At 68.5% G+C, this 456,207-nt stretch carries 391 protein-coding genes, 7 tRNA genes, 5 pseudogenes and 3 riboswitches (2 of these 406 cut by a window edge); of the genes and pseudogenes, 175 read left to right on the top strand and 228 right to left on the bottom strand.

Going from position 1 to position 456,207, the window contains the following annotated elements:
• Together ACN6O8_RS05350 and ACN6O8_RS05345 are read left to right on the top strand one after the other, a co-directional pair.
• Positions 1-54: the end of a hypothetical protein gene (locus ACN6O8_RS05350; RefSeq protein WP_427990019.1), read on the top strand. It extends 390 nt beyond the left edge of the window; 54 of the gene's 444 nt are visible here — the last part of the coding sequence; its start codon lies beyond the left edge, outside the window; it ends in the stop codon at positions 52-54.
• Positions 55-90: 36 nt separating this feature from the next.
• A complete protein-coding gene (locus ACN6O8_RS05345) occupies positions 91-1,176 on the top strand; it encodes a hypothetical protein (RefSeq protein WP_427990018.1) in 1,086 nt (361 codons plus the stop codon).
• Between the two features lie 94 nt (positions 1,177-1,270).
• On the opposite strand, the gene ACN6O8_RS05340 is transcribed toward ACN6O8_RS05345, so the two are convergent.
• The 6 genes from ACN6O8_RS05340 to ACN6O8_RS05315 form a co-directional block, all read right to left on the bottom strand.
• Positions 1,271-2,467 carry a trans-sulfuration enzyme family protein gene (locus ACN6O8_RS05340; protein ID WP_427990017.1) on the bottom strand — a complete coding sequence of 399 codons (1,197 nt, stop codon included), beginning with the start codon at positions 2,465-2,467 and terminating at the stop codon, positions 1,271-1,273.
• A 46-nt stretch (positions 2,468-2,513) separates the two neighbouring features.
• Positions 2,514-3,170: a methionine ABC transporter permease gene (locus tag ACN6O8_RS05335; RefSeq protein WP_427990016.1), complete on the bottom strand. Its 657-nt coding sequence runs from the start codon at positions 3,168-3,170 to the stop codon at positions 2,514-2,516.
• Positions 3,151-4,266: a methionine ABC transporter ATP-binding protein gene (locus ACN6O8_RS05330; RefSeq protein ID WP_427990015.1), complete on the bottom strand. Its 1,116-nt coding sequence runs from the start codon at positions 4,264-4,266 to the stop codon at positions 3,151-3,153. Before ACN6O8_RS05330 ends, ACN6O8_RS05335 begins: the two co-directional genes overlap by 20 nt.
• Positions 4,267-4,358: 92 nt before the next feature.
• Positions 4,359-5,198 (bottom strand): MetQ/NlpA family ABC transporter substrate-binding protein, encoded by an 840-nt coding sequence (locus ACN6O8_RS05325; protein WP_427990014.1) that lies wholly within the window; start codon positions 5,196-5,198, stop codon positions 4,359-4,361.
• Positions 5,199-5,353: 155 nt separating this feature from the next.
• The gene (locus ACN6O8_RS05320) at positions 5,354-5,779 is read right to left on the bottom strand and encodes a CopD family protein (RefSeq protein ID WP_427990013.1); all 426 of its coding nucleotides are present in this window, start codon (positions 5,777-5,779) and stop codon (positions 5,354-5,356) included.
• A gap of 164 nt (positions 5,780-5,943) precedes the next feature.
• A complete protein-coding gene (locus ACN6O8_RS05315) occupies positions 5,944-7,344 on the bottom strand; it encodes a spinster family MFS transporter (protein WP_427990012.1) in 1,401 nt (466 codons plus the stop codon).
• A gap of 159 nt (positions 7,345-7,503) precedes the next feature.
• Between ACN6O8_RS05315 and ACN6O8_RS05310 the strand changes: the two genes are divergently transcribed.
• The 4 genes from ACN6O8_RS05310 to ACN6O8_RS05295 all read left to right on the top strand — a co-directional run bounded on the left by ACN6O8_RS05310 (position 7,504) and on the right by ACN6O8_RS05295 (position 12,313).
• Positions 7,504-8,496 (top strand): helix-turn-helix domain-containing protein, encoded by a 993-nt coding sequence (locus ACN6O8_RS05310; RefSeq protein WP_427990011.1) that lies wholly within the window; start codon positions 7,504-7,506, stop codon positions 8,494-8,496.
• A 157-nt stretch (positions 8,497-8,653) separates the two neighbouring features.
• A complete protein-coding gene (locus ACN6O8_RS05305; protein ID WP_427990010.1) occupies positions 8,654-9,751 on the top strand; it encodes an NAD/NADP octopine/nopaline dehydrogenase family protein in 1,098 nt (365 codons plus the stop codon).
• 2 nt (positions 9,752-9,753) lie between these two features.
• Entirely contained in the window at positions 9,754-10,758 is a 1,005-nt protein-coding gene (locus ACN6O8_RS05300) for a 3-hydroxybutyryl-CoA dehydrogenase (RefSeq protein WP_427990009.1), read from the top strand.
• Positions 10,759-10,859: 101 nt separating this feature from the next.
• Positions 10,860-10,951: riboswitch (glycine riboswitch) on the top strand.
• A 1-nt stretch (position 10,952) separates the two neighbouring features.
• Positions 10,953-11,039: riboswitch (glycine riboswitch) on the top strand.
• Positions 11,040-11,083: 44 nt separating this feature from the next.
• Positions 11,084-12,313 carry a D-amino acid dehydrogenase gene (locus ACN6O8_RS05295; protein ID WP_427990008.1) on the top strand — a complete coding sequence of 410 codons (1,230 nt, stop codon included), beginning with the start codon at positions 11,084-11,086 and terminating at the stop codon, positions 12,311-12,313.
• Positions 12,314-12,446: 133 nt separating this feature from the next.
• Here the strand turns inward: ACN6O8_RS05295 and ACN6O8_RS05290 are convergent, their stop codons facing one another.
• The 3 genes from ACN6O8_RS05290 to ACN6O8_RS05280 all read right to left on the bottom strand — a co-directional run bounded on the left by ACN6O8_RS05290 (position 12,447) and on the right by ACN6O8_RS05280 (position 14,444).
• Positions 12,447-13,190: a sulfite exporter TauE/SafE family protein gene (locus tag ACN6O8_RS05290; protein ID WP_427990007.1), complete on the bottom strand. Its 744-nt coding sequence runs from the start codon at positions 13,188-13,190 to the stop codon at positions 12,447-12,449.
• A 144-nt stretch (positions 13,191-13,334) separates the two neighbouring features.
• Positions 13,335-14,123: a PhzF family phenazine biosynthesis protein gene (locus ACN6O8_RS05285; RefSeq protein WP_427990006.1), complete on the bottom strand. Its 789-nt coding sequence runs from the start codon at positions 14,121-14,123 to the stop codon at positions 13,335-13,337.
• A gap of 57 nt (positions 14,124-14,180) precedes the next feature.
• Complete coding sequence (locus tag ACN6O8_RS05280) at positions 14,181-14,444, bottom strand: hypothetical protein (protein ID WP_427990005.1); 264 nt, start codon at positions 14,442-14,444, stop codon at positions 14,181-14,183.
• On the opposite strand from ACN6O8_RS05280, the gene ACN6O8_RS05275 reads away from it, so the two are divergent.
• Positions 14,397-14,714 (top strand): hypothetical protein, encoded by a 318-nt coding sequence (locus ACN6O8_RS05275; RefSeq protein WP_427990004.1) that lies wholly within the window; start codon positions 14,397-14,399, stop codon positions 14,712-14,714. The genes ACN6O8_RS05280 and ACN6O8_RS05275 overlap by 48 nt on opposite strands.
• A gap of 112 nt (positions 14,715-14,826) precedes the next feature.
• Positions 14,827-15,273 (top strand): SRPBCC family protein, encoded by a 447-nt coding sequence (locus ACN6O8_RS05270; protein WP_427990003.1) that lies wholly within the window; start codon positions 14,827-14,829, stop codon positions 15,271-15,273.
• Between the two features lie 12 nt (positions 15,274-15,285).
• Here the strand turns inward: ACN6O8_RS05270 and ACN6O8_RS05265 are convergent, their stop codons facing one another.
• A complete protein-coding gene (locus ACN6O8_RS05265; RefSeq protein WP_427990002.1) occupies positions 15,286-16,104 on the bottom strand; it encodes a DinB family protein in 819 nt (272 codons plus the stop codon).
• A gap of 224 nt (positions 16,105-16,328) precedes the next feature.
• Between ACN6O8_RS05265 and ACN6O8_RS05260 the strand changes: the two genes are divergently transcribed.
• Positions 16,329-16,832 carry a VOC family protein gene (locus tag ACN6O8_RS05260; RefSeq protein WP_427990001.1) on the top strand — a complete coding sequence of 168 codons (504 nt, stop codon included), beginning with the start codon at positions 16,329-16,331 and terminating at the stop codon, positions 16,830-16,832.
• Between the two features lie 70 nt (positions 16,833-16,902).
• Here ACN6O8_RS05260 and ACN6O8_RS05255 read toward each other — a convergent pair whose 3' ends face one another.
• The 3 genes from ACN6O8_RS05255 to ACN6O8_RS05245 all read right to left on the bottom strand — a co-directional run bounded on the left by ACN6O8_RS05255 (position 16,903) and on the right by ACN6O8_RS05245 (position 18,859).
• Positions 16,903-17,415, bottom strand: a complete 513-nt coding sequence (locus ACN6O8_RS05255) for a DUF1993 domain-containing protein (protein ID WP_427990000.1) — start codon at positions 17,413-17,415, stop codon at positions 16,903-16,905.
• Positions 17,416-17,583: 168 nt separating this feature from the next.
• Complete coding sequence (locus ACN6O8_RS05250; RefSeq protein ID WP_427989999.1) at positions 17,584-18,627, bottom strand: extracellular catalytic domain type 1 short-chain-length polyhydroxyalkanoate depolymerase; 1,044 nt, start codon at positions 18,625-18,627, stop codon at positions 17,584-17,586.
• 49 nt (positions 18,628-18,676) lie between these two features.
• The gene (locus tag ACN6O8_RS05245; protein WP_427989998.1) at positions 18,677-18,859 is read right to left on the bottom strand and encodes a hypothetical protein; all 183 of its coding nucleotides are present in this window, start codon (positions 18,857-18,859) and stop codon (positions 18,677-18,679) included.
• 266 nt (positions 18,860-19,125) lie between these two features.
• Between ACN6O8_RS05245 and trhA the strand changes: the two genes are divergently transcribed.
• A complete protein-coding gene (trhA, locus tag ACN6O8_RS05240) occupies positions 19,126-19,770 on the top strand; it encodes a PAQR family membrane homeostasis protein TrhA (RefSeq protein ID WP_427989997.1) in 645 nt (214 codons plus the stop codon).
• 31 nt (positions 19,771-19,801) lie between these two features.
• Here trhA and ACN6O8_RS05235 read toward each other — a convergent pair whose 3' ends face one another.
• On the bottom strand, positions 19,802-20,575 hold the full coding sequence (locus ACN6O8_RS05235; RefSeq protein ID WP_427989996.1) for an AraC family transcriptional regulator: 774 nt from the start codon (positions 20,573-20,575) through the stop codon (positions 19,802-19,804).
• 99 nt (positions 20,576-20,674) lie between these two features.
• Between ACN6O8_RS05235 and ACN6O8_RS05230 the strand changes: the two genes are divergently transcribed.
• Positions 20,675-21,490: a sulfite exporter TauE/SafE family protein gene (locus tag ACN6O8_RS05230; RefSeq protein WP_427989995.1), complete on the top strand. Its 816-nt coding sequence runs from the start codon at positions 20,675-20,677 to the stop codon at positions 21,488-21,490.
• Positions 21,491-21,521: 31 nt separating this feature from the next.
• Here the strand turns inward: ACN6O8_RS05230 and ACN6O8_RS05225 are convergent, their stop codons facing one another.
• The 6 genes from ACN6O8_RS05225 to ACN6O8_RS05200 form a co-directional block, all read right to left on the bottom strand.
• Positions 21,522-22,418, bottom strand: coding sequence for an alpha/beta hydrolase (locus tag ACN6O8_RS05225; RefSeq protein ID WP_427989994.1), 897 nt, complete (start codon positions 22,416-22,418; stop codon positions 21,522-21,524).
• Positions 22,419-22,426: 8 nt separating this feature from the next.
• A complete protein-coding gene (locus tag ACN6O8_RS05220) occupies positions 22,427-23,038 on the bottom strand; it encodes a LysE family translocator (RefSeq protein ID WP_427989993.1) in 612 nt (203 codons plus the stop codon).
• Positions 23,039-23,050: 12 nt separating this feature from the next.
• Positions 23,051-24,196 (bottom strand): aromatic ring-hydroxylating oxygenase subunit alpha, encoded by a 1,146-nt coding sequence (locus ACN6O8_RS05215; protein ID WP_427989992.1) that lies wholly within the window; start codon positions 24,194-24,196, stop codon positions 23,051-23,053.
• A 74-nt stretch (positions 24,197-24,270) separates the two neighbouring features.
• Complete coding sequence (locus ACN6O8_RS05210; RefSeq protein WP_427989991.1) at positions 24,271-25,086, bottom strand: alpha/beta fold hydrolase; 816 nt, start codon at positions 25,084-25,086, stop codon at positions 24,271-24,273.
• A gap of 2 nt (positions 25,087-25,088) precedes the next feature.
• Positions 25,089-26,423 (bottom strand): hypothetical protein, encoded by a 1,335-nt coding sequence (locus ACN6O8_RS05205; protein WP_427989990.1) that lies wholly within the window; start codon positions 26,421-26,423, stop codon positions 25,089-25,091.
• 92 nt (positions 26,424-26,515) lie between these two features.
• On the bottom strand, positions 26,516-38,554 hold the full coding sequence (locus tag ACN6O8_RS05200) for an amino acid adenylation domain-containing protein (protein ID WP_427989989.1): 12,039 nt from the start codon (positions 38,552-38,554) through the stop codon (positions 26,516-26,518).
• A gap of 571 nt (positions 38,555-39,125) precedes the next feature.
• Between ACN6O8_RS05200 and ACN6O8_RS05195 the strand changes: the two genes are divergently transcribed.
• The 5 genes from ACN6O8_RS05195 to ACN6O8_RS05175 all read left to right on the top strand — a co-directional run bounded on the left by ACN6O8_RS05195 (position 39,126) and on the right by ACN6O8_RS05175 (position 44,937).
• Positions 39,126-40,307 carry an acetyl-CoA acetyltransferase gene (locus ACN6O8_RS05195; protein WP_427989988.1) on the top strand — a complete coding sequence of 394 codons (1,182 nt, stop codon included), beginning with the start codon at positions 39,126-39,128 and terminating at the stop codon, positions 40,305-40,307.
• 4 nt (positions 40,308-40,311) lie between these two features.
• A complete protein-coding gene (locus ACN6O8_RS05190; RefSeq protein ID WP_427989987.1) occupies positions 40,312-41,871 on the top strand; it encodes a class I adenylate-forming enzyme family protein in 1,560 nt (519 codons plus the stop codon).
• Positions 41,872-41,912: 41 nt separating this feature from the next.
• Positions 41,913-43,007, top strand: coding sequence for a TRAP transporter substrate-binding protein DctP (dctP, locus tag ACN6O8_RS05185; protein ID WP_427989986.1), 1,095 nt, complete (start codon positions 41,913-41,915; stop codon positions 43,005-43,007).
• Between the two features lie 61 nt (positions 43,008-43,068).
• Positions 43,069-43,599, top strand: a complete 531-nt coding sequence (locus ACN6O8_RS05180) for a TRAP transporter small permease subunit (protein ID WP_427989985.1) — start codon at positions 43,069-43,071, stop codon at positions 43,597-43,599.
• Between the two features lie 21 nt (positions 43,600-43,620).
• On the top strand, positions 43,621-44,937 hold the full coding sequence (locus tag ACN6O8_RS05175; protein WP_427989984.1) for a TRAP transporter large permease: 1,317 nt from the start codon (positions 43,621-43,623) through the stop codon (positions 44,935-44,937).
• A gap of 20 nt (positions 44,938-44,957) precedes the next feature.
• On the opposite strand, the gene ACN6O8_RS05170 is transcribed toward ACN6O8_RS05175, so the two are convergent.
• The gene (locus ACN6O8_RS05170; protein WP_006386116.1) at positions 44,958-45,518 is read right to left on the bottom strand and encodes a LuxR family transcriptional regulator; all 561 of its coding nucleotides are present in this window, start codon (positions 45,516-45,518) and stop codon (positions 44,958-44,960) included.
• A 316-nt stretch (positions 45,519-45,834) separates the two neighbouring features.
• Between ACN6O8_RS05170 and ACN6O8_RS05165 the strand changes: the two genes are divergently transcribed.
• From ACN6O8_RS05165 to ACN6O8_RS05150, 4 genes are all read left to right on the top strand, one after another.
• Positions 45,835-46,491, top strand: coding sequence for a 4'-phosphopantetheinyl transferase family protein (locus tag ACN6O8_RS05165; RefSeq protein ID WP_427989983.1), 657 nt, complete (start codon positions 45,835-45,837; stop codon positions 46,489-46,491).
• 45 nt (positions 46,492-46,536) lie between these two features.
• Positions 46,537-47,718 (top strand): acetyl-CoA C-acyltransferase, encoded by a 1,182-nt coding sequence (locus tag ACN6O8_RS05160; RefSeq protein ID WP_427989982.1) that lies wholly within the window; start codon positions 46,537-46,539, stop codon positions 47,716-47,718.
• Between the two features lie 195 nt (positions 47,719-47,913).
• Positions 47,914-48,309, top strand: coding sequence for a DUF4168 domain-containing protein (locus ACN6O8_RS05155; protein ID WP_427989981.1), 396 nt, complete (start codon positions 47,914-47,916; stop codon positions 48,307-48,309).
• A gap of 81 nt (positions 48,310-48,390) precedes the next feature.
• On the top strand, positions 48,391-49,089 hold the full coding sequence (locus ACN6O8_RS05150; RefSeq protein WP_427989980.1) for a glutathione S-transferase family protein: 699 nt from the start codon (positions 48,391-48,393) through the stop codon (positions 49,087-49,089).
• Between the two features lie 127 nt (positions 49,090-49,216).
• On the opposite strand, the gene ACN6O8_RS05145 is transcribed toward ACN6O8_RS05150, so the two are convergent.
• The 11 genes from ACN6O8_RS05145 to ACN6O8_RS05095 all read right to left on the bottom strand — a co-directional run bounded on the left by ACN6O8_RS05145 (position 49,217) and on the right by ACN6O8_RS05095 (position 58,543).
• Positions 49,217-49,978 (bottom strand): ABC transporter permease, encoded by a 762-nt coding sequence (locus ACN6O8_RS05145; RefSeq protein ID WP_427989979.1) that lies wholly within the window; start codon positions 49,976-49,978, stop codon positions 49,217-49,219.
• Positions 49,975-50,898 carry an ABC transporter ATP-binding protein gene (locus ACN6O8_RS05140; protein WP_427989978.1) on the bottom strand — a complete coding sequence of 308 codons (924 nt, stop codon included), beginning with the start codon at positions 50,896-50,898 and terminating at the stop codon, positions 49,975-49,977. Before ACN6O8_RS05140 ends, ACN6O8_RS05145 begins: the two co-directional genes overlap by 4 nt.
• 134 nt (positions 50,899-51,032) lie before the next feature.
• Positions 51,033-51,896, bottom strand: coding sequence for a pyridoxine/pyridoxal/pyridoxamine kinase (gene pdxK / locus ACN6O8_RS05135; protein ID WP_427989977.1), 864 nt, complete (start codon positions 51,894-51,896; stop codon positions 51,033-51,035).
• Between the two features lie 207 nt (positions 51,897-52,103).
• Entirely contained in the window at positions 52,104-52,424 is a 321-nt protein-coding gene (locus ACN6O8_RS05130) for a cupin domain-containing protein (protein WP_427990167.1), read from the bottom strand.
• Positions 52,425-52,486: 62 nt separating this feature from the next.
• Complete coding sequence (locus ACN6O8_RS05125) at positions 52,487-53,041, bottom strand: helix-turn-helix domain-containing protein (RefSeq protein ID WP_427989976.1); 555 nt, start codon at positions 53,039-53,041, stop codon at positions 52,487-52,489.
• Positions 53,042-53,162: 121 nt separating this feature from the next.
• Entirely contained in the window at positions 53,163-53,948 is a 786-nt protein-coding gene (locus ACN6O8_RS05120; RefSeq protein WP_427989975.1) for an aldolase, read from the bottom strand.
• A gap of 13 nt (positions 53,949-53,961) precedes the next feature.
• Positions 53,962-54,597: a glutathione S-transferase family protein gene (locus ACN6O8_RS05115; RefSeq protein WP_427989974.1), complete on the bottom strand. Its 636-nt coding sequence runs from the start codon at positions 54,595-54,597 to the stop codon at positions 53,962-53,964.
• A gap of 2 nt (positions 54,598-54,599) precedes the next feature.
• On the bottom strand, positions 54,600-55,556 hold the full coding sequence (locus ACN6O8_RS05110) for a Bug family tripartite tricarboxylate transporter substrate binding protein (RefSeq protein ID WP_427989973.1): 957 nt from the start codon (positions 55,554-55,556) through the stop codon (positions 54,600-54,602).
• Positions 55,557-55,755: 199 nt separating this feature from the next.
• Positions 55,756-56,745 carry an NAD(P)H-quinone oxidoreductase gene (locus tag ACN6O8_RS05105; RefSeq protein ID WP_427989972.1) on the bottom strand — a complete coding sequence of 330 codons (990 nt, stop codon included), beginning with the start codon at positions 56,743-56,745 and terminating at the stop codon, positions 55,756-55,758.
• A complete protein-coding gene (locus ACN6O8_RS05100; RefSeq protein WP_427989971.1) occupies positions 56,742-57,092 on the bottom strand; it encodes a carboxymuconolactone decarboxylase family protein in 351 nt (116 codons plus the stop codon). Before ACN6O8_RS05100 ends, ACN6O8_RS05105 begins: the two co-directional genes overlap by 4 nt.
• Before the next feature lie 14 nt (positions 57,093-57,106).
• Positions 57,107-58,543 (bottom strand): NAD-dependent succinate-semialdehyde dehydrogenase, encoded by a 1,437-nt coding sequence (locus ACN6O8_RS05095; protein WP_427989970.1) that lies wholly within the window; start codon positions 58,541-58,543, stop codon positions 57,107-57,109.
• Between the two features lie 161 nt (positions 58,544-58,704).
• Between ACN6O8_RS05095 and ACN6O8_RS05090 the strand changes: the two genes are divergently transcribed.
• Positions 58,705-59,649: a LysR family transcriptional regulator gene (locus tag ACN6O8_RS05090; protein ID WP_427989969.1), complete on the top strand. Its 945-nt coding sequence runs from the start codon at positions 58,705-58,707 to the stop codon at positions 59,647-59,649.
• A gap of 42 nt (positions 59,650-59,691) precedes the next feature.
• Here the strand turns inward: ACN6O8_RS05090 and ACN6O8_RS05085 are convergent, their stop codons facing one another.
• The gene (locus ACN6O8_RS05085) at positions 59,692-60,753 is read right to left on the bottom strand and encodes a LacI family DNA-binding transcriptional regulator (RefSeq protein ID WP_427989968.1); all 1,062 of its coding nucleotides are present in this window, start codon (positions 60,751-60,753) and stop codon (positions 59,692-59,694) included.
• 111 nt (positions 60,754-60,864) lie between these two features.
• On the opposite strand from ACN6O8_RS05085, the gene ACN6O8_RS05080 reads away from it, so the two are divergent.
• The 5 genes from ACN6O8_RS05080 to ACN6O8_RS05060 are packed head-to-tail and all read left to right on the top strand — an operon-like array spanning position 60,865 to position 67,023.
• A complete protein-coding gene (locus tag ACN6O8_RS05080; protein WP_427989967.1) occupies positions 60,865-61,887 on the top strand; it encodes a TRAP transporter substrate-binding protein in 1,023 nt (340 codons plus the stop codon).
• A 10-nt stretch (positions 61,888-61,897) separates the two neighbouring features.
• Complete coding sequence (locus ACN6O8_RS05075; protein WP_427989966.1) at positions 61,898-63,790, top strand: TRAP transporter large permease subunit; 1,893 nt, start codon at positions 61,898-61,900, stop codon at positions 63,788-63,790.
• Between the two features lie 59 nt (positions 63,791-63,849).
• On the top strand, positions 63,850-64,389 hold the full coding sequence (locus tag ACN6O8_RS05070) for a VOC family protein (protein ID WP_427989965.1): 540 nt from the start codon (positions 63,850-63,852) through the stop codon (positions 64,387-64,389).
• 22 nt (positions 64,390-64,411) lie between these two features.
• The gene (locus ACN6O8_RS05065) at positions 64,412-65,689 is read left to right on the top strand and encodes a ribulose-bisphosphate carboxylase large subunit family protein (protein WP_427989964.1); all 1,278 of its coding nucleotides are present in this window, start codon (positions 64,412-64,414) and stop codon (positions 65,687-65,689) included.
• On the top strand, positions 65,686-67,023 hold the full coding sequence (locus ACN6O8_RS05060) for a four-carbon acid sugar kinase family protein (RefSeq protein ID WP_427989963.1): 1,338 nt from the start codon (positions 65,686-65,688) through the stop codon (positions 67,021-67,023). The genes ACN6O8_RS05065 and ACN6O8_RS05060 overlap by 4 nt, the downstream gene beginning before the upstream one ends.
• Positions 67,024-67,093: 70 nt before the next feature.
• Here ACN6O8_RS05060 and ACN6O8_RS05055 read toward each other — a convergent pair whose 3' ends face one another.
• From ACN6O8_RS05055 to ACN6O8_RS05040, 4 genes are read right to left on the bottom strand one after another with little or no spacing between them, the layout of a single operon-like run.
• Positions 67,094-68,107, bottom strand: coding sequence for an XdhC family protein (locus tag ACN6O8_RS05055; protein WP_427989962.1), 1,014 nt, complete (start codon positions 68,105-68,107; stop codon positions 67,094-67,096).
• 43 nt (positions 68,108-68,150) lie between these two features.
• Positions 68,151-70,439, bottom strand: a complete 2,289-nt coding sequence (locus ACN6O8_RS05050) for a molybdopterin cofactor-binding domain-containing protein (RefSeq protein WP_427990166.1) — start codon at positions 70,437-70,439, stop codon at positions 68,151-68,153.
• Positions 70,439-70,909 carry a (2Fe-2S)-binding protein gene (locus ACN6O8_RS05045; RefSeq protein ID WP_427989961.1) on the bottom strand — a complete coding sequence of 157 codons (471 nt, stop codon included), beginning with the start codon at positions 70,907-70,909 and terminating at the stop codon, positions 70,439-70,441. Before ACN6O8_RS05045 ends, ACN6O8_RS05050 begins: the two co-directional genes overlap by 1 nt.
• A gap of 40 nt (positions 70,910-70,949) precedes the next feature.
• Positions 70,950-71,999, bottom strand: coding sequence for an NAD(P)-dependent alcohol dehydrogenase (locus ACN6O8_RS05040; RefSeq protein WP_427989960.1), 1,050 nt, complete (start codon positions 71,997-71,999; stop codon positions 70,950-70,952).
• A 164-nt stretch (positions 72,000-72,163) separates the two neighbouring features.
• Here ACN6O8_RS05040 and ACN6O8_RS05035 point away from each other — a divergent pair, with 164 nt between their 5' ends.
• Both ACN6O8_RS05035 and ACN6O8_RS05030 read left to right on the top strand, forming a co-directional pair.
• Positions 72,164-73,099 carry an AraC family transcriptional regulator N-terminal domain-containing protein gene (locus ACN6O8_RS05035; RefSeq protein ID WP_427989959.1) on the top strand — a complete coding sequence of 312 codons (936 nt, stop codon included), beginning with the start codon at positions 72,164-72,166 and terminating at the stop codon, positions 73,097-73,099.
• 257 nt (positions 73,100-73,356) lie between these two features.
• Entirely contained in the window at positions 73,357-74,769 is a 1,413-nt protein-coding gene (locus tag ACN6O8_RS05030; protein WP_427989958.1) for an amino acid permease, read from the top strand.
• A gap of 20 nt (positions 74,770-74,789) precedes the next feature.
• Here the strand turns inward: ACN6O8_RS05030 and ACN6O8_RS05025 are convergent, their stop codons facing one another.
• Positions 74,790-76,151, bottom strand: coding sequence for an ATP-binding protein (locus tag ACN6O8_RS05025; RefSeq protein WP_427989957.1), 1,362 nt, complete (start codon positions 76,149-76,151; stop codon positions 74,790-74,792).
• Positions 76,148-76,822, bottom strand: a complete 675-nt coding sequence (locus tag ACN6O8_RS05020) for a response regulator (RefSeq protein ID WP_427989956.1) — start codon at positions 76,820-76,822, stop codon at positions 76,148-76,150. Before ACN6O8_RS05020 ends, ACN6O8_RS05025 begins: the two co-directional genes overlap by 4 nt.
• Positions 76,823-76,929: 107 nt before the next feature.
• Here ACN6O8_RS05020 and ACN6O8_RS05015 point away from each other — a divergent pair, with 107 nt between their 5' ends.
• The 5 genes from ACN6O8_RS05015 to ACN6O8_RS04995 are packed head-to-tail and all read left to right on the top strand — an operon-like array spanning position 76,930 to position 81,195.
• Positions 76,930-77,577 (top strand): thermostable hemolysin, encoded by a 648-nt coding sequence (locus ACN6O8_RS05015; RefSeq protein ID WP_427989955.1) that lies wholly within the window; start codon positions 76,930-76,932, stop codon positions 77,575-77,577.
• The gene (locus ACN6O8_RS05010; protein WP_427989954.1) at positions 77,574-79,052 is read left to right on the top strand and encodes an AMP-binding protein; all 1,479 of its coding nucleotides are present in this window, start codon (positions 77,574-77,576) and stop codon (positions 79,050-79,052) included. Before ACN6O8_RS05015 ends, ACN6O8_RS05010 begins: the two co-directional genes overlap by 4 nt.
• Positions 79,053-79,058: 6 nt before the next feature.
• Positions 79,059-79,727, top strand: a complete 669-nt coding sequence (locus tag ACN6O8_RS05005) for a TenA family transcriptional regulator (RefSeq protein WP_427989953.1) — start codon at positions 79,059-79,061, stop codon at positions 79,725-79,727.
• Positions 79,724-80,539, top strand: coding sequence for an SDR family oxidoreductase (locus ACN6O8_RS05000; RefSeq protein ID WP_427989952.1), 816 nt, complete (start codon positions 79,724-79,726; stop codon positions 80,537-80,539). The genes ACN6O8_RS05005 and ACN6O8_RS05000 overlap by 4 nt, the downstream gene beginning before the upstream one ends.
• Complete coding sequence (locus ACN6O8_RS04995; RefSeq protein WP_427989951.1) at positions 80,536-81,195, top strand: hypothetical protein; 660 nt, start codon at positions 80,536-80,538, stop codon at positions 81,193-81,195. The genes ACN6O8_RS05000 and ACN6O8_RS04995 overlap by 4 nt, the downstream gene beginning before the upstream one ends.
• Here the strand turns inward: ACN6O8_RS04995 and ligD are convergent.
• The 4 genes from ligD to ACN6O8_RS04975 all read right to left on the bottom strand — a co-directional run bounded on the left by ligD (position 81,192) and on the right by ACN6O8_RS04975 (position 87,645).
• Positions 81,192-83,834 (bottom strand): DNA ligase D, encoded by a 2,643-nt coding sequence (gene ligD / locus ACN6O8_RS04990; RefSeq protein WP_427989950.1) that lies wholly within the window; start codon positions 83,832-83,834, stop codon positions 81,192-81,194. The two genes, ACN6O8_RS04995 and ligD, sit on opposite strands and share 4 nt — an antisense overlap.
• Before the next feature lie 2 nt (positions 83,835-83,836).
• Complete coding sequence (locus ACN6O8_RS04985) at positions 83,837-84,808, bottom strand: Ku protein (RefSeq protein WP_427989949.1); 972 nt, start codon at positions 84,806-84,808, stop codon at positions 83,837-83,839.
• A 138-nt stretch (positions 84,809-84,946) separates the two neighbouring features.
• Complete coding sequence (locus ACN6O8_RS04980; RefSeq protein WP_427989948.1) at positions 84,947-86,263, bottom strand: sigma-54-dependent transcriptional regulator; 1,317 nt, start codon at positions 86,261-86,263, stop codon at positions 84,947-84,949.
• Positions 86,260-87,645, bottom strand: coding sequence for a sensor histidine kinase (locus ACN6O8_RS04975; protein WP_427989947.1), 1,386 nt, complete (start codon positions 87,643-87,645; stop codon positions 86,260-86,262). The genes ACN6O8_RS04980 and ACN6O8_RS04975 overlap by 4 nt, the downstream gene beginning before the upstream one ends.
• A gap of 343 nt (positions 87,646-87,988) precedes the next feature.
• On the opposite strand from ACN6O8_RS04975, the gene ACN6O8_RS04970 reads away from it, so the two are divergent.
• The 8 genes from ACN6O8_RS04970 (at position 87,989) to ACN6O8_RS04935 (ending at position 96,353) form a co-directional block, all read left to right on the top strand.
• The gene (locus tag ACN6O8_RS04970) at positions 87,989-88,474 is read left to right on the top strand and encodes a tripartite tricarboxylate transporter TctB family protein (RefSeq protein ID WP_427989946.1); all 486 of its coding nucleotides are present in this window, start codon (positions 87,989-87,991) and stop codon (positions 88,472-88,474) included.
• Positions 88,475-88,477: 3 nt separating this feature from the next.
• Entirely contained in the window at positions 88,478-89,992 is a 1,515-nt protein-coding gene (locus tag ACN6O8_RS04965) for a tripartite tricarboxylate transporter permease (protein WP_427989945.1), read from the top strand.
• A 60-nt stretch (positions 89,993-90,052) separates the two neighbouring features.
• Positions 90,053-90,523: a hypothetical protein gene (locus ACN6O8_RS04960; protein ID WP_427989944.1), complete on the top strand. Its 471-nt coding sequence runs from the start codon at positions 90,053-90,055 to the stop codon at positions 90,521-90,523.
• Between the two features lie 24 nt (positions 90,524-90,547).
• Positions 90,548-91,807: a putative Na+/H+ antiporter gene (locus ACN6O8_RS04955; protein WP_427989943.1), complete on the top strand. Its 1,260-nt coding sequence runs from the start codon at positions 90,548-90,550 to the stop codon at positions 91,805-91,807.
• A 117-nt stretch (positions 91,808-91,924) separates the two neighbouring features.
• Complete coding sequence (locus tag ACN6O8_RS04950) at positions 91,925-92,527, top strand: DUF4304 domain-containing protein (protein WP_427989942.1); 603 nt, start codon at positions 91,925-91,927, stop codon at positions 92,525-92,527.
• 126 nt (positions 92,528-92,653) lie between these two features.
• On the top strand, positions 92,654-93,952 hold the full coding sequence (locus ACN6O8_RS04945) for an ArgE/DapE family deacylase (RefSeq protein WP_427989941.1): 1,299 nt from the start codon (positions 92,654-92,656) through the stop codon (positions 93,950-93,952).
• Positions 93,949-95,028, top strand: coding sequence for a phosphotransferase (locus ACN6O8_RS04940; protein WP_427989940.1), 1,080 nt, complete (start codon positions 93,949-93,951; stop codon positions 95,026-95,028). Before ACN6O8_RS04945 ends, ACN6O8_RS04940 begins: the two co-directional genes overlap by 4 nt.
• Positions 95,025-96,353 carry an aspartate aminotransferase family protein gene (locus ACN6O8_RS04935; protein ID WP_427989939.1) on the top strand — a complete coding sequence of 443 codons (1,329 nt, stop codon included), beginning with the start codon at positions 95,025-95,027 and terminating at the stop codon, positions 96,351-96,353. The genes ACN6O8_RS04940 and ACN6O8_RS04935 overlap by 4 nt, the downstream gene beginning before the upstream one ends.
• A gap of 128 nt (positions 96,354-96,481) precedes the next feature.
• Here ACN6O8_RS04935 and ACN6O8_RS04930 read toward each other — a convergent pair whose 3' ends face one another.
• Complete coding sequence (locus ACN6O8_RS04930; RefSeq protein ID WP_427989938.1) at positions 96,482-97,984, bottom strand: PLP-dependent aminotransferase family protein; 1,503 nt, start codon at positions 97,982-97,984, stop codon at positions 96,482-96,484.
• A gap of 119 nt (positions 97,985-98,103) precedes the next feature.
• On the opposite strand from ACN6O8_RS04930, the gene ACN6O8_RS04925 reads away from it, so the two are divergent.
• Positions 98,104-99,435, top strand: a complete 1,332-nt coding sequence (locus ACN6O8_RS04925) for an MFS transporter (RefSeq protein ID WP_427989937.1) — start codon at positions 98,104-98,106, stop codon at positions 99,433-99,435.
• Positions 99,436-99,484: 49 nt separating this feature from the next.
• Here ACN6O8_RS04925 and ACN6O8_RS04920 read toward each other — a convergent pair whose 3' ends face one another.
• From ACN6O8_RS04920 to ACN6O8_RS04890, 7 genes are all read right to left on the bottom strand, one after another.
• Positions 99,485-101,647 (bottom strand): TonB-dependent receptor, encoded by a 2,163-nt coding sequence (locus tag ACN6O8_RS04920; RefSeq protein WP_427989936.1) that lies wholly within the window; start codon positions 101,645-101,647, stop codon positions 99,485-99,487.
• Between the two features lie 100 nt (positions 101,648-101,747).
• The gene (locus ACN6O8_RS04915; protein WP_427989935.1) at positions 101,748-103,919 is read right to left on the bottom strand and encodes a TonB-dependent receptor; all 2,172 of its coding nucleotides are present in this window, start codon (positions 103,917-103,919) and stop codon (positions 101,748-101,750) included.
• A gap of 44 nt (positions 103,920-103,963) precedes the next feature.
• Positions 103,964-104,614: a hypothetical protein gene (locus ACN6O8_RS04910; RefSeq protein ID WP_427989934.1), complete on the bottom strand. Its 651-nt coding sequence runs from the start codon at positions 104,612-104,614 to the stop codon at positions 103,964-103,966.
• Positions 104,611-105,213 (bottom strand): hypothetical protein, encoded by a 603-nt coding sequence (locus tag ACN6O8_RS04905; RefSeq protein ID WP_427989933.1) that lies wholly within the window; start codon positions 105,211-105,213, stop codon positions 104,611-104,613. The genes ACN6O8_RS04910 and ACN6O8_RS04905 overlap by 4 nt, the downstream gene beginning before the upstream one ends.
• A 5-nt stretch (positions 105,214-105,218) precedes the next feature.
• Entirely contained in the window at positions 105,219-105,953 is a 735-nt protein-coding gene (locus ACN6O8_RS04900; RefSeq protein WP_427989932.1) for an ABC transporter ATP-binding protein, read from the bottom strand.
• Positions 105,946-107,013 carry a FecCD family ABC transporter permease gene (locus ACN6O8_RS04895; protein WP_427989931.1) on the bottom strand — a complete coding sequence of 356 codons (1,068 nt, stop codon included), beginning with the start codon at positions 107,011-107,013 and terminating at the stop codon, positions 105,946-105,948. The genes ACN6O8_RS04900 and ACN6O8_RS04895 overlap by 8 nt, the downstream gene beginning before the upstream one ends.
• Positions 106,997-108,112, bottom strand: coding sequence for an ABC transporter substrate-binding protein (locus ACN6O8_RS04890; protein WP_427989930.1), 1,116 nt, complete (start codon positions 108,110-108,112; stop codon positions 106,997-106,999). Before ACN6O8_RS04890 ends, ACN6O8_RS04895 begins: the two co-directional genes overlap by 17 nt.
• Positions 108,113-108,177: 65 nt before the next feature.
• Between ACN6O8_RS04890 and ACN6O8_RS04885 the strand changes: the two genes are divergently transcribed.
• Entirely contained in the window at positions 108,178-108,876 is a 699-nt protein-coding gene (locus tag ACN6O8_RS04885) for a Crp/Fnr family transcriptional regulator (RefSeq protein WP_427989929.1), read from the top strand.
• A gap of 22 nt (positions 108,877-108,898) precedes the next feature.
• Here the strand turns inward: ACN6O8_RS04885 and ACN6O8_RS04880 are convergent, their stop codons facing one another.
• The 7 genes from ACN6O8_RS04880 to ACN6O8_RS04850 all read right to left on the bottom strand — a co-directional run bounded on the left by ACN6O8_RS04880 (position 108,899) and on the right by ACN6O8_RS04850 (position 116,017).
• Positions 108,899-109,747 carry an IclR family transcriptional regulator gene (locus tag ACN6O8_RS04880; protein WP_427989928.1) on the bottom strand — a complete coding sequence of 283 codons (849 nt, stop codon included), beginning with the start codon at positions 109,745-109,747 and terminating at the stop codon, positions 108,899-108,901.
• 28 nt (positions 109,748-109,775) lie between these two features.
• The gene (locus ACN6O8_RS04875; RefSeq protein ID WP_427989927.1) at positions 109,776-110,630 is read right to left on the bottom strand and encodes a fumarylacetoacetate hydrolase family protein; all 855 of its coding nucleotides are present in this window, start codon (positions 110,628-110,630) and stop codon (positions 109,776-109,778) included.
• A gap of 37 nt (positions 110,631-110,667) precedes the next feature.
• The gene (locus ACN6O8_RS04870; protein WP_427989926.1) at positions 110,668-111,438 is read right to left on the bottom strand and encodes an SDR family oxidoreductase; all 771 of its coding nucleotides are present in this window, start codon (positions 111,436-111,438) and stop codon (positions 110,668-110,670) included.
• A 253-nt stretch (positions 111,439-111,691) separates the two neighbouring features.
• Positions 111,692-113,290 carry a GMC family oxidoreductase gene (locus ACN6O8_RS04865; RefSeq protein ID WP_427990165.1) on the bottom strand — a complete coding sequence of 533 codons (1,599 nt, stop codon included), beginning with the start codon at positions 113,288-113,290 and terminating at the stop codon, positions 111,692-111,694.
• 19 nt (positions 113,291-113,309) lie between these two features.
• On the bottom strand, positions 113,310-114,119 hold the full coding sequence (locus ACN6O8_RS04860; RefSeq protein ID WP_427989925.1) for a shikimate dehydrogenase family protein: 810 nt from the start codon (positions 114,117-114,119) through the stop codon (positions 113,310-113,312).
• A 53-nt stretch (positions 114,120-114,172) separates the two neighbouring features.
• Complete coding sequence (locus ACN6O8_RS04855; protein ID WP_427989924.1) at positions 114,173-115,159, bottom strand: transketolase family protein; 987 nt, start codon at positions 115,157-115,159, stop codon at positions 114,173-114,175.
• Positions 115,160-116,017, bottom strand: coding sequence for a transketolase (locus ACN6O8_RS04850; protein ID WP_427989923.1), 858 nt, complete (start codon positions 116,015-116,017; stop codon positions 115,160-115,162).
• 137 nt (positions 116,018-116,154) lie between these two features.
• Between ACN6O8_RS04850 and ACN6O8_RS04845 the strand changes: the two genes are divergently transcribed.
• Together ACN6O8_RS04845 and ACN6O8_RS04840 are read left to right on the top strand one after the other, a co-directional pair.
• On the top strand, positions 116,155-116,859 hold the full coding sequence (locus ACN6O8_RS04845; protein ID WP_427989922.1) for a GntR family transcriptional regulator: 705 nt from the start codon (positions 116,155-116,157) through the stop codon (positions 116,857-116,859).
• 9 nt (positions 116,860-116,868) lie between these two features.
• A complete protein-coding gene (locus tag ACN6O8_RS04840) occupies positions 116,869-117,936 on the top strand; it encodes a glycerol dehydrogenase (protein ID WP_427989921.1) in 1,068 nt (355 codons plus the stop codon).
• Positions 117,937-118,011: 75 nt separating this feature from the next.
• On the opposite strand, the gene ACN6O8_RS04835 is transcribed toward ACN6O8_RS04840, so the two are convergent.
• The 3 genes from ACN6O8_RS04835 to ACN6O8_RS04825 are packed head-to-tail and all read right to left on the bottom strand — an operon-like array spanning position 118,012 to position 120,684.
• Positions 118,012-118,947, bottom strand: coding sequence for a 3-keto-5-aminohexanoate cleavage protein (locus tag ACN6O8_RS04835; RefSeq protein WP_427989920.1), 936 nt, complete (start codon positions 118,945-118,947; stop codon positions 118,012-118,014).
• Positions 118,940-119,902 carry a 3-hydroxyacyl-CoA dehydrogenase gene (locus tag ACN6O8_RS04830; protein WP_427989919.1) on the bottom strand — a complete coding sequence of 321 codons (963 nt, stop codon included), beginning with the start codon at positions 119,900-119,902 and terminating at the stop codon, positions 118,940-118,942. Before ACN6O8_RS04830 ends, ACN6O8_RS04835 begins: the two co-directional genes overlap by 8 nt.
• Positions 119,902-120,684 (bottom strand): SDR family oxidoreductase, encoded by a 783-nt coding sequence (locus ACN6O8_RS04825; RefSeq protein WP_427989918.1) that lies wholly within the window; start codon positions 120,682-120,684, stop codon positions 119,902-119,904. Before ACN6O8_RS04825 ends, ACN6O8_RS04830 begins: the two co-directional genes overlap by 1 nt.
• Before the next feature lie 332 nt (positions 120,685-121,016).
• Between ACN6O8_RS04825 and ACN6O8_RS04820 the strand changes: the two genes are divergently transcribed.
• The 6 genes from ACN6O8_RS04820 (at position 121,017) to ACN6O8_RS04795 (ending at position 127,513) form a co-directional block, all read left to right on the top strand.
• Entirely contained in the window at positions 121,017-122,216 is a 1,200-nt protein-coding gene (locus ACN6O8_RS04820) for an ABC transporter substrate-binding protein (RefSeq protein ID WP_427989917.1), read from the top strand.
• A gap of 150 nt (positions 122,217-122,366) precedes the next feature.
• Positions 122,367-123,233 (top strand): branched-chain amino acid ABC transporter permease, encoded by an 867-nt coding sequence (locus ACN6O8_RS04815; protein WP_427989916.1) that lies wholly within the window; start codon positions 122,367-122,369, stop codon positions 123,231-123,233.
• Between the two features lie 22 nt (positions 123,234-123,255).
• Positions 123,256-125,037, top strand: a complete 1,782-nt coding sequence (locus tag ACN6O8_RS04810) for an ABC transporter permease subunit (protein WP_427989915.1) — start codon at positions 123,256-123,258, stop codon at positions 125,035-125,037.
• Complete coding sequence (locus ACN6O8_RS04805) at positions 125,030-125,734, top strand: ABC transporter ATP-binding protein (protein WP_427989914.1); 705 nt, start codon at positions 125,030-125,032, stop codon at positions 125,732-125,734. The genes ACN6O8_RS04810 and ACN6O8_RS04805 overlap by 8 nt, the downstream gene beginning before the upstream one ends.
• A 19-nt stretch (positions 125,735-125,753) precedes the next feature.
• On the top strand, positions 125,754-126,749 hold the full coding sequence (locus tag ACN6O8_RS04800) for an NAD(P)H-quinone oxidoreductase (RefSeq protein ID WP_427989913.1): 996 nt from the start codon (positions 125,754-125,756) through the stop codon (positions 126,747-126,749).
• A complete protein-coding gene (locus tag ACN6O8_RS04795) occupies positions 126,746-127,513 on the top strand; it encodes an SDR family oxidoreductase (RefSeq protein WP_427989912.1) in 768 nt (255 codons plus the stop codon). The genes ACN6O8_RS04800 and ACN6O8_RS04795 overlap by 4 nt, the downstream gene beginning before the upstream one ends.
• Positions 127,514-127,623: 110 nt before the next feature.
• On the opposite strand, the gene ACN6O8_RS04790 is transcribed toward ACN6O8_RS04795, so the two are convergent.
• Positions 127,624-129,819, bottom strand: a complete 2,196-nt coding sequence (locus ACN6O8_RS04790) for a TonB-dependent receptor (RefSeq protein WP_427989911.1) — start codon at positions 129,817-129,819, stop codon at positions 127,624-127,626.
• Between the two features lie 281 nt (positions 129,820-130,100).
• A complete protein-coding gene (locus ACN6O8_RS04785; protein ID WP_427989910.1) occupies positions 130,101-130,976 on the bottom strand; it encodes a pirin family protein in 876 nt (291 codons plus the stop codon).
• Between the two features lie 220 nt (positions 130,977-131,196).
• Between ACN6O8_RS04785 and ACN6O8_RS04780 the strand changes: the two genes are divergently transcribed.
• Positions 131,197-132,105, top strand: coding sequence for a LysR substrate-binding domain-containing protein (locus ACN6O8_RS04780; RefSeq protein ID WP_427989909.1), 909 nt, complete (start codon positions 131,197-131,199; stop codon positions 132,103-132,105).
• Between the two features lie 285 nt (positions 132,106-132,390).
• Complete coding sequence (gene acnA / locus ACN6O8_RS04775; RefSeq protein ID WP_427989908.1) at positions 132,391-135,096, top strand: aconitate hydratase AcnA; 2,706 nt, start codon at positions 132,391-132,393, stop codon at positions 135,094-135,096.
• A gap of 102 nt (positions 135,097-135,198) precedes the next feature.
• On the opposite strand, the gene ACN6O8_RS04770 is transcribed toward acnA, so the two are convergent.
• Positions 135,199-136,164, bottom strand: coding sequence for a DUF4892 domain-containing protein (locus ACN6O8_RS04770; RefSeq protein ID WP_427989907.1), 966 nt, complete (start codon positions 136,162-136,164; stop codon positions 135,199-135,201).
• A 153-nt stretch (positions 136,165-136,317) separates the two neighbouring features.
• Positions 136,318-137,091, bottom strand: coding sequence for a DODA-type extradiol aromatic ring-opening family dioxygenase (locus tag ACN6O8_RS04765; RefSeq protein ID WP_427989906.1), 774 nt, complete (start codon positions 137,089-137,091; stop codon positions 136,318-136,320).
• A 234-nt stretch (positions 137,092-137,325) separates the two neighbouring features.
• On the opposite strand from ACN6O8_RS04765, the gene ACN6O8_RS04760 reads away from it, so the two are divergent.
• The 3 genes from ACN6O8_RS04760 to efp all read left to right on the top strand — a co-directional run bounded on the left by ACN6O8_RS04760 (position 137,326) and on the right by efp (position 140,426).
• Positions 137,326-138,528 (top strand): DUF2863 family protein, encoded by a 1,203-nt coding sequence (locus tag ACN6O8_RS04760; protein WP_427989905.1) that lies wholly within the window; start codon positions 137,326-137,328, stop codon positions 138,526-138,528.
• A 9-nt stretch (positions 138,529-138,537) separates the two neighbouring features.
• The gene (gene earP, locus ACN6O8_RS04755) at positions 138,538-139,653 is read left to right on the top strand and encodes an elongation factor P maturation arginine rhamnosyltransferase EarP (protein WP_427989904.1); all 1,116 of its coding nucleotides are present in this window, start codon (positions 138,538-138,540) and stop codon (positions 139,651-139,653) included.
• A 212-nt stretch (positions 139,654-139,865) separates the two neighbouring features.
• On the top strand, positions 139,866-140,426 hold the full coding sequence (gene efp, locus ACN6O8_RS04750) for an elongation factor P (RefSeq protein ID WP_006220534.1): 561 nt from the start codon (positions 139,866-139,868) through the stop codon (positions 140,424-140,426).
• A gap of 76 nt (positions 140,427-140,502) precedes the next feature.
• Here efp and ACN6O8_RS04745 read toward each other — a convergent pair whose 3' ends face one another.
• The 17 genes from ACN6O8_RS04745 to ACN6O8_RS04665 all read right to left on the bottom strand — a co-directional run bounded on the left by ACN6O8_RS04745 (position 140,503) and on the right by ACN6O8_RS04665 (position 156,793).
• Positions 140,503-140,952 (bottom strand): DUF1178 family protein, encoded by a 450-nt coding sequence (locus ACN6O8_RS04745; protein ID WP_427989903.1) that lies wholly within the window; start codon positions 140,950-140,952, stop codon positions 140,503-140,505.
• Positions 140,953-141,150: 198 nt separating this feature from the next.
• Entirely contained in the window at positions 141,151-141,858 is a 708-nt protein-coding gene (locus ACN6O8_RS04740; RefSeq protein ID WP_427989902.1) for a DUF2968 domain-containing protein, read from the bottom strand.
• Positions 141,859-141,997: 139 nt separating this feature from the next.
• A complete protein-coding gene (locus ACN6O8_RS04735) occupies positions 141,998-143,401 on the bottom strand; it encodes a sigma 54-interacting transcriptional regulator (RefSeq protein ID WP_427989901.1) in 1,404 nt (467 codons plus the stop codon).
• 49 nt (positions 143,402-143,450) lie between these two features.
• Positions 143,451-145,502, bottom strand: coding sequence for a pilus assembly protein TadG-related protein (locus ACN6O8_RS04730; protein WP_427989900.1), 2,052 nt, complete (start codon positions 145,500-145,502; stop codon positions 143,451-143,453).
• Positions 145,503-145,593: 91 nt separating this feature from the next.
• A complete protein-coding gene (locus tag ACN6O8_RS04725; protein WP_427989899.1) occupies positions 145,594-146,031 on the bottom strand; it encodes a DUF3613 domain-containing protein in 438 nt (145 codons plus the stop codon).
• Between the two features lie 15 nt (positions 146,032-146,046).
• A complete protein-coding gene (locus ACN6O8_RS04720) occupies positions 146,047-146,913 on the bottom strand; it encodes a tetratricopeptide repeat protein (RefSeq protein WP_427989898.1) in 867 nt (288 codons plus the stop codon).
• Positions 146,914-146,924: 11 nt separating this feature from the next.
• Entirely contained in the window at positions 146,925-147,923 is a 999-nt protein-coding gene (locus ACN6O8_RS04715; protein WP_427989897.1) for a type II secretion system F family protein, read from the bottom strand.
• 11 nt (positions 147,924-147,934) lie between these two features.
• Positions 147,935-148,864, bottom strand: coding sequence for a type II secretion system F family protein (locus ACN6O8_RS04710; RefSeq protein WP_427989896.1), 930 nt, complete (start codon positions 148,862-148,864; stop codon positions 147,935-147,937).
• Positions 148,864-150,219: a CpaF family protein gene (locus tag ACN6O8_RS04705; RefSeq protein WP_427989895.1), complete on the bottom strand. Its 1,356-nt coding sequence runs from the start codon at positions 150,217-150,219 to the stop codon at positions 148,864-148,866. Before ACN6O8_RS04705 ends, ACN6O8_RS04710 begins: the two co-directional genes overlap by 1 nt.
• 21 nt (positions 150,220-150,240) lie before the next feature.
• Positions 150,241-151,581: a pilus assembly protein CpaE gene (locus ACN6O8_RS04700; RefSeq protein WP_427989894.1), complete on the bottom strand. Its 1,341-nt coding sequence runs from the start codon at positions 151,579-151,581 to the stop codon at positions 150,241-150,243.
• On the bottom strand, positions 151,578-152,960 hold the full coding sequence (locus tag ACN6O8_RS04695) for a type II and III secretion system protein family protein (RefSeq protein WP_427989893.1): 1,383 nt from the start codon (positions 152,958-152,960) through the stop codon (positions 151,578-151,580). The genes ACN6O8_RS04700 and ACN6O8_RS04695 overlap by 4 nt, the downstream gene beginning before the upstream one ends.
• A gap of 65 nt (positions 152,961-153,025) precedes the next feature.
• Complete coding sequence (gene cpaB, locus ACN6O8_RS04690; protein WP_427989892.1) at positions 153,026-153,982, bottom strand: Flp pilus assembly protein CpaB; 957 nt, start codon at positions 153,980-153,982, stop codon at positions 153,026-153,028.
• Entirely contained in the window at positions 153,979-154,476 is a 498-nt protein-coding gene (locus ACN6O8_RS04685; RefSeq protein ID WP_427989891.1) for a TadE/TadG family type IV pilus assembly protein, read from the bottom strand. The genes cpaB and ACN6O8_RS04685 overlap by 4 nt, the downstream gene beginning before the upstream one ends.
• Position 154,477: 1 nt before the next feature.
• Complete coding sequence (locus tag ACN6O8_RS04680; RefSeq protein WP_427989890.1) at positions 154,478-154,918, bottom strand: TadE family protein; 441 nt, start codon at positions 154,916-154,918, stop codon at positions 154,478-154,480.
• The gene (locus tag ACN6O8_RS04675; RefSeq protein WP_427990164.1) at positions 154,885-155,391 is read right to left on the bottom strand and encodes an A24 family peptidase; all 507 of its coding nucleotides are present in this window, start codon (positions 155,389-155,391) and stop codon (positions 154,885-154,887) included. Before ACN6O8_RS04675 ends, ACN6O8_RS04680 begins: the two co-directional genes overlap by 34 nt.
• 278 nt (positions 155,392-155,669) lie before the next feature.
• Positions 155,670-155,846, bottom strand: coding sequence for a Flp family type IVb pilin (locus ACN6O8_RS04670; protein ID WP_049072998.1), 177 nt, complete (start codon positions 155,844-155,846; stop codon positions 155,670-155,672).
• Positions 155,847-155,962: 116 nt separating this feature from the next.
• Positions 155,963-156,793: an MHYT domain-containing protein gene (locus ACN6O8_RS04665; protein ID WP_427989889.1), complete on the bottom strand. Its 831-nt coding sequence runs from the start codon at positions 156,791-156,793 to the stop codon at positions 155,963-155,965.
• A gap of 482 nt (positions 156,794-157,275) precedes the next feature.
• On the opposite strand from ACN6O8_RS04665, the gene ACN6O8_RS04660 reads away from it, so the two are divergent.
• The 3 genes from ACN6O8_RS04660 (at position 157,276) to ACN6O8_RS04650 (ending at position 161,510) form a co-directional block, all read left to right on the top strand.
• Positions 157,276-158,985 (top strand): ShlB/FhaC/HecB family hemolysin secretion/activation protein, encoded by a 1,710-nt coding sequence (locus tag ACN6O8_RS04660; protein ID WP_427989888.1) that lies wholly within the window; start codon positions 157,276-157,278, stop codon positions 158,983-158,985.
• A 346-nt stretch (positions 158,986-159,331) separates the two neighbouring features.
• Positions 159,332-160,942, top strand: a complete 1,611-nt coding sequence (locus ACN6O8_RS04655) for a collagen-like triple helix repeat-containing protein (RefSeq protein WP_427989887.1) — start codon at positions 159,332-159,334, stop codon at positions 160,940-160,942.
• Between the two features lie 28 nt (positions 160,943-160,970).
• On the top strand, positions 160,971-161,510 hold the full coding sequence (locus tag ACN6O8_RS04650) for a MarR family winged helix-turn-helix transcriptional regulator (protein WP_427989886.1): 540 nt from the start codon (positions 160,971-160,973) through the stop codon (positions 161,508-161,510).
• Between the two features lie 54 nt (positions 161,511-161,564).
• On the opposite strand, the gene ACN6O8_RS04645 is transcribed toward ACN6O8_RS04650, so the two are convergent.
• From ACN6O8_RS04645 to ACN6O8_RS04615, 7 genes are all read right to left on the bottom strand, one after another.
• Positions 161,565-163,250 (bottom strand): ABC transporter ATP-binding protein, encoded by a 1,686-nt coding sequence (locus ACN6O8_RS04645; RefSeq protein WP_427989885.1) that lies wholly within the window; start codon positions 163,248-163,250, stop codon positions 161,565-161,567.
• Complete coding sequence (locus ACN6O8_RS04640; protein ID WP_427989884.1) at positions 163,247-164,755, bottom strand: ABC transporter permease; 1,509 nt, start codon at positions 164,753-164,755, stop codon at positions 163,247-163,249. The genes ACN6O8_RS04645 and ACN6O8_RS04640 overlap by 4 nt, the downstream gene beginning before the upstream one ends.
• Positions 164,756-164,760: 5 nt before the next feature.
• Entirely contained in the window at positions 164,761-165,738 is a 978-nt protein-coding gene (locus tag ACN6O8_RS04635) for an ABC transporter permease (RefSeq protein WP_427989883.1), read from the bottom strand.
• Complete coding sequence (locus ACN6O8_RS04630) at positions 165,735-167,972, bottom strand: ABC transporter substrate-binding protein (RefSeq protein WP_427989882.1); 2,238 nt, start codon at positions 167,970-167,972, stop codon at positions 165,735-165,737. The genes ACN6O8_RS04635 and ACN6O8_RS04630 overlap by 4 nt, the downstream gene beginning before the upstream one ends.
• 139 nt (positions 167,973-168,111) lie before the next feature.
• Positions 168,112-168,774 carry a thermonuclease family protein gene (locus tag ACN6O8_RS04625; RefSeq protein WP_427989881.1) on the bottom strand — a complete coding sequence of 221 codons (663 nt, stop codon included), beginning with the start codon at positions 168,772-168,774 and terminating at the stop codon, positions 168,112-168,114.
• Positions 168,775-168,875: 101 nt separating this feature from the next.
• Complete coding sequence (locus ACN6O8_RS04620; protein ID WP_427989880.1) at positions 168,876-169,883, bottom strand: magnesium and cobalt transport protein CorA; 1,008 nt, start codon at positions 169,881-169,883, stop codon at positions 168,876-168,878.
• 92 nt (positions 169,884-169,975) lie between these two features.
• Positions 169,976-172,066, bottom strand: a complete 2,091-nt coding sequence (locus tag ACN6O8_RS04615; RefSeq protein WP_427989879.1) for an ATP-dependent helicase — start codon at positions 172,064-172,066, stop codon at positions 169,976-169,978.
• A 110-nt stretch (positions 172,067-172,176) separates the two neighbouring features.
• Between ACN6O8_RS04615 and ACN6O8_RS04610 the strand changes: the two genes are divergently transcribed.
• Positions 172,177-173,088, top strand: a complete 912-nt coding sequence (locus tag ACN6O8_RS04610) for a DUF72 domain-containing protein (RefSeq protein WP_427989878.1) — start codon at positions 172,177-172,179, stop codon at positions 173,086-173,088.
• A 58-nt stretch (positions 173,089-173,146) separates the two neighbouring features.
• Here the strand turns inward: ACN6O8_RS04610 and ACN6O8_RS04605 are convergent, their stop codons facing one another.
• The gene (locus ACN6O8_RS04605) at positions 173,147-174,676 is read right to left on the bottom strand and encodes a PLP-dependent aminotransferase family protein (protein ID WP_427989877.1); all 1,530 of its coding nucleotides are present in this window, start codon (positions 174,674-174,676) and stop codon (positions 173,147-173,149) included.
• Between the two features lie 95 nt (positions 174,677-174,771).
• Here ACN6O8_RS04605 and gabT point away from each other — a divergent pair, with 95 nt between their 5' ends.
• From gabT to ACN6O8_RS04590, 3 genes are all read left to right on the top strand, one after another.
• Positions 174,772-176,034: a 4-aminobutyrate--2-oxoglutarate transaminase gene (gabT, locus tag ACN6O8_RS04600; RefSeq protein ID WP_427989876.1), complete on the top strand. Its 1,263-nt coding sequence runs from the start codon at positions 174,772-174,774 to the stop codon at positions 176,032-176,034.
• Positions 176,035-176,157: 123 nt separating this feature from the next.
• Positions 176,158-177,627 carry an NAD-dependent succinate-semialdehyde dehydrogenase gene (locus ACN6O8_RS04595; protein WP_427989875.1) on the top strand — a complete coding sequence of 490 codons (1,470 nt, stop codon included), beginning with the start codon at positions 176,158-176,160 and terminating at the stop codon, positions 177,625-177,627.
• A 208-nt stretch (positions 177,628-177,835) separates the two neighbouring features.
• Positions 177,836-178,690: an inositol monophosphatase family protein gene (locus ACN6O8_RS04590; protein WP_427989874.1), complete on the top strand. Its 855-nt coding sequence runs from the start codon at positions 177,836-177,838 to the stop codon at positions 178,688-178,690.
• A 171-nt stretch (positions 178,691-178,861) separates the two neighbouring features.
• Here the strand turns inward: ACN6O8_RS04590 and ACN6O8_RS04585 are convergent, their stop codons facing one another.
• The 7 genes from ACN6O8_RS04585 to ACN6O8_RS04555 form a co-directional block, all read right to left on the bottom strand.
• A complete protein-coding gene (locus ACN6O8_RS04585; RefSeq protein WP_427989873.1) occupies positions 178,862-179,689 on the bottom strand; it encodes an NAD-dependent protein deacetylase in 828 nt (275 codons plus the stop codon).
• 99 nt (positions 179,690-179,788) lie between these two features.
• Positions 179,789-180,736 carry a serine O-acetyltransferase EpsC gene (gene epsC / locus ACN6O8_RS04580; RefSeq protein ID WP_427989872.1) on the bottom strand — a complete coding sequence of 316 codons (948 nt, stop codon included), beginning with the start codon at positions 180,734-180,736 and terminating at the stop codon, positions 179,789-179,791.
• Positions 180,737-180,917: 181 nt separating this feature from the next.
• The gene (gene galE, locus ACN6O8_RS04575) at positions 180,918-181,967 is read right to left on the bottom strand and encodes a UDP-glucose 4-epimerase GalE (RefSeq protein WP_427989871.1); all 1,050 of its coding nucleotides are present in this window, start codon (positions 181,965-181,967) and stop codon (positions 180,918-180,920) included.
• A gap of 12 nt (positions 181,968-181,979) precedes the next feature.
• The gene (gene pgi, locus ACN6O8_RS04570) at positions 181,980-183,647 is read right to left on the bottom strand and encodes a glucose-6-phosphate isomerase (protein WP_427989870.1); all 1,668 of its coding nucleotides are present in this window, start codon (positions 183,645-183,647) and stop codon (positions 181,980-181,982) included.
• A gap of 13 nt (positions 183,648-183,660) precedes the next feature.
• Positions 183,661-185,064 carry a phosphomannomutase/phosphoglucomutase gene (locus tag ACN6O8_RS04565; protein ID WP_427989869.1) on the bottom strand — a complete coding sequence of 468 codons (1,404 nt, stop codon included), beginning with the start codon at positions 185,062-185,064 and terminating at the stop codon, positions 183,661-183,663.
• An 18-nt stretch (positions 185,065-185,082) separates the two neighbouring features.
• Positions 185,083-187,344 (bottom strand): GNVR domain-containing protein, encoded by a 2,262-nt coding sequence (locus ACN6O8_RS04560; protein WP_427989868.1) that lies wholly within the window; start codon positions 187,342-187,344, stop codon positions 185,083-185,085.
• Between the two features lie 104 nt (positions 187,345-187,448).
• The gene (locus tag ACN6O8_RS04555; protein ID WP_427989867.1) at positions 187,449-188,585 is read right to left on the bottom strand and encodes a polysaccharide biosynthesis/export family protein; all 1,137 of its coding nucleotides are present in this window, start codon (positions 188,583-188,585) and stop codon (positions 187,449-187,451) included.
• 247 nt (positions 188,586-188,832) lie between these two features.
• On the opposite strand from ACN6O8_RS04555, the gene ACN6O8_RS04550 reads away from it, so the two are divergent.
• From ACN6O8_RS04550 to ACN6O8_RS04490, 13 genes are all read left to right on the top strand, one after another.
• The gene (locus tag ACN6O8_RS04550) at positions 188,833-190,242 is read left to right on the top strand and encodes an undecaprenyl-phosphate glucose phosphotransferase (protein WP_427989866.1); all 1,410 of its coding nucleotides are present in this window, start codon (positions 188,833-188,835) and stop codon (positions 190,240-190,242) included.
• 73 nt (positions 190,243-190,315) lie between these two features.
• Positions 190,316-190,777 (top strand): GDP-mannose mannosyl hydrolase, encoded by a 462-nt coding sequence (locus ACN6O8_RS04545; protein WP_427990163.1) that lies wholly within the window; start codon positions 190,316-190,318, stop codon positions 190,775-190,777.
• On the top strand, positions 190,774-192,204 hold the full coding sequence (locus ACN6O8_RS04540) for a mannose-1-phosphate guanylyltransferase/mannose-6-phosphate isomerase (RefSeq protein ID WP_427989865.1): 1,431 nt from the start codon (positions 190,774-190,776) through the stop codon (positions 192,202-192,204). Before ACN6O8_RS04545 ends, ACN6O8_RS04540 begins: the two co-directional genes overlap by 4 nt.
• 67 nt (positions 192,205-192,271) lie before the next feature.
• Entirely contained in the window at positions 192,272-192,634 is a 363-nt protein-coding gene (locus ACN6O8_RS04535; protein WP_427990162.1) for a VanZ family protein, read from the top strand.
• Between the two features lie 10 nt (positions 192,635-192,644).
• Positions 192,645-193,754 carry a GDP-mannose 4,6-dehydratase gene (gene gmd, locus ACN6O8_RS04530; RefSeq protein WP_006387741.1) on the top strand — a complete coding sequence of 370 codons (1,110 nt, stop codon included), beginning with the start codon at positions 192,645-192,647 and terminating at the stop codon, positions 193,752-193,754.
• A 6-nt stretch (positions 193,755-193,760) separates the two neighbouring features.
• Complete coding sequence (locus tag ACN6O8_RS04525; protein WP_427989864.1) at positions 193,761-194,714, top strand: GDP-L-fucose synthase family protein; 954 nt, start codon at positions 193,761-193,763, stop codon at positions 194,712-194,714.
• A 24-nt stretch (positions 194,715-194,738) separates the two neighbouring features.
• On the top strand, positions 194,739-196,055 hold the full coding sequence (locus ACN6O8_RS04520) for a lipopolysaccharide biosynthesis protein (RefSeq protein ID WP_427989863.1): 1,317 nt from the start codon (positions 194,739-194,741) through the stop codon (positions 196,053-196,055).
• A gap of 5 nt (positions 196,056-196,060) precedes the next feature.
• Positions 196,061-196,978 carry a glycosyltransferase family 2 protein gene (locus ACN6O8_RS04515; protein WP_427989862.1) on the top strand — a complete coding sequence of 306 codons (918 nt, stop codon included), beginning with the start codon at positions 196,061-196,063 and terminating at the stop codon, positions 196,976-196,978.
• A gap of 27 nt (positions 196,979-197,005) precedes the next feature.
• The gene (locus ACN6O8_RS04510; RefSeq protein ID WP_427989861.1) at positions 197,006-198,304 is read left to right on the top strand and encodes an O-antigen ligase family protein; all 1,299 of its coding nucleotides are present in this window, start codon (positions 197,006-197,008) and stop codon (positions 198,302-198,304) included.
• Positions 198,297-199,433, top strand: a complete 1,137-nt coding sequence (locus ACN6O8_RS04505) for a glycosyltransferase (RefSeq protein ID WP_427989860.1) — start codon at positions 198,297-198,299, stop codon at positions 199,431-199,433. Before ACN6O8_RS04510 ends, ACN6O8_RS04505 begins: the two co-directional genes overlap by 8 nt.
• Before the next feature lie 13 nt (positions 199,434-199,446).
• Positions 199,447-200,331 carry a glycosyltransferase family 2 protein gene (locus ACN6O8_RS04500; protein ID WP_427989859.1) on the top strand — a complete coding sequence of 295 codons (885 nt, stop codon included), beginning with the start codon at positions 199,447-199,449 and terminating at the stop codon, positions 200,329-200,331.
• Complete coding sequence (locus tag ACN6O8_RS04495; RefSeq protein WP_427989858.1) at positions 200,328-200,888, top strand: putative colanic acid biosynthesis acetyltransferase; 561 nt, start codon at positions 200,328-200,330, stop codon at positions 200,886-200,888. Before ACN6O8_RS04500 ends, ACN6O8_RS04495 begins: the two co-directional genes overlap by 4 nt.
• Complete coding sequence (locus ACN6O8_RS04490) at positions 200,885-202,159, top strand: glycosyltransferase WbuB (protein WP_427989857.1); 1,275 nt, start codon at positions 200,885-200,887, stop codon at positions 202,157-202,159. The genes ACN6O8_RS04495 and ACN6O8_RS04490 overlap by 4 nt, the downstream gene beginning before the upstream one ends.
• A 36-nt stretch (positions 202,160-202,195) precedes the next feature.
• Here ACN6O8_RS04490 and ACN6O8_RS04485 read toward each other — a convergent pair whose 3' ends face one another.
• The 3 genes from ACN6O8_RS04485 to ACN6O8_RS04475 form a co-directional block, all read right to left on the bottom strand.
• Positions 202,196-202,864: a DNA-binding response regulator gene (locus tag ACN6O8_RS04485; RefSeq protein WP_427989856.1), complete on the bottom strand. Its 669-nt coding sequence runs from the start codon at positions 202,862-202,864 to the stop codon at positions 202,196-202,198.
• Positions 202,865-203,171: 307 nt separating this feature from the next.
• The gene (locus tag ACN6O8_RS04480) at positions 203,172-203,921 is read right to left on the bottom strand and encodes a DNA-binding response regulator (protein WP_427989855.1); all 750 of its coding nucleotides are present in this window, start codon (positions 203,919-203,921) and stop codon (positions 203,172-203,174) included.
• Between the two features lie 564 nt (positions 203,922-204,485).
• A complete protein-coding gene (locus ACN6O8_RS04475; RefSeq protein WP_427989854.1) occupies positions 204,486-206,090 on the bottom strand; it encodes a glucosamine inositolphosphorylceramide transferase family protein in 1,605 nt (534 codons plus the stop codon).
• Positions 206,091-206,446: 356 nt separating this feature from the next.
• Here ACN6O8_RS04475 and ACN6O8_RS04470 point away from each other — a divergent pair, with 356 nt between their 5' ends.
• The 15 genes from ACN6O8_RS04470 to ACN6O8_RS04400 all read left to right on the top strand — a co-directional run bounded on the left by ACN6O8_RS04470 (position 206,447) and on the right by ACN6O8_RS04400 (position 227,219).
• On the top strand, positions 206,447-207,118 hold the full coding sequence (locus ACN6O8_RS04470; RefSeq protein WP_427989853.1) for a TetR/AcrR family transcriptional regulator: 672 nt from the start codon (positions 206,447-206,449) through the stop codon (positions 207,116-207,118).
• A 58-nt stretch (positions 207,119-207,176) separates the two neighbouring features.
• Complete coding sequence (locus tag ACN6O8_RS04465; RefSeq protein ID WP_427989852.1) at positions 207,177-209,525, top strand: acyl-CoA dehydrogenase; 2,349 nt, start codon at positions 207,177-207,179, stop codon at positions 209,523-209,525.
• Positions 209,526-209,552: 27 nt separating this feature from the next.
• The gene (locus ACN6O8_RS04460) at positions 209,553-210,848 is read left to right on the top strand and encodes an acetyl-CoA C-acetyltransferase (protein ID WP_427989851.1); all 1,296 of its coding nucleotides are present in this window, start codon (positions 209,553-209,555) and stop codon (positions 210,846-210,848) included.
• Positions 210,845-212,779 carry a 3-hydroxyacyl-CoA dehydrogenase NAD-binding domain-containing protein gene (locus ACN6O8_RS04455; protein WP_427989850.1) on the top strand — a complete coding sequence of 645 codons (1,935 nt, stop codon included), beginning with the start codon at positions 210,845-210,847 and terminating at the stop codon, positions 212,777-212,779. Before ACN6O8_RS04460 ends, ACN6O8_RS04455 begins: the two co-directional genes overlap by 4 nt.
• A gap of 117 nt (positions 212,780-212,896) precedes the next feature.
• Complete coding sequence (locus tag ACN6O8_RS04450; RefSeq protein ID WP_427989849.1) at positions 212,897-214,228, top strand: OmpP1/FadL family transporter; 1,332 nt, start codon at positions 212,897-212,899, stop codon at positions 214,226-214,228.
• Positions 214,229-214,292: 64 nt separating this feature from the next.
• On the top strand, positions 214,293-216,683 hold the full coding sequence (locus ACN6O8_RS04445; protein ID WP_427989848.1) for a 3-hydroxyacyl-CoA dehydrogenase/enoyl-CoA hydratase family protein: 2,391 nt from the start codon (positions 214,293-214,295) through the stop codon (positions 216,681-216,683).
• A 133-nt stretch (positions 216,684-216,816) separates the two neighbouring features.
• The gene (locus tag ACN6O8_RS04440) at positions 216,817-218,016 is read left to right on the top strand and encodes an acetyl-CoA C-acyltransferase (protein ID WP_427989847.1); all 1,200 of its coding nucleotides are present in this window, start codon (positions 216,817-216,819) and stop codon (positions 218,014-218,016) included.
• Between the two features lie 13 nt (positions 218,017-218,029).
• Positions 218,030-218,578 carry a DUF4442 domain-containing protein gene (locus ACN6O8_RS04435; protein WP_427989846.1) on the top strand — a complete coding sequence of 183 codons (549 nt, stop codon included), beginning with the start codon at positions 218,030-218,032 and terminating at the stop codon, positions 218,576-218,578.
• A complete protein-coding gene (locus ACN6O8_RS04430) occupies positions 218,539-219,135 on the top strand; it encodes a chalcone isomerase family protein (protein WP_427989845.1) in 597 nt (198 codons plus the stop codon). The genes ACN6O8_RS04435 and ACN6O8_RS04430 overlap by 40 nt, the downstream gene beginning before the upstream one ends.
• 1 nt (position 219,136) lies before the next feature.
• A complete protein-coding gene (locus tag ACN6O8_RS04425; RefSeq protein ID WP_427989844.1) occupies positions 219,137-220,831 on the top strand; it encodes an AMP-binding protein in 1,695 nt (564 codons plus the stop codon).
• Between the two features lie 167 nt (positions 220,832-220,998).
• Positions 220,999-222,864 (top strand): ABC transporter ATP-binding protein, encoded by a 1,866-nt coding sequence (locus ACN6O8_RS04420; RefSeq protein WP_427989843.1) that lies wholly within the window; start codon positions 220,999-221,001, stop codon positions 222,862-222,864.
• A 150-nt stretch (positions 222,865-223,014) separates the two neighbouring features.
• Entirely contained in the window at positions 223,015-224,040 is a 1,026-nt protein-coding gene (locus ACN6O8_RS04415) for a 2-keto-3-deoxygluconate permease (RefSeq protein ID WP_427989842.1), read from the top strand.
• Positions 224,037-225,257 carry a D-threonate kinase gene (gene dtnK / locus ACN6O8_RS04410; RefSeq protein WP_427989841.1) on the top strand — a complete coding sequence of 407 codons (1,221 nt, stop codon included), beginning with the start codon at positions 224,037-224,039 and terminating at the stop codon, positions 225,255-225,257. Before ACN6O8_RS04415 ends, dtnK begins: the two co-directional genes overlap by 4 nt.
• A complete protein-coding gene (gene pdxA, locus ACN6O8_RS04405) occupies positions 225,254-226,306 on the top strand; it encodes a 4-hydroxythreonine-4-phosphate dehydrogenase PdxA (RefSeq protein ID WP_427989840.1) in 1,053 nt (350 codons plus the stop codon). The genes dtnK and pdxA overlap by 4 nt, the downstream gene beginning before the upstream one ends.
• 4 nt (positions 226,307-226,310) lie before the next feature.
• Positions 226,311-227,219: a GntR family transcriptional regulator gene (locus tag ACN6O8_RS04400; RefSeq protein ID WP_427989839.1), complete on the top strand. Its 909-nt coding sequence runs from the start codon at positions 226,311-226,313 to the stop codon at positions 227,217-227,219.
• Here the strand turns inward: ACN6O8_RS04400 and ACN6O8_RS04395 are convergent.
• From ACN6O8_RS04395 to ACN6O8_RS04370, 6 genes are all read right to left on the bottom strand, one after another.
• Positions 227,216-227,950, bottom strand: coding sequence for a CoA-transferase subunit beta (locus ACN6O8_RS04395; protein ID WP_427989838.1), 735 nt, complete (start codon positions 227,948-227,950; stop codon positions 227,216-227,218). The genes ACN6O8_RS04400 and ACN6O8_RS04395 overlap by 4 nt on opposite strands.
• Positions 227,943-228,785 (bottom strand): CoA transferase subunit A, encoded by an 843-nt coding sequence (locus ACN6O8_RS04390; protein ID WP_427989837.1) that lies wholly within the window; start codon positions 228,783-228,785, stop codon positions 227,943-227,945. The genes ACN6O8_RS04395 and ACN6O8_RS04390 overlap by 8 nt, the downstream gene beginning before the upstream one ends.
• 46 nt (positions 228,786-228,831) lie before the next feature.
• Positions 228,832-229,554, bottom strand: coding sequence for an enoyl-CoA hydratase/isomerase family protein (locus ACN6O8_RS04385; protein ID WP_427989836.1), 723 nt, complete (start codon positions 229,552-229,554; stop codon positions 228,832-228,834).
• A complete protein-coding gene (locus ACN6O8_RS04380; RefSeq protein WP_427989835.1) occupies positions 229,551-230,717 on the bottom strand; it encodes a CaiB/BaiF CoA transferase family protein in 1,167 nt (388 codons plus the stop codon). The genes ACN6O8_RS04385 and ACN6O8_RS04380 overlap by 4 nt, the downstream gene beginning before the upstream one ends.
• 231 nt (positions 230,718-230,948) lie before the next feature.
• The gene (locus ACN6O8_RS04375) at positions 230,949-231,713 is read right to left on the bottom strand and encodes an IclR family transcriptional regulator (protein ID WP_427989834.1); all 765 of its coding nucleotides are present in this window, start codon (positions 231,711-231,713) and stop codon (positions 230,949-230,951) included.
• Between the two features lie 49 nt (positions 231,714-231,762).
• Entirely contained in the window at positions 231,763-232,389 is a 627-nt protein-coding gene (locus ACN6O8_RS04370) for a cysteine dioxygenase (protein WP_427989833.1), read from the bottom strand.
• Between the two features lie 184 nt (positions 232,390-232,573).
• On the opposite strand from ACN6O8_RS04370, the gene ACN6O8_RS04365 reads away from it, so the two are divergent.
• Positions 232,574-233,347, top strand: a complete 774-nt coding sequence (locus tag ACN6O8_RS04365) for an SIR2 family NAD-dependent protein deacylase (protein ID WP_427989832.1) — start codon at positions 232,574-232,576, stop codon at positions 233,345-233,347.
• A gap of 62 nt (positions 233,348-233,409) precedes the next feature.
• On the opposite strand, the gene ACN6O8_RS04360 is transcribed toward ACN6O8_RS04365, so the two are convergent.
• Positions 233,410-234,054, bottom strand: coding sequence for a hypothetical protein (locus tag ACN6O8_RS04360; protein ID WP_427989831.1), 645 nt, complete (start codon positions 234,052-234,054; stop codon positions 233,410-233,412).
• A 189-nt stretch (positions 234,055-234,243) separates the two neighbouring features.
• On the opposite strand from ACN6O8_RS04360, the gene ACN6O8_RS04355 reads away from it, so the two are divergent.
• Entirely contained in the window at positions 234,244-234,846 is a 603-nt protein-coding gene (locus ACN6O8_RS04355; protein ID WP_427989830.1) for a helix-turn-helix domain-containing protein, read from the top strand.
• An 88-nt stretch (positions 234,847-234,934) separates the two neighbouring features.
• The gene (locus ACN6O8_RS04350; RefSeq protein ID WP_427989829.1) at positions 234,935-235,183 is read left to right on the top strand and encodes a hypothetical protein; all 249 of its coding nucleotides are present in this window, start codon (positions 234,935-234,937) and stop codon (positions 235,181-235,183) included.
• A 6-nt stretch (positions 235,184-235,189) separates the two neighbouring features.
• Here the strand turns inward: ACN6O8_RS04350 and ACN6O8_RS04345 are convergent, their stop codons facing one another.
• The gene (locus ACN6O8_RS04345) at positions 235,190-236,098 is read right to left on the bottom strand and encodes a LysR family transcriptional regulator (protein WP_427989828.1); all 909 of its coding nucleotides are present in this window, start codon (positions 236,096-236,098) and stop codon (positions 235,190-235,192) included.
• 127 nt (positions 236,099-236,225) lie between these two features.
• On the opposite strand from ACN6O8_RS04345, the gene ACN6O8_RS04340 reads away from it, so the two are divergent.
• Together ACN6O8_RS04340 and ACN6O8_RS04335 are read left to right on the top strand one after the other, a co-directional pair.
• Entirely contained in the window at positions 236,226-236,822 is a 597-nt protein-coding gene (locus ACN6O8_RS04340; RefSeq protein WP_427989827.1) for a short chain dehydrogenase, read from the top strand.
• Between the two features lie 114 nt (positions 236,823-236,936).
• On the top strand, positions 236,937-237,146 hold the full coding sequence (locus ACN6O8_RS04335) for a hypothetical protein (protein ID WP_427989826.1): 210 nt from the start codon (positions 236,937-236,939) through the stop codon (positions 237,144-237,146).
• Positions 237,147-237,367: 221 nt separating this feature from the next.
• Here ACN6O8_RS04335 and ACN6O8_RS04330 read toward each other — a convergent pair.
• Positions 237,368-237,444: transfer RNA gene (locus ACN6O8_RS04330), tRNA-Arg, on the bottom strand.
• Positions 237,445-237,717: 273 nt separating this feature from the next.
• Here ACN6O8_RS04330 and ACN6O8_RS04325 point away from each other — a divergent pair.
• Complete coding sequence (locus ACN6O8_RS04325; protein WP_427989825.1) at positions 237,718-237,945, top strand: DUF3079 domain-containing protein; 228 nt, start codon at positions 237,718-237,720, stop codon at positions 237,943-237,945.
• 227 nt (positions 237,946-238,172) lie between these two features.
• On the opposite strand, the gene ACN6O8_RS04320 is transcribed toward ACN6O8_RS04325, so the two are convergent.
• Together ACN6O8_RS04320 and ACN6O8_RS04315 are read right to left on the bottom strand one after the other, a co-directional pair.
• Positions 238,173-238,249, bottom strand: a tRNA-Arg gene (locus tag ACN6O8_RS04320).
• Between the two features lie 175 nt (positions 238,250-238,424).
• Positions 238,425-238,501 (bottom strand) — tRNA-Arg (locus ACN6O8_RS04315).
• A gap of 333 nt (positions 238,502-238,834) precedes the next feature.
• Here ACN6O8_RS04315 and acpA point away from each other — a divergent pair.
• The 3 genes from acpA to ACN6O8_RS04300 all read left to right on the top strand — a co-directional run bounded on the left by acpA (position 238,835) and on the right by ACN6O8_RS04300 (position 245,394).
• Positions 238,835-240,517 (top strand): acid phosphatase, encoded by a 1,683-nt coding sequence (gene acpA, locus ACN6O8_RS04310; protein ID WP_427989824.1) that lies wholly within the window; start codon positions 238,835-238,837, stop codon positions 240,515-240,517.
• Positions 240,518-240,633: 116 nt separating this feature from the next.
• Positions 240,634-241,677 (top strand): tRNA 2-selenouridine(34) synthase MnmH, encoded by a 1,044-nt coding sequence (gene mnmH / locus ACN6O8_RS04305; protein ID WP_427989823.1) that lies wholly within the window; start codon positions 240,634-240,636, stop codon positions 241,675-241,677.
• Positions 241,678-242,046: 369 nt separating this feature from the next.
• Positions 242,047-245,394: an autotransporter outer membrane beta-barrel domain-containing protein gene (locus ACN6O8_RS04300; protein WP_427989822.1), complete on the top strand. Its 3,348-nt coding sequence runs from the start codon at positions 242,047-242,049 to the stop codon at positions 245,392-245,394.
• A 66-nt stretch (positions 245,395-245,460) separates the two neighbouring features.
• On the opposite strand, the gene ACN6O8_RS04295 is transcribed toward ACN6O8_RS04300, so the two are convergent.
• The 9 genes from ACN6O8_RS04295 to cysS all read right to left on the bottom strand — a co-directional run bounded on the left by ACN6O8_RS04295 (position 245,461) and on the right by cysS (position 258,884).
• Complete coding sequence (locus tag ACN6O8_RS04295) at positions 245,461-248,709, bottom strand: ATP-binding protein (protein ID WP_427989821.1); 3,249 nt, start codon at positions 248,707-248,709, stop codon at positions 245,461-245,463.
• Between the two features lie 7 nt (positions 248,710-248,716).
• The gene (locus ACN6O8_RS04290; protein ID WP_427989820.1) at positions 248,717-249,991 is read right to left on the bottom strand and encodes an EAL domain-containing response regulator; all 1,275 of its coding nucleotides are present in this window, start codon (positions 249,989-249,991) and stop codon (positions 248,717-248,719) included.
• Positions 249,988-252,759: an ATP-binding protein gene (locus tag ACN6O8_RS04285; RefSeq protein ID WP_427989819.1), complete on the bottom strand. Its 2,772-nt coding sequence runs from the start codon at positions 252,757-252,759 to the stop codon at positions 249,988-249,990. Before ACN6O8_RS04285 ends, ACN6O8_RS04290 begins: the two co-directional genes overlap by 4 nt.
• A gap of 219 nt (positions 252,760-252,978) precedes the next feature.
• Positions 252,979-253,071, bottom strand: a tRNA-Ser gene (locus tag ACN6O8_RS04280).
• A gap of 88 nt (positions 253,072-253,159) precedes the next feature.
• Entirely contained in the window at positions 253,160-254,425 is a 1,266-nt protein-coding gene (locus ACN6O8_RS04275) for an aspartate kinase (RefSeq protein ID WP_427989818.1), read from the bottom strand.
• 205 nt (positions 254,426-254,630) lie between these two features.
• Positions 254,631-255,617: a tRNA lysidine(34) synthetase TilS gene (gene tilS / locus ACN6O8_RS04270; protein WP_427990161.1), complete on the bottom strand. Its 987-nt coding sequence runs from the start codon at positions 255,615-255,617 to the stop codon at positions 254,631-254,633.
• 145 nt (positions 255,618-255,762) lie between these two features.
• Positions 255,763-256,728: an acetyl-CoA carboxylase carboxyltransferase subunit alpha gene (locus ACN6O8_RS04265; RefSeq protein WP_049072921.1), complete on the bottom strand. Its 966-nt coding sequence runs from the start codon at positions 256,726-256,728 to the stop codon at positions 255,763-255,765.
• A gap of 36 nt (positions 256,729-256,764) precedes the next feature.
• Positions 256,765-257,409: a DNA-3-methyladenine glycosylase family protein gene (locus ACN6O8_RS04260; protein ID WP_427989817.1), complete on the bottom strand. Its 645-nt coding sequence runs from the start codon at positions 257,407-257,409 to the stop codon at positions 256,765-256,767.
• 20 nt (positions 257,410-257,429) lie between these two features.
• Entirely contained in the window at positions 257,430-258,884 is a 1,455-nt protein-coding gene (gene cysS, locus ACN6O8_RS04255) for a cysteine--tRNA ligase (RefSeq protein WP_427989816.1), read from the bottom strand.
• Between the two features lie 290 nt (positions 258,885-259,174).
• Here cysS and ACN6O8_RS04250 point away from each other — a divergent pair, with 290 nt between their 5' ends.
• The 3 genes from ACN6O8_RS04250 (at position 259,175) to ACN6O8_RS04240 (ending at position 261,265) form a co-directional block, all read left to right on the top strand.
• A complete protein-coding gene (locus ACN6O8_RS04250; RefSeq protein WP_427989815.1) occupies positions 259,175-259,858 on the top strand; it encodes a tetratricopeptide repeat protein in 684 nt (227 codons plus the stop codon).
• Between the two features lie 131 nt (positions 259,859-259,989).
• Positions 259,990-260,499, top strand: coding sequence for a peptidylprolyl isomerase (locus ACN6O8_RS04245; protein ID WP_049072918.1), 510 nt, complete (start codon positions 259,990-259,992; stop codon positions 260,497-260,499).
• Positions 260,492-261,265 carry a UDP-2,3-diacylglucosamine diphosphatase gene (locus ACN6O8_RS04240; protein ID WP_427989814.1) on the top strand — a complete coding sequence of 258 codons (774 nt, stop codon included), beginning with the start codon at positions 260,492-260,494 and terminating at the stop codon, positions 261,263-261,265. Before ACN6O8_RS04245 ends, ACN6O8_RS04240 begins: the two co-directional genes overlap by 8 nt.
• Before the next feature lie 111 nt (positions 261,266-261,376).
• Here ACN6O8_RS04240 and ACN6O8_RS04235 read toward each other — a convergent pair whose 3' ends face one another.
• The 3 genes from ACN6O8_RS04235 to ACN6O8_RS04225 form a co-directional block, all read right to left on the bottom strand.
• The gene (locus ACN6O8_RS04235) at positions 261,377-262,240 is read right to left on the bottom strand and encodes an undecaprenyl-diphosphate phosphatase (protein ID WP_427989813.1); all 864 of its coding nucleotides are present in this window, start codon (positions 262,238-262,240) and stop codon (positions 261,377-261,379) included.
• A gap of 33 nt (positions 262,241-262,273) precedes the next feature.
• Complete coding sequence (locus ACN6O8_RS04230; RefSeq protein ID WP_427989812.1) at positions 262,274-263,857, bottom strand: TerC family protein; 1,584 nt, start codon at positions 263,855-263,857, stop codon at positions 262,274-262,276.
• A 208-nt stretch (positions 263,858-264,065) separates the two neighbouring features.
• On the bottom strand, positions 264,066-264,851 hold the full coding sequence (locus ACN6O8_RS04225; protein ID WP_427989811.1) for an inositol monophosphatase family protein: 786 nt from the start codon (positions 264,849-264,851) through the stop codon (positions 264,066-264,068).
• 119 nt (positions 264,852-264,970) lie between these two features.
• Between ACN6O8_RS04225 and ACN6O8_RS04220 the strand changes: the two genes are divergently transcribed.
• Positions 264,971-265,762, top strand: a complete 792-nt coding sequence (locus tag ACN6O8_RS04220; protein WP_427989810.1) for an RNA methyltransferase — start codon at positions 264,971-264,973, stop codon at positions 265,760-265,762.
• Positions 265,763-265,829: 67 nt separating this feature from the next.
• Here the strand turns inward: ACN6O8_RS04220 and ACN6O8_RS04215 are convergent, their stop codons facing one another.
• The gene (locus tag ACN6O8_RS04215; RefSeq protein WP_427989809.1) at positions 265,830-266,819 is read right to left on the bottom strand and encodes a Bug family tripartite tricarboxylate transporter substrate binding protein; all 990 of its coding nucleotides are present in this window, start codon (positions 266,817-266,819) and stop codon (positions 265,830-265,832) included.
• 161 nt (positions 266,820-266,980) lie between these two features.
• On the opposite strand from ACN6O8_RS04215, the gene ACN6O8_RS04210 reads away from it, so the two are divergent.
• Entirely contained in the window at positions 266,981-267,742 is a 762-nt protein-coding gene (locus ACN6O8_RS04210) for an IclR family transcriptional regulator (protein ID WP_241053003.1), read from the top strand.
• 78 nt (positions 267,743-267,820) lie between these two features.
• Here ACN6O8_RS04210 and ACN6O8_RS04205 read toward each other — a convergent pair whose 3' ends face one another.
• From ACN6O8_RS04205 to ACN6O8_RS04170, 8 genes are all read right to left on the bottom strand, one after another.
• On the bottom strand, positions 267,821-268,654 hold the full coding sequence (locus tag ACN6O8_RS04205) for a mechanosensitive ion channel family protein (RefSeq protein WP_427989808.1): 834 nt from the start codon (positions 268,652-268,654) through the stop codon (positions 267,821-267,823).
• Between the two features lie 101 nt (positions 268,655-268,755).
• On the bottom strand, positions 268,756-269,967 hold the full coding sequence (locus ACN6O8_RS04200) for a DUF1513 domain-containing protein (RefSeq protein ID WP_427989807.1): 1,212 nt from the start codon (positions 269,965-269,967) through the stop codon (positions 268,756-268,758).
• Entirely contained in the window at positions 269,948-271,045 is a 1,098-nt protein-coding gene (locus ACN6O8_RS04195; RefSeq protein ID WP_427989806.1) for an imelysin family protein, read from the bottom strand. The genes ACN6O8_RS04200 and ACN6O8_RS04195 overlap by 20 nt, the downstream gene beginning before the upstream one ends.
• Positions 271,045-272,556, bottom strand: coding sequence for a di-heme oxidoredictase family protein (locus ACN6O8_RS04190; RefSeq protein ID WP_427989805.1), 1,512 nt, complete (start codon positions 272,554-272,556; stop codon positions 271,045-271,047). The genes ACN6O8_RS04195 and ACN6O8_RS04190 overlap by 1 nt, the downstream gene beginning before the upstream one ends.
• On the bottom strand, positions 272,553-273,851 hold the full coding sequence (locus tag ACN6O8_RS04185; RefSeq protein ID WP_427989804.1) for an imelysin family protein: 1,299 nt from the start codon (positions 273,849-273,851) through the stop codon (positions 272,553-272,555). Before ACN6O8_RS04185 ends, ACN6O8_RS04190 begins: the two co-directional genes overlap by 4 nt.
• A gap of 230 nt (positions 273,852-274,081) precedes the next feature.
• Positions 274,082-275,401, bottom strand: coding sequence for an MFS transporter (locus tag ACN6O8_RS04180; RefSeq protein WP_427989803.1), 1,320 nt, complete (start codon positions 275,399-275,401; stop codon positions 274,082-274,084).
• Positions 275,402-275,450: 49 nt separating this feature from the next.
• On the bottom strand, positions 275,451-276,119 hold the full coding sequence (locus ACN6O8_RS04175) for a hypothetical protein (protein ID WP_427989802.1): 669 nt from the start codon (positions 276,117-276,119) through the stop codon (positions 275,451-275,453).
• A gap of 121 nt (positions 276,120-276,240) precedes the next feature.
• On the bottom strand, positions 276,241-277,152 hold the full coding sequence (locus tag ACN6O8_RS04170; RefSeq protein WP_427989801.1) for a LysR family transcriptional regulator: 912 nt from the start codon (positions 277,150-277,152) through the stop codon (positions 276,241-276,243).
• Between the two features lie 281 nt (positions 277,153-277,433).
• Here ACN6O8_RS04170 and ACN6O8_RS04165 point away from each other — a divergent pair, with 281 nt between their 5' ends.
• The 6 genes from ACN6O8_RS04165 to ACN6O8_RS04140 are packed head-to-tail and all read left to right on the top strand — an operon-like array spanning position 277,434 to position 282,459.
• Positions 277,434-278,441, top strand: a complete 1,008-nt coding sequence (locus ACN6O8_RS04165) for an ABC transporter substrate-binding protein (protein WP_427989800.1) — start codon at positions 277,434-277,436, stop codon at positions 278,439-278,441.
• Between the two features lie 3 nt (positions 278,442-278,444).
• The gene (locus tag ACN6O8_RS04160; protein WP_427989799.1) at positions 278,445-279,311 is read left to right on the top strand and encodes an ABC transporter permease; all 867 of its coding nucleotides are present in this window, start codon (positions 278,445-278,447) and stop codon (positions 279,309-279,311) included.
• Between the two features lie 2 nt (positions 279,312-279,313).
• Complete coding sequence (locus ACN6O8_RS04155; RefSeq protein WP_427989798.1) at positions 279,314-280,135, top strand: ABC transporter ATP-binding protein; 822 nt, start codon at positions 279,314-279,316, stop codon at positions 280,133-280,135.
• A gap of 28 nt (positions 280,136-280,163) precedes the next feature.
• Positions 280,164-280,346, top strand: coding sequence for a DUF4089 domain-containing protein (locus ACN6O8_RS04150; protein ID WP_427989797.1), 183 nt, complete (start codon positions 280,164-280,166; stop codon positions 280,344-280,346).
• On the top strand, positions 280,343-281,731 hold the full coding sequence (locus ACN6O8_RS04145; protein WP_427989796.1) for an AtzE family amidohydrolase: 1,389 nt from the start codon (positions 280,343-280,345) through the stop codon (positions 281,729-281,731). The genes ACN6O8_RS04150 and ACN6O8_RS04145 overlap by 4 nt, the downstream gene beginning before the upstream one ends.
• A gap of 20 nt (positions 281,732-281,751) precedes the next feature.
• Positions 281,752-282,459: a GntR family transcriptional regulator gene (locus ACN6O8_RS04140; protein ID WP_427989795.1), complete on the top strand. Its 708-nt coding sequence runs from the start codon at positions 281,752-281,754 to the stop codon at positions 282,457-282,459.
• A 30-nt stretch (positions 282,460-282,489) separates the two neighbouring features.
• On the opposite strand, the gene ACN6O8_RS04135 is transcribed toward ACN6O8_RS04140, so the two are convergent.
• Positions 282,490-283,035 (bottom strand): antibiotic biosynthesis monooxygenase, encoded by a 546-nt coding sequence (locus tag ACN6O8_RS04135; protein ID WP_427989794.1) that lies wholly within the window; start codon positions 283,033-283,035, stop codon positions 282,490-282,492.
• Positions 283,036-283,243: 208 nt separating this feature from the next.
• Between ACN6O8_RS04135 and hpxZ the strand changes: the two genes are divergently transcribed.
• Positions 283,244-283,621, top strand: a complete 378-nt coding sequence (gene hpxZ, locus ACN6O8_RS04130) for an oxalurate catabolism protein HpxZ (protein WP_427989793.1) — start codon at positions 283,244-283,246, stop codon at positions 283,619-283,621.
• Positions 283,622-283,723: 102 nt separating this feature from the next.
• Positions 283,724-284,278 (top strand): NADPH-dependent FMN reductase, encoded by a 555-nt coding sequence (locus ACN6O8_RS04125; RefSeq protein ID WP_427989792.1) that lies wholly within the window; start codon positions 283,724-283,726, stop codon positions 284,276-284,278.
• Positions 284,279-285,011: 733 nt separating this feature from the next.
• Here ACN6O8_RS04125 and ACN6O8_RS04120 read toward each other — a convergent pair.
• Both ACN6O8_RS04120 and ACN6O8_RS04115 read right to left on the bottom strand, forming a co-directional pair.
• Positions 285,012-285,230 (bottom strand): dodecin, encoded by a 219-nt coding sequence (locus ACN6O8_RS04120; RefSeq protein WP_427989791.1) that lies wholly within the window; start codon positions 285,228-285,230, stop codon positions 285,012-285,014.
• 141 nt (positions 285,231-285,371) lie between these two features.
• Complete coding sequence (locus ACN6O8_RS04115) at positions 285,372-286,289, bottom strand: LysR family transcriptional regulator (protein WP_427989790.1); 918 nt, start codon at positions 286,287-286,289, stop codon at positions 285,372-285,374.
• 110 nt (positions 286,290-286,399) lie between these two features.
• Between ACN6O8_RS04115 and ACN6O8_RS04110 the strand changes: the two genes are divergently transcribed.
• From ACN6O8_RS04110 to ACN6O8_RS04100, 3 genes are all read left to right on the top strand, one after another.
• Positions 286,400-287,194 carry an SDR family NAD(P)-dependent oxidoreductase gene (locus ACN6O8_RS04110; RefSeq protein ID WP_427989789.1) on the top strand — a complete coding sequence of 265 codons (795 nt, stop codon included), beginning with the start codon at positions 286,400-286,402 and terminating at the stop codon, positions 287,192-287,194.
• A 26-nt stretch (positions 287,195-287,220) separates the two neighbouring features.
• The gene (locus ACN6O8_RS04105) at positions 287,221-288,234 is read left to right on the top strand and encodes a zinc-binding alcohol dehydrogenase family protein (protein ID WP_427989788.1); all 1,014 of its coding nucleotides are present in this window, start codon (positions 287,221-287,223) and stop codon (positions 288,232-288,234) included.
• Between the two features lie 119 nt (positions 288,235-288,353).
• Entirely contained in the window at positions 288,354-288,653 is a 300-nt protein-coding gene (locus ACN6O8_RS04100; RefSeq protein ID WP_427989787.1) for a hypothetical protein, read from the top strand.
• Positions 288,654-288,688: 35 nt separating this feature from the next.
• On the opposite strand, the gene ACN6O8_RS04095 is transcribed toward ACN6O8_RS04100, so the two are convergent.
• The 3 genes from ACN6O8_RS04095 to ACN6O8_RS04085 all read right to left on the bottom strand — a co-directional run bounded on the left by ACN6O8_RS04095 (position 288,689) and on the right by ACN6O8_RS04085 (position 291,123).
• Positions 288,689-289,045 carry a hypothetical protein gene (locus ACN6O8_RS04095; RefSeq protein WP_427989786.1) on the bottom strand — a complete coding sequence of 119 codons (357 nt, stop codon included), beginning with the start codon at positions 289,043-289,045 and terminating at the stop codon, positions 288,689-288,691.
• Positions 289,046-289,109: 64 nt separating this feature from the next.
• Positions 289,110-290,015, bottom strand: a complete 906-nt coding sequence (locus tag ACN6O8_RS04090) for an aldose 1-epimerase (RefSeq protein ID WP_427989785.1) — start codon at positions 290,013-290,015, stop codon at positions 289,110-289,112.
• Between the two features lie 91 nt (positions 290,016-290,106).
• On the bottom strand, positions 290,107-291,123 hold the full coding sequence (locus ACN6O8_RS04085) for an NAD-dependent epimerase/dehydratase family protein (RefSeq protein ID WP_427989784.1): 1,017 nt from the start codon (positions 291,121-291,123) through the stop codon (positions 290,107-290,109).
• Positions 291,124-291,209: 86 nt separating this feature from the next.
• Between ACN6O8_RS04085 and ACN6O8_RS04080 the strand changes: the two genes are divergently transcribed.
• The 7 genes from ACN6O8_RS04080 to ACN6O8_RS04050 all read left to right on the top strand — a co-directional run bounded on the left by ACN6O8_RS04080 (position 291,210) and on the right by ACN6O8_RS04050 (position 297,999).
• A complete protein-coding gene (locus ACN6O8_RS04080) occupies positions 291,210-292,109 on the top strand; it encodes a LysR family transcriptional regulator (RefSeq protein ID WP_427989783.1) in 900 nt (299 codons plus the stop codon).
• Positions 292,110-292,218: 109 nt separating this feature from the next.
• On the top strand, positions 292,219-292,482 hold the full coding sequence (locus tag ACN6O8_RS04075; RefSeq protein WP_427989782.1) for a hypothetical protein: 264 nt from the start codon (positions 292,219-292,221) through the stop codon (positions 292,480-292,482).
• 239 nt (positions 292,483-292,721) lie between these two features.
• Positions 292,722-292,880, top strand: coding sequence for a hypothetical protein (locus ACN6O8_RS04070; protein ID WP_427989781.1), 159 nt, complete (start codon positions 292,722-292,724; stop codon positions 292,878-292,880).
• 34 nt (positions 292,881-292,914) lie between these two features.
• Positions 292,915-293,541 carry a pyridoxamine 5'-phosphate oxidase family protein gene (locus tag ACN6O8_RS04065; RefSeq protein ID WP_427989780.1) on the top strand — a complete coding sequence of 209 codons (627 nt, stop codon included), beginning with the start codon at positions 292,915-292,917 and terminating at the stop codon, positions 293,539-293,541.
• Between the two features lie 168 nt (positions 293,542-293,709).
• Positions 293,710-296,364 (top strand): DNA mismatch repair protein MutS, encoded by a 2,655-nt coding sequence (mutS, locus tag ACN6O8_RS04060; RefSeq protein ID WP_427989779.1) that lies wholly within the window; start codon positions 293,710-293,712, stop codon positions 296,362-296,364.
• On the top strand, positions 296,361-297,554 hold the full coding sequence (locus tag ACN6O8_RS04055; protein WP_427989778.1) for a JmjC domain-containing protein: 1,194 nt from the start codon (positions 296,361-296,363) through the stop codon (positions 297,552-297,554). Before mutS ends, ACN6O8_RS04055 begins: the two co-directional genes overlap by 4 nt.
• Before the next feature lie 217 nt (positions 297,555-297,771).
• On the top strand, positions 297,772-297,999 hold the full coding sequence (locus ACN6O8_RS04050; protein ID WP_427989777.1) for an endopeptidase: 228 nt from the start codon (positions 297,772-297,774) through the stop codon (positions 297,997-297,999).
• A 190-nt stretch (positions 298,000-298,189) separates the two neighbouring features.
• Here ACN6O8_RS04050 and bamC read toward each other — a convergent pair whose 3' ends face one another.
• The 4 genes from bamC to ACN6O8_RS04030 all read right to left on the bottom strand — a co-directional run bounded on the left by bamC (position 298,190) and on the right by ACN6O8_RS04030 (position 301,638).
• Positions 298,190-299,314: an outer membrane protein assembly factor BamC gene (gene bamC, locus ACN6O8_RS04045; RefSeq protein ID WP_427989776.1), complete on the bottom strand. Its 1,125-nt coding sequence runs from the start codon at positions 299,312-299,314 to the stop codon at positions 298,190-298,192.
• A 17-nt stretch (positions 299,315-299,331) separates the two neighbouring features.
• Positions 299,332-300,237, bottom strand: a complete 906-nt coding sequence (gene dapA / locus ACN6O8_RS04040) for a 4-hydroxy-tetrahydrodipicolinate synthase (RefSeq protein WP_427989775.1) — start codon at positions 300,235-300,237, stop codon at positions 299,332-299,334.
• An 87-nt stretch (positions 300,238-300,324) separates the two neighbouring features.
• Positions 300,325-300,972, bottom strand: a complete 648-nt coding sequence (locus ACN6O8_RS04035) for a site-2 protease family protein (RefSeq protein WP_427989774.1) — start codon at positions 300,970-300,972, stop codon at positions 300,325-300,327.
• Between the two features lie 39 nt (positions 300,973-301,011).
• A complete protein-coding gene (locus tag ACN6O8_RS04030) occupies positions 301,012-301,638 on the bottom strand; it encodes an L-threonylcarbamoyladenylate synthase (RefSeq protein ID WP_427989773.1) in 627 nt (208 codons plus the stop codon).
• Positions 301,639-301,726: 88 nt separating this feature from the next.
• Here ACN6O8_RS04030 and ypfJ point away from each other — a divergent pair, with 88 nt between their 5' ends.
• The 3 genes from ypfJ (at position 301,727) to ACN6O8_RS04015 (ending at position 304,063) form a co-directional block, all read left to right on the top strand.
• Positions 301,727-302,581 (top strand): KPN_02809 family neutral zinc metallopeptidase, encoded by an 855-nt coding sequence (ypfJ, locus tag ACN6O8_RS04025; protein WP_427989772.1) that lies wholly within the window; start codon positions 301,727-301,729, stop codon positions 302,579-302,581.
• A gap of 181 nt (positions 302,582-302,762) precedes the next feature.
• Positions 302,763-303,299 (top strand): hypothetical protein, encoded by a 537-nt coding sequence (locus ACN6O8_RS04020; RefSeq protein ID WP_427989771.1) that lies wholly within the window; start codon positions 302,763-302,765, stop codon positions 303,297-303,299.
• The gene (locus ACN6O8_RS04015) at positions 303,296-304,063 is read left to right on the top strand and encodes a DUF1828 domain-containing protein (RefSeq protein WP_427989770.1); all 768 of its coding nucleotides are present in this window, start codon (positions 303,296-303,298) and stop codon (positions 304,061-304,063) included. The genes ACN6O8_RS04020 and ACN6O8_RS04015 overlap by 4 nt, the downstream gene beginning before the upstream one ends.
• Positions 304,064-304,082: 19 nt before the next feature.
• On the opposite strand, the gene ACN6O8_RS04010 is transcribed toward ACN6O8_RS04015, so the two are convergent.
• The 3 genes from ACN6O8_RS04010 to ACN6O8_RS04000 all read right to left on the bottom strand — a co-directional run bounded on the left by ACN6O8_RS04010 (position 304,083) and on the right by ACN6O8_RS04000 (position 306,103).
• A complete protein-coding gene (locus tag ACN6O8_RS04010; RefSeq protein WP_427990160.1) occupies positions 304,083-304,355 on the bottom strand; it encodes a hypothetical protein in 273 nt (90 codons plus the stop codon).
• Between the two features lie 226 nt (positions 304,356-304,581).
• Entirely contained in the window at positions 304,582-305,232 is a 651-nt protein-coding gene (locus tag ACN6O8_RS04005; RefSeq protein WP_427989769.1) for an N-acetyltransferase, read from the bottom strand.
• A 130-nt stretch (positions 305,233-305,362) separates the two neighbouring features.
• Positions 305,363-306,103, bottom strand: a complete 741-nt coding sequence (locus tag ACN6O8_RS04000; protein ID WP_427989768.1) for an ArsR/SmtB family transcription factor — start codon at positions 306,101-306,103, stop codon at positions 305,363-305,365.
• Between the two features lie 77 nt (positions 306,104-306,180).
• On the opposite strand from ACN6O8_RS04000, the gene ACN6O8_RS03995 reads away from it, so the two are divergent.
• Positions 306,181-307,473, top strand: coding sequence for an MFS transporter (locus ACN6O8_RS03995; protein WP_427989767.1), 1,293 nt, complete (start codon positions 306,181-306,183; stop codon positions 307,471-307,473).
• Here ACN6O8_RS03995 and ACN6O8_RS03990 read toward each other — a convergent pair.
• From ACN6O8_RS03990 to ACN6O8_RS03980, 3 genes are all read right to left on the bottom strand, one after another.
• Positions 307,466-308,095 carry an FMN-binding negative transcriptional regulator gene (locus ACN6O8_RS03990; RefSeq protein ID WP_427989766.1) on the bottom strand — a complete coding sequence of 210 codons (630 nt, stop codon included), beginning with the start codon at positions 308,093-308,095 and terminating at the stop codon, positions 307,466-307,468. The genes ACN6O8_RS03995 and ACN6O8_RS03990 overlap by 8 nt on opposite strands.
• 124 nt (positions 308,096-308,219) lie before the next feature.
• Positions 308,220-308,705, bottom strand: a complete 486-nt coding sequence (locus ACN6O8_RS03985; protein ID WP_427989765.1) for an N-acetyltransferase family protein — start codon at positions 308,703-308,705, stop codon at positions 308,220-308,222.
• Between the two features lie 29 nt (positions 308,706-308,734).
• Positions 308,735-308,929, bottom strand: coding sequence for a hypothetical protein (locus tag ACN6O8_RS03980; RefSeq protein ID WP_427989764.1), 195 nt, complete (start codon positions 308,927-308,929; stop codon positions 308,735-308,737).
• Positions 308,930-309,398: 469 nt separating this feature from the next.
• Between ACN6O8_RS03980 and ACN6O8_RS03975 the strand changes: the two genes are divergently transcribed.
• The 6 genes from ACN6O8_RS03975 (at position 309,399) to ACN6O8_RS03950 (ending at position 313,338) form a co-directional block, all read left to right on the top strand.
• On the top strand, positions 309,399-309,566 hold the full coding sequence (locus tag ACN6O8_RS03975) for a hypothetical protein (RefSeq protein WP_427989763.1): 168 nt from the start codon (positions 309,399-309,401) through the stop codon (positions 309,564-309,566).
• Positions 309,567-309,689: 123 nt separating this feature from the next.
• Entirely contained in the window at positions 309,690-310,061 is a 372-nt protein-coding gene (locus tag ACN6O8_RS03970) for a tRNA-binding protein (RefSeq protein ID WP_427989762.1), read from the top strand.
• A 46-nt stretch (positions 310,062-310,107) separates the two neighbouring features.
• Positions 310,108-310,278: riboswitch (yybP-ykoY riboswitch) on the top strand.
• 9 nt (positions 310,279-310,287) lie between these two features.
• The gene (gene mntP / locus ACN6O8_RS03965; RefSeq protein ID WP_427989761.1) at positions 310,288-310,857 is read left to right on the top strand and encodes a manganese efflux pump MntP; all 570 of its coding nucleotides are present in this window, start codon (positions 310,288-310,290) and stop codon (positions 310,855-310,857) included.
• A 195-nt stretch (positions 310,858-311,052) separates the two neighbouring features.
• On the top strand, positions 311,053-312,276 hold the full coding sequence (locus ACN6O8_RS03960; RefSeq protein ID WP_427989760.1) for a phosphoadenosine phosphosulfate reductase: 1,224 nt from the start codon (positions 311,053-311,055) through the stop codon (positions 312,274-312,276).
• Positions 312,273-312,818, top strand: coding sequence for an N-acetyltransferase (locus ACN6O8_RS03955; RefSeq protein WP_427989759.1), 546 nt, complete (start codon positions 312,273-312,275; stop codon positions 312,816-312,818). Before ACN6O8_RS03960 ends, ACN6O8_RS03955 begins: the two co-directional genes overlap by 4 nt.
• Positions 312,811-313,338 carry a ParB N-terminal domain-containing protein gene (locus ACN6O8_RS03950; protein WP_427989758.1) on the top strand — a complete coding sequence of 176 codons (528 nt, stop codon included), beginning with the start codon at positions 312,811-312,813 and terminating at the stop codon, positions 313,336-313,338. Before ACN6O8_RS03955 ends, ACN6O8_RS03950 begins: the two co-directional genes overlap by 8 nt.
• Here the strand turns inward: ACN6O8_RS03950 and ACN6O8_RS03945 are convergent.
• Positions 313,274-314,143, bottom strand: a complete 870-nt coding sequence (locus tag ACN6O8_RS03945) for a sensor histidine kinase (protein WP_427989757.1) — start codon at positions 314,141-314,143, stop codon at positions 313,274-313,276. The genes ACN6O8_RS03950 and ACN6O8_RS03945 overlap by 65 nt on opposite strands.
• Complete coding sequence (locus tag ACN6O8_RS03940) at positions 314,140-314,805, bottom strand: winged helix-turn-helix domain-containing protein (protein ID WP_427989756.1); 666 nt, start codon at positions 314,803-314,805, stop codon at positions 314,140-314,142. Before ACN6O8_RS03940 ends, ACN6O8_RS03945 begins: the two co-directional genes overlap by 4 nt.
• A 70-nt stretch (positions 314,806-314,875) precedes the next feature.
• Between ACN6O8_RS03940 and ACN6O8_RS03935 the strand changes: the two genes are divergently transcribed.
• The 5 genes from ACN6O8_RS03935 to ACN6O8_RS03915 all read left to right on the top strand — a co-directional run bounded on the left by ACN6O8_RS03935 (position 314,876) and on the right by ACN6O8_RS03915 (position 320,727).
• Positions 314,876-315,661: a sulfite exporter TauE/SafE family protein gene (locus tag ACN6O8_RS03935; RefSeq protein WP_427989755.1), complete on the top strand. Its 786-nt coding sequence runs from the start codon at positions 314,876-314,878 to the stop codon at positions 315,659-315,661.
• A 372-nt stretch (positions 315,662-316,033) separates the two neighbouring features.
• Entirely contained in the window at positions 316,034-316,603 is a 570-nt protein-coding gene (locus ACN6O8_RS03930; protein ID WP_427989754.1) for a fimbrial protein, read from the top strand.
• Between the two features lie 184 nt (positions 316,604-316,787).
• On the top strand, positions 316,788-319,250 hold the full coding sequence (locus ACN6O8_RS03925; protein WP_427989753.1) for a fimbria/pilus outer membrane usher protein: 2,463 nt from the start codon (positions 316,788-316,790) through the stop codon (positions 319,248-319,250).
• Between the two features lie 98 nt (positions 319,251-319,348).
• Complete coding sequence (locus ACN6O8_RS03920; RefSeq protein WP_427989752.1) at positions 319,349-319,927, top strand: fimbrial protein; 579 nt, start codon at positions 319,349-319,351, stop codon at positions 319,925-319,927.
• Between the two features lie 53 nt (positions 319,928-319,980).
• Positions 319,981-320,727: a fimbria/pilus periplasmic chaperone gene (locus ACN6O8_RS03915; RefSeq protein WP_427989751.1), complete on the top strand. Its 747-nt coding sequence runs from the start codon at positions 319,981-319,983 to the stop codon at positions 320,725-320,727.
• Between the two features lie 50 nt (positions 320,728-320,777).
• Here the strand turns inward: ACN6O8_RS03915 and ACN6O8_RS03910 are convergent, their stop codons facing one another.
• From ACN6O8_RS03910 to ACN6O8_RS03900, 3 genes are all read right to left on the bottom strand, one after another.
• Positions 320,778-320,969, bottom strand: a complete 192-nt coding sequence (locus tag ACN6O8_RS03910; protein ID WP_427989750.1) for a hypothetical protein — start codon at positions 320,967-320,969, stop codon at positions 320,778-320,780.
• 140 nt (positions 320,970-321,109) lie between these two features.
• Complete coding sequence (locus ACN6O8_RS03905) at positions 321,110-323,152, bottom strand: autotransporter domain-containing protein (RefSeq protein ID WP_427989749.1); 2,043 nt, start codon at positions 323,150-323,152, stop codon at positions 321,110-321,112.
• 145 nt (positions 323,153-323,297) lie between these two features.
• Positions 323,298-324,932 carry a methyl-accepting chemotaxis protein gene (locus tag ACN6O8_RS03900; RefSeq protein WP_427989748.1) on the bottom strand — a complete coding sequence of 545 codons (1,635 nt, stop codon included), beginning with the start codon at positions 324,930-324,932 and terminating at the stop codon, positions 323,298-323,300.
• 596 nt (positions 324,933-325,528) lie between these two features.
• On the opposite strand from ACN6O8_RS03900, the gene ACN6O8_RS03895 reads away from it, so the two are divergent.
• From ACN6O8_RS03895 to ACN6O8_RS03870, 6 genes are all read left to right on the top strand, one after another.
• A complete protein-coding gene (locus tag ACN6O8_RS03895) occupies positions 325,529-326,434 on the top strand; it encodes a hypothetical protein (RefSeq protein ID WP_427989747.1) in 906 nt (301 codons plus the stop codon).
• Positions 326,413-329,004 (top strand): autotransporter domain-containing protein, encoded by a 2,592-nt coding sequence (locus ACN6O8_RS03890; RefSeq protein WP_427989746.1) that lies wholly within the window; start codon positions 326,413-326,415, stop codon positions 329,002-329,004. Before ACN6O8_RS03895 ends, ACN6O8_RS03890 begins: the two co-directional genes overlap by 22 nt.
• A gap of 293 nt (positions 329,005-329,297) precedes the next feature.
• Positions 329,298-330,236 carry an N-carbamoyl-D-amino-acid hydrolase gene (locus ACN6O8_RS03885; RefSeq protein ID WP_427990159.1) on the top strand — a complete coding sequence of 313 codons (939 nt, stop codon included), beginning with the start codon at positions 329,298-329,300 and terminating at the stop codon, positions 330,234-330,236.
• Between the two features lie 235 nt (positions 330,237-330,471).
• On the top strand, positions 330,472-331,188 hold the full coding sequence (locus ACN6O8_RS03880; RefSeq protein ID WP_427989745.1) for a response regulator transcription factor: 717 nt from the start codon (positions 330,472-330,474) through the stop codon (positions 331,186-331,188).
• A 333-nt stretch (positions 331,189-331,521) separates the two neighbouring features.
• Entirely contained in the window at positions 331,522-332,298 is a 777-nt protein-coding gene (locus ACN6O8_RS03875) for an EAL domain-containing protein (RefSeq protein ID WP_427989744.1), read from the top strand.
• 56 nt (positions 332,299-332,354) lie between these two features.
• Entirely contained in the window at positions 332,355-333,620 is a 1,266-nt protein-coding gene (locus tag ACN6O8_RS03870) for a sensor domain-containing diguanylate cyclase (RefSeq protein WP_427989743.1), read from the top strand.
• Positions 333,621-333,689: 69 nt separating this feature from the next.
• Here ACN6O8_RS03870 and ACN6O8_RS03865 read toward each other — a convergent pair whose 3' ends face one another.
• Positions 333,690-335,240: a cryptochrome/photolyase family protein gene (locus ACN6O8_RS03865; protein WP_427990158.1), complete on the bottom strand. Its 1,551-nt coding sequence runs from the start codon at positions 335,238-335,240 to the stop codon at positions 333,690-333,692.
• A 432-nt stretch (positions 335,241-335,672) separates the two neighbouring features.
• On the opposite strand from ACN6O8_RS03865, the gene ACN6O8_RS03860 reads away from it, so the two are divergent.
• Positions 335,673-336,044 (top strand): cupin domain-containing protein, encoded by a 372-nt coding sequence (locus tag ACN6O8_RS03860; protein ID WP_427989742.1) that lies wholly within the window; start codon positions 335,673-335,675, stop codon positions 336,042-336,044.
• Between the two features lie 234 nt (positions 336,045-336,278).
• On the top strand, positions 336,279-337,982 hold the full coding sequence (locus ACN6O8_RS03855; protein WP_427989741.1) for a flagellin: 1,704 nt from the start codon (positions 336,279-336,281) through the stop codon (positions 337,980-337,982).
• A 125-nt stretch (positions 337,983-338,107) separates the two neighbouring features.
• Here the strand turns inward: ACN6O8_RS03855 and ACN6O8_RS03850 are convergent, their stop codons facing one another.
• The gene (locus ACN6O8_RS03850) at positions 338,108-338,716 is read right to left on the bottom strand and encodes a hypothetical protein (protein WP_427989740.1); all 609 of its coding nucleotides are present in this window, start codon (positions 338,714-338,716) and stop codon (positions 338,108-338,110) included.
• Between the two features lie 111 nt (positions 338,717-338,827).
• On the opposite strand from ACN6O8_RS03850, the gene ACN6O8_RS03845 reads away from it, so the two are divergent.
• Positions 338,828-339,445, top strand: a complete 618-nt coding sequence (locus ACN6O8_RS03845) for a LysE family transporter (RefSeq protein ID WP_427989739.1) — start codon at positions 338,828-338,830, stop codon at positions 339,443-339,445.
• Positions 339,446-339,509: 64 nt separating this feature from the next.
• Here ACN6O8_RS03845 and ACN6O8_RS03840 read toward each other — a convergent pair whose 3' ends face one another.
• The 13 genes from ACN6O8_RS03840 to ACN6O8_RS03780 all read right to left on the bottom strand — a co-directional run bounded on the left by ACN6O8_RS03840 (position 339,510) and on the right by ACN6O8_RS03780 (position 367,637).
• The gene (locus ACN6O8_RS03840; protein ID WP_427989738.1) at positions 339,510-340,841 is read right to left on the bottom strand and encodes a hypothetical protein; all 1,332 of its coding nucleotides are present in this window, start codon (positions 340,839-340,841) and stop codon (positions 339,510-339,512) included.
• 9 nt (positions 340,842-340,850) lie between these two features.
• Positions 340,851-341,981, bottom strand: a complete 1,131-nt coding sequence (locus ACN6O8_RS03835; protein ID WP_427989737.1) for a hypothetical protein — start codon at positions 341,979-341,981, stop codon at positions 340,851-340,853.
• A gap of 10 nt (positions 341,982-341,991) precedes the next feature.
• Positions 341,992-354,240: a hypothetical protein gene (locus ACN6O8_RS03830; protein ID WP_427989736.1), complete on the bottom strand. Its 12,249-nt coding sequence runs from the start codon at positions 354,238-354,240 to the stop codon at positions 341,992-341,994.
• A gap of 60 nt (positions 354,241-354,300) precedes the next feature.
• The gene (locus ACN6O8_RS03825) at positions 354,301-355,533 is read right to left on the bottom strand and encodes an HlyD family efflux transporter periplasmic adaptor subunit (RefSeq protein ID WP_427989735.1); all 1,233 of its coding nucleotides are present in this window, start codon (positions 355,531-355,533) and stop codon (positions 354,301-354,303) included.
• Positions 355,530-357,710, bottom strand: coding sequence for an ATP-binding cassette domain-containing protein (locus ACN6O8_RS03820; RefSeq protein ID WP_427989734.1), 2,181 nt, complete (start codon positions 357,708-357,710; stop codon positions 355,530-355,532). The genes ACN6O8_RS03825 and ACN6O8_RS03820 overlap by 4 nt, the downstream gene beginning before the upstream one ends.
• Positions 357,707-359,110: a TolC family protein gene (locus tag ACN6O8_RS03815; protein WP_427989733.1), complete on the bottom strand. Its 1,404-nt coding sequence runs from the start codon at positions 359,108-359,110 to the stop codon at positions 357,707-357,709. The genes ACN6O8_RS03820 and ACN6O8_RS03815 overlap by 4 nt, the downstream gene beginning before the upstream one ends.
• 436 nt (positions 359,111-359,546) lie before the next feature.
• Positions 359,547-360,677, bottom strand: a complete 1,131-nt coding sequence (locus tag ACN6O8_RS03810) for a porin (RefSeq protein WP_427989732.1) — start codon at positions 360,675-360,677, stop codon at positions 359,547-359,549.
• 95 nt (positions 360,678-360,772) lie between these two features.
• Complete coding sequence (locus ACN6O8_RS03805; protein WP_427989731.1) at positions 360,773-362,260, bottom strand: carotenoid oxygenase family protein; 1,488 nt, start codon at positions 362,258-362,260, stop codon at positions 360,773-360,775.
• 80 nt (positions 362,261-362,340) lie between these two features.
• On the bottom strand, positions 362,341-363,846 hold the full coding sequence (locus ACN6O8_RS03800; RefSeq protein WP_427989730.1) for an aldehyde dehydrogenase family protein: 1,506 nt from the start codon (positions 363,844-363,846) through the stop codon (positions 362,341-362,343).
• Between the two features lie 64 nt (positions 363,847-363,910).
• Positions 363,911-364,678, bottom strand: a complete 768-nt coding sequence (locus tag ACN6O8_RS03795; protein WP_427989729.1) for an SDR family NAD(P)-dependent oxidoreductase — start codon at positions 364,676-364,678, stop codon at positions 363,911-363,913.
• A gap of 12 nt (positions 364,679-364,690) precedes the next feature.
• Positions 364,691-366,061 (bottom strand): MFS transporter, encoded by a 1,371-nt coding sequence (locus ACN6O8_RS03790; protein WP_427989728.1) that lies wholly within the window; start codon positions 366,059-366,061, stop codon positions 364,691-364,693.
• Positions 366,062-366,129: 68 nt separating this feature from the next.
• Positions 366,130-366,825 carry an alpha/beta fold hydrolase gene (locus tag ACN6O8_RS03785; protein WP_427990157.1) on the bottom strand — a complete coding sequence of 232 codons (696 nt, stop codon included), beginning with the start codon at positions 366,823-366,825 and terminating at the stop codon, positions 366,130-366,132.
• A 14-nt stretch (positions 366,826-366,839) separates the two neighbouring features.
• The gene (locus tag ACN6O8_RS03780) at positions 366,840-367,637 is read right to left on the bottom strand and encodes an alpha/beta fold hydrolase (RefSeq protein WP_427989727.1); all 798 of its coding nucleotides are present in this window, start codon (positions 367,635-367,637) and stop codon (positions 366,840-366,842) included.
• Between the two features lie 184 nt (positions 367,638-367,821).
• On the opposite strand from ACN6O8_RS03780, the gene ACN6O8_RS03775 reads away from it, so the two are divergent.
• Entirely contained in the window at positions 367,822-368,292 is a 471-nt protein-coding gene (locus ACN6O8_RS03775) for a MarR family winged helix-turn-helix transcriptional regulator (protein WP_427989726.1), read from the top strand.
• Positions 368,293-368,680: 388 nt separating this feature from the next.
• Here ACN6O8_RS03775 and ACN6O8_RS03770 read toward each other — a convergent pair.
• Positions 368,681-369,489 (bottom strand): annotated as a pseudogene (locus ACN6O8_RS03770) (beta-ketoacyl synthase N-terminal-like domain-containing protein).
• Between ACN6O8_RS03770 and ACN6O8_RS03765 the strand changes: the two are divergent.
• Positions 369,488-370,039, top strand: a complete 552-nt coding sequence (locus ACN6O8_RS03765; protein ID WP_427989725.1) for a TetR/AcrR family transcriptional regulator — start codon at positions 369,488-369,490, stop codon at positions 370,037-370,039. The pseudogene ACN6O8_RS03770 and the gene ACN6O8_RS03765 overlap by 2 nt on opposite strands.
• Positions 370,040-370,080: 41 nt before the next feature.
• Here ACN6O8_RS03765 and ACN6O8_RS03760 read toward each other — a convergent pair.
• Both ACN6O8_RS03760 and ACN6O8_RS03755 read right to left on the bottom strand, forming a co-directional pair.
• A pseudogene (locus ACN6O8_RS03760) lies at positions 370,081-370,263 on the bottom strand (integrase core domain-containing protein); the annotation flags it as partial.
• 47 nt (positions 370,264-370,310) lie between these two features.
• Positions 370,311-373,586: a hypothetical protein gene (locus ACN6O8_RS03755; protein WP_427989724.1), complete on the bottom strand. Its 3,276-nt coding sequence runs from the start codon at positions 373,584-373,586 to the stop codon at positions 370,311-370,313.
• 600 nt (positions 373,587-374,186) lie between these two features.
• Between ACN6O8_RS03755 and ACN6O8_RS03750 the strand changes: the two are divergent.
• The 3 genes and pseudogenes from ACN6O8_RS03750 to ACN6O8_RS03740 form a co-directional block, all read left to right on the top strand.
• Positions 374,187-374,306: pseudogene (locus ACN6O8_RS03750) on the top strand (hypothetical protein); the annotation flags it as partial.
• Between the two features lie 192 nt (positions 374,307-374,498).
• Positions 374,499-376,280, top strand: a complete 1,782-nt coding sequence (locus tag ACN6O8_RS03745; RefSeq protein WP_427989723.1) for an ATP-dependent DNA helicase — start codon at positions 374,499-374,501, stop codon at positions 376,278-376,280.
• A gap of 188 nt (positions 376,281-376,468) precedes the next feature.
• The gene (locus ACN6O8_RS03740) at positions 376,469-378,349 is read left to right on the top strand and encodes a DUF4209 domain-containing protein (RefSeq protein ID WP_427989722.1); all 1,881 of its coding nucleotides are present in this window, start codon (positions 376,469-376,471) and stop codon (positions 378,347-378,349) included.
• 596 nt (positions 378,350-378,945) lie between these two features.
• On the opposite strand, the gene ACN6O8_RS03735 is transcribed toward ACN6O8_RS03740, so the two are convergent.
• The 3 genes and pseudogenes from ACN6O8_RS03735 to ssb form a co-directional block, all read right to left on the bottom strand.
• Positions 378,946-379,341: a type II toxin-antitoxin system VapC family toxin gene (locus ACN6O8_RS03735; protein ID WP_427989721.1), complete on the bottom strand. Its 396-nt coding sequence runs from the start codon at positions 379,339-379,341 to the stop codon at positions 378,946-378,948.
• A complete protein-coding gene (locus ACN6O8_RS03730) occupies positions 379,338-379,577 on the bottom strand; it encodes a type II toxin-antitoxin system Phd/YefM family antitoxin (protein ID WP_427989720.1) in 240 nt (79 codons plus the stop codon). The genes ACN6O8_RS03735 and ACN6O8_RS03730 overlap by 4 nt, the downstream gene beginning before the upstream one ends.
• A gap of 260 nt (positions 379,578-379,837) precedes the next feature.
• Positions 379,838-380,224, bottom strand: a pseudogene (ssb, locus tag ACN6O8_RS03725) (single-stranded DNA-binding protein); the annotation flags it as partial.
• Between ssb and ACN6O8_RS03720 the strand changes: the two are divergent.
• Positions 380,196-380,465, top strand: a pseudogene (locus tag ACN6O8_RS03720) (DNA cytosine methyltransferase); the annotation flags it as partial. The pseudogenes ssb and ACN6O8_RS03720 overlap by 29 nt on opposite strands.
• Before the next feature lie 207 nt (positions 380,466-380,672).
• On the opposite strand, the gene ACN6O8_RS03715 reads toward ACN6O8_RS03720, so the two are convergent.
• Positions 380,673-380,816, bottom strand: a complete 144-nt coding sequence (locus tag ACN6O8_RS03715) for a hypothetical protein (protein WP_427990173.1) — start codon at positions 380,814-380,816, stop codon at positions 380,673-380,675.
• Between the two features lie 15 nt (positions 380,817-380,831).
• Positions 380,832-380,963: a hypothetical protein gene (locus tag ACN6O8_RS03710; RefSeq protein ID WP_427990172.1), complete on the bottom strand. Its 132-nt coding sequence runs from the start codon at positions 380,961-380,963 to the stop codon at positions 380,832-380,834.
• 129 nt (positions 380,964-381,092) lie between these two features.
• Here ACN6O8_RS03710 and ACN6O8_RS03705 point away from each other — a divergent pair, with 129 nt between their 5' ends.
• Entirely contained in the window at positions 381,093-382,151 is a 1,059-nt protein-coding gene (locus ACN6O8_RS03705; protein WP_427990156.1) for a tyrosine-type recombinase/integrase, read from the top strand.
• Between the two features lie 92 nt (positions 382,152-382,243).
• Here ACN6O8_RS03705 and ACN6O8_RS03700 read toward each other — a convergent pair.
• Positions 382,244-382,319: transfer RNA gene (locus ACN6O8_RS03700), tRNA-His, on the bottom strand.
• A gap of 236 nt (positions 382,320-382,555) precedes the next feature.
• Here ACN6O8_RS03700 and ACN6O8_RS03695 point away from each other — a divergent pair.
• Complete coding sequence (locus tag ACN6O8_RS03695) at positions 382,556-384,013, top strand: phospholipase D-like domain-containing protein (RefSeq protein ID WP_427989719.1); 1,458 nt, start codon at positions 382,556-382,558, stop codon at positions 384,011-384,013.
• A 135-nt stretch (positions 384,014-384,148) separates the two neighbouring features.
• Positions 384,149-385,021 (top strand): NAD(P)-dependent oxidoreductase, encoded by an 873-nt coding sequence (locus ACN6O8_RS03690; RefSeq protein ID WP_427989718.1) that lies wholly within the window; start codon positions 384,149-384,151, stop codon positions 385,019-385,021.
• 21 nt (positions 385,022-385,042) lie between these two features.
• Here the strand turns inward: ACN6O8_RS03690 and ACN6O8_RS03685 are convergent, their stop codons facing one another.
• Positions 385,043-386,314, bottom strand: a complete 1,272-nt coding sequence (locus ACN6O8_RS03685) for an MFS transporter (protein WP_427989717.1) — start codon at positions 386,312-386,314, stop codon at positions 385,043-385,045.
• 156 nt (positions 386,315-386,470) lie between these two features.
• Complete coding sequence (locus tag ACN6O8_RS03680; protein WP_427989716.1) at positions 386,471-387,436, bottom strand: LysR family transcriptional regulator; 966 nt, start codon at positions 387,434-387,436, stop codon at positions 386,471-386,473.
• Positions 387,437-387,577: 141 nt separating this feature from the next.
• On the opposite strand from ACN6O8_RS03680, the gene ACN6O8_RS03675 reads away from it, so the two are divergent.
• Genes ACN6O8_RS03675 through ACN6O8_RS03665 form a run of 3 tightly spaced genes read left to right on the top strand, consistent with a single transcriptional unit; the run spans position 387,578 to position 390,375 of the window.
• The gene (locus ACN6O8_RS03675) at positions 387,578-388,555 is read left to right on the top strand and encodes a Bug family tripartite tricarboxylate transporter substrate binding protein (protein WP_427989715.1); all 978 of its coding nucleotides are present in this window, start codon (positions 387,578-387,580) and stop codon (positions 388,553-388,555) included.
• Between the two features lie 45 nt (positions 388,556-388,600).
• On the top strand, positions 388,601-389,554 hold the full coding sequence (locus tag ACN6O8_RS03670) for a nitrate ABC transporter substrate-binding protein (protein WP_427989714.1): 954 nt from the start codon (positions 388,601-388,603) through the stop codon (positions 389,552-389,554).
• 17 nt (positions 389,555-389,571) lie between these two features.
• The gene (locus tag ACN6O8_RS03665) at positions 389,572-390,375 is read left to right on the top strand and encodes a deaminated glutathione amidase (protein WP_427989713.1); all 804 of its coding nucleotides are present in this window, start codon (positions 389,572-389,574) and stop codon (positions 390,373-390,375) included.
• A gap of 75 nt (positions 390,376-390,450) precedes the next feature.
• Here ACN6O8_RS03665 and ACN6O8_RS03660 read toward each other — a convergent pair whose 3' ends face one another.
• Positions 390,451-391,107 (bottom strand): GntR family transcriptional regulator, encoded by a 657-nt coding sequence (locus ACN6O8_RS03660; RefSeq protein ID WP_427989712.1) that lies wholly within the window; start codon positions 391,105-391,107, stop codon positions 390,451-390,453.
• A 227-nt stretch (positions 391,108-391,334) separates the two neighbouring features.
• Here ACN6O8_RS03660 and ACN6O8_RS03655 point away from each other — a divergent pair, with 227 nt between their 5' ends.
• From ACN6O8_RS03655 to ACN6O8_RS03640, 4 genes are all read left to right on the top strand, one after another.
• The gene (locus ACN6O8_RS03655; protein WP_427989711.1) at positions 391,335-392,309 is read left to right on the top strand and encodes a Bug family tripartite tricarboxylate transporter substrate binding protein; all 975 of its coding nucleotides are present in this window, start codon (positions 391,335-391,337) and stop codon (positions 392,307-392,309) included.
• A gap of 26 nt (positions 392,310-392,335) precedes the next feature.
• Positions 392,336-393,931, top strand: coding sequence for a gamma-glutamyltransferase (gene ggt / locus ACN6O8_RS03650; RefSeq protein ID WP_427989710.1), 1,596 nt, complete (start codon positions 392,336-392,338; stop codon positions 393,929-393,931).
• A 105-nt stretch (positions 393,932-394,036) separates the two neighbouring features.
• Positions 394,037-395,368 carry a trypsin-like peptidase domain-containing protein gene (locus ACN6O8_RS03645; protein WP_427989709.1) on the top strand — a complete coding sequence of 444 codons (1,332 nt, stop codon included), beginning with the start codon at positions 394,037-394,039 and terminating at the stop codon, positions 395,366-395,368.
• 122 nt (positions 395,369-395,490) lie between these two features.
• A complete protein-coding gene (locus tag ACN6O8_RS03640) occupies positions 395,491-396,753 on the top strand; it encodes an arsenic transporter (RefSeq protein WP_427989708.1) in 1,263 nt (420 codons plus the stop codon).
• 19 nt (positions 396,754-396,772) lie between these two features.
• On the opposite strand, the gene ACN6O8_RS03635 is transcribed toward ACN6O8_RS03640, so the two are convergent.
• The gene (locus tag ACN6O8_RS03635; protein ID WP_427989707.1) at positions 396,773-397,300 is read right to left on the bottom strand and encodes a DedA family protein; all 528 of its coding nucleotides are present in this window, start codon (positions 397,298-397,300) and stop codon (positions 396,773-396,775) included.
• 43 nt (positions 397,301-397,343) lie between these two features.
• Positions 397,344-398,714 (bottom strand): PLP-dependent aminotransferase family protein, encoded by a 1,371-nt coding sequence (locus ACN6O8_RS03630; protein ID WP_427989706.1) that lies wholly within the window; start codon positions 398,712-398,714, stop codon positions 397,344-397,346.
• A gap of 418 nt (positions 398,715-399,132) precedes the next feature.
• On the opposite strand from ACN6O8_RS03630, the gene ACN6O8_RS03625 reads away from it, so the two are divergent.
• Both ACN6O8_RS03625 and ACN6O8_RS03620 read left to right on the top strand, forming a co-directional pair.
• Positions 399,133-400,083 (top strand): glycosyltransferase family 9 protein, encoded by a 951-nt coding sequence (locus tag ACN6O8_RS03625; protein ID WP_427989705.1) that lies wholly within the window; start codon positions 399,133-399,135, stop codon positions 400,081-400,083.
• A 36-nt stretch (positions 400,084-400,119) separates the two neighbouring features.
• The gene (locus tag ACN6O8_RS03620; RefSeq protein WP_427989704.1) at positions 400,120-401,232 is read left to right on the top strand and encodes a glycosyltransferase family 4 protein; all 1,113 of its coding nucleotides are present in this window, start codon (positions 400,120-400,122) and stop codon (positions 401,230-401,232) included.
• A 23-nt stretch (positions 401,233-401,255) separates the two neighbouring features.
• Here the strand turns inward: ACN6O8_RS03620 and ACN6O8_RS03615 are convergent, their stop codons facing one another.
• From ACN6O8_RS03615 to ACN6O8_RS03600, 4 genes are all read right to left on the bottom strand, one after another.
• On the bottom strand, positions 401,256-401,807 hold the full coding sequence (locus tag ACN6O8_RS03615; RefSeq protein WP_427989703.1) for a cytochrome b: 552 nt from the start codon (positions 401,805-401,807) through the stop codon (positions 401,256-401,258).
• A gap of 14 nt (positions 401,808-401,821) precedes the next feature.
• Positions 401,822-402,820 carry a cation diffusion facilitator family transporter gene (locus ACN6O8_RS03610; RefSeq protein ID WP_427989702.1) on the bottom strand — a complete coding sequence of 333 codons (999 nt, stop codon included), beginning with the start codon at positions 402,818-402,820 and terminating at the stop codon, positions 401,822-401,824.
• Positions 402,821-403,053: 233 nt separating this feature from the next.
• Positions 403,054-403,545, bottom strand: a complete 492-nt coding sequence (locus tag ACN6O8_RS03605; protein ID WP_427990155.1) for a DUF4232 domain-containing protein — start codon at positions 403,543-403,545, stop codon at positions 403,054-403,056.
• Positions 403,546-403,616: 71 nt separating this feature from the next.
• Positions 403,617-403,689: transfer RNA gene (locus ACN6O8_RS03600), tRNA-Ile, on the bottom strand.
• A 639-nt stretch (positions 403,690-404,328) separates the two neighbouring features.
• On the opposite strand from ACN6O8_RS03600, the gene aqpZ reads away from it, so the two are divergent.
• A complete protein-coding gene (aqpZ, locus tag ACN6O8_RS03595) occupies positions 404,329-405,045 on the top strand; it encodes an aquaporin Z (RefSeq protein WP_427989701.1) in 717 nt (238 codons plus the stop codon).
• Positions 405,046-405,325: 280 nt separating this feature from the next.
• Here aqpZ and ACN6O8_RS03590 read toward each other — a convergent pair.
• The 7 genes from ACN6O8_RS03590 to ACN6O8_RS03560 form a co-directional block, all read right to left on the bottom strand.
• Positions 405,326-405,402: transfer RNA gene (locus ACN6O8_RS03590), tRNA-Arg, on the bottom strand.
• A 105-nt stretch (positions 405,403-405,507) separates the two neighbouring features.
• On the bottom strand, positions 405,508-406,092 hold the full coding sequence (locus ACN6O8_RS03585; RefSeq protein ID WP_427989700.1) for a helix-turn-helix domain-containing protein: 585 nt from the start codon (positions 406,090-406,092) through the stop codon (positions 405,508-405,510).
• 12 nt (positions 406,093-406,104) lie between these two features.
• On the bottom strand, positions 406,105-407,397 hold the full coding sequence (locus tag ACN6O8_RS03580) for an NAD(P)/FAD-dependent oxidoreductase (protein WP_427989699.1): 1,293 nt from the start codon (positions 407,395-407,397) through the stop codon (positions 406,105-406,107).
• A gap of 25 nt (positions 407,398-407,422) precedes the next feature.
• Complete coding sequence (locus ACN6O8_RS03575) at positions 407,423-408,112, bottom strand: amino acid ABC transporter permease (protein ID WP_427989698.1); 690 nt, start codon at positions 408,110-408,112, stop codon at positions 407,423-407,425.
• 2 nt (positions 408,113-408,114) lie between these two features.
• Complete coding sequence (locus tag ACN6O8_RS03570) at positions 408,115-408,807, bottom strand: amino acid ABC transporter permease (protein WP_427983806.1); 693 nt, start codon at positions 408,805-408,807, stop codon at positions 408,115-408,117.
• Between the two features lie 37 nt (positions 408,808-408,844).
• Entirely contained in the window at positions 408,845-409,636 is a 792-nt protein-coding gene (locus tag ACN6O8_RS03565) for an ABC transporter substrate-binding protein (protein WP_427989697.1), read from the bottom strand.
• 221 nt (positions 409,637-409,857) lie between these two features.
• The gene (locus ACN6O8_RS03560; protein WP_427990154.1) at positions 409,858-410,613 is read right to left on the bottom strand and encodes an amino acid ABC transporter ATP-binding protein; all 756 of its coding nucleotides are present in this window, start codon (positions 410,611-410,613) and stop codon (positions 409,858-409,860) included.
• A 127-nt stretch (positions 410,614-410,740) separates the two neighbouring features.
• On the opposite strand from ACN6O8_RS03560, the gene amaB reads away from it, so the two are divergent.
• Positions 410,741-412,243, top strand: coding sequence for an L-piperidine-6-carboxylate dehydrogenase (gene amaB / locus ACN6O8_RS03555; RefSeq protein WP_427989696.1), 1,503 nt, complete (start codon positions 410,741-410,743; stop codon positions 412,241-412,243).
• 139 nt (positions 412,244-412,382) lie between these two features.
• On the top strand, positions 412,383-413,666 hold the full coding sequence (locus ACN6O8_RS03550; RefSeq protein ID WP_427989695.1) for a phospholipase A: 1,284 nt from the start codon (positions 412,383-412,385) through the stop codon (positions 413,664-413,666).
• Positions 413,667-413,725: 59 nt separating this feature from the next.
• Here ACN6O8_RS03550 and ACN6O8_RS03545 read toward each other — a convergent pair whose 3' ends face one another.
• Genes ACN6O8_RS03545 through ACN6O8_RS03530 form a run of 4 tightly spaced genes read right to left on the bottom strand, consistent with a single transcriptional unit; the run spans position 413,726 to position 417,921 of the window.
• The gene (locus ACN6O8_RS03545) at positions 413,726-414,661 is read right to left on the bottom strand and encodes a dihydrodipicolinate synthase family protein (protein WP_427989694.1); all 936 of its coding nucleotides are present in this window, start codon (positions 414,659-414,661) and stop codon (positions 413,726-413,728) included.
• A gap of 5 nt (positions 414,662-414,666) precedes the next feature.
• A complete protein-coding gene (locus ACN6O8_RS03540) occupies positions 414,667-415,839 on the bottom strand; it encodes an L-rhamnonate dehydratase (RefSeq protein WP_427989693.1) in 1,173 nt (390 codons plus the stop codon).
• 58 nt (positions 415,840-415,897) lie between these two features.
• The gene (locus ACN6O8_RS03535) at positions 415,898-416,938 is read right to left on the bottom strand and encodes a 4-hydroxythreonine-4-phosphate dehydrogenase PdxA (RefSeq protein ID WP_427989692.1); all 1,041 of its coding nucleotides are present in this window, start codon (positions 416,936-416,938) and stop codon (positions 415,898-415,900) included.
• Between the two features lie 8 nt (positions 416,939-416,946).
• A complete protein-coding gene (locus tag ACN6O8_RS03530) occupies positions 416,947-417,921 on the bottom strand; it encodes a Bug family tripartite tricarboxylate transporter substrate binding protein (protein ID WP_427989691.1) in 975 nt (324 codons plus the stop codon).
• Between the two features lie 122 nt (positions 417,922-418,043).
• Between ACN6O8_RS03530 and ACN6O8_RS03525 the strand changes: the two genes are divergently transcribed.
• Positions 418,044-418,970 (top strand): LysR family transcriptional regulator, encoded by a 927-nt coding sequence (locus tag ACN6O8_RS03525; RefSeq protein ID WP_427989690.1) that lies wholly within the window; start codon positions 418,044-418,046, stop codon positions 418,968-418,970.
• Positions 418,971-419,015: 45 nt separating this feature from the next.
• On the opposite strand, the gene ACN6O8_RS03520 is transcribed toward ACN6O8_RS03525, so the two are convergent.
• From ACN6O8_RS03520 to ACN6O8_RS03475, 10 genes are all read right to left on the bottom strand, one after another.
• Complete coding sequence (locus ACN6O8_RS03520; protein ID WP_175134437.1) at positions 419,016-419,252, bottom strand: hypothetical protein; 237 nt, start codon at positions 419,250-419,252, stop codon at positions 419,016-419,018.
• 19 nt (positions 419,253-419,271) lie between these two features.
• Positions 419,272-419,508, bottom strand: a complete 237-nt coding sequence (locus ACN6O8_RS03515) for a FixH family protein (protein ID WP_427989689.1) — start codon at positions 419,506-419,508, stop codon at positions 419,272-419,274.
• A gap of 22 nt (positions 419,509-419,530) precedes the next feature.
• Positions 419,531-421,021 carry a cytochrome c oxidase accessory protein CcoG gene (gene ccoG / locus ACN6O8_RS03510; protein WP_427989688.1) on the bottom strand — a complete coding sequence of 497 codons (1,491 nt, stop codon included), beginning with the start codon at positions 421,019-421,021 and terminating at the stop codon, positions 419,531-419,533.
• A gap of 73 nt (positions 421,022-421,094) precedes the next feature.
• The gene (ccoP, locus tag ACN6O8_RS03505; RefSeq protein WP_427989687.1) at positions 421,095-422,048 is read right to left on the bottom strand and encodes a cytochrome-c oxidase, cbb3-type subunit III; all 954 of its coding nucleotides are present in this window, start codon (positions 422,046-422,048) and stop codon (positions 421,095-421,097) included.
• On the bottom strand, positions 422,045-422,218 hold the full coding sequence (locus ACN6O8_RS03500; protein ID WP_272909302.1) for a cbb3-type cytochrome oxidase subunit 3: 174 nt from the start codon (positions 422,216-422,218) through the stop codon (positions 422,045-422,047). The genes ccoP and ACN6O8_RS03500 overlap by 4 nt, the downstream gene beginning before the upstream one ends.
• A gap of 2 nt (positions 422,219-422,220) precedes the next feature.
• Positions 422,221-422,952, bottom strand: coding sequence for a cytochrome-c oxidase, cbb3-type subunit II (ccoO, locus tag ACN6O8_RS03495; protein WP_427989686.1), 732 nt, complete (start codon positions 422,950-422,952; stop codon positions 422,221-422,223).
• Positions 422,953-422,962: 10 nt separating this feature from the next.
• Complete coding sequence (gene ccoN / locus ACN6O8_RS03490) at positions 422,963-424,447, bottom strand: cytochrome-c oxidase, cbb3-type subunit I (protein ID WP_427989685.1); 1,485 nt, start codon at positions 424,445-424,447, stop codon at positions 422,963-422,965.
• A 225-nt stretch (positions 424,448-424,672) separates the two neighbouring features.
• Positions 424,673-424,834, bottom strand: a complete 162-nt coding sequence (gene ccoS, locus ACN6O8_RS03485) for a cbb3-type cytochrome oxidase assembly protein CcoS (protein ID WP_427989684.1) — start codon at positions 424,832-424,834, stop codon at positions 424,673-424,675.
• Positions 424,831-425,805 (bottom strand): hypothetical protein, encoded by a 975-nt coding sequence (locus ACN6O8_RS03480; protein WP_427989683.1) that lies wholly within the window; start codon positions 425,803-425,805, stop codon positions 424,831-424,833. Before ACN6O8_RS03480 ends, ccoS begins: the two co-directional genes overlap by 4 nt.
• 77 nt (positions 425,806-425,882) lie before the next feature.
• Positions 425,883-427,151: an adenosylmethionine--8-amino-7-oxononanoate transaminase gene (locus tag ACN6O8_RS03475; RefSeq protein WP_427989682.1), complete on the bottom strand. Its 1,269-nt coding sequence runs from the start codon at positions 427,149-427,151 to the stop codon at positions 425,883-425,885.
• Positions 427,152-427,265: 114 nt separating this feature from the next.
• On the opposite strand from ACN6O8_RS03475, the gene bioF reads away from it, so the two are divergent.
• From bioF to bioD, 3 genes are read left to right on the top strand one after another with little or no spacing between them, the layout of a single operon-like run.
• Positions 427,266-428,441: an 8-amino-7-oxononanoate synthase gene (gene bioF / locus ACN6O8_RS03470; RefSeq protein ID WP_427989681.1), complete on the top strand. Its 1,176-nt coding sequence runs from the start codon at positions 427,266-427,268 to the stop codon at positions 428,439-428,441.
• Positions 428,441-429,106, top strand: coding sequence for an alpha/beta fold hydrolase (locus ACN6O8_RS03465; protein WP_427989680.1), 666 nt, complete (start codon positions 428,441-428,443; stop codon positions 429,104-429,106). Before bioF ends, ACN6O8_RS03465 begins: the two co-directional genes overlap by 1 nt.
• A gap of 2 nt (positions 429,107-429,108) precedes the next feature.
• Complete coding sequence (gene bioD / locus ACN6O8_RS03460; protein WP_427990153.1) at positions 429,109-430,530, top strand: dethiobiotin synthase; 1,422 nt, start codon at positions 429,109-429,111, stop codon at positions 430,528-430,530.
• A gap of 92 nt (positions 430,531-430,622) precedes the next feature.
• On the opposite strand, the gene aceA is transcribed toward bioD, so the two are convergent.
• Positions 430,623-431,942, bottom strand: a complete 1,320-nt coding sequence (gene aceA / locus ACN6O8_RS03455; RefSeq protein ID WP_427989679.1) for an isocitrate lyase — start codon at positions 431,940-431,942, stop codon at positions 430,623-430,625.
• Positions 431,943-432,264: 322 nt separating this feature from the next.
• Here aceA and queF point away from each other — a divergent pair, with 322 nt between their 5' ends.
• A complete protein-coding gene (gene queF / locus ACN6O8_RS03450) occupies positions 432,265-433,089 on the top strand; it encodes an NADPH-dependent 7-cyano-7-deazaguanine reductase QueF (RefSeq protein WP_427989678.1) in 825 nt (274 codons plus the stop codon).
• Between the two features lie 16 nt (positions 433,090-433,105).
• On the opposite strand, the gene ACN6O8_RS03445 is transcribed toward queF, so the two are convergent.
• Both ACN6O8_RS03445 and ACN6O8_RS03440 read right to left on the bottom strand, forming a co-directional pair.
• Entirely contained in the window at positions 433,106-434,110 is a 1,005-nt protein-coding gene (locus ACN6O8_RS03445) for a cytochrome-c peroxidase (protein ID WP_427989677.1), read from the bottom strand.
• Between the two features lie 207 nt (positions 434,111-434,317).
• A complete protein-coding gene (locus ACN6O8_RS03440; protein WP_427989676.1) occupies positions 434,318-435,226 on the bottom strand; it encodes a LysR substrate-binding domain-containing protein in 909 nt (302 codons plus the stop codon).
• Positions 435,227-435,344: 118 nt separating this feature from the next.
• On the opposite strand from ACN6O8_RS03440, the gene ACN6O8_RS03435 reads away from it, so the two are divergent.
• The gene (locus ACN6O8_RS03435; protein WP_427989675.1) at positions 435,345-436,421 is read left to right on the top strand and encodes a tartrate dehydrogenase; all 1,077 of its coding nucleotides are present in this window, start codon (positions 435,345-435,347) and stop codon (positions 436,419-436,421) included.
• Between the two features lie 93 nt (positions 436,422-436,514).
• Here ACN6O8_RS03435 and ACN6O8_RS03430 read toward each other — a convergent pair whose 3' ends face one another.
• From ACN6O8_RS03430 to ACN6O8_RS03375, 12 genes are all read right to left on the bottom strand, one after another.
• Positions 436,515-437,804 carry an MFS transporter gene (locus tag ACN6O8_RS03430; RefSeq protein ID WP_427989674.1) on the bottom strand — a complete coding sequence of 430 codons (1,290 nt, stop codon included), beginning with the start codon at positions 437,802-437,804 and terminating at the stop codon, positions 436,515-436,517.
• Positions 437,805-438,001: 197 nt separating this feature from the next.
• A complete protein-coding gene (gene pgsA / locus ACN6O8_RS03425) occupies positions 438,002-438,574 on the bottom strand; it encodes a CDP-diacylglycerol--glycerol-3-phosphate 3-phosphatidyltransferase (RefSeq protein ID WP_006384817.1) in 573 nt (190 codons plus the stop codon).
• A gap of 88 nt (positions 438,575-438,662) precedes the next feature.
• Positions 438,663-440,492, bottom strand: a complete 1,830-nt coding sequence (uvrC, locus tag ACN6O8_RS03420) for an excinuclease ABC subunit UvrC (RefSeq protein ID WP_427989673.1) — start codon at positions 440,490-440,492, stop codon at positions 438,663-438,665.
• A complete protein-coding gene (nagZ, locus tag ACN6O8_RS03415; RefSeq protein ID WP_427989672.1) occupies positions 440,455-441,510 on the bottom strand; it encodes a beta-N-acetylhexosaminidase in 1,056 nt (351 codons plus the stop codon). The genes uvrC and nagZ overlap by 38 nt, the downstream gene beginning before the upstream one ends.
• Before the next feature lie 43 nt (positions 441,511-441,553).
• A complete protein-coding gene (acpS, locus tag ACN6O8_RS03410; protein WP_427989671.1) occupies positions 441,554-441,991 on the bottom strand; it encodes a holo-ACP synthase in 438 nt (145 codons plus the stop codon).
• 34 nt (positions 441,992-442,025) lie between these two features.
• Positions 442,026-442,766, bottom strand: a complete 741-nt coding sequence (pdxJ, locus tag ACN6O8_RS03405; RefSeq protein ID WP_427989670.1) for a pyridoxine 5'-phosphate synthase — start codon at positions 442,764-442,766, stop codon at positions 442,026-442,028.
• Positions 442,763-444,250: an efflux transporter outer membrane subunit gene (locus ACN6O8_RS03400; protein WP_427989669.1), complete on the bottom strand. Its 1,488-nt coding sequence runs from the start codon at positions 444,248-444,250 to the stop codon at positions 442,763-442,765. Before ACN6O8_RS03400 ends, pdxJ begins: the two co-directional genes overlap by 4 nt.
• On the bottom strand, positions 444,247-447,468 hold the full coding sequence (locus tag ACN6O8_RS03395) for an efflux RND transporter permease subunit (RefSeq protein ID WP_427989668.1): 3,222 nt from the start codon (positions 447,466-447,468) through the stop codon (positions 444,247-444,249). Before ACN6O8_RS03395 ends, ACN6O8_RS03400 begins: the two co-directional genes overlap by 4 nt.
• Positions 447,469-447,531: 63 nt before the next feature.
• On the bottom strand, positions 447,532-448,788 hold the full coding sequence (locus ACN6O8_RS03390) for an efflux RND transporter periplasmic adaptor subunit (RefSeq protein ID WP_427989667.1): 1,257 nt from the start codon (positions 448,786-448,788) through the stop codon (positions 447,532-447,534).
• Between the two features lie 271 nt (positions 448,789-449,059).
• A complete protein-coding gene (locus tag ACN6O8_RS03385; protein WP_427989666.1) occupies positions 449,060-449,488 on the bottom strand; it encodes a helix-turn-helix domain-containing protein in 429 nt (142 codons plus the stop codon).
• Between the two features lie 155 nt (positions 449,489-449,643).
• Positions 449,644-450,840, bottom strand: a complete 1,197-nt coding sequence (locus ACN6O8_RS03380) for a DUF3734 domain-containing protein (protein WP_427989665.1) — start codon at positions 450,838-450,840, stop codon at positions 449,644-449,646.
• A gap of 19 nt (positions 450,841-450,859) precedes the next feature.
• Positions 450,860-451,456 (bottom strand): DUF4136 domain-containing protein, encoded by a 597-nt coding sequence (locus ACN6O8_RS03375; protein WP_427989664.1) that lies wholly within the window; start codon positions 451,454-451,456, stop codon positions 450,860-450,862.
• A gap of 199 nt (positions 451,457-451,655) precedes the next feature.
• Between ACN6O8_RS03375 and ACN6O8_RS03370 the strand changes: the two genes are divergently transcribed.
• A complete protein-coding gene (locus ACN6O8_RS03370) occupies positions 451,656-452,450 on the top strand; it encodes a TOBE domain-containing protein (RefSeq protein ID WP_427989663.1) in 795 nt (264 codons plus the stop codon).
• Between the two features lie 15 nt (positions 452,451-452,465).
• Here the strand turns inward: ACN6O8_RS03370 and ACN6O8_RS03365 are convergent, their stop codons facing one another.
• From ACN6O8_RS03365 to ACN6O8_RS03340, 6 genes are all read right to left on the bottom strand, one after another.
• Positions 452,466-453,152 carry an ATP-binding cassette domain-containing protein gene (locus tag ACN6O8_RS03365; RefSeq protein WP_427989662.1) on the bottom strand — a complete coding sequence of 229 codons (687 nt, stop codon included), beginning with the start codon at positions 453,150-453,152 and terminating at the stop codon, positions 452,466-452,468.
• A complete protein-coding gene (gene modB / locus ACN6O8_RS03360) occupies positions 453,149-453,832 on the bottom strand; it encodes a molybdate ABC transporter permease subunit (protein WP_427989660.1) in 684 nt (227 codons plus the stop codon). The genes ACN6O8_RS03365 and modB overlap by 4 nt, the downstream gene beginning before the upstream one ends.
• A gap of 30 nt (positions 453,833-453,862) precedes the next feature.
• Positions 453,863-454,621, bottom strand: a complete 759-nt coding sequence (gene modA / locus ACN6O8_RS03355) for a molybdate ABC transporter substrate-binding protein (protein WP_427989659.1) — start codon at positions 454,619-454,621, stop codon at positions 453,863-453,865.
• A 126-nt stretch (positions 454,622-454,747) separates the two neighbouring features.
• Positions 454,748-455,098 carry an adenosylmethionine decarboxylase gene (gene speD / locus ACN6O8_RS03350; RefSeq protein WP_427989658.1) on the bottom strand — a complete coding sequence of 117 codons (351 nt, stop codon included), beginning with the start codon at positions 455,096-455,098 and terminating at the stop codon, positions 454,748-454,750.
• Positions 455,095-455,265 carry a hypothetical protein gene (locus tag ACN6O8_RS03345; protein ID WP_427989656.1) on the bottom strand — a complete coding sequence of 57 codons (171 nt, stop codon included), beginning with the start codon at positions 455,263-455,265 and terminating at the stop codon, positions 455,095-455,097. Before ACN6O8_RS03345 ends, speD begins: the two co-directional genes overlap by 4 nt.
• Before the next feature lie 3 nt (positions 455,266-455,268).
• Positions 455,269-456,207 carry the 3' portion of a DUF4178 domain-containing protein gene (locus ACN6O8_RS03340; protein ID WP_427989654.1) on the bottom strand. It continues 531 nt past the right edge of the window, so 939 of the gene's 1,470 nt are visible here — the last part of the coding sequence; the start codon falls outside the window, past its right edge; its stop codon occupies positions 455,269-455,271.

Here is a 456,207-nt window from a genome sequence, read left to right as displayed (position 1 = left end):
TTCGACGGCGAGGGCGAATGGGTAGCCTGGCGGCGGGTGCCGCATTGCGCCTGAAAAAGGGCCACGGTAACATCTGCTGCCGAATATTTCGTGATCGCCGCCGTCGTGGACACGCGTAGAGAACCCACCCTGAGTCCGGCCGGCGCCGACACGGCGCCGGCGGCCACGCCGTCGACCGTTCCCCCGCGCCTCTTGCCCAGCCGCGCGCTGCGCGCCTGGACCGCGATCCTGTACCTCGGCCTGTGGCTGGCGCTGCTCGCCGTCAAGCGCGACGGCGCGAGCGGCGCGGCCAGCGCCAGCGAAGCGCTCGGCTATCGCGTCGGCAGCGCGTTCGGCAGCGCCTTGGTGCTGCTGCTGCCCGCCGCCATTGCAATCGCGCTGCTGTCCTTGTTCAAGCGTTTTCGCACGCCGCTGCACCGCATGCGCGCCACGTTCGCCACGGGCCTGGTGCTGGCGGTGACCGCCACCGCCCTGGCCGGCCTGGCGGCCTACCGCGACTCACAAAAGGCCACCGCGCTGGCCGAGATCCGCCGCACCGGCGAGTGGATGCGCGCCGCGCTCACCACCCCCGACCACCCGCCCGGCGACGTGCCGGATATCGACACCACGCCCAAGGCGCGCGGCGTATACGGCGAGATCGAGCGCGGGGTCAAGATCCTCCTGGGGCAACGCGTGACGCAATACCGCGCCTACATGCAGGAGCTGGACGAGGCGCGGCTGTCCGAACTGTTCATCCCCAACCGGCTGGCGCGTGATCGCGGCCTGGTGGAAAGCCGGCTGATCCTGGAGCAATCGCAGCGCGTGGTGCGCAAGTACAGCCAGCAGAACCAGCGGCTGCTGACGGACGTGCCCGTCACCATCCGATCGCTCGACCTGAGCGAGCAGCAGAAAGACCAGATGGTCGAGGGCGCGATCAAGGCGCGGCCGCAGCAGCGAGCCACGCTGGCGCGCAACTGGGACCTGGAGCGCCGGACGCTGGCCGAATTCGAGAAGATGATCGACCTGCTCGATGACAACCGCCGTTCGTGGCGCGTGGAACAGAACGAAATCGTGTTCGACCGCGACAGCCTGCTGAACCGCTTCCGCGCGCACCAACTGGCCGTGCGCCAATTGACCGAGGAGCGCGCGCGGCTGGAGGCGCAACAGTTCGACAGCCTGACGGCGGTGCTGCGCTGACGCGGCCAGCGGACAAGCGCCAGGACAGGCGCGCCCCGGGCGACGCCGCCACCGGCCGGCGCGCGGCGCCGGCGATTGACGCTCGGCTTGCCGCTCACGCCCCCGCGCGATCCAGCCCCTGCTTGAGGTCGGCGAGGATGTCGGCGGCGGTTTCGAGACCGACCGACAGCCGCAGCAGCCCTTCGGACAAGCCATATTTCTCGCGGTCTTGCGCGGTGTAGCTGGCGTGCGTCATGGTGGCCGGATGCTGGATCAGGGTTTCCGGATCGCCCAGGCTGACGGCAATGCGCGCCAGCTTCAGGCTGTTGAGCAGACGCCGCCCCGCCGCCAGGCCCCCTTTCAATTCGAACGCCACCAGCCCGCCGCCGGCCGCCTGCTGGCGCTGCGCGATCGCGGCGCCGGCCGTGTCCGGCAGGCCCGGATAGAACACGTCGGCCACGGCCCCGTGTTCGCGCAGGAATTTCGCCACCTTCAGCGCCGATTCACTGTGGCGCGCGACCCGCAACTCCAGCGTCTTCAGGCCGCGCAGCACCAGGAAGGCGGTGAACGGCGACAGGGTCGCGCCGGTGAAGTAGCGCAGGCCTTGCAGGCGGATGGCGTCGATGTGCACCTTGCCGCCGACCACCGCGCCGGCCAGCAGGTCGCCGTGGCCGCCCAGGTATTTGGTGGCCGAATGCAGCACGATGTCGGCGCCGTGCCGCAGCGGCTGTTGCAGCACCGGGGTGGCGAAGGTATTGTCGACGATGGTCAGCAGGCCCTTGCCGCGCGCAATGGCCGAGATCGCCGCGATATCGACCAGCCGCAGGTTGGGGTTGGCCGGCGTTTCGAAGTAGACGGCGCGGGTCCTGGGGCCGATGGCCGCGGCCACCGTTTCCGGCCGCGTGAAATCGGCGAACACCGCGTTGATGCCCAGGCGCGGCAGGCCCTGCGCGAACAGCGTGAAGGCGGTGCCGTAGACGATCTGGTCGACCACGATCTCATCGCCGCTTTGCAGCAGCGACAGCAACGTGGCCGAGATCGCCGCCATGCCGGAGGCCGTGACCACGGCCGCCTCGGCCCCTTCGAGCGAGGCCAGGCGTTCTTCCAGCAGCGCCTGGGTCGGGTTGCGGGTGCGGCCGTAGACATAGCCCGACTGCTCGCCCAGGCGGATGCGGTCAAAGGCCTCGATGCTGTCCTGGGTGTAGGTGGAGGTGAGGTACAGCGGCGGCGACAGCGCGCCCTGCTCGTCCAGCGGGTCGTAGCCGAGGTGGATGGCGCGGGTGGCGAAGCCGTGTTGGTGCGAGTCGGACATGGGAAATCTCCAGGAGTCGGGTCGGGCGGGCGGAGGGCGCGCGCCGTCAGCGCTTGTGATCGGCGCGGCGCGACAGCCATTCGCCGGTGAATTGCACGATCGAGACCAGCGCGATCAGGATCACGATCACTTCGAACATCACGCGGGTCTCGTAGCGTTCGTAGCCATAGCGGATGGCCAGGTCGCCCAGGCCGCCGGCGCCCACCGCGCCGGCCATGGCCGAGGCGTTGATCATGGCGATGACGCTGACGGTCATGCCGCCGATGATGCCGGGCAGCGCCTCGGGCAGCAGCACGTGGCGCACGATGTGCCAGCGGCGGCAGCCCATGGCGCGCGCGGCTTCCACCAGGCCGTGGTCGACGTCGTTCAGGCTGACCTGGGCGATGCGCGCGAAGAACGGCACCAGATTGGCCGACAGCGGCACAATCGCGGCCCAAGTGCCGAGCGTGGTGCCGACCAGCAGGCGCGTGAACGGCAGCATCGCCACCAGCAGGATGATGAAGGGAATGGCGCGGAACGTGTTCACCGTGATCGACAGCGCCTTGTTCAGGCGCGGCCGCGGATACAGGTGGCCCGGCGCGGTGACGGTCAGCACCACCGCCAGCGTCAGGCCGGCGGCGATCGCGATGACCGCGGACACGCCCACCATGGTCAGCGTCTGCAGGAAGGCCTGCAGGTATTTATCAAGCATCGGCAGCGACATAGCCCAGCACCTCGATCTGATCGGCCACCAGCGCGGCGCGCGCGGCCTCTTCCTGTAGAACCGCGGCCGGCACCGACACCAGCAGGCTGCCCTGGGCGTGGCCGCGCAGGCGGTCCAGCCCGCCGTGCAGCAGCGTCGCGCCCGGGCCCAGCGCCGCCAAGGCCTGCAACGACACGCCTTCGGGGCGGCCTTGCCCGGTGAAGCGCAGGCGCAGCACCGCCACGCCCGCCGGGCCCGGCGGGTGCGGCGGGTGCGGCACCAGCCGGGCCGCCAGATCGGCCGGCAGGTCATGCTGCAATGGCCGCAACAACGCGCGGGTGGCGTCGGCCTGGGGGTTGCCGAACACGCGCCAGACCTCGCCGTGCTCGACCTTGCGGCCGCCGTCGAGCACCAGCACCTTGTGGCAGACCTCGCGGATCACCGCCATGTCGTGCGTGATCAGCACCACCGTCAGGCCCAGCTTGCGGTTGATGTCGCGCAGCAGCGCCAGGATCGATTGCGTGGTTTCCGGATCGAGCGCCGAGGTGGCTTCGTCGCACAGCAGAATCTGCGGATCGTGCACCAGCGCGCGGGCGATACCCACGCGCTGCTTCTGGCCGCCGGACAGCCTGGACGGATAGGCGTCGGCCTTGTCGCGCAGCCCGACCAGATCCAGCAGCGCCTCGACCTTGGCGCGCGCCTCGGCCGGCTTGACGCCCGCCACGCGCAAGGGCAGCGCCACGTTCTGCGCCACGGTCTTGGCCGACAGCAGGTTGAAGTGCTGGAAGATCATGCCGATGCGGCGCCGCAGGCCGACCAGCGCGTTCTCGTCCAGGCTGCCGACGTCCACGCCGTCGACCCGCACCTGGCCGGCACTGGGCCGTTCCAGCATGTTGATGGAGCGCAGCAGGGTCGACTTGCCGGCGCCGCTGCGGCCGATGATGCCGAACACCTCGCCGCGCCCGATGGCGAACGAGATATCGGACAGCGCCGCCACCGGCCCGCGCGGGCCCGGATAGCGTTTTTGCAGTCCGTCGAAGACAATGTGCGCGTCCCGCGCCGCGCCGGCGCCGGCCTGAAGGGCCGCCGCCGGCAAGGAAAATTCGTGTTGCATCATGCTGTATTCCCGAGCCGCCCGCGCGGCCGGCGCCTGCCGCCGCGCGCACGGAGTTGGCGGCGGCGCCGGACGGGGCCGCCACGCCTTCGCGCTCAGAAGACCGGAATCACCGAGCCTTCGTACTTGCTCAGGATGAACTGGCGCACTTCGTCGGAGTGGTAGGCCTTGACCAGCTCGGGCACCCACGGCGCGTTCCTGTCCTGCTCGCGCACCGCGATGATGTTGACGTACGGGTTGTTCTCTTTCTTCTCGACCGCGATGCCGTCGCGGGTGGCGATCAGGCCGGCCTGGTAGGCGAAGCTGTTGACGATGGCGGCGGCGTCGACGTCGGGCAACGAACGCGCCAGCACCACCGAGGCGCTTTCGACGAACTCGAGCTTGCGCGGGTTGGCGGTCACGTCGGCCAGCGTGGCGGTGCCGGTGGCCGGATCGAAACCGTCTTTCAACGTGATCAGGCCCTGGTCGCGCAGGACCACCAGCGCGCGGGTCTGGTTGCTGGGATCGTTGGGGATGCCGACCTTGGCGCCCGCGGGCAGGGCCTGCAACGACCGGTACTTCTTCGAATAGAAGGCGATGGGCGAGATCAGCGTGTTGGCCACCGGCACCAGCTTGTAGCCGCGCTGCTTGATCTGGTCGTTCAGAAATGGAATATGCTGGAACGCATTGGCTTGCAGATCGCCGTTATTGAGCGCCTCGTTGGGGCTGGCGGTGCCGGTGATGACCACCGGCTCGACCGCCAGGCCGTTCTTGCGGGCGACCTGCGCCACCACTTCCCAGATCTGTTCGTCGACGCCGCCGCGCACGCCGACCTTGAGCGGCTTGGGATCGGCCGAAAAGGCCGGCCCATGGAACATGGCGGCGGCGGCCAGCACGGCGCCCAGGAAGGCCTTGGCCAGCTTGCGCAGGCGGGCGGAGTCGGTACGGGGAGTCATATGGCAATCGCCTCTCAGTCGATACGGTTATGAGCAGACGATTCTAGGCAGGCCCCCCCGGGCCACGAACGAATACTTGGTTGCGTCGTTATTACGGGGGTGTTTGGATATGGCGCCGGCGCATAAGCGGCCGTGCCGGCGCGGCATGCCCGGCCTCAGAAGGGCTTGACCACCACCAGCGTCACGATGACCGCCGCCGCCACCACCGTGAACGGCGCGTACAGGTCGACCAGCGGCGCGCGCTTCGCGCTGCCCTGGGCCTGGCGCCGCAACGCGGCGCTCTGCACTCCGAGCAGCGCCGACAGCAGCAGCGCCAGCGCCACCTTGACCCAGATCCAGGTCATGGCGAACCAGCCGAAGGTCACGGCCAGGTGCAGGCCGACCAGCCAGGCCAGCACCATGGCCGGCGTGGTCACGAACAGCGTCCAGCGGCGCAGCGCGCCCAGCATCCTGCGTTCCTTGGGCGCCTCATCGCTGTCGGGCGGTTGCGACGACAGCAGGAACAGCGACACGAACAGGGAGCCGCCCAGCCATGCGACCACGGCGGCGACATGCAGCATTTTGAGAAGTTGGTAGGTCATGCGCGCGATTATCGCCGCTGTCGCGCGGTTTGGGGGCGCGCGGGGCCGGCCTGTTTGCGCCATGACAAAGGCGGTCAGGGGCGTGCCGGCCACGGCGCCCGGGAACGGCCGGCGCCGGGAAACGGTGCCGGGAAACGGTGCCGGGAAACGGCGCCAGCCCGGCGTCATGGCGTCTGGCTGGCGGGGGCGCGAAGCGGCGGGGCCGGCGCCGCGTCCCCGCCGCGCCCGCCCTCCTCCCGCGCCAGGCTGCGCCGGTAGCGGCCGCAACCGGCCGCCAGCAGGCCGATGCACAGCAGCGTGGCCACGCCGATCAGCAGCGACATGGAATGCCCCACCGCCGCCGGGTTGTGGAACAGGCGATCGGTCAACAGCGCCACGGCGGTGGTGCCCAGGCCCAGGCCGACCAGGTTGGAGATCAGCAGGAACAACGCCGACACCTGGGCCCGCAACTGGTTGGGCGGCAGGATCTGCATGGCGGCGGTCGAGGTCGGCATGGGGAACGAGGCGAAGAACATGGCCGGCAGCAGCAGGCCGACCGACAGCCAGAGCGTGGTCACCTGGGTGAAGGCCACGGCCGGCAACGCCATGCCGAGCGCGCCGATGACGCCGGCGCGCAGGGGCGCGTCGCTGTAGCCGCGCCGCGCCAGCCCGTCCATCAGCCAGCCGCCGCAGAACACGCCGGCGGTATTGGCCACCAGCACCACCGTGCCCAGCATGTAGCCCGCCTCCACCGGCGACAGGCCGAACTTGCGCATATAGAAGGCCGGCGTCCAGCCCAGCAGGCAGAACAGGATCATGGCGTAGAACGAAAACCCCAGGTAGTGACACAGGAAGGTGCCGCGATGACGGCCCAGGAAGCGGAACACGTCGCCCGCGCCGGGCTTTTGCACGCGGCCGGCGGCGTCATGGCGCAGGCCCTTGCGCCTCGGATCGCGCACGGTCAGCAGAATCAGCAGCGCCACCAGCACTCCGGGCAGGCCGACGATGAAGAAGGTCACCTGCCACGGCCGCAGCGCGCCCAGGCCGGGCACGGGCACGCTATCCACGCTCTTGAGCAGGTCGATGACGTAGCCGCCGATCAGGAACGCCAGGCCGCCGCCGATGAACGAGCCGATCGAATAGATGCCCACCGCGCGGCCCAGCTTGTGGCGCGGGAACATGTCGCTGAGCATGGAATAGGTGGCCGGCGACAGCGCGGCCTCGCCCACTCCCACGCCGATGCGCGCCAGGAACATCTGGCCGAAGTTCTTCGACAGGCCGCAGGCGGCGGTCGCCAGGCTCCAGAACGCCACGCCGATGGCGATGATGCGCGGCCGCGACCAGCGATCGGCCAGCAGCGCGATGGGGATGCCCATGAAGGCGTAGAACAGCGAGAAGGCCAGCCCGTGCAGCAGGCTGAACTGGGTGTCCGAGAGCTGCAGGTCGCGCTTGATGGGTTCGATCATCAGGGCCAGGATCTGCCGGTCGACGAACGAAAATATGTACGCTAGCATGCAGACCAGGACGACATACCACTCATAGGCATAGCGCTTGTGCGCCGCGTCGGTTCCGGTATCGCCCGTCATGTTTTTCCCTTGTATCGCAATGGGATCGCGCCGGCCGCGTCGCGGCGGCGGCGTCCCGCTGTCTGGTTCGCCATTCCGATGGCTGCATCTGTTGTAGGCCTTTGCGCCGGCCGGCTCTATACCGGGCGCGCAAAGGCTATTCCCGGGGCGCAGGAAAGCATGTTCCACGATACCTATCCGCTGCAACGCCATTGCCTGCTGGATTCGGGCAATCTCTCGGAAATCACCGACCAGGTCAGCCAGCACCTGTGGTCGCACCGCATGTGCGTGGCGCGCGGCGATCCGCTGCAGTCGCGGCTGTATGGCGTGTTCTTCGGCAGCGCCGCGCTGTTCGACCTGCACTATGGCGCCGAGGTCGAAATCGACGCCGGCGACATCGCCCGCTATTACCTGGTGCGCGTCACGCTGCAAGGCGCCGGCGAGGTCACGCTGGGCCAGCGCCGCGCCGCCCTGCGCGAAGGCGGCCTGACCATTTCGTCGCCGTCCGAGCGCAGCATCCTGCGCATCGGCCAGGATTGCCGCAGCCTGATCCTGCGGGTCGAACGCGAGGCCCTGGAACGGCAGTTGCAACAGTTGCTGGACCGCCCGCTCAAGCAGGCGCTGGTGTTCGACCTGGAAGCGGCGCCCGGTTCGGCCGGCCTGGCGGCGGTGCGGGAGACGCTGGCCTACCTGTGCCGGCTGTACCAGCATCCCGCCATCGACCGCGTGACGCAGACGCTGGCGGCGGGCTTTTCCGATTACCTGGTCGCGCTGCTGCTGATGCAACTGCCGCACAACTATTCCGAGGCGCTGCGCGCCGACCGCCGCCAGCCGCTGCCGCTGCACGTGCGGCGCGCGCGCGACTACATCGAAGACCACATCGACGCGCCCATCGCGCTGCCCGAGCTGGCCGCGCACTGCGGCGTGTCGATCCGCACGCTGCAGAACGGCTTCACGCAATTCCTGCGCCAGAGTCCCAGCGATTATCTGCGCAGCCGCCGGCTGGCGCGGGCGCACGCCGCGCTCAGCGAGGCGCGCGACGGCGACAGCGTCACCGACATCCTGCTGCGCTGCGGCGTGACCAGCTTCGGCCACTTCGCCACACACTACCGCAAGCGCTACGGCTGCCTGCCGTCCGACACGCTGCGGCAGCGGCGCGCCCGCGCCTGTTGACGCGCGCGGGGCGCGGCCGTTCAAGCGCGGGGCGCGCCGCCCACTGACGCGGGCCGCCGCGCATTCGCTTGCCGATTCCGTATTGCGCTTGCGCCTGCGGCGCAGTCCGCCGCGCGCGCCGCCGCTAGGATCAAGGCTCTATCGAAGGAGCCTGATCATGCGTATCGGTGTTATCGGAGGCGGCCACGGCTGCTACGCGGCGGCGGCCGAGCTGGCGGAAAAAGGCCATCGGGTGCGCCTGTGGCGCCGCGACGCGGCCGCGTTCGACAGCCTGCGCCGCGCCGGCGCCCTGGCGGTCACCGACTATCGCGGCACCCGCCGTATCGACCTGGGCGATGCGCCCGGGCAGATCGAACTGGCGGCCGACCTGGGCGGCGCCGCCGAGGGCGCGCAACTGCTGGTGATTCCACTGCCATCCACCGCGCACGCGGCGCTGGCGCCCGAGCTGGCGCCGCACCTGCGCGATGGCCAGGTGGTATTCCTGCCGCCCGGCACCTTCGGCAGCTATCTGTTTGCCCGCGCCCTGCGCGCGGCCGGCAACCAGGCCGAGGTCGCCTTCGCCGAGACCGGCACCCTGCCCTACCTGGCGCGCAAGCATGGCGACCGGGTCGTCATCAGCGCCTACGCCACGCGCCTGCCCACCGGCGTGTTCCCGAGCCGCCTGGCCGGCGTCGCGCTGGCGACGCTGGCGCAGGCCTATCCGAGCGTCGAGCCGGTCGAGGACGCGCTGTCCGGCGCGCTGATGAACGCCGGCCCGGTGATCCATCCGCCGCTGATCCTGATGAACGCCGGTCCGCTCGAACACTTCGAGCGCTGGGACATCCATAACGAGGGTACGCAGCCGTCGATCCGGCGCGTGACCGACGCGCTGGACGCCGAGCGCATCGCCATCCGCGCCGCGCTGGGCTACGCCGCGCCGCACTTCCCGCTGGCCGACCACTACGCCAGCGCGGGCGATGAATGGATGTACGGCCGCGGCGCCCACGGCAAACTGACCGACAGCGGCGACTGGCGCGAAACCATCGACCTGCGCACCCATCGCTACATGCTGGAAGACACGCGCCTGGGCCTGTCGTTGCTGGTGTCGCTGGGGCGCTGGGCCGGCGTGCCCACGCCGGTGGCGCAGGGCCTGTTGAGCGTGGCCTCGGCCGTGACCGGGCGCGACCTGTACGCCGAGGGCCGCACGCTGGAGGCGCTGGGACTGAACCCCCTTTCGCGCGCCGCCATGGCCGCGCTGCTGGCGCGGGGGGTGTGAGCATGGACGGCACCTTGTGCGTGGCCGGCGCCGGCCGCATGGGCATCGGCATCACGCTGTCGTACATCCATGCCGGGCTGGACGTCACGCTGATCGACATCAAGCCGCGCGCGGCCGGCGCCCGCGCCGGGTATTTCGCCAGCGTGCTGGGCGGGCTGCGGCGCGAACTGGGCACGCTGGCGCGGCTGGGGCTGCTGGACGCGGCGCAGGCCGACACGGCGCTGGGCCGGGTGCGCCTGGTGGCGCGCGACGAGGCGGCCGGCGACCTGGCCCGCGCCCGCGTGGTGTTCGAGGCCGTGCCCGAGCAACTGGAGGTCAAGCGCGAGACCTTCGACTGGCTCGGCCGCGTCTGCGGCGCCGGCAGCGTGATCGCCTCCACCACCTCGACTTTTCTCGTCACCGAGCTGGCCGGCATGGTGCGCGAGCCGGGGCGCTTCCTGAACGCGCACTGGCTCAATCCGGCCCACCTGATCCCCTTGGTGGAAGTGAGCCGCGGCCCGCGCACCAGCGACGCGGCCACGGACGACCTGCTGGCGGTGCTGCGCCTGGCCGGCAAAACGCCGGTGCAGTGCGCGCCCGCCGCCGGCTACATCGTGCCGCGCATCCAGGCGCTGGCCATGAACGAGGCGGCGCGCATGGTCGAGGAAGGCGTGGCCAGCGCCGAAGACATCGACACCGCCGTGCGGCTGGGCTTCGGCCTGCGCTTCTCGGTGCTGGGCCTGCTGGAGTTCATCGATTGGGGCGGCGGCGACATTCTCTACTACGCCTCGCGCTACCTCGCCGGCGCGCTCGACGCGCGCTTCGCGGCGCCGGCCATCATCGAGCGCAACATGCAACAGGGCCGCAACGGCCTGCGCGACGGGCAAGGCTTCTACGACTATGCCGGCGTGGATGTGGAGGCGTACAAGCTGCGGCGGCTGGGCGAACTGTGCGCGCGGCTGGAGATCATGGGGTTGTTGCCGGCCTTCGATGGCGCCCGGACAGCCGCCGCGCCCGCCAGCCCCTGACAGCCGGCGCGGATGGGCGCCCCGCGCCGATCCGCGCCCGCCCTGGTATTAACCCTGGGTGCCGCCGCGCGCGAATTTTGGCTATTCTCGTCGCGTCGATTCAAAACCCCGCAGAAGAGTCCCGCCCACCGTGGCGGGCGCCGACGGAGCAACCGCCCCGGAAACTCTCAGGCCACAGGACTGCGCGGTCTAGACAATCTGGAGAGAGGCGCCTGGCGCCCACCGAAGGGGAACCGGCGCCGCCGCGCGCGGGTGAAGCTCTCAGGTACAGAGACAGATGGGGTGCCACGATCATCGGGTCGTGGCCACGCCATCTGGAGCCATCATGCCCCGCATCGCCATCATCGGCGCCGGTATCACCGGCGTCACGTCCGCCTACGCCCTGAGCAAACTGGGCTACGACGTCACTGTCTACGACCGCCAGCGCTATCCCGCCATGGAGACCTCCTACGCCAATGGCGGCCAGTTGTCCGCCAGCAATGCCGAGGTCTGGAACAGCATCGCCACCGTCAGGAAGGGCCTGCGCTGGCTCGGCCGCCATGACGCGCCGCTGCTGCTGAACCCGCGTCCGGGCTGGCACAAGTATTCGTGGCTGGCCGAGTTCATGGGCCAGATCCGCAACTACCGCCAGAACACGATTGCCACCACGCGCATGGCGATCGAGGCACGCCGCCACCTGTACGCCATGGCCGAGGAGGAAGGCATCGATTTCGACCTGGAGCGCCGCGGCATCCTGCACATCTACCACGACGCCGCCAGCTTCGAGACCGCGCGCCGCGCCAATGCGCTGCTGCGCGCAGGCGGGCTGGAGCGGTACGCGGTCACGCCCGAGGAAATCCGCGCCATCGAGCCGACGCTGCAAACGCCCTGCCACGGCGGCTTCTACACGCCGTCAGATGCCACCGGCGACATCCACAAGTTCACCAGCGGCCTGGCGCGGGCCTGCATGCGCCGCGGCGTGCGCTTCGAACAGGACGCCGATATCCGCGCCATCAGCCGCGACGGCCTGCCCTACGTGCTGGAGGTGGCGCGCGAGGACGGCACGCGGCGCGAACCGCGCGAGACCGACGCCATCGTGGTCTGCGCCGGCGCCGCCAGCCGCCAGTTCGCGCGGCAGTTGGGCGACCGGCTGAACATCTATCCGGTCAAGGGCTATTCGATCAGCGTGCACCTGGACGACGCCGCCAGCCAGGCCGCCGCGCCCGGCGTGAGCCTGCTGGACGAGGCCGCCAAGATCGTCACCAGCCGCCTGGGCGAGCGCTTGCGCGTGGCCGGCACGGCCGAATTCAACGGCTTTAACCTGGACATCCGCGCCGAGCGCATCCAGCCGCTGGTGGACTGGACCCGCCGCCACTTTCCCGGCGTGCGCACGGCGCGCGTGGTGCCATGGTGCGGATTGCGCCCGATGATGCCCGACATGATGCCGCGCGTGGGCCCGGGCAAGCGGCCGGGCGTGTTCTACAACACCGGCCACGGGCATCTGGGCTGGACGCTGTCGGCGGCGACGGCGCAGTTGCTGGCGGCGAGTGTGCGCGAGCGGCTGGCGCTGTCTTAAGCCATGGCGGCAAGCGCCGGCCTCGCCGCTTGCCGCAGCCATGCCCGCAAAGCCGCCCCCCGCGGAGCCTCGGCACCGCCCCGCGGATACACCGGGTGGTACGCGAAATCGGCTTCCAGGCGTGGCGGCAGCCCTAGCGCGCCAGCAACTGCGGCAGCGCCGAGGCCAGCAGCGTCAGCCCGGAGCAGGTCAGCAGCCCCAGCACCACGCGCCGGAACGTGACTTCCGAGATGCCGAGGTACAGGCGCGTGCCCAGCAGCGTGGGAATCAGCATGGCCGGCGCCACCACCGCGAACATGGGCGCCATGTCGCGCGTGACGATGCCGGTGGCCAGATAGGTGGCCATGGTCACGGCCAGCATCGACAGGTTGAAGTTCTGAATCACGGCGCGCTGCGTGTCCTTGTTGAAGCCGCGCAAAGTGCACCACAGTGTCGGCACGCTGCCGGCAAAGCCGCCGATGCCGCCCAGCACGCCGCCCACCAAACCGACCGCGCCATCGCCCCAGCGGTTGCCGCCGATGCGCGGCAGCCGCTGCGCCATCAGCATCACCGGGCACCACAACGCCAGCAGCGCGCCCAGCACCGCCTTGAACCAGTCCATGTCCAGGTGCGGCAGGACCCGCACGCCCAGCGGAATACCCGCCAGCCCGCCCAGCAGGAAGGGCCACAGCAGCGCCCAGTCGAAACCGCGCCGCACCGAGAACAGCGCCAGCAACTGGCCGGTGAGCGCGCCGAACACGGCCAGCGCCGCCGCCAGGCGCGGGTCCAGCACCCAGGCCCAGAACGACATGGACACCATGCCGAAGGCAAAGCCCGACAGGCCCTGCACGAACCCCGCCACGGCCGCGCCGATGGCCACTATCCACACCGCATCCATTGCCTCGCGTCTCCTTGTTGCCGCGTCCGGTGGCGGGGCCTGCGGCCCGCCCGGATCTCGTGACGGCAGATTCTAGGCGCGCGTCGCCAAGGCCCTATTTGAAGTGCTGATGAGGCGATAGGTTTTCGGTGATGGCGCCACGCTTTAAAGGAAGATCGTGCCGCGCAGGTAGAGCGCGGCCTGGCCGCTGATGATGACGCGGCCGTTGTCGCGCAGTTCGCAGCGCAGTTGGCCCTTGCGCGCCCCACCCTGCTCGGCGGTGAGCCGCGTCTTGCCCAGCCGCTCGCCCCAGTACGGCGCCAGCGAGGTGTGCGCCGACCCCGTGACCGGGTCTTCGTTGACGCCGACGCGCGGGCCGAACCAGCGCGACACGAAATCGTAGCGGGTGGACGGCGCCGTCACCGCCACCCCGCGCACATCGAACGCCGCCAACGCGGCGAAATCGGGCGCCAGGCCATCGATCAGGCCTTCGTCGTCGATCACCACCAGATAGTCGTCGGTGCGGTACAGCGCGCGCGCCGCCGGCAGGCCGAGGGCGCGCAGCAGACCGTCGGGGATGGCCGCGGCCACCGGGCGCCTGGCGGGAAAGTCCATCGCCAGCCCGTCGCCGGCGCGCCGCACCTGCAGCTCGCCGCTGCGGGTGGCAAAGCGCAGCACCTCGTCCCGCGCGCCCAGTTGTTCGAACAGCACCCAGGCGGTCGCCAGCGTCGCGTGGCCGCACAGGTCGACCTCGACCGTGGGCGTGAACCAGCGCAGATCGTGGACAGCGCCGCGGCGCACGACGTAAGCGGTCTCGGACAGGTTGTTCTCCGCGGCGATGCGTTGCAGCGTGGCGTCCGGCAGCCATGACGCCAGCGGCACCACGGCGGCGGGGTTGCCGCCGAAGGGCGTGGCGGAGAAGGCGTCTACCTGGTAGAGATCGAGTTGCGGCATGGGGAATCCTGGAAAAACGGGGCCAGTGGCGGAACGGCGCCGCCATGCCGCATTTTGCTACGAAACACCGGCCGCTTCCCGCAGCAGCGCCTCCAACCGCTCCAGGTCGGCCTCCTGCCGCGCGCTGTAGCCGATCACCACGCCCGCCGGCCAGGACACGCGCCGGCAGAATTCCGCGACCGGCTGCAAACCCACGCCCAGCGCGCGCGCCCGCGCCAGCAAGGCCGCCACGTCGATGCCGGGCGGCGGCCACCACTCCAGGTGAAAACCAGCATGTTCGCCGCTGACCCGCAGCGGCGCCGCGCCGACCGCGTGATCCACTGCGGCAGCTTCAACAAGACCCTGTTCAACGCCTTGCGCATCGGTTACGCGGTGCTGCGCCGGCCGCTGGTGGCCGGCTTTGCCCGCGCGCGCTGCCTGACGGGCCGCTCCACCAGCCTCGTCGAGCAGATGACGCTGGCGGCGTTCCTGGAGGATGGCGGTTTCGCGCGTCACGTGCGGCGGGCGCGGTCGGTCTATGCGCAACGGCGCGACCGGGCGCTGCCAATCGGGGCGTTCTACGAAGATGTGCTGTGGCGGGCGGTGGCCTGAGCCACGCCCCGCGCCTACCCCCCGGGTTTGTCCCAATGCCACGGCGGTCGATCCGGGGGACGCTGGAACGTCGTCCCAGTACGCCCAACTTCCCTTCAAAGGTGGATGCATCATGACCACTGGCACCGTAACCCTGCATCGCGTCCTGCGCGCCACGCCCGAGACCGTGTACCGCGCCTTCCTCGAACCCGGCGCCGTGGCGCGTTGGTTGCCGCCCTACGGCTACACCTGCGAAGTCTTCGAACTGGACGCCAAAGTCGGCGGCCGGCATCGCATGGCGTTCCGCAATTTCGGCACCGGCCACGCCCACGGCTTCGGCGGCGAATACCTGGAACTGGTGCCGGGCGAGAAGATCCGCTACAGCGACGAGTTCGACGATCCGAACCTGCCGGGCCGGATGCAGACCACCATCACGCTGCGCCCGGTGTCCTGCGGCACGGAGATGACGGTGGTGCAGGAGAACATCCCGGCGGTGATTGCGCCGGAGATGTGCTACCTGGGCTGGCAGGAATCGCTGGCCCAGCTGCTGCGGCTGGTCGAGCCGCAGATTCCCGACTGAAGCGGCGGCCGCTCAAGCGTCGCCGTGGCCCGGCGCGGCGGGCAGCGCCCCCTCCTGCGCCAGTTCGGCCGCCAGCTCTTGCAGTTCCAGGCAATGGGTGCGGTCGTGGTCCAGCAGTTCGCGCACGATCTGCTCCAGCGTCATGCGGTGCAGGCCGTCGCGCAGGCCGCAACGCGCCAGGGTGGCCGCGTCCAGCGGCCGCAACGCCGCGCACAGGCGCTCGCGGCCACGGCGGAAGGCGGCCAGGGCCAGGTCCGGATCCTGCTCCTGGTAGGCGCGCTCGGCCGCCAGGACGGTGCCGTCGACCGAGGCGATGATGGGCAACGCCGAACGGCGGATGGCCTCGATGCGCTGCGCGAACACGCTGTCCAGGTCGCGCAGGTGGCAGACGTGCTCGGTCGCCGAAAAGCCGGTGCCGGCGAGCCGCCAGCGGCGCCGGGGCGGGGCGATGGCCGCCATGCACGCGGCCAGGGCATCGGGCATGCGCGCCAGCCCGGCCACGACCGCGGCGAACGGCAACACCACCGGCCGCGGGCTGAACACCGCGCCGTAGCTGAAAACCGCGCCGCCGATCCGTCCGCGCGCCTGCACCACCTGGTGGCCCTGGCGCCGCATGCGCTCGGCCACCAGCGCGCCGCAGAACTGGCGCGCGGTGGTGTCCTGCGCCACCTCGGGAAATCTTTCCGCGATGTCGTCGGCAATGGCGGCGACGGCGGCCACGCCGACCCGCGACAGCGCGGCGTATTCGGGGTAGCGCGCGGGATCGTCGATAAGCGCCTCGAGCTGCTGGCCCAGGGGAGTGGCGCGGAACCGGTCGAAACGGGAGTGCATGGGATCGTCGCTTTTACAACAGCTCAAAGCGATATGTTATTACCTGAGCCGCCGTCAGGCCCGCCCTGCCGCTGAACGGTCATGTGCCGGCGTCTGCCCATCAACCCGAGGGCCGGCCTGTCGATGGCGGCCGCCGTCATTCGTCGTAGGGCAAGGAGGAGCGGCCGCGCGCCGCCCTCCCCTGAGCCACCAGACTTTCATCAACACCATTTCGGAGACACATCATGGCGACCCCCGCAAAACAGGCCATTCCCGACGGCATGCACACCCTGAGCGCGCACATCGTGTGCGAAGGCGCCTCGGAAGCCCTCGCGTTCTATCGCAAGGCGTTCGATGCCCAGGAGCTGACGCGCCTGCCGCGTCCAGACGGCAAGATCATGCACGCGGCCATCCGCATCGGCGATTCCGTGCTGATGCTGATGGACGACTTTCCCGAATGGGGCAGCCTCGGCCCCAAGGCGCTCAAGGGCACGCCGGTGACGCTGCATCTGTACGTCAAGGACGTGGACGCCGCGATGCAGCAGGCGCAGGCGGCCGGCGCCCGGATCACCCTGCCGGCGGCCGACATGTTCTGGGGCGACCGCTATGGCCAGGTGGTCGATCCGTTCGGACATCGCTGGTCGATCGCCACCCACAAGGAAGACCTGACGCCCGAGGAAATCCAGCGGAACATGGCCAATCTGGGCCCGATGGACGGCTGCGGCGACCCGGCGCGCAAGCCGGGCTGAAGCCGGCCTCGGCGGCGCGGCGCCACGCGCGCCGCGCCGGCTGCCGGCAGCCTGGCCGGTGCCGGCGCGCTCAGGCCGGATACGGCCCGAGGAAGTCCAGCTTGCCGATCGGCACGCCGGCGTGTCGCAGGATGTCGTAGGCGGTGGTGACGTGAAAATAGAAGTTCGGCAGCGCGAACGTCAGCAGGTAGGCGTCGCCCTGGAACTGCGGCTTGAACTCGCCGAAGCTGAGCGTGACCTTGCGGCCCTCGGCGCCGTCGAGCTTGTCGGCCGGCACCGAGCGCAGGTAGGCGATGGTGTCGGCCACGCGCTTTTGCAACTGCTCGAACGTCGTTTCGTCGTCGGGAAACTTGGGCGCTTCGACCTGCGCCAGGCGCTGCGCGGCGAACTTGGCGGCGTCGCTGGCGCGTTGTACCTGGCCCGACAGCGGATACATGTCGGGCGCCAGGCGGGCATTGACCAGCGCGGCGGGATCGCTGCCGGTGGCGGCCGCGTGGGCCGCGCCTTTTTCCAGCAGCGCGGCCAGCACGGTCAGGCCGCGGATGAAGACAGGCACCGAGGCCTGGTACATGGACAGGGACATGATGAGGTTCCGAAAAAACGTGGCCGGCCGGCGCCCGACATGGCGCCGGATTGCCGGACGTGCCGCGATGTTAGCGCCGCCTCCGCCCGCGTGGCGGGCGCCGGCAGCGACATATGCATATGCGTTTTTCGAACAATAGCGCCGTTGCCGCCACAATGCGAGGCCCGGCTAGAGCACCCGCCGCTGGCCTTGGAAGAAGCGCCAGACCAGCGCCGAGGCGTCCGGGCCGTTGCGCGCGTGGTAGCGCACCGAGGCGTCGCCGCCGCTCCAGCCATGTTCGACCCGGGTGATCTCGCACAGGCGCAGCACCACCTTGCAGTTGCGCAGCAGGTCGACACGGCGGTAGGCCTTCTCGGTGCCCAGGCCCAGCACCCGCTCGACCACCGGCTCATCGGCGGCCAGGCCATTGACGGCGCGGAACTGTTCGAACAATTGCCGGGCGTTGCGCGGCGCCACCGCCGGATCCATCTGCCCATGCAGGATCATGGCCGGCATGCCCAGGCGGAACACCGCCGGATCGGCCACCTCCCGCAGCAGCGGCGTCAGCGCCTTGAGCGAGCCGCGCCGCATGGTGTGCAGGCCGGCCGTGGCGGTGTGGGCGTCGCCCACCACCGGCCCCGAATGCATGGCCAGCGCCGCGATCAGGGAGGGATGGCGCAGCGCCACCAGCGCCGCCATGCCGGCGCCGGCCGACAGGCCGGCGATGTAGACCCGCTGCGGATCCAGCCCGTGGCGCGCCACCTCGGCGCTGATCAGCGCGGCAATCAGGTCGGCCTCGGCGCCGCCGTGCCGCGCGTCGGGCTGGAACCAGCGCCAGCAGCGCTGCACCTGGCGCGTCATGGACTGCTGCGGATAGAGCACCATGAAACCGCCGGCGTCGGCCCACTGATTCATGCGCGATCCGTGCGCGAAGGCCTGCGCGGTCTGGCGGCAGCCGTGCAGCATCACCACCAGCGGCATGCCCTGGCGCGGCACGGCCGGGGGAATATAGCGGGCAAAGGACAGGCGCTGGCCATGGGCGTCGGAGAATTGCCGCGCGGCTTCCCAGCAGCCGCCCCCCAGGCCGGGCGCGGCGGCGCTGGCGCCGGCGCGCCGCGCGGCCGCCGCCGGCCGGCGCGCGCGCTGGGGCGCCGCCATGCGCAGCGCCGCGCGCTGAAGCTTGCCCAGCTTCTTCGCGGCGTTGAAAAACAGACGGGTGAAATTGCGCGCCATGGGTCGGGCCTCTGAACGCTGTGCGCTCCGGTACCGGGAGCGCTCCGGATCAGAACCGGCCGGTGGAAAGGGTGGCGCTGCTGGTCAGCAAGTCCAGACAGGATATCAGGGCGACCGCGATCGTGAGGATGGCAAGCACTTTGACGACCTTGCTGGTCCCTGGCCGCGTCAGCGTCGCGGTCATGCGCGTGACGATGTATGCCCCAACCATCAGGCCGATTGCCGGAATCATAGAAGCGCCTCCCCAGGAGAGTGTGTGCGGGCCCGCCGGATGCGTTGCCCTTCGATAACGCGTCGCGCCGCCTCTGCGGGCGGCTGTGGAGCGAGTGAAATGTATCACACAGTAACTTGCTGCCCTGGGTTTTGGCGCTGGCGTCGACACGGGTGTTTGCCGCAGATCAAGCCGACGCGCCCCGGGCATGGCGGCGCCTTGAGGGCGCGCCGCAAAACCCTTATGGTGTAACCCCTGATTTCAAATTTCCTCCCGGCGCCGCCCCCATGTTCCCCAACGACCGCCGCCAGACTCTCGGCGAAGAAATCGCCAACACCATCAGCCATGGCCTGGGCGCGGCCGGCGCGCTGGCCGCCGCCCCCGTCCTGATCGTGGCCGCCACGCGCCAGGGCGACGCGGCCTTCATCGCCGGCGCGGCGGTGTTCGCCGCCAGCATGTGCCTGCTGTACCTGGCCTCGACCCTCTATCACGCGCTGCCCGATAACCGCGCCAAGCGCCTGTTCAACCTGCTCGACCATTCGGCCATCTACCTGCTGATCGCCGGCACCTATACGCCGTTTGCGCTGGGCGCGCTGCGCGGGCCGTGGGGCTGGACGCTGTTCGGGCTGGTGTGGGGGCTGGCGCTGCTGGGCGTGGGCCTGAAGGCCAGCCGGCGGCTGAACCGGCCCGCGCTTTCCACCGGGCTCTACCTGGCCATGGGCTGGCTGGTCATCATCGCCGTCAAGCCGCTGCTGGAACGGGTGCCCACCGGCGGCCTCTGGTGGCTGGTGGCGGGCGGGCTGGCCTACACCGGCGGCGTGGTCTTCTTCGTGTGCGACAACCGCTGGCGCTATAGCCACTTCGTCTGGCATCTGTTCGTGCTGGCGGGCACGGTCTGCCATTTCTTCGCGGTGCTCTGGTACGCGGCCTAGTTGCCGCGCCGCCCGGTGCCAGGCACGCGCACTAGTCCGCCGCCGCTTGCAGGTAGCCGGTGGGCGGGCGTCCCAGCACGCGCCGGAACATGGTCGAGAACGCCGCCGGGCTCTGGTAGCCGAAATCCAGCGCGATCGCCGTGACCGGCGTGCCGGCGGCCAGCCGCGCCAGGGCCAGCACCACGCAGGCGCGCTGGCGCCAGGTCGAGAACGCCATGCCGGTCTGCTGGCGGAAGTGGCGGCTGAAGGTGCGCGGGCTCATGTGCAGGCGCGCGGCCCAGGCCTCCGGTGACTGGCGTGCGTCGGGCGCGGCGATGAAGGCGCGGCACAACGGCGCCAGGCGCTTGTCGCGCGGCAGCGGAATGTGCAGCGGCAGCACCGGGGCGCGCGTCACCTCGTGCAGCAGCAGCGCCGCCAGCGCACCGTCGCGGCCGGCGCTGTCGTAGCGCGCCGGCATGTCCACCGCCGCCAACAGCAACTGGCGCAACAGCGGCGAGACCTCGACCACCTCGCAGGCGCCGCTGGCGGGCCGCGCGGCGCCCGGCTCGATGTAGGCGCTGCGGGTGCTGACCTCGTGCATCCGCACCTGGTGCGCCAGGCCCGCCGGAATCCAGACGGCGCGCTGCGGCGGCACCACCCAGTTGCCGTCGCGCGTGGCCACGTGCATGACCCCGGTGGCGCCATACAGCAGTTGGGCGCGGCGGTGCGTGTGCACGGGCAGCAGGTGGCCGGGCGGATAGTCGTTGCCGATGGCGACCAGCGCGCGGTCCAGGCGGTCGTGCAGGTCGATGTGGGTGTTGCGCATGAGGGGATTGGCCGGAATGCGAACATTATTGTCCAATCCTCGAAAGCCAGCCAGCGCGCGGCGTCCTATCGTGGCGTTTTCCCCGCAAGGACGTTTCAAATGCTGTATGTGACCCTGGCGTTGTTCGGCGCCCTGAGCGGCGTGACCACGGTGCTGTTCGGTTTTGGCGGCGGTTTCGTGGTGGTGCCGGTGCTGTACGGCGTGCTGACCGCGACCCACGGCGCGCAGGACGCCATCGGCCAGGCGGCGATGCATATCGCGGTGGCGACCTCGACCTGCGTGATGATCGTCAATTCGGTGGCCGCCACCCGCCGGCACCAGCGCGCCGGCAACATCGCGCGCGCCTACGTCTGGCCGCTGGCCGCCTTCATCGGCGCGGGCGCGCTGCTGGGCGCCTGGGCCGCCACCCGCGCCAGCGGCGACCTGGTGCGCCATGCCTTCATCGCCTACCTGGCCGTGACCATTGTCGATTGCCTGCTGCGCCAGGGCTTCATGGCGCGCCGGCAGGCCCAGGCGGCGCGGCCGCTGGGCCCGGCCGTGACCGTGGGCGGCGGCGTGGCGATCGGCGCGATCGCCACCTTCCTGGGCGTGGGCGGCAGTGTGATGACGGTGCCGCTGCTGCGCCGCCGCGGCCTGCCCATGGCCAAGGCCGCGGCCATGGCCAACCCGCTGACGCTGCCGGTGGCCAGCGCCGGCACGCTGGCCTACCTGGCGGCGGCGCGCGCGCTGCCGGCGCCGCTGGCGCCGTGGATCATCGGCTACGTCGACCTGCTGGCGTTCGCCGCGCTGGCGCTGGGGTCGCTGGCGGGGATCCGCCTGGCGGCGCCGCTGATACCGCGCATCCCCGACCGGCTGCACGCGCGCGTCTATGTCGCGCTGCTGGCGCTGGTGCTGTTGAGCATGCTGCTGGCGTAACGCCGCGCGGGCGGCGCCCGCGGCCGCCGCGTCACTGCGCCACGAACGCCGCCACCCGCGCCACCAGGGCCGGATCGCGCAATGCGCGGGTGTGCCCCATCTTCTCGGTGGTCACCAGGTCGGCGCCCGGCCAGGCCTGCGCCAACAGCGCCGCGTCCTCGTAAGGGCTTTCGCGGTCGCCGCGATCGTGGACGATCAGCAGCGGCGTGGCCATGGCCGGCGCCAGCCGCGCCGGCTCCATCTCGGCGAAGGTGATGCCGAGCCAATCCTGCGCGCGCTTGAGCACCAGCGGCATGACCTTGGGCGGCAGGTTCATCATGCGCCGCGAATATTCCCACACGCTGTCGTAGCGGCTGACCGGCCCCAGGAACACCGCGCGCTCGACGGCAAAGCCGCGCGACAGGGCGAAGGTCACGGCGGCCGCGCCCAGCGAATGCGCGATCACGCCGTGGAAAGCGCCATGGGTTTGCGCGGCGTGGGCCACGCAGGGTTCGAAGTGGCGCACCGACGCCTGCTTGCCGCTGGAACGGCCGTGCGCCGGCATGTCGATGGCCACCACCTGGAAGCCGCGCTGGCGCAGCGGCTCGACATAGGCCGTCATCTGCGCGGCGTCGCCGCCCCAGCCGTGCACCAGCAGCACGCGCGGGCCGCTGTCGCCCCAGACGTAGTGATAGACGGTCTGGCCGTCGATCTGGTGCGGTTCGGCGCGCGCCTGGGACAGAATGGCGCGTCCGGGCTCCGAGGGTTTGAGGCGCGCCGGCGTGAACAGCAGCCTCTGCGCCACCTTGGCGGTGGCGCCCGGCGCCACGGTGCCGGCAACGCCGAACATGGCGCCGATGGCGCTGGCGATGAAGGGTTTCTTGCGCGGCTTGCGCGTGGCGGCGGTGTCGGTGGCGGCCACGGTGGAGCGCTTGTTTTCAGTCGTCATGCGTCGTTTTATCCTGGTAGCAGAGACAAGCGAACGGCGGACCCGACAATCGATACAGAGAATACCCCGATTACCAGCGCGGCGGTGCGTTGCAATCGTTCCGGGTTGATGAAGCCGATGCGCCGTCCGGCGAGCAAGGCGCCGAACTTGATCCAGATGAAGGCGATCGGCACCAGCAGGCCGATGAACTGCGCCATCGCCGCCAGGTAGCCGGGCAGGTTTTCGAACGCGTACGCCGGGAACAGGGTCGAGGCAAACACCAGGCCCTTGGGGTTGAGCAAGGTGGCGATGAACAAGGCGTAGGGGCCGATGGGCTCCTGGCGGGTGGTCGCGTCAGCGCCGGCCGCGCACCAGATCTTGACCGCGACGTAGGCCAGATAGACGCTGCTGGCCACGCGCACCACAATGCCGATCCACGGATACACGGCCTGCGCCGACACCAGGAACAGCCCCCAGGCCGTAATGCCGACCAGGTAGCCGGCCAGCTCGAACCCCACCAGCGGCGCGGACCGGCGCAAGCCGCGCGCCAGCCCCGCCGCCGCCAGCAAGGTGTTGGTGGGGCCCGGCGTCAGCAGGATGGCGGCGGTGCCGAGCAGGAAGACCCCATCGATGCCGTTCATGGCGGGGCTCCGTCAGCCGGTCACGCGGTCGATGTTGTGCTGGAACATGCCCAGCAACCCCTCTTCCAGCCCCAGCGTATGCTGCGGATTGGCGCCGCAATGCAGGCCGGCCTGCACCCCTTCGACGATGCCGAAGTCCTCGCGGTGGAACACCGCGTCGATGTTGCCGAAGCGCTGGGCCAGCGTCGCCTGTCCTTCCTCGCCGGCGTAATCGGCCTCGCGGTACAGCATGTCGTGCGTCCAGATGGTCTTGTCGGGCGCGATCGGATAGAAGGAATTGAGCGACACGATGTTGGCGTGGTTGATCAGGAACGTATTGGGGAAAAGCGTGTAGAACACCGAGGCGTAGTCCAGGATGCGCCAGGATTGCGGGTCGGCGGCGGCCGCCTCCATCAGGTTGGTCTTGGCCGCGGCGATGCGGATGTGCAGGCCATGCTCGAAGTGCGCGATCACCCCTTTCTCGAACACCGGGCCGATGGTGTTCTTGTGCAGGATCGGCACGTGGTAGCGCTCCAGGTAGGTCTTGAGCAGCAGCTTCCAGTTGGCGTTCAGGGTGCTGACCTTGCGGCTGTGCAGGGTCAGGTCATCGAGCTTGAAGCCGGCGATCTCGTCGCTCATGTCGGCGCCCAGGCTGGCGTCCAGGTCGATGGCGGCGCCCGGCGTGGGATGCAGCCAGACCAGCCCCATACGCTCGGTCACGGCCAATTCCACCAGCTTGTGCTTGGCGCAGTCCAGGTCGGGGAAGTTGTAGGGCTTGGTCACGCCCTTGAGTTCCCCGTCCAGCCCATAGACCCAGCCATGGAAAGGACAGGTGAAGAACTTCAGTTCCTTTTCGTTGCCCGACACCAGGCGCGCGCCGCGATGGCGGCACACGTTCAGGAAGGCGCGCAGTTCGCCGCCCTTGTCGCGCACCACCACGAACGGCAGGCGATCCCACGGACTGAGCAGGTACGAGCCCGGCTCGCGCACCTGGGTGGACGCGCCCACCACCAGCGGATAGTCGCGAAAGGCCGTTTCCAGTTCGCGCTCCAGCACACCGTTGTCCATATAGACGCTGGCCGGCACTTGCACCACCCGACCCAGCATGTCCTCGTCGCGATCCACTTCGCGCAGCTTGAACATTTTCCGCAGGGTTTCTACTTGCGTCGCGTGTTTCATCTGTGATCCCGAGTCCTGTCAAAAGCGTGTTATCGGAAAAAGCGCCCCGGCCCGCCGGCGCCGGGGCGGGCCGGTCAGGCCGTGGCGGCCACCGGCACCTCGCGCAGATAGCTTGCGACCCGCTGGCCGACGGCGCCCAGGCCGAGGATCTCGAAGTGGCCCGCGCCCTCGACGATCTCCAGCGTGGCGCCGGGCCAGGCGTCATACAGTTCCTGCGCGTGCGCCGGCGGCACGAAGTCGTCCTTGGCGCCGTGGATCACCAGCCCGGGCAGATCCAGCGCGCCGACGATGTGCCGCGGCGCATAGTCGGTCCACAGCGTGGCGCCGTGGCGGCGCTCCAGTTCGTGGCACAGCCGGGTCTCGATATCGGCGTCGAGCTGATTGAGCTGGACGAACTTCTCCACCAGAAAGCGCGTGGTGGACGGCGTCGAGATCGACACGAAGGCGTCGGCGCGGAACCCGTCCCGGTGCAGGGCGGACAGCGCCCACAGCCCGCCCAGCGAATGGCTCACCACCGCGTGGATCGCGCCCAGCCGGGCGCAGACCTTGCGGATGAAGTCGCGCACCTGCACCGGGTCGGTGCCGCTGCCCGCGGCCTCGCCATGCGCCGGCATGTCGAATAGCGCCACCTCGTAGCCCAGATCCAGCAACTGTTCGGCAATCGGCACCATGCTGCCCAGGTGGCTGTGGATGCCATGCGCCAGCACCACCGTCGGCCCGGCGCCGCGCCGGTAGTACTTGTAGACGCCGCCGTTGGCCTTCACCGAAAACGACTGGCAGCGGCGCAGGAACGCGCGGGTGAATTCGTCATACGGCACCCGCGTGATGGCGCAGTACTTGTCGAGAATGGCGGCAAAGGCCGGGTCGGGGTTCGGGGTCGGCTCGGCCATGCTCAGTTCCCCGCCATCGCCGCCAGGCATTGGCGCGCCCGCTCCGGCAGCACATACTCGCCGTCACGCTCGATCCGCTCGTACAGGCGTTCGACCCGCTCGTAGTGCGCGTCCAGGTTCTGGTCGAGCAGATGGTGTTTGGTTTTGTTGTAGACCCCGAACTGCAGGTCGGTCAGCAGCTCGAACGGGTTGATGTGGCCGTAGGGCGTGCCGAAGATCATCTTCAGGAATTCGTCGATGTCGTGGTAGCCCAGCGCGGTCAGCAGGAACTCGATGCCGGCGCGCTTGCGCTTGGTCTGGTAGGCGCGTTCCTTGGGGTCGACGATGAAGTCCAGGCCGCTGGTCATGCCGGCCGGGTATTCCACCTTGGAGAAGCAGCGGAAGTCGATGGTGACGCGGTCTTCGGTGGCCTGCGGCAGGGTGCTGTCGGCATGCGCGCGGTAGTTGTCGAAGAACAGCGCCTGGCCCACCTTGGAATCGCAGAACCAGCCGGACGAGGGCTTGTCGGCGTATTTCTTTTCCCAGTACTTGGCCATCAGGAAGTCGCGCACCGTGGGCAGGTCGATCTCGGACAGCAGCCCTTCGGTGTACAGATACAGGGCCTTGTCAATGGCGGCCTTTTCCTCCGGCGCCAGATCCATGTCCAGCATCTTCATGTAGACGAAGTTCAGGTTGGGCGCCTCGACCTCGGCGTCCTCGAAGATGACGAACGGCTGGCGCGTGATCGGCGTGGGCGTCAGGGCGGTGTGGAAACTCTTGTACAGCTTGGGAAAGCCCAGCCCCTTCTTGACCAGGGAGGGGATCTGCAGCGCGATGCCGCTGGCCGAATGGGTGCCGTAGGGTTTCTTGCCCGCCGGCACCACGAAGGCGTTGACCACGGTGGTGGCCGCCTGCGGGAAGTGCTCCATGACCTTGTCCTGGTTGTCGTCATAGAAGCGCTTGGCCGAGGGGATGAACAGGGCGCTGTTCTCGAACATGGTCGACAGCGGGAAATAGGTGCCCACCGAGGTGTCCGAAAAACTGCCCGCGACCTTGGCCTGCAACCGCAGCTCGCGCCGCAGCTTGCTGGCCAGGTCGGCGTCCACGTTCATCTGGATGACCTGGGTGGGCTGGTGCTCGGGGTAGAAGCAGCAGGTGTTCAAGACGCGGTTCGGCGGCAGGCGCGAGGCCACGGCGGCCGGATCGACCGTGTAGCGGTCCAGCACGCGCACCAGGTGACGGGCATGCACGCCGGCGGCCTCGTTCAGGAAGGTACCGGTCTTCTGCCAGATGCCGGTGCCCTGGGCGTCTTGCGGGGTGGCGGTTTGCGGTTGCTCTTGCAATTCGAGGGTAGTCATTCAAATCCTCCACGGGCGTGGAAATCGCTATGAGGACGCCGCCCGGCGGGCGGCGCCTGGCTGGCGCCACCCCGGCGACGGATCGAACTTGCTCAAGCCGGCTGGGTTACCGGCGACAACTCCTGCGCTTGGCCGGCGGCGGGCGCCGCGGCCAGGATCCGGTCCACGTAGGGCTGGACATGCCTGGCATCGACCGGCGGGCAGGGATAGACCTCGCCGCCGAACACCTGCCGGCCCACCGGGAAGCAGTCGAACATCTGCTCCAGGTCGCTCTGCACGCCCAGGCCGTCCAGCACCGCCGCGATGCGCGCGATGGCGCTCTTGGGGTTGGCCTGCGCATACGCCAGGGCGTCCTGCTTCCACTGCTCGAACGGCACGCTGCCGACCTGCGCGCCCGCGCCGCGGATGTGCTGCACCAGGCTATTGAAGCCGGGCGCCTGCGGGTTGGCGAAGTCGTAGTCCTGGCCGATGCGCGCCTGGTCGCGGGTCATGACCTGGGCAATGACCCCCGCCAGGTAGTCCACCGGCAGCACGCCGCCGATGTCCGACCCCAGCAGCGGGAAACTGCCCATGGCGATGCAGCCCGAGATCAGGTTGTGCAGGAAGTCGCCGCGATCCAGCCGGAAGTGGCCGCTGGTGGAACTGGCGCCGACGAACGGCAGGCGGTAGATCGAGGCCTTGGCCCCGCGCCAGCGCGCCGCCGCCACCATCTGTTCGGCCATGTACTTGGAGCTGAGGTAGCCGTACTCGCGTTCGTCCTTGGACACCTCGTAGCCCAGGTAGCGCGGCAGCGTGGCGGCGGTCGAGACGAAATGCACCGCCTTGCCGCGCCCGCGCGAGGCCAGCCGCAGCACCTCGTGCGTGCCGACCACGTTGGGCGCCAGGTAGTTGTCCAGCGGCAGCATCCAGTCGACCAGCGCGCCCGAGTGGCAGATGGCGTCCACCTGATTCGCCAACTGATCGAACTCGTGCTCGGACAGGCCGAACAGCGGCTGGGTCAGGTCGCCGACCACCGGATTGAGCAGGGCCGCGTACTCCGGCTTCCACAGATCGTATTTCCGCAGGATCTCCACCTGCCGCGCCATGGCCTTCTCGGCGTCGTCGGCCCGCACCAGGCAGTAGGCGATGACGTCGGCGCGCAGCAGTTCGTGCAGCAGGAAGGCGCCGACAAACCCAGTGGAGCCGGTGACGAACACCGCTTCGGGCTCCGCCTCCATCGTCAGCACATTGTCGAACTGCAGTTCCGGCTCCAGGTAGCCGCGCCGCGCCACGCGGTCGTCCAGGCGCCGGCCGCCGGCCGCCTCCTTCGCCGCCGCGCCGGCCTCGGCCGGGGCTTGCTGGCTGTCCAGCCCCGCCTCGGTCAGCTTCTCCAGCAGGAACTGGCTCAGCGCCCGCAGGTTGGGATGGTCGAAGGCGATCTTGGCGGGCAGCGCCAGGCCGGTCATGTCAGAGAGCTGGTTGCGCAGCAGCACGGCGGTGAGCGAGTCGATGCCGATGTCCTGCAGCGGCAGGCTGACGTCCACGTCCTGCGGCGAGGCGAACTCCAGCGCCTTGGCCACCTCGGCGCGCACCGCTTCCAGCACCGCGGCCTCGCGCTGCTCGACCGCGGTCTGCACCAGCAGCTTGCGCAGGCCGGCGCCGCCGCCCCCGCCGCCGCCCGCGCCGCGCGCCCCCGCCGTCCGGCTGAACAGCTCGCGGTACAGCGCGGGCGCGTTGCCGCCGTTGTTGTCTTCCAGCGTGCGTTGCAGGCGGCCCAGGTCGAGCGCGGCGGCCACGGCCATGGGCGCATCGCTCATGACGGCGGCCTCGAACAGATCGAGCGCCTCGGTCGGCCCGAGCGCCTCCATGCCCTGGCGGCTGAAGCGCGTCTTGTCGGCGTCGCTCAGGCGCGCGGCCATGCCCTGCCCGTCCCACGCGCCCCAGGCCACCGAGGTCGCCGCCAGGCCCTTGGCGCGGCGGTGGTGCGCCAGCGCGTCCAGGAAGGTGTTGGCGGCGGCGTAGTTGCCCTGACCCGGCGCGCCGGTCACGCCGGAGATCGACGAGAACAGCACGAAGAAGTCCAGCGCCAGGTCCTGCGTCAGGCGGTGCAGGTGCCAGGCGCCGTCGACCTTGGGCGCGAACACGGCGTCAAAGCGCTCCGGCGTCTGGCCGGCGAGCATGCCGTCGTCCAGCACCCCGGCCGCGTGCACCACGCCGCGCAAGGGCCGGTCTTCGCCGAACTCGGCCATGACCCGTTGCAAGCCATCGTAGTCGGCCGCGTCGCACGCCACCACCGTGGCGCGGGCGCCCAGCTCAGCCAGTTCGGCGACAAAGGCCTCGGCATCCGGCGAGCGCATGCCGCTGCGCGAGGTCAGCACCAGATCGCGCACCTGGTGGTTCTGCACCAGCCACTTGGACACGTAGCGGCCCAGGCCACCCAGGCCGCCGGTGACCAGCACCGCGCCGTCCGGATCGACCATGCCGCGGCGCTGCGTCGGCACCAGCACCACCTTGCCCACGTGGCGGGCCTGCGCGATGAAGCGCAGCGCGTCCGAAGCGTTGTCCAGCGGGAAGGTGCGCAGCGGCAGCGGCTTGAGCTTGCCTTCGGCGAACAGCGCGGCGATCGCGGTCAGCATCTCCTGGATGCGTTCGACGCCGGCCTCGGGCAGGTTGTAGACGCGGTAGGTCACGCCCGGATGGTTGGCCTCGACCCAGGCCGGGTCGCGCAGGTCGATCTTGCCCATCTCCAGGAAGCGTCCGCCCGGCTTGAGCATGGCGAAGCTGGCGTCGATGAACTCGCGCGCCAGCGAGTTGAGCACGATGTCGAACGCACGGCCCGGCGCCGTCTCGGCGAAAGTCTGGACGAAGTCCAGGCTGCGCGAGGTGCCGATGTGGTCATCGGCCAGGCCCAGCTTGCGCAGCGCCGGCCACTTCGGCTCGCTGGCGGTACCGTAGACCTCGGCGCCATGCAGCAGCGCGAGCTGCACCGCCGCCATGCCCACGCCGCCGGCCGCGGCATGCACCAGCACGCGCTCGCCGGGCTGCATGTTGCCCAGCACGTGCAGGCCGTACCACGCCGTCAGGAAGGTCATGGGAATGGTGGCGGCCTCCTCGAAGCTGAGGTTGTCCGGCTTGGCCACCACCTGGCGCGCGTCCACCACGATGGAGGAACCGAAGGCGCCGCGCGCCAGCCCCAGCACCGGGTCGCCGGGCTTGAGGTGCTTGACGGCGCTGCCGACTTCGGTGACCACGCCGGCGAACTCCAGGCCGAGCGCGGGGATTTCCACCATGCCCAGGGCGTTCAGCACGTCCAGGAAGTTGACCCCGGTGGCCTTGACCGCGGCGCGGATCTCGCCCGCCGCCAGCGGCTCGTCCACCAGCGTTTTGACCGACAGCGGCTGGTCCAGGCGGCCCTTGGTGGCGATCTCCAGGCGCCAGTTGCCCTCGGCCGGCAGCGCCAGGCCGGCGTTGGCGGGCGCCTTCTTCAGGCGCGGCGCCAGCAGCTTGCCGCCGCGCAGCGCGCACTCGGGCTCATCCGCCAGCGCCAGCGCGGACGCCAGCATGTCCAGATCGGCCGCGCTCTCGCCCAGGTCGACGATGCGCAGGGCCAGTTCGGGATGCTCGTTGCGCGCCGTGCGCAGCAGGCCCCACAGCGGGCTGGCGCCCAGGTCGGAGACCGGATCGTCGCTGCTGGTGCCGACGGCGCCGCGGGTCAGCCAGATGACCGGCTTGGCGAAGCCGGCCAGCGCCAGTTCCTGCACCTGCAGCAGCGCGCTGGCGGCCTGGCGGTGCGACGGCTCGACCACCTGGGCGTCGCCGGCCCATAGCGGGATCACGCCGTCGCAGGCCTCGGCTTCGCTCAACTGGGCGATGTCGACCACCTGCGCCCCGGCCTGCGCGAGGCGCGAGCGCACCGCGTCAGCCCACGGCGTGGCGCCGCCACCGAGCAGGCCCCAGGTGCCGCCGAACACGGCCTCGGGCGCCTCGACCGGCAGCCATTCGGTGCGGAACAGGAAGCGGTCGATACCGGCCTGCGCCAGGCGCCGCAACGCCGCGCGATCGATGCGGCGCGCATGCAGGCGCTGCAACCTGCCGACATGCTCGCCACCCGTGTCGTACAGATCCAGCGAGGCCCAGAATTCCCCCTCGCCCATCTCGAATTCCGCCACCCTGACCCAGACCTCGGCCAGGCCGTCCTTCCAGACCGACAGACGTTCGGCCTCGAACGGCACGAACACATCGTCGCCCACCTGCGCCTTCAGGCGCTGGGTCAGCAGCAGCGAGTGCATCGACGCGTCCAGCAGCGCCGGATGCAGGCCGTAGCGGATCGCCGAGGAGGCGGCCGCCTCGGGCAAGGCCACCCGCGCCCAGACGTCGCCGTCCACGTGCCAGGCGGCATTGATGCCCTGGAACGTGGGGCCGTAGCCGTAGCCCAGCTCATGCAGGTCCTGGTAGAGCGCGGCCACGTCGATCGGATCGCCATCCGGCGGCGGCAGTTCCACCGAATCCTGGCGCGCGGCCTGCGCCGGCACCAGCTTGCCTTCGGCGTGCAGTTGCCATTCTCCGTCCTCGTCCGATTCCGGCGCGCTGTAGACGTGCACCGTGCGGGCGCCGCCCGATTCCGCGCCCACGGTGATCTGCATGCGCAGCGACACCCCGGGCGCCAGCACCATCGGCGCCAGGATGATCACGTCGGCCAGGTCCCACTGGCCCTTGACCTGCCGCCCCGCGGCGCGCATGGCCTCGAAGAACGCCGTGCCCGGCATCAGCACCGCATCCATCACCTGGTGTTCCTGCACCCAGGCCGGCTCGTCGGCCGCCACCACCGTCGTGAACATCGTCATGTCGGTGCCGGCGATCTGCACGCCGCCGCCCAGCAACTGGTGGTTGGCGTCGTTCAGGCCGGCGCCGACCGTGCGCGTGGGCATGGGTTCGAGCCAATAGCGTTCGCGCTGGAAAGCGTAGGTGGGCAGCTTGACCCGTTCGCCGCCATAGGGGGCGAAAAAGCCGCGCCAGTCCACCGGCGCGCCCAGCACGTGCAACTCGGCCAGGCCCTTCTGCAGGGTCTGGGTCTCGTCCTTGGCCGGGTTGAGCGAGGCCACCCAGGTCACCGGGCCGTCGTCGGCCAGGCAGGCCGCGCCCATGCCCGACAGCACCGGCTGCGGGCCCAGTTCCAGGAAGGTATTGATGCCCTGCTGGTAGAGCGTGCGCATGCCGGCGTTAAAGCGCACGGCCTGGCGCGCCTGCTGCACCCAGTACTCCGGCTGGGTCATCTCGCCGCGCTTGGCCAGTTCGCCGGTCAGGCTGCTGACCAGCGCCAGCTTCGGCGCGGCGTAGTTGAGCGACTGCGCCACCTGGCGGAAGGCGCCCAGCATCGGCTCCAGCAGATGCGAATGGAACGCGTGCGAGACCTCCAGCCGCTTGGCCTTGCGCTGTTGCTGCTTGAAGTGCGCCACCACCCGCTCGATGCTGGCCAGGTCGCCGGACACCACCGTCTGCTGCGGCGCGTTCAGGCCCGCCAGCGACACCTGCGCGGTCAGGCCGAGCGAGGCCAGGGCCGCTTCGGCCTCGGCCGCGCTGGCTTCCAGCGAGGCCATGCCGCCACCGGCCGGCAAGGCCTGCATCAGGCGGCCGCGCGCGGCCACCAGGCGGCAGGCGTCGTCCAGGTCGAACACGCCGGCGGCGTGGGCGGCGGCGATTTCGCCGATGCTGTGGCCCAGCAGCAGCTCGGGCTGCACGCCCCAGCTTTCCCACACGCGCCACAGCGCCACTTCCAGCGCGAACAGGGCCGGCTGAGTGAAGTCGGTGCGATTGAGCAAGGCGGCCGCATCGCTGCCGGCCTCGGCGAACATCACCTCCAGCAGCGGCTTTTCCAGCGTGGTGAAGCGCTGCGCGATGTCCTCCAGCGCCTGGCGGAAGACCGGGTGGGACTGGTACAGGCCGTGGCCCATGCGCGGCAACTGGCTGCCCTGGCCGGTGAACAGCAGGGCCAGCCGGCATTCGCGCTCGCGCTCATCGACCATGCTGACCGCGCCCGCCGGCACCTCGCCGGTGCGGCTGTACGAGGCCAGCGCGTCGAGCAGGTCGGACTTGCCCTTGGCGAACACCACCAGGCGCTTGCGGAAGTGCGTGCGGGTGGTGGCCAGCGAATAGGCCACGTCCAGGAAGCGGTCCTGGATGTTCATGCCCATGTGCAAGTGCAGCTTGTCAGCCTGCGCCCGCAGCGCCGGCACCGTGAAGGCCGACAGCACGAACGGCAGCGACTCCGGCGGCGCCACCGGTTTGACGGCGCGGGCCGGCGCGGCCGGCTTGGGCGGTTCTTCCACGATGACGTGGGCATTGGTGCCGCCGATGCCGAACGAGCTGACGCCAGCCCGGCGCGGGCGCTCGCCCGGCGGCCACGGCTGCTCCTGCTGCACCAGCGCCATCTGCGCGCCCGCCCAATCCACTGCCGGGGTCGGCTCGACCACGTGCAGCGTGATGGGCAGCTTGTCGTGGTGCATGGCCAGCACCGCTTTCATGACGCCGGCCAGGCCGGCCGCCGCCTGGGTGTGGCCCAGGTTGGACTTGACCGAGCCGACCCACAGCGGCCGCTCGGGCGGGTGGCTGCCGCCGAACACCGCCGCCAGCCCGTTGCCCTCGATCGGGTCGCCGAGCTTGGTGCCGGTGCCGTGCGCTTCCAGGTAATCGATGTCGGACGGTTGCAATCCGGACATGGCCAGCGCCTGGCGGATCACGCGCTGCTGCGCCGGGCCGCTGGGGGTGGTGAGGCTGGCGCTGTGGCCGGCATGGTTGACGGCGGTGCCGCGCAGCACCGCCAACACCGGGTCGCCGTCGCGCTGCGCGTCCGACAGACGCTTGAGCACCACCACCGCCGCGCCCTCGCTCCAGCCGGTGCCGTCGGTGCTGGACGAGAACGACTTGCAGCGACCGTCCGGCGACATGCCGCGCAGGCGGCTGAATTCCACGTGCAGGTCGGGCGACAGCATCAGCGTCACGCCGGCCGCCACCGCCAGGTCGCACTCGCCCTGGCGCAGCGCATTGCAGGCCAGGTGCGTGGTCACCAGCGACGACGAGCAGGCGGTGTCCACCGTCATGCTCGGCCCTTCCAGGCCCAGCACGTACGAGACCCGGCCCGACATGGTGCTGCCGGCCGAGCCGGTGCCGACGTAGCCGTCCAGGTCGGCCAGGCCGCCGGCCAGCGCCAGACCGTACTCGTGGTAGCCCTTGCCGATGCCGACGAACACGCCGGTCTGACTGCCGCGCAACTGGTCCATCGAATAGCCGGCCTGTTCGATCGCCTCGGTGGTGACCTCCAGCATCATGCGCTGCGCCGGGTCGAGCGCGCGCGCCTCGCGCGGCGAGATGCCGAAGAACGGCGCGTCGAACAGGTCGATCGGCGTCACGAAGCCGCCGCGCATGCAGTACGACTTGCCGCGCGCGTCGGGATCGGCGTCATAGATGGCCGCGGCATCCCAGCGTTCGCGCGGCACTTCGACGATGCCGTCGCCGCCCCGCTCCAGCAGGTTCCACAGGTCTTCGGGGCTGTTGACGTTGCCCGGCAGGCGGCACGCCATCGCCACGATGGCGATGGGCTCGTCGGCCAGCGCGTTGCGGCGCTTGGGCGTGTTGAGCGCGGCCTTCTTGTGGCCGGCCAGATGCGCGGCCAGATCCTTGATGGTGAAGTGCTCGTACAGCGTCGAGGTCGACACGTTGCGGCCCAGCAGCTTTTGCAGCTCGGCCTGCACCCGCACCACCCGCAGCGAGTTGCCGCCGATCTTGAAGAAGCTGTCGTGGATGCCGATGCGGTCGTGCCCCAGCACCTCGGCCCAGACCGCCTGCAACTGCTGCTCCAGCTCGTTGGTGGGCTGCACCGCGGGCTCCAGCATGACTTCGGTGGGCTCGGGCAGCGCCTTGCGGTCGATCTTGCCATTGGGCGTCAGCGGGAACTCGTCCAGCTCGACGAAGAAGTCCGGGATCATGTAGCCCGGCAGGCGCGCTTGCAGCCACGGCCGCAGCAGGCGCTGCAATGCGGGGCGCGGCGGGGCGCCGGCGGCCGGCTGGTTGGCGAACCGCGCCAGCGCTTCGCGCTCGACGGCCTGCGGCGCCTGCCAGGCCAGCTCGGGCGGCTCGCCCGCCGGCCAGAACACCGCGTCGAAGGCCCAGATGTCGCGCGAGCGGCTGGGCAGCATCGCCATGCGATACCCCGCCGCCTCGGCCGCCTGCGCCAGGTCGCGCGGATCGACCCATTGGCCGGGCTCGGCCGTGGCCTTGGCCGGCAACACATGGCCCACGCGCTGGTGCACGTCGGCCAGCCGGCCATTGGGGATGTTGGCAATGGCCAGCGGCTTGCCGCCCTGGCCCAGGCTGCGCGCCAGCGCCGCCAGGTCGAGCCCGTCGCCGTGCCAGTCGAGCGTGGCCAGGGCCCGCGGCCGGGCGCGGCCGGCGGCCGGCGCGCCGATGTGCAGGATGACGTCGAAACGGAAGCGCGACATCTCGTTGACGTAGGCGCCATCGCGCAGCAGCACCTCGACGCGCGAGATCTGCGGATACACCGACGGCAGGTTGGCGAAGAACTCGGGCGCCAGCACCAGCTCGCGCTCGGCGCGCAGGCCGTGCTGCGTGCGCCGGCGCAGTTCCTCGGCCGATAGGCTGCACAGGCCCTGGAAGTTGGCCACGTCGGCGTGGAACGCCTCCAGCAGCGCCAGGTCGCGCACGTCACCGATGAAGATGCGGCCGTCGGTCACGGCCTGCGTGGCCCAGTCCAGCACCGACAGCAGATAGCCGGCGCTGGGGAAGTACTGCGCCACCGAGTTGATGACCACGGTGTCGAAGCTGCCCGGCGCCACTGGCGGCAGGTCGTTGGCCAGGCGGTGTTCGCACGAGACCTGCGGCAGCCCGCCCAGGTGGCGGTTGATCTGCTCGACCGCCTGGCTGGAAGCGTCGATGGCGCGGTACTGGCTGACCTTGGGCGCCACGCCGAACAGCACCAGGCCGGTGCCCGAGCCGATCTCGAAGACGCGCTCGGGGCCGGTGGACAGGATGCGGTCGACCGTGCGCTGCTGCCAGTCGCGCATTTCATCGGCGGCGAACGGCAGGCCGTCGTAGCTGTTGTGCCAGCCGGCGATATTGAAGGTCGGATCGGCCGCGCCGGGTTCGTAGGCACGGTCCCAGACGTCGCGCCATTCGGTCACGGCGGTGGTCTCGGCGCGGTGGTCCTGGGCGGCGCTGGCCGGCGCGCTGTTGCGCAGGCAGTAGGCGACCAGTTGGTCGTTGCGGCCCACCACCACGGCGCGGGCGACATCCTCGTGGCTGGCCACGGCGGCTTCGACCTCGCCCAGCTCGATGCGAAAGCCCCGCAACTTGATCTGGCCGTCATTGCGGCCCAGCACCACCAGCTTGCCGGGCTCCTTGAAGCAGGCCAGGTCGCCGGTGCGGTACAGGGCGCCGGGCGCGAACGGGTTGGGGCCGAACTGCGCGGCGGTCTGCGCCGGATCCTTGTGATAGCCGCGCGCCACCCCGGCGCCGCCAATGCACAGCTCGCCGGCAAAGCCGGCCGGCACCGGCGCCAGGTTGGCATCCAGCACGTACAACTGGGTGTTGGCGATGGGCTCGCCGATGACGATGTCCTCGCCCGGCCGCACCTGCCACACGCTCGACCAGACCGTGGTCTCGGTCGGGCCGTACATGTTCCACACCGACTCGGCGCGCGCCAGCAGCTCGTCGGCCAGCGCGCGCGGCAGGGCTTCGCCGCCGCACAACAGGCGCTTCAGGGACACGGCGCGCGGCCAGCCCGACTGCAGCAGCAACTGCCAGGTGGTGGGCGTGGCCTGCATCATGGTGACGGCGTGGCGGCGCATCAGGTCCAGCAAGGTCTGCCCGTCCAGGCTTTCCTGCTGGCGCGCGATCACCACGCTGGCGCCGCTGATCAGCGGCAGGAACAGCTCCAGCGCCGCGATGTCGAAGGAGATCGTGGTCACGGCCAGCAGGCTGTCGCCGGCCTCGCAGCCCGGCCTGGCGCGCATCGACAGCAGGAAGTTGCCGAGCGCGCCGTGGGTGACTTCCACCCCCTTGGGCTTGCCGGTGGAGCCGGAGGTGAAGATGACATATGCCAGGTCGTCGGCCTGCGCCACGCGCGGCGGATTGGCGTCATCGCCGCCGGCCTGGGCCAGGGCCGCGCCCAGGTCCAGGCAGCGTTCGGCCCAGGCGCTCAGGCTGGTGTCGCGCGCGGCCGGCGGCGCGATCAGCAGCGCGGGTTGGGCGGCTTCCAGCATCTGGCGGATGCGCTCGGCCGGGAACGCCATGTCGACCGGCACATAGGCCGCGCCGGTCTTGAGCACCGCCAGCAGCGCCACCACCATGTCGATGGAACGGTCCAGGCACACGCCCACCCGTTGGCCGCGGCCGATGCCCTTGGCGCGCAGCACGCCGGCCACGCGGTTGGCGGCGGCGTTCAGTTCGCCATACGACATGGCCTGGTCGGCGCAACGCAGCGCCACCCGGCCCTCGTGCTGGGCAGCGGCGTGCTCGAACAATTCGTGCACCACCGCGCCCAGCGTGGCAGCGTCGGCGGTGGCATTGAACTGTTCCAGCAGCGCTTGCCGTTCGCCGGCCGACAGGGCCTCGGCCTCGCCCAGCGCGCGGTCGGCGCCAGCCGGCAGGCGGCGGCACCAGTCGGCCACCTGCGCCGCCAGTTGGGCGGCGGTGCGGCGCGCAATCTTGCGCGGATTGAAATGCAATTCGAAGGTCTCGCTGCCGGCGAGCAGCACGAATTCCAGTGCCGGCCGATCCTCGTCCATCGCATAGGCGGCGGGCATCTGGCAGGACACCAGCACGTCCGGCGTCAGTTCGCCGCGCGCATGACGCGCGGCGAGCGCGGCGTCGCGGCCGATCAGGTCACGCCGGATCAGGCCGTGCTCGCGCGCCTGCGCCAGCGCCGCGGCGACCGCCGCCAGGTTGCGCGACAGCGGCGCCGCCGCCTCCAGGTGCATCAGCACCGGCGCCCAGGCGCAGAAGACATCGCGGCAATCCGGCGCCACCTCGGCGCGCGGCAGCGCCACCGCCACGTGCAGGTCGGCCACGCCCGAGGCACGGGCCAGGAAGGTGCACAGGCCGCCCACGGCCTGGTCGATGAAGGCCTGCTCGCGAGCGGCGCCCCGCGGCGCGGCGGGCAGCTTGCCCACGATCGGCGCCGTATTGGTTTCGGCCGTCGCCGGCCGCGCGTACGGCAGGCGGTAGGGTTGCCAGGCGGCCCACTGGCCGCGCCAGAAGGCGGTGGCCCCGGAGGCAGCGGTGCCAGCCGCCGTGACCTGGGCGCGGGCCTGCTCGCTGACCGAGGCCAGGCGCGCGCCGGCCCGCAGGCTGCCGGCGCTGACCAGGTCGGCGATGGCGACATCCTCGCCCTCCAGCGTGCACAGCGCTTCCAGGCGCAGCGCGCGGTTGCCGGTGGCGATGCTGGCGCCGAACGCGTCGGCCGCCACCACATCGCCCGGCGCCGCGCCCGCGGCGCGCGCCTCGATGCTGACCTTGCGCACCGCCAGCACGCGGCCGTCGATCAGCGCCTTGGGCCACACCAGCGGGCTGCTGAAGGGGCCGTGGTCGGTGGCGCGCACCATCGCCGCGATCTGCTCGGCGTCCTGGTGCCAATCGATCAGACCTTCGGCGGAGAATTGCGACTGGCGCGAGAAATAGCGGCGCCGCGACAGATCCTGCGGCGTCTCGCTTTCACGGCCGGCGGCCAGCTCGTCGACCAGCGCGCCGAAGCTCTGGATGGCGGTCTCGTCGCACTTCAGGCCCAGCGACAAGGCCGTATCGGTCGATTCGATCGGCACGGCGACACGCTTGAGGATGCCGCCGCCATCGATGACGCCGCCGATGCGGTGCCAGGTGATGGCGTAATCGGTGGCGCGGTCGTACACGGCCCAGGCCGGCACGTGCAGGCCCGAGTATTCCGGCAGCGGGCCATAGTGGTAGTTGATGCTCATGCGCCGCACGCGCTGGAGCAGCGCGTCGGGGATCACCGAGTAATTGCCGATACTGAAAAGCAGGTCGGCCGCCAAGCGCGATTCCGGCTTGACCGCGTCCTCCAGCGCGTACTGCGGGATGCCGGCCTTGGCGGCCCACGCGCGCACGGTCAAATCCGTGGAAATCACTGCCTGTATGCGATGTCCCTTCGCCATCAGCAGTTCGCCGCAACGAACCAGGACACTGCCGTCTCCAACCAAAAGCGATACGAAACCCGTCATGATCTGTTCTTCCTATGAAAGACATTCTGACCCTGGCGGCAGCATTTTTTTTCTAATGCGTTGCTTGCCGCCCGCATGCTCGCGTCGACGAATTCTTATACAGATGATTTGAAAATTCCAGACGCGTCACTGCCGTCGAACACGTACGTACACCCCACTTTTTGCGAGCAAAAACACGCATGACGACGCGCGGCTCGCACCCCGTCCGAGCCCCCTTCCCGGCACCCGCCAACTTGCCCGAAAGCGCCTGAATCCGGGCCTTCAGCTCGTATTGCAACCGTCATATCGAGGCCTGCGCGCGGCGCGATCCGGCGTCCCGATGCACCGGCCGCGCGGTACGTACGGGTCGCCCCAGGCCGCGCCGCGCTACGTATTCGCGTACGTGGATGCACGTATAGAGATACGTATTGGCGCAGTCCTACACTGGATTCGCACAAGCACACCACCGCCGCACATCAACGTGCATGGGGAGAGGGACATGTTCGATCATTCGGGCGTTTCGATCGTGGGCAGCGGCCATACGCCGTTCGGCAAGTTGGACGCTCTGAATCTTGAGCAACTCATCGTGATGGCGGCCAACGAGGCGATCGAGGACGCCGGCGTCGATCCCGCCGAGATCGACGCGGTCTACCTGGGGCACTTCAATGCGGGACTGGTGCCCGATGCCTTCCCCGCCTCGCTGGTGCACCAGGCGCATCCGGCCCTGCGCTTCAAGCCCGCCACCCGTTGCGAGAACGCCTGCGCCTCGGGCTCGGCCGCGATCCATGCCGGCCTGCGCGCGATCCAGGCGGGCGCGGCCGGCACGGTGCTGGTGATCGGCGTCGAGAAGATGACCTCGCGCACCACGCCGCAAGTCACCGAGGCGCTGGCGTGCGCTGGCTACAAGAACGATCCGCGCGAAAGCGGCATGAGCTTCCCGCAACAGTTCGCGCGCCTGGCCGAACGGTACGCCGAGCGCTATGACGATCCGCTGCCGGCGATGGCCGCCATTGCCGCCAAGAACCACGCCAACGCGCTGCGCAATCCGCTGGCGCAACTGCGGCGCGAACTGGACGCCGACTTCTGCAACACGATCTCGGAACGCAACCCCATGATCGCCGCGCCGCTGCGCATGACCGACTGTTCGCCCATCAGCGACGGCGCCGCCGCCGTCATCCTGACCTGCGAGCGGCGCGCGCCGCGTTATGCGCGCCAGGTGCGCTTTCGCGCCGCCACCCAGGTCAACGACACGCTGCCGCTGGAGGGCCGCGACCTGCTGGCGTTCGAAGGGCCGCACCGCGCCATGCAGCGCGCCTACGCGGATGCCGGCATCCAGTTGCAGGACCTGGACTTCGCCGAAGTGCACGACTGCTTCACCATCGCCGAACTGCTGATCTACGAGGCCATGGGCCTGGCCGCGCCGGGCGCGGGCCATCGGGTGCTGGCCGAAGGCACGGTGCGGCGCGACGGCGACCTGCCCGTCAACCTGTCGGGCGGGCTCAAGGCCAAGGGCCATCCGGTGGGCGCCACCGGCGTCTCGATGCACGCGCTGGCCTATCGCCAGTTGACCGGCCGCGCCGGCGACATGCAACGCCCCGGCGCCGAGCTCGGGCTGGTCTTCAACATGGGGGGCATGGCCGTCGCGAACTACGCCTCGGTGCTGGAAGCGGTGCGGGCGTGACGGCATGAACATCGCCAACTGGTTGCAGGCGGCCGCGCTGGAACACGGCGCGCGCCCCGCCCTCTACCGCGGCCTGCGTCTGCACGCCAGCTACCGCGACTTCGCCCGCCGCGCCGCGGGCCTGGCCGATTGGCTGCGGCGCGAACACCGACTGGCCCAGGGCGACCGGTTGGCCCTGTTCGCGCGCAACCGCGTCGAGTACCTGGAACTGCTGTATGCCGCCTGGTGGCTGGGCGCGGTGGCCGTGCCCATCAACCCCAAGCTGCATCCCAAAGAGGTCGGCTGGATCGCCGCGAACGCCGACGCCAGCGTGATCTTCACCGACCGCCGCGACGACCTGCCGGCCGACTGCCTGCCGCCCGGCTGCCGCCACCTGGAGATCGATGGCGCCGACTACGCGGCCGCCTGCGCGGCGGACGGCCCCTGGGCGCCGCCCGCGACGCTGGCCGCCGATGCGCTGGCCTGGCTGTTCTACACCTCCGGCACCACCGGCCGGCCCAAGGGCGTGATGCTGAGCCACCGCAACCTGGTGGCCATGGGGCTGTGCTACGCGGTGGACGTGGAGACCGTGGAGCCCGGCGACGGCATGCTGTACGCCGCGCCCATGTCGCACGGCGCGGGGCTGTACCACGTGCTGTACGTGCGCAAGGCGGCGCGCCACCTCGTGCCCGACTCGCGCGGATTCGAGCCGGCCGAAATCCTCGCGCTGGCCGAGCAGGCCGGTCCGCTGTCGTTCTTCGCCGCGCCCACCATGATCAAGCGCCTGGTCGAACAGGCGCGTGCCGGCGGCCGCGACGGGCGCGGCATCAAGACCATCATCTACGGCGGCGCGCCGATGTACCTGGCCGACCTGGAGGAAGCGCTGGCGGTGCTGGGCCAGCGCTTCGTGCAGATCTACGGCCAGGGCGAAAGCCCCATGACCATCACGGCGCTGTCGCGCGAGGTGATCGCCGACGCCGCCCATCCCGAGCGCGCGGCCCGGCTGGCCTCGGTCGGCACCGCGCAAAGCTGCATGGAACTGCGCGTGGTCGATGCCGCGCTGCGCAGTGTGCCGTCCTGTACCGAGGGCGAGGTGCTGGTGCGCGGCAACGCCGTGATGCAGGGCTACTGGCGCAACGCCCCCGCCACCGCCGAGACGCTGGTGGACGGCTGGCTGCGCACCGGCGACATCGGCCGCCTCGACCCTTCCGGCTTCCTGACGCTGACCGACCGCAGCAAGGACGTGATCATCTCCGGCGGCTCCAACATCTACCCGCGCGAGGTCGAGGAGACGCTGGCGCGCCACCCGGGCGTGCGCGAGGTGGCGGTGGTCGGCGCCCCCAGCGCGCAATGGGGCGAGGAAGTCGTGGCGTTCGTGGTGTCGCGCCCCGGCGCCACGCTGGCGCCCGAGGAACTGGACGCCTGGTGCCGCGGCGAGATCGCCTCGTTCAAGAAGCCCAAGCGCTACGTGTTCCACGCAGAGCTGCCCAAGAACAGCTACGGCAAGATTCTCAAGACCGCATTGCGCGACGCCCTGCGCAATGCCGAAGCCACCGGCCAGGCAGACGTCAGGCCCGGCCCATGAATCGGCGCATCAGAAGCCGGCATTCCCCAAAGGAGGAGAGCATGAGAAGACGCGATTTCATCAAGGCGGCCAGCCTGCTTGCCGGCGCCTCGGCCCCGGCCATCTGGACCGGCCGCGCGGCGGCGGCCGCCAAGCCGGTCGCCCTCAAGTTCGACAGCTACATCAGCGAAACCTCGGGCCCGTCGCGGCTGGACGAGTGGTACCTGAAGCAGCTCGAAACCCGCACCAACGGCGCGGTCAAGGTGCGCCGCTACTGGGCGCAGTCGCTGAACAAGGTCGGCGAGCACCTGTCCGCGGTGCGCGACGGCACCTCGGAGATGTCATTGATCTCGCCGGGCTACTACCAGTCGCAATTGCCGGTCACGCGCGGGCTGGACTGGTACTACCGCATGCATCGCTCGGACGCGCTGCAATGGCTGTGCCGCGATGTCTACGCCGGATACCCGCCGCTACGCGACGAGTGGGAGCGCCGCTACAACAGCAAGGTGCTGTACTGGACCAACTGGTATTACGCGCCGCTGGTGACGCGCCAGCCGATCCACTCGCTCGCGGACATCCGCGGCAAGCGCATCCGCGGCTACGGCGCCGCCAACGAGGTCATCGAACGCCTGGGCGGCACCGCCGTGCCGATGGCCGCGCCCGAGGTCTACACCGCGCTGGAACGCGGCGTGCTGGACGGCGTCTACGGTTTCGACTTCATCACCGCCGTGGCCTACAAGCTGCACGAGATCGCGCCCTACTTCACCGATATCGGCGACGGCCCGCACGGCCCGGCCGCGACCATCATCAATGCCCGCGTGTGGAACAACTTGCCGGATCCGGTCAAGCAGGTCAGCGACCAGATCGTGGGCGAGATCTATGGCGGCGAATACGCCAGGATCTACGAGGCCGCCGCGCGCCAGTACGTCAAAACCGCCAAGGCCGAGGGCACCCGGTTCTCGTCCTTGCCGCAGGCCGAGAAGGAGCAGGCGCGCGCGCTGGTGCAGCCGGCCCAGACCGACGGCTGGATCGAGCGGGTGGCCAAGCCGGCCGGGCTGGACGGCCTGGCGATGCAGACCCAGGTGAACAACGCCATCGCCAAATACGACCAGCAGGGCCGCCTCAAGCGCTTCGACGAACTGGCCGCCGAGGCCTGAGGGCGGTTTCCTTCCCCCGCGGCCCGGCCTGCGTGCCGGGCCGCCCACCGGCAGAGCATTCATGGACTATTCCTCCCGCCTGGGCGCGGTGTTGCGCGCCCTTTCCAACCTGTTCGGCGCCATCGCCACGCTGTTCCTGCTGTTTCTGATGTTCGGCATCACGCTCGATGCCATCGTGCGGGCCCTCTACGGCCATTCCATCCCGGGCCTGTTCGAGATGTCCGAGTTGAGCCTGGTGGTGATCGTGTTCCTCGGCCTGGGCTGGACCCAGATGGACGATGCCCACATCCGCGTCACGCTGCTGCACAAGAAGGTGCCGCCGCGCGTGGCGCAGTGGATGGACGCGCTGGCCTGGCTGGCGGCCGCCGTGGTGCTGGCCACGCTGGCCTACCCCGCCACCGGCGAGGCGCTGGAGTCGATCGAGATCCGCGAGTTCCGCTGGGGCTACGTCGAAGTGCCGGTCTGGTGGACCAAGGCCATCGTCGCGCTCGGCCTGTGGTTCGGCGCGCTGCAGATGCTGGCCCAGGCCGGCGGCAGCCTGTGCCGCGCCGTACCCGTTGCCCGCGCCACGCCGGCGCTGGCCTCGCACTGATCCTTCGCGGGAACTGCCTCCATGGACGACGTCACCATCACCCTGGTCGCCACCGGCCTGATCTTCGTGCTCCTGCTGCTGGGCGCGCCGGTATTCGCCGCGCTGGCGCTGGCGGGCATCACCGGCCTGATCCTGGTCGAGGACAGCGCTTTCGTGCTGAACCGGCTCAAGTCGTATTCCTACGCGCAGTCGGCCTCGTATCTGCTGACCGTGATCCCGCTGTTCATCCTGATGGGCGCCTTCGCCCACCACGCCGGCGTGGGACGCAGGCTGTTCGACATGGCGCGCAAATGGGTCGGCCACCTGCCGGGCGGGCTGGCCATCGCCAGCGTACTGACCTGCGCCGGCTTTGCCGCCACCTCGGGCTCCAGCGTGGCCACCGCCGCGACCGTGGGCGCGGTCGCCATTCCCGAGATGAAGCGGGCCGGCTACGATCCGCGCCTGTCGGCCGGCGCGGTGGCGGCCGGCGGCGTGCTGGGGGTGCTGATCCCGCCCAGCGTGCTGCTGATCTTCTATGCCGCGCTGACCGAGGTCTCGGCCGGCAAGATGCTGGTGGCCGGGGTGCTGCCGGGGCTGCTATCGACGCTGGTGTTCATCCTGGGGATTCGCGTCATCAGCGCCTCGCCGCGGATGGCGGCCACGGTGCTGCCCAAGAGTCCCTGGCGCGAGCGGATCGCATCGGTGCGCAATGGCTGGCAGGTGCTGGTGCTGTTCGTGATCGTGCTGGGCGGCATCTATCTGGGCTTTGTCACGGCGACCGAAGCCGCCGCGGTCGGCGCCTGCGCCGCGTTCATCATGTTGCTGTGCGCCCGGCAGGCGCGCGGCGAGCTGGGCGCCAAGCTGGTAGAAAGCCTGCGCAACGCCGTCACCACCACCGTGATGATCCTGTTCACCATGCTGGGCGCGGGCCTGTTCAGCCTGTTCCTGAGCCTGGTGCAGATCCCGCAGCAGATCGCCGAGGTGATCGTGTCCTCGGACATCCCGCCGCTGCTGGTGGTGGGGCTGATGCTGCTGGCCTACTTCCCGCTGGGCATGTTCCTGGACGCCTTCTCGATGCTGGTGATCACGCTGCCGATCATGTTCCCCACGGTGGTGTCGCTGGGCTTTGACCCGATCTGGTTCGGCATCCTGGCCGTGAAGATGTGCGAGATCGGCCTGATCACGCCGCCGGTCGGGCTGAATGTGTTCGTCATCGCGGGCATCGACCGCCAGACGCCGTTGACGCGGATCTTCCACGGCGCCTGGTGGTTCGTCATCATGGAGGTGGTCACCACGCTGATCCTGTTCTTCTTCCCGGTGATCGTCACGATACTGCCCGAGATGATGCTCGGAAAATGAAGCCGGATGCGCGGCCCCGCTCAGGCCATGTTGTCGACCAGGATGATCTTGGAGACCAGTTCGGCGGTGTTCTTCGCGTCCAGCTTGCGCATGATGCGGGCGCGGTGCACCTCCACCGTGCGGTAGGAGATGTCCAGCCGCATGGCGATCTCCTTACAGCTCAGGCCGTTGGCGACGTAAGCGGATATTTCTCGCTCGCGCCGCGTCAGGTTGGCCGTGCGCAGGCAGTTCTCGGCGATGCGCTCGAAGCTCCAGATCATCAGGTCGAAGGGGTCCTCCGGGGTCAGGGTGATGCCGCGCGCGCGCGCCCAGAACACCTCGCGGCTGCGATGCTGCATGAAGCGCTCGTCTTCGTAGTAGCAATTGCTTTCCAGGTGCTTGAGGCAGCGTTGGCCGATCTGGTGAAAATCGGACAGCGAGGGATAAAGCTGGAGTATCGATTTGCCCACCAGTTCCCTGCGCGTGTAGCCGAACAGATTTGCGAAGGAGTGATTGCATTCCGAGATCTTGCGCGCGCTGCAGATGACTTGCGGCGCGGGAGATTCCTTGAAGGCGAGCAATGTCAGGTGAAAGTCACTCATATTGTCTCCCCGGATAGCGTGCCGGTTTTGCCGTTGCGCCACGGAATCCGGGGCGCTTTTGTGGCGGCCCGCATCATGTCCGTGCGGGCTTCGAGGCGCCAGTGTATAAGAAGCTTTCGGCACCTGGAATGGGCTTTTCCCAGCGGTTTCAGGCGGGTTTTCCCGGCACCTCGACAGCCCGGAGAACCCCGTTTCCGCGAACGCTTTCGCGGTGTTTCGGGCGTGGCTTTGCAGCCGTCCGCCAACAGCGTTTCAATCGTTTCATGCAACGACCCTCGACCTGCGTCAACACCGCTCGCGTTCATGGCGGGCACCCATGAGCCAGCCCGCCAGCGACGCCCTGCCCGCGCTGCCGCTGACGCCACGGCTGGCGCAGCGGCTGGCCTGGATCGCCCCCGGCTGGGCGCCGCGCGACCTGCCGCCGGCGCAGCGCCGGCAGGCCGAGTTCCAGGCGGGCCGCCAGTTGGCCGCGCAACTACTGGCCGCGCTGGACGCGCCTGTCACGCAGGTCGGCGTGGCCGCGGACCGCTCACCGGTCTGGCCCGAGGGCTTTGTCGGCTCGATCAGCCACAGCCGGCGGCTGGTGGCCGTGGCGGTGGCGCGGCGGCGCGACGTGCGCGCGGTCGGCATCGACATCGAGGCGATTGCCGAGGATCACGCGGTCGAGGCCATCGAATCGGTCTGCATGCGGCCCGAGGAGCGCGGCGTCGACACGGGCGGGCTGACGCGCGCCGAGTTCGCCACGCTGCTGTTCTCGGCCAAGGAGGCGTTCTACAAATGCATGCAGCCGCTCACCCGCATCGCCTTCGATTTTCCCGACGTTTCCATCACCCGCATCGATCCGGCCAGGCAGTGCCTGGAACTGCGGCTGCTGCGCGCGGCCACGGCGGAATTCGGGCCGGGCCATCGGTTCCAATGCGGCTATCGCCGCGCACAAGGCCACGTCTATACTGCCTTGGAAATTGGTCATTGAAGTCTCTCCCCCTTGCGTTGTCCCCCATCGACCAGGAGTGTTCACATGTCTGATCCCATCGTTATCGTGAGTGCCGCGCGCACCCCGCTGGCCGCCTTCCAGGGCGAATTCTCCACGCTTTCCGCCAATGAGCTGGGCGCCATCGCCATCGGCGCCGCGCTCGAGCGCGCCGGGCTCAAACCCGACCAGATCGACGCGGTGCTGATGGGCAACGTGCTGCAGGCCGGCCAAGGCCAGGCGCCGACGCGGCAGGCCTCGATCAAGGCCGGCATTCCGCCGTCGGTGGGCGCCATCACGGTGTCCAAGGTGTGCGGTTCGGGCATGCAGGCCGCGATGCTGGCGCATGACGGCATCCTCGCCGGCACCTACGGCGTGGTGGTGGCCGGCGGCATGGAATCCATGACCAACGCCCCCTACCTGCTGACCAAGGCGCGCGGCGGCTATCGCGCCGGCCATGCCACCATGTACGACCACATGATGCTCGACGGCCTGGAAGACGCCTACCAGGTGGGCCGCGCCATGGGCACGTTCGGCGAAGACTGCGCCGCCAAGTACGGCTTCACCCGTCAAGAGCAGGACACCTTCGCCGTGGAATCCGTGTCGCGCGCGCAGAAGGCCGCGCGCGACGGCGTGCTGAAATGGGAAACCGTGCCGGTGACCATCAAGTCCAAGAAGGGCGACACGGTGATCGAGCAGGACGAGCGTCCGCAAAAGCTCAACGTCGAGAAGATCCCGACCCTCAAGCCGGCCTTCGCCGCCAACGGCACCATCACCGCCGCGTCCTCGTCGGGCAACGCCGACGGCGCCGCCGCGCTGGTGCTGATGCGCGAGTCCACCGCCAAGAAGCTCGGCCGCACGCCGATCGCCCGCATCGTCGGCCATGCCAGCTTCGCGCAGGAACCCGAGTGGTTCACCACCGCCCCGGTCGGCGCGATCAGGAAGCTCTACGACAAGACCGGCTGGAAGACCGCCGACGTCGACCTGTTCGAGATCAACGAGGCCTTCGCCGCGGTCACCATGGCGGCCATGAAGGAACATGGCATCCCGCGCGACAAGGTCAACATCCACGGCGGCGCCTGCGCGGTGGGCCACCCTATCGGCGCCTCGGGCGCGCGCATCATGGTGTCGCTGCTGGGCGCCTTGAAGGCCACCCAGGGCAAGCGCGGCGTGGCCACCCTGTGCATCGGCGGCGGCGAAGCCACCGCGATCGCGCTGGAAATGGTCTGAAAAAGGGTCACGCCCCCGTTTTAAGACGTCACAGAATTGCGCGTAAACGTTTCCGCGGCGCCTGCGGGCGCCGCACTGCTGTGCGCGGCCGGCCCGCCGTGGCCTGCCGACACAGGAAAACACATTGCGAAACTTGAAGCCTCCCCGGGTGCATTGCCATCATGGTCGGACATTCATCCGGAACAAGGAGGTTTCATGCCGCATTCCAAAACCGCGATCCTGTCGGCCATCATGTTGACGGCCGCGCTGTCCGGTGCCCCCGCCCTGGCGCAGAACGCCCCGCCCGCCAGCCAGACGCCGATGGCGCCAGCGGCGGTGCAACCGACCGACCAGCAACTGCAGCGCTTCGCGTCCGCCTCGCAGAAGGTGTCGGGCGTGGTGGACGAATACCGTCCCAAGGTCGACGCCGCCAAGACCGACGCGGAAAAACAGAAAGTGATCCAGGAAGCCGACGCCAAGATGGTCAAGCTGGTGCAGGCCGACGGGCTGTCCGTGCAGGAATTCAACGGCATCGGCCAGGCCGTGCAGCAGAACCCGCAGCTCAAGGAGCGGCTGATGAAGATGGGCCGGGCCGGCGCGGCCGTGCAGTAAGCGCCGCCCGGCCCCGCGACGCCGCGCCTTGGGGGTATCCTAGGCGAACCTGTCCGGGAGACTTCCAAGGAGCGCGGCATCTTGACCCCCGATCTGACCCTGTACGACCTGGCCGGCGCCGAGCCGACGCTGCGCTTTAGCCCCCACTGCTGGAAAACGCACATGGCGCTGGCCCACAAGGGCCTGTCCGCCAAGACCGTTCCGTGGCGCTTCACCGACAAGGAAGCGATCGAATTCTCGGGCCAGAAGCTGGTGCCGGTGCTGGTGCATGGCGAGCACGTGATCAGCGATTCGTGGCAGATCGCCTGCTATCTGGAAGACACCTTCCCCGACCGCCCCTCGCTGTTCGGCGGCGACACCGGGCGGGCGCTCAGCCTGTTCGCCAACACCTGGGCCGACAGCACGCTGGTGCCGCCGCTGGCGCGGCTGCTGCTGCCGGAAATCCACGCGCTCATCGACGCCAAGGACAAGGACTACTTCCGCCACACCCGGGAAAAGCGCTTCGGCCCACTGGAAGACCTGCCCGCCTTGCGGGAGGAACAGCTTGCGGCCCTGCGCGCCTGCCTGCTGCCGCTGCGCCAGACGCTGGCGCGGCAGCCGTACCTGGCCGGCCAGCAGCCGGCCTATGCGGATTACGCGGTATTCGGGTTCTTCATGTGGGCGCGCTGCACCAGCGCGCTGGAACTGCTGGCGGCCGACGATCCGGTGGCGGCGTGGCGCGAGCGGCTGCTCGATGCCCACGGCGGGCTGGCGCGCCAGGCGCCGACGGCGGCGGCGTAATCGGATACCGGCCGCGGATACCGGCCGCGAATACAGGCCGTCAAATACGCGCCGTCGAGCACGCAGCGGCGTCATGCGCCGCTGCGGCGCGAGCCGCCCCTGTCGGGCGGCTACGCCAAGGCGCGGCTCAGGTCTTCAGGCGATAGCCGGTCTTGAAGATCCAGCGCACCACCACCAGGCAGATGGCCAGAAACACCAGCGTCATGACCACACTGATGGTGACGTTGACGTCGGCCACGCCATAGAACGCCCAGCGAAAGCCGCTGACCAGATACACCACCGGATTGAACAGCGTCACGCCCTGCCAGAACGGCGGCAGCATCTTGATGGAATAGAAAGTGCCGCCCAGGAAGGTCAGCGGCGTGATGATCATCAACGGGATGATCTGCAGCTTCTCGAAGCCGTCGGCCCAGACACCGATGATGAAGCCGAACAGGCTGAAGGTGACGGCCGTGAGCAGCAGGAAACCCAGCATCCAGAACGGATGCGAGATCTCGAACGGCACGAACAGGCGCGCCGTGGCCAGCATGATCAACCCCAGGATGATGGACTTGCTGGCCGCCGCGCCGACGTAGCCGGCGACGATCTCCAGGTACGAAATGGGCGCCGAGTGGATCTCGTAGATGGTGCCCGAGAAGCGCGGCATGTAGATGCCGAACGAGGCGTTGGCCACGCTCTGGGTCAGCAGCGACAGCATGATCAGGCCGGGCACGATGAAAGCGCCGTAGCTGACGCCGTCGATCTGCACCATGTGCGAACCGATGGCCGAGCCGAACACCACGAAATACAGCGAGGTGGAAATCACCGGCGACAGCACGCTCTGCATCAGCGTGCGCCAGGCGCGGGCCATTTCGAAGCGATAGATGGCGCGGATGGCGTAGAGATTCATGATTGTCCGTGCACCAGGCTGACGAAGATCTCCTCGAGCGAGCTTTCCGAGGAATTGAGGTCGGTGAATTCGATGTCCAGTTCGGTCAGGCGCCGCAGCAGGCCGGAGATCTCGCCGCCGCCCTGGTTGTCGTAGGTGTAGACCAGTTGGCGGCCGTCGGCCGACAGTTCCAGGTGGAACGGCTCCAACGCGGCCGGAATGCCCGCCAGCGGCGCCTTCAGCGTCAGCGTCAGGCGGCGCTTGCCCAGCTTGGTCATGAGCGCGTTCTTTTCCTCGACCAGGATGATCTCGCCCTGGCGGATCACGCCGACGCGGTCGGCCATTTCCTGGGCTTCCTCGATGTAGTGGGTGGTGAGGATGATGGTGACGCCGTTCTCGCGCAGGCGCCGCACCATGTCCCACATGCCGCGCCGCAGCTCGACGTCGACGCCGGCGGTGGGTTCGTCCAGGAACAGGATCTTGGGTTCGTGCGACAGCGCCTTGGCGATCATCACGCGCCGCTTCATGCCGCCGGACAGGGCCATGATGCGGCTGTCCTTCTTGTCCCACAGCGACAGGTCGCGCAGCACCTTCTCGATGTATTCGGGATTGGCCGGCTTGCCGAACAGGCCGCGGCTGAACGTGACCGTGTTCCACACGCTTTCGAAAGCGTCGGTGGAGATTTCCTGCGGCACCAGGCCGATGGCGCCGCGGGCCGCGCGGTAGTCGGTGATGATGTCGTGCCCATCGGCCAGCACCCGCCCTTCGGTCGGGTTGACGATGCCGCAGATGATGCTGATGAGCGTGGTCTTGCCGGCACCGTTGGGGCCGAGCAAGGCGAAGATTTCGCCGCGTTGGATTTCCAGGTCGACGCTTTTCAGCGCCTGGAATCCCGAGGCATACCGCTTGGATAGGCCCTGAACTGAAATGACCGGCTGCACTCTTGCTCCCCGCGTGGTGGACAACCGCTGATTTTACCCCCCGGGCGCGCGCCGCTTGTTCTGGCTGGCGGAACGGTGTGTTTGGGAAACGGCATCAAACCGGCCCTTGCCGCCCCGCCGGCGGCCTGGTCACGCTAGCCTTCGACCGCCAGTTCTTCCCAGCCCAGGTCGCGGGTGCGCGCCAGGGCGCCGGTGACCGCCGCCGCCGCGTCGCGCGCCGCGTCTTCCAGGGCATCGCCGGCCAGCAGCCGCGCGGTGATGGCCGCCATGAACACGTCGCCGGTGCCATGCACCGACGGCGGGATGGCGACCTCGGGGTGGCGCAGCAGCGCGCAGTCGGAAGCCGTCACCACCGCCAGTTGCAAGGTGCCGGGCGCCGCCGTCTGCGGCGCGGCGCTGGTGACCACGATCCATTCCGGCCCCTCGGCGATCAGCTCGCGCGCGGCCGCCGCCACCTCGTCGATCGAGGCCAGCGGCCGGCCCACCATCTGCTCCAGCTCGAAATGGTTGGGCGTCATGCCGTGGGCGTGCGGCACCAGCCTGCGGCGGTACTGCGCCACCAACCCGGCGTCCACGTAGAGGCCGTCGTTGCGGTCGCCCATGACCGGGTCGATGTGCACCCGCACCTCGGGCCGCGTGGCGCGCAGCCCGCGCAGCCAGTCCGCCAGCAGGTCGGCCTGGCCCGGCTGGCCCAGGTAACCGCAGACCACGGCGCGCGCCACCGCGCTCACGCCGCGCTCGTCCAGCCCGCGCAGCAGGCCCTCGAACCAGTCCAGCGGCACCGCGCCGCCGTGCAGCGTCGAATAGTGCGGGGTATTGCTCAGGATCACGGTGGGCAGCGCGAGCGCGCGCAATCCGGCCTGGCGGAACACCGGCATGGCGGCGTTGTTGCCGACGCAGCCGTAGACGACCTGGGATTGGATGGAAACGACGTCGACCCGCGCGGTCACGGCGGGCAGCGCTGCGCCGGGCGCGGCGGCAGCGGGAATGGCGGTCATACGGCGGGCTCCTGCGAATCGAGACGGGTGCGGCATATTCTATGCCCAGCCGCGGCCGTCCCGGACGGCAGGCCCCGCCGCCGGCCCCCGAAGGCACCTTCAACAGCAAGGTATCGCCCCGCGCCAGCCAGGCGTTGCCGAAGGCGCGCGAGGCCTGCGGATCGGTCTGCCACCGGACCGGCGGCCGCGGCGGCGGCTGCCCTGGCCTCAGGCCGTGCGGCTGATGAAGTAGATCTTCTTGACGAACCGGTCCACTTCCCAGCGGCCGGTATAGCCTTCGGGCATCACGAAGGCCTCGCCCACGGTCAATTCGTGCACGGTGCCGTCCGGGTCGACCAGGCGCGCCGCGCCCTCGACGATGTAGCCGAACTCGATATAGCCGGTGGTGTTGGACTGGAAACTGCCGGCGGTGCTTTCCCACACGCCGGCCTCGGCGCGGCCGCCATTGCCTTCGAACGCGGTCACGGTGCGAAACGCCGCGTCGCCCGACAGGGGACGCTTGGGCTTGCCGGGCACGGGGTTCTTCATCGGGCCGGCGTCGATGCGAACCAGTCGCGATTGATCATGCTTCACGGTGTTTTCCTTGGGGTTCAATGCGCCGCCACCACCAGCACCTCGGCCGCGCCGCGGCTGACCGTGCGCATGCGATGCGGCAGTTCGGAATCGAAATAGAGCGAATCGCCGGCATCCAGCCGGAACGCGCGCTCGCCGACCTGGACCTCGATGGCGCCCTTGAGCACCAGCAGGAATTCCTCGCCGGGATGCGGGAACACCGCGGCGGCGTCGGGGAATTCGCGCGGCGGATGCACGATGAAAGGCTCCATGGCCTTGACCTTGCGGCGCCCGGCCAGCGATTCGTAGTGGTATTCGCTGCCCAGGCCGCGCCGTTGCAGCACTTCGCGATCGGCCACGCGCACCAGGCTGACGACCTCGTCCTGCGCCGCGCCATCGGCCCCCACCAGTTGCGACACGCCCACGCCATAGGCTTCGGCCAGGCGCAGCACGGTGGAGATCGACGGCTCGCTCAGGCCGCGTTCCAGCTTGGACAGATAGCTCTTGGTCAGGCCCGTGCGCTCGCCCAGCTGTTCCAGGGACAGGGATTGCTGGCGGCGCAGCGCGCGCAGGCGGTGAGGCAGGTCGATCATGGGCGGGAAAATGGCGGAAACGACCGGTAAGGATGCCCGAAAGCCGCCCAACCGTCGAGTCGTCCGCCGACCTGCGCCCTCCTGGCAGACGCCGGCCGGCGCCTGCCCGCCGCCCGCGTGACTACGCGCCCAGCACGTCCGGGTGCTGGCGCAGCGCCCGCCGCGCGTAGTACGAAAAGCCCACCTGCGAACGCTTGGGCGTCAGGATCCAGTCGTGCGCCTCGCGCCCCAGCGCCGGCGGGATCGGCTGGATGCGGCCGGCCGCCATCGCCAGCAGCTGCATGCGGGCGGCGCGCTCGAACTGCAACGCCAGCACGCAGGCCTCTTCCACCGTGCCCGCGGCCACCAGCATGCCGTGGTGCGACAGCAGGATGGCGCGCTTGTCGCCCAGCGCCGCCGAGATCAGCTCGCCTTCCTCGTTGCCCACCGGCACGCCCGGCCAGTCCTTCAGGAACGCCACGTCGCCGTACAGCGGGCAATTGTCCATGTGCGAGACCTCCAGCGGCACCTCCAGCATCGACAGCGAGGCCGCGTGCAACGGGTGCGTGTGGATGATGCAGTTGACGTCCGGCCGCGCCCGGTAGATCCACGAATGGAAGCGGTTGGCCGGGTTGGGCATGCCGCCGCCCTCCTGCACCCGCAGGTCCTCGTCCACCAGCAGCAGGTTGCCGGCCGTGATCTCATCGAAGCCCAGGCCCAGCCGCTGCGTGTAGTAGCGGTTCGGTTCCGGCGCCCGCGCCGTGATCTGCCCCGCCAGGCCCGAATCGTGCCCGCCGTCGAACAGAATGCGGCAGGTCAGCGCCAGGCGCTCGCGCAGCGTCCAGTCGGGCGCGTCGAACTGGCGCTGCATCTCGGCCTGGGCCCGCGCGATCAGTTCATCCTTGCCCAAGTGCATCGTATCGGCCATCTTTGACTCCTTGCTATGCCGTTTCCAGCAACGGCGTAAAACCCGGCAGGGCGCGCATGCGCGCCAGCCAGGCGTTGATGTGAGGCATGGCGGACAGGTCGTAGCCGCCCTGCTCGGCCATGCTGGTGTAGGGATAGAGCGCGATGTCGGCGATGGTGGGCGTCTGGCCCACCAGGAAGGCGCGCCCCGCCAGGTGTTGCTCCATCCACGCCGCCGCGCGCATGCCGGCGCGGCGCCACTCGACCATCGCCGGATCGTCCACCCGCGCCGTGCCGCGCAGGTGGATCAGCAGCCGCGGCTGCGCGAAGGCATGCATGTGCTGGGTCTGCTCGAAGCTCAGCCAGCTTGCCACCTGCGCCTGCGCCAGCCGCCCGTCCGGCAGCCACGGCGTGCCCCGGCCCAGATACCACAGGATGGCCTGAGACTCCGCCAGCCACACGCCTTCCGGCGTGCGCAGCGCCGGCACCTGGCGCCACGGATTGATGCGGCCGAAGGCCTCGGTCTCCAAATCGCCCTGCACGATGTCGAAGGTGCGGCGCGTGAGCGCCAGCCCCATGTAGCCGCACGCCAGCCGGATCTTCCAGGCATTGCCGGAGCGCAGCGTGTCGGCCAGTTCCAGGGGCTGTCCCGCCAGGGGATGCGTCGTCATGGTCAATCCATCCTGATATCGGCGCGCTTGACGATCTCGGCCCACTTCTTCTTTTCGGCCGCGATAAAGCGCTGGTATTCGTCGGGCGCGCCGCTGTAGAGCTGCGTGCCCTGCGCCGCCAGGCGCGCCTTCAAGTCGGGCGAGGCCAGCGTCTGGCGCAGCGCCGCGTTGAGTTTTTCCAGCACCGCCGGCGGCGTGCCGGCCGGCGCGAAGAACGCATTCCAGGAACTGATCTGCAAGCCCGCGTCGCCGGCCTCGCCCGCGGCCGGCACCTGCGGCGCCGACGGCAGGCGCTGGTCGGCGGCCACCGCCAGCGCGCGCAGTTTGCCCGAGGCCACGTGCGGCATGATCACCGGGCTGGCGTCCATCACCACGTCGACCTGTCCGCCGATGGCGGCGTTGACCGCTTCGCTGCCGCTCTTGAACGGCACATGCACGATATCCACGCCCGCCGTCAGCTTGAGCAGCTCCAGCCCCAGGTGCGGCGAACTGGCCGTACCCGCCGAACCGAAATTCAGCTTGGCCGGATGCGCCTTGGCATAGGCCACGAAGTCGGCGAAATTGGCCGCCGGCAGGTCGCCGCGCACCGCCAGCAGATAAGGCGAACCGGATACCAGCCCGAGCGGCGCGAACTTGTCGGCGTCGTAGCTGAGCTTGGCGTAGATCAGCGGATTGACCACCTGCGTGCCGACGGTGCCCATGAAGATCGTGTAGCCATCGGGCGGCGCGGTCGCCGCCACCTGCGCGGCGATCACGCCGCCGGCGCCCGGCCGGTTTTCCACCACCACCCCCTGGCCGAGCGCATCGCCCATGCCCTTGCCCACCTGGCGCGCCACGATGTCGGTGATACCGCCGGCACCGAACGGCACCACCAGCCGGATCGGATGCTCCGGAAACGCGGCCTGCGCGCCGCCCCCGAGGGCCAGCGCCAGCGCGGCGGCCATGATCATGCGTTTCATAGGATTCCCCTTGTGTCCGCCGCTTGATCGCGGCTATGACACGAAGTGTCCTATAGAGCATTGATTTTCCGCAAGGGAAATGTGATTGGGGGAATCCCTGAGCGGCGGCAAGGAAGCCCGGCTTTCAGCGCTGGCGGGCAAGGCCGGAGATTGCCCAGGCGTCCCGCCTTTCTCCGGTCTCGCCTTTTCCGCGCTCCCGTCAGCCGCGCATCGTCAGAATGATCTTTCCCACATTCTGAGCCGACTCCATCCTGCGATGCGCGTCCGCCGCGCGTTCCAGCGGATAGGTGCTGTCAACCACGGGCGCCAGGCCCGCGCCGCTGGCGAACCGGTCCAGCCAGTGTTCGCGAAAGCGCCGCACCATCGCGTGCTTTTCGGCCTGCGGACGCGATTTCATGACGGTGCCGAAAATCTGCAGGTGGCGATACAGGATGTCCTCCAGCGCGATACTGACCTGGCCGCCGCCGCCCAGGATGCCCACCTGAACCAGCCGGCCGCCGTTGGCCAGCGCGGAAATATTGCGCGCAAAGTTGGGAGCGCCGATGAAATCGACCACCACGTCGACGCCGCGCTTCGAGGTGCGCTCGGCAACGACCTGCGCGAAGTCCTGCGTGCGGTAGTCGATGACGCAGTCCGCCCCCAGCCGCGTGACCTGCCCGAGCTTGCTGGCCTCGGCGGTGGCGTACACGGTGGCGCCCGTTGCCCGGGCAAGCTGGACCGCCGCCGAACCGACGCCGCCCGCCGCCGCGTGAATCAGCACCGCGTCGCCGGCTTTCAGGCGGCCCAGGTGCAGCATGGCTTCGTGCGCGGTAACGAATACTTCCGGGATGGCGGCAGCGTGGACATAGTCCAGCGCGTCGGGGATGGGCAAGGCCATGCGCCAGTCCAACCTGGCGATCTCCGCGTACGCCCCCCCGCCCACCACGCCCATCACGCGGTCGCCGGCCTTGAAGCCGCGCACGGCACTGCCTGCTTGCAGGACTTCGCCCGCGATTTCCAGGCCCATGATGGTCGAATCGCCAAAATTCGGACGGCCATAGCCGCCACGGCGATGGGTCAGGTCGGCGCGATTCACGCCAGCGGCATGAACGCGGACGATGAGATCATCGGGCCGCATCTCGGGTTCGGGCACGTCGGCCAGCTGGAGCACATCGGCTTGGCCAAACTGTTCGAAAACAATCGCTTTCATTGCGTATCCTTCAGGTCGCTTGCGTGTGACACCGCCAATGTGGCCTGCGCGATCGCCGAGGCGGTAATCGCGGCGGGAAATCCGACATAGAACGCCAGGTGTGTGATGGCGGCCGCCAGTTCGTCCCGCGTCAGCCCATTGCCGACGGCGCGGCGCAGATGCGCGGGCAATTCATCCGTATGCCCGGCGGCGATCAGGGCGGCCACGGTGATCAGGCTGCGGTCGCGCGCCGCCAAAGCGGGGTCGCTCCAGATGTCCGGGTAAAGCGTGTTGTCGACGAAGGCCGACAGGGCCGGGGTGAAGGCGCGCGCGGCTTCGCGCGGACGGCTGAAATCGATATCCGACATGGTATGCGCCTCGTTCAAGCCTGACTGATGAATTTGTGGGTGAGGTAGTACTCGATGCCTTCCACGCCGCCCTCCGAGCCGTGTCCGCTTTCCTTCATCCCGCCGAAGGGCAGTTCCGTGGCCACGATCCGATACTGGTTGATGCCGATCATTCCTGCCTCCAGGCCGTCGGCCACATCGATCGCCGTGCGGGCATTGCGGGTGAATGCGTAGGCCGACAAGCCATAGGGCAGCCGGTTGGCTTCCCGCAAACCGTCCGCGAGTTCATCGAAGGGCATGAGCACGGCGATGGGGCCAAACGGCTCTTCGTGCATGATCCTGGCCTGCATCGGCACGTCGGCCAGCACTGTCGGTTCGAAGAAGTAGCCTTCGCCCTCGATGGCTTTGCCCCCGGTCAGCACCGTCGCGCCGCACGCCACCGCGTCGGCGATCAACGTCTGCATCTTTTCCAACTGGCGCGGGTTGGCCAGCGGCCCGACCTGCGTGCGCGGATCAAGGCCATTTCCGACTTTCAGGGCGCGGGCGGCCTGCACGAAGTGCGCGCGGAATTCGTCGTAGGCGCCGCGCTGGACCAGAAAGCGCGTGGACGAGATGCAGACCTGGCCGGTGCCACGAAAGCGGTTCGCGGCCCCCTCGGCCGCCGCGCGCGGGACGTCGGCATCGTCGAACACCAGCACCGGCCCATGCCCGCCGAGCTCCAACGTGATGGGTTTGACGCCTTCGGCGGCGCGCGCCGACAACAACCGGCCCACCGGAACCGATCCCGTGAACGTCACCTTGCGAATCACCGGAGACGCGATCAGGTGCCGGGAGACCTCGTCCGGAACGCCAAAGACAACTTGCAGCACCCCTTTGGGCAAGCCCGCATCGTCCAGGGCGCGGGCCAGCGCCAGTGCGGTCGCCGGGCTTTCTTCACCCGGCTTGATGATGACGCTGCAACCGGCGGCAAGCGCGGCGGCGAGTTTGCGCGCGGGGGTGATCGCGGGAAAGTTCCAGGGCGTGAACGCGGCCACCGGGCCGATCGCCTGGCGCTTGACCAATTGCTGCACGCCGGGCCGATTGGCGGGCACGACGCGGCCGTCGATCCGCTTGGCTTCTTCGGCGAACCACTCGAAATAGTCGGCGGCGCGCAACACCTCGTCGCGGCTTTCGACCAGGGGCTTGCCCTCTTCAAGCGTCATCAGCGTGGCAATGTGCTCGGCACGTTCGCGCATCAGTTCCGCCGCGCGCTTGAGAACCCGGGCGCGCTCGCTGGGAAACGTCGCGCGCCAGGCGTTGAAGGCCGGCTGCGTCGCCTGGAGCGCGCGGTCCAGGTCAGCCAACGTCGCCAGGGGCACGCGACCCAGCTCCAGGCCGGTGGCGGGATCGACCACGCGGGCCGTTGCGCGTTCGTTCGCGCCTATCCATTCGCCGTTGATGAAAAGGTAAAGCGGATCATAGTTGCCGTTCATCGCTGCAAACTCCGATAAGATTGTTCGATACCTGCTCAGCGCCAGGTCAAGGCCAGACCATGGAACGCAGTCTAGGCGCGAGCGGCGTGAGGATTTAGCCCCCTGTGAAAGAATGACTTTCCCTGCCAGCGGTAAAGTCGCCCGCGCAATATGGATCCAAGATGGACAAGCTATACAACATGTCGGTTTTCGTGAAAGTGGTGGAGATGGGCAGTTTCACTGCCGTGGCCAACCATCTTTCCACCACGGTCGGCAACATTTCGCGCGCGGTCACGGTGCTGGAGGAAGGCCTGAATGCCCGCCTGATTCAACGCTCCACCCGCCGCCTGGTGATCACCGATGTGGGCCAGCGTTTCTATGACCGCTGCGTCGCGATCCTGGGCGACGTCGAGCAAGCCGAAGCCGAAGCGGGCCACGCCACGGTCGCGCCACGGGGCGTTTTGCGCGTGCACGCCGTACCCGGTCTGGGGCGCACCCTGGTCGCTCGCGCGGCGTTGGCCTACAGAAAAGCCCACCCCGAGGTTTCGGTCGATCTTCTTCTATCGCAACGCATGCCGAATCTGCTTGAGGAACAGCTTGATATCGGGATCGTGATAGCGCGAACCTTGCCGGACTCCACCTATGTCAGCCAGAAGATCGGCGTCAGCCACTGCATCCTGGCGGCCTCGCCCGCGTACCTGGAACGGCATCCCCCTGTGCAAGCCCCCCAGGACCTTGCCCGGCACGCTTGCGTGTTGTTGAGCACGGTGGACTATGCCCCGGACGAATGGCACCTGGAGGGCGAGGACGGCACGTTTACCCATCGGCCGTCGGGCGGACATCTTGGAGTGAACGACATGGACGCGATGGCGACCGCGCTGCGTGACGGCGCCGGCATCGGCCTGCTGGCGGGATTCTCCGCGATCGAGGATCTTCGCAAAGGCACGCTGGTGCGCGTATTGCCAGGGTATTACACCAATCAACGCAACGTGTACGCGCTGTATCCATCGCGGCAATTCGTCGACGCGAAAATCAAACTTTTCGTAGAGGCCTTGCGGCGGCATGTTGGCGAGCAGCTTGCGGGCTACGCCTCTGAATTGGGTATCGCCGCGACCGAGGCGGCCTGAACGGCCACGCCGGCGCGGCAAGGTCCCGCCGCGCCCGGTGTCCTACGGCAGGTTCTCGCGCAGGATCACCTGGCTGCGGTTCATCTCCACCCCGCTCATCGGGCTGCGCTTGTCGCGCACGTTGCAGAAGATGCGCACGCAGCCCATCAGCGCCTCGACCGGGCTTTGCGTGATGACGGCGTCCATGGTGCCGTCGATCAGCAGCGCGCGCGTGTCCGGCGTCAGGCCGTGGCCGATGAACACCACGCGGTGCTGCAGGCCGGCTTCCTTGAGCGCCCGCGCCACGCCGTCCGACGCCCCGCCGATGTTGTAGATGCCGGCCAGTTGCGGGTATTGCTCCAGCAGTTGGCGCGTCTGCTGGTAGTTGCGCTGGGCGTCGTCATAGCCTTCGCGCAGGTCCACCACCTGCATGGCCTGGAACTGCTCGGCGTACAACTGCAGGAAGCCGCCCTCGCGTTCTTCGTGGGCGCGGTAGTGGCGCGAGCCGGCGATCAGCGCGACGTGCGCGGCGCGCGGCCCGATGAAGCGCGCGATCAGGTAGCCGGCGGTGCGGCCGGCGGCGCGGTTGTCCAGGCCCACGTAGGCCACGCGCGCGCTGTTGGCCAGGTCGGAGATCAGCGTCACCGTCGGCACGCCCTGCTGCGCCAGGGCATTGACGGCCTCGCGCACCACCGGGTGCTCCAGCGCCATGAAGGCGATGCCGTCGGCGCGCCGGCCGTGGTGCAGCAGCGCCTGCGCCAGCGCGTCGGGGTTGAAGCTTTCGACATAGTCGACCTGGCAGCGCGCGTTGAGCGGCGCGAAGTGCTCGTGCGCGTAGCTCACGCTGTCGCCCAGCATGCGCAGGAAGCGGTTGCTGCCGCGCGGCAGCAGAATCACCAGCCGCATCGGCTCGGGCGCCATGGCCGCGTACAGGTCGGCCTCGGGCAGGTAGTCGAGTTCGGCCGCCGCCTTGAGCACGCGCTGCGCGGTGCTGTTGCGCACCCCGGGGCGCCGGTTCAGCACGCGGTCGGCCGTGGCGGTGGACACGCCGGCCAGCGCCGCGACCTCGGCCAGGGTCGCCAGCTTGCGTTCGCGAGTGGGCTTATTCACATCAAAAACCATCATTGTCGGGGTTTGACGATGCGGGCGCCGGTTCACTATTGTCCCTCATGCCTCAGCGCGATGGACTTCTGCGGCACCTCAAAAAACATCATAACCAAGATTCTGGAGACAACCATGAAGCTGCTCACCCGCCGCAGTGCCTTGCGCCGCCTGTGCGCCCTTCCCGCCGCGGCCGCCCTGGGCGGCGGTTTCCCGTTGATCGCCCGGGCCGCCGACTATGCGCTGAAGTACGGCAACAACCTGCCCGTCTCGCACCCGCTGAACATCCGCGCCCAGGAAGCCGCCGACCGCATCCTCAAGGAAAGCAACGGCCGCGTCGACATCAAGATCTTCCCCAACAACCAGCTCGGCGGCGACACCGACATGCTGGCGCAGGTGCGCTCGGGCGGCATCGACTTCTTCACGCCGTCGGCGCTGGTGATCGCCACGCTGGTGCCGGTGGCCGCCATCAACGCCGTCGGCTTCGCCTTCAAGGACTACGGCCAGGTCTGGGGCGCCATGGACGGCGCGCTCGGCGCCCACGTGCGCGCCGCCATCGCCCAGCGCCGCCTGTATGCCTTCGAGAAGATGTGGGACAACGGCTTTCGCCAGACCACCAGCAGCAAGGCGCCGGTGACCCGGGCCGCCGACATGGACGGCCTGAAGATCCGCGTGCCGGTCAGCCCCCTGCCGATCTCGATGTTCAAGGGCCTGGGCGCGGCGCCGGCCAGCCTGCAGTTCAGCGAGGTCTATTCGTCCTTGCAGACCAAGGTGGTGGACGCGCAGGAAAACCCGCTGCCCATCATCCAGGTGGCCAAGCTGTACGAGGTGCAGAAGTACTGCTCGCTGACCAACCACATCTGGGACGGCTACTGGTTCATCGCCAACGGCCGCATGTGGGAAGGGCTGCCGCAGGACCTGAAAACGGTGGTGGCGCGCGGCATCAACGAGGCCGGGCTGGCGCAGCGCGAAGACATCAAGAAGCTCAACGCCTCGGTGCAAGCCGACCTGGAAAGCAAGGGCCTGACCTTCAACCAGCCCGCCGCCGACAGCTTCCGCGACCAGTTGCGCAAGGCCGGTTTCTACAGCGAATGGCAGCAGCGCTTCGGCCAGGAAGCCTGGGCCCTGCTGGAGCAGGCCGTCGGCAAGCTCGCCTGAGGCCGCGCCCATGTCCTCGCTCTCTTCTTCCCACGCCGCCGCGCCGGCGCTGCCGGCCCATCCGCTGCGGCGCGCGGCCGAGGCGCTGGACGCGGCGCTGGGCGGCCTGGTCGAACTGGCGGCCGCCGCCATCGTGCTGGTCGAGATCCTGGTGCTGTTCGCCGGCGTGGTGGCGCGCTACGTGTTCCACAGCCCGCTGGTGTGGTCCGATGAACTGGCCTCGATCCTGTTCCTGTGGCTGTCGATGCTGGGCGCCGTGGTGGCGCTGCGCCGCGGCGAACACATGCGCATGACGGCGCTGGTCAACCACATCGGCCCGGCGCGCCGCGCGCAGCTGGAGGCCGGCGCGCTGGCCGCCTCGCTCGCCTTCCTGTTTCTGATCCTGGCGCCCGCCATCGAGTACGCGCACGAGGAACACTTCATCATCACGCCCGCGCTGGAGCTGAGCAACGCCTGGCGCGCCGCCGCCATTCCGGTCGGCATGGGCCTGATGGCGCTGGTGGCGCTGCTGCGGCTGCTGCGCACCCAGACCCTGCCCCACCTGCTGCTGGCGCTGGCCGGCGCGGCGGCGATGGTGGCGGCGTTCTGGCTGGCACAGCCGCTGTTCGCGGGGCTGGGCAAGGTCAACCTGGTGATCTTCTTCGTCGGCATCGTCGCGGCCACGGTGTTCGCGGGCGTGCCGATCGCGTTCTCGTTCGCGCTGGCGACCTTCTCGTACCTGGCGCTGACCACCAACACGCCGATGCTGGTGATGGTGGGCCGCCTGGACGAAGGCATGTCGCACCTGATGCTGCTGGCGGTGCCGCTGTTCATCTTCCTGGGCTCGTTGATCGAGATGACCGGCATGGCGCGCGCCATGATCCAGTTCCTGGCGAGCCTGCTGGGCCACGTGCGCGGCGGCCTGTCGTACGTGCTGATCGGCGCCATGTACCTGGTGTCCGGCATCTCCGGCTCGAAGATCGCCGACATGGCGGCGATCGCGCCGGTGCTGTTCCCGGAAATGCACAAGCGCGGCGCCAAGCCCGGCGACCTGGTGGCGCTGCTGGCGGCCACCGGCGCGCAGACCGAAACCATCCCGCCGTCGATCGTGCTGATCACCATCGGCTCGGTCACCGGCGTGTCCATCGCCGCCCTGTTCACCGGCGGCCTGCTGCCGGCCGTGGTGCTGGGGCTGGCGCTGTGCTCGGTGGTGTGGTGGCGCTACCGCAAGGAAGACCTGAGCCTGGCGCAGCGCTTCGCGCCGCGCGAGATCGGCCGCTTCTTCGTCATCGCCCTGCCGGCCGTGGCGCTGCCCTTCGTGATCCGCGCCGCGGTGGTCGAGGGCGTGGCCACCGCCACCGAGGTCTCGACCATCGGCATCGTCTATTCGGCGCTGGTGGGCGCGCTGGTGTACCGGCGCTTCGACCTGGCGCGGCTCAAGCCCATGCTGATCGAGACCGCCTCGCTGTCCGGCGCCATCATGCTGATCGTCGGCTGCGCCACCGCCATGGCCTGGGCGCTGACGCAATCAGGCTTCTCCGGCGACCTGGCGCGGCTGATGGCCGGCATGCCTGGCGGCAGTTACGGCTTCCTGGCGGTGTCGATCGTGGCCTTCATCATCCTGGGCAGCGTGCTGGAGGGCATTCCCGCCATCGTGCTGTTCGGGCCGCTGCTGTTTCCGGTGGCGGCGCAGGCCGGCGTGCACGAGGTGCATTACGCCATGGTGGTGATCTTCGCCATGGGCATCGGCCTGTTCGCGCCGCCCTTCGGCGTCGGCTACTACGGCGCTTGCGCCATCAGCCGGGTCGATCCCGACGAGGGCATCCGCCCGATCTGGGGCTACATCGCCGCGCTGCTGGTCGGGCTGGTCATCGTTGCCGCCTGCCCCTGGATCTCCATCGGTTTTCTCAAATCCGCGTCCTGAACGCCGCGCGGCCCATCCCGGGCCGCGCCCTCCCGCCACTTCCTACACAAGAATCCATCATGAGTCGTTTCCTGGGCGAAATCCGCCAACTCGGTTATGTGGTGCCCGACATCGAGGCCGCCATGGACTACTGGAGCCGCACACTGGGCGTGGGCCCCTGGTTCTACAACCCCAAAGTGCCGATCGTGAACTACCGCTACGACGGCGCGCCCTACGAGCCGCACAACTCGGTGGCGCTGGCCAATTCAGGCTTCGTGCAGGTCGAGCTGATCCAGACCCGCAACGACGTGCCGTCGATGTACCGCGACTTCCTGCAGGCCGGCCGCACCGGGCTGCAGCACGTGGCCTACTGGACCCAGGACTACGACGCCGATCTGGCGCGCCTGCTGGCACAGGGCTTCGCGCCGAAGATGCAGGGCGAGGTCGGCGAGAAAGGCCGCTTCATCTACTTCGACACCGAATACCACCCCGGCACGGTGATCGAGCTGTCCGAGGTGGCCGGCCCCAAGGGCCGCCTGTTCGACCTGATCCGCGACAGCGCGCGCGACTGGGACGGCCGCGATCCGGTGCGCCCCTTTCCCGACCTGAAGCAGCTTTGAAAACGGGCCCCGGAACCCCTCCATGAACACCCAAGTCATCCGCGCCACCTACCTGATCGAAACCCCGCTGGACCCGGCGCGCGTCGCCGAGGTGATGGCGGGCGAGCAGTCCTGCGGCACCTTCACCCGCGTCGAGGGCGAGACCGACGCGCTGCGGGCGCGCGCCCGCGCCCAGGTCGAATCGGTGCGGGAACTCGAATCCGCCCGCCAGGCCAGCCTGCCCAACGCCTGGCTCGCGCGCCAGCCGGGCGGCATGCCGGCCGCGCTGCGCCGCGCCCGCGTGCGCATCGCCTTTCCGGTGGCCAACATCGGCCCCAACCTGCCGACCCTGGCCGCCACCGTCGGCGGCAACCTGTACGACCTGGGCGAAGTGACCGGCCTGCGGCTGGAACATCTGGAACTGCCGTCCGACTACCGCGCCCAGTTCGAGATGCCGCGCGTTGGGGTGGCCGGCACGCGCCAGTTGACCGGCGTGGCCAGCGGCGCGCTGGTGGGCACCATCATCAAGCCCAACGTCGGGCTGTCGCCCGAACAGACCGCCCACCTGGTGGCGCGGCTGTGCGCGGCGGGCGTGGATTTCATCAAGGACGACGAAGTCTGCGCCAACCCCGCCCACGCGCCGCTGGCGCAGCGCGTGGCCGCCGTCATGGCGGTGGTGCGGGCGCACCGCGAACGCACGGGGCGCCAGGTCATGGTGGCCTTCAACATCACCGACGAAACCGACGCCATGCGGCGCCACGCCGACCTGATCGAGCGCGAACAAGGCAGCTGCGTGATGGCCAGCCTGAACTGGTGCGGCTATTCCGCCATCCAGACCCTGCGCCGCCACACGCCGCTGGCGCTGCATGGCCATCGCAACGGCTACGGCGCGCTGTCGCGCCATCCGCTGCTGGGCATCGGCTTTCAGGCCTACCAGACGCTGTGGCGCCTGGCCGGCGTCGACCACATGCACGTGCACGGATTGCAGGGCAAGTTCTCGCAGCCGGACGACGAAGTGGTCGAGAGCGCGCGCGACTGCCTGGCGCCGCTCACGCCCGGCATCGACGACCCGGTGATGCCGGCGTTCTCGTCCGGCCAATGGGCCGGCACGGTGCCCGCCACCTGGGCCGCGGTGCGCACCGACGACCTGCTGTTCATGTCCGGCGGCGGCATCCTGGCGCATCCGGACGGCCCGGCGGCCGGCGTGCAGAGCATCCGCCAGGCCTGGCAGGCGGTGCGCGCCGGCCAGGACCTGGCCAGCTTCGCCGCCCAGGCCCCCGAGCTGCGGCGCGCGCTGGCCCACTTCGGATCGCGCGCATGACGGACGGCCCGGCCCACGCCCCGCGCGTCACCTGGTACGGCGACGACTTCACCGGCGCCACCGACACGCTGGCGCACGTGGCGCTGGCCGGCTGGCGCAGTCTGCTGTTCCTGGGCGTGCCGACGCCGCGGCAGCTTGAGCGCGCCGGCCCGCTGGACGCCATCGGCATCGCTGGCGCGGCGCGCGGCATGGCGCCCGCCGCGATGACGGCCGAATTGCGCGCGGCCGGCCGTTTCCTGGCCGCCACCGGCAGCCGCATCCTGCACTACAAGTGCTGCTCAACTTTCGACAGCGCGCCGCACGTGGGCAGCATCGGCGCGGCCGTGGCCGAGCTGCGACGCCACGTGCTCAACCCGCTCGTTCCCATCGTCGGCGGCCAGCCCGGCATCGGGCGCTATTGCAGCTTCGGCAACCTGTTCGCGCGCGCCGGCGCCGCGCCCGAAATCCACCGCATCGACCGGCACCCGGTGATGCGCGCGCACCCGGTCACCCCCATGGCCGAAGCCGACCTGCGGCGCCACCTGGCGTCGCAAGGGCTGGCCGACATTGCCTCGCTGCCGCACACCGCCTATCCGCCGCTGCGCGCGCAGGCCGACCTGCGCGCCGCCGACGGGTGGATCGACACGATCCTCGACTCGGCCAACGGCCCCCTGCTGCTGGACCTGATCGACGACGACCAACTGCCGCTGATCGGCCGGCTGCTATGGCGCGCCGCGTCGGCGCTGCCGCTGCTGGTGGTGGGCCCCAGCAGCGTGCAGCAGGCGCTGACGCGCGCCGCCGGCCTCGGCCCGGCGATGTCCCCGCCCGCGCTGCCGCCCGCCGAGGGCCCGGTGCTGGTGGTGGCCGGCAGCCTGTCGCCGGTCACCGCCCGCCAGATCGCCGCCAGCCAGCGCTATGCGCGGCAACCCTTGAACGTGGCGCGCCTGCTGGGCGACCCCGCCTACGTCCGCGCCTGCGTCCAGGACGCCGCCGGCGCGCTGGCCCAGGGGCGCAATGTGCTGGCGCACACCGATGCGCCGGACCAGGCCCTGTCGCCGGACCGCGCCGCCGCCACCGCCCGCGCCACCGGCCAGTTGGTGGCGCGGATCGTGCGCGCCAGCGCCGCCGCGGGCCAACCCTTGAAACGCCTGGGGATCGCCGGCGGCGACACCTCCAGCCAGGCCACGCTGGCGCTGGGGGCATGGGGCCTGGGCTTTCACGGCACGCTGGCGCCCGGCGTCACCGTCAGCGTCGCGCGCAGCGACGATGCGCTGACGGATGGCCTGCAGTTGATGCTCAAGGGCGGACAGATGGGCGGCGACACGCTGTTCGACGATCTGGCGCGTGGCGTCTGAAGCGGGCCGGGCGGCGTTCGCCCGGCGCATCGCCGCCGCCTGCGGGGCGGCGCGGCCCCGCAGGCGGCGCCTACGCCGCGCGCGCCGCGCGCGTCTTGGCGGCGGCGACCGACAGCGCGGCCGGCAGCGCCACGCCGTTCTTGACGGCCAGTATCTCGGCCATGACGCTGACGGCGATCTCGGCCGGCGTGCGGCTGCCGATGAAAAGGCCGACCGGCGCCCGCAGGCGCCGCAGCGATTCCTCGGTTTCGTCGAAGTGCTCGATCAGCCGCTGGCGGCGCAGGTCGGTATTGCGCCGCGACCCGATCGCGCCGACATAGAACGCCGGGCTGTGCAGCGCTTCCAGCAGGGCCAGGTCGTCCAGCTTGGGATCGTGGCTCAGCGCCACGATGCAGGTGCGCGTGTCAGGCCGCAAGGCGCGCACGGCATCGTCGGGCATCTCGGTGGTCAGGCGCACACCGGGCACCGACCAGGCGCCCAGGTGCTCCACGCGCGGATCGCACAGCGTGACCGCGAAGTCGTTGAATAGCGCCATGGTCGCCACATACTCGGCCAGCGCGCCGGCGCCGATGAGCAGCATGCGGTACTGCGGCCCCAGCGTGCTGGACAGGGTGGCGCCGTCGAAATGCAGGGCTTGCGGGGCGCCGGCCGGCGCCTGCCGCACCGCGCCCGTCGCGCAGTCGACCGTGCGCCGCATCAGCCGCCCCGCTTCCAACTGCCGCACCAGCGCGTCCAGCGCCGCCGCGTCGGGATCAAACTCCAACAGCAGTTCCAGGGTGCCGCCGCACGGCAGGCCGAAGCGGTGCGCATCGTCGGCATGGACGCCGTAGCGCACCAGCTCGGGCGCCGAGCGCGGCATGCCGGCGCCGCCATGGGCGCGGGTATAGCGCAGCGCCAGGTCATCCTCGATGCAGCCGCCCGAGACCGAGCCGACGCAGCGGCCGTCCTCGCGCAAGGCCATCATCGATCCCGCCGGGCGCGGCGACGAGCCCCAGGTACGGGCCACCGTGGCCAGCAGCACCCGGTCTCCGGCCGCCGCCCAATCGCGCGCGGCGCGCAGTACGCGTACGTCCACACTTTCCATTCATCCCCCTCCCGGCGACCGCATCATGCCCATCCGGCGGCCTTCAGGCGACGCTGCGCACCGGCAGGCTGCGCACCCGCTTGCCGGTGGCGGCAAAAATGGCGTTGCACAGCGCCGGCGCCACCGGCGGCACCGGCGGCTCGCCCACGCCTCCCGGCGGCAGGGCGTGGTCGTCATTGACCAGGTGCGTGCGGATCACGCGCGGCGAGGCGTTGTGGCGCAGCACCTCGTAGTCATAGAAATTGTTCTGCTTGACGCGCCCCTTCTCGAAGGTGATCTCGCCCAGCAGCGCCAGACTCAGGCCCATGATGGCGCCGCCCTCCATCTGCGCGCGGATGCGTTCGGGGTTGATCTGCGGGCCGCAGTCCATGGCCATGTCCACCGCCAGCACCCGCACCTCGCCCTTCTCGTCCACCGCCACCTCGACCACGGTGGCCGTGTAGCTCAAGAAGCTGTAGCAGAACGCCAGGCCCAGCCCGTGGCCCTTGGGCATGTCGCGGCCCCACTTGGCGCCGCTGGCCGCCGCCTCGATCACGCCGCGCAGGCGGCCGGTGTCGTAGGGATAACGCTCGGGCGATTCGCTGTAGTTCCAGGTGTCCGCCAGCGTGCCCGGATCGATGCGGCGGGCCGGGCCGATCAGGTCCAGCGCGTATTGCTTGTGATCCTGCCCGGCGCGATGCGCCAGCTCGGCGATGAAGCACTGCGCCGCGAAGGCATGCGGAATGTTGGCCACCGAGCGGAACCAGCCGATGCGGGCGTGGGCGGCGACCTCGGCCGTTTCGACCCGCACGTTCGGGATCACGTAGGGCATGTTGATGGCCGACATGGCTGATTCGAACAACTGCTCGCCCTTGGCGCCCTCGGTGAACAGCGAGGCGATGGTGGGCGCGGCGCTGCGGTGCAGCCACGACTGCACCTTGCCATCCTGCCCCACCACGGCCTCCAGGTGTTCGGCCGACACCGTGTGCAGATAATCGTGGTGGATGTCGTCCTCGCGCGTCCACACCAGCTTGACCGGTGTGCCGGCGGGCATGGCCTGGGCCACGATGGCGGCCTCGTCGACATAGTCCGGCTTGGACTTGCGGCCGAAGCCGCCGCCCAGCAACAGCACGTGGACCTTGACGTTTTCGGGTTTCAGCTTGAGGCGGTTGGCCACCGCCTCCTGCGCCGCGGCGGGATTCTGCACCGAGGTCCAGACCTCGGCCCCGCCGTCCTGGATCCGCACCGTCGCCACCGGCGTCTCCATCGACGCGTGGGCCAGGTGCGGCACGTGGTATTCGGCGGTGAAACGCCCGGCCTCGCCGGCCTTGGCCCAGGCCTGCGGCGCATCGCCCTGGTCGCGCACCACCTTGCCCGGCTTGCGGCTGGCCGCGGTCAGCGTCTCGCGGTAGGCGGCCGAGTCATAGGCCGCGTTGGGGCCGTCGTCCCATTCGATCTGCAGGGCGGCGCGGCCCTGCATCGCGGCCCAGGTATTGCGGGCCACCACCGCCACGCCCCCCAGCGGCTGGAAGGCGGGCGCGCCGGCCATGGCGGGAATGTCCACCACCTTGAGCACGCCCGGCACCGCCAGCGCCTTGGCGCTGTCCACCCGGCGCGGCTTGCCGCCCACCACCGGCGGACGCGCCACCACGGCATAGACCATGCCCGGCAGGCGCATGTCCATGCCATAGATGGCCTGGCCCTGGCCGATCGCTTCCAGGTCGACCAGGCGCACCTGCTCCTTGCCGATGTAGCGGAACTCGGCGCGCGTCTTGAGCTTGAGCGCGTCGCCCTTGGGCACCGGCAGCTTGGCGGCATCGGCCGCCAGCTCGCCATAACCCAGCCGGCGGTCGGTGGGCACGTGGACCACCTGGTGCTGCGTGGCGCGCACCTCGGCCAGCGGCACCGCCCAGCGCGCGGCAGCGGCCGCTTCCAGCATCTGGCGGGCCGCGGCGCCCACGCGGCGCATCGGCATCAGGAAGTGGCGCATGCTGCGCGAGCCGTCCACGTTCTGGTTGCCATAGCGCGCTTCATCGGCATCGGCCTGCACTACCCGCACCCGGTCCCAGGCGGCCTCCATCTCGTCGGCCACCACCATCGGCAGGCTGGTGCGCACCCCGGTGCCCATCTCGGCGCGGTGCGCAATGATGGTCACCGTGCCGTCGGCCGCGATCGAGACGAACGCCAGCGGATCGTCCACCGTGCCGCCCGGCATGGAATCGGCGCCGTACTTCTTCGGTTCATCGGCCGCCCATACCGCGCTGACCAGGCCATTGCCCGTCACTGCCAGCGTCAGCGCGCCCAGGCCGCTCTTGAGGAAGCCGCGCCGCGAAACCTGCATCGGGGTCGTCATCATTTGCCTCCCTGGGCCAATTGGGCCGCCGCCTGCTTGATGGCGGCGCGGATGCGCGGATAGGTGCCGCAGCGGCAGATGTTGCCGCTCATGGCTTCGTCGATCTGCTGTTCGGTGGGCGCCGGCGTGGTCTTGAGCAAGCCCACCGCCGTCATGATCTGGCCGGCCTGGCAATAGCCGCACTGCGCCACGTTGTTTTCCACCCAGGCGCGCTGCACCGCGCGGCCGACCGGGTCGGCCGCCATGCCCTCGATGGTGCTGATCGCGCGGCCCGCGGCGGCGGACACGGGCGTCACACAGGCGCGCGTCGGCTGCCCGTCCAGGTGGGTGGTACAGGCGCCGCACAGCGCCATGCCGCAGCCGAACTTGGTGCCGGTCATGCCGAGTTCATCGCGCAGCACCCACAGCAAGGGCATGTCGTCGGGAACGGAGACTTCCTTGGTCTGGCCGTTGACTTGCAATCGTGTCATGGCGAACTCCTGGTGGGCGGGGTGCGGGCAAGGACGGCGGTCAGCCGTTCAAGGTGGTGTTGTCGATGACGAAGCGGTACTTGACGTCGCCCTTGAGCATGCGCTCGTAGGCGGCGTTGATCTCGTCGGCGCGAACCATCTCGATGTCGGCGACGATGCCGTGTTGCGCGCAGAAGTCGAGCATTTCCTGGGTCTCGGGAATGCCGCCGATCATGGAACCGGCGAGCGAGCGGCGCTTCATGATGAAGTTGAAAACGTTGGGCGACGGGTGCGGCGTGGCCGGCGCGCCCACCAGCGTCATGGTGCCGTCGCGCTTGAGCAGCGCCAGGAAGGCATCCAGGTCGTGCGGCGCGGCCACCGTGTTCAGGATGAAGTCGAAGCTTTGCAGGTGCGCCGCCATTTCGTCCGGGTTGCGCGACACCACCACCGCGTCGGCGCCCAGCTCGCGGGCGGCCGCGCGCTTGCCGTCGGAGGTCGTGAACGCCACCACGTGGGCGCCCATGGCATGGGCCAGCTTGATGCCCATGTGCCCCAGCCCGCCCACGCCAACCACGCCCACCTTCTTGCCCGGCCCCGCGTTCCAGTGGCGCAGCGGCGAATAGGTGGTGATGCCGGCGCACAGCAGCGGCGCCACGGCGGCCAGTTGCTCGGCGGGGTGGCGGATGCGCAGCACATAGCGTTCGTGCACGACGATCTTCTGCGAATAGCCGCCCAAGGTCCAGCCCGGCTCGTCGGCCGTGGGCCCGTTATAGGTGCCGACCATGGCGTCGCAGTAGTTCTCCAGGCCGTCGGCGCATTCGGCGCAATGCCTGCAGCTGTCGACGATGCAGCCGACGCCCACCAGATCGCCCGGCTTGAAGCCCTGCACGTGCGCGCCAACGGCGGCGACCCGGCCCACGATCTCGTGGCCGGGGACGCAGGGGTATTGGGTGCCCTCCCACTCCGAGCGCACCTGGTGCAGGTCGGAATGGCAGATGCCACAGAAGGCGATGTCGATCTGGACATCGTGCGCGCCCGTGGCGCGGCGAGTGATTTGCAGCGATTCGAGGGGCTGGTCGGCGGCGTGGGCGCCGTAGGCATTCACAAGCATTTGTAGACTCCGTGTGCTTGGCCAAAAATGGCATTTTCCGCAATCGCGGCACGACGCCGGTAGCGCATTTCACTGGATTTCTTGCCTGATCCTCTGGAACAACGACTGCTCTGGTATGCAAGGCCAGCGCCGCCGGGTACAGTGCCCCCGGAGGCTACCGATCCATGACACGCAACCCCGATGCGGCGGCGCATCACGCCCTTTCGTACCAGGCCCTGGCACGCATCATCGACGCCCGCACCCACGGCACGGGCGACTTCGACACCGCCATCGCCGGCCTGGGCTTCTTCCGGCGCGAGGCCGTCACGCGCGCCTGCGCCTGCCTGGTCGAACCCAGCCTGGTCCTGGTGGTGCAGGGCGCCAAGCAGATGTGGGTGGGCGGCGAGGCATTTCCTTACGATACCTCACGCTTCCTCATTACGTCACTGGATTTGCCGGCCGACTCCGAGGTCACCGTGGCCAGCCCGGAGCGCCCCTGCCTGGGCCTGGCCCTGCGGCTGGATCTGCGCGTGCTGGCCGAACTGATCGCGCAGGGCGGCATGCTGGCCCCGCGCGAACGCGCGCTCGGCGTCGGGGTGGGCATCGGCACGGTCACCCCCGCCCTGCTGGCGCCGTTCGAGCGCCTGCTGGCCTTGCTGGACGAACCCGACGCCATCGACGTGCTGGCGCCGCTGGTGCTGCGCGAACTGCATTTCCGCCTGCTGCAGAGCGACCAGGCGGCCAAGCTGCGGCAGATCACCGCCGTCGACGGCCAGGGCCAGCGCATCGCGCGCGCCATCGAATGGCTCAAGCTGCACTACGCCCAGCCGTTGCGGGTCGAGGATCTGGCCGCGCGCGTGCAGATGAGTCCGCCGACCTTCCACCATCATTTCCGCCAGCTCACCGCGATGAGCCCGCTGCAGTACCAGAAGTGGCTGCGGCTGAACGAGGCGCGGCGGCTGATGCTGAGCGAATACCTGGATGTGGCCAGCGCCGCCTTCAAGGTGGGGTATGAAAGCCCGTCGCAATTCAGCCGCGAATACAGCCGCCGGTATGGCGCGCCGCCCAAACGCGACATCGCCACCTTGCGCGGCCAGGCGGAGTTGGCGCGGCAGCAATGAGCCGACGGCGGCCGGTCGCTTCAAGGCAAGGCGACCTCCTGGCCGAGCCGCCGTCCCGGCAAGACATCAGTCGGATTTTCAGGCAACAAAACCTGGCACTTGCAACAGAGCATGGCATGCGCGCCAACACGCGCGCCGACCCGTATATCCTCATGGCGGCACGACCAAAAATCGATAAACCGGCAGGGGACATGCCTCTTTTCCATTCCGATGGCGGATATGCCATGGCCCTTGCGCATCCGGAGAGGAGAAGACAGTTGGCAAACACCCCCAATACCGAACTGAAGGGCGGGCTCAAATCCCGCCATCTCACCATGATGTCGATCGCCGGCGTGATCGGCGCGGCGCTGTTCGTGGGTTCCGGCAAGCAGATCGCCCTGGCCGGCCCGGCCGTCATCCTGGCCTATGTCGGCGGCGGCATTCTGGTCATCCTGGCCATGCGCATGCTGGGTGAGATGGCGGTGGCGCAGCCGGACACCGGCTCGTTCTCGACCTACGCCGACCGCGCCATCGGGCGCTGGGCCGGCTTCACCATCGGCTGGCTCTACTGGTACTTCTGGGCCCTGCTGATGGGCTGGGAAGCCTATGTCGCCGGGCAGATCCTGCACGGCTGGTTCCCGCTGGCGCCGGCCTGGGGCTACGCACTGCTGGTGACCGTGTCGCTGCTGATCGTCAACTTCCTGAACGTGCGCAACTACGGCGAATTCGAGTTCTGGTTCGCGCTCATCAAGGTGGTGGCGATCGTGCTGTTCCTGGTCATGGGCAGCCTGGCGCTGGCGCACCTGTGGCCGTGGGGCAGCGCCCACGGCTGGAGCCACCTGACCAGCCAGGGCTTCATGCCCAACGGCCCCAAGTCGGTGGTGGTGGCGCTGCTGGGCGTGATGTTCGCCTTCATCGGCGCCGAGATCGTCACCGTGGCCGCCGCCGAATCGGCCGACCCGGGCCGCGAGATCATCAAGACCACCCGTTCGGTGGTGTGGCGCATCTGCCTGTTCTACGTGGGCTCGATCTTCATCGTGGTCTGCCTGGTGCCTTACAACGCGCCCGGGCTGACGCAGCCGACCGAAGGCACCTACAACGTCGCGCTCGACGCGCTCGGCATCCCGCATGCGCAGTTCATCGTCAACTTCATCGTGCTGACTTCGGTGTGCAGTTGCTTCAACTCGGCGCTCTACACCGCCTCGCGCATGCTCTACTCGCTGGCCAGGCGCGGCGACGCCCACCGCATCATGCAGATCACCGGGCGCAAGACCGGCACGCCGTATGTCGGCGTGATCATCTCCAGCCTGTTCGCCTTCGCCGCCGTCTGGATGATGGCGACCTCGAAGATGGACGTCTACGACGTCCTGATGCAGGCCACCGGCACCATCGCCCTGTTCGTCTATCTGGCCATCGCCTGCTCGCAACTGCGCATGCGCCAGCGCTTGCAGGCGCGCGGCGTGCGGCTGGAATTCAAGATGTGGCTGTTTCCCTGGCTGACGTATGCGGTGATCGTCTGCATCATCGCCGCCCTTGTCACCATGGTGATCGAAGGCACCTACCGCAACGAGGTGGTCTACACCTCGATCCTGGCGGGCGTCATCATCGCCATGGGCATCGTCGCGCAGGTGTTCGGCATCGGCACGCGCGAGCGCGCGGCCGCCGGCCCGGCCGCCGCCGGCGCCGACTGAACCGGGCGCGGGCCGCGGCCTCAGCCCTCGCCGGGCGCGGCCCGCGCCAGGATCGCGCGCAGCCCGGCCGGCCGCCCCGCCGCCGCCGCGCGCATTTCGTAGCGCAGCGCCAGCCCATGGTTGCGGGCGATGCGGCGCGCGATCGACACGCCCAGGCCGCTACCGGATTCTTCGTTGCCGGCCCCGCGCAGGAAGCGGTCGCCAAGACGCGCGGCAATCTCCGGCGCGAGGCCCGCGCCCTCGTCATCGACCAGGATCCGCGCGGGCGCGAAGGTGATGCGAACCCGTCCGTGCCGGGGGCCATAACGGATGGCATTGTCCAGCAGGTTCTTGAGCAGGATCGCCAGCGCGTCGGCATCCCCGGCCACCGGCAGCGGCATCTGGCCGGGGGCCGGCCACTCGACGTCGATGTCGACGTCGCGGCGGTTGGCGATCCAGAGGCAGTCGCCGATCGCCTGTTCCGCCACCGCGCGCCAATCCACCTCGGAGGCGAAGGCCACTTCGCCAACGCTATCCAGCCGCGCCATCGTCAAGAGCTGCGTCACCAGGCGATCCATGCGTTCCAGCCCGCGCATCACGCGCGTCTGCGCCTCGGCCCGCAAGGCCGGATCGGTGGCGCGTTGCACCACTTCCCATTGCGCCCGCAGCGCCGCCAGGGGCGTGCGCAGCTCGTGCGCGGCGTCCGCGGTGAGGCGGCGCTCCTGCTCGATCAGGCGGCCGGCCCGGGCCAGCAGGCCATTCATTGCGGCCACCAGCGGCTTGAGCTCGCCCGGCGCGTCTTGCGGCAGCGGCGAACCATCATCGGGGCGGCGGCGCTCCAGGGTGCGCGACAGGTCCCGCAACGGCTGGATCGCCCGGCGTACCGCCACCACCAGCACGGCCATCAGCACCGGCAGGCCGACCAGCCACGGCACCAGTTGGCTGGTCAGGTACGCCACCACCAGGTCGTCGCGCTCGCCGACCCGCTGCCCCACCGCCACCCGCGTCGCGCCGGCGCCGTCGCTCAGGTAGTACAGCCGCCACGGCGCGCCGCTGACCATGCTGTCGATGAAGCCCTGCTGGCCGTCGGCCCGGGGAAACTGGCGCGCCTCGATATCCAGAACCAGCGGCTCGTCCGGCCCCAGCCAGATCGCCACCGCCAGGTCGCCGTGGCTGGCGTCGCCGGCGTCCGGCGCGCGCGTCAGCCGCGGCGCGGCCAAGGCCGCCGACGGCGGCAGCAGCGACGCCACCGCCAGCGTCTGTTCGGCCAGGCGCAGCATGTCGGTGTCGTACAGTTCGTTGATCTCGTGCTGCGCGCGCCAATAAGTGACGGCAATGGTCAACACCCAGCCCAGCGGCACCGCCAGCAGCACCGCCAGGATCAGCCTGCGTTGCAGGGTCATGATTCGGCGTCCGGTTGCCCCAATGCGTAGCCGGAGCCGCGCAGGGTCCGCACGATCTTGGGGTGGATCTTGCGCCGCAGATGGTGCACGTGCACTTCCAGCGTGTTGCTGCCTTCGTTGTCGGCATCCCAGTCGTACAGCTTGTCGCGCAGGAAATCGCGCGTCAGCACCCGGCTCGGGTGCGACAGGAACAGCTCCAGCAGTTGCGCCTCGCGCGCCGTCAGCTCCACCGGCTGGCCCTTCCAGCGCGCCTCGTGCGACGCGGGCTGGTACTCCAGCTCGCCATGCCGCCACACCGGCTCGGGCCTGCCGGCCCCGCGCCGCGTCACCGCGCGCAGCCGCGCCGCCAGTTCATCCAGGGTGATGGGTTTGATCAAGTAGTCGTCGGCGCCGGCGTCAAGTCCCGCGATCCGGCTGTCGACCGCGTCGCGCGCGGTCAGGACGACCACCGGCACGCTCCACCCCGCCTGGCGCCACCGCGCCAGCAGGGTCACGCCGTCCTCGCCCGGCAGGCCCAGATCCAGCACCACAGCGTCGTACTGCACCACCCGCATGGCCTGGTCGGCCTGGCCGGCGTTGCCGAACCAATCGACGGCATAGCCCATCAGGCGTAAGCCTTTTTTGATGCCATCACCGATAAGCGGGTCGTCCTCGACGATAAGGATACGCATTTCATCCCCCAGCAGTCCGATACGTCCCAGATTACCACCGGCGCGCGCTTAATTTGCGATTAAGGTCGGGCCTCTACGCTGCGGGCCATCGTTCAAGCAATTTGACGATGCATCGACTGGAAACCGCCATGCCGCAGTTCAAACCCCACGCGCTCCTGGCCGCCATGGCCCCGCACACGACGGCACGCCTCGAACGGCCCGTGCTGCATCTGCATCCCGAAGGCGATCCGGCGCGCGCCCGGGTCGAGGCCTACATCCACGACCGCTACCAGCAACGCTTCGGCGCCCGGCTCAAGCATTGGATGCCCAGCCTGGTCAGCCTGCGGATCGGCGAGGAAATCCTGGCCGCCGCCGGCTACCGCGACGCGCGCGAACCGCTGTTCCTGGAACGCTACCTGGCCGCCCCGATCGAGCATTACCTGGGCGAACGCGGCCTGCCGGTGGCGCGCGCCCACATCGTCGAGACCGGCCAGTTCGCCGCCGCGCGCCCGGGCGCCGGGCGCCTGTTGGTGCCACTGCTGGCCCAGCATTTACACCACCGCGGCTTCGAATGGGCGGTGGGGACGCTGACGCAGGAACTGCACCACCTGTTCTCGCGCATGGGCCTGGCCCATCAGCCGCTGGCGACCGCCACCGCCGGCGGCCTGAGCGCGGCCGACCGCAAGGACTGGGGCACTTATTACGACCACGAGCCACAGGTGTTCGCGGGACGCCTGGACACCATCCTGGCCCATATCCCGGAGCGCAAGGCATGAGCATCAACGACTTCTTCAGCGCCCTGCGCGCCCCGGACCGCGCCGACCGCCCGGCGCTGCGCGCGCCCGGTGAAACCCTGACCTATCCGGCGCTGGTCGAGCGCGTGCGCGAGCGCGGCGAGCTGCTGTCGCGCAGCGGCGCGCGCATCGTGGCGTCGTTGCAGGACAACGGCGCCGACTGGATCGTGCTCGACCTGGCGTGCCTGGCCAGCGGCGCCGTGCACCTGCCCCTGCCGTTGTTCTTCTCGCCCGAGCAGATCGCCGCGACCCTGCGGGCCAGCGGCGCGCAGGCGCTGGCCTGTGCCGCCGGCGACGCCGAGCGCCTGGCCGCGTTCGGCTTCGCGCCGCTGGCGGCCGCGGGCAATCTGGCCCTGCTGCGGCGGGCGGCCCAACCGGCGCAGTTGCCGACCGGCACGGACAAGATCACCTTCACCTCGGGCTCCACCGGGCAGCCCAAGGGCGTGTGCCTGGGTGGCGCCGGCATGCTCGCCGTGGCCGCCGGCCTGGCGCGGGCCACCTCGGCCCTGGGCATCGCGCGCCACCTGGTCGCCCTGCCCCTGCCGGTGCTGCTGGAGAACATCGCCGGCGTCTACGCCCCGCTGCTGCACGGCGCCACGGTCGACGTGCGGCCGCTGGCGCAGGTGGGCCTGTCCGGCTCGTCGCAGTTCGACCCCGCCACGCTGCACGCCGCGCTGATCGACGCGCGCGCCGACAGCGTCATCGTCCTGCCGCAAATGCTGCGCGCTTACGCCGGCTGGCTGCACGCAACGCGCCGTCCCGCCCCGGAAAGCCTGCGCCTGATGGCGGTGGGCGGCGCGGCGGTCGGTGCCGTCCTGCTGGGCCAGGCGCGCGCGGTCGGACTGCCGGCCTACGAGGGCTACGGCCTGTCGGAAGCGGCGTCGGTGCAGACGCTCAACCTGCCGGGCGCGGACCTGCCCGGTTCAGCCGGCCGGCCCTTGCCGCACGCCCGCGTGCGCATCGGCGCCGACGGCCAGATCGAGGTGGCGGGCAGCCTGGCGCTGGGCTATCTCGGCGAGCCCGCGTCGCGGCGCGAATGGTGGCCGACCGGCGACCTGGGACGCATCGACGCGGCCGGCTTCCTGCACATCCAGGGGCGCGCCAAGAACGTGCTGATCACCGGGTTCGGCCGCAATGTCTCGCCCGAATGGGTGGAGGTGGCGCTGACCAGCCAGCCCGAGATCCGCCATGCCGTGGTGCTGGGCGATGGTCAGCCCGCGCTGGGCGCCGTGGTCTGGCCGCAGGGCGAGCGCGACGACGCCGCCCTGGCGCGCGCCATCGCCCGCGCCAACCAGCAACTGCCCGACTATGCGCGCATCGGCCCGTGGCTGCGCGGCCGCGACGATTTTTCCGCCGCCGCCGGACTGGCGACGGCCAACGGGCGGCCCCGGCGCGACGCCATCCTGCAACGCCATGCCGACCTGTTCCCGTCCTCCCTGCAACCCCAACTGCCCTGAGCCATCATGCCCTTCTACGACACCCTGCTGAGCGAAACGCGGCCGCATCGCGAGCGCCTGATACAGACCCCGATCATCCAGGAATGCCTGCGCGGCGAGGTCACCCTGCCCGGCTACATCGCGTTCCTGCGCGAGGCCTACCACCACGTGCGCCACACCGTTCCCCTCATGTATAGCTGCCGCGCGCGCCTGCCCGAACGCCTGGGCTGGCTGGACGAGGCGCTGGACGAATACATCGAGGAAGAGACCGGTCACGACGAATGGATCCTGAACGACTTGCGCGCGCTGGGCGAGCAACCCGACGCGGTCAGGCGGGCCGGCCCGGGCCCGGCCACCGAAGTCATGGTGGCCTATGCCTACGACACCATCCATCGCAACAATCCGGTGGGCTTCTTCGGCATGGTGCATGTGCTGGAGGGCACCAGCGTGGCCCTGGCGCTGAACGCCGCCGATCGCATCCAGCAGGGCCTGGGCCTGCCCGCGGCCGCGTTCAGCTACCTGCGCTCGCACGGCACGCTCGATCAGGAGCACACCGCGCATTTCGCCGAACTGGTCAATGACCTGGACGACCCGGGCGACCAGGCCGCGGTGGTGCACGCCGCGCGCATGTTCTACCGCCTGTACGCGGGCATCTTCCAGGGCCTGCCGCGGGCCACCCCGGGAGCCGGCCGATGAATATCCGCGAAGCCTCCGTCGTTCTGACCGGCGCCGCCGGCGGGCTGGGCAGCGCCATTGCCCGGCGCCTGCGCGCCCAGGGCGCCCGCGTGCTGCTGATCGGCCGCACCGCCGAGCCGCTGCTGGCGCTGGCGCAGTCGCTCAGCGCGGGCAGCGCCGACCGCAACGCCGTCGATGCGCTGGTGGTCGACATCACCCATCCCAGCGGCCGCGCCGCCATCGTCGACGCCGCCGCGGCGCGCGGCGCCAATGTGCTCATCAACAATGCCGCCATCGCGGCCTTCGCGCCGGCGCAGGAGCTGCGGCCGGATCAGGCCATGCAGTTATTCGCCACCAACGTGCTGGCGCCGATGCTGCTGACCGGCGAAATGTTGCCGCAATTGCGCGCCCGGCCCCATGCGCAGGTGCTGAACATCGGCTCGGTGCTGGGCAGCCTGGGCGTGCCCGGCTTCGCGGCCTACGGCGCCTCCAAAGCGGCCCTGCGCGTCTATACCGAGGCGCTGCGGCGCGAACTGGCCGGCAGCGGCGTCACGCTCCAGTACTACGCGCCCCGGGCCATCGACACGCCATTCAACTCGCCCGAGGTCATCGCCTTCAACCAGGCCACCGGCTCGCCCAGCGACGCGCCGGACAAGGTGGCCGTAGCGGTTCAGCGCATGCTGGAAAGCGAGTCGCCGCAGCGTTACGCCGGCCTGGTCGAAGCCCTGGCCGTCCGTCTCAACACCCTTTGCCCGCGCCTGCTGGACGGCGTCTTTGCCAAGCACCGGCGCGCGCTTGGCGCAGTCTTTCCCAAATCTGGAGTCTCCTCATGAATCGACGTCATCCGTGGCGCGGCGTCATCGCCGCCGCCTGCGCCTGTCTTTCCCTTGCCGGCACGGCGCCGGCCCGGGCCGAACCGGCCACGCTGGACCAGGGCATCCGCGCCCTGCAATCAGAGTGGGCCGCAATCCAGTACCAGACCCCCGAACGGGAACGCGAAGCGCGCTTCGAAAGCCTGTCGCAGCAGGCGCACGCGCTCACCGCGCAGTTCCCCGAGCGCGCCGAACCGCATATCTGGGAAGGCATCGTCCTCAGTTCCTGGGCCGGCGCCAAGGGCGGGCTGGGCGCCCTGGGCATCGCCAAGCAGGCCAAGGCGGAGTATGAAACCGCCATCAAGATCGACAGCAAGGCGCTGGACGGTTCGGCGCTGAACAGCCTCGGCGTGCTGTACTACAAGGTGCCCGGCTGGCCGGTGGGCTTCGGCGACAACAAGAAGGCCGAGGCGCTGCTGCAACAGGCCCTGGCGATCAACCCCGACGGGATCGATCCGAACTACTTCTATGCCGACTACCTGATCTACCGCAGCCGCAAGGCCGACGCCGTGCCCTACCTGCAGAAGGCGCTCAAGGCGCCGCCGCGCCCCGGCCGCGAGGTGGCCGACCAGGGCCGCCGCGCCGAAGTCCAGGCGCTGCTGCGGCAGGCCAACTAGCCGCGCTCCGGGCCGTCCGGCTTGAAGTCCAGCGCCTGCATCGCCGCCGCCAGCGCCTGCGGGGCGTAGTCGTCCCAGGGCGCGTCGCCGACATCCAGGCGCGCGTGGATATTGGCAATGGTCCAGGCGTCGCTGGCCGGCACGCTGTCCAGCTCGTCCCAGGCCAGCGGCACCGACACGCCCATGCCGGGGCGCGCCCGCGCCGACCAGGCCGCCACCGTGGTGGCGCCAAAGCCATTGCGCAGGTAGTCGGCGAAAATCCGGCCGACCCGGTTCTTCGGCCCGCTCTTGGCCACGAACACCTGCGGCAGGGTGCGCGCCAGATGCTGCACGATGGCCTGCGAAAACGCCTTGACCGTGTCCCAGTCGTATTGCCGGCGCAGCGGCACCACCACGTGCAGGCCCTTGCCGCCACTGGTTTTGAGCCAGCCCTGCAAGCCGATCCCGGTCAGCAGCACCCGCAGCAACTGCGCGCCGCGCCGCACCGCGTCCCACGTCACGCCTTCGCCCGGATCCAGGTCGAACACCATGCGGTCGGGCTTGCCGATGGCGCTTTTGACCGCGTTCCAGGTGTGGAACTCCACCACGTTCATCTGCGCGGCCGACATCAACGCCTGAGGCGTCGGCACTTCCATCAGCGGCGGATGGGCCGGATCCAGGGCCTGCGGCAGCGGCTTCACCCCGGGTATCGGCGCTTCCAGGTGCTTCTGAAAGAAGAATTCTCCCTCGATGCCGGCCGGCGCGCGCAGGAACGATACCGGGCGATCCTTCAGGTGACGCAGCAGCATCGGCGCCACCAAGCCGTAGTAGCGGGCCAAGTCCAGCTTGGTGAGGCCGGTCGAGGGATCGATGACGCGTTCCGGATGCGTCAGCTTGCCGGCGGCGGTGGCGGTCTTGGCGGCCTGCGCCGTACGCTTGGCTGCCGCCATGGTGGTCGCCTTGGCCCGGGTCTTCGCGCCGGTCTTCGCGCCTTGCTTCGCGCTGATCGCGGCGGCCGTCCCGCGACCTTGCCGCGCCGCGTCGCCGGCCTGGCCGTCCCGCCTCGTGTCCGCCGCCATCGCCACCTCCCGGGTGATCGCGCGCGCCGGTTTGTCGGTGCGCAGCCCGCGGAACACGGGGTGGCGCACATGGCCCGATTCCGTCCACTCTCCGAACGACACCTCCGCCACCAGCTCGGGCCGCACCCAATGCGTGCCGCGGCCCGCGCCCGCGGCCTTGACGCTGGCCTGCCGCGTCCGCAGCGCCTCCAGCCGCCGCCGCAGCGCGGCCAGCCCGGCATCATCGAAGCCGGTACCCACCTTGCCGGCGTACACCAGGTTTCCAGCCGCGTCGTGATACGCCAGCAACAACGCGCCCAACCCCACCCGCGCGCCCTTGGGATCGGTATAGCCGACGACCACGAATTCCTGCCGCCGCGCGCACTTGAACTTGACCCAGGTGTCGCCGCGGCGCGAGACGTAGGGCGACGACAGGCGCTTGGCGATAATGCCCTCCAGCCCCATCTTGCAGGCCGACGCCACCAGATCCGCCGGCGCGGCGTCAAAGGCCTCGCTGAACCGCAGCGGGTCACCGCCGGCCGCCGCCATCACCCGCGCCAGCACCGCGCGCCGCACGTGCAGCGGCTCGCCGCGCAGGTCGCGGCCCGTCACGTAAGGCAGGTCGAACACGTAGAACAGAATGCCGCCGGTGCGTTCACCATCGAAGGCGTTCTGCAGTGCCTGGAAGCTGGGCGCGCCGTTGTCGGCCAGCATCACGATCTCGCCGTCCAGCCACGCCGTTTCCAGCGGCACGCGCCGCAGCGCCGCCACCAGATGCGGCAGCTTGGGCGCCCAGTCGTGGCCATTGCGCGTGTACAGGCGCACCTCGCCGTGGTCCAGCCGCGCCAGCAAGCGGTAGCCGTCGAACTTCATCTCATAGAGCCAGTCTGCGCGCGCCTGGGCCGGCACGCCTTCCACCAGCGTGGCCAATTGCGGCTTGATCAGCCTGGGCAGCGCCGCCGCCTCGCCCGGCAGCTCCTCGCGCCCGGGCGGCGGGTCGGCGGCGGCCGCCCGGGCGCGAGGGGCGGCCGCCGGTGGCGGGCGCGTGCCGGCCGGCGGCGACACCACGCTGTCGGGCTGCTCGTTCACCACGCTGAATTCGCTCTCGGCGCGGGCGAAGTCGTCGCGCTCCTTCACCAGCAGCCAGGGCGGCTGCTTTTCGGACTCGCGGCCCTTCATGCGGATCAAGGCCCAGCGCCCGCGCATCTTCGCGCCGTGCAGGTCGAACTTCAGGTGGCCGCGCCGGTAGCCGTCGGCCGCGTCGCCCACCGGCGTCCAGGTGCCGCGATCCCAGATGATGACCTTGCCGGCGCCGTACTGCCCCTTCGGGATCTCGCCCTCGAAACGGTTGTAGGCGATGGGGTGGTCCTCCACCTGCACCGCCATGCGCTTGACCGCCGGGTCGTAGCTCGGCCCCTTGGGCACGGCCCAGCTTTTCATGGCCCCGTCCAGTTCCAGCCGGAAGTCGTAGTGCAGGCGGCTGGCCCAGTGCTTCTGGATCACGAAGGCGCGCGCGGCTTCGTTGGCCTGGCCGCCGCCGGCCGGCTCCGTGGTCACCTTGAAGTCGCGCTTGGCGCGGTATTTCGCCAGGGGGTCGGCCATGGTCACGCCGCCTTGCGGGTCTTGGCCGGCGCGCCCGCCTTGCTGGCTTTCTTCCCGGCGGCCTTGCCGCTCGCCGCGCTGGCGGCCGTCTTTTTCGCGGCCTGGGGGGAGGGCTTGCGATCCGCGCGCTTGCGCGCCGCGGCCCGCGCGGGCGCCGCGCTCGCCGCCTTGCCCGACGCACGCCCCTTCAGGCTGCGTTGCAGCAATTCGGTCAGGTCGATCACGTTATCGGCATAGGCCGGCGATTCCTCCTGCGGCTCGATCACCGTCTCGGTCTTGCCCGCCTTGACCTTTCGCGCCACCAGTTCCATGACCGCGGCCTTGAACTCGTCCTTGTATTGCGCCGGATCCCAGTGGCCAGACATGTCTTCGACCAGCATCCGCGCCATCTTCAATTCGCTGGCGCTGGGGGCCGCGCCCTTGGCGCCGGCCTTGGGCAGGTCCAGGTCGTCGGGGGTCTTGATGTCGTCGCCCCAGCGCATCAGGTTCAGCACCAGCACGTCGCCCGCCGGGATCAGCGCCGCCAGGTGCTGCCTGGTCTGGATCACCACCCGGGCAATGCCGATCTTGCCGCTCTTGGCCAGCGTATCGCGCAGCAGCGCATACACCTTCTGGCCCATGTCGATGGGCGCCAGGTAGTAAGGCCGCTCCAGATACACGAACGGCACCTCGCCGGCCTCGACGAATTGCTGGATCTCGATGGTCTGGGTGGCGCGCGGGTAGGCGCCGGCGATCTCTTCGGGGGAGAGAACGACGTACTGGCCGTCCTCGTACCGCACCCCCTTGACGATATTGTCCTGGTCGATTTCCTTGCCGGTGCGCTTGTTGATGCGCTTGTAGCCGACCGGATCCATCGAGCGTTTGTCGAGCCAGTCGAAGTCCACGCCCGACTCCGTGGTGGCCGTGTGCAGCCCCACCGGGATGTGCACCAGCCCGAACGAAATCGCCCCCTTCCAGATGGTACGCGTCGCCATGATGCCGCTCTCCTTTCGGGGCGCCGCCGCCCCGTATCGGTTGACCGCCTGCCGGCATTGTCGCAGCGCTTGGGCGCCCGCGCCAAGGCCGGCATGAACGGGCCGCGCAGCAAGCGGCATGCCTGCCGGGGCCGCCCGCTAGGGCCGCGAGCCGTCGTCCTCGCGGGTGGCGCGCAGCTTCTTCCATAGCGTGGTGCGGGAAATGCCCAGCCGCTTCGCGGCGCTGCCCAGGTGGCCGCCGGATTCGGTGATGGCCTGCTGGATCGCGCGCTGTTCGGCGTGGGTGCGCCGGGTCGCCAGGTCCTGCGCCCCGCCCAGCTTGTGCTCCGGGAAGACGTCGGCGGCGCCCAGTTCGGCCCCGTCGGCCAGCACCACCGCGCGCGCGATCCGGTTTTTCATTTCGCGGACATTGCCCGGCCAGTCATGGTCGTTCATCGCGCACAACGCGTCGGCCGAAAAGCGCATCGCGCCCGCCCGCGACAACTCGCCGAGCAAGGCCTGGGCCAGCGGCGCGATCGCGGCCGGCCGGTCGCGCAAGGGCGGCAAGGCCAGGCGCGCCACCGCCACGCGGTAATACAGATCGGCCCGCAACCGTCCCGCCGCCACTTCGGCATCCAGCGCCACCGACGTGCTGGCAATGATGCGGCACTGGGTCTGGCGGCTCCGCGCCTCGCCCAGCGGCCGGTATTCGCCGTCCTCCAGCACCCGCAGCAACGCGGCCTGCGTCCTGGGCGCCAGCGCGGCCACCTCGTCCAGGTACAGCGTGCCCGAATCCGCCTGCGAAAAAAACCCTTCTCGCGCGGCGCTGGCGCCGCTGAAGGCGCCTTTGGCGTGGCCGAACAGCAGGCTCTCGGCCAATTCCGGCGCCACCGAGGCGCAATTGACGGCCACGAACGGTCCGGGCGCAAACGGCGAGCGCGCGTGCGCATAGCGCGCCGCCCGATCCTTGCCCGCGCCGGTTTCACCCTCCAGCAAGAGCGGCAAGGCACTGGCGGCCAGGCGCTCCAGCTCCAGCGCCAACGCGCTGGCCGGATCGTCGACGATGAAAGGGTTATCGTGCACCTCACCGGCCGCGGCGGCGGGCTGCGCGGCAATCACCGCGCGCATGCGCGCCACCAGCGCATCGGTATCGTAGGGCTTGGTCAGGTAGTCGTTGGCGCCAGCGGCGACCAGCCGGACCGCCTGCGCGATCTCGCCGTACGCGGTGGCGAACACGACGGTCGCCTGTGCCAGATAGGGAATCAGGCGCCGGTAGAGGTCTTCGCCGGAACCGTCGGGCAGGCGGATATCCGCCAGCACGAAGGCGGGCCGCTGGCGCGAGCGGCGGAACCATTCCACCGCCTGCGCGCAGCTTTGCACCCACTGGGTCGACAGGCCTTCCAGCCGCAGGCGCTGCAACAAGGCTCCGCCCAGCACCTGATCGTCCTCGATGAGCAATACCTGGATCTCTTTCATCGCGTCACTTCCTGTTCCGGCAACGGAATGCGCACCGTGATGCGCGCGCCGCCGCGCATCACGCCCACCCGCAAACGGCCTCGCATGCCGCGCACCAGGCCGGCGACGATGCCCAGCCCCATGCCGTCGCCCCCGGGCTCCTCGCCCGCGAGCGCGGCGCGCGCCTGCGGCGGCAGACCGGCGCCACTGTCGATCACGTGCAGGGTCAGCCCGCGGCCGGCGGCGCGCGCCGCCACGCGGACTTCGCCACCGCGCGGCGAGGCCTGCACCGCATTCAATACCAGATTCAGCAACACCTGGCGCACGGGCCCGGCCGGCAGCGCCAGCGCCTCGTCGTCCATGCCGGCGCACGTCAGCGTGACGCGCACCTCGGCCTTGCCGGCCTGGGAGCCGACCAGCAGGCGGATGTCCTCGATGTCCGCGCGCCGCAGCAGGGCCGCGCCCGGCCGGAACGTGCGCAGGCTGGCATCCACCACCGCCTGCAGCGCATCGACCGCGCGATCGATGAAACCCAGCGATTCGCGCCGCACCTCGACGCGGTCGCCGAACTGCCGCAACGTCTGCACCGCCGTGCGCAGGCCGCCCAGCGGGTTGCGCACCTCGTGCGCCAGGGCCGCCGACATGCGGCCCAGCATCGCTTCGCGCTCGATGGCGGCATGGCGTTGCGCGAACGCCTCGCGCTCGCGCACGCTCGCCGCCATCCAATTGTAGGCGGCGAGCAGCTCCCGCAATTCCGGATCGCGGGTGCGCACCTGCATCGGACGCGGGGCGTGCGCGCGCGCCCCGCGCAGCGCCTCGGTCAGCGAAATGATCGGACGCTGCAGGCGCCGCGCCATGCCGTAGCAGAGCAAGGCGCCGGACAGGCTGATCGCCAGCCCCACCAGCCCCAGTTCGAGCGCCAGCTCCCGCCGCTGCTGCAGGAACTCGCTGACGTCGAGATTGGCGACCAGGGTGCCGAGCCGCGGCTGTTCGCTGTCGAGCAGCCGCCAGGTCCAGACGCCCGCCGAGCGCAAATTGACCAGGTTCCCGGAGGCCTCGCTCAGAACCGTCAGCGGCACCGGTTCGACCTCGGGATAGCGCGCCACGTGCGCCAGCAGGCCCTGGTCGGCGGTGACCACGGCGAGGGTGCGGTCGACCACGCCCAGGTGCGTATCGAGCGCGCGGTTCAGCACCTCGGTCATCTGCGCGCCATCGTTGGCGCGCACCGCCGGCAGAATCGCCGCCGCCAGGCCGTCCAGGTAGACCTGCCCGAGATTGGACACCTGCCTGTCGAACTGGCGCGACAGGCCATGCAGCGCCAACGAGATGAGCGCGGCCGAGATGACCAGGAACAACAGGGAGACCGCGAGCGGAATGCGCGCGGTAAGCGGCAGGCGAGGCATGATCGGACGGCGCGACGGGAAAACGTGATTATGCCGTGGTCGCACCTGGCCACCACTTTGCAATATTTGGCAAGCAGGGAGGACGCCGGCAATAACCGTGCCAGGCCCTGCCTGGCGGGGTATTGCGCCTGGAATGTTCACTTTCGTGAACATCGCGATTGGACGTTGTTAAGCCTTGTCTACCCCGCGTCGGCGCCACGCGCCCGCTCTCATGGTTATCCCGCAAATTGGCGCCGGCCCGGCGAAAGCAGAATGCAAGCCGCCCTCCTTAAAGTCCCCGCTCCCCGGGTCATGCGCCGTCACGGCCCGCGGTCTTGTCATCAACAATAACGGGGAGCACGCCATGGGCAGCACCATCTTCAATCGAAAGCGCGATCTGTGGGGAGGCGCGTTCATCGCCCTCTGCGGCGCGCTGACCCTCCTGGAGGCCACGTCCTACAACGTGGGCGAACTGGCCCGCATGGGCCCGGGCTATTTTCCGATGCTGGTGGGGTGCTTCCTCATCGCCCTCGGCATCCTGATTCCGCTCAGTCCCGACCCCGACGAAATCCAGGAAGAGCAGCTCGAAGAGCAACTGCCGCAACCGACGCGGCGCGAGCGCCTGCGCGGCATGGCCTGCATCGCCGCCGGCATCGCCCTGTTCATCGTGATCGGCCAGTATCTCGGCTTCCTGCCCGCCACCTTCGCGCTGGTCTTCGTGTCCGCATTGGGAGATACGTCGAACACGCCGAAATCCGCCGCCATTCTCGCCGCCGCCATGACGCTGTTCGGCGCGATCGTCTTCTCGTGGGCGCTGCAATTGCAGTTCCCCATGCTGCGCTGGGGTTGAACCATGGAATTGCTCGATAACGTTCTGCACGGCTTTTCCGTCGCCTTCCAGTGGGACAACCTGCTGTGGTCGATCTTCGGCGTCTTCATGGGCAACATGATCGGCGTGCTGCCCGGCATGGGGGTGCTGGCCGCGATCTCGATCCTGCTGCCGCTCACCTACGCCATGACGCCGGTCGCGGCCCTGATGATGCTGGCCGGCATCTACTACGGCGCCCAGTACGGCGGCGGCATCACCTGCATTCTGCTCAACCTGCCCGGCACGCCGTCGCACGCCGTCACCTGCCTGGACGGCAACCCGCTGGCGCGGCGCGGCAAGTCCGGCTCGGCGCTGTTCATGCTGGTCTTGGCCTCGTTCATCGGCGCGAGCGTGGGCATCATCATCATGATCCTGTTCTCGCCGGTGCTGGTGGAGGTCGCCTTCCAGTTCGGCCCGGCGGAATATTTCTCGATGATGATGCTGGGGCTGTTCGCCGGCGCCACCCTGGCCAAGGGCTCGGCCATCAAGGGCGTGGCCATGGTGTTCCTGGGGCTGTTGCTCGGCGTGGTCGGCACCGACGTCAATACCGGCACGATTCGCTACGCCTTCGGCGTGATCGAACTGAGCGACGGCGTGCAACTGGTGGCGCTGGCGATGGGCCTGTTCGGCCTGGCGGACTTCTTTGCCAACGTCAACCGCATCGGCAAGGCCACCACGGTCGGCAGCGCCACCAGGATGTCGGTGCGGCCCGAGCCGGGCGACATCAAGCAGTCGGCCATGCCGATCGCGCGCGGCAGCGCCATCGGCGCCATCCTGGGCATCCTGCCCGGCACCGGCGCGACCATTGCCTCGTTCATGTCCTACGCGGTGGAAAAGCGCGTATCCAAGACGCCCAGCCGCTTCGGCCACGGCGCCATCGAAGGCATCGCCGGCCCCGAGGCGGCCAACAACTCGGCGGCGCAGACCAGCTTCATCCCGACCATGAGCCTGGGCATCCCCGGCGACTCGGTCATGGCCCTGATGCTGGGCGCGCTGATCATCCACGGCATCCAGCCCGGGCCGCAGATGGTGACCGAGCACGCCGACCTGTTCTGGGGCCTGATCGCCAGCTTCTGGATCGGCAACGTCATGCTGGTCATCATGAACCTGCCCCTCATCGGCATGTGGGCCAAGCTGCTCAAGGTGCCCTACAAGTACCTGTTCCCGTCGGCGCTGTTCTTCGTCTGCGTGGGGGTCTACAGCACCAACAACAGCCTGTTCGACGTCGGCATGGTGCTGGTGCTGGGCATGGTCGGCTACCTGTTCCTGAAGCTGCGCTTCTCGCCCGCGCCGCTGCTGCTCGGCTTCGTGCTGGGGCCGATGGTCGAAGAGAACTTCCGCCGCGCCCTGCTGCTGTCGCGCGGCCACATGGGCATCTTCATCGACCGCCCGATCAGCGCCGCCTTCATTTACGCGATCTTCGCGCTGGCGCTGTGGCTGGCCTACACCACCGTGCGCAACCGCTACAAAGTTCGTGAGATGGAGCAGGCCCGAACCTGAAAAGCCGCATGACATGGGGGCCGCCATCCGGCGGCCCCGACGCACCACCAGGAGTACGCCATGAGACTGCATGACGGTCCCCGCAGCGCCGCGCCCACGTCGCCGATTGCGCGCGGCCTGTCTTTCGTGGAATTGATGGAATTGCTCGAATTCAGCCGGCTGCGCTTCGAGGCGCCAGCGGCGGGCGCCAGTTCCACCCTCATCGGCACGCAGGAGTGGCACCTCGGCATCGACACCGACGGCCTCCCCCCCTCCGACATCTATATCTGCTCGACGCTGGAAGCGTTGCGCGACGCCGTGTTGCCGCCGGCGGACGCGGAACTGCGGATCGACACACAGTCGCTCGACTTCATCCGCCTGATGGCCACGGCGCGCGCGCGTGCAACCCCGCTGCCCCAGCCGTGCCTGCGCGTGGACTTGCAGGCGCTGATCCGCCGGGTTCTGGTCGCCGCCGAAGCGCCGGCCCATTTGTACGACCTCGTCCGCCAGGTCGTCATGGCGCGCCTGTGGATCGACGTCGCGCGGGTATGAACCCTCTTTCAAGGAATCCCGGGCGTGACAGACAACCCGATTGAGATCATTGCCGCGATCGTATTCGCGATCGCCCTGCTGCATACCTTCTGCGCGCCGCTGTTCCTGCGGCTGGCGCACCGCAGCAAGCGCCACGAAGGCCTGCTGCACCTGCTCGGCGAAGTCGAGGTGGTGTTCGGCTTCTGGGCCGCCGTGTTGCTGGCGCTGATGGCCTTCGCCGCCTCCGGCGACACCGCGCTCGGCTACGCCGAATCGCGCAACTACACCGAACCGGCGTTTGTCTTCGTGGTCATGGTCATCGCCGCGTCGCTGCCCGTCCTCACGGCGGTCATGCGGCTGGTGGACCGCCTGGCCAGGTGGCTTCCGGCGGCCGACCGGACGGCGAAGGCGTGGCTGTGCCTGGCGCTGGTGCCGCTGGCCGGCTCGCTGATCACCGAGCCGGCCGCCATGACGATCGCCGCCCTGATGCTGGCGCCGCAGGTCTTTCACCGGGGCATGCCGGAACGGCTGAAGTACCTGGCGCTGGGTGTGCTGTTCGTCAACATCTCGATCGGCGGCACCTTGACCTCGTACGCGGCCCCGCCCGTCCTGATGGTGGCCGCCACCTGGGGTTGGGACAGCGCCTTCATGCTCAAGATGTTCGGCTGGAAAGCCGCGCTGGCGGTGCTGGTCAACGCCACCGCGGTCACCTGGCTGCTGCGCCCCCACCTGCACGGCGGCGATGTCATGGCGGTCGGCGCCCAGACCACGCCGGTCTCGGCCACGGTGATCGCGGTGCACCTGCTGTTCCTGGCCGCCGTGGTGGTGTTCGCCCACCATCCGATCCTCTTCCTGGGGTTGTTCCTGTTCTTTCTGGGCTATACCCAGGCCTACCAGGCGCACCAGAGCCGGCTGATCATCAAGGAGGCCCTGCTGGTCGGCTTCTTCCTGGCCGGCCTGGTGGTGCTGGGCGGCATGCAACAATGGTGGCTGCAGCCGATTGTCAGCGGGTTCGAACCGCGGGTGCTGTTCTTCGGCGCTCTGGCCCTCACCGCCGTCACCGACAATGCCGCCCTGACCTACCTGGGGTCGCTGATCGACGGCATTTCCGCGCAGGCGCAATACATGCTGATGGCGGGCGCGGTTGCCGGCGGCGGCCTGACGGTGATCGCCAACGCGCCCAACCCCGCCGGGGTGGCGCTGCTACGCGGCGGATTCAACAACGGCGCGGTCAGCATGCCCGGGCTGCTGGCCGGCGCACTGGCGCCCACCGCGGTGGCCGCGTCGCTCCTGTTCCTGCTGTGACCGTCCCCGGGGTCGCCGCCCCGGGGGCCAATTCCCGTTGCATCTGACATGATTTGGCGCACGTCGCGCCCGCGGCCGCGGTCCAATGGCCCCGCCCCCCCTCACAGGCGATCCGACATGGCGACCACGATGACCCGCAGCGCGTTCCTCAAACTCCTGACCAAGCACCTCTACCCCGTCCTGAAGGGCGAGGGATTCGAGGGCTCGGGCCAGACCCTGCGGCGCATCCGCGGCCCCATCGTGCACGTCTTCAACGTGCAGGGCGCCAGCGGCGGCAAGGCCTGCTACCTGAACCTGGGCGCGCACTACGATTTCCTGCCCTGCGAAGGCGGCGCCTTCGTGCCGCCGGCCGAAATCGAGGAATCGCACTGCGTGTTCCGCGAACGCATCGAACCGCCACCCGGCGCCGCGTTCGGCTGGGCCTATGGCCCGGACCAGGCCAGCGCCGAGGAAAGCGTCGCGTTCATCGTCAGCGAATGGGCGCGCCAGGGCCATGCCTTCTTCGCCGACCACGACGCCTACCCCGCAAGCTGCGAACGGCTGCTGCGGCAGACCGAGCCGGACGCCATCCACCCGGCCCGCACGCTGATCCTGGCGCGGATCGCCCGGCACCTGGGCGACACCGATCGGGCCCGGGCCCTGGTCCACTCGGGACTGGCACGGGCGCCCGAACCCGCCACGTCGCTCAAAGCGAAACTGGAGGCATTGCTGGCGGGTTGAACGGCGCCGCAGCATCAGGCCGCCGCGCGCCCAAAGTGGCTATATCAAATAACCAGGATTGGCTATTTTTCATCAAGCCAATTTTGCCTAGGATGGCCGGATCGACAGTCAACCCCGAGCACATCCATGCCAGAACTGACCCCGGCGCTGCGCCAGCGCATCCTCCAAGCCGTGGACGCGGGCTTCGCGGCCCAGACCGAATTGACCGCGCAACTGGTGCGCCTGCCGTCGCAACGCGGCGAGGAAGCCACCGCGCAGGACTTCATGGCGGCGCGCTATGCCGAACGCGGCTACGCGGTGGACCGCTGGCGCATCGATGTCGACGCCATCCGCCACCTGCCGGGCTTCTCGCCGGTGGCGGTGTCCTATGACAACGCCTACAACGTGGTCGGCGCCCACCGCGCCCGCAGCCTCAAGGGCCGCTCGCTGATCCTGAACGGCCACATCGACGTGGTGCCGGTCGGACCGCTGGCGCAATGGAGCCGCGATCCCTACGACCCGGCCATCGTCGACGGCTGGATGCACGGCCGCGGCGCGGGCGACATGAAGTCCGGCCTGGTCGCCTGCCTGTCGGCCATGGACGCGCTGGCCGCGATCGGCCTGGCCCCGGCCGGCGACGTGTTCCTGCAATCGGTGGTGGAAGAGGAATGCACCGGCAACGGCGCCCTGGCCTGCCTGGCGCGCGGCTACCGCGCCGACGCCGCCTTCATCCCGGAACCGCTGCTGCCCATGCTGATGCGCGCCCAGGTCGGGCCGATGTGGTTCCAGGTGCAGGTCGAAGGCGACCCCCAGCACGCCTCGGCGGCGTTCACCGGCGCTGGCGCCAATGCCATCCAGAAAGCAATCTTCCTGATCCAGGCGCTGGACGAACTGGAGACGCGCTGGAACGCCAACAAGTGCGACCACCGCCACTTCTGCGACCACCCGCACCCGATCCGCTTCAACCTCGGCAAGATCGCCGGCGGCGACTGGCCGTCCAGCGTGCCGGCCTGGTGCACCTTCGACATGCGCGTGGCGGTCTACCCCGGCCAGAGCCTGGAGGCCGCGCGCGCCGAGATCGAGGCCTTCGTGGCCCAGGCCGCGGCGCGCGATCCGTTCCTGGCCAAGCACCCGCCCAAGGTGGTCTACCACGGCTTCATGGCCGAGGGCTACGAATTGCAGAACGCCGACCAGGCCGAGGCCGCGCTGCGCGCCGCGCATGAACAGGTGTTCGGCGAGCCGCTGCGCGAATACGCCACCTCGGCCGCCACCGACGCCCGCTTCTACGGCCTGTACGCCGACACGCCCGCCCTTGTCTACGGCCCGGAATGCCGCATGCCGCACGGCTACGACGAGGCGGTCAACCTGGAATCGGTGCGCAAGGTCACTCAGACCATCGCCCTGTTCATCGCCCAATGGTGCGGCCTGGAAGAGCGCCACGCATGACTCGCAGCCACCCTCCCAGCGCCGGCCAGGCGCTGTTCGCGGCCGAGCCGCCCAGACTGACACTGTCCCAGGCCGAGGCCCTGGCGCAACGCCACTACGGCCTGGCCGCCCAGGCCGCCCTGCTGTCGAGCGAACGCGATCAGAACTTCCTGCTGCGCGCCGCCGACGGCGGCGCCTACGTGCTCAAAGCCACCCACCCCGCCGAGGACCCGGCGGTCACCGACTTCCACACCCAGGCGCAGTTGTGGCTGATGCAGGCCGGCGGCCAACCGCCGGTGCCGCGCCTGATCCCGGGCCTGCGGGGCGACTACGTGCACTGGCACGACGCGGGCGACGGCGCGCGCCGCGCGCTGCGGCTGATGACGTTCGTGCACGGCGTGCCGCTGCACCAGGTGGCGCGCAGCCCGGCGCAGTACCGCGCCCTGGGCCGCGCGCTGGCGCAGTTCGACCTGGCGCTGGCCGGCTTCGACCACGCCATGGCCGACCACGAACTGTTGTGGGACCTGCAACACGCCGAGCGCGTGGCCGACCTGCTGCCGAAGATTGCGGAGCTGGAGCGGCGGCGACTGGCCGAGCGCCAGTTGGAGCGCTTCGTCAACGACCTGCGGCCGCGCCTGGGCGGGCTGCGGCGCCAGGTCATCCATAACGACCTCAATCCCTACAACGTGATGGTCGCGCGCGACGACCCCGCGCGCGTCGCCGCGCTGCTCGACTTCGGCGACATGGTGCGCGCGCCGCTGGCGCAGGACCTGGCCGTGGCCGCCGCCTACCTGCTGGACGACGCCCCCGACCCGCTGTCGGCGGGCCTGCGCCAGTGCCTGGCCAGCTATCACCAGACGCTGCCGCTGACCGAAACCGAGATCGCGCTGCTGCCCGACCTGATCGCCACGCGCCTGTTGATCACGGTGGCCATCACCGGCTGGCGCGCGCAGCAGCACCCCGAGAACCGCCAGTACATCCTGCGCAACAACGGCCTGGCCTGGATCGGCCTGGCGCGCCTGGACGCCCTGCCGCGACAACAGGCCGGCGACATCCTGCTGGCCGCCAGCCAGACCCCGATGGAGACTCTTGTATGAGCCGAGACCAAGCCATGCTCAACGCTTTCGACCCCGCCGCGGCCGACGCGCTGCCGCCGGCCGAGCGCGAACTGATCGCCCGCCGCCAGCGCGTGCTGGGGCCGGCCTACCGCCTGTTCTACGACCAGCCGCTGCACATCGTGCGCGGCCAGGGCGTGTGGCTGTATGGCGCCGACGGCGAACGCTACCTGGACGCCTACAACAACGTGGCCTCGGTGGGCCACAGCCATCCGCGCGTGGTGCGCGCCATCGCCGAACAGGCGGCGCTGCTGAACACCCATACCCGCTACCTGCACGACGGCGTGCTCGACTACGCCGAGCGCCTGCTGGCGACCTTCCCGCCGCCGCTGTCGCAGGTCATCTTCACCTGCACCGGCAGCGAGGCCAACGACCTGGCGCTGCGCGTGGCGCGCAGCCATACCGGCGGCACCGGCGTCATCGTCACGCAACTGGCCTACCACGGCGTCACCGCCGCGGTGGCGGCCGTGTCGCCGTCGCTCGGCCAGGCCGTGCCGCTGGGCGTGGACACGCGCACCGTGGCCGCGCCCGACAGCTACCGCCACGATCCCGCCACGCTGGGCCCGTGGTTCGGCCGGCAGGTGCAAGCCGCCATCGACGACCTGCGCCGCCACGGCATCAGGCCGGCCGCGCTGCTGGTCGACACCATCCTGTCCAGCGACGGCGTCTACAGCGATCCGGCCGGCTTCCTGGCGCCGGCGGCGCGGGCCATCCGCGACGCCGGCGGCCTGTTCATCGCCGACGAGGTGCAGGCCGGCTTCGCCCGCACCGGCTCGCGCATGTGGGGCTTCCAGCGCCATGATCTCGTGCCGGACATCGTCACCCTGGGCAAGCCGATGGGCAACGGCCATCCCATCGCCGCGATGGTCTCGCGCCCCGACATCCTGGAACGCTTCGGCCGAGAGGCGCGCTACTTCAACACCTTCGGCGGCAATCCGGTGGCCTGCGCCGCGGCCCAGGCCACGCTGTCGGTGATCGAGGACGAAGGGCTGCAGGCCAACGCCGCGTGCACCGGCCAATACTTGCGCGACGGTTTCCGCGCCCTGGCCGACCGTTACCCGCTGATCGGCGACGTGCGCGGCGACGGCCTGTTCATCGGCGTCGAGCTGGTGCGCGACCGCGCCACCAAGGCGCCGGCCAAGGAAGAAACGCACCGCTTCGTCAATCTGATGCGCCAGCGCCGCGTGCTGCTCAGCGCCACCGGCCTGCACGGCAACGTGCTCAAGCTGCGCCCGCAACTGCCGTTCGCGCGGGAACACGCCGACCTGTTGCTGGCGGCGGCGGATGAAACGCTGGCGGAACTGTAGGCGGCAAAGCAACGCGGGGCACTGCGACGAGACGGCCGGATGGCGGCCGATCACCGCCGCGTTTCAGCGCCGGGCTTCAGCGCCGGGCTTCAACACGGCGACCTCCCGCCTCGATGCGACCACAACGGTCAACGCCGCGCCCGGCGCGCGGGCCGGTTCTCGCCGGCCCGCGCCAGCGCCCGCGCGAAGCGGGCCACGCCGTCGTCGATGCGCTCGCACGGCACGCCGCCATAGCCCAGCACCACCGCGGGCGGCGCCGCTCTGGCGGCATCGGGCAGGTAATGCGGCTGCCCCAGCACGATGCCCTCGTCGCGCGCGGCCTCGGCCAGGCGAGGCACCGACACCTTGCGGTCGAGCCGCGCGTACACATGCAGCCCGGCCCGCGCTTGCGACAACCGCGCCTGATCGCCGACACGCGCCGCCATCGCCTCGCGCAGCACGCGCTGGCGGCCGGCGTACTCGGTACGCATGCGCTTGATATGGTGCGAGAAGTGGCCGTCCGCCATGAAATCGGCCAGCGCCGCCTGCAGGTGCAACTGGCCCGGCCGGTAGATGCTGGCGCAGGCCCGCGAGAACGACTCGGCCACCTGCGGCGGCACCACCATGTAGCTCATGCGCAGGCCGGCGAACATGGTCTTGCTGAAAGTGCCCAGGTAGACCACGCGGCCATCGGCATCCAGCCCCTGCAACGACGGGATCGGCGCGCCGTCGTAGCGGAACTCGCTATCGTAGTCGTCCTCCAGCACCCACAGCCCGCGCGCCCGCGCCGCCTGCAACAGTTCCAGCCGCCGCGCCAGTGGCATCACCACGCCGGTGGGATACTGGTGCGACGGGCTGGTGATCAGCAGCCGCGCGCGACGCGGCAGCTTGCTGGCGGCCAGGTCCAGGCCCTGCTCGTCGACCACCGCCGCGTGGGCGCGCACGCCCGCCGCCCCCAGCACTGGCGGAAAGGCCCAGTGGCACGGGCTTTCGACCAACGCGGCATCGCCCGCCCCGGCCAGCAAGCGCGCGCACAGGTCGACCGACTGGTGCGTGCCCGCGGTGACGATGACCTGTTCCGGCTCGCACACCACCGCGCGCGCCAGCCGCAGGTAGCTGGCGATGGCCTCGCGCAGCGGCAGAAAGCCCGCGCCATCCTTGGCGTAGCCCGACAGCGCCAGGTTCGACTTGCCCAGGTGGCGCGACACCAGCCTGCGCCACAGATGGAACGGGAACAGGCTGGCGTCGGCCACGCCCGGCACGAAGGCGCCGGTGTGCTGGCCCAGCCCGGCCGCGCCGCCGGCGATGGTCTCGCCGCGCGCCGACAGGCCCGGCACGTGGCGCTGCACATGCTCGGGCGAGGCCGGCGGCAGCAGCGGCCGATCCACCGTCTTCTCGACAAAAGTGCCGCTGCCGCCGCGCGCGCTCAGGTAGTTCTCGGCGATCAGCCGTTCGTAGGCCAGCGTCACGGTGATGCGTGAAATGCCCAGGTCCTGCGCCAGCACGCGCGAGGACGGCAGGCGCTGTCCGGCCACCAGGGTGTGGTCCAGCACCCCGCGCCGCACGATGTCGTAGATCTGCTTCTGCAAGGGGTCGGCCGATTCGCGCGACAGCGCGCCCGACAACAGATCGGCAAGCAGGACTTCCTTCATGAAGTGGCCATATGCGTGGGTCGATTGTGGCTATACAAGATATAGCCAGTAGTTGCTATCGTCAACGCCGTATTCAATGCGGCGCCGACAGGCAAGCCGCGACCAACAAGGGGAATTTCATGAACGACTCAAACGGCCGCAGACAGCCGGTCAGGGCCGCGGCCGCGGCATTCTTCGGCACCATGATCGAGTGGTACGACTTCTATTGCTACGCCACGGCGGCCGCCCTGGTATTCGGCGACGTGTTCTTCGCCACCAACGATCCCTACATGGGCACGCTGGCCTCGCTCGGCACCTTTGCCATCGGCTTTTTCGCGCGGCCGGTGGGCGCGGTGCTGTTCGGCCATCTCGGCGACCGCGTCGGCCGCAAGCAGAGCCTGGTCATCACGCTGCTGCTGATGGGCGTGGCCACCACGCTGATCGGCCTGCTGCCTTCGTATCATTCGATCGGCCTGACCGCCGTGGTGCTGCTGGTGGCGCTGCGGCTGGTGCAGGGCATCGCGGTGGGCGGCGAATGGGGCGGCGCGGTGCTGATCGCGGCCGAGCACGCGCCACCCAAGTGGCGCACCTTCCTGGCCTCGGCGCCGCAGTACGGCAGCCCCATCGGCCTGATCCTGGCCACCGGCGTGTTCCGCCTGGTGTCGGATCTGCCGAAGGAAGACTTCCTGGCGTGGGGCTGGCGCCTGCCCTTCATCATCAGCGGCGTGCTGGTGCTGGTGGCCTTCGTCATCCGCCGCGGCGTCAACGAAAGCCCCGAACTGCAAGCGCGCCTGAAGGAAAAGAAGAAGGAAAGCACTGCTCCCATAAGCATGGTGCTGCGCGAACGCAAGCGCGCGCTGCTGCTGGGCATCGGCCTGTGCCTGCTGGGCATCTCGGGGTTCTACTTCGTGACCACCCTGATGATCACCTATACCACCACCTACCTGAAGATCACGCGCAGCCAGATCCTGGACGTGGTGACCTGGGCCGGCGTGGTCGAGCTGATCAGCTTCCCGATCGCCTCGTACATCGCCACCCGCGTCGGCGAGCGCCGCTTCCTGATCTGGGTCACCGCGCTGTCGACGCTGTGGGCCGTGCCGATGATGATGCTGATCCTGACCGGCGACATCCAGAACATCGCCATCGGCATCCTCACCGCCATCTTCCTGATCGGCGCCTACTACGCGGTGCTGGCGCCCTACCTGCCGCTGGCCTTCCCGGTGCAGATGCGTTACACCGGCATCTCGCTCAGCTTCCAACTGTGCGGCGCGATCTTCGGCGGCACCACGCCGCTGGTGGGTCTGTGGGTGGCGCACACCTTCGGCCTGACCTGGCAGCCGATGGCGCTGATGTTCGCCATCATCGCCGGCGCCAACCTGCTGTGCGCGGTCTACCTGCCCACGCCTGAACGCGAGGCGGCGCGCCAGCGCGGCGCCGCCCTGGGCGCCGGGCAGCACAGCCGGGCGCTGTAACGGCGGCGCCTCAGGGCGGACGGATTCGGTTTCCGTGGCCCCCGCGGCATCAGAACCGGGTGCGCAGCGTCAGATTGAAACTGCGCCCCGGCTGCAGCAGCGGATTCTGGTCTGTCATGGCATAGTTCACGTTCGACGCCGTGGCGGCGGTGCGATAGGCGCGGTCGAACAGGTTGCTGATGCCCAGCACCGCCTGGGTGTTGCCCAACTGCGGCATTCCGAGCTTGTCCAACTGCAATTGCGCGTACAGGTTGACCACGCCGAAGCCCGCTGCCGGGTATTCCCTGCGGTCGTCGTAGCGGTTCTGCCGCGTGGCCCACTGCCATTCACCGCTCAGGGCGTAGGCCTCGTTGGGGCCGACATACTGCACGCCCATCAGGCCGCTGAGCGCCGCGATGGATGGCAGCGGCCGGTTGGTGACGCGGTTGGTGGCGTGCAGATAACTGGCGCTGCCATACAGGTTGAGGGCCTTGCTGACCTGCCAGCGCCAGTCGCTTTCGACCCCCTGGACGCGCACCCTGCCCACGTTGCGGCGCTGCGTGGCGGGCAGGCCCAGGTACATCGTGTCGACGCTCTCGATGAAATCGCGGAAATTGCTGCGGAACGCCGTCAGGCCGACCGTGGCGTCGTCCAAATGCAGGCGGGTGCCGATGTCCACGTTGGTGCCGCGCTCGGGCTTGAGCTGCGGATTGGGGAAGGAGTAGCTGGCGCCGGTGAAGCCGGCGTCGAACATGTCGAAGATCCACGGCATGCGGAACGAGTTGCCGACGCTGCCCAGCAGCTCGACCACCTGCGTGGCGCGATACGACAGCCCCAGGCTGCCGGTGGTGGCGGTCTGCTGGTTGTTCTGCGCGGCCCGGAAGGCCGGCAGCAGATCGGGCGACGGCAACGGACTCAGGCCCACGTCGGAACGGTACCAGTCGACGCGGCCGCCGGCGCTCACCGTCCATTTCGGCGCGGGATTCCATTCGTTGCTCACGAACAGGCCGACGTTGGTCTGGTAGCGGGTCGGCCCCGACCGTACCCAGTCGCCCCGGTTGACGACGGTGCCGCCGTCGGGCTGGCGCAGCGTCGTCCAGGTGCGCAGCTTCTGGCCCGGCCAGGTCTCGTGCATGAAGTCCATGCCGACCGTGGTGGCGACGCGGGACCACGGGATGGTCGCCGCCAGATTGCCGCCATAGACCAGCGGGCCGATCACGTGACGGCGCACGTCGACCACGCGCGCCGGGTTGACCTCGTTGTGCGCGGCCAGGGTGGTATCGAATTCATTGACGTAGAGGCTGGCCCGCAATTCGCTGATCAGGCCGTCGAACTCGCCAGCGTAGGCAAGCTTGCCCTGCTTGACGGCCAGCGGATCGCGATGGCTGCTGGCCAGGGGATACGGCGGCACCGCGCCGGCCGCATCGTCATTGACGTGCGCCATGCGGCCGCTGATCTCGATGCGCTGGCGCGCATCCGGCATATAGCCCAGCACGATGCCGCCGCCGGCGCCGCGAAAGCCGCTGTTGGGCACCTCTTCGGTGGCGCTGCGAAAGTTGCTGGCGCGCCGGCCGGTGGCGTACACGCGCAGGTCGACGCCGTCGCCGGCCGCCTCCAGCGCGGCGCTGGCCTGCATCGCGTTGGCGTTGCTGCGCCACGCGGCCGACACCTCGCCGCCATTGAGCTGGAATGCGTGATCCAGATTGCCGTGGGCGCGCCGGGTGACGAAGTTGATCAGGCCGCCCAGCCCGTCACTGCCGAAGCGCGCCGAATCCGGCCCCCGCACCACCTCGACCTGTTCCAGCTCGGTCGGGCTGATCAGCATGAATTGCAGGGTATTGCGGCCGCGGAAGCGATTGCCGTCGATGAAGACGGGCACTCGCATGTCATTGGTGTTCATGCCGCGCAGGAACACCGTGCCGGCGATGCCGCCGGTATGGTTGATGGTGGCGTTGGGAATCCGGCCGAGCAGCTCCAGCGTGCTGATGGGACTGAGCCGGTCGATGTCCTGGCGGTCGACCACCGACACCGATTGCGTCACCGCGTGATCGAGCGTCGCTGGCGGCGGCACGGCGCCGATGGCATGCAGGCGGCCATCGTCCGCGCCGTCGCCGGCCGTGACGCGGATGGCGGGCAGTTGCGCGGGGTCGGCGGCCAGGGCGGGCGCGCCCAGGGTGATGGCCGCAAGCAGGAACGCGCGGACCAGAGGCGAAGGCGGAAAGGAATGAGTCATACAGGAATGCCAAGGCAAAGCCCGAAGGCCGGTGGAACGCCGCCTCGCGCGGCGGCGATGGAATCGTTCAGCCAGGGCGTGATCGCCCCGCGCGGCTGGCTCAGAAGCGCGTGCGCAGCGTCACGCTGAAACTGCGCCCAGGCTGCAACAACGGATTCAGGCCTGTCATGGGGTAGTTCACATTCGACGCCGTGGCGGCGGTGCGATAGGCCCGGTCGAACAGGTTGTTGATGCGGAACACGGCCTGGGTGTTGCCCACCCGCGGCAGCCCCAGCTTGTCCAGCTGCAATTGCGCAAACACGTTGACCACGCCAAAGCCGGCCGCCGGATATTCCGTGCGGTCGTCATAGCGGCCCTGCCCCTTGGCCCATTGCAACTCGCCGCTCAAGGCATAGGCCTCGTTGGAACCAACGTACTGCACCCCCATCAGGCCGCTGAGCGTGGCGATGGAAGGCAGCGGCCGCTGGGTGATGCGGTTGGTGGCATGCAGATAGCTGGCGCTGCCGTAAAGGTTCAGCGTGCGCGTCACTTGCCAGCGCCAGTCACTTTCCAGTCCCTGCACGCGCACCTTGCCGACATTGGCCTTTTGCGTGGCCGGCAGGCCGTTGTACTGGGTGTTGACGTTCTCGATGAAATCGCGGAAGTCGCTGCGGAACGCCGTCAGGCCGACCGTGGCGTCGTCCAAATGCAGGCGGGTGCCGATGTCCACGTTGGTGCCGCGCTCGGGCTTGAGCTGCGGATTGGGGAAGGAGTAGCTGGCGCCGGTGAAGCCGGCGTCGAACATGTCGAAGATCCACGGCATGCGGAACGAGTTGCCGACGCTGCCCAGCAGCTCGACCACCTGCGTGGCGCGATACGACAGCCCCAGGCTGCCGGTGGTGGCGGTCTGCTGGTTGTTCTGCGCGGCCCGGAAGGCCGGCAGCAGATCGGCAGACGGCAAGGGGGAAAGGTCCACATCCGAGCGGTACCAATCCAGGCGGCCGCCGGCGGTCAACGTCCATTTCGGCGAGATCGTCCACTCATTGCTCAGGAAGACGCCGACATTGGTCTGGTAGCGGGCCGGGCCGCTGGGCACCCAATCGCCGCGATTGACGGCGGTGCCGCCATCGGGTTGGCGCAGCGTCACCTGCGTGCGCCGCTCCTGGCCAGGCCAGTTTTCATGCATGAAATCCAGGCCGACCGTGGTGGCGACACCGGCCCAAGGCAGGGTTGCCGCGAGGCTGCCCCCATAGGCCAACGGCCCGGGCACGTGGCGCTGCACATCCAGCACGCGGTTCGGATTGGCCTGATTGTGAACCACCAGCGTGGTATCGAACTCGTTGACGTAGAGGCTGGCGCGCAGCTCGCTGATCGCGCCGTCGAACTCACCCCGATAGGCCAGCCTTGCCTGCCTGACGTTCAAGGGATTGCTGCGGGTGGTGGCCAGCGGATAGGGCGGCACGGTGCCGGCCCAGCCTTCGTTCACGTGCGCCATGCGGCCGCTGATCTCGACGCGTTGGCGCGCATCCGGCATGTAGCCCAGCACGATGCCGCCGCCCGCGCTGCGAAAGTCGCTATTGGGCACTTCTTCGTTGGCGCTGCGAAAGTTGCCGGCGCGCCGCCCGGTGGCATAGACGCGCAGGTCGAAGCCATCGCCGGCCGCCTCCAGCGCCGCGTTGGCCTGCAAGCCATTGCCATTGCTGTGCCAGGCCGCCGACACTTCGCCGCCATTGAGCTGGAATGCGTGATCCAGGTTGCCGTGGGCACGTTTGGTGACGAAGTTGATCAGGCCGCCCAGCCCGTCACTGCCGAAGCGCGCCGAGTCGGGCCCTCGCACCACTTCGACGGCCTCCAGTTCGGTTGGGCTGATGAGCATGAACTGCAATTTGTTGCGCCCGCGAAAGCGGTCGCCGTCGATGAACACCGGCACCCGCATATCCAGGGTGTCCATGCCGCGCAGGAACAGCGTGCCGCCGATGCCGCCGCCAAGATTGATGGTGGCGTTGGGAATCCGGCCCAGCAGCTCCAGCGTGCTGATGGCGCTGAGCCGGTCGAGATCCTGGCGGTCGACCACCGATACCGATTGCGTCACCGCATGATCGAGCGTCGCCGCCGGCGGCGCGGCGCCGATGGCGTGCAGGCGGCCATCGTCGGCGGCGGCGGCGTCGTCGGCCGTGACCCGGATGGCGGGAAGTTGCGCGGCGGCGCCGGCGGCCAGGGCGGGCATGCCGAGGCAGGAGGCGGCCAACAGGACGGCACGGACGAAAGGCGATAACGGGAAGGAATGAGTCATACGAAAACGCAATGGCAAAGCCCGAAGGCCGGAGAAACGCCGCCTCAGGCGGCGGGGGTGGAATCTTTCAACCACGGCAGGAAGCCGCGCAGGAAACGGCTGGTGGCGGGCATGAAATAGCTGCCGTGGTGATACATGGGATCGAGCGACGTCACGATCAGGCGGCCCGCCGTGCTGCAGCGGTCCTCGTACAGCACCGAACCGGCCCCGACCTTGTCCACCAGCGAGACCGCGCCTGGCGGCGGCGCATAGGTGCCGTGCTGGTGCCAGGTGACGTCGGCCAGCGTCAGATAGCGAAACAGCGAATGCTCCGGGGCCGCCAGCCGCAGGCCGGAATCGGCGCCAGGGGTCTTCCACCACCAGAAGTTCACCTCGCAGTCGGTCCAGCGCACCCCGTCCAGCCAGCGGTGCGAGCCGGTCTCGCCCATTGCCACCAGCGTCTTGCCGGCGGCCAGGAAGCGGGCCAAGCGCGCGCGCTGCGCCACCAGCAATTCGGGATTGATGCGGCACGACACGATCAGGGCGTCGCAGCCATCAAGGGCGGCGTCATCCAGTTCCGGCAGGTAGATCACCCGGTCGATGTACGGCGCCAGTTCCGGCGTGTGGAAGGTGCGATGGTGGTAGTAGGTGCCGGCATCCAAGGCGGCGATCACCGGCGCGCGCCCGGTCGATGCGGTAGAGCGATCCCGGGTCATGCCGCCTCCCCGCGCAGCCAGTCGACCAACTGCGGCACGATGCGATGGGTGCTGTCGGCGCTGCCGGCATACATCCACATGTCGTTGCCGGAATGGGTCAGCAGGCGTCCGCCCCCGGGCAAGGGCAACACCCAGTCCACCGGCTGCGCGTCCGGCCCCAGCGTGTGCAGCACGCGCGCGCCGGCCGGCGGCGGATTGCCGCCGCGCGCGTAGAAGCCGGCCACGCCGCGGCGGAAGGTCAGGTGCTCCGGATCGACCCCCTCGAACACCGGATGGGGCTGGGCGCGATGCAGCCGCAGGCCGTCGATGCCGCGCGCCGCGCCGGGCACGAACGGCGCCAGCCAGCGCAGGAACGGATAGGCCACATGGCCGTTGAACACCATGGTGCCGCCGGCCAGCAGCCAGGCCTCGAGCCGCGCCTGCTGCGACAGCAGGTAGCGCTGGTCGGTATTGGCCGGCACCAGCAGGGCCCGCACCGAGGCCAGCGCCAGGCCATGCAATTGGTACAGCGGTTCGGCCACGGCCGGCGCCGCGTCGCCGCCGGTCAGGGCGTGCGGGCCGTCACCGCTCCAGTGGTTCAGATAGACAATTCGCTTCATCGGGATCAACGGAAAAGAGGAATCACGCCTTGCACGTCGCGGCTGTCGGCGGCGATCGACGTCACCCGCACCGGCAGGCCGTACAGGCGGCTCAGGCGTTCGTCAGTGCACATCTGGCCGGTGGGCCCGGCCTCGCAGGCGCCGGGATGCATCAGCAGCGTCTGGTCGGCGATGTGTTGCGCGTGCTGTGGCTGGTGGGTGGAGAACACCACCGTCATGCCCTCGCCCGCCAACCGCCGCAACAGCGACAGGATCACGTCCTGGTTGCGCAGGTCGAGCGCCGCGCTGGGTTCGTCCAGCACGATGATGGGACTGGCGCTGGCCATGGCCCGCGCGATGCAGGCCAACTGCTGTTCGCCGCCACTGAGGGCGTGGAACGGCCGCCGCGCCAGGTGTTCCAGCCGCACCGCGCGCAGGCATTCGCGGGCGATCTCGCGGTCTTGCGCGCCGGGCGAGGCCCACCAGCGCAGGTGACGCACACGGCCCATGGTCACCATGGCCAGCACGTCATAGGCGAACAGCGAATCCGTGCGTTGCGGCACGTAGGCGGCATGGCCTTGCCGCCGCACGCGGCCGGCGGCCGGCGGCTGCACCCCGAGCAGCGTCTTGAGCAAGGTGGTCTTGCCGCGGCCGTTCGGCCCCAGCACCGCCAGCACGCCGCCGGCCGGCACGCGCAGCGACAGGTCGGACAGCAGCAGGCGGCCGCCGGCCTGCACGGCGAGGCGATCCAGTTCAAGCATGGCCCGCCTCCCGGCCTTGCGTGCGGCGCAACAGCCACGCGAACAGCGGCGCGCCGATCAGCGCGGTGATCACGCCCAGCGGAATCTCGGCGCTGGTGGCGCTGCGCGCCACGGTGTCCACCCACACCATGTAGGTGCCGCCGAGCAAGGCGCTGGCGGGCAACAGCACGCGGTGGTCGGGGCCGACCAGCATGCGCGCGATGTGCGGCACCACCAGCCCGACCCAGCCCACCGTGCCCGATACCGCCACGCTGGCCGACACCACCAGCGTGGCGCAGCCGAGCAGCGTCCAGCGCAGCGGCTCCACCGCCAGCCCCATGGCGCTGGCCTGCTCGTCGCCCAGCGACAGCACGTTGATGCGGAACCGCAACGCGAACAGCAGGCCCATGCCCGCCGCGATGGGCGCCACCGCCGCCGCCAGCTTGACGTAGGACGCCGTGGCGAAACTGCCCATCAGCCAGAACACGATGGCCGGCAGGCTGTCGTAGGGATCGGCGAAATAGGTGGCCAGCGAGATCAGCGCGGAAAAGAACGCGCTGGTGACCACGCCCGCCAACACCAGCATCAGGATGGTGGTGCGCCCTTGCGAACGGCCCAGCAGATAGACAATGGCCACCGCCAGCAGGCCGCCGGCGAAGGCCAGCCCGAGCGTTGCCCACAGCGACGAGAACAGCAGGATCGCCGCGCAGCCGCCAAACGCCGCGCCCGATGAAATGCCGAGGATCTGCGGCCCCACCAGCGGATTGCGGAAGGCGCCCTGCAAGGCCGCGCCGCACAGCGCCAGGCTGGAGCCGGCCAGCAACGCCAGCAGCACCCGCGGCAGTCGCACCAGCAACACCACCCGGCGCTCGGCATCGGCGATGGATGGCAGCCAGGATGCCAGGCCATCGGGCCACACCGCGTCAGCCAGCACGGCGGCCACGTGCGACGCTGGCAAGGCATAACGCCCCACGCACAACGCGGCCAACGCCGACAGCGGCACCGCGGCGATCATCAACCACCAGGCCCACGGCAGCCGCCGGCCTTCGCCGTGGACGGGGGATTCAACGCAAGCGGTCATAGCCGGCGGCCCCCTGGTTCAGCCGCATGCGCAGCACCGTGTCGATGTCGGCGGCGCCGATGTCATAGCCGTACAGCCAGGTGTAGGCCTGCGCGATGTGCTCGCGCAAGGGCCAATCGAACCGCCCCGGATGCAGCAGTTGGCTCAGCCACTGCCAGTACAACGGCGATTCCTGGCTGGGAGGGTCCCAGATGTAGCCCCCCGCCGGGATCATGTAGACGCGATGGCTGCGCACGGCCGGAATGTCCGCGAACAGCGGATCGGCATAGATCATGGCGGGCGTCAGCCCCGACTCGAAATTGTTCAGCAGGATCACGTCGGGCGCCCAGGCCATCACCTGCTCGATACCGACCGATTGACCGGTCCCGACCACCGCGGCCGCCACATTGCGCCCGCCGGTCAATTGGATATCGTCGTCGAAGCTGCTGCCCGCGCCCGAGGTGCGCAATTGCGGCCGGTAACGCGACAGATACAGCACGCCCGGGCGCTCCTCGGCGCGCAGGCCGGACGTGACGCCGAGAATCCGCGCGCGGACGTCATCGCGCCACGCCAGTTGCCGCGCGGCGCGCGCGTCCTGCCCGAGCGAATGGCCCATCAGACGGATCCATTCGCGGGTGCGCACGTCGGTGCCATAGAGCAGCGCGGCCACCGGCAGGCCGGCATTGCGCAGCGGCGCGATCAGGTCATCGCCCATGTGCCCCCACTGCCACACCATGTCAGGACGGATCTGCAGCAGGGTTTCCACGTTCGGCACGAAGCCCGAGCGGGTGATGTCCGAACGCACGCTTTCCATGTGCGGAAACAACTGCGACGGCACCGGGTCGGCCATGCGCGCGTAGGAGTCGGGATGCATCCCCGCCAGGTGCCGCGACGAGCCGCCGTCCAGCGACATCAACAGCGTGCCGCCCGGCATCGGCAGCGAAACCGCGCGCGTCGAGGGCGCGGCCTGCGTGACCGGATTGCCGAGCATGTCGGTGAAGTTGACCGGCGCGGCCCGCGCGCCGGCCGCGGATGCCACCGCCAGCACGGCGGCCAGAACAATAGGAGAGCTTATAAGGCAGCGCGATTTCGTCGCCGCCCAGGCCTTGCATTTTTTCACGGTGATAGCATCTGAACAAGAATCATTTTCGATTCGAATTCTAGGTACCCACTCCCGCCATTCAAATGACTATTGTCAATTCGTCCCGGTCGCTTGTGCTCGCCGCGTTGCGGCGCCATCCCTGGTTCGAAGGCGTCCCCGAGGCGGCGCTCGGGACACTGGCCGCGCATAGCCGCTGGCTGCCGTTCAAGGCAGGCGACACCCTGTTTTCCGAAGGCCAGTCGGCAACCTCATGCCTGCTGGTGTGTGCGGGACTGGTGCAAGGCCTGCGCTATACCGCGGACGGCGGCGACAAGGTGTTCGGCGAAGTCGGCCCGGGCGGCTGGCTGTCGGTGCTGACCCTGTTCGAACCCGCGCCGCGCCATCTGCACCACATCCGCGCCCAGCGCGACGGCAACGGTTGCCTGGTGCCGCACGGCGCCTTCCTCCAGTTGTGCCGCGACCATGGCCGCCTGGCCTGCCGCGTGGCCTCGCATGGCGCCTGGCTGGTGCGGCACCACACCGACCGCATCGACTGGCTGACGTCCAGTTCGGCGCCGCAACGGCTGGCCGAATACGTGCTGCGCGCGGGCAAGCCGTTGGCCGGCCAGCCGCTCGCCCTGCCCTTGAGCCATTCGCAGATCGCGGTCAAGCTCGGCATGCGCGCCGAGACGCTCAGCCGCATCTTCGCCAAATGGCGCCGCGAAGGCATCCTCACCAACCGCCAGGGCAAGCTCTACATATTGCGGCTGGCGCCGCTCGAACAACTCGCCTCCGGCGGCTGACGCGCGGCGCGCCCGGGCGCGCCTACGTTTGCTCCGGCAGATAGCCGCTGTGCCCCATCAGCGTGGACAGCCGCAAGGCGATGTTGCCGACCATCTCCCGCACTTCGGCGATGCCGGGCGATTCCTTGCGGTCGATGCGCTCGATGTGCGGCACGTTGATGGCGGCGATGACCTGGTTGCCCACGCCCATCACCGGAAAGGCCACGTTGGTGACGCCGCGGATCTGGCGGCTGGCCATGCAGGCGCAGCCGTTCCTGCGCACCTCGGCCAGGATCGGGAACAGCTCGCCGGGATCGGATTCCAGCTCGCCCTCGACCTTGATGTGGGCCGCCAGCATGCGGGTGCGCTCGACCTCGTCGCGAAAGGCCAGCAGCACGTGGCCCGAGGACGTATCGGTCAGGCCCATCATCACGCCCACCTTCAGGCCGAACGACCAGCGCTCGGGACTGTCGACCTGCGCAATCACCACCACCCGGCCCGCCTGATAGACGGCCAGGTGGCACGACTGGCGCGCGCGGTTGGCCAGTTCGCGCAGCAGCGGCAGCGCCACGCTCACCAGCGATTTGAGGGGCTGCTGGCGATGCGCCAGCTCGAACATTCTCAGCGTCAGCGTGTAGCGGTCGTTGTCGTCGACCTGCACGAAGCCGCGCCGCTGCAGCGTGACCGCCATGCGGAAGATCTCGCTGACGCTGCGGCCGATCTTCTGCGCCAGCTCGGCCAGCGTGTAGCCGGCCGGACTGTCCGCCAGCGCCTCCAGGATGTCCAGTCCCTTTTCCAGCGCGGGCGCGGCATAGCGCTGCGCGCCCGGCGAATCCGTGGCGTCGGCCTCGGTCGAGGGGGAATCGGCGGCGGAAATCTTGGCAGCGGTCATGGCGATGGCGTGGGATGGGAACCCGATTCTATTCGGCCCGGGTCCAGGCCCGCAGGGCCTGGCGCTGTTCGCCCAGGCCGGCGATGCCCAGGCGCATCTCGTCGCCCGCCTTCAGGTACACCGGCGGCTTCTGGCCCAGGCCCACGCCCGGCGGCGTGCCGGTGCTGATGATATCGCCCGGCATCAGCGACATGAAGCGGCTGATGTAGCTGACCAGCGTCTTCACGCCGAACACCATGGTGCGGGTGCTGCCGTTCTGGAAGCGGTGGCCATTGACCTCCAGCCACATGTCCAGGTCCTGCGGATCGGCGATCTCGTCGCGCGTCACCAGCCACGGGCCGACCGGCGCGAAGGTGTCGCAGCCCTTGCCCTTGTCCCACTGTCCGCCGCGCTCGATCTGGTATTCGCGCTCGGACACATCGTTGACCACGGTGTAGCCGGCCACGTAGTCCATGGCCTCGCTTTCCTCCACGTACGACGCCTTCTTGCCGATGACCACGCCCAGTTCCACTTCCCAGTCGGTCTTGACCGAGCCGCGCGGGATGATCACCGGATCATTGGGGCCGCTGAGCGAGGAACTGGGCTTGAGGAACAGCACCGGCTCGGCCGGCACCGGCAGGCCCGATTCGGCGGCGTGGTCGGCGTAGTTCAGGCCGACGCAGACGATCTTGCCGACTCCATTGACCGGGCAGCCATAGCGCACCGCGCCATCCACGCGCGGCAGGCTGGCGGGGTCGAGCTTGGCCAATCTGGCCAGCATCGCCGGGGCGATGGCGGCGCCGTCGATGTCGGCAACCACGCCCGACAGGTCGCGCAGGGCGCCCTGGGCGTCGATCAGGCCGGGTTTTTCCTGGCCGGGTTGGCCGTAGCGTACGAGTTTCATGCGTCGTCCTTGAAAAAGAAGAAAGCGCGCCGGCGGGTCAGTTGGACCAGCCGCCGTCGATAACGTGGATGGCACCGGTGGTGAAGGCCGATTCGTCGCTGGCCAGATAGACCACCAGCGCCGCGACTTCTTCGACCCGGCCGACCCGGCCGATCGGCTGGCGAGCCACGAAGGCGGCACGCACCGCGGCCTCGTCGCGGCCCTGCTGGCGCGCCTGGGCGGCGATGCGCTCGCGCAGCGAAGGCGACTCGACGGTGCCGGGGCAGATGGCGTTGCAGCGGATGCCGCGCGCCACGAAATCGGCCGCCACCGCCTTGGTCAGGCCGATCACGGCGGCCTTGGAGGCGCCATAGACGAAGCGGTTGGGAACGCCCTTCACGCTGGAGGCGGCCGAGGCCATGTTGATGATCGAGCCGCCGCGCTCCAGCATCGCCGGCAGGTAGGCGCGGATGGTGCGGTACATGGTCTTGACGTTCAGATCCATGCTGAAGTCCCAGTCGGCTTCCTCGCAGTCCAGCACGGTGCCGGCATGGACGAAGCCGGCGCAATTGAACAGCACGTCGACCGCGCCAGTCTCGCGCGCGCAGGCCGCCACGGCCTGGCCGTCGCGCACGTTCAGCACGCGCGTGCGCAGCCGGTCCAGGCCGGCCGCGCCGGCCTCCCGGGCCAGGTCGGCCAGCGCGGCTTCGTTGATATCGGTGGCCCAGACCTGGGCGCCCTCGCGCGCCAGGGCCAGGGCGCTGGCGCGGCCGATGCCGTTGCCGGCCGCCGTGACCAGCGCCCGCTTGTCTTGCAAACGTAGGGTCATGTCTCTTCTCGTCGGTGGGGGAAACGCGGCGCGGCGCCGAAACCGGCCGCGCACCATTCTGAAATTACTTTTTATTGATGAAACGACGTTAGAAGAATTTTCTTCGCCCCACAAGCCAGGAATTTTAAGTATTTAACCTTATTTGCTTGCCTCCTCCCTGTGTTTCCTCGGATGCGAGGCGCGCTTTCCACGAAATTTTAATTTCACTAATAAAAATCATGATTGCGCGCCGATGCGCAGGCCGATCAGCGCTTCACGCGGCGGCGGCATCCTCCAGGATCATCTCGGCGCCGCGCTCGGCCACCATCATCACCGCCGCCTGGGTGTTGCCGGACACCATCTTCGGCATCACCGAGGCGTCCACCACCCGCAGGCCTGCAATGCCGTTGACGCGCAGACGCGGGTCGGTGACGGCGCCGGCGTCCACGCCCATGCGGCAGGTGCCGATCGGGTGGTAGATGGTCTGGCCGTTGCGGCGCGCGAAATCCAGCCATTCCTCGTCGCTGTCCACCGCCGCGCCCGGACTCAGCTCGCTTGCCACATAACGTTGCATGGCCGGCCGCTGCACGATGCGCCGCGCCACCCGCATGCCGCCCACCAGGCTGTCGCGGTCGATCTGGGCCGACAGGAAATTCGGCCGGATCGAGGGCGCCGCCAGCGGGTCGGCCGACTTCAGGTGGATCGACCCCACCGACTCCGGCCGCAGTTGCGCCACGCCGATGGTCATGCCCGGCTCGCGATCCAGGATGCGCTCGGCCGCATTGGCGTAGCTGGCATGCACGAAGAAATACTGCACGTCGGCCGCCGGCAGGTCCGGCGCGCTCTTGACGAACCCATGCACCAGCCCCGTGCCCAGCGTCAGGATGCCCTTGCGCCGGGTGTAGTAGCGCGCCACCTGTTGCGCCAGGCGCCAGCCGCGCGACATCTCGTTAAGCGTCACCGTGTTCTTGACCCGCCAGTTCATGCGCGTGGCGAAGTGGTCGATGTAATTCTCGCCCACCTGCGGTTGCGCGTGCACCAGGGGGATGCCGAACGACCGCAGCAAGGCGGGATTGCCCACGCCGGACAGCTCCAGCAACTGCGGCGACTGCACCGCCCCCATGCACAGCAGCGTCTCGCGCCGCGCCCGCACGGTGAATTCCTGGCCCTGCTTGCGATAGGTCACGCCGACGCAACGCTTGCCCTCGAACACCAGCCGCGTCACGTGCGCGCCGCATTCCACCGTCAGGTTCTTGCGGCCGGCGGCGGGTTTCAGGTAGCCGTCCGCCACGCTCCAGCGGCGGCCGCGGTGCTGCGCCACCTGGTAATAGCCGACCCCGTCCTGGCGGCCGGCGTTGTAGTCCGGATTGAGCGGCAGCCCGTCTTCCTGCGCCGCGCGCAAGAAGGCGTCGGACAGCGGAAAGCGCTCGGCCACCTCCTCCAGGTGCATCGGGCCGGACTTGCCGCGGGTCGGGCCGCCGGGTTCATAGCGCTCGATCTTGCGGAACACGCGCTCGGCGGTGCCGGCGCCCCAACCCGTGGCGCCGGCGGCCTCCCAGCCGTCGTAGTCCTGCGGCCGGCCGCGCACGTAGATCATGCCGTTGATCAGCGTCGAGCCGCCCAGGCCCTTGCCGCGCGGCACGGCAATGACGCGGCCGTAGACGTTGTCCTCCGGCTCGGTGGCGAAACGCCAGTTGTAGTCCGGATTCACCAGCAGCTTGGAAAAGCCCGCCGGGATCGGGATCCACATGCTGCGCGGCTCGTGCCCGGCCTCCAGCATCAGCACCCGGTGGCGGCCATCGGCCGACAGGCGGTTGGCCAGGATGCAGCCGGCGGTGCCGCCGCCCGCGATAATGAAGTCGTAATCGGCCATCGTCTCGTCCGTCGTCACCTCATGCCCGCGCGGCCGGCGCCACGCCCATCATTTCCGCCATCAGCTCGATCTGCCCGGCCAGCATCGGCGCGCCGTAGTGCACCTGGCAGCCGCGTGCCCGCGCCGCCACCAGCAACGGCGTATCGGCCGGCTGCATGATGACCTCGCACACCAGTTGGTCGGGCGTCAGGCGCGCCACGTCCAGCGGCAGGGCGTCGTCCGGTTTCATGCCGAGCGAAGTGCCGTTGACCACCAGGTCGTGGCCCGACGGATCGGCCGTGCCGACCGCGATCTCGGCCTGCGGATACAGCGACAGGATGCGCGCCTTCAGATCCTCGGCCTTGGCCGGCGTGCGGTTGGCGATGGTCAGCCGCGCCACGCCCGCCTGCGCCAGCGCGAAGCCAATGGCATTGGCGGCGCCGCCGGCGCCGGCCAGGTAGGCGCGCTTGCCCTCGGGCGCCACGCCGTGCGTGCGCAGGCCGCGCACGAAGCCTTCGCCGTCCAGCATGTGCGCCACCAGGCGGCCATCGGCCTCGCGCCGCACCACGTTGGCGGCGCCGATCTTGCGCGCCACCGGCGTGGCCTCGTCGGCCAGCGCCAGGATCGCCGCCTTGTGCGGCATGGTGATGATCAGGCCGCCCAGGTTCTCCAGCCGCCGCAACCCGGCCACCACCTCGGCCAGGTTGTCCGGCCGCGCATGGAACGGCACGCACACACCGTCAAAGCCGATGCGGGCGAAATGCTCGTTCAGGCGCTGCGGGGTTTTGACGTGATAGATCGGGTCGGCCAGGATGCCGAACAGGCGGGTGTTGCCGCTGATTTCCTTCATTGCTGTCTCCGTGTCGTGGCGCCGCGCCGGGCGCCTTTCAATGCCGCCATGCCCTAGCGCTGCAGCAGTTCGCGCGCCACCGCCTCGATGCCGGCGCCGTCGAGCCGGTAATGGGCGTACAGCGTGGTGGGCGGGGCGATCAGGCTGTATTCGTCGTAGATGCCGTGGCGCCGCAGGCGCGTGCCGCTGCCGGCATCGGCCAGCACCTCGGCCACCGCCGAGCCCAGGCCGCCCATCACATTGTGCTCTTCCACCGTCAGCAGCACGCGCGCTTGCCCGGCGGCCGCCAGCACCGCCTCGCGGTCCAGCGGCTTGATGGTGGGCATGTCGATCACGCCCACCGACAGGCCGTCCTCGCGCAGCCGCGCGGCGGCCTCCAGCGCCGCGTGCAGCGTGATGCCGCAGGCGATGATATTCAGGTCGCTGCCGCGCGAATGGACGATGGCGCGGCCGAAGGTGAACGGCGTGCCGTCCTCGTAGACCTGCGGATCGCGGCCGCGGCCGATGCGGAAGTAGATCGGCTCGGGCCAGTCCACCGAGGCCTTGATGGCCGCCGCCAGTTGCGGGCCGTCGGCCGGCGACACCACGGTCAGGCCGGCAATCGCGCGCATGGTGGAGATGTCTTCGGTGGCGTGGTGCGAGGTGCCGTAGAAGCCCAGGCTGATGCCGGTGTGATGGCCGATCAGCCGCACCGGCAGCCTGGTGTAGGCCACGTCCATGCGGATCTGTTCGCAGCACAGCAGGCCCAGGAACGAGGCGAAGGTCGCCACGAACGGCATGGCGCCGGTAGTGGCCAGGCCGGCCGCGGCCGACACCATGTTCTGCTCGGAAATGCCGAACTGCACGTAGCGGTCGGGGTAGGCCGAGGCGAAGCGGTTCAGGCCGTTGGAATATTGCAGGTCGGCCGAGCCGGCCACCACCGGATGCCCGGCCCGCGCCAGCTCGATCAGCGCGTCGGAAAGATACGACAGCCCGGGGTTCACCGCGTTCAGGGCGCGGTACTGCCAGGAGTCGGGGGAAAGCGTCTGTGCCTGTGCCATTCAGATCTCGCGGGTCATGATTTCGTCGATGGCGGCCTGCGCGTCCTGCGGCGCCAGGTAGCCCAGATGCCAGCCGGGCTCGGTTTCCATATAGGAAACGCCCTTGCCCTTGATGGTTTTGGCGATGACGCAGGCCGGCCGTTCGCGCGCCTCGTCCGCGCGCAGCCGCCGCAGCAGCGCGGTCAGCGCCACCAGGTCATGGCCATCGACCTCGTGCACCTCCCAGCCGAAGGCCTGCCACTTGTCGCGCAGCGATTCCACGCCGATCACGTCGTCGACCTTGCCGTCGAGCTGGTAACCGTTGCGGTCGATGATGGCGACCAGGCGCGACAGCTTGTGGTGCGCGGCGAACAGCGCCGCTTCCCACACCTGCCCTTCCTGCATCTCGCCATCGCCCAGCATCACGAACACATTGAAGTCGCGCTGGCTCATGCGGCCGCCCAGCGCCATGCCGGCGCCATTGGACAGCGCATGGCCGATGGAGCCGGAACTGAAATCGACGCCCGGCACCTTGGTCATGTCGGGATGGTCGCCCAGCGGGCTGCCCAGGCGGGTGTAGCCGTCCAGCAACTCATGCGGGATGAAGCCATGGTCGGCCAGCACCGGAAACAGCCCCACCGCCGCGTGGCCCTTGCCCATCAGGAAGCGGTCGCGGTCCGGCCAGGCCGGCTCGCCGGGCCGCAGCCGCATCACGTCGTAATACAGGGAGGCAAAGATCTCGGCGCACGAAAAGACCGAGCTGTAGTGCCCGACCTTGGCGATCTCGATCAGCCGGATGGTTTCCAGGCGGATGTGGCGGGCCTTTTCCCGCAACCTCCGCAGCTCGTCTTCGCTTGGGTCTCCCCGGTCCTGGCGCATGGCGTCTCCTTCGCTGTTTTAGAATATATGATATATAATATACCCATCGCGCTTGAATTGGCCAGGGCGGGATAGAATGCAGCCGGACGCCGTTGCGCGGCGCCGCCATTCCATCGAACCCGCAAGCCTCGACCGTCATGCCCAGCCTGAAACCGGTAAAAAAAGAGAACCTCTCCGTCAAGGTCTACAACGAGATCCGCAATGCCCTGATCAACGGGCAGTACGAACCCGGAGAGCGCCTCATCATTGGCGAGCTGGCCCAGGAAATGGGCGTCTCGATCACGCCCGTGCGCGAGGCCATCTTCCGCCTCATCAGCGAGCAGGGCCTGGAAATGCAGGCCGCCACCGCGGTCTACGTGCCCTACGTCAATTCGGAAAAGCTGCGCGAGATCCAGCAGATCCGCTTTCACCTGGAAGGCATGGGCGCGGCCGAGGCCGCCAAAAACATCACGCGCAAGCAACTGGACAACCTGATCGCGCTGCAGAAGGACTTCATCTCCTGCACCTCGACCGATCCCAAGCGCGCCAGCTACCTGAACCGCAAGTTCCACTTCGGCATCCTGGAAGCCAGCAACAAGCCGATCCTGCGCAACACCGTGGAATCGTTCTGGGTCATCACCGGCCCGATCCTCAAGGTGTTCCACGTCAAGACCGCCGGGCTGGACTACTCCCAGGACGAGCACCGCCACGAAGCGGTGCTGGCCGCGCTGGAGGCGCGCGATCCCGAAGCCGCCACCAAGGCCATCCAGGCCGACCTGGTGTGGGGCGGCAAGATCATGATCGACTGGCTGGTCGAACGCGAAAAAGAACTCGACTACCGCCCGCCCGGGCCTCGCAAATAGGAAGATTCGATGCTGAAGATTTTCGGCGCTCCCGGCCGCTACATCCAGGGAGCCGGCGCGCTCGACGCGCTGGGCGGTTACGCCGCCCTGTTCGGCCGCCGCGCCGCCCTGGTCATCGACCGCTACGTGCAGGGCGTGCTGGGCCCGAGAATCGAAGCGCTGTGCGGCGCCCACGGCGTGGCGCTGACGGCCCTGCCGGTCGAAGGCGACATCACGCCCGACTCGATCGCGGCGCTGCGCGCGCGGGCCGCGGCCGCCGGCATCGACATGGTGATCGCGGTGGGCGGCGGCAAGGCGCTGGACGCCGGCAAGGCGGTGGCCAAGGCCGAACACTGTCACCTCGTCACCGTGCCCACGGTGGCTTCCAACGACGCGCCCACCAGCAAGAACTACGTGCTGTATGACGCCCATCACAATCTCCTGGCGGTCGAGCACATGCTGTTCAACCCGACCATCGTGCTGGTCGACACCGCCGTCATCGCCACCGCGCCGGCGGCGTTCTTTCGCGCCGGCCTGGGCGACGCCATCTCCAAGAAGTTCGAGGCCGAGCAATGCGCCCGCCATGGCGGGCGCAACATGTACGACGGCGCCCCGCCGCTGACCGCCCAATTGATCGCCGACGGCTGTCTGCGCACGCTGCTGGCCGATGGCGCCGACGCGCTGGCGGCGGCCGGCAGCGGCCAGCCCACGCCCGCGTTCGAACGCGCGGTGGAAGCCATGATCCTGATGAGCGGCCTGGGTTTCGAAAGCGGCGGCCTGTCGATCGCCCATGCCCTGACGCGCGGCCTGCCGAAGATCAATGGCCTGGCCAGCGCGCCGCACGGGCTGCAGGTGGCCGTCGGCCTGCTGGTGCAACTGGACCTGGAGGCGCGCCAGGACGGCATGCTGGCCACGCTGACGCAGTGGTACGAACAGGTGGGCCTGCCCACCACGCTGAGCGCGCTGGGCGCGGCCGCGCCGTCGGACGCCGAACTGGCGCAGGCGGCCGAGCTGACGCTGGCCGCGCGCCATGCCGCCAATTTCGATCGCCCGCTGGACATCAAGACCCTCGTCAACGCCTTGCGCCGCCACGCCTGACGGGCCGCGCGCCGCGTGCCGGACATCGCCCGGCACGCGGCACCCGCGACCCGCCGCCGGCGCGGCCGGCGGGCTTCAGAACGCCACGTTGTCGCCGCCCTTCAGGCCGAGCTTGGCGCGGGCCTCGGCCGGCGTGGCCACTTCCAGGTTCAGCGCCTCCAGGATGACGCGGATGCGCTCGACCTGCGAGCGGTTCGACTCGGCCAGTTGGCCCGGCCCGATCCACAGCGAATCCTCCAGCCCCACCCGCACGTTCGAGCCCATGGCCGCGCCGATGGTGGCCAGCGGCATCTGGTTGCGGCCGGCGCCCAGGATCGACCATTCGTATTCATTGCCGAACAGGCGGTCGGCGGTGCGCTTCATGTGCATCAGGTCTTCCGGGTGCGGGCCGATGCCGCCCAGAATGCCGAACACCGATTGGATGAACGGCGGCGACTTCACCAGCCCGCGGTCGACGAAGTGCGCCAGGTTGTACAGGTGGCTGATGTCGTAGCACTCGAACTCGAAGCGCGTGCCGTTGGCGTTGCCCAGTTCCAGGATCGATTCGATGTCCTGGTAGGTGTTGCGGAAGATCAGCGAGCGGCTGTTCTCCAGGTGCTCGCGCTCCCAGTCGTGCTTGAAGTCCTGGAAACGCCCCAGCATCGGGAACAGGCCGAAGTTCATCGACCCCATGTTCAGCGACGCCAGCTCCGGCTTGAAGGTGGTGGCCGGCCGCATGCGCTCCTGCACCGTCATGTGCGGGCTGCCGCCGGTGGTGATGTTGATGATGGCGTCGGTCTCGGCCTTGATGCGCTTGAGGAACGGCTCGAACAGCGCCGGGTCCTGCGACGGCTTGCCAGTCTCGGGGTCGCGCGCGTGCAGGTGCAACACCGCGGCGCCGGCGCGGGCCGCGCCGATGGCGGCCTCGGCGATCTCGTCGGCCGTCACCGGCAGGTGCGGCGACATGCTGGGCGTGTGGATGGCGCCCGTCACGGCGCAGGTGATCACGACTTTCTGCTTGGCTTTAGCCATTTTCGTCTCCGTTGTCTTGCTGTTGCTTGTGGCGCATCAGGCGCATCAGTTGTTCGTCGCGCCAGTAGCGGCGCGCCGTCAGGTCGTCGGCCGGCAGCAGGCCGCGGCGCTCGGCGGCCAGGGTGTCGACCAGGGCGCCGTCCCAGGGCACGGCTTGGCCCTGGCTGGCGCCGATGGATTGGTACAGGCCGCCGTAGCGCGCGCAGTAGTCGGCGATGCCGCCGGGCGCATTCAGGTCGATGGTCTCGAACGGCCCCATGAACGACCAGCGCAGGCCCAGGCCATCCTTGACGGTGGTGTCGATGTCTTCGGCGCTGGCGATACCGGCGGCGGCCAGGCGGAAAGCCTCGTGCAGCAGCGCCCCTTGCAGGCGGTTGAGGATGAAGCCCTCGATCTCGCGACGCATCGTCACCGGCTTCTGGCCGATGTCCAGCATGATCTCGCGCGCCGCCTGCATGGCGGCCGCGCTGGTCCACGGCGCCGGGCACAATTCCACCACCGGGATCAGGTACGGCGGATTGACCGGATGCGCCACCAGGCAGCGGTGGCGGCCGGGCAGGCCTTCGGTGAATTCGCTGGCGGGAATGCTGGAGGTGGAACTGCCGATGATGGCGTCGGGCTCGGCCGCCGCGTCCAGTTGCGCGAACAGCTCGCGCTTCAGATCCAGCCGCTCGGGCGAGTTCTCCTGGACGTAGCGGGCGCCGGCCAGCGCCTCGGGCAGGCTGGCGGCCACCTCGATGCGGGCGGCGGCCGCGGCCGCATCGCGCAGCAGGCCGTGCGCCTGCAGTTGATCCAGTTGGCGCCGGATCAGCGCGCCGGCCTCGGCCAGCATGACGGCGTTGACGTCATACAGCCGCACCTGCCAGCCCTGGCGCGCGAACACGATGGCCCAGGCCTGGCCGATCAGGCCAGTGCCGATGATAGCGGCGCGGCGCCGCTGCGGATCGGCCGCCATCAGTAGAGCTTCTGCGTGAAGCCGTCCACCACGATGGCCTGCCCGGTGACGCTGCGCGCGGCCTCGCTGGCGTTGAACAGCACCATGTTGGCGATGTCGCGCGCCGTCACCATGCGGCCCAGCGCCGCCTGGTTCTCGTAGAGCGCGGCGATTTCGTCGACCGGCTTGCCCAGCGTCCTGGCCTTGGCTTCGATCACGGCGCGGATGCGCGGCCCCTCGACCGCGCCGGGCAGGATGGCGTTGACGCGGATGCCGTGGCCGCCCAGCTCGATCGCCAGCGACTTGGTGAAGCCGATCACCGCCCACTTGGACGCCGAATAGACCGAACGCCCGGCAAAGCCCAGGTGCCCGGCGGCCGAAGACAGGTTGATCATGACGCCGGCGCGCGACTGCTTGAGCAGCGGGATCGCCTGGCGCGCGCACAGGAACTGGCCGGTGATGTTGACCGCCAGGGTGCGGTCCCAGTCGGCCTTGGAGAGCGTCTCGACAAAGCCAGTGGGCCCGGCCACGCCGGCGTTGTTGACCAGGATGTCCAGGCCGCCCAACTGCTGTTGCACCGCCTCGAACAGCGCCGCCACGCTGGCTTCATCGGACACATCGGCATGCACCGCGCGCACGCCGGGCAATTCAGCCGGTAGCGCGGCCAGCCGCTCGCGGTTGACATCGCACACCAGCACCGCCGCCCCGGCCCGGTGGAACACCTGGGCCATCTCCAGCCCCAGCCCATCGGCGCCGGCGGTGATGAGTACCTTTTTGCCGGCGAAATCCACTTCCTCGAACATGCTCTTGTCTCCTGGATTCTTATGCTCAAACGCCTTTTGATCATATAGGATATATGATTTCAAGGGGAATTTTCTTGTGGGCCAGAGGGCTTCGCGGGGATCCTGGAAACAGCATCCGCAGAGCGGAATTTGCGCTTTCTGGTGGTCGGAAACCGCCTGGAAACGCTTTATCCATGCGGCTTGAGGGAAATCCCCGATTCAGCCGAACAAGTCCGGCACTAGAATCCAGGACGAGGTTCTCACACCCCTCCGGCGCATATATCATATATTTAAAAATAGACGGACAAATCAAAAATCAGTCCGCATCCCATACCCACAAAGGAGCGTAGACAGTGTTCAAGATCAACAAATTCGCCATCGCGCTGGGCCTGTGCGGCGCCATGGCCAGCGCCAGCGCGGCGGCCGACATGAAGGTGGGCGCCCTCTTCCCGTTCAGCGGCGCCCTGGCGCTGCTGGGACAAGAGAGCTATCGCGGCCTGGAACTGGCCGTCAACGAAATCAATGCCGCCGGCGGCATCAACGGCGAGAAGATCCAGATCATCAAGGCCGACGCGGTCGATCCGACCCAGGCGGTGTCCGAGACCAAGCGCCTGATCTCGTCCAACGTGGTCGGCGTGTTCGGCAGCTACGCCTCGGGCATCTCGTACGCAGCCTCGCCCGTGACCGAGCTGGCCGGCGTGCCCTATTTCGAACTGGGCGCCACCGCCCACAAGATCACCACGCGTGGCTACAAATACCTGTTCCGCAGCAATCCCAACACCGCGCTGTACGGCGTGTCGGTGGTCAACGCGCTGCACGACATCATCGCGCCAGGCATGGGCCTGAACCCCAAGGAAATCCGCATCGGCATCATCCACGAGGACGGCCCCTACGGCACCGACGTGGCCGCCACCGAGAAAAAACGCGCCCAGGAGCTCGGCTACACCGTGGCCGAAGTGCTGCCCTACTCGGCCAAGACGGTCGACCTGTCCTCGCTGATCCTGCGCCTGAAGGGCGCCAAGGTCGACGTGGTGCTGCAGACCGCCTACCAGAACGACGCCATCCTGTACTTCAGCCAGGCGCGCGCCGCGGGCTTCAAGCCCAAAGTGGTGATCGGCGCCGGCGGCGGCTACTCGCTGGCCGACACCGCCAAGGCGGTGGGCGCCGACATGAACGGCGTGTTCGACCTGGACTTCCCGCAATCGTCCATCAACCCGGCCGGCGCGCCCGGCCTGGACAAGTTCCTGGAAGCCTACAAGGCCACCTACAAGAGCGACCCGCAATCGGGCCACAGCCTGACCAACTACGTCGGCGCCAAGGCCTTCTTCGAAGCCATCGCCAACGCCAAATCGACCGACAAGGACAAGATCCGCGCGGCCGTGCTGGCCTACAAGAAGCCGGCCGGCCAGACCGCCAACGGCTGGGCCTTCGACTTCGGCGAGGACGGCCAGAACAACGCCTCGACCTTCTACGTGATGCAGTGGCAGGACGGCAAGCTGGTCACCATCGCGCCCGACAACCTCGCGCTCGGCAAGCCGGTCTTCAAGAAATAGAACGCCGGGGCCGCCCCCCGGCAGGCCCGGCACGGCAAGCCAGCAAACCGGACGCTCGGGGGCGTCCGGCGTTTCACTGGGGCCCGCGGGCCCCGGTTCCGTCGGCCACGCCGCGGGGCCGGGGCGCACCCCGCTCTTAGAGGTTGCACCATGGATATCTTCATTCAACTGGTCATCAACGGCCTGTTGCTGGGCGGCGCCTACACCATCATCAGCCTGGGGCTGACGCTGATTTTCGGCGTGGTTCGCGTCGTCAATTTCGCGCACGGCGAATTCCTGATGATCGGCATGTACGCGGTCTACCTGATCGCGGCGCAGTTCGGCGTGCATCCGTACATCGGCCTGGTGCCGGTGGCGGTCATCCTGTTCGCGCTGGGCGCGCTGACGCAGAAGGGCATCATCCAGCCGCTGCTCAACGCCGACCAGCACATCCAGATCTTCGCCACGGTGGGCGTGTCCACCATCCTCTTGAATCTGGCGCTGGTGATCTTCGGCGCCAACGTGTTCCGCGCCCCGGTGCAACTGGGCACCAGCACCATCGACGTCGGCAGCTATTCCATGGTCACCGGCCAACTGGTGACCTTCGTGGTCGGCCTGAGCCTGGCCGTGCTGCTGCACCTGTTCATGCACCGCACCTACCTGGGCCGCGCGCTGCGGGCGGTGGCGCAGCACCGCTACGCCGCCACGCTGATGGGCGTGAACGTCAACAACGTCTACGCCATCGCCTTCGGCCTGGGCACCGCCTTCGTCGGCATCGCCGCGGGCCTGTTGGCGCCGCAGTATCCGGTGTTCCCGACGGTGGGCACCTACTTCGTGCTGACCGCCTTCGTGATCGTGGTGCTGGGCGGTCTGGGCAGCCTGTACGGCGCGGTGGCCGGATCCATGATCATCGGCATCGTCGATACGCTGGCCGGCTACTACATCGCCCCCGACCTGAAAGAGGTCGTCTATTTCGGGATCTTCCTCTTGATCCTTGTCCTGCGACCGACCGGCCTGTTCGGCGTCGGCACAGAGTGATCAGAGCCACAAGGAGCGAGACGTGTTTCCCGACTTTCGAAGCCCCAAAGCCTACGTCAGCCTGATCCTGCTGACCGTCATGTTCATCGTGCCCGTGGTCACCGGCACGCCTTTCTGGACCAACCTGTTCGTCCTGCTGTTCGTCTTTTCCGCGCTGTCGGTGGCGTGGAACATCGTTGGCGGCTACGCCGGCCAACTGTCGCTGGGCCACGCGGTGTTCTACGGCATCGGCGGCTACACCGCCACCTTGCTGACGCAGAACTTCGGCATCTCGCCGTGGATCGGCATGCTGGCGGGCGCGGCCATCTCGGCGGCCGTGGCCATCGTCATCAGCTACCCCACGCTGCGGCTGCGCGGGCCGTTCTTCGCGCTGGCCACCATCGCCATCCTGGAGGTGGTGCGGCTGCTGGTGATCCACGAGGAAAGCTGGACCGGCGGCTCCAGCGGCATCAGCCTGCCGCTGAACATCGGCTGGGCCTGGATCGTGTTCCGCGACAAGATCAACTACGTGATCATCGCCTTCGGCCTGTTCCTGCTGGTGACCTGGGTCTCCTGGTACATCCGCAAGTCGCGCATCGGCCACTACCTGATCGCCATCCGCGAACGCGAGGACGCGGCGCTGGCGGTGGGCATCCCCACGGTGCGCGTCAAGATCATCGCCGCGGTGGTGTCGGCCATGCTGACCAGCATCATCGGCACCTTCCACATCACCTACCTGACGTTCGTCGATCCCAGCTCGGCCTTTTCGCTGGAGTTGTCGATCCAGGTGGCGATGTTCGCGCTGATCGGCGGCCTGGGCACGGTGGCCGGCCCCATCGCCGGCACCTTCCTGGTGCTGCCGATCGCCGAGCTGGCGCGCGGCTGGCTGTCGAGCGTGGGCAACGGCATGCACGGGCTGATCTACGGCCTGATCCTGGTGGCGGTGGTGCTGACCATCCCGCGCGGCCTGGCCGGCGCCTTCGGCCCGGCGATCGAGCGCGCGCTGGCGCGGCTGCCGTACCTGGGCACGCCGCGCGCCCGGCGCAAAGTGGTCGAACCGGCGCGCCCGACCGACGCGGCGCGGCGCGAGCAGCCGGTGCTCAAGGCCGAGAACCTGTTCAAGAGCTTCGGCGGGCTGCGCGCCACCAACGATGTCTCGCTGACGCTGAACCAGTACGAGATCCTGGGCATGATCGGCCCCAACGGCGCCGGCAAGACCACGGTGTTCAACCTGCTGTCGGGCTTTCTGTCGCCGGACAAGGGCGCGGTGTCGATGGTCGATGCCAAGGGCAACTGGGTCTCGTGCGGCACGCCCGACGCGTTCGCCCATCACGGGCTGGGCCGCACCTTCCAGATCGCCAAGCCTTTCACCGGTTTGACGGTGCTGGAGAACATCATGCTTGGCGCGTTCATCCATACCGCCGACCGCGAAGAGGCCGAGCAGATCGCGCTGAAGGTGGCCGAGGAAACCGACCTGCTCAAGTACCTGAACACCGAGGCGCGCAGCCTGACGGTGGGCGGCATGAAGCGGCTGGAGATCGCCCGCGCCCTGGCGATCCGGCCGCGCATCCTGCTGCTGGACGAGGTCATGGCGGGGCTGAACCCGACCGACATCGAAAAATCGATCAAGATGATCCGCCGCATCCGCGACTCGGGCGTGTCGGTGCTGCTGATCGAGCACATGATGCAGGCCACCATGGCGCTGTCGGACCGCATCATCGTGCTGAACGAAGGCGCGGTGCTGGTGAGCGGTGCCCCCAAGGACGTGGTCGAGAACCCCGCCGTCATCGAGGCCTATTTGGGCAAGGAGTACCAGGATGCTTAAGGTTTCGGATCTTTCGTCGGGCTATGGCAAGAGCCAGGTGCTCAACGGCCTGAACTTCGAGGTGCGGGCCGGCGAGATCGTGACGCTGATCGGCGCCAACGGCGCCGGCAAGACCACCACCCTGAAGACGCTGTGCGGCGTGGTCGCCGCCACCGCCGGCCGGGTCGAGTTCGAGGGCCAGGACCTGACCAACCGCGCACCCTACGACATCGTCGACGCCGGCATCACCATGATTCCCGAAGGCCGGCAGTTGTTCCCCCACTTCACGGTGCGCGACAACCTGCTGATGGGCTCGTACAAGCGCGCCGCCCGCCCCATCGTGCAGCGCAAGCTGGAGGAAGTGCTGCAGATCTTCCCGCGGGTGCGCGAGCGCCTGGGGCAGTACGCCGGCTCGCTGTCCGGCGGCGAGCAGCAGATGGTGGCGATCGCGCGCGGCATGATGGCCGACCCCAAGCTGCTGGTGTTCGACGAGCCCTCGCTGGGCCTGTCGCCGCTGCTGGTGCAGCAGATGTTCGACATCATCCGCGACGTCACCTCGCACGGCGTCACGGTGCTGCTGGTGGAGCAGAACGTGTTCCGCACCCTGCGCCTGGCCGACCGCGGCTACGTGCTGGAGAACGGCGCCATCGTGCGCAGCGGCACCGGCGCCGAACTGCTGGCCGATCCCCATGTCAAGAAGGCCTATCTGGGCCACTGAAATCCGAAGGACCGCATTCATGTCTCTACGCTGCACATTCATCGACCACGGCACGGGCGGCGCGCCCGATTGCCTGCGCCTGGCCGAACGCGAGATGGCCGCCCCCGCCGGCCGCCAGGTGCTGATCGAGGTCGCCTACGCCGGCGTCAACCGCCCCGACGTGCTGCAACGCTCGGGCTCGTATCCGCCGCCGCCCGGCGCCTCGCCCTATCTGGGGCTGGAGGTGGCGGGCACCGTCATCGCCGTCGGCCCCGACGCCACGCAATGGCGCGTGGGGGATCGGGTCTGCGCGCTGACGCCCGGCGGCGGCTACGCCCAGTACTGCCTGGCCGACGAGCGCCATTGCCTGCCGGTGCCGCGCGGGCTGGACCTGCTGTCGGCCGCCGCCATCCCGGAGAACTACTTCACTGTCTGGACCAACGTGTTCGAGCGCGCCCGCCTGGCGGCCGGCGAAAAGTTCCTGGTGCACGGCGGCTCCAGCGGCATCGGCCTGACCGCCATCCAACTGGCGCGCGCCTTCGGCGCCGAGGTCTGGACCACCGTGGGCAACCAGGACAAGGCCGCGGCCTGCCTGAAGGCCGGCGCCCACCACGCCGTGGTCTACCGCGACACCGACTACGAGAGCGAGATCCGCCAGGCCACGGGCGGCCAGGGCGTGGATGTGATCCTGGACATGGTCGGCGGCGCCTACATCAACAAGAACCTGCGCCTGCTGGCGGTCAATGGCCGGCTGGTGCAGATCGCCTTTCTGGAGGGCAGCAAGGCCGAGATCGACGCGCTGCCCATCATGACCAAGCGCTTGTCCTTCACCGGCTCCACCCTGCGGCCGCGCTCGGACGAGGACAAGGGCGCCATCGCCCAGGCGCTGGCCGACCAGGTGCTGCCGTTGATGGAACAGGGGCGCTGCCTGCCGCTGATCCATCAGGTGTTCCCGCTGGCGCAGGCGGCCCAGGCCCATGCGCTGATGGAAAGCAGCAAGCACATCGGCAAGATCATGTTGCAGGTGCGGACATGAGCGCGCGCTTCCAGGATCAGGTCATCATCGTCACCGGCGCGGTCGGCGGCATCGGCTCGGCCATCGTCGAGGGCTTCCTGGCCGAAGGCGGCAGGGTCGGGCTGATCGACTTCAATTCGCAGGGCGGCCAGGCCTACGAGAAGGAACTGAAAAAGCGCGGCCATGCCGTCAGCTTCGTGCACGCCGACGTGGCGCACTTCGACCAGTGCCAGGCCGCCTACGACCGCATCACCCGCGACCTGGGCCCGGCCACCATCCTGGTCAACAACGTCGGCATCTCGCCCAAGACCGATGGCCGCGCGCTGAAGGTGTGGGAAATGACGCCGGGCGAATGGGACAAGGTGGTGGCGGTCAACCTGAACAGCGTGTTCTACATGACCCGCCTGGCCACGCCGCACATGGTGCGCCAGCGCCAAGGGCGCGTGATCAACATGTCGTCGGTGGCGGGCAAGGCCTATTGCGACATCGTCGCCGCGCACTATGCCGCCACCAAGGCCGCGCTGCTGGGCCTGACGCGCCACTGGGCCGCGGAATTGGGCGAGCACGGCATCACCGTCAACGGCCTGGCGCCGGGGCGCATCAGTACCCCGCTGCTGAAAAGCGTGCCCAAGGCAATCAACGACGCCGTGGCCGAAGTGACCGCGCTGCGCCGGCTGGGCACGCCCGAGGAAGTGGCCGACGCTTGCCTGTTCTTCGCCTCCGACCAGGCGCGCTTCGTGACCGGGCAGGTGCTGGACGTGGCGGGCGGCTGGCTGATGACCTAGCGCCGCGCCGCCAACCCCGCCGCGCCAAGACAACGCCCCGCCGGCGAAACCGGCGGGGCGTTGTGCGTTTGCCTGCGCGGCGCCCGCCTCGCGGCGGGCGCTTCGGGCGCTCAGAAGTCCATGCTGGCGCTCAGCAGGAAGGTGCGCGGGCCGCCCAGCACCAGGTAGCCGTTGCCCGGGTAGCCCCCCACCGACGACCAGTAGTTGCGGTTGGCGATGTTCTCGACGCGGGCGCGCAACGTCACCACGTGGCCGTCAACGTCCATCATGTAGCGCACGCCGGCATCGAAGCGGGTCCAGCCCGGCACTTTGAGGGTGTTGGCGTCATCCGCGTAGGACGCGCCGGTGTAGACCACGCGGCCGTCCACCGCCAGGCCCCGCACGCCGGGAATGTCCCATTCCGCGCCCAGGTTGGCCTGAAAGCGCGGCACGCCGATGACGCGGTTGCCGTCGATGCTGGCATTGCCGGTGGACCGCTGCTTGGCATCCAGGAAGGTCAGGCCGCCCAGCACGCGCACGCTCCTGACCGGTTCGCCGAACACGGTCAGTTCGACGCCCTGGTGGCGGTCCTTGCCGGAGGCGGTGAACGCGTTGCTGGCGTTGTAGGCCGCGCGCGGCTTGTCGGTGGAGAACAGCGCCAGGCCCGCGCCCAGGCCGCCGCCGTCGTACTTGACGCCGATTTCCTTCTGCTTGGAGACGTACGGCTGCAGGCTCTGGCCGGCGTTGGCCACGGGCTTGCCGTTGGCGGTCTGCGGCGCGGTCTCGCCGGCCACCAGGGCCTCGATGTAGTTGGCGTACAGCGACACGCTCGGCGTCACCTTGAAGACGATGCCAGCGGCGGGCGAGTTGCGGCTGGCGTCGTAGGCGCCTTGTTCCTTGCCGGTGTTATAGAAGTAGTCCCTCTGCGACAGGCGCTGGTGGCGGATGCCCAGCGTCAGCAGCACCTTGTCGTCCAGGAATGACAGCGTGTCGCCGAGGGCATAACTACTAATTCGCACGCGCCCGGTCAACAGAGGAGAATCCAAATCCCCGCCATTACTCAAAGTGGAGCCAAAGCTCGGCAGATCGTAGGAGATCGGGTGGTAAATGTTGGTTGCCAAGCTCTGAGCATAGTCGTAAGCGTTCTTTTTCTTGAGCTGGAAAAACGAAGCAGACGCAACGATTTCGTGGCCGATAGCGCCCGTGCGCAGTTTCGCGCGAAGACCGAATTCCCCGGTATCTACTGAATCCTTGCGCGTATTGTCGAAACGCATAAAGCTGCCATCGCCGCTACGCCCATTCGTTACGGTCACGTTACCCAGTGAATTCGCCTCGTCACTCCGGCGTAAGCCATAAGCCGCCCAGCCGGTCAGCTTGTCGCTGAAGTCGTGCTCGGCGCGCACGGTGCCGAACACGTCGCGTTCGTTCGAGTATGACCACGGCTGCGCATAGTTGGAACTGGCATCCGGCGCGTCAGGCACGCTGGTCACGCCGCGCAACGTAACGTTGGGCCGCGCGCGCTTGAGCTTGTTCTCCTGCCAGCCGATATCGGCCGACAGGCGCGTGTCGGCCGAGCGCCAGTCCAGGCCCAGCGACACCAGGCTGGTGCGCGAATGTTCGTCGTCGATGGCCGTGTCGCCGCTGCGGTTGGCCACGTTCAGGCGGATGCCGGTGCTGTCGCCCGGGCCGAAGCGGCGCGCGATGTCGGTCGAGACCGAGAACTGGCCGCCGCTGGCAACGCCGGTGGTCAAGCGGGTGAGCGGCTCGTTGGGCGCGCGCTTGGGCACCAGGTTGATGGCCCCGCCGATGCCGTCGCCGCCGGGCGAGGCGCCGGTCAGAAAGGCCGAGGCGCCGCGCAGCACTTCCACCCGCTCGAACAGTTCGGTGGCGATGTACTGGCGCGGCAACAGGCTGTACAGCCCGTTGTAGGCGACGTCGTCGGAACTCAGAATGAAGCCGCGGATGAAATACGATTCCTGGAAGTTGCCGAAGCCGCGCGCCACGCGCACGCCCGCGTCGTTCTGCAGCACGTCGCCGACGCTGCGCGCCTGCTTGTCCTGGATCAGCTCGTTGGTATAGCTGGTGATGCTGAACGGCGTGCTCATGATGTCCTGCGTGCCCAGCACGCCGACGCGGCCGCCACGGGCTACCTGGCCCCCCGCGTAGGGCTGGGCCAGGCCGCCGGCGGAGGCGTCGGCGCTGGCCTCGACCTTGATCGCCTCCATCGAGACGACGGCGCCGCCAGTGGCGGGCGCGGCGGATTGGGCGTGGACGAGGACGGTGTACGGCAAGGCCGCAACCACGTAGGCGAGCGTTCGGATTTTCATGTCGGAAGGTCGTAGGCGGGCGCTTCGCGAGAAGCTGGAAATCGCAAAAATCCCGGTGGGGTCACGCGCCAGACGGCTTGGCGCTCGCAGCGCTTGCCACTCGCTCGACCGTCAGGCCGTAGCGGGCCGGCCTGACCGCGCCTGTTCACCAAGGGGAATGATTGAGATCGTGCGGACTCGATTCTAAATAAAGCAGAATCATTCTCATTGCGTCCCTTATATAGAACGCCACTTTGTTGTCATCGCGCCACAACCGCGTCCCCTTCCCCGCCGCGCCGCCCTCAACCCGGCAGCACGGCCTCTTCGCGCAGCACGCCAAACTCCCCCGCGTCGTAGGCCGCCACGGCCTGGGCCAAGGCCCGCGAGTCCGCCATCACAAAGGGGCCGCGCTGGATCACCGGCTCGTCGATGGCGGGCCCGGCCACCAGGACGAAATGGACGGGCGCCCCGGCCGCCAGCAACTGCAATACCCCCTCCCGGTCCGCCGAGGCCGCCAGCGCCACGCCGGGCGGCAGGATGGCGAAATCGGGATCGGCGGCGCGCTTGCCGGCGGCCGCGCCCCGGCCAGCCGGGCGGAACCGCGCCACCGGCACGGCCGGCGAGACCGCCGCCGGCGCGCGCGGCGGCAGCGTGGTCTCGTGCCGGGCGCGCACCCCCATTTCTCCTTGCACCGCATACAGCCAGGCATTCCAGCCGCCCGGCAACGGCACCAGGCGCGACGCCCCCGGCCGCAGCCAGCCGTCCAGGATCAGCAGCGGCTCGGGCGTGGCCAGCGGCGCTTCCCAACCGTCGTAGCGGCCCGAGACGACCCGCACCCGGCCGGCGTCGCTCTGCAGCAGTGGCATTTCCCAGGCGCGCAGCAACGCCACCGTCGGCGTCAATGTCTTGAGCCGCTGCGGCAGGTTGACGTACAGCCGCACGCCATGCAGGCGCGCCTGACCCACCGGCTGCTGGTCGTGGACGATGCCGCGTCCGGCCATGGTCCAGAGCAGATCGCCGGCCCGGAGCTCGTGGTCGTTGCGCAGCGTGTCGCGGCTGCGCAGGACGCCGCGGGTGTCCTCCAGCAACAGCGTCACGGCCGACATGCCGGCATGCGGATGGGGCGCGAACGCCGGGCCGCTCATGATGAAGTGCTCGGCCATGACCAGAGGCGACATGCCCTGGGCAAAATCGGTGTGCCGGAAATGCCGCAGGGAACAGGTATCGCCCGCGGGCTCAAGGGGTCTGCCCACGGGGGGGCTGAGGCGGATGGTCAAAGCGGTGCTGCCGGGTTTTTTTTGAGTGGCGCAGAGCTTATGCGTTCCGCGCGCGGCACAGTAGACGCCAATTTCAGGAATAATTGTCCTGATTATCAGGACAATCCTCCCCAAACCGCCCATGCATTCCTATATCCATCATCTGGACGATCTGCTGCTTTTCACCGAAGTGGTGGAAAAAGGCGGCTTTTCGGCCGCCGCCCGCGTGCTCAACATGCAGCGCTCCAAGCTCAGCCGGCGCGTGGCCGAGCTGGAGGCGCGCCTGGGCCTGCGGTTGCTCCAGCGCAACACCCGGCGGGTCTCGCTCACCCCCATGGGCGAACAGATCTACGTACACGCGTTGGCGATGGCACGCGAGGCGCGCAGCGCCTTCGACCTGGCGGCGGCGATGGGCGACACGCCCAGCGGCCTGTTGCGCATGAGCGCACCGTCGGCCCTGGCCGTGACCCTGCTGGGTGAACTGGTGGCGCGCTTCTGCCTGCAGCACCCGGGCGTGCGCGTGGTGCTGGACACCCGCGACCAGATCATCGACCTGGTGGGCGAAGGCTACGATCTGGCCTTCCGCGCCCAGGGCGCCTCGCTTACCGACTCGCGGCTGGTGGCGCGCGAACTGGCGCCGATGCCGCAGATCCTGGTGGCCGCCCCCGCCCTGGCGCGCGGCGCGCCGCGCCATCCGCGCGAACTGAACACGCTGCCGCTGCTGGCGCACGCCACCCAGGACAGTCCGCAAAGCTGGCACTTCACTGGCCCGACGGGCGAGGCCGAATCGGTCGAATTCCGTCCGCGCTGCCTCAGCAGCAACCTGGCGGCGCTGCGCGAAATGGCCCGCGCCGGCCTGGGCGTGGCGCTGCTGCCGCACTATCTGTGCGCTGGCGCCCTGGCCAAAGGCGACCTGGCGCAACTGCTGCCCGCCTGGCGCAGCGCGCCAGCCCGCATCTACGCGGTCATGCCGGCCCGCCGCGGCGCGCCGCTGGCCTTGCGCCGCTTCCTGGATTTCGCGGCGGCGGAACTGCCGGCGCTGCTGGCCTGAAGGCCGCCGCGCGACGGGCCCATGCGCGCCGGGCCGCCATGCGGGAGTAGGAATTGCTTGTTAAAAAAGGGGACTTGCAGGGACGGCACGCGTGCGCCACAGTAGGGGTTTGCGCGGCCGCCGCGCAACCGCCGCCGGGCGCGGGCCGGAACTTTGACGCGCCCCCTAGGTCTTATATAAGATATAAGACATGAATCCCGCCCGCGCCGCTGTCGTCCCGAATGACAAACGCGCGGAAACGCCTGAAAATGCCGGCTTCACGCGGGCCAAACCACGGAGTCCATCATGCCGCACAACACCCTCGACACACTGAAGAATTTCAAGATCGGCAACAAGTCCTGTCAGTACTACTCGCTGCCGGCGCTGGGCCAGGCCCTGGGCGTGGACGTGCAGCGGCTGCCGGTGTCCATCCGCATCGTGCTGGAATCCGTGCTGCGCAACTGCGACGGCAAGAAGGTCACCGAGGAACACGTGCGCCAGCTCGCCCACTGGCAGGCCAACGCCAAGCGCGAAGATGAAATCCCCTTCGTGGTGGCGCGCGTGGTGCTGCAGGACTTCACCGGCGTGCCCCTGCTGGCCGACATCGCCGCGATGCGCTCGGTGGCCGACAAGATGGGCAAGAGCCCCAAGAGCATCGAGCCGCTGGTGCCGGTGGACCTGGTGGTGGATCACTCGGTCATGATCGACTACTTCGGCACCAAGAACGCGCTCGACCTGAACATGAAGCTGGAATTCAAGCGCAACCAGGAGCGCTACCAGTTCATGAAGTGGGGCATGCAGGCCTTCGACACCTTCGGCGTGGTGCCCCCGGGCTTCGGCATCGTCCACCAGGTCAACCTGGAATACCTGGCGCGCGGCGTGCACCAGGACAAGAAGAACAACATCTACTATCCCGACTCGCTGGTGGGCACCGACAGCCACACCACCATGATCAACGGCATCGGCGTGGTCGGCTGGGGCGTGGGCGGCATCGAAGCCGAGGCCGGCATGCTGGGCCAACCGGTGTACTTCCTGACCCCCGATGTGGTCGGCGTGGAGCTCAAGGGCAAGCTGCGCGGTGGCGTCACCGCCACCGACCTGGTGCTGACCATCACCGAAATGCTGCGCCGTGAAAAAGTGGTGGGCAAGTTCGTCGAGTTCTGTGGCGAGGGCACGGCCAGCCTGTCGGTGGCCGAACGCGCCACCATCGGCAACATGGCGCCCGAATACGGCGCCACCATGGGCTTTTTCCCGGTCGACGGCCGCACCATCGACTACTTCCGCGGCACCGGCCGCACCGAGGAAGAAATCGCCGCGTTCGAGGCCTACTTCAAGGCCCAGAACATGTTCGGCGTGCCCGCCGCCAAGGACATCAACTACACCAAGCTGCTGACGCTGGACCTGGCCACCGTGGCGCCCTCGCTGGCCGGCCCCAAGCGCCCCCAGGACCGCATCGAGATCGGCAACGTCAAGAACACCTTCATCGACCTGTTCTCCAAGCCGGTCGCCGAAAACGGCTTCAACCAGCCGGCCGAGAAGCTGGAGCAGACCTTCACCACCAGCACCGGCACCAAGGTCAAGAACGGCGACATCCTGATCGCCGCCATCACCTCGTGCACCAACACCTCCAACCCCAGCGTGCTGCTGGCCGCCGGCCTGCTGGCCAAGAAGGCGGTGGAGGCCGGCCTGAAGGTGCCCAAGCACATCAAGACCTCGCTGGCCCCCGGCTCGCGCGTGGTCACCGAGTACCTGACCAAGACCGGCCTGCTGCCCTACCTGGAGAAGCTGGGCTTCGACGTGGCCGCCTACGGCTGCACCACCTGCATCGGCAACGCCGGCGACCTGACGCCCGACCTGAACGACGTCATCACCAGCAACGACCTGGTGTGCTCGGCGGTGCTGTCCGGCAACCGCAACTTCGAGGCGCGCATCCACCCGAACATCAAGGCCAACTTCCTGGCCTCGCCGCCGCTGGTGGTGGCCTACGCCCTGGCCGGCACCGTGACGCGCGACCTGATGACCGAACCGGTCGGCCGCGGCAAGAACGGCGACATCTGGCTCGGCGACATCTGGCCGACCACCGAGGAAGTCGAGTCGCTGCTCAAGTACGCGCTGGATCCCAAGGCCTTCGAGGCCAACTACGGCCAGGTCAAGAGCAACCCCGGCAAGCTGTGGGAGAACATCAAGGGCGTCAAGGGCGATACCTACAACTGGCCCGAATCCACCTACATCGCCGAACCGCCCTTCTTCCAGGATTTCGCCATGACCCCGGGCGCGATGCCGACGGTCAAGAACGCGCGCGCGCTGGGCGTGTTCGGCGACTCGGTCACCACCGACCACATCTCGCCGGCCGGCTCCATCAAGGAAACCTCGCCGGCGGGCAAGTGGCTCAAGGAACACGGCGTCATGAAGGCAGATTTCAACAGCTACGGCTCGCGCCGCGGCAACCATGAAATCATGATGCGCGGCACCTTCGCCAACGTGCGCATCAAGAACCTGATGATCCCGGCGCGTCCGGACGGCAGCCGCTTCGAAGGCGGCGAAACCCTGTTCCAGCCGACCGGCGAACAGATGTCGATCTACGACGCGGCCATGAAGTACGTGGCGGCCGGCACGCCCACCGTGGTGTTCGGCGGCGAAGAATACGGCACCGGCTCGTCGCGCGACTGGGCCGCCAAGGGCACCCAACTGCTGGGCGTGAAGGCCGTCATCGCGCGCAGCTTCGAACGCATCCACCGCAGCAACCTGGTGGGCATGGGCGTGCTGCCGTTGCAGTTCAAGGGCGGCGACAGCGTGCAGTCGCTGGGCATCACCGGCGAGGAAACCTACGACATCTCGGGTCTGGAAAACGGCATCAAGCCGATGCAGGACGTGACGCTGACGATCACCCGCAAGGATGGTTCGAAGCAGGACGTGACGCTGCTGCTGCGCATCGACACCCCGATCGAGGTCGACTACTACCAGCACGGCGGCATCCTGCCCTTCGTGCTGCGCCAGCTGCTGGCCGCGTAACGCGCCCGCCGCAAAGGCAAAGCCCCTGGAACCTTGCGGTTCCAGGGGCTTTTTCATGGCGTCGCGCCGCCTGCCAGCGCGGCGCGCGTCAGGCCCGCCGCGTCATTGCGCGACCAGCTCGACCCGACGATTGCGGGCGCGGCCCGCCTCGGCATCATTGGCCGCCACCGGCGCCAGCGAGGCCACGCCGCGCGCCGACAGGCGCGCCGCCGGGATCTTGTAGTCCGCCTCCAGCGCCTTGACCACGGCATCGGCGCGCTTCTGCGACAGTTCCAGGTTGCCGGCCAGCGTGCCCTGGTTGTCGGTATGGCCGACCACGTAGACCTTCAGATTCGGACTGCCGTTGAGCAGCTTGCCCATCTCGTCGAGAGCGGCCTTGGATTCGGGCTTGACCTCGGCCTTGTCGGTATCGAAGTACACGCCGTAGACCGCGACGCGGCCCGATTCGGCCAGCGATTTGCGCATGGCGGCCATGTCCAGCACCTTGACCTGGCCGGTCTGCATCGCCTTGGTCTCCAGCACCTGCTGGAACACCGGCGTGATGTGGTTGGAACCATCTTCCATCACGTCCAGGAACACGTAGATGTCGCCGGCGGGGGCTTCCTTCTTGGCGAGCACGGCGTAATACTTGCCGCCGAACGCGGCGTCGCCCTGGCCGGGCTGGCGCACCTTGCCGCCGTTCAGCACGAACGACTGGAAGTCGCCGCCGCACTGCTCGTCGTTCTTGCATTCGAACAGGGGCTTGAAGCCGCCGGCCTGCAGCGCGGCCTGGTAATTGCGATAGACCTCCAGCGCCGACTTCTTGCCGTCGATGCGGTAGGAGATGCGGGTCAGCTTGCCTTCGAGTTCCAGGCCCTTGGCTTCGGCTTCCTTGGGAATCGGCCGGTCGGGCATGAGGGCCTCGTCGTAGTCCTTGTGCTCGTAGGCACGGATTTCGGCGCCCTCGAAGCGGGTCAGGGCGGGATGGTCGCGCGAGCCCTCGACGTCTTCGGCCCAGGCCGACGAGGCCGCCGCCAACGTGGCGGTGACCAGGGCCAGGCAGGCGGATTTCACGATGTGCGCATTCACGATTTCTACACTCCCGGCCGGCGGCCGCCGGCATGCGTCCAGAACAAGGCAACGCCCGCGATGCGGGCGGCTGCCATTATGCATAGACGATCCGGCGTTTGGAACCGCATCGGGTAACCAAACGTTGGCCGCGGTGACCAGCGTCAACAGGCGTCAATCAAACGCATACGCGTCCATCGCCAGCGCGCCGTACGAGATCTCGTCCGTCAGCCGGGTGGCCTGGCCACCGCCGGCGCCCAGTGCCACGTACAGGGGCATCAAGTGGTCGTCATGCGGATGGGCCTGCGCCGCGCCCGGCGCCCGTGCGCGCCAATCGAGCAGCGCCGGCACGTCGTGGGCCGCCAGGTGCTCGGCATACCACGCCTGGAACGCCGGCACGTAGGGCGCCGGCGGCGCGTCCTGCGGCATGCGCACGTCGCGCAGATTGTGCGTCAGCGACCCCGAACCGATGATCAGCACGTCCTCGTCGCGCAGCGGCGCCAGGGCGCGGCCCAGCGCCAACTGGCCGGCGGCATCGCGGCCCATGTCCAGCGACAGTTGCACCACCGGCACGTCGACCTCGGGATACAGGTAGCGCAACGGCACCCAGGCGCCATGGTCCAGCGGCCGGCGCGGGTCGCGCTCGGCGCCGATGCCGGCCTCGGCCAGCAGGGCCTGCGTGCGCGCCGCCAGCTCGGGCGAGCCGGGCGCGGCGTACTGCAAGGTGTAGAGCTCGGGCGGAAAGCCGCCGAAGTCGTGCCAGGCCACCTGCTGCTCGCGGGTGGACAGGGCCAAACCGTGGCCCATCCAGTGCGGTGATACCACCAGGATGGCGCGCGGCTTGCGGCCGAGCGACCGGCTCCAGGCGGCCAGCGCGGGGCCGGTCGAACCGGGTTCGACGGCCAGCATGGGAGAACCGTGGGAAACGAAAAGCGTAGGCCAGCGCATGGCGATGACTCCGGAAAGCGTGATGATGGGATCATTTTCGTCTGAATCCAATCGGCAATAAAGCCACCGCGAAGGGATGATCTGTTGCCAGATCAGCACCAATCCGGGGCCGATACGGCGCCAGGAGCGCCCCCCGCCCAGCGCGAACCGCGGGCGCCAGGACACGGCGGCGCCCACGATCGTGGCGGGCGTTAAACTACGCTGTTGCACACTTACTGGACGTCCTCCGAAGTTATGGCCCGATCCCGCAGCCAATCCGCTCCCCGCTTGACCCGTGACGCCACCCGCCTGATCACGCTCGCCCAATCGCTCAACCGCTCGGGCAGCCGCGTCGAAGACGTGTACTGGGAGAATCAGCTTGGCGAAGCCATTCCGAAACTGCTCAAGGCAGGCCAGGATGCCCCGCTGGAAGCCGCGCTGGACCATCTCGCCCAGGGCGACGTGGGCGCCTATGAAATCCTGATCGAGCAGGCCGAGACGCTGTCCGAGTCGATGAAGATCGACAAGAACGGCGTACGCTACGACGTCCTGCTGATCGTCGCCCCGATCGTCGCCTGGACCCGCTACGCGATTCCCACCGGCCCGGTTCCGGCCGCCGCCCAGCAGGCGCTGCTGGCGCAACTGCATGGCCATGTGCTGTCGAGCCAGGCCCGCAGCGCGCTGATGCCGCACCTGGTCAGCGTCGACCAGATGCCGCGCACGTTCGCCGAAACCTGGCAATGGCTGCAACGGCTGGGCTCGCAGGCGCTGGGCGCCGAAACCACCAAGCCGGCGCTGAACACCGAAGTCGAAACCGCCAACATGCTGGCCGATACGCGCTACGTCGTGGCGGCCGTGGCGGTGCCCGAATTCGCGCCCGTGTTCCGCTGGCAGGAGCAGATCGGCGACGCCGAGGCCAGCCGCGACGCCTGCCTGGCGCAGTGGGCCGCGCAGGCCCAGCCGACGCTGGCCGGCCTGCTGCCGGGCTGCGGCTTCGAAGCGCTGCTGCCCGACGCCTACTACGTCAGCAACCGCGAGGCCGACCGCCGCGTGCGGCCGCTGTCGCTGCGCGCCGCCATCAGTTGGCTCGAAGGCGCGGTCAGCCTCGAGGCCTCGCAATTGCGCGCCGTGGTGGCCGGCTGCGGCGAAAGCCGGGTCGACGAATATCGCGTCGGCTTCACCGCGCGCAACAGCAACGACGTCTACTACGGCTGCGTCTGGCCGTTGTATGGCCGCGAGGATGACGTGCCGGCCGACGAGGGTCAGCCCGACGTGGTCGACGAGATCGCGGCCTTGCTCAAGGAATATGGCGTGAACGACGTGCGCCGCATCCCCGGCGTGCTGCCGCCGGAATACTGCGAAGATTGCGGCGCGCCCTACTTCCCCAATCCGCTGGGCGAACTGGTGCATGCCGAGCTGCCCGAGGACGCCGAGGCCGCGCCCGCCAAGTTCCACTGAGCCGCGCCGATGCGAGCGGATCTTTTCTGCCGCGTGGTCGACAACTACGGCGACATCGGCGTCTGCTGGCGCCTGGCGCGGCGGCTGGCGCACGGCCATGGCTGGGAGGTGCGCCTGTGGGTCGACGATCTGGCCAGCTTCGCGCGCATCCAGCCCGGCATCGCCCCCGGCGCGGCGCGCCAGATCTGCCAGGGCGTGGACATCGTGCGCTGGTCGGCCCCGCCCGGCCCGGACCTGGCCGCGCGCGACGTGGTGATCGAGGCCTTCGCCTGCGATCCGCCCGAGGTCTTCCTGGACAGCATGCGCCAGCGCCATCCGGCCTGGATCAACCTGGAATACCTGAGCGCCGAAGCCTGGGTGGAAAGTTGCCACGGCCTGCCGTCGCAGCGGCCCGACGGGCTGGTGAAGCATTTCTTTTTCCCCGGCTTCACGCCGGCCACCGGCGGTCTGCTGCGCGAACCGGGCCTGTCGGCCGAGCGCGATGCCTTCCAGGCTGATCGCGCCGCGCAGGAGGCATTCCTGCGCGACCTGGGCGTGGCGGACGCGCTGTTGTCGCTTCGCCGCAACGGCGGCCTCACTGTGTCCCTGTTTTGCTATCCAAGCGCCCCGGTCGACGCCCTGGCGCGGGCACTGGCGGCCGCCCCACACCGCGCGCTGCTGCTGGCGCCCGAAGGCGTGGCCCCCGGCCTGGAAGCGGCCTGCGCCCTGCCCGGCGGCCCGGCCGTGGCACGCCTGCCCTTCGTGGCCCAGCCCGACTTCGACCGCGTCCTGTGGTGCGCCGACCTGAACTTCGTGCGCGGCGAGGACTCCTTCGTGCGCGCGGCTTGGGCGGCGCGGCCGCTGGTCTGGCAGATCTACCCCCAGGACGGGAACATCCACCTGGAAAAGCTCGACGCCTGGCTGGCGCGCTATCCGGCCCCGGCGCACGCGGCCGACCTCATCCGCGCCTGGAACCAGCCGGACGCGGCCGATGCCGCCGGGGCCGCGCTCTCGGCCGCCCTGGCGCCCGGCCCCTGGCAGGCGTGGCGGCAGGCGGCGCGCGACTGGGACGCGGCGCAGGCCGCCCGGCCCGACCTGGCCGAGAATCTGGCTGGTTTTTGCGCAGAGTTGGCCAAGAAACGCTAGAATAGAGAGTTTTCTGAAGCGCCTGGGATTGTCGGCGCTTCAACTATGACGCCTCCCGGGGTGTGCATGAAGCCGCATGTGCCGGCCCGCTGACGCGGAGTCTGCACGCATCTTCAGGCTGATGGCGACGGGCCTTGCGGCCTCTCGCCAGGCGCCTTATGCGGCTTTCTGCAAGCACGGCGAGTGCACCCTTTCCCCCCGGAGTTTTATCGATGAAAACCGCTCAGGAATTGCGAGTCGGCAACGTGGTCATGGTCGGCAAGGATCCCCTCGTGGTCCAGAAGGCCGAATACAACAAGTCCGGCCGTAACGCCGCCGTCGTCAAGCTGAAGTTCAAGAACCTCTTGACCGCCTCGGCCAGCGAATCGGTCTACAAGGCCGACGAAAAGTTCGAAGTCGTCCAACTGGATCGCAAGGAGTGCACCTACTCCTACTTCGGCGACCCGATGTACGTCTTCATGGACGAAGAGTACAACCAGTACGAAATCGAAGCCGAAAGCATGGGCGACGCCCTGAACTACCTGGAAGAAGCGATGCCCGTGGAAGTGGTCTTCTACGACGGCCGCGCCATCTCGGTGGAACTGCCCACGACCATCGTGCGCGAAATCACCTACACCGAACCGGCCGTCCGTGGCGACACGTCGGGCAAGGTGACCAAGCCCGCCAAGATCAACACCGGCTACGAACTGAACGTGCCGCTGTTCTGCGCCATCGGCGACAAGATCGAAATCGACACGCGTACCAACGAATACCGCAGCCGCGTCAACAACTGATCCGGCCTCGGGTACGAAAAAGCGCCAGCCCTTCGGGGTCTGGCGCTTTTTTTTGGCCGCGGCGGCGGCAGCGGCGTCACTGCAGCCGCTCGTCGTCCAGGAAGTCGGGCACCGCCATCACGTCGATGCCCTCCTCGGCCAGGGCTTGACGCTCTTCGGGCGTCGCGGTGCCGCGGATCGGGCGGTCGTCCGCCTCGCCTTCGTGGATGCGGCGCGCTTCCTCGGCGAAGCGCGCGCCGACGTTCTCGGTATTGCGCAGCAGCGCCCGCACCTGGCGCATGACCACCGCCTGCAGCGCCGCCATCTTTTCGGCGTCGCTGGCGCCGGCCGACGGCGCCGCCGGCGCGTGCAGGTGCGCCACGTTCAGGCGCGGGGCCGACAGGCGCTTGGTGATGCTGGCCGAGCCGCAGACCGGGCACGACACCAGGCCACGCGCCTGTTGCGCGTCATAGTCTTCGTGCGAACCGAACCAGCCTTCGAAGATGTGGCCGTGCTCGCACTGGAGGTCGAAAACTTTGAGAGCCATGGGATTGATATGGGGACCAACGCCCAGAATACAAGAAAGCGCGCGGCTCGGGTCCGGCGCCCTGCCGGGATCAGGGATTTCGGCGCATTCCCGGCCGGTCGGCGGCGTTTGCGCCACACCGGCGGCCGTGGCGGCGCCCAATGACAAGCGGGCCCGCAGGCCCGCCCCGGCGTCGCCCGCCGCGCTGACTTGCCGCGCTTACTTGCCGCGCTTGGGCGTGGCCGGCGCCTGGCCGACCTGCGCCTGTTGCGCCTGCAAGGCGTCGATCTGGCGTTGCAGGTCACGCAGTTGCTGGCGCACGTCCTTCTGCTGGTCGGCCAGCGCGGTGGCTTCCTGGCGCGATTGTTCCTGGCGCGCGGCGACCTGCTCTTCCTGTTGCAGGCGCAGGCTGCGGTCGGCCTGCAGCGTGCTCAGTTCGGCGCTGCGGGTGGCCAGCAGCTTTTCGGCATGGGCGTATTCGGCCTGCAGCTTGATGCGCTTGATATCCACTTCGGCCAGGTCGGCCGACTGGGCCACGAAGGCGCGATAGGTGGCCTCGGCCTGCTTGTCCGACTTGGTCTTGAGCACCCGCCAGAAATCCTTCTGCTGGAACAGGGCCACGTAGTAGGTCAGATCGTCCGGCTTGAACAACAGGCTGGCGCCGTACGTGCCGTTGTAGCTCGTGCGCAGCTCCGATACCTGGCGGTTCTGGATCAACCCCTGCAACTCGGCCACCGTGGAGGCCGGACGCGCGGCGGGCGCCGGCGCGGGCGGAGTCACCGGCGTGGACGCGGCCTGCTTGTCCTCGACCTGCTGCACCGTGGGACGCGGGGGTTCGGATTGCGCGCTGGCGCAGGCCGCCAGGCCGGACAGGGCCGTACCCAACAGCGCCATGCGCGCGGCGGCACGGATAAAGTGGACGTTCATGCCTTCCCCAAAAAAATCGTTGCGGAACTATAGCAATTTATTGCGCTCGCGGCTGTCGCGCGGGCATCGTTCACGGCCCCCTTGTCGCGGGCTAAGGGCCATTCCCTATTGCGCCCGGCCGAGGCCGCGCGCGGCCCCGTCACGAGGCCTCCACGATGCCATCGGCGGTCTCGCCCTGGCCCCCGCCCAGGTGCAGTTTGCGCATCTTTTCCCACAGCACCTTGCGACTGATGCCGAGCGTGTTGGCGGTGTCCTGACGGCGCCAGCCATTGACATCGAGCGCCGCCAGGATGCGCGCCCGCTCGGCGCGCTCGGCGTCGGTGAAAACCGGCGGTTCGCACTGGCTGCTGGCCGTGCCGCCGCGCGCGCCGGGCCCGGCCAGCGGCGCGGCCAGTTGGTCGAAGATGCGTTCGATGCGCGGCGCATCCCAGGCCTGGAACTGGCGCCGCACGATCGCCACGCGCTCGGCCACGTTGGACAGTTCGCGCACGTTGCCGGCGTAGCGGGTGCGCGCCACCCGCTCTAGCAGCCAATCCGGCGGCTCGCCCTCGGCGCCGAGCCGTTCCAGCAGGGCGCGAAAGAGCGCCGCCTTTTCCTCGGGGCCGCGCTGCTCCAGGTTGGGGATGCGCAGCTCGATCACCGCCAGCCGGTAATAGAGATCGGCGCGGAACTCGTCCTGGCCCACCAGCACCCGCAGATCCTTGTTGGTGGCGGCCACCAGGCGGAAATCCACGGGCACCTCGACGGTCGAGCCCAGCCGCGTGACCGCGCTCTGTTCCAGTACCCGCAGCAGCTTGACCTGCTGGTACAGCGGCAGGTCGCCGATCTCATCCAGAAACAGCGTGCCGCCATCGGCCTGCTCGAAGTAGCCCTTGTGCGCCCCCACCGCGCCAGTGAACGCGCCTTTGGCATGGCCGAAGAAGTGCGCTTCGAACAGGCCTTCGGGAATCGCGCCGCAATTGACCGCCACGAACGGCCCGTCCGACCAGGCGGCGCGGTCGTGCAGCAGGCGCGCGATGCGCTCCTTGCCGACGCCGGTCTCGCCGTGGATCAGCACGTTGCTGCGGCAGTCGGCGAACATCTCGGCCTCGGCCAGCAGCGCCCGCATCGGTTCGGACACCGCGATCAGCGGCTGCTCGCGGCGCGGCGCGTTGCGATTGAACTGATCCAGGGTGCCCAGCAGCTCGAACAGCAGCTTGCGCAGGTCCGAGGTGGTGAAAGCCAGCGGCAGCGTGTACGAATACTCCGGCGGGTAATAGCGCGGATCGCGGCCGCGGGCCTCGGCCGCCACCCAGATCACCGGCATGGCCTGCGCCGAGAGCCAGTCGTAGCCGCTGAAGCGGTTGTCGCCCATGACCGAGACCGAAACCAGCGCCACGGCCGGCCGCGACGGGTCGCGCGGCGGCGGAAAGGCGGTGCCGGCATCGGCCCGCACCAGCGAGACGTCCATGCCGGCCAGGCAGCGCTCGGCGCGGCTGGCGATGTCGGAGGTGCCCTCCCAGACGTAGACGTCGAATTCTTCGCGCGCGAATTTCCGGGTCATGGCGACCACCGCGCCGGCCAGGGTTGGGCAGGACTCAAGAGCTTCATCATCAGTACACCAGACGGGGCTTGCCGCAGTCCACCGACAGCAGCGATACATCGGTTTGGCCGATGCTCAGGCCAAGCAGGTCCAACAACTGCTGCAACACGGTCGACAGCATGCCCAGCAGCGGCTGCAACAGTGTCACCACGATCGACAGCACGCCGCCGACCTGGTTGCCGCCGCTCAGCGCCAGCGAGGAAACGGCGTTGACACGGCACTGGCGGATGGCGTCGGGCGTGATCGCCAGCGCGCAGGTCAGGTCGCTCAGCGGCGCCAGCAGCAGCGAATTGAGGATATTGCCCACCAGTTGCAGCGTGCCGCCCAGCACCCCGGTCAGGCCGCCGGTGGCCATGCGCTGGCCCAACTGATTGAGCGCCGTGGAAGACCACTGCATGTCGTTGACCACCTGCGAAATGGATTTGCCGGCATTGCTGCCGCCACCGCCCACCAGGGTGGTGGCCAGCGACGTGCGCTGCTCCGGGGTCAGCGGCGTGCCGGTGCCGATCAGGTCGCCCAGGATGCCGCCGACCACGGCGTCGGCCAGGTTCGAGGCCAGCGCCGCCAGGTTGACCGAAGTGGCGTTGACGGTGGCGCTGGAATTGGGCGACGGCGGTTCGGTCAGCGTGACCGACACGGGCGCGGCCGAATTGAAGATCGGCAGCGTGACCTTGCTGGTCAGCGGCAGGATGCCGAGCACGTTGAGCACCTGGTAGCGCTGGATCGCCGCGAACGAAGCGGGCTGGCAGCTATTGGTGATCGACAGGAAATTGGCCTGCACGTTGTCGACGGCGGACGCCATGCCGGGAAAGCGCCCCAGGCAGATGCTGGCGACGGACGAGGTGACGTCGATGGTGGCCTGGGACTCGGTCAGCGGCACCTGGCACAGCCGGGATACGGTGCCGGTGGACTGCGCCACGTCGATGATGACGGGCAGGTCGATCCGGGTGCCCAGCGTGCTGGCCAGCAGCGGCCCGACCAGCGGGATGTTGCTGGTGTTGGCGCGCAGGTAGACGCGGATGCCGGCGCTGCTGGCCTGCGCGCCGACGCCGCCCACGCCGATCGAGGGCGGCTCGACGATGCGCACCTGCGACTGCACGCCCAGCAGCGGCACGTTCAGGCCCAGGTTCACCAGGTTCTGGCCGTTGGCGATGACCAGCGCGGTTTCCAGCACGTTGAGCGCGTTGACGTCGGCCCGCAGCGCCGAGTCGACATCGCCGCCGGTCACGTTCAGGTCGAGCACGCCGCCGTCGCCGAACAGCTTGACCGGCAGGTTCACCGGCATCACGTTCAGCACTACGTTGATGGCATTGGTCAGCAGCCCGAGACTGGCGCCGGCGGTGTCGCCGGACTTGTTCATGACCGTCAGCGTGGCCTGCAACAACTGCCCCAGCGTCAGGTTGTTGAGCGCGGCCAACTGCGCCGGCGTGCCCACGCCGGTGGCCACCGACACCGGCAGACCCAGCGCTTCGAGCAGGCCGGACGGCGTGATGTTGACGCTCGCCAGGCCGGCGGCATCGAGCACATCCAACTGCGCCGGCGTGGCGCCGACGGTGGCCAACAGTTGCGACAACAGTCCGCCCTTCTGCAGGCGCAGCAGGCGCGAACCGACGGTGAACACCGCCACCGGCCGGGTATTGGCCGCGACCGCAACGGTCTGCACCGGCGTGCCGCCCGTGATGAAGTCCGGCAGCAGGCTTTTCAAGGTCTTGGTCAGGGTGACGCGCAGCGCGTTCGGCGCCTGTCCGCTGGCCGGATCGAACACATACATGCCGCTCGCGTCGGCGCGCGAGGTGTCCCAGACCTTGCACGCGACCGTCACGTCGCCGGCGCTGAAGGTGTCCAGGATATTGGGCACGTTGGCCAGCACCGCGGCCTGCCCGGCGGCCTGGGCGCGGCTGCAATCGGCGGGCGCGCCCAGGCCCAGCACCTGCACCGCCGACAGCGCCGCCAGGTCCGACGCCTTCTGCATTTCGCGTTTCATGTAATAGGCATAGCCCAACTGGGCCACGCCCAGCAGCACCAGGCCGACGATGACCGCGAAAACGATGGCCACCGTCATGCTGCCCCGCTGCCGCGGGCAGATCGCAGAACGAGAACGCGTGGCTGGCATGATCGCGGCTCCGGGCGTCGATGAGGCGGGCCCCGCCCCCTCAATTCGTGTTGTCGGTCTGCACCCGCTTGGTGAACCATTCGGGGATTGGCCGGGTGAAGCTGTCGAGGTAGCGGTTCCAGGCGGCGGTGGATGCCGCGCCCAGGACCGGCAGCGCCGCGCCGGCGCGGCGGCCGTCGGCCTGGGCCGCCAGCAGGCCGCGGGTGATGTCGCCGAATTCCTCCCGGGCCGACTCGGCCTGCGGCGCGGCCGGGGACGCCGGTTGCGGCATCGGTGTCTGCACCTGCTGCACCACCGGCCGCGCCGGCATCGGCGCGGCCGGGGCGGTGGCGGGCACCGGCGCGGCCGGGGCCGGGGCCGCGCCGCCGCTCATGGCGCCAGTCAGCGGCCCGTTCGACTGCGCCCGGCTGGCCCAGGGCATGGCGCCGGCCAGGATCAGCGCCAGGGAAAGCGAAACGTGGGAAGCGGTACGAAACATGGTCGGGGTTCCTGGTTAGCGCATGATGGGGCCGTTGCCCAGTCTGTCCATCAAGGGGCTCATGACCGGCAGCACAATGCCTTCGCCGCGTGACACGCGGGGGGCCGCGGTGTCGCCGGCCGCGGCCGTGGCAACCGGCGCGGCCGTCTGGCCACGGATCTCGCTGGCCAGGCGCAGCACCTGGCCGCGCGCCTCGTCGCTGAGCCCGGCGCGATCCATCACGGTGCGGGCCCGCGCCGGCTCGCCCTCGACCAGCAGCAGCAAAGCCAGGTTGGCCAGCACTTTGCCGTTCTCGGGCGCCAGCTCGGCGGCCTGGCCCAGCGGCACGCGCGCGCCGGCCGGGTCGCCGGCCCGCAGGCGCGCATAACCCAGGTCGCCCAGGATGCGCGGATCCATCGGCGACAGCTTGGCGGCGCGCGCGAAATAGTCCGCGGCCTGATCGAACTGGCCGCGCGCGCCGGCAATCAGACCCAGCCCGTGCCAGCCATCGGCGGCCTGCGCGGTGCCCACCAGGGCGCGGTAGGCCTGCTCGCTGGAGGCAGTCTGGCCGGTCTGGCGCAGCGCCTCGGCGCGCAGCACCGCAATGCGCGGGTCGTTGCCGAACTTCTGCTGGTACGCGTCGATATAGGCCAGCGACGCGAAATAGCGCTCCTGGCGCTGCGACTCGGCGATCATCGACAGCATCATTTCGGGCTCGGCCGGCTTGCGGCGGTTCTCGGCTTCGTCCTCGCGCTGGCGCATCAGCGCCTGTTCCTGCTGCTGTTGCTGGATCAGTTGCCACGCGCTTTCGGCATTGTTGCCCTGGCAACCGGCCAACGTCCCGGCGCCCGCCGCCAGCGCCGCCACCAGGATCCCCCGCCGCGCATACCGCGCCCTTCCCATGCCGCCCGCCATCACATGCCCCCCATGCGCGACAAGCCGCGCAACACCGCCACGAAGCCCGCGCCGCCGGTCACGATCAACAAGGCCGGCAACAGGGTCACAATCATGACCGCCGTCATCTTGACGGTGGTCTTGCCCACTTTTTCCTTCAGTTCCAGGCGGCGCTTCTCGCGCAGGCGCTCGCCGAAGCGGTTCAACGGTTCCTGCACCGCGCCGCCGTGCTGGTCGACCTGCGCGATCAGGCGGCAGATGGCCGACAGGTCGTCGTTGTCGAAGCCGGCGGCCAACCGCGCCAGCGACTGCTCGCGGGTCCGGCCGCGCACATACAGCTCGGACGCCAGCCGCAGCTCGTACGCCAGCACCGGCAGCACCTGGTCGAATTCCTTGGTCAGCACCTGCAGGCTCTGGTCGATCGACAGGCCCACTCCTTGCAGCAGGCGCAGCAGGTCGATCAGCAGCGGCAATTCGTTGGCGGCCTGCTTGCGGCGCCGCGACAGGCGCCGGCGCACGAACCACTTTGGCAGCATGTAGCCGATGGCGAAACCGAAGAACGCGGCCACGAACGACCCCAGCGAGCCGCCGACACTGCGTCCCAGGTCCAGCGCCACCGCCGCCGCCGGCAGCAGCAGCGCCAGCGCGAAGCGCGCCACGATGAAACGCAGCCGCGCCGTGACCGGGTTCTGGTAGCCCGCCATGTCGACCAGCTTGCGATCCTCGCCGGCCAGCAGGGCCTCGGCGAAGCGGCCTTCGCTCAGGCGTTTGCCGAACGAATCGGCGGCGCGGGTCGCGGCCGCCAGGCGCCCCTGCATGCCCTCGGCCGGCGGCGCGGCGGCCGGCGCGCTGGCGCGCCCCTGGCGCGTGGCCAGGGCCTGCTCCACCACCTGGCGGCTGCGGTCCTGCCCGCGCAGGCGCCGCGCCATGCTCAGGCCCAGGATCAGCAAGGCGGCGGCCACCAGCATCAGCGCCAGCGCCAGCACGGTCGAGACATTCCAGGCGTCGATCGCGGGCATGGGCGGCGTCCTCAAATGGCCTTGGCCATGCGATACAGGATGTACGAGCCGCCCAACTGCAGGCAGACCGCCGTCATCAGCATCTTGAAACCCAGCGGGTCGACCCAAAGCCCCATGAACAGGTCGTTGTTGGCCACCATGATGAAGCCGGCGATGCCCAGCGGCAGCAGCGCCAGGATCCAGGCCGACAAGCGGATTTCGGCCGAGCTGGCCGACAGTTCGGCGCGCGCCTGGCCGATGTCGCGCATGAACGCGGCCATGCGCTCTAGCACCTGGTCGCTGCGGCCGCCAAAGCGCAGCGCCACCGAGACCACCGCCGCCACCATGTAAAGCTCTTTCATGTCGTACTGGCGCGAAACCTGCACCAGCGCGGCGTCCAGTTCCTTGGCCGAGCGGCTCAGCGCGGCGGCGGTCTCGACCACTTCGCGCAGCGGCTCGTCGGTGGCGGCCGCCGCGGTCTGGAAGGCCGCCGCCATGCTGTTGCCGATGGTGACCAGGCGCACAATGTTGTCCAGGAACGCCGGCAATTGCGAGACACGGCGGCGCTGGCGCCGGTCGGCGCGCAGCCACAGCAGGAAGTAGGCGAACACCGTCAGCAGCACCAGCGCCACCAGGGCCGAAAGCCAGCCCAGGAAGGCCCCGGCCAGCAGCGCGCCCCCCACAATGGGCAGAATCAGCCTGGCGTAGAAAGCGGGACTCTGGCGCACCCCGCCCTGCAACAACAGCATGTCCCAGCGCGAGAACCCGCTGCGCAAGGCGCGCGCGCCCTGCGCGAAGGGCAGCCTGCCGCTGGCCGGCGCGCCGCGGCCGCGGCGCAACTGGTCTTCGAGGAAGGCGGAACTGGCGGCCCGCCGCTGGCCGTGAGTGGCATGGCGCCACAGCAGCACCGCCGCCAACGCCAGCACCAGCGCCAATCCCGCGATCACCCCGGCTTGCAGCATCAGCGCCTCCTGCTCCAGAAGCCGCCGCCATCCGACTCGGGCGGCGTGTTGTCGGCGGGCCGTTGCTCGTTGCGCAGTTTGGCCAGCTTGGGCGTGTGCGGATGGATGCCGAGCCAGTTCCAGCGGTCTTTTTCCTCGCCCTCGGGCGTGGCGAAGGTTTCGTGGCGGTACAGTTCCTGGGTCGAGATCACGCTGTCGCCCATGCCGGTGACCTCGGTCACCGACAGCACCCGGCGCTTGCCGTTGGACAGGCGGCCGATCTGCACGATGAAGTCGAGCGCGCTGGCGATCTGGCGCCGCAGGCTGTCCTCGCTGCCCTGAAAGCCGGCAAAGCCCGCCAGCATCTCGATCCGGTACAGGCATTCGCGCGGCGAGTTGGCGTGGATGGTGGCCATGGAGCCCTCGTGGCCGGTGTTCATGGCCTGCAGCATGTCCATGACCTCGGCGCCGCGCACTTCGCCCACCACCACGCGGTCGGGGCGCATGCGCAGGCTGTTGCGGATCAGTTCGCGGATGCTGACCGCGCCGCTGCCATCGAACCCGCCCTGGCGCGACTCCAGCCGCACCACGTGCGGGTGGTTGAGCGACAGCTCGGCCGTGTCCTCCACCGTCACCACGCGCTCGGTCTCGGGAATGAAGAACGCCAGCGCGTTCAGCAGCGAGGTCTTGCCCGAGCTGGTGCCGCCGGACACCAGGATGTTGCAGCGGTTCTTCACCGCCTCGTGCAACAGGCGGTAGATTTCCTCATCGAAGGTGCCCAGCGTCAGCAGGTCGGCCGGCTTGAGCGGATCCTGGCGGAACTTGCGGATCGAGACCATCGGGCCGTCCACCGCCAGCGGCTCGATCACCACGTTCAGGCGCCCGCCGTCGGGCAGGCGCGCGTCCACCATGGGGCTGGACTCGTCCAGCCGGCGGCCGATCGGCGCCAGGATGCGGCGCACGATGCGCAGCACGTGCTGGTTGTCGGTGAAGCGCAGCGTCTCGCGCGCCAGCACGCCGCGGCGCGACACGAACACGTTGTCATAGCCGTTGATCAGGATGTCCTCGACCGCGGGATCGGCCAGCAGGTCTTCCAGCGGCCCCAGGCCGGCCAGTTCCTTGGTCAGGGCCTCGGCGATCTGGCGCATTTCGCCTTCGTTGATCGGCACCCGCCGCAGACGCACGAAGCTGGCCACCTCGATGTCGACGAACTCCTGGATCGCCGAGCGCGCCCAGCGGCCGAACTCCGCCCCCAGCTCCTCGATGCGCGAGAGCAGGTGCTCGTAGGCCGCCGTCTTCACTTCCTGGAAGCGGTTGGACGAGGCGAAACCCTTGTCGCCATCGCCGCCGAATTCTATGGTCGCTGTCATGATCATGTGGGATCCCGCCGCCTTCGGTTACTCGACCACCATGCGGCGGTGCACACCGGGCAGCCAGGTGGCCAGCCAGCCTGCCCGGCCGCCGGGCGTGTTTTCTTCGGCGCTCAATTTCTCGGCCAGCGCCTGCACCGCGCGCACATAGACGTCGCGCTCGGCTTCCTCGTGCAGCAGGTGGCCCTGGTTGGTGCAGACCATCAGCGCCAGCGTGCGATCCGGCAGCGTGCCGACCAGTTCGAGCTGGAAGCGCTCGGCGATCTGCTGCGCCGTCATGCCGTAGCGCTCGTCGTAGCGGTTGACGATCAGGCCCAGGCTGCGGCGTTCCACGTGCAACTGTTCGAGCTCCTGCAACAGCCCGGCCAGCGACACCAGCGCGCCCACGCTCTGGTCGGTGACGATCCAGTTCTGCTGCGAGGCGCGCGCCAGGCCGGCCACGAATTCGGGATTGGTGAATCCGCCCGAATCGGCCACCACCACGCCGAAATGCTGGCGCATGCGCTCGAACACCAGCAGCGAGTCGGACTGCGACACATCGCGCATCTGGCCAAGGTCGCGCGGCAGCGCCAGCACGCTCAGGCCGTTGGCGGTATGCGACATGGCCGAGCTCAGCAAGGTCGAGTCGAGCCGGCGCAGATTGCGCGCCGCCTCGGCGAAGTCGAAATCGCCGCCGATGTTCAGGTACAACTGGCAATCGCCCACCGGCCAGCCCAGATCCATCAGCGCCACCCGGCTGGCCAGGGGCAGTTGGCCGCCGCCGGCGGCGGCCGGCTTGGCGCTCTTGGCGTTCGCGGCCGCGGCGCGCGCGGCGTGCTGGTGCTTGAGCCGGTCCTGCACCATGCCCGCCAGATGCACCGCCAGGGTACTGGTGCCCACGCCCGGACGCGCGCCCAGCAGCAGCACGCTGCGGCGCGAACCATCCATGCGGCCGCCGCCGGCCGGCACGTCCAGCAGGCGCTGCACCACGTCCTTGACTTCCCGCGGCGCCACGGTCGGATCGACGAAATCGCTGACGCCGGCGCGCAACGCGGCGATGGCCCCTTCCGGCTGGCTCAGCAGGCCCACCGCCACGCGCGGGATCGCCGGCGCGATGCGCGCCAGCAGACGCGCCAGTTCGGCCGACTTGAACAGCTTGCCCGGGTCGTCATCGCTCAAGGTGAAGTCCAGGAACACCACCTGCGGCTCGATTTCGGCCAGGCGCCTGCCCAGCGCTTCGACGCCCGGGACTTCCTGGGTCAACATCCCCATGTCGCCCAGCGCCTGCCCGAGCTGCGCGGCCACGCCGTCGCCCTTGGAACAAAACAGAAACCGGTTGCCGTTCTGCAAGCCAACCCACTCCCTGGCATGTGTCTTCATATCGCTCACCGTGAGAAACCCGGCATTTGCTGCCCGCCCACAGGGCCCATCAGGTAGTACCCCCAGGCGTTGAACGCGGTGTCGGTCGCCTCCTGCCTGGCCCCGGGCAGCGGCAGGGTGACGCCGCGCGCAATGGGCCGCACCAGGCGCGGCGTTACCACGATCACCAGCTCGGTGTCCTCCTGCGTGTAGTCGACGCTGCGGAAAAACGAACCAATGATGGGCAGATCGCCCAGCATCGGCACCTTGTTGACCAGCGCCTTGGTCTGGCGCGACACCAGGCCGCTGATAACGAAGCTCTCGCCATCGCCCAGTTCCACCGTGGTGTCGGCGCGGCGCGTGCGCAGGGCCGGGATCAAGGTGGTCGAATTGGTGCCGTTGGACACCGCAATGGCATTGCCGTAGTCCAGTTCGCTCGCCTCCGGCGCCACCTTCAGCGCGATGCGCTCGCGCGACAGCACCGTCGGCGTGACCGTCAGGCCGATACCGAACGGCTTGAAGGTCACCGTCGTGGTGCCAAGGCCGCCCGCCTCGGGAATCGGCAATTCACCGCCGGCCAGGAAGCTGGCGCTCTGCCCCGTCAGCGCGACCAGCGTCGGCTCGGCCAGCACGCGGGCCATGCCGTTGTTCTGCAGCAGCCGCAGGCGCGCGCTGAAATCGTTGGAGTCGTAGAACAGCGAGAAGCCCGAGGCCAGCGCCGCGCCCTTGGTGAATCCCAACGGCGCCGGAAAACCATCCGGCGTGATCGAGTTGGTGCCGCCCCAGGGACCGCTGCGGCCGGCAAAGCTGATGCCTGCCTGCTTCATGACCGAGCGCGATACCTCGACCACTTTGACCTCGACCTGCACCACGCCGCCGGTGCCCGCGGTGGACACATCGACCACATTCTTGTCGCCCACCGCCGCGCGGGCCGCGGCCACCGAGGCCTGGTGCGACAGCGGCGAGTCGGCCTGCCCCGAGACCAGCGCGCGCTCGCCCGCCACGTCCACGTTGGCGCCGCCGCTCACGCCCCGCCCGGCCATCACCTGCTGGACGTCGCCGGCCACCCGCAGATTCCAGCGCTGCGGCTCGCCGTTGGCGCCGCTCCAGACCTGCAATTGCGTGGTTCCCGGCTTCTTGCCATACAACAGCAGCGCTGCCTGCCGCTTGCCGGAAGCCGGCAGCACCTTGACGTCGGCCACCTCGGGATCGCCGATGGCGATGCGCGCCGGCGCGCCGTCCAGCATCAGTGTCTGCTGGCCCTTGACGCCAAGCACGATGTCGCGGACGGGCGCGCTGGCGCCGGGGGCCGTCTGCTGCGCGCTCTGCGCCAGGCCGGCCGGGCCGTATGTCATTGCCGCTGCGGCCGACAGGACGCAGATCAGGGAGGTGCGCTGAAATCTCTTCATTTGCTGGATCTGATTGACAGGTAAGGTCCAGCCGCGGGCGGCACCTGGCCACGCGCAGCCACGTTTCAATAGCGCACGCGCTCGGATTTGTCTCCTCGCAGTATTTCCACCGACCGGCCGCCGCCGCCACCGCCGGCCGCGCGCGCTGGCGCGGTTCTGGCCGCCGGGGTGGGGGCATCCAATTGCGCCAGGCTGTCGCCGGCATAGGCGCGGTTGGGGCCGCTTTGCAGTTGCTCGCGCTGTTCCGGTGTCAGGTCGGCGCGCGCCGGCAGCACCGCGCTGCGCTGCGCGAACAGTCGCGGATCGGGCTGGCCGTCGTCCCCGATCGGCCGCAGGGCCAATTGCAGGCGGCCCGAGCGGCTGGCCAGCACCAGCTCGTTGACCCGATCGACCGGCACCGCCAGCACGGCGGTCCGGGCCGGCTGTCCGGGCGGGCCGGGCAGCGCCGTTTTTTCCTCGGGGCCATCGAGCGAGGCCGCGCCATACGCCAGCACCCGCACCTGCGATTGCAGCAGGCGCGCCTGCCCCCCCGGGATTTCGACGCCCTTATCGAGCATGAAGAACACGTCCACCAGGTCGCCCGGCGCGATGCGGTTGGCGCCGCCCACCACCTCATCGACGGCGATCGCCAGCGCGCGCTCGCCCGGCTTGAGCTGACGCGCCAGGCCCTGCGCCAGCATGCTGGGCAACAGCGGGTCGCCCGCGGCCACATCGACCCGCGTGTACGCCCCCTGCAACGGCGCAATCGCGCTGTAGCTGCCCGACAGCGCCACCTGCCACTGGTCCACCTTGAGCATCCTGTCGCCGTCGATGCGTGTGCCGGCCGGGATCGCCGCGGCCGCCACCACCACCGGATAGCGCTTGGCCGGCGCCTCGGCCGGCGCGGGCGCGGACGCCGCGACCGGGCCCGCCGGCGCCGGTGCTGGCGCCGGCGGCGCCGACGCCAGGCGCCAGGCCACGAACGCCAGCACGATACCCGCCGCCAGCAACACGCCCGCGATGATTTTGCTCAGACTGCTCATGGTGTCCCTTGGGAAATTTGCACGATGGCTTTGGACGACAGCCGGGTCGGAATCCAGTTCTTGTCCGTTCCCGGCAGCATCGCGATGAATGCCTGGAAGGTCGAGAGCACCGGCCAGGCCTGCACATCGAACGTCATGGCCACGGTGCTGCACTGGGCGGCCCGCCCGCCCGCGCCGCTCCAGCCGCACGGCGCGCTGGTGGCCGCGCAGGCCACCGCCGACCCGCCGCCGAACACGCTCATGGCCGCCGAACAGGCGGCGCCGGGCACGTCCGCCTGGCCGGCGAAACGCGCGTGGAGCGCGGCCCGCGCGCCTTCCGCGGCCGCCGCGGCCAGTTGCTGCTGCATCCAGAACAGCACGCCATAGCCGACCACGGCGCACACGAACATCAACAGCATCGTCACCATCAGCGAGAATTCGAGCGAGGCGATGCCGCGCTGGCCACGGGCGCGGCCGCGCGCGGCGGCGGCATCGGCGACGACGCGCTCGTGCATGTCAGTTGCTCCCATCCAGGGCATTGCCCAGGTGAACCGTGGCGCGGGCGCTCAGCACGCTGGAGGGCGGCATCAGGGCCTGCGCCAGGAAGGGGAAATTGGGAATCAAGGGATTGGCGCCATAGGGGTAGCTGACGGTCACCTCGATCTGGTCGGCGTTCAGCGGCTGGCCGCTGCAGGCGCCACCGGCGCTGCTGCTGAGCGCGCCCGACGCCCCGCACACCGCCACGGCCACGGCGGCCGAGGACATGGTGGTGATCCAGGCGGCGCGATCCAGCGCGATATCGCGGCCGGCATTGGCGCGCACGGTCAGCGAGGCGGCGCCCGGCTGCCATTGCAGCACCTTGCGGGCGCCATCCTGCGCGGCCAGGGTGACGGAATGCTGCGCGGTGAACACCAGGGCGTACGTCAGGATCGCGTAGAACACCAGGAAAAACACCACGAATACCAGTCCGAATTCGAGGGAATAAACGCCACGCTGAGCGCGGCCGCGCCCAGGTAGGCGCCGTAGGGGATCTGGCGGGCCCGCGGTGACAGCGCCCGGCCGCGGGAAATGAACAGGTACAGCAAGGCATGCAGGCCGGCCAGCAGGCTGGCGGCCACCAGCGTCAGCACCAGCGGCGCAAAGCCCGTCAGCAGCCCCAGAATGGCGATCGCCTTGACGTCGCCCGCGCCCATCAGGCGCCGCGTCCAGAGCGGGAAAAACGGCAAGGCCAGCGCGAATCCGGCCAAGGCCATGGGCCAGCCGGCCCAGCGCGGCGGATACCCCCATGCCGGCGTCAGCCAGGCCGCCAGCAACCACAGCGCCTGGGCCGCGAAGCCCGCGACGATGAGCGTGTTGGGTACGCGGCGATCGCGCACATCGGTGTACATCAACACCAGATTCCAGCATGCGAACAACAACCACCACAGCACTTCCCCTGGATACAAGGCAGGACCTTCTGACGGTTTCGGATTCAACGACGGGAGTGTCCGTTCAGACGAACACCGTCTCCTTTCTCTGACTGACGGGCAAAACCTGCCCGCCGCCGGCGTTCACGCCGCCGCGCCTGACGCCGTCAATCCGCAACCGCCCGAAGCCGCTGCGCGGGAAGCGTTGTCAACATCGATCCGCGCCAGGCGGAGCGGCAGGCCCGACCGTCCGAGTGCCCAGGCCAGCGCCAGGCGCACCAAGGCGGCCGGGGCCTTCGGCCTCACTTGGACGCGTTGGCGAGCTTGGCTTGCAGCGACGTGAACAGGCCGCTGAGCGCGCCCGTGAAGGTCGCCAAAGCCGCCACCAGCGCCACCGCGATGGTGCCCGCGATCAACCCGTATTCCAGGGCGGTGATCCCTTCTTCTTCGTTCCAGAACTGCGCGAGTTTCGCTTTCATGTCGAGCTCCTGAGGTCCCGCTTGATGATCGAGCCATGCCGTGGGGACGGCGCTGGCCCCCTAAGCCCGGAACAGCCGGCGCGCGGGCGGGTTCCGCCGGCGCCCTCCGGGTACCGCTAACCCGGTCCCAGGGTGGAGCCGGGCGCCCTGCCCGGCTCCACCACCGGAGCCGATTCGATGATCGAATCGATGCGTTGCGCCAGGCGCGCGCGAAACCGGCGCGACGCCCGTTGCAGATGCCAGCGCATCACCAGCAGCATGACGGCCGACAGCGCGAACGCGATGTACGGCAGCAGCACTCCGCCGATCTGCAGGCTGGAAAAATCCCGCGGGGTGGTGCAGACCACCGTGCCGGCGGCCGCGCCCGTGTAATGCATGCCGCACACCGCGATCGCCATCAAAACGGCCGCCGCGACGCGCTGCAACTCATTCTGCGTGTTGAAAGCCAGCCATAATGCGGCTGACGCGGCGATTACGGCTATCAATACCGATAAAACAACCATCGGCAGATTCCAGATAAATACCGCCGGCATGCGCATGGCGCTGATACCGACATAATGCATCGCCGCCACGCCCAGGCCGGCGGCCAGGCCCCCCACCAGGCAGCGCATGAATGTGAAATGGTCGCGGCCCACATACCAGAAGGCCCACCCGGAAAAACCCGCCGCCACCAGGAAGCTGAGTACCGTCAGCCCCACCTGGTAGCCCACGCCGAACGGCAGCTCCTGCGCCTGCATGCCGATGAAATGCATGCTCCAGATACCGACACCCCCCATCGCCAGGGCGCCGATGAGGATGTAACCGATGCGGATCTCGCCGTCCTGCATTTCGGTGCGGATGCCCACGGCGGCCAGCAGCGCGACGTAGGAGCCGAGCGCCGCGATCAGGAACGACAGCGCCACCAGACCGGCATTGAACGCGAGCGGAACGATGTCGCCCGGGTTCATGCGGGGCCCCAGTGGGCCGGCCGCCGGCCAGGCTTTGGCGGCGGCATGCAAGCGACGATTGCGTTGCAGTCATCCTGGTCCATCTGCGGACTCCCGAGAGCCGTTAAACCCGAAGTGTTTTGAAATTTTTATATAGTCTTATCTATTAACAATTAATACACATCAGGGTTTATACCAATATTCGCAACGCTGCGACAGCGCACTTGTAACGAATACCCGAAAATTCGCCACGGTCATTATGAGGAATACCGATAAACCCTGAATCGGGTGCCGTCGATATTGCCTTTCATTTCTTTCTGTTGTTATATCCACGTGTCGCCCAAGCGCGTGAAATAATTTGTCATTATCATGGAGCGCTGGCACCATGCCGGCTGGACGGCGCAACATTTTTATATAGCGGCTCCACATATTTACGCCCCGGTTCAGGCCATTTTCGAATACCTGTTTGAACGGCGCTTGCGGCAAACGAGAGACAACACGGCATGAGACGCACGCTTCCTGCAAGTCCGCTTTCCCTCGCCCTGATCTGCACGCTGGCCGCCCCGGGCGCGGCCCACGCCGACGGCCCCTTGCGCGGCAACCCTGTCGACGCCATGCCGCCGATCGAAAGGCCTCCGGCCGCTACGCAGCCGCCGCCGGTAGTGCAGGCTCAGACGCCGGAGCAACTGGCGCTGCAGGCGCGACTGGCGCAGCGCATCGTGCCGCGCCACTTCGATGTCACCGGCGTGCACGCCCTGCCGTTCGAGGAGGTCGCCAATCTGCTCTCGCCACTGTCGGGCAAGGAGATCAGCCTGGGCGAGCTGGTGCAGCAGGTCGACAGGATCACCCAGCTCTACCGCGACCGCGGCTATCCGCTGTCCTTTGCACTGGTGCAGAACCAGACCTTCGCCAACGGCCTGGTGGTGGTCACCGTGGTGGAAGGCTATATCGGCACGGTGCGCATCGAAGGCGACATCGGCAACGCCCAGGACCGGCTGGAATCGCTGGCCGAACCGCTCAGGCAGGAAAAGCCGCTCAAGCAGGCTACCCTGGAACGCGTGCTGAACCTGATGCGCACGGTGCCCGGCGTGAAGTTCACGCCGTCGCTGGACCTGCCGCGGCGCGCCGATGGCGCCACCGAGCTGGTGCTGGCGGCCTCGCGCCAGCCGGTCAGCCTGACCGGCGGCGTGGCGGATCTGGGCACCGGCATGCAACCGCTGGTGAATCTGGCCACCAACAGCCTCACGCCGCTGGGCGAACAGGTCAAGCTGACGGCGTCGGTGCCCTTGAACACCGACGAGGTCAAATACGTCTCCGGCGAGATCCGGGTGCCGCTGGGCAACGACGGCCTGGCCGTCAAGGTGGACGGCTACCACTATGACGCGCGGCCCAAGGACGACGCCATCGAGTACCTGGGCTTTAACCGCCGGGTCAAGAACGACCGCATCGGCGTCGGCGTCAGCTATCCGCTCCTGCTCAACAACACCCGGTCGCTAACCGGCACGCTGGGCGTCTACGCCGCCAATTCCAAGGACCGCTACGAGGCCAAGCAATCCGACCGCTGGTTGCAGCAGGACGCGCAGGTGCGCGCCGCCAACCTCGAAATGCGCTACATCCAGGTATCGGAGTCGATGACGTCGGACGTGACGCTGGCGGTCGCCAAAGGCTTCGACGGCGCCGGCGCCAAGAAGGAGATCAGCTCCAACTACGGCTACGCCGCGGTGCCGATCCTGGATCTGGACTTCACCCGCTACAACCTGAACGCCAAGCAGACCTTCGCCCTGCCCGCGCAGTTCGGCCTGACCCTGTCAGGCGCCGCCCAGTATTCGAGCAATATCCTGCCGTCTTCCGAGCAGGTGTCGTACGGCAGTTGGCGTTATGCGATGGGTTATCCGCAGGGCGAGCAAAGCGGCGACAAGGGTGTCGGGGTGTCCGCCGAAATCAATCGCCGCTTCGGTACCGGCTGGCAGTACCTGACCAACGTGCAGCCCTATGCGCTGATCGACTATGCCCGCACCTGGTACAACAACTCGAGCCTGCAGCAATTGAACCAACGCCACCTGTCATCGGTGGCGCTGGGGCTGCGCTTTACCGACGACAAGTATTACCTGTTTGATTTCAACGTGGCCAAGCCGATCGGTTCCGCCACCGTCAATGACAACCGCAACGTGCGCTTCAACGCCAATTACTCGTTGTATTACGACGCCTTCTGATTTGCGCCGTCGCGGCCCCGCCCCCTGCCCGCGCCCGTTTCGACGGGCGTTCTTTTTGGGCTGTTGGGCACACCGCGTTACGTAACGTCGCCCGTAACGTAACGGCCGATAGCCGCCCGGACGTAACATTCGCAGGTGGCGCGTGATCGTAAAAATGGGGGATTCCCAATATTGGTACAAACCCTCCGTTTAATCCATAACCAATTGATTTTTAAGAATTTTTTAAATAAAGAAAATCTCAGCGGAGGACACTGGACGGCGTTTTGAAAAGTATTGGCACGGTTTATGCATGAAGGGATGTATCGGGCAGTTTCGACGCCTGACATATCCCCCACAGGAGCTCGCCATGAATGCCAAGATTGAAACGCTGCGCGTACAACGTATCCTGACTTCCACTGTTATGGCGGCCGCGCTGATGAGCGCGCTGGCTGCCTGCGGCGGGGGCGGCGGCGGCGGCAAGAGTTCGGCCTCGCTGCCCGGCACGACCATTCCGACCACTCCCGGCGGCTCGGGCAACCCGAACAACCCGAATAACCCGAACAACCCGACCGATCCAGTCACCACCGGGCTGTTGCAGACCACGCTGGGCAATACCGGCGGCGCCGTCGATAACACCCTGCCCCTGAATCTAGACACCACCCTGGGCGGGGTCGGCAAGGCGCTGGATCCGACCGTCAAGCCGGTGGTCGACACGGTGGTCGGCCTGACCCAGCAGGTGGGCGCCACCACCGGCCTGGGCCAGCCGGTCGACGGCACCGTCAAGCAAGTGGGCGGGCTGGTCGAAGACCTGGGCGCCACGGTCAAGGGCACCGGCCTGCCCGGCGGCCTGAGCGGCGGCGTCGGCGGCCTGGTGGAAGGGCTGGGCAAGACGGTGGCCAGCACCGGCGGGCTGTTGCACGCCGATCCCAAGAACCCGCAGCCGCTGACCACGGTGCTGGGCAACGCCACCAACGCGGTGGGCGCCCTGACCGCCGGCCTGTCGGGACAAGGCGGCCTGCTCAATCCCGTGACCCAACTGGTCGGCGGCGTGACCGGCGGCGTTCTGGGCGGACCCTCCACGCCGTTGCTCGAGCCGGCCCTGGGCAACGTCGGCAAGACCGTCGACAACGTGTTGCCGCTGGGCCTGCAGCCGACCCTGGGCGGTATCGGCGCGGCGCTCGACCCGACGGCCAGTCCGCTGGCCGGCACGGTGGTCGGCCTGACGCAGCAGGTGGGCGCCACCACCAAGCTGGGGGCGCCGGTCGGCGGCCTGCTCAACACCCTGGGCGGCACCGTCACCAACCTGGGCACCCAACTGCCCGGCGGCAACGTGGCCGGCCTGAACGGCGTGCTCCAAGGCCTGGGCGGCGCGGTCGGCAGCGCCGGCGGCCTGCTCAATGCCACGCCGGGCAATGCCAACCCGCTCGGCAACACGCTGGCCAATGCCACCGGCGCGGTGGCGTCGCTGACCAGCGGCCTGGGCCTGGGCGGCGCGGTGGGCGGCAACAACGGCGGCCTGCTCAGCCCCATCACGGGCATTCTGGGCGGTGTGACCGGCGGCGCCACGGGCGGCAACGGCGGACTGCTGGCCCCGGTGACCGGCCTGCTCGGCGGGGTCACCGGCAGCGTTGGCGGCGCCACCGGCGGCGCGGCCAACGGCGGCTTGCTGGGCGGCCTGCTGGGCGGCGTGACCGGCGCCACGGCCGGCGGCGCCACGGGCAACAACGGGGGGCTGCTGGGCGGCCTGCTCGGCGGCGTGACGGGCGGCGCCACGGCCAGCGCGGGCGCGAGCGCCGGCTCCGGTGCGGGCGCCAGCGGCGGCAGCGGCGGCAGCGCCGGTTCGGCCAGCAATGGCGGTCTGCTCGGCGGCCTGCTTGGCGGCGTGACGGCCGGCGTCAGCGGCGGCGCCAGCGCCAGCGGCTCGACCAACGGCGGCCTGCTCGGTGGCTTGCTGGGCGGCCTGTCGGCCAAGAAGTAATCAAGCGGATCCGCGAGGGAGCGACGCCATGCTGCAACAAGAATCCATCGTTCACCACGAGCCTGTGACCGTGATGCCTGAATCCCGCCACACCGATCTGCGCCCCGGCGTGCTTGACGATATCGCCCTGATGCTGGGCCGCCAGTTCGCCGTGTACAACGCGGCATGCCAGTCGGCCCTGGCCGAGAAGTTGGGCATGCCCCTGGCGGATCTGAAAGCGCTGGAACTGGTGATGGAGTTCGATGCCCTGCCCACCGGCCAGCTGGCCCAGTTGATGGGCATCAGCTCCGGCGGCGCCACGGCCTTGATCAACCGCCTGGAAGCGGCCGGGTACGTGCAACGCGGCCGCCATCCGCTGGATCGCCGCATGATCGTGATCCGGCCGGTCGAGGAGCAATGCCAGCACCTGGCGCAGGAGCGCCAATGGGTGGCCGAGGCGGTGGTACTGATGGCCCGGCGCTACGATGCCGGCGAACTGGAGGTGGTGCACGCCTTCCTGGCGCAATGCGTGCGCGCGCTGCGGCACGACACCCTGGTCTGGCTCGAAACCCGCAACGCCCACGACTGAGCGTTCACGCGCGGGCCCGCCGCGCCCCGATCCGCGAGGATCGGGGCGCGGTGTTCATTGGGGCGGCCCGAATTGCAGCCGCGGAACCGCCTGGAGCAGGCGCCGCGTCATATCCTGGCGCGGCGCGTGCAACACCGTCCCGGCCTCGCCCAGCTCGACGATGCGGCCGCCATCCATGACCGCGATGCGGTCGGCCAGGTACTCGACCACGCCGAAGTTGTGGGTGATGAACAGGTACGCAATGCCCAGCTCGTCCTGCAGTTCGCGCAGCAAGTCGAGTATCTGCGCCTGCACCGAGACGTCCAGCGCCGAGGTCGGTTCGTCGCAGATCAGCACCTTGGGCTCCACCGCCAGCGCGCGCGCGATGGCGATGCGCTGGCGCTGGCCGCCCGAAAACTCGTGCGGATAGCGCGCCAGCGTATTGGCCGGCAGGCCGACCCGCTCGACCAGCCGCGCGGCGCGCTCGCCGCGTTGCGCCGCGCTCATGCCACGGCGCAACGATTCCAGGCCCTCGTCGAGGATGTCGCCGACCCGCATGCGCGGATCGAGCGAGGCATAGGGATCCTGGAACACGATCTGGATGTCCTGGCGCAGGCGCCGCAAGCGGGCGCGGTCGGCGGTCAGCAGATCCTGCCCTTGCAACATGGCGCGGCCGGCGATATGCGCGCCGTCGATCAGGCGCAGCAAGGCCTTGCCGGTGGTGGTCTTGCCGCAGCCCGACTCGCCCAGCAGCGCCAGGGTCTCGCCCGCGCGCAGCGAGAAGGTCACGCCATCGACCGCCTTGACCCACGACACCACGCGCCGCAGCGGCCCCTTGCGCACCGGGTAATGCACCTTCAGATCCTGCACGTCCAGCACCACGCCGGGTTCGCGCGGCGGCCGATGCGCGCCCTGCCGGTCGCGGCCGGCCTGGCTGAGCGGCACGCCGCGTTTCTCGAACGTCGGAATGGCGTCGAACAGTTGGCGCGCGTACGGATGCTTGGGCGCGCGGAAGAATTCATCGGCGCTGGCGCTTTCGACGATTTCGCCGCCACGCATCAGCGCCACGTGGTGCGCGACGTTGCGCACCACCGCCAGGTCATGCGTGATGAGCAGCACGGCCATGCCGATCTCGCGCTGGATATCGGCCAGCAGCGCCAGCACCTGGGCCTGCACGGTGACATCGAGCGCGGTGGTGGGTTCGTCGGCGATCAGCAGCAAGGGCTCCGCCGCCAGCGCGATGGCGATCATGACGCGCTGCTTCTGGCCGCCGGAGAACTGGAACGGATAGTCGTCGATGCGCCGCTCGGGCTCGGCAATGCCGACCCGCCGCAGCCAGTCGATGGCCCGCGCGCGCGCCGCCGCGCCGCGCAGCGGCGTATGCGCCACCAGCGTCTCGATGATCTGGTCGCCGACCCGCATGACGGGATTGAGGCTGGTGGACGGTTCCTGGAAGATGATGCCGATGCGGCCGCCGCGCACCCCGCGCATGGCGCTCTCGGGCAGGCGGTTGAGATCTTCGCCGTCCAGGTCGATCTGGCCGCCGACGATGCGGCCGGCGTCGGGCAACAGCCGCAGCAGCGCCAGCGCGGTCATGCTCTTGCCGCAGCCGGATTCGCCCACCAGGGCGAACGTCTCGCGCTGCGAAATGGCCAGTTGCAGGCGCTTGACCGCGTGCGTCATGCCGCCGTCGCCGGCGATATCGACATCCAGGCCGCGCACGGCCAGCAAGGGCGTGTCCTGACGGATATCCTGGCTCATGGCGCGTCTCCGGCTTTGGGGGCGCGGGCATCGGCCGCCAGCGCGGCGCCCGGGCGGCGGCCGAACCAGCCCGCGCCGGGCAGGCGGCCCGGCTTGTAGCGCCGGGTGCGCGGATCGAAGGCGTCACGCACCGCGTCGGCGAACAGGTTGGCGGCCAGCACCAGCGCCAGCATGAACAGGAAAGCGGTCATCAGGTTCCACCAGATCATCGGATCGCGCGACATTTCGAGGCGGGCGCCGTCGATCATCGAGCCGAACGAATTCATGCTGGGATCGACGCCGATGCCCAGGTACGACAGCACCGCCTCGTACAGCACCAGCCCGGAGAATTCCAGGACCACGGTGATCAGCACCAGGTGCGCGACGTTGGGCAGCAGGTGGCGCGTCATGATGCGCCAGTGCGACACGCCAAAGGCGCGCGCGGCCTGCACATATTCCAGCTCGCGCAGCTTGAGGGTCTCGGCGCGCAACAGGCGGCACAGCCCGGCCCAGCCGGTGAAGCCCAGGATCATGCACAGCAGGAACAGGCGCAGGTCGGCGCGCGCGGCCGACGTGTCGAACAGATCGGCGTGGTTGTCGATGTAGACCTGCATCATCAGGGCGCAGGCCGCCACCAGCAGCACGCCGGGGATGGAGGTGATGGTGGTGTAGAGGTATTGGATGGCGTCGTCGACACGGCCCTTGAAGTACCCCGCCGCGATGCCGAAGACGATGGCCGGCGGCAGCATCGCCAGCGTGGTCAGGCTGCCGATGACGAGCGCGGTGCGGATGCTCTTGAGCGCCTGCCACAGCACGTCGTTGCCGATGCGGTCGGTGCCCAGGGCGTGATAGCCGCTGGACAGCGCGGCCAGCGCCCCCGCCACCAGGCACAGCAGCGTGAAGGTGATGGCCATGGCGCGCCACGGCACCTGCGCGCGCCCGCCCAGCAGGGCCTCGGCCGCCACCGACGCGCCGCCGCTCCGCGCCAGGCAGGCGAACAGCAGGCCGGCCCCGGCCAGCGCCACGGCCAGGCCGCCCGCCAGGCCCAGGCCCAGGCGGTAGAAAACGTCGCCGCGATGGTCGCGGTCGGGGTCGGCCAGGTGCGCGCCGGCGGCCCGCAGGCGTGGGAAATCGCGCACCGGCTTGTCGTCCACCAACAGGGTTTCCTTGGTGAACTGGCGCACCGCCAGCGGGCTGGAGTAGGTTTTCTCGGGCTGGGTCAGGACGCTGCCGCGCAGCAGGCCGTCCAGCGCCGACTTGACCGCCGGCGCATAGACCGGCGCGGCGTCGGCGGCGGCGCCCGGGGCCGGCGGCAGTTGCGGCCGGTAGTGGATGGAATCGAGCAGGCCGACCAGCGCGAACGCCGCCAGCACCACCGCCGAGCACATCGCCGGGGTATCGCGCGTCACCCGCGTCCAGGTGGCGCGCAGGTTCGGGCTGCGCCGCACCCGCCAGGCATAGGCCAGCACGCCCAGCACCATGAGCCACAGCGCGATGTCGGTCCAGAGGAATACGAACTTGGGCATGGCGGCTACTCGAAACGGACGCGGGGGTCGGCCAGCGTGTAGGAAATATCGGCCAGGATCAGCCCGACAATGTAGAGCGAGGCGCCCAGAAACACCATGGCGCGCACGATGGAGAAGTCCTGCGCGTTGATGGCGTCGATGGTGTAGCTGCCCAGGCCCGGGATGCCGAAGAAGGACTCCGCGATCAGGCTGCCCATGAACAGCAGCGGCAGGGCCGCGACGGTGCTGGTCAGGATCGGCAGCATGGCGTTGCGCAGCACGTGGCGCAGCAGCACTACGCGCTCGGCCAGGCCCTTGGCGCGCGCGGTGCGCACGTAGTCCTTGCCGATCTCCTCCAGGAACAGGGTGCGGTAAAAGCGCGCCTCGGGCCCCAGCCGCGAGACGATCGCCACCAGCACCGGCAGCGCCAGGAACTTGACCATGTCCAGGCCGCCCTCGAAGCCGGAGAACGGCACCAGCCGCAGCAGCTTGGCGAACATCCACTGCCCGGCGATGATGTAGAACAGGCTGGAGATCGACAGCAGGATGACGCACAGCACCACGCCCCAGAAGTCCAGCCGCGTGGCGCGGAAATACACCAGCGTCAACGAGAACACGATGCTGGCGAACAGCCCCAGGAAGAAGGTGGGCACCGCCAGCGCCAGGCTCGGCCCCATGCGGGTCTGGATCTCGCGGCCGATGTCGCGGCCGCCGTCGGAAGCGCCGAAATCCATGGCCAGCAGCGGCACCGAGCGCTGGTAGAACACGGTGTCGGTCAGTTGCGCCGCGCCCTGGGCCTGGGCGTTGTAGAACAGCGGCTTGTCGTAGCCGCGTTCGGCCTTCCATTTCTCGACCGCGTCCTGGCTGACGCGCTGGCCGCCGATGGCCAGGCGCGCCATGTCGTCGGGCGTGTTGACGGCGAAAAACAGGATGAAGGTGAACAGGTTCACGCCGATCAGAATCAGCACGCCGTACAGCAGCCGGCGGATGACGTAGCCGATCATGATTGATGCTCCTTGCGAGACGCCTGGACGAAGGCGGTCTGCCGTTCGCGCCGCTTGAGCGCCACGTAGGACGGCCAGATCGCCAGCGCGATCAGCAGCACCAACAGGCCCAGCGGCCACCAGATGGGGGAATTCCATTCGTCGATCTTGCGTTCGCGCAAGACCGGATCGATTTTCATGTACTGCAACGTGTTGCGCACCATCTGGGTCGGCTTGGCGTTGCCGACCCACTGCTGGTAGGCGCCGCCCGACATCGGGAAATAGCCGAACATCCACGGCGCGTCGCGCTGCACGATGGCCACCATGCGCTGGATCAGCGCCGCTTTCTCGGGGCCGTCGTCCAGGAACTTCATCTGCTCGAACAGCCTGTCGTATTCGGGGCTGTCGTAGTTGGCGGCGTTCTCGCCGCCGCTCTTGGCCTTGGCGTTGGGGCCGTAGAGCAGGAACAGGAAGTTCTCGGCATCGGGATAGTCGGCGTTCCAGCCCCACAGGAAGATCTGCGCGGAGCCGCGCCGCATCTTGTCCTGGAAGCGGTTGTAATCGGTCGAGCGCACGTCCATCTGCACGCCCAGTTTGGCCATTTGCCGCCGCATCCAGTCGAACTGCGGATTGGAACCGCCGCCGGTCATGGAGTCGTAGTACAGCACCAGCGGCGCGCCGGTGACGGCGTTGCGGCCATCGGGGTAGCCGGCCTCGGCCAGCAGCTTGCGCGCGGTCTCGATGGACTTGCGCACCGGCTTGCCGTCGACCAGGTCGTAGACCACCGGGTTCACGCCCTCGGGCGGTTCGCGGTAGCCCAGCACGCCGGGCGGCACCGGGCCGTAGGCCACCGAGGCCTGGCTGTTCTCGAACACCGCCACGTACTCTTCCCAGTCGAAGGCGATGCTGATGGCCTGGCGCAGCTTGCGGTTCTTTTCGGCCTGTTCGGGCGTATCGCCCTGGCCCACCACCGGGTCGAGCCAGTTAAAGCCCATGTACCAGTTGGCGGTCTCGACCGTGGTGGGCAGGCGGATGCCGTGCTCGGCGTATTTGCGCGCCTTGTCCTGGCTGTCACCAGCGGCCACCAGCATGGCCACGCCGTACTCGCCGCGCTCGATCTGCGGCACGTCGTAGTAGCCCTGCATGAACTTGCCGGTCAGCGGAATGGCTTCCTTCTCGACGCTGAACACGGCGCGGTCGATGAAGGGCGTGGGCTTGCCGCAATCGGCCAGCAGACCGGCCGCGCGGTCGCCCGGCTCGCCTTCGCAGGGATAGGGCTCGCCATGGAAATTGGGATTGCGCGCCAGCACGTGGCGGCGGTTCGGCAGCGACTCGGCCAGCATGTAGGGGCCGGTGCCGACCGGCCAGGTGTTCAGCGACAGGTCGTGCTCGGCCATGCCGGGCTGGTTGTAGAAGCGGTCGGCCTCCCAGGGCACGGGGGCCGTGAAGGTCATGGCCAGCCAGTACTTGAACTGCGGATACTTGCCCTTGACGCGGATGCGCAGCGTGTGCGGATCGAGCGCCTGCACCCCGGTGAAGCCATCCGCTTCGCGCAGGTCCAGCCATGCGGCGCCGGCGCCGCCCGGCAGGTCGCGGCGCAGCGCCTGGTCGCGCTGGCGCAGGCGGTCGCCATATTCCTTCAGGCCGCTCACATACTCGGCCATCAGCGAGTAGATCGGCGACACCACGCGCGGGCTGGCCAGGCGGCGAAAGGCGTAGACGTAGTCGTCGGCGGTGAGTTCGCGGGTGCCGGTGCGCGGGAAGTCGGGGATGGCGTATTTGCCGGCCAGGTCCGCGGGCGCGAGCGGGAAGTAGTCGTAGCTGCCGTCGGCCTGGCGGGCGAAGGCCGGATGCGGGGCGAAACGCATGCCGGGCTTGAGCTTGATGTCGTAGACGCTTTCGGCGATCTGCTCGCCCGGCGCGTCGGCCGGCAGCACCTTGCCCTGCGCGTCCAGGTAGACCGGCGGGTCGATCGAGGCCGCCGCGCGCGGGATCAGCTCGTAGGGCCGCTTCAGGTAGTGATAGCCGTAGAGCGTCTCATAGATGTTGTAGGTATAAGGGGTTTCATCGCCGGAATAGGAACTGGCCGGGTCCAGGTACTTGGGCGAACGCTTGACGAAGGCGGAATACAGGGTGTTCTGGCCTTCGGCGCCAGCCGGATAGGGGCTGTTGATCGGGCTGCCGTCCCGGGAGCAGCCCGCCAACGCCAGCAACAGCATCATGGCCGCCGCCCAGAGCCGCATCGAAGCACGCATGGAAACCTTTCCTTCTATACAGTGCGACAGAGAATAGCAAAGGTGTATCCGCCCCAGTACCCTGGCATCCCCCTAGGGAACCGACGGGCGCCCCGCGGCGCGCACAGCAGGACGGATTTCCCCCGCCAGCGCGCGGCGATCAGCCGCACTGGCGCTGGCGCCAGCAGTCGTAGCGCCACTTCCAGGGCTGCATGGGGTTGCGGCCGGCCCACAGGCCGCGCCCGGCGGCCTTGGCCTGGCGTTGCAGGTCGGGCATGGCCTTGTCGTTCAGGTACTCGCCCTGGCGCGCGGTGTAGGCCCAGGCATAGCCGGCCTCGACCTGCAGGCGGTTGGCCGAGCGGCCGTCTTCCAGGATCAGCGCGCAGACGTCGCGGCCGTACTGGTCTTGCAGGTAGCACTGGGCGGTCAGGGTCTTGCCGGCCACCAGCCCGGCCAGATGCTGGCGCGCGGCCTCGGCGTAGGGCTGGCCGGGCTGGTCGGCGCCATGGCCCTCTTCGGGCGCGTCGATGCTGTCCATGCGGATGCGGCGCTGGCCGTCGGCCGCCCGCAGCGTCACGGTGTCGCCGTCGGCGACGTTGACGATCATGCCGCTCAAGGTATAGCGGCCGGCCGGCACGCCGCCGGCCGGGGCCGCGCCGGCCCTGCCGGGCGCGGCGGAGGCCACGGGCCGGTCGGCCGGACGCTCGTCGCCCTGGCGGGACGGTTGCAGCCAGTTGACGATGGCGCCCGCCGCCGCCAGGATCAGGGCGACCACGAGGGCGGTCAGCTTGCTGCCGCCGCCAAGAGGAGATTTGCCGCGCACGGGCCGGGCTCCGGAATCAGAAACGCAGGCAGTTTGCCACAGCCCGGCCGGCCCCGCGCGCGCGGGGTGCCAACCTCGTCACCCTGGCGGCGGGCGCCGCGCTACAGCCAGCCCGACCTGCGGAAACGCCAATACAGGAACGAACAGACCGAGACGATCACTCCCAGCGTGACCGGATAGCCGAAGGGCGACTCCAGCTCGGGCATGAACTTGAAGTTCATGCCGTAGATGCCGGCGATGGCCGTGGGCACCGCCAGGATGGCGGCCCAGGACGCCAGCTTGCGGGTGGTGTCGTTCTGCGCCGCCTGGCCGATCATCAGGCTGGCTTCGAAGGCGAAGGCCAGCGACTCGCGCAGCGCATTGAACAGTTCGTCGACCCGCAGCACGCGGTCGGCCACCTCGCCGAAATACGGCCGGGCGTGTTCGTCCACCGCCGACATCTCGACCCGCGCCAGGCGGCGGCAGATCTCGGCCAGCGGCGACACCACGGTGTGGATGCGCAGCAGGTCGCGGCGCTGGCGGTACAGCCTGCGGATGTCGGCATCCTTGGCGCCGCGGATCAGCAGCTTCTGCTCGGCGCCCTCGACCACCGACTCGATCTTGCCGGCCGCCGCCACGTAGCGGTCGACCAGCCAGTCCAGCAATTCGGAGGCGACGTAGTCGCTGCCGCGCTTGAGCAGATCGGGCGCGGCTTCCAGCCTTTCCCGCAAGGGACTGTGGCCGGCGGTGGCGCCGCGCCGCACGGTGACCAGGAAGCCCTCGCCAATCAGGAACTGGGTTTCGCCGAAGATGGGACGCTCGGCCTCGACCTCGACCGTGATGGCGACGATCAGCACCATGTTGCCGTAGTCGATGATCTTGGGGCGCCGGTGCGCCTCCAGCATCTCTTCCTGGTTCTTGTCGCAGGCGCCGAGCTGGTTCACCACATCGGCCAGCCGTTCGGGGCTGGGGTTGCGCAGCCCGATCCAGAGCATGCTGTGGCCCGGATCGATGTGCTTGCCGACCTCCTCGATGGGCACCTCGTGGTCGCGCCGGCCGTGCACGTAGGCTATGGATGCCACGACCTCGCCCTTGTGCGGATCGGTGGCGGCATTCTCTTCTGTAGACATGGACATCCTTTGGCGATGCGAGCCCTGCGCGGACAACGTATGGGTATCGGCCGATGATAGCCCAGCGCCACCGGGCGCGGCGGCCCGCGCCCCTACGCGAACAGGTTGCGCACGCGCTTGGCCACGTCCACGCTGGGCGCCTGCGGCGCCTTGGCCTCGCGCGCCGGCAGGTCGGGCGGCTTGGGCAGGTGGTCGAACAGCGGCAGCATGGCGTTGGTGATGTAGCGGGTGCGCGAGCCGTAGACGTGGCGGTCGCCCATGCCGGTCTGCTGGTGCACGTAGAAGCGCTGCGGCACGATCAGTTGCAGGCGTTCCTTGGCGCGCGTCATCGCCACGTACAGCAGGCGCCGCTCTTCCTCGATTTCCTCGGCGCTGCCGGTGCTCATGTCGGACGGGATACAGCCGTCGACCACATTCAGCACGTACACCGCCTTCCATTCCTGGCCCTTGGCCGAGTGGATGGTGGACAGGATCATGTAGTCCTCGTCGCGCGACGGCGCGCCGGATTCGTCGCTGGTGGCGTCGGGCGGGTCCAGCGTCAACTCGGTCAGGAAGCGCTCGCGCGACGGATAGCCGGCGGCGATGCGCGCCAACTGGTCCAGGTCGGTCTTGCGCACCCGCGCATCGTCGTACAGCCGTTCGAGCTGGCCGGCGTACCAGCGCAGCGCCAGGTCGACGTCGGCGGGCCAGCGCAGGTTTGGGTCGGCCAGCGCGGCGTAGGTATCGGCGAACGCGCCCCACTCCGCCTGCGCCGCCGCCCCCGGCTTGAACTCGCGCAGCGCGCGCAGCGGCTCGGCCGATTGCGCCATGGCGTCCATCAGCTTGCCGGCGGTGGCCGGGCCGATGCCGGGCAGCAGTTGCGCCACGCGGAAACCCGCCATGCGCCCGCGCGGGTTCTCGGCCCAGCGCAGCAGCGACAGCAGGTCCTTGACGTGCGCGGCTTCCAGGAAGCGCAGGCCGCCGAACTTGACGAAGGGAATGTTGCGGCGGGTCAGCTCAAGTTCGAGCGCGGCGCTGTGGCTGGAGGTGCGGAACAGCGCCGCCTGCGACTTGAGCGTGGCGCCGCCCTCGCGTTGCGCCAGCACCTGGTCGGCCACCCAGCGGGCCTGGCCGGCCTCGTCGCTGACGGTGACCAGCTCGGGCAATTGCGACGAGGGCCGGTCGCTCCAGAGATCCTTGGCATAGCGCTCGGCCGCCAGGCCGATGACAGCGTTGGAGGCGTTCAGGATGGGCTGAGTCGAGCGGTAGTTGCGGTCCAGCGTGATGACGCGCGCCGGCCGCGGGAACTGGGCCGGGAAGTCAAGGATGTTGCGCACCGTGGCGGCGCGGAACGAATAGATCGACTGGGCGTCGTCGCCCACCACGGTCAGGCCGCGGCCGTCGGGCTTCATGGCCAGCAGGATGGCGGCCTGCAGGCGGTTGGTGTCCTGGTATTCATCCACCAGCACGTGATCGAAGCGCGCGCCGACGTCGGCGGCGATGGCCGCGTCGCCCATCATCTCGGCCCAGTACAGCAGCAGGTCGTCGTAGTCCAGCACCTGCTGGTCCTGCTTGGCGGCGACGTAGGCGCGGAACAGGTTCTTGAGCTCGTCCTCCCATTGCGCGCACCACGGGAAGGTGGCGTGCAGCACGTCGGCCACCGGTGCCTGGCTGTTGACCACGCGCGAATAGATCGCCAGACAGGTGCCCTTGAGCGGAAAACGCGACTTGGTGGCGGACAGGCCGAGTTCGTGCCGCACCATGCCCATCAGGTCCTCGGCGTCGCCGCGGTCATGGATGGTGAAGGCTTCGGACAGGCCGATGCGCTGGGCGCAGTCGCGCAGCAGGCGCGCGCCGATGGCGTGGAAGGTGCCGGCCCAGGGCAGCGACGGCGCCTGCTGGGTGCCGCGCAGGTTCATGACCCGCTGCAGCACGCTGCCGACGCGGCGCTCCATTTCCTGGGCGGCGCGGCGCGAGAAGGTCAAAAGCAGCATGCGCTGCGGATCGGCGCCGTTCAGGATCAGGTGGGCGACGCGATGCGCCAGGGTGTTGGTCTTGCCCGAGCCGGCGCCGGCGATCACCAGCAGCGGGCCGTCGTCGCCCGCGCCGCCGACGCCGAACTCGGCGGCCTCGCGCTGAGCGGGATTCAGGTCGGCCAGGGGATCGGGACGGCTGGACGGGTTGGCGGGGTTCTGGTCGGACATGGGGCGCGGGATGGACGGCGGCGGGCGCGCTCGGCGCGGCCCGATACCTGGGTATATATCCAGGTATCATAACCGCATCGCCTCCCGCTCCCGATACGCCCGTTTTCCCCATGCGCCTGCTTGCCGGCACCGCCTCCTGGACCGACCCTACGCTGCTGGCGTGCGGCCGCTTCTACCCGCGCCAGGCGCACGACGCCCAGTCCCGGCTGCGCTTCTACGCCAGCCGCTTCGGGCTGGCCGAGGTCGATTCCAGCTACTACGCGCTGCCGACGCCCGAAAACGCCTACCTGTGGGCGCAGCGCACGCCCGACGATTTCGTCTTCAACATCAAGGCCTACCGCCTCTTCACCGGCCACCAGACGCCGCTGGCGTCGCTGCCCGCCGACATCCGCCGCGAACTGGCCGACTGGCCCGAGCCGGTCATCTATCACCACGCCATGCCGGACGATCTGCGCGATGAGCTCTGGCGTCGCTACACGCTGGCGCTGGAACCGCTGCGCATGGCCGGCAAGCTGGGCGCGGTGCACTTTCAGTACCCGCCCTGGATACGGCGCGACGCGCGCGGCCACGCCCTGGTGGCCGAATGCGCGCGGCGCCTGCCGGAACACCTGCTGTCGGTCGAATTCCGCCACCACGGCTGGTTCGACTCGTCCGAGGCCACGGCCGCCACGCTGGCGTTCGAGCGCGAGCTGGGCCTGGTGCATACCGTGGTGGACGCGCCGCAGGGGTTCGAAAACAGCGTACCGGCGGTATGGGCATGCACCCACCCCGACCTGACGCTGCTGCGCCTGCACGGCCGCAACGCCGCCACCTGGAACGCCAACGGCGCCGCCTCGTCGGGGCGTTTCCAGTACGAGTATTCGGAAGCCGAGCTGGCCGAACTGGCGCGCCGCTTCCAGGAACTGGCGCGACAGAGCGCGCAGGCGCACGCGGTGTTCAACACCAACTTCGAGGACCAGGGCATGCGCAATGCCGCGGCCTTCGCGGCCGCGCTGGGCGGCGGACATGAACGCCTGATCTGAGCCCACTGACAGGCGCGGCCCCGCGCGAATCGCGACGCGCCGGCCGCCAAGGCCGGTGTCAGGCCGGCTGCGCCACCAGCGCCGGGGCGGCGGGCGTCATCCGCGCCACTTCGGCCAGGCTTTCCAGCAGCACCTCGAACTTGCGCGCGATGTCATGCTCGGGCACGCAGGCATAGCCCAGCAGCAGCCCCGGCCGGCGGCCTTCGGCGCCAACGTAGTAGCGCGACAGCGCGCGCGTCAGCACGCCCTTGCGGCGCGCCACTTCCACCACCCGCAGGTCGTCCATGTGGGACGGCAGTGTCAGCACCAGATGCAGGCCCGCCAGGCTGGCGTCGCGGTGCAGCCAGTCGGGCCCCAGGCGCCGCTCGATCAGGTTGACCAGCATGGCGCGGCGGCGCGCGTACAACATGCGCATGCGGCGGATGTGGGCGGCATAGTGGCCCTCGGCGATGAAAGTGGCCAGCGCCGCGTGCGTCATCAGGTGACCTTCGCGGTAGAGCTCGGCGTGGGCCGCCTGGAACGCCGCGGTCAGCGGCTTGGGCAGCACCAGGTAGCCGACCCGCAGGCCCGGATACAGCGTCTTGCTGAAGGTGCCCATGTAGATCACGGGCGCGTCCGGCTCCAGCCCCAGCAGCGAGGCGATCGGCCGGCCCGAGAAGCGGAATTCGCTGTCGTAGTCGTCTTCGATGATCCAACTGCCATGCTGGCGCGCCACCGCCAGCAGTTGCCGGCGCCGCGCCAGCGACATCACGGGCCCCAGCGGATACTGGTGCGACGGCGTCACGAAGATGAAGCGCGGCGGCGCCATGCCAGGAACCGCGCCCGCGTCCGGCAGGCGCATGCCTTCCTCGTCCACCGGCAGGTGCACGGTATGCAGGCCGTTCGCTTGCAGCACGGTGCGCGCGCCCCAGTAGCCCGGATCCTCGACCCAGGCGGTCTCGCCCGCCTCGCCCAGGATGCGGGTGGCCAGGTCGATGGCCTGGTGCGAGCCTTCGGTGATGAGGATCTGGTCCGGATCGCAGTCGATCGAGCGCGTCAGCGCCAGGTGCTGCGCCAGCGCCTCGCGCAGCGCCGGCAGGCCGCCGCCGTAGGCGTAGGTCAGCAGATCGGGGCTGGGGTTGCGCCACAGCGCGGAAAAGATGCGGCCGAACTTCTTGTGCGGAAACTCGGTCAGGTCGGGCACGCCCGGCATGAATGCCCCCCACTGGTAGGGCGAGGCCGACACGCCATCGACGATGGCGGCGCCGCGCGCCGACAGTGCCGGACGCGGCTGCGCCACCGGGGCGCGGCGCGACTGGCGGCCGCTGGCCAGATAGGAGTCGGGCTGCGAGGCGTTGACGAAGGTGCCGTTGCCCTGCAGGCTGCGGGTGTAGCCTTCGGCCAGCAACTGGCCATAGACGTGCACCACGGTATTGCGGGCGATACCGAGTTCGGCGGCCAGGTCGCGCGAGGCCGGCAGCCGCGAGTCGGCGGCGATGGAGCCATCCAGGATGGCCTCGCGGATGCCGTGGTACAGGCGCTTGTTCATCGGCCCGCCGGCGGCATCGGCCAGGCGCAGTTGCAGCAAGTCTCCGACGATTGACCGCAATTGGTTCTACCTGATTTATAAAAGTGGTTCCCACCAATGGGGCCATAGTAGCATTAAAGTAAGGCTTTACCGCCCACTTGCCATCCGAGGCTGAGATGAAGAATCAGGACCTGAATACCCGCCGTTCCCTGGCCACGCCGCGAGGCGTTGGCGTGATGTGTGATTTTTACGCCGTGCGCGCCGAGAACGCCACGCTGTGGGATGCCGAAGGCAAGGAGTACATCGACTTCGCGGGCGGCATCGCGGTGCTGAACACCGGCCACCTGCATCCCAGGATCAAGGCCGCCGTCAGCGCCCAGCTCGACCACTTCACCCACACCGCCTACCAGATCGTGCCGTACGAAGGCTATGTCTCGCTGGCCGAGCGCATCAACCGCCTGGCCCCGATCGACGGTCTGAAGAAGTCGGCCTTCTTCACCACCGGCGTCGAGGCCGTCGAAAACGCCATCAAGATCGCGCGTTCGGCCACCGGCCGCTCGGGCGTCATCGCCTTCTCGGGCTCGTTCCACGGCCGCACCATGCTGGGCATGGCGCTGACCGGCAAGGTCGCCCCCTACAAGCTGTCGTTCGGCCCGATGCCGGGCGACATCTACCACGTGCCGTTCCCCAATGGCACCCAGTCCATCACCGTGGCCGACTCGCTCAAGGCGCTGGATCTGCTGTTCAAGGTCGACATCGATCCCAAGCGCGTCGCCGCGATCATCATCGAACCGGTGCAGGGCGAAGGCGGCTTCAACATCACCCCGCCCGAACTGATGGTGGCGCTGCGCAAGGTCTGCGACGAGCACGGCATCCTGCTGATCGCCGACGAAGTGCAGACCGGCTTCGGCCGCACCGGCAAGCTGTTCGCCATGGAACACCACTCGGTGCAGGCCGACCTGATCACCATGGCCAAGAGCCTGGGCGGCGGCTTCCCGATCTCGGGCGTGGTCGGCCGCGCCGACGTCATGGACGGCCCGGCCGCCGGCGGCCTGGGCGGCACCTACGCCGGCAACCCGCTGGCGGTGGCCGCGGCCCACGCCGTGCTGGACGTGATCGCCGAGGAAAAACTGTGCGAGCGCGCCACGCAACTGGGCGACAAGCTGCGCGCCCACCTGGAGGGCCTGCGCGCCAAGGTGCCGGGCATCGCCGACGTGCGCGGCCTGGGTTCGATGGTGGCGCTGGAACTGAACGACGCCAACGGCAAGCCCGATGCCGAGGCGGTCAAGAAGGTGCAGGCCCGCGCCATCGCCAAAGGCCTGATCTTGCTAAGCTGCGGCGTGTACGGCAACGTGCTGCGCTTCCTGTACCCCTTGACCATTCCCGACGCGCAGTTCGACCGCGCGCTGGACATCCTGGCCGAGTCGCTGGCCGCTTAAGCGCCAATCCGATCATCCGGTTTTCCGGCCGTCGGGCACGGCGATTGCGGGCGTAGCGGATTTCCGCTGCGCCCGCGTCAGTTCCGCCCCGGCGGCCGCGTTCCTATAGAGGAGACTATTGCAATGACGTCATTGACCCATCCCCTGTCGCGTCCCGAACTGCTGCGCGACGCCTGCTACATCGACGGCAAGTGGGTGGCGGCCGGCAACGGCCCGTCCATCCCCGTGGACAATCCCTCCACCGGCAAGACCATCGTGTCGGTGCCCAAGCTGGGCCGCAAGGAAACCGAGCAGGCCATCGCCAGCGCCGCGGCCGCCCTGCCCGCCTGGAGCGCCAAGACCGGCAAGGAACGCGCCGCGATCCTGCTGAAGTGGGCCCAGCTGATGATGCAGAACCAGCAGGATCTGGCCGCCATCATGACCTCGGAACAGGGCAAGCCCGTGACCGAGGCCGCCGGCGAAATCGCCTACGCCGCTTCGTTCCTGGAATGGTTCGCCGAGGAAGCCAAGCGCATCGACGGCGACGTGCTGCAAAGCCCCAAGGCCGGCCAGCGCCTGCTGGCGCTCAAGCAGCCGATCGGCGTCACCGCCGCCATCACGCCGTGGAACTTCCCGGCCGCCATGATCACCCGCAAGGTCGGCCCGGCCCTGGCCGCCGGCTGCACCATGGTGGTCAAGCCGGCCCAGCAGACGCCGCTGACCGCGCTGGCGCTGGCGGTGCTGGCCGAGGAAGCCGGCGTGCCGGCCGGCGTGTTCCACGTCATCACCGGCAGCTCGCGCGAGATCGGCGCGGCGCTGTGCGAAAGCGACGTGGTGCGCAAGCTGAGCTTCACCGGTTCGACCGAAGTCGGCCGCACGCTGATGGAGCAGTGCGCCCCCACCATCAAGAAGCTGTCGCTGGAGCTGGGCGGCAACGCGCCCTTCATCGTGTTCGACGACGCCGACCTGGACCGCGCGGTCGACGGCATCCTGGCCTCGAAGTACCGCAACGCCGGCCAGACCTGCGTCTGCGCCAACCGCATCTACGTGCAGGCCGGCGTGTACGAGGAAGTCGCCAAGCGCCTGGTGGCCAAGGTCAACGCCATGAAGGTCGGCGACGGCTTCGAGGACGGCGTCACCCAGGGTCCGCTGATCGACCGCAACGCCATCGAGAAGGTGCAGGAACACATCGCCGACGCCACCGCGCACGGCGCCAAGGTCATCGCCGGCGGCAAGCCGCATGCGCTGGGCGGCACGTTCTTCGAGCCGACCGTGGTGCGCGACGTGACCCAGTCGATGCGCTTCGCGACCGAAGAGACCTTCGGCCCGGTGGCCCCGCTGTTCCGCTTCGAATCGGAAGAGGAAGTCATCGGCATGGCCAACGACACCATCTTCGGCCTGGCCGCCTACTTCTTCACCCGCGACTACGCCCGCATCTGGCGCGTGTCCGAGGCGCTGGAATACGGCATCGTCGGCATCAACACCGGCCTGATCTCCAACGAAGTCGGCCCGTTCGGCGGCGTCAAGCAGTCCGGCCTGGGCCGCGAAGGCTCGAAGTACGGCATCGAGGAATACCTCGAAATCAAGTACCTCTGCGTCGACCTGGGCGCCTGAGCGCGTCCGCCCTCCCCCCGGGCGCCCGCCCCGGGGGAGAGGAATGGGGCCAACGGGGCGTCGGCCCCGTTTATCCCCAGCAATTGTGGACAACCTCGCCGATAACCCCTGCACAGGTGGAAAATCCGCTTTTATTTCAGGCGGTTATAAATCGCGCTCAAATACCGCCCAGGCGTGATAGATTTGCGCGTTCCCTGGACGAGCGACCATGAGCAGAACATTTTCCCGAGAGGACACCCGCAAGCTGGCCGGCATTCTGGCCGAAGCCGCGCAGGCGGAGGTCATGCCGCGCTTTCGCAACCTGCCCGAGGGCAGCGTGCGCGACAAGAGCTCGCCGCGCGACCTGGTCACCGACGCCGACGAGGCCGCCGAGCGCCTGATCGCCGCGCGCCTGGCGCGGCTGCACCCGGGCGCGGTGCTGATCGGCGAGGAAGCCTCGACCCGCAACCCGGCCCTGCTGAACATGCTGGTGGACGCCGAGCTGGCGTTCCTGATCGACCCCATCGACGGCACCCGCAATTACGTCGCCGGCCTGCCGCTGTTCGGCATGATGATCGCGGCCTGCCATCGCGGCGACGTGATAGCCGGCGTGATCTACGACCCGGTCAACCGCGACAGCGCGCTGGCGGTGCGCGGCGAAGGCGCCTGGATGGAATACGAGAACGGCAAGCAGGCGCCGCTGGCCGTGGCCAGCCCGGCGCCGCCCGAGGACATGGACGGGCTGATCGCCACCGGCGCCCTGCCCGAGCCGCTGCGCACCACCGTCAACGCCAACCTGTCGCGCCTGGGCAGCACCGCCAGCCTGCGCTGCGCCGCCCACGAATACCGCATGCTGGCGGCCGGCCACAGCCACGTGGCCCTGTACAACCAGTTGACCGCCTGGGATCATGCCGCCGGCTGGCTGTTGCACCGCGAGGCCGGCGGCTACGCGGCGCGCTTTGACGGCTCGCCCTACAAGCCCACCCACCGCAGCGGCGGCCTGCTGTACGCGCCCGACGCCGGCAGTTGGCACGCGGCGCGCAAGGCCCTGCTAGGCGACGCGGTGGCCGACGCCGAGACTTGACAGGTCGCGGCCGACTCCCGGCGAGATGCCGAAAAATCGGGGTAATCCCTAGGAATTATCCACAGTATCTGTGGACAACCCTATGGAAAGGTCTGTTACGGCGCAAAAAAATCCTTACAGGGCGGGCACTTGGTTAAACCGGTCAAAAACCGGCCGCTATCCGTCCCACTTTCAGGCCGCCGTCAACGCCGCCAGCGCCACCGCGCTAGGCAGGGCGAGCTTCAGCGTCAGCAGGTTGTCGGCGCGGGTGCGGCCCAGGTTGATGGCGGCGATCGGCATGCCGTTGCGCGCGGCGGCCGTGACGAAGCGATAGCCCGAATAGACCATCAATGACGAGCCCACCACCAGCACCGCGTCGGCGGCCAGCAGGCCGGCATTGGCGCGCTCGACCCGCTCGCGCGGCACGGTTTCGCCGAAGAACACCACGTCGGGCTTGACGATGCCGCCGCAGACCGGACAGGGCGGCACCTGGAACGCCGCGAAGTCCACACCTTCCAGGTCGGCGTCGCCGTCGGGCGCGTCCTCGGCCTCGAACGCGATCCAGCCGGGGTTGTGCTGGCGCAGCGTGTCCTGCCAGGCCTCGCGGCCGCCGCGCCAATCGCAGTTCATGCAGCGCACCTGGTCGAGCCGGCCATGCAGGTCGACCACGTCATGGCTGCCGGCGGCCTCGTGCAGGCCGTCAACGTTCTGCGTCACCAGGATCGACAGCCGCCCCTGCCGCTGCAATTGCGCCAGCGCGCGGTGCGACGCGTTGGGCTGAACCTGGCCGAAACGGCGCCAGCCGACCAGGCTGCGAGCCCAGTAGCGGGCGCGCGCGTACTCGCCGCCCATGAAGGTCTGCAGCGTCATGGGCGGCGAGCGCTTCCATTCGCCGTCGGTATCGCGGTAGTCGGGAATGCCGGAATCGGTGCTGACGCCCGCCCCGGTCAGCACGAACAGCCGCGGGTGGCGGTCGACGAAGCCGCGCAGCGCGGCCAGATCAGAAAGATGTGTGTCCATCCAGCAGGCTCCCGTATCGAAACGCGGGCGTCCCGGCCGCCCGGGCCGGACGCGGGCGGCAGCGTGGCCGCCCGGTCGTCAGGCGCAATGCGGGCGGCGTCAGCCGCCCAGGCCGCAATCCGGCATGTCGCTGACCAGGCTGGCCTGGGTGACGTTGCTGCCCGGCGGCACGCTGCGCGTGAGCCAGACGTTGCCGCCGATGGTCGAGCCCTTGCCGATGGTGACGCGCCCCAGGATGGTGGCGCCCGCGTAGATGACCACATCATCTTCGATCAGCGGATGGCGCGCCAGGCCTTTCTTGAGCTCGCCGTTCTCGCCCGGCGGGAAGCGCTTGGCGCCCAGCGTCACCATCTGGTAGAGCCGCACGCGGTCGCCGATGATGGCGGTTTCGCCGATCACCACGCCGGTGCCGTGGTCGATGAAGAAGCTGCGGCCGATGGTGGCGCCCGGGTGGATGTCGATGCCGGTATCGGCATGCGCGATCTCGGCCACGATGCGGGCCAGCATCGGCACGCCCAGGCGGTACAGCACGTTGGCCAGGCGGTGGTGAATCATGGCGGCCACGCCGGGGTAGCACAGCAGCACTTCGTCGACGCTGTGCGCGGCCGGGTCGCCCTGATAGGCGGCGGTCACGTCCAGGTCGAGGGCGGCGCGCACGCGCGGCAGTTCGGCGCCGAACCGGCGCACGATTTCGATGGCGCGCTGCCGCGAATCGGCCAATTGCGCCGGATCGTCGCGGCCGACGTATTGCAGTTCCAGGTTGACCTGGTGCAGCAAGGCGTCCAGCGCCGCGCCGATGGTGTGGCCGACGTAGAAGTCCTCGACTTCCTCGCGCAGGTCGATCGGCCCCAGGCGCATCGGGAACAAGGCGCCACTGAGATCCTTGATGATCTGGCGCAGGGCTTCCTGCGACGGAAACTCGCGCAGGCCGGCGTCTTCGCGCAGGCGGCCGCGCGGACCGCGCCAGGCCACGCGCGCCTGGCGCAGACCCGAGACGATGCTGTCCAGGTTCCAGTGGGCGGTGGGAAGGTAGGCCGGACCGCTCATCGGGGCAGCCCCAGGCGGGTGCCGGCCGGGCCGGCGATCGGGTGAGAATCGAGCATGACAGTGCCTCGTTGACGGTGCATCGCGCGAGACGGCGGCGCCGCGCGATGCTGCTTCGCAATATTTCCGTCAACTGTAACCGCTCGGCCCGCTTCGCGGAAATCCAACCGACACGGCGTTGGGGTTATGGCGGCGGCTCGGCCTCGTAGCCGCCCGGGTTGCCCTGCTGCCAGCGCCAGCCGTCGGCGCACATGGCCTCGACCCCGCGGGTGCTGCGCCACCCCAGCAGCGAGGCCGCCAGCGCCGGGTCGGCCCACATCCGCTCGATATCGCCGGGACGGCGCGGCGCCTTGCGCAACGGGATGCGGCGCTGGCTGACCCGCTCGAACGCGCGCACCAGCTCCAGCACGCTGGTGCCGCGCCCCGTGCCCAGGTTGACGGCCACGAAGCCGGCGTGGCCGGCGGCGTAATCCAGCGCCTGCACGTGGCCCTGCGCCAGATCCATGACGTGCAGGTAATCGCGCACGCCGGTGCCGTCCTCGGTGGCGTAGTCATCGCCGAACACGTTCAGGAACGGCTGGCGCCCCACCGCCACCTGGGTGATGTAAGGAAACAGGTTGTTGGGCACGTCGCGCGGGCTTTCGCCGATCTGGCCGCTGGGATGCGCGCCAATGGGGTTGAAGTAGCGCAAGGTCACGGCGCCGAAGGCCGGCTCGGCGGCGCACAGGTCGCGCAGCATCTGCTCGACCATCAGCTTGCCGCGGCCATAGGGATTGGCGGGCGCCAGCGGGTGCGCCTCGGTGAACGGCAGCGCGCGCGGTTCGCCGTAAACGGTGGCCGACGAACTGAACACCACCCGCGTCACGCCCTCGTCGCGCATGGCGCGCAGCAGCGCCACCGAGCCCGCCACATTGTTGTCGTAGTACTTGAGCGGATCGGCCACCGATTCGCCGACGGCCTTGCAGCCGGCCAGGTGCAGCACCGCGCGCACCGGATCGCCGCGCCGCGCCTCGCGCGCCAGCAGCGCCCGCACCAGCCCGGCCTGGCGGATGTCGCCCTCGACCAGCGGGATCGAGGCGCCGCACAGGCGCTCGACCCGCCGCACCGCCTCGGGGCTGCCGTTGCTGAAGTTGTCCAGCACCAGCGGCCGCTGCCCCGCCGCCAGCATCGCCACCAGGGTGTGGGCGCCGATGTAGCCGGCGCCGCCGGTGACCAGCACGCGCATGTCCGTCATGCCGCTCTCCGTTCAAAGATGCGCCGCCACGCCCGGCACCCAGGCATGGCGCGGACGCGGCGCCTGGGCGTGGCCGCGGTAGCGGTCGATCCAGTACGAGGTGGATGGGTCGTGGCCCCAGTCGACCACGCCGGCCGAGACCGGCACCGCCAGCTCGCGCTCGATGCCGCTGGCCAGCCGCTTGCCCAGCTCCACGCCCCACTGGTCGAACGGATTGATGCCCCACACCACGCTCTGCACGAACACCTTGTGCTCATACAGCGCCAGCAGCGCGCCAAGCGCGCGCGGATCGAGCTGGCGCAACACGATCAGCGTGGACGGCCGGCCGCCCGGATGCACCATGTGACGCGCCAGGCTCAGCGCCTGGTCGGGATCGTCGATATGGGCCACGTCCAGCAGCGCCTGCTCCAGGCTCTTGCCGCGCATCAACGCCTGGCGCTGCGCCAGGCAGTTGGCCAGCAGCATGCGGTGGGCGTCGGCGCTGTCGGGGTGGCCTTGCAGGCTGGCGATGAAATCGACCGGGGCACCCTGGGCGCTCTGGTGCAGCCACTGGAAGAAGGTGTGCTGGCCGTCGGTTCCCGGCATGCCCCAGATGATCGGCGCGCTGGGCACGTCGATCTCGGCGCCATCGCCGCCGACGCGCTTGCCCAGCGACTCCATTTCCAGTTGCTGCAGATAGGTCACCAGGTGCAGCAGCCGCGCGCTGTAGGCGGCGATGTTGAGCGAACCGTGGCCGAGCACGCTGCAATTGACCAACCCGGCCAGCGCCAACTGCACCGGCGCGTTGGCCGCCAGCGGCGCCTGCTGGAAATGCTGGTCCATGGCCTCGGCGCCGGCGCGCATGCCGATCAGCACATCGGCGCCGACGGTCAGCGCGATCGACAGGCCCGCCACCGACCAGACCGAATAGCGTCCGCCGACCCAGTCGCACATGCGGAACACCTGGCTGGCGGGCACGCCCAGGGCGCGCGCGGCCGGCACGTTAGCGGTGACCGCCGCCAGGTGTTCGGACGGATCCGCCACGCCGCCGCGCTTGAGCCAGGCGATGGCGGCGCGGGCGTTGTGCAGGGTCTCGGCGGTGGTGAAGGACTTGGACGACACCACCACCAGGCAGCGGCGCGGGTCCAGCCCGGCCACCGCGTCATGGAAGGCGTGGCCGTCGATGTTGGAGACGAAGCGGATCTGGCGCCGCTGGCCGGGGCCGCCGAAGGCCTGGATCGCCAGGCGCGGGCCCCAATCGCTGCCGCCGATGCCGATGTGCAGCACCGTGGCAAAGTCGGCGCTTTGATCGAGCCGCCGCACGAAATCGGCCATGCGCGAATATTCGCAGACCGAGTCTTCGTCCTGCCCGTCGGGCTGCTCGCGGGTGCGGCCGGCGCGCAGCGCCGTGTGCCAGGCCGGCTTGCCCTCGGTCCAGTTGACCGCTTCCCCGGCAAACAGCGCCTGGCGCGCCGCCTCGAAGCCGCGGGCGCGCAGCAGCGTCTGCGCCGCGGCGTCCAGCGCGGCCGACTGCCGCTGCATCGTCAGGTCCACGCACAAGCCCGCCGCCTCGATCACCTTCAGCGTGTCCGCGGCCAGCGCGGCGCCGCGCGCCGCCTGCGCGAATGCCTGCCATTCGGCGCTGGCGGCCAGGCTGTCCGCCTCTGCCCCGGCCTCTCTCGCAAAATTCGCCTTTCCCATCGCGTGATGCTCCTTAGAACGGTAAACGGATATGAGGGGCAACGCGCCGGAGCGCATTGCGGAAGTCCTCCTCGATGCGGGCCAATGCGGCCACGGTGTCTCCTTCGAAACGCAGCACCACCGTCGGCGTGGTGTTGGACGGCCGCGCCAGGCCGAAGCCGTCGGCGTAGTCGACCCGCACCCCGTCCAGGTCGTTGATGGACTGCGCGCCGGGGAATTGCCCGTGCTCGCGCAGCGCCTGCACCAACGTGAACTGCTCGCCTTCGGTGGTTTCCAGCTTGATTTCAGGGGTGGCGCAGGACTGCGGCAGGCTTTCGAGCAGCGCCGACGGGTCGGGCGCCGCCGACAGGATCTCCAGCAGCCGCGCGGCCGCGTAGATGCCGTCGTCGAAGCCGTACCAGCGTTCCTTGAAGAAGATATGGCCGCTCATCTCGCCGGCCAGCAGCGCGCCGGTCTCGCGCATCTTGGCCTTGATCAGCGAGTGCCCCGTCTTCCACATGGTCGGCTTGCCGCCGGCCTCGGCGATGGCACGCGCCACGTGGCGGCTGCACTTGACGTCGTAGAGGATCTCGGCGCCCGGGTTGCGCGCCAGCACGTCGCGCGCGAACAGGATCAACTGCCGGTCGGGCCAGATGATCTGGCCCGACTTGGTGACCACGCCCAGCCGGTCGCCGTCGCCGTCGAACGCCAGCCCCACCTCGCAATCGGAATAGCGCAGGCAATAGATCAGGTCCTGCAGGTTCTGCGGATCGGCCGGATCCGGGTGGTGTCCCGGAAACGAGCCGTCGACCTCGCAGAACAGTTCCGTGACCTCGCAGCCCAACGCCCGGAACAGCGCCGGCGCCACCGCCCCGGCCACGCCGCTGCCGCAGTCGATGGCGATCTTCATCGGCCGCGCCATGCGGATGTCGCCCATCAGCCGCGCCGCGTAGCACGGCTGGATCTGCATCTGGGTGCGGCCGCCGGCCACGCTGGCCGACTCGATCGGCTGGCGCATCGCGTCGCGCAGCGCCGTGATGCCCTCGCCGTACAGCGACGCGCCATCCATCACGATCTTGAAGCCGTTGTGGGCCGGCGGGTTGTGGCTGCCGGTCACGGCGATGCCGGCGCCGGTATCCATCAACCAGGTGGCGAAGTACACCATCGGCGTGGTGGCCATGCCGATGTCGATCACGTGCAGGCCGGCCGCGCGCAGGCCGGCCTGCAAGGCGGCCGCCAGTTCGACGCTGCTCAGGCGCCCGTCGCGTCCGACCACCATGGCGCGCGCGCCCAGTTCCAGCGCCCGCGCGCCCGCCGCCATGCCCAGGCTGTGGGCAAAGCGCGCGTCGATGTCATCGGGCACCGTGCCGCGTATGTCGTACGCCTTGAAGACCGCATCCAGGATCTGCGGGGGTTCCCAGCCAAACGTTCCATGCATGCCAGTTCTCCGCGCGGGTTACTTGAGGCCGTTCTGCTTGAAATCACCGTAATAGGCGGCGCGCGAATAGCGATAGCCGCCATACTTCGAGCGAAAGCCGAAGCGCTCTGGCATCAGCTTCAGGCCGTTGAACAGCACCCCGTCGACCGGCGCCCCCGCCTGGATCAGGCGCTTGGCGGTCTCGCGGATCTCACCCACGGTGTTCATGCCCGACCGCACCACCACCATGACGGCGGCGGCATGGGTGCCGACCACCGCCGCATCGGGCGAGGACAGCACCGGCGCGGTGTCCAGGATCACCATGTCGTACTGGCTGGCCAGTGCGCGCAGGGTCTGGCCGAAGATCGGCGAGGCCAGCAGCTCCGACGGATCGAAGCTGACCGCGCCGGTGGCGATGAAATCCACGCCCTCGGACACGCTGTGCTTGCGCACCCGCTCCAGCGGCAGCGTGCCGGACAGCACCTCGAACAGGCCGTCCTCCTTGGGCACGCCGAAATAGCGGTTGAGCTGGCCCTTGCGGAAGTCGGCGTCGATCAGCAGCACGCGCTTGCCGACCCCGCCCTGGATGAAGGCGAAGTTGGCCGACAGGAAGGATTTGCCGACGCCGGCCACCGGCCCGGTGAACATGACCATGTTGTTGGCCGACTGGCGCAGCGAGGCCTGCAGCACGTTGCGGAACGACCGCAGGCTCTCGATCGGCGGCGCGTTGCTCTGGCTTTGCGCCAGCAGCGCCGGCACGGTGGCGCCCTTGCGCCGGCTGCGGCGCCACAGCTTGTCCTGCAGGTCGCTGTACGGAATCGCCGCCAGCACCGGCAGGCCGGTGTAACGCTCGACGTCGTCCGGCTCGGACAGGCCGCCGAACAGCGCGTTGCGCACGAAGGCGCACAGCACGCCGAAGATCAGGCCGATGGCGGTGGCCACGGCAATGATGATGGCGGCCTTGGGGCGCACCGGCTTGTCCGGCTGCACCGCCGCGTCCAGGATGCGCACATTGCCGACCTTGCCGGCGCGGATCAGCCGCAGTTGCTGGGCGTTGTTGAGCAGCCCGGTGTACAGCTCGGTATTGACGCGCACGTCGCGCACCAGCCGCACCACGTCCTGCTCCAGGTCGGGCAGTTGCTTGATGTTGTTGCCGATGCGGTTGACGTCGCCGGTCAACGAGGCGATCTGGCGATCGATGGCGACGATGCTGGGGTGGGTCGGCGCGAAGCGGGTGATCAGTTCCTGGCGCTTGGCGCGCAGCTCCATCACCTTGGTCTGGGCGTCCACCGATTGCGCCAGGATCAGCTTGGCCTCTTCGCTCAGGTCGATGGTGCCGCGCTTGTTGCGCAGCGCGTTGTACTTGGTCTCGGCCGCGTCCAGCTCGCTCTTGAGCTGCGGAAGCTGCTGATCCAGGAAGGCCAGCGATTTCTCGGCCTGGGCCGCCTTGCGGTTGACGTTCTGCTGCACGTATTCCTGGCCGATCTGGTTCAGCACCGCGGTGGTCAGCGCCGGATCGTTGCCCTCCAGCGTCACGCCGATCACGCCCGAGGTGCGGCCGCGCTCGAAGATGCCCAGGCGCGACTGCACGTCCTCGATCGCCGCCAGGCGCGAGGTGCGCGACAAGGTGAACTCGGTGCCGGGCCGGCCGCTGAGCGCGTCGATGTGCACGTCCAGCGCGCCGCCGCCCGGCAGCAGGAAATGCTCGGGCTTGCCGACCGTGCCCTTGAAGGTGGCGCCGGTGACTTTGTCGTTCAGGGTGTATGCGCCCTCGCCCAGGGTAGTGATGCGAAAGGGCTTGCCCAGCCATTCATTGGGCACGTCGAGCTGCGACACCGAGATCGATTCGCCGCCCCAGGCGTAGCCGCCGCGCGGCAGGCCGGACGGATAGGGCAGGCTTTCATGGCGCCGCGCCAGCCATTCCCCCACCACCGGGAAGTAGCGCGGCTTGGCATGGATGTACAGCATGAACTTGTCGACGGCCGGCCCCACCACCATGCGCGAGCGCAGCACTTCCATCTCGCCGGAGGTTTCGGCCTTGGTGTCGAAAATGGCCGAGACGTCGCCCAGCAGGCTGCGGTTCTGGCCCTGCGGCAGCTCCTCCTCGACCTGCACGATGATATCGGCCGAGTAGACCGACGGGGTCACCATGACGTAGGCGACCGCGCCCAACAGGGCGATCATCGTGATGGCGATGATCAGCCAGCGGTTGGAGAAAATGGCGTCCACGTGCGAGGACAGCGGGGTTTCCTGCTGGCGAGCCGGGACGGAGGGCTCGAACGATTCGATAGGCAACGACATGCAGCTCTCCAAGAATAGGCGCCGCCGCGGTCGCGGCGCCCCCAAAGGCGTGGGCCGGATCCCGGCCCCGCGCCCAACGGCGCGGGGCGGGCCCCGAGGGTCGATTACTTGATGGAATGCACGGTCTGCACCGTTTGCGCGCTCGGGAACAGGTTGCTGATGAAGCGGTTCCACCGCACCAGCGCCGCCGTATCCACGAAGACGACGTCCTTGGGTTGCAACTCGAACTTCTCCGCCACCGCATAAGCCTGCGGCGAAGCGGCGTTCAGATGGAACACCAGCGGCGTCGCCTGCTCGGTACTGCGCACCACAAACACTTGCGACGCGTCGGCCGTCAACTGGTTGGGGCCTCCCGCCACGCCCAGCGCTTCATTCAACGACAGCCTGCCGTCGCGCATCACGATCGAGGCCGGCGCGGTCACTTCGCCGGTCACGAACACCTTGCTTTCGTCGCGCGGCGTCACCCTGACGATGTCGCCCGACTTCAACATGACCTGGTTCAGATCCTGGCCCCGGTCGATCAGCGCGGGCAGATTCACGCGCGTCTTGCGGCCTTCGCGTATCACGTAGACACTGCTGCGGTCGCCGGTGGGCAGTACGCCGCCGGCGCGGTTGATCGCTTCCAGCAGGGTCATGGGAATGTCGTTGATCGCGACGGTCCCCGGCGTCTTCACCTCGCCTTCGACGTAGACCCGCTTGCTGCGATAACCCAGTACGCGCACCGTGATCTGCGGATCCTGGATGTATTTACCCGAACTGTTGACTATGAGATTGCGCGCCTGCAGTTCCGTCAACCCCGCCACTTTCAGCAGTCCCGTATAGGGAAATTGGATATATCCCGTGGATGAGACCGTATACCCCGGAATGCCCGAGGCGGTATCCCCGAAGGCTAATTCGGTCACCCCCGTGCCGATGGCGTAGGTTTGCGTCGGAAGCACGAGTTCGGGGTGGTCCCAGACCACGATCGAGAGAATGTCGCCGGGGCCGATGCGGTAGGGCTCGGCCTTGTCGACCAGGTGCGAAACCCCTTCGTTGTCCAGCAGCGCCTGGCGCGCGCGGTTGTCTTCCAGCACCAGGCTGGGGGTGATTTCCTTGATCTGCGCCACCGAGTTCGGATCCGACGGATCGACGAGGTGCTTGGCGCTGAAGGTCATGCCGGGAGAAAGGGCGCAGGCGCCCAGCGAGGACACGAGCGCGATCGCAGCGATGGCGCGGCTCAACGTTCCGAAAAATGTCGTCATGGCGGATCCACTGTGAATGACTTCGTTGCTTGGAAAGGCGCCCGATGCGTAACGGGTTGCGACATTCCACTCTCTTTTCAAGCCCCCGCACATTCGACGGATGCCCTAAGCCTTCTCCTACATCGTTTGGAGGTTTCGAGTGCGGCGGGCACTCAATAAGATTCCCACGGTAGCCACATGCTTTGCGGCGGTGCACACCGTTTTTCCCCGCGGCCGCAGGGCGACTCCCCGAACAAAGGAGTACGCGATGGACCCGTCCCTCACGGACACGTCGGCGAGATCGAACCGATCCAGCTATCTGTATCGCCTGCTGGATGCGGCGATCGTCATCATCTGCGGCCTGGCCGTCACCGAACTGAAGTTCGCGGACGAAGCCATGGCCGATACGCCGCAGATCCACCTGTTCCTGATCTACCTGTGCGGCCTGGGCGTGATCGCCCTGTTCCCCGCCTTCAGCCTGTATGTATCGTGGCGCGGCCGCCGCCTGACCGATCTGGTGGTGCGCAGCCTGATGGCCTGGGCGCTGGTATTCGCGCTGGGCATCCTGGTCAGCTTTCTGATGCACCAGAGCGCGGCGGTCTCGCGCATGTGGGCGGCAACCTGGTTCGGTTCGGCCGCGCTGGCGTTGGCGGGCGTGCGGCTGGCGGTCTACACGGTGCTGGGCGCGGCGCGCGACCGCGGCCTGAACCGCAAGCGCGTGCTGCTGGTGGGCTTCGGCGCGCTCGGCCACGACCTGTGGCGCCGCGTCGAACGCTACCGCGAAGCCGGTTACGAGGTCGCCGGCATCTACGCCGAACCGCACGAAATCCTGCCGCCGCAGGTGCGGCGCCTGCACGAACTGGACGCGCTGCACGCCTTCGTGCGCGAACACAATGTGCGCGAGGTCTGGATCGTGCTGCCGATGGAAGCCGGCCAGGAGCTGCGCGAGGTGCTCTATCACCTGCGCAATGACCTGGTCGACATCCGCTGGATCCCCGACGTGATGTCGATCCAACTGCTGGGCCACCGCATCGGCGAATTCCTCGGCCTGCCCGCGATCCAGCTCAACAGCCTGCCGGCCGCCGGCGTGCGCGGCTGGGCCAAGGAGGCGTTCGACCGCAGCTTCGCGCTGTGCGCGCTGATCGGCCTGTCGCCGTTGATGCTGACCGTGGCCTGCCTGGTCAAGCTGACCTCGCGCGGGCCGGTGCTGTTCACCCAGCCGCGCCTGGGCGTGGACGGCAAGGTGTTCCATGTCTACAAGTTCCGCACCATGACCGTGCACCAGGAACACGGCGTGGTCACGCAAGCCACCCGCAACGACGCGCGCGTCACCCGCATCGGCGGCTTCCTGCGCCGCACCAGCCTGGACGAGCTGCCGCAGTTCCTGAACGTGCTGCGCGGCGACATGTCGGTGGTCGGCCCGCGCCCGCACGCGTTGGAGCACAACGAGCTGTACAAAGACCTGGTGCAGCGCTACATGATGCGCCACCGCGTCAAGCCGGGCATCACCGGCTGGGCCCAGGTCAACGGTTTCCGGGGCCAGACCGACACGCTGCGCAAGATGAGCGACCGCGTCGAGCACGACATCTACTACATCCAGCACTGGACGTTCCGGATGGACCTGATGATCATCGCCCGCACGGCGATCTCCGGATGGACGGGTCGCAATGTCTACTGAACCGCTGGGCTGGCCGCCCTTCGCCCCCTCGCGCGCGCGCGCCGCGCCCCTGCCGGCCCTGGCGCCCCCGGGGCTGCTGGCCGAGAGCGACTTTCGCCGCGCGGTGGAGATGCTGCCGCTGGTATCCATCGACCTGCTGTTGCGCGATGCCGATGGCCGCTACCTGACCGGCCTGCGCAGCAACCCGCCGGCGCAGGGAAGCTGGTTCGTGCCGGGCGGGCGCATCCGCAAGAACGAGACGCTGTCGCGCGCGTTGCAGCGCATCGCGCGCGAGGAACTGGGCCTGACGCTGCCGCCGCAGGCGTGGCGCGCGCGCGGTGTGTACGAACACTTCTATGACACCAATTTCGCCGGCGAGCCCGGCCGCAGCACCCATTACATCGTCCTCGCTTATGAGGCCGAGCTCACGCTGGATACCGCCAGTCTGCCGCTGGGCCAGCACCGCCGCTACCGCTGGCAGCCCGCGGCGGCCATCGCCGCCGACCCCGGCGCGCATCCCTACACCCAGGCCTACTTCAAGGAGTCAGCGCCATGACCAACCCTCCTCCTGCGTACCGCGCCGTCATCCTTTGCGGCGGTTCCGGCTCGCGCCTGTGGCCCCTGTCGCGCGAACTGCTGCCCAAGCAGTTCATCCGTTTGACCGATGACCGCAGCCTGTTGCAGAACACCCTGCGGCGGCTGCAATCGGCCGGCGCCCAGGCGCGGCCGATGCTGGTGTGCAATGCCGCCCACCGCTATATCGCCGCCGAGCAGACGCAGGAACTGGGCATCCAGGATGCCGAGATCCTGCTGGAGCCGTTCGGCCGCAATACCGCCCCGGCCATCGCCGCCGCCACCTTGCGCGCCATGCGCGACGGCGAAGACCCGGTGATGCTGATCATGCCATCCGACCACGTGCTGGAAGACGGGCCGGTGCTGGCGGCCGCCTTCGCCCAGGCCTACCAGGCCGCGCGCCAGGGCGCGCTGGTGACCTTCGGCATCACCCCCACCGCGCCGCTCAGCGGCTACGGCTACATCCAGGCGGCCGAGCCCGGCGCCATGGCCCCGGCCCGCAAGGTGCGGCGCTTTGTCGAAAAGCCTTCGCCCGAGGTGGCGCAGCGCTTCATCGAGGATGGCGGCTACTACTGGAACAGCGGCATGTTCGCCTTCCAGGCCTCGGTGTTCCTGGCCGAGCTGGAACGGCTGGCGCCGCGCATCCTGGAGCAGGTGCGCGCCGCGGTGGCCGCCGGCCAGGGCGAGGCGGCGCTGTTCCAACTGGACGGCCCGGCCTTCGAGGCCTGCCCCAGCGACTCGATGGACTACGCCATCATGGAGCGCACCGACAGCGCCGTGGTGATCCCGCTGGCCGCGCCCTGGAGCGACGTCGGCGCCTGGGACGCGGTCTGGGGCATCGCCCACAAGACCGCGGAGGGCAACTCCACCAGCGGCGACGTGATGGTCGAGGACTCGCGCAACTGCCTGATCCATTCGACCAGCCGCCTGGTGGCCTCGGTGGGGCTGGACGACATCGTGGTGATCGAGACCGCCGACGCCGTGCTGGTGGCGCACAAGACGCGCTCGCAGGATGTCAAGCGTCTCGTCGAAGCGTTCAAGGTGCAGCATCGCAGCGAAATGAACCATCACCGTGAGGTGCAGCGCCCCTGGGGCTCGTACGACTCGGTCGGCCAGGGCCCGCGCTACCAGGTCAAGCGCATCACCGTCAAGCCGGGCGCGCGCCTGTCCTCGCAGATGCACCACCACCGCGCCGAGCACTGGGTGGTGGTGTCGGGCACGGCGCGCATCTACAACGGCGACAAGCAATACCTGCTGACCGAAAACCAGTCGACCTACATCCCGCTGGGCGAGGTTCACAGCCTGGAGAACCCCGGCAAGATCCCGCTGGAGATCATCGAGGTGCAGTCCGGCGCCTATCTGGGCGAGGACGACATCGTCCGTTTCCAGGACCTGTACGGCCGTGTCTGACGCACGGCGCGCGGCCTCATCCCCCGTGGCCTCATCCCGCGTGGCCTCATCCTTCTGGCGGCCGGGCCTGGCGCGGATCTGCCTGCCGCTGGCGGCGCTGTTCTTCGCCACGCTGGTGACAGTGGGCAACCTGCCGGGCCTGGCCGCCGAGATGTCCGACGCGTTCGGTGACAAGCGCCTGCACCTGGCGGCCTACGCCTTCCTGACCGCGCTGATCTACCTGTCGGTGCAGCGCCGGCCGGGCTGGGTGGCGCTGCTGGCGGTCTCGGCGCTGGGCGCGCTGGATGAGGGTATCCAATCCTTTTTTGCCTATCGACAGGCCGAACTCTTAGACCTTTTGGCCGATATCTCTGCGGCGGGTGCGACAGTAATCTCGTTGAACATCGGTTCCGCAGCCATCGGCTCCTTTCGTGCAGTGACTAAGTCTTAAGGATAAAACCATGCCAAAACGGGCACTGATTACCGGCGTTACCGGCCAGGACGGCGCTTACCTGGCCGAGTTCCTGCTGGCCAAGGGCTATGAAGTCCATGGCATCAAGCGGCGCGCGTCGCTGTTCAATACCGCGCGCATCGATCACCTGTACCAGGATCCGCATGATCAGCCGCGCAACTTCGTGCTGCACCACGGCGACATGACCGACTCCTGCAGCCTGATCCGCATCGTGCAATCGGTGCAGCCCGACGAGATCTACAACCTGGCGGCGCAGAGCCACGTCGGGGTGTCGTTCGAAGAGCCGGAGTACACCGCCAACGCCGACGGCCTGGGCACCCTGCGCCTGCTGGAAGCCATCCGCATCCTCAAACTGGAGGACAAGGCGCGCTTCTACCAGGCCTCGACCTCGGAGCTGTACGGACTGGTGCAGGAAACCCCGCAGAAGGAAACCACGCCGTTCTACCCGCGCAGCCCCTACGCCGCCGCCAAGCTGTACGCCTACTGGATCAGCGTGAACTACCGCGAGGCCTATGGCATGTATGCCTGCAATGGCATCCTGTTCAACCACGAATCGCCCAAGCGCGGCGAGACTTTCGTGACGCGCAAGATTACCCGCGGCCTGGCGCGCATTGTGCTGGGCCTGCAGGAATGCCTGTATCTGGGCAACCTGTCGGCGCTGCGCGACTGGGGTCATGCGCGCGACTACGTCGAAATGCAGTGGCTGATGCTGCAGCAGGACACGCCGGAGGACTACGTCATCGCCACCGGCATGCAGTACAGCGTGCGCGAATTCATCAATACGGCGGCGCGCGAGCTGGGCATCCTGCTGGCCTGGGAAGGCGAAGGGCTGGAGGAGACCGCCACCGTGCTGTTCAGCCCGGTGCACGACATCAAGCCCGGCCAGGTCATCGTGCGGGTCGATCCGCGCTACTTCCGTCCGACCGAGGTCGAGACCCTGCTGGGCGACCCCACCAAGGCGCGCGAAAAGCTCGGCTGGTCGCCGCGCACCAGCTTCGCCCAGTTGGTCAAAGAGATGGTCGAGAGCGACCTGAAGGACGCCCGCCGCGACGCGCTGGTGGAACAGAACGGCTACGAAATCTATGCCTACAAGGAGTAGTCCGCCATGAGCAATCCGGAGCAACGCGTGTTCGTGGCGGGCCATCGCGGCATGGTAGGCGCCGCGCTGGTGCGCGAACTGCAAGACCGCGGCTACCGCGACATCATCACGCGCAGCCACGGCGAACTGGACCTGGAGAACCAGAACCAGGTGCACCGCTTCTTCTCGACCACGCCGGTCGATGTGGTGTACCTGGCGGCCGCCAAGGTCGGCGGCATTCTGGCCAACCAGAATCATCCGGTCGATTTCCTGTACCGCAACCTGATGATCCAGTGCAACGTGATCCGCGCCGCCTACGCGGCCGGGGTGCGCAAGCTGCTGTTCCTGGGCTCGTCCTGCATCTATCCGCGCGCGGCGCCGCAGCCGATCCGCGAGGATGCCTTGCTGACCGGACCGCTGGAGGCCACCAACGAGCCTTACGCCATCGCCAAGATCGCCGGGCTCAAGCTGTGCGAGGCCTACCAGCGCCAGTACGGCGCGCGCTTCATCTGCGCCATGCCGACCAACCTGTACGGCCCGCACGACAACTACGACCTGCACAGCAGCCACGTGCTGCCGGCGCTGATCCGCAAGTTCCACGAGGGCCGCGAGGCCGGCCAGGACCGCGTGACGCTGTGGGGCAGCGGCACGCCGCTGCGCGAATTCCTGTACGTGGACGACCTGGCGCGCGCCTGCGTCATGCTGATGGAAAACCCCGCCGCCGAAGGCATCTACAACATCGGCGCCGGCGAAGACCTGTCGATCGCCGAGCTGGCGCGGGTGGTGGCGCAGGTGGTGGGCTACCGGGGCAGCATCGTCTACGACGCCAGCAAACCCGACGGCACGCCGCGCAAGCTGATGGATTCATCCCGCGTGCGGGCGCTGGGCTGGAAGCCGGAGATTTCCCTGATCCACGGCGTGACCCTGGCCTACGGCCACTTCTTGCGCGAGCAGGCGCGCCAACCGCTGCCCGTGGCCTAGGGCCTATCGAGAACAGGCATTCCAATGCACCGACTCATCAGGAAGCACGTCGCCGGCAATGCCTCGTTCTGGGGGCTGGTGGAATACGGCATCGGCCCGGTCGCGGCGCTGGTGGCGTTGCCCATCCTGTTCCGCCAGTTGGGCACGGTGGGCTTCGGCCAGTACTCGATGATCATCGCGCTGGCCGGCTTCGGCAACGCCGCCAACCTGGGCGCCGCCGTCACCGCCACCAAGCTGGTGTCCGAGCGCATGCACGAACCCGGCGGCGCCTATCGCGCGGCCGGCGTGGCCATGTCGCTGATCGGCTGCGCGCTGGGCGTGGTGACGCTGGTCGCGGCGCTGCTGTGGCTGGCGGCCTGGTGGGGCTGGCCCGCCGCCACCTTCGGCGGCGTGGCCGTCACCCTGTTGGCCATGCCGGCGCTGGCGGTCTACCTGACGCAGCAGTACGACCAATTGATGTCCGGCTGCCTCAAGGGCCGCGAGGATTTCCGCGCCACCGCGCTGTGCGAACTGGTCAGCCGCAGCGGCACCCTGGCGCTGGCCTGCGCCACCGCCTGGCTGACGGCCTCGCCCACCTGGACCGGCCTGGCCCAGGCGCTCGGCCTGCTGCTGGCCGGCTCGGTCAAGATGCGGGTGTTCGCGCGCCGCTACGGTCACGTGCTGGTGCGCCCGGTGCGCGACCGCGGCGCCATGCTGGACGCGTTCCGCTTCTCGCGCTGGTCCTGGCTCAACAGCCTGAGCGCGCTGGCCTTCGGCTCGGTCGACCGGGTCCTGGTGGGCAGCCTGATGGGGCCGGCGGCGCTGGCCATCTATACCGTCGGCGTGCAGGTCGGCCAAATGATCCATACCGCCTCGGTCGCCATCTTCCAGAAAGCCATGCCGCGCGTCAGCCGGCTCAGCGCCGCGCCGCCCCACCCGGGCGCGGCCGAGGAGGAGATCCGCCGCCTGATGCTGTGGAACCTGCTGCTGTCGGCCGCCGCCACGGTCGCGGTGCTGGCGGTCAGCCGGCCGCTGCTGGATCTGCTGCTCGGCCATGCCGTGGCCGCGGGCCACCTGGGCACCTTCCGCCTGCTGATCGCGGCCTCGGGGCTGCTGTCGCTGAACGCGGCGGCGCATTTCTCGCTGCTCGGGCTGGGCAATTCCCGCGCGGTGGCGATTCTGAACGGCCTGGGCGGCCTGGCGATGCTGTGCGTCATGGCCCTCCTGGTGCACGCGGCGGGCGAGCATGCCGCGGCCTGGGGCCGCATGGCCTACGCGGCGATCACGCTGGCCGGCGTGGCGCTCGCCATCCGTCAATCCCGGCCCGACTACCCGGGCGCAATGCCTGCGGCCACCCGGTAGTGATCATGCTGAGGTCCTATATGCGCAAGCGTCACAACGAGTATTCGCGTCAGCTCATCGACTTCGTGCGCGAGCTGCGTCCGCCCGCGCCCATCGCCGGCGGCCTGCTGCCCAAGCTGACCATCGTGACCCCCTCGTTCAACCAGGCCCGCTTCCTGGAGCGCACCATCATTTCGGTGCTGAACCAGGGCTATCCGCGGCTGGAATACATCATCATCGACGGAGGCTCGACCGATGGCAGCGTCGACATCATCCGCAAGTACGAGCGCCACCTGACCTACTGGGAAAGCACGCCGGATCGCGGCCAGTCGCACGCCATCAACAAGGGCTTCGAACGCGCCACCGGCGACTACGTCGGCTGGCAGAACTCGGACGACCTGTACTACCCGGGCGCCCTGCGCAAGCTGGGCGCGGCCGCGGCCCGGGGCCGCGCGCCCATCGTCAGCGGCAACCTGTTCGTGGCCGACGCCGACAACCGCATCTTCCGCAAGATTCACTACACCCCGGTCAATCGCGGCACGCTGACCGTGGTCAAGGCCTCGATTCCCAACCAGTCCGCCATCTTCCGCCGCGACCTGCTGCGCAAGCACGGCCTGCTGCAGGAAAGCATGCGCTACTGCATGGATCTGGAACTGTGGAGCCGGCTGCTGCGCGAGGGCAGGAACCTGATCGTGCCGGACGCGATGGGGGTCTACACCGCCCACGACGAAACCAAGACCGCGCTGATGCAGGACGTGCTGCTGGAGGAACGCGAACAGATCGTCGACCGCATCCGCCGCACCGAGCCTGGCATGGGCCGGCTGTTCGGCCTGTCGTGCCGCGCCTCGCAGGTGGCCGCGCACGCCCGCCAGGGCGACCTGTCATACCTGGTCGAGAAGCTCGCCATCAAGCTGTTCGGGCGCGATGACTGGGCCGCGCACTGAGCCCCCCCTTGCCCCCATGGAGCCGCCATGCACCCGCACCGCCGCCTTTCCACGCTGCACCTGCTGGGGCTGTTCGCGTTCACCGCGCTGGCCTTGAACGACGACCACTTCATCCTGGGCGTGGGCAGCTTCAAGCTGTCGCCATTCGACGCGCTGTTCGTGGCCATCCTGGTGGTCAAGGCGCTGCGGCTGGCCGATCCGGCCGCCTACGCCCTGCCGCGCGGGGCGCTCGGCATGCTGCTGGGCCTGCAGGTGCTGTCGGTGATCTACCTGCTGCTGGTGTCGCTGCATCACCCCGGCATCGAGACCGGCGACGTGGCGCGCGACCTGCGCATCGTCTTCTACTTCCTGAGCGTGCCGTTCCTTTGCTACAAGGACATCGACAGTCCGGCCGCCTACGCGGTTCTGCAGAAATACATCGTGGCCGCCTGCCTGGCCGTGGCCACGCTGATGCTGCTGGAGCAGTTGCAGGGCTTCAGCATCTCCAACCCGCTGCGCAACGTGCGCCTGGGGGTGTGGGCGATTCCCTTCGGCGTGGTCTCGTTGCTGTATTTCCGCAAGACCCTCAACGTCTCGGGGCCCAAGGCCTATGCGCTGACGGTCTACATGCTGCTGGCGCTGGTGTTCTCGCTGAACCGCAGCCAGTACCTGCAACTGATGGTGGCGGTGCTGCTGGCCGTGATGCTGGCTTCGGGCTCGGAAGTGCGCCGCCGCGTGGTGCTGATCTTCGCGCCGGCCGCGGTGGCCGGCGTGCTGGTGTTCGCCAGCATCGGCTACCTGGACGTGCTGACCAACCGCATCTTCAGCGTCGAGCGGCTGGACGAGGACTCCAGCTACGGCGCGCGCATCCAGGAAATGCAGGGGCAGATGGATTCCTTCGCCGAAAGCCCGGTGTTCGGCAAGGGCGCGGGCTTTCGCAGTTGGGTGATGGGCGAGAACGGCTTCGAACTGAGCACCTTCGCGCACAACTCCTGGGCCTTCTACCTGATGAAATTCGGCATCGTCGGCACCGTGATGATCATGCTGCCGCCCCTGCTGATCCTGCTGCTGTCGCTGTTGCGGCGCTACGCCCACCCGGGGCTGGAGCTGCACCGGCGCTATCTGCTGGCCACCGCGCCGATCTACATCTTCGTCGATTCGCTGTCCGGCGGCCTGGCCTATGCGCCCAAGACCGCCTTCACCGGATTCCTGCTGTGCTACTGCCTGTCGCTGCTTCGCAATGCCCGGGCCATGCCCGTGCCCCCGCCCCAGCCCGCGCCCGCGGCTCCCAGCCCCCGTCCGGACACCATGCGCCGGGCGCCACCGCGAGTATTGCCCCATGCCTGATGTCCTGTTCGTCGCCCCCGACCTGCATGGCGGCGTTGGAAGATGCGTTGCCTTCATCGCCGACGCCCTGCCCGAACGGGGAGTGGATGCCTCGCTGTTCCTGCTGCGTTCGCGCAACCGCGAATACCCCGTCGCCAACCCCCGCGTGACGCGGGCGCTGCCGGTGATCGAGTCGCCGGCCGCGCTGCGCCTGCGGCTGCCGCTGGCGTTCGCGCGCCTGCTGGCGCAGATCCGCCGTGACCGGCCCGCCATCGTCTGCTCGCACGGGTTGTTGTGCAACATGCTGGTGGTGCTGGCCAAAAAGGTGCTGCGCGGCGACTTCGCCACCGTCGCCTTCGAGCACAGCAGCCCCGCCGTGCACTACGGCGCCTCGCGCATGCGGCGGCTGAAATGCTGGCTGGTGAGCCAGACCTATCGCCGCCACGATGCCGTCGTCGGCGTCTCGCGCGGGGTCAAGGAAGACCTGGTGAGCATGTTCCCGCCGCTGCGCGGCAAGGTGCGCACCATCTACAACGGCGTGCCGCTGGACGACGTGCGCGAACAAAGCGCGGCCCGCGCGCCAGCCGCGTCGGCCGGTCCGGCCACGCCCTATCACGTGGTCGCCGTCGGGCGCCTGGAGGCCGTCAAGGACTACGCCACGCTGATCGACGCCGCCGCCCTGCTGGACGACCCCGGCATCCGCTTCACCATCCTGGGCGAAGGCTCCGAGCACGAGGCCCTGCAAAAGCGCATCGATGCGCGGCCATCGCGCAGCCCGGTCACGCTGGCCGGCCATATCGACAACCCGTTTCCGGTGATCGCCGGCGCCGGCGCCTTCGCCCTGACCTCGGTGCGCGAGAGCTTCGGCAACGTGCTGGTCGAGGCGCTGTGCCTGGGGGTGCCGGTCATTTCCACCGATTGCCCGCACGGCCCCGCCGAGATCCTCGACGCCGGCCGCTACGGGCTGCTGGTGCCGGTGGGCGACGCGGCGGCCCTGGCCGCGGCGGTGCGCCGGCTGGCCTACGACGGCGAGATGCGCGAACGACTGGCGGCCGATGGCCCCGGGCGCGCCGACGCCTTTTCACTGGAGCGGCACTGCCGCGACGTCATCGAATTGTTCCAGCCGCTGATGCGGCGCGGCGCGACCTGAACAGGAAAGCATCATGTCCAAGATACCGGTATCCGTGGTCGTCATGACGAAGAACGAGGAGCGCAACATCGCCAAGTGCCTGACGGCGCTGGCCGACTTCGACGAAGTCTTCGTGGTCGACTCCAACAGCACCGACGCCACCTGCGCCATGGCCGCCGCGCTTGGCGCCAAGGTCAGCAATTTCCAGTGGAACGGCAAATACCCGAAGAAAAAACAATGGTGCCTGGAGCAACTGCCCTTCACGCACCCGGTGGTGCTGTATGTCGACGCCGACGAGGAAATGACGCCGGAGCTGGCCGCCGAGATCCGCGCCGCGCTGCCACGCTTTGCGGCCGGCGCCGGCGGTGCCTTCGTGCCGTTCGACTACGTGTTCTGCGGCCGCAAGCTGCGCCATGGCCACCGTGTCTACAAGCTGGCGCTGCTGGCGCGCGAGCAGTCGCGCTTCCTGGACTACGACGACCTGGACGTGGCCCACATGTGGGAGGTCGAAGGCCACTACCAGCCGCAGGTGCGGGGCGCGACCTTCGCGCTGCGGGCGCGCATGGTGCACAACGACCATGACTCGCTCTACCACTACTTCGACAAGCACAACCGCTACTCCGACTGGGAAGCCAACCTGCGCATCAAGGGCCTGATGAACGATCCGCGCGAGGCCAACATCGGCGCGCGCGCGTTGCTCAAGCGCCTGTTCCAGGCCATGCCGTTCAAGGCGCCGGTCTCGTTTCTGCATTCCTATGTGCTGCGCCTGGGCTTTCTCGACGGCCGCGCCGGCTTCGACTACGCGGTGGCGCGCGCCATGTACTACTGGCAGATCCGCATCAAGACCGAGGAGATCCGCCAGGCCCGCCTGGCCGCCGCTCCGGCGCGCGGCGACGCCCTCACCGGAGCCGCCAAATGAGCGCGCTGCAACGGCTCGACCGGTTCGCCCTGGCACCCGGCCAGCGCGGCCGCTCGGCCCTGACGGTGCAGTTGTGGTGGCTGGTGCAGGGCTCGCTGTTCCGCTGGTCGCCGCAGGTGGCCTACGGCTTTCGGCGCTGGCTGCTGCGGTGCTTCGGCGCGCGCGTCGGCCGCAAGGTGCTGATCCGTCCCAGCGCCACCGTCACCTACCCATGGAAAGTGACGATCGGCGATTACGCCTGGATCGGCGACGACGCGGTGGTCTACAGCCTCGGGCCCATCCATATCGGCGCGCATGCCGTGGTGTCGCAACGCAGTTATCTGTGCGCGGCCGACCACGACGCCGCGCAGCCGGAATTCCCCTTGCGCGAGCGCGCCGTGCGCATCGAGGACGGCGCCTGGGTCGCCACCGACGTCTTCATCGGCCCGGGCGTCACCGTCGGCCGCGAGGCCGTGGTGGGCGCGCGCAGCTCGGTGTTCCGCAGCCTGCCGCCGGCGATGGTGTGCCACGGCAATCCGTGCCGTCCCGTCCGCCCCCGCGTGGCGCCGCCGGCATGAAGATCCTCCTGTACGGCATCAACTACGCGCCGGAGCTGACCGGCATCGGCAAGTACAGCGCCGAACTGGCCGAATGGCTGGCCGCGCGCGGCCACCAGGTCAGCGTCGTCACCGCCCCGCCCTATTACCCGCAATGGCGCGTGCACGACGGCTATCGCGCCGGCCGCTACCAGCGCGAAACCCGCGCCGGCGTCGACGTGCGGCGCGCGCCGCTGTGGGTGCCGGCCCGGCCCGGTGGCGCCAAGCGCCTGCTGCACCTGGCCAGCTTCGCCCTTGCCAGCCTGCCGTCGCTACTGCGCGCGGCGGCCGGCCGGCCCGACCTGATCCTGGTGGTCGAGCCCGCCCTGTTCTGCGCGCCGGCCGCCTGGCTGGCCGCGCGGCTGTGCGGCGCGCGCGCCTGGCTGCACATCCAGGACTACGAAGTGGACGCGGCGTTCGACCTGGGCCTGCTCAAGGGCGCCTGGCTGCGCGGCGCCGTGCGGCGCGCCGAACGCTGGCTGATGCGGCGCTTCGACCGCGTCTCGACCATCTCCGGCCGCATGCGCGACCTGGCGCTGTACAAGGGCGTGGATCCGGCGCGGACCGTGCTGCTGCCCAACTGGATCGACGTCGAGGCCATCGCGCCCGGCCGCGACGGCGACCTGCGCGCCACGCTCGGCATTCCCGCCGACGCGGTGGTGGCGCTGTACTCCGGCAACATGGGCGGCAAGCAGGGCCTGCAAACGCTGGCCGAGGTGGCGCGCCTGCTCGAAGGCGAGCGCGCGCTGTGGTTCGTATTCTGCGGCCAGGGCCCCGAACGCGCGCCGCTGCAGGCACGGTGTCAGGGGCTGGCGCGAGTGCGCTTCCTGGATCTGCAACCGGCCGAGCGGCTGGGCGCGCTGCTGAACACCGCCGACATCCATCTGCTGCCGCAGCGCGCGGGCGCCGCCGACCTGGTCATGCCGTCCAAGCTGACCGGCATGCTGGCCAGCGGCCGGCCGGTGGTGTGCGGCGCCGCGCGCGGCACCGAGCTGGCCGGCGTGGTGGCCGGTTGCGGACTGGTGACCCCGCCCGAGGACGCCGCCGCCATGGCCGAGGCCGTGCGCAAGCTGGCCCACAACGCGCAGATCCGCGAGACGCTGGGCGCGGCGGCGCGGCGCCATGCCCTCGATCACCTGCACGTGGACGCGGTATTGGCCGCCGCCGAACGCGAATTCGCCGCGGTGGTGGCCGCCGCCGCGCCGCGCGCGGCGCCAACCGCGGCGCCCGCGCGCCGCGACGCCGGCCGCTGAAGCCCGCGCCGCGTGCCGGGCGGCGGCGCGGACGCACTACAGCGGGTCGTCGCCCTTGGCGCCCGGCGCCACCGGCGGCCCCCCGCGCACCAGCCCCATCTGCACCGCGATATAGGCCGCTTCGGCCTGGTTGCGCGCATTCAGCTTCCAGTACAGGGTCCGCGCATGGCTCTTCACCGTGGCCACCGAAATGCCCACGTGCTGGCCGATCTCGCGCATGGTCTTGCCCTGCACCAGCAATTGCAGGATCTCCTCCTGCCGCTGCGTCAGCTCGCGCAGCTCCTGCAAGGGCGCCTGCGAGGCCGCCAGGGTTCGGGGCGCGGGCTGGGGATAGCATTCACCACCGGCCAGCACCAGGCTGACGGCGGCGGCCAGGGCGTCCGGACTGGAGGCCTTGGGCAGGTAGCCGGCCACCCCGGCGCGCGCGCAGGCGGCCATTACGTTCTGGTCCAGCACCGAGTAAAGCGCCAGCACCAGGCGCGGCATGAACAGCGCCATGGCCTGTGACAGCAGGCCGATGTCGGCCTCGGCCGCGCCGCTGCACCCCACCACCAGCAATTCGACGGGCCGGTTGATGGAGCCGGGCATATTCAAGAGATGGGCTGGCGAGATCGCCAGAATGTCCTCGGCGTTCCGTACCCGTTCCAGCACGTGCTGGATGGCGACACGAAGCAGAGCGTAGTCTTCGATTAGAACGGTTGTCATCCCGGAGGGAACCTTGTGACACAGGGTCCAGACACGGTTCCCATGACACGGTTGCGCACGGTGGCACTGACGGTTCCAGCGCCGCCCCCGGCTCACGGGAATCTCGTCCACTACCTGGCATCGCTCTGGCGCGCTTTGTGATTCGCCATATCAACCCATGCTTGTGGACACGACCCATGCTATCAGCGGCTACGTTCGCTGAATCTCGTTCAGGAGGATGATTGGAGGAGGAATGCTGCGGCACGGCGACCGCCGATGCTGCAGGATGTATGCCCTAGGAGGGATGGCGGGGCCGGCCCGCCCGCCCTTATCCCAGCTTGCGGCCGTACAGTTGTCCGGCATCCGCTTCGCGGCCGTTCGGCTCGTGCCATTCCAGTGTGGCACCACGTTGCAGCGCCGCGTACACGGCCTCGCCCTTGTTCTTGACGTGCAGGCGCTGGTAAAGCGTGCAGGCATGCGTCTTGGCCGTTGCGACCGAGATATTCAGCATCCGGCTGACCGTCTTGATGGGATAGCCGCGCGCCAGCAGCACCAGCACTTCGTACTGGCGCGGCGTGATCTGCAGCAACTGGGCGCCGGCGCTGACCGGCATGGCGCCCTTGCCCGCGCCGTCGTCCAGGTCGCGCGACGGCAACGCGCAGCTTGCCGCAGCGGGCGCCTGCACGGCCTGCTCGCTGGGAAAGCACTGTCCGCCCGCCATGACCAGGCGGATCGCCGCTTCCAGGATTTCGACCGACGCGGTCTTCATCAAGCAACCGTAGACGCTGGCGCCGGGCAACCCCTGCACCGGCATCGGCAGCGGCATGACATCGGTCAGCAACAGGATGCGCTTCGGGCTCAGTTCGCGCTGGATCTCATGCAACGTGCTCCAGGCTTCCTCGTTGTCCACGGGCAGGCCGTAGATCAGGAGGTCGGCGCCCGCATGCGCGCCACTGGCCTTGGAGACATCGGCCAGCCCCATCCCCTCGATTTCCCAGACATCGTCCAACTTGCTCAGAATCTGCCATAACCCCAACCGCAATAGCGGATGGGCTTCAATCAGGACCATCTTGGCCATGGTGTCCTCCCGGTTTTTCAACAGGCCTAGAAGGGATCTTCGCTGTGCTGAAGACTATTTTTTTCCAGCCCTTACGGGGGTAGTCCGCAATATCCCGGAATATCTAATGACGCTGTACCGGGCCATTTGGGCTGGGAGACTTTCGTAGCCAACATAACGGATGGCATGAACCCATCTTATGGTTCGGAATTGGCAAAATCAAGACGCTGGCACGCGATATAATCCGACAAAAACAGAAATCATTCGTTAGCCTTAATCAACCTCGTAAATCCGGATGAGAAGGCGCCATCATCCTTTCATCCGCTAGGGTTTATACCAAACCCTCCTCGGTCGCAGCGTGTTTTCCCCTAGGGGCCGCAGACACGGAAAGGCCCGCGTAAGCTCGCGTTCAGGCTGTAGACAGGTGTGACACGGCCCCGCTGCGGGGGCCGGCGCGAAGCGCGAGGTCAGGCCGGATCGGCGCTCAGGCTTGTCGATATGTTTCCAGCGACACATTAAGCCCGGGCCGCGAAGCCGCAATCGAAATATAGGTAACATTTTTATTTTCAATCGGCGCGGCGTCATTTACTCCATATAAGCGAAGTCAAATACCGTATGCCCCCCCTGGTGATGCCAATGGTGCATTGAAGCATGGCGTTTTCTCAGGAAACTGGCGTAGTGGATTTCGCCATCCGTCTCGACATAGGTGGAGGGCGACAATTCCTCGATCCGGTTGAGCGAGACGCCCTTGCCGTAGTGGCAGAATCCCTGGTACTGCGCGCAGCGGATCACCTCTCCCGCAGGCGAGACAACGATTCCGGCGTTGCGGGCGCGCATCGGGTTGCGCACGATGGGGTTGCAGGCATGCGGCGTCCACTGGGTCGAGCGGGGCGAGTCGGCGAAAAATGCAAACAATTCATCGCAATGATTCTGGCCGTCGGCGCGATCGATATTGGTTAACAGCCACCAGTATTCCCCGTGCTTGAAAATAATCGTATCGACCGCCGAAACATCGGTCATCAACGTCATATCCAATTCCCATTTCAAAGGGAATTCCGTGCATTTCCATAATTCGATACTGCGATTTCCGCAGGTTTCCGGCACCATGTAGGTCACGCCTTCGTATTCGAATATATATGGAAACGATAAATGATAGGGCAGGTTCAAGGCCGTGCCCAGCAGGCGGAAAGCCCCGTCCGCGTAGGTCGCGACGGAGATCGTGCCTTTGCGGGAATTAAAATCGTAGTCCTCGAAAAATATATATGGATTCTTGTCGCGGGTATAAACAAACGGATCGGCGAAGAAACGCCCCTTGGGGGGTTGCAATACCATCGCCTCCGACACCACCGCCTGTTGCCCGGTCGACGGAAACATACCAATCCGCCAGCGCACATTGCGCTTCATGATGCGCCGCACAATCAAATCCGTCATTAACCAGGCCTGGCGCGCGATATAAGCAGCGCTGTCCCACTCGGCCGGATCAGCGCGGCGCTGGCCGCTCAGGATCTGCATGCCGGGCGGCGCCGCGCCCGGCCGCGCGCGCGCCAGGGCCTGCAGGGCGTCATAGACCATGAAATTGCCGAGACTGAATGCGCGCGTCTGGTTCTTCAGCCAGAACACTTCCGTATTGAAACTGCGCTGATCCAGCAGCGTGTCGTGCTCCTGGCTGGCGCCCAACCGCCACAATTTGACGGTGGTGTGGTCCTCGCGTTGATAGACCTCCCAGAACCCGGCGTAGCGGCTGGTGGCGACGGCGATATCAGAATAGCCCACGTGCCAGACCCCGCGCCGCGCCCAGCCGGCCATGCGCGCGCGCAAACCCGGCAGCGGCGGCAGGGCGCCCAGGACGATCACCAGGTCCAGCCCCAGCGCCACCACCGCGTCGTCGCGGCCCGCGTCGCGCGGATCGGCTGGCAAGGCCAGCACCGGCGTCGACGGCGGCAGCCCGTCGCGCAGATCGCGGCACGCCAGCATCTGCCGTTGCCGCGCCGGCAGCAGGCGCGACTCCAACCGCGCCAGCGTGCCGAACAAGGCCTTGGTGCCCAGGCGCGGCTCGGCGCCGGTTTTCTCCATCACCAGCAACGCCGCCAGTTCGTAATCCTGGCTACGCGCGAGCCACTCGGCCATGTCGTGGATCCACCCCGGCTGGTCGGTTCCGTCCAGCAACAGCCCCACTCTGTAGGTCTTCATGTCTCCAGCTCCTGTGTCTGGGCGAAATAGCCGGCGGCACCGGAACGGCGATCGGGCTCGCCAGGCGCATCCACGGTGCCACGCTCTCAAGTCCTCGCGCTGATACTGCGGCGTTTCGTTCCGGCCTTCCAGACGCCTTTCAACCTAGGGCGCTCGTCCGAGGACAAACGGCGCAGCGCCATTTGGGTGAGGCGTGCGCGCGCTCCTCGGCCAACGGCACGGGCTATCGTGCAAAGGAGCGAGGCGCTCGCCCGAACCGTCTCGGAGTTCCTGCGACCCCGCTAGGGATAACCACTATCGCCTCTTCGCACCGGGTCACGCATACTGCTTTCAAACGAACGTTTGATTTCAACCCAATGCAAGAACTCAGATCCTCCAGCACCCGCGAATCGATCCTGGACACCGCCGAAGCCTTGTTCGCGCAACAGGGCCACGATGGCACGTCCATGCGACAGATCACCGGCGCGGCGGGCGTCAACCTGGCGTCGGTCAACTATCACTTCGGTTCCAAGGAATCGCTGGTCCAGGCCGTGCTCAAGCGGCGGCTGGAAGTCCTGAACCGCGAACGCCTGCGCCTGCTGGACGAACTCGAAGCGCAGGCCGAGGGCAAACCGCTCAAGCCCTCGCAGATCGTCGATGCGTTCTTCGGCACGCTGCTGCGGCTGGCGGCCGATCCGGAGCAGGCCGGCAGCACCTTCCTGCCGCTGCTCGAACGCACCATGACCAACCCGGCCGGCTTCATCCGCGCGCTGTTCGCCGAGGAATACGCCGACGTGCTCGAACGGTATCGCAACGCCCTGTTCGCCGCCCTGCCCGATGTGCCGCGCGCCGAGATCGTGTGGCGCTTCCAGTTCATGCTCGGCGCCACCTCCTACGCCATCATCGGCACCGACCTGCTGCGCTCGGTGACCGGCTGGACGGTCGACGAGGCCGAGCAACCCGACAACCCCGAGCTGCTGCTGCCCCGCCTGATGAGCTTCCTGCTCGGCGGCCTGCGCGCTCCCCTGCCGCAGCATTCCGCCACCTAGGGCGCGGCCCGATCGGCGGGGGTGCGGTTCCAGAGAATTCGAGAAAGGAGACAAGGAAATGAACGCAGTCATCGTCGCGCTGATCGTCATCGCGCTGTTGGCCGCCGTCCTGCTGGGCGTGCGCCCGCTCAGGCGGGCCTTGCTATCGGCGCCGATCTTCACTCTCTACCGCAAGGTGCTGCCGCAGATGTCGGCCACCGAGCGCGACGCGCTCGAAGCTGGCACGGTCTGGTGGGAAGGCGAGCTGTTCCGCGGCCGCCCCGACTGGCAGCGCCTGTTGGCCTATCCGCGCCCGCGCCTGACCGACGAGGAACGGCACTTCCTCGACCACCAGGCCGAACAGGCCTGCCGCATGGTCAACGACTGGAACATCTCGCAGGAACGCTTCGACCTGCCCGCCGAGGTCTGGGACTACCTCAAGCGCAACGGCTTTCTCGGCATGATCATCCCCAAGGAATACGGCGGCCTGGCGTTCTCGGCCTATGCGCATTCCGAGATCGTGACCAAGCTGTCGACGCGCTCGTCGGCGCTGGCGGTGTCGGTGATGGTGCCCAACTCGCTCGGGCCGGCCGAGCTGCTGCTGCACTACGGCACCGAGGAACAGAAGAACCACTACCTGCCGCGCCTGGCGCGCGGCGAGGACGTGCCGGCCTTCGCGCTGACCAGCCCGTGGGCCGGCTCCGACGCCGCCGCCATCCCCGACAGCGGCATCGTCTGCAAGGGCGAATGGCAGGGCCGCGAAGTGATCGGCATGCGCGTCAGTTGGGACAAGCGCTACATCACGCTGGCGCCGGTCTGCACGCTGCTGGGCCTGGCCTTCCGCCTGTACGACCCGGACGGCCTGCTGGGCGGCAGGAAAGACCTGGGCATCACCTGCGCGCTGGTGCCGCACGACCATCCCGGCGTGGACACCGGCCGCCGTCACTTCCCGCTGAACGCCATGTTCATGAACGGCCCGACCTGCGGCCAGGACGTCTTCATGCCGCTGGACTTCATCATCGGCGGCCCGGCCATGGCCGGCCAGGGCTGGCGCATGCTGATGGAATGCCTGGCGGCCGGCCGCTCGATCTCGCTGCCGTCGTCCAACACCGGCATGGCCAAGCTGACCGCGCGCGCGGTGGGCGGCTACGCCCGCGTGCGCAGCCAGTTCCGCACCCCGGTCGGCAAGTTCGAGGGGGTCGAGGAAGCCCTGGCCCGCATCGGCGGCCACACCTACATCATGGACGCCGCGCGCGGCATGACCGCCGGCGCGGTCGACCTGGGCGAGAAGCCCTCGGTGGTGTCGGCCATCGTCAAATACCACGTCACCGAACGCGCGCGCCAGGTGGTCAACGACGGCATGGACGTGATCGGCGGCAAGGGCATCTGCCTGGGGCCGTCCAACTTCCTGGGCCGCGCCTACCAGCAGATTCCCATCGGCATCACCGTGGAAGGCGCCAACATCCTGACGCGCAGCCTGATCATCTTCGGCCAGGGCGCGATCCGCTGCCACCCCTACGTGCTGGCCGAGATGCGCGCGGCCCAGTCGCCCGACCGCAAGCAGGGGCTGGCGGATTTCGACCGCGCCTTCTGGGGCCACGTCGGCTTCGTCGCGCGCAACATGCTGCGCGCGCTGGGCACGGCGCTTACCGGCGGCCGCTTCATCGGCATCGAGGCCGACGTCGCGCCCGAAATGAAGCGCTACTACCAGTTGCTGAGCCGCTATTCGGCCGCCTTCGCGCTGCTGGCCGATACCTCGATGCTGGTGCTGGGCGGCAGCCTCAAGCGCCGCGAGCGCCTGTCGGCGCGCCTGGGCGACATCCTGTCGCAGATGTACCTGGCCAGCGCCGCGCTCAAGCGCTTCGAGGACGAAGGCCGCCAGGCCGCCGACGCGCCGCTGGCGCACTGGTCGGTGCAGGACGCGCTGTTGCGCCTGCAGGACGCCATCGACGGCGTGCTGGAGAACTATCCCAACCGGCTGGTGGCGTGGAGCCTGCGCCGCATCGTCTTGCCCTGGGGCCGGCCGCAGTCGCCGCCGTCCGACCAACTGGGCCAGGAGGTGGCGCGGCTGCTCATCAACCCCGGCGCGGCGCGCGACCGCCTGACCGCCGGCTGCCACCTGCCGGCGAGCGCCGACGAACCGGTCGGCGCGATCGAACTGGCGCTGGCCGCCACGCTCGAGGCCGAGCCGATCGAGGCGAAGATCCGCGAATTCGAGAAAAGCGGCGCGCTCGATGGCAACCCGCAAGCCAACGTGCGCGACCTGGCCGATGCGGCCTTCGCGGCCGGCGGCATCACCGCCGAAGAGCATGCGGTGGTCAAGCATCGCAACAACTTGCGCGACATCGTGGTGAAAGTGGATGATTTTCCCTTTGACCTCGGCGTCACCGGCGCGGTCAAGCCGGTCACCGCGCGCAAGGCGGCCTGAGGCCCGTCAACCCAACGAGGAGATCGGATGGCATTCAAACCGGTATACGTGGTCGACGGCGCCCGCACGCCTTTCCTGAAGGCGCGTTCCGGCCCGGGCCCGTTCACGGCCGGCGACCTGGCGGTGCAGGCCGGGCGCGGCCTGTTGTTGCGCCAACCCTACGCGCCCACCGACCTGGACGAGGTCATCGTGGGCTGTGCCGCGCCGTCGGCCGACGAGGTCAACATCGGCCGCGTGATCGCGCTGCGGCTGGGCTGCGGCAACCAGGTGCCTGGCTGGACGGTGATGCGCAACTGCGCCTCGGGCATGCAGGCGCTCGATTGCGCCATCGCCAACATCCAGACCGGCCGTTCGCAACTGGTGCTGGCCGGCGGCACCGATGCCCTGTCGCACGCGCCGGTGCTGTTCTCCGACGACATGGTGCGTTGGCTGGCCGGCTGGTACGGGGCGCGGGGCCTGGGCGCCAAACTGGCCACTTTGCGCCGCCTGCGGCCGCGCCACCTTGCGCCCGTCATCGGCCTGCTCAAGGGGCTGACCGACCCGGTGGTCGGCCTGTCCATGGGCCAGACCGCCGAGAACGTCGCCACCCGCTTCGGCATCAGCCGCCAGGCCATGGACGCCTATTCGGCGCAAAGCCATGCGCGCGCGCTGGCCGGGCGCGCCGACGGCGCCTTCGCCGAAATCACGCCGCTGATCGACACGCAGGGCAAGCTGTACCCGGACGACGACGGTGTGCGCGCGGACTCCACGCCCGAAAAACTCGCCAAGCTCAAGCCGGTGTTCGACAAGCCCTGGGGCAACATCACCGCCGGCAACAGCTCGCAGGTGACCGACGGCGCCGCGATGCTGGTGCTGGCCTCCGAGGAAGCGGTGCGGCGCTGGAACCTGCGGCCGCTCGGCCGCATCGTTGACAGCCAGTGGGCCGGCCTCGATCCGGCCATGATGGGCCTGGGTCCGGTCCACGCCGCCACCCCGATCCTGCAGCGCCACGGCCTGGGCCTGAACGACCTGGACTTGTGGGAGATCAACGAAGCCTTCGCCGCCCAGGTGCTGGGCTGCCTGGCGGCCTGGCGGGACGAGGCCTATTGCCAGGAACACTTCGGCACGCCCGCCTGGGGCGCGCTCGACCCGGCGCGCCTGAACGTGGACGGCGGCGCCATCGCCATCGGCCATCCGGTGGGCGCCTCGGGCGCCCGCATCGTGCTGCACCTGCTGCACGCGCTCAAGCGCCGCGGCGCGCGGCGCGGCATGGCCGCCATCTGCATCGGCGGAGGCCTGGGCGGCGCGATGCTGGTCGAAACACTGGAAGGGGACCGCCCATGACCGCACTGGATACGCTCTCGCACTGGCGCCTGGAGCGCGACGCCGACGGCCTGGCCTGGCTGACCTTCGACCGCGCCGGCAGCGCCGTCAACGCGCTGTCGGCCGACACCATGGCCGAACTGGCGGCGGTGCTGGACGCGCTCGACGCCCAGCCGCCCAAGGGCCTGGTGATCCGCTCGGGCAAGGCCACCGGCTTCATCGTCGGCGCCGACGTCAACGAATTCGCCGAGCTGAACACCGCCGAACAGGGCCGCGCCCTGGTGGCGCGCGGCTGGAACCTGTTCAACCGCCTGGCGGCGGTGCGCTACCCGACGCTGGCGCTGATCCAGGGCCACTGTCTGGGCGGCGGCCTGGAGCTGGCGCTGGCCTGTCGCTACCGGCTGCTGGAAGACGCGCCCGGCGCCTCGCTGGCGCTGCCCGAAGTGATGCTGGGCATCTTCCCCGGCTGGGGCGGCATGCTGCGCCTGCCCGCCGCGATCGGCGCGCCCGCGGCGCTCGACATGATGCTGACCGGCCGCGCCGCCGACGCGCGCCGCGCGGCCGCGCTGGGTCTGGTGGATGCGCGCGTGCCGTCCCGCCTGCTGCAAGCGGCGGCGCGTGGCATGGTGCTATCGGGCAAGCCGCCGCGCCGCGCGCGCGGCCTGGGCGCCTGGCTCAACCGCTGGCCGCTCAAGGCGGTGGCCGCGAACCGCGCCCGCAAGCAGGTCGCCGCCAAGGATCCGCTGGGCCACTATCCCGCCGCGCCCGCCATCATCGACATCTGGGAAAAGCACGGCGGCAACGCCTTGCAGGCGCCCGCCCTGATCGACGCCATCATCGCCTCGGACACCGCCCGCAACCTGCTGCGCGTGTTCCGCTTGCAGGAACGCCTCAAGGCCAACGGCCGCCAGGCCGGCGCCCCGCCGGTGCGCCACGTGCACGTGGTGGGCGCTGGCGTGATGGGCGGCGACATCGCCGCCTGGTGCGCGCTCAAGGGCATGAGCGTGACCCTGCAGGACCAGGACATGGCCCGCATCGCGCCCGCCATCCAGCGCGCCGCGGCCCTGTTCTCGCGCCGCCTGAAAGACCGCCGCGCGGCCCGCGCCGCCTTCGACCGGCTGGTGCCCGACCCCGGCGGCGGCGGCGTGCCGCTGGCCGACGTGGTGATCGAGGCCATCAGCGAGAACGCCGAGGCCAAGCGCGGCCTGTACCAGGCGCTGGCGCCGCGCATGAAAGCCGACGCGCTGCTGGCCACCAACACCTCCAGCCTGTCGCTGGAGACGCTGCGGGCCGGGCTGGACCGGCCCGAGCGGCTGGTCGGCATCCACTTCTTCAACCCCGTGGCCAAGATGCCGCTGGTCGAAGTGGTGCACACGGACGGCACCGCCGCGGACACGCTGGCGCGCGCCTGTGCCTTTGTCGGACAAATCGGAAAATTGCCCCTGCCGGTGCGTAGCGCCCCCGGTTTCCTGGTCAATGCGGTGCTGGCACCGTATATGCTTCAGGCCATGCGAAATATCGACGACGGTCTATCGCCCGCCGCCGTGGACGCGGCCATGGTGGCGTTCGGCATGCCGATGGGGCCGCTCGAACTGGCCGACACGGTCGGCCTGGACATCGCTCGCGCGGCGGGCCAGGAACTGGCCGGCGGCGCCGAGCCGCCGCGCTGCCTGGCCGAAAAACTGGCGCGCGGCGACCTGGGCAAAAAGAGCGGCCGCGGCTTCTACACCTGGCGCGACGGCAAGCCGGTCAAGGACGCCAAGGGCGGCGATCGCGCGCCGGCCGGGCTGGCCGAGCGGCTGATCCAGCCCTTGATCGACGCCACCCGCGAACGGGTCGAGGCCGGCGTGGTGGCCGACGCCGACCTGGCCGACGCCGGCGTGATTTTCGGAACCGGGTTCGCGCCGTTCACGGGCGGGCCCTTGCATTACCAGAGCAGTCGCAGTGCGTAGCACGGTAACGCGCTAACCAACCAAACCGGCCTGGACCCCCTTGAGCCGGATAGACCGGGGCAACGAAACCGGCAGTGCCATCGAGACATACCTATCCAACATGAGGAGGCAGTACCTATGAGCAGACGTTCATTGTCCCTGAGCACCCTGTCCGCCATTGTGGTCGGCCTGGGCGCCACCAGCGCCGCCCATGGCGCCGGCTTTCAGCTCCTGGAGCAGAATGCCAGCGGCCTGGGCAACGCGTACGCGGGCTCGGCGGCAAATCCGGAAAACGCCAGCATCATCTACTACAACCCGGCAGGCATGACCTATCTGCCGGGCGTCAATGTCTCGGGCGGCATCAATCTGATCAAGCCCTCGTTCAAGTTCTCGGACAACGGCAACAGCCGCAATCCGAGCGCGCCCGGCCTGCCCGGTTCCGGCCTGAGTGGCGCCCGCCCCACCGGCGGCAATGGCGGTGACGCCGGCAACCTGGGCGCCGTGCCCAACCTGTACGGCTCGTGGCAACTGAACGAGCAGTGGTTCATCGGCCTGGGCATCGGCGCGCCGTTCGGCCTGATGACCGAATACGACGACGGCTGGGCCGGCCAGTACCACTCGAACAAGTTCGAGATCAAGACGATCAACGTCAACCCCTCGATCGCCTACAAGGTCAACGACAAGTTCTCGATGGGCTTCGGCGTGAACTGGCAGCACATCGACGCCACCTACAAGAAGAAGACCGTGGTGCCGGTGGCGCTGCCGGGCGGCCGCACCGTCTTCACCAACGGCGACGCCGACCTCAACCTGAAGGGCGACGCCTGGGGCTGGAACGTGGGTTTCATGCTGCAACCCACCGAAGCCACCCGCATCGGCCTGTCGTACCGCTCCAAGATCAAGCACACCGCCAAGGGCGACACCGACATCGACAACATCGGCCCCACCGGCCAGTCGGTGTCGTTCGACGCCAAGGCCTCGGTCGACCTGCCAGACACCCTGATCCTGAGCGCCACCCACCAGCTCAACGAGAAGTGGGAACTGCTGGGCGACATCTCGTGGACCGGCTGGAGCAGCATCCCCGACCTGAAGATCCGCAACTCCGGCACCGGCGCGCGCGATGACGACCTGCCGCTGAACTTCCGCGACACCTGGCGCATCGCCGTCGGCACGACCTACAAGTTCGCGCCCGACTGGAAATGGAAGTTCGGCCTGGCGTACGATCAATCACCGGTCTACAAGGCCGAGGATCGCCCCACCTCGCTGCCCGACAACGACCGCTACTGGTTCTCGACGGGCGTGCAATGGCAGGCCACCAAGAACACCACGCTCGATCTGGGGTATACCTACCTGTACCTGCGCAAGACGGACATCGACACCACGTCCGGCAATGCGCTGACGAAGGGCCGCGTCGCGGGCACCTATGACAGCAGCGGCCACATCGTCGGGCTGCAACTGTCGTCCCGCTTCTAGCCCTGCCGGGGCGGACGGCGGGCCGGTCCCGCCTTCCGCCGGCCCGTATTTTCAGGAGACTTCCTTGAGCAAGTTCGTCGTCAAACACGTCGCCGTGCTGGGTGCCGGCGTCATGGGCGCGCAGATCGCCGCCCACCTGGCCAACGCCGGCGTGCCCGTCACGCTGTTCGACCTTGCCGCGCCCGAGGGCGAGCGCAACGGCATCGTCAAGAAAGCGCTGGCCGGCCTGAAAAAGCTCGAACCGGCGCCGCTGGCCAGCGCCGCCCGGCTGGCCCTGATCACCCCGGCCAACTACGACGACCATCTCGACCAGCTGCGCGGCTGCGACCTGATCATCGAAGCGATCGCCGAGCGCATGGACTGGAAGACCGCGCTGTACGAGCGCATCGCGCCGCACGTCGCGCCCGGCGCCATCATCGCCTCCAATACCTCCGGCCTGTCGATCGACGCGCTGGCCAACGCCCTGCCGGCCGCGCTGCGCGACCGCTTCTGCGGCATCCATTTCTTCAATCCGCCGCGCTACATGCGGCTGGTGGAGATCATCGCCACCGCCCACACCCAGGCGCCGGTGCTGGACCAGCTCGAAACCTGGCTGACCTCCACGCTGGGCAAGGGCGTGATCCGCGCGCTGGACACGCCCAACTTCGTGGCCAACCGCATCGGCGTGTTCTCGATCCTGGCGGCCATGCACCACACCCAGCGCCTGGGCCTGGGCTTTGACGAGGTCGACGCCCTCACCGGCCCCAAGATCGGCCGTCCCAAGAGCGCCACCTACCGCACCGCCGACGTGGTCGGCCTGGACACGCTGGCGCACGTGGTCGGCACCATGGACAAGAACCTGCCGGACGATCCCTGGCACCGCTACTTCACGCTGCCGGCCTGGCTGTCGGCCCTGATTTCCAAGGGCGCGCTCGGCCAGAAGAGCGGCGCCGGCGTCTACCGCAAGGCCGGCCGCGAGATCCAGGTGCTGGACCCGCAGGCGCAGGACTACCGCCCCAGCGCCGGCAAGCTGGCCGACGAGGTCGCCGCCCTGCTCAAGGAACGCGACCCGGCCAAGCGCTTCGCCGCGCTGCGCGCCAGCGCGCATCCGCAGGCCCAGTTCCTGTGGAGCCTGTTCCGCGACATCTTCCACTACAGCGCGGTGCAGCTCGGCCAGGTGGCCGACAACGCCCGCGACCTGGATCTGGCCATGCGCTGGGGCTTCGGCTGGGCCCAGGGCCCGTTCGAGACCTGGCAGGCCGCCGGCTGGCAGGCCATCGCCCGCGCCGTGGCCGAGGACATCGCCGCCGGCCGCGCCATGAGCGACGCGCCGCTGCCGGCCTGGGCCCTGGAGCCCGAGCGCCAGGGCGTGCACACGCCGCAGGGCTCGTATTCCGCCCGCACCGGCAAGCTGCATCCGCGCTCGGCGCTGCCGGTCTACCGGCGCCAACTGTTCCCCGAGCGCGTGTTCGGCGAAGGCGCCGACGACCGTGGCGCCACGGTGTGGGAAAACGAAGGCGTGCGCCTGTGGAACCTGCCCGAAGTCGACGCCGGCATCGCCATTCTTTCCGTCACCTCCAAGAACCACACGCTGGGCGCCGAGGTGCTGGAAGGCATCCTGCAGGCCGTGGCCCGCGCCGAGCGGGATTTCGACGGCCTGGTGATCTGGCACGACGCGCCGTTCGCCGTGGGCGCCAATTTGCAGCAAGTATCCGAAGCCTGCGCCGCCGGCCAGTGGGACATGCTGGAAGCCACCGTCGAGAAATTCCAGCGCACCTCGCAGGCCTTCAAGTACGCGCGGATCCCCACCGTGGCGGCGGTGCAGGGCATGGCGCTGGGCGGCGGCTGCGAATTCCTGATGCACGCCTCGCACCGCGTGCTGGCGCTGGAAAGCTACATCGGCCTGGTCGAGGCCGGCGTCGGCCTGATCCCGGCCGGCGGCGGCAGCAAGGAGTTCGCCGGCCGCGCCGCGGCGCTGGCGGCCACCACCGCCACGCCCGGCGAAGTGTTCCCGTTCCTGCAACCGGTGTTCCAGACCATCGCCATGGCGCGGGTCGCCAAGAGTGCCATCGAGGCCATCGACCTGGGCTTCGCGCGCGAGCAGGACATCGTGCTGTTCCATCCCGGCGAACTGCTGTTCGTGGCCATCGGCCAGGCGCGCGCCGCCGCCACCGCCGGCTACGTGCCGCCCCCGCGCCTGCAAGGCGTGCCGGTGGCCGGCCGCAACGGCATCGCCAACTTCGAGATGGTGCTGGTCAACATGCGCGAGGGCGGCATGATCAGCGCCCACGACTACCGCGTGGCCCGCAGCGCCGCCGTAGCGCTATGCGGCGGCGAGGTCGAGACCGGCGCCAAGGTCGACGAGGAATGGCTGCTGGCGGTCGAACGCAAGGAGTTCGTGGCGCTGCTGCGCACGCCCGAGACCCAGGCCCGCATCCGCCACACGCTCGACACCGGCAAGCCATTGCGGAATTAGGCCCCCCTAGCGCCTTCGGCGCCTCCCCCAGGGGCGCCGGTGGCGGACCGGCGGAGCCGGATCCGCGCGGCCCCCGCTGGTGGGGGACCGTGGTGTGCGTAGAGGGTGATCGTTATGGATACGAGGAATTGACATGAGCAAACAGATTCAAGAGGCCTACATCGTTGCGGCGACGCGGTTGCCGGTGGGCAAGCGCAATGGGGTGTACGCCACCACCCGGCCCGACGACATGCTGGCGGCCGCGCTGCAGGGCGTGCTCAAGCAGACGCCGTGGCTGGATCCGGCGCGCATCGACGACGTCATCACCGGTTGCGCCATGCCGGAAGCCGAACAGGGCATGAACGTGGCGCGCATCGGCCTGTTGCTGGCCGGTCTGCCGCAGAGCGTGGCCGGCGTCACCGTCAACCGTTTCTGCGCCTCGGGCCTGCAGGCCGTGGCCGACGCCGCCGCCCGCATCCGCAGCGGCGAGGTCGACATCATGATCGGCTCGGGCACCGAGTCCATGAGCGCCATGCCCCAGATCATGGGCAACAAGGTGTCGCTCAATCCGGCCATCTTCTCGCACCCCGAGAACGTCGGCATGGCCTTCGGCATGGGCCTGACCGGCGAGAAAGTGGCCGAGCAATGGAAGGTGTCGCGCGAAGACCAGGACGCCTTCGCGCTGGCATCGCAGCAGAAGGCCAACGCCGCCATCGCCGCCGGCCACTTCCGCGCCGAGACCACGCCGTTCGAGGTGGTGACGCGCCTGCCCGGCGGATCCAAGGGCGACGTGCGCGAAACCCGCCGCCTGGTCGAGGTCGACGAAGGCCCGCGCCCGGACACCACCGCCGAGGGCCTGGCGCGGCTCAAGCCCGTGTTCGCCGCGCGCGGCAGCGTCACCGCCGGCAACAGCTCGCAGATGTCCGACGGCGCCGCCGCCGTGGTGCTGGTGTCCGAGCGCGTGCTGCGCGAGTTCAACCTCAGCCCGCTAGCGCGCTTTGTCAGCTACTCGGTGGCCGGCGTGCCGCCGGAAATCATGGGCATCGGCCCCATGGCGGCGATTCCCAAGGTGTTGGCGCGCGCCGGCATCGCCCAGGACGACCTGGACTGGATCGAACTGAACGAGGCCTTCGCCGCGCAATCGCTGGCGGTGATCCGCGAACTCAAGCTCGATCCGTCCAAGATCAACCCGCTGGGCGGCGCCATCGCGCTGGGCCATCCGCTGGGCGCCACCGGCGCGATCCGCACCGCCACGCTGCTGCATGGCCTGCGCCGCACCGGCGGCAAGTACGGCATGGTGACGATGTGCATCGGCACCGGCATGGGCGCGGCCGGCCTGTTCGAAGCGATGTAACCCGGAAAAGGCGGTGAAGCCCTATTGGTTCAAACGCCTGTCGCCGGCCTGGCGCGCGCGCCTGATGCGGGTGGGATTCAACCTGCATCCGGCGTTTCGCGCCACCGGCGGACGGGTGCTGCATGTATCGCACGATTTCCATCACATCCGCATCAAGCTGCCCTTGCTGCGGCGCACGCGCAATATTGTGGGATCCATGTACGGCGGCTCGCTGTTCGCGGTGACCGACGGCGCCCATCCCACCATGCTGATGGCCGCGCTGGGCGCGGACCACATCGTGTGGGACAAAGCCGCGTCCATCCGCTACCGCAAGCCCGCCTACACCACGCTGTATGTGGACTTCCGGCTGCCGCCGGGAGAAATCGCGGAGATACGCGCCATCCTGGCGCGCGACCACGAGACCACCCGGACATACGCCGTGGAATTGAAGGACAAGGACGGCGTCGTCTACGCCGTCGTGGAACGCACGATCTACATCGCCGACAAGACCTACTACAAGCAGAAAACGACTGGAGCAGACCCATGCGTAACATCATCCCCGGAGGGCGCGCCGCCGCCCTGAGCCTGGTCCTGGCCGCCTGCCTGGCGGCCGCCCCCGCGCTGGCCGCCGACATGGAGGTTGCCGGCGTGCGCGTGCCGGCCCAATTGTCCGAAGGCGGCCATGCGCTGGTGCTGAACGGCGCCGGCCTGCGCACCAAGTTCGTCGTCAAGGTCTACGTGGCGGCGCTCTATGCCAGCGCCCGGAGTCAGGACGCGGCCGCGCTCATCAACAGCAACGAGCCGCGCCGCATGCGCCTGCAACTCTTGCGCGACGTCGACAGCAAAAGCCTGGACGCGGCGTTGCAGGAAGGGCTGCGCGACAATACGTCCAAACAGGAACTGGCGGCCCTGCAACCGTCCGCCGCGCGCCTATCGGCCCTGATGGCGGACATTGGCTCGGCGCGCACGGGCGACGTCATCGACCTGGACTTCGACGCCCGCGGCGTCACAGTTACCGACAACGGCAAACAACGCGGCCGCATCGACGACCCGGCCTTCGGCCGCGCGCTGCTGCGCGTCTGGCTGGGCGAAGACCCGGCCCAGTCCTCCCTCAAAAAAGCCCTGTTGGGAGCCCCCTGAGATGCAACGAATCTGGCAAAAAAGCTACCCCCCGGGCATCCCCAAGGACATCGAGCTCGACAGCGCCACCACGCTGGTCTCGATCGCGCGCGACAGTTGCCGGCGGTTCGCCGACAAGCCGGCGTACCTGAGCATGGGCAAGACCATCACCTACGCCGAACTCGACCGCCTGACGCGCGACTTCGCCGCCTGGCTGCACGCCAACGGCCTGCGCAAGGGCGACCGGGTGGCGCTGATGATGCCCAACCTGCTGCAATACCCGGTATGCCTGTTCGGCACGCTGCGCGCCGGCTGCACCGTGGTCAACTGCAACCCGCTCTACACCGCGCACGAACTGGAGCACCAGTTGGCCGACGCCGGCGCGCGCGCCATCGTGGTGGCCGACAACTTCGCCGCCACGCTGCAAAAGGCGCTGCCCCACACCTCCGTCGAAAAGGTGCTGGTGACATCGATCGGCGAACTGCTCAGCCCGCTCAAGGGCCGCCTGGTCGACTTCGTGGTGCGGCGGGTCAAGCGCATGGTGCCGGCCTGGTCGATCCCCGCCGCCATCCGCCTGGGCGCGGCGCTGCGGGCCGGACGCGACCTGCCGTTCGAGGAGGTCGCCCTGACCCAGGACGACCTGGCCTGCCTGCAATACACCGGCGGCACCACCGGCGTGGCCAAGGCCGCCATGCTGACCCACGGCAACCTGGCCGCCAACGTGACCCAGGCCCACGCCTGGATCAAGCCGCTGGTCAAGGACGGCGAGGAATGCATCATCACGGCGCTGCCGCTCTACCATATCTTCGCGCTCACGGCGAACTGCCTGGCCTATATGAAGATCGGCGCCAGCAACCTGCTGATCATCAACCCGCGCGACATTGGCGGGCTGATCAAGGAAATGGCCAAGGTGCCCTTCAGCGCCTTCACCGGCGTCAATACGCTGTTCAACGCCCTGCTCAACCATCCAGACTTCGCCAAACTGGATTTCTCGCACCTGCGCCTGACCATGGGCGGCGGCATGGCGGTGCAGCGCGCCGTGGCCGAGCGCTGGCTGGCGGTCACCGGCCGCTCGCTGGCGCAGGCCTATGGCCTGACCGAGACCTCGCCGGCGGTGACCATCAATCCGCTGGACGTGAAGGTGTTCACCGGCTCGATCGGCCTGCCGGTGCCGTCGACCGACCTGTCGATCCGCGGCGACGACGGCCGCGAGCTGGGCGTGGGCGAAAGCGGCGAGATCTGCGTGCGCGGCCCGCAGGTGACGCAGGGTTACTGGAACCGGCCCGACGAGACGGCGCTGGTGATGACGCCGGACGGCTACCTGCGCACCGGCGACATCGGCTACGTGGACGAGGCCGGCTATGTGTTCCTGGTCGACCGCAAGAAGGACATGATCCTGGTGTCCGGCTTCAACGTCTATCCCAACGAGGTCGAGGACGCGGCCGCGCTGCATCCGGGCGTGCGCGAAGTGGCGGCCATCGGCGTGCCCGACGAACGCTCCGGCGAGGCGGTCAAGCTGTACGTGATCCGCAAGGATCCCAACCTGGACGCCGAAACGCTGATCGCGCACTGCCGCACCCTGCTCACCGGCTACAAGGTGCCGCGCTTCATCGAGTTCCGCGATGACCTGCCGCGCACCAACGTCGGCAAGATCCTGCGGCGCGAACTCAAGCCGGCCACGGCCGAGGCGCCGCGCAAGGACGCCGCGCGCGCCTAGCGGCCGCAGGCACTGAAAGGCGGGGCGCGGGACAACCTCATCACCGACAAGGCCAGCCGGCGCGAGGGTGGAACACGGCGCGCGCAATACGGATGACGGCACGCAACCCCTTTATTTTTAAGGGGTTACCCTGATACGCTTGGGCGGCCTCCTTCCACGGATCCCCCATGCCCGGCACCAAACCGAATCCCGTTCCGAATCCCGTCTTTCGTTACTTCGAGAACCTGATCGACCCGTTCCGCGACGCCCCCGACATCACCCCGCCGGGGCGCGTGCTGCGCTTCTACGCCTACTACCTGCGGCAGGTCTGGCCGATCTTCGCCATCCTGCTACTGGTGGGCCTGGGCGGCGCGCTGGTGGAAGTGGCGCTGTTCAGCTTCCTGGCAGATCTGGTCGACATGGCGCAACACACCGCGCCGGCCGATTTCTTCCGCGAACACGCCTACACGCTGGCGTGGATGGCGTTCGTGGTGATGGTGCTGCGGCCGCTGTCGATCGCGCTGCACGACCTGCTTTCGCACCAGACCATCTCGCCCAGCCTGACCACGCTGGTGCGCTGGCAGAACCACCGCTACGTGCTCAACCAGGGCCTGGCGTTCTTCCACAACGACTTCGCCGGCCGCGTCGCCAACCGCGTGCTGCAGACCGGCAATTCGCTGCGCGATTCGGCGGTGCAGTCGGTCGACGCGCTGTGGCATGTGATGCTGTACGCGGCCAGCGCGCTCTATCTGTTCGCCGAGGCCGACTGGCGCCTGGTGATCCCGCTGGTGCTGTGGATCGCCATCTACTGCGGCATACTGGCGTACTTCGTGCCGCGCATGCAGGCGCGCGCCGTCATCGCCTCCGAGGCGCGCTCCAAATTGATGGGCCGCATCGTCGACGGCTACACCAACATCGCCACCCTCAAGCTGTTCGCCCACGCCCGCCGCGAAGAAGACTACGCGCGCCAGGCCATGACCGAGCAGACCGACAAGCAGCGCCTGTCGACCCGCGTCATCACCGCCATGGATGTCTCCATCAACACGCTCAACGGCATCCTGATCGCCAGCACCGCCGGCCTGGCGTTGTGGCTGTGGAGCATCGGCAGCATCAGCCTGGGCGCGATCACGCTGGCGCTGGGGCTGGTGATCCGCATCAACAACATGTCGGCCTGGATCATGTGGGAAGTGAACGGCATCTCGGAAAACGTCGGCATCGTGCAGGACGGCCTGGCCACCATCTCGCAGCCGCGCCAGGTGCTCGACCGGCCCGACGCCGTGCCCTTGCGCATCACGCGGGGCGAGGTACGCTTCGAGGACATGTCGTTCCACTACGGCAGCGGCCGTCAGATCATCCCGCACCTGGATCTGACCGTGCGCGCCGGCGAGAAGATCGGCCTGATCGGCCCGTCCGGCGCCGGCAAGTCGACCCTGGTCAACGTGCTGCTGCGCCTGTACGACCTGGAAGGCGGCCGCATCCTGATCGACGGCCAGGACATCGCCGGCGTCACCCAGGAAAGCCTGCGCTCGCAGATCGGCGTGGTCACCCAGGACACCTCGCTGCTGCACCGCTCGATCCGCGACAACCTGCTGTACGGCCGGCCCGACGCCACCGAGGCGCAGGTGCGCGACGCCATCGAGCGCGCCCGCGCCGCCGAATTCATCGACGCGCTGGTCGACGGCGACGGCCGCCGCGGCCTCGATGCCCACGTCGGCGAGCGCGGCGTCAAGCTCTCGGGCGGCCAGCGCCAGCGCATCGCCATCGCCCGCGTGCTGCTCAAGGACGCGCCCATCCTGATCCTGGACGAAGCCACCTCGGCGCTCGATTCCGAGGTCGAGGCCGCGATCCAGGAAAGCCTGGAAGCATTGATGCGCGGCAAGACCGTCATCGCCATCGCCCACCGCCTGTCCACCATCGCCCGCATGGACCGCCTGGTGGTGCTGGACCGCGGCCGCATCGTCGAATCCGGCAGCCACGCCAGCCTGATCGCCCAGGGCGGGCTGTATGCGCGGCTGTGGAGCCACCAGACCGGCGGTTTCGTCGGACTGGACTGAGGCGGCGGGCGGGCGTCGCGCTGGCGCCACACGGGAAGACCCTGTACGTACATGCTGTACGTACAGGTGTACACTGGCGCCTTTCAACCCCCTGACAGACGCACGCATGAACGTCTGCGCCGCGAGAAAATCCTCCTGGAGACTCCGATTGTGAAGACCGAAACCACCCGCTCGCCGTTCTTTGGCACGATGCAGAAAATCCCCGGCGGCCTGATGCTGGTACCGCTGATCCTGGGCTCGCTGATCGGCACCTTCGCGCCCGACGCGCTGGCCATCGGCGGCTTCACCACCGCCCTGTTCAAGAACAGCGCCCTGCCGCTGATCGCGCTGCTGATCTTCGCCACCGGCACCCACGTCAACGCGCGCACCGGCGGCCCGATCCTGGCCACCGCCGGCACCATCCTGCTGATGAAGACGCTGGTGCCCGCCACCCTCATCATCATCCTGGGCAGCTACGTCGGCCTGGACGGCGTGCTGGGCGTGTCGATCCTGGCCATGCTGGCGGCCTTCGACAACAGCAACGGCGGCCTGTGGCTGGCCTACACCGGCCAGTACGGCGACGCCCGCGACCGCGGCGCCTACGTCGCCAGCGCGGTCAACGACGGCCCCTTCTTCAGCCTGCTGTTCCTGGGCGCCTCGGGCCTGGCCGACATCCCCATGATCGCCCTGGTCGCCGCGCTGGTGCCGTTCCTGCTGGGCGTGGTGGTCGGCAACCTCGACCCCAAGTGGCGCGACGTGCTCAAGCCGGTGCCCAACATCGTCATCCCGTTCTTCGCTTTCGCGCTGGGCACCGGCATCAATCTGGGCGCGGTGGTCAACGGCGGCATTTCCGGCCTGATCCTCGGCCTGATCATCAGCCCGATCACCGGCGGCCTGGTCTACCTGGGCTACCGTCTGATCCTGCGCCGCGGCGGCAAAAGCGGCCTGGGCTTCGCGGCCGGCACCACCGCCGGCAACGCCATCGCCACCCCCGCCGTGGTCGCGGCCGCCGATCCCAACTTCCAGCAATACGTCTCGACCGCCACCGCGCAGGTCGCCGCGTGTGTGCTGATCAGCTCGATCCTGGCGCCGGTGCTGGCCTCGTACTTCCTCAAGCGCGCCGGGGAACTCAAGTCCGAGGACGCCGCCGACGCCACCGCCGGCGGCTACCGCGAGGCGCGCGGGGAGGCCCTTTGAATCCCGCCATCGCCATCGTCGCCGACGACCTGACCGGCTCCGGCGACACCGCCGTGCAGTTCGTGCGCGCCGGCTGGATCACCCGCCTGTCGATCGACGGCGCGCACGAGGCGCTGGCGGCGCCCGCCGCCGACGACGTCGACGTGCTGGCGGTCACCACCCACAGCCGCGCCCTGCCCGCTTCGGAGGCGGGCGCGGTGATCCGGCGCAACGTCGAGCGGCTGCGCGCCGCCGGCGTCGCGCGCCTGTACAAGAAAGTGGACTCGACGCTGCGCGGCGCCTTCAAGGCCGAGATCGACGCGGCGCGCCAGGCCTGGGGCGAGGACGCCATCGCGGTGGTGTGCCCGGCGTTTCCCGCCACCGGCCGCACCGTGGAAAACGGCGTGCTCATGGTGGTCGGCCAACCCGTCACCGCCACCTCGGCCGCCACCGACCCGGTCACGCCCGTGACCGAAAGCCATATCCCGACCCTGCTGGGCTGCGCCCAGGTCGCCGCCGAGGCCGGCGAATCCCCCGAATCGCTGGCCGCGCGCATCGCGCGGGCCGGCGCCACGGTGGTGGTCGACGCCCGCGACGACGCCGACCTGGAACGGCTGGCGCGCGCCATCGGCCTGCTGGGGCCGCGCGCCCTGCCGGTGGGCGCGGGCGGCCTGGCGGTGCCGCTGGCCCGCGTCTGGGCCGGCGCCGACCAGACCGCCCCGGTGGTGGTGGTCGTCACCTCGCAACACAGCGCCGCCCGCGCGCAAGCCGCCGCGCTGCAAGCCACGGGCGCCCGCACCTGGGCGCCGCAACTGGCGGACCTGGCCGATGACGCCGCCTGGCGCGCCTGGTGCGAACCGCTGCTGCGCGCCCACGCGCAGGGCGGCGTCGACGCCGCCGGCACGTTGCTGTTGCTAGCGCCGGCCGGTCAGCGCGACGGACTCGATTCCGACACCGTCGCGCGGCGCCTCGGCGCCCTGGCCGCGCAGGCCATCGGCGCCTCGCGCGCCGCGGGCGTGGTCGCCACCGGCGGCGACGGCGCGCGCCAGGTGCTGCTGGCGCTGGGCGCCAGCGGCATCGCCCTGGTGGACGAAGTGATAGGCGGCGTGCCCCTGGGCACGCTGACCGGAGGCACGGCCGCCGGCCTGCCCGTGGTGACCAAGGCCGGCGGCTTTGGTGCCGAAGACGTACTGGTTCGCGCCGTGCGCGCGATCCGCGACAGGAGATTCAAGCGATGACACACACCCCCGCCCCCAAGCTGCCGCTCTTGGCCGTGACCCTCGGCGACGTGGCCGGCATCGGGCCGGAGATCACGGCCAAGATGCTGATGGGCCATGACGAACTGCGCCAGAAGGCGCGCCTGGTCGTGATCGGCGACGTCGACGTGATGGCCAATGCGGTGCGCAGCCTCGGCGGCGACCCCGCCATCGTGCGCCGCGTCGAACGTCCCGCCGACGCCAGCAACACGCCCGGCACCATCGAAGTGCTGCAGGCCGGCCCGTCGCTGGCCGACGTCAAGCTGGGCGAGATCAGCGCCGCCGCCGGCGACGGCTCGGTGCGCTTTGTCACCACCGCCTGCGCCCTGGCGCGCGCCGGCGAGGTCGACGGCATCGTCACCGCCCCGCTCAACAAGGCCGCCATGCACGCGGCCGGCCACAAATGGCCCGGCCACACCGAGCTGCTGGCGCACGAATTCGGCGTCAAGACCTTCTCGCTGGTGCTGTCGGCCGGCGACCTCTACATCTTCCACGCCACCACCCACGTGTCGCTGCGCCAGGCCATCGAAGACCTGACCCCGGCGCGCGTGCGCGCGGTGCTGCGCCTGGCCGGCTCGTTCGCCAAGGCGCTGGGCCGCGGCGACCGCCCGGTGGCGGTGTCGGGTCTGAACCCGCACGCCGGCGAAAACGGCATCTTCGGCACCGAAGACGCCGACATCCTGGCCCCCGCCGTGGCCGAGGCCAACGCCGCCGGCATCCTGGCGGCCGGCCCGATCCCGGCCGACGCGCTGTTCCCGCAAGCGGTGCGCGGCAAGTGGCAGTTCGTGATCGCCTGTTACCACGACCAGGGCCACGCGCCCTTCAAGGCCGTCTATGGCGACGACGGCGTTAACATCACCGTCGGCCTGCCGGTGGTGCGCGTGTCGGTCGATCACGGCACCGCGTTCGACATCGCGGGCCAGGGCATCGCCCGCGAAGACAGTCTGATCCTGGCCGCCGAGCGCGCCGCGCATCTGGCCCCCGGCTGGACGCATGTATGGGAAACTGCGCGGGCTCAAACAGGAGGTTGATTCCATGGCGCCCGCCAACGCTGAAGATCTGCCCGCGCTGGACCGTTCCGGCGAGGCGCCGTTGCATGCCCAGGTGGCGGCGCTGTTGCGCGGCTACATCCGCACCCGCAAGCTCGGCGCCGGCGCCCTGCTGCCCAGCGAGGCGGCGCTGTGCGATCACTTCGGCGTGGCCCGCAGCGTGGTGCGGCAGGCGCTCTCGGCGCTGGCCGCCGAAGGCCTGATCCAGCGCGAGGCCGGGCGCCCGGCGATGGTCGCCGCGCCGCGCGAACACCGCCGGCTGGTGCAACGCTCCACCGGCCTGTACGAACAGTTCGCGCAATCCGGCGTGGCGCTCAAGACGCGCGTGCTGGATCTGGCGCCGGGCGAACCGCCCAAGGCCGTGGCCGAGTTCTTCGGCACCCACGATCTGCTGCTGCTGGAACGGCTGCGCCACGTCGCCGATGCGCCGCTGGCGTACGTGCGCACCTGGCTGCCCGCCGCCGCCGTGCCCGGGCTGCGCGCCGACGAACTGACCGACGCCTCGCTGCACGGTGTGCTGACCCGCCGTTTCGGGCTGCATCCCGGCGCCGGCCGCAACCAGATCCGGGCGGTGGGCGCCGATGCCGCCCTGGCCGGCCTGCTGCAGGTGCCAGCCGGCACGCCGCTGCTGATGCTGGAAGGCCAGGGCATGGACCAGCACGGCCGCCCGCTGGAATGGTTCAGCACCTGGCATCGCGCCGAACAACTGGTGTTCGATGTCGACGTCAGCGTCGGCCACGAAAGTGTGCAGCCGCGTCTGCGCGACGCGGCGGGCGCCGCCGCCCCCGCCGTCGAACCAGCCACCGCCGGCCACGACCCGCTGGCGCGCGCCCAGGCGCTGGTGGCCGAGCTTTCCGCCGAACTGGCGCGCCTGCGCGCCGGCAACCACGGCTAGCGCAGCGTCACCGCCGCGTCACGCTCGAAACTGCCGTCCGCATCCAGCTCGCGCAAGGCGCGCCGCTCCGCCTCGGTGGGCGGCGGCGTCGGCCCGGCGCCCTCGGCATCGAAATCGAAACCGGTGCGCTCGCGCACCTCCTCCAGGCTGGACTCGGGATGCCACGATTGCAGCGCCAGCCGGCCGTCGCGCTTGACGAACACGGCGATCGGCGTGGCCACGCCGGCAAAGCCGCCGCCCGCCGTCACGAAATCCAGCTCCCGCACGAACACCCGGCGCGAATGCTCGGTGCGCCAGGTGCAGGTGCGCCGCGCCGTGGGCATCATCACCGCCCCGCCGCCCCCGCCCGGCAGGCGCACCTTGGGCGCATGCCAGTCACCGATGCAGGAATTGTTGGCGCGGCCGGCGCCGTCGATCTGCGCCGCGCCCAGAAACGCCAGATCCATGCGGCCACGCGTGCACAGGTCATAGAAATCCTCGTTGGCGAAGATCGACGCGCTGTGCTCGGCCAGCACCGGATCGGAACTGGACAGCGGAATGTGCGACGGACGCGGATCGACCCCGCCCGCCACATTGATGTAGACGTAGTCCCAATCATAGGCGCGCTTGGCCAGCAGGCAGGCCAGCATCGGCGGCGTCGAATTGACGCCGCTGAAGGTGATCTCATCGGGCCGGATGAAGCGCGCCAGATTGGTGACGATGTACGAAAACCCCGACCATTGCTCAGCCATGCGTCGCTCCCGTCCGTTGCGCGGCTTCCGGCGCCGCGGCCAGATGGGCCGCCAGGTCGCCGTCCTTGTCCAGGTAGGCCTGCACCGCCGGATAGTCGATAGCGTAGTCCGGCCAGCACGAGCCCGGCCAGGCCGAGCGCGGCAGCACCGTGTAGGCCTGCACCATGAAATACGGCACCAGCGTGGCCTCGGGCTGGGCCTCGAACACGGCGCTGTCGACCAGCTTCTCGGCCACCACCAGCACGCTGCCGGCGGCGCGCGACATGATGCGGTCCCAGTGCGCCGTGCCATGCACCCGGACATTGCCGCGCGCGTCCACTTCCGAGGCCTGGATCACCGCGAAGTCCGGCCGCACCGCCGGGATCACCCAGGTGCGCTCGCCGCTGCCGTAGGGATCGTCCAGGCATTTCCAGCCGTTCAGCGTCGGCAGCGCGCTGCCGTGCAGGCCGCCACAGGGCTGGAACGGCACGCCGTAGGCGGCGGCGCGCAGGCCCGCCGTCAGGCTGTAGCAGGCATGCTCCTCCAGCTCGACCTCGCCGCGCTCGATGGCCTTGCGGTACCACGGCGCCAGGCCGAAGTTGCCTTCCATCGCCACGATGCCGGCGCGCACGCGCCGCAGCGCGCCGGCGCGGCACAGAATGTCGACGTCATAACCGGGCGACTGCTTGATCAGTTCCAGGTCGCGCCGCCCCTGGCGGATCAGTTCGCGCACGAACGCGAACGGCCCCCGGTGCAGGAAGCTGCCCCCCAGGGCGATCGAGGCGCCGTCCGGCACCAGCGCCGCCAGCTCGGCCAGCGAGCGCTGCTTGTGTGCCTGGTTGAATCCCGAACCCATGCTGTCTCCTTGGTTGTCATCGTCATGCCCGGGTGGCGCGGCGGCGTCAGCGCGCTTGCAGGTAGGCCGCGATTCGCGCCTTCAACCCCGGCTCTGCGGCCGAGCGCACCAGCCGCGCCAGATCGGCATCGGGCTGCTCCGCCGACAGCGCCGCATACAGTTGCGCGCGGCTCGCGCCGCTCAAGGCGGCCGCGGCGTCGCCGGCCTGCCGCTCGATATCGGCCCAGCCCTCGGGCGCGGCCACGTGACTGACGAAGCCGTCGCGGTAAGCCTGGCTGGCGTCGAACACGCTGGCCTGCTCCAGGATGGCGCGGGCGCGCTCGGCGCCCACCAGCGCGGCGAAACGGCGCGTGCCCAGCACCAGCCCGAACTTCAGGCCCGGCATGCGAAAGCTCGCGTCCGGCGCGGCCACGCGCCATTTGCAGGCGCCGAACAGATCGACGCCGGCACCGAAGTTGCGGCCGTGCGCCAGCCCCACCGTCAGGCAGGGCGAGGCCGCCAGCCGCTGCAACAGCGTCTCGATGCGCACGAAACGCAGCAGCAGGTCGCCCTCGCTCTGCGTATCCAGATCGCCGAAATCGAAACCGGCGCTGAAGTTGCGGCCCTCGCCGCGCAGCACGATGACTGCGGCGCCCTGCGCCGCAGCCGCGTCGACCGCCGCGATCAGCGCCTCGACCAGCTCGGCCGACAAGGCATTCATCTTCGCCGGACGCGCCAGCGTCAGCACGTGCAGCGCGCCGCGCCGCTCGACCTGCAGCACCGCGCTCATGCCTGCTTCCCCTGTTTGGCGCGCAGCGGGCCCAGCACGGCCTCGTTGTGCTCGCCCAGCGCGGGCGGCGCACGGCGCAGCGCGGTGGTCTGGCCGTCGAAGCGCACCGGCAGCCCGAAGGTGCGCGTGCGCACGCCGTTGGGCAGTTCCAGCGCCTGCACCCAGCCCATGTGCTCGACCTGCGGATCGGCCAGCACCTCGGAATAGGTATTGATGGGCGCGCACGGCACCCCGGCCGCGCGAAAGCGCGCCAGCCACGTGGGCGCGTCCTCGGCCGCGAAGATCGCTTCCAGGATCTCGCGCAGCGCGTCCTGGTTGCGGGCGCGCGCGCTGGTGTCGGTAAAGCGCGGATCGGCCAGCAGGTCCTCGCGGCCGACCGTCACGCACACGCTCTTCCACAAGGCGTTGTTGCCGGCCGCCATGCCGAAGTAGCCGTCCTTGCACCGGAACGCCTGGTACGGCGCGTTGCGCGGATGGGCCGAGCCGAGCTTGACCGGGTCGCGCCCGCTGCCGAAGAACTCCGAGGTCTGCAGGGCCGCGATGCCGAGCGTGGCGCCCAGCATCGGCACGTCGATATGCGTGCCCTGGCCGCTGGCCTGCGCGGCGCGCAAGGCCGCGGCAATGGCGAAGGCGCCATACAGGCCGGCCGAGAAATCGGCCACCGGCACGCCGCACTTGACCGGTTCGCCGCCGGCCTCGCCGGTCACGCTCATCAGGCCGCTCATGGCCTGGATGGTGAGGTCGAAGCCGCCCTCCTGGGCGCGCGGGCCCGACTGGCCATAGGCCGAGATCGAGCAATACACCAGGCGCGGGTTGGCCTCGCGCAGCGCCGCGTAGCCCAGCCCCAGCCGATCCATCACGCCGGGCCGGTTGTTCTCGATCAGCACGTCGACGCCGGCGGCCAGTTCGCGCGCCAGCGCCAGATCGGCCGGGTCCTTCAGATTCAATGTGATCGAACGCTTGTTGCGGTTGAGCGAGGCGAAATTCTCGCTGTAGCCCTGGCTCAGCGGCGGCCAACTGCGCAGCGTGTCGCCCCCTTCCGGGTTTTCCAGCTTGATCACGTCCGCGCCCATGTCCGCCAGCAGCATGCCGCAGAACGGCCCCGCCGCGACGTTGCAAATTTCGAGCACAGTGATGCCGGCCAATGCCGAGCCTGGAGTCATGTCGACCTCTCGTTATACGGATTCAATATATGGGACAAAAAAAAATGCGCGCACCGCTGGCACCATGGCACCCCGCGCGGCAGGCGCGATCGCGTCTCGCCGGAAACCCTGCGGGCGGGGGCGGTTGCCGCCCAGCATAGCATCGGGCGGAAACCTCGGTAAATCACTAATTGAAATTCAAATCCCAGGATTTGAGATTTTAAACCCCCCCCGCCCCGGACGCCACGGCGCTCATTCGCCCAGGAAGCCGCGCCGGTAGCCCATGCCCCGCGAAATGGCCTGGGCGCAGGCCGTCACGTGCGGCGCCAGTTGTTTCATGCGGGCCGCGCTCAGGCGATCCAGCGGCCCGGAAATGCCGACCGCCGCCACCGGCTGGTCCAGGCTGTTGAACAGCGTCACCGCCAGCCCGCCCACGCCCTCGCGCCATTCGCCGCGATTGATCGCGTAGCCGGCGCGCGTCACCTTGCGCAGTTCGTCCTTGAGCAAAGGCATCGACACCAGGGTCGCCGGCGTGTGCCGCGCCAGCCTGTCGGCATAGCGCTCGACATAGCCGTCGGCCTGGTACGCCAGCAGCGCCTTGCCCGTGGCCACCGCATACGCTGGCGCGCGCCCGCCCACCATGGAATAGGCTCGGATCGGCTGCGGGCTGTCGATCTTGTCGACGTAGACCACATCAAAGCCGTCCAGCACCGACAGGTGCACGGTCTCGCCGGTCTGGTCGGCCAGCGTGCGCATGAACGGCGCGGCCAGCTTACGCAGATCGAGCTGGCCGAGCTGGCGCGCCGCCAGCTCGAACAGCCGCACCGCGCCGCGATAGCCGCCGCCGTCCTCGTCGCGGATGACGTAGCCGGCGTGGATCAGGGTCTGCAGCGTGCGGTGGGTGTTGCTGCGCGTCAGCCCGACCCGGGCCGCCAGCGCGTCGATGGTGCGCGGCGGATTGTCGACGTCGGTGACCGCCTCCAGCACCATCAGCCCCTTGAGCAATGTCTTGTCCATTCGCTTGGTCTTTCCCAATATTCAGGACGCGAACATAGCACGCCGGGCCTCAGGCGGCCGGGGGCGGCAAAGCCGCGCGCACCGCCGCCGAACGGTCCCACAGGTTGGGCACGCTGGCCGCCGAGTAGCCCGACACGAACGGCTTGGCCTGGCCCGTGGCCGGATCGTAGACGTGGCGCGACACGGCGCCGATATTGCCGCCATACAGGTGCACGCTGATCGACACCTTATCGTCGAAGGCGTTGGACACGCGATGGATGTCGCCCTCCTGCGGCGAAAGCCGTTCCACGTCGCCGGGGCGCAGCGTCCCGGGCGCGCCGAGCGCCACCAGCCGGCCGTCGGCCTGGCGCGTGTAGCGCTGGTTCACCTCCGCCCCGCGCAGCATGCCGACGTATCCCCACACCTCGTGGTCGTGCACCGGGGTCTGCTGCCCCGGCCCCCAGACGAAACTGACGATCGAGAAACGCTCCAGCGGATCGCAATGCAGCAGGTACTGCTGGTAGTACTGCGGATGCGGCACGGTACAGGACTCGGGCAGCCAGTCGTCATGCGCGACCAGCGCGGCGAACGCGGCCTGCAGCGCGGGCGACTGTGCCAGCCCGGCGGGCGTGGCCAGGCGGGTCGCGGTGGCGATGAAATGGCGCAGACGGTCCAGGCCGGCGGGAGCTTCGGGCATTGCATGTCTCCGGATCGGGCGCGGCCCGCAACGGGCCGCGCCATGGAATATCCCAATATGGCGTTCCAGTATCCACGATTCGGGACACTTGCCGCAATCGCCCCCCGGTGCGCGCCCCGCCACGCTTGACAGCGCGGGGCCCGGGCGTGCAGCGTATCGGACTCGCTCATCAACGCCCCACGGCATGGCTACCGTTACCCCCCCCATCCCGCCCGCGCTGGCCCAGGCCCTGGCGCAGGCTCGCCGCGTGGCCGTCTTCACCGGCGCCGGTGTCTCCGCCGAAAGCGGCATCAGCACCTTCCGCGATCCCCTGAGCGGCCTGTGGTCGCGCTTCGATGCGCGCGCCCTGGCCACGCCCGAGGCCTTCGCGGCGCAGCCGGATCTGGTGTGGGGCTGGTACGAATGGCGCCGCGCCCAGGTGGCGCGCGCCGTCCCCAATGCGGCCCATCGCGCCATCGCGGCGCTGGCGCGGCTCGTGCCCGGCCTGGCGCTGATCACGCAGAACGTCGACAACCTGCATGAACGCGCCGGCAGCGAGGGCGTGATCCATCTGCACGGCAGCCTGCATGCGCCGCGCTGCAGCGCCTGCGGCCAGGCCGCCAGCTTCACCGCCGCGCCGGCGGACGAACCCGCCGAAGGCCGCGCCATCGCGCCGCCGGCCTGCGGCCACTGCGGCGCGCCGATACGCCCGGGCGTCGTCTGGTTCGGAGAGAGCCTGCCGGCCCAGGCCTGGCAAACCGCGCTCGCGGCCGCCGGTGACTGCGATCTGTTCCTCAGCATCGGCACTTCGGCGCTGGTCTATCCCGCCGCCGAACTGCCGCTGCGCGCCTTGCGCGCCGGCGCCACCGTGGCGCAGGTCAACCCGGCCGCCACGCCGCTGGACGCGCGCGCCCACTTCAACCTGCGCGGCGCGGCCGCCGACGTCATGCCCCGCCTGCTGGCCGCGGCCGGCTTCTGACGACGGCGCGCAGGCCGGCCGCCGCGCGCCGCGCCCCGCCCGGCCCGGCCCGGCGGCCGCGCTCACCACTTGCAGCCATCATCGCGCAGCGCATCGGCCAGCAGCAGCGGCGCCGCCAGCAGCCCCAGGTGCGCGTGCGCCTCGCGGCAAGGCGGCCGCGCGCTTTGCGCGATGCCCTTGGCCAATGCAGAAGGCTCGGCCGCCACCCTGGGCGCGAGCTTCACGCGCGGCTCGCCCCGCGCATGCGGCGTGCCCTGCGCCGCCGCGTCCTCGGCGCGCCAGCGGAAATCGCGCACGGGCGCGTTGGACGGCGCGGGCGCCGATGCGGCGGACGCGCCACCCGCCGTCCCCGGCCTGGCGGCGACGGGCGCGGATGACCCCGCCTGTCTCGCCGTGGCGCCGGGCCTGGCGCGCGGGCCGGCGGGGCGCGAGGCGGCCGGCGTATCGACGGACGGCGCCGGTCCGGCCGCTGGCGGCACCGGCGCGCGTGCCGGCGCCGCCGGCAACGCCGGTGCCAATAGATCCACGAAAAACGTGTCCCGCCGCGCGGGCGGCGGCGGCTCCTGCGGCGCGTGCGCGCCGCGCCAGGCCAGCCAGGCCACCAACCCATGCAGGGCGAACGACAGGCCCGCCGCGCGCCACGCGATGGCGCGCCGCCGCCTCGCGGGCGGCATGCTGGGCGCGGTGGCCGTCAGGAAAGAAGACATCGCGGCGATTCCTGCGTCGAATGCGTAATTTTGCGCCGCCGCGCAACGCCAAACGCGGCTTTTGCGTGAAGATTTGTGAAGATGTTCGGGCGGTTCAAGACTACCATCACCCTGTGTCCGCGATGCAGGGGAAACCCCAAATCTCATCGCGCACGCAGAGGGATACAGTGGTGCAAAACCCTTGCCGGCATGGAGATCATCATTCCGTTTTCCTGGAGACTTCCCGACGTGTTCGTGCGTTCGCCCGACGGTGTGCTGCACCGGGTGGTGCGTCACGCCACGACCACGGAAACCATTGCCAAACTCGAGAGCATTCCCAGCAACACGCACCTCGATTGCGAATGCATGCTCGACAATGGCGAAGCGCTGACCTGGGTCGGCGAAAACCTGTACCGCCAGGTCAACGGAGGAACCCTCTATACCGCTGAACCCGGCCCCACGCCGCCCGAGGCCGACGCCCGCAAGCATGCCAAGGCCCGCGACAGCCTGCGCGACGCCTTCCGTCCGGCGCCCGCGCGCCAGCCGCCCGCGACTTCGAAAAACGTCGTACCATCAGCTGTAGCTAGACTAAAAACCGGCAACGATTGGAGCCTGATACGCGCCTGGCGCGAGCACCTGAACATCAGCACCGCTGAAATGGCTGCCCGCCTGGGGGTGGATCACTCCATCTACATCGAATTGGAAAGGCCCCGCCCACGGCCCCGCCAGATCATCCTGGATCGCATTTCGGAAGCCCTGGGCGTCTCGCCCGACCAACTCGATGATGCATCGTTAGGAGGGCACGTTCATTGACGCCGGGCCATCGCGCCCGACCCGATGGAGGTGTTCGAACAACTTTGGCGCCGCGCTAAGAACGGCCCGCGCATGCGAGGTATCCAAAATGCTCGGAACCGCAAGACGATTGACCGATGTCCTGGCCACGGCCCCCGACGGCACGCTGTATCGTATCGAGCGATTCGTGTCGGATCCGGACGCCTATTCCGCGCTGGGCACATCCCGCTTCGACCCCAGGACGCACTGCGTCTGTCGCACCAGCTCGGGCGAAAAGGTCGCCTGGCTGGGCGGTCAGGCCTACCAATTGCTCAAGAGCGGCCTGAACCTGACGGCGGTCGACCGACGACGCGGCTGATCGCCGTCAACGCCGCCCTGCCTTGCCCGTGAACCGCGCCACGACGAACTCCACGAACGTCGTGAGCTTGGGCAACGCCTGCCTGTCCTTGGGATACAACAGCGTGACCGGACGCGCGGCCGGCCAGTAAGGCTGCAAGATAGGCGTCAACCGGCCGGCGCGCACGTCTTCGGCCAGCAGCAGTTCGGGCTGCAGCACGATGCCGAAGCCGGCCAGCGCCGCCTGCCGCAGCGCCTGGCCGTTGTTCGAGAGAAAGCGGCTGGTCGGAGGATAGTCGGCCGGCGCGCCGTCGCCGTCTTCATCCCCCAGCCGCCATGCGGTGCGGCGGCTCCAATGGGAAAAATCCAGGCATTGGTGGCGGGCCAGGTCGGCCGGCGAGCCCGGCGTGCCATGGCGCGCCAGGTAAGCCGGCGCCGCGCAGATGATCATCTGGTAGCTGCCGATGCGGCGCGCCACCAGGCTGGAATCGCGCGGCTCGCCAATGCGCACCGCCAGGTCGTAGCGCGACGCCACCAGGTCCTCGACCACATCGCTCAACGCCAGCTCGACGCTGACGTCCGGATAGCGGTCGAGATAGTCGGCGATGGCCGGCGCCAGCGCGAACGAGCCGAAGGACACCGTCGAGGTGATGCGCAGGGTACCGCGCGGCGCCGCGCGCAGGGCCTCGGCGCCCTGTTCGGCCTCGCGGATATCGGCCAGGATCGTCTTGCAGCGCGCGTAGTAGGCCTGGCCCGCCTCGGTCAGGCTCTGGCGCCGCGTGGTGCGGTTCATCAGCCGCAGCCCCAGCCGCGCCTCCAGGCCTTTGACGTGCTTGGCCGCCATGGCCGCCGACATCTCGTGACGCGCGGCCGCCGCCGTCAAGCTGCCCAGCTCGACCACCGCCACGAAGATCTCCATGCTGAGCAGACGATCCATGAATTACGCACCCTGGGTATGAAGTGTTCCAACCATTCCCGGATTTTTCCACAGGAATGGAAACCGCAGAATGCTTTTATGCGCTGGCGACCCGTCCGCGCCCCACCCATGAACACCGGGAGTCCCCATGAAGATCCTTCTTATCGGCGCCAGCGGCACCATCGGCCGCGCCGTCGCCCACGAACTCGGCCAGCGCCACGACATCATCGCCGTCGGCAAGACGCAGGGCCAGCACCAGGTCGACATCACCCGCAGCGACAGCATCCGCGCCCTGTTCGAGCGCGTCGGCAAGGTCGACGCCATCGTCTCGACGGCCGGCGGCCTGCACTTCGGCCCGCTGGCGCAGATGACCGCCGAGCAATTCAGGATCGGCCTGCACGACAAGCTGCTGGGCCAGGTCGATCTGGCGCTGATCGGCCAGCACTATCTGAACCAGGGCGGCTCGATCACGCTGACCAGCGGCATCGTCAGCGACGAACCCATACGTTTCGGCGCCAACGCCTCCGCCGTCAACTCGGCCATCGACGGCTTCGTGCGCGGCGCCGCGGTGGAGCTGCGGGACGCGCGCATCAATTCGGTCAGTCCGAACGTGCTGCGCGAGTCGTGGGCAGGCTATGGCCCCTACTTCCCGGGCTTCGAGGCCGTGCCCGCCGAGCGGGTGGCGCTGGCCTACAGCCGCAGCGTCGAAGGCGCGCAGACCGGCCGCGTGTACCGCGTCTGGTGAGGTTCGGCGCCGGCGGGCAACGGCCAGCCAGCGCGATAAGGTCGGATTTCGAGGGGGTTCAGGTCACGGCGCAAAGCACAGGCGGTACACTCGGCCGGATTTCGGGAGCCTCTGATGCGCCATCTCGTCACCCTCGCCTGCCTCGCCGCCGCCGCCCTCTCGACCACCGCCTGCTCGTCGCGCCAAGCCTATGATGCCGCGCAAGCCTGGCGGCGCAACGAATGCGGCCAGATCCTCGACATGCAGGAACGCCAGCGCTGCACGGGCGCGGCGTCGACCTCCTACGACCGCTACCAGCGCCAGCGCCAGGACATCCAGCCCTAGCCCGGCCGCGACCGTTGCCCCTGGCCGGCGGCCGCGCGCCAAGGCGAAACCGCCACGCAACAGCGGCGCGCAAACGACAACGGCCTGGCAGATGACCGCCAGGCCGCTTCTCGGGCTGTATCGCCCCATGCGCTGTATTTGTCCCATGGCTGCGCCGACGTATCGGCAGCGCCTCGGAATACTGCATCGACGCAGTACGTCACGCAGCACGTCAAACAAAGTGGCGCGCCCGGCAGGATTCGAACCTACGACCCCCTGGTTCGTAGCCAGGTACTCTATCCAGCTGAGCTACGGGCGCGCTAAAGAGGCGTGTTTATAACACGAAGCCGGGCAAGGCCGCAAATCGCCGCGCCGGCCCGCGCGCGCCCTGCCCTGCGCCGCCCGCGCCGGCACCGCTTGCGCCAGATCAAATCCCGCGCCCCCGCCGCGCGCTACGCTGAAAACGATATCCGCCGCCCGGCGACAGCACGGGCGCCTGCCATGCGGCAAGCGACACCCCATCCATGGCGTCCGCCCGGCCGCATCGGCGCAAACCCGATGCGATGCGCCCAGGCGCCCAGGAGGCAACGGCATGGCCAAGAAGTTTCCCCTGCATCCCAAGCACCCCGAACGCATCTGCTGGGGCTGCGACCGCTACTGCCCCACCGATGCGCTGGCCTGTGGCAACGGCTCGGACCGCACCATGCATCCGGCCGAACTGCTGGGCGACGATTGGTACACCGTGGGTAATTGGGGGCTGGAGGACGACGAGAACACCGTCACCGGCGCGACAGCCGCAAGCACCGCGACGGCGCAGTGAAGCGGCCGGCCAGAGCCAGGACCACGCCCCCCGGCGCGGCAAACCACGGCGCCAATTGCCGCCAGCCACCGCCTGGCGCGACACACTGGCGATCCGGCACCATACTGCAACCGCAAAACAAAAAGGCCTTCGATCCAGGATCAAAGGCCTTTTTTCAGCGTGCTTTTGCATAGCGTGCTTTTGTATTTACCGCTTCCACTCTCTCGATGATTTTTCATCCAGTGAGTTGGCGCGCCCGGCAGGATTCGAACCTACGACCCCCTGGTTCGTAGCCAGGTACTCTATCCAGCTGAGCTACGGGCGCTCCGGTAAAGAGGCAAGATTATATCAGAATAAATTTGCCACTGCACTGCATTTGCTTTCTTGCCACCGCATCACTGCTATCGCATCTCTGCCACCGCATCACTGCCATAGCATCCCACTCATTTCTTTTCAGCCGCCCGACCGCTGAACGATCGGCAAGCCGGCAAGAAATTCATTGGCGCGCCCGGCAGGATTCGAACCTACGACCCCCTGGTTCGTAGCCAGGTACTCTATCCAGCTGAGCTACGGGCGCGTGAAAAAGCAAGCCTTGAATCATAGCGTTGTTTCGCAAAGCGCGCAAGTCAGATGGACGCGGACGGCACACGTTGATGGGCGCCGGCCGGCCCGCGGCGTCCGCGTGCGGATTGGGCCGCGGGCTCGGTGGTGGCTTTCAGCCGGATTTCACCCATGGCGCAAGTCCAAGGGAATTTCGCGCGGGCCCGCCCCGCGTACAGCTTTCCGACAGCAGATGGTCACACCGATAGCACGTTGCATCTCTAGGCTGACGCGTCGTGAATGCCGGCTGTCATCCGGCGACTCCGTGGCGCAATGACAGGGCGCCGCCCCTCTCGCAAGGTCTGCAACCATGTCTGAAAAAGAACAAGGCGCGCCCGCGCGCACCACCCGCCGCGGCTTCCTCACGGGCGTCGCCGCGCTTGGCGCCAGCGCGGCCGCCATGGGCGCCCTGCCCGGCTGCTCCGGCGATGACGGCGACGGCCCCCCGGCCGCGCCGCCCGCGCCGGCGCCGGATCTCACCACGCAACTGCGCCGGAACGTCAAGACCGTGGTGGTGATCTTCGCGGAGAACCGCAGCTTCAATAATCTGTTCGCCAACTTCCCCGGCGTGGAAAAGCCGTTGTCGGCGCTCACCGCCGCCGACTACACGCAAAAAGACCGCGATGGCACCCCGCTGCCGGTCCTGCCGCCGGTATGGGGCGGCATGGTGCCGACCTCGCAGCAGGCCAACCACGTCACCTATCAGGTGGCCGAGAACGCGCCCTACATGAACAACCTGCCCAATGCGCCGTTCGACCTGCGCGGGCCGCAAGGCGAGCCGCTGCCGCAGGGCGTGGTCACGCGCGACCTGTGGCACGTGTTCTACCAGAACCAGATGCAGATCAACGGCGGCAGGAACGACCGCTTCGTCGCCTGGGCCGACTCCGGCGCGCTGGTGATGGGCCGCTACGGCGATTCCGCCTACAACCTGCGCCTGTGGAAGCTGGCCGAGGAATTCGTGCTGTGCGACAACTTCTTCCAGGGCGCCTTTGGCGGCTCGTTCCTCAATCACCAATACCTGATCGCGGCGCAGCCGCCCCTCTATCCGGATCTGGCCAACGCCTCGGTCAACGTGCGCGGCCAGATCGCGCAACTGCAAAGCGCCGACCCGGCCGACCCCAACCTGCAACCGAAGCCCGCCTCGCCGGCCAGCGCGCTCACGGGCGCGCCGCAGTTCGGCGCCAGCGCACTGACACCGGACGGCTTCGGCGTGAACACCATGGGCCCGCCCTACTGGCCCGCGTTCTCGCGCGATGCCGCCAATCCGACGCAGGCCGACCCGGCCTCGGTGTTCATGCTGCCGCAGAGCCACGCCAACATCGGCGACCTGATGAGCGCCAAGGGCCTTGACTGGGCCTGGTACGCGGGCGGCTGGCAGGCGGCGGTGGATGCGACAGCCAACAGCGGCTTTCCGGCGTCGCCCAATTTCCAGGCGCATCACCAGCCCTTCAACTATTTCAGCAGCACCGGCCCCGGCACCGCCGCCCGCGCCGCGCACCTGCGTGACGGCGGCCTGGGTGACCTGGCATCGACCAACAAATTCCTGGCCGACGCCGAGGCCGGCACCCTGCCACCGCTGACCTTCTACAAACCGCAGGGCAACCTCAACATGCACGCGGGCTACGCCGACGTGGACTCGGGCGACCGCCACATCGCCCACATCGTCGACAGCCTGCGCAAGAGCGCGCAGTGGCGGAACATGGTGGTGGTCATCACCGTGGACGAGAACGGCGGCTGGTGGGATCATGTGGCCCCGCCCAAAGGCGACCGCTGGGGCCCGGGCACGCGCATCCCCACGCTGGTGGTGTCGCCCTTCGCCAGAAAGGGCAGCGTCGACCACACCGTGTACGACACCGGTTCGATCCTGCGCCTGATCACCCGCGTCTTCGACCTGCCGACGCTGGACGGCCTGAAGGCCCGCGACGACGCGATGAAGGCGCGCGGCCAGCAGCCCATGGGCGACCTGACCAACGCGCTGACGTTCCCGGCCTGAGTGCGCATCCGGCCGGGGCCCGCAGGCGGCCCCGGCACGCGGCGCGCATTCGCCTGGACTAGGGCGGACGGCCGCGGCATGCGAAAATCCGCCATTGCTTCCGGAATGGCCATCCCTTGAAACACCTGCTTGCCGGCCTGGATAGGCTGGACGATTTCGACGCCATCATCGACGTGCGCTCGCCGCTTGAGTATGCCGACGACCATATCCCCGGCGCCCTGAACGCGCCGGTGTTCAGCAACGAGGAACGCGCCCTGGTCGGCACGCGCTATCGTGAGTCGCCGTTCGAGGCCACCCGCCTGGGCGCCGCCATCGCCGCCCGCAATATCGCCCGCCACCTGGACACCACCTTCGCCGACCGGCCGCAGGGCTGGCGGCCGTTGATCTACTGCTGGCGCGGCGGCAAGCGCTCCGGCTCGATGACGGTGATGTTCAACATGATCGGCTGGCGCGCGCGCCAGCTCGACGGGGGCTACAAGACCTACCGCCGCGCCACGCTGGAGGCCCTGGACACGCTGCCGGCCGCGCTGCGCTTCGTGGTGCTGACCGGCCCCACCGGCAGCGGCAAGACGCGGCTGCTGGGCGCCCTGGCGCAGGCCGGCGCGCAAACGCTCGACCTGGAGGCGCTGGCGGCGCACCGCGGCTCGCTGCTGGGCGCGCGGCCGGGTCAGGCGCAACCGACACAGAAGCGCTTCGACACGCTGCTGGCGGCCAGGCTGCGGGAACTCGATGCGGACCGGCCGGTCTTCGTCGAGGCCGAAAGCCGCAAGATCGGCGCGGTGGCGTTGCCCGCCGCGCTGCTGGCCGCGGTGCACCGCGGCGCCTGCGTCGCGGTGACGGCCAGCCGCGAAGACCGCGCCGCCTTCCTGCTGCAGGACTATGCCCAGTTGTTCGACGATCCCGAAGGCTTCAAGTCGCAACTGCTGCGCCTGGTCGGCCTGCACAGCCGCGACACGGTCAGCGGCTGGCTGCGCATGATCGACGAAGGCCGCCGCGCCGATCTGGCGCGGGCCCTGATCGACCACCACTACGATCCCGCCTACGCCCGCAGCAGCCAGGCGCACTTCACGCAACTGCCGCGGGCGCTGCCGGTGGTGTTCCGCCCCAACGACGCCGACGTGGTGGCCCAGGCGCGGGCCTTGCTGGCGGCGCTGGCCTGAGCGCGGCCAGGGTCGCGCCGCGTCCGGGCACACCGGCCCGGCAGCGTGCGCGGCCCCGCGCCGCATTCAACGGCGTACGAAATCCACATCGCAGGGTTGGGAATTTTCTGAAAATCGCCCGATAAAACCCGCCTGGCCGGCACGGAAGCCCCGTCGCCGCGATCTTGTTACGTGTCCTGCGAATCAATGCGGCGACTCTAAGAATCGTCTTATTTTTTCGCACCGCGCCGGAACGCACCATGAAGGCTACTGCCACGTCATCGCCTTTGTCCGAGACGCACCAGTACGCTTCAGCGGTTCCTGCTTCCTTCAGTCTGGTTCTGTTCGATGTGTATGGGTATGCCAAGGCCAGGGGCCAAGGAGCCTACCATGCACTGTTCCCTCAACCCCATCATGCTCGGGCTGTTGGCCATCACCTTGCCGGCCTTCGCCAGCCCCGCCCTGGCCGCCGAACTCGGCCAGGTCATCGTCAACGATCCGGCGGGCGCCACCGAGCGCGTGCTCGCCACTGGCGATACCTTGACCCATGCGGGCAGCGGCGCGGCCCTCGATGTATCGGTCGCCGGCAATCGCGTGCGCGGCACCGGCGTGACCATCACGGCCGGCTCGGCCGCCGCGGCCAACACCATCGGCGTACGCGCCAGCGCCGGCGGCCAGGTCACCCTGGCGGACAGCGTCATCAAGACCGTCGGGGCCGGCCAGAACGCCCACGCGCTGACGGCCAGCGGCAGCGGCAGCCTCATCACCGTGGGCGGCAGCGACATCGCCACCCAGGGCACCTACTCGCATGGCGCCTATGCCCAAGCCGGCGGCCGCATCGACCTGAGCGGCGGCAGCATCACCACCACCAACGGCGGCAGCAACGGCTTGAGCGCGACCGGCGCCGGCTCGAGCATCGTCGCCCGTGGCGTCACCATTTCCACCGCCAACTACAGCGCCGTCGGCGCCGCCGCCGAAAACGGCGCCAGCGTGACCGTGCGGGATGGCAAGATCACCACCACCGGAAACAACGGCGACGGCGTCAGCGTGAGCGGCCCGAACGCCGTGGTGACCCTGTACAACACCGAGGTCAACGCCGCCAACGGCATGGGCGCGCGTGTCGAGGGCGGCCGCTTCGAGATGGACGGCGGCAGCCTGACCGCGGGCGGCTCGGCGGTGATCCTGCGCAGCGGCAGCGGCGCGCCGTCCACCGCCACGATCCGCAATGCAACCCTCACCGCCAACGGCGGCTACAACTACGGCATCAACATCAACGCCAAGGACACCTCCGCCGAGATCGAGAACGTGTCGATTTCGGCGCTGGGGCCCTCTGGCACCGGCGTCTGGCTGCCATCCACCGGCACGCGCTTCACAGCCAACGGCTTCGACATCACCTCGGCCCTCGTGGGCGTGGACAACCGCGCCGGACAGGTGACGCTGCGCGACGGCAGCGTCAAGACCCGCGACGCCAACGCCCATGGCCTGTACCTGTCGCGCGAATACGGCAGCTCGGCCACCATCAAGGCCACGCGCGTCAACGTGGAAACCACCGGCGACGGCGCGGTCGGCGCGCTGGCGCGGCTGGGCGGCGCCGCCGTCGACCTCGATGATTCCACCATCAGCACCCTTGGCACCAACGCCTACGGCCTGTTCGCCAGCGGCGCGGGCGCCAGCCTGTCGGCGCGCAACACCCAGGTCAGCACCCGTGGCGCCAACGCCAGCGGCCTGTCGGTCAGCAACCGCGCGGCGGTCACGCTGGACAACACCGGCTTCACCATCCACGGCGCCGGCGCCAACGGCATCTGGAGCTATCTCACCAGCAACGGCCTGAGCAACACCGTCACCGTGCGCAACGGCAGCCGCATCGATACCCAGGACGGCGCCGGCCTGCTGGCCTCGGGCGGCGGCCACACCTTCCTGGTCTCGGATTCGGACATCACCGCGCGCGCCGGCGGCGATCTCGAGCGCGGTGTGCTGCTGCATTCCCGCGCGGTCACGGTCACCAGCGGCGGCGTCTCCACCGTCATCGAAAGCGAACAGGTGACACTGGATGCGACCGGCGCCCGGCTCACCGGCGATGTGCTGGCCGACAGCGGCAACGTCGATGTCGCGCTCAAGAACGGCTCGGTGCTGACCGGCGCCGTGGTGCAGCGGGGCACGGGCCGCGTCAACAGCGTGACGGTGGACAATGCCAGCGCCTGGAACGTGCGCGGCGATTCCCGCCTGGGCACGCTGACCAATGCCGGCACCGTGGCCTTCACGGCGCCGGCCGGCGCCACCGGCTTCAAGACCCTCACCGTCGGCCAATACGTGGGCGGCGGCACGCTGGTGCTCAACACCCGCCTGGGCGACGACACTTCCCCCACCGACAAGCTGGTCATCGACGGCGGCACCACCTCGGGCAACACCGCGCTGCGCGTCGTCAACGCCGGCGGCAACGGCGGCCAGACCACCTACGGCATCCGCGTGGTCGAAACCATCAACGGCGGCACCACCACGCCCGACGCCTTCCACCTGGACAGCGGCTCCACCGGCTACCGCGCCAGCGCCAACACCGTCTCGCTCAATGGCTACGACTACAGCCTGGTGCGCGGCGGCAACGGCGGCGTGGCGCCCGACTGGTACCTGACTTCCGACTACACGCCGCCGGTCAACCCGCCCGGCCCGGTGGATCCGACCGATCCGGTCGACCCCCGCGAACCGGCGCCGCCCGTGACGCCGCCCGATCCCGTGCTGCCCGGCAATGGCTTCAAGAACGTGTCGCCCGAAAGCGGCGCCTATGCCGGCAACCGCCTGGCCGCGACCCGCCTCTTCAGCCACGGCCTGCACGACCGCGTGCCGGCTTACGCCGACGACGCGGCCGACGCGCGCCACGGCCGCGGCCTGTGGGCCCGGGTGCAGGGCCGCCACGACAGTGGCCTGCGCATGTCCGAGGGCCGCGTCGATGTCGATACCGACAGCGCCGTGCTGCAACTGGGCGGCGACCTGCTCAAGGCGCCGCTGGGCCGCGACGGCGCCGTCTATGCCGGCTTGATGGGCGGCTACGGCGACGCGCGCAGCCGCTCGGTGTCGACCCTGATCCAACCCGGCAGCGGCCAGCGCGTCCATGCCCGCGCCCATGGCAAGGTCTCGGGCTACGCCGCCGGGGTCTATGGCACCTTCTACCAGAACGACGCCACCCGCCTGGGCGCCTATGCCGACACCTGGGTGCAGTATGGCCGCTACACCAACCAGATCAGCAGCGAACTGGGTTCGGTGCGCTATCGCTCCAACGTCTGGAGCGCATCGCTGGAGGCCGGCTACGCGCTCAAGCCCTTCGCCGCCGGCTCGGCGCTGCAAGCCATGGTGGTCGAACCGAACGCGCAACTGCTCTACAGCCGCTATGACGCGCGCGACGCCACCCTGCAAGGCACGCGCATGCGCAGCGGCAACGATGGCGCCTGGCAGTCGCGCGTCGGCGTGCGGCTCTACCCGCAAGCCGCGCCCGCGGCCGCCGGCAAGCCCGCCGTGCGTCCGTTCCTGGAGACCAACTGGCTGCACGACAACGCCAATCCGGCCGTGCGCATGGGCAGCACCCCGCTGCGGGCGCAACCGGCGCGCAACGCGTTCGAGTTGAAGGTGGGCGCGCAAGGCCGCGTCGGCAAGGCGACGCAGGTGTCGGGCCACGTCTTCGGCCTGGCCGGCAGCGGCAGCCAGCGTGGCTATGGCGGCATGATCAACCTCGGCTACCGCTGGTAGCGCAAGGGCCCGCGACCGATGCGAACCCATGCCGCCGCGCCTGGCCACGCGCCGTCGCGGTGTGCCTCAGATCTCGGCCAGGGTCTGGCGCAAATCGGCTTGCAGCGCCGTGAGCAGGGTCCGGGCCGTGTCGCTCAGGCCGTCGGCCACCAGCCGCTCCTCGGCCTGCTCGGCCTGATGGTACAGATCCATCGCCTGGACCGCGGCGAACCCGCCGCGCATGCGGTGGAGCACCGCGCGCAGGTCGTGCAGGTCGCCGCCGGCGTGGGCCTGCTCCAGCCGCGCCAGGTCCTGCGTCATGGTCTGCAGAAAGACGTCGCGGTACTTGCCGACGATCGGCGCCGCACCCCGTGCGGGCGCGCTGCTGGCAGGCGGGGCGGGCGGGGCGCTTGCCCCCGCCGCCGGCGCGGCGCCGCCGCGATGCGCGCGCAGTTGCTGCCACAACAGGCTGAGCTTGATCGGCTTGACCAGCCAGTTGCTCATGCCCGCCGCCTTGCAGCGCGCTTCCTCGTCCTTGAGCGCGTTGGCCGTGACGCCGATGATGGGCACGGTCACGCCGCGCGCGCGCAGCGCGCCGGCCAGCTCGTAGCCGTTCATGCGCGGCATGTTGACGTCGGTCAGCACCACGTCGAACGGGCCGATGTTCCATTGCGCCAGCGCCTCGGCGCCATCGGGCGCGAGCGTCACCTGGCAGCCCAGTTGCGCCAGCTGGTCACACATGGTGACCTGGTTGATGGGGTTGTCCTCGGCCACCAGGATGCGCAGATTCAGCGGCGCATAGTGCGGCGCGACGGTTTCCTTGGCGGTCTCGACCTCGCCGCAGGCCCAGCGCTCGAGCGCGAAACCGATGCTGTTGAGATAGTGCCGGTCGGCGCGATACAACGCGGCGCCGCGCACGTCGCGCCCGCCCGCCGACACCACCGGCCCCTGCCATTCGGTCGGCGCCGCCGCGTCGCCGGCGATATGCACGTCGACCAGCACGCCGTCGCCGGCCTCGTCCTGCGTCAAGGACGCCGGCGCGATGCTGGCCTGCGCGCCCCAATAGATCAGCCACTGGCAGATGTTGTCGCTCAGTTCCTTGCGCGCGCTGCGCACGTAGACGCGCAGCCCCTCCAGCCGTGGCGACGGCCCGGGCGGCGGTTCGGCCGTATCCAGGTCGATGGCGATCGAGAAACTGCTGCCCAGGCCCAATTCACTGGTCACTTGGATGGTACTCCCCATCAATTCCGCAAGACGGGCGCAGATCGACAGGCCGATGCCCGCCCCCCGCACCAGGTGCGATCCACTATCGATCTGATAGAACGGTTCGAACAGGCAAGCCTGGTTCTCGGCACTGATGCCGACGCCGCTGTCGACCACCTGGAAATGCAGGCGGGCGCGCCCGTCCGGCAGGGGGTCGGCCCGCAGGCGCGCCACCACGTGGCCGGAGTCGGTGAACTTGATGGCGTTGTTGACCAGGTTGTTCAGGATCTGCCGGATGCGTCCGCCGTCGCCCACCACCCAGGCGGGGGTCGCCGTATCGATACAGCTGTAGATCACCAGCCCCTTCTGTTCGGCCATGCCGGCATACGAGGCGACGCAGTTCTCGACCAGCTCGCGCGGATCGAAGCCGTCCATTTCAAGGGCCAGTTGGCCGGATTCGATCTTGGTGATGTCGAGGATGTCGCTGATCAGCTGCTGCAGGATCGCCGAGGAATCCTGGATGCGGTCGACGTGGCGGCGCTGTTCGTCGTCGAGGTTGGTCAGCGACAACACCTCGAGCGTGCCCAGCACGCCGTACAGCGGGGTGCGGATCTCGTGGCTCATGGTGGCCAGGAAGGTGGACTTGGCCTCGTTGGCGCGGTCGGCCTGCTGCTTGGCCTGCGCCAGGGTGTGTTCCATCTCGGCGCGCGCGCTGATGTCGGCGAAGGCGCACAACACCACGTCCTGCTTCTTGTAGCGGGTCGGCGCGAAAGCGACGAACAGCGGCCGCCCCTCGTGGGTGCGGAAGGTCTCGATGGTGCCCGGCCGGGTGGCGCCCAACACCTGGCGCAACAGCTTGTTGGCTTCGGGCGAATCGGGAGGCTGTTCCCCCACGCCGATGCCGAGCCATTGGTTCGCCAACGCATTGCTGAACACCACGCGGCCTTCCAGCCGCGACAGCACGCACAGCGCCACCGGCGCCGTATCGAGCACGGTGCGGTTGAATTCCTCGCTCTCGACCATGTCGAGATGGGCGATCTCGGCCGGCTGGATCACGCGCCGGTTGTACCAGAGCAGGTAGCCGGCGCCGGCCGCCAGGCCCAGCGCGAGCATCAGCAGCACCGTCAGCGGCAGCCACATGTTGGCCCGGAAGAAGCTGCCATAGTTGAGCTTGTAGTAGCCCGTCCAGGTACCGGTCCTGTCGGCGATGCGCAGCACCAGGCCGTCGATGCCGAAATGGAAACCGGGCTGCTCCACCCGCGGCGGCGCGCCCTCGCCGAACAGGACGTCCTTGCCCTGGCGCTGCAACCAGAACTGGTCGTACAGCGGGGTGTTCAGGACGCGCTCGGAGATGCTGACGCGGCCGCGGTTCAGCAGCGACACGGCGTAGACGTTGCGGCGCGCGGCGATGCTGCCGTCGCGCGCGTTCAGCGGCAGCATCACGGGCAGCATGCCGATGATGTTGTTGGGCAGGTCGGTGTCGCGCAGCCACGTCACGCGCGGGCCCTCGCTGCCGGAGCGGTCCTCGGGATCGGTGCCGCCGGCCGCCTGCTGCACCGCCTCCACCACCGCCAGGAAGAGGTGGCGGGTCAGCGGTTCATAGCCGGACACCGTCGAAATCGCCGGCACGCTCAGGCTGACCTGCTGGCTCGGGGAAATGATGAAGAGCGGCGCCGCCGGGTACACCGAGGCCGCCCAGCGCGTCGAATAGAAGTCCGACAGATAGGCGCCGATGCCGGTGAAGATGCCGTTGCTGACGGGGCAGGAGTCGGGGCTCTGGCAGAGCAGCGAGAACGGCATCGCCGCGATCGCGTGCTGGCCGTCGAAGAAGGCCCAGGAGGCGCGGTCGAACCCGGACGTCTCGCTGACGGGGGTGGCCGCCACCAGCCGCCGGCCGTCGGGATTCAGGCCCTGCGCATACAACCCCTGCAACACGGTCTCGTGGGCATGGATGTAGCCGACCAGCACCGAAAAGTCGACCCGCAGTTTTTCTTCTTCCTGTTGCAGGATGCGCTGGCCGCCCCAATACAGTACCCCGCCAAGCGCCAGCAACAAGGGCAAGGCGCCGAACAACACGATGTTCAGACGGCGGGACGCTCGGATGACCTTGATGAGCGGCGTATCCAGTTTCATAGGGGCTTCAATGCTCATGGGCGCGATGTCGCCGGCGAGGCGCCGGCTTGTCGGGAGAGGAGACGCGCGGGTCGCCCTGGCTCGGTTCGTTGGCCAGCAGTTCATTGAACGCAGGCAGATCCACCGCCGCCGAGATCAGGAAGCCCTGCACACAGTCACAGCCGATGCGGCGCAGGAATTGCAGGTCTTCCATGGTTTCGACGCCTTCGGCCGTGACCTGCAACCCCAACTGCCGGCCCAACTGCACCGAAGACACCAGCGCGGCCGCGCGCACCTCGTCCTTGGTGACGCCATGCACGAAGGCGCGGTCGATCTTCAGTTCGGTAAACGGGGTGGAGATGAGGCTGTACATCGAACTATAGCCCTTGCCAAAATCGTCCTGTGACAGACCGAATCCCTTCAGCCGCAGCCGGCTGGCGCCCATGTAGTAATTGCCGGGCACCACCGTCATGTCGTCTTCCAGGAGTTCGAATGTTACGTCCTCGGCCGGAATGCCGCCATCGGTGACCAGGCGGTGCAGCTCGTCCGGCAACTGCGGGCGGTCCAGCAGGCTGACCGGCAGGTTGATCGAAACCGGGACGCGAAAGCCGCGCTGGCGCCAGGCGCGGTAGGCGGTCAGGCTGTCCTGCAGCATGCGCGTCAACAGCTCGTAGTCCAGGCCATACTCGCGCAGGGTGCGCAGAAACGAGCCCGGCATCATCAGGCCCAGGCCGCGGTGCTTCCAGCGCACCAGCGCCTCGGCGCCCACGATGGCGCCGGACGCCAGCGACTTCTTGGGCTGGAACCAGGCCTGGATGCTGCCGTCGCGCAGGGCGCATTCGACGCTGTCGCGGTCCAGCAGGTCGCCCGTGTCGGCGGGGCTGGCCAGCGCTCCCGGCGCCTCGGGCGACGGGCGGCGCTGCAGGCGCTCGGCCAGGCCGGCGATCTGCTCGCCGGTGACCGGCTTGACGAAGGTGCCGAGCATCGAGAAGCCGTTTTCCTTGGCCATCAGCCCGACACTGTTGGCCATGCGGCGCGAACACGCGGTGACCACGGCCAGTATCGGCCGCAGGTTCAGACGGGCGAGCTCGTGGATGAACTGAACCCCGTCCATGCCCGGCATGCGGATGTCCATGAGCACCAGGTGGTAGCCCTCGGCGCGGATGCGTTCGAGCGCCTCGTCGGCGCTTTCCACGGTATCGACATGCCCGAAGCCGGCCTGCCGCAGCATGTCCCGCAGGTGCAGGCATTGCAGGGCATGGTCGTCCAGAACCAGCACTTTGTAGTCTGAAAGCTGTTTCACGTCATATCCTTTGCGACGCCATGCAGGGTCTGGGCCAAGACCATGAAAGGCAGGGGCTTGCACAGGACCAGGCTCATGCCCGACGCCATCCCGCGCTGCGCGATCTCGGCCGCCGAACTGGAGGTCAGGCCGATGATGGGGCCGGCGTGGCCGCCGTCCCGCAAGGCCCGCGTCAGTTCGTAGCCATTGACGATGGGCATGTTCAGGTCGGTCAGCACCAGGTCGAACGGCTGCGCGCGCCACAGCCGCAAGGCCTCGTCGCCATTGTTGGCCAGCGTCGCGATGCAGCCCAGGTGCTCCAGTTGCTCGCGCAGGATCAGCTGGTTGATGACGTTGTCCTCGACCACCAGCACCCGCAGCCCGAGCGACCGTTGCGGGTCGCCGGCGGCGCCCAGCGCGCCGTGCTCGACGCCCTCCTGGGCCATCTGCACCGCGCGGCAGATGCTGACGGGATTGAAGGCGCTGGCCACGCCGCCCGCGGCGTGGGTGATGAAGGCGTCCTGCTGGGCGCCGGGCGCCAATACCCGCACGCGCTGGTGCTGCCAGCGCGGTTCCGGCGTGGCCGGCGGCCAGGTCTGCACCAGCACCGCGCCGGCCGGTTCGGCCTCGTCGGCCGGCTTGCGATAGGGCAGCGCGATCGCGCCGCAGGCGCTCAACCAGCCGCGCACGTTGTCGACCACCTCGGGCACCGCGCCATCCACGTACACCGGCCGCGGCAGCAGCGTCACGGGCGGCGCCCCCGCCGTGTCTTCGGTCTCCAGCGTGAGGCAGAACGCGATGCTGGTGCCCAGCCCTTCTTCGCTGACCACCGACAGCGTGCCGCCCATCAGGTCGGACAGGCGCCGGCAGATCGTCAACCCCAGGCCGGTGCCGGCGATATCGTTGTCCTGACCCGCCGGCGCGCGAAAGTACGGTTCGAACAGGCGCGCGCGGTGGCTTTCGCGGATGCCCGACCCGGTATCGGCCACCTGGAAGCGCAGCCGCACCCGCCCCGGGCGGTCGGCCGTGGCGCTGGCGCGCAGCACGACCCGGCCGGACTCGGTGAACTTGACGGCATTGCTGACCAGGTTGTTGAGGATTTGCAGGATGCGGATCGAATCGCCCTGCGCCGTCATGGGCATGCCGACCTCGGTGACGGCGTAGACGTCCAAGCCCTTGGCGCGGGCCCGCGCCGCGTAGTTGGCCACCACCTGCTCGACCAGATCGGCCGGCGCGAAGGCGGCGATGTCGAGTTCTTCGCAGCCGGCCTCGATGCGCGACAGGTCGAGCGTGCCGTTGATGGTGCGCAGCAGCGTCGAGGACGACTGCTGGATGGTGCCGAGGTATTGCTTCTGCTGGCCGGTGAGGCCGGTCAGCGCCAGCAGTTCCAGGGTGCCGAGGATGCCGTACAGCGGCGTGCGGATCTCGTGGCTGACGGTGGCGAAGAACATGGCCTTGGACTCGCTGGCCCGGTCGGTGGCCTGCTTGGCCTGGCGCAAGGCGCGTTCGACGTTCTTCTGCGCGGTGATGTCGCTGATGCCGCACAGCACCACGTCCTCGGACTGGTAGGTGGTGGCGACGCAGGCCACGTAGGCGCTGCGGCCATCGGCCAGTGTGCATTCCTGGCCGCCGGCCTCGGCGCCCGCGCGCAGCAGCGCTTCACGCCAGTGATCCTGTTCACCCAGCCACTGGCGCGCGGCCGCGTTGGACAGCAGCACGGCGCCGTCGGTACGCCGCAGCAGGCACAAGCCGACCGGCGCCACCTCGACGATCTTGCGGTTCAGCGCCACGCTGTCGACCAGGGCCTCGTACTGCCGCAGCGCCGGCCGCACCAGGCGATTGCGGATGTGACGCACCCCCAGCAGCACCGCCAGCAGCAGCGTCCCGCCCACCCCGCCGGCGGCCCAGAACGCGCCGGCGCCGTCCTCGATCAGGTCGGCGATGGGAACGTAATAGGCCAGCCGCCAGCCGGCCTCGCCGACCGACTTGACCAGCACCAGCGTCTGCGGCCACCAGCCGTCGCCCCCCAGTTGGAAGGAATCGCGCGACAGGTAGGCCGGCGTCTCGTCGACCCGCGACGGCAGGCTGCCGCCGTGCAGCGCCATGGTGCCATTGCTGTCGTACAGCGCGTAGCCGGCGCCGCCGCTGGCGCACTCCGCTTCGACCATGCTGGCCAGGCCACCGACCTCCAGCCCGATCCAGGTGCGCTCCTCGCCGGCCACGTCGGCCGGGGTGTAGAGGAACAGCCGGTTGGCGTCGTCCATGGGCGGGCGCAGCCAAACGATGGGCGTGCGGCCGTCCGGGCCGGGCCGGGCGCTGCGCAGGCGCAAGGTCTGCGCCAGCCAGCGCGCGGTTTCCGGCGACATGGGCGCGGCGCCGCCATCGGCGCGGATCGGCAGCCGCGTGACGGCCGCGTCGGCCGGCGAGGCGTAGACGACATGGGCGCGCAACTGCGCCACGTTGGCGCGATCGCGCGGCGTGAGGATCAGCGCCCATTCGTAGGCGCCGGCCGCGTCGACCAGCGGCGTGACGCTGATCTGGCCGGTGACGCCGAAGGTCTTGGGGGTGCGCGCGAGCGGCATGCGATCGGTGTTGCGCACGGCCGAAGCCGCCACCGAGCGCAGCAGCGCCTCGCGCTGGTCGAAATACAGCTGCGCGTTGTAGGCGCCGGCGTTCATGCGGCGGCGGTATTTCGAGACTTCGCCGGTGAACGACCAATAGGCGTAGAGCGCCGTTCCCACCAGGATGCATGCCGCGAGCGCCACGGCAAACATGTGCAACAGAAGCATAGGCAGCCCGGGGGCCGCCGCCGTCAATGCTTCCCGGGAACGGGGATTTACGATCATGCGTCGATCATAAATTTCCGCTTTCACGGCCAAGCCAAGAATATTCTCAAAGCGCGGGAGACGGCCGGCCGCCGCCACGCGGGTCCGGCGCCAATGCAAAAACCCCGCAGAACGCGCGTTCTGCGGGGTTTTTTACCGGCCTGGCAAGCCAGGCCGGGAATCTGGCGGAGATGGTGGGATTCGAACCCACGATGCAGTTTTTAGCCACATACTCCCTTAGCAGGGGAGCCCCTTCAGCCTCTCGGGCACATCTCCGAAGAGAACGAGATTCTAGCACGACTTTTTACCCTGTTGCCCGTGGCAACGCCGCGGGCGGGAAAAAAACGTGCCGAAGCCGTTACGCTCAGACCTTGGTGGCGGGCGCCTGATCCAGGCCGAAGGCCTTGTGCAGCGCGCGCACGCCCAGTTCCATGTATTTGTCGTCGATGATCACCGAGGTCTTGATCTCGCTGGTGCTGATCATCTGGATGTTGATGCCCTCTTGCGACAGCGTCTGGAACATCAGACTGGCCACGCCGACGTGCGAGCGCATGCCGATGCCGACGATCGAGACCTTGGCGACCTTCTCGTCGGTCGACAGTTCACGCGCGCCCACGGCGGGGATGACTTCGCGCTTGAGCAGGTCGACGGCGCGCGCGAATTCGTTGCGGTTCACGGTGAACGAGAAATCGGTCGTGCCGGCCACGGACTGGTTCTGCACGATCATGTCGACGTCGATGTTGGCGGCGGCGACGGGGCCCAGGATGGAGAATGCGATGCCGGGTTTGTCGGGAACGCCCAGCAGGGTGATTTTGGCTTCGTCGCGGCTGAAGGCGATGCCGGAGACAACGGCGGCTTCCATTTTTTCGTCTTCCTCAAAAGTAATCAGCGTGCCCGAACGCATTTCTTCGTCGAGCGGGATGAGCGGGTCGGTCAGCGAGGACAGCACCCGCGTCGGCACCCGGTATTTGCCGGCGAATTCGACCGAGCGGATCTGCAGGACCTTGGAGCCCAGCGAGGCCATTTCCAGCATTTCCTCGAAGGAAACGACGGCCATGCGGCGCGCTTCGGGCACCACTCGCGGATCGGTCGTGTAGACGCCATCCACATCGGTGTAGATCAGACATTCATCGGCCTTGAGCGCCGCCGCCACGGCCACGGCCGAGGTGTCGGAGCCGCCACGGCCCAGGGTGGTGATGTGGCCATCCGGATCCACGCCCTGAAAGCCGGTGACGATGACCACGCGGCCGGCGTCGAGGTCGGCGCGGATGCGGGCGTCGTCGATCGAGGTGATGCGGGCCTTGGTGAACGACGAATCGGTGCGCACCGGCACCTGCCAGCCCGCGTAGCTGCGGGCGGGAACGCCTTCGGCTTGCAGGGCGATGGCCAACAGGCCGCTGCTGGCCTGCTCGCCGGTGGCGGCGATCATGTCGAGCTCGCGCGCGTCGGGTTGGGGCGAAATCTCGCGCGCCAGGCCCAGCAGGCGATTGGTTTCGCCTGCCATGGCCGACGGCACCACGACAACCTGGTGGCCGGCGGCGTGCCACTTCGCGACGCGTCGCGCCACGTTCCGGATGCGCTCGACCGAGCCCATCGAAGTACCGCCATATTTATGAACGATCAGGGACATCTCGTACTCTGGCTGGGAACCCGCCGCAAGAGTGGTGACGGGCAAAACCTCATATTCTATCCCGACGGTAAAAATTTGCGCAGGCCGTGGAATTTTCTTTCCAGGGAGCGGTCGTTTTTTCCGGAAAAATGTCGTTTTGGCCGCAAGCCACAGGCCCGCCGGCGGATTTTCGCGCGTCCCCCCCGCCCGGCGCGCCAGCCTGGGGCTAGCGGAGCGGGGCCGGACGCGGCTCGATCCAAACGCGTCCGCGGTGGCAGCGGATCACGTGGCCGGCCTGCTCCACCCGCAGTTGCCGGTCATGCCCCAGGCTGTGCAGTCCACGCAACTGCCGCAGCAAGTCGTTCATGCGCGCCTCGGTCGGCATGCGGGCGCCATTGCGTTGCAGCCAGTGGCGCAGCACATGAACCTGGCGCGCCGGCGACAGCGCGCGCCAGGCCGCCAGCGCAAAGCTGGCGCCGTCCGCGCCGGGCGCCAACCCGGCGAGGTCCGCGCGCGCCACCTCGTCCAGGATCTCGCCGGCCTCGGCCATGTGGCGCGCATGGCGGGCGACGATGGCGCGCCAGCCGGGCCAGCGCGCGTCCAGCACCGGCGCCAGCAGCTCGCGCAGCGCGGCGCGGGTGTAGCGCGGGTCGGCGTTGGTCGGGTCCTGCACCGCGTGCCAGCCGGTGGCGTCGGCAAAGCGCCGCGCGGCCTGCAGGATGGCGTCCCGATCCTGATCCAGCCACGGCCGCAGATAGGCCAGGCCGTCGCGCGCGGTCAGCGGGGCCATGGCCGCCATGCCGGTCAGCCCGGTGCCGCGCAGCAGCCGCAGCAGCACGGTCTCGGCCTGGTCGTTGCGATGATGCGCCAGCAGGATCAGGCCGACGCCCGCCTCGTGCGCCAGCCGTGCCAGCGCGGCATAGCGGGCGTCGCGGGCGGCGGCCTCGACACCCTTGCCGCCGGCCGTGGCGACCGCGACCCGGGCCTGCCGCAGGGGCAGCCCGAGCAGATCGGCCAAGGCCGCCACCTGCTCGCTCCAGCCATCGGCCGCGTCCTGCAGGCCGTGGTGCACGTGCAGCAGCACCACGCCGGCGCCCAGCTCCCGCGCCACGGCGGCCGCGTGCAGCGCCAGCATGGCCGAGTCGGCGCCGCCGCTGACGGCCACGGCAAAGCGCCCCGGCGCTTGCGGCAGGGTTTGCAAAGCGCGGCGCAGGGCCGAGGCCAGCTCAGGCGAGACGGGATGGGAAAAAGCGCCCCCCCCGGCGGGTGCTGCGGACGGGGGGCAGGGGGAGGTCATGGCGGCGGGCGCGGGCCGGAAGCGGCCGCGGCGCCGGCACAGGCCGGCGCGCGCGCGGCGCTCAGGCGCGCACTTCCTGGAAGGCGCCGTAGGACAGCAGGCGCTGCACGCGCTGTTCCACGAGCTGTTCGGGCGTCATGCCCTGCAACTGGCGCAGGGCGTCGCCCAGCGCGCGGCGCAGCAGGCGCGCCATGACGCGCGGATCGCGGTGCGCGCCGCCCACGGGTTCGTTGATGACGCGGTCCACCAGGCCCAGGTCCTTCAGGCGCGGGGCGATGATGGCCAGCGCCTCGGCGGCCTCGGGCGCCTTGTCGGCGCTGCGCCACAGGATCGAGGCGCAGCCTTCGGGCGAGATCACGGCGTAGGTGGCGTATTGCAGCATCAGCACGGTGTTGCCCACGGCGATCGCCAGCGCGCCGCCCGAGCCGCCTTCGCCGATGATGGTGACGATCACCGGCACCTTGAGCTCGGCCATGGCGTACAGGTTGTGGCCGATGGCCTCGGACTGGCCGCGTTCCTCGGCGCCGATGCCGGGATAGGCGCCCGGCGTGTCGACGAAGGTGAACACGGGAATGCCGAACTTCTCGGCCAGGCGCATCAGGCGCAGGGCCTTGCGATAGCCCTCCGGACGCGGCATGCCGAAGTTGCGCGCGGCGCGTTCCTTGGTGTCGCGGCCCTTCTGGTGGCCGATCACCATGCAGGGCGTGCCATTGAAGCGCGCCAGGCCGCCGACGATGGACTGGTCGTCGGCGTACATGCGGTCGCCGTGCAGCTCGTGGAAGTCGGTGAAGATCTCGCGCACGTAGTCCAGCGTGTAGGGACGCTGGGGGTGGCGGGCGACCAGCGCCGTCTGCCAAGGCGTGAGCTTGGCGTAGATTTCCTTGGCCAGCGACTGGCTCTTCTGCTGCAGACGTCCGATCTCGTCGGAGATGTCCACCGCCGAATCGGCCTGCACATAGCGCAGCTGCTCGATCTTGTTCTCAAGCTCGGCGAGCGGCTGTTCAAATTCCAGAAATGTATTGCGCATGTAGTGTGGTTCCGTAGATGGGCTGCCTGGTTTGCGTCAGTATTGAACCGGCGTCGGTTCCAGACTGCGCCACAGATACCAGGTTGCCACGGTACGCCAGGGTTGCCACGCCAACGAGACTTCGCGAGCCTCGAAGCGCGAGACAGGCTCGCCGCTGAAATAGTGTAGCGAGATTGCCTTGAGCAACCCAGGATCATCCAGCGGCAGGACATCGGGCCGCTGCAGATTGAAAATCAAAAACATCTCCGCCGTCCAGCGTCCGATGCCGCGGATGGCGGTCAATTCCGAAATGACGGCCTCGTCGTCCATGGCCGCCCACTTCTCGGGATGCACCCGGCGTTCGCCGAAATGCACCGCCAGATCCAGCACGTACTCGGCCTTGCGCTGCGACAGGCCGGCCGCGCGCAGGCCTTCCAGGCCGACGCGCAGCACCGCCACCGGCGTGGGCCGCTTGCCGGCGGCTTCCAGGAACTTGTCCCAGACGGCGTCGGCCGCCTTGGCCGAGACCTGCTGGCCAATGATGGCGCGCGCCAGCGTCACGAACGGCGTGCCGCGCGAGGTCAGCCAGACCTCGGGGTGCTGGGGAATGATCTTTTTCAGGATGCGGTCGCGCCGCATCAAGTGGGCGACGGCGGCTTCCCAATAATCCGGCTTGGGAATCTCGGTATCTGCGAGGGACATGTCGGGCGTATCCAGGGGGGTCACGCCCGACGCCACTGCGTCAGGCCGCCCGGCTTGTCATCGAGCTCGATACCGGCTTCGCGCAGCTCGGCGCGGATGCGGTCGGCCTGGGCGAAGTCGCGGGCCGCCTTGGCGGCGGCGCGGGCATCGATCAGGGTCTGGATGGCGGCGGCGTCGAGCTCGGCGCGCGCGCCCTGCTCCATGCCGGCGGCCGAATAGCGGGTGGGCGACTGGAAGTACGCCGCCGGGTCCTGTTGCAGCAGGCCCAGCAGGCCGCCCAGGGCCTTGAGCTGGCCGGCGCTGCGGGCGCGCTTGCCGCGGTTGGCCTCGGAGGCCAGTTCGAACAGCGCCGCCACCGCGCCCGAGCTGTTGAAATCGTCGTCCATGGCGGCCTTGAAGGCCTGCGCCTGGGGCTCGTTCCAGTCGATGCCCTGGTCATCGGCCGGCACGTTCTGCAGCGCCTGATAGAGGCGGTCGAGCGCGTTCTGGGCGTCGATCAGGTTGTCCGGGGTGTAGTTCTGCGGGCTGCGGTAGTGGTTGCGCACGATGAAAAAGCGCACCATCTCGGCCTCGCGCGGGTTGACGCGGTACTCGGCCGCGTCGGCCGCCGGCTCGCCCTGGGCGATGGTCTGGCGGATGGTGCGGAAGTTGCCGAGCGACTTGGACATCTTGTCCGAATCGACCATCAGCGGGCCGCAGTGCATCCAGATGTTGGCCAGCACGCCGCCGAAGGCGCCCTCGGTCTGGGCGATCTCGTTCTCGTGGTGCGGGAATTTCAGGTCGGGGCCGCCGCCATGAATGTCCAGCGGCAGGCCGAGCAGCGACTTGCTCATGGCCGAGCACTCGATGTGCCAGCCGGGCCGGCCCAGGCCGTAGGGCGATTGCCACTTGGTGTCGGCCGGCTCGTCTTCCTTGGCCGCCTTCCACAGCACGAAGTCGAGCGGGTCGCGCTTGGCCGAGCCCACCGCCACGCGCTCGCCGGCGCGCAGGTCGTCGAGGGTCTTGCCGGACAGCTTGCCGTAGCCCTCGAAGCCGCGCACGGCGTAGTTCACGTCGCCGTCGTCGGCCTGGTAGGCCAGGCCTTTCTGTTCGAGCTTGCCGATGATGTCCAGCATCTCGCCCACGTACTGGGTGGCGCGCGGTTCGCGGTCGGGCGAGGCCACGCCCAGCGCGCGCTCGTCGGCGTGCATGGCGTCGATGTAGAACTCGGTGACCTCGCCGATGCGCCGGCCGGTCTCGACCGCGCGGCGGATGATCTTGTCGTCGATATCGGTGATGTTGCGCACGTAGTCGACCGCCAGGCCGCTGGCGCGCAGCCAGCGCTGCACCACGTCGAACGACACCAGCATGCGGGCGTGGCCGAGGTGGCAGAAGTCGTAGACGGTCATGCCGCACACGTACATGCGCACCTGGCCGGCCTGGGCCGGTTTGAACGGTTCTTTGGTACGCGATAACGTGTTGTAGATTTGCAGCATGGCGCTTGTGATGGTCCTGTTCTTTCCGTGGCGGCCGCGGAAAACATTGCGCCCGAAGGACGATACCTTCGACGCTTGCCGTCCGGCCGGCTGAGGGGTCGTGCACCCACGCGTCCGCGGGGCTCTGCACCCACGCGTCCGCGGGGCTCACCCGGTGGTTTTACCCACTGGCTTTGCCGGTTGTCGAGCCAAAAGCTCAACCAAGGCTAAAATGGCGGTCGTCAAGTATAGCAAGCGACCCGGTCGCGCGCGTCAGCGCCGGCCGGCAACGACTTTTAACGGATGCCCACGTGACTATCAAGCCGCGTTTTTGCGTCGCCCTGCTCGCCCTGGCCCTGGCAGGTTCGCCGTTCGCCGGCGCCCACGCCCAATCCATGGCCGGCGGCTCGGGCGAGAACCCGAACGCCAACCGCACCACCCTGGATCCGATTCCGCCCGAGGGCGGCTGGGACGGCCTGTCCAACGTGCTCAAGGCGATGCAGCCCAGCGTGGACACCCGCCTGCAACCGTCCGCCTCGCAGATCACCACCCACATCGAACGCCTGCTGAACCGCGGCGACAACGCCGAGGCGCTGGCGCTGATCGAAAAGCGCGAGGCCGAGATCAAGGACCAGCGCGGCACCGACGTGCAACTGATGTTCCAGCACGCGCGCGCCCTGGCCGCGCTCGACCGCAAGGCCGAGGCCATCGACCTCTACACCGAGATGACGACACGCTTCCCCGAGCTGCCGGAACCTTGGAACAACCTGGCGGCGCTATATGCCAGCCGGGGCGAACTCGAAAAAGCGCAGGACGCCCTGCAAATGGCCCTGCGCGCCGACCCGGGCTACGCCGCCGCGCGCGCCAACCTGGGCGACCTGCAACTGCTGCAGGCCCTGCGCACCTACAAGCAGGCCGCCAAGGAAGGCGTGCCCGGCATGCAGGACAAGGCCCGTGAAGTCGAAACCATGCTCAAGGATAAGCAACGCAAATGATGTCCCGCTACTCCCCCCTACACCTGCTGCGCCTGACGGCGTGCTCGTTCGCGCTGGCGTTTGCCCCGGCGCTCGTCAGCGCCGCGCCCGCGGCCGCCCCCTCCAACTCCACCTCTGAAGGCACAAAAGCCATGAGCACCAATCCCCGCGTCAAGCTTCACACCAACCAAGGCGACATGGTCATCACCCTGGATGCCGCCAAGGCGCCCAAGACCGTCGAGAACTTCCTGACCTACGTCAAGGAAGGCTTCTACAACGGCACGGTGTTCCATCGCGTGATCGATGGCTTCATGATCCAGGGCGGCGGTTTCGAGCCCGGCATGAAGCAGAAGCAGACCCACGCCCCGATCGAAAACGAGGCCAACAACGGCCTGAAGAACGACAAGTACACCCTGGCCATGGCCCGCACCAGCGATCCGCACTCGGCCACCGCGCAGTTCTTCATCAACGTCGCCAACAACGACTTCCTGAACTTCACCGCGCCCACCCCGAACGGCTGGGGCTACGCCGTGTTCGGCAGCGTCACCGAAGGCACCGACGTGGTCGACAAGATCAAGGGCGTCAAGACCGGCAACAAGGGCTTCCACCAGAACGTGCCGAACGAAGACGTGATCATCGAGAAGGCCGAAGTTCTTGAATAAGATCGACCTGTCCGGCCCGGTCTGGCTGGCGTCGGATCTGCACCTGGGGCCGGCCACGCCGGCCACGGCGCAGGCGTTCCTGGACTTCCTGCGGGTGGCCGAGCAAGAGGCCGCCGCCCTGCTGCTGCCGGGCGACATCTTCGACGCCTGGATCGGCGACGACGTGATCCGCGCCGCGCCGCCGTGGCTGGCCACGGCGCTGACCGCGCTGCGCGCCACCGCCAGCCGCATCCCGCTGTGGCTGGGCCGCGGCAACCGCGACTTCCTGATCGGCGCGGAACTGGCCGGCGCCGTCGGCGCCAGCCTGTTGCCCGAGCCCGCCTTGCTGCGGACCGACTATGGCGATGTGCTGCTGACCCACGGCGACGAGTTCTGTACCGACGACGCGGCCTACCAGCAGTTCCGCCAGATGGTGCGCAACCCGCAATGGCAGGACGCGTTCCTGGCCAAGACCATCCCCGAGCGCCTGGCGATGGCGCAGCAGGCGCGCGGCGAAAGCCAGATGGCCAACCAGAGCAAGTCCATGGAAATCATGGACGTCAACGCCGCCGCCGTCGAGCAGGCGTTCCGCGACAGCGGCGTCAGGCTGATGGTGCATGGCCATACCCATCGCCCCGCCCGCCACGTGCTGGAGGTCGATGGCGTCAAGCGCGAACGCTGGGTCCTGCCCGACTGGGACTGTGACCACGTCTCGCCGCCGCGCGGCGGCTGGCTCGTCATCGACCGCGACGGGCCGCAGTTCTACGACCTGGAAACCGCCGCCTGAGCGGCGCTGCCGCCCGGCGCGCCGGGACGGCCCGCACCGATCGATCAAAGCAAAGGGCCGCGTGCTGACGCGGCCCTTTCGCTTTGCGCGCCGCGCGCGGCGGCACCGGGATCAGCGCGTGAAGATCCAGGCGGCCACCACGCCGCCGAACACGATGCGGTACCAGGCGAACACGCGGTAGGTGTGGTTGGCCACGAAGCGCAGCACCGCCCGCACCACCACCATGGCGCTCAGGAACGCCGCCACGAAGCCCACGGCGATGCCGGACAGGTCGTGCTGGGTCAGCAGATCCATGTTCTTGTACATGTCGTACACGGCCGCGCCCAGCATGGTCGGCATGGCCAGGAAGAACGAGAACTCGGTGGCCGTCTTGCGCTGGATCCCGGCGATCATGCCGCCGATGATGGTGGCGCCGGAACGCGAGGTGCCGGGAATCATGGCCAGGCACTGCGCCAAGCCCACGCCCAGCGCCTGCTTCCAGGTGATCTGCTCCAGCGTCATGGCGGTGGCGCGCTCGTCCGAAGCGGTGTCATCGGCCGCGCCCGGCTGGTCGCCGGGCGTGTGGCGGGTGCGGCGCTCCACATACAGCATGATCAGGCCGCCCAGCACCAGCGTCACCACCACCACGCCCGGGTGATAGAACACCTGCTTGATGGACTTGATGAAGATGGCGCCAATGACGGCGGCCGGCAGGAAGGCGATCAGCAGGTTGCGGGTGAAGGCCACCTCGCTCGCCACGCCGGTCAGGGTGCCGCGGATCAGTTGCAGCAGCCGCGCGCGGAAGATCCACATCACCGCCAGGATCGAGCCCAACTGGATCACCACCTCGAACACCTTGCCCTGGCTGGATTCGAAGTTGAGCCAGTCGCCGATCAGGATCAGGTGGCCGGTGCTGGACACCGGAATGAATTCGGTCAGCCCCTCGACGATGCCGAGGATGAAGGCCTTGATGAGATAGAGCGCGTTGTCGGTCACGATGGCAAAGGTTCCTTGAGGATGGGGCTGGCGCTAGTCGTTGGTCAGCGCGGCGTCTTCGTCCAGCGGCTCGGGCACGCGCTTTTCGACGCGCACCAGGGCAATGCGGCGACCGTCCATTTCCAGCACTTCGAAGCGGAAATGGTCGTGGTGGAATTCGTATTCGCAGACGTCGCCCGGCTTGGGCAGGTGGCCGAAGCGCGACAGCAGGTAGCCGGCCAGGGTGGAGAAATCCTGCGCCTCGTCGACCAGGCCTTCGGTTTCCAGCACCTGCTCGACGTGGTGCAGGTCGGCCGCGCCATCGATCTTCCAGGTGTTGGGGCCGTCGGCGACGATGTCGGGCAGTTCGTCCTCGTCGGGAAATTCACCGGCGATGGCCTCGAACACGTCGATCGGCGTCACCAGGCCCTCGATGGCGCCGAATTCGTCGGCCACCAGCACCAGCTGGCCGCGCGAGCGCTTCAGGGTGTCCATCAGGCGCAGGATGCCGATGGCCTCGTGCACGATGATCGGGTCGCGCAGGCGGTTGCGCCGCACCCGGCCCTCGGTGATCAGGTCGGCCACCAGGTCCTTGGCGCGGGCGATGCCCAGCACCTCGTCGAGCGAGCCGCGGCACACCGGGAAGAAGCTGTGCGGCGCCTCGGTGATCTGGCGTCGGATGGTTTCGGGGTCGTCGTCGATGTTGATCCACGACACGTCGGTGCGCGGCGTCATGATCGAGCGGATGGAGCGTTCGGCCAGCGTCAGCACGCCACTGACCATGTTGCGTTCTTCGACGCCGAAGGCCGGGATGGCGGGGCCGTCGGCGCTGGGCAGGTCGGGCTCGTCGGCCGGCGGGCGCTTGCCCAGCATGCGCAGCACCGCCGAGGCCGTGCGTTCGCGCATCGGCCGGCGCGCGTCCAGCTTGAGCAGGTTGCGGCGCGCCACCTGGTTCAGGGCCTCGATCGCCACCGAGAAGCCGATGGCGGCATACAGGTAGCCCTTGGGCACCTTGAAGCCGAAGGCTTCCGCCAGCAGCGAAAAGCCGATCATCAGCAGGAAGCCCAGGCACAGCACCACCACCGTCGGGTGGGCATTGACGAAGCGCGTCAGCGGCTTGGAGGCCAGCAGCATGATGCCGATGGCGATGACCACGGCGATCATCATGATGGCCAGGTGGTCCACCATGCCGACCGCGGTGATGACCGAGTCCAGCGAGAACACCGCGTCCAGCACCACGATCTGCGTCACGATGACCCAGAAACTGGCGTACACGCGCGGCCCCGAGGAACCGCCGTGCTGGCCGCCTTCCAGGCGCTCGTGCAGTTCCATGGTGCCCTTGAACAGCAGGAAGAAACCGCCGGCCATGAGGATCAGGTCGCGCCCCGATGGCGACAGGGGCCCGACCGAAAACAAGGGGGTGGTCAGGGTGACCAGCCACGACATGACCGACAACAGGCCAAGCCGCATGACAAGCGCCAGGCTCAGGCCAAGGATGCGCGCGCGGTCGCGTTGCGACGGCGGCAGCTTGTCCGCCAGGATGGCGATGAAAATCAGGTTATCGATTCCCAGGACGATCTCAAGGACGACCAGGGTAAGCAAGCCGACCCACGCAGCGGGGTCCAGCAGCCACTCCATCAGGAGCTCCAGAAGTTACACGACCGGTAATCGTACCCGGAAATCGCGTGACACGCCGGTGACAGCGGTCGTGCGGAAGGCCTACGGCCAGTGGCGCGGCGCCGTTTTCACCGGGGCGGAAAGCGGCCCCGGGGCGCCGACGCAAGACGGCTTCGCCCGCGAAAAAACCGGCGCCAGGCCGGTTTTTTCGCGGCGACGCCCAAGCGCGTCAGGCAGCCGGCGTCGGGTTCAGCGCCGACAGCATCTGCGTGAAGATCTTCGGGCTGGCGGCCAGCACGTTGCCGGAATCCATCCAGCCTTGCTCGCCGTCGAAGTCGGCCACCAGGCCGCCGGCTTCCAGCACCATCAGGCTGCCGGCCGCCAGATCCCAGGGCTTCAGGCCGACGCCGCAAAAGCCGTCCAGGCGGCCGCAGGCCACGTAGGCCAGATCCAGCACGGTGGCGCCCAGGCGGCGCACGCCGGTGCTGCCTTCGGCCATGCTGCGGAAACGCGCCGAACCTTGTTCCAGGTCGCCCGAATTGGGCCAGTGCGCGCCCAACAGGGCCTCGTGGTAGCGGGTGCGGCCCGAGACCCGCACGCGGCGGTCGTTCAGGAACGTGCCGCTGCCACGGCTGGCGGTGAACAGTTCGTTGCGCGAGGGATCATAGATGACCGCCTGCGTGACCTGGCCGCGCTGGGTCAGCGCGATCGACACGGCGTAGTTGGGCAGGCCGTGGATGAAGTTGGTGGTGCCGTCCAGCGGATCGATGATCCATTGGAATTCGGCCTGGTCGGGGCCCTGCAAGCCGAATTCCTCGCCCAGGACGGCATGGTCCGGGTAGGCGGCGCGCAGCGTCTCGACGATGGACTCCTCGGCGGCGCGATCGACTTCCGTGACATAATCGCGCGGCCCCTTGCGAGCCACGCTGAGTCGTTCCAAATCCATGCTGGCACGGTTGATAATGGTGCCGGCACGCCGGGCCGCCTTGATGGCGATGTTGAGCATCGGGTGCATAAAATTCCGTACGTATGCGGTGGGTAGGCCGCTAGCCACCCTCCCGGATCCGCCGCCCCCGACAGGGGGAAACCGGCCCAAAAAACCAGGAAGGCACTAAGCCAAACGTGCCATTTTAAATGACTCAAGCATTTTCACGCGTTCGCTTCATCATGGTGAACCCCAGCCACCCCGGAAACGTCGGTTCGGCGGCCCGCGCGATCAAGACCATGGGCTTCTCCGAACTGGTGCTGGTGGGGCCCAAATTCGCCGATGTGACCCAACAGCCGGAGGCCGTGGCCCTGGCCAGCGGCGCTCTGGACGTGCTGGAAAACGCGCGCATCCACGATACCCTGGAAGAGGCGCTGGCGCCCGTGACCCTGGCGTTCGCCCTGACCGCGCGGGTGCGCGACCTCGGCCCCCCGCCCTGCGACATCCGCCAGGCCGCCGAGCTGGCCTGCGCCCACCTGGCGGCAACCGCCGAGGGCTGCGCCGCGATCGTGCTGGGCACCGAGCGCGCCGGTCTCACCAACGCCCAGATCGGGCTGTGCCACCGCATCTGCCACATTCCGGCCAACCCCGAGTACAGCTCGCTGAACGTGGCCCAGGCGCTGCAACTGGCGGCCTGGGAGCTGCGCTACGCGCTGCTGGTGGATCAGGGCGCCGCCCTGCTGCCAGTGTCGACCGCGCAGGCGCCGTCGCGCGGCGCCGAACCGGCCTCGGGCGAGGCGGTGCAGGCCTTTCTGGCGCACTGGGAAGAGGCGTTGGTGGGCGTGCGGTTCCTGGATCCGGCCCATCCCAAGAAGTTGTTGCCGCGCATGCGGCACCTTTTTTCCCGGGCGGCCCTGACGCGCGACGAGGTCGACATGATGCGCGGCGTCTGCACCGCCATGCTGGCCACGGCCCGCCGCGACGGCGGCGCAAAAAAATAGGGACAGGCGCCAGCCTGTCCCCGGTCATCGGCCGCCAGCCAACCCGCGCTGGCGGCACGAAGCCTGCTCAGTCGACCTTGGCGCCCGACGCCTTGACCACCGGCGCCCAGCCTTCCACTTCCGACTTGATGAATTGGCCGAATTCGGCCGGCGTGGTCTTGACGCCCACGGCGCCCAGCTTTTCGAAACTGGTCTGCACTTCGGGCTTGTCCAGCGCCTTGACCATGGCGGCGTTGAGCTTGTTGACCACCTCCGGCGGCGTGCCGGCCGGCGCGATCAGGCCGAACCACGACGACACGTCGAAGCCGGCGAAGCCCGCTTCCTGCATGGTGGGCAGGTCCGGCGCGCTCTTGGAGCGTTCGGCGGTGGTCACCGCCAGCGCGCGCAGCTTGCCCGATTGCGCGTGCGGCCAGGCCGACGGCATGTTGTCGAACATGAACTGCACCTGGCCGCCGATCAGGTCGGTGATGGCCGGGGCGCTGCCCTTGTACGGCACGTGCAGCACGTCGATGCCCGCCTTCATCTTGAACAGCTCGCCAGCCATGTGGATCGAGGTGCCGCTGCCCGACGAGGCAAACGCCAGCTTGCCCGGGTTCTTCTTGGCGTAGTCGACCAGTTCCTGCACCGTCTTGACCGGCACCTGCGGATTGACCACCAGGATGTTCGGCACCTTGGCGCCCAAGGCCACCGGGGTGAAATCCTTGGTCAGGTCGAACGTGACGTTCTTGTACAGCGTCTGGTTGATGGCACTGGTGACCGCCACGAACAGCAGCGTGTAGCCGTCCGGCGCGGCGCGCTGCACCATGTCGGTGGCGATGTTGCTGCCGGCGCCCGGCTTGTTCTCGACCACGAACGACTGGCCCAGGGCCTCGGTCAGCTCCTTGGCCATGATGCGGGCGATCACGTCGGTGGTGCCGCCGGCGGAAAAGCCGACCACGATGCGGACAGGTTTATCGGGATAGGCGGCGTGGGCGGAACCCATGGCGAAAGCGCTTGCGGCGGTAGCCAGTAGCGTGGCGGCAAGACGCCGCAGTCCAGGCTTTTGACCGGTCTTCATATAGTCTCCGTGCTGATACTGTCCATTACATGGACGATTCGAATTATTGGATGCTGCATTCTGATCTATACACGAGCGGAGCATCAAGGTAGAGTCCACGCTACGGACTATGGTTTTCCCTCGACCATTCCGCCATAACCCCCAAGATTTCAGAGAGTTGCATGCAAGACAGCGATGCCGCGGCCGCAGGCCCCCGCACATTGCGGCGCGGACTGGCCGTTCTGGCCGCCCTGCGAGACCAGGGGCCCGACGGGCTCAGCGTGACCGATATCGCCCGCCTGACGGGCATTCAGCGTCCCACCATCTACCGCCTGTTGGCGGCCCTGCTCGACGCGGGCCTGGTGCTGCCGGTGACGGGCACCAAGAAATACCGCGCCCAGCTCGCGGTGGACCCGGACACCCGTTCGCGCGACCCGCGCGTGCGCCAGTTGCTGCCGGTGCTGCGGCGCCTGGCCGACCGCACCGGCGACGCCGTGTTCCTGGTGGTGCGCGACGAGGACGACTCCATCAGCCTGCACCGCGAGATCGGCAGCTATCCGGTGCAGATCCTGGCCACCTACGCCGGCAAGCGCCAGCCGCTGGGCGTGGGCTCGGGCGGCATGGCGCTGCTGGCGGCGCTGCCCGACGACGTGGCGCGCGGCATCGTCGAGCGCAACTCCAGCCGGCTGGACGAATACGGCGGCATGACGCCACAGGAAATGTTCCGCCTGATCGAGAACACCCGCGCCCGCGGCTATTCGGTGGTGGGCAACCACGCCGTGCGCGGCGCGCTGGGCGTGGGCTGCGCCCTGCTCGACGCCCATGGCGCGCCGCTGCTGGCGGTCAGCGTCACGGCCATCATCGACCGCATGCCGGCCCAGCGCCAGCGCGAGATCGCCGGCTGGATCAAGGCCGAACTGGCGCGGCTGGCGGTGCAGGCCTGAGGCCCCCGCCCGGCGGCGGCCATGAAAAAAAGGGCGTCCGCGCATCGCGCGAACGCCCTTTTCCATTGGCGCCAAGGATCAGGCCGGAGCGCCGCTCTTGGGGTTCTGGATCTCGCGCAGCGGAATCGGCGCCTGGAAGCCGGCCGCCTCCAGCGAGCAGCGGATCTCCTGGTACAGGCCCCAGCGCAGGTCCCAGTACTTGCCGGCCTCGGCCCAGGCGCGCACGTTCACCACCACGCCGCTTTCCTTGTAATCCACCACCTTCACCAGCGGCTGCGGATCCTTCAGCGCATTCGGATTGGCCGCGACGATCTCCTGCAACTTGGCCAGCACCGCGTTCAGGTCGTCGCCATAGCGCACCGGCACCGGGATATCGAGGCGGCGCGTCTTGTTGCGGCTGTAGTTGGTGATGGTGGCGTTCCAGACCGTGCTGTTGGGCAGCGTCAGGTGAATGCCGTCGACCTGGATCAGGCGCGTCAGGAACAGCCCGACCTCCTCGACCGTGCCTTCGGCGCCGCTGCTCAGGCCGACGTACTCGCCGGCGCGCACCGGGCGCAGGATCAGCAGCATGATGCCGGCGGCGATGTTTTGCAGCGTGCCCTGCAGCGCCAGGCCCACGGCCAGGCCGGCGGCGCCGAGCACCGCGATCAGGCTGGCGGTCTGCACCCCGAAGCGCGCCAGCACCGCGATCAGCGTGAAGATGCGCACCGTCCAGACGACGGTGCTGTAGAACATCGGCACGATGGTCGGATCGATCTTGCTGGAACGCGTGGCGATGCGCCGCACCCAGCGGCCCAGCAGCGTCGACACCCACCAGCCGACGATCAGGATCAGCAAGGCCACCAGCAGGTTGATGCCCAGATCCGCCAGCCTGGGGGCCCAGGCATTGAATTCCTTCAAGGCGTCTTCCATCGTTGTCGCTCCCTCATGCAAAAAGACAGCCGGAAACTTTATCAGATGCACCTTGCGCAAAGGGCTGGCGCGAGCGTCCGGTGTGTCAAGCTTTGTAAGGTTCAGGCGCGCGCGACCCTGCGGAAATGGTTGTCCCAGGCGCGCTCGCGCGACGGCGCCAGCAAGGGCTGCTCGCCACCGGCCGCATCGGTGCGCAGCATGGCGCCCAGGCCGCTGCTGACGAGAAAGCCGGTGTCCGGCGCGGGGGCCACGCCGCAGCCATCGGCCAGCCGGGTTTCACCCAGGCAGCGGCTGCTGGCGGCGTCCCAATACAGCACCCGCCCGCCCACCGGACTGGACGTGGCGATCACGGCGCCGGCCGCGTCCGCCGCCACCGAACCGATGTAGTTGCGCATCTGGCGCAACGTGTCCGCCGGCCCGCTGAACAGTTCCAAGGGCGCGCCGCGCCGGTGGCGGCCGACCAGCGCCGGACGGTCGCCGGCCGGCCCCATGTACTGGCAGCCGAACCACACGCTGCCGTCAGCGGCCAGCGCCAGATGGCGGATCGACAGGCGATGCAGGTCGGGCGCCAGTTCGACCCGTTCCCGCAGCGCGCCGCTGGCCGCGTCCAGGTACGCCAGCGACGGCCGCATGGTGTCCAGGTTCAGTTCCAGCTTGCCGTAGTCCGGATGCGTCAGGATGCCGCCGTTGGCCACGCACAGCGTCCTGCCGTCGGGCATCAGCAGCACCTCGTGCGGGCCGATGCCGCCCGTGTCGTATTCGCCGACGCGGCGGTAGGCGCCGCCCGGCGAGGCGTCGTAGATGCCGAGCACACCCCGCCCGCCGTCGAAATCGTTCTCGGTGGCGGCCAGCAACCGGCCGCCATCGAAATAGGCGCCGTGGCCGAAGAAATGGCGGTCCCGTGGCAACGGCAGTTCGAGCAGCGCGCGCTCGCCGCGCAGGTCGAACGCCAGCGCGAAAAAGCCCGGCTGGCGGCCGAACACCACGGCGCGTTCGGCCGCCGCGTCGATGGCGAAGCTGTGGCCGCGCGCGGGCATCGGCAGCACCCGCCGGTCCTGGCCGGCGCCGTCCAGCACCACCGCCTCGTCGCGGCCGCCGCGCTGCCGCGCCGCCAGATACAGCGCGGCCCGATCGCGCGTCGCCATGGCCGACACCGCGCCGGGCCAGGCCAGGGCGGCGCCGAACGCGCCGGCGGCGGCGCGCGCCAGGAAGTCGCGGCGCGCCGGTCGCGCGGCCGCAGCGGCCGGCGGCGCCGCGCGGCCGAAGCGGAGCGCCCCGGCGAACCGGTTCCGATCAGTCGCCATCGAGCGCATTGAAGCCGATGGTCACGCCCAGCGCCGGCGCCAGGTCCTGGTCGACGATGGCCTTGGCGTTCTTGAGCGTCAGCGCCGCCAGGCCCAGCAGGCGGCGGCCTTCGGCGTCGGCCACGGCCTGCTCCAGCGGCGCCGGCACCGCGCGCAGCGTGCGCGCCGCGTTGCCCAGTTCGGCCAGCACCGCGCCGGCCATCCAGTCCTCGCCTTGCGGCAGCGCATAGCCGCCGGCCGTGTAGAACGCCGCCAGGCCATCCAGCCCGGCGGCCAGCGTGCGCATCGACAGGCCGCTGCGCCAGAACGCGGCGCGCCTGGGCCGGGCGCCGTCGGCCGAATCGCCCAGCACCGGCAGCAGCTTCACGTCGCGCGCGAACTGCAGGCCGGTGGACAGCGCCTTCATCGCTTCGGCCGCCACTTCCTGCGGATCGCGGTAGAGATCATTGCCCGCCTGGGGCCGCGCGAACTGGCGGCCGAACTCGGCCTTGGCATCCCAGGCCTGGGCCACGTCGCGCGAGATCGCGGCGACGTTGGCCGCCACCGCGCGGGCATAGCCGCAGGCGTAGCCGGAGGTCGGCGCGGCGGTCTGGGCCAGCAGCGCCGGCTCGCCGTACAGCACGAATTCCAGCGCTGGCAGGCCCTGCAGCGCCACGCTGCGGCCGGCCAGCGCGCCCGGCTTGAGCAGGTCGGCGTCCTGCGCCGCGATCACGGCCTGCACCTGGCGCGGCATCACGCCGCGCGTGTCCGGCCAAAACGCCAGGCGTTCGTAGCGGTTGGCCTGCACCAGCGGCCCGAAGCGCAGCGGTTCCAGGCGGGCCCAGGCCAGCGCGAGGTCGGCAAAGCCGTTCTCGACCGTCCGGGCGCCGGCCGCGTCGGGCTTGCCGCACCACTGGGCCAACGCGCCTTCCAGCTTGCCGGCGGCCTCGGCCATGCCGGCGGCGGCCGGCCGCGCATAGCCTTGCGCCAGGCGTTCGCCCAGGTCGGCGGGCAAGCCGGCCGCGCCGGCGGCCAGCGGCCAGGCCAGCGCCAGCGCGGCGGCCAGGGTCTTGGCCGGCGCGCGCCAGCGTGCAACGAGGCTAGCCATCACAGCGACTCCAGGAAACGGATGAGGTCGGCGCGTTCCTGCGGCGTCATCGCCACCACGCGGTCGCGCGCCGGCTGGGCGGCGCCGCCATGCCACAGCACCGCCTCCAGCAGCGTGCGGGCGCGGCCATCGTGCAGCCAGGTGGCGCTGGGGTTGACGGTCTTGGTCAGGCCAATGCCCCACAGCGGCGGCGTGCGCCACTCGCGGCCATTGGCCTGGCCGTCGGCCACGCCGTCGGCCAGCTCGTCGCCCATGTCGTGCACCAGCATGTCGGTGTACGGCCAGATCAACTGGAAGCGGTGCTCGGGTTGCCTGGCGTTGCGGCTGGTGACGTACTTGGGCACGTGGCAGGCGACGCAATTGGCTTCGTAGAACAGCTTCTTGCCGGCCAGCACACGGGCGTCATCGGCATCGCGCCGCTGCGGCACCGCCAGGTTGGTCGAATAGGTGGTGACGAAGTCCATCAGCTTGGCCGGCACTTCCTCCGCGCCGAAGCGCGGCTGCGCGCCGTGCGGCATCTTCAGGCACTGGGGCTGCGCCGCCGTGCAGTCGCCATGGTGATTGGGAAACAGCGGCGTGGACAGGCCCATGTCGTTGGAGAAGGCGGCGGCGCTCTGCTGCGCCACCGTGGGCTGGCCGGCCTTCAGGTTGAAGCGGCCCAGCGCGCGTTGGCCGGTGCGCGCATCGGTGACCCAGTTGGCCTTGCCGACGATACCGTCGCGCTTGTCGGCGCCGATGTTGGCCAGGATGTCGGCCTCGTGGATCGATTCCAGCAGGCCCAGGCCGATCATCGGCGGCGCCAGGCGCGGCGAGATCTGCGTGTCCTTGCGCATCGGCCCATAGCCCAGGTTGTCGATGCGGTAGACCGGCTTCATCAGCGTGGCGCGCTCGCCGCCATTGAGCTCGACGGTCACCGGCGTGTATTCGATTTCCATGCGGCCTTCGGCCGGCAGGCCGGCCACCGCGAAATTCTGCAACTGCACGCCGTAGACCGGCTCGGGCAGCAGCGCGATCTCGCCCGGCGCCAGCCGCGGATGGCCACGGTCGGGGCCTGGCGGCACCGCCAGGCGCAGCAGCAGCGCCACCGCGTCGGGGCGTTCGAGCGGATCGAAGCCCGGCACCGAGCCGCGCCCGTCCTTGGTATGACAGGCCTGGCACGAGCGCGCGTTGAACAGCGGCCCGAGGCCGTCGGAGGCCTGCGTGGACGCCGGCGCCGACACCCAGTCCTTGCGGAACAGGCCGTTGCCGACCTGGAATTCCTGGCGCCGCTCGAAGCTCATGTTGGCCGACGGCTGCGAGAAGATGTCGGCGTTGATGAGCTTGTTGGTGGTGGCGGCGCCCGCCTGCATGGTCTCGAAGGTCTCGGCCTTGGAGAAGTCGCGGGTGGGCGCGGTGATGGCGGTGACCCGCTTGAGGTCTTCGGGGGTCAGGTCGTCGCGCCCGGCGGGCGCGGCAGCGGCGGCGCCGGCATGGGCCGACGCCGCCAATACGGCGGCGAGTACGAGCTTCACTTGAATACGGCGTCGGGTTTGTCCAGGCTGTCGGAACCTTCGATGGCAACCTTGCCCAGGTCCAGCAGCGCGATCACGCGCTCCAGGCTGCGGGTCTGGTCGACCAGGCGGTCGATGGCGGCCTGCACCACCGCGTTGCCTTCCTTGTTGCCGTCCGCGATCATCTGGTCGTAGGTCTCGACCGTCTCGGCGCGGGTCTTCATGGCCTGCATCGCGGCCACGGTGGCGTCCAGCTTGGCGCGCACTTCGGCGTCCAGCTTGGGATCGCGCGCCTTGACCAGTTCCGACAGGCTGGCGCCCGACACCTGCTTGCCATCGATGCGGGTGTACGCGCCCAGGTAGACGTTGCGGATGCCGATCTGGTTGTAGAAGTGCGAATTGTGGGTGTTGTCGGAGAAGCAATCGTGCTCTTCCTCGGGGTCGTGCAGCATCAGGCCGAGCTTCATGCGCTCGCCGGCCAGTTCGCCGTACGACAGGCTGCCCACGCCGGTCAGCATCGCCACCAGGCCGGCCTTGGGGTCTTGCTGCACCGCCTTGCGCGCGGCGCCGTCCTGCTTCCAGTTGCCGACCATCTCTTCCAGGTCGGCCACCAGCAGGTCGGTCACGGCCTTCAGGTAGGCGATGCGGCGCTCGCAATTGCCGCCGGTGCATTGCTTGAGGTCGAAGTCGGTGTACGGACGGTTGCCGGCGTGGCGCTCCTGCGGCGTGCCCTGGCGGCCGGCCGGCGCCGGGCCGGTGCCGTTCAGGTCCTGGCCCCACAGCAGGAATTCGATGGCGTGGTAGCCGGTGGCCACGTTGGCCTCGTTGCCGTCGGCCTCGTGCAGCACTTCGGACAGCAGCTTGGGCGTGATGGCACTGACGTCGATGGTCTTGCCGCCCACCGAGATCTTGGCATTGGCAATGACGTTGACGGCGTAATAGGCGTTCTCGTCGTTGCCGGTGCCGTACGAGGCATCGACGTAGTCGATCAGCCCCTCGTCCAGCGGCCAGGCGTTCACGCGCCCTTCCCAGTCGTCGATGATGGGATTGCCGAAGCGGAACGCCTCGGTCTGCTGGTACGGCACGCGCGCATCCAGCCAGGCCTGGCGGGCGGCCTTGAGCGTGTCCTCGCCGGGCTTGGCGACCAGGGCATTGACGGCCTCGCGCAGCGTCTTGGCGGAAGTCAGCGCGTCCTCATAGCCGGCCAGCGCCAGATCCGAATAGGTCGTCACCACCGCCTTGGGCTGGGTGGCCGCGTAGGCCGTTCCCCCAAACACCGCGGCGGCCAGGACCGTCCCCAACAACAACTTGCGCATCGACTTTCTCCCGTAACTCGGACGGGATCCGCCCCGCGGCGGCCCCATCCACACTTGAATTTTGTGGATGCGAGTGTAAACAATTTTCGTTTGTTATTCAGCAATAAGTCAGATACCTGACGTTTTTCCGAACGAACGGGAGGCCGAATGCCGCGACCGAACATGAAAAAACCCGGGCGCGCGCCCGGGTCCTCCTGCCTGGCGCGCGGCCGTCACGGCCCGCGCCGTATTCAGCGTTGCAGCGGCGCCTTGGCGGTTTCCCGCGCGGCCAGCACCGACACGGCGGTCACCACCAGCGCGGCGGCCACGTACAGCGACACCGCCACGGTCGAACTCCACGACTTGAACAGGCTGGCGATGATCAGCGGCGCGAAACCGCCGCCAACGATGCCGGCCAGCGTGTAGGCCAGCGACGAGCCGGCATAGCGCACCCGGCCCGGGAACTGTTCGGTGATGAAGGCCGCCTGCGGGCCGTACATCATCGCGTGGATCAACAGGCCCACCACCACCGCCGCGCAGATCGCGACCGGGTGCGCGGTATCCATCAGCGTGAAGAACACGAACGCCCAGATCATGCCCAGCACCGCGCCAGCCAGGTACACCGGACGCCGCCCGATCCGGTCCGACAGATGCCCGCACAGCGGCACGGCGATGGCGTTGAGCGCCGCCCCCAGCATGGTGGCACCCAGCGCCAGCGGCCGCGACAGATGCAGCACCGTGGTCACGTAGGTCAGCGTGAACACCACCACCAGCGCGTACAGCACATCCGAACCGATGCGCGACCCGCCCGCCACCAACAGTTGGCGCCAATGCTGCACCAACACCTCCTTGATCGGGGTGTTGGCGGTTTCGCGCTTCTGTTCCATTTCCAGGAACACCGGGGTCTCTTCAACCCCACGGCGCAGCCACAGGCCGAACAGCACCAGCGCCACGCTCGACATGAACGGCACGCGCCAGCCCCAGGCCTGGAATTCCTCGGGCGTGAGCCACAGCGAGATCAGGGCGATGAAGCCGGTGCCGATCAGCGTGCCGCACGACGGCCCGACCTGCGTGAAGGAGGCGTTGCGGCCGCGCTGGTCCGGCTTGCCGTGTTCCATCGACAGCAGCACCGCGCCGGCCCATTCGCCGCCCAGCGCCACGCCCTGGATGAAGCGCAGCGCCACCAGCGCCACCGGCGCCCACACGCCCCAGCGGTCATAGGTCGGCAGCATGCCCATCAGGCCGGTCGACACGCCCATGATCACCAGCGTGGCGACCAGCACGAACTTGCGTCCCAGGCGGTCGCCCAGATGGCCGAAGACAAAGCCGCCCAGCGGCCGCGAAACATAGCCGACCGCATAGGTCGAGAACGCCAGGATGGTGCCCGTCAGCGGATCGAACGACGGGAAGAAGATGGCGTTGAACACCAGCGCCGCCATCAGGTTGTAGATCGTGAAGTCGTACCACTCCAGCGTGGTGCCGACCGAGCTGGCCAGGGCCAGCTTCTTCATCTTGTCGGGCGACGCGCCGCCGTGGGCGGGCGCCGCGGCGCGCAATGTGTTTTCAGCCATTGTGATTCATTCCCCATGTTTGTGATGTGCGTGGATGCGCCGCATGGCGTCAGCGCAGGTCGGCGGCCGCCAGCTTCCAGCCCAGTTCCAGCAGCCACGCATCGCTGGAGCGGATGCCGAAGGCGCCGGCGGCCTGTTCGGCCAGCGACCGCGCGGCGGCGGCGGAACTGGCCTCGACCACGAACAGCGGGTCCAGGCGGCGATTCGCCGTGGATTCTCGCGGCAAGGGGCCGCTCAGGGCAGCATCCGGCGCCAACAAATAGGACTGAACGAAGCCATCAACCTGAGCCAGCGCCGCGCCGGTCTCGGCGGCGCGCGCCACCAACGCGCCGGCGTCGCCGCCGAACACCAGCGGCAGCACCGCGATGTGGCTGCCGCTGCCAAAACCGGTCACGGCCTGCACCGCGCAGACGCGGCGCATCGGGTCGCGCATGCGATCCAGATTGGTCACCGACCATGGCGTCTGCCGCTCGAACGCGGCCCGGTAGTCGGCGCTGGTGAAGGCGTCCAGCGATTGCGTGCGGTACAGCCCCAGGTACTTGCGGCCGCCGGACAGCGAGAAATAACGCGCGCCCGACAGGAAGCCGGGAATGCGCACGCGCTCTTCGACGTGCTCGCGGTCGTACCAGCGATTGAAATCGGTCTCGAAGGCGGGATCGACGTCGCAGGCGACGAACAGCATGCCGTGGGACGCGGACGGAGTGAAGGCTTGGCTCATGAAAGAAAGAATCCCTTCGGTAATGGAAGGGACTCATCTTCGGCCGCCGGGGCCTGGTCCGACAAACGAGTAATTTTTCGCGCCGGCAACAGAATTACTGAAAGCCGACCTAGGGATAACGCTATTGCGCGGACGCGAATTTTGGTGGCGTGACCGACGCGGTGTACTGATCCGACGCGCGGCAGGCCAGCTCGGCCACCAGCCGGATCGCATCCGACCCGGCGCCCTCCAGGTAGCTGACCACCAGCAATTGCGGCGGCACCGGCACGTCGCAGCGGATGATCTGCACCTCGCCGCGCGCGACGTATTCGTAAATCGGCGGCAGCGGCACCAGCGCGCGGCCGAAGCCGCTGCGCACCAGCCGCGCCAGCGCCGACATCGAACTGACGCAGTGCACCTTGCCCAGCGGCAGGCCGGCCTCGCGGAACAGCCCTTTCAACGCCTCGTGCGGCTGCGAACCGGGGCTCATGGTCAGCACCGGCTCGCTCAGCAATTGCCGCGCCGTCAGCGCCTGCTCATCGCCGGCCGGCCCGACCCAGCCCATCTCCATCGGCAGGCACGGCGTGCTGATGATGCCGGTATCGGTCAACAGGTCGGTCTGCAAGGCAATGTCCAGCGTGCCTTCGCGCAGGCCGCGATGCAGCGCGCGCGTGGTCTCCGAGGTCAATTGCACTTCGATGCCCGGATAGGTGGATCGCAGATTGGTCAGGAAACCGATCAGCCAGGTGTGCACCACCGTCTCGATGGCGCCAATGCGCACCAGGCCGAACACCTCGTCGCCGGTGCGGCCCAGCGACAGGATCTGCTGGCGCAGTTGCATCAGGCGCTCGCCATAGTCCAGCAGGCGCGTGCCCACCGCCGTCAGCCGCAACTCTTTGGCGTCGCGCTCGAACAGGCGCGCGCCGATATCTGCCTCGAGCGAGGCGATGCGGTTGGCCACCGCGGCCTGGGTGATGTGCAGCCGGTCGCTGGCCGCGCGGAAGCTGCCCAACCGGGCAGACCACAGAAATGCTTCGACGAAACGGGTATTCATATCCACGCCGTGGCGCGCGGCGGCGCGCCCTTGTTCCTGGAACGGCGGGGCGGCAGGCCCCGGCCTGCGCACATCCTAACGCCTGGCCGGGCACCGGCGCCATGACGCGCCGCGCGCCCCCTCGCGGTGCCGCATGCACCAGTTTGGTTCATGCGGCGCGCCAGGATCGCCCCGCCACGGCGAAAAAACGGGCCTGCGACGGTTGGCACGAGTCTTGCTTGAAAGGCTGGTATGCAAGCTTGTCTACAAGCGCCCGTCTCTTTCCCGTCCTGGAGTTCCACATGACCGACCGCCCCGCGCCCTTCGCTTTCAACGCCACCCGCCGCCGCCTGATGCAGGGCGCCGCGCTGGGCGCCGCCGCGCTGGCCGCGCCGGCCCTGGTACGGGCACAGGCGGGCCCGGTCATCCGCATCGGCTACTGGCCGGTCGCGGCCGGCCTGCCGTTCTACGCCGCCATCGAAAAGGGCTACTTCAAGGAAGCCGGCCTGAACGTCGAAGCGCTCAAGTTCGCCGGGGCCCAGCAGGTCATGGAAGCCATGCTCGCGGGCCGCGCCGACGGCAGCGCCAACGGCACCGGCTCGGCCAACCTGGCGATCGGCGAGATCGCCTCGCCCGGCCTGTTCAAGATTTTCGCCTCCAACCCCAGCAACGCCAAGAACGTGCTGGACGAGTTCATCGTCGCGAAAGACAGTCCCATCCAATCCATCGCAGACCTCAAGGGGAAAAAGGTCGGTTCTGGACCCGGCATCCAGAATGCCACGCTGGCCAAAGCAGTGCTGGAGCGCGCCGGCGCAACCGGGGCGACCGTGGTCGAGCTGGCGATCAGCCAGCACGTGGCCGCGGTCGCCGCCGGCCAGTTGGACGCGTGCTACACGCTCGAACCCACCGGCACGGTCGGCCGCCTGAACGGCACCACCCGCGTGCTCGAAGCGGGCGTGATCGCCAAGTACGTGCTGGGCGACCCGATGGCGCCGTGGTTCGGCGGCTCGGCCTCGCTGACCACCGCGTTCCTGAAGAAACACCCCGAGGAAAGCAGGAAATTCATCGCCGCCTACGCCCGCGGCATCGAACTGATCCGCGCCAAGCCCGATGAGGCCCGCCCCTTCATGAAGGGCTACACCGCCATCGAAGGCCCCATGACCGAAGCCGTGCCGCTGGCCGCCTACACGCTCTACAACGAGTTCACGCCCGGCGACATCCAGTACTTCCAGAAATTCTTCGACCTGTTCACCGACAAAGGCATCTTCGCACAGAAGGTGGACGTGGCTTCGATGCTGTACAAGGGCTGAGCCATGGACGCGATCAACGCAAGCCGCGCCGGCGCGGCGCCGGCCGCCAGCGCTTCGGCCGCCGCTTCCCGTGCCGGCGCCCTGCCCGCCGCCCCCGCCTCGCGCCCGCCGCGCACCTGGACCGCCGCGCGCCTGCTGCCGCTGATCGGCCCGCTGGCGCTGTACGTGGTGTGGGACCTGGTGGTGCGCCTGCAACTGGTCAGCCCGGTGCTGCTGCCCACACCGGGGGCCACGCTGGTGGCCCTGGCCAAGGGCATGGCCGGCGGCCCGCTGCTGGGCGACTTCCTGGCCTCCGTCAACCGCACCCTGCAGGCCTTCGTCATCGCCGGCGTGATCGGCGTGCCGCTGGGCGTGCTGCTGGGCAGCAATGAAAAGGCCTACCGCAGCGTCGAGTTCCTGGTGGACTTCTTCCGCTCGACGCCGTCGTCGGCGCTGATTCCGCTGTTCCTGATGATCTTCGGCGTGACCGACATGAACAAGATCGCCATCGCCGCCTTCGCCGCGGTGCTGGTGATCCTGTTCAACAGCGCCTACGGCGTCATCAACGCGCGCAAGCAGCGCGTGATGGCGGCGCGCGTCATGGGCGCTTCGCGCTGGCAGATCTTCAAGGACGTGCTGATCTGGGAAAGCCTGCAACCGACCTTCGTCGGCCTGCGCAGCGGCGTGTCGATGGCGCTGGTCATCGTGATCGTGGCCGAGATGTTCATCGGCTCGGACAGCGGGCTGGGCAACCGCATCATCAACGCCCAGCAGGTGCTGAACGTGCGCGACATGTACGCCTCGATCCTGGCCGCCGGCGCGCTCGGCTACGTCCTGAACATCCTCTTTCTGGTGCTGGAAAAGCGCGTTGTCCACTGGAGCGGCCGGTAATCATGTCCACCGTCATCAACCCCGTCATCGCCCCCGCCCCCACCCCCGCGCCCTTCCGCCCGGGCCCGGCGGGCACCCACATCACCATCCGCGGCCTGACCAAGTACTTCGCCGGCTGGCCGCTGTACGAGGACTTCAACCTCGACATTCCCAAGGGCAAGATCGTCTCGGTGTTCGGCCCCAACGGCTGCGGCAAGTCGACGCTGATCAACATGATCGCGGGCCTGATCCCCATCGACGCCGGCGAGATCCTGTTCGATGGCAAATCGCTGGCGCAGACCAAGATCGGCTACGTCTTCCAGAACTACCGCGAAGCCATGTTCCCGTGGCTGCGCACCATCGACAACATCGCCTACCCGTTGCGGCTGGAAGGCCGCGGCAAGGCCGAGGTCGATGCGCGGGTGGAAGAACTGGTGGCCTCGTTCGACGTCAAGTTCGACCTCAAGCGCTATCCCTACGAACTGTCGGGCGGCCAGCAGCAGACCGCCTCCATCATGCGCGCGCTGGCGCCGCGACCCGAGGTGCTGTTCCTGGACGAGCCGTTCTCGGCGCTGGACTTCGAGATGACGCTGTTCATCCGCGAAAAGCTGCAAGAGGTCTTCATGCAGACCGGCACCACCATGCTGCTGGTGTCGCACGACCTGGAAGAAGCCGTGTACCTGGCCGACCAGGTGCTGCTGCTGACCAAGCGCCCCACGCGCGTGGCCGAGATCCTGGACTACGGCGACGCCCGTCCGCGCACCGTCGAAACCTTGTCCGAACCCAGCTTCATCGGCATGAAGAAACTGAGCCTGGAGATCTTCCAGCGCGAAGTGCGCCGCTGACATCCACCGACATTCACAGGAGTCCGCCATGACCCAGGAAACCATCGACCAATACGTGCGCAGCGCGCTGGCGCTGGCCGGCTATGCGCTGCGCGAGCCGGCCACGGCCGAAGTGGCGCGGCAGTTCACGCGCATCCACGACATCGCCTCGACCTTCATCGACGAGTCCCTGCCGGTGGAACTGGAATCGGCCTCGGTGTTCCGTCCATGAACGGAGCCGTCCTCGACCTGGCGCGGCAGATCCGCAACGGCGAACGCAGCGCCGGCGCAGTGCTGGACGCCACGCTGGCGCGCATCCGCGCCGCCGACGCGCGCTACAACTGCTTCACCGCCGTCACCGAAACCCGCGCGCGCCAGGAAGCCGCCGCCATCGACGCGCGCCGCGCCCGTGGCGAAGCCCTGCCGCCGCTGGCCGGCGTGCCCTACGCGGTCAAGAACCTGTTCGACATCGCCGATGAAGTCACGCTGGCCGGCGGCCGCGTCAACGCCGCCAATCCGCCCGCGCCGCGCGACGCCACCCTGGTGGCGCGGTTGCGCCAGGCCGGCGCGGTGCTGGTGGGCGCGCTCAACATGGACGAGCACGCCTACGGCTTCACCACCGAGAACTCGCACTACGGCGCCTGCCGCAACCCGCACGACCCGGCCCGCATCGCCGGCGGTTCGTCCGGCGGCAGCGCGGCGGCCGTGGCCGGCGGCCTGGTGCCCTTGACGCTAGGCTCGGACACCAACGGCTCGATCCGCGTGCCGGCCTCGCTGTGCGGCGTGTTCGGCCTGAAGCCGACCTTGGGCCGGCTGCCGCGCACCGGCTCGTTTCCGTTCGTCGGCAGCCTCGACCATCTGGGGCCGTTCGCGGCCGACACGGCCAGCCTGGCGGCGGTCTACGACGCCCTGCAAGGCGCGGACGCCGAGGACGCGGCCTGCGCCCAGCGCGCGCTCGAACCGGCGCTGGCGGACCTGGCCTCGAACCGCCCGCTGCGCGTGGCGGTGCTGGGCGGCTACTTCGCCCATTGGGCCGGCCCCGAGGCCCGCCAGGCGGTGCAACTGGCCGCGCGCGCGCTCGCCGCCACCGAGGTCGCCGAGCTGGCCGGCGCCGAGCAGGCGCGCGCCGCCGCGTTCGTCATCACGGCGGCCGAAGGCGGCGCGCTGCATCGCCGCCGCCTGGTCACGCACTACGACTACTACGAGCCGCATTCGCGCGACCGCCTGGTGGCCGGCAGCCTGGTGCCGGCCGCGTGGGTACAGCAAGCCCAGCGGGTGCGTCACCGCGTCTACCGCGAGGCCCAGGCGCTGTTCGCTCGCTACGACGTGCTGATCGCCCCGGCCACGCCGGTGCCGGCCACCGCCATCGGCACCGAGAGCCTGACGCTGGCCGGCCAGACGCTGCCCGCGCGCGCCAGCATGGGCCTGCTGACGCAACCGCTCTCCTGCCTCGGCCTGCCGGTGTGCGCCGCGCCGGTCTGGCCCGGCATCGGCGCCGACGCGCACCTGCCGCTGGGCGTGCAATTGATTGCCGCGCCATGGCGCGAAGCCGATTGCCTGCTGGCCGCGCGGCGGCTGGAACAGGCGGGCATCGCCGCCGTCCGTCCCCTGCCCTGACCCGCCGACCGAGGCCATCCATGGATTCCGCATTCGCCGTTATCGACACGCCCCGCAGCCTGGCCGACGCGGCCTATGGCACGCTCAAGCGCGACATCCTCGACTTCCGCCTGGCGCCGGGCGACCGCTTCACCGAGACCGAGATCGCCGAGCGCCTGCGGGTCAGCCGCACCCCGGTGCGCGAGGCGCTGTTCCGCCTGGAACGCGAAGGCTATCTGGAAGTGCGCCAGCGCAATGGCTGGCTGGTCAAGCCGCTGGACTTCGACACGCTCGATCATTTCTACGAACTGCGCCGCGTGCTGGAAATCGCGGCAGTGCGCGCGCTGTGCGCGCCCGGCCAGATTCCCGATCCGCTGCGCGCGCTGCAACCCCTGGTGGACATCTGGCGGGTGGACAGCGCGGGCCGTTCCGGCGACGGCGAATGGCTGGCCGAACTCGACGAGCGCTTTCACACCGACCTGGTGGCCGCCGCCGGCAATCCAGAAATCGCGCGCGTGCACCGCGCCGCCACCGAACGCATCCGCATCGTGCGCCGCCTGGACTTCACCCAGCCCGACCGCATCGCCCGCACCTACGCCGAGCACGGCGCCATCCTGGAGGCCATCCTGACCCGCGACGCCGAACGCGCCTGCGCGCTGCTACAGGCGCATATCGGCGACAGCCAGGCCGCCGTGCGCAAGATCACGCTGCACCGGCTCTACGCCACGCGCCGCGCGCAAGCCGCCTAGCCCATGGACACCGCGCCGCGCGCGTGCGGCTCAACGCGGCCGCAGCCACGCCGCCAGGCGCCGCGTCACGAAAGGAATGCACACATACACCATCACCGGCGTCATGGTCACGCTGGTGATCAAGGCGCGCCAGAACACCGGCAGCGACGCGAGGTGTTCGCTGACCAGCAGCGTGAAAGCCAGCAGTACCGGGAAGTACGCCAGCCAGATGCTCACCGCCTGCTTCCAGCGCGGCGGCGCGCTGGTGTTGCCCTGCGGGCCGAACCAACTGTCCATGCCGCTGACGCGGCGCGCATGGCTGGCGCGCACCAGCGCGGCGCCGCGCTCCAGCCACATGCGGCGCGGCAGCGATTGCTCCCAGCGGTTGAGGCTGGCCTCGTCGTTGAAACGCAGCACGATCTGGTATTGATCGCCGCCCTCCGGCGGCTGCAACACGCCGGAGCCGAGAAAACCGGGAAAACCGGCGGCCAGGATTTCGCCCTGGCGCATCCAGGACAGGAAATCGCTGTAGCGTTCGGGCGTGATGTGCCGGGTGACCAGCATGGTGACCGGGGCGGGAACGGCGGAACGGGACATGGTGAAACTCCTGGGGCGACGGGCAGCGTGTTATGTGGTGTAAACCCTAGCAAACGGCGTGCCAGCCTTGCACCGCAACATGCGCCCCGGCACAGGTGGCGCCACGTTCCTTCGCGGCCGTCTTGCGCACCGCAACACACACCATATTGGTGATTACCCTAAATCACGCACCAACACGGTGCATACGACACTCACCGGAGAAAACCGCATGGAGATCAATCTGCCCGCCGTCGTCGCCGAGGTCACGCTGGCCTTTGCCCGCTACGAGACCGCGCTGGTCAACAACCAGGTCGCGGTCCTGGACGAGCTGTTCTGGAACAGTCCGCACACGCTGCGCTACGGCGCCGGCGAAAACCTCTATGGCTACGAGGCCATCCGCGCGTTTCGCGCCGGCCGCTCGCCGCAGGGCCTGGCGCGCCGCGTGCTGCGCACCGCCATCACCACGTACGGGCACGACTTCGCCACCACCCACATCGAATTCCAGCGCGAGGCCAGCGCGCGCATCGGCCGCCAGAGCCAGACCTGGATGCGCACGCCGCAAGGCTGGCGCGTGGTGGCCGCGCACGTCAGCCTGATGAGCGACTGACGCGGCGCGGCCCCGCGCATAACCTTATTGGCTCGCCGCCATTGAGCCGTCATGGCGACAGGTCTACACTGGGCCTTCCCCCCGACCCAGGAGCCCCGCCTCATGAGCACCTACAAGATCGCCGTCTTCGTCGGCAGCCTGCGCGCCGCATCGATCAACCTGCGCCTGGCGCGCGCGCTGGAAAAGCTGATTCCCGCGGACTTCAAGTTCGACTACGTCAGCCTGGGCGACGTGCCGCTGTACAACCAGGATCACGAGAACAACCTGCCCGCGCCCGCGGCCAAGCTCAAGCAGCAGATCCTCGATGCCCAGGGCATCCTGTTCGTCTCGCCCGAGCACAACCGTTCAGTGCCCGCCGCCATCAAGAACGCGATCGACTGGGGCACCCGCCCGTGGGGCCAGAACTCCTGGGCCGGCAAGGCCGTCGGCATCGTCGGCACCTCGCCCAGCGCCGCCGGCACCGCGCTCATGCAGCAGCACCTGCGCAACATCCTGGCGGCGGAAGGCGCCAATGCCCTGACCACGCCGGAAGTCTTCCTGCAGTACACCGATGGCCTGGTCGACGACCAGTACAACATCACCAACGAAGGCACGCGCAAGTTCCTGCAGGGCTGGATCGACCGCTACGTGGACTGGATCAAGAAGTTCAACCCCTGATTGCCGCCGTCGCCGGGCCCGGGGCGCCGCCCCACCCGGCACCGATCGCCCGTCTACCTCCGGGCGATCACGCCCCCCGCCCAAGGCGGGGGGTTTTTTTTGGAGAGATCCCCCGGGGCCGCCGCCACCGTGGCCGGCAACATATCCCCGGCAACTGTGGAGAAGCTTGAGGACAGGTGTGGGGCAGATGCGAAAAGTCCTGCCACGCCAAGCACTTGCGCGATGCGGTCAAAAAATGCGCAATCGCCCGATCGGGCGGTTTCCGGCCGACTTATCCCCCGCCGCGGCGCCCCATCCCGCCCGCCGCGACGGTATCCGCGCGCGGCCGCGCATTTGTCCCAGCATTCTGTGGACAAGCATGAGGACAGGATGAGGGCAGCTCGGCTTTTCCCTTGTGCATCAAGCACCTGCAAGAGGTGGTCAAGAAAGGCCCAGCCGCGCGCGCGCGGCCCCCGGGTTGTCCCCGGGAAATGTGGATAAGGCTGAGGACAGCCTGCGGGCAGCCGAAAAAATCCCTTTGCCGCCAAGACCTTGCGGCGGGCGGGCAATAAACGCCCAACGCCGCGCCCCGACGCCCCGCGCCCTGGCGGCAAGCGCGGCGCCGAGGACACCGCCCGGGTTTGTCCCCATGGAATGTGGACAAACCTCTGAACAGTCTCATGACAAGCTGAAAAAATCCTTATCCGACAACCACTTGCATGGGCCGCTCAAAAAAAGAGCAGGCCCCGCGCCGTCAGACCTCGCCATCTTCCAGGCGCATGCCGATCTTCAGGCCCACCTGCCAGTGCGCCACCTTGCCATCCTTGATGTGACCGCGCACTTGCGTGACTTCGAACCAGTCCAGGTGGCGCAACGTTTCGGACGCGCGCTCGATGGCCTTGCTGATGGCGTCATCGGTGGACTTGGTGGATGAGCCCACCAGTTCGATCTGCTTGTAGACATGATTCGACATGGCTTGTCTCCTTTTAGGGGGAAGCGTTGCGAATCGTCGGCCGCGCGCGGGGTTCCGGCGCTTACGACCGGCAATCCATTCGAACACACAGGATACCGCGTGAGGCATCGCGTGGTGTTACGAGTTCCGTCGGCGCGGCGGTCACGGCAACGCGCCAGCGCCCGCCTCAAAGTGCCGCAGGCGCGCCTGCAGGAATTCACGCAGCCGCTTGACCGCCGGCGACAGCAGCATGCGATGCACGCACAGCAGGTACAGCGGCGACGGCTCGCCGCGGTAGTCGGGCAAGGCCTGCACCAGCCGTCCGGCGCGCAGATCGGCCAGCACGTCGTAGCGCGATTTGTAGGCCACGCCGTGCCCGGCCAGGGCCCAGCGCCGCACCAGATCGCCGTCGTCGCCGACCCGGTCGCCCATGACCGGCACGGTCATGGCGCCGTCCTCGTGCTCGAACGTCCAGCGGTCGTGCAGCGACTCGCCCAGCACGAAGCACAGGCAGTTGTGACGGCGCAGGTCGGCCGGTGTCAGCGGCATGCCGTGGCGCGCGAAATAGGCCGGCGCGGCGCACACCACGCGGCGGTTGTGCTCGCCCAGCGGCAGCGCCACCAGGCCGGAATCGCCGGGCGTGCCGTAACGCAACGCGATGTCGACCGGCTGCCGGTACAGGTCGGCCAGGCGGTCGCTGATGCGCACCTGGAAGTTCACGCGCGGATGGCGCTGCTGGAATTCGTCCAGCCAGGGCAGCAGCACATGGCGGCCCAGGTCCGAGGGAATCGACAGCGACAGCGTGCCGGAGATCGCCGTCTTGTCGCGCGCCAGCGCGCTCTGGCCGGCCTGCAGGCTGGACAAGGCGGCGCGAGCATATTCCAGGTAGCGCTCGCCGTCGCCCGTCAGCCGCAGGCTGCGCGTCGAGCGCACGAACAGGCGGGTTTCAAGCGACAGCTCCAGCCGCTTGAGCGCCGCGCTGGCCACCGCCGGCGTCAGATCCAACTCGCGCGCGGCGGCCGAAAAACTGCCGTGATCCGCCGCGGCGACAAAGATGCGCAGGTCTTCAAACCGAACCATGAGGGGCTCATTTTCAAAAATTCATTGAAACTGAGTCCGATGCTAGCCGGTTTTTCATCGTCCGCCACTGGGGAATGATGGCGTCATCCCGCAACGCTTTGGAGTAACCCATGAAAATCGAACTCAACGGCAAGAAGGCCCTGGTCACCGGCTCATCCGGCGGCATCGGCCTGGCCATCGCCCAGGGCCTGGCCGAGGCCGGCGCCCAGGTGGTGCTGCACGGCCGCAACGCCGACAAGCTCAAGCAGGCCGCCGACGCCATCGCGCGCCAGCATCCGGGCGCCCAGATCCACACCGTGCAGGCCGACCTGTCCACCGCCGACGGCGCCGCCTCGATCTGCGCCGCCCACCCCGACGTCGACATCCTGGTCAACAACGCCGGCTACTTCGCGCCCAAGTCCTTCACCGAAATCACCGACGACGACTGGCGCTACATGTTCGACACCAACGTCATGAGCGGCGTGCGCCTGTCGCGCTATTACCTGCCACGCATGCTGGCCGCCGACTGGGGCCGCATCGTCTTCATTTCCAGCGAATCGGCGCTGCAAATCCCGGCCGAGATGATCCACTACGGCGTCAGCAAGACCGCGCTGCTGGGCGTCTCGCGCGGCCTGGCCGAACTGACCGCCGGCAGCGGCGTCACCGTCAACGCGGTGCTGCCCGGCCCGACCCGCTCCGAGGGCGTGGTCGACTTCTTCGCCGAAATGGCCAAGGAGCAAGGCCTGCCGCAAGACCAGATGGAACGCGACTTCATCGCCCAGCACCGCCCCAGTTCGCTGCTGCGCCGCCTGGCGACGGTGGAGGAAGTGGCCAACATGGTCGTCTACACCTGCTCGCGCCAGTCCTCGGCCACCAACGGCGCCGCCCTGCGCGTCGATGGCGGCGTGGTCCGCACCATCGCCTGATCCCTTTTCCCGTTCCGAGATCCCCCATGAAAGCCATCGCCTACTTCCAGAACCTGCCCGCCGCCGACCCGCAATCGCTGCAGGACATCACCGCGCCCGAGCCCGTGCCCGGCGACCATGACCTGCTGGTCGAGGTCAAAGCCATTTCCGTCAACCCGGTGGACGTGAAGATCCGCGCCAACCGCAAGCCCAAGGACGGCCAGCCCGAGATCATCGGCTGGGACGCCGCCGGCATCGTGCGCGCCGTCGGCGCCAAGACCAGCCTGTTCGCGCCCGGCGATCGCGTCTGGTACGCCGGCGCCCTGACGCGCCCCGGCGCCAATAGCGAACTGCACGTGGTCGACGAGCGCATCGTCGGCCGCATGCCGCAGCGCCTGGACTTCGCCCAGGCGGCCGCGCTGCCGCTGACCACCATCACCGCCTGGGAACTGCTGTTCGACCGCCTGCGGGTGCTGGACAACACCGCCCCCAGCCAGGGCACGCTGCTGGTGGTGGGCGCGGCCGGCGGCGTCGGTTCGATCCTGGTGCAGTTGGCGCGTCAACTGACCGGCCTGACCATCATCGGCACCGCCTCGCGGCCCGAGACCCAGGCCTGGGTCACCGAACTGGGCGCCCATCACGTCATCGACCACACCCGCCCGCTGGCCGCGGAACTCAAGCGCATCGGCCAGCCGCAGGTCAGCTTCATCGCCGGCCTGACCCAGACCGACCAGCACTTCGCGCAACTGGCCGAAGCCATCGCGCCGCAAGGCAAGATCGCCCTGATCGACGATCCGGCGGCCATCGATGTGCGCCTGCTCAAAGGCAAATCGGCCTCGCTGCACTGGGAATTCATGTTCGCCCGGCCGCTGCACCACACCCCCGACCTGATCGCCCAGCACGAACTGCTGAACCAGGCCGCGCGGCTGATCGACAACGGCACCCTGCGCACCACGCTGGGCGAACACTACGGCCGCATCAACGCCGCCAACCTGCGGCGCGCGCACGCCTTTATCGAAAGCGGCAAGGCGCGCGGCAAGGTGGTGCTGGAAGGTTTCTGATCCGGCCCGTCGCGGCTGCCGTCAACAATGGGACGGGTGTCTCGCATTACAGCGTAGAAAGAGGTAAAAACTCGACTGCGCGCACGCGGGCCCCCGCCCGCGCGCCGCGCTTTCGGGAGTTGGCTCTGATTTCTCACCTGTTCGAACAAGCCCAGGAACCCATGCTGTGGGGCATGGTCGCGGTCGCCCTGCTGATGCTCAGGCTGATGCCCCTGCACGGGTGGCTGGCCGTCATCGTGGCGGGCGTCACCGCCGGGCTGGTGTTCGACACCATCCAGTTCCGGGTCGGCCCGCCGCGCCAGTGGGATGCCCTGGTGATGGGCTCGATCCTGGCCGCGCTGCTGGTGGCGGCGGTGCAGGAACTGCTGGTCTCGCTGCTGCGGCGCGTGCGCGCCGTCCTGGCGCGCGCCGAAGCCTGATCCGGCTCGCGGCCTCGGTCGGTCGGGCGCCGCGCTCAGGCGCGCCCGTCGCGCCGGGCGCGGGCGTGGGGGTCGTTGATCTCGGCCTCCAGTTCGGCGATCAGCCAATCGAACCAGCCGTTCTCGGTACGCGCATACACCACCGCCGCCGGGATCTTGCCCTCGCGCCAGCCCGGCTGATGCGCATCCATCCACGCCGACAAGCTCTTGTGCGGCGCCAGCAGCCCCGACAACCACGACCAGACATAGTCGGGCACATTGCGCCGGAAACCCTTGGCGCTGGCATAGATGGTCGGCTCCAGCGGCAGGTTGCCCGAACGCGCCAGCCTGGCCTGCACCCGGCGCAGCGTTTCGGCGGCCGCCTGCAATTGTTCGGTGCTGAGCTTTTTCACGTAACGACTCCTGGATTGGGTTTGGCCGGATTATCGCCGACAGTCGCCGGGCGCTGCCAGCCCCTCAACGCGCGCCCCTCGGCGCGTGCAGCGCCAACAGCATCGTGGCGCTGAAACGCCCGCCCGGCGCCAGCACCTGCAGGCCGGTGCGCGTCTCGCCCGCCGCCGCCAGGTTGAAGGCGTCGGCCACGTTGGTCACCGGCTCCACGCACAGGAAATCCGCGCCCGGCGCCGTGTAGACCACCAGGTGCGCGAAAGCCGGATCGGCGTGCAGCGCCAATTCATGCCCGTCCGGCCAATGCAGCGTGGCGCGGCCGCCCCATTGCGAAAGATAGGTATCGCAGCCCTCGGCCGACTGGCCCAGCTCGCGCACGTGGGTCGTCTGGCTGGCGCCGGGCAGGCCGTCCGCATCCGTCGGCCAGACGCGGCGCGCATGCAGCGCCACCCGCTCGGCGGTGAAATACGGATGGATGCCGCAGCCGAACGGCATCGGCGCATCGCCCTGGTTGATCATCAACAGCGTCAGCGACAGGCCGCGCGAATCCAGCCGGTAGCGCTGCACGCACTCATACGGCCACGGCCAGCCCAGCACGCCGGCCGGCTGTTGCAGCACCAGGTCGACCGCGTCATCGGCCAGGTGACGCACCTGCCAGGGCTGGTACAGGCCGCCGCCATGGATCGCCTGCGGCCGCCCCGGCAGCGATTGCAACGCGTGGGGCTCGCCGGCGAAGGTGAACACGCCGTCGCGCACCCGGTTCGAATAGGGCGTCAACGGATACGACCCGGCGCGCGGCCATTGCGCCGGCGGCCAATCCGTCTCGACCAGCGGCACGATCCAGTCATGCGCGCCCGTCGACAGCCGCGTCAGGCGCCCGCCGCCGCCGGGCGCGAACTCGGCACGGTGGGAACCGTGGGCAATGGTCACGCGTTCGCTGGCATCCAGCGTGGCGGAAAACGGCAAATCGGGCATCGGGCGCTCCCGCGGCTCTGCGAACGGCCGCGTGGCGCCATTGTGCATGGCCCGGTCCGGCGCCAGCAAGCCGAATGCGCCGGGCCGCGCTTCATGCCACGGCCGCGGCCGCCGGCAGCGCGGGCGGCAGGCAGCCCAGGCCGCGCAACGTCGCCGCCACCGCCACGTCCAGCGGCGTATGCGGTTCGGCGCCCAGCACACCGACCAGGCGCGCGTTGTCCATGCGCAGCGGCTGGCGCCACAGGTAGCGCATCTCCAGCAACTCGCGCAAGGTCTCCGAGAACGGCGCCGCCAGTCGCAGCAATCCCCACGGAAACGCGGCCACGCGCGGCTCGAGGCCATGGCGGCGCGCCACCCGCACGATCGCCGCCGCCATCCGCGTGCCGTCCGGATCCCAATGCCCCGCCATGTGGAAGGCCGCAAACGGCGCCAGCGCATCGCGCCGCGCCAGCAGCTCGACCAGCGCCCGCCCCACGTCCGGCAGATAGCTCCACTGATGCCCCACGCCCGGCGCCCCCGGCATGCTGACCCGCTTCAACGGCCGCCCCGGCTTGACCAGCCCTTGCGAAAACCAGTTGTTGCCGGCGCGCGGGCCGAAGAAATCGCCCGCCCGCAGCACCAGCGCGCGCGCCCCGCGTTCGCTGGCCACTTGCAGCCGGCGTTCGAGTTCCACCCGGATCGCGCCCTTGCGCGTCAGCGGGTGCTGCGGCGAAGTCTCGCGCAGCAACACAAACGCGTCCGGCCCGTAGTTGTAGATCGTGCCCGGCAGCACGATCGTTGCGCCCTGTGCGGTCGCCACCGCAAGGGTGTTGTCGATCATCGGCAGCACCAACTCGCCCCAGCGGCGGTAGCCGGGCGGATTGACCGCATGCACGATCACCTCGCACCCCAGCGCCGCCCGCGCCACGTCCTGGCGGTTCATGGCATCGCCGCGCAGCCAGGTCATGCCATCGCGCTGCGCCATTTCCGTCGCCAGCCCGCGCGCCAGCGCGCGCACGCCCCAGCCGGCGTCACGCAACTGGCGCGCCGCCTCGCCCCCGACGCCGCCGGTGGCGCCCAGCACCAGCGCGGTGCCCGGCCGGCTCGATTCGATCATCGTCATGCTCATCTCCCGTGAATCCATGGCGACCATTCTGGCGCGGCGGTCATACAAAATAAATTGCCGAACTTCGCATCGCAGCTATACATTTATGCATGACCAAACCGATCGGCTGGGAACTCTACCGCAGCTTTCTCGCCGTGCTCGCCGAGGGCTCGCTGTCCGGCGCCGCGCGCGCGCTCGACATCACCCAACCCACGGTCGGCCGCCACATCGCGGCGCTCGAACGGGCCCTGGGCCAGGTCCTGTTCACCCGCTCGCAGACCGGCCTGCTGGCCACTGACGCCGCCCTGTCGCTGCGCGGCTACGCCGAAGCCATGCACAGCCATGCCGCGGCCCTGGAACGCGCGGCCGCCGCGCAAGGCCCAGGCGTGGCCGGCACCGTGCGGATCTCGGCCAGCGAGGTCATCGGCATCGAGGTGCTGCCGCCGGTGCTGGCGCGCCTGCGCCGCGACCACCCGCGCCTGACCCTCGAACTGGCCCCCACCAACCGCGTGCAGAACCTGCTGCTGCGCGAAGCCGACATCGCCGTGCGCATGGCGCCGCCAAAGCAGGAACAACTGATCGCGCGCCCCGTCGGTCATGTCGAGATCGGTCTGTACGCGCGCAAGGACTACCTGCGCCGCTGCGGCACGCCGGCCACGCTGGCCGGCCTGTCCGGCCACACGCTGATCGGCTACGACACCGAAACGCCCTTCCTGCGCGGCGCCAGCAAGCGCCTGGCGGTGTCCTGGAGCCGCGACAGCTTCACCCTGCGGGCCGACAGCGACCTGGCGCAACTGGCGCTGATCCGCGCCGGCGCCGGCATCGGCGTCTGCCAGGTGGCGCTGGCCCGCCGCGACCGGCAACTGGTGCGCGTGCTGCCCGACCAGGTCTCATTCCAGCTCGAAACCTGGATCACCATGCACGAAGACCTGCGCGCCAGCCCGCGTTGCAAGACGGTATTCGACGCGCTGGTGCAATGCCTGCTAGCCCATACGGCGGCCGCGCGCTAGTGCCAGCGGCCCGGCTCCGTGCCGGTGCGACATGCCACCGGGGATTAGTCCGACGTTCGGATATACTGTTCATCCATACAGCAATCCGACCGCCAGGGAAGCCCGCCCCATGACCAGTCTGATCAACTCCCCGCCCAGTCGCAGCATCTGGCTCAGCGCCTTCCCGCGCCTGGCCGGCGTCAAGAATGGCGACTACCTGCCCTTGCGGCGGCTACAGGAAGCCACCGGCCTGGACGGCGGCCAGAAGCTGCGCGAGGTCCTGGCCGCGGCCGAGCGCGAGGGCCTGCTGCTGATCGATCGCGGCGCCACGCCCGCCAGTTATCGCGCCACATATGCACTCGAACGCCAGGTCACGCTGTTCGCGCCCGACTGACGAGCCCGCAGCGATAGAGTGCTAACGATCCCTTGCAATGCTGTTACATCTCGGGAAATAGAATCCCCCCGAATGCACCCTACGGAGAAAAACATGCAAGAAGACACCGCCAAGCCCGAACCCACCCGCCGCCGCTGGCCCTTCGGCTACGGCCAGGAAGCCTGAACCGGCCTTTTCTCCTTTCCCGGGGCGTACCCGCGCCGCCGTCCCGCCGCGGGCCCTGGCCCGCCACACCCAGCATGCCCCTGCTCGATCTCGTCGACGCCGCCCACGGCCTGTCCGACGCCAGGAAATCCCGCGTGCTCGCCCAAGCGGGCGGCTGCAACGTCAAGCGGGAAAGTGGCGGCACCCGTGAGGTATCCTTCTCCGATTGCAGCATGCCGGTACGGGCCCAATAGCCCGCCGCCGCCCCCCTTTCCCCGAGCCTTCGCCATGCCCCTGGACACCGCCCACCTCGTTACCGACGCCGCCGCCCTGCAAGCCCTGTATGGCGAACCGGGCGAAGCTTCGCTGAAGAAAGAAGTGGATCACGTCCATCCGCACTACCGCGCCTTCATCGAGGCCGCCCCGTTCGCGGCGCTGGCCACCTCGGGCCCGGGCGGCCTGGATGTGTCGCCTCGCGGCGACCCCGCTGGCTTCGTCGTGGTCGAGGACGAAAAGACCTTGCTGCTGCCGGACCGGCGCGGCAACAACCGCATCGACAGCCTGCGCAACATCCTGGCCGAGCCGCGCGTGGCGCTGCTGTTCCTGGTGCCCGGCGTCAACGAGACGCTGCGCGTGAACGGCACCGCGCGCATCAGCGTCGACCCGGCGCTGCTGCAACGCTTCGAGATGGACGGCAAGCAGCCGCGTTCGGTTCTGATCGTCGATGTGCAGACGGTCTATTTCCAGTGCTCGCGCGCCCTGCTGCGCTCGCGTCTGTGGGACCCCGCCACCCAGATCCCGCGCACCGCGCTGCCCAGCGTCGGCCGCATGCTGTCCGACCTGAGCGCCGGCACCTTCGACGGCGCGGCCTACGACCGCGACCTGCCGGCGCGGGTCGCCAGCACGTTGTATTGAGACGCGCGGTTCCATGAGCCTCGTCGGCATTTTCGTGCTGGTCCACGGCATCGTCCTGCTGCCCTTCCTGGCCTGAAAGTTCCCGCGCCAGGCAACCCGACCGGGCGACGCCGCGCCCCCCTCCGCCTCCGCTCCCCCGCCCCGCCTCGGCCCGATACAATCACGGGCATGAATTCCGCAACACAGACCACCGCCGCCGAGGCCCACGCCGGCCACACCCCCATGATGCAGCAATACCTCCGCTTGAAAGCGGAGGCCGGCCCCTTGCTGCTGTTCTACCGCATGGGCGACTTCTATGAAATGTTCTACGAAGACGCCGAGCGCGGCGCGCGGCTGCTCAACCTGACGCTGACCAAGCGCGGCTCGTCCAACGGCACGCCCATCCCCATGGCCGGGCTGCCGGTGCATGCGATGGAGCAGTACCTGGCGCGCCTGGTGGCGATGGGCGAGTCCGTCGCCATCTGCGAACAGATCGGCGACCCGGCCGCCTCCAAGGGCCCGGTCGAGCGCCGCATCGTGCGCATCGTCACGCCCGGCACGCTGACCGACGACGCGCTGCTGCCGGCCAAGGCCGACCGCGCGCTGGCCGCCGTGTTCGTCAGCGGCAATGCCCGCGCCCCGCGCGCCGGGCTGGCCTGGCTGAACCTGGCCAGCGGCGACTTCCGCGTCACCGAATGCGCGCCAGCGCAGCTCGAATCCGAACTGCACCGCATCGCGCCGGCCGAGATCGTCTGCGCCGACAGCGCCGAGTTCGACTTCGCGTTCGAGGGCGCCCGCTCGCGCGTGCCGGACTGGCACTTCGAAAGCGACGGCGCCCGCGCCCACCTGCTGGCGCACTTCAAAACCGACACGCTGGCGGGCTTCGACATCGAGGACATGCCGGCCGGCATCTGCGCCGCCGGCGCGCTGCTGCGCTACGCCGCCCGCACTCAGTCGCAGGCGCTGGCGCACGTGCAGAGCCTGTCGGCCGAGCGCCCCGGCCAGTTCGTGCTGCTCGACCCCGTCACGCGCCGCAACCTCGAACTGACGCAGACGCTGTCGGGCGAAGATGCGCCCACGCTGTTCTCGCTGCTGGACGGCTGCCGCACGCCGATGGGCAGCCGCCTGCTGCGCCGCTGGCTGCACCACCCGCTGCGCGACAATCCGCCGGCCCAGGCCCGCCAGCAGGCCATCTCGACGCTGCTGGCCGGCCGCATGGACGTCGAGCAGACCTTCGGTTCCGCCGGCCTGCTGGAAACGCTGCGCGGCGCGCTCAATGCCTTCCCCGACATCGAACGCATCGCCGCGCGGCTGGCGCTGCGCTCGGTGCGCCCGCGTGAACTGGCCAGCCTGCGCGACGCGCTGGCCGCCCTGCCCGCGCTGCGCGACCTGGTCGCGCCGATGGCCGCTTCGACGCGCCTGAACGACCTGATCTCACACCTGTCGGTGGACCCGGCGCTGGCCGCCCTGCTGGCGCGCGCCATCGCCGCCGAACCGGCCGTGGCGATCCGCGACGGCGGCGTGCTGGCCGCCGGCTTTGACGCCGAACTCGACGAGCTGCGCGCCCTGGCCGCCGACGGCGGCGACTTCCTGGTGCAACTGGAAACGCGCGAACGCGAGCGCACCGGCATCAGCAACCTGCGCGTCGAATTCAACCGCGTGCACGGCTTCTACATCGAAGTCACCAAGGGCCAGACCGCCAAGGTGCCGGAAGACTACCGCCGCCGCCAGACGCTCAAGAACGCCGAACGCTACATCACCCCGGAACTCAAGACCTGGGAAGACAAGGTGCTGTCGGCGCAGGACCGCTCGCTGGCGCGCGAGAAATGGCTGTTCGAGCAACTGCTGGACGTGCTGGCCGAGCACGTGCGCCCGCTGTCCGACTGCGCCGGCGCGCTGGCCGAGCTGGACACGCTGGCCGCATTGGCCGAACACGCGCGGCGCCACGACTGGGTCGCCCCCGAACTGTCCGAGCAGGCCGACATCGACATCGACGCCGGCCGCCATCCGGTGGTCGAGCAGGCCATCGAACGCTTCACGCCCAACGGCTGCCGGCTCGATCCGGCGCGCCGCATGCTGCTCATCACCGGCCCCAACATGGGCGGTAAATCGACCTACATGCGCCAGGTGGCGCTGATCGTGCTGCTGGCGCGCATCGGCAGCTTCGTGCCGGCCGCGCGCGCCCGCATCGGCCGCATCGACCGCATCTTCACCCGCATCGGCGCCGCCGACGATCTGGCCGGCGGACGCTCGACCTTCATGATGGAGATGACCGAGGCCGCCGCCATCCTCGCGGCCAGCACGCCCAACAGCCTGGTGCTGATGGACGAGATCGGCCGCGGCACCTCCACCTACGACGGCCTGGCGCTGGCCTGGGCCATCGCCTGCCGCCTGTTGGCGCACAACCGCGCCCTGACGCTGTTCGCCACCCACTACTTCGAACTGACGCGCCTGCCGGCCGAGCAGCCGGCCGCCGCCAACGTCCACCTGGCCGCCGCCGAATCGGCCGGCGGCATCGTATTCCTGCACGAAGTGCGCGAAGGCCCGGCCAGCCGCAGCTACGGCATCCAGGTGGCGCAGCGCGCCGGCGTGCCCGCCGCCGTGATCCGCCAGGCCAGCCGCGAACTCGAACGGCTCGAAGCGCAAGGCGCGCCCACGCCGCAACTGGGCCTGTTCTCGGCCGCGGCCGACGCCGACGCGCAGGCCTGCGCCGCCGCCGACCGCGCCGACGCCATCGAGGCGCTGGACACGCTGCGCGAGGAACTCGCCACCATCGACCCCGACAGCCTGACCCCGCGCGAAGCGCTGGACGCCCTCTACCGCCTGAAGAAGCACCTGCAATGAACCTCGACCATCCCCTGCCGCTGCTGGGCAACCAGAGCCCCAACGACTTCATGCGCCGCTACTGGCAGAAAAAGCCGCTGCTGATCCGCCAGGCCATCCCGAACTTCAAGCCCCCGGTGACGATCGCCGCGATCAAGAAGCTGGCGCGTCGCGACGACGTCGAATCGCGCCTGATCTGGCGCGAGAACGGCGCATGGCAAATGGAAAACGGCCCCTTCGCCCGCCTGCCCAAGGACAACGAAGGCGACTGGACCCTGCTGGTGCAAAGCGTCGACCTGCACAGCGACGCCGCGGCCGAGCTGATGCAGCAGTTCCGCTTCATCCCCGACGCGCGGCTCGATGACGTGATGATCAGCATCGCCAGCCACGGCGGCGGCGTCGGCCCGCACTTCGACAGCTACGACGTCTTCCTGCTGCAGGCCGCCGGCGAGCGCGAATGGCGCTATGGGCGCCAGAAAGACCTGTCGCTCGAACCCGGCCTGCCGCTCAAGATCCTCAGCCATTTCCAGCCCGAGCAACAGGCCGTGCTGGCGCCCGGCGACATGCTCTACCTGCCGCCGCAGGCCGCGCACGACGGCATCGCCGCGGGCGACGGCTGCATGACCATCTCCATCGGTTTCCGCGCCCCCACGCAGGCCACGCTGGCGCGCGGCCTGCTCGAAGCCGCCGCCGACCAGGTGATGGCGCGCGTCGGCCTGCTGGGCGGCCCCTACGGCGAACCGGCGCTGCCCGGCCCCCGGCTGTCGGCCGTCTACCGCGATCCCGCGCAGGCCGCCGTGGCCACGCCGGCGCAGGTGCCGGACGCGCTGGTCCAAGCCACGCTGGAAACGGTCAGCAAGCTGCGCTTCGACGACGCGCTGGCCGCGCGCTTCCTGGGCTGCTGGCTGACCGAGCCCAGCAACCTCAGCGTGTTCGACGGCCCCGAGGGCCTGGACGTGGACCTGGAAGAAGACTGGCCCGCCCGCGGCAAGCTGGTGCTGGACCGCCGCAGCCGCATGCTCTATCGCGGCAAGCAGCTCTTCATCAACGGCGAAACCGCCATGACGCCGGCCGCGCCCGCGCTGCGCAAGCTGGCCGACGCGCGCAGCCTCGACTGCGCCGATCCGGCCTGCGCGCGCCTGTCCGACGAGGCGCGCGCATGCCTGGCCGACTGGCTCGATTCGGGCTGGATCCATTACGTCGAATCGTAGTATCCGGACACCTGCGCGTATCCAACTTGCACAGAACGCAATGAGGTCTATGCGCAGGGTCACATAAAGCAAGACATCACACCGCGCGGAAAGGTTTGTTGCCGTTGGGATGCGACCTTTTTAACTTTCACACTCGCAACGCCGACGGGTTCCTGTAGCCTGGATCCTGGTTTCCCCTGACGGGGTTTCAAGAGTCGTCATCTACAGGAGTCCAAAAATGATGAGCAAAACCTTGATTATTGCGTCGGTGCTGGCGGTCTCGCTCAGCGCGTGCAACAAGAAGGAAGATGCCCCGGCGCCCGCGACCAACCCCACCCCGGGCGCCAGCGCCCCGGCTCCCACGGGCACGCCGCCGGCCACCTCGCCGGCGCCGGCCCCCACGCCTGGCACCACGCCGGGCGGCGGCTCGAACACCCCCGGCGGCTCGACCACGCCCGCATCCTGATCAGCGAATAACCCCCGCGCTGATCAAGCAAAGCAAAACCCCGGCAGACAGCCGGGGTTTTGCTTTGCGCGCGCCATGCCGCCACGTTCGCGGCCCCGCCGCCGCCCGGGATACGCGCCCAAAGAAAAAGGCCCGCAAGGGGCCTTTTCCGGGTCCATGCGGGCGTTGAGCGGCCCGCCGGGACGATGCATCACATCTTGTCTTTCAGCACGCTCAGCAGGCGCTGGGCGGTGGCGCTGTTGTCGCGTTGGCCCTTGGCATCGAGCACCGTCACGCTGGTCTGGTCGCCGCTGGCGCTCAGGTGGATGCGGTACTGCGGCGCCTCGGCCTTCTTGTCGCCCGAGAACATGCGGCTGAAGAAGCCCGGCTGGTCGATCTTCTCGCCAGTGTCGGTGTCGAAGTAGCGCACGTAGTAGTCGCCGGCCGAGCGGTCGCGGTCCTCGACCGAGAAGCCGCCGCCATCGAGCGCCACGCCGACACGGCGCCAGGCGCGGTCGAACGATTCGCTGACGATCAACTGGGCGCCCTGCGCGCGCACATCCTGCTGCACCGCGGGCTTTTGCGGCGCGGCCTCGGCCTGCTGCACCAGCTTGCGGGCGTTGTCGACGTCGGTGCCCAGGTAGACCATCATGCGCGCCAGCATGGCGGCGTTCAGGCCCGGGTCTTCCTTGCCGTTCTGCCACTGCACTTGCGAGCCGTCGCCGCCGACGCGCTTTTCGAGCATCTGGCGGTGGCTGACGTAGATTTCGGTGTGGCCGTTGACGCGTTCGACGCGGGTGCGGAATTTCTCGCGCTCGCCGCTGTCCCAGGCCTGCTCCAGCACGGCGCCCAGGGCCTGGCGCAGCCAGCTTTCCGGGATCTTGGCGCGGTTTTCCGCCCAGTCGGTCTCGATCAGGCCGGCGGCCGGATTGTTGCTGGCGACGGTGAAGCCGTTTTCGGTCCAGAAGTCGACCAGGCGCGGGAACACGTCCTCGGGCGCGCGATCGACCACCAGCCAGCGCAGGTCGCCGTCGCGCTCGACGCGCATGTCCTGGCGGTTGGGCAGCACATTGCTGTTTTTGGGCGCGCTGGCTTGCGCCTGGCCCTGCTGCTGGAACTGCGAATAGGTGGTCGAGCCCGAGGCCGGCGCGCGATAGCGCGGATCGCTGGCGGCCTGGGTCAGGTCGGGCGGGATGCTCAGCGGCTCGCCACGTTGGTTGACGGCGCTTTTGTAATTGACGGACTCTTCATTGCCCAGGAATTGGTTGACCTCGCTGCAGCCGGCCAACAACACCAGAGACATCAATGCCGACATACCGGCATGACGCTTGTTCATACGTATCCTCACGATATTTAGAGCAGGCCCGTTTCCTGGAGCGCGCGACGCACCGTTTCGTGGTGCTGCGCGCCCAGTTCCACCAGCGGCAACCGGTAGCCCAGTGCGGTGCGGCCCATTTCGGCCAGCGCCCACTTGACGGGAATAGGATTGGCTTCAACGAACAAAGCCTTGTTCAGACGGGCCAGGTGCGCATTAAGTTCACGCACCTTCGGCACATTGCCCGCCAGGGCGGCGGCGCACAAGTCGCGCATCAGCTTGGGCGCGACGTTGGCGGTGACGGAAATATTGCCGCGCGCGCCCAGCAGGATCAGGGCGGCGGCGGTGGGATCGTCGCCGCTGAACACCTGGAAGCTGGCCGGCGCCTCGCGCAGCAGCAGGCCGCCGCGGGCGATGTCGCCGGTGGCGTCCTTGATGCCGATGATGCCCGGCACCTGCGCCAGGCGCAGCACGGTATCGTTGCTCATGTCGGCCACGGTGCGGCCCGGCACGTTGTACAGGATGGTCGGCAGGTCCACGGCTTCCGCGATGGCGCGGAAGTGGCGGTACAGGCCTTCCTGCGACGGCTTGTTGTAGTACGGCACCACCGACAGGCCGGCCTGCGCGCCCACCGCCTTGGCGTGGCGCGTGAGGTGGATGGCTTCATCGGTGGAGTTGGCGCCCACGCCGGCGATGACCGGGATGCGGCCCGCCGCATGCTCGACCGCCACGCGGATCAGTTCCGCGTGTTCTTCCATGGAGACCGTCGGCGACTCCCCGGTGGTGCCCACCACCACCAGCGCATCGGTTCCTTCCTGGATATGCCAGTCGATCAACGACCGGTAGGCAGCGTAGTCCAGGCTGCCGTCGGGCTGCATCGGGGTCACGAGGGCCACCATGCTGCCCTGGAAATTAACGCCTGCGGCGGTTGCAGGGGATGCCATAAATGAGGGGCTCCAAAGCCCCACGGCGGGATGCCCCAGGGCCAGAATCAGTGAAACCGCTGAGTTTAACGGATATTGGCCAAATTCCTACAGAAACCACTGGACGATCGTCGTCCCCAAAGCCATTACCGGACGCATCAATATCCAGAGCACGTCGGTCACCAGCAGCACCACCACGATCACCAGGCCATACGGCTCGATTTTCGAATACTGCCAGGCCAGGCGGTTGGGCAGCAGGCTGAAAAGGATGCGTCCCCCATCCAGCGGCGGAATCGGCAGCAGGTTCAGCGCCATCAACACCAGGTTGACCTGCACCCCGGCCATCGCCATCTCGAACCAGAAGCTCTCCTGCATGCCGGTTTCCAGGAACAGGCGCAGCGAAAACACCCACAGGATGGCCATCAGCAGGTTGGCGGCGGGCCCGGCCAGCGCCACCCACAGCATGTCTTTCTTGGGCCGGCGCAGGCGGCCGAAATCCACCGGCACCGGCTTGGCCCAGCCGAACAGCATGCCCGGGCTGCCGAGCAGCTTGGACGTCAGCAGGATCACGGCCGGCACCAGCAGCGTGCCGATCGGGTCGATGTGGCGCGCCGGATTCAGGCTGACGCGGCCGGCCTGGTAGGCGGTCGGGTCGCCGAACAGGCGCGCCACATAGCCGTGCGCGGCCTCATGCAGCGTGATGGCAAAGATAACCGGTATCGCGTAAACCGCGATGGTCTGGATGATGTCATTCATGGCGAACCGGATTGTAGAGGAGCCGCGTGACCGGCCGTCTCAGGCCAGGCCCAGCGTGGCCGGATCGCCACGGCCCACGCGCACCACCACCGGCTCGTCGCTGGTCAGGTCGATCACCGTGGTCGGCGAATGCGGGCAGGCGCCGGCGTCGATGATGGCGGCCAGGTCGTGGTCGTAGCGCTCGCGGATGGCCTCGGCGTCGTTCAGGGCCTCGTCCTCGCCCTTCGGGATCAGGGTGGTGGACAGCAGCGGCGCGCCCATCTGCTCCAGCAGGCCGAGCATGACGGCGTGATCCGGCACGCGGATGCCGATGGTCTTGCGCGACGGATGCGAGACGCGCCGCGGCACTTCCTTGGTGGCTTCCAGGATGAAGGTCCAAGGCCCCGGCGTGGCGGCCTTGAGCAGCCGGTACTGGCGGTTGTCGACGCGCGCGAAGTGGCCGATCTCGGCCAGGTCGCGGCACAGCAGCGTCAGGTGATGGCGTTCGTCCAGGCCGCGCAGGCGGCGCAGGCCGTCGGCCGCGTTCTTGTCGTCCAGGCGCGCGACCACCGCATAGCTGGAATCGGTGGGCACCGCCACCAGGCCCCCGTCGTTCAGCCATTGGGCGGCCTGCTTGAGCAGGCGCGGTTGGGGATTCGCGGGGTGGATATCTAAATGGAGAGCCATGGGTTTATCCTAACACTCTTGAAGGCCGCTTCACCATCGCGGCACTGGCAACACATGGCGGCCTTGCCGGCCCGCCCGGAGACACAGTATGCGCCTGGATGATTCCCGCGAAAGCGACAACGTGGAAGACCGCCGCGCCGGCGGGCCGCGCATCGGCGGCCGTGGCACCATCGGCATCGGCACCATCGTGCTGGCCCTGGTGGCCATGTATTTCGGCGTCGACCCCAGCGTCGTGCTGCAGATGGCCGAAGGCCCGCCCGCGCAGCAGCAACCGGGCCCGGCCGCGCGGCCGCCCGCCAACGACCCGCAGGCGCGCTTCGTGTCCAAGGTGCTGGGCGAAACCGAGGACACCTGGAGCGCCCTCTTCCAGAAAGACCTGAACCGCCAGTACGTGCCGCCCAAGCTGGTGCTGTTCCGCGGCGCCACGCCCACCGCCTGTGGCACCGGCCAGGCCGCCATGGGCCCGTTCTACTGCCCCGGCGACAGCAAGGTCTACATCGACCTGGCGTTCTTCGACGAATTGCAGAACCGCTTCAAGGCCCCCGGCGATTTCGCCCAGGCCTACGTCATCGCGCACGAGGTCGGCCACCACGTGCAACACCTGCTGGGCATCTCCGACCAGGTCGACAACCTGCGCCGGCGCAACCCCGCGCAGGCCAACGCCCTGTCGGTGCGCATGGAACTGCAGGCCGACTGCTTCGCCGGCCTGTGGGCGCAGCGCGCCAACGCCGCCCGCAACATCCTCGAAAGCGGCGACGTCGAGGAAGCGCTGGCCGCCGCCACCGCCATCGGCGATGACCGGCTGCAGAAACAGAGCCAGGGCTATGTGGTGCCCGACACCTTCACCCATGGCTCCTCGGCGCAGCGCGTGCGCTGGTTCAAGCGCGGCCTGGAAAGCGGCAGCCTCAAGCAATGCGATACCTTCGCCGCCAGCGCGCTGTAGCCTGGCCTGGCGGCGCGCCGGCCGCCAGCCCTGTATATCCATCCAGTCAACAGGCCGGCCCCCTCTTCATCTTGTAAGATTACGCCCCCGCGCCCATCAGGCGGCGCGCGTCAGAGCCCCCGCGAGGGGGCTTTTCCGCTGGGCGGCCCGGCGGTGCATTTCCAGACTCTAGATCCGTTCCATGGCCAACAAGTTCGAACCGTTAATCACCCCTGATGAGGTGCAAGAGATCCTTGCGGAGCCCAAGGAAACCGTCAAACCGGTCACCTGGACCCCCAAGCCGGCCGCGCTCAGCCCCCAGTGGATGGAGTTCGCCAGCCCCTGCCGCATCAAGGGCGAAGTGCGCGACGACGTGATCTTCCGCGCCACCTACCGCGGCGCCCGCACCGACGTGCACGGCCAGGCCACGATCTTCCTGGCCGAAGCCTTCTGTGCCAGCCTGTTCGTCGGCCCGCACCGGGTCTTCGGCGTCGATACCGACGACGCCTTCCACACCAGTCTGGTGGGCGCGGGCCGCCCGCACTACCGCAAGCCGCTGGCGGACCGCAGCCATGCCCACCTCTGGGTGGACGAAGGCGAAGGCTATGCCGAACCCGTCGTGCCCGCCCTGCACACCATCGCCGAGCTGATGCAGTATTTCCTGCCGAGGGCCAACCTGACCCTGACCGGCGGTTTCGCGCATCCCCTCAAGGGCCGACAAATCGAACTGATCCTATGAGCAATTTCCTCGAAGCCGCCGGCTGGACCGTCCTGCCGGCGGGCGAACACGCCGTCCGCGCGATCGCGCCGATGACGCTGGGCCTGGACGGCCAGCACGCCGCATTTTTCATCGCCCATCCGGACGACGCCACCTTCTACCTCACCGACGCCTGTGAAACGGCGATGCACGCCTCCAGCTATGGCATCGACCTGGCGCCCAAGCGCATCGACATCCTCAACGAAACGCCGGGCGTGAGCCTGGCGCATTTCGACAAGTCGGGCGCCATCGTCGCCACCGGCCCCAACGAGCAATTGCAGGAAGCGCTGTGGGACGCGGTCAAGCTGGCCATGGCGCTGTCGTTCCAGTGCGCCAAGTGGATGCCGCGCTTCAGCCAATTGCGGTTCCGCGCCCAGGTCGGCCGGGCGCTGGCGGCCGGTGTCGGCCCCAACCGCATGGTCAAGGGCGCGCGCGCCAAGGGCAGCAGCGGCCATACCGCCGACTTCGCCTTCGCCGTGCGCGCCGCCAGCAGCACCGCGCTGACCTATATCGAACCGATCGCCCTCAAGGCCGGCAAGAAGATGGACTGGACGCAGGTCTACCAGACCCACGGCAAGATGTCGGACGTGAAAATGGCCGATGCGCGCAACTCGCGCATGGTGATCCTGGAAGACGGCGCCTCGGCCGAGGAATTGAAGAAGGCCGTGGCCATCCTCGAACAGTCGGCCAGCGTGCTGACGCTGGCCAAGACGCGCGACTGGAAAGCGGTGTTCGCCGCCGAATAAGCGCGCGACGCCGCGGCGCTCAGGACGCCATGTGAGTCAGGCCGTCGACGATCTCGCGGCCATGCAGGATGGCGGCGTGCACCGCCTCGCGCGGGCTGTAGACGAAGCCGCCCTCGGCAAAACGTGGCACAGGGTATTCATCGCCGCCTTCCTGCACGGCGCCCGCCTGGACCACCATGATCGATGCGATGAAGACGGGGCCGCTGGGCAGCGCCTGGACTTCAGCGCCGGCGCCCCGGGAAACCTTGGCCGTCAGCCGGTATCCCTTGTAGATCAAGTTGTTCTGATGCACTTCGGATGCCCTCTTTCTGCGATCCAGCATACCCCGGCTGTCCATGACAGTTTGGATATGTTTTGTAACGCCGACTGCCAATGGAAACACTGTTGCAATGCGGAAATTGCGTCCCCGTTTCCCTGGCGGGGCCGGCCGCGGCGCCGACAGGCAGGCGCGGCGCGGCTCGCGGACGGATGACGAGCCATCCATGGCGGGCCGCGCCGATCCGTCCCGGGGATTTCCCCTAGGGCTGTTGCGAAAGCGCACTTTCGGCCACCTGCATGCCGGTGGCGCGCAGGTAGTCCGGCAGGGCCCAGCCCCGGCCCAGCAGCAGCATGCGGGTGTGCAGGTCGCCCAGCACCGCGGGCGTGACGGCCGCGCCGAGATAGGTCAGCCGCTTGCGCCGCAGGTCGACGTAGCCCAGCGGATAATCCCGCGCCAGGCCCAGCCACAGGCGATGCGCGCCCACCGACTGGCGCGCCCCGCTCATGAGGCACAGGCCCGCCTCCAGGCCCCAGCGGTAGACCGCCGTGGCCAGCCCCATGCCCTGATAAGGCGCGGCGTATTTCGAATGCGGCGCGCGCACGTACGGATCGGCGCGCCGGCCCACTTCGATCAGACGGTTGAACACCGTATAGCCCGCCAGCCGGCCGCGCCGCGCGTCCACCACATACACGTAATACTCGCCGTCGGCTTCGCGGTAGCGAAGCACCAGGCCAGGAATCTCGGTTTGAACCTCCGGCAATCCATGCAGGCGATCCGAGGGTCGGTTCATGCGGTCGTGGATGGCATCGAGTTCGGCTTCCACTTCGCGCGGGCCGTGGTTGACGTCGATGCGCAATTCCGTCACGCAAGGCAAGGCGCGGCGGAGAACGTGCAGGGCCAGCGTAGGCAAGGCCACCTCCTGTACAGGGCAAATGCCCGATGAAAAAAAGATGAGCGCCCGCGGCCTGCCGGTCCGCGGGAGCGCGAAAGCGAATTCGAGGGAAAGCGCATGAAGCCGGGCGAGCCCCGGCCGGGGAACGCTAGGCGGCGTGGCCGCCCTTCAGGTTCCAGTCCACCGCGTCGGCGGCCGCCTCCCCGGGCATGCCGAAAAACGCGGGAAACTGCCGCGCGCCCTTGCGGGTGACGGACAGCGCGCGCGAATCCAGGTCCTTGTCGACCCAGCCACGTTGCAAAAGCGCCTCCAGCAAGGCGGCGCCCAGCGCGCCGCCCAGGTGCGAACGGCGCTCGCTCCAGTCCAGGCACGGGCAGGCGAAACGGCGGCGGCGCTGGCGCGCCCGCGCCGCGTCCACCCCGACCTGCGCCAGCGACGCCTCGCCCAGCGGCGTCAACGCATAATCGCGGCCATCGGCCGCCAGCCACTGGCGCGCCAGCATCGCATCGTGGATGCGCACCGCCAGCGTGCCGGCCATGTGGTCATAGCAGGTACGCGCCTCGCGCAAGGCCGACGGCGTGTTGGGCTGGAACGGCGCGCGTTCGGCGCCCGCCACCACCAGCAACGCCTCCAGCGCCCGCGCCACGTCGGCGTTGGCCAGCCGGTAGTAGCGGTGCTTGCCTTGCGCCGCCTGCGCCACCAGACCCTGTTCGCGCAGCCGCTGGAAATGGCTGCTGGCCGTGGACGCGCCGATGTCGGCGGCGGCCGCCAGCTCGGTGGCGGTGCGGGCGCGGCCATCGAGCAGTTGGCACAGCATGCGGGCCCGCGCCGGATCGGCGATGGCGCCGGCGACGGCCGAAAGATTGATGTCGGCGAACTCGGATTCCATGATTCGGCGTGGATCAAAGTGTTGTGTACGGGGGCAAGCATACTGCGTCTCATCGCAACAAGACAGCGGCCCGCGCCATGCGCCACCCTACGCCTTTCTTCGGTTGGAAAGTCCTCTACGCCACCTTCGTGCTGGCGGTCTTCGGCTGGGGCGTGGGCTTTTACGGCCCGCCCGTGTTCCTGCACGCGGTGGTGCAGCGCACCGGCTGGAGCGTGACACTGGTGTCCGCCGCCGTCACGCTGCATTTCCTGTGCGGCACGCTGATCGTGGCCAACCTGCCGCGCCTGTACCGGCGCTGCGGCGTGCCGGCCGTGACGCTGGCCGGGGCCGTGGCGCTGGCGCTGGGCGTGTCCGGCTGGGCGCGCGCGGCCGAACCGTGGCAGTTGTTCGTGGCCGCGCTGTTTTCGGGCATGGGTTGGGTGACGCTGGGCGCGGCCGCGGTCAACGCGCTGATCGCGCCCTGGTTCGTCAAGCGCCGGCCGGCCGTGCTGGGCATGGCCTACAACGGCGCCAGTGTCGGCGGCATTGTGTTCTCGCCGCTGTGGGTGTTTCTGATCGCCGGCCACGGTTTCGCGCAGGCGGCCTGGTGGGTGGGCGCGACGATGGTGCTCGTCATCGCGCTGCTGGCGCGCCGGGTGTTCGCCGTCACCCCGCGGCAGTTGGGCCAGCAGCCCGACGGTGCGCCGCCGCAGGCGCCCACGGCGGCGGCGGTCTCGTCCCTGCCGCGCGTCTCGCGGCTGTGGCGCGACCGCGCCTTTCTGTCGCTGGGCGCGGGCATGGCGCTGGGGCTGTTCGCGCAGATCGGCCTGATCGCGCACCTGCTGTCGCTGCTGGCGCCGCTGCTGGGCGCGCAGACCGCCGGCATCGCCATGGGGCTGGCCACCGCCAGCGCCATCGCCGGGCGCAGCCTGGTGGGCTGGCTGATGCCGCCCGCCGCCGACCGCCGCCTGGTGGCCTGCCTGTCGTACGGCGCGCAGATCGCCGGCTCGCTGGTGCTGATGCTGGCGGTGAACCACCCCTGGGCCGTGTGGCTGGGCGTGCTGCTGTTCGGCGCCGGCATCGGCAACGCCACCTCGCTGCCGCCGCTGATCGCGCAGACCGAATTCGCGCGCGAGGACGCGGCGCGGGTGGTGCCGCTGATCGTGGCGGTGTCGCAAGGCGCCTATGCCTTCGCGCCGGCCGTGTTCGGCGCGCTGCGCGCGCTGTCCGGCCACGGGCCGCATCCGCTGTTCTGGTTCCTGGCGGTGGCGGCGGGCTTGCAGGCGGCGGCCATCGCCTGCCTGGCAGGCGGGCGCGGCGCCGCGCGCCGGCGGCGCCCGCACGCGGCCGGCGCGGCTCAAGATCAGGCCGCGCCAACGCGGCTCAATTGAGCCCGCCGCGGCGCGCCACCAGGCCGGCCATAACGGCATCGCCCTGTTCGGCCAGCCCCACCGCCACGCCCTGGCGGTCGGCGGCGTTGCGGTTCTGGCTGACCTTCCACTTGCCTTCGATGCGCGTGATGGCGATTTCCACGCCGACGATGGCGCGCATCTGCGCGGCAATGAAATCCCCGGGCGCGTCCTCGACCCGCCAGGGCTGCGCCCGCGCTTGCTCCTGCGCGTCGGTCAGCGCGCCGATCTGCGCCCGCACCCAGGCCGGATCGTCGTGCAGCGTCGGCCTGCCCCAGACGTGCACGGCCACGAAATTCCAGGTCGGCACCACCTTGTGTGTCTCGGCCTTGGTGGCGTACCAGGAGGGCGTGATGTAGGCCTGCGCGCCCTGGAACACCAGCAGGCATTCGGCGCCGGCGGCCAATTCCCCACACTGCGGATTGGCGCGCGCCAGATGCAGCCGCAGCACGCCCCGCGGCCCCTCGGGATAAAGCAGACAGGGAATGTGGTTGGCCATCAGCCCGCCCTCCCCGCTGGTCATCAGCACCCCAAGGGGATGGGCGCGGATGAAATCGTGCTGGACCTCCAGCGAGTCTTCACGGAAAGCGGACGGCAGGTACATGACGGATGGCGTGAGCTGAGGGGAAAAACACACCATAGCGCCGCCCTGGCCCCATTGCCAGAGCCATATGATCATCAAATCATGGAGCCACCGCGACCGCCGGCCGCGATCGGGCGCCCGGCGTTCAGCCCAGCGGCTTGACCAGCAGCACGGTGGTAAAGCCGCTGTCCCATTCCTCATCGGGATAGGTATCGACTTCGGCATAGCCGTGCTTGCGGTAGAACGCGCGGCTCTGGGTGTTGAAGGTATCGGTCTCCAGCCGCGCCTGGGCATGCCCGTCGGCGCGCATGCCGGCCTCGGCCAGCGCCAGCAGCGCCGCGCCGACGCCTCGGCGTTGCAGCGCCGGATGCACGTGCAGCGCCCAGATGAAGTTCTGTTCCCAATCGACCATGCCCGCCACGCGGCCATCGGCCTCGCACACATGAAAGCGCGCGCCGCGCTCGGCGACATAGCGCGGGATCTTGCCGCTGTCGAGGAAATAGCGGTACTTCTGCGGCGTCATCTGCGGCCGCCAGGTGCCTTCGTAGGTACGTGTCAGCACGTCTTGCAGCGCCGCCGCATCGTCGGGACGCGCCGGCCGGATCGTCAGGGAGGTAGTGGATTGCGTCATGCGCGGCAGTGTAGCAACCGCGCCGCCCCTTATCGTCGGATGCGTTCGTAGGCCTGGCTCATGCGCTCGCGCGCCGCGGTCTCGCGCGCACAGGCGCGGTCATAGCTGGCCAGGCATTCCGGCGTCGGGTCGGGCCATTTGATCGCGGCGATCGCATGAGTGAGCTCGTCGCGCGCGCGCTGCCATTCCTTGACGGCGGCGTACCATTCCTTGCTCGTGTCCATAGTTCTCTCCCTATGTGCACGGGCCCATCGTAGTCCCGCTGGCGCCGCTGGCAATAGAGACTTTCGCCGATGCGAAGGGATGAGTCCGGATGCCATCCGGACGATGGCGGCGGCGCGGCCGGATCCGCCGGCGCGGTAGAATGCCGCTTATCCGCACGCGACCCGGGTGTCGCCGCGCGGATAGCGGCAGGCGCCGCGGCATGCGCGGCGCGCCGACCCGGTCTGTTGCCGCGTGCGTGCCGGCACCGGCCCGACCCCGCGACCGCAATCGCGGGCCCCCTACAACCCCACACGACACACGCCCCCATCAATCAGTGAACGCACCGCCGCCGCGGCGGTCGTATGGCAGCCGGCGCCATGCCGCGCTTGCCGCTCCCCTCATCTCGCTGCGATGAATATTGACGTCAACCCTCACTTACTCACGGCCACGGCAAATGCTACTGTTCCGCCTGTGCAAGGAGTACAAGCAATGGATCAGAAAACGAAACCCTGGGCCTTTCCCAAACCCCATCCGGAAAACACCCTGCGGGGCGAACGAAACAAACAGGAGTTCGACACGCCGCCGGTAAGCCAGGCGCCCGCCGCCAAGCCGCGCGGCAAGAAACCGGCGCCCCCGGCGGCGGCCGGCAAAGCCTGACGCATCCATGTCGCCCCGCGCGCCGCGGCCGGCGGTCAACGACGTTGCCTTCCCCCCAAGCGGCCGCGCCCGCCAGCGCCACGCTCGCCCCCGCGCGCGCCCCACCCACCGTCACATCGCGCCATGCACTACACCCAGGATCCGAACACCCCGCCCGCCGCCACCGTCAGCTTCGACGACTTCATGACGATCGACATCCGCGTCGGCACCATCATCGCCGCCGACCCGTTTCCCGAAGCGCGCAAGCCGGCCTACAAGCTCACCATCGATTTCGGCGCCGGCGTCGGCGTCAAGAAAAGCTCGGCGCAGATCACCGGCCGCTACACGCTCGACGAACTGGTGGGCAAGCGCGTGCTGGGCGTGGTCAACTTCCCGCCGCGCCAGGTCGGCCCGGTGCGCTCGGAAGTGCTGGTCCTGGGCCTGGCCGACGACGCCGGCCACACCATCCTGGTGACCCCCGAACACGCCGTCCCCAATGGCGCCCGCCTGACCTGAACCCGCCTGTCACAGCGGCGCCACGCGCCGTTTGGTACACTGCGGGCCTCCCTGGGGAGTAGCCTCTTCCGGCCCCGTCCGGAAGTGCCCGCGTCAACACTCTTGGCCCTCCTGGCCATGGCGCGCGCGACCGACACGGTCAGGCGAGACCACGGACTTCTCCATAGCTCACGACCGGGCGATATGGACGAGTCTGTGTGTTTCGCCCGGTCGGAGCCTCTCCCGCATGAACGCCCTCTCCACCCTCGTCCTGGCTTTCGCCATGTCCACCGACGCCTTCGCCGCCGCGGTCGGCAAAGGCGCCGCCCTGCACAAGCCGCGCCTGTCCGAAGCCCTGCGCACCGGCGTGATATTCGGCGTGATCGAAGCCATCACACCCGTGATCGGCTGGGCGCTCGGCTCGGTGGCGGCGCGCTACGTGCAGCAATGGGATCACTGGATCGCCTTCGTCATGCTCTGTATCCTGGGCGGCATGATGATCCGCAACGGCCTGGCCGCGGATCACAACGAAGCCGCGCCGCCGGTCGGCCGCCATTCCTTCTGGCTGCTGGCCGCCACCGGTTTCGCCACCAGCATCGACGCCATGGCGGTCGGGGTGAGCCTGGCCTTCATCGACACCAATATCGTCGTCACCGCGCTGGCCATCGGCCTGACCACCATGCTGATGGTCACCCTGGGGGTGATGGTCGGCCGCCTGATCGGCAACGTCGCCGGCAAGCGCGCCGAGGTGCTGGGCGGCCTGGCGCTGATCGGCATCGGCGCCACCATCCTGTACGAACACCTGAAGGCCGCGTAAGGCGCGGGCCGGCGCGCCGCGACGCACCGGGTGCCGCGCTTCAAAGTCGGACGCAATGACCACTTTGGCGACGCGGGTTCGGGCTATCCTCACAGGCCTGTCGCAGCGGATATGCATAAATCTGCCCTGGCCGGCAGATACCTGGCGCGGCAACCGCGCGCCGCGTCCGCAACGCTGCGCAAGAGGAGGAAAAGCATGGCGGTCAAACACTACCGCGACTGCAACGTCCTCGAGGCCGCCCGCGACCGCATCCGCCTGGTGTTCAAACACTTCGACCGCGTCTGCGTCGCCTTCTCCGGCGGCAAGGACAGCTCCGTCACGCTGCACCTGGCGCTGGAGGTCGCGCGCGAAATGGGGCGTGGCCCGGTGCACGCGGTGTTCATCGACCTCGAAGGCCAATACCAGGCCACCATCGCGCACGTCACCGAAATGTTCGACCGGCCGGACGTGCGGCCCTGGTGGATCTGCCTGCCCATCAACCTGCGCAACGCCTCCAGCCTGCGCGAACCCTACTGGTGCGCCTGGGAGCCCGGCCGCGAGGCCGATTGGGTGCGGCCGCTGCCGCGCCACCCCGCGGTGATCAACGACCCCGACTATTTTCCGTTCTTCCGCCATCGCATGGAGTTCGAGGAATTCGTTCCCGAATTCAACGATTGGCTGGCGCGCGACGCCTCCACCGCGTTCCTGGTCGGCATCCGTTCCGACGAATCGCTCAACCGCTACCTGGCGGTCAAGCGCCGCAGCAAGAAGTGCGCCTGGACCCCGCCCGGCGGGCGCAAGGCGCTGGCCTGGAGCACCCGCGACAAGCTGCGCGAACGCGCCGTCACCTTCTTTCCCATCTACGACTGGAAGTTCGAGGACCTCTGGCGCTACACCGGCGAACACGGCCACGCCTACAACCGCCTGTACGACCAGATGCTGCGCGCCGGCGTGTCGTTCTCGCAGATGCGCATCTGCCAGCCCTATGGCGACGACCAGCGCAAGGGCCTGGATCTGTTCCACAAGCTCGAACCCGCCACCTGGTTCCGCGTGGTCCAGCGCGTCGAGGGCGCCAACTACGCGGCGCGCTACTGTCGCCAGCGCTTTCTGGGCTATCGCGGCGGGCTGGGCCTGCCGCCCACCTTCGACACCTGGCGCCAGTACAGCCAGTTCCTGCTCGACAGCATGCCGGCCACGCTGCGCCAGGTCTACGTGCGCCGCATCGACGTCTTCATCGCCTGGTGGGAACGGCACGGCCAACCGATAGCCATGTGGCCCGACGCCGGCGTGCCCGACCTCGAAAACCGCAAGATGCAGCCCTCCTGGCGCCGCATCGGCCTGTCGTTGCTCAAGCAGGACATGGCCCGTTCGCTGTCGTTCGGCCCGGCGCGGCGCGACATCGACAACCTGCTTGTCCCCGCCTCGCGGACCTCCCCATGACCGCCCTGAACCAATACGACTTCCTGCACCTGCGCTCGTATGACGACGAGGCCGCCTTCTTCGCCCACATGGGCCGCTTCTTCGCCAGCGCCACCGTGCGCCGCGACTGCGGCGGCTACCCGCTGAACGACAGCCCGCGCCACCGTTGGTTCGTGGTGCGGCGGCGCGGCCAGAAGCGACTGCTGGGCTTCGTCGGCATCGAACTGCTCAGCGGCGCCGTGCGCATCCGCGACGGCTACATCCGCCCCGAGGCGCGCCAGCGCGGCCTGTTCCGCGAACTGCGGCGCCAGGTGCTCGAATACATCGACGAACTCGACCAGCCCTGCACGCTGCGGGTGCCGCACGATTGCGCGCCGCTGCTGCTGCCGCACGGCTTTCGCGTCCAGTCCTCGCGGGGCAGCTGGGTCACACTGAAAAGGAACACGCATGCCACAAGTGACGGATCTGGAGAACCGGGCCCGGGCCCTGTTCGAGGAATTGCGGCACCTGCCCCTGAAGTCGCGTATCGACGCCATCAACCGGATCCGGCGCTGCTTGCATGAGCACAGCCCGTTCGCGGCCGAGCCGGTCGATTGCGTGCAATGGATTCCCGGCCATCTGGTCGAGGCCAACGACTACAACCCCAACAGCGTCGCGCCACCCGAAATGCGGCTGCTGGAACTGTCGATCGCGGCCGACGGCTACACCCAGCCCATCGTCGCCCACCATGCGGCGGCCAATTGCTACGTGGTGGTCGACGGTTTCCACCGCCAGCGCGTCGGCAAGAAAAAAGGCCCGATCCAGGCGCGCGTGCACGGCTACCTGCCGCTGGTGACGATCCGCCCCGGCCGCGACGCGGCCGCCGACCGCATCGCCGCCACCATCCGCCACAACCGCGCCCGTGGCGTGCACGGCGTGATGCCCATGACCGACATCGTGGTGCGCCTGTTGCAGGCCGGCTGGAACGACGCCGACATCGCGCGCCAGCTCGGCATGGACGCCGACGAAGTGCTGCGCTTCAAACAGGTGTCGGGCCTGCCCGAGCTGTTCCAGGACCATGGCTACTCGCGCTCCTGGGAATAGCGGCGGCCAGCGGCAGGCTCAGGCGCGCGCACAAGCCGCCTTCCGGAGCCGGCGCCAGCACCAGCATGCCGCCATGGCGCGCCGCGATGGTGGCCACGATCGACAAGCCCAGGCCCGCGCCCTCGACCTGGCGCTGACCGCGCCAGAACGGCTCGGCCGCCTGCGCGCACTGCGCCGGCGTCAGCCCCGGGCCATGGTCGCGCACCGCCACCACCAGCCAGTCCATGACGATCGCCGCATCCACCTCCACCGGCCTCTCCGGCGGCGAATACTTGAGGGCGTTGTCCACCAGGTTGCGCACCGCGCAGTCCAGCAGGGTGTCCGGCAGGGCCGCCAACGGCCGCGCGTCGGGCAGGCGCCAGCACACCCGCGCCGGCTTGCGGCCAGCCACCCGCTCCAGCACCGCCACCGCGTCGCAGGCGCACGAGGGGTCGGCGTCATCGCCATCGGCGCGGGCCAGCACCAGCAATTGTTCGATCAGCCGCTGCAGGCGCTCGGTGCCCGCCAACGCATGCGCGATCGCCTGGCGGCTGGCGCCGTCCTGCGCCGCCGGCAGGCGTTGCAGCACCTGCAGATGAGTCTTGATGGCGGTGACCGGCGAACGCATCTCGTGCGCCGCGTGATCCGAGAAATGCCGCTCGCGCCGCAGCATTTCCTCCATGTGGCGCGACAGGTGCGCCAAGGTGCGCGCGGCCGGCCCGCGCCCGCCGCCAAACCGCGGCAGCAAGTGGCCGGCCAGCAGCCCGGCCGCCACGCCCGCCAGCCAGGCCAACGCCAGCAGCACCAGGCGCCCGTCCGCGTTCATGGCGCCGGCGTGCCGAGCCGGTAGCCCCAGCCGCGCACGGTTTCGATGAGGTCGGCGCCCAGCTTGCGGCGCAGCTTGTGAATGTGCACGTTGACGGCGTTGCTCTCGACCCGGTCATCGAAGCCGTACAGGCTGTCGCGCAGTTGATCCATGGTGAGAATCTGCCCGGGATGCTGCAACAGGGTCGTGAGCAAGGCCAGTTCGCGCCGTTGCAGCGTGACGCGAACGCCATCCAGCAGCACCTCGCCGCGCGACAGGAACAGCGTCAGGCGGCCGTGGTCGATGCGGTCGGTGCTGTGTCCGGCCGCGCGCCGGATCACCGCCTGCAGGCGCGCGCCCAGCTCGTCCAGGTCGAACGGCTTGGGCAGGTAGTCGTCGGCGCCGGCGCGCAACGCGCCAACCCGGTGGAGCACCCCCGAGCGGGCGCTCAGCACCAGCACCGGCACGCCCTGGCGGCGCGCGCGCCACTTGGCCAGCAGCGTCATGCCGTCGCCGTCGGGCAGGCACAAGTCCAACACACAGGCACTGACGTGGGACGTCTGCACCGCCAGGTCGGCCTGGCGCAGGGTGCCGACCGCGTCGACCACGAAGCCCTGCAGTCCCAGCCCGGCCTGGATCGCCAAGGCGATCGAAGCGTCATCCTCGACCAACAAAATGCGCATCGCAGACTCCCATGTCCCGGCACGTTATACTTATTTGAAGTAATAAGTTAATTTCTAAAAGTTATTAACCATGTTGACCGCGACCCTGCTCGGACTTTGCATCGGCGTCTGCCTGGGCCTGACCGGCGCGGGCGGCGGCATCCTGGCGGTGCCCGCGTTGATGTTCGGACTGGGCCTGACGCTGACGCAGGCGGCGCCGGTGGCGCTGATCGCCGTGGGCATCGCCTCGGCGGTGGGCGCCTTGCAGGGCCTGCTGCGCGGCCTGGTGCGCTACAAGGCCGCCATGCTGATGGCGGCGATGGGCGCGCTGACCGCACCCCTCGGATTGTCGCTGGCGCGCCGGTTGCCGGCGCATTGGCTTAGTCTGACATTTGCCGGCGTGATGCTGCTGGTGGCGGCGCGCATGGCGCGGCAATCGCGCCGCCGCGCGCCAGCCGGCGTCGCCCCGCCCAAGCCGTGCCGGCTGTCGCCCGAGACCGGCCGCTTCGTCTGGAACCGCGTGACTGCCGCCACGCTGGGCGCCATCGGCGCCGTGTCCGGGCTCTGCACCGGCATGCTGGGCGTGGGCGGCGGCTTCATCATCGTGCCGGCGCTGACGCACTTCAGCGACGCGCGCATGATCAGCATCGTCTCCACCTCGCTCATGGTCATCGCGCTGGTATCGGCCGCCACGGTCAGTTCGGCGCTGCTGCACGGCCTGACACTGCCGGCGGCGCAATGGGCCTTCGTGGCCGCCGCCGTCGCCGGCATGGCGGCCGGCCGCATGGTGGCGCCGCGCGTGCCGCAAGCGGTGCTGCAACGGGTCTTCGCGGCGGTCTGCGTGGTGGTCGCCGCCGTGCTCGCCTGGCGCGCCTGACTCCCGGGCGGCCGCGCGCCCAGCGGGCCGTGTGGCAAGGTTTGACGTACCGTCGCGGGGCGCCCGCCCGCAAGCCAGACCAGTCTGACGCGTAATTAACGTTCAGATAATTCGCGCCATGCACGATCATCGGCATGACGCAAAAAACGCATATCCCTTCGCGTGCCTGGCAGCTTTTCTCGCGCCTGCCAGCGACGCATTCCCGCGCGGCCCGCTTCCTGCTGTCCGCCGCTTCCCGCTCCCCGCCCTCCCCGGCCCCCCGCCCGGCGTTTGCCGTTGACGGCGCGGGCCTGCCCGGCCCTTCGATTTTTTAAACCACTGCGCGGCATTCAGCGCAGGAAAGCCCCCCACGGATATCAAAAAGGACTATCCATGTTTAAGAAAACGCTCCTCGCCACCGCAACCAGCGCCGCCCTTCTGGGGCCGCTGTCCTCGTTCGCTGCCGGTGACATGGGCCAAGGCACCATCACCTTCACCGGCTCGGTCACCGAAGCGCCGTGCAGCATCACGGCCGCCGACTCGAACCAGGTCATCGACCTGGGCCAGATCTCCAAGAAAGACCTGAACGCGGCCAACAAGTTCTCCGCCTCGGTGCCGATCTCCATCCACCTCACGGGTTGCACCTTCGGTGCGGCAACCGGCACGCCCGCCACCAACATGTCGAAGGTCGGCATCGCCTTCACCGGCGCCACCACCGACGCGACGACCGGCAAGCTCACCAACACCGGCAGCGCCACCAACGTCGTGGTGCAGATCCTCGACAAGAGCAACGCCACCCCCGTCAATTTCAACACCGCGCCCTCGGCCGCCAACGCGACGCAGATGACCGACGGCGGCGGCCCCGCCAACGCCCTGAACTTCTTCGCGCGCCTCTTTGCCACCGGCGTCGGCGGTGCCGGTACGGTCAACAGCTCGGTCACCTACACGCTGAGCTATTTCTAAACGTCGCGGCGCTGCCCGCGTCCGCGCCCAGGTCCCCGCCGCCCATGCGGCGGGGCGCCGCCGGCGCGCCCGTTTTCGTCCCGAGGTGGCCGCCGCGCCACGTCGCCGCCGAGGTTTTCCGGCACCCCCTCACGCCGGAGAGACGGCAAAAGACATCATGACCCTGGCCCGTTTGGCATCCATCATGGCAATCAGTACTTTTGTGCTATCGGCGCAGGCCACGGAATTCAGCAGCGGCTTTCTCAATACCAAAGACAAGCGCAACATCGACTTGTCGACCTTCAGCCGCGACGGCTACGTCGCGCCCGGCGCCTATCTGGTGGACTTCTACCTGAATCAGCGGCTGATCCAGGGCCAGTACCTGGTCAAGGCCGTGCCGGTGATCGACGACGGCACGGTGTTCTGTATCACTCCAGGGATGCTCGACATGCTTACGCTCAAGGACGACGCGGTCGCGCGGCTGGCCCGCGTCAACACCGCGCAGGGCCCCTGCATCGACCTGGACACGCCCGTCAGCAAGGTCGACTACAGCCCCGACAACCAATCGCTGACGGTGACGGTGCCGCAGGCCTGGCTGCAATACCAGGACCCCGACTGGGTGCCGCCGACGCGCTGGAGCCACGGCGTCAATGGCGTGCTCCTGGACTACAACCTGCTGGCCAACCGCTACACGGCGCGGCAGGCGGGCGATTCCTCCAGCTACACGCTGTACGGCACCGCCGGCCTGAACCTGGGCGCCTGGCGCCTGCGCAGCGACTACCAGTACAACCGCTACGACAGCCGCGGCGGCACGCAGGCCAGCTTCAGCCTGCCGCAAACCTATCTGTTCCGGCCGCTGCCGCAATGGCGCTCCCGGCTGACGCTGGGCCAGACCTACCTGGCGTCCTCCATCTTCGATCCGTTCCGCTTCGCCGGCATCACGCTGGCCAGCGACGAGCGCATGCTGCCGCCGTCGCTGCAAGGCTACGCGCCGCAGGTGACCGGCATCGCCAACAGCAACGCGCAGGTGACGGTCAGCCAGAACGGCCGCCTGCTGTACCAGACGCGGGTGTCGCCCGGCCCCTTCGTGCTGCCGGCGCTGAACCGCAACATCAGCGGCAACCTGGACGTGACGCTGCAGGAAAGCGACGGCACCACCCGCAGTTGGCAGATCACCACCGCCAGCGTGCCCTTCATGACGCGCAAGGGCAACCTGCGCTACCAGGTGTCGGCCGGGCGGCCGTTGTTCGGCGGCCGCGCCAGCAACCAGATGGCCACCCCCGGCTTCATCATGGGCGAGGCCACCTGGGGCGCGTTCAACGACACCTCGCTGTATGGCGGCCTGATCGCCACCAACGGCAACTACCATGCGCTGGCGCTGGGCGCCGGCCAGAACCTGGGCGTGCTGGGCGCGCTGTCGGCCGACATCACGCGCTCGGATGCGCGGCTGCCGTTCTCGGAAGCGCCGCGCCGCATCGGCTACAGCTACCGCGTCAACTACGCCAAGACCTTCGACGGCCTGGGCAGCACCATTGCCTTCATGGGATACCGGTTCTCGGGGCGGCACTTCCTGTCGCTGCAGGATTACATCGCGCGCGCGGCCCTGCGCGATGAGTACTTCCGCGAGGAGAAGCAGAGCTACACGGTGGCGTACAGCCAGTACCTGCGCGCGCTGAACATGAGTGTGTCGCTGTCGCTGAGCCGGCTGAACTACTGGAACGACAGCGCCAGCAACAACCACTACATGCTGTCGCTCAGCAAGAGCGCCAGCTTCGGCGCGTTGCGCAACGTCAGCCTGTCGCTGTCGTTCGCGCGCACCCAGGGCTTGTACGGCCAGACCGAAAACCAGGTCTACGCCACGCTCAGCATTCCGCTGGGCGACAGCCGCCAATTCAGCTACGGCTACCAGAACGGCGGCAGCGGCCGCATGCAGCACACCGCCGGCTACACCGACTTCAGCAGCCCGGACACCACCTGGAACCTGAGCGCGAGCGACGAACGCAGCGCCGACGCGCAGCGCCAGAGCCTGAGCGGCAACATCCAGAGCCGCACGCCCTACGGCCGCGCCAGCGCCGACTTCACCGTGCAGCCGGGCCAGTACCGCAACATCGGCCTGAACTGGTATGGCTCGCTGACGGCCACGGCCGCGGGCGCGGCGTTCAGCCAGCCCGGCGCCGGCAACGAGCCGCGCATGATGATCGACACCGACGGCATCGGCGGCGTGCAGGTGGACAACGGCAGCGGCATCACCAACCGCTTCGGCATCGCGGTGGTCAATGGCGTATCGAGCTATCACGAGAGCAGCATCTCGGTGGACGTGAACGCGCTGCCCGACGGCGTGGAAGTGGCCGACTCGATCGTCGGCCAGGTGCTGACCGAAGGGGCCATCGGCTACTCGCGCATCCGCGCCAGCCAGGGCGAGCAGATCCTGGGCCTGGTGCGGCTGGCCGACGGCAGCAGTCCGCCGCTGGGCGCGCTGGTGCTGTCCACCCGCACCGGCCGCAGCGCCGGCATGGTGGGCGACGACGGGCTGGTCTACCTGAGCGGCTTGGAGGCGCAGGACCGCGACGCGCTCACCGTGACCTGGGCCGGCGAGCGGGAATGCCACCTGACCCTGCCCGGCCAGGCCGCCCTGGACGCGGGGCCCCTGCCCATGGCCTGCCAATGACGCCGCCCGGCGCGGGCGGCGCGCCTGTGGATTTTTTTGACAACTGCGTCACGCGCGACGCGGATAACCCTCAACCCCGGAAAAGAAGGAACTCTCCGATGATCAGGAAAACTGTCCTCGCCGCCCTTGCCGGCGTCGCCCTCACCCAACCGATTACCGGATCGGCCGCGGACTTCGGTTCGGGCAACCTCACCTTTTCGGCCACGGTCACCGAAGCGCCTTGCAGCATCTCGGCCGGCGACGGCAACATGGTGGTCGACCTGGGCCAGGTCTCGCAGAATGCGCTGAACGCGCCGGGGAAATTCTCCGCCTCGGTGCCGATCGACATTCATCTGACCGGCTGCACCTTCGCCGCGGACACCGGCGCCGGCGCCAATCCGAACGGCAAGCTGTCGAAGGTGGGCGTGCAGTTCATCGGCAACTTCTTCAACCCGACCCTGGGCAAGCTGGTCAACACCGGCTCGGCCAAATCCGTCAGCATCCAACTGCTGGGCAGCGACAACAACACGCCCCTGGTCGGCGGCCTGGCGCTCACCGCCGCCAATGCGCAGCAGCTCAGCGGCGCCAGCGCGGTATTGAAGTACTTCGCGCGCCTGTCCGTGCTGGGCGGGGCCCGGGCCGCGTCCACCCCCGGCTCGATCTCGGCCAGCGTCACGTATGCGTTGACCTACTTCTAAGCGCCGCAGCCTGCGTGCCACCGGACTTCCCCGTATTCTTTTTGCAGACAGCCATGAAAACCAAGCATCTCGCCGCGCCCCTTCTGGGGGCGCTGCTGGCCTGCCCCGCCCCCGGCCAGGCCGCGATCAACGTCGACCGGACCCGCATCATCATGGGCACCGCGCAGAAATCGGTATCCGTGGTGCTGACCAACGAAAGCGCCGACACCCCCTACCTGGCGCAGTCCTGGATCGAAGACCACGACGGCAACATGACCAACGACCTGCTGGCGCTGCCGCCGCTGCAACGCATCGACGCCGGCAAGAAGGCGCAGGTACGGATCGCGCAGATGAGCGCCGCCGCCAAGGCGCGCTTGCCGCTGGACCGCGAGACCCTGTTCTATTTCAACGTGCGCGAGATCCCGCCGGCGCCGAAAGACAAGGATGCCAGCATCCTGCAACTGACCACGCAAAGCCAGATCAAGCTGTTCCTGCGCCCGGCCGCACTGGCCGCGCGCGGCGAGGCGGCGCCGGAACAGACCTTGCAGGCGCGCACCGACGGCCGCACGCTGACGCTCAAGAACGCATCGCCCTACTACGTCACGGTGCTCTGGCTGGGCAGCGACCGCAAGCAGCGGCTGCCCGGTTTCGACACGCCGGTCATGCTGGCGCCGCAGTCGGAGCAGACCGTGAAGGCGGCGCTGCCGGCTGGCGCCAGCCAGTTGATGCTGGGTAACGTCGACGACTATGGCGGCCTGCGCATGAACCGCTTCCGCTGCGAAGCGGGCTTGTGCGTGTTCCAGGAGCGCACCGGCGAGTGACGGCCACCCGGGCCGGGCGCGGTCCGGGGCCGGCGCGGGCGCCGGGGCCGTCAGCGGCGGCAGACCCAGGCGCCCAGGGCGAGCATGCCGACCAGCGCCGCGCCGAGGACGATTGCCGCATGCTCGCCCCGGTCGGTACCCAACAGGTACAGGCCACACACAATCACAACGGTAAACACGATCAGCACCCCCAGGACAAAGGGGCGCCAGTGCCTGCGCGCGGTACGCAACCATCCGCTCAAGGCAACTCTGGGTCTGCGCATGGGCTCGGTGGAAACTTGAATGCCGGAGTTACATTCTGCCAAATTTCTCCCTGATGGAATAGTGTTTTCCATATATCGAACTAATCGCCCCCCGCGCACGCCTTTCCGGCGGCGCGCGGCTAGAACCGGTATTGAACGGCGGCCTGGAGCGCCTGCGAGTGTTCGCCGCCGCCATAGCGGCCCTGGTAGCCCGCCAGCCCGCGCCAGGCGCCGTCATTGGCGACGCTGAGCCCGGCCGAGACCAGCATGCGGTCGGCCGGCGCCAGCGCCATCCGCTGCGCGAAGCTGCCCGCCATGCCGCGCAGATGGCCGCGCACTTCGCGGGCCTTGCGCTGGAACTCATGTTCCCAGGCCAGGCCGGCGTAGGGTTGCCACAGGTGGCCGCCCTGGCGCAGACCGGCCTGCAAACGCAGCCCCAGCGTGGACGCCAGTGAACGCCGGCTCTGTTCGCGGTAGTGCATGCTGGTCGCGCTGCGCCCGCCAGCGCGCGCCTCGTCATAGCCCCTGACATTGACGCTTTGCCAGGTCAGGCCGAGCGAAGGGGTCAGGGTGAAGGCGCCCGCCTGCCAGTCGTAGTGTGTCAAGGCGGACAAGGCCGAGGTCTTGCCGGTGGTCGCCCCCTGCTCGCGCAAACGGGCCGGGCCGATGGCGAACTCGCGGGCCACGTCGCGATAGCGCAGGTAGCCGACGCTGCCGATCAGCGCCGCCGACCCGGCGCCCGAGCGGTAGCGGCCATACGCCGACAACTGGGTCTGCTCGAGGCGGAACCCGCCGGCGCCTTGCCCGAGCGTGGCATGGTGCTGGATCTGGGACGCGCCGGCCCCCACCAGCCCGTTGCGGCCGACGCCGCCGTCGATGCCCATGAGCAGCATGTCCATGCGGTTGCCCAAGCCCGGCGTCCAGGCGTCGCCGCCGCGCTGGGTGTCGCTGGCGTGCTGATACGAGGCATAGGCCTGCCCGCCGGTGGAGTCGCCGCGCGCGCGCAGGCGGTCGCCGATCGCGGCCAGGCTGGCGCGCGTGCCCGCCGTCGGCGCCTCGGCCAGCAGCCCGACGCGGGCCGGCGCCTGCAGTACCGACAGCACATAATCGGACAGCAACGCGTGCCCGAGGCCGCTGGGATGGATGCCGTCCGCGAACAGATAGGTGCGGCCGGCGTCCGGCGCCACCAGGTCGGCGCGGCCGCACCAGATCGCCGAATCCGTCGCACACGCGGGCGTGGTGACATTGCGCAGGCCGTAGCGCCGCGGATGGTCGATCACCTCGTTGAGCAGACGGTGGACATCGAGGGCGGCCAGGTTGCCCTGGTAAGCCGCGAGCGGACGGTTCAGCGCGTCGTTGAAAGCCGAGGCCATGTCGCTCAACAAGGCGCGCGAGGCAGACGGCAGGCCCAGCGCCCAGGGGGTGCGGCCGATGTCGGGCAGGTTGACGACGAGCACGGTGCCCGCGCCGGCGGCGCGCAGGCGCTGGATCTGGCCGGCGACATCGACGGCGGTCTGGGCCGAGACCGCCAGCACCTGCCGCCGCGCGTCGGCCTGCGCGGCGGGCAGCGCCAATGAACTTTGGTGGGCCGCCAGCGTCGCGATCAGGTCGTTGGCGCCGGCCCAGACCGAATACAGGCCGTGGCGGCTCAGGCCGGAAGGGCGATTGCGCAAGAGCGTCGAGACCTGGTCTGCGACCGGGGGAATGATCACGTGCAGGGCCACTGTTCCCATCGGGGTATCCAGCTCGGGCAACAGGTACTGGGCCGCCTGCGTGGTGCGCGCGCCGCCCCAGGCGTAGTTGTTGCCGCCAGCCCCGGCGGCTTTCCAGGCATCCGCGGTGCCCGGGCCCAGGGCCCTGGCCAGGTGCAACGCCCAGGTGGCATCGGGATTGGTGGTGTGGGCCGGCTGCAGGGGCCGGCCCCAGAAAATGGCGGCCGCCTCGGCCGGTGCCAGGCCAGGGAGAAAACCCGCCGGCAAGGGGTTTCCATCCGGCCCGAGTACATTTTCCCAGGTGAATGCGGGCGCGGTGATGGCCCCGCCATCGGTCAATGAGTCGCCCAGAAAGGCGACCTCATGGTAGGGCGAGGCCAGGGCGCCCGGCAGGGGGCCCAGCAACGTGACCAGCGCGACCGCCCCCATCCGGACGTGGCGCCGGCCCTTCGATTTTCTTGCATCAGCCATGCGACTGTCTTCTCCAGTTTATTGAATCGAATCCATCGCCATGGCTGCCATGGCCTGGATGAAAACGACCGCTTCAATACACTGCGGAATTCAATCGACCCGCCGCGGAAGTGCCAATTCGGCTCCCCCAAAAACCGGAATTGTCTTAGACGGAAACCTCCGGAGGCTGCTGCCATGGCGGCGTGGAGCCGGGCCCGGGCAGATCCACCGGCTGCGCCTGCGCATTCACCTTGAAGCGCCGCACCTGTTGCGCCAGCCGGCCGGCCTGCTCGCGCATGCTGACGGCCGCGGCGGCGGCCTGCTCGACCAGCGCCGCGTTCTGCTGAGTGACGTCGTCCATCTGCGTCACGGCCTGATTGACCTGGCCGATGCCGTTGGATTGTTCGGCCGAGGCGCCCGCGATCTCGCGCACCAGCGTGACAGCGCGGTGCACGCTGTCCACCACTTCGCGCATGGTGCGGCCGGCCGCGTCGGCCTGGCGCGTGCCGTCCTCGACGCGGCTGACCGATTCGTTGATCAGCGCGTTGATCTCCTTGGCCGCCACCGCCGAACGCTGCGCTAGCGTGCGGACTTCGCCGGCCACCACCGCGAAGCCACGGCCCTGCTCGCCGGCGCGCGCGGCCTCGACCGCCGCGTTCAGCGCCAGGATGTTGGTCTGGAAAGCGATTCCATCTATCACGTTCGTGATATCGGCGATCCGCTGCGAACTTTCCGAGATTGCATCCATGGTTCGCACCACGCCGTCGACTTCCTCGCCGCCGCGCGTGGCCACGCTGGAGGCGCGGGTGACGAGCTGTTCGGCCTGATGCGCATGGTTGGCGTTCTGCTGCACGGTGCTGGTGAGCTGCTCCATCGAGGCGGCGGTTTCCTCCAGCGAGGCCGCCTGCGCCTCGGTGCGCCGCGACAGGTCGGCGTTGCCCTGCGCGATCTCGGATGAGGCCGCGGCAATGCCTTCGCAGCCATCGCGCACGTCGCGCACGATGCCCGCCAGGCCGTCGTTCATGTCCTTGAGCGCGGCCATCAGGTCGCCGGTTTCGTCACGCTTGAGGACGCGGATGTCGCCGGTCAGGTCGCCGGCGGCCACCTGGCGCGCGGCGTTCACCGCCTGCCCAAGCGGCCCGACGATGCCGCGCGTCATCAACCAGCCCAACAGAATCCCGAGCGCCACGCCGCCCAACGACAGCGCGACCATGATGTCGCGGGTGCGCGCATACAGATCGGAACCGGCCTGCACCGACTGCGCGGTGGCGTTTTCCTTGTTGCGGGCGAGCTTGGCCATGAGGCTGTCCAGCAGTTCCGAGGATGCGATCAACTGCTTTTCGATCTCGACAGCGCGCGCATCCTTCTGCATCAGCGGCAGTCTGGCGGCATCATTGAAGAACGCGTCGGCGTCGCGCCTCCAGGTGTCCTCCATCTGCTTGAACGACGCCAGCATGCGGCGCCCGTCGTCGGTGTGGAAGTAGCTGTGGGCGCGCTCGCGCAACGCCGCCATCTTGTTTACGGCGCTGTCGAACTGCTGGCGGATGGCCTCGCGCTCGCGCTCGCTGGACGCCGCCAGGTAGCTGTTGCGGGCGCGGCCGGCGTACACCAGTTGGAGGTTGGCGTCCTTGATTGCGGTCAGGCCACGCAGTTCAACGTCGTAGAGTTCGGTGTTCATGTTGTTGATGCGGGCCATGGCCCAGACGCCGAAGGCGCCGATCGCGCCTCCCAACAGCGCCACCATCAGAAATGCGGCCGACAGACGGGCACGGATACGCAGACCAGAAAATAGCCGAAACATGCTTGCTTCCTAGGGTGCCGCGGCCGGATGGCGTGATGCCGCCTATTGTTGGGCCGGGGCGTTGTTGAGCCGGACTTGCATCGTAGGACTAAGAGAAGCCCCGAAATAACCTTAGGAAAAGCGGGTTTTTGCGACTTTTCCTGCTGCTGGTTCAAGCCTCTGCTTAACGCCCATATAAATTTTTGTAATAAGCAAGCAGGGCGTGACACGGCGGACGCACACGTCCGTCAGTCCGAGAATGCGCACGCGCCCTTGCGGCGTGGCCGCCCGCTAACGGCGGGTTAATACGCGGCATTGAGCATGGCGGGGCGTCGAGCCCGGTGCGTTCCAAAAACCGGGACTGGCTCAAGGCCAATGCCGCCCTTCACGCCTCGATCGCGAGGCCAAGACGTTCACGGAGACCCGTCCCACCATGCGCACGCCCGGATCCCTGCGGATCGCGTCCCGACGCGCCCTGTCCATTCTTGCCCTGTCCATCCTGGCCGCCTGCGCTGGCGGTCCGCGTCAGGGCGCCGTGAGGGCGAACCTGCCGCCTCCCGGGCCTGCGGGAGGAACCAGCGGCAGCGAGGATCGCGGCGGCGCCGTCGGTGCTGGCGGTGGCCGCCCAGCCGAAACCGGCCCGGTTGGCGCGCCCGTGGCGCCGGCCGAGCCTGTGCCGGTTGCGCCTGTCGAGCCGGTTGTGCCTGTCGAGCCGGTTGTGCCTGCCGAGCCGGTTGCGCCTGTCGAGCCGGTTGCGCCTGTCGAGCCTGTTGCGCCTGCCGAGCCGGTTGCGCCTGCCGAGCCGGTTGCGCCTGCCGAGCCGGTTGCGCCTGCCGAGCCGGTTGTGCCCGTCGAGCCGGTTGCGCCTGTCGAGCCTGTTGCGCCTGTCGAGCCTGATGCGCCTGCCGAGCCTGCTGCGCCTGCCGAGCCTGTTGCGCCTGCCGAGCCTGTTGCGCCTGCCGAGCCTGCTGCGCCTGCCGAGCCTGCTGCGCCTGCCGAGCCTGTTGCGCCTGCCGAGCCTGTTGCGCCTGCCGAGCCTGATGCGCCTGCCGAGCCTGCTGCGCCTGCCGAGCCTGCTGCGCCTGCCGAGCCTGCTGCGCCTGCCGAGCCTGCTGCGCCTGCCGAGCCTGCTGCACCTGTCGAGCCTGTTGCGCCTGTCGAGCCTGCTGCGCCTGCCGAGCCTGTTGCGCCTGCTGAGGTACCCGTCGAGCCTGTTGTACCCGTCGAGCCTGTTGTACCCGTCGAGCCTGTTGTGCCCGTCGAGCCGGTTGTGCCTGTCGAGCCGGTTGTGCCTGTCGAGCCGGTTGTGCCTGACGAACCTGTGCCTGACGAACCTGTGCCTGACGAACCTGTGGTTGTCGAACCTGTGCCCGTTGAGCCCGCGCCCGACCCCGCCGCCGATCCCGCCGATCCCGCCGATCCGCCCTCCGCGCCGGCGCCCCTCGGCCCGCCCGTCCCCCTCGGTGACGGCGGCATCCCCGGCTGGCGGCCGACTTCCCCCGTGCCGGCGGTGCCGCTGGTGACGGCGTTCGACGGCACCGGCGTCAACGTCGGCGTGATCGACAATGGCTTCGAAGCCGACCCCGCCAAGGATCACCACAAAACCGCGGTGGCCGGCGTGCTGCGCGAGGTGATCGCCCCGGAAGCGGCCGAACCCACCGACGCCACGGGCGCGATCACCAACCACGGCGCCATGGTCAGCCGCGTCCTCGCCGGCCAGATCGTGGCGGGCGACAGCTTTCCCGAGGGCGTGGCCACCGGCGTCAACCTGTACCAAGCCAACCGGCCTTCCAGCTTCACGAACCTGACACTGCAAAACCTGCTGACGGCGCTGAACGCGCGCGGGGTCCGGATCATCAACAACTCCTGGTCCTTCGGCACCGTCCCCTCCCTGGCGCTGCCCGACGGCAGCGACACCCGGCCCGACTCCGCCACCGTCAGGGGCTTTCTCCCGATGTTCGTGACCGCCGTCACCCGCGACAACCAGTTGCTGGTCTGGGCCAACGGCAACGAATCGCGGGACAATCCCTACCTGATCGCGGGCGCGCCCTATGTCATGCCCGCGCTCGAACGCGGCTGGCTCACCGTCACGCAGTTGCAGTCCGAGGGAGATGATCTTGCGTCGTGGTCCGACGCCTGCGGCGTCGCGGCGAACTGGTGCCTGAGCGCGCGCACGCGCGCCAAATCCCTCACCGGCACCTCGCTCGCCGCGCCCATGGTCGCGGCCACCGCGGCGCTGGTGGCGCAAGCCTATCCCTGGATGGACAACAGCGCCCTGCGCCAGACCGTGCTGTCGACCGCCGACGACCTGGGCGACCGGGCGCGCTTTGGCTGGGGCAAGCTGAACATGGAGCGCGCCGTGCGCGGCCCCGCCCTGTTCGACACGCGCCTGACGCTTGGCGGCGACTTCGTGGCCAGTTTCGATGACATGCGCTCGGAGTTCTTCAACGACATCGGCGGCGACGCTGGCCTGACCAAGGGCGGCAGCGGCACGCTGGTGCTGTGGGGCCAGAACAGCTATGCCGGCGCCACCACCATCAACAACGGCACCGTCGAGCTGTACGGCAGCCTTGCCGGCAACATAGCCATCCAGCCCGGCGGCGCCCTGAGCGCCGACGGCGGCGTGGCGCGGCGCTCGGTGAACAACAGCGGCACGCTGCGGGCCACCGGCAACGGCCTGCACATCCTGGGCGACTACACCGCGCAGCGCGAAGCCAACCTGACCACCCAGCTCGGCACGGCCCTGACGGTCGATGGCACCGCCAGCCTGAACGATTCCGCGCTGGTGGTCACCAAGCCGGACGACGCCTACGTCGTCATGTCGCGCGAGACCGCGCTCAAGGCGGGCGAGGTGGCGGGCCGCTTCGGCAGCGTGACCGCGGGCGCGGGCCTGTTGTATGCGGTCAGCCCCGACTACTCGGCCACCCAGGTCGACCTGAACGTGGCGCGCAACGACGTCGCGGAGGTGGCGCAAGGCCTGTACGCCGGCCAGCCCGGCCGGCTGGCCGCCGCGCAAGCCGTCGAAACCGCCTTCCAGGCCGCCGACGCCAAAGTGCTGGGCGCGGACGGCCGCGTCAGCGATGCCTTCGTCGCGGGCGCGGCCCAACTGCAAGCCGTGGCCGACGCCACGTCGCTGGCCACGGCGCTGGACAGCGTCAGCGGCCAGATCCACGCCTCGTCGCAGGCGCTGGCCTTCCAACAGGCGCAGACGGTCGACCGCGCCTTGACCGACCGCCTCGATGACCTCGCGCCGTCCGGCGCGCGCACCGGCGGCTGGGTCAACATGATCGGCGCCACGGGACGGCTGCGCCAGTCCGGCTACGCCGGCGCCGCCACCCGCCTGTATGGCGGCCAGGCCGGCTTCGACCACGCCGTCGCCCCCGGCACCGTGGTGGGCATCGCCCTGGCCTGGTCGGACGCCACGGCCAGCTTCGACCGCTACGGCGGCCGCGCCCGGAGCCAGGGCGCGGGGCTGTCGCTGTATGCGCGCCTCGGCGCCGACCTCGGGCCCTATGTGGCGGCCCGCGCCGGCCATGAATGGATCCATGCCGACGTCCGGCGCGAGGTCCTGGTGGGCGCCGCCGCGCGCCTGGACAGCGGCCGCGCCGATGGCCTGACCTCGCTATACGTCGAAGCCGGCCACGCCTTCGCCGGCCATGGCAGCCGCCTGACCCCGTTCGTGGGCCTGTCGCACGACCACCTGCGGCGCGGCGCGATCGACGAGGGCGGCCATCCCTTCGCCCTGAAATCCGGCGCGCGCGCCTACGACCAGAGCGCCGGCCTGCTGGGCCTGCGGCTGCGTGCCGCGCCCGTGGACTGGGCCGGCGGCCTCACCACTTTCAGCGCCTATGGCGCCTACCGCTACGGCAACCCGGCGCGGCTGGACTTCACGGCGGCCTTTGGCGGCGCCCCCGACGCCAGCTTCCAGGTCGAAGGCATCGGACTGCCGCGCCATAGCGGCTGGCTCGGCGTGGGCGCCAGCGCCCAGCTCGGCCACGCGCTGTCGTGGTTCGTTAACGGCACCGTGCAATTCGGGCGCGGCGGCCTGGCCAGCAATGGCCTGTCGGCGGGGCTGCGCTACCGCTTCCCATAAGGCACGCGCGGCGGCGCGCCGCCTTGCCTATCAAACTTTGCGCATGACCCATGCGCCGGGGTTATGCCCGGCGCCGCGCCCGCGCCCGCCGCGCCGGGAAATCGCCAATCAAAACAGTCACTTGGCTGGCCCCCAGCGGCATCGGCGCGGCCAGCCGCGCCGATGCCGCCCGGGTTTCGCTAACGCCCGCCAGCGGGCAATCTACGCGGTTTGAATCCAAGAGGCCCGCACGCGAGGCCTCGCTTGCCCCAAGAGGAGCTTTCACCGTGAGCAAAACTTCTACCCAACGCAAGCTGGGCCTGGCGGTCGCGCAGATGGGCCCGGTGCACCTGGCCGATGACCGGGCCGCCGTGGTCAGGCGGCTGGTCGCGATGATGCGCGAGGCGGCCGCGCGCGGCAGCGAATTCGTGGTGTTTCCCGAACTGGCGCTGACCACGTTCTTCCCGCGCTACTGGATGAGCGAAGCCGAGGCGGTCGAGCGCTTTTTCGAGCGCAGCATGCCCAACGCCGACGTGCGGCCGCTGTTCGACACGGCGCGCGAACTCGCCATCGGCTTCTATCTCGGCTACGCCGAGATCACCCCGGACGGACGCCGCTTCAACACGGCGGTGCTGGTCGACCGGAGCGCGCGCATCATCGGCAAGTACCGCAAGATCCACCTGCCCGGCCACGACGACCACAAGGCCGACGCGCCCTTCCAGCACCTGGAAAAGAAGTTCTTCGAAGTGGGCGACCTGGGCTTCGGCGTGTGGGACATGGATGGCACCCACGTCGGCATGTGCCTGTGCAATGACCGCCGCTGGCCCGAGACCTACCGCGTCATGTCGCTGCAAAGCGCCGAGCTGATCGTGCTGGGCTACAACACGCCCTCGCTCAACATCCACTGGAACGAACCGGCGCACTGGCGCACCAGCACGCACGAGATCGTGCTGCAGGCCAGCGCCTACCAGAATGCGGTCTGGATCGGCGCGGCCGGCAAGTGCGGCGCGGAAGACGGCCACCACATGATCGGCAGTTCGATGATCGTGGCGCCGTCCGGCGAAATCGTGGCGCGCTCGACCTACGAGGAAGACGAGGTCATCACGGCCCGCATCGACCTGGCCATGGGCCAGACCTTCCGCGAGCACGTGTTCAATTTCGCCAAGCACCGCAGCCCGCGCCACTACCAGTTGATCGTCGAGCGCACCGGCGCGGGCGCGCCGCTGCCGGCGCCGAGCCCGGATGCCGCCTAGCGCCGGTTGACGCGCGACCAGGGCGGGCCCGCACCGCCCGCGCGCGAGGCGCCAACGCAGGCAACGCGTCAATATCAGACCGTTATTAAGACGCCACAAGCCCTTTCCGCGCACGCACTCCCCTAGAATCCCGGAGGTACCGATTTCAAAGAGGAACGCTGGGCGATCGCGCCGTGGCACCGCGCTACACGCGGTTCGCGGCCGGCCGCCGCCAAGCGTGAATATGCGCATTCTCGTGGTTGAAGATCCTCCCGATTGGGCCGAAACCGTCTCCCGGCATATCGCCGGCCTCGGCCATGCCGTGCAGACGTGCCATGGCCTGGGCGACGCGCTCGATCACATCCGGCGGCAGCCGCCGCAAATCCTCGTCACCGGCGCGCCGCTGCCTGACGGCGACATACTCGATCACATCGCCGCGCTGCACCGCACCTTTCCCACCATGGGCATCGTCGTGCTCGCCGCCAGCGTGCGCGTCAACACGCAGTTGCAGGGCATGAGCGACGGGGTCGACCATTACCTGACCAAGCCGGTGCAACTGCCCGTGCTGGCCGTCACCCTGAGCGCGCTGGAGCGCCGGCTGGTCTCACTGTCGCCCGCGCCGCCAAGCGCCGGCAGTTGGACGCTGGACGTGGCCTCCCGCCTGTTGCGCTCGAAGGAAGGCGAGCAGGTCGACCTGACCGCCAAGGAAGCCATCGTCATGGCCTCCCTGATCCAGAGCCCGAAGTTTCCCATCAGCCACAGGCGCATGTCGCAGATCCTGGGCTACCCCGAAGTCATCTACGACAAGCACCGCATCGACGCCCTGCTCTACCGCGTGCGCAAGAAGCTCGGCACGATCCGCGGCGCGCCCATGCAGATCCGCAACATCTATTCCGAAGGCTCGCTGTTGGTGCTGCGCGACATCACCGTCAGCATCGCCACCCCGGCCTGGGCCGACGCCACTGAGCATTGATGAGTTTCCAAGACCCTCGCGGCTTCTATACTGCACAGGTCTTGAAACTTTCCCCAAGAGAGCTAAGACCCTGAAGGCCCCACTCGCTTACCGGCGGGCGGGGCCTTCTTTTTGGGTCTTCGCCGATCCCGGGGCGGCAGGCCGGCAGGGAACGGCACGTTGCCCACGCGCGCTGGCTCGCCTACGGCGCTCGCGGCGGCGGCCGCGCGTGTTCGCGACATTCGTTCATCTGTTAAAGTCGCGCACTGCAAGACTTCAGGGCGGTGCGCTGCATGAAGTTCAACCTCTGGGCGGGCATCCGCCCCATCGATTTTTCCTTCCTGTGCCACCACCATGATTCCAATACACCGCTCGGCCGGGCGCCCCGCATCAGACGGCCTGTGCCAGGGTTGCACATCAGGCGAGGAAGCGCCGATCGACATGACGTTCGCGTTTCAGCCCATTGTCGACGTGGCATCGGGCGAACCCTATGCCTATGAAGCCCTGGTGCGCGGGCCTGAAGGGGAGTCGGCGGCTTCGGTGCTGGCGCAGGTGAACGACTCGAACCGCTATCATTTCGATCAGCGTTGCCGCACGACCGCCATCGAACTCGCCGCCCGGCTGGAGATGGGCCGGTTCCTATCCATAAATTTCATGCCGAACGCGGTCTATCAACCCGCCGCGTGCATACGCACGACCTTCGAGGCCGCGGAGCGACACGGCTTTCCGATCAATCGGATCATTTTCGAAACCATCGAAAGTGAGAGCATCATCGACCGCGCGCATTTGTTGAAGATCTTCCAAGCCTACAAGTCGTATGGCTTTCAGACCGCCATCGATGACTTTGGCTCGGGCTATTCGGGTTTGACGCTGCTGGCCGACTTTCAGCCGGACCTCATCAAGCTCGACATGGCGTTGGTGCGCGGCGTCGATACCAATGGCGCGCGCCAGCGCATCATCTCAGGCGTGCAAAGGATCTGCGCGGACTTGGGAATTCGAGTCATCGCGGAAGGCATTGAAACCGTGGGCGAGCGTGACTTTCTGGCGTCGCAAGGCATTACGCTCATGCAGGGGTACTTGTTCGCCAAGCCGGCATTCCAGGCGATGCCGCCGATATCCAATGCAGGCTGATGGTCGCGATAGTCGGCCGGGCAGCCCGGCGTTAAAAGCATGAGTGAGCGTGACCGATGCTGCAACAGAAATTGTTTGAAGCTGCATTCATGCAGTCCTGGAACGCGCTGGTCATCACGGATGCCGACCTTTCGGCGGGATGCCGGGTTCAGTTCGCCAATCCCGCTTTCTTGGCCATGACCGGCTATAGCCTGGACGAACTGCGCGGACGGTCGCTCCGCATGCTTCAAGGGCCGGCCACCGACCAGAGCGTTATCGCGCAACTGCGCGCCTGTTTGAAAGACGGACGGTTTTTCGAGGGGAGTACCACCAACTACCGCAAGGACGGTTCGGATTACATCGTCCGCTGGAACGTTTCGCCGATTCACGACGCTACCGGAGCGGTCACGCATTTTGTGTCGGCGCAGGAGGATATTTCCGAATTGGCGCGGGTCGAGCGCACCAATCGTCTGCTGGCCCGCGCGCTCGACGCGACCAGCGATCTGGTGATGCTGACGGACGCCAGATCACGGATCATCTTCGTGAACAAGGCGTTCGAAGACGCCACCGGCTACCCGCTGCCCGTCATCCGTGGCAAAACGGCGGCGATCCTTAAATCCGGCGAGCATGATGACGCTTTCTATGCGGCCATGTACCGCACCCTGGCAAGCGGCCGGGATTTCCGCGCCAAGTTCGTCAACCGCAGGCGCGATGGGTCGCTCTTTCACGTCGAGCAGACCATCTCAACGATTTTCGATGATGCCGGGCGGGCAACCCACCACATCAGCGTAAGCAAAGACGTGTCGCAGCAAGTGGAACGGGAGCAGGCCCTGTGGCGCGCCGCCACCAAAGACAAGCTCACGGGGCTCTACAATCGTTATCAGGGCGAGAAGATGCTGCGGGACTGCGTTGTCAAAGCCCAGGCCGAGGCCGAACCGCTGAGCTTGATCATCGCGGATGTCGACTACTTCAAGCGGATCAACGACCACTTCGGCCATCTCGCCGGCGACCGCGTGCTTACCGAAATCGCGAGAATTCTGCAGGGCGCGGTACGCAGCCAGGACGCGGTGATCCGCTGGGGCGGGGAAGAATTCGTGATCGTGCTGGCCGATTGCCCGATCGCGGACGCCGTCGAACTCGCGAGCCGCATCCGCGCTCGGGTCCAGGCTTATCGCGATGGGGAAATCGGTTCAGTCACCCTTTCCCTGGGCGTGGCGCAGTTTGACCCGGGCGAAACCATCGAGGCATTGATAGCGCGCGCGGACGCCGCGCTTTACGATGCCAAGCGCGCCGGGCGCGACAGGCTCGCCGTCGCGCCCAAACCAGGCAAGGCGTTGATCTGACGCTGGCGCTTCACACCCGACCGTCAACCGGCGGGCAAACTCGCGCGGATCGGGATGCGTGGGAAGGGATCAAAGCGCGTCCAGGCGGCTCAAGGTCAGCGCCGCCTGCTCGCGCAACGCGGTCTGCACCGGCGCGGGCATTTTCCGCAATTGCTGGTACACCATCGCCAGGCGCCGGTTGCCCTCAAGCCGCGGCCGGTGGCGGGCAAAGAAATCCCAGTACAGCGCATTGAACGGGCAAGCGCGGCCGCCGGTTCTCTGCTTCTTTTCATACGGGCACTGGCCGCAGTAATCGCTCATCCGGTCGATGTAAGCCGCGCTGCTGACATAAGGTTTGGTGCCCAGCAGGCCGCCGTCCGCGAACTGGCTCATGCCGACCGTGTTCGGCAATTCCACCCATTCGAACGCATCGACATACACGCCCAGATACCACTGATGCACCGCGCCAGGGTGCAGCCCGGCCAGCAGCGCGAAGTTGCCAATGACCATCAGGCGCTGAATATGGTGCGCGTAGGCGTGCTCTAGCGAATTGCCGATGGCGTCGCGCATGCAGCGCATGGTGGTCTGCCCGGTCCAGAACCAGGCCGGCAACGGGCGCTCATGCGCCAGCAGGTTGCGCGTCTCATAGCCCGGCATGTGCGCCCAATACACGCCGCGCACATATTCCCGCCAGCCCAGAATCTGCCGGATGAAGCCCTCCGCCGCCGCCAACGGCGCGTGCCCCGCTTCGCAGGCGGCTTGCGCCCGCCGCACCACCTCGTCCGGGCGCAGCATCTTGGTGTTCAAGGCGAACGACAACTGCGAATGAAACAGGCGCGGGTTGCCCGCGCTCATCGCGTCTTCGTAAGCCCCGAAGTTCGGCAAAGCGGTCTGGATGAAATGATCCAGCCAGGCTAGCGCCTGCGCGCGGTTCAACGGCCAGCGGAACTGACTGGCTTGGGGATTGCCGAAGCTTTGCACGCCCGCCCGCCGCACCGTCGCCCACAACGCGCCATGGTCATGCACCGGCCTGGCGTCCGGCGGCAACAGCGGCGTGCCGGGCCAGGGCTCACGGTTGTCATGGTCGAAGTTCCATCGGCCGCCCGCCGGCGCGCCCGAGGCGTCAATCAGCACGCCATGGCGCTGGCGCATATGACGGTAGAAGGTCTCCATCAGCCATTGCCTGCGCGGCCCGAAAAACCTGGCGACCTCGTCGCGGGACGTATAGAAATGTTCGCTGTCGACTTCCCGCGCGGGAAACGCTTGCGACGCGCTCCAGGCGCGCAGGCCCTCACTGACGCGCCATTCATCGGGTTGCTGGTAGCTCAGTTCGGCGGCGCCGTAATGCGCCATCAGCGCGGCCAGATTCTGCGTGACGTCCTGGCGATTGCTGGGGTCATCGATCGCCACATACCTCACCCGATGCCCCGCCTGGCGCAGATGGCGCGCAAAATCGCGCATGGCCGCAAAGAGGGCCAGGATCTTCTGCGCGTGATGCCGCACGTAGTCCGTCTCTTGACGCACTTCCATCAGCACGTACACCACCTGCGGGTCGACCTGACCGAACCAGCTGTGAAGCGGGTTCAACTGGTCTCCCAGAATCAAGCGCAGCGCGCGCGCGCCGGCGCGTCTGGATGCCATGGCGCCCCGTCCCGGATCAGAACGCCGGTTCCAGGGGCGGCTGCGCGCGTTGCCGGCCGACCCGGATAAACGCCTCGGTGCCCAAGCCCACCCGCCCCAGGCCCAGCCATGGCGCCAGGCGCCACAATGGGTGGGTGAAACGACGTCCGGATCCGGCATGGCGCATGGCAAACCTCCGCTGAAAGTAACCCCTGCGATTATATTTGCGGGGGTCTGCCCCCAATAGCTTGCGAGGCAGGCACGCGCGCATCGCCCGGGCGCCCGGATGGCCCTGGACATTGGCACACGGGGTGATCCCAGGTTGCATTTTCTCGCATGGGGCAGAAAATGGACGGGCCGGGATCCCCTCGCCCCCCGGCGTCATGCGCGCTGACATGCTCGGTCAATGAGGGCAAGGACGCGGCGTCCTGCATGTAGGATCTGGAGCAGCCAATGGCCCTGGTACACGCAAACCCCCTGGACGTGATTGACCTGTTGCCGCCGCGCGAATCCACCGCGGTTGACGCCGCGGTCAGCCTCAGCCTGCTGCGCACGGTCAATGTGCAGCTCATCCGCCTGGTCCTGCCCGCGCAACACCGGATGCCGTCCCACCGGGTCCCGGGCGAGCTGACACTTCAGTGTCTCTCGGGCCATGTCGATATTGAAACCCCGGCGCGCACGTGCACCCTGGCCGCCGGACAACTGGTGATGCTACCGCCTGACGAACCTCATTGCCTGTATGCGCGCGCGCCCGCCGTGGTGCTGCTCACCCTGCTGCACCCTGTTCCGGGCATCTGGCGCCCGCGCGCCGCCGCGGACGCTTAGCCGCCGTCCAGGCCCGCCCGCGAACGCCGATCGTGCGCGCGCCCAGCGCGAGCAAAAGCTCATAAAAGATCATAAAGCCCTGTCTACGGCGGCGAACGTCTAAAGAACGAATTCTCCTGGGCCGTAGCTATGGCAACGGACGAGCCGCGCGTCGAGCGACGGTTCATCCCGTTTCCGTCGGGCCGCGTCCGTGGCCCGATCCAGCAAAGCCACACTCTGTTCAGGAGCTAACCCATGGCAGCAGTCATCAATACCAATTACTTGTCGCTGGTTGCGCAGAACAACCTCAACAAGTCCCAGTCGTCCCTGGGCACCGCCATCGAACGCCTGTCGTCGGGCCTGCGCATCAACAGCGCCAAGGACGACGCCGCCGGCATGGCCATCGCCAACCGCTTCACCGCCAACGTCAAGGGCCTGACCCAGGCCGCGCGCAACGCCAACGACGGCATCTCGCTGGCGCAGACCACCGAAGGCGCGTCGGCCGAAATCAACACCCACCTGCAACGCGTGCGCGAACTGGCGGTGCAGGCCGCCAACGGCAGCTACTCGACCGAGCAGCTCAATTCCATCCAGGACGAAATCAACCAGCGCCTGCAGGACATCGACCGCATCTCGCAACAAACCGATTTCAACGGCGTCAAGGTTCTGTCGGACAAGGCCACGCCCCTGACCTTGCAGGTCGGCGCCAACGACAACGAAACCATCACCCTGAACCTGACCGAAGTCAGCGCCAAGACGCTGGGCCTGGACGGCTTCAACGTCAACGGCACGGGCGTGACCAAGAACCACACGGCCACCGTGACCGACTTGGCAGCCGCCAACGGTACCGCCACCGGCAACGACTGGACAGTGCAGACCAATCACGCCAGCGCCACCGCCGACCAGGTGTTCGCCAAACTGGAAAATGGCAACAAGGTCACCCTAGGGGCGGTCGTGCCTAGCTCTGCCACCGTCTACAACTACGACGCCAGCAAGAACAATTTCTCGTTCACCGACAAGTCGACCACGAACGCCGGCGCCATAACCACCCTGGCGAACAAGCTGCGCCCGCCCACTGGCACCGCCACCGGCCACTACGTTCACTCCAACGGCACTGCGTCGACCGACTTCGACGTCGACTCCACGGGCGCCATCAAGATTGGCGGCCAGATCGCGTACCTCGATAACGCTGGCTCCATGAGCACCAACAACGCCGGCGGCACCGCCGCCACGCTCACTACCGTGTTGAACGCCATCGGGGGCAATACCAATGCCACTGGCCAGTCGTCGCTGACCATCGGCGGCAAGACGTACCAAAACATGGGTGGGACTGGTAACACTACCCACATCACCTTCGTCGACACCATCTCGTCCGATGCACTGCTGGCCAAGGTCAAGGCCAACACCACCGCCAACGACGTGACGATCACGCTGGGCACGGGCATCACCTCCGCCAACGTGCAGTTCACTTCCGGCACGTCGACCAACACCTACGTCGACGAAAGGAACGAGTTCACCACCGTCGCGAACTTCGAGACGAACTACCATGTCGACCCCACCTCGGGCCAAGCCACCGTGACGGCGGGCACCGGCACGGGCGACTACGCCCCCAAGGTCGGTTCGCTCGCCTACGTCAGCGCGTCCGGCAAGCTGACCACCGACACCACCAGCAAGGGCACGAAGACCGAAGACCCCATGAAGACGCTGGACGCCGCCTTCACGATGCTGGACAAGATGACCGGTGAACTGGGCGCGGTGCAGAACCGCCTGGAATCGACCATCGCCAACCTGAACAACGTGATCAACAACCTGGCCAATGCGCGTTCGCGTATCCAGGACGCCGACTACGCCACGGAAGTGTCGAACATGTCGAAGGCCCAGATCCTGCAACAGGCCGGCACCTCGGTGCTGGCGCAGGCCAACCAGGTTCCGCAGACGGTGCTGTCGCTGCTGCGTTGATCGCGCGCTGACCCACGGCAATCCGGCCCCCGGAGCCATCGCATCGCGCGATGGCCCCGGGGGCCGCAACGCATGGGGCGCCTGACGCCGGCCGGGGGCCGCCGCGGCCGGCCGCCCTTGCGGCTTCAGAGCATGGAATCGCGCGCCTGCTCGGCGCGCGCGGCGCCGATGGCCGTCTCGACGTGCCTGGCCTCTTCGGGCGGCGGCAGCACCGCCGGGAAGCCGAGCGCCTGGATCCACAGCTCGCGGGCCCAGCCCTTGGTGTGATAGAGGTGGTGATCCTCATCCTTTTCAACGGCGTCGTACGCCTGCTTGAGCGCCTTGGCCTGGGGGCCGCTCAGTTTGTCCGCCACCAGGCCGATCAACTCCCAGTTCTGGTGGTCCTTGGTCTCGGCCAGCACGACGCACTCGGCCGCCACCCGTTGGGCCGCCGCCGCGTCGCCTTGCGACTTGGCCAGCGCCATGGCGGCCACCAGGCTTTCGCCCAGATGCTTGACCACCTTGCGGCTCGGCACGGCCGCGTCGGGATCCAGCCCCAGTGTTTCGAACGTGCCCAGCAGCACGCGCTGGTGGGTCTGGGTTTCTTCCAGATAGCCCTGCCATTCCTTGCGCAGATCGTCCTCCAGCGTACAGGCCAGCGCGGCGCGGTAGACCTGCTCGCCTCCCAGCTCGGTCTCTAGCGCCTGATACAGCAAATCGTGGATTTGGTCGAGGTTGCCCGCTTTCTTGGCCATCTTGCTCTCCTTGTGAGTGGTCCATTGCGTCCCTCCCTGCAGCAAGTGGCGTGCCGGGGCCGCGCGCGGGCTCTACAATGCCGCGTGGTCGCCCTTTCCAGGAGTTTTTCCATGCTCGGTGTCACCGACTATGGCGCCTTCGTGCTCGCCTTCCTCATGCTGCTCATCATTCCCGGGCCGGGCAATTTCGCCTTGCTCACCGCCACTGGCAAGGGCGGCATCAAAGCGGGCCTGGCGGCCACCTGCGGCGTGATCCTGGGCGACCAGGTGCTGATGTGGCTGGCGGTGGCCGGCGTGTCCGCGCTGCTGGCGGCCTATCCCACCGCGTTCCACGTGGTGCAGTGGGCCGGCGCCGCCTATCTGGCGTGGCTCGGGTTGCAGATGATGCGCAGCAAGCCCGGCGCCGCGCCGCGCCCGAGCCGCATGGACAACGGCCATTACCTGCGCCAGACCGCGATGATCACCCTGCTCAACCCCAAGGCGATCATGTTCTACATGGCGTTTTTTCCGCTGTTCATCGATCCGGTCAGGCACCAGGGGCTGGTGACTTTCGCCTTCATGGCGGTGACCGTGGCGGCGCTGACGTTCCTGTATGGCCTGGTGGCGGTGCTGCTGACGCACCACCTGGCGCAGCGCATGCGCGCCAATCCGCGCGTGGCCAATCTGCTGGAGCGATTGGCGGGGGTGTTCTTGTTGGGGTTCGCGGTGAAGCTGGCGGCGATCCGCTAGCGCGCGGGGCGGGCGCGGGCGGCGCCGCGCCGGGTTCGGCGCGAGCCGCTAACGCCCGCCGGGGTCAGGCCGGTTCGGGCGCGCCCAAAGCGGCAACGCGCGCCGGGCCGCGTTCCAGCAAGGCGCGGATGATCTGCAACTGGGCCTCGAAGGCTTGCAGGCGCGCGTCCTGGTGCGCGCCCACGGCCTGGTTCCAGGCCTGCAAGGTCTCCAGCATGGCCGGCGCCTGGGCCAGCCCCTGCACGCAGCGGTCGAGCGCGTCGCGCTGCAAGCCCTGCTCCTTGCACAGGTCGGTCAGCAGGCCGGTGGTATGCCGCAGCGCGGTCACGCCGGTGGCCGAGGAATCCGTCAGCACCTGCATGGCCTGGATGGCGGCGTCGCCGCGCTCGAACAGGGCCGTCAGCATGTTCTGCATCGACACCGCGCGCTCCTTGGCGTCGTGGACCTGCGCGATGGTGGCGTCCTGCCAGTCGCCGATCTGCTCGAAGCGCGCTTCCAGTTGGGCGCGGTTGTGCGCTTCCTGCTCGCACGCCTGGGCAAGCTGGCGCTGCAACGCCTCGTGCGCGCGCGTCGAATCGGCCTGGCGCTCGCCCAACCGCTCGATCAGTTCGCCCAGGCGGTGCACCTGGCGCGCCAGCATTTCTTCGTTCACGCTTTCCGTGGCTTTCAGGCTGAACCGTTGATTGCGGACATCCAGGCGCTCCAGCATGAACTTGCGCACCGCCCGCATGTAGTCCTCGACCTGCCCGCGCAGCAACACCATCATCAGGCCCAGCAGGATCGAGCCCACCAAACCGAACAGCGAGGCCGCGAAGGCGGTGCCCATGGCGGTGAGCGGGCTCTGCAACTGGGCCACCAGCCGCCCGAACACCTGCTCGACCTCGGAGCCGTCGACGGCGCTGGAGTTCAGTTGCGACAGCATCGTGCCGACGTCGCCCAGCGTGTAGATCAGGCCAACGAAGGTGCCGACCAGCCCCAGGGCCACCATCAGGCCGACCAGGAAGTCCGGCAGGATCTGCGCCTGATAGACGCGGATGCGCAGGTTCTGCACGTCGCGCTCGATGGCCTCCTGGCTCAGGCCCAGCGATTCCTGGCGCAGCATCACCTGGCCCAGGTTGGAGCGCACGTAGGCCAGCGAACGCCAGTCGCGGCCCTCGTCGTGGGTCTCGGCGATGAAGGCGACCAACGCCTCCCAGCGCGAATTGACGCGCAGGCTTTGCCAGATGATGAGCGCCGAGCCGATGCCCAGGCCGATCAGGATCACGAAGGAGATCGCGTGGCCGGAGCCGAGCGCCATCTTGAAGAAGCCCGGCCAGAGGACCACCGCGGCGGCCGCCGCGATCAGGGGCGAAATGACTTTCAGCACGTTCCAGCGCACAGATCGAAACACGGTCATGGCAGTTCCTCAGCGCTCGACGGACATGGAGACCGTCATGTCGTTCTGCCCGGCGGGGGCCGGGTCCATGTGCATCAGGATGCGTTCGGGAGACACGTTCTTCTTCATCAGATAGTCCTTGATTGAGATCAGGTAGAACAATGCGGTGCGCTTGTTCTCGGTCAGCGCGTAGTTGGGGACATGGATCACCACCTCGATCACGGCGGCGCTGTCGCGTTGGGCGCCGAAGTCCTTGAGCACGCGCTGCAGGTCGGCGTCGATGCGCCGCTGCAAGGTCGGATCGCCGCCGGGCATCATCGGGCCGAACGGGTCTGACGACCGGGCCGCGTCCGGCGGTGCCGCGGTGGTGCTGTCGAGCTTGGAGCCGGCTTGCGCCGTGGCGGACGGCGCTGGCGCCGGGGTGGCCTGCTTGCGGCGCAGGGCCGCCAGTTCCTGCCGCAAGGCGTCGTTTTCCTTGCGCAGCACGGCCTGGGCCGCGTCGTCCGAGGCCTTGGAGGCCTTGGACGCCGCCTGCGCGGTCGTGGCCGCCGCGACAGCCGGCCAGGCGTCGTCCGCGTCCGCTGGCGGCGCGGCCGTCGCTTGGGTGGGCGCGCCGTTGCGCGGCGCCGGGGCGCTGTCCGGCGACAGGGCGACGGCGGACGGCTGGCCCGCGCCGGCCGCGGCCGGCCGGGTGTCGCCGGCCGCGCCTGTCTCGTTGGCGGCGGTCGCGGCGGTCGCGGCGGTCGTGGCGGTCGTGGCGGTCGAGCTGTTCGAGCCGTTCGAGCTGTTCGAGCCGTTCGAGCCGTTCGAGCCATTCGCGCCATTCGCGCCATTCGCGCCGTTCGAGCCGTTCGAGCCGTTCGAGCCGTTCGAGCCGTTCGAGCCGTTCGAGCCATTCGCGCCATTCGCGCCGTTCGCGCCAGCCTCACCAGCCCGGCCCGCGCCACCGGTCGCCCCCCCCGCGCCGGCCGGCGCGGCCTGCGACTCCTTGAGGCGTTGCTCGACCAGGGCGCGTTGAATCGCCATCTTGGCCATCAGGCCGCTGAACATGCCCAGCGACATGGCCAGAATCACGATCACGAACACCAGCGCCAGCACCAGATTGGAGAAGGCGTCCACGAAGCCCGGCCAGTAGTTGATTTTTCCCGCGGAATTGTCCATGCGTGTTTCCTCAGATAACCGGATGGGCGGTCGAACGCAGCACGCCGTTCAGGTCGAGCGCGATGTCGGTCTGGACGACCAACTGCAAGGCCTGGTCGGGCGCGGTGAACACCGTGTACGCGGGCGCGTCCGATGCCGCCGCGATCGTGCCGCTTTCGCGCCACGCCGTGGCGTTGGCGGTGTCCGTGAACCGCAGCACGTCGTGCTGCCCGCCCTGCACGATCAACTGGTGGAACGCGGCGTTCAGCAGATCGCTGTGCAGGCCGGCGGCCGCGCCGATATCGGCCAGGCGCACATCATCGGCGCCGATGACGAGGGTGTTGCCCCGCGTATGGGTGGCGTGGTCGGCATCCAGGTCGACCCGGTTGATGACGCCGTGCACGGCCGCGAAGTCCACGGTCTGCCCGTCGCCGGTGACGGCGACCGCCTTGTCGACGATGCCGAATGCGCCATTGGCCAGGAACACTCTGCTTTCGGTCGCCTCTTCCGGGGCCATGTGGACGCCGTCGTGGTCGACCACGGCCACCAGGGTATGGCTGCCGCCGTCGGTCACCGTGGTGTCGAAGGAATAGGCGGTGGGCCGCGCCGCATCGGCCAGGGTGGCATGACCCAGCACGCCGGCCTCGAACTGGGCGAAATCGGTCAGCGCCACATAGCCGCTGTCGCCCGGCCGCTGCACACTGATCCGCCAATCGGTGGTGGTGTTGGAGTTCTGGAACAGAATGGAATCCAGGTGATGCCAACCGGCTTCCAGGTGGGTGGTGGCGTACTGGGCGTGCGCAAACGACTCGCCCGGCTCTTGCAGCGTATGGCCATCGATCTTGAGCTGCACCTGGGAAGCCTGCAAGGTGGTGCGGAACAGCCAGGTGCCGGCCTGGTTCTGCGCCACGTGGAACCAGCCCGAGGCATGCCCCAGCATCGACGCTGCCGAGACGATCACGCCGGCGTCGAACGGATTCCCGGCGCCGTACACCAGCCTGTCGGCCATGCGCGACACGGCGGCCGGGGTCTGCGCCATCAACGCCAGGGCGGCATCGAAGCCGCGGCTGGGATCGGGCGGCAGGTTCCAGAATTGCAGCCGCAGGCCGTCGCCGACCCGATGCGCGGTCAGGTCGATCACCTGCAACTGCTCATCCTGGCCCAGCGGCGCGCTCAGCGCGAAATTCAGCTTGACGTGATGCGGCTTGTCCGTCGCGCCCAGCGCCACCGCGTGCTCGGTCGGGCTGGTGTAGACGTCGCGGGCCACGGCATAGCCGGTGTCCCCCGGACGGCGCCACTGCAGCCCCCAGTAGGCCTGGCCCCCGGTGTTGCCGACCTCCATGCGCAGGTAGTGCCAGCCCGGCGCCAGGCTGACGCTGCCCTCGCTGCCGCTGGGAAAGAAGCCCCCGATGCGGAACACCGGCTTGCCATCGACGGCGAGCACGGCGAAATCGTCCGACACCGGCGTGCGGAAAGACCATATGCCCGCTTGCCGCTCATCGACATGGAACCAGCCACCGCCCAGGTAGTTGGCGATAACCTGGTACGGGACACCGGGGAGAATCGCGCTGCCGAAGGCGCCAAAATCAAGCGCCGGCACTTGGCCGCGCCCGGTGGGCGTCGCGTTGGCCGAGGTGCGCAGTTGGTTCGCGTCCCAATACTCGCGCGTGGTGTTCCACACGAATACCGAGAATCCGTGGGTGTCCACCGCCACCGCGCTGCCCAGGGGCGCGCCGTCTTCGGCGCCGGTCAGCGTGACGAGCTGGCCGGGCGCCTGCGCCGCCATATTCAGCGCGAATGCCCCGGAACGCGTCCCGCTGCGGCCGGCGCCGTTCTCGACCACGGCCGTCAGGCTATGGCCGCCATTGTTCATGCCGGTGAAGACGTACGTCCAGCTGCGGCCCGTGGCGCCCAGCGTGGCGTAGCCGACGCGGGCGTCGCCGTCATACAGCGCCACCCGCTCGCTGCCGATCAGCCCGCGATCGAGCGTGCCGCTCACCACCACCGCCGCGTTGCTCACCGACGCGCCGGGTTCGACCCCGGCCAGGCCGTCGGCGCGCGGGGTGGCCACCGACAGGATCGCCGTTACCGCGTCGACCGTCTCCTTGTCCAGGGATACGGTGGCCGACTGCGCCGCCGCGACGCGGGTGTGCGTCGCGCCTTCGACTTGCAGTGTCAGCGTCTGCTCGCCCAGCCCCAGGCCGAACCCGGCGGTGGGCGTGAACGACCAGCCGAAGCGGCCGTCGCTGCCAGCCGCCTGTTGCACGCTGGCGTCGCCCAGGCGCACCTTCTCGCCGTTCAAGGTGCGGTACACGCCCAGCACCTCGCCCTGCCCCAGGGCATGCTGCAACGAGCCGCTCAAGGGCTGAACCCGGTCGGTCTGGCTGGTGAGCGCGTCGATCCTGATCGCGTCGGCGTCGAACACCTCGACCGGGTAGCCGGCGGCATGGGCCGAATCGGAGGCCGGCACCTGCACCCCGTTGATGGTCAGGGTGAAGCGGTGCTCGCCGGCGGACAAGGGCGCGCTGGCGTTGTACCACCACCGCAGCCCCGAGACGCTGGCGGTGCCCAGCAACGCGCCGTTGTCATAAACCTGGATCTGGTCGCCGGCGCGCGGCGCCACGGCCAGCGAGCCGAACAGGCCGACCCGGCCGCCATTCAGGCTCTGGCCGGGCCGGACACTATTGCCAGCCCAGGTATCGAAGGGACTATTGCGGGCCAGCACTTGGGTTCCCGGCAGGACGATCACGGCCTCGATCAGGCCCGCCTGCAACGGATCGGGCGCCGCTTCGTAGACGTTCACCGACAGGGACGCGAACACCAGCGGCGTCAGAATGGCGTTGCCGCTGCCCACGAGCGAAATCTTGAAGTCGTGGCTGCCGTTGGTCAGCGATTCGCCGATGGGGAAGCGCCAGTTCAAGTCGGCGTCGACCGAGGCGCGTCCCAACACCGAGGCGCCGTCCCGCACTTCGACGTATTCGCCGTTGATCAACGGCACGACCAGCTTGCCGCCCAGCGTGAACTGGCGCGAACTGGTGCTCGCGTCCACGTCCTTGCCGTCGGCGCCGAACGCGTGAACGTCCGTGATGTCCTGCAGGCGGAAGCTGAACGGCGCCGACGGCGTGCCGTGGACGGCGCCCTCCGCCACGTAGGTCTGCCCGCTCTTGGCGGCGTTGTCGACCGTGGCGAACAGCCTGACCGAACCGAAGGCCAGATCGGTATCGCTGCGCCACGTCCAATTGGTGCCATTTACCGTGGCCTGGCCCAGATAGGCCACCTTCCCGGCGCCGTCGTCGCCCCAGATGCGCACGACCTGCGCATTGGACAGCGGCGCGCTGACGGTGCCGGACACCAGCGGACGCGGGTACGCAATCGCGCCGTCGGCGGGCACAAAGCCCACCACCGGGCCGTCATCGTCGCGCACCCGCGAGATGGTCGCGATCTGCGTCGGCGTGCTGCCGTCCATCAGGAAGGACACGCGGGTGCCGACCTGCACCTCGTCGTTGTTGGTGCCGACCATCTCGACCGAAATCGTATGGCGGCCGTTGGCCAGCGGCAACGACGGCTGGAAGCGCCACGCCAGGGGATCGCTCGGATCGTCGACGAGGGCGCGGCCCAACACCGTGGTCACGCCGCCCACCGTGTCCGACACGCGCAGGTACTGTTCGCCTTCGCGCACCGGCGCGCTGAGCTTGCCGCTGATGACGGGCAGACCGTCATCGGTCAGGTGCGCGGCGTCACTGAGCACATTGCCACGCAGCGCGCCGACCTGATCGGTCACCGAGGTGATCGTCACATCCTGCAATTGGATGTTCGCGGTGGCGCTGCCGATCTCATTGACCACGTGTGTCAGGCGATTCTCGGGCTTGGCGATCAGGGCATAGCCGCCATGCGGCAAGGCGTTCAGAACCTGGAATTCCCAGGTGGTGGCGGTCACCATCCGCACCTCGCCCAGCCGCACCTGCTGGCCGTCGCGGCCACGGCCGTACACCACGATCTGCTCCAGCGGATCGAGGGCCTGGCTGACGGTGCCGCGCAGCATCGGCAGGGGATTGTGGATCGTCGCGTTGGTGGCCGGAACGTTGGCGCCCTGGTCGTTGGTCAGGCTGATGATCGCCACGAACAACTGGGCGCTGGGCCCGCTATTGGCCGTGATGAAACTCAGCGGCGCTTGCGCTTGCAAGACGGATACGGCCTGGGCGTCGGTGGGGTCGACGCTGGCCGGCAGCGCCAGGACGCTGTACTGATGCCGGCCAACGGCCTGCTGCTGCGGCGTGATGGCGTATTGCCAGCCGCCGTCCTCGGCCATTTCGGCCTGCCCCAGCACGACGCCATCGCGCCGCACCTGCAGCCAGTAGCCCGGCGGCAGCGCGCCGGCCAACCGGCCCGCCAGCACCACATCCGTGTCGCTGCCGGCCAGCAGCGCCGAGACGCCGCCGGACAGGGCCAGCGCCCCGGCGGGCGTGTCGATCGTCAGCAGGTTCTGGAAGACCGAGGCCTGCGCGGCGCCATCCTCGGAAGCCACCAGCGTGGCGAGGTTGATCGGTCGCGCGGCAACGGTGTGTTGCCCCGGCGACTGCGCCCACAAGGGGTAAGACCAGTTCTCGCCAGCGGCATCGAGGCCCGCCAGGCCGACATCCTTGCCATCGACCGAGATCATGATGCCCATGCCCGCGGGCACCGGCACCGAGGCCGTGCCGGACAGCACGACCACGCCCTGGTCGGTCAGGATCGGTTGGCCGGCGCCCGTCAGGGTCACCGAGAACGACGGCGCGTTGGCCCCGCTTACCGTGAAGAAGCGGGGCGCCTCGGTCTGCACCGCGTCGACCGGCACGCCGTCGTTCAGCAGCACATACTCGACCCGGTGCGGGCCCGCCGCCAGCGGCAAGATGGGCTGGAACCGCCAGCTTCCGCCAGCGCCCACCGGGGCCGTGCCGGCCTCCGCCCCGTCGATGAACACGCGCACCGACAGTTTCTCCGGCGCATCCGTGTTGACCGAGCCGCGTATCGTCGGCACCGTCGACGCCACCGCGCCCAAAGCCGACATATCATCCAGTTCGATGCGGGAGGCGGACACCACGTTGACCGTGACCGGCGCCGACAGCACCACGTCGCTGCGGTCAGTGCCGTTCTCGATGGCGGCCTGCAACCGGCTCGCGCCCGCCGGCAGGGAAATCACCGGCACCAGCGACCAGTTGTTGCCCGACGTCGTCGCGACACCGAGGTCGTGCCTGCCGCCTTGGCTGTCGAAGGCGTAGACGTGCACGGTCTCGGTCGCGGTCAAGGGCCGGTCCAGCGTGCCCGACAAGGCCGGGCGGGTGTCGTCGAGCACGCCATTGCCCACCACGTTGACGGGCGCTATGACCATCCTTTCGGTGCCGGTCGGGGCCGGCCGGTTGTTGGCGTCCTGCACGGCCGTGATGGTGATGGTGTGGCCAGCCCCCAGCCTGGCGACGGTAACGTCCGGGGTCTGCGCCGAGATCAGCGAACGGCCGGCAAAGTCGAGCAGCACCGCGCTGAAGGGTGCCGTGCCCTGCGCCATATCGGCCCCCGGCTTGAACGACCACGAAAGGCCGTCCGAGGCGAATTCGGCCTCGCCCAGCTTGGTGGTGCCGCGAAACAGCGACAGCACCTCGCCGTCCTTGAGCGCCACCGCCACGCGTCCCTGCAAGGTCGGGCGCAAGTCATCGGTGTTCAACAGGGCGATGCCCCGGCCGGGCGCCTGCGCCTGGGCCTGGAACAGGTCGCCGGTCACGGCGCCCTGATGGTCGATCAGCGCCGTGATGCTCACCGCCTGCTCATGCACGACGAAAGTCGCCGAACTGGCGCCCTGAAGCTGGTGCGGAGCGGCCCGGTTGACCACCCTGGCGGTGAACGCCGTGTCGCCGAACGGCAATTCGCGATCCACCTGGAACGTCCAGGTCGCGTCCGCCGCCACGTTGGCATAGCCCAGGAACACGGGCGCGTCCTGCCCGGGCATCTGGCCGTACACCGCCACGGCCGCGCCGCCGGACAGCGGCGCGGAGACGGTGCCTTGCAGGCGAGGCAGGGTGTCGTCGGAGGCAACGCCGGACAGGTTATCGCCGGTGAACGAGAGCCCGCCGGCGCCCTGATTGTCGCGCGCGGAACGGATGATCACCGTTTCGACGGGCGCGCTGTCATCGATGTAGATGGTGTGGCCGGTCGAGCCCACCCGCATCTCGGTGCCGTCGGCGCCGACCACCTTCGCGGCGATGACGTGGCTGCCGCGCGCCAGCGCGCTGTCGGCCGGCAGCGTGAACGTCCAGTCCAGGCCGTCGTCGCCGCCCACCGTGACGACGCCCTCCTGCGCCACGCCGTCGACGAAGACCTTGACTTCCTCTTGCTCGGCCAGCGCCACGCCCAGGCGGCCGCCGAACGTCAGGGCGCCGTGCCTGGCGGCGCCGTTGAAGACCGGCGCCAGGATGTTGACTTCCGGCGCGGCCGGGTCGACGACGGAGACCACGCTCACTTCCTGCACCCGCACGTCGAATGCCTCGGACAAGACGCCCAAGCCGCCGGTCGCGATGTTCTCGACCCGGGCCACCAGCATGTGCAGGCCCGGCACGAAGTCCCCCACGCTCCGGAAATTCCAGTCGGTGCCCGTGACCGTGGCTTCGCCCAGCAACACCAGGCCGCCATCGACGGCGCGGGCGTACACCATCACGCGGCGGGTATGGGCATCGATCGGCGCGTCGAGCGTGCCCCGGATGACGCCATGCTTCTCGTCGGTGCTGATCCCGGCGGTCAGCACGCCCTGAAACACGCCAACGCCATCGACGTAGCCGGTGATCGACGCCAACTGGGCCGGCACCTGGGAGTCCACGGTGAAGTCGGTGACCGCCAGCGCATATGCGACGCGCGAGGCCGTGTCTTCGATGCGCACCGAGAGTTCATGGCGCCCTTCGCGCCAGGTTTGCGCCGCGCCCTGGCGTTCCGGCAGACGGAAGCTCCAATCGACGCCATTGCTGGCGACGGTTGCAAAGCCGATCGGCGAGAACAAGGCGGCGTCGCCGTCCTTGGCGTAGACGGCCACCCGCTCGGTCGTCACCAGCAGCGGGGCGGACAGCCTGCCGCGCAAGGTCACATCGTTGACGCCCGTGCCGTGGCCGTCGCGGATCAACACGTTCTGACCGGTGCCGGTCTCGGCGATTTCCGTGAGCGAGATGCCATTGATGTTGACGGTGGTGAACAGCGTGTTGCTGGTCAAGCCAGAACTGGTGGCCACCACCCGCGCCAGGATCGTGGCCGGCCCGAACGGCAGGTTCCGCGCGTCCCGATACGTCCAGTTGACGCCGTCCATGACCGCCGTGCCCAGCAGGCGCTCGGCGTTGCCGACGGTCGACGCGAATACCTGCACCTGCAGCCCCGCCGTGAGCGGCGCGCTGAGCCTGCCGCTGACGACCGGCCGCGCGTCGTCGGTACTGCCCCGGAAGGTCACGGCGCCAGTCTGCGAGCCATTGGCCGCGTTGTTGTCGCTGACCCGCAGCTCCAGCATGGTCTGCGTGACCGGCACGGCGGTGCCGTCGATGCGGATCGAAGGTGTCGAGGCCGACAGCAGCACCTGCGGCGCGGCGCCCGGCGGCGTGCGCTCAAGCCGCGCCTGGAAGGCATGAGCGCCGTCGCTCAGCGCGTTTTCAGGGCTGAACACCCAGGCGGTGCCCGTCACCGTCGCGATGCCCAGTCTCGTCACGGGCCTGCCGTCGACGGAATCGTAGATCGCGACGCGCTCGTCCGGCCCCAGCGGCATGCCCAGCTCGCCCGACATGCGGGGCTGGGTATCGTCGGTGGAGACCGGCTGGGCGAACACGCGGGCGTCGAGCAGGTTGCCCTGCAACGCGCCGACGTGGTCCAGGACGGTGGCGAAAGACAAGCGGTTTTCGCGCACGGCCAGGCTGCGGCTTTCCGGGCCCAATTCGCCGTTCGCGATATTGATGACGCGGGCGGAAAAGGCGTGCGAGCCGATCGCCAGGTTCTCGGGCGGCGTGAACGTCCAACTGCCGTTCTGGCCTTCGCCCAGGGTCGCCAGGCCGAGCACCCGCTCGGTCACGGCGCCGGTCGGCGAGGTCATGCGGTCGATGACCTGCACCGCGCGCGAGGCCGGTATCGTGGTTACCCCTTGCAGCGCGCCCGAAATCAGCGGGCGCGGGTCGTCGGTGCTCTGGCCGGGGGCCAGCGGGCCGACGAAGCCGTTGTTGCCGACCACCTGGTCGCGCACCTCGTTGATATCGACCCGGGTATCGGGGATGCCGGTATCGACGAGGATTTCCCGGTCGACCGCCAGGCGCACTTCATGGGTGTCGGCGTCGACCACGCGCGCCGACAGGACCGACTGGCCTTCGGCCAGCCGCAGGCCCTGGCTGTTGTCCAGCGCCAGTTGCCAGGTCACGCCGCCTTTGTCGTTGACGCTGACGACCGCGTCGCCCAGCACGGTCTCCACGCCCTCGTGGCGCGACACGACCTGCACCACCTCGCCCGCGCCCAGCGCCACGCCAAGCTGGCCGCTCAACACCGGCGCGCGGTCATCGGTGATGAACGGCCCGCCGCCGGCGAACACGTTGCCGACGATGGGGCCGGCGGCATCATCGAGGTTGCTGAAGGTCAGGCTGTTGACCAGCAGATCGAAGTGCGCGCTCATCGTGCCCATCACGCCACCGCCGTTGACCACGCCCGCGGTCAGGCGATAGTTGCCCACCGGCAGCGCGGGGTTCACCGACAGCGTCCAGCCCAGGCCGGCCGGGTCGAGCACGGGCTCGTAGGTGAATACCTGGTCGGGATCATTGACGTTGGCGACACGAACCTGCAGCGTCTGCCCCGGTCGCAGCGCCGCGGAAACCGTGCCCGTCAACGTCGGGTGGGTGTCGTCGGTGGACGCGCCGCTGGCGATCGCGCCGGTGTAGATACCGACGTTGTCCTGCACGCTGTCGATCATCACCACCTGGTCGGGCAGCTCGGTGCTGATGATGACGGGGGGCGTGCCGGCGCTGAGCAGCGAGCGCGGCCCGTCGTCTTCCGCGCCGCCGGGCTGCTGGATCACGGCGCGCAGCACGTGTGCGCCGTCCCGCAGTTGCGCGCCGTCGCGGAACTCGAAGCGCCAGCGCGCGCCGGGGCCGTCCTGCTCAGCCACGATCGTTGCCGCGCCCAACAGCGCGGGCCGGCCGTCGTCGGCCGCGTCGTAGATCATCACGGTCTCGTCCGGCCCGAGCCGGCTGCCCAACATGCCGGTCAGGATCGGCTGGGTGCTTTCGGTCACCAGGCTCGGCGCGGTCAACAGGTTCTGCGAATTCACGCCGGGGATGATCACGCCATCGAACGTGATCGACTGCACGTTCACGTCCCAGGCGCCCCAGTTGGACGTGGCCTCCGGGGTATCGGCGTCGACGCCTTCGGGATAGGCCGCCGACCACGCCCCCAGGCTGGGCGAAAACACCTTGACCGCCACCTGGTGGCGCCCCAACGCCATGTCCTGCACCGGCGTGAACGACCATTGCGGCAGTTGTCCGTCCTCGCCCGGCGCCACGTTGGCGTAGCCCAGCAGGCGCTCGGGGCCGCCATTGACGCTGTCGACCAGCACCAGGAGCTGGTCGCCCTGCAGGTCGGCGCTGACCGTGCCGCTGAAGGTGGGCCGGCGGTCATCGGTGCTCATGCCGGGGCGCAGCTCGCCCATGAAATCGTAGGGGTCGGCCTGCGAGTCGCCGATATGGTCGGTGACGGCCTGCACGGTCACCGCCTGGGTCGGCACCGCGCCCTCCAGCGATGCCTCGGTGAATTGGTAGGCGTGCGCCAGCGCGGCCGTGAAGTTGCCCGCCACGTCGCTGACGCGCGCCAGGATCTCGCCCGGCCCGTGCCGGGAGAAGCCGACCGTGACCTGCCAGTTGGCGCCGTCCGCTTCGCCCGCGATCCAACTGTTGCCGCCGTCAACCGACACCACCACCCGGTCATCGGCCGTCAGCGTTCCCTTGACGGTGCCGCGGATGGTCTGCGAGGCCTGCGTGAACAGGAAGCCGTCCGGCAGGGCGGCGCCCACCAGGGGCGCGCTGATGCTGTCGATGGAGGCCACCACCGCTTCCGGCGGCGTCACGTCCAGCACGAACTCGTGCGAGGCGCCCGCCAGCGTCAGGGCTTGCTCGCCAGGGCCGCCGGACACGCTCACGCGCGTCAGCAGGCGCGCGTCCTCGCCTTGCGCGGTGGCGTCCAGGCGCAGCGAACCGGACACCCAGGTGCCGCCGGCGCCGTCCGGGCCGGCGGTGGCGCTGGTGGCGACCCAGGTGCGGCCGCCGTCGGCCGACACTTCGATGTGGGTGTTCCCGCCCAGCGCGCCCCGGTAGGTGCCGGACACCGCCTGCACCGGCTGATTGGTGATGAAATCCGAGTTCGACAGGCCGGTGTCCGCGCTCAGGCCGGTGATGGCGTCGATCTCGACGCTCACCAGGCCATAGCTATGCAGTTCGGAACGCGCAATCAGCAGGCCGGCATCGTCGGCCACGGTGGCGAACAGCCGCTTGACGCCGTCCGCGCCCAGAGACTGCTCGCCGTAGTCTGGCGCGCCCAGCACCACGCGGCCGGCGGCGATGTCCTCGGCCGACAGCGTGTGCGACGCGACCGGGTGGCCGTCGAGCAGGTACAGCGCCACGGTCTGTCCGGCGGCGATGCGGCCGCCGTCGGCGTCCCATGACACCGTGACCGAGGGCTGCGTCGCCGAGCCCAGCGCGTCGACGCCGCTGACGTCGGACGGGCTGGCATCGGTGAAGGACGCGCTGACCGTGCTCCAGGGGACCTCGGGCAAGGTGAAGGTGTCGAACAGCGAGTGGTCGTCCAACCCCGCCAACAAGGTATTGGCTTGTTGCATCGCGCTCAGCAGGATCGCGCCCTCGACCGACTGCGCCACCCGCAGCGTGCCGTCGTCGGCGCGCTCCAGGCCGCGCGTCAACAGCCGCAGGGTCTGCTCCAGCGCGCCCGACACCGCATCCAGGCCGGCCAGGCCGGCCAGCGCCCGGCCGTAGGCCTGCGCGTCGGCGGCGCCGGCGCCGAAGTTGTCGGCGTTGATGGCGATGACCGGGCCGAGGATATCGTTGATCTGCGTATCGCCGGTGAACGTCTTGGCAAAGCCGGCGACGGCGGCGGCCATCGCGGCTACCTGCTCGGCCGAGACGCCGTCCAACGGCTGCGTGGGGTCGGCCGGCACTTGCAGCAGCCGCGCGGCCAACTCGGTCAGCGGCGTCACCGACACGCGCATATCCGCTTGCCCCTCCGCGCGCCAGGCGATGGCGCTGAGGGGGCCGAAGTCGGCGCTGGCGAAGCGTTCGACCTCTTCCGGCGTCATGCCCTGCGCCCGGGCCAGCGACTGGCGGTATTCATCGATGAAGCCGAGACCGTCGCGCGCGCCGTCGGTGATCACCACCCGCACCGGCCCGACGTAGTCGCCCGGCAGCTCGGCGCGGTAGGACAGCACCTGCCCGTTCTTCGAGTCGACCACCAGTTCGCCGCGCGCCAGTTCCTGGCCTTGGGCGCCGTACAGCGTCACCGCGAGCGTTTCGGCGTGGTTGAAGACGCCGGCCGCGATGCCGCCGGTGACCGTCACCGCGGGCGTCTGGACGTTGGGATCGGGCGGCGCGGGCTCGGTGTTGCCGTCGCCGGGCGCGGGCGGGGTGTCGCCCGGCGGCGTGTCCGGCGCGGCGGCTTGGGCCGGATTGTCGTCGTCCTTGCTTTTCTTCTTGCCGCCGGACAGGCCCAGCGCCAGGCCGGCCAGGCCCACCAGGCCCAGAATCCAGCCATATTCCTGGTACCAGGCCTGCGGTTCGCCCCCGCTCTTGTCGCTCTCGCCCTTGGCGGCGTCGCCGGCATTCAGGCTATCCGCCGCGCCCGCGACCGGATCGCCCGCGCTTTCCGCGGCAGCCGCGCCGCCGGCCTTGCCGTCCTCTTGGGTCGCGCCGCGCGCGTTACCGGTGTTGTCCGACGACGTCGGCTCGGACACCGGCACCTGCAAGGCCTCGGTGGCATCCTTGAGCGCGGTGCTGTCGATGTCGACCTTGGTGAACAGTTCGGCGCCGGACAGTTGCTGGTCCTGGAACTGCAACACGGGCGACGGCCGTTCGAGAATCCTGACCGCCAGCCCAGGCAACAGCAACCGGGTGCCATCCTGCATCAAGGCCACCAGGTCGACGCCGACGATCGCCATGCTTTTGACGTCGGCCAGCTTGAAGTTCAACGAGATGGTTCCGTTCTTGATGGTGACGGGGAGCGTCCTGAGCACGTTTTTCATGGAGAAGTCTCGGCAGGTTGAAGAATGGCCCCGGGACACGGCGGCCCCGGAATGTGGGAATCAGCGTTCGCCCAGCGACTGCTGCAATCCCTTGGTGATGGGTTTGGCGAGGTACTGCAGCACCGTGCGTTCGCGCGCCTTGATGTCGACGCTGGCGGTCATGCCCGGGCGCAGCAGGATCTGCTCGGCCGAATGGTGTTTGAATTCCGCCTCGCGGATCAGGATGCGCACCCGGTAGTAGTGCGCCGGCCCCTGGCGGGTTTCTTCCTGCAGCACGTCGGGGCTGATGTAACTGACCTCGCCCTGCATGGCCCCGAAGATGGAGGCGTCGTAGGCGTCGACACGGACATTGGCGCGCTGGCCCACCTTGACGAAGGCGATGTCGGCCGGGCTGACGCGGGCTTCGGCCAGCAGGTCGCCGCTGGTCGGCAGGATTTCCATGACCGTCTCGCCGGGGCGCACCACGCCGCCGATGGTGTTGACGCGGATGTTGTTGACGATGCCGTCGGCGGTGGCGGTCAGGCGCGTCTGCTCCAGCACCTGGCTGCGGTCGCGCAACTGCTCGGTCTGCGTGGTCAGGTCTTCCTGCGCCTTGGTCATCTCGGCCTGGGCGTCCTGGAAATACTTGTTGCGGCGGCTGGTCATCTGCGCCTCGATGTCGGCCACGGCCCGCTGCAACCGCAGGATCTCGGCCTGGCTGACATCGCCGGTGGCCACCAGCTTGCGGTTGATGGCCAGCTCCTGGCGCGACAGCGCCAGCATGTTGCCCAGCGCGGCCAGGTCTTCCTCGATCGCGGTGCGGCGCTTCTGGTAGAGGTCGCGCTGGTTGCGGATGTAGTCGTCGTAGCCGCTCAGGTCGTCGGGAAACGCCAGCGGCTTGCCGTAGACCTCGGCGTGCAGGCGCGCCAGGGTGATGCGCAGCGCCGCCACCTTGGCGTTGCTGTCGGCCACCGCGGCGCGGGCGCGCGCTTCCTGCAAGGTCACCAGCACGTCGCCGGCGCGCACGGTGTCGCCCTCGTGCACGTGAAGCTGGGTCACGATGCCGCCGTCGGGCGACTGGATGACCTGGGTGCGCGCCGCCGCGATGATCTGCGCCGGCGCGCGCGTGACCTGGTCGATCTTGCCGACCGCGGCCCAGGCCACCAGCGCGCATAGGCCGGCGAACATGGCGCGCAGGCACCAGCGCGCGCGCCGCCGCGGCGGCACCAGCGACAACGCCTGCCAGACTTCGCCCACGATCACCGGCGCGCCGCCGGCCTGGGGCCGGGACGGCACCATGGATCCGCGCTTCATGACGACACCCCCGCGATACCGGGCGCGACAGCGGTCACGCGCGGCTCGCCCTGGCGCCTGACGCCCAGGTCCGCCAGCACCGCCTCGCGCGGCCCGTCCTTGACGATGCCGTGGCCGACCATGACGATGATGCGGTCGGCCAGCGACAGCACGGTGGGTTTGTGCGTCACCATCACCAGCGTGGCGCCGGCCTGCGCCTCTTCGGCCAGCACGCCCAGGCAACGGCGTTCCTGGTCGTCATCCATGGAGGCGGTCGGCTCGTCCAGCAGAATGATGCCGGGCTTGCACAGCAGCAGGCGCGTGAACGCGACCAACTGGCGTTGTCCACCGCTCAGGCCGCGGCCGCCCTCGACGATGGGCCGCTCCAGGCCCTTGGGGTGGGCCGCCACGATGCGGTCCATGCCGGTGCGGCGCATGGCGCGCAGGATTTCCTCGTCGCCCGGATCGGGCAGGCCGATCAACAGGTTCTCGCGCAACGAGCCCTGGAACAGGCGATGATCCTGTTGCAGGTAGCCGATCCGGCGGCTCAGCACCTGGCGGCTGATGTGCGACAGGTCGAGGTCGTCCAGCAGCACCCTTCCCGATTGCGGCACGTACATGCCCGTCAGCAAGCGCAGCAGCGTCGATTTGCCCGAGCCGATGGGGCCGATCACGGCGATGCGCTCGCCCGGCTTGATGAGCAGGCGCGGCACGCGCAGCGCCGGCGGATTGTCGCCGTAGGCAAACGACACGTCTTCGAGCAGGAAGCGCCCTTCCAGGCGCTCGGGCACCAGCGGCCGCCGCACGCCGTGGTTGTCGGTCTGCAATTGATAGAGCCGCTCCAGCCCCTCCTCGGCGGCGCGCGCGTGGGCGCGTTGCACCAACAGGCCCGGCACCTGCAGGATCGGGGTCAGGATGCGGCCGCTGAGGATGGAGCAGGCAATCAGCGCGCCGGTGGTCATCTCGCCGTGCATCACGGCCAGGGCGCCCGCCACGATCAGGCAGGCGTAGCTGAGCTGCTGCACCGACGCGCCCAGGTAGCCGACGTTCTCGCTGAGATGGCGCAGCTTCAGATCGTTGACGATGGTCTGGGCGCTGACTTCGAGCCAGCGCGACAGAAAGCGCCAGCCGCCGGCGCCGGCCTTGATGGTCTCGGCGCCCTCGACCGCTTCCACCAGCAGCCCGGTCTTGAGGTTGGCATAGCCGGCGCCTTCCTTGGCCTGACGCGCCACGCGGCGCTGCGACGACAGGCCGATGATCAGCGCGGCCAGCGCGAAGACCAGCAGCACCAGGCCCACCAGGGGCGTGGCCAGCGCCATCACGATGGCGATGAACACCAGCGCCATCGGCAGATCGACCAGCGCGAACAGCGAGGACGCCGTGTAGAAGGCGCGCACCTGCTCATAGCCGCGGATCTGCGCGGCCAGCGATCCGACCGAGGCCGGCATCTGGTCGATGCGCACCTGCATCAGGCGATGGAAGATGTCGCGCGACAGCATGCCATCGACGCCGACGACCACGTGGTCCATGACCCGGGCGCGGGCGATCTTGACCGCCAGTTCGATGAGCACGCTGACCAGCACCCCGCAGGCCAGCACGAACAGCGTGTATTCGCCGCGCGTGGGGATGACCCGGTCGTAGACCTGCATCGAGAACATGGAGGTGGCCAGCGCCAGCAGGCCGATCATGATCGACCCCAGGCAGGCCTCGATCAGCGCGCCGCGATGCGGCCGGATGGCCGCGTGACGGCGCGCGCCGAAGGTGGCCGCCGCCGCGTTGCCGGCGGGGCCGGCGTGCGCGCCCGCGGTTTCGGCGCCGGACAGCGCATCGGCCAGCCGCAGCCGCATGCAGCGATCGGCGAGCGCCGGGCCCGCCACCATCACGGTGTCCGCGCCGCAATCGACGGCCCAATCGCCACCGGGCGCCAATTCGATCACCAGGCCCCAGCGGTCGCCGGGCAGGTGGCACAGCAACGGCAGATGCGCCGGGTCGGGCGCGGCCAGGGGCTGCGGCGCGTCCACGCCGAGATGGCGGCACAGCAGTTCCAACTGCCCGAGCGCCAGCGGCGCGGCCTCGCACAGACGCAGGCCGGACCGCAGCCGCATCGGATCGAGCGCCGTGCCTTGCATCGCGGCCAACCGGTTCACGGCCCAGGCGAGCGAGTCGAGGGCGGTCTTCACCTGCGCGGGCCGGGTCAAGGCTGCAACTCCGTTTCGCCCAGCCGCACTTGCAGGCGGTAGACCGAGGCGGCCAGCGCGGCCTGGGAATCGGCCTCGGCATACTCGTTCTGCGCCAGTTCGCGCACGGCGTTCAGCAGGTCGATCCAGGATTTGCGGCCGGCGGTGAATTGCCGGGAATAGGAGTCCAGCACATGGCGCGACCCCGCGACCGCGCTTTGCAGCGCGGTCAGTTGGCGTTCCGCCGCCAGGTATTGGTCGACGTCGCCGAACATGGCCTCGCGCTGTTCCAGCCAGGCCGCCTCGACCGACTGGCCGGCCGCCGTCACGCGTTCGCGGATCGCGTCGGCCTCCAGGCCGGTCGCGAAGCCCGCGCCGGGGGTATAGCGGATGCCCACGAACACCGAGGTGCCGCGGTCGGTGCCGGCGCCGGGGTAGGCATCGCCCAACGGCTTGTTGACACGCAGGTAGGCGGTGGGCCAGCGCTGCGCATGCTTGGCGTCGAGCTGGGCCTGCATCACGGCCACGTCGCCGCGCGCCACTTGCACGGCGGCGCTGTCACGCGCCAGGGCGGCCAGGTCTTGGGCGCGCAGGCGCGCCGCGACCGCCTTGACGGTGGCCAGATCGGGCCAGCCGGGCAAGGCGTCGGCCTGCGCGTCCAGTCCGGACAGGCCGGCCAACTGTTCCAGCCGCTGCGCGGCCAGACGCAAGCTGGAGCGCGCGGCCGCCAGATCGACTTCGGTCTGCCGCAGCCGCGACAAGGCCAGTTCGATGTCCACGGCGGGCGACGCTTCGGCCGCGACGCGGCGGCGGATCTGCGCCTCGTAGCCACGCAGCCGGGCGATGGTTTCGCGCGCCACCGCGGCCTTGTCGCGGGCGCTGATCAGGGACTGCCAGGCGCCGATCACTTGCAACGCCAGTTGCTGGCGCTGCCACACGACGCGCGCCTCGCTCTTGCCGACATCGGCGCGGGCGCGGTCGATGTTGGCGTTGAGCTGACCGCCGTCCCACAAGGTCTGTTCGAGCTGGAGGCCGCGCGAGGCGGGAGAATTGGGCGAGGTGGAATGCGATTCCATGACCACCGAGGCCGCCGGCCACCAATGGCGCCGGGCCGCATCCACGTCCACGTTGGCCGCGGCCACTTCCTGCACGGCGGCGCGCGCCAGCGGATGGCCGGTGACGGCGGCGTTGACCAGCGCCTGCAAGGTGACGGCGGCGGCGGGCGGCCGCGGGGTGACGGCGGCGGGCGGCCCGGCAAGCGCCACGCATGCGCCGGCCCACCAGGCCAGCGCGGCGATTGCGCCGCGCACGCACAGCGTGGCGGCCACCGAACGCTGCCGCCCCCGGGTGCGAGACGAGCGCGCCGGCGGCACCGGCAGGTTCGCCGGCGCCACGGCCGACTGCCGTGCGGGCCGGAACATTTGATTGACGCGTTGAAGGATCACCCAGCGCCCCACGGACGGACGCGCGCGGCTTCCGGATTGCATGCCACGAATTTCTTCCAATGTGTTCAGACATGCGCGCGGCCATCGCCAGGCCGGCACGCCTTGTTGTTGCGGAAACGAGAACAGTTTTTCTTGCAGGGATTTAATCATCCACGTCGGGGGGAATTTGGCGTTGGCGCATTGAAGGATTTTTCCGCTTGGCGATTTCGCCAACACGGCCACGAACGCCGCCGCATGAGCATGGGCGCGTTGGTGCAAGAGAGCTATGATTGCCCCCTATCGCCCGCACAATTCTCGTGAATGCTCACAAAATGCGAGGGTTGGTCTGAAAGTTATGGCGCTGATGGCCGGCGCGTCCCACGTCCGGCGCGCGGGCGATGAAGCCGCGCCGGCGGCACCGCAACGCCCTCTTTCAGAACAGGTGCTTGATGCCGAGATAAACCATGCCGGCGCGCGCGCCGGCATCGGCGGGCGCGAGTTGCGGCGAGCCGTTAGGGCTGCCCAGCCAGAAGTTGTAGCGCCCGTTGCGCGCATTGCGCAGCGCCACCAGCGTGGCATCGAGCGTCGTGCGGCGGCTCAGCTTGTACTGGTAGCTCAACGACAGCATCCTGGCGCCGGTGTGGTCGAGCGTGCGCCCGTCCAGGCGCATCGGCAACGCCTGGCCATAGGTCAGCGACACCAGGTGCCGGCCCCAACCGTAATTGACCGGCACGGCATAAGCGTAGCGATCCTGGCTGACGCCGCTGGCGCGGTCGATCACGCGATTGCGGTCGACCACCGCGCCGATTTGCCACCCTTCCCATTTGTAGCCGACGGCGAAGCGGTCGGCGGTCTGATCCAGGTTGCCGGCGATCTGTGCCGGCGGCCGGCCCTGGCTGGTGCGCACCATGTGGAAGTAGCCCAGCTTGAACGGCCCCCGTGTGTAGGTCGGCCCCACGTACCAGGTATGGCTACGCCCGCTGTCGCCGTGCGCGCCGTCGAACGAATAAGTGGCGATGCCCGAGAATCCGCGGATGTCGGGCGCCTCGTAGCGCACGGTGTTGTTGAGGAAGGAACCCGCGAAGTGCGCGCCATTGACGGTTCCCAATACATTGAGCGAGTTGGCCGCCCGGGGCGCGGCGTCGAAGGCGCCATGCGGGTCGTTGACGAACCAGTGATGGCTGAAAAAGACCGACTGACGGCCGAGCAGCAGCCGCCCGAGGCCACTGTGGTCAAAGCCCAGGTAAAAGGCGCGGCCGCGGCCTGGCACGCCGTTGTTCGCCGCGTAGTCCCATTCCAGATGGAACACCGTGCTCAGCCGGTCGTTCAGGCGTTCGCGCCCGGCCAGGAAGAAATAACTGGTGTTGTTGGCCATCTGGAAACAGCTCATGGGATCGGCGCCGGGACGGCCGGAGCCGCTGACCTGCGACGCCTCCAGGCCCAGCTTGATCTGGCCGCCCAGCACCAGGTTCGACGCCGCCCCCTCTGCGGTGGCCTGCGCCAGCCCTGGCAGGGCATTGAGCGCAATCAATACCGCCTTGCACGATGACAGTCTCTTGATCATGATGTTGTCTCTCTCCGATCTTGTCATACCGGGCGCCGACAGGATCCGCGCCCAGGGTTTTCGCCGCGAGTCGTTCGCCCGCGGTTCCCAACCATTCATAGCTGGCGGTTTTCGCCATGGATGCGATCGCCCTCGACCCAGCAGGCGTGGGTGCCGATGGCCATGCGCTCGGGCAACAGGATGCGGGCCACCGGCCCGTGGCCGATGTTGGCCGCATCTAGGATGAGGATCTCGGACGTATTGGCCTGCATGTCGGCCACCATGCTGATGAGGTAGCCGTCGTCTTCGTCCACGGCGCCGATGCGTCGCGCCATCTGCGGTTCGCTGCCAAAACGGCCGGGGCCATATTCATGGCGCGCGGTCGCGCCGGTCAGCAGATCGAAGCGTTTGATGCCGTTGAACAGCCATTCGCCCGGCTCGTACAGCACGTTGTAGCTGTAGCGATACGGCAGGCCGACGAAGTCATTGCTACACACCGGGAACTCGCTCACCTCGTCGTCCAGGTACTGCTCGGTGGTCTTGCCGGTGCGCAGGTTGAAGCGCCAGCGGTGCATGTGGGTCTTGTTGCGGTGCTTGTCGAGGTTGGCGCGGATGCGGTCGTAGATGTTGCCGGCGGCGTTCACGGGCACCGGCTTGTGATCCGGCATGATGCAACCGTCCATCACGACCTCGTCGCCGTCCTCATAGCAGTTGGTAAGGTGCAACACGTAGCAAGGCGTGCCCTCGAACCAGCGGATCTGCGTGTTGTCGCCATGACGCGGGATAATGCCGAAGCGCGCCGGCAAGTCGCGGTTGAAGACCAATTGGTGCTTGCCCGCCTTCAGCCCCGCCGGGTCGAAGAACAGCGGCAGGTCATGCAAGATGGAATAGTGCTGCGTGATGCCCAGGTCGTGCGGCCAGCGCGCGCCGGGCAGTTCGATCGGCACGTAATGCACCAGCTCGTTGTGGCGGTCGACGACGCCGTAATGCATGAACGGCCAATGTTCCGGATAGTTGAAGAACATCATCTCGCCGGTGCGCGGATCGACCTTGTAATGGGCGCTGACGCCGTCGGGCACGCGGCGCGCCCAGTTGGCGTCCGGCCCGAGCGTGTCGAGCGTGATCGGGTCGAGCCGCCAGGGTTCGCTGCCTTGCGACATGCTGGCGATAAGACGGCCCGCATGACCCAGGACGTCCGTGCCGGCGTTGTCCTTCATGGCGCCCATCGCGCCCCAGCCCCGATAGGTGCCCAGATCCGGTTGCAGCACACCCGGCCACAAGGACCGGCCCGCAGTCTGCTCGGCCAGGAACCCCGTGGTGCGGACGAACCGGTTGCGATAGGTGGCGCGTCCATCCTCGAAATGTATGGCGTGCAGCATGCCATCGCCGTCGAACGGATGGTACGTGCCCAACGGCGCATGCACCTGGTTGTGGGTGTTGCGCACGAAGATGCCGTGCAGGTCGCGCGGGATCTCGCCGATTACGCGCAGGCTGTCGGTGTCGGCGGTGTATTCCACCCGGTTGGGTGCGAACAGCCCCAACAGGAAGGGATTGTCGGTGTTCTCCCCCGCCTTGACATCATAGGTGTGTACGATTTCCAGCATTTGCTTTCTCCAATAATTGCCTTTGGCAATGATTAAGACGTGCCAATCCCTGCCGTTGCCGGCATGGGTAAGATCGCGCGTCAATGATCCAGCCGCACCGCCGCGCCGAGCCTGGGCGCCACAGGCAGCGGCCTGGCGGCAATCGCCACCGCTTTTTCTTCCGAATAGAAGTTGCGCAGGCTCTCTATCCCCTCACGGCCGACGCCGGACTCGCCGACGCCACCGAACGGCATGCGCAGATCGAACACCATGGGTGAGTTGATCATCAGCGCGCCCGTGCGGATACTTTGGGCTGCCGCCATGCTTTCATCGAGCCGATTGCTCCACAGGTAGCCTGCCAGCCCGTAGCGCGTATGGTTCGCCAGGGCGACGGCCTCGTCGAAATGATCGTACTGAAGCACGGTGGCCACGGGGCCGAATACTTCTTCCTGGCACACGCGCACGGCGGGCGAATCGGCCATCAGCACCGTCGGCGCCATGAAGTAACCGGGCCCGTCGCCCGCGCGCGCGCCGCCGGCCAGCACGCTGACGCCATCGCCCGCCGCCGGCCGGCAATAGGCGAGCACCCGTTCGAGATGCGCGGCATAAGCCAGCGGCCCCATCTCGGTGGCCGGATCGAATGGATCGCCGACGCGGATGGCGTTGGCCCGCGCCAGGAAACGTTCCAGGAAGGCGTCGGCGATCCGGCGCTGCAACAGGATGCGCGAGCCGGCGAAACACATCTGCCCGGCGTTGCCGAAAATGCCCAACAGCGCGCCATCGACCGCCTGATCCAGATCGGCGCTATCCGAGACGATGCAGGCCGATTTGCCGCCCAGTTCCAGATCGCACTTCTTCAGGCCGGCCCCCGCCACCGCGGCGATCCGCCGCCCCGCAGCCCCGCCGCCCGTGAAGGACACCAGGCCCACCGCCTCGTGAGCGACCAGGCTGGCGCCGGTCACCTCACCGCGCCCATTGACCAGATTCACCACCCCGCACGGCACGCCCGCCTCAGTCAACAGCGCCATGAAGCGATGCAGCGCCAACGGCGTGTATTCCGATGTCTTGATCACGCAACTGTTGCCGAAAGCCAGCGCCGGCGCGATTTTCGAGGTGGCGAGCATCAGCGGCGCGTTCCAGGGCGAAATCAGCGCGCACACGCCGACCGGATCGCGGTGCACATAGCGCTGATAGCGATCGTCAAGCCGCACCGCGCGTTCGGCGCCCTGCGATAGGTGGTCGGCGTAGAAGCTGAAGTTGCGCACAACCCGGGCGATGACCGCGGCGGGCGCCTGGCTGGCCGGAATGCCGAGATCGATGCTCTCCAGCCAGCACAGTTCGCGCGCATGTTGTTCCGTCAGCTCGCAGACGCGCCGCAGGATCGCGGCCCGGCGCTCGGTCGGCAGCCTGCGCCAGGTGCCCTCGGCATAGCTGCGGGCGGCCGCCCGTACGGCCAGATCGACCTCGGCGCCGTCGGCTTCTTGCAGATGGGCGATGACGGCCTCGGTAGAAGGATTGATCACAGGCAGGTGATGGCTGCCGGCGCGCGGCGCAAGGTAGGCACCGTCAACGTAGCTCGTGATCAGCGCGGCAATGGGATAGGTCATGGCAATCTCGAAGGCGGAACTCGGAAGGTGGCTATGGGTGGTGGCTGAAATAGCGATAGCGCCGTCAAGGCGCCCATATGCCGCCGTTGACATGCAAGACCTGGCCGGTCATATAGCTGGCGGCGGGCCCGGCCAGGAACAGGATCGGGCCGACCATCTCCTCGGGCTCGCCCAGGCGCGCCAGCGGCACCCTCTGTTGGAAGCTGTCCATGTCGATGCCGCTCTGGCGCACCGGCCGGCCGGTGCCCCCCTCCAGGAAGGCCGTGCGGAACACTCCGGGGGAGACGACATTGACGCGCACGCCCGGCGCGCACTCGGTTGCCAGCGCCTTGCCCAACGAGACGACGCCGGCCTTTGCCGCCGCATAGGCGGCGTAGCCACGATGCACGACGCGATGGCCGAAGGTCGATGAAACCAGCACGATCGACGGCTTTTCGCCCCTGGCCAGCAACGGCAACGCGGCGCGCGCGATCAGGAAGCATCCGCGCAGGCAGCAGTCGGTGATCGCGTCCCACTCGGCCACGCTCTGGTCCTGAATCAGGATCTGCTCGCCGGTGTAACCGGCCAGATTGACCAGGGTATCGAGTCCCGACCAGGCCGCTTCCAGCGCCGCGAACGCCGAGGCGATGGCGGCCTCGTCGCTGACGTCGCACGGCAGGGCCAGAACGCCCGCCGGTGGCGGCGACTGTTCCAACGAGCGCGGCAGGTCGAGCACGGCGACCCGCAGCCGGGCTTGCCGCGCGGCCGCCACGAGCGCCTGGCCCATGCCGCCGCAGCCGCCGACAATTGCGATGCGGGCGCCGGCGGGCGGAAGAAATTGCGGTGTGGTCATGATTCGTCTCCTTCAGGAATGTGACGACGAGGCGCCTTGCGGCGATGAAGCAAAGGGATCGATCGGCTGGCGGTAGCGCCACAGCCGCGCCGCGGCCAACACGGCGACGATGCAGAACGCGGCCGGATACCAGGCGGCCCACCCCTCGTCGCGCTGCACCAGCAGCGCCAGGAACAGCGGCGTGGTGCCACCGATCACGGCGGCGGCCAGGTTGTAGCTGGCGGCGATGCCGGTGTACCGGACCTGGGCGGGAAAGCTGCGGATCAGCAGCACAAAGGACAGCGTGACGATGCCGGAAAGAAACCCCACGACGGCAAAGCGCAGCGGCAGCGTGGCCGGCGTCACGCCGTGATAGAGCCAGAACACCCCCGCTACCAGCGCCAGCGCGCCCACCGTGAATGTGGTGCGCACCCCCGCGCGATCACTCAGCCAGCCGGCGGTGACGTCCCCGGCAATCAGCAGCAACGACGCCAGGAACTGCGCGCGGTAGACGATGGCCGGGTCGAACCCCCGCGTGGTGATGAAGTGCGCGACCGGAAACTGATGCAGTCCCGACGTCACGACCGCCGTCATGCACGCGACCAGCATGCACAGCAACAGCTCGGGACGGTGCCGGGCGAGCAAGCGCTTGACCGGCACCTGCCGCGCCAGCTCATTGCGCTGACGCATCTGCAAAAACACCGGGGTCTCGTGGGCGTAGCGCCGCAACTGCGCCGAAGCCAACCCCAACAGCCCGCCGAACACGAAGGGAATGCGCCAGCCATAGTCGTACATGGCGGCCTTGCCGATCACGGCCGTGAGCGCCGCGACGGAACCGGAACCGAGCAACGAACCCAGCGCAAGACTCGCCGAGAGGATGCCGCAGGACAGTCCGAGGCGCTGTTGCGGTACGTGTTCGGAAACGAAGCACAATGCGCCCGGCAGTTCGCCGCCGATGGACAGCCCTTGCACCATGCGGCAAAGCAGCAGCAGCACCGGCGCACACACGCCGATCGCGGCATAGCCGGGCAGGCAGCCGATCAGTACCGTGGGCACGGCAAGCAGGATCAGGGTGAAGGCGAACATCTTCTTGCGGCCGATGACGTCGCCTAACGACGCCAGCACAATGCCGCCCACCGGCCGGATCAGGTAGCCCGAGGCGAAGATGCCGAGCGTCTGCACTTGGGCCAGCCATGCCGGCATATCCTTGGGGAAAAAGTGCTGGCTTATGATCGGCGTCAAATAGATGAAGATGATGAACTCGTAGAATTCAAGCATCCCGCCCAGCGTGGCGATGCCGAGCGCCTTGGTCTGTTCGCGGCTCATGCGCTGGGTTGCCTGCCGCGAGTCGGCCGACGCGACAGCGCCGCCGCCGGTCGCAGCACCGGTGCTGGATTGGGTCATGATGTTGTCTCCGGACGCACCTCGGCTTGGCGGGCGCGCATCCTTGTCGTGTTGGGGAAAACTACGCGTCAGTCGAGCATCCAGCCGGCAAGCAGGCGGGCCAGGGCGTCGGGTTGCTCAAGCGGTATCAGATGCCCCGCCGGCCCGAGTACCCGCAAGGTGCCCGTTGCGGCCTGCGCGCGCATGGCGGACATCACCTGTGGCGGATAGATCGGGTCATCGCTGCCCGCGATCCACAACAGATTCAGGGGCGCGCGCAGCAAACCGCTGCGATCGGGCCGGGCCAGACAGGCCAGCGCATGCGCCACAAAGCAGCGCGCCCCGTAAGCCTCGACCATCTCGCGCCTTTGCCGCTGAAGCGGCTCGTCATCGCGGTGTTCAACATGAAAGGCGGCGGTGCCCTGGGCCAGCGTGCGCGCGACGTACGCCTGTTCCATCGCCGCGCCGCCCGCCGCGAGCGCCAGAACCGCGTCACGCCGGGCCCGGCTCTGCGCCGGCGTATCCGCCTGCGGTGTGGTGCCTATCAGCGCCAGCCCCCGCACACGCTCGGGCGCGCGTTCGAGAAGCGCCATGGCCACATATCCCCCGAACGAGAAGCCCGCCAGCCAGAATCGTGCCGGCAGGGTCTTGAGCAGTTCCTGCGCAATGGCGTCCACGTCCGGCAACGGCGGCAAGGCCGGCGCCAGCACGGGTCGCTCTCCCGGCAGACGCGCGATCACCGCGTCCCAGATGGCAGGCGTATTGTTCAGGCCATGCAGCAACACCAATGGGGCCGGGCTCATTTGGGCGTCCCGACACGGCGCGCCAGGAAGTCGAGCAAGGCGTGGTTGAACACCGCCGGCTGCTCCGCCCAGGCATAGTGCGCGGCGGCAGGCACCGATACGAATTCCGCGCCAGGAATGGCCTGCGCCAACGCCCGCATCTGTTCGGGCTGCCCCACCGTGTCGAGCTCGCCCGCGATCGCCAGCGTCGGTACCGCGACGCGTGCCAACGCGGGAGCGCCCTGGTAGTCGACGATGGCGTTGATGGCCGCGACGAACGTTTCGCTGCGCGTGGCCATCGCCACCCGCAGCACCCTGTCCACCAACGGCCCGCTCGAACCCGGCGCCAGCATGGTACGCAGCAGGGGCTCGGCCGCCGCCGACAGCGTCTTGCCTTGGGCCAGTGGCGCGATGCGCTCTTCGAGGAACACCCGCTGATCCTCTTTGGACTTGCTCGAGAACGAGCCCACCGTGGCGGACACCACCAGCCCTTGAACCCGTTCCGGCCCGAGCTTGACGGCCGCCAGCGGCGCGATGATGCCGCCCATGCTGTGCCCGAGCAAGACATTGGTGCGCGTGCCAGTAGCCGCGACCAGGTCGGCGCAGGCGCTTGCCGCCATCTCGATCGAGTAGGGGCTTGGCAATTCGCTCAGACCATAGCCGGGCGCGTCCCAGGCCACCACCCGGTAGCCCTGCCCCGCCAGCGTGGCGATCAGGTCGCGGAAGTACTGACGCGATCCGTAGGCACCGTGCAGCAGGTAGATGGTGAATGGGCCGTGGCCCGCCACTTCGTAGTCCGGCAGCCGTGAAGTCATGGATTTCCCCTTAAATTTGCCTTGAGCAATTGTTGCCTTGAGCAATCAATTTAACGGGAGACCTTTGCCGAGAGCAAGCAATTGCATGCGATAATTCGCTCACATTAGGGTTTTCCTGATCCGATGGGCCGGCTTCCATGGCCGCATCGGCACAGGCCGGCCGCAATACGGAAAAGCACGGGGAATGATGACGACGAAAGAGAGCTTCGATTTGCAGTCATGGCATTCCACGGTGCTGGCCCGCCTCGCGCGCGCCTACCATGCTTCGACCAATGGGTTCGAACGATTCACCGGCATGGCCAGCACCCGCTGGCGCTTGCTGTTCCTAGTTCACAGCAAAGGCGTCTGCACCCAGAAAGACCTCACGCAGCAGATTGGCGTGGATCCCGGGTCGATCACGCGCCAGATCAAGTTGCTCGACCAGGACGGGCTGGTGGCGCGCAGCGCCCATCCGCAGGACAACCGCCTCACCGAAGTCCGGCTGACCGCCAAGGGACTGGCGACGGTCGAGCGCGTGCGGGCGCAACGCGCGGTGTTCCTGCAAGAGATGATGAAAGGGTGCTCGGCCAAGGAAATCGACGCGTTCCTGGTCGTGCTGGACCGCATCGCGATCAACCTCGATCATCCCGACATATTGAAAGTGCTGGATCGCTGATCCCGCGCAGCGCGATCTCCGAGCCCGGCAGCCGCGACTTCGCCGTACTCACGCGTTGGATACTCACGCCTGGTGCCGCGTAATGCGCCGCAGCGGCTCGCAGGAAATAATCTATTGAAACTCGACACCTGGGGTCGATCCGGGGTCACGCCTTCATGCCCGAGCTTGGCGGCGGGAGGCTTGTGAATGCGATGGCGCGGCTGTTGCACCCACTGCCGCACGCCGGGGCGCGGCCACTGCCGGGCGGCGTAGGCTTTGAGGCGTTCGGGGACGGCATCGCCGTTCATGATAGAGGCTGCGCAAGCAGCCGTTCAGGTCAAAGGTCTGAACGACCGCCTCGGAGCCGCATGCGTGATGTCGCTGTTGCACCCTCGGTCGAAGGAATGACTCAGGCGGTAAATCGCTTGAGAACCAACGACGCATTTACACCGCCGAAGCCAAATCCGTTGAGCATGGCGTACTCTATGGCGTGAGCACGCGCACTGCCGGCGATCAGGTCCAGGCCATCTGCCAACGGGTCTGGATGTTCCAGATTCAGCACAGGCGGTGCAATCTGGTCACGCAAGGCCAGTACTGTGAAGACTGCGGCGGCCCCGCCAGCAGCTCCCAGCATGTGGCCCAAGGCGGATTTGGTGGCCGTAATGGAGGGGCCGGAGCCTACTCCAAACACTTGACGAATGGCTGCTAGTTCACCTCGGTCGCCCACGAGGGTGGAGGTCGCATGAGCGTTCAGGTGTTGAATATCGCTTGGTTGCAACCGTGCCTGGCGCAACGCTGCGCGCATCGATCGCGCGGCGCCAGATCCATCCTCCGGCCCCGACGTGACATGGTAGGCATCGGCAGAGGTGCCGTAACCCACAACTTCGGCTAGGGGCCGGGCACCTCGCGCCAATGCATGATCCAGAGCCTCTAGCACCAAGCCCATTGTGCGTGGGCCAGAGCCTGGTCTGCAGCGCCCAAAGCGAACGCGATGAAACGATCCATGCGGCGTAGTTCCTTCGCCGAAATAATGGCTTCGGCGCTCCACCCGGCTTGCGGATCCTCCTCCAGGCTTGGCACCCGTCCAGCGATGGAAACGCCTGTGCCTTCACACACGCCTGTATCCAAGGCGCGGACCCCGGACTGACCGGCAAGCAGGCGTTGCCAGGCTACCTCCACATTGCACCCTAGAGGAGAAACCAAGCCCAAGCCGGCGATGACTACCCGCGTGGATGCCGCCGCACGCCTTTATCGGGAAAAGGGTCTGGATGGTGTGGGCCTGGCCGAGATCACACGCCATGTAGGGTTGACCCATGGCGGGCTGTACCGGCACTTCGAGTCCAAGGATGCCCTCGCGCGCGAGGCATGCTTGCGTGCGTTTGAATGGACGATTACGCCACCAGGCGGATTAGACTGTTCAGAGGCAGATGGCACATCCGCAAACAGACTCCGTGCGCTGGTGCACGGCTATCTTTCTGTGTCCCACCGCGACCACCCCGGCGAGGGGTGCCCTGGTGCCGCACTGGCAGCAGATGCCGCAAGAGCGGGACCAGAAATGTCAGAGGTCTTTGCGCAGGGGGTGGAACGCAACTTTCAGCGCCTTATGAATGTGCTCCAAGATGATGCCGTCGTGGCCAAGCGCCCTCAGACTATCGTGATCCTCAGCAGCATGATTGGCGCCTTGATCCTCGCTCGCGCCACGGCAGCAGGCAATCCCGCGCTTTCGGAAGAAATCCTGGCAACCTTGCGGCAGCATTTAGCCCCATAGGCGCGCGAATCAGACACGCGCTTGCAGTTTTGAAGCACATCTCAAGTTAGCGTTTGGTGCCGAGTCTCATTGTCGTCCTGGCGCCAAGCCTCGATCTCTCGATTGGCCTCGGCCAAAGATTCAAACCCGTGCAGATTCAGGCATTCGTCCCTGAATGGTCCATTGAAGGTTTCGATGAAGCTGTTGCCGGTCGGGTTGCCCGGCCGGCTGAAGTCGATCTGCATCCAGACCGACACAGCCTCTGCCGCACGCAAGCACTCAACCCAAGCCGCTATCCTCCGGTCACGGACCACGCCCTTAACAAGCACACAGAATAAGGATCAGCGATGAAATCATATGTCACGCGACCAACCTCTTCCAGAACCCCTTCTGCGCTTACTGCACAAGTAATTCCCAAGAGATTGTTGCCAAAGGACTCTGTAGCGAACAATCGCACGGTCTCGCCATCAACTGAGGCACCAATTCCGTATATCCCATTGGTGCCGCGCGCGAGAGTTTGGGTATCACCTATGGTGAGGTCAGCGGCCGGATCCTTAATAAAGTTATAGTTTATTTTGTCGTTGTTGGCGGAAGTGTATACGGCCAGCAGGGAACCGCTAGGCAGGCGTAGCAATTTAAGCAGCGCAGAACGGATGGCACGGAGCGGCAACTCCTTGTCCGCGGTTTCCAAAAGCTCCATATTTATATCGTACTTTTGGACTCCAAAATATGGATTCGGCTCGCCCCATGGATATGACAGGCCAATATAAGCATTTCCTGACGAATAGTCGATCGCTAAACTGGAGGATCGGGCTGCCGCGTCCGTCGGCAACAGCATTGTGGGGAGGGTAGATTGATTCTCGTATGGGAACTGCAAGTTCGCAGTATCCCTATATGGCAGAATTACTTGTATACAATTCGAAGGACTCAACGCTGACCCGGGCCTCGGCGGCGGAGCGGAATTAAATTGGGGTGAGCTTTTGGATAGATCTTGGCCCTTGAGAAACCGTGGCCATGCCTGCGTCGTCCACGCAATGCCATTGTCCGATACTGAGATGAATAGATCAGTCCCAATGGCATGCATAATATAAACCGCGTTGTTGACGAATTGCACGGTGAAGCTACGGCCATCACAACGACACCCCGTATCAAACTCACCCTCCCATTTTTGGAATTTCTCGTTATATCGCCGGTACAAGATTTTTTGGTTGGTGGCGTCAGGCCCGTTGATGTAAAAAATATAAAGCCCAGGTGCATTGTTAGAGAACTGGAAGCGGCTGTAGGCCGATTGCCCGCAGGCAAGGGCAGCCAAGTCAACCGATTCGCCTTGTGGGTTGTTATCAACGAAACTTATCTCCGCGGTTCCGTTGGTCGCAGTCGTTACCTGTGTTTTCTTCGTGCCATCTTCAAAGGAAGCGCTGGAGGTATCTGGCAATACGAAGGTGACCGGCGTCGGCGTGGAGAAGGGTTTTCCTTTATATGTCAACTTGGCGGTCGCGCTATTCTGACTCTTCCCGTCGGAGGCGCTGTTATTTGTTTGCGGAATCAACGCAAGCTTGTAAACCAGCGCGGAAGCCTGCGAAAAATGGAAGTCTTTATAGGCACTCTCACCACCATAACAGGCCTGCAGCGTCACCGTCTCGCCCGGCAGATAGGAGTCGCTGAAGGTGGCGCTCGCCGTGCCGTCTTCCTTGGTTTGTACTTGTATGCTTTTTTCACCGTTTGCAAAAGCAGCCCATTTGTCGCCGGGAAGAATAAGCAGAACCGAGGCCTTAAACACAGGATGCCCGGCTACTTTTACGCTTATCGCCACTCCGTTCTCAGAGGCACCGTCGGCAGGTGCCCCGTCATTTAGGCGAGTCAACTCTATCGCCGGAGTCTCCCTCCCCGCTTTTGCGAAGCTGAAAAAACAGCTCGCGTTTACGCCGCCACATAGCGCATTTAATGCGACCTTGGCCTCTCCCAATGGGTTAATGTCCGCGAATTCGACCGTAGCTATGCCACGTCCATCTAGCAGGACTACTTTCTGCTTGGTGTTGTCGTCGAACGTCGCAAAGCCACTCTGGGGTAGCGTAAACACCACGGGCGTAGACTGTGCCGCTGGCTTACCTCCGTAGGTTACTGACAGGATAGCGGAATTTTTCGAGATTCCGTCGGCCGGCTGACCGTCCAGTCCGGGCAGGAGGCGGAGTACGTAGCTCACCACAGGGACAGCCGCAAAGTAGAAGCTCGCGGTTTTCTCCGTACCCCCGCATCTCGCATTGACCACTACAGGGTTTTCTCCCTGAGGGTTATGGTCGACAAAATTCACCTTCACTCTGCTTTGCTTTCCATCGGGGTCTGGCGTCAGTTTCGGCGATATTGCTTTTTGGCCATTGGAAAACTCTGCGAATAAGGTCGGCGGCAGTGTAAAAGTAATGGTCGTTGATTGAGACGGTGCGGCTCCCTTGTAGCTGACCACCGCCTCAAGCTCATTGGAGGCGATCCCATCCGCTGGTTGGCCGTTCAGCACTACATTGAGCTGCACGTCGTAGTCATAAGTTGGCGCAGGCGTGAAGAAAAACTCTGTAGTGGTTTCTTGCCCGCCGCACTGCACATTCAAAGTAATATCTTTCTCGCCCAACGCATACACATCGACGACCTCAATCGTTGCTACGCTCGCCAACTTTTCATCGTTGGGCACGAGCACCACTTCCTTACGCTTGGTTCCGTCGAGGAAGGTCGCGTACATATTCTCGGGCAAATTGAACAGTGCCTTTGTGCCTGCCGGAAGGTTCTTCCCTTCGAAACTCGCGGTTAACTTGGCGACGTCTCTGGACACGCCGTCGGAAGGCTGTCCGTCTATTTCCTTGGAGAGCTGAAGGTCATAAGTGTGGACATTAACTTTCGCGAAGCTCAATATCACGAAAGCATCTTTGCCGACCGACTTGGCGTTTACCGTTACACTCTCGCCAACCGGATAGCTATCGACAATTGATGCCCAGGCCTTTGACAGGCCGTCTTGCGGATCCTTCTTTGTGAGAACCGTCATTAACTTGGTTCCGTCAAGGAATGTTCCGAACTCCGCGTCGGGCAAAAGGAAGGTTACAGGTGTTCCAACGGGTACCGGCCGACCTTTGTCAGAAACCACCGCATAGACAACGTTCGCGGATAGCCCGTCGGCGGGCATGCCGTCAGTATCTATGGTCAGATCGACTTGGTATTTATGAGCGGGAGTAAAGGTGAACGAGTGGCTAACTGAGTTGCTTTGGTCACTTGTCACAAACGCTCGAAGATAGGCCGTTTCCGCAACATAGTCGGTAAATGCCTGCTGTATAGTGCCTGACGCGTCGGTGCTGCTCGAAACCTGTGCGGCACCGGTAGCGGAGAACGTCGCGTATTCAGATGGAACCCCCGCACTATCAACCAACTCCATCGTGATATGAACGTCATCAAGGGGCTGATTGAGGCCGTCGGTCACTGTGACCGTTGCAACAATGCTATTGTCCACCGGCGCAAAGCCACCATTGGGATCCAAGCGCACCTGTAGGCATGGGGTTACATCATCGAGCTTGTTATTTCGCGCCATTATTTAACCACCAATTTTTTAATAAATTGAGCATAAATATATATGCGACATCAGCAGGCTCGGGATGCCACAGCACCGCATGACGACGACCGCACGGACAGCACTTTTCAGTTGTCGCTTCCATGACGCGCCAAAGCTCCGACAGACCGACTCTTCCCACGTATTTTTGTTATTTTCTCAAGTTGGCTGTGTGACGAAGTTTGAAACTCGTCTGGAATTTTTGACATTGGCATTGGATGACCTTGATTTTTTTTGTAGCCGTCCGGCCCCCGCGTTATGGTGACTGCGTTTCGATCGCGTAGGATTGCGCAGAGAGCAGTGCTGAGCAGTTACTCGATGAACTTGCGACCGGATCGACGACGGCCGAGGCGGAGCAGGACACGTTCATGCTGTTGAAAAAGGCGCTAATCGAGCGGGCGCTGGGGACCGAACTGGGTCAACACCTGGGCTATCGCGCCAGAGCTGCATATTCCGCGTGATCGCGACGGCAGCTTTGCCGCGATCCTGATCCCCAAGCAGGCGCGGCGGTTCCCAACGGCGACCTCTACAGCAAGTTTGGACGACCGAACGATGTGATCCTCAACCCGTACCCGCCCACACATCGAGGCGTACTCCAAGCGATCCAACGACATTACTGACGAGCTGGACGCTCTGGGCCTGGATCGCCAGACCGCCACCCGATCCCAGAAACAGACGGTCGCCCTGAAAACCCGCAAAGGCAAAGCGCCGGAAATCAACCGGGAAGAACTGCAAGCGGACTGGAGCAGGCAGGAGAAGGAACTGGGTGTAGATTTCAGCGCCGGCAAGCGCCCCATCGACAAGACCATCGAGCGCTCGCCGGAGGCGGTAGCCCTGATCGCCGACGAGTGCCTGAAATGGGCCATCAAGCACCACACCGAGCGCGAATCGGTCATGGATGGCAGCGAGATGCTACGCACGGCCCTGCGTCGGTCGATCGGCACCGGCATCGAGCTCAAGGACGTGAAGGCCGCCGTCAAGCGGTCGCTGCAAAAGGGGCACCTCATCCTCGGCACGCTGCAATATCGCTCGGCACATGAGCGCAAGGGGCCGAGGCAGACCCGCACCGAATGGGTTGAGCAACTGATTCAGGAGGGCATGAGTAAGAAGCGCGCCCACGAGCACGTGCGCCAGGCCATCGCGCGCGGCGAACTCGTCCCAACCGGCGCTCGCTACACCACCCAGATCGCCCGCGAGCGTGAAAAGCGCGTCCTGCAGATCGAACGAGACGGCCGCAACCAAGTCCAGCCCATCCTGCAGCGCGAACAGGCGCAGGCAGCGCTCCAGGGACAGGGGCTCAAGCCAGGCCAGCTCGCCGCGGCCGAACTGATCCTCAGCACGCCGCATCGTTTCGTTGGCGTCCAGGGCCTGGCCGGCACCGGGAAGTCCCACATGCTGGCCAAGGTCAAGGACGCCGCCGACGCGGCTGGCTACACCATCAAGGCTGTCGCCTCCTACGGCAAGCAGATCGAGGCGTTGCGCGAACTCGGCATGGAGGCGCGTACTGTGGCGTCGGTGCTAGAAGCCCGCCAGCAGGACCGCTTCAAGCTCGATCCCAATACGGTCCTGGTCATCGACGAAGCCGCGGTCGTACCTACGCGGATCATGGAACGGCTCATGAAAATGGCCGAGGCCGATGGGGCCCGCGTCGTCATGCTCGGCGATACCGGCCAGACCAAGGCCATCGAGGCCGGCCGCCCCTTCCATCAGTTGCAGGTCGAAGGTATGGAAACTGCGCTCATGGGCGATATCGTGCGGCAGAAGTCTCCCGAGCTGAAAGCCGCCGTGGAATTGGCCGCCAGCGGTCGGGCCTCAGCGTCGTTAGGCATCCTATCTCAGAAACTACAAGCCGTTCACACCGTCAATGATGACGACCTGCGGTACGACGCCATCGCGAGCCGCTATGCCGGCATGAGCGCCAAGGATCGCCGTGAAACCCTCATCGTCACCGGCACCAACCGCTCGCGCAACGCGCTCAATGAAGCCACGCATCAAGCGCTGGGGTTGGGCGGACGCGGCTTCGACTTCGACCTACTCACCCGGCGCGATACCACGCAGGCCGAGCGGCGCGTGGCCCATTACTACATCGCCGACGACATCATCCAGCCAGAACGGGACTACAAGACAGGCGACCTGCGGCAAGGCGAAATGTACCGCGTGATCGGCATAGCGGCGGACAAGCCCAATCAATTGGAAGTCGAGCACCTGGCAACCCAAGTGAGGACGACATTCAATCCAGCGCGGACGGCCAAGATCTCGGTGTATCAACCCGTGGTGGCCGAACTGTCCGCGGGCGACTGGGTCCGTGTCACGCGCAACAACGCCAGTCTCGACCTGGTCAACGGCGCACGCTTTGAAGTGCTGGCCATTACACCCACCTCAGTCACGATCGGCGCTGGCGACCGGCGATTGGTGTTGGACGCATCGACGACGCCGCTTCATCTGGATCGAGCCTACGCCACCACCAGTCACAGCGCCCAGGGGCTAACGTGCGATCGCGTGTTGATCAATGCTGAGAGCTTCAGCCGGACCACGCAGCGAGATGTGTACTACGTGGCGATTTCTCGCGCACGGTATCAGACGGAGATTTACACCAATAATGCAGGGAAGCTTGCGACCTCCGTCGATCGCTACGAAGAAAAAACTGCTGCGCTCGACATCGGCTTAGAAGTATGACGGCTAGATAACTAAGTAGCCCATTAATTTGAGGCGATCAGAAGCCCCCTTCGATGTACTAACTCTCGATAACGACATAAAATTACAAAGTACGACAAATTTGTATGAAGCCATATCTACCGGAGGGCACTAGCGGAAGCCTATGAGTGCTCGCCGGTATTGAAAATTAACTTTTTATAAGTCGAGACATGGAAACGCAACAGGACAGCTCGCAGGACTGCATATTCACTCCGGAGATGTTTAGCGCATGTGGGTGGAAACCCGCTTTAGACGCGGCGCAGATTGGCTACCCTGCTATGTGGGAGGCCTTGCGAAAAGAAGCAAATGCGGCTGCGCAGGACTCCCGCAGCTCCCACAGTGCATTGCTCAGCCTTATAGCGAAGGCGACGTCGCTGATGTTGGTGCCGACCAGCCTAAATGAGCCATTTAAGCCGTTCGCAGTCTTTGCTGACCGTCGATCTGCGTCCTTAGAGGACTTCACCGAAGCTGAAATTAAGCTATTTTCCGAAGTTTTGGATCTAGTGGAGGACAGCTGGCTAAAGGCTCGGTTCGCAGATATGGCGTGGCTAAGAATGAAGCCACGCAACCCGAACTTTGCGAATATAGCTATTGATTGCTATCGTTCGATTCCTCTTAGCGTCGAGACATGGATACACGGAGGTGACAACTGCTGGAGACGGGCTTTTGTTCTGGCTCAACAGTTGAAAGCTGGAGCGGGAGAGCGTCTCGACCAGATGCAGAAGTCAGTTCTTACAGCCTTCCACAGTACAAGCATAGAGGATGGTTATTTCCCTATTCGACTCGCAGACTTACTGGGGACGCTGCGCCAGACGCCAGAAATTGCTACCGACATAGCAAGCAAATTGGAGGATCTCGCCAGCGCCTTCAATCAAGAAGGCAAGCTACGGGAGGCCAGAGATCATTATTCAGCTTCGGCACAATGGTACCGCAAGGCCAAAGCCCAGGAGAAAGCCGCAGCGATGATGAAATGCAAGGGGGAGATGTGTGAGCGCGCCGCTACGGCTATGCTTGCCATGGATCCGCCCCAAGCGCTTTCAGCAGCAAGTCTTTACGAAAATGCAATCGAAGCTTATAGAGAGATTCCGAACCAGCATCGAGCAGAGCATGACATCGAAGCGCGAATCGCCAAAATCCGTACCCAACTCAATGAAGCGGGTTCCGCGGCAATTGGGCAAATGCACACGATCACCACCCCAGGGGTGGACCTTGCAGAAGTAGTCGCCATGGCGCGAAACGCTGTGGAAAACAGGGATCCCTACAGCGCTTTGCAAGGTCTATGCTCCTTCCCCGGCATGAAAGTCGAAACGCAACGTACCGCCGCGATAAAGGCAATTAACCATTCGTTTTTTTCCTCAATGTTCGGCATGTCAATGCTTAGTGCCGACGGTCGAGTCGTGGCGCGAATTCCCCCAGTGAATCTTGGCGGAACAGATGCTGATAACGAACCTGCCATACAAGCTCACATGGTCAGAGACAGTCGAATTTTCGTTCAGATGACTGTACTAGGTATTGTATTGCCGGCTCTCGACATAATCCGGTTTGATCACCGGCTGCAGGAGCTAGATTTTGTTCATTTGGCTTCCCTATCTCGCTTTGTCCCAAGCGGCAGAGAACGATTGATAGGCAAAGCCCTGTTCGCGGGATATGACAACGACTTTGTGGCAGCTTTACACTTTCTGGTCCCGCAGATGGAGAATGCTGTCCGAGTACATCTCAAAGCGGCCGGTGCCAAGACTTCAACGCTGGACAGCCAAAATATAGAAATGGAAAACGGCCTCAGCACACTCATGGATCTACCCGAGGCAGTGAACGTGTTTGGCGGGGACCTCGCATACGAAATCAGAGCAATATTCTGCGATGCATTTGGTCCCAATCTGCGCAACGAATTGGCTCATGGCCTGCTGGATGAGAATGGCTGCGACTCTGAGTTTTCAATCTATGCCTGGTGGCTACTCTTACGACTTGTCATTCTGTCGATCGCACCTTTAGCCGATTCACATGAGAACGCCGTACCGGAGGGAGATGGCGAAACGAACGTCCCTGCTTGAGTTATTGGCTATGTTGATCATGCTCCTTTTTGGGGCATGATCAGGAGGCTGGTGAACTCTTTACTACTCCAATCCGCGAAGCGCTTTGGACACAACATTGTCCTTCTTTCGTCCTTATTCGGGTCGTCTTGCACCCCAGCTTGTCCCAGTTTTGTCCTGTCAGGTGCCAGATTTGTCCCGATCTTGACCTAATGCCGCGCTAACGCATGCCGCAGATGTTGAATGCGAGCAATCGTATACATCTGGGATGTGTGTACTGGCCAGGTATTTGGCAGATTTTTTGCCCTCATTGTCAGACAACAAAAGCAGTCACTCCCAAATAAAAGACAATAAAATCAAAGAAATGACCGCACCCGCAGGGTGCGTCCTGTGTGGTGGCCTTAAGGGGGCCCTTAAGGGGCACGCCGCGCCTCTGCGGCGGGCACATTAAGGGACACATTGAGGCCGCCTGTGAGCGTCCGGGGGACGCTCACGACGTCCAGAGGACGGCCCCGCCGGCGCAGCCGGTGGGACTGGCCTGGCCCTGCACCAACATCCTCCCCAAAAGCCAATAGGCCGCCCGAAGGCGGCCTATTGGGTTGCAGAGATGGGTTACATCACCAGATGGTCTGAACGTGCGGGTAGTCGCGAATCTTCAGGTCAGCAGATACCAGAGGCACCGAATGATGCCGTGCCGTAGCCACAATAATGCGGTCGGCAGGATCCTTGTGGAACTCGCCGGGCAGATCAACAGATTGAACTGAAATCCGTACATCCACCGGAACGAAACGAATCGCGGGCACCTCGGCAACCGTATCCAGCCAAGCCGCGGCATCTATGGTCAATGCAAGACGCCCAGCCTTGGCCAGCATGGCCACTTCCCAAGCACTGATGGCCGAAACCAGGATTTCACCGTCCTGCGCCTCGGCCTCGATAGCTTCGCGTGCGGCACGGCTCAGTTGCGAATCCCCTGCCGCCCACCACACCAGTGCATGGGTATCCAGCACGATCATTGCGCCGCCTCCCACGTATCCTCGCCGACCGGCGACAAGGGATCGTCAAACCGCAGGACGGAGCCACGCAGCACATCCAACGGATTGCGCTTGGCCACCGCCCGGTAGGGGCGGATTTCAAGCGCAGGCTTACCATGATCGGTCACAACAATGGACTCCCCGGTCGCTTCAACCTGCCGGAAAAGCTCGAGCGCACGCGCTTTGAACTCGGTTTTGGAAACTTGCTGGTTGTGCATGACGCCTCCGAAAATAGTCATTTCGCGTAGTCATTTTATCAGAAAATGACTACGCGAAATAGTCATTTTTGCCGCCCCAACCTTCCCCCCCGAAATCGCGTCACCAGCCGAGTTTCCCCGGCTGGCATGACGATCACTCGCCCGCTTCGCATCCTATGGTGGGCAGAAGGGCAGGCAGCGCCGGCTGGCCGCGCGTCAGGCCCCTGCCGGGTGCAACCGGACAGGGGCTATCTATTCATGGGTCAAAACGGCAGATCGTCGTCGGAATCACCACCGCCGATGCGGTCATTGCTTGCCGCCTGCCCGCTCTTGCGAGCGCCCAGCATCAGCAACTGCGTGCCAACGATTTCCAGAGCGTAGCGGTTCTCGCCGCTGTTCTTGTCCTGCCAAGTGCGGGTTCGCAAGCGGCCTTCGACGTAGACCTGCGCGCCTTTCTTCAAGTACTCGCCAGCGATTTCGGCTGTGCGCTTGAAGAAGGCGACCTGATGCCATTCTGTTTTTTCGCGGCGCTCGCCGCTGGCCTTGTCGGTCCAGTTGTGCGATGTCGCAATGGACACATTGCAGATCGCCGTGCCGTCCTCGACATGGTGCACTTCGGGATCGCGGCCCAGATAGCCGATGAGGGTGACTTTGTTCAGTGATGCCATGACAGTTCTCCTTGCTAGGGCGGGTTCCTGCCCGTGCCAACCTTTCTCCACGGCAGGCAAAGGAACTGCGTTTGATGACGAGCGGCACCTTTGGCCGGCCTGGCACTGGCTCATCCAGGAGTGCCGCCCTCCAGTCATCTTTGGCGAGCAGGTTGCAAGCAAGGACGCAGAGCCTTGGCTCGACCTTGTATTCGATGACCTGGAAGCCCTGGACTACGCCAGTGGGGCGATCCCTTTCCCGTCTGCGGGCATCGGTGCGCCGCACATCCGAGATCGGTTGTTCTGGTTGGCCAACGCCTCAGGCCCGGGACGGCGACCCGAACGGACGAACAGCGACCCCACAGACGGCGCTAAAGCGATTCGCGCAGGGAAAGCGGAACCTGGACGACGGGGCGCAGCTCGCGGGCTGGGGAACGCCCACAGCGAGCGAGCCGGGCGGGACGGGGGATCAGTACGTGGCCAGGTCGATCGGCAAGACGGGCAACTCGGCGCCAACAATGCTGACGCACCAGGTTGCGCTGGCGGGGTGGCCGACGCCAAACACGATGGATACGATCGACAGAAGGGCCTTGCGGCCATCGCGGATTGCCACCACTCGAACCAGCGGCTACTTGACGGAAATCGCCCCTCTTGCGGCGTGGCCGACACCGCGCGCGGCGGACGGCGAGAAGAACGTGCGCACGCTGGACGGCGCCATGTCGGAGATCTCGCGCAAGGGCTCGCCGCAGGACTTGGCCATGGCGGCGATCTGCGGCCCGGCCCGGTTAACGGCTTCTGGGGAGCTGCTGACTGGCTCCTCTGCCGGGATGGGAAGTGGCGGCCAGTTGAACCCGGCACATTCCCGCTGGTTGATGGGGCTCCCGCCCGAGTGGGACGACTGCGCGCCTACGGCAACGCGATCAACGCGATCCAGGCGCAAATCTTCATCGAAGAATGCATGAGGTGCATATGGACGTTCCGGTATTACACCTACGACCGGAAATACATCAACCTGGGCCACGACCGCGCCGAAGCGATCAAGCGCGTGCTGGAAATGGAACGGCGCGCGCCTGACACGGGCACGGTAGCCGAGCTGTTGCGCGAGTATATGGCCAGCGGCGGCTTCAAGAACGAGCTTGCACCGCGCACCCAGGACGATTACATCGCGGCCAGCAAAGAGATCCTGGAGCGGTTCGCAGATATGCCCGTGGATGACGTAAAGCCGCCCCACATTGCGCGGTATCTGCGCGTCGAACGCGCCGCCGCACCCGTGCGTGCCAACCGTGAAATCGCCCTGTTGGCGTCGGCATTCCAATTCGGGATCGAACACGGCTACGCCACGGCCAACCCATGCCGCCAGGTCAGGCGGAACAAGGAACGGCCGCGCTCGAGGTGTCCGTCATGGGAAGAGATCGAATCTTTTTGCGCGACGGCGGCCAAGAAGGGCCCGTCGTCGCACGTCATCGGCCTCATGGCCAAGTTCATCGCCCTGACGGGCCGGCGCCGTGCCGAGTTCCTGAGCCTGCGCAAGACTGATCTGGGCCAGGATGGCATTGTGGTTGGGTTCGCCAAGGCCAAGGCGGGTGATGCGTTACGCCGCGGCCTGATCGAGTGGACGCCGGCGCTGCGCCAGCTGTTCGCCGAGCTGGCCAACCTGAACCGGAAAGCGCGGGATGGAAAGTCGTCCATCCCGGAATCCATGTTCGTGTTTACCAACCGGGAGGGCCAGCCGTACACCGAGCAAGGATTTAAGGCGCTCTGGTCGAAGATCATGGCCGACTGGGTCAAAGTTCCAGGCCGGGAGCGGTTCACCTTCCACGACCTGCGCGCCTACTATGTAACGGTGCTGGTGGGCCGGGACGAGAACCCGGAAACCCACGCCAATCCGGCCACCACCAGGAGGGTGTACGACCGCCGGCGCGTGGTCAAGATCAAGGGCAGCGCCTGACGCATGCCACCATCGCCTGATCTTGCCACCATTAGCGCAATGAAAAAAGGCACCCCGCTTGCGCGTAAGTGCCTGATTTCACATGAATTCTTTGGGGTGGCTGATGGGACTCGAACCCACGACAACCGGAATCACAATCCGGGACTCTACCAACTGAGCTACAGCCACCACTGACTGCTTTGCCGCTGACACGCAAACACGAAAAATTTCGTGGTCAACTGCAAAGAGGCCGAATTCTAGCACGGTTTTTCGCGCCGTGTAAAACGGCGGGCAAGGCGGGCGTGATCGGGCCGGTGGCGCGCCCCGCGCGCGCGGGGCGGAACCGCTTTCCCTCTTGCCAGGCGCGCCGACCTTGCTATCCTTGGCGCTCGAATCAACCTCCGGAGGCTCGCGTCGCCGTCGCCATGGATCGCATACACGAATTACTGATCGCTTACTGGCCGCACATGGTGTTCGGCGTCAGCCTGGTGGCGGGCGCGGGCGCGGCGGTGCACGCGGCCATGACCAAGCAGGATGTGCGGTCGGCCATCGGCTGGGTCGGGTTGGCGCTGTTTTCGCCGTTGTTCGGGGCCGCGGCTTATTTCGTGGCGGGGATCAACCGCATCCGCAAGACGCGGCTGTCGCAGCAGCGCGACGAGGCCATGCTGGTGGACGCGGCGCTGGTGGAGACAGCAAACGTGGACGTGGCGCCGATCTCGGGGCCGCAGTTCGCCTCGCTGAAGGTGCTGGGCGACCAGGTCAGCCGGTTCCGGCTGCTGGGCGGCAACACGGTGCGGCCGCTGGCCGGCGGCGACGAGGCCTATCCGGCGATGCTGCAGGCGATCCGCGAGGCGCGCCACGCGGTGGCGATGCAGAGCTACATCTTCGACAACGACGCGATCGGCCGCGAGATGGCGCAGGCGCTGATCGAGGCGCACGGGCGCGGCGTGCAGGTGCGGGTGCTGATCGATGCGATCGGCGCCAAATACTCGCGGCCGCCGATCGTGCGCATGCTGGCGCGCGGCGGGGTGCCGGTGGCGCGCTTCATGACCAATCCGCTGGGCGTGCTGCGCATGCCGTATGCCAATCTGCGCAGCCACCGCAAGGTGCTGGTGGTGGACGGCCGCGTCGGCTTCACCGGCGGCATGAACGTGCGGGCGGCGTTCGTGACGGCGCTGTCGGGCGCGGCGACCAATCTCGACACGCATTTCCAGGTGGAAGGCCCGATCGTGACGCAGCTGATGTCGGTGTTCGCGCACGACTGGAATTTCACCACCCACGAGTCGCTGCCGGCGCGGCCCTGGTTCGATCCGCAGGCGCAGCCGCCGCATGGGGTGGTGCCGATGCGCTGCGTGCCTTCAGGGCCGGACCGGGCCTTGGGCAGCGCGCACAGCATCATCCTGGGCGCGCTGGCGGTGGCGCAGCGCCATGTGCGCATCCAGTCGCCCTATTTCCTGCCGGATCAGCCGTTGATCGGCGCGCTGGCGACGGCGGCGCGGCGCGGGGTGATCGTCGATATCGTGATTCCGGGCAAGAACAACCTGCGGCTGGTCGATTACGCCATGACCGCGCAACTGGATCAGGTGGTGCGCACCGGCTGCCGGGTGTGGCGCTCGCGCGGGGCGTTCGACCATTCCAAGTTGATGACGGTGGACGACGGCTGGGCCTATGTCGGCTCGTCGAACCTGGATCCGCGCAGCCTGCGGCTGAATTTCGAGCTGGACACCGAGATCTATGATCCGCAGGTGGCGTGCTGGATCGGCGCGCGCATCGACGCGTTGGTGGCCAATGCGCGCCGGCAGACGCTGGAAGACCTGCAACAGGCGCCGTTTGCGAAGCGGCTGCGCAACAAGGTGATCTGGCTGGCGACGCCGTACCTGTGACCGCGCGGCCCGGCCGCGCTGCCACGGACAAAGATCGGCGGCCCCTGGGCCGCCGATTGCGCATGCGGGGCGGCGCGGATCTGAGAGTAAGATTTATGCCATAACAAACAGCCCGTGTGGCAGGAGCAGTGGAAGATGGCAAAAATCGGTATGGTGGGCATCGGCCTGATGGGCCATGGCATCGCGAGCAATCTGGTCAAGCATGGTCATGCGCTGACGGTGCTGGAGCATCCGGGCAACCAGCCGCTGGACGCCTTGAAGGCGGCGGGCGCCGCCAGTTGCGCCGACGGCGCGACGCTGGCGGCGCGGTCGGATGTGATCATCCTGTGCGTCACGGGCAGTCCGCAGGTCGAGGCGGTGCTGCTGTCGCCGGGCGGCGTGCTCGAAGGCCTGCGCCCGGGCACGGTGATCATCGATTGCTCCACCGCCATCCCCTCCTCCACCGCCAAGGTGGCCGAAGCGGTCATCGAAAAGGGCGGCCGGTTCCTCGACGCCCCCATGACGCGCACGCCGAAGGAAGCCGCCGAGGGCCGCCTCAATCTGCTGGTGGGCGGCGAGGCCGCGCTGTTCGAGGAATGCCGGCCTATCCTGGCGTGCTTTGCCGAGAACATCACCCACGCCGGTCCGGTGGGCGCGGGCCATCGGATGAAGCTGTTGCACAACTATGTATCGCTGGGCGCGGTCGCGCTGCTGGCCGAGGCGGCCGCGTGCGCGCTGCGCGCCGGCATCGACCCGGCGGTGTTCGCCGAGGTGCTGGGCAAGGGCGGCGGCGGCGGCGTGGCGCTGGAGCGCCTGAAGCCCTATCTGCTGGAACAGGATCCGTCGTCGCTGCGCTTTTTCATGTCGAACGCGCAGAAGGATCTTTCCTACTACAACACCATGGCGGCCGAGACCGGCGCGGTGCGCGAGATCGGCGCCGCGGTGCTGCACACCTACGACCAGGCAGTCAGCCAGGGCGGCGGCGAGCGCTACGTGCCCGAGCTGGTGTCGCTGTTGAAGGATCGCTGAACCGGCCCGCGGCGGGCGGGCTCAGCGCCCGCCGGTCACCATTGCCGGCACCGCGCGCAGCGTGCCTCGCCGCGGCAATCGCAGTGAAATGGCGGCGGCCAGCAGCAGCAAGGCGCCGGCCGCGCCGAACGCCACCCAATGGGTATGGAAGGTCTCGAAGGCCCACCCGCCCAGCCACGAACTGATCATGCCGCCGATCTGGTGCCCCAGGTAGGTCAGGCCATACAGCACGCCCACCAGCCGCACGCCGTAGACGTCGGCCAGAATCGCGGATGACAGCGCGATGCTGCCGGCCCAGACGATGCCGCCGATGGTCGCGGCGGCGTACAGTTCCCAATGCGCTCCCACCATGACCAGCGCGAAGAAACCCAGTCCGCGCACCAGGTAGATGACGGCCAGGATGTTGCGGCGCTCGACCTGATCCGACATGCGCCCCAGCACCAGCGTGCTGAAGATCGCCACCAGGCCGATCAGGCCGATGCCCAGCGAACTGGTGGTGGCGTCGAAGCCGTGGTCCATCAGCATGGGCATGCCGTGGGTGCCCAGCAGGTTCATGCTGAAGCCGCAGGCGAACAGGCCCAGCGCCACCTGCCAGAACGGCAGCGTGCGCACGGCGTCCTTGACGCGCGCCTCGGCGCCCGTGGCGGCGGGCCGCGACGCGGATTTTTTCTCGACGATCTGGTGCGGCAGCAGGTCGGTGTGCTCGGGCGCCTGATCGCGCATCACGAACAGCGCCACCGGCACGGTCAGCAGCGCGAACAGGGCGGCGAAGGCCAGCAGCGTTTCGCGCCAACCGACGGCGCCGATGGCGAAGGTGAGCGTGGGCGTCATCAGGGCGATGCCGGCCATCGAGCCGGTGGACAGGAAGAACAGCGCCATGCCGCGCTGGCGCGTGAACCAGCGGCTGATCACGGGCGTCAGCGCCACCGGGCTGGTGAAGGCCAGGCCGACCGACAGCGCCACGCCGAAGGCCAGCAGGAATTCGATGGGGCCGCGCGCGAAAACAGTCCAGATGGACGAGGCCACCACGATGGCCGCGCCGGTCAGCAGCACAAAGCGGGTGCCGCGGGCGCTGACCAGGTAGCCGGCCAGCGGCATCGCCAGGCCATAGCACAGCATGCCGGCCGCGACGATGCCCGACAGCAGGCTGCGCGAAAAACCCAGGCCGTCGGCCATGGGCAGGAAAAACGGGCCGATGCCCATGCGCAGCCCTACCGTCAGCAGCGTCAGAACCGTGGCGGCGCCGACGATGTTCCAGCCGAAATACCAGCCGGCCGATGTTTTTTTGTCCACTTGCCTCTCTCCTTGGGTCTTCTTGTCGCGCCGGGGCGCTTCAGTGCAGACACCGCGAGGGATGCGAGGAGACGGAAGCCGGCCGCCAGACGCGCCATATTACTCCCGGCTATATGCGGGCGGCGCGGCGGCCATCCGATCCTGTCCGGCGAGCGGTCAGGCGCCGCGCGCTTTGCGGCGCCGCGGCGCGGGCGCGCCGCGCGCCGGCGTGGCGGCGACCAGCGCATCGACGTTGCGCAGCTTTTCCGCCGCGACGGCGCGCAGGTGCCGGATGAGCAGTTGCGCGGCCGGCGAGGGCGGGCGCGACTTGGGATAGATCAGGCCGTATTGCAGCGGCGTTTCGGGCTCGAAGCGGCGGATCTGCGCGCCCAGGTGGATCTGGGCCAGGGCCGACAGCGGATCGCTCAAGGCCGCGCCGCAGCCGCGGACCGCCAACTGGCAGGCGATGAAGCCGAACGAGACATCGAACTGGGCTTCGGGCTCGTAGCCGGCCTGGGCGAAGGCGCGCGCATAACGGTGATGGAGGGCGCCGCGCTGGGGCAGGCCGATGAAGCGGCCCTGCCCCAGGACCCGCGGCGTGATGACGGCGTGCGCGGCGCGCGGATCGGCGCCGCTGAGGACGGCGACGGCGCGCGATTCGGCCAGCACCTCGGTGGTCAGCAACGGATGCTCGACCGGCAGTTGCGCCAGCGCCAGGTCGAACTGTTGCTGGCTGATCCAGGCGTCGACATTGGGCGGCATGCGCGCATTGATGGTGACGCCGAAGGCGTTGTCCTCCTGCACGGCGCGAGCGACGGCGTCGACCAGCAGGCCTTCGATCAAATGCTGGGCCACCAGCACGTTGACGTGGGTGCGGCTCTTGCGGCGTGCGCCGCGGGCATATTCGCGCACGGCGTCGCCGGCCCGCAGCATTTCGTCGATGCGCTGGTAGAAGCCTTGCCCCTGCTCGGTCAGGGACAGCCGCCGGCCTTCCTTGAGCAGCAGCGGGAAGCCGGCCTCTTGCTCCAGCATGGCCAGCAACCGGCTGACCTGGGACGGGCTGCGATGGATGCGCAGCGACGCTTCGGCGATGCTGCCGCCTTCGACGAAGGCGCGCAGCGCCTCCAGGGCCATGAAGTTCATGGCGGGCCTCCATACAGTTGTGAATTATGCAAGTATCACGCCGAATTTCGACATTGACGCATATTAGCCCCCCTGCCGACAATGGCCCTGCCGATGGCGCCCGATGCGGACGCCCGGCCCAGAACAGCAAGGGGAAACTCCATGAACGCAATTCACCGTCTGGCCGCCGCGGCCGCGCTCGCCCTGGCCCTGGCCGGCGCGGTCCAGGCCCAGGACGCCTATCCGTCCAAACCCATCAAGGTCATCGTGCACACGCTGCCGGGCGCGTCGTCCGACGTGCTGGCGCGCGCCGTCAGCAAGACGATGGGCGAGCAGTTGGGGCAGTCGTTCGTGGTCGAGAACCGCTCGGGCGCGGGCGGCGCCATCGGCGTGGATGCCGTGGCCAAGGCGGCGCCGGACGGCTATACGCTGCTGGCCGGCGCCTCCAGCGCCATGGTGATGCTGCCGATCGTGCTGAGCCGCAAGCTGCCGTATGACGAGAACAAGGACTTCGCGCCCATCGGCGTGATCTCGCGCTCGCCGTTCGTGCTGGTGGCCAGCAAGGCCTCGGGCATCCGCAGCGTGCAGGATCTGATCGCGCGCGCCAAGGCCGAACCGGGCAAGTTGACCTACGGCAGTGCCGGTCCGGGCACCAATCCGCACCTGCTGGGCGAACTGCTGAGCCAGTTGGCCGGTATCGAGCTGTCGCACATTCCGTACAAAGGCCCGGCCGCCGCCGAGTCCGACCTGATCGGCGGCACCATCGATATCCTGTTCGACACGCCCTCCTCGGCGCTGCCGTACGTGAAGGCCGGCAAGACCGTCGCCATCGCCGCCACCAGCGATAGGCGCGTGGCCGACGCGCCCGACGTGCCCACCGTGTCCGAGCTGGGCTATCCCAGCCTGACGCTGTACGGCTGGACCGCGCTGTACGCACCGGCCGGCACGCCGCCCGCCGTGCTGGACAAGCTGCGCGAGGCGCTGCGCCAAGCGCTCAAGACGCCCGCGCTGCGCGAGTTCATTCTGAACTCGGGCAACGACATCCTGGACCTGTACGGCGAAGATCTGCGCAAGATGCAGGTCGGCATGCAGGACTTCTGGCGCGACGTGGTCAAGGCGCGCGGCATCCGCCTGGACTGATTCCCTCCCCCGCACCGCGGCCATCCGGCCGCGAGGACACCTTCCATGAGCATCAAGATCCGACTCGCCGTGCGCGACTGGGACTACATCGTCCCGCTCGCCCTGGGCGATGTGACCGCCCGCGGCATCGACCTGGACATCCACCGGGTCGGCACCCTGCCCGACGACCTGGCCAACGACCCGCGTTTCGACGCCGGTGAAATGTCGATGAGCCGCTATTGCCTGGGCCGCGCCCGGGGCCGCGACGACATCGTCGGCGTGCCGCACTTCCTGATGCGCGGCTTTCGCCACCGCTGCATCATCACCACGCGCGACAGCGGCATCACGCGGCTGGATCAGTTGGCCGGCGCCCGCATCGGCATGACCGGCTGGCAGGATTCCGGCAATACCTGGACGCGCGCGCTGCTGCGGCGCGAAGGCATCGGCGTGGACGACGCGATCTGGAAGGTGGGACGCCTGACCGGCGTGCACCCGATCACCGACCGGCTGGCGGGCTTTGGCCGGCCAGGCGTGATCGAGGCGGTGGCGGACGAGCGCCCGCTGGTCGATCTGCTGCGCGCCGGCGAGCTGGAGGCCGTATTCACGCCGTTCATGCCCGACGGTTTCTTCGACGCCGGTTCGGACCTGCGCCAGTTGCTGCCCGCCTGCCGCGACAGCGAGGTCGACTACTTCCGCCAGGTCGGCTATGTGCCCGGCATCCACCTGCTGGGGCTCAAGCCGGCGTTGGCCGAGGCCCACCCCTGGGCGGCGCAGGCGCTGAGCGAGGCGCTGGACGCCTCGGCCGCGCTGTGGCTGGACAAGCGCCGCAAATATGCCGACACCACGCCGTGGATCCTGGACGAACTGATCCAGACCTCGCGCGACCTGCCCGAGGCCTGGAACCGCAACGGACTGGAACCGAACCTGAAGATGATCGGCGACTTCGCCGCCGAACTGCACGCCCAGCAACTGGCCGACCGCGTCATGACGCCGGCCGAGCTGTTCCCGCACGCGCACTGAACACCAAGGAATCCATCATGAAAATCGCCATGGGACAATTCGCCGTCCGCCCGGTCTGGGAAGACAACGCCCGCGTCTGCCTGGACTTGATGCGCCGCGCCGCCGAGGCCGGCGCCGACCTGCTGGTGCTGCCCGAGGGCATCCTGGCGCGCGACATCGCCGACCCCGACCTGGTGCGGCGCGCCGCCCAGCCGCTGGACGGCCCGTTCGTGTCGCAATTGCAGGCGCTGTCGCGCGGACTGGATCTGACGGTCATCATGACCGTGCACACGCCCGCGGCGGGTGAACGGGTCTGGAACACGCAGGTGGCGCTGCGCCGCGGTGAGATCGTGGCGCAGTACCGCAAGCTGCACCTGTACGATGCGTTCTCGATGCAGGAATCGGTCAACGTGGTGCCAGGCGACACAGTGCCGCCGCTGGTGCCGGTAGCCGGCATGCGGGTCGGCATGATGACCTGCTACGACCTGCGCTTTCCGGAGCTGGCGCGCCGCCTGGCGCTGGATGGCGCCGACGTGCTGGTGGTGCCATCGGCCTGGGTCAAGGGGCCGCTGAAGGAAGCGCACTGGTCGGTGCTGAGCACGGCACGGGCGCTGGAGAACACCTGCTATGTGGCGGCGGTGGGCGAATGCGGCCCGCGCAACATCGGCGCCAGCATGGTGGTGGATCCGCTGGGAGTGGCCATCGCGCAGGCCGGCGAGCAGGAAGCGCTGGTGTTCGCCGACCTGGATCCGGCGCGCATCGCGCATGCGCGCGAAGTGCTGCCGGTACTGAAGAACCGCCGCTTCGCGCGGCCCGAACTGGCGCTGCCGGCGGCCGGCTAGGTGTCGAGTCGCAATAGGTTGTTCACACCCGGGATGCGTGTGCGGGGGGCCGATGGCCAAGCGCGGCGCGTGGCCTCAGCCCGCGCGTTCGAGGAACGCCTGTAACGCCGGCACCGTGTTCAGCACGTGCTGGCGCATCGCCGCCTCGCCGCGGTCGGGGTCTGCGGTGAGCAAGGCGTCGATCAGCTCCTGGTGCGATTCGCGCACCCGCAGCACGCGCCCGGGCTGGGCCGCCCACAGCCGCATGTACGGCTCGACCACCGAGTGCAGCTCGGAGATCTGCCGCAACAGGCGCGGCTGCTGGCAGAAGCTGCAGAGATATTCGTGGAAGTCGCGGTGGGCGCTGGTCCAGTCCAGGTAGTCGCCCGAGCCCTGCTCGAGCTGATCCAGCATGCTGGCCAGGCGGCGGATATGTTCGGCGCTCATGTTGCGCACGGCGTTGCGCACGGCCAGCCCTTCGAGCACCGAGCGCATTTCGAAGACTTCGCGCATTTCCTGCTGGTTCAGGCCGCGCACCACCGCGCCCCGGTTGGCGCGGATCTCGACCAGGCCTTCGGAGGCGAGCCGGCGCAGCGCGCCGCGCACCGGCATGCGGCTGGTGCCGATTTCGCTGGCGATGGCCTCGGGCACCAGGCGGTGGCCGGGCGGGTAGTTGCCCAGCCGGATTTCGCGCTGCAGATGCTGGTAGGCCTCTTCTTCGGCACTGACGGCCGTCTTCTGAAACTGCAGCATCCTCGTCCCCGGGTGTTCAAAGCCGCCATGATAGATAAACGCAAAAATAACACAAATTGGATCCAGTGATCCATGGATGCAAATACCAATGGCCGGGCGGCCGCGACTCGCGTCAAATCCATGACTGGCGCGCCAGCCGTGCGCGTCCGCCGGGATTTCAGCGGGCGGCAGATCCGCCCGGCGCCAATGCTCTACCGCTACGAACACCAAGCCTTCAAGGGGAATCCATGTCTTTTCGCTTCATCCGCGCCCTGACCGGCGCCGCCGCCGTGGCCTTTGCCGCCCAGGCGGGCGCCCAGGCCACCGACTGGCCGCAGCATCCGGTACGCATCGTCGTGCCGTTCCAGGCCGGCTCGGCCACCGACCTGATCTCGCGCCAATTGGGCGCCGCCCTGTCGACCGAGCTGGGCCAGCCCTTCGTGGTGGAAGCCCGCCCGGGCGCCGCCGCCGCGATCGGCAGCGCCTCGGTGGCGCGCTCGGCCCCCGACGGCTACACCCTGCTGATGGGCGGCCCGGCCGCCATCGTCACCAACCGCTTCCTGCAGAAGCGCCTGGCCTATGACCCGGACAAGTTCGAACTGGTGTCGATGGTGGCCTACACGCCCAACATCCTGCTGGCCAATCCGCAGCAGCCGTTCAAGACGCTGCCCGAGATGATCGCCTATGCCCGCGCCAATCCGGGCAAGCTGACCTACGCCTCGTTCGGCACCGGCACCACCTCGCACATGGCCGGGGAGATGCTCAAGTCGGTGGCCGGCATCGACATCCTGCACGTGCCGTACAAGGGCGCTGGCGAAGCCATTCCGGCGCTGCTGAGCGGCCAGGTATCGATGTACTTCGACACCATCATGACCGGCCTGCCGCAGGTCAAGAGCGGCGCGCTGCTGGCGCTGGGCATGTCCAATTCGCAGCGCTCGGCGCTGGCGCCGGACATTCCCACCATCGCCGAGCAGGGCTACGCCGGCTACGACATCGCCCCCTGGTACGGGCTGGTGGCGCCCGAAGGCACGCCCGCGCCGATCCTGGACAAGCTCAACCGCGCCGTCAACAAGGTGCTGGCCGACCCGGCCTTGCGCGGTAAGCTGGCCGAAGCCGGCGCCGAACCGCGTGGCGGCAGCCGCGAGGAATTCACCGCCTTCATCAAGGCCGAGATTCCGCGCACCAAGCAGCTGATCGACCAGGCCGGCATCACCCCGCAGTAATTTCCCTACAGAGTCCCGACGCCACCATGTCCTCCCCCTTCGATTGGTCTTTTCCGTACGCTTCCCGAAAAATGCCGGTGCTGGCCGCCAACGCGGTCGCCACCAGCCAGCCACTGGCGGCCCAGGCCGGGCTGCGCATGCTGCTGGCCGGCGGCAATGCCGTGGACAGCGCCATCGCCACCGCCATCGCGCTGACCGTGGTCGAGCCCGTGATGAACGGCATCGGCGGCGACATGTTCGCGCTGGTCTGGCACGAAGGGCGGTTGCATGGCCTGAACTCCAGCGGCTGCGCGCCGGCGGCCTGGACGCCGGACTACTTCGCCGGCCGCGAGGCGATGCCGGGCACCGGCTGGGGCACGGTCACCGTGCCGGGTCAGGTGGCGGGCTGGAAGGCGCTGTCCGAACGCTTCGGCAAGCTGCCCTTCGCCAAACTGTTCGAACCGGCGATCGGCTATGCCGAGGAAGGCTTCGCGGTCAGCCCGACGATTGCGCGCCAATGGGCCACCCAGGCGCCCAAGCTGGCGCAGGAGCCGGGCTTCGCCGAGGCCTTCCTGCCGCAGGGCCGGGCGCCGCAGGCGGGCGAATGGTGGCGCTTTCCGGCGCAGGCGCGCACCTTGCGCGAGATCGCCGAAAGCGGCGGCGACAGCTTCTACCGCGGCGCGCTGGCGGCCCGGATCGCCGACTTCGCGGCGCGCACCGGCGGCGCCCTGAGCGCGGCCGATCTGGCCGAGCACCGGCCGGAATGGGTAACGCCGATCTCGCAGTCGTTCCGCGGCTACGAATTGCATGAAATCCCGCCGAACGGCCAGGGCATCTCGGCGCTGATGGCGCTGGGCATGCTGGAACAGTTCGACCTGGAGGCCATGGGCCGCGACAGCGCCGACTACTACCACGTCAGCATCGAGGCCATGAAGCTGGCCTTCGCCGACCTGCATCACCACGTGGCCGATCCGCGCCACATGCGCACCGACGCCCGCGCCCTGCTCGACCCGGCCTACCTGGCCGAACGCGCGCGCCTGATCTCGATGGAGCGCGCCGCCGTGCCGGTGGCCGGCACGCCCGCCAGCGGCGGCACGGTCTACCTGACCGCCGCCGACGCGGCCGGCACCATGGTGTCGTTCATCCAGTCCAACTACCACGGCTTCGGTTCGGGCGTGGTGGTGCCGGACACCGGCATCAGCCTGCACAACCGCGGCCTGAACTTCGTGCTGACGCCCGGCCACGTCAACCAGGTGGCGCCGCGCAAGAAGCCGATGCACACCATCATTCCCGCTTTCGTCACGCGCGGCGGCGAAGCGGTGATGTCGTTCGGCGTGATGGGCGGGTCGATGCAGGCGCAGGGCCATTTGCAGATGGTGACGCGGCTGGCGGCCTTCGGCCAGAATCCGCAGGCCATGAGCGACGCGCCGCGCTTCCGGGTCGAGAAGGGGCCGGTGGTGAACGTCGAGTCGCACCTGCCCGCCGACGTGGTCGACACGCTGCGCCAGCGCGGCCACAACGTGGCGGTGGCGCCGGCCGACAGCCTGGAGTTCGGTTCGGCGCAACTGATCTGCCGGCTGCCGCAGGGCGGTTATGTCGCGGCGTCCGATTCTCGCCGGGACGGCCAGGCGGTCGGCTTCTAGGCGCGCCCGCCCGGCGGCGGAACACGCCGCCGGAAAGGGGCTTGATCGGTCATATGAAGGGAGCGGGGCGCGGCGATACTGCGGCGCAGACCCCTGAAGGCCCGTATGAACCGAATCCTGTCCGCCGCGGCGCTGGCCGTCGCCACCCTTTTCGTTGCAGCCCGCGCCACGGCCGCGCTGCCGATGGCCGTGGACGGCCAGCCCCTGCCCTCGCTGGCGCCGATGCTCGAACGCGTGACGCCCGCGGTGGTCAACATTTCCACTCAGAGCGACGGCGGCCAGGCGCCCGTCTTCGGCCAGCCCCGCGCCGGCGGGCGCCAGAGCATCGGTTCGGGCGTGATCGTCGACGCGGCCCAAGGCAACATCCTGACCAATCACCACGTGGTGCGCGGCGCCACCTCCATCCGCGTGTCGCTGCAGGACGGCCGCAGCTTCACCGCGACCGTGGTCGGCAGCGATCCGGACACCGACCTGGCGGTGCTGCGCATTCCTCCTGACAGGCTGCAAGCCCTGACCCTGTCCGATTCCAGCGACCTGCGCGTGGGCGACTTCGTGGTCGCCATCGGCGACCCCTACGGCCTGGGGCAGTCGGCCTCGTCGGGCATCGTCTCGGCGCTGGAACGTTCCAGCCTGCGCGCCGCCGGCTACCAGAACTTCATCCAGACCGACGCGTCCATCAATCCCGGCAACTCGGGCGGCGCGCTGGTCAACCTGAACGGCGAACTGGTCGGCATCAACACGATGATCTACACGCCGTCGGGCGGCAACGTCGGCATCGGTTTCGCGATCCCGTCGAACCTGGCTGGCGAGGTCATGCGCCAACTGCTGCAGCACGGCCAGGTGCAGCGCGGCGGGCTGGGACTGGACACCATCGACATCACGCCGCGCAACGCGCGCCAGCTCGGCATGGCGCCGAACGCCACGGGCGTGGTGGTGGCGCGGGTGGCGGACGGCTCGCCGGCGCAGCAGGCCGGAGTGCAGGCGCGCGACCTGGTGCTGGCGCTGGACGGCAAGCCGATCGGCAGCAGCGCCCAACTGCGCAACGCCGAGGGCCTGCTGCCGGTGGGCAAGCAGGTGCGGCTGACGCTGTCGCGCAACGGCCAGCGCAGCGAAGTAACGCTGCGGATCGAACCGGAGCGCAACGAACGGCTGCACGGCGGCTCGCTCGACGCGCGCCTGAACGGGGTGGAATTCACCGAGCTCGGCCGCGAGCAGCGCCTGAAGGGCAACGATGGCGTGGCGGTCAGCGCCACCTACCCCGAGCGCGGCGCGGTGGCGGCGCGGATGCAGCGCGGCGACGTCATCATCGGCGTCAACCAGCGGCCGGTCAGCCGGTTGGCCGATCTGCGCGGCCTGCTGGCCGGCGCCGCCCCGGGGCAGCCGCTGCTGCTGACGCTGGTGCGCGGCCGGGCGATGTATACCTTGCAGATCCAATAGGCGTTGCCGGCCGGCGCGCGCGTGGCGGCCGCGGCGCGGGCCGCGCGGCGGCGCGCGGCCGGCCCTGGCGGCGCCGAACCGGCGATAATGCTTCCCGCCCCGGATTCTCATCGTCGCCGCTCATGCCCATTCCCGCCGCCTCCCTCGCCCTCTGGGGTATTTCCGCCCTGGCGATCATCGGTATCTTGCTGCGCCCCTGGAAGCTGCCCGAATACGTCTGGGCCGGCGGCGCCGCGCTGCTGCTGACGGCGACCGGTCTGATCCCGTGGCAGGCGGCGCTGGGCGCGGTCGGCAAGGGACTGGACGTGTACCTGTTCCTGATCGGCATGATGGTGCTGGCCGAACTGGCGCGCCAGCAGGGACTGTTCGACTGGCTGGCGATGGTGGCGGCGCGCCATGCGCGCGGGTCGGCGCGGCGGCTGTTCGACCTGGTGTTCCTGGTGGGCATCCTGGTGACGGTGTTCCTGTCCAACGACGCCACCGCCGTGGTGCTGACGCCGGCGGTGTACGCCGCGGCGCGGGCCGCCGGCGCGCGGCCGCTGCCCTACCTGTTCATCTGCGCCTTCATCGCCAACGCCGCCAGCTTCGTGCTGCCGATCTCCAATCCCGCCAACCTGGTGGTGTACGGCAGCCAGATGCCGCCGCTGGCGGACTGGCTGCAACGCTTCACGCTGCCCTCGCTGGCGGCCATCGGCCTGACCTACCTGACCCTGCGCTTGAGCCAGCGCGAGGCGCTGCGCCAGCCGCTGCGCGCCGACATCGCGCCGCAAGCGCTGGGCAGTGGCGCGCGCCTGACCGGCGCCGGCATCCTGCTGACCGCGCTGGTGCTGATGCTGGCCTCGGCGCTGCACGCCGACCTGGGCCTGCCGACCTTCATCGCCGGCCTGGCCACCGCCGGGCTGATCCACCTGAAGCAACGGCTCAACCCGCTGCCGGTGCTGCGCCACGTGGCCTGGGGCGTCTTGCCGATGGTGGCCGGCCTGTTCGTGCTGGTCGAAGGCCTGGCACTCAGCGGCGCCATCGATGCCTTGGCGCAGGCATTGCTGCGGCTGGCGAGCGATTCGGCCGGCGGCGCGCTGTGGGGCGCGGGCATCGTGGCGGCGCTGGCCAGCAATCTCATCAACAATCTGCCGGCGGGGTTGATCGCCGGCTCGGTCGGCCAGATCGCCGACCTGCCCGCGCGAACCGCGGGGGCGCTGCTGATCGGCGTGGATCTCGGGCCGAACCTGTCGATCACCGGCTCGCTGGCCACCCTGCTGTGGCTGATCGCCGTGCGGCGCGAGGGCCAGCACGTCGGCGCGCTGCGCTTTCTGAAGCTGGGCGCGTGGGTGATGCCGCCGGCGCTGCTGGGCGCGCTGCTGATGCTGGCGTTGGCCGGCGGCTGAGGGCGGCGCGCCAGTCCTGTCACAGGAGCGCGCGCGTGCCCCACCAGCCGGGCAGCAGCAGCGCCGCCGCCCACAGGAACGCCGAAGCCCAGTTGGCGATCTGGAACGCGGCGGCGCGCATGCCGCAGATGCCGGCGATCATCGGCACGGTGGCGCGCAGGGGCCCGAAGAAACGGCACAGCACGATGCTGAGCACGCCCCACTTCTGAATGAATACCGTACTGCGATGCAGGAGCCCGGGGCGTTTGCGCAGCGGCTTCGATTGCGTCAGGCCAGGCCCGAACCACACGCCGCAGGCATACTGCACCCAGTCGCCCAGCGCCGCGCCGATCGCGATGGCGAGCCAGACCGGCACGAAGGCGCTCTCGCCCAATCCCAGGATCGCGCCGATCGACAGCAGCAACGCGGTGCCGGGGATCACCAGCGCCACCAGGGGCAGCGACTTCAGGAAGGCGAACGCGAAGCCCAGCGGCGCCAGCCAATCGGCGTGGCTGCGGGCGAAATCGGCCAGGGTTTCCTGCAGGAAATGGAAAGTCTCGAACAGCATGGGGCATCAGCACCGGACAGGCATCAAGGCCATCTTACCGGTCTCAGACGATCACATCGCGCAGGCCGTGCGGGTGCCGGCGCACCAGGCCGGCGAGCCGCTCCAGGGCCTGTGCCAGCGCGGCGCGCTCGGGAATGCTGCCCAGCGAGATGCGGATGGCGTTGGGCGCGCCCAGGCCCAGGTGGAAAGCCTCCGACGAGGTCACGCTCAGGCCTTCGTCGCGCGCCACCCGCTCCAGGTCGGCCGCGGTCCAGCGGTCGGGCAACGGCTGCCACAGGTGGATGCCCGCCGCGGTCGCGGGAAACGGCCCGGGTAGCCACTGGCGCGCCAGTTGCTGGCGCGCATGGGCCTCGGCGCGCACGCCGTCCAGGATCTGCCGCGCGGTGCCGCTGGCGATCCACTGCGTGGTCAGCACGCCCATCAGCGGCGCGGCCATCACGGCGAACGAGCGCATCGCCGCCAGCACGTTGCGGCGGCTGTCCTGGTCGGGGCTGAGCACGAACGCGGTGCGCAGCCCCGGGGTCAGGGTCTTGGCCAGCGTGGCGATGTAGAACACCGAGGCCGGCGCCAGGCTGGCCAGTGCCGGCGGCGCGCCATCCAGGAACAGCGAATACGGGTCGTCCTCGATGATGCGCGCGCCGCAGGCCACCGCCGCGCGCACCAGGTCGCGGCGGCGCGCCGCGCTCAGGGTGTGGGCGGTGGGATTCTGCAGCGTGGGATTCAGGTAGACCAGGCGCCCCCCCTCGCGGCAGGCGCGCTCCAGTCCGGCGGGCGTCATGCCGTCGGCGTCGGTTTCGGCCACCAGCACCCGCCGGCCCAGTTGCCGCGCCGCGGTCAACAGGCCGGGGTAGACCAGCGGCTCGGCAATGATGCCGTCGCCGGGCCGGCTGTAGGCCAGCATCACCGCCGCCAGGGCGGCCTGCGCGCCGGGACACACCAGCACCCGGTCCGGCTCGACGCGCTCGACCGACTGCGACAGCCATTGCGCGCCGGCCTCGCGTTCGGCCGGGCCGCCGCCGGCCTGGTGATACGCCATCATCACGCCGACGTCGTGGCGCTCGATGGCCTTGGCCAGGCCGCGCCGCAGCAGGTCTTGCAAGTCGCAGCCCAACGGCAGCGGCGGCATGTTCATGCCCAGGTCCAGCATCTGCCGCAACGGCTGCTCGGCCGGCCGCGCGACGAAGGTGCCCTGCGGCCCGTGCGCCTCGATCAGGCCGCGCTGGCCGGCCTCGGCGTAGGCGCGCGTGACGGTGGTCAGGTCCACGCCCAGGTGCTGCGCCAGGCGCCGCTGCGGCGGCAGGCGGTCGCCCGGCTGCATGCGGTTGGCGGCCACCGCGCGCTCGATGAAATCGGCGATCTGGCGGTAGCGCGGGCCGGCGCCGCGGATGAACGTCAGCGGCCAGGATGCAGACATGTCGTCGTTATGCATGGATTCTATTGCGTCAAAATGACGCAATGCATGGGTGGGGTCAATTGATCAGTATGGCAACAAACACGGTTTGAGTCCATACATCAGGAATCTTGTACGGTATTTTCCGGGCCGTCCCGATGCCGTTGCGCGCCCGCCGCCGAAACCCGCTCCCAGGCTGATGGACGTAATGCCAAGCGGCGCGCACGGCGCCAGTGCGGGCCACGCTGCGCAACACCCCATGCCGCCTGCCGCCGGCAGGGGAGCGGTCGTACCTGACGCGCCAGCGCGGCGATTTCAGATATGTATTTCTTTTAAGCCGCGCCGACCCAATCTTCACATTCTTTAAATCTATCGAAGAAGGTTTCCGCCCGCGCTCCTTTAGATTGCGTAGCCAATGCATCGGCCACCCCGGAGAGATCGCGTGTCGGACATCGTTGTCTACGTCAGAAGCCAACCCCAGCTGGGCGACCAGATCGTCGCCTTCGCCACGCTGTACCAGCTCAAGGCCTGGTGGCCCGAAAGGCGGCTCAAGGTGGTGGCGCGCGATGACGTCGGCCACATCTATCGCGGCCTGCCCTGGGTCGACGAATTCCTGCGCGCCCGCAGCCTGCTCGATTACGCCCGCAGCCTGACCGGTCGCACGCAGGTTTCCGTCAACCTGCATCACAGCAGCGAGCGCTTCGGCCTGATCAACCTGTTGCGGCCGCCGGCGATCCGCATGGGATTTCGCAATGCGCGCATCAGCGACCTGGTATGGACGCATTGCCACCGCAAGGACGAAAGCGAATACATCGGCCTGGCCAACCTGCGCCTGCTGGCGACGTATCGGCCGCTGGACGCCGAGCACGTCGCGCGCCGCTGCTTCGCGGAACTGGCCCGGCCGCACCGGCACAACCCGCGCGGCAGCGATGTGGTATTCCTGCCGGGCGGCGGCTCGGGGCCCTTCAAGCGCTGGAGCCTGGCCCACTACCTGCGGCTGGCCGACAGCCTCAAGACCCTGCTGGGCGCCGACACCCGCTACACCTTCGTGCTGGGCCGGCAGGAGGCGCGCGAACGCGCCGAGCTCGATGCGCTGCGACGCGGCGACATCGACGTGGCCTATTGCCGGCCGTTGTCGGAACTGAGCGCCCTCATGCTGCGCGCCCGCCTGGTGGTGGCCAATGACTGCGGCCCCTCGCACGTGGCGCAGGCCGTCGGCGTGCCGTATGTCGGCGTCTTCAACCAGCCCAATCCCGAGTGGTTCTGGCGCCGGCGCGGCGCGGTCGAGGTGGTGCCGCGCGAGCCGCGCGCGGGCATCAACGCCATCCGCCCGGAGCAGGTGCTGCACGCCTGTACGCGGGCGCTGTCCCGCACCCGCCCCATGCCGGCCTAGCGGCATCCTGCCGATCCCTTTTTCGCGACCTTTTTTATGCGCATTCTGCACACGCTCGGTGAAAAGAGCCTCGGCGGCCTCGAATTCCGCACGCTGGAGCAGGCCGGCTGGCTGGCGCGCCACGGCCACGACGCGGCCATCGCCGCGCCGGCCGGCAGCGCCATCAACCAGGCGGCACGTCAGCGCGGCCTCGTCACCGTCGACATCGATTTCGATTCGCCGTACTCGCCGCGCACGCTGCTGCGGCTGCGGCGCGCCGTCAGGCGCCTGCACATCGACGTCATCGACAGCCATAGCCGCGCCGACGCCAAGGCCGGCGCGCTGTGCCGCGATCTGTGCGCCGTCGTGCGCACCCGCCATTTCGCCAAGCCCATGCCCACCAGCCTGCGCCGCCGGCTCGAATGGAAGCTGGGCTGCGACCAGGTGATCGCCACCAGCGCGGCCGGACGCGACGCGCTGGTCGACGCCGGCCTGGCGCCCGCCAGCCGCATCAGCGTGGTGGGCGAATGGGCCGGCGACGAGTTCTTCCGCGCCGCCGACAAAGCCGGCGTGCGCCGCCAGGTGCGGCGTGAACTGGCGCTGGATCCACGCGACTACGTGATCTCGACCATCGGCATGCTGCGCCCCGAAAAACGCCAGGCCGACCTGCTGCGCGTGGTGCTGCGGCTGCGCCGCCAGGCGGTGCCGGCAACCGCCCTGGTGGTGGGCATGGCCACCGCCACCACCCAGTCATACGCGGACGAACTGCGCACCCTGGCGGCGCGGCTCGGCATTGCCGAACACGTGGTGTTCGCCGGCCATCGCACCGACGTGGCCGACATGATCCATGCCTGCGACGTGGTGCTGGTGCCGTCGGCCACCGAGGCCTGGTCGCGGGTGGTGCCGGAGTCGTTCGCGGCGCGCTGCCCGGTGGTGGCCAGCAACGTCGGCGGGCTGCCCGAGATTGTGCGGCCCGGCGCCACCGGCTGGCTGGCCGAGCCGGGCGACATCGACGGCTTCGTCGACCGCATCATGCGGATCCGCGACGATCCCGCCGCCACCGCTGCCGCCGTGGCCCGCGCCCGCGCCCATGCCGAATCGCACTTCCGCCTGGCCGGCCAGATGCAGCGCACGCTGGATGTCTATGCCCGCGCCCGGGCGCGGGACTGACCCCGGCACCCAGCGCGCCCGCGTCAACGGCGGCCGGGCAACATGCGCACCAGCGTATTGTCGCGGGTGACGTAGTGGTGAAACAGCGCCGCGGCCGCGTGCAGGCCCACCAGGAAATACCCGACGGTGGCCAACGTTTCGTGCACCTCCTTTACCTGGCGGGCCAGCGCTTCGTCGGCGCCCACCAGGGGCGGCACGGCCAGACCGAACAGCAGGATCGGCTTGCCGCCGGCACTGAGCGTCAGCCACCCGAGCAACGGGGTCGCGATCATGAAGGCGTACAAGGCATAGTGCATGAGCCGCGCCAGCGCATCCTGCCATCGCGGCATCGGCGGCGCGACGCCGGGCGCGGCGCCCGCGGCCACGCGGATCACGATGCGCAGGGCCACCAGCGCGATCACGCACAACCCCAGCGAAAAATGCAGCGCCTTCATGTTGTTGTACAGATCGCTGCCCTTCGTGGCCAGGCCACGCAGTTCCATACAGGCATAGACCAACGCCAGAACCACCAGCATCAGCCAGTGTATGCCGATGACGAGGCTTCCATACTTCGCTTCGGAGTTCTTCAGTGCCATGATGTTTCCTATTGTCAAAGTCCGTTGGCGGAATGGCCGCCCCCGACGCCCGGCCGGCTTGCGTCCCCCCGCGTCGCCGCGCCGGCGGGCGCCGTAGCGTTCCACGGGTCGACGTGGGTCATGAGATTCAACACACGGTGCCGCTGCATCACCCGCTGACGGGCCTGCACGGCGATGCGGTGGCCTTCGTCGACGCTCAGCGAGGCATCCACTTCCAGGTGCGCGTCGGCCACGATCATGTCGCCCATCTTGCGGGTGCGCAGGTCATGCGCCCCCCGCACGCCCGGCGTTTCCAGCAGCGTGCGCCGGATGGCGGCGGTCTCTTCTTCGTCGACCGCGCGATCCATCAGGTCGTGCAGGGCGTCCCAACCGAAGCTCCAGCCCATTCTTGCCACCATGAAGCCGACGATGGCCGCCGCGACCGGATCCAGCAACGGGTAGCCCGCCAGGTTGCCGACGATGCCAATGCCCACCACCAGCGACGAGGCCGCGTCGGAGCGCGCGTGCCAGGCGTTGGCCACCAGCATGCTGGACTTCACGCGCTTGGCCACGGCCAGCATATAGCGGAACAACAGCTCCTTGGCCACCAGCGCCCCGCACGCCACCCACAAAGCCACCGCGTGCACCTGCGGCACCGAGTCGGGATGCTCCAGCTTGCCGATCGCCGTCCAGAGCATGCCGCCGCCGACCAGCAGCAACAGCATGCCCAGCGCCAGCGAAGCTGCCGTCTCGTAACGGTAATGGCCGTAGGGATGGTCGGCATCGGCCTCTTTCTGGCTATGCCGGTTGGCCACCAGCACGACAAAGTCGGCCAGCAGGTCGGACAGGGAGTGGATGCCGTCGGCGATCAAGCCTTGGGATTTGGAGAAGACGCCGACGGTGACCTGGGTGCTGGCCAGCGCCACATTGACGCCGACACTGACCCACGTGCTGCGGGAGGCCGCGGCGGCGCGTTCGGCCGGGGTATGCGCGAGATCCTCCGGGTCATCGGGCGGAGGCGGGAAAGGCACCATGCTCATTGCTCCAATTTTTGAAATCTTAGCCTACAGGCATCGGGCCTGAAGCATAAGCATCAATTCCTGAACCAATGATGAACGCCACGGCGCGTCCAGATGCGCGCCCACGGCCGGAGTGCGAGGCGCAATGAGATTCGACACGCATTGCACTCGCATGCGGCAGGCCACGCGCTGCGCGGCTCGGGACCTCATTTTGAAACCCACGGTGGCCGTGGGCGCGTTATGTGCCGCTACTTCCATGGAGAAAGTGAATACGTGACATGCTTTCCGGCTGGACCACAAAGCTGCCCAGCGAACGCGACGCGGAATGCCGCGTCGCCAACACGAGCCACCAAGAATGCCGGGGCCAGGCAGTTGTTTCCGCCATAGGCGTCGCTTGATACCCATCGGGCTTCACTGACAAGCTTACCGCCCGCGGGTATCGACAGTGGCAATAACACCGGGCCGGGAACCATACCCATTGCGGTACGCGCATCGATCCGCAACGGCTGCCCATCCGCGTCCGTGAAAATCACCCTTGGCCGAGCGGGAACCGTGCAAAATGATTGGCCTACATTCTCTACGACCAGAAGCGTTCCAGACTGCGACATGCCATCGAACTCCCCTTGCGCATTGTCGAGATGGAATTTCAATTCATGCTGCGAGCATGGCCGTGGCGGCTCAGGAGATACGCCCCCATCGACTACATGCGCAGCGGATACTGCCCCCACAAATGCGGTCATCGCGAAACATAGAACTAATATTCGCAAACTGCCCATGTCGTACTCCGTAGTCTTGCTCTCGCCCGAAATAGTGCTCCCGGCGCGACTTGAACGCGCAACCAACCGATTATGAGTCGGCTGCTCTAACCATTGAGCTACAGGAGCAACGCAGACAACAAGGCAAACAAAGGGGAATCTGCCACGCTGACGGGGTTCTATGTCGCCAAGCGAAAAGTCGTGTGAATGATGGCCTCTGAGGTTCCAAGGAGCATCGAGCGTGATAAGCACGTCCAGCACATGTCAATATTTCCAGGCATGCCACTCAGCTCGCGAGATGCTTAAAGATAACGCTGACGGCTGATGGGCGTGTTTTGGCTTGACGCGGGAGCGTTTTGAGATAGCTCCCTAAATCCGACCGCCCGGGACAAGATCGACTGGAACCGCCATGTTCCGCCTGCGATACGGTCGCCCGAGCGACAGGTTCGACACGCTCGCAACGCCCACACCGGCCGCCACAGAGGACTTGGGTTGGGGCCCCAACGCGTGCACCGGAGGCAGCAGCGCTTCGAACTTATGGAGGAATTCAACAACAAGCGGCAGAAAAAAATATCGCCCAGTGAAGTGCCATGCGATTTTATGCCAAGGGAATCTCAACTCTGGACGCGGCTATTAATGCATGGCCCGTGCAGATGGATCGCCACCGCATCAACGATTGGAAGCTCAGGTGATATTGGTGCTTCGATATGCGTCTACAGGCACGCGTTTTCGTGGCAGATTCACCGGTAAACAGAAGGGAGATACGCCATGCATTCACTGTCAAAGCGATGCGGTGCCGAGTTCTTCGGCACGTTCTGGCTCGTGCTGGGCGGCTGCGGTTCCGCCGTTATATCTGCCGGCGTACCGAACCTGGGAATCGGGTATGCGGGCGTGGCCTTGGCGTTCGGCCTGACGGTTTTGACGATGGCGTTTGCCGTGGGCCATATCTCGGGCGGGCATTTCAACCCGGCCGTAACGGTGGGTCTAGTGGCAGGCGGTCGCTTTCCGGCCAAGGACATTGTGCCCTACGTGGTAGCGCAAGTTCTGGGCGCCATTGTTGCCGCTTCCGTGCTGGCATACATCGCTTACGGCCAAGTGGGCTTTGATCTGAAGACTAGCCATTTCGCCGCCAACGGTTATGGAGAGCATTCGCCGGGCAAATACTCGATGACGTCGGCCCTGGTTACCGAAATCGTCCTGACCGCAGGCTTCATCTTCGTCATTCTGGGTGCCACCAGCAAAGGGGCGCCGGCCGGCTTCGCGGCCATTCCCATCGGCCTGACACTCACTCTCATCCACCTAATTAGCATCCCAGTCACCAACACGTCGGTGAACCCTGCGCGTTCGACGGGGCCGGCGCTATTTGTCGGAGATTGGGCGTTGGCGCAACTGTGGTTGTTCTGGGCAGCTCCCATCTTCGGAGCCATCGTTGGCGCGGTTGCCTACCGCTTGGTCAGCAGCGCACCGGAAACCACGCAGACCTAAACTCAAACAGGATTGCGAAACGAGGATGGGGCAAAACCCTGCGATGGCTTTCTGCCCTCACCCTCTAAGAGCGCGTATGCTCCAAATGGCTGCAGCTGGAACGACGCGATACCGACGCCCACGACTTCGTCGCGCACGCCAACCCGGCAACGCCCCATCGGCACGATGACCGGCGGCGCATCAAGCGCGCATCTGCTACGTGATGTTCTAACGCTGGCCCAACAATTGCCGTGTCAGCGCCCAACAAACCCGCGTAAACACTTGATTCCCTGGGCGATTCTGGCGCGGCAGGAGGGGATCGAACCCCCGACCTCAGGCTTAGAAGGCCCGTGCTCTATCCAACTGAGCTACTGCCGCGCGGTGTGTGGCTGCCCGGAAAAGCTCCGGGCGGCGCATTTTACCCTGTTGCCGCGGGCCGTGGCACCATGCCGCCGGCCGGCCCGGCTTATCAGGCCGACGGAATCACGCCTCGCCCAGGTCGGCGTGGGTCGACACCCACAGCACCAGCGCGTCCTGCTTGCTCAGGCTGATCACCCGGTGGCCCATGCGGCTGTCGATATAGAAGCTCTCGCCGGCCTTCAGGCGCGCCGGCTCGTAGAACTCGGTGTACAGCTCGACCTCGCCTTCCAGCACGTAGACGAATTCCTCGCCGCCGTGGCGGCTCCAGTCCTGGAACTCGTCGAAAGAACGCGCCTTGACGCGGGTGTGGAACGGCATCATGCGCTTGTGCGACAGCGCGGTACAGAGCAGGCGGTGATCGTAATACGGGGTTTCGTACTGGCGGCCCTCGCCCTGGCGGCTGAGGCTGCGGCGGCCGGTACCCATATGGGCGTCCGAGGCGGTGAACAGCTCGGCCACGTCCAACTCCAGGCCGGCCGCGATCTTGATCAGGTTGTCATAGGTGGGCGAGAGCAGGCCGTTCTCGATTTTCGAGAGGGTGGACGCAGCCACGCCGGTGGCCTGCGCCGCCTGCTTGAGCGTCCAATCGCGCGCCCGGCGCAGGGCTCGCAGCCGTTGTGCCAACACGCTCTGTTTGTTGCCTTGCATCTGTACACCCTGTCATGCGCGCGACTGCCGCTCCCGCCACCAATCGCGCGCCTGGTAAGACCAATATGTGAGTTGAACCGCCGCCGTGCCCAACGCGCCGCCGTTCCAGGCCAGCCCGAAGGGCTCGAACAGCCGGTAGCGCCGGCTGTCGCCGGTGATCCCTTCGGCCACGACCCGGCCGCCGATGGCGGTGGTATTCATGCCATGGCCGCCGAAGGCCGTGCAATACCAGACGTCCGGCGCCAGCCTGCCGATCTGCGGCATCAGATGCCGCGCGTAGGCCATGCGCCCGGACCACGCGGTCTCGACGCGCAGCCCCTGCAATTGGGGGTAGACGCTGAGCAGTTCGCGGCGCAGGGATTCGGCCAGATCGGGCGGATCGTCGACACGGGTGGTGATTCTACTGCCCCAGCCGATGCGTCCGCCTTCCAGCACCCGGTAATAGTTGCCGGCGCGGCGGTCGTCGCCGATGGCGGCCTGGGTGCGGATGGCTTCGCGCACCCGCTCGCCCAGCGGCTCGGTCAGCATGATGTAGGTGGCGATGGGCAACATGGCCCGCCGCAGCGCCGGCACCACCGCGCCGGTATAGCCGCCGGTGGCCAGCACCACGGTACGGGCGTCGACCTGGCCGGCGGCGGTGCGCAGCCGCTTGGCCGCGCCCTCCAGCCGGGCCTCGGTCACGGGTGTGTCCTCGTGGATGCGCACGCCCAGCCGCGCGCACTCGCGCGCCAGGGCGCGGGCATAGTTGAGCGGATGGAAGTGGAACGAGGACAGATCCTCGATGCCCTGGAAGTAGGCGTCGGACAGCAGCCGTTCGCGCACCTCGGCGCGGCCCAGCAGGCGCACGTCGCGGCCGAAGTCGCGCCACTGGTCCTCGCAATGGCGCCGCAACGCCTCGGTGGCTTCGTAGCGCACCACGCGCAGGCGGCCGTCGACCTTGTGGGCATCGTCGATGCGCAGCTCGCGGATGTTGTCGCGGATGATCTCCACGCCCTCCATCGACAGCCGGTAGAGCTGGCGGTAGTGATCCTCGTCGACATGTTGGCGGATGGCGTCGGCGCCGGCCGAGAACGCCGGCGACACCGAGCCGCCGTTGCGGCCCGAGGCGCCCCAGGCGATGCGGCGCCCTTCCAGCAGCGTCACCGCGCGGCCGCGCCGGGCCAGTTCCAGCGCCGTCGTCAGGCCGGCCAGGCCCGCGCCCACCACACAGACATCGGCCTCGGCCGTGCCCGCCAAAGGCGCGTAATAGGTCTCGGCATCGCCCAGCGTGCGCTTGTAATAGGTATCGATGTAGTCAGTGGCCATGGTCTCGGGTTCGCGTTGGCAGGCCCTAGTTCAGCCCGGCGCCCTGCAATCCGCCGGTCAGGCGCTTCTCCAGCCAGGAGGCCAGGCGCAGCAGCGGGTAGCAGTACAGGAAATAGATGACGGCGATCATGCCGTAGATGAACAGCGACTTCGCCGGGAAAGTAATGATGAAGACCTCGCCCTGCCGCGTCAGTTCGGTGATGCCGACCACCGACAGGATGGCGGTGCTCTTGATCAGCATGACGTAGACGCCGCTCATGGGCTGCACGATCAGGCGCATGGCCTGCGGCAGGATCACCAGCCGCAGGATCTGCAGCGGCCGCAGGCCCAGCGTCATGGCACCCTCGGTCTGGCCGCGCGGCACGGCGCGGATGGCGCCGGTGACGATCTCGGCCACGTAACACGAGGTGTAGACCGACAGCGACACGAACGCGGCGGTGCTGGAATCCCAGTGCAGCAGCGCGATGCCGGTGCCGGGCAGCACGAAGTAGAAGATATAGAGCTGCACCAGGAACGGCGTGCCGCGCAGCACGTGAATGTACAACCCCAGCACCTGATGCAGGCCGCGGATGCGGTAGCTGCGGATCACGCCGATGACAAAGCCTAGCAGCGAGCCGGCGATGATCGCCACGAATGAGATCTTCAGCGTCTCCCAGAAGCCCTTGAGCAGAAACGGCAGCACCACGCCGGCGGTGGACAGGTAGGAATCCAGCATGCTTACCTCGCGTTCCAGGCGGGACCGGCCAGCCACAGGCTCACGCCCCGGGACAGCAACAGCATCACGGCGTAGATCAGCAGGTAGCCGGCCGCGATGGTCAGGAAGCTCTCGGTGGGCACGATGCGGTCGCTGTTCATCTGCACGCCGGCGGCCACCAGTTCGAAGACCGTGATCAGCGACAGCAGCGAGGTGTCCTTGATCAGCACGGCGGTCTGCCCCAGCAGCGGCGGCAGCGTGTTGGCGAAGGCCTGCGGCAGCACCACGTAGCGCAGGCGCTGGCGGTAGTTCATGCCGCAGGCCTTGGCGCCCTCGATCTGGCCGCGCGGCACCGACTCGATGCCGACGCGGATGATCTCGCTCATGTAGGCGGCGTGGTGCAGCGTCATGGCCAGGATGCCCAGCAGCATTTCGCTCCAGCCCTTGGCGCCGGGCACCAGCATCGGCACCGCGTAATACACCAGGTAGATCTGCACCAGCAGCGGGGTCGAGCGGATGAACTGCACGTAGCCCGCCACCGGCCGCCAGACCGCGGCGCGCGGCGACATGCGCGCCAGCGCCAGCGGCACGCCGGCCAGCACCGACAGCACCAGGCTGGCGCCGGCCGCGATCAGGGTGTTGGCCAGCCCGGTGGCGAACTGGCCCGTGTACTGGCTGACGATGCGCCAGTTGTAGTAGTCGATCAGCCAGTCCATTCAGGTCCTGTCGGTCAGTGGTGGCAAGGGCGCGCGATCAGTGGTCTTTCTTCCAGTCGGTCGAATACCAGTACTTGACCTGTTCGGGCAGCGTGTTGTCGGCGGTCTTGAGCGTCTGCCAGTTGTCGAGCCAGAACTTCAGGCGAAAGGCGTTGGGGCCGACGGCGAAGGCCAGCGGCTCGCGCACCATGATGCCGTCCAGCACGCGCAGGTTGCCGAAGTCGACCAGGAACTGGTTGGCGGTGGATAGCGACATGATGCCGGCGTCCAGGCGGCCGGTGGACAGCGCCTGGCCGACCGGCGCGCTGCCGCCGGAGAATTCCTTGAGGGTGGCCTTGGGCAGCATCTTCTTGCCGACCTCGGCGTAGGTGCTGGCGCCCAGCACGCCGACGGTCACGCCGTCCTTGTCCAGTTCCGCGTACGACTTGTAGGGCGAGTCCTTGGGCACCACGGCGACGGTGTCGGCGTAGAACATCGGCGCCGAGAACAGCACCTGGGCGGCGCGTTGCGGCGTCGGCGTCATGTCGGCGGCCACCATGTCGGCCTTGCCGGACAGCAGGGCCGGGATCAGGCCCTTCCATTCGTAGTCCTGCAGCACCAGCTTGACGCCCAGGTCGTCGGCCATGCGCTTGGCCACCTCGACCGCCAGGCCGGTGCGCTTGCCGCTCTTGTCCATGAAGCTCATCAATGGGCCGGAGGTCTGCACCGCCACGCGCAATTCGCCGCGCTTGATGATGTCGGACAGCTCATCGGCCCGGGCCGGCTGGGCGATGGCGGTCACGACCAGCGCGACGCCGGCGGCGCCTAGCCATTGTTTGATTTTCAGCATTTGCTTCCCCTTCAAAGGTGGATGAGGTGTGTCGTTCCGGGCGTACCCCTGATGCCGGCGGCGCCCGGTCAGGCCGGACCGGCCCTGCTTGCTGCTTGCTGCGTGCTGCTTGCTGCGATGAATGCGTGCTGCGATGAATGCGTGCTGCGAAGACTGCGAGATACGAAGACTGCGTGCTGCGCAACTAGGAACGGCAACGCGGGCCAGGCGCCGACGGCCCGCTACAGGATCTTTTCCAGGAACGCGCGGGTGCGCGCCTCTTTCGGCTGGCCGAACACCTCGGCCGGGGTGCCGGACTCGACAATGCGGCCGGCGTCCATGAACAGGGCGCGGTCGCCCACATCGCGGGCAAAGCCCATCTCGTGCGTCACCACCGCCATGGTCATGCCGTCGCGCGCCAGGGCGCGCATCAATTCCAGGATGCCGCCGACGGTCTCGGGGTCGAGCGCCGAGGTGGCCTCGTCGAACAGCATCAATTTGGGGTCCATCGCCAGGGCGCGGGCGATCGCCACGCGCTGCTGCTGGCCGCCGGACAACTGGCTGGGATAGCGCGCGCCGTAGTCGGCCATGCCGACCCGGTCCAGCAGTTCGAGCGCGTAGCGTTCGGCCTGGGCCCGGTCGCGGCCGCGCACCACGCGCTGCGGCAGGGCCACGTTGTCGAGCGCGGTGCGATGCTGGAACAGGTTGAAGTGCTGGAACACCATGCCGACATCGGTGCGCCAGCGGTTGACGTCGGTGGCCGGGTCGGTCAGCGACACGCCATCGACGCGGATAGTGCCGCTGTCGATGCGCTCCAGGCCATTGAGGGTGCGCAGGAAAGTGCTCTTGCCCGAGCCCGACGGCCCCACCACCACCAGCACCTCGCCACGCGCCAGGCTGCAGTCGATGCCGGCCAGCGCCAGGTGATCGGGCTGGCCGTCGCGCTGGTAGGTCTTGGTGACCGCCTCGACTACGAGCAAGGGTTCTGCCACGAGCATCGCCTTCAAAAAAGGTTTCGCATTTCGCGCTGGAGTTTCGTATAGTAAATTTATTTCCAGAATCGCCACTTAGGCATAACCCTTAAGCGAAGGCCCCTTCCTTCGCAGGCATCTCCAAGGAAACGGTATGGACACGCCCCAAGACATCCTGCGCGCACTCGGACTCAACCCCGCGACCCTGACCGGCGGCACGCTGGTCGCCCGCAGCCCGATCGACGGCGCCGAGTTGGCGCAGGTGCACGAACACACGGTGGCGCAGGCCCATGCGGCCATCACCCGCGCGCGCCAGGCCAGCCTGGCCTGGCGCGACGTGCCGGCGCCGCGCCGCGGCGAACTGCTGCGCCTGTTCGGCGAAACCCTGCGCCAGCACAAGCGCGAACTGGGCCGGCTGGTCAGCCTGGAAGCCGGCAAGATCCTGGCCGAGGGCGAAGGCGAGGTGCAGGAAATGATCGACATCTGCGACTTCGCCGTGGGCCTGTCGCGCCAGTTGTACGGCCTGACCATCGCCTCCGAGCGCCCCGGCCACCGCATGATGGAAACCTGGCATCCGCTGGGCGTGGTGGGCGTCATCAGCGCCTTCAACTTCCCCGTGGCGGTGTGGTCCTGGAACGCCGCGCTGGCGCTGGTGTGCGGCAACGCCGTGGTCTGGAAGCCGTCGGAAAAGACGCCGTTGACCGCGCTGGCCTGCCAGGCGCTGTTCGCGCAGGCGCTGCAGCGCTTCGGCGATGCGCCGGCGGGCCTGTCGGAAGTGCTGATCGGCGGCCGCGACATCGGCGAGGCCCTGGTGGATTCGCACACCGTGGCGCTGGTGTCGGCCACCGGCTCGACCCGCATGGGCCGCCAGGTCGGCCCGCGCGTGGCGCAGCGCTTCGGCCGCGTGCTGCTGGAACTGGGCGGCAACAACGCCATCATCGTCGGCCCCACCGCCGACCTGGACATGGCCGCGCGCGGCATCGTCTTCGGCGCCATCGGCACCGCCGGCCAGCGCTGCACCACCACGCGCCGCCTGATCGTGCACGAAAGCGTGGCCGACGACCTGCTGCAACGCCTGCACCAGGCCTATGCCAGCGCCCCCATCGGCAACCCGCTGGACGGCAAGAACCTGGTCGGCCCGCTGATCGACCGGGCCTCGTTCGACGCCATGCAGGCCGCGCTGAAGGCGGCCGTCGAACAGGGCGGCAAGGTCACCGGCGGCGAGCGCGTGCTGGCCGACCAGTACCCCGACGCCTGGTACGTGCGTCCGGCCATCGCCGAGATGCCGGGCCAGACCGATGTGGTCTGCCACGAGACCTTCGCGCCGATCCTGTACGTGATGCGCTATAGCGATTTCAGCGACGCGCTGGCGCTGCAGAACGGCGTGCCGCAGGGCCTGTCGTCGGCCATCTTCACCAATGACCTGCGCGAGGCCGAGACCTTCCTGTCGGCCGCGGGCTCGGACTGCGGCATCGCCAACGTCAACATCGGCACCTCGGGCGCCGAGATCGGCGGCGCCTTCGGCGGTGAAAAGGAAACCGGCGGCGGCCGCGAGTCGGGCTCGGACGCCTGGCGCAACTACATGCGCCGCGCCACCAACACCATCAACTACTCGCGCAACCTGCCGCTGGCGCAGGGCATCAAGTTCGGCGAGTAAGCCGCGAGCCGGTGGGCACGAGGCGGCGCGCCCACCGCACCGCGCGCATGTTGCATGTCCTACATCCGATAAGCCTGGCTTACAAAATGTAGGCCGGGGCGATGCTACATTGCTTCGTCACAATTCGAACCGCCTTTTCATGACCATGTCCCGACGCATCGCTCTCCCCTTGCGCCCCCTCTGCGCCGCCCTGGCCCTGGGCCTGGGCGGCACCGCGGCCGCCGGCGTGTCGTACCGGCTGGATCGGCCGTCCGCGGCCCCCGGCGAGACCGTCACCATCGAAGCCGTGTACTTCAATGAAGGCAATGCCCGCGCCACCTGGCAGGCGCCGCCCGAGCTGGTGCTGCAATGGCGCGGTCAGGATGGCCGGATCGTGCGCAGCCTGGCCAGACTGCAAGGCGGCAAGGCCAGCTACAGCGTGCCGGTCAACAATTTCGCGCGCATGGCCTGGAGCGCCGAGGTGCCCGCCAGCGCCCGCGGCCTGCAGGCCATTGCCATCGAGGGCCAGCCGGCCATGATGGCGCTGGACGCCAGCGGCCGCGACAGCGGCACGCTGGCCAGCACCCCGGCCGCCGGCCCGGTGGTGGACGCGCGCACCGGCCAGCCGGTGCCGCCGGCCGTGGTGAGCGCGGTCGGCGCCTCGCCCGAAGGCGGCCCGGCGCCGGACGCGGCGGTCTCGCCAACGGTGCAGCAAACGGCGTTCGACCGTTTCCGCAGCGCGATCTCCGAATACAAGCCGGTGTATTTCGATATCGGCACGCGCGGCCAGACCACCGCGCGTTTCCAGATCAGCGCCAAGTACCGGCTGTTCAGCCCGTCCGGCAACCGCCCGGCCACCTGGGGCGAGAATTTCTACCTGGGCTACACCCAGACCTCGCTGTGGGATCTGCAGGGCGACTCCATGCCCTTCATCGACACCACCTTCAACCCCAGCGTGTTCTGGCTGTCCGACGACATCTGGTCGTCGCAAAACCAGAACTGGCGCCTGGGCATGAACACCGGCGTCGAGCACAACTCCAACGGCAAGGCCGGCGACGACTCGCGCTCGGTCAACGACGCCTATATCCAGCCGCAGTTCAACTACCGCTTCGACGGCGGCAGCACGCTGACCTTCGCGCCCAAGGTCAAGGCCTATTTCGGCGTGGCCAGCGAAAACTCCGACTACGCCGACTATGCCGGCCGCGTCGATTGGAACCTGCGCTGGGCGCAGGACAACGGCGCGGTGGTGTCGGCCATGTACCGCCAGGGCGACCAGCGCCGCCGCACCACCCAACTGGATTTCGCCTGGCCGCTGCAACGCACCTGGCTCAACATGAACGGCTACCTGCACTTGCAGTACTTCAACGGCTACGGCGAAACGCTGCTGGGCTACAACCAGCGCAACGAGTCGCAGTTCCGCGTCGGCCTGTCGATCGTGCCCTGAGACGGGCGCCGCGGCCGCTGGCCGGCGCCCCCCTTCAAGGGCTCATTGCGGAGCCGCTTTCAGCGGCCCCAGCGCAGCACCAGCGGGTCCAGCCGCCGCGCCACGTCCAGCAAGCCTTGCCGCACCTCCGGGCGCATGGCGGCAAACGGATGGCGCGGGGCGTCGCAGGCGATCACGCCGCCGGCCTGCATCAAGGCCTTGGCGGTCAGGATGCCGCCCTGGCGGTTCTCGTAGTTGATCAGCGGCAGCCAGCGCTCATACAGGCGGTAGGCCTCGTCGCGGCGGCCTTGCCGATGCGCCTCGATGATCGGCCGGATGCCATCGGCGAAGCCGCCGCCGGTCATCGATCCGGTGGCGCCGGCGTCCAGGTCCGGCAGCAGCGTGATGGCCTCTTCGCCGTCCCACGGCCCTTGCACCGCCGCGCCGCCCAGCGCGATCAGGTCGCGCAGCTTGCAGGCCGCGCCGGCGGTTTCGATCTTGAAGTACGACACCTGCGCGATCTCGCGCGCCATGCGCGCCAGCAGCGCGGCCGGCAGCGGCGTGCCGGCGACCGGCGCGTCCTGGATCATGATGGGGATGTCGATGGCGTCCGACACCTGCTGGAAGAAGGCGAACACCTGTTCCTCCGACACGCGGAGGGTGGCGCCGTGGTAGGGCGGCATGATCATCACCATGGCCGCGCCCAGATCCTGTGCGCGGCGGCTGCGCGCCGCGCACACGCGGGTGCCGTAGTGCGTGGTGGTGACGATCACCGGCACCCGGCCGGCCACGTGTTCCAGCAGCGTGCGCGTCAGCACCTCGCGCTCGTCGTCCGAGAGCGAGAACTGCTCGGAGAAGTTGGCCAGGATGCACAGGCCGTCGACGCCGCAGTCGATCATGAAATCGACCGCGCGCTTCTGGCCGGGCAGGTCCAGCTCGCCCGATTCGGTGAAGATGGTGGGCACCACCGGGAAGATGCCGCGATAGCGCGGCGCCGGCACAGTCGTCGTGGTCATGGCGCTCACTCGATGATGTTGAAGTCTTTCAGGTATTCGGTCTTCAGGCTCAGGCCCAGCCCCGGCTTGTTGTCGTCCAGGTCGATGAAGCCGTCCCTGGCCACCGGTTCGCCGTCGAAGATGTAGTAGAACAACTCGTTGCCCACTTCCACGTCGAACATCGGGAAGTACTCGCTCATGGGCGAGGCCAGCGTGCTCATGGTCAGGTGGTAGTTGTGCATCTGGCCGGCGTGCGGAATCACCGGCACGCTGTAGGCTTCGCACAGGGCATTGATCTTGTGCGCGGCGGTGATGCCACCGACGCGGTTGGTGTCGTACTGCACCACCGACACCGCCTTGCGGTCCAGCAACTGCTTGAAGCCGTACAGCGAGAACTCGTGCTCGCCGCCCGAGATCGGGATGGACGTCAACTGGTTCAGTTCGGCATAGCCGTCGATGTCGTCGGCGATCACCGGTTCCTCCAGCCAGCGCGGCTCGAACTTCTCCAGTTTGGGCAGCATGCGCTTGGCGTATTCCAGGTTCCAGCCCATGTAGCATTCGAGCATCAGGTCGGTGTCGTAGCCGATCACCTCGCGCACGGCCTCGACCGATTTCAGGTTCTCCGACACGCCGCGCTGCAGGTGCGCCGGGCCGTAGCCGAAGCGCATCTTGAACGCCTTGAAGCCCTGGTCCAGATAGGTCTGTGCCTCCTGCTGCATGGCGTTGAGGTCGGTGCGATACAGCTTGGAGTAATAGACCGGGATCTTCTCCTTGGTGCGCCCGCCCAGCAGCTTGAAGACCGGCTTGCCGACCGACTTGCCCAGGATGTCCCAGATCGCCAGGTCCACGCCCGAGATCGCCGCCATGGTCACGCCCTTGCGGCCCCAGGCGTGGGTGGCGCGGTACATGCGCTGCCACAGGTATTCGTAGTCCCACGGGTCCTGGCCGATCACCAGCGGCGCCAGGTACTGGTCGATGATGGCCTTGGCCACCCGCGGGGCCAGCGCCACGTTGCCCAGGCCGACGATGCCGTCGTCGGTCTCGACCTCGACCACCGTCCAGCCGTGGAAGCGGAAGGTGCTCATGGTTTCCTGCGGCGAATACAGCAGGTCCATGGCGTTGGAGCAGAAGTTGCCTTGCGGCGGCACGGTCTTGCCGGTCCACTCATAGACACGGGCGCGAACGGATTTGATCTTCATGGTGATTTCCTGCGGAAGGGGGCTCGAACGATTCAGTCAACGGGACAGGCGCGCCGCCTCAGGCCGCCGCGCGCGCGGCGCGGTGCGACAGGCCCATGCGGCAGGCGATGCGGAACGCTTGCCAGGTGGCGTCGGCGTTGGCGCGCCCCTGGCCGGCGATGTCGTAGGCGGTGCCGTGGGCCGGCGTGGTGATCGGGATCGGCAGGCCGCCCTGCACCGTCACCCCGCGCGAGAAGCCCAGCAGCTTGATCGCGATCTGGCCCTGGTCGTGGTACATGGTGACGATGGCCTGGAACTCGCCCGCCTGCGCCTTCAGGAAGATCGTGTCGGCCGGAAACGGCCCCTGCACCGGCAGCCCTTCCTGGTTCAGTTGGCGCACCGCGGGCGCGATGATGTCGACCTCTTCGCGCCCGCAGGTGCCGCCGTCGCCGCCATGCGGGTTGAAGGCCGCCACCGCCACCCGCGGCGCGGCCACGCCGTTGGCCCGCAGCGACTGGTAGATCAGGCGCGTGGCGGCCTTGATGCCGTCGATGCTGAGCGCGGCGGCGGCGTCCTTGAGCGGGATGTGCGAAGACACGCGCGCGGTCCACAGCTCGCCCAGCGTGTTGAATTCGCAGAAGTAGCCGGTCACGCCCAGGTACTGCGCGAAGTGGTGCAGTTCGTCGTCATGGCGCAGGCCGCCCTGCTTCATCGCGTGCTTGTTCAATGGCGCGAAGCAGATGGCGTCGATGTGGTGGCCCAGCGCCGCATCCATGCAGGCGTCCAGCACCCGCAGCACCGAGGCGCCGCCGGGCGCCTGCGCCTGGCCCAGGTTGACGTCCTCGCGTCGCACGGTGTTCATCGACAGCCATGCCGGCGCGCCGGTATCGGGCCGCGTCCGCACCGCGCCGAAGCCGTCCACCGCCTGCGTGGCCACCTGCACGCCGGCCACGCGCTGGCCTTCGCGCCACAGCCATTCGTCGCCCACCAGCACGATGTTGGCCAGCCGCGTCGCCTCGGGCCGCGCCAGCAGGCGCGCGATCAGTTCGGGGCCGATGCCGGCGGGGTCGCCCAGCGTCAGGGCGATGACGGGCTTGGCGCAATTGCGGTCGATGTTCATGCTGCGGTTCATTCCACGGAAATATGGTTCTTCTTGATGATGGCGGCGTAGCGCTGGTTCTCGGCCTGGTGGAACTGCGCGAATCGCGCCTGGCTCATCGGATTGATGTCGGCGCCGATCGCCTGCAAGCGCGCCTGGGTGTCGGGCATGGCCAGGATGGCGTTGACAGCGTCATGCACGCGCTGCTGTACCGCCGCCGGGGTACTGGCGGGCATGTAGATGCCGTACCAGGCGCTCATCTCGACGCCGTTGACGCCGGCCTCGGCCATGGTCGGCACGTCGGGCAACTGCGGGTTGCGGCGGGCGCTCAACACCGCCAGCGCCCGCACCTTGCCACTCTTGATGTGCGGGATGACCGACGACGCGGTTTCGAATGCGATCTGCACCTGCCCGCCCATCAGGTCGACCATGGCCGGCCCGCTGCCGCGATAGGGGATATGGGTCATCTGCACGCCGGTGGCGTCCTTGAACAGCTCGGCGGCGATGTGCTGGGTGCTGCCCGAGCCGCTGCTGGCGAAGTTGTACTCGCCCGGCTTGCGCTTGAGCAGCGCGATCAGCTCCTGCACCGACTTGACCGGCATCTGGTTGTTGACCACCAGGATGTTCGGCACCGCGCCGACGAACACCACCGGCGTCAGGTCGCGGTCGTTGTCGTAGCCGAGCTTGAGCAGGTGCGGCGCGATGGCGTGCGCGGTCGACACGCCCATCACCATGGTGTGACCGTCGGCCGATTTGGCCGCCAGGTCCGCCGCCAGCGTGTTGGATGCGCCCGGCTTGTTTTCCACCACCACGGTCTGCTTGAGCAGCGGCCCGAGCTTGTCGGCCACGGCGCGCGCCATGGCGTCGGTGCCGCCGCCGGGCGCCGAGCCCACCAGCAGGCGCAACGGCCGGGTCGGCCAGTCGGCGCTTTGCGCCAGGACGGGTGCGGCGGCGGACAGGCACAACACACCCGTCGCCAGTGCGGCATAAAGCCGAGTCTTCATGGTTGTCTCCTTGGGGGGCTTATGGCCCGCAAGCGGGCTTTGTTATGCCTGCATCTTAGAAACAACCGCTGTTTCCGTAAAATGAAACTTTTGCACCAACCGTTCACTACAGGCGATCAATCATGGAACGCATTCCGAACGTCCCGGCGCTGCTGTCGCGCCTGCGCATGCGGCAAATCGTGCTGCTGCTGGCCATCGAGGAACGCGGCACCCTGCGCGCCGCCGCCACCCAACTGAACATGACCCAGTCGGCCGCCAGCAAGATGCTGCACGAACTGGAGCTGGCGATCGGCCAGGCGCTGTTCGAACGGGTCGGCCGCGGCCTGGCGCTGACGGCCGCCGGCGAATGCGTGATGGAGTATTTCCGCGGCCTGCGCGGCACGGTGTCGTCGCTGGCGCGCGAACTGGAGGAACTGCGCCTGGGCAGTGCCGGCAAGCTCTTTATCGGCAGCATCATGGCGGCCTCGCCCGGCCACCTGACCGACGCCCTGCTACGGCTGAAACAGACCTACCCGCTACTGGCCGTGGAGATCTCCACCGGCACCAGCGACCTGCTGATCGAACGCCTGAACGCGGGCAAGCTCGATGTCGTCATCGGCCGCATGCTGACCCTGTCCGCGCGCCATTACGTGTTCCGCCCGATCGGCGACGAAGCCCTGTCGGTCATCGCCGCCGTCGATCACCCGCTGGCCCGCCGCAAGCGCGTCAGCTTCGAGGCCCTGCAGGCCTACCCCTGGATCCTGCAACCGCATGGCAGCCCCATGCGCGACGTCCTCGAACAGGAATTCCGCGCCCACGACACCGCCCTGCCCCGGGGCCTGATCGAGTCCGCCTCGATCCTGACCACCACCAACCTGGCCATGAAATCCGACATGCTGGGCGTCATCCCCGACTCCGTCGCCAGCCGCTACGCCCGCCACGGCCTGCTCGCCGTCATCCCCTACCAGCTCCAGCACACCTTGACCGCGTTCGGCAGCATCGTTCCCAAGGACCGTCCCTTGAGCGCGCCCGCCAGGCATTTCGTGGATCTGCTGCACGACACGGCATGACCGGCGCCGTCCACCCGCAACCCGGCCCGCCAAGAGAAGACCGGCCTAGAGATCCGGATCTTCCTCCACCTTGGGCATCAAGTAGGCTGTCAACGCGCTGGACGCCCCCGCCATCGCCCAAAGCAGGAAGAACGACACCGTATAGAACCCCATCCGGCCCGTCGGCACATATCCGAACACCGCCACATCCAACGGATCGATCAGCGCGAAGACAATCGCGCTACCCACCGCCGCCGCCAGGAACGACGGCCACAGTATCCACATCAACGATCTCAAGCCCATGGCGCGCCTCCGGCAATCATCAGCGCACGCCGGTGGCGGGGGGCGGCGCGGGCACCGCGTCCACCTGCTCGATCACCAGCCCGCGCTTGACCACGCCTTCCTGGATCGGCTGGTTGCTGAACTGGCTGTAGGCCAGGTAGATCGTGATGGTGCAGCCGATCACCGCCAGGAACGGCCCCGCCATCAGAAACCAGGGCCAGAACTCGCGGTACCAGGGCTTGAGCGCCGGGGGCGCGGCAACAGGGGCTGTATTCATCGTCGGCATCCTTTATTCGGAATCACTCGGGCACATAGAAACTTGCGGCTTCGTCGGTCTCGATCGGCCGGTTGTCGTGGTCCTGGGCGCGCGCCCGCAGGATGATCGGATGGGCGCCAGGCGCGGCGCCGGCCGGCGCGCGGATCACCATCGGCACCAGCTTGTTGGCCGCCGGTTCCACCTCGACCACGTCCGACTCGCTTTGCCCGGCGCGCACCGCCAGCCCCGGCAGGCCATCGGCCGACAGCCGCAGCCGCAGCGCCGAATCGGAGGTATTGATGATCTGCAGGCGATACACGTTCTCGATCATGCCGCCGGCCACCTCGCGCCCCAGCGCGCCGCGATCGCGGATCACGTCCACCCGCAGCGGATTGCGCAGCGCCAGCGAGGCCACGAACGCCACCGCCAGCACCAGGATCAGCGTGCCATAGATCAGCACGCGCGGGCGCAACAGGTGCGCGCGCGCGCTCTTGGTCGACAGGCCATCCAGCATCGCCCGCTCGGACGTATAGCGGATCAGCCCCGACGGGTACTGCATCTTGTCCATCACCTGTTCGCAGGCGTCGATACAGGCGCCGCAGCCGATGCACATGTATTGCAGACCCTCGCGGATGTCGATGCCGGTCGGACAGACCTGCACGCACAGGCTGCAATCGACGCAGTCGCCCAGTCCCGCCGCCTTGTGGTCGACCTTGCGCGAGCGCCCGCCGCGCGGATCGCCGCGGCGCTTGTCGTAGGTCACCACGAAGGTATCGGGGTCGACCATCACGCTCTGGAAGCGCGCGTACGGGCACATGTACTTGCACACCGACTCGCGCATGAAGCCGGCGTTACCCCAGGTGGCGAAACCGTAGAACACCATCCAGAACCACTGCCAGGCCCCCAATTGCAGCGTGAACAGCTCGTGGCCGAGTTCACGGATCGGCGCGAAATAGCCGATGAAGGTCGAACCGGTCCACCAGGCCAACGCGATCCACAGCACGTGCTTGGTGATCTTCAGGCGCGCCTTGTGCCAGGTCCAGGGCGATTCATCCAGGCGGATGCGGGCCACGCGGTCGCCTTCGACCTTGCGCTCGATCCACATGAAGATCTCGGTGTAGACCGTCTGCGGACAGGCGTAGCCGCAGAACAGCCGGCCGGCCACCGCCGTGAACAGGAACAGCGCCAGCGCCGAGATCACCAGCAGCACCGCCAGATAGACGACGTCCTGCGGCCACAGCACCAGGCCGAACAGATAGAACTTGCGCGCGCCCAGGTCGAACAGCACCGCCTGGCGGCCGTTCCATTGCAGCCACGGCAAGCCGTAGAAGATCAGTTGGGTGAGGAAGACGAAGGCGATGCGCCAGCGCGCGAAGATGCCGCTGACCGAGCGCGGATAGATCTTGCTGCGCACACCGGCCAGGGTCTGCTCCAGCGTCTCCTGGCCGGGCCGCGGCGGTCGCACGTGCGGCCGCCACGGTGGCGGGTCGCCGCCAGGCGGAGTGCTGACGCTTGCGGTTGACCCATCATCCATGTGCTGCTCCGTGCGGTAAGTCCATGTGATATGGGGGTCGCCATGGCGGCGAACCCCCACCTAATTACGATGCCTACTTGGCCGAGGCGGAGGCCACCGGCGCGGGCGCGGGCGCGTCCGACTTGTTCGACAGGCCCCAGACCCAGGCCGTCAGGATCTTGATCTGTTCCGGGGTGAGGATGTCGCCATGCGCCGGCATGCGGTTCTCGCGGCCGTCCAGGATGGTCTTGACGATGGTGGCTTCCGAACTGCCATAGAGCCAGACGTCGTCGGTCAGGTTGGGCGCGCCGAGCGCCTGGTTGCCCTTGCCGTCGACACCGTGACAGGCCACGCAGAAATTGGCGAACTCGCGCTTGCCGCGGAATACCCGCACCGGATCGGCCGTCAGGCCTGACAGCGAACGCACATACTGCGCGATGTCGCCGGCGGTCTTGGGGTCGATGGCCGATTTCCAGGGCGGCATCACACCGATGCGGCCATTGGTGATGGTCTGCATGATGGCTTCGGGCGAGCCGCCGTGCAGCCAGTCGCCGTCGGTCAGGTTGGGAAAGCTGGGGCCGCCCTTGGCGTCGGAACCGTGACACTGCGAGCAGGTGTTCAGGAACAGGCGCTGGCCGATTTCCCGGGCACCCGGATCCGCGGCGATCTGCGGCACGGTCATGCTGTCGAAGCGCGCATAGATCGGGCGCACGGCCTCGGCCATCTTGGCCTGCTGCTGCGCCACTTCGTTGGCGCTGCTGTAGCCCAATTGGCCCTTGTACGAACCCAGGCCCGGCATGAAGAACAGGTAGCCCAGCGCGAAGGCGCAGGCCAGCAGGTACATCCAGGTCCACCAGCCGGGCACCGGATTGTTCAGTTCGGTAAGGTCGCCGTCCCAGACGTGGCCCGTGTCTTCAACCTTGCCATTGGCCGGCTTGGTGTTGAGCCAGCGGCGCTGCGTGTACAGCAGCCACACACACCACACCACGCCGCCGACCGCGACGATCGAGATGAAATACCCCCAGAAGCCATTGACGAAATCGCTCATGACCGATCCGCTCCATCCTGTTGTGCCGGCCCGAACTCATCGGGCAGTGCGAACGGCAACATGGCCGATTCGCTGTTGGCGCGCTGGCGGCCGCGCGAGCAGGCCCACCAGACGATGCCGAAAAAGGTTGCCATCGAGATGGCGGTGACGATTGCGCTCAGCAAAGCCATGCTCAACCTCCCGAGGCCGCGGGTTGCGGGGCGGCGGCCGGTTGCGCGGCCTTGCGGGCTTGCTCGGCCTGCTCGGCCTGCTTGGCCTCTGCGGCCTTTTTGGCCTGCTGCGCCTTGCGCACGCCCACGCCCAGCCCTTGCAGGTAGGCGACCAGGGCGTCCTCTTCGGTCTTGCCCTCGATGGCCTTGGGCGCCGCCGCGATTTCCTCGTCGGTGTACGGCACGCCCAGGGCGCGCAGCGCGCGCATGCGCTGCTCGACGTTCTGGCCGGTGATCACTGTCTTCTCCAGCCAGGGGTAGGCCGGCATGTTGGACTCCGGCACCACCTGGCGCGGGTTGCGCAGGTGGATGCGGTGCCAGTCGTCGGAGTAACGCTCGCCCACGCGCGCCAGATCCGGACCGGTGCGCTTGGAGCCCCACAGGAAGGGGTGGTCGAACACCGACTCCGAGGCCAGCGAGTACGAGCCATAGCGCTGCACTTCGGCGGCCAGCAGGCGCACCTGCTGCGAGTGGCAGCCGACACAGCCTTCGCGGATGTAGACGTCGCGCCCCATCAGGCGCAGCGGGCTGTAGGGTTCGACCCCCGCCACCGGCTGCGTGGTGCTGTGCTGGAAGAACAGCGGCACGATCTGCACCAGCCCCGCGAAGGACACCACCAGGATACTGGCGATGATCATCCAGCCGATGTTCTTCTCAAGGGTCTGGTGGGAAAAGAAGCCTTGCTTGTTGGCCATGATGTCCTCATCAAACGGTGGCGGGCGCGGCGGCGATGGCCGGCTGGCGGGCGGCGTGCGGATCGTCCTGCGGGATGGCGGGATTGACCGCCTTCGCGCCGCTGACCGTCTTCCACACGTTCCAGGCCATGACCAGCACGCCCGACAGGAACAGCGCGCCACCCAGCAGACGGATCAGGTAATACGGCACCCGCGTCTTGAGTTCCTCGACGAAGCTGTAGACCAGCGTGCCGTCGGCGGCGGTGTCGCGCCACATCAGGCCCTGCTGCACGCCGGCGATCCACATCGCGGCGATGTACAGCACCACGCCGATGGTGGCGATCCAGAAGTGCAGTTCGATGGCCTTGACGCTGTACATCTTCTCGCGGCCATACAGACGCGGGATCAGGTAGTAGAGCGAGCCGAACGAGATCATCGCGACCCAGCCCAGCGCGCCCGAGTGCACGTGGCCGATGGTCCAGTCGGTGTAGTGCGACAGGGCGTTCACGGTGCGGATCGACATCATCGAACCTTCGAACGTGGACATACCGTAGAACGACAGCGCGGTCACCATGAACTTCAGGATCGGGTCGGTGCGCAGCTTGTACCAGGCGCCTTGCAGCGTCATGATGCCGTTGATCATGCCGCCCCAGGACGGCGCCAGCAGGATCAGCGAGAACGTCATGCCCAGCGACTGGGTCCAGTCGGGCAGCGAGGTGTACAGCAGGTGGTGGGGACCGGCCCACATGTAGGTGAACACCAGCGCCCAGAAGTGAACAATGGACAGACGGTACGAGTAGATCGGACGGCCGGCCTGCTTGGGCACGAAGTAATACATCATGCCCAGGAAGCTGGTGGTCAGGAAGAAGCCCACCGCGTTGTGGCCGTACCACCACTGCACCATGGCGTCTTGCACCCCGGCATAGGCCGAGTACGACTTCCACATCGTCACCGGCATTTCGATGTTGTTGAAGATGTGCAGGATGGCGATGGTGAGGATGTACGCGCCGAAGAACCAGTTGGCCACGTAGATGTGCTTGGAGCGGCGCTTGACGATGGTGCCGAAGAATACGATGGCGTAGGCTACCCAGACCAGCGTGATCAGGATGTCGAGCGGCCATTCGAGTTCGGCGTACTCCTTGCTGCTGGTGTAGCCCAGCGGCAGGGTGATGGCGGCGCCGAGGATGACCGCCTGCCAGCCCCAGAAGGTGAACGCGGCCAGCCGGTCACAGAACAGGCGGGCCTGACAGGTGCGCTGAACCACGTAGTACGAGGTCGCGAACAGCGCGCTGCCGCCGAAGGCGAAGATCACGGCGTTGGTGTGCAGCGGGCGCAAGCGGCCGTAACTGAGCCAGGCGGTGTCGAAATTCAACTGAGGCCAAATCAACTGCGCGGCGAGAAAAACGCCCACAGCCATGCCGACAATGCCCCAGACCACCGTCATGAGCGCGAACTGCCTCACGATCCTGTAGTTGAAGGTGTCGGCCTTGCTTGCGATTGCGGCGCAATCGTTCATCACCCTTCCCCCAAAACAAAAAGAAACAAGTATCTCCAGGTTTCAATGATGGGGGGTCGCGCGTAAACCGGGGTTGATGTGCATCAAACCCTGTTGGTCGCGCAGGGGAACCCGCAGCGGCGGCACAACGTCCATGGCCGCACAATGGCCAGCCAATGGCCGCGCCCCGGCCTGGCGGCCGGCTTGCGGCCACCACCCGGGGGGGGGAATCTTGACGGGGAAAGACTAGCCGCGCGCGGCCGGACCGCTGTCGTCATCGCGCAGGATGGCTGCGCCAGCGTTGTCGGTATCGTCGTATTGGCCGTTGAACACCGCCCACCATAACGACACGCCGATCACCAGCACGAACAGCAGCGACAGCGGCAGGAGCAGGTAGAGGATGGTCACGGCGCGGCTTCCAGCGCGCCGGCGGGCGCCAGGTCGCCCGACCAGTCGTGGCGCGACAGGCGCCAGGAGTTGTAGGCCACCGCCAGCGACGACACCAGCATGGTGATGGCGGCCAGCCAAGGCGTGACCCAGCCGACCAGCGCCAGCGGCGTCATCAGCAGGTGCCACGCCAGCGAGCCATGCAGGTTCTGGCGCGCCTTGCGTTGCGCCTCGGCCAACAAGGCGTCGAGGGCCGCATCGGACATGCCGGGGTGGGCCGCCAGCGCCGCATGGGCCGACGCCATGGCGGTGGGCACCGCCATCGACATGGCGCAGGGACAGCTCATGACCAGCAACGCCACCATCACCGGAATGCTGTGGGCCGGGTCGATGCCGGCCCAGACCGCCGCCGCGCCCAACGCCAGCGTCACCTGGGCCATGACGAAGCGCGAGGCCAGGCGGTCGGCGCCGGCGCCAAGCAGGTGACGCTGCGCCTCGACGCGGCCGTGGCGCTGGCCGCCGGCGATACCGCCGAACGATTGCCGCGCGCACAGTTCCAGGTAGCGCGCCGTCAGCAGAAAGGCGACGAACATGGTGACCGAATCGAAATAGACCTCGCCGCGCCCGGTATAGGTGGCGTGAACGCTGGGGATGAAGGCGGCGACGATGCCCAGCGCCACCGGCACGTCCATGCCGGCGCGGCCCTGGCGCAGGTTGGCGCCGGCGTGGCGCCAGATCGGCCAGGCCGAATACAGCACTACCGGCACGGTCAAGGCCAGGCTGGCCCAGTTCATCAGCACGATGGCCCAGTCGAGCGTGTCCAGCGCATCCTTCGGAATGCCTTCATGGCGCAGGTAGCCCGGCCAGGCGAACATCATCACCTGCATCATCGCCAGCCAGGCCAGCGACAGGCGCACCAGCGCATGCCGGCGCTGCTGGCGTTCGGCCTCGGACAGGGATGGAGGGACGGCGAAAATGGATTTTGCTCGCATGCGCCGATGCTATCCGGCCCCCCTGGCGCCCGTATTGACCTGGATCAAGCCCGCCCGGGCGCCTTGCCCAGGCCGGATCAGGGGCGCCGCGCCCGCAGGACCGTCACGACCGCGCCCATCAGGGTGTCGAGCTCGTCCGGGGCGATGGTCAGCGCCGGCGTCAAATACACCACGTTGCCGAACGGCCGCACCCAGACGCCGGCCTCGACCAGGCGCCGCTTGAGCGCTTCGCGGTCGTCGATGCGGTCGAGTTCGACCACGCCGATGGCGCCCAGTACCCGCACGTCGCGCACCCAGTCCAGCTCGCGGCACGGCGCCAGTCCCGCCGCCAGGGCGGCCGACAGCGCCCGCGCCTGGGCCAGGCGCGGCTCGCGCTCGAACAGATCGAGCGAGGCATTGGCGGCGGCGCAGGCCATCGCGTTGCCCATGAAAGTGGGGCCGTGCATCAGGGCGTGCGCCGGGTCGTCCGACCAGAAGGCGTCGAACACCCGGCTGCTGGCGACGGTGGCGGCCAGCGGCAGGGTGCCGCCGGTCAGGGCCTTGGACAAGGTGATGATGTCCGGCCGCACCCCGGCCTGCTCGAACGCGAACATCGTGCCGGTGCGGCCAAAGCCGGTGAAGATCTCGTCAAAGATCAGCAGCAGGCCATGGCGGTCGGCCAGGCGGCGCAGGCGCCGCAGCACCTCGGGCGGGTGCAGCAGCATGCCGCCGGCGCCCTGCACCAGCGGCTCGACCAGGATACCGGCCAGTTGCGGGCCGCGCGTTTCCAGGAACGCATCCAGGCGCGCCATGGCCGCCTCGTCGCGCGGCAGGTCGACGATGTCGTGTTCGGCCAGCATGCCGCGAAAGAGGCTATGCATGCCCTCGTCGGGGTCGCAGACCGCCATGGTGCCCAGCGTGTCGCCGTGGTAGCCACCACGGAACGCCAGGAAGCGGCTGCGGCCGCGCTCGCCCTGGTTGAGCCAGAACTGCACCGCCATCTTCATGGCGACTTCCACCGCCACCGAGCCCGAATCCGTATAGAACACCCGGTCCAGTCCCGGCCCCAACAGGGTCGCCAGGCGCCGCGCCAGGGTCAGCGCGGGCTCGTGCGTCAGACCGCCGAACATGACGTGCGGCATGGCGTCCAGCTGGGCCCGCAGCGCCTGGGCGATGTGCGGGTGGTTGTAACCGTGGCAGGCGGTCCACCAGGACGCCACGCCGTCGATCAGTTGACGGCCGTCGGCCAGCTCCAGCCGGCTGCCGTGGCTGCGCACCACCGGCAGCGGCGGGGTCGCGGTCTTCATCTGGGCGTACGGCAACCAGATGTGCGGCTGGCCCCGGGCCATCCAGTCAGGGGTCTGCATGTTTCACCTCCACTACAATGGCTCGCATTCTACGGCCGGGGGCCTGACGGCGCGCTTCGCGGCCGCGGCCCTGCTGGCGGGACATCCCGCCGCCGGCCGCCGCAGGAAACCGTCATGTCCAAGCTGGATCCCCTCTTTTCTTCCGAACTGGCGCTGGCCGAATCGCGCCGCGTGCGCCGCCGGCTGCGCACCGCCACGGCCGCGCCGGCCGGCCGCATCGCGCTGGACGGCGTGCCGGCGCTGAACTTCTCCAGTAACGACTATCTGGGCCTGTCCAAGCATCCACTGCTGATCGAGCGCTCGCGCGAATGGGCGGCGCGCCACGGCAGCGGCGCGCAGGCCTCGCGGCTGGTGTGCGGCAACCTCGACCTGCATGAACAGGTCGAGGCCAAGCTGGCGCGCCTGAAGGGCACCGAGGCCGCGCTGTTACTGGCGTCCGGCTGGCAGGCCAACGCCGCCGTGCTGCCGGCCCTGCTGCGCGCGGCCGCCGGCCGCGGTCCGGTGCAGGTCTACACCGACAAGCTCAACCACGCCAGCCTGCACCATGGCTGCCAGGCGGCGGGCGCGCGCCAGATCCGCTTTCGCCACAACGACCTGGACCACCTCGAAACGCTGCTGGCCGCGCGCGCCGAACCGTCGGCGGTGCGCTTCATCATCACCGAGAGCGTCTTCAGCATGGACGGCGACCGCACCGACGTGGCGCGGCTGGCGGCGCTGGCCGGGCGCCATCAGGCCTTCGTCTACCTGGACGAAGCCCACGCCACCGGCGTGCTGGGGCCGGGTGGCATGGGGCTGGCCGGGCTGGCGCCCGGCGGCGTCGACCTGGCCATGGGCACCTTCAGCAAGGCGCTGGGCGGCTTCGGCGCCTACGTGGCGGGTTCGCGCGCGCTCTGCGACTACCTGATCAACGCCTGTTCCGGTTTCATCTACACCACCGCCCTGCCGCCCGCCGTGCTGGGCGCCATGGACGCCGCCCTGGATCTGGTGCCGACGCTGGACGCCGAGCGCGCCCGGCTGGCGGCCTCGGGCGAACGCCTGCGCGCCGCGCTGCGCGGCCTGGGCGTGGACACGGGCGCCTCGTCCACCCAGATCGTGCCCGCCATCGTCGGCGACGAGGCCCGCGCCCTGGCGCTGGCGGCGGCGCTGGAACGGCGCGGCCTGCTGGCCGTGGCGATCCGCCCGCCCACCGTGCCGGCCGGCACCAGCCGGCTGCGCCTGGCCCTGAGCGCGGCGCACCGCGAGGCGGATATCGACCAACTGATCGACGGCCTGAGGGCCGCGCTCGCCTGATGCCCGCCGCCGCGCCTTCCCGCCCGACGCTGCTGTTCGTGCACGGCTGGGCCTTCGATGCCGCGTTCTGGGCGCCATTGGCCGCCGCGCTGGCCGACTGGCCGCAGGCCGTGGCCGACGCCGGTTATTTCGGCCCGGCGGCCGACCCGGCGCCGGCTGGCCCGGTGCTGGCCATCGGCCATTCGCTGGGCGCATTGCGGCTGCTGGGCGACGCGCCGCCCGCCTGCCTGGGCCTGGTGGCGATCAACGGCTTTGCCCGCTTCGGCGCCGCCGCCGACTTTCCTGAAGGCGTGGCCGCGCGCATGCTGGACCGCATGCTGAACCGGCTGGCGACTCAGACCGAGACCGTGCTGCGCGATTTCCGCCAGCGCTGCGGCGATGCCACGGCCTTCGGCGCGCCCCGGCTCGAACCGCTGGCGCGCGACCTGCGGCTCCTGCGCGACGCCGACCTGCGTCCCGCGCTGGCGAAGTTGCCGGCGCCATTGCTGGCATTGGCCGGCGCGCAGGACCCCATCTCGCCCCCGGCCATGACGGCGGCCGGTTTCGGAGATCTGGCCGACATCCATTGGCGCGAGGGCGGCGGCCACCTGCTGCCCGTGACCGACACCGACTGGTGCGCCGGCCACATCCGCGACTTCCTGGCCCGCGTGGCCCCCGGCGCATGAGCGTGACGCCGCGCAGCACCCGCGTGGCCGCGCGCTTCGGCGCCGCCGCCGCGCGCTATGAGGCCCATGCCCCGGCCCAGCGCGTCACCGCGCAACGGCTGGCCGACGCCATTGCGCGCCTGCCGCTGCCGCCGCGCCCCCGCATTCTGGAGATCGGCTGTGGCACCGGCCTGCTGACCCGCGCGCTGGCGGCCCGCTTGGGGCCGGCCGACTGGACCGTGACCGACATTTCACCCGCCATGCTGGCCCAGGCGCGGCGGGGTCCGCCCCTGCCGGGCGCGGCGCGCTACCAGGTGCTGGACGGCGAGCACCCCGACGGCCTGCCCGGAGGCTACGACCTGATCTGTTCCAGCCTGGCGGTGCAATGGTTCGGCGACCTGAACGCCGGCCTGGGACGCCTGGCCGCGCTGCTGGCGCCCGGCGGGCATCTGGCGGTGGCCACGCTGGCCGACGGCACCTTCGCCGAATGGCACGCCGCCCATCGCGCCATCGGCCTGACAGCGGCCACGCCCCCCTATCCGCCGCCCGGCGCCATCCGTCCGGCCATGGCCGGTCTGGCCGGTGGCGTACACAGCGAGCGGCTGATACAAGCGCATCCTGACGGCCTGCATTTCCTGAAGGCCCTCAAAGGCATCGGCGCCACCACCCCCGCGCCCGGCGCGGCGCCGCTGGGCGCGGCCGCGCTGCGGCGGGTGCTGGCGCGGTTCGACCAACAAGGCGCCAGGGTGACTTATCACCTGGCCTACGGATTGTGGAAAAACATGACTGACTCCCCCGCTCAAGGCGTATTCGTCACCGGCACCGACACCGGCATCGGCAAGACTCTGATTTCGGCCATCCTGGCGCGCGCCTGGCAGGCCGACTACTGGAAGCCGGTGCAGACCGGCGTGGCCGAGGAACCCGGCGACACCGACACCGTCGCGCGCCTGGCGCAACTGCCGCCCGAGCGCCTGCACCTGCCGGCCTACGTGCTGCAGGCGCCGCTGTCGCCCTGGGCCGCCGCGCCGCTGGAGGACGCGGTGATCGACGCCACCGCCATCGTGCCGCCCGTCACGGCCGCGCCGCTGATCGTCGAAGGCGCCGGCGGCCTGTACGTGCCGATCGACGACCACCACATGATGATCGACCTGATCGCGCGCCTGGGCCTGCCGGTGGTGCTGGCCGTGCGCAGCGGCCTGGGCACCATCAACCACACCCTGCTCAGCCTGGAGGCGCTGCGCCGCCGCGCCATCCCGGTGCTGGGGGTGATCATGAGCGGCCCGCTGTCGGCCGGCAACCGCGAAGCCATCGAACGCTTCGGCAACGTGCGGGTGCTGGCCGAGATTGCGCCGCTGGACCGCGTCGACGCGGCCGCCGTCGAGACGCTGGCGGCCAGCGTGCCGCCGCTGGCCGAATGCCTGGCGGCCATGCGCGCCGCGGCCTGACGGCAGCCCCAAAAAAGAGGGTGCCCGAAGGCACCCTGAATCCACCCTACAACAGCACTACAACTGCAACTGCACAATCAATCCGTTTTGGCTCAGGCGGCCTTCTGCGCCTTGCCGTGCTCGAACTGCGCTTCCTCGGTCGAACCGGTCAACGCGGTGGTCGAGGACTGGCCGCCCTCGATGGTCTGCGTGACGGCGTCGAAGTAGCCGGTGCCCACTTCGCGCTGGTGCTTGACCGCGGTGAAGCCCAGTTCGGCGGCGGCGAATTCCTTCTGCTGCAATTCGACGAAGGCGCTCATCTGGCGGCGGGCGTAGCCGTGGGCCAGTTCGAACATGCCGTAGTTCAGCGCGTGGAAGCCGGCCAGCGTGATGAACTGAAACTTGTAGCCCATGGCGCCCAGCTCGCGCTGGAACTTGGCGATGGTGGCGTCGTCCAGGTTCTTCTTCCAGTTGAACGACGGCGAGCAGTTGTACGCCAGCAGCTTGCCCGGGAACTGGCGATGGATCGCGTCGGCGAACTTGCGGGCGTATTCCAGGTTGGGCGTGGACGTTTCGCACCAGATCAGGTCGGCGTACGGGGCGTAGGCCAGGCCGCGCGAGATCGCCTGGTCGATGCCGGCGCGGGTGCGGAAGAAGCCTTCCACGGTGCGGTCGCCGGTGATGAACGGGCGGTCATTCTCGTCCACGTCGCTGGTCACCAGGTCGGCGGCGTCGGCGTCGGTGCGGGCCAGCAGCACGGTGGGCGTGCCCATCACGTCGGCCGCCAGACGCGCCGAGACCAGCTTGGCCACCGCTTCGCGGGTCGGCACCAGCACCTTGCCGCCCATGTGGCCGCACTTCTTCACGGACGCCAACTGGTCCTCGAAGTGCACGCCGGCGGCGCCGGCCTCGATCATGGCCTTCATCAATTCAAAGGCGTTGAGCACGCCGCCAAAGCCGGCTTCGGCGTCCGCCACGATGGGCGCGAAGAAGTCGATGTAGCCCTCGTCGCCCGGGTTCTTGCCTTCCATCCACTGGATCTGGTCGCAGCGCGTCAGCGAATTGTTGATGCGCCGAACCACCTGCGGCACCGAGTTGGCGGGGTACAACGACTGGTCGGGGTACATCTCGCCGGCCAGGTTGGCGTCGCCGGCCACTTGCCAGCCCGACAGGTAGATGGCCTTGAGGCCGGCCTTGACCTGTTGCATGGCCTGGTTGCCGGTCAGGGCGCCGAGCGAATTCACGAAAGGTTCGCTGTGCAGTTGCTGCCACAGGCGCGTCGCGCCGCGGCGGGCCAGGGTGTGCTCGACGGCGATCGAGCCGCGCAGGCGAATGACATCCTCGGCGCTGTAGTCGCGCTTGATGCCCTGCCAACGGCTGTTCTCGGCCCAGTCTTTCTGCAGATTGCGGATTTCGGTTTCGCGGTTGCTCATGGTCATGCTCCTTGGTCTATGGCTGAAAAGGCAAGAAAACTTCGGGATTGCATTGCGTGAATCGTTGGAGAAAGTCTATGCCTGTGCTGCGGAGCAATGTGGCCACGCCTCTTATATAAGAGGAAAAATATTATTCATTTAAATCAATAGCTTACTTTGATCATTTCGTATTGCGGAACGCCATTGTCATCTGTGAAATGGTCTCGCGCGGCGGCGCAGCACGAACTTTCACATGCCGGGAGCGGCGTTTCATGATGCGAAAAACAGGGGGCCGGCGAGCGCCTACAATGCGGTCATCTCCACGTGCTCCGACGACCTTTCCATGACGCTGTCTCACGGCCCGCTGGGCCAGAGCGTGACCTACGTCTCGCAATACGATCCTTCGCTGCTGTTCCCCATCGCCCGCGCCCACAATCGCGCGGCGCTCGGCCTGGCGGGCGGCCCGCTGCCGTTCACCGGGGTCGACCTGTGGAACGCCTACGAACTATCCTGGCTCGACGCCAAGGGCAAGCCCCGGGTGGCGATGGCGACGTTCTCGGTGCCGGCCGACAGTCCCAACATCATCGAGTCCAAGTCGTTCAAGCTGTACCTGAACTCGTTCAATCAGACCCGGCTGGTCAATTCGGCGGCCCTGCGCGGCCGCCTGGAGCGCGACCTGAGCGCCGCCGCCGGCGCCCCCGTGGGGCTGGATTTCATCCTGCCGCAGCGCTTCGGCGAACTGCGCATGGGCGAACTGGACGGTATCTACATAGACAAGCTCGACATCGAGATCGACACCTACGAGCCGGCGCCCGAATTGCTGCGCACCCGCGCGGGCGACGTGGTCGAGGAAACCCTGTGTTCGCGCCTGCTCAAATCCAACTGCCCGGTGACCGGCCAGCCCGACTGGGCCAGCGTGCAGATCCGCTACCGCGGCCGGCCGATCGACCGCGAATCGCTGCTGCGCTACGTGATCTCGTTCCGCCAGCACGCCGAATTCCACGAGCATTGCGTGGAACGCCTCTTCACCGACATCATGCAGGCCTGCGCGCCCGAGCAACTGACGGTGTACGCGCGCTACACGCGGCGCGGCGGGCTGGACATCAACCCGTGGCGCAGCAACTTCGAGACGGCGCCGCCGGCCGACGTGCGCACGGTGCGGCAGTAAGGCGCGGCGGCGCGCCTTACTTCACGAACGGCGCCGGCCGCGGGGTATCGTCCGCCGACGGCGGCAGCAACGGATACTGAATCGCCGGCCGATCGCCCGTCAGCGTCTTCAGGAACGCCACGATCTGCGCGTTCTCTTCCGGCGTGAAGGTGCGGCCCAACTGCAACCGGCCCATCACGTCCACCGCCTGCGTCAGCGTGGCGGCCCCGCCGTCATGGAAGTACGGATAGGTCAGCGCCACGTTGCGCAGTGTCGGCACCTTGAAGTTGAAACGGTCGGCGTCCTTGCCGGTGACGTCGGCGCGACCTTCGGCCTTGTTGTCGGTCTGGTACGGCGCCACCACCCCCATCTTCTGGAACGAGTTGCCGCCTACCGCCGCGCCGTTGTGGCAGGCGACACAGCCGCTGTTCTTGAACAGGGTGTAGCCAGCCAGCTCCTTGACGGTCAGCGCCTTGTCGTCGCCCTTGAGCCATTGGTCGAAGCGCGCGTTCGGCGTCACCAGCGTTTCCTCGAAAGCGGCCAGCGCGCCGGTCACTTCGTCGATGGTGATGACGTCTTTGCCGAACACCTGCTTGAAGTCGGTGCGGTAGCCGGGGATGGAATTGAGCACCTGCACTACCAGCTCGTGGGTCGAGGCCATTTCCACCGGGTTGGCGATGGGGCCGCCGGCCTGCTCGCGCAGATCCTTGGCGCGGCCGTCCCAGAACTGGGCGATGTTCAGGCTGGCATTGAGCACCGTGGGCGAGTTGATCGCCCCTTGCTGCCACTTGTCGCCGATCGACGTCTTCAGGTTGTCCGAGCCGCCCATGGCAAGGTTGTGGCAGGAATTACAGGAGATCGCCCCCGAGCGCGACAGGCGCGGGTCGAAGAACAGTTTCTTGCCCAGCTCCGCCTTGGCCGGGTCCTTGACCACCGCCGCCTGGATCGGTTGGATCGGTTCCTGCCTCGGCGCCGCCGACGCCTGGCCGGCCCACAATCCAATGACGACACCCGCTGCGAGCATGGCGCGCTTCTTTCTCATGGCTTACTCCTGTTACAATAACCTTGTCAGGCACATGGTTATTACACCGCAGCCCGGTGCAAGGCCGCTTGCGATGCATCAACCGCGCCAGCACCCTGCCCCGGCGCGGAAAGCTGGCTTGACCTGACGCAAAGCCATCCACATGGCCTGCCGCCGAGCGGCGCCACGGCCCCGCGGCCGCATCCGTGGCCGCCAGGACGAGCCGTGTCAATGCGCCGTGCCCTGCTGGCGCAAATGCGCTTCCAGGAAGTCGACACACACCCGCACCTTGGCCGAGGCGTTCACGCGCGAGGGATACACCGCCCAGATGTTGGCTTCCTGGCGGTACTGCGGCAGCACCGGCACCAGCTTGCCGGCGGCGATCAACGGCCCCACGTCCCAGGCCGAGCGCAGGATGATGCCGCGCCCGTCCACCGCCCACTGCACCACCATCTCGCCATTGTTGGCCGACAGCGGCCCGCGCACCTTGACGGTGTGCTCGCGCTCGCCGCGCCGCATGCGCCAGACGCCGAAAGGATGGTCGCGCTCCTTGATCACCAGGCAGTCGTGCGCCGCCAGGTCGTCGAGCTTGCGCGGCACGCCGCGTTCGGCCAGGTAGGACGGCGCGGCGCACAGCAGGCGGTGGTTGGCGGCCAGCTTGCGGGCGATCACGTGCGGCGCGATGTTGTCGCCGACCCGCACGTCCAGGTCGTAGCCCTCGGCCGCCACGTCGACCAGGCGGTCGAACACCTCGAAGCGCACCTGCACCGCCGGATGGCGCGAGACGAACGCCGACAGCGCCGGCGCCACCACCCGCCGGCCAAAGCCGAAGCTGCTGCAAATACGCAGCAAACCGCGCGGCTCGCGGCGCGTGACGCCGACCTCTTCGACCAGGTGGTCGACGTCATCGAGGATGCGCTGGGCCCAGTGGTACACCCGTTCGCCGGCCTCGCTGACCACCACGCGCCGCGTGGTGCGGTGGAACAGCGGGGTGCCGAGGCTGGCTTCCAGCAGGCGGATGCGCTTGGTGACGTAGGCGGCCGACATGCCCAGGTCTTCGGCGGCGCGGGAGAAGCTGGAGGCGCGCACCACCGCGTTGAAGACGCGCAGGTCGGCGGGTAGCAGGTCATTATTCATGATTCGTGCATATTCATTTCACGCGATGGGCCATTGTAGATGGACTGTAGGGGCGCCTACCATGGCAGCCATCTCCCGCGACGCGCAGGCCTTTTCCCATTCCCTTTCAGGTTCCTCCATGTCCCACGTTCACAAAATCGCAGCCATCGCCGGCGACGGCATCGGCAATGAAGTCCTGCCCGAAGGCCTGCGCGCCGTCGAAGCCGCCGCCCGGCGCTTCGGCCTGACGCTGCAGATCGACACTTTCCCCTGGGCCAACTGCGAGTATTACGCGCAGCACGGCGAGATGATGCCGCCCGACTGGAAGGAACAATTGCAGGGCTACGACGCCATCTACTTCGGCGCGGTCGGCTGGCCCGCCACCGTGCCGGACCACGTCTCGCTGTGGGGCTCGCTGCTCAAGTTCCGCCGCGAGTTCGACCAGTACATCAATCTGCGCCCGGTGCGGCTGTTCGAGGGCGTGCCGTGCCCGCTGGCCGGCCAGCGCCCGGGCGATATCGACTTCTTCATCGTGCGCGAGAACACCGAGGGCGAATACACCAACCTGGGCGGGCGCCTGTTCAGCGGCACCGAACGCGAGATCGTGATCCAGGAATCGGTCTTCACCCGCCACGGTACCGACCGGGTGATGCGCTACGCCTTCGAGCTGGCCAACCGCCGCGCGCGCAAGCAGCTCACCGTGGCCACCAAGAGCAACGGCATCGCCATCAGCATGCCGTGGTGGGACGAGCGCGCCGACGCCGTCGGCCAGCAGTATCCGCAGGTCAAGACCGACAAGCAGCACATCGACATCCTGGCGGCGCGCTTCGTGCTGCAGCCGCAGCGCTTCGACGTGGTGGTGGCGTCGAACCTGTTCGGCGACATCCTTTCCGACCTGGGCCCGGCCTGCACCGGCACTATCGGCATCGCGCCGTCGGCCAACCTGAATCCGGAGCGCGCCTTCCCCTCGCTGTTCGAGCCGGTGCACGGCTCGGCGCCGGACATCCATGGCAAGGGCATCGCCAACCCCATCGCCATGATCTGGTCGGGCGCGCTGATGCTGCAATTCCTGGGCAGCCAGGAGGCGCACGACGCCATCCTGGCCGCCATCGAGCACTGCCTGAAGGACGGACCGCGCACGCCCGACCTGGGCGGCCAGGCCCGCACCGAGGACATCGGCCGCGCCATCGCCGCACACATCGAGGCGCGCGGCTGATCCGGGCCGCCGCGCCGCACCAAACACAACGCCGCCCCTCGGGGCGGCGTTTTTCATGCGACACGCGCCGGCCCTGGCGGCGCGGAGCGCACATCAGGAACGCGCCGGGGCCGCCGTCGCGGCGGGATCAGCGCGCCGCGCCTGCGCCGCGATCCACTGCGCCAGCAGCGCGGCGGCGGCGAACGCCACGCCCGCGCCGATCCATGGCCCCTGGCGCATACCGGCGTCCAGCAGCAGGCCGAAAGCCAGCGGCCCCAGCGCCGAACCGACGTCCATACCGGAATACACCAGGCCGTAGACCGAGCCGGTGGCACCCTTGGGCGTCACCCGCCGGATCAGCATGTCGCGCGACGGCGCCGCCACGCCCGAGCAGAAACCAGCCAGCGCCACCACCGGCGCGGCAAACAGCGCCGGCACCAGGCCCAGCGCCAGCACCACCAGCGTCAGGCCGGCCAGGATCAGCGCCACCATCACCGTGCGTTCGGTGCGCGGGTTGGCCGACACCAGGAACCCGCCGGCCGCCATGCCCACCGCCGAGGCCACCATGTAGCCCGACAGCGCCGAACTGGCCGCCACCTTGGACAGGTCGTACAGTTGGCCCAACAGCGGGATGGTGTAGTTCTGCACCGACGACAGCGCGATCGAGGTGCAAGCGAAGAACAGGAACGCGCCCCACAGCGCCGGCTTGGAGAGCAGCGCGGCCAGCGTCGCCAGCACGCCTTCCTGCGGCCTGGGCGCGGCGCGCGTGGCGGCCTTGGCCTGCCCGGCCGCGCCCGGCTCCGACCCGCCCAGCAGATTGCGGCCCAGCACCGTCAAGAGCAGCACGAAGGCCACCAGGGCCGCCGCGCTGTAGGCGGCCACGCGCCAGTTGGCCAGCAGCGTGATCGAGGTCATGAACACCGGCGTCAGCGCCCAGCCCAGGTTGCCGGTCAGGCCGTGAGTCGAAAAAGCGTGGCCCAGGCGCGGCGCCGTGATGCGATGGTTGATGATGGAATAGTCGGCCGGATGGAACACCGAATTGCCGATGCCGCCGACCACGGCCGCCGCCATCAGCATCGGGTAGCCGGTGGCCGAGCCGATCAGCAGCCCCGACAGCACGAAACAGGCCAGGCCGAACCACAGCACCGGCCGCGCGCCGATGCGATCCACCACGAAGCCGGACGAGGCCTGGCCGATGCCCGAGACCACATAGAAGGCCGACACCAAGAGGCCCAGGCGGGCAAAATCCAGCCCGAACTCGTTGCCGAGCGACACGTACAGCGACGGCAGGACCAGTTGGAAGAAGTGCGACGCGGCGTGGGCCACGCCGATCAAGAGGATGATCTGCCAGTCGCGCCGGCGGACGGCGGCGTCCGAGGCCAGGGGGGATGCAGCGGTAGTCATGGCGCAAGGCCGCGGGCAGCGGCGAAAAGCGGCCGCCGGGAAGGCGGCGCGCGGGTTGTCTCCAGCAACGTCCGGCGCGGCCGGCGTTGTCCCTGTGGCGAATGCGGCGCGGGGCCGGGCCGGTCGCGGCCCACGCCCCGCCGGCGTCGCTCTTGGTCTGTCCTGGCGGCCCCGGGCGCGAGCCGGGCCGCCGTGTTTTACTGCGCTTTCTCGCGGATGGCGGGCCAGGCGCGCTGCAGGTAATACAGCATCGACCAGACCGTCAGCACCGCGGCCACGATGATCAGCACATCGCCCAGCAGCTTGCTGGAGACGCCGTAAATGGGCTGGTTGTACAGCAGGCACGGAATCGCCACCATCTGCGCGGCGGTCTTGAACTTGCCCAGCCGATGCACCGCCACGCTGGCGCTGGCGCCGATCTTGGCCATCCATTCGCGCAGCGCCGAAATGGTGATTTCGCGGCCGATGATGATCAGCGAAATGAAGGCGTCGACGCGGCTCAGGTCCAGCAGCACGATCAGCGCGGCGCAGACCATCAGCTTGTCGGCCACCGGATCCAGGAACGCGCCGAACGCCGAGGTCTGGTTCCAGCGCCGCGCCAGCCAGCCGTCAAACCAGTCGGTGAGCGCGGCGATGATGAACGCCCAGGCGGCGAACGTGTCGCGCACCGGCACGGACATCCAGCTATCGGGCAGATAAAACAGCCCGACTACCAGCGGGATCATGGCGATGCGCAGCCACGTCAGGATGATGGGTACGTTAATTGGCATAGTGTCCGTATGCTACATCAGCCGGGTGGCGCCGGCTGCCTCACGGCCGCCCGCCGGCCGCAAAAGCCGCTTTGCGACGGCCTGGGTCTTATCCGCGCAGCGCCTCGTAGATCCTTTCGGCCAATTCCTCTGAGATTCCGTCCACCGACGCCAGATCCTCGATGCTGGCCGAGGCCACCCCCGAAAAACCGCCGAAACGGGCCAGCAGGCGCTGCCGGCGGCGCGCCCCCACCCCTTCGATCTCCTCCAGCCGCGACACATTGCGGGTCTTGGCGCGGCGCGCGCGCATGCCGGTGATGGCGAAGCGGTGCGCCTCGTCGCGCACCTGCGCGATCAGCATCAGCGCCGCCGACTCCCCGCCCAGCGCCACCGGCGGGCGGCCATCGGCGAACACCAGGGTTTCCAGCCCGACCTTGCGCCCTTCGCCCTTGGCCACGCCCACCAGCGTCTGGATGTCCAGCCCCAGCTCGGCGAAGACCTGGCGCGCCACCTCGACCTGGCCCTTGCCGCCGTCGATCAGCACCAGCCCGGGCATCTGGGCCTCGCCGTCGGCCACCTTGGCGAAACGCCGCGTCAGCACCTGGCGCATGGCGGCGTAGTCGTCGCCCGGGGTGATGCCGGCGATGTTGTAGCGGCGGTACAGCGACGGCTGCATGTCGTGATGCTCGAACACCACGCAGGAGGCCTGGGTGGCCTCGCCGGCGGTGTGGCTGATGTCGAAGCACTCGATGCGCAGCGCGTCCAGCGCCGCCTCGTCGGTATCCAGGTCCAGCGCCTCGGCCAGCGCCAGCGTGCGCGCGGCGCGGGCGCCCGATTCGGTCAGGGCGCGGGCCAGCGCCATCTCGGCGTTCTTTTGCGCCTGTTCCAGCCAGGCGCGGCGGGCGCCTTGCGGCCGCGTCAACACGCGCGACGGACGGCCGCCGGCCTGCTCCACCAGCAGATCGATCAGACCGGCGTCGGGCAAGGCGTGCGAACACACCAGCACCGGCGGCAGCGCGTTGTCGGTGTAATGCTGGGCCACGAAAGCTTCCAGCACCTGCGGCGCGGCCTCGCCCTCGGCGTGGGTCGGGAAGAACGGCTTGTCGCCCAGGTGGCGTCCGCCCCGCACCATCGCCAGGTTGACGCAGACCTTGCCGCCGGCGATGGCGACGGCAACGATGTCGGTGTCCTCGCCGCTGACGTTTTCCATGGTCTGCTGGTGCAGCACCCGCGCCAGCGACCCCATCTGGTCGCGCAGCGCGGCGGCTTCCTCGAAGCGCAGCGCCTCGGCGGCCTCCAGCATGCGGGCCTCGATCTCGCCCATCACGTCCTTGGCCTCGCCGTTCAGAAAGCGCACCGCGCGCTGCACGTCCGACGCGTAGTCGGACGCCGCGATGGCGCCGACACAGGGCGCCGAGCAGCGCCCGATCTGGTGCAGCAGACAGGGCCGCGAGCGGTTGGCGAAAACGGTATCCTCACAGGTTCGCAGGCGGAACACCTTCTGCAGGATCTGGATGGTCTCGCGCACCGCCCAGGCGTTGGGGAACGGGCCGAAGTATTGCCCGCGCTTGTTGGTGGCGCCGCGGTAATAGGCGATGCGCGGCCAGTCGTGGCCGGTGATCAGCAGGTAGGGATAGGACTTGTCGTCGCGAAACAGGATGTTGTAGCGCGGCTTCAGGCTCTTGATGAGGTTGTTTTCCAGGATCAGCGCTTCGGCCTCGGAGCGCGTGACGGTGACCTCCAGCCGCGCCACCTTCGCCACCATCTGGGCGATGCGCGGGCTGGCCAGGTTCTTCTGGAAATACGACGAGACGCGCTTTTTCAGGTCGCGCGCCTTGCCGACATACATGACCTCGCCGGCCGCATCCAGGTGCCGGTAGACACCCGGAAGATGCGGCAGGTCAGCCAGGAACGATTTGAGATTGAAGTCGTCGGGCATTCTGGTAACGGCTTTCGGCCTGCAGGGAATCCCAGTCGAGCGCATCGAAACGCGGCATCAGCCGGCGGATGCGGGCCACGGACTCGGGCGCATGGTCGAATTCGAGCCGCGCCAGCAGCTCGTCGGCCAGGTCGGGCCGGTTGCACACCAGCACCATGTCGCAGCCGGCGCCCAGCGCGGCCTGGGCGCGCGCCAGGATGTCGCCGGCGACGGACGCGCCTTCCATGGTCAGGTCATCCGAGAACACCACGCCATCGTAGCCCAGGCGGGTGCGCAGGATGTCCTGCACCCAGCGCTTGGAAAAACCGGCCGGATGCTTGTCGACCTTGGGATAGATCACGTGCGCCGGCATCACCGCCGGCAGCACCGCGTCGCCCAGCCAGGCGTAGGGCGCGGCGTCGTCCTTCAGGATACGGTCGAGCGGGCGCGGGTCGACCGGGATCTCGTGGTGCGAATCCGCGCCGACGAAGCCGTGTCCCGGGAAATGCTTGCCGCAGGCCGACATGCCGGCCAGCGCCAGGCCCTGGATCAGCGCGCGCGACAGCATCGTCACCACCCGCGCGTCAGGGTGGAAGGCGCGGTTGCCGATCACCTTGCTGACGCCGTAGTCCAGGTCCAGCACCGGCGTGAAGCTCATGTCCACGCCGCAGGCGCGCAGTTCGGCGGCCAGCACGTAACCGGCCTCGGTCGCCAGGCGCATGGCGTTCAGTGGATCGCGGTCCCACAGCGCGCCCAGGTCGCGCATCGCCGGCAGCGGCGTGAAGCCGTCTTCGCGGAAGCGCTGCACCCGCCCGCCCTCGTGGTCGACCAGGATCAAGAGGCGCTCCTTGCGCGCCTTGTGGATCTGGCGGGTCAGCTCGGTCAGTTGGCGGCGGCTCTCGAAATTGCGCGCGAACAGGATCACGCCGCCCACCAGCGGGTGGCGCAGGCGCTTCTTTTCTGCCTTGGTCAGCACGGTGCCGGCCACATCGACCATCACGGGACCGGGCGGCAGCGCCCGGGATTTCTTCTTGGCCATCGGCGTGTCCTTCAGTCTGTGTCTTGCAAACCCGCGCGCGGGCTCAGGGCTTGCGTTCGACCACCACGTAGGCGGCGGCCATGTCGGATTCATCGGTAATGGAAACGTGCGCGGCGCCGAAGCGCTGCACGTACCATTGCAGCAGTTCGGGCGCGATCACCAGCACCGGCCGGCCGCCGGGCGCGTTCAGCGTCTGCACCCGGCGCCAGGTCATGGGCATGCGCATGCCCAGCCCCACCGCCTTGGAAAAGGCTTCCTTGGCGGCAAAGCGCGTCGCCAGAAAGCGCACCCCGCGCAGCGGATCGCGGGCGCGGCGGGCGTGGAACTTGGCCAGTTCCTGCGGCCCCAGGATCTTCTCGGCGAAGCGATCGCCGTGGCGCGCCAGGGCGCGCTCGATGCGATCGATGCGCAGCAGGTCCATGCCGATGCCGCCGATGGCGGCCGGCGCGGGGACGGCCAGGGGAAGATCGGAGGAGGACATCGCTGCGGCGCCGTGAGTGGGAATCGGCCCCGGCTCAACGGCCGCGCAGCGCTTCCAGGCGGGCCTGCACCATCAGCGCCTTCATGTCGCGCACCGCCTTTTCCCAGCCGTCGAACACCGCCTGCGCCACGATGGCGTGGCCGATGTTGAGCTCGGCAATGCCGTCCAGCGCCGCCACCGGCTTGACGTTGCCGTAATGCAGGCCATGGCCGGCATTGACGCGCAGGCCGTGGCGCAGCCCTTCGGCCACCGCCGCGCGGATGCGTTCGAGTTCGGCCTGGGCGGCCGCGCCCTCGGCTTCGGCATAGGCGCCAGTGTGCAGCTCGATGACCGGCGCGCCCGCGCGGGCGGCGGCCGCGATCTGCGCCGGATCGGGGTCGATGAACAGCGACACGCGGATGCCGGTTTCAGTCAGCAGGCCGACCGCGTCCGTCACCGCCGACAGCGCGCCGGCCACCTCCAGCCCGCCCTCGGTGGTCAGCTCGGTGCGCTTTTCCGGCACCAGGCAGACGTCGTTGGGCTTGACCGCGCAGGCGATCTCCAGCATTTCCGGCGTGACCGCGCATTCCAGGTTCATGCGCGTGCGCAGCAGCGGCCGGATGGCGTAGACGTCGGCGTCCTGAATGTGGCGGCGGTCTTCGCGCAGATGCAGCGTGATCAGATCCGCGCCGGCGTCCTCGGCGCGCAGCGCCGCCGCCACCGGGTCGGGATAGGTCGTGTGACGCTGCTGCCGCAGGGTCGCGACATGATCGATGTTGACACCAAGTTCTATCATTGCACTTTCGTTGTTTCTTCCCAGCCGCCGCCCAACGCCTTGTAGAGTTCCACACGGTTGATCAGCGCGGCCAGGCCGGTTTGCACCAGCGCCAGCTGGGCATTGAAAAAGTCCACTTGCGCGGTCTGCACCTGCAGGTAGCTGTCGATGCCATTGGTATAGCGCAGATTCGACAACTCCAGCGTGCGCGCCGACGAATCCTGCAACGCGCGCTGGGCGTCCAGCTGCGCGCCGTAGGTGGCCTCGCCGGCCAGCGCATCCGACACTTCACGGAACGCCTGCTGGATGGTCTGCTCGTACTGTGCCACCGCGATATTGTCGCGCGCCTTGGCCAGGTTCAGGCCTTCGCGAATGCTGCCGCCGGCGAACAGCGGCGTGGTGATCGACGGCGAGAAGCTCCAGTAGCCCTGCCCGCCCTTGAACAGCGTATCGAGCGACGGGCTGGCCACGCCCAGCAGGCCGGTCAGCGAGATGGTCGGGAAGAACGCCGCGCGCGCCGCGCCGATGTTGGCGTTGGCCGACTTCAATTGGTTCTCGGCGGCCAGGATGTCCGGGCGGCGCTCCAGCAGGTCGGACGGCAAGCCGGCCGGCACGCTCGCCAGCAGCTGGTCGCGGCCGAACGGCGCGGGTGCCGGCAGATCCTCGGGCAGCGGCGTGCCCAGCAACAGCACCAGCGCGTTGACCGCCTGGGCCTGGGCGCGGGCCAGTTGCGCCAGATCGGCCGAGGCCGTATCCAGCAGCGACTTGGACTGGTTCAAGTCCAGCTCGGACGCCACGCCGCCATCGAAGCGGCGCTTGACCAGGTTGTACGACTCCTGACGCGAGGCCAGCGTGCGCTGGGTCAGTTCCAGCTGCACCTGCGCCGCGCGCAGGTTGAAGTACGACTGCGCCACCGCGCCGATCAGCGTGATGTGGGTGCTCTTTTGCGCCTGCTCGGTCGACAGGTACTGCTGGTACGCCGCTTCCGACAGGCTGCGCAGGCGGCCGAACAGGTCGATCTCGAAGGTCGTCAGGCCGATGCCGGCCTGGTACGAACTGCTGATCGAACCGGCGCCCGGCTGACGCATGTTCTCGGGCAGGCGCTGGCGCTGGCCCTGGATGCCGGCGCCGATGCTGGGCCATTGCGCGCCGCGCTGCACGCCATACTGGGCGCGCGCCTCTTCGACCCGCTGCACCGCCACGCGCAGGTCGCGGTTGTTGACCAGCGCCAATTCGATCAGGCGCTGCAACCGCGGATCGCGGAAGAATTCGCGCCAGCCCAGGTCGGCCGCCGGCGTGCCGGCCTGCGGCGCCACCGCCGACGCCGGCTGCGTGCCCAGCGTCATCGGATTGGCGTACGCCCCGTATTGCACCTTGGGCTGGTCGGGCCAGGAGCCGGACACCGGCGCGTCGGGACGCTTGTAGTCGGGCGCCAGCGAGCAGCCGGCCAATGCCACCGCCACGAAGGCGGACAAGGCGGTCTGTTTGAACATCAGGGCGCTCATTCCTTGCCCTCCTGGCCACCGTTGGGTTGTGCGGATGCGTCCGGCGGGGTGGTTCCCGCGGCCGCCTTCTTGGCCGCCTGTTCTTCCTCGAAGGCGCGCAGCTCGGCGCCCAGCAGGCGCGGCCGGGTCTTGAACAGACCCAGCACCACCACGAAGAAGGTCGGCACGAAAATCACCGCGAACGGCGTGGCGGCCAGCATGCCGCCGAGCACGCCCAGGCCGACCGCGCGCTGGCTGGCGGCGCCGGCGCCGGTGGCCATGGCCAGCGGCACCACGCCCAGGATGAACGCCAGCGAAGTCATCAGGATCGGCCGGAAGCGCAGGCGCGCGGCTTCCACCGCCGCCTCGTACAGCCCCATGCCGCGCGCGTACTGATCCTTGGCGAACTCCACGATCAGGATGGCGTTCTTGGCCGCCAGCCCGATCACGGTCACCATGCCGACCTGGAAGTACACGTCGTTGGACATGCCCAGCGCGCTGACCAGCGCCACCGCGCCCAGCATGCCCAGCGGCACCACCAGCATCACCGAGATCGGGATGGCCCAGCTTTCATACAGCGCGGCCAGCACCAGGAACACCACCAGCAGCGACAGACCCATCAGGATCGGCGCCTGGTTGCCGGCCTGGCGTTCCTGGTAGGACAGGCCCGTCCATTCATAGCCGAAGCCCTGCGGCAACTGGCCCACCAGCTTCTGCATTTCCTCCATGGCCTGACCGGTCGTGTAGCCGGCCGCGGCGCTGCCGCCGATCCGCATGGATTCGTAGCTGTTGTAGCGCACCACCTGCACCGGCCCCTGCGACCACTTGGCGCTCACGAACGATGACAGCGGCACCATGCCGCCCTGGGCGTTGCGGGCGTTCAGCTTGAGCACGTCCGACAACTGCATGCGGTACGGCGCGTCCGCCTGCACCCAGATGTTCTGCATCCGGCCCAGGTTGGGGAACTTGCTCAGGTAGGCCGAACCGACTGCCGTCGAAATCAGCGTCGCGGCTTCGTCGAAATTCACGCCCAGCGCGGCGGCCTTGTCGCGGTCGATGTCCAGCGTCAGCTGCGTGCCGGCCGACAGACCGGTCAGACGCACCTGCGACAGCACCGGGCTCTTCATGGCCATGCCCATCAACTGCCCGGTGGCCGCGGCCAGCGCCTCGGTACCGGCCGCGCTGCGATCCTGCAGGCGCAGGTCGAAGCCGGTGGCGTTGCCCAGCGACGAGATCGCGGGCGGCACCAGCGTGAACACCTGGGCGTCGTGGATGCCCATGAGCTGCTTCTGGAAGGCGGCGAACGCGATCGCGCCGGCCGAATCGCCCTTGGCCTTGCGCTCCTTGAAGTCCTTGAGCGTGGTGAAGGCGATGGCCGCGTTCAGGCCGTTGCCGTTGAAGCTGAAACCCTGCACGGCAATGACGTTCTCGACCGCGGGGATCTGGCGGAAGTATTGCTCGACCTCCTCGATCACCTCCACCGTGCGGTTGGCGCTGGCGCCGGTGGGCAGTTCGATGTTGCTGATGACGTAGCCCTGGTCTTCCTCGGGCAGGAACGACGACGGCAGGCGCAGGTACAGCCAGCCCAGCAGGATCACCAGCACCAGGAAGGCCAGCATCATGCGGCCGCCCTTGTGCAGGATGCGCGACACCCAGTTCTGGTAGCCGTGCGTGGTGGCGTCGAACTTGCGGTTGAACCAGCCGAAGAAACCCTTCTTCTCGTTGTGGTGGCCCTTGGGCACCGGCTTGAGGATGGTCGCGCACAGCGCCGGCGTGAAGGTCAGCGCCAGCAGCGCCGAGAAGAAGATCGACACGGCCATGGCCACCGAGAACTGGCGGTAGATCACGCCCACCGAGCCGCTCATGAACGCCAGCGGCAGGAACACCGTCACCAGCACCAGCGTGATGCCGATGATGGCGCCGCTGATCTGCGGCATGGCTTTCTTGGTGGCCTCCTTGGGGGGCAAGCCTTCGGTCGCCATGATCCGTTCGACGTTCTCGACCACCACGATGGCGTCGTCCACCAGGATGCCGATGGCCAGCACCATGGCGAACATGGTCAACACGTTGATCGAGAATCCCAGCGCCAGCATGACCGCGAACGAACCCAGCATGGCCACCGGCACCACCAGCGCCGGAATCAGGGTGTAGCGCACGTTCTGCAGGAACAGGAACATCACCAGGAACACCAGCACCATGGCTTCGGCCAGGGTGTGCAGCACCTGCTCGATCGAGACCTTGACGTAGGGCGCGGTGTCGTAGGGAATGGCGTAGGTGATGTTGCCGGGGAAGTACTTGGACAACTGGTCCATCTGCTGGCGCACGCCCTGGGCGGTGGCCAGCGCGTTGGCGTCCGGCGACAGCACGATGGCGAAGGCGGCCGTCGGCTTGCCGTTCAGGCGGGCGCCGAACTGGTAGTTGTCGGCGCCGACCTCGATACGGGCAACGTCGCGCAGCAGCACCTTGGAACCATCGGTATTGGCGCGCAGCACGATCTTGCCGAAGCCCTCGACGGTGCTGAGCTGGCCGTTGGCCACCACGGTGGCGGTGATGCGCTGCGAATCGGGGTTGGGCGGCGCGCCGATGCTGCCGCCGGACACCAGCACGTTCTGCCCGGAGATCGCCTGGTTGACCTCGGCCATGCTCAGGTTGAAACCCACCAATTTGGCCGGGTCGACCCAGATGCGCATGGCGCGCGGCGCCGCGAACAGTTGGAACTGGCCCACGCCCGCCACCCGCGACACCGGGTTCTGCACGTTGCGGGTGATGTAGTCGGCCAGCGCGGTCTGATCGAGCGAGCCGTCGGTGGACGACAGCGTCACGATCATCAGGAAGCCGGTACTGGTCTGCTCGTACTTCAGGCCCTGCTGCTGCACCGCGGCCGGCAACTGGGCGATGACGTTGGACACGCGGTTCTGCACGTCCACCTGCGCCAGGTCGGGGTCGCGGCCGGGCGCGAAGGTGGCGGTGATGGTCGAGGTGCCGTACGAATCGCTGACCGACTCGTAGTAGATCAGGCCCTTGGCGCCGTTGAGCTTGTCCTCGATGATACTGGTGACGGATTCGGCCACTTCCTTGGCCGACGCGCCGGGATAGGTCGCGGTGATGGTGATGGCCGGCGGCGCCACGTCGGGGTACTGCGACACCGGCATGTTCGGGATGGCCAGTATCCCCGCCAGCAGGATGAACAGGGCGACTACCCAGGCGAAGATTGGTCGTTCAATAAAAAATTGCGGCATGTGGGCTGACTCTGAAAGCGATGCTCACCAAAGAGGAACGCAGCGCGTTGCGCTGCGAGCCGCTTACGATTTCTGGCTGGCGGCCGGGGCCTGCTGCGCCGGCGCGGCGGGTTTGCCCCCCGATTCGGCCGGCTTGGCCCCCGGATCCGCGGGCTTGGCGCCGGGCTGCGCCGGCTGGCCGCCCGTCTTGTTCCAGGGGCTGGCCTGCACCGCCCCGCCCGGACGGATCTTCTGGAAGCCTTCGACCACCACCACGTCGCCGGCCTTCAGGCCGCTGGTGATGATCCACTCGTTCTTGATGGCGCCGCCGGTGGTGACGGGCAGTTGTTCGACCTTGTTGTCCTTGACCAGCATCAGGCTCTGCGAGCCGTCGGCGGTGCGCTGCAGCGCCTGCTGCGGCACCAGCAGGGCCTGGTCGTCCACACCCTGCTCCAGCCGCACGCGCACGTACATGCCGGGCAGCAGGATGCCATCCGGGTTCGGCACCTCGGCGCGCAGGTTGACCTGGCCGGTGCTGGGGTCGACGGTGATGCCGGTGAACAGCAGCTTGCCGGGGCGGTCATATTCGGTGCCGTCCTCGAGCACCACGGTGGCGCGCGCGGCGTCCTTGCCCACCTGTTGCAGCTTGCCGCTGGCGAAGGCGCGGCGCAAGGCGGCCAGGTCGGAGGTGGACTGGGTGAAGTCGACGTAGATCGGGTCGAGCTGCTGCACGGTGGCCATCTGCGTGGCCGAGGTGGCCTCGACCAGCGCGCCCTCGGTCACCAGCGGCTTGCCGATGCGGCCCGTGATGGGCGAGACGACATCGGTATAGCCGAGGTTGATCGCGGCGTTGTCCTGGCTCGCCTTGGCGGCCGCCACGGTGGCCTCGGCCTGGCGGTAGGCCGCCACGGCATTGTCGTATTCCTGCTTGCTGACGGCGTTGGCCTTGACCAGCGGCGCGTAGCGGTCGGCCAGCAGCTTGGCGCTGAACAGATTGGCCTGGGCCTGCTTGAGCTGCGCGGTGGCCTGATCGTAGGCGGCCTTGTAGGGCGCCGGATCGATCTTGAACAGCAGTTGGTTTTCCTTGACGTCGCCGCCCTGCTCGAAGGTGATCTTCTGGACGATCCCGGTGACCCGCGAGCGGATCTGGGCGTCGCGCACCGCGTCGACGCGGCCGGGCAGTTCGGAGACGACGGGGGTGCGTTGCGGCTGGACGGTGATGACACTGACCTGGGGCATGCCAGGGTTGAACTGCGGTTTTTCACCGCACCCCGCCAACAACAGCGCGAGGACGCCGCCGGAGAAAGCCAGACCTGAGACACGTTTAGGCGAAAACCGCATTGAAACCCCCGCGAAGTTAACCGCGTCAAGCGACCGCAACAATGTGACGGCGTCTGCCGACCACCGAGTCCGGTTGCCGAAGGCGGCCGCGGGCCCCGGGCGGCCGTGTCCGACCGCCGTATTTGACCGCAATAAGCAATTGCGATCAAAGCAAGACCCTGCGCCCCGCCAGTGACACGTGAATAGCCCGTTAATGTAACTCAGTTGTTGGGGAAATCACGGATTTTCACAACGGTGCGCGGCATTACGAGGGGGAAGAAAACAACGCGGGTCAGACGTCGGCCACCTCTTGCAGGTTGCCCAGGAAAACATAGCCCACGCCATGCACCGTATGCAGCGGCAGGCGCCCGCCGGCCTGGCGGACCTTGCGCCGCAGGCGGCAGATGGCCACGTTCAAGGCGCGCAGGTTGGTGCTCTGGCGCGGCAGCATCAGTTCCTCGCGCAGCAAGGCCAGTTCTTCGCGCAGCAATTCCTTGCGGGGATTGCGCAGCAGGCATTGGAAGCAGGCGCGCTCGACTTCGGTCAGATCCAGCCGGGTGCCCTGCGGGGTCAGCAGGGTCCAGCCATGGTAGAGCAGGCTCCACCAGCCGTCGAGGCGCGCGGGAAAGGGGCCGGCGGACAACGCCGCCGGACCGGCGGGCGATCCGGCGGAAGCGGGAGGCGGAGAGAACGGGGCGGAATGCGGGGCGGGCTGGCTCATGGTGGCATCTCCACCGGGCCGGACCACCCGGAAGCAAGGGGGGGCCGACGCCGGAACAAGGTTTCAAGTCTTGCCGAAAGACTACCGTTGTTGCCGCGACTGTGCCGTGCCACGCCCCCTGGAATCAGACACGTCCGAGTCAATCCGTAGCAAGGTCAAGCCGTGTGCTTGCCATTGCGGTGGATATCGTAGGCAACAAAGCAGCTGTCCTGGGCGGGTCGCGCCAGGATGCCGGGCTTGGCCAGCGTCGCGCGGATGTCGGCCAGGCCCGACTCCCAGTGCTCGCGCATGGCTTCGGTGCCGAACTCGTAGTCCTTGGAGAATCGCTCGCGGTGCTTGGATTCGTAGATGAGGTTGATGATGTTGGTGGCGGGCGTGCAGGCCAGCCGACGGATCTCGTCCAGTTCGGGCGCGCCGCGTTCCTTTTCGGGCAGGCGTTCGAGCAGTTGCTGCAGGCCGTGGCGCAGCTTCAGCACCCGCCGCAGCTGATCGGTGACCATGCGGGTCCGGCTGGAATACTGGATGTCCTTCTGGCGCTCGGCCACTTCCTCCAGCGTGGTCGGCAGGCCGCCCCGGGCGGGCCACAGATCCACCTGGAACGCCAGCGTATCGCGCATGGTGTCGCTGGCCAGTACCTGGGCCAGCGGGGTGTTGGAGACAATGCCGCCGTCCCAGTAGTGCTCACCGTCGATCTCGACCGACGGGAAACCGGGCGGCAAGGCGCCCGAGGCCATGATGTGCTCGGGGCCGAGCGTGTGCGTGCCGCTGTCGAAATAGGCAAAGTTGCCGCTGCGCACGTTGACCACGCCGAAGCTGGCGCGCACCGAACCCGAATTGAGCAGATCGAAGTCGATGAACCGGCGCAGGGTCGCGGCCAGCGGCGTGGTGTCGTAGAAACTGGTGGACGCCGCGCCCTTGCCATGCACCCAGTACGGCGGCGGAAAACGCGGCTTGAAGAATCCCGGCTGGCCCGAGAACAGCGCCTGGAAGGCGGACAACTGGCCGTTCATGGCGGGCGAACCGAAGCCGAACGGAATGCCCTCGAACATGCCCGCCAGCGTATCGCCCCAGGGCACCGAAGCAAACCCCGCCGGCCGGCAAATGCTCTCCCAGAACCCGCGCAGCCGCTCGATTCGCTCGTCCTCGGGCGAACCGGCGATGATGGCCGCGTTGATCGAACCGATGGAAATGCCGGAGATCCAGTTCGGCCGGATGCCGGCCTCGTGCAGCCCCTGGTACACCCCGGCCTGGTAGGAGCCCAGGGCGCCCCCGCCCTGCAGCACCAAGGCCACGGTTTCATAGGGCGGCGTCGCGCCGGTGTCGGGGGATGCGGCCTTGCGGCGAGTACTCATGCGGCGGTTCCTTCGGATACTAGGGCTTGGTCTTGTCCGGCAACTGCGGCGCGGCCACGCCGGCGCGGAACGGATATTTGGCGAAGATCTCGGCCACGGCCTTGTCGATGGTCTGCGGCGAGGTCGCCATCTCGGGGTTGCGCACCTCGCCCACGGCCACGCCTTCCCACACCATCTGCTTGCGACGCGCGTCGACCAGGTCGATGTTGAGGGTGCCTTCGGTGTACTGGTAGACGGTGTCGCCCCAGCCGTAGCCGGGCCAGCCGCCATAGAAGCCGGCGCGGTAGCCGTAGTACGGCCCCATGGCCGGCGGCGCCTCGGTCACCTGGGTCTTCTGCTGCAGCTTGCCATTGAAGTTGACCAGCAGGTCGGGATTGGCGGCGCTGTAGACATAGCCGCGCATTTCCATCTGGCCACGGGTGGCGTCCTTGAGGCGCTCGGTCAGCAAGGTGCTGTAGCCCGCCTTGTCGGTGCCCAACGGCGACAGGTAGCCGAAGGTGCGGTATTGCGAGAAGTCGGCCTGGCGATCGTAGTCGCCCTTGACGGTGGGGCCGGCGGCGCAGGCCGCCAGCAGTGCCGCCATGGAACCCGATGCCAGCAGTTTCAGCGCTTTCATGTCGATCTCCAAGAAGGCGGGGCCGCGAGCCGGTCCCCGATGTCAACACCCATCAACACTCCCCGAGCGCGTCCATAGTGCCGCGAAGCGGATAAAGTTTCAACAGCATCTCATTCTCATCGGATATAGCTCAAGGAACGGCGGGCCGGGCTCCATTACACTCGGGGTTGCTTCCAGACCCTGATCACACCTGACACCGATGTTGGAACTCGACGGCTCGATTTGGTTTCGTTCCGGCGCCCAGAACTGGGGCGGCAAGAATCGCATAGACCTGCTGGCGCAGATCGACGCCACCGGCTCGATCACCGCGGCCGCGCGCGCGGTGGGCATGAGCTACAAGGGCGCCTGGGACGCCATCGACGCCATGAACAACCTGGCCGGCGAACCGCTGGTGCTGCGCGCGGCCGGGGGCAAGGGGGGCGGCGGCACGCGCCTGACCGACCGGGCCCGCGGCCTGATCGCGACCTTCCGGGCGCTGGAAGCCGAACACCGCAAGTTCATGGAAAACCTGACGCGCGCCGGCCTGGACGCCAGCGGCGACCTCGACCTGATGAGGCGATTCATGCTGAAAACCAGCGCCCGCAACAAGCTGCTGGGCACCGTGATGGAAGTGCGCCCGGGCGCCGTCAACGACGAAATCCTGTTGCGCATCGCGGGCGGCCAGGTCATCACCGCCACCATCACCCGCGACAGCACCCAGGAACTGGCGCTGGCGCCGGGCAAGGAAGCGCTGGCGCTGATCAAGGCCTCGTCCGTGATCGTCGGCGCCCCCGGCCCGGGCCTGCGGCTGTCGGCCCGCAACCAGTTGGCGGGCACCATCACGGCGCTACGCGCCGGCGCGGTCAACAGCGAGATCCTGATCGGCCTGGAAGGCGGCACCACCCTGGCGGCCATCGTCACCAACGACAGCGCGCAGGACCTGGGGCTGGGCGAAGGCGCGCCGGCGGTGGCCATTTTCAAGGCCTCCAGCGTGATCCTGGGCGTGCTGGACTGAGCACGCCCCCGGTCGTCAGAGGCCGACGTCCTCGTCGCGGCGGCGCACCTTGCCGTCGCGCACTTCGAACACCTCGTCGGCCAGCGCCTCGACGTCGGCCGGATCGTGCGTGATCAGCAGCAGCGGCACGTCGAGCTGGCGCTGCAACGCGTTCAGTTCCTGACGCATCTTGCCGCGCAATTGCGAATCGAGCGCCGAGAACGGCTCGTCCAGCAACAGGAGGTCGGGCTTGAGCATCAGCGCGCGCGCCAGCGCCACGCGCTGCTTCTGGCCGCCCGAGATCTCGTGCGGATAGCTGCCCACGATGGCGCCCAGTTCGAACGCATCGATCCAGCGCCGCGCCTCGGCCGAGACCGCCCGCCGGGGAGGATTGAGCCAGCCGCGGCGCGAACCGAAGGCGATGTTCTGCGCCACCGTCAGGTGCGGGAACAATGCGTAGTCCTGGAACAGATACGCCACGCGCCGGGCCTGCGGAGGGATGCTGACGCGCGCGTCCGAGTCGAACAACAGCCGGTCGTTGATCTGGATGCGGCCGGCGTCCGGCCGCAGCAGGCCGGCCACCGCGCGCAGCGTCAGGCTTTTGCCGGCGCCCGACGGCCCGAACAGCGCGATGCGCTTGGCCTTGGACGAAAACGCGACGTCCAGCGAAAAATGCCGGTCGCCCGAGACCATGTTCTTGCGGATGCGCAGATCGACGCTCATTGCCCGCCTCCCCGCCGGCCGGCGCGGATCGGCACCAGCTTGCCCGCCGCCAGCAGCACCACGATGCAAGTGATGGAGGTCACCATCACCAGGAAATTGGCAGTGGCGTCGTCGCCCGCCTGCACCGCCTCATAGATGGCGACCGACAGCGTCTGGGTGCGGCCCGGCAGGTTGCCGGCGATCATCAGGGTGGCGCCAAACTCGCCCAGCGCGCGGGCAAACGCCAGCAACACGCCGGCGACGATGCCGCGCGCGGCCAGCGGCAGGGTCACGCGGAAGAACACCCCCGCTTCGCGCACGCCCAGCACGCGGGCCGCGCTTTCCAGTTGCGGGTCGACGTTCTCGAAGGCCGCGCGGGCCGACTTGAACACCAGCGGAAAGGCCACCACCGAGGCGGCGATGACCGCGCCCTGCCAGGTGAACACCAGTTCGATGCCCAGCGCCGCCAGCCTTTCGCCCAGCACGCCGCGCCGTCCCAGCAGCACCAGCAGGTAGTAACCCAGCACCGTGGGCGGCAACACCAGCGGCAGCGTCAGGACCGCGTCCAGCAGGTCGCGCCCCGGCCAGCGCCAGCGCGACAGGCCGTAGGCCGCCGCCGTGCCGGCGAGGGTCGCCAGCAGCGTCGCCCAGCCCGCCACTTTCAGGGTCAGCAGCAGGGGCACCCATACCGAATCACTCATCACAGACCGCGTTGGCTACCGCCCGCGCCCTCAAGGCTTCTGAAAGCCGTAGCGTGACAGGATTTCCTGACCGGCGGGCGACATCACATAGGCCACGAAGCTGTTGGCTTCCTTGGCGGCGGTGTCGCGAGCCGTCACGGCGATGGGATAGGTCACCGGGGTCCGCGACGGCACGCGCACCGCCACCTTGACCTTGTCCGGCATGATCGCCGCATCGGTGGCGAATACGAAACCGGCGTCCACCTCGCCGCGCGACACGTAGTCCAGGCTCTGGCGCACGTTCTGCGCCAGCACGCTCTTGGCCTGCACCGCGTCCCACAGGCCGGCGGCCTGCAGCGCGTCCTGCGTGTAGCGGCCCACCGGCACCGAGGCCGGGTTGCCGTAGGCGATGCGCTTGACGTCGTCGCGCGTCAGGTCCTTGAGCGCGGCGATGTTGGCCTTGCTGTCGGCCGGCACGATCAGCACGACCTGGTTGGCCGCGAAATCCACCCGCGATTCGGGCTTGACGGCCTTTTCCGCCACGGCCTTGTCCATTGCCTTCTGGTCGGCGGACGCAAACACGTCGGCGGGCGCGCCTTTGACGATCTGCTGCAGCAGCACGTCCGAGGCGCCGAAGTTCAGGATGACCTTGGTGCCGGCATGCTCCTTTTCGTACGCCTGCGCCACGTCCTTGAACGCGTTGGTCAGGCTGGCGGCGGCGGACACGACCAGGTCGCCGGCGTGCGCGCCGGGGGCCCACACGGCGGCCAGGGCCAGCGACAGCGCCAGGATCGGCTGTTTGCGGAACATGAATTTCTCCTCGGGCAAGATCAATCTCGGTAACGAAATATATATAGGTATATAACGCCCGTCAATTTGCGCCGGCCGCCGGTTTGCGGCAGATCAACGAGGGGGAAAAATCGGCCCGGCAGGCGCTCAGCCGCGGTCGACCGTGGTGACGCGCAGCGTGTCCGGGGCCAGCGCCGCCCGCAGGCGCTCGAGCGCCCGTTCGGGGCGGGCGGCCCCGCACATGAAGATGTCGAGCGCCGCGAACCGGTGTTCGGGCCAGGAATGGATGCTGATGTGCGATTCGCTCAGCATGACCACGCCGGTCACGCCCGCGCCCGCGCCGAAATGATGGAAGTGGGCGCCCAGCACCCGCGCCCCGGCGGCCTCGGCGGCCTGGATCAGCTCGCGTTCCAGCGCGGCGGCGTCGGCCAGCAGGCCAGCGTCGACCCCACGGAAATCGGCCAGGATGTGGCGGCCGGGCGTCGCGTGCGGCGTCACTTGTGCGATCCGCCCGACGACCAGCCCGAGCTGCCCGAGGAGCCGCCGCCCCAACTGCTGCTACTGCCGCCGCTGCCGCCGCTGGTGTAGCGCGCGCCCGGCGAGCTGGCGCCGGTGGCGGCCATGACCACGATGATGGCGTAGATGGCGTAGATGAACTTGCCCATGCCTCAGTCGTCCTTTGCCGACATCTTGTCCGCGAGGCTGGCCGGCAGCCACAGGAAGGCCAGGCCGATCAGGATCGGCAGGACGCGGCCGCTGAAGATGTTGCCCATGTTGAGGAATCCCATGGCGATGGTGGCGAACCAGGCCCATTTGCGGTAACCGCCCGGCGAGGCGGCGCGCGGCATCGCCTTCTGCTTGGCCAGCTCGGGATCGCCGAACCATTCGGCCAGTTGCGCCGGAGCCACCGGCGCGGCCGCCGACCAGCCCACTTCGGCCGGCCCCTGTTCGCGGGTCAGCTTGAGATTGCCGGCCTTGTAGTCGGTGATCCTGGTGCTGTCGCCGACCTTGACGCGCCAGTTGAAGGCGCCCAGCGCCAGATCGACGCGCGAGGTGTAGTCGTACAGCTTCTGGTACAGCTTTGAGCGCCAGCGCACGCTGGTGGCGTTGTTGTAGCTGGGCCAGGTGTCGCAGACCTGCACGCGCTCCCAGCCCTCGTCCGTTTCCACCAGCCAGAGGAAACCCTTGGCCGGGTTGAACAGCAGGTATTCGATCCAGTCCGACGGTTCCTCGGGATCCGGATCGGCGCATTTCATCAGGCCGATCAAGGTATAGGCGGCGCCATCGATCCTGGCGGTGGCGCCCAGCGCCAGCGTGGTCTTGATGGCCTTGACCTTGCGCGCCTTCTCGATGACCTCGGCGGTCTCGCCGGCGCAGTCGACCGTGGCCGCGCACGACGGGCACACCACCTGGGTGGCCATGGCCGCGACGAAGCTGATGGGCGCGCCGCAGTTGGGGCAGTCCAGCGCCTTGATCTGGCCACGGAAGCGGCCGGCGGTTTCCTCGACCTGCTCGTTCGGGCGCAGCGTGGCCGCCTGCATGCCCGCCAGGTCGAAGGCCTTGCCGATATAGAGTTCGGGCTCCGGGCCGTCGGAAAAGTCCAGCGT

This window comes from Achromobacter sp. (assembly GCF_050285565.1).
Lineage (GTDB): Bacteria > Pseudomonadota > Gammaproteobacteria > Burkholderiales > Burkholderiaceae_B > Achromobacter.
Note: the sequence above shows the minus strand (reverse complement) of the source record. Positions and strands in the feature narration are given on the sequence as shown.

Coding starts and splice junctions, on each gene's coding strand:
- ACN6O8_RS05340 (WP_427990017.1), bottom strand. CDS start 2,467: ATGTCCGACTCGCACCAACACGGCTTCGCCACCCGCGCCATCCACCTC.
- ACN6O8_RS05335 (WP_427990016.1), bottom strand. CDS start 3,170: ATGTCGCTGCCGATGCTTGATAAATACCTGCAGGCCTTCCTGCAGACG.
- ACN6O8_RS05330 (WP_427990015.1), bottom strand. CDS start 4,266: ATGATGCAACACGAATTTTCCTTGCCGGCGGCGGCCCTTCAGGCCGGC.
- ACN6O8_RS05325 (WP_427990014.1), bottom strand. CDS start 5,198: ATGACTCCCCGTACCGACTCCGCCCGCCTGCGCAAGCTGGCCAAGGCC.
- ACN6O8_RS05320 (WP_427990013.1), bottom strand. CDS start 5,779: ATGACCTACCAACTTCTCAAAATGCTGCATGTCGCCGCCGTGGTCGCA.
- ACN6O8_RS05315 (WP_427990012.1), bottom strand. CDS start 7,344: ATGACGGGCGATACCGGAACCGACGCGGCGCACAAGCGCTATGCCTAT.
- ACN6O8_RS05310 (WP_427990011.1), top strand. CDS start 7,504: ATGTTCCACGATACCTATCCGCTGCAACGCCATTGCCTGCTGGATTCG.
- ACN6O8_RS05305 (WP_427990010.1), top strand. CDS start 8,654: ATGCGTATCGGTGTTATCGGAGGCGGCCACGGCTGCTACGCGGCGGCG.
- ACN6O8_RS05300 (WP_427990009.1), top strand. CDS start 9,754: ATGGACGGCACCTTGTGCGTGGCCGGCGCCGGCCGCATGGGCATCGGC.
- ACN6O8_RS05295 (WP_427990008.1), top strand. CDS start 11,084: ATGCCCCGCATCGCCATCATCGGCGCCGGTATCACCGGCGTCACGTCC.
- ACN6O8_RS05290 (WP_427990007.1), bottom strand. CDS start 13,190: ATGGATGCGGTGTGGATAGTGGCCATCGGCGCGGCCGTGGCGGGGTTC.
- ACN6O8_RS05285 (WP_427990006.1), bottom strand. CDS start 14,123: ATGCCGCAACTCGATCTCTACCAGGTAGACGCCTTCTCCGCCACGCCC.
- ACN6O8_RS05275 (WP_427990004.1), top strand. CDS start 14,397: ATGTTCGCCGCTGACCCGCAGCGGCGCCGCGCCGACCGCGTGATCCAC.
- ACN6O8_RS05270 (WP_427990003.1), top strand. CDS start 14,827: ATGACCACTGGCACCGTAACCCTGCATCGCGTCCTGCGCGCCACGCCC.
- ACN6O8_RS05265 (WP_427990002.1), bottom strand. CDS start 16,104: ATGCACTCCCGTTTCGACCGGTTCCGCGCCACTCCCCTGGGCCAGCAG.
- ACN6O8_RS05260 (WP_427990001.1), top strand. CDS start 16,329: ATGGCGACCCCCGCAAAACAGGCCATTCCCGACGGCATGCACACCCTG.
- ACN6O8_RS05255 (WP_427990000.1), bottom strand. CDS start 17,415: ATGTCCCTGTCCATGTACCAGGCCTCGGTGCCTGTCTTCATCCGCGGC.
- ACN6O8_RS05250 (WP_427989999.1), bottom strand. CDS start 18,627: ATGGCGCGCAATTTCACCCGTCTGTTTTTCAACGCCGCGAAGAAGCTG.
- ACN6O8_RS05245 (WP_427989998.1), bottom strand. CDS start 18,859: ATGATTCCGGCAATCGGCCTGATGGTTGGGGCATACATCGTCACGCGC.
- trhA (WP_427989997.1), top strand. CDS start 19,126: ATGTTCCCCAACGACCGCCGCCAGACTCTCGGCGAAGAAATCGCCAAC.
- ACN6O8_RS05235 (WP_427989996.1), bottom strand. CDS start 20,575: ATGCGCAACACCCACATCGACCTGCACGACCGCCTGGACCGCGCGCTG.
- ACN6O8_RS05230 (WP_427989995.1), top strand. CDS start 20,675: ATGCTGTATGTGACCCTGGCGTTGTTCGGCGCCCTGAGCGGCGTGACC.
- ACN6O8_RS05225 (WP_427989994.1), bottom strand. CDS start 22,418: ATGACGACTGAAAACAAGCGCTCCACCGTGGCCGCCACCGACACCGCC.
- ACN6O8_RS05220 (WP_427989993.1), bottom strand. CDS start 23,038: ATGAACGGCATCGATGGGGTCTTCCTGCTCGGCACCGCCGCCATCCTG.
- ACN6O8_RS05215 (WP_427989992.1), bottom strand. CDS start 24,196: ATGAAACACGCGACGCAAGTAGAAACCCTGCGGAAAATGTTCAAGCTG.
- ACN6O8_RS05210 (WP_427989991.1), bottom strand. CDS start 25,086: ATGGCCGAGCCGACCCCGAACCCCGACCCGGCCTTTGCCGCCATTCTC.
- ACN6O8_RS05205 (WP_427989990.1), bottom strand. CDS start 26,423: ATGACTACCCTCGAATTGCAAGAGCAACCGCAAACCGCCACCCCGCAA.
- ACN6O8_RS05195 (WP_427989988.1), top strand. CDS start 39,126: ATGTTCGATCATTCGGGCGTTTCGATCGTGGGCAGCGGCCATACGCCG.
- ACN6O8_RS05190 (WP_427989987.1), top strand. CDS start 40,312: ATGAACATCGCCAACTGGTTGCAGGCGGCCGCGCTGGAACACGGCGCG.
- dctP (WP_427989986.1), top strand. CDS start 41,913: ATGAGAAGACGCGATTTCATCAAGGCGGCCAGCCTGCTTGCCGGCGCC.
- ACN6O8_RS05180 (WP_427989985.1), top strand. CDS start 43,069: ATGGACTATTCCTCCCGCCTGGGCGCGGTGTTGCGCGCCCTTTCCAAC.
- ACN6O8_RS05175 (WP_427989984.1), top strand. CDS start 43,621: ATGGACGACGTCACCATCACCCTGGTCGCCACCGGCCTGATCTTCGTG.
- ACN6O8_RS05170 (WP_006386116.1), bottom strand. CDS start 45,518: ATGAGTGACTTTCACCTGACATTGCTCGCCTTCAAGGAATCTCCCGCG.
- ACN6O8_RS05165 (WP_427989983.1), top strand. CDS start 45,835: ATGAGCCAGCCCGCCAGCGACGCCCTGCCCGCGCTGCCGCTGACGCCA.
- ACN6O8_RS05160 (WP_427989982.1), top strand. CDS start 46,537: ATGTCTGATCCCATCGTTATCGTGAGTGCCGCGCGCACCCCGCTGGCC.
- ACN6O8_RS05155 (WP_427989981.1), top strand. CDS start 47,914: ATGCCGCATTCCAAAACCGCGATCCTGTCGGCCATCATGTTGACGGCC.
- ACN6O8_RS05145 (WP_427989979.1), bottom strand. CDS start 49,978: ATGAATCTCTACGCCATCCGCGCCATCTATCGCTTCGAAATGGCCCGC.
- pdxK (WP_427989977.1), bottom strand. CDS start 51,896: ATGACCGCCATTCCCGCTGCCGCCGCGCCCGGCGCAGCGCTGCCCGCC.
- ACN6O8_RS05130 (WP_427990167.1), bottom strand. CDS start 52,424: ATGAAGAACCCCGTGCCCGGCAAGCCCAAGCGTCCCCTGTCGGGCGAC.
- ACN6O8_RS05125 (WP_427989976.1), bottom strand. CDS start 53,041: ATGATCGACCTGCCTCACCGCCTGCGCGCGCTGCGCCGCCAGCAATCC.
- ACN6O8_RS05120 (WP_427989975.1), bottom strand. CDS start 53,948: ATGGCCGATACGATGCACTTGGGCAAGGATGAACTGATCGCGCGGGCC.
- ACN6O8_RS05115 (WP_427989974.1), bottom strand. CDS start 54,597: ATGACGACGCATCCCCTGGCGGGACAGCCCCTGGAACTGGCCGACACG.
- ACN6O8_RS05110 (WP_427989973.1), bottom strand. CDS start 55,556: ATGAAACGCATGATCATGGCCGCCGCGCTGGCGCTGGCCCTCGGGGGC.
- ACN6O8_RS05105 (WP_427989972.1), bottom strand. CDS start 56,745: ATGAAAGCGATTGTTTTCGAACAGTTTGGCCAAGCCGATGTGCTCCAG.
- ACN6O8_RS05100 (WP_427989971.1), bottom strand. CDS start 57,092: ATGTCGGATATCGATTTCAGCCGTCCGCGCGAAGCCGCGCGCGCCTTC.
- ACN6O8_RS05095 (WP_427989970.1), bottom strand. CDS start 58,543: ATGAACGGCAACTATGATCCGCTTTACCTTTTCATCAACGGCGAATGG.
- ACN6O8_RS05090 (WP_427989969.1), top strand. CDS start 58,705: ATGGACAAGCTATACAACATGTCGGTTTTCGTGAAAGTGGTGGAGATG.
- ACN6O8_RS05085 (WP_427989968.1), bottom strand. CDS start 60,753: ATGATGGTTTTTGATGTGAATAAGCCCACTCGCGAACGCAAGCTGGCG.
- ACN6O8_RS05080 (WP_427989967.1), top strand. CDS start 60,865: ATGAAGCTGCTCACCCGCCGCAGTGCCTTGCGCCGCCTGTGCGCCCTT.
- ACN6O8_RS05075 (WP_427989966.1), top strand. CDS start 61,898: ATGTCCTCGCTCTCTTCTTCCCACGCCGCCGCGCCGGCGCTGCCGGCC.
- ACN6O8_RS05070 (WP_427989965.1), top strand. CDS start 63,850: ATGAGTCGTTTCCTGGGCGAAATCCGCCAACTCGGTTATGTGGTGCCC.
- ACN6O8_RS05065 (WP_427989964.1), top strand. CDS start 64,412: ATGAACACCCAAGTCATCCGCGCCACCTACCTGATCGAAACCCCGCTG.
- ACN6O8_RS05060 (WP_427989963.1), top strand. CDS start 65,686: ATGACGGACGGCCCGGCCCACGCCCCGCGCGTCACCTGGTACGGCGAC.
- ACN6O8_RS05055 (WP_427989962.1), bottom strand. CDS start 68,107: ATGGAAAGTGTGGACGTACGCGTACTGCGCGCCGCGCGCGATTGGGCG.
- ACN6O8_RS05050 (WP_427990166.1), bottom strand. CDS start 70,439: ATGACGACCCCGATGCAGGTTTCGCGGCGCGGCTTCCTCAAGAGCGGC.
- ACN6O8_RS05045 (WP_427989961.1), bottom strand. CDS start 70,909: ATGACACGATTGCAAGTCAACGGCCAGACCAAGGAAGTCTCCGTTCCC.
- ACN6O8_RS05040 (WP_427989960.1), bottom strand. CDS start 71,999: ATGCTTGTGAATGCCTACGGCGCCCACGCCGCCGACCAGCCCCTCGAA.
- ACN6O8_RS05035 (WP_427989959.1), top strand. CDS start 72,164: ATGACACGCAACCCCGATGCGGCGGCGCATCACGCCCTTTCGTACCAG.
- ACN6O8_RS05025 (WP_427989957.1), bottom strand. CDS start 76,151: ATGACCCTGCAACGCAGGCTGATCCTGGCGGTGCTGCTGGCGGTGCCG.
- ACN6O8_RS05020 (WP_427989956.1), bottom strand. CDS start 76,822: ATGCGTATCCTTATCGTCGAGGACGACCCGCTTATCGGTGATGGCATC.
- ACN6O8_RS05015 (WP_427989955.1), top strand. CDS start 76,930: ATGCATCGACTGGAAACCGCCATGCCGCAGTTCAAACCCCACGCGCTC.
- ACN6O8_RS05010 (WP_427989954.1), top strand. CDS start 77,574: ATGAGCATCAACGACTTCTTCAGCGCCCTGCGCGCCCCGGACCGCGCC.
- ACN6O8_RS05005 (WP_427989953.1), top strand. CDS start 79,059: ATGCCCTTCTACGACACCCTGCTGAGCGAAACGCGGCCGCATCGCGAG.
- ACN6O8_RS05000 (WP_427989952.1), top strand. CDS start 79,724: ATGAATATCCGCGAAGCCTCCGTCGTTCTGACCGGCGCCGCCGGCGGG.
- ACN6O8_RS04995 (WP_427989951.1), top strand. CDS start 80,536: ATGAATCGACGTCATCCGTGGCGCGGCGTCATCGCCGCCGCCTGCGCC.
- ligD (WP_427989950.1), bottom strand. CDS start 83,834: ATGGCCGACCCCCTGGCGAAATACCGCGCCAAGCGCGACTTCAAGGTG.
- ACN6O8_RS04985 (WP_427989949.1), bottom strand. CDS start 84,808: ATGGCGACGCGTACCATCTGGAAGGGGGCGATTTCGTTCGGGCTGGTG.
- ACN6O8_RS04980 (WP_427989948.1), bottom strand. CDS start 86,263: ATGAAAGAGATCCAGGTATTGCTCATCGAGGACGATCAGGTGCTGGGC.
- ACN6O8_RS04975 (WP_427989947.1), bottom strand. CDS start 87,645: ATGCCTCGCCTGCCGCTTACCGCGCGCATTCCGCTCGCGGTCTCCCTG.
- ACN6O8_RS04970 (WP_427989946.1), top strand. CDS start 87,989: ATGGGCAGCACCATCTTCAATCGAAAGCGCGATCTGTGGGGAGGCGCG.
- ACN6O8_RS04965 (WP_427989945.1), top strand. CDS start 88,478: ATGGAATTGCTCGATAACGTTCTGCACGGCTTTTCCGTCGCCTTCCAG.
- ACN6O8_RS04960 (WP_427989944.1), top strand. CDS start 90,053: ATGAGACTGCATGACGGTCCCCGCAGCGCCGCGCCCACGTCGCCGATT.
- ACN6O8_RS04950 (WP_427989942.1), top strand. CDS start 91,925: ATGGCGACCACGATGACCCGCAGCGCGTTCCTCAAACTCCTGACCAAG.
- ACN6O8_RS04945 (WP_427989941.1), top strand. CDS start 92,654: ATGCCAGAACTGACCCCGGCGCTGCGCCAGCGCATCCTCCAAGCCGTG.
- ACN6O8_RS04940 (WP_427989940.1), top strand. CDS start 93,949: ATGACTCGCAGCCACCCTCCCAGCGCCGGCCAGGCGCTGTTCGCGGCC.
- ACN6O8_RS04935 (WP_427989939.1), top strand. CDS start 95,025: ATGAGCCGAGACCAAGCCATGCTCAACGCTTTCGACCCCGCCGCGGCC.
- ACN6O8_RS04930 (WP_427989938.1), bottom strand. CDS start 97,984: ATGAAGGAAGTCCTGCTTGCCGATCTGTTGTCGGGCGCGCTGTCGCGC.
- ACN6O8_RS04925 (WP_427989937.1), top strand. CDS start 98,104: ATGAACGACTCAAACGGCCGCAGACAGCCGGTCAGGGCCGCGGCCGCG.
- ACN6O8_RS04920 (WP_427989936.1), bottom strand. CDS start 101,647: ATGACTCATTCCTTTCCGCCTTCGCCTCTGGTCCGCGCGTTCCTGCTT.
- ACN6O8_RS04915 (WP_427989935.1), bottom strand. CDS start 103,919: ATGACTCATTCCTTCCCGTTATCGCCTTTCGTCCGTGCCGTCCTGTTG.
- ACN6O8_RS04910 (WP_427989934.1), bottom strand. CDS start 104,614: ATGACCCGGGATCGCTCTACCGCATCGACCGGGCGCGCGCCGGTGATC.
- ACN6O8_RS04905 (WP_427989933.1), bottom strand. CDS start 105,213: ATGAAGCGAATTGTCTATCTGAACCACTGGAGCGGTGACGGCCCGCAC.
- ACN6O8_RS04900 (WP_427989932.1), bottom strand. CDS start 105,953: ATGCTTGAACTGGATCGCCTCGCCGTGCAGGCCGGCGGCCGCCTGCTG.
- ACN6O8_RS04895 (WP_427989931.1), bottom strand. CDS start 107,013: ATGACCGCTTGCGTTGAATCCCCCGTCCACGGCGAAGGCCGGCGGCTG.
- ACN6O8_RS04885 (WP_427989929.1), top strand. CDS start 108,178: ATGACTATTGTCAATTCGTCCCGGTCGCTTGTGCTCGCCGCGTTGCGG.
- ACN6O8_RS04880 (WP_427989928.1), bottom strand. CDS start 109,747: ATGACCGCTGCCAAGATTTCCGCCGCCGATTCCCCCTCGACCGAGGCC.
- ACN6O8_RS04875 (WP_427989927.1), bottom strand. CDS start 110,630: ATGAAACTCGTACGCTACGGCCAACCCGGCCAGGAAAAACCCGGCCTG.
- ACN6O8_RS04870 (WP_427989926.1), bottom strand. CDS start 111,438: ATGACCCTACGTTTGCAAGACAAGCGGGCGCTGGTCACGGCGGCCGGC.
- ACN6O8_RS04865 (WP_427990165.1), bottom strand. CDS start 113,290: ATGGCCGATTACGACTTCATTATCGCGGGCGGCGGCACCGCCGGCTGC.
- ACN6O8_RS04860 (WP_427989925.1), bottom strand. CDS start 114,119: ATGAAGGAAATCAGCGGCAACACCCGCCTGTTCGGCATCCTGGCCGAC.
- ACN6O8_RS04855 (WP_427989924.1), bottom strand. CDS start 115,159: ATGGCACAGGCACAGACGCTTTCCCCCGACTCCTGGCAGTACCGCGCC.
- ACN6O8_RS04850 (WP_427989923.1), bottom strand. CDS start 116,017: ATGCGCCAGGACCGGGGAGACCCAAGCGAAGACGAGCTGCGGAGGTTG.
- ACN6O8_RS04845 (WP_427989922.1), top strand. CDS start 116,155: ATGCCCAGCCTGAAACCGGTAAAAAAAGAGAACCTCTCCGTCAAGGTC.
- ACN6O8_RS04840 (WP_427989921.1), top strand. CDS start 116,869: ATGCTGAAGATTTTCGGCGCTCCCGGCCGCTACATCCAGGGAGCCGGC.
- ACN6O8_RS04835 (WP_427989920.1), bottom strand. CDS start 118,947: ATGGCTAAAGCCAAGCAGAAAGTCGTGATCACCTGCGCCGTGACGGGC.
- ACN6O8_RS04830 (WP_427989919.1), bottom strand. CDS start 119,902: ATGGCGGCCGATCCGCAGCGGCGCCGCGCCGCTATCATCGGCACTGGC.
- ACN6O8_RS04825 (WP_427989918.1), bottom strand. CDS start 120,684: ATGTTCGAGGAAGTGGATTTCGCCGGCAAAAAGGTACTCATCACCGCC.
- ACN6O8_RS04815 (WP_427989916.1), top strand. CDS start 122,367: ATGGATATCTTCATTCAACTGGTCATCAACGGCCTGTTGCTGGGCGGC.
- ACN6O8_RS04805 (WP_427989914.1), top strand. CDS start 125,030: ATGCTTAAGGTTTCGGATCTTTCGTCGGGCTATGGCAAGAGCCAGGTG.
- ACN6O8_RS04800 (WP_427989913.1), top strand. CDS start 125,754: ATGTCTCTACGCTGCACATTCATCGACCACGGCACGGGCGGCGCGCCC.
- ACN6O8_RS04795 (WP_427989912.1), top strand. CDS start 126,746: ATGAGCGCGCGCTTCCAGGATCAGGTCATCATCGTCACCGGCGCGGTC.
- ACN6O8_RS04790 (WP_427989911.1), bottom strand. CDS start 129,819: ATGAAAATCCGAACGCTCGCCTACGTGGTTGCGGCCTTGCCGTACACC.
- ACN6O8_RS04785 (WP_427989910.1), bottom strand. CDS start 130,976: ATGTCGCCTCTGGTCATGGCCGAGCACTTCATCATGAGCGGCCCGGCG.
- ACN6O8_RS04780 (WP_427989909.1), top strand. CDS start 131,197: ATGCATTCCTATATCCATCATCTGGACGATCTGCTGCTTTTCACCGAA.
- acnA (WP_427989908.1), top strand. CDS start 132,391: ATGCCGCACAACACCCTCGACACACTGAAGAATTTCAAGATCGGCAAC.
- ACN6O8_RS04765 (WP_427989906.1), bottom strand. CDS start 137,091: ATGCGCTGGCCTACGCTTTTCGTTTCCCACGGTTCTCCCATGCTGGCC.
- ACN6O8_RS04760 (WP_427989905.1), top strand. CDS start 137,326: ATGGCCCGATCCCGCAGCCAATCCGCTCCCCGCTTGACCCGTGACGCC.
- earP (WP_427989904.1), top strand. CDS start 138,538: ATGCGAGCGGATCTTTTCTGCCGCGTGGTCGACAACTACGGCGACATC.
- efp (WP_006220534.1), top strand. CDS start 139,866: ATGAAAACCGCTCAGGAATTGCGAGTCGGCAACGTGGTCATGGTCGGC.
- ACN6O8_RS04745 (WP_427989903.1), bottom strand. CDS start 140,952: ATGGCTCTCAAAGTTTTCGACCTCCAGTGCGAGCACGGCCACATCTTC.
- ACN6O8_RS04740 (WP_427989902.1), bottom strand. CDS start 141,858: ATGAACGTCCACTTTATCCGTGCCGCCGCGCGCATGGCGCTGTTGGGT.
- ACN6O8_RS04735 (WP_427989901.1), bottom strand. CDS start 143,401: ATGACCCGGAAATTCGCGCGCGAAGAATTCGACGTCTACGTCTGGGAG.
- ACN6O8_RS04730 (WP_427989900.1), bottom strand. CDS start 145,502: ATGACGGTGGCCATCGTTTTCGCGGTCATCGTCGGCCTGGTGCTGCTG.
- ACN6O8_RS04725 (WP_427989899.1), bottom strand. CDS start 146,031: ATGTTTCGTACCGCTTCCCACGTTTCGCTTTCCCTGGCGCTGATCCTG.
- ACN6O8_RS04720 (WP_427989898.1), bottom strand. CDS start 146,913: ATGGGAAGGGCGCGGTATGCGCGGCGGGGGATCCTGGTGGCGGCGCTG.
- ACN6O8_RS04715 (WP_427989897.1), bottom strand. CDS start 147,923: ATGCCCGCGATCGACGCCTGGAATGTCTCGACCGTGCTGGCGCTGGCG.
- ACN6O8_RS04710 (WP_427989896.1), bottom strand. CDS start 148,864: ATGCTGCAAGCCGGGGTGATCGCGGGATTGGCGCTGGTGCTGGCGTTG.
- ACN6O8_RS04705 (WP_427989895.1), bottom strand. CDS start 150,219: ATGATCATGACAGCGACCATAGAATTCGGCGGCGATGGCGACAAGGGT.
- ACN6O8_RS04695 (WP_427989893.1), bottom strand. CDS start 152,960: ATGAAGAGATTTCAGCGCACCTCCCTGATCTGCGTCCTGTCGGCCGCA.
- cpaB (WP_427989892.1), bottom strand. CDS start 153,982: ATGAGCAGTCTGAGCAAAATCATCGCGGGCGTGTTGCTGGCGGCGGGT.
- ACN6O8_RS04685 (WP_427989891.1), bottom strand. CDS start 154,476: ATGCACGAGCGCGTCGTCGCCGATGCCGCCGCCGCGCGCGGCCGCGCC.
- ACN6O8_RS04670 (WP_049072998.1), bottom strand. CDS start 155,846: ATGAAAGCGAAACTCGCGCAGTTCTGGAACGAAGAAGAAGGGATCACC.
- ACN6O8_RS04665 (WP_427989889.1), bottom strand. CDS start 156,793: ATGAACCCGGGCGACATCGTTCCGCTCGCGTTCAATGCCGGTCTGGTG.
- ACN6O8_RS04660 (WP_427989888.1), top strand. CDS start 157,276: ATGAGACGCACGCTTCCTGCAAGTCCGCTTTCCCTCGCCCTGATCTGC.
- ACN6O8_RS04655 (WP_427989887.1), top strand. CDS start 159,332: ATGAATGCCAAGATTGAAACGCTGCGCGTACAACGTATCCTGACTTCC.
- ACN6O8_RS04650 (WP_427989886.1), top strand. CDS start 160,971: ATGCTGCAACAAGAATCCATCGTTCACCACGAGCCTGTGACCGTGATG.
- ACN6O8_RS04645 (WP_427989885.1), bottom strand. CDS start 163,250: ATGAGCCAGGATATCCGTCAGGACACGCCCTTGCTGGCCGTGCGCGGC.
- ACN6O8_RS04640 (WP_427989884.1), bottom strand. CDS start 164,755: ATGCCCAAGTTCGTATTCCTCTGGACCGACATCGCGCTGTGGCTCATG.
- ACN6O8_RS04635 (WP_427989883.1), bottom strand. CDS start 165,738: ATGATCGGCTACGTCATCCGCCGGCTGCTGTACGGCGTGCTGATTCTG.
- ACN6O8_RS04630 (WP_427989882.1), bottom strand. CDS start 167,972: ATGCGTGCTTCGATGCGGCTCTGGGCGGCGGCCATGATGCTGTTGCTG.
- ACN6O8_RS04620 (WP_427989880.1), bottom strand. CDS start 169,883: ATGTCTACAGAAGAGAATGCCGCCACCGATCCGCACAAGGGCGAGGTC.
- ACN6O8_RS04615 (WP_427989879.1), bottom strand. CDS start 172,066: ATGTCCGACCAGAACCCCGCCAACCCGTCCAGCCGTCCCGATCCCCTG.
- ACN6O8_RS04610 (WP_427989878.1), top strand. CDS start 172,177: ATGCGCCTGCTTGCCGGCACCGCCTCCTGGACCGACCCTACGCTGCTG.
- gabT (WP_427989876.1), top strand. CDS start 174,772: ATGAAGAATCAGGACCTGAATACCCGCCGTTCCCTGGCCACGCCGCGA.
- ACN6O8_RS04595 (WP_427989875.1), top strand. CDS start 176,158: ATGACGTCATTGACCCATCCCCTGTCGCGTCCCGAACTGCTGCGCGAC.
- ACN6O8_RS04590 (WP_427989874.1), top strand. CDS start 177,836: ATGAGCAGAACATTTTCCCGAGAGGACACCCGCAAGCTGGCCGGCATT.
- ACN6O8_RS04585 (WP_427989873.1), bottom strand. CDS start 179,689: ATGGACACACATCTTTCTGATCTGGCCGCGCTGCGCGGCTTCGTCGAC.
- epsC (WP_427989872.1), bottom strand. CDS start 180,736: ATGAGCGGTCCGGCCTACCTTCCCACCGCCCACTGGAACCTGGACAGC.
- galE (WP_427989871.1), bottom strand. CDS start 181,967: ATGACGGACATGCGCGTGCTGGTCACCGGCGGCGCCGGCTACATCGGC.
- pgi (WP_427989870.1), bottom strand. CDS start 183,647: ATGGGAAAGGCGAATTTTGCGAGAGAGGCCGGGGCAGAGGCGGACAGC.
- ACN6O8_RS04565 (WP_427989869.1), bottom strand. CDS start 185,064: ATGCATGGAACGTTTGGCTGGGAACCCCCGCAGATCCTGGATGCGGTC.
- ACN6O8_RS04560 (WP_427989868.1), bottom strand. CDS start 187,344: ATGTCGTTGCCTATCGAATCGTTCGAGCCCTCCGTCCCGGCTCGCCAG.
- ACN6O8_RS04555 (WP_427989867.1), bottom strand. CDS start 188,585: ATGACGACATTTTTCGGAACGTTGAGCCGCGCCATCGCTGCGATCGCG.
- ACN6O8_RS04550 (WP_427989866.1), top strand. CDS start 188,833: ATGGACCCGTCCCTCACGGACACGTCGGCGAGATCGAACCGATCCAGC.
- ACN6O8_RS04540 (WP_427989865.1), top strand. CDS start 190,774: ATGACCAACCCTCCTCCTGCGTACCGCGCCGTCATCCTTTGCGGCGGT.
- gmd (WP_006387741.1), top strand. CDS start 192,645: ATGCCAAAACGGGCACTGATTACCGGCGTTACCGGCCAGGACGGCGCT.
- ACN6O8_RS04525 (WP_427989864.1), top strand. CDS start 193,761: ATGAGCAATCCGGAGCAACGCGTGTTCGTGGCGGGCCATCGCGGCATG.
- ACN6O8_RS04520 (WP_427989863.1), top strand. CDS start 194,739: ATGCACCGACTCATCAGGAAGCACGTCGCCGGCAATGCCTCGTTCTGG.
- ACN6O8_RS04515 (WP_427989862.1), top strand. CDS start 196,061: ATGCTGAGGTCCTATATGCGCAAGCGTCACAACGAGTATTCGCGTCAG.
- ACN6O8_RS04510 (WP_427989861.1), top strand. CDS start 197,006: ATGCACCCGCACCGCCGCCTTTCCACGCTGCACCTGCTGGGGCTGTTC.
- ACN6O8_RS04505 (WP_427989860.1), top strand. CDS start 198,297: ATGCCTGATGTCCTGTTCGTCGCCCCCGACCTGCATGGCGGCGTTGGA.
- ACN6O8_RS04500 (WP_427989859.1), top strand. CDS start 199,447: ATGTCCAAGATACCGGTATCCGTGGTCGTCATGACGAAGAACGAGGAG.
- ACN6O8_RS04495 (WP_427989858.1), top strand. CDS start 200,328: ATGAGCGCGCTGCAACGGCTCGACCGGTTCGCCCTGGCACCCGGCCAG.
- ACN6O8_RS04490 (WP_427989857.1), top strand. CDS start 200,885: ATGAAGATCCTCCTGTACGGCATCAACTACGCGCCGGAGCTGACCGGC.
- ACN6O8_RS04485 (WP_427989856.1), bottom strand. CDS start 202,864: ATGACAACCGTTCTAATCGAAGACTACGCTCTGCTTCGTGTCGCCATC.
- ACN6O8_RS04480 (WP_427989855.1), bottom strand. CDS start 203,921: ATGGCCAAGATGGTCCTGATTGAAGCCCATCCGCTATTGCGGTTGGGG.
- ACN6O8_RS04475 (WP_427989854.1), bottom strand. CDS start 206,090: ATGAAGACCTACAGAGTGGGGCTGTTGCTGGACGGAACCGACCAGCCG.
- ACN6O8_RS04470 (WP_427989853.1), top strand. CDS start 206,447: ATGCAAGAACTCAGATCCTCCAGCACCCGCGAATCGATCCTGGACACC.
- ACN6O8_RS04465 (WP_427989852.1), top strand. CDS start 207,177: ATGAACGCAGTCATCGTCGCGCTGATCGTCATCGCGCTGTTGGCCGCC.
- ACN6O8_RS04460 (WP_427989851.1), top strand. CDS start 209,553: ATGGCATTCAAACCGGTATACGTGGTCGACGGCGCCCGCACGCCTTTC.
- ACN6O8_RS04455 (WP_427989850.1), top strand. CDS start 210,845: ATGACCGCACTGGATACGCTCTCGCACTGGCGCCTGGAGCGCGACGCC.
- ACN6O8_RS04450 (WP_427989849.1), top strand. CDS start 212,897: ATGAGCAGACGTTCATTGTCCCTGAGCACCCTGTCCGCCATTGTGGTC.
- ACN6O8_RS04440 (WP_427989847.1), top strand. CDS start 216,817: ATGAGCAAACAGATTCAAGAGGCCTACATCGTTGCGGCGACGCGGTTG.
- ACN6O8_RS04430 (WP_427989845.1), top strand. CDS start 218,539: ATGCGTAACATCATCCCCGGAGGGCGCGCCGCCGCCCTGAGCCTGGTC.
- ACN6O8_RS04425 (WP_427989844.1), top strand. CDS start 219,137: ATGCAACGAATCTGGCAAAAAAGCTACCCCCCGGGCATCCCCAAGGAC.
- ACN6O8_RS04420 (WP_427989843.1), top strand. CDS start 220,999: ATGCCCGGCACCAAACCGAATCCCGTTCCGAATCCCGTCTTTCGTTAC.
- pdxA (WP_427989840.1), top strand. CDS start 225,254: ATGACACACACCCCCGCCCCCAAGCTGCCGCTCTTGGCCGTGACCCTC.
- ACN6O8_RS04400 (WP_427989839.1), top strand. CDS start 226,311: ATGGCGCCCGCCAACGCTGAAGATCTGCCCGCGCTGGACCGTTCCGGC.
- ACN6O8_RS04395 (WP_427989838.1), bottom strand. CDS start 227,950: ATGGCTGAGCAATGGTCGGGGTTTTCGTACATCGTCACCAATCTGGCG.
- ACN6O8_RS04390 (WP_427989837.1), bottom strand. CDS start 228,785: ATGGGTTCGGGATTCAACCAGGCACACAAGCAGCGCTCGCTGGCCGAG.
- ACN6O8_RS04385 (WP_427989836.1), bottom strand. CDS start 229,554: ATGAGCGCGGTGCTGCAGGTCGAGCGGCGCGGCGCGCTGCACGTGCTG.
- ACN6O8_RS04380 (WP_427989835.1), bottom strand. CDS start 230,717: ATGACTCCAGGCTCGGCATTGGCCGGCATCACTGTGCTCGAAATTTGC.
- ACN6O8_RS04375 (WP_427989834.1), bottom strand. CDS start 231,713: ATGGACAAGACATTGCTCAAGGGGCTGATGGTGCTGGAGGCGGTCACC.
- ACN6O8_RS04370 (WP_427989833.1), bottom strand. CDS start 232,389: ATGCCCGAAGCTCCCGCCGGCCTGGACCGTCTGCGCCATTTCATCGCC.
- ACN6O8_RS04365 (WP_427989832.1), top strand. CDS start 232,574: ATGGCTACCGTTACCCCCCCCATCCCGCCCGCGCTGGCCCAGGCCCTG.
- ACN6O8_RS04360 (WP_427989831.1), bottom strand. CDS start 234,054: ATGTCTTCTTTCCTGACGGCCACCGCGCCCAGCATGCCGCCCGCGAGG.
- ACN6O8_RS04355 (WP_427989830.1), top strand. CDS start 234,244: ATGGAGATCATCATTCCGTTTTCCTGGAGACTTCCCGACGTGTTCGTG.
- ACN6O8_RS04350 (WP_427989829.1), top strand. CDS start 234,935: ATGCTCGGAACCGCAAGACGATTGACCGATGTCCTGGCCACGGCCCCC.
- ACN6O8_RS04345 (WP_427989828.1), bottom strand. CDS start 236,098: ATGGATCGTCTGCTCAGCATGGAGATCTTCGTGGCGGTGGTCGAGCTG.
- ACN6O8_RS04340 (WP_427989827.1), top strand. CDS start 236,226: ATGAAGATCCTTCTTATCGGCGCCAGCGGCACCATCGGCCGCGCCGTC.
- ACN6O8_RS04335 (WP_427989826.1), top strand. CDS start 236,937: ATGCGCCATCTCGTCACCCTCGCCTGCCTCGCCGCCGCCGCCCTCTCG.
- ACN6O8_RS04325 (WP_427989825.1), top strand. CDS start 237,718: ATGGCCAAGAAGTTTCCCCTGCATCCCAAGCACCCCGAACGCATCTGC.
- acpA (WP_427989824.1), top strand. CDS start 238,835: ATGTCTGAAAAAGAACAAGGCGCGCCCGCGCGCACCACCCGCCGCGGC.
- ACN6O8_RS04300 (WP_427989822.1), top strand. CDS start 242,047: ATGCACTGTTCCCTCAACCCCATCATGCTCGGGCTGTTGGCCATCACC.
- ACN6O8_RS04295 (WP_427989821.1), bottom strand. CDS start 248,709: ATGAAACTGGATACGCCGCTCATCAAGGTCATCCGAGCGTCCCGCCGT.
- ACN6O8_RS04285 (WP_427989819.1), bottom strand. CDS start 252,759: ATGCTTCTGTTGCACATGTTTGCCGTGGCGCTCGCGGCATGCATCCTG.
- ACN6O8_RS04275 (WP_427989818.1), bottom strand. CDS start 254,425: ATGTCCCTGATCGTTCATAAATATGGCGGTACTTCGATGGGCTCGGTC.
- ACN6O8_RS04265 (WP_049072921.1), bottom strand. CDS start 256,728: ATGCGCAATACATTTCTGGAATTTGAACAGCCGCTCGCCGAGCTTGAG.
- ACN6O8_RS04260 (WP_427989817.1), bottom strand. CDS start 257,409: ATGTCCCTCGCAGATACCGAGATTCCCAAGCCGGATTATTGGGAAGCC.
- cysS (WP_427989816.1), bottom strand. CDS start 258,884: ATGCTGCAAATCTACAACACGTTATCGCGTACCAAAGAACCGTTCAAA.
- ACN6O8_RS04245 (WP_049072918.1), top strand. CDS start 259,990: ATGAGCACCAATCCCCGCGTCAAGCTTCACACCAACCAAGGCGACATG.
- ACN6O8_RS04230 (WP_427989812.1), bottom strand. CDS start 263,857: ATGGAGTGGCTGCTGGACCCCGCTGCGTGGGTCGGCTTGCTTACCCTG.
- ACN6O8_RS04225 (WP_427989811.1), bottom strand. CDS start 264,851: ATGCACCCGATGCTCAACATCGCCATCAAGGCGGCCCGGCGTGCCGGC.
- ACN6O8_RS04220 (WP_427989810.1), top strand. CDS start 264,971: ATGACTCAAGCATTTTCACGCGTTCGCTTCATCATGGTGAACCCCAGC.
- ACN6O8_RS04215 (WP_427989809.1), bottom strand. CDS start 266,819: ATGAAGACCGGTCAAAAGCCTGGACTGCGGCGTCTTGCCGCCACGCTA.
- ACN6O8_RS04210 (WP_241053003.1), top strand. CDS start 266,981: ATGCAAGACAGCGATGCCGCGGCCGCAGGCCCCCGCACATTGCGGCGC.
- ACN6O8_RS04205 (WP_427989808.1), bottom strand. CDS start 268,654: ATGGAAGACGCCTTGAAGGAATTCAATGCCTGGGCCCCCAGGCTGGCG.
- ACN6O8_RS04200 (WP_427989807.1), bottom strand. CDS start 269,967: ATGCGCTCGATGGCGACTGATCGGAACCGGTTCGCCGGGGCGCTCCGC.
- ACN6O8_RS04195 (WP_427989806.1), bottom strand. CDS start 271,045: ATGGCTAGCCTCGTTGCACGCTGGCGCGCGCCGGCCAAGACCCTGGCC.
- ACN6O8_RS04185 (WP_427989804.1), bottom strand. CDS start 273,851: ATGCGCAAGTTGTTGTTGGGGACGGTCCTGGCCGCCGCGGTGTTTGGG.
- ACN6O8_RS04180 (WP_427989803.1), bottom strand. CDS start 275,401: ATGGCTGAAAACACATTGCGCGCCGCGGCGCCCGCCCACGGCGGCGCG.
- ACN6O8_RS04175 (WP_427989802.1), bottom strand. CDS start 276,119: ATGAGCCAAGCCTTCACTCCGTCCGCGTCCCACGGCATGCTGTTCGTC.
- ACN6O8_RS04170 (WP_427989801.1), bottom strand. CDS start 277,152: ATGAATACCCGTTTCGTCGAAGCATTTCTGTGGTCTGCCCGGTTGGGC.
- ACN6O8_RS04165 (WP_427989800.1), top strand. CDS start 277,434: ATGACCGACCGCCCCGCGCCCTTCGCTTTCAACGCCACCCGCCGCCGC.
- ACN6O8_RS04160 (WP_427989799.1), top strand. CDS start 278,445: ATGGACGCGATCAACGCAAGCCGCGCCGGCGCGGCGCCGGCCGCCAGC.
- ACN6O8_RS04155 (WP_427989798.1), top strand. CDS start 279,314: ATGTCCACCGTCATCAACCCCGTCATCGCCCCCGCCCCCACCCCCGCG.
- ACN6O8_RS04150 (WP_427989797.1), top strand. CDS start 280,164: ATGACCCAGGAAACCATCGACCAATACGTGCGCAGCGCGCTGGCGCTG.
- ACN6O8_RS04145 (WP_427989796.1), top strand. CDS start 280,343: ATGAACGGAGCCGTCCTCGACCTGGCGCGGCAGATCCGCAACGGCGAA.
- ACN6O8_RS04140 (WP_427989795.1), top strand. CDS start 281,752: ATGGATTCCGCATTCGCCGTTATCGACACGCCCCGCAGCCTGGCCGAC.
- ACN6O8_RS04135 (WP_427989794.1), bottom strand. CDS start 283,035: ATGTCCCGTTCCGCCGTTCCCGCCCCGGTCACCATGCTGGTCACCCGG.
- hpxZ (WP_427989793.1), top strand. CDS start 283,244: ATGGAGATCAATCTGCCCGCCGTCGTCGCCGAGGTCACGCTGGCCTTT.
- ACN6O8_RS04125 (WP_427989792.1), top strand. CDS start 283,724: ATGAGCACCTACAAGATCGCCGTCTTCGTCGGCAGCCTGCGCGCCGCA.
- ACN6O8_RS04120 (WP_427989791.1), bottom strand. CDS start 285,230: ATGTCGAATCATGTCTACAAGCAGATCGAACTGGTGGGCTCATCCACC.
- ACN6O8_RS04115 (WP_427989790.1), bottom strand. CDS start 286,289: ATGGTTCGGTTTGAAGACCTGCGCATCTTTGTCGCCGCGGCGGATCAC.
- ACN6O8_RS04110 (WP_427989789.1), top strand. CDS start 286,400: ATGAAAATCGAACTCAACGGCAAGAAGGCCCTGGTCACCGGCTCATCC.
- ACN6O8_RS04105 (WP_427989788.1), top strand. CDS start 287,221: ATGAAAGCCATCGCCTACTTCCAGAACCTGCCCGCCGCCGACCCGCAA.
- ACN6O8_RS04090 (WP_427989785.1), bottom strand. CDS start 290,015: ATGCCCGATTTGCCGTTTTCCGCCACGCTGGATGCCAGCGAACGCGTG.
- ACN6O8_RS04085 (WP_427989784.1), bottom strand. CDS start 291,123: ATGAGCATGACGATGATCGAATCGAGCCGGCCGGGCACCGCGCTGGTG.
- ACN6O8_RS04080 (WP_427989783.1), top strand. CDS start 291,210: ATGACCAAACCGATCGGCTGGGAACTCTACCGCAGCTTTCTCGCCGTG.
- ACN6O8_RS04075 (WP_427989782.1), top strand. CDS start 292,219: ATGACCAGTCTGATCAACTCCCCGCCCAGTCGCAGCATCTGGCTCAGC.
- ACN6O8_RS04070 (WP_427989781.1), top strand. CDS start 292,722: ATGCCCCTGCTCGATCTCGTCGACGCCGCCCACGGCCTGTCCGACGCC.
- ACN6O8_RS04065 (WP_427989780.1), top strand. CDS start 292,915: ATGCCCCTGGACACCGCCCACCTCGTTACCGACGCCGCCGCCCTGCAA.
- mutS (WP_427989779.1), top strand. CDS start 293,710: ATGAATTCCGCAACACAGACCACCGCCGCCGAGGCCCACGCCGGCCAC.
- ACN6O8_RS04055 (WP_427989778.1), top strand. CDS start 296,361: ATGAACCTCGACCATCCCCTGCCGCTGCTGGGCAACCAGAGCCCCAAC.
- ACN6O8_RS04050 (WP_427989777.1), top strand. CDS start 297,772: ATGATGAGCAAAACCTTGATTATTGCGTCGGTGCTGGCGGTCTCGCTC.
- bamC (WP_427989776.1), bottom strand. CDS start 299,314: ATGAACAAGCGTCATGCCGGTATGTCGGCATTGATGTCTCTGGTGTTG.
- dapA (WP_427989775.1), bottom strand. CDS start 300,237: ATGGCATCCCCTGCAACCGCCGCAGGCGTTAATTTCCAGGGCAGCATG.
- ACN6O8_RS04035 (WP_427989774.1), bottom strand. CDS start 300,972: ATGAATGACATCATCCAGACCATCGCGGTTTACGCGATACCGGTTATC.
- ACN6O8_RS04030 (WP_427989773.1), bottom strand. CDS start 301,638: ATGGCTCTCCATTTAGATATCCACCCCGCGAATCCCCAACCGCGCCTG.
- ypfJ (WP_427989772.1), top strand. CDS start 301,727: ATGCGCCTGGATGATTCCCGCGAAAGCGACAACGTGGAAGACCGCCGC.
- ACN6O8_RS04020 (WP_427989771.1), top strand. CDS start 302,763: ATGGCCAACAAGTTCGAACCGTTAATCACCCCTGATGAGGTGCAAGAG.
- ACN6O8_RS04015 (WP_427989770.1), top strand. CDS start 303,296: ATGAGCAATTTCCTCGAAGCCGCCGGCTGGACCGTCCTGCCGGCGGGC.
- ACN6O8_RS04000 (WP_427989768.1), bottom strand. CDS start 306,103: ATGGAATCCGAGTTCGCCGACATCAATCTTTCGGCCGTCGCCGGCGCC.
- ACN6O8_RS03995 (WP_427989767.1), top strand. CDS start 306,181: ATGCGCCACCCTACGCCTTTCTTCGGTTGGAAAGTCCTCTACGCCACC.
- ACN6O8_RS03990 (WP_427989766.1), bottom strand. CDS start 308,095: ATGTACCTGCCGTCCGCTTTCCGTGAAGACTCGCTGGAGGTCCAGCAC.
- ACN6O8_RS03985 (WP_427989765.1), bottom strand. CDS start 308,705: ATGACGCAATCCACTACCTCCCTGACGATCCGGCCGGCGCGTCCCGAC.
- ACN6O8_RS03980 (WP_427989764.1), bottom strand. CDS start 308,929: ATGGACACGAGCAAGGAATGGTACGCCGCCGTCAAGGAATGGCAGCGC.
- ACN6O8_RS03975 (WP_427989763.1), top strand. CDS start 309,399: ATGGATCAGAAAACGAAACCCTGGGCCTTTCCCAAACCCCATCCGGAA.
- ACN6O8_RS03970 (WP_427989762.1), top strand. CDS start 309,690: ATGCACTACACCCAGGATCCGAACACCCCGCCCGCCGCCACCGTCAGC.
- mntP (WP_427989761.1), top strand. CDS start 310,288: ATGAACGCCCTCTCCACCCTCGTCCTGGCTTTCGCCATGTCCACCGAC.
- ACN6O8_RS03960 (WP_427989760.1), top strand. CDS start 311,053: ATGGCGGTCAAACACTACCGCGACTGCAACGTCCTCGAGGCCGCCCGC.
- ACN6O8_RS03955 (WP_427989759.1), top strand. CDS start 312,273: ATGACCGCCCTGAACCAATACGACTTCCTGCACCTGCGCTCGTATGAC.
- ACN6O8_RS03945 (WP_427989757.1), bottom strand. CDS start 314,143: ATGAACGCGGACGGGCGCCTGGTGCTGCTGGCGTTGGCCTGGCTGGCG.
- ACN6O8_RS03940 (WP_427989756.1), bottom strand. CDS start 314,805: ATGCGCATTTTGTTGGTCGAGGATGACGCTTCGATCGCCTTGGCGATC.
- ACN6O8_RS03935 (WP_427989755.1), top strand. CDS start 314,876: ATGTTGACCGCGACCCTGCTCGGACTTTGCATCGGCGTCTGCCTGGGC.
- ACN6O8_RS03930 (WP_427989754.1), top strand. CDS start 316,034: ATGTTTAAGAAAACGCTCCTCGCCACCGCAACCAGCGCCGCCCTTCTG.
- ACN6O8_RS03925 (WP_427989753.1), top strand. CDS start 316,788: ATGGCAATCAGTACTTTTGTGCTATCGGCGCAGGCCACGGAATTCAGC.
- ACN6O8_RS03920 (WP_427989752.1), top strand. CDS start 319,349: ATGATCAGGAAAACTGTCCTCGCCGCCCTTGCCGGCGTCGCCCTCACC.
- ACN6O8_RS03915 (WP_427989751.1), top strand. CDS start 319,981: ATGAAAACCAAGCATCTCGCCGCGCCCCTTCTGGGGGCGCTGCTGGCC.
- ACN6O8_RS03905 (WP_427989749.1), bottom strand. CDS start 323,152: ATGGCTGATGCAAGAAAATCGAAGGGCCGGCGCCACGTCCGGATGGGG.
- ACN6O8_RS03900 (WP_427989748.1), bottom strand. CDS start 324,932: ATGTTTCGGCTATTTTCTGGTCTGCGTATCCGTGCCCGTCTGTCGGCC.
- ACN6O8_RS03875 (WP_427989744.1), top strand. CDS start 331,522: ATGATTCCAATACACCGCTCGGCCGGGCGCCCCGCATCAGACGGCCTG.
- ACN6O8_RS03870 (WP_427989743.1), top strand. CDS start 332,355: ATGCTGCAACAGAAATTGTTTGAAGCTGCATTCATGCAGTCCTGGAAC.
- ACN6O8_RS03865 (WP_427990158.1), bottom strand. CDS start 335,240: ATGGCATCCAGACGCGCCGGCGCGCGCGCGCTGCGCTTGATTCTGGGA.
- ACN6O8_RS03860 (WP_427989742.1), top strand. CDS start 335,673: ATGGCCCTGGTACACGCAAACCCCCTGGACGTGATTGACCTGTTGCCG.
- ACN6O8_RS03855 (WP_427989741.1), top strand. CDS start 336,279: ATGGCAGCAGTCATCAATACCAATTACTTGTCGCTGGTTGCGCAGAAC.
- ACN6O8_RS03850 (WP_427989740.1), bottom strand. CDS start 338,716: ATGGCCAAGAAAGCGGGCAACCTCGACCAAATCCACGATTTGCTGTAT.
- ACN6O8_RS03845 (WP_427989739.1), top strand. CDS start 338,828: ATGCTCGGTGTCACCGACTATGGCGCCTTCGTGCTCGCCTTCCTCATG.
- ACN6O8_RS03840 (WP_427989738.1), bottom strand. CDS start 340,841: ATGACCGTGTTTCGATCTGTGCGCTGGAACGTGCTGAAAGTCATTTCG.
- ACN6O8_RS03835 (WP_427989737.1), bottom strand. CDS start 341,981: ATGGACAATTCCGCGGGAAAAATCAACTACTGGCCGGGCTTCGTGGAC.
- ACN6O8_RS03830 (WP_427989736.1), bottom strand. CDS start 354,240: ATGAAAAACGTGCTCAGGACGCTCCCCGTCACCATCAAGAACGGAACC.
- ACN6O8_RS03825 (WP_427989735.1), bottom strand. CDS start 355,533: ATGAAGCGCGGATCCATGGTGCCGTCCCGGCCCCAGGCCGGCGGCGCG.
- ACN6O8_RS03815 (WP_427989733.1), bottom strand. CDS start 359,110: ATGTTCCGGCCCGCACGGCAGTCGGCCGTGGCGCCGGCGAACCTGCCG.
- ACN6O8_RS03810 (WP_427989732.1), bottom strand. CDS start 360,677: ATGATCAAGAGACTGTCATCGTGCAAGGCGGTATTGATTGCGCTCAAT.
- ACN6O8_RS03805 (WP_427989731.1), bottom strand. CDS start 362,260: ATGCTGGAAATCGTACACACCTATGATGTCAAGGCGGGGGAGAACACC.
- ACN6O8_RS03800 (WP_427989730.1), bottom strand. CDS start 363,846: ATGACCTATCCCATTGCCGCGCTGATCACGAGCTACGTTGACGGTGCC.
- ACN6O8_RS03795 (WP_427989729.1), bottom strand. CDS start 364,678: ATGACCACACCGCAATTTCTTCCGCCCGCCGGCGCCCGCATCGCAATT.
- ACN6O8_RS03790 (WP_427989728.1), bottom strand. CDS start 366,061: ATGACCCAATCCAGCACCGGTGCTGCGACCGGCGGCGGCGCTGTCGCG.
- ACN6O8_RS03780 (WP_427989727.1), bottom strand. CDS start 367,637: ATGACTTCACGGCTGCCGGACTACGAAGTGGCGGGCCACGGCCCATTC.
- ACN6O8_RS03775 (WP_427989726.1), top strand. CDS start 367,822: ATGATGACGACGAAAGAGAGCTTCGATTTGCAGTCATGGCATTCCACG.
- ACN6O8_RS03765 (WP_427989725.1), top strand. CDS start 369,488: ATGACTACCCGCGTGGATGCCGCCGCACGCCTTTATCGGGAAAAGGGT.
- ACN6O8_RS03755 (WP_427989724.1), bottom strand. CDS start 373,586: ATGGCGCGAAATAACAAGCTCGATGATGTAACCCCATGCCTACAGGTG.
- ACN6O8_RS03745 (WP_427989723.1), top strand. CDS start 374,499: ATGGATGGCAGCGAGATGCTACGCACGGCCCTGCGTCGGTCGATCGGC.
- ACN6O8_RS03740 (WP_427989722.1), top strand. CDS start 376,469: ATGGAAACGCAACAGGACAGCTCGCAGGACTGCATATTCACTCCGGAG.
- ACN6O8_RS03735 (WP_427989721.1), bottom strand. CDS start 379,341: ATGATCGTGCTGGATACCCATGCACTGGTGTGGTGGGCGGCAGGGGAT.
- ACN6O8_RS03730 (WP_427989720.1), bottom strand. CDS start 379,577: ATGCACAACCAGCAAGTTTCCAAAACCGAGTTCAAAGCGCGTGCGCTC.
- ACN6O8_RS03710 (WP_427990172.1), bottom strand. CDS start 380,963: ATGGCCAAGTCCTGCGGCGAGCCCTTGCGCGAGATCTCCGACATGGCG.
- ACN6O8_RS03695 (WP_427989719.1), top strand. CDS start 382,556: ATGGATCGCATACACGAATTACTGATCGCTTACTGGCCGCACATGGTG.
- ACN6O8_RS03690 (WP_427989718.1), top strand. CDS start 384,149: ATGGCAAAAATCGGTATGGTGGGCATCGGCCTGATGGGCCATGGCATC.
- ACN6O8_RS03680 (WP_427989716.1), bottom strand. CDS start 387,436: ATGAACTTCATGGCCCTGGAGGCGCTGCGCGCCTTCGTCGAAGGCGGC.
- ACN6O8_RS03675 (WP_427989715.1), top strand. CDS start 387,578: ATGAACGCAATTCACCGTCTGGCCGCCGCGGCCGCGCTCGCCCTGGCC.
- ACN6O8_RS03670 (WP_427989714.1), top strand. CDS start 388,601: ATGAGCATCAAGATCCGACTCGCCGTGCGCGACTGGGACTACATCGTC.
- ACN6O8_RS03665 (WP_427989713.1), top strand. CDS start 389,572: ATGAAAATCGCCATGGGACAATTCGCCGTCCGCCCGGTCTGGGAAGAC.
- ACN6O8_RS03660 (WP_427989712.1), bottom strand. CDS start 391,107: ATGCTGCAGTTTCAGAAGACGGCCGTCAGTGCCGAAGAAGAGGCCTAC.
- ACN6O8_RS03655 (WP_427989711.1), top strand. CDS start 391,335: ATGTCTTTTCGCTTCATCCGCGCCCTGACCGGCGCCGCCGCCGTGGCC.
- ggt (WP_427989710.1), top strand. CDS start 392,336: ATGTCCTCCCCCTTCGATTGGTCTTTTCCGTACGCTTCCCGAAAAATG.
- ACN6O8_RS03645 (WP_427989709.1), top strand. CDS start 394,037: ATGAACCGAATCCTGTCCGCCGCGGCGCTGGCCGTCGCCACCCTTTTC.
- ACN6O8_RS03640 (WP_427989708.1), top strand. CDS start 395,491: ATGCCCATTCCCGCCGCCTCCCTCGCCCTCTGGGGTATTTCCGCCCTG.
- ACN6O8_RS03635 (WP_427989707.1), bottom strand. CDS start 397,300: ATGCTGTTCGAGACTTTCCATTTCCTGCAGGAAACCCTGGCCGATTTC.
- ACN6O8_RS03630 (WP_427989706.1), bottom strand. CDS start 398,714: ATGTCTGCATCCTGGCCGCTGACGTTCATCCGCGGCGCCGGCCCGCGC.
- ACN6O8_RS03620 (WP_427989704.1), top strand. CDS start 400,120: ATGCGCATTCTGCACACGCTCGGTGAAAAGAGCCTCGGCGGCCTCGAA.
- ACN6O8_RS03615 (WP_427989703.1), bottom strand. CDS start 401,807: ATGGCACTGAAGAACTCCGAAGCGAAGTATGGAAGCCTCGTCATCGGC.
- ACN6O8_RS03610 (WP_427989702.1), bottom strand. CDS start 402,820: ATGGTGCCTTTCCCGCCTCCGCCCGATGACCCGGAGGATCTCGCGCAT.
- ACN6O8_RS03605 (WP_427990155.1), bottom strand. CDS start 403,545: ATGACCGCATTTGTGGGGGCAGTATCCGCTGCGCATGTAGTCGATGGG.
- aqpZ (WP_427989701.1), top strand. CDS start 404,329: ATGCATTCACTGTCAAAGCGATGCGGTGCCGAGTTCTTCGGCACGTTC.
- ACN6O8_RS03585 (WP_427989700.1), bottom strand. CDS start 406,092: ATGCAAGGCAACAAACAGAGCGTGTTGGCACAACGGCTGCGAGCCCTG.
- ACN6O8_RS03580 (WP_427989699.1), bottom strand. CDS start 407,397: ATGGCCACTGACTACATCGATACCTATTACAAGCGCACGCTGGGCGAT.
- ACN6O8_RS03575 (WP_427989698.1), bottom strand. CDS start 408,112: ATGCTGGATTCCTACCTGTCCACCGCCGGCGTGGTGCTGCCGTTTCTG.
- ACN6O8_RS03570 (WP_427983806.1), bottom strand. CDS start 408,807: ATGGACTGGCTGATCGACTACTACAACTGGCGCATCGTCAGCCAGTAC.
- ACN6O8_RS03565 (WP_427989697.1), bottom strand. CDS start 409,636: ATGCTGAAAATCAAACAATGGCTAGGCGCCGCCGGCGTCGCGCTGGTC.
- ACN6O8_RS03560 (WP_427990154.1), bottom strand. CDS start 410,613: ATGCTCGTGGCAGAACCCTTGCTCGTAGTCGAGGCGGTCACCAAGACC.
- amaB (WP_427989696.1), top strand. CDS start 410,741: ATGGACACGCCCCAAGACATCCTGCGCGCACTCGGACTCAACCCCGCG.
- ACN6O8_RS03550 (WP_427989695.1), top strand. CDS start 412,383: ATGACCATGTCCCGACGCATCGCTCTCCCCTTGCGCCCCCTCTGCGCC.
- ACN6O8_RS03545 (WP_427989694.1), bottom strand. CDS start 414,661: ATGACCACGACGACTGTGCCGGCGCCGCGCTATCGCGGCATCTTCCCG.
- ACN6O8_RS03540 (WP_427989693.1), bottom strand. CDS start 415,839: ATGAAGATCAAATCCGTTCGCGCCCGTGTCTATGAGTGGACCGGCAAG.
- ACN6O8_RS03535 (WP_427989692.1), bottom strand. CDS start 416,938: ATGAACATCGACCGCAATTGCGCCAAGCCCGTCATCGCCCTGACGCTG.
- ACN6O8_RS03530 (WP_427989691.1), bottom strand. CDS start 417,921: ATGAAGACTCGGCTTTATGCCGCACTGGCGACGGGTGTGTTGTGCCTG.
- ACN6O8_RS03525 (WP_427989690.1), top strand. CDS start 418,044: ATGGAACGCATTCCGAACGTCCCGGCGCTGCTGTCGCGCCTGCGCATG.
- ACN6O8_RS03520 (WP_175134437.1), bottom strand. CDS start 419,252: ATGGGCTTGAGATCGTTGATGTGGATACTGTGGCCGTCGTTCCTGGCG.
- ACN6O8_RS03515 (WP_427989689.1), bottom strand. CDS start 419,508: ATGAATACAGCCCCTGTTGCCGCGCCCCCGGCGCTCAAGCCCTGGTAC.
- ccoG (WP_427989688.1), bottom strand. CDS start 421,021: ATGGATGATGGGTCAACCGCAAGCGTCAGCACTCCGCCTGGCGGCGAC.
- ccoP (WP_427989687.1), bottom strand. CDS start 422,048: ATGAGCGATTTCGTCAATGGCTTCTGGGGGTATTTCATCTCGATCGTC.
- ACN6O8_RS03500 (WP_272909302.1), bottom strand. CDS start 422,218: ATGGCTTTGCTGAGCGCAATCGTCACCGCCATCTCGATGGCAACCTTT.
- ccoO (WP_427989686.1), bottom strand. CDS start 422,952: ATGGCCAACAAGCAAGGCTTCTTTTCCCACCAGACCCTTGAGAAGAAC.
- ccoN (WP_427989685.1), bottom strand. CDS start 424,447: ATGAACGATTGCGCCGCAATCGCAAGCAAGGCCGACACCTTCAACTAC.
- ACN6O8_RS03480 (WP_427989683.1), bottom strand. CDS start 425,805: ATGCGAGCAAAATCCATTTTCGCCGTCCCTCCATCCCTGTCCGAGGCC.
- ACN6O8_RS03475 (WP_427989682.1), bottom strand. CDS start 427,151: ATGCAGACCCCTGACTGGATGGCCCGGGGCCAGCCGCACATCTGGTTG.
- bioF (WP_427989681.1), top strand. CDS start 427,266: ATGTCCAAGCTGGATCCCCTCTTTTCTTCCGAACTGGCGCTGGCCGAA.
- ACN6O8_RS03465 (WP_427989680.1), top strand. CDS start 428,441: ATGCCCGCCGCCGCGCCTTCCCGCCCGACGCTGCTGTTCGTGCACGGC.
- aceA (WP_427989679.1), bottom strand. CDS start 431,942: ATGAGCAACCGCGAAACCGAAATCCGCAATCTGCAGAAAGACTGGGCC.
- queF (WP_427989678.1), top strand. CDS start 432,265: ATGACGCTGTCTCACGGCCCGCTGGGCCAGAGCGTGACCTACGTCTCG.
- ACN6O8_RS03445 (WP_427989677.1), bottom strand. CDS start 434,110: ATGAGAAAGAAGCGCGCCATGCTCGCAGCGGGTGTCGTCATTGGATTG.
- ACN6O8_RS03440 (WP_427989676.1), bottom strand. CDS start 435,226: ATGAATAATGACCTGCTACCCGCCGACCTGCGCGTCTTCAACGCGGTG.
- ACN6O8_RS03435 (WP_427989675.1), top strand. CDS start 435,345: ATGTCCCACGTTCACAAAATCGCAGCCATCGCCGGCGACGGCATCGGC.
- ACN6O8_RS03430 (WP_427989674.1), bottom strand. CDS start 437,804: ATGACTACCGCTGCATCCCCCCTGGCCTCGGACGCCGCCGTCCGCCGG.
- pgsA (WP_006384817.1), bottom strand. CDS start 438,574: ATGCCAATTAACGTACCCATCATCCTGACGTGGCTGCGCATCGCCATG.
- uvrC (WP_427989673.1), bottom strand. CDS start 440,492: ATGCCCGACGACTTCAATCTCAAATCGTTCCTGGCTGACCTGCCGCAT.
- nagZ (WP_427989672.1), bottom strand. CDS start 441,510: ATGGCCAAGAAGAAATCCCGGGCGCTGCCGCCCGGTCCCGTGATGGTC.
- acpS (WP_427989671.1), bottom strand. CDS start 441,991: ATGTCCTCCTCCGATCTTCCCCTGGCCGTCCCCGCGCCGGCCGCCATC.
- pdxJ (WP_427989670.1), bottom strand. CDS start 442,766: ATGATAGAACTTGGTGTCAACATCGATCATGTCGCGACCCTGCGGCAG.
- ACN6O8_RS03400 (WP_427989669.1), bottom strand. CDS start 444,250: ATGAGCGCCCTGATGTTCAAACAGACCGCCTTGTCCGCCTTCGTGGCG.
- ACN6O8_RS03395 (WP_427989668.1), bottom strand. CDS start 447,468: ATGCCGCAATTTTTTATTGAACGACCAATCTTCGCCTGGGTAGTCGCC.
- ACN6O8_RS03390 (WP_427989667.1), bottom strand. CDS start 448,788: ATGCGGTTTTCGCCTAAACGTGTCTCAGGTCTGGCTTTCTCCGGCGGC.
- ACN6O8_RS03385 (WP_427989666.1), bottom strand. CDS start 449,488: ATGAGCCAGCCCGCCCCGCATTCCGCCCCGTTCTCTCCGCCTCCCGCT.
- ACN6O8_RS03380 (WP_427989665.1), bottom strand. CDS start 450,840: ATGAGTACTCGCCGCAAGGCCGCATCCCCCGACACCGGCGCGACGCCG.
- ACN6O8_RS03375 (WP_427989664.1), bottom strand. CDS start 451,456: ATGAAAGCGCTGAAACTGCTGGCATCGGGTTCCATGGCGGCACTGCTG.
- ACN6O8_RS03370 (WP_427989663.1), top strand. CDS start 451,656: ATGTTGGAACTCGACGGCTCGATTTGGTTTCGTTCCGGCGCCCAGAAC.
- ACN6O8_RS03365 (WP_427989662.1), bottom strand. CDS start 453,152: ATGAGCGTCGATCTGCGCATCCGCAAGAACATGGTCTCGGGCGACCGG.
- modB (WP_427989660.1), bottom strand. CDS start 453,832: ATGAGTGATTCGGTATGGGTGCCCCTGCTGCTGACCCTGAAAGTGGCG.
- modA (WP_427989659.1), bottom strand. CDS start 454,621: ATGTTCCGCAAACAGCCGATCCTGGCGCTGTCGCTGGCCCTGGCCGCC.
- ACN6O8_RS03345 (WP_427989656.1), bottom strand. CDS start 455,265: ATGGGCAAGTTCATCTACGCCATCTACGCCATCATCGTGGTCATGGCC.